The sequence below is a fragment of the Oligosphaera ethanolica genome, from assembly GCF_030814695.1.
Lineage (GTDB): Bacteria > Verrucomicrobiota > Lentisphaeria > Oligosphaerales > Oligosphaeraceae > Oligosphaera > Oligosphaera ethanolica.
Genome location: NZ_JAUSVL010000001.1, coordinates 5,013,934 through 5,475,306 on the forward strand (window position 1 = coordinate 5,013,934; position 461,373 = coordinate 5,475,306).

The 461,373-nt window shown below is 59.8% G+C and carries 298 protein-coding genes, 4 tRNA genes and 2 pseudogenes (2 of these 304 cut by a window edge); 186 read left to right on the plus strand and 118 right to left on the minus strand.

Annotation, left to right across the window (positions count from 1 at the left end; translation table 11 throughout):
• The 6 genes from J3R75_RS17440 to J3R75_RS17465 all read left to right on the plus strand — a co-directional run.
• Nucleotides 1–2,114: the 3' portion of a heparinase II/III domain-containing protein gene (locus J3R75_RS17440; protein ID WP_307264329.1), read on the plus strand. 292 nt of this gene lie to the left of the window's left edge; 2,114 of the gene's 2,406 nt are visible here — the last part of the coding sequence; the start codon falls outside the window, past its left edge; the stop codon is at nucleotides 2,112–2,114.
• A 203-nt stretch (nucleotides 2,115–2,317) separates the two neighbouring features.
• Nucleotides 2,318–2,701 (plus strand): NifB/NifX family molybdenum-iron cluster-binding protein, encoded by a 384-nt coding sequence (locus J3R75_RS17445; RefSeq protein ID WP_307264332.1) that lies wholly within the window; start codon nucleotides 2,318–2,320, stop codon nucleotides 2,699–2,701.
• Nucleotides 2,698–3,060, plus strand: coding sequence for a NifB/NifX family molybdenum-iron cluster-binding protein (locus J3R75_RS17450; protein WP_307264334.1), 363 nt, complete (start codon nucleotides 2,698–2,700; stop codon nucleotides 3,058–3,060). Before J3R75_RS17445 ends, J3R75_RS17450 begins: the two co-directional genes overlap by 4 nt.
• Complete coding sequence (locus J3R75_RS17455) at nucleotides 3,057–3,911, plus strand: nucleotide-binding protein (RefSeq protein ID WP_307264338.1); 855 nt, start codon at nucleotides 3,057–3,059, stop codon at nucleotides 3,909–3,911. Before J3R75_RS17450 ends, J3R75_RS17455 begins: the two co-directional genes overlap by 4 nt.
• A complete protein-coding gene (locus J3R75_RS17460) occupies nucleotides 3,908–4,777 on the plus strand; it encodes a nucleotide-binding protein (protein WP_307264342.1) in 870 nt (289 codons plus the stop codon). The genes J3R75_RS17455 and J3R75_RS17460 overlap by 4 nt, the downstream gene beginning before the upstream one ends.
• A gap of 36 nt (nucleotides 4,778–4,813) precedes the next feature.
• Nucleotides 4,814–5,155 (plus strand): NifB/NifX family molybdenum-iron cluster-binding protein, encoded by a 342-nt coding sequence (locus J3R75_RS17465; protein ID WP_307264345.1) that lies wholly within the window; start codon nucleotides 4,814–4,816, stop codon nucleotides 5,153–5,155.
• A 172-nt stretch (nucleotides 5,156–5,327) separates the two neighbouring features.
• On the opposite strand, the gene J3R75_RS19925 is transcribed toward J3R75_RS17465, so the two are convergent.
• The 11 genes from J3R75_RS19925 to J3R75_RS17515 form a co-directional block, all read right to left on the minus strand.
• Complete coding sequence (locus J3R75_RS19925) at nucleotides 5,328–5,537, minus strand: helix-turn-helix domain-containing protein (protein ID WP_370882373.1); 210 nt, start codon at nucleotides 5,535–5,537, stop codon at nucleotides 5,328–5,330.
• Nucleotides 5,538–5,687: 150 nt separating this feature from the next.
• Nucleotides 5,688–7,748, minus strand: a complete 2,061-nt coding sequence (gene brxL / locus J3R75_RS17470; RefSeq protein WP_307264348.1) for a BREX system Lon protease-like protein BrxL — start codon at nucleotides 7,746–7,748, stop codon at nucleotides 5,688–5,690.
• Between the two features lie 20 nt (nucleotides 7,749–7,768).
• Nucleotides 7,769–8,113: a four helix bundle protein gene (locus J3R75_RS17475; protein ID WP_307264351.1), complete on the minus strand. Its 345-nt coding sequence runs from the start codon at nucleotides 8,111–8,113 to the stop codon at nucleotides 7,769–7,771.
• 71 nt (nucleotides 8,114–8,184) lie between these two features.
• A complete protein-coding gene (gene pglZ, locus J3R75_RS17480; protein WP_307264354.1) occupies nucleotides 8,185–10,716 on the minus strand; it encodes a BREX-1 system phosphatase PglZ type A in 2,532 nt (843 codons plus the stop codon).
• A gap of 61 nt (nucleotides 10,717–10,777) precedes the next feature.
• Nucleotides 10,778–11,461 carry a DUF4276 family protein gene (locus tag J3R75_RS17485; protein ID WP_307264357.1) on the minus strand — a complete coding sequence of 228 codons (684 nt, stop codon included), beginning with the start codon at nucleotides 11,459–11,461 and terminating at the stop codon, nucleotides 10,778–10,780.
• Nucleotides 11,458–12,588 carry an AAA family ATPase gene (locus J3R75_RS17490; protein ID WP_307264358.1) on the minus strand — a complete coding sequence of 377 codons (1,131 nt, stop codon included), beginning with the start codon at nucleotides 12,586–12,588 and terminating at the stop codon, nucleotides 11,458–11,460. Before J3R75_RS17490 ends, J3R75_RS17485 begins: the two co-directional genes overlap by 4 nt.
• A 70-nt stretch (nucleotides 12,589–12,658) precedes the next feature.
• Nucleotides 12,659–16,645: a BREX-1 system adenine-specific DNA-methyltransferase PglX gene (pglX, locus tag J3R75_RS17495; RefSeq protein ID WP_307264361.1), complete on the minus strand. Its 3,987-nt coding sequence runs from the start codon at nucleotides 16,643–16,645 to the stop codon at nucleotides 12,659–12,661.
• A 154-nt stretch (nucleotides 16,646–16,799) separates the two neighbouring features.
• Nucleotides 16,800–18,470, minus strand: a complete 1,671-nt coding sequence (locus tag J3R75_RS17500; protein ID WP_307264364.1) for an ATP-binding protein — start codon at nucleotides 18,468–18,470, stop codon at nucleotides 16,800–16,802.
• A 9-nt stretch (nucleotides 18,471–18,479) separates the two neighbouring features.
• A complete protein-coding gene (brxC, locus tag J3R75_RS17505) occupies nucleotides 18,480–22,028 on the minus strand; it encodes a BREX system P-loop protein BrxC (protein ID WP_307265549.1) in 3,549 nt (1,182 codons plus the stop codon).
• A gap of 14 nt (nucleotides 22,029–22,042) precedes the next feature.
• Nucleotides 22,043–22,633, minus strand: coding sequence for a DUF1788 domain-containing protein (locus J3R75_RS17510; protein WP_370882408.1), 591 nt, complete (start codon nucleotides 22,631–22,633; stop codon nucleotides 22,043–22,045).
• Between the two features lie 20 nt (nucleotides 22,634–22,653).
• Nucleotides 22,654–23,265, minus strand: a complete 612-nt coding sequence (locus J3R75_RS17515) for a DUF1819 family protein (RefSeq protein ID WP_370882374.1) — start codon at nucleotides 23,263–23,265, stop codon at nucleotides 22,654–22,656.
• 342 nt (nucleotides 23,266–23,607) lie between these two features.
• Between J3R75_RS17515 and J3R75_RS17520 the strand changes: the two genes are divergently transcribed.
• From J3R75_RS17520 to J3R75_RS17545, 6 genes are all read left to right on the plus strand, one after another.
• Complete coding sequence (locus J3R75_RS17520) at nucleotides 23,608–23,784, plus strand: hypothetical protein (RefSeq protein ID WP_307264372.1); 177 nt, start codon at nucleotides 23,608–23,610, stop codon at nucleotides 23,782–23,784.
• A gap of 420 nt (nucleotides 23,785–24,204) precedes the next feature.
• A complete protein-coding gene (locus J3R75_RS17525; protein WP_370882375.1) occupies nucleotides 24,205–26,700 on the plus strand; it encodes a beta-mannosidase in 2,496 nt (831 codons plus the stop codon).
• 4 nt (nucleotides 26,701–26,704) lie between these two features.
• The gene (locus J3R75_RS17530; protein ID WP_307264377.1) at nucleotides 26,705–27,175 is read left to right on the plus strand and encodes a hypothetical protein; all 471 of its coding nucleotides are present in this window, start codon (nucleotides 26,705–26,707) and stop codon (nucleotides 27,173–27,175) included.
• Nucleotides 27,176–27,242: 67 nt separating this feature from the next.
• Nucleotides 27,243–28,532, plus strand: a complete 1,290-nt coding sequence (locus J3R75_RS17535; protein WP_307264380.1) for a Gfo/Idh/MocA family protein — start codon at nucleotides 27,243–27,245, stop codon at nucleotides 28,530–28,532.
• Nucleotides 28,533–28,763: 231 nt separating this feature from the next.
• Nucleotides 28,764–29,345, plus strand: a complete 582-nt coding sequence (locus J3R75_RS17540) for a nucleotidyltransferase domain-containing protein (protein ID WP_307264382.1) — start codon at nucleotides 28,764–28,766, stop codon at nucleotides 29,343–29,345.
• Nucleotides 29,320–29,760: a hypothetical protein gene (locus J3R75_RS17545; RefSeq protein ID WP_307264385.1), complete on the plus strand. Its 441-nt coding sequence runs from the start codon at nucleotides 29,320–29,322 to the stop codon at nucleotides 29,758–29,760. Before J3R75_RS17540 ends, J3R75_RS17545 begins: the two co-directional genes overlap by 26 nt.
• 73 nt (nucleotides 29,761–29,833) lie before the next feature.
• Here J3R75_RS17545 and J3R75_RS17550 read toward each other — a convergent pair whose 3' ends face one another.
• Nucleotides 29,834–30,838 (minus strand): glycoside hydrolase family protein, encoded by a 1,005-nt coding sequence (locus J3R75_RS17550; protein WP_307264387.1) that lies wholly within the window; start codon nucleotides 30,836–30,838, stop codon nucleotides 29,834–29,836.
• A 61-nt stretch (nucleotides 30,839–30,899) separates the two neighbouring features.
• On the minus strand, nucleotides 30,900–33,701 hold the full coding sequence (locus tag J3R75_RS17555; protein WP_307264389.1) for a bifunctional serine/threonine-protein kinase/formylglycine-generating enzyme family protein: 2,802 nt from the start codon (nucleotides 33,699–33,701) through the stop codon (nucleotides 30,900–30,902).
• 655 nt (nucleotides 33,702–34,356) lie between these two features.
• Between J3R75_RS17555 and J3R75_RS17560 the strand changes: the two genes are divergently transcribed.
• Nucleotides 34,357–35,247, plus strand: coding sequence for a metallophosphoesterase family protein (locus tag J3R75_RS17560; RefSeq protein WP_307264393.1), 891 nt, complete (start codon nucleotides 34,357–34,359; stop codon nucleotides 35,245–35,247).
• A 92-nt stretch (nucleotides 35,248–35,339) separates the two neighbouring features.
• Here the strand turns inward: J3R75_RS17560 and J3R75_RS17565 are convergent, their stop codons facing one another.
• On the minus strand, nucleotides 35,340–36,842 hold the full coding sequence (locus J3R75_RS17565; protein ID WP_307264396.1) for a glutamine synthetase family protein: 1,503 nt from the start codon (nucleotides 36,840–36,842) through the stop codon (nucleotides 35,340–35,342).
• A 521-nt stretch (nucleotides 36,843–37,363) separates the two neighbouring features.
• Here J3R75_RS17565 and J3R75_RS17570 point away from each other — a divergent pair.
• From J3R75_RS17570 to larE, 7 genes are all read left to right on the plus strand, one after another.
• Entirely contained in the window at nucleotides 37,364–38,992 is a 1,629-nt protein-coding gene (locus tag J3R75_RS17570; RefSeq protein ID WP_307264399.1) for a DNA recombination protein RmuC, read from the plus strand.
• A gap of 888 nt (nucleotides 38,993–39,880) precedes the next feature.
• Nucleotides 39,881–40,939, plus strand: a complete 1,059-nt coding sequence (locus J3R75_RS17575) for an alcohol dehydrogenase catalytic domain-containing protein (RefSeq protein ID WP_307264400.1) — start codon at nucleotides 39,881–39,883, stop codon at nucleotides 40,937–40,939.
• Between the two features lie 23 nt (nucleotides 40,940–40,962).
• Nucleotides 40,963–43,119, plus strand: coding sequence for a peptidase U32 family protein (locus J3R75_RS17580; protein ID WP_307264402.1), 2,157 nt, complete (start codon nucleotides 40,963–40,965; stop codon nucleotides 43,117–43,119).
• A 271-nt stretch (nucleotides 43,120–43,390) separates the two neighbouring features.
• The gene (locus J3R75_RS17585) at nucleotides 43,391–44,830 is read left to right on the plus strand and encodes a hemolysin family protein (protein WP_307264404.1); all 1,440 of its coding nucleotides are present in this window, start codon (nucleotides 43,391–43,393) and stop codon (nucleotides 44,828–44,830) included.
• Nucleotides 44,827–46,152: a hemolysin family protein gene (locus J3R75_RS17590; RefSeq protein WP_307264407.1), complete on the plus strand. Its 1,326-nt coding sequence runs from the start codon at nucleotides 44,827–44,829 to the stop codon at nucleotides 46,150–46,152. The genes J3R75_RS17585 and J3R75_RS17590 overlap by 4 nt, the downstream gene beginning before the upstream one ends.
• A 29-nt stretch (nucleotides 46,153–46,181) precedes the next feature.
• Entirely contained in the window at nucleotides 46,182–47,162 is a 981-nt protein-coding gene (locus tag J3R75_RS17595; protein ID WP_307264409.1) for a peptidase associated/transthyretin-like domain-containing protein, read from the plus strand.
• 56 nt (nucleotides 47,163–47,218) lie between these two features.
• The gene (larE, locus tag J3R75_RS17600) at nucleotides 47,219–48,025 is read left to right on the plus strand and encodes an ATP-dependent sacrificial sulfur transferase LarE (protein WP_307264411.1); all 807 of its coding nucleotides are present in this window, start codon (nucleotides 47,219–47,221) and stop codon (nucleotides 48,023–48,025) included.
• Between the two features lie 1,652 nt (nucleotides 48,026–49,677).
• Here larE and J3R75_RS17605 read toward each other — a convergent pair.
• Entirely contained in the window at nucleotides 49,678–50,796 is a 1,119-nt protein-coding gene (locus J3R75_RS17605) for an IS110 family RNA-guided transposase (protein ID WP_307264412.1), read from the minus strand.
• A gap of 614 nt (nucleotides 50,797–51,410) precedes the next feature.
• Between J3R75_RS17605 and J3R75_RS17610 the strand changes: the two genes are divergently transcribed.
• The 12 genes from J3R75_RS17610 to J3R75_RS17665 all read left to right on the plus strand — a co-directional run bounded on the left by J3R75_RS17610 (nucleotide 51,411) and on the right by J3R75_RS17665 (nucleotide 69,960).
• Nucleotides 51,411–53,327, plus strand: coding sequence for an FHA domain-containing protein (locus J3R75_RS17610; RefSeq protein ID WP_307264414.1), 1,917 nt, complete (start codon nucleotides 51,411–51,413; stop codon nucleotides 53,325–53,327).
• Nucleotide 53,328: 1 nt separating this feature from the next.
• Complete coding sequence (locus J3R75_RS17615; RefSeq protein ID WP_307264416.1) at nucleotides 53,329–54,249, plus strand: GAP1-N2 domain-containing protein; 921 nt, start codon at nucleotides 53,329–53,331, stop codon at nucleotides 54,247–54,249.
• Nucleotides 54,250–54,335: 86 nt separating this feature from the next.
• Complete coding sequence (locus tag J3R75_RS17620) at nucleotides 54,336–57,389, plus strand: coiled-coil domain-containing protein (protein ID WP_307264418.1); 3,054 nt, start codon at nucleotides 54,336–54,338, stop codon at nucleotides 57,387–57,389.
• Nucleotides 57,390–57,439: 50 nt separating this feature from the next.
• Nucleotides 57,440–59,290 carry a pilus assembly protein PilM gene (gene pilM / locus J3R75_RS17625; protein ID WP_307264421.1) on the plus strand — a complete coding sequence of 617 codons (1,851 nt, stop codon included), beginning with the start codon at nucleotides 57,440–57,442 and terminating at the stop codon, nucleotides 59,288–59,290.
• Nucleotides 59,287–60,150: a hypothetical protein gene (locus tag J3R75_RS17630; RefSeq protein WP_307264424.1), complete on the plus strand. Its 864-nt coding sequence runs from the start codon at nucleotides 59,287–59,289 to the stop codon at nucleotides 60,148–60,150. Before pilM ends, J3R75_RS17630 begins: the two co-directional genes overlap by 4 nt.
• Nucleotides 60,151–60,180: 30 nt before the next feature.
• The gene (locus J3R75_RS17635) at nucleotides 60,181–60,873 is read left to right on the plus strand and encodes a hypothetical protein (protein ID WP_307264427.1); all 693 of its coding nucleotides are present in this window, start codon (nucleotides 60,181–60,183) and stop codon (nucleotides 60,871–60,873) included.
• A 78-nt stretch (nucleotides 60,874–60,951) separates the two neighbouring features.
• Nucleotides 60,952–61,995: a Gfo/Idh/MocA family protein gene (locus J3R75_RS17640; RefSeq protein ID WP_307264430.1), complete on the plus strand. Its 1,044-nt coding sequence runs from the start codon at nucleotides 60,952–60,954 to the stop codon at nucleotides 61,993–61,995.
• Nucleotides 61,996–62,035: 40 nt separating this feature from the next.
• Nucleotides 62,036–62,956, plus strand: coding sequence for a zinc-binding dehydrogenase (locus J3R75_RS17645; protein WP_307264432.1), 921 nt, complete (start codon nucleotides 62,036–62,038; stop codon nucleotides 62,954–62,956).
• A gap of 300 nt (nucleotides 62,957–63,256) precedes the next feature.
• Entirely contained in the window at nucleotides 63,257–63,514 is a 258-nt protein-coding gene (locus tag J3R75_RS17650) for a (2Fe-2S) ferredoxin domain-containing protein (RefSeq protein ID WP_307264434.1), read from the plus strand.
• A 177-nt stretch (nucleotides 63,515–63,691) separates the two neighbouring features.
• On the plus strand, nucleotides 63,692–65,446 hold the full coding sequence (locus J3R75_RS17655; protein ID WP_307264435.1) for a [Fe-Fe] hydrogenase large subunit C-terminal domain-containing protein: 1,755 nt from the start codon (nucleotides 63,692–63,694) through the stop codon (nucleotides 65,444–65,446).
• Nucleotides 65,427–66,629 (plus strand): SpoIIE family protein phosphatase, encoded by a 1,203-nt coding sequence (locus J3R75_RS17660; RefSeq protein WP_307264438.1) that lies wholly within the window; start codon nucleotides 65,427–65,429, stop codon nucleotides 66,627–66,629. Before J3R75_RS17655 ends, J3R75_RS17660 begins: the two co-directional genes overlap by 20 nt.
• A 97-nt stretch (nucleotides 66,630–66,726) precedes the next feature.
• Complete coding sequence (locus J3R75_RS17665; RefSeq protein ID WP_307264440.1) at nucleotides 66,727–69,960, plus strand: DUF6259 domain-containing protein; 3,234 nt, start codon at nucleotides 66,727–66,729, stop codon at nucleotides 69,958–69,960.
• Nucleotides 69,961–70,003: 43 nt separating this feature from the next.
• On the opposite strand, the gene J3R75_RS17670 is transcribed toward J3R75_RS17665, so the two are convergent.
• The 4 genes from J3R75_RS17670 to J3R75_RS17685 form a co-directional block, all read right to left on the minus strand.
• Nucleotides 70,004–70,294, minus strand: a complete 291-nt coding sequence (locus J3R75_RS17670; RefSeq protein ID WP_307264442.1) for a hypothetical protein — start codon at nucleotides 70,292–70,294, stop codon at nucleotides 70,004–70,006.
• Nucleotides 70,295–70,404: 110 nt separating this feature from the next.
• The gene (locus J3R75_RS17675) at nucleotides 70,405–74,055 is read right to left on the minus strand and encodes a LamG domain-containing protein (protein ID WP_307264445.1); all 3,651 of its coding nucleotides are present in this window, start codon (nucleotides 74,053–74,055) and stop codon (nucleotides 70,405–70,407) included.
• Between the two features lie 59 nt (nucleotides 74,056–74,114).
• On the minus strand, nucleotides 74,115–75,881 hold the full coding sequence (locus J3R75_RS17680; RefSeq protein WP_307264448.1) for a metallophosphoesterase: 1,767 nt from the start codon (nucleotides 75,879–75,881) through the stop codon (nucleotides 74,115–74,117).
• A gap of 59 nt (nucleotides 75,882–75,940) precedes the next feature.
• Nucleotides 75,941–77,077: a glycosyltransferase WbsX family protein gene (locus tag J3R75_RS17685; RefSeq protein WP_307264452.1), complete on the minus strand. Its 1,137-nt coding sequence runs from the start codon at nucleotides 77,075–77,077 to the stop codon at nucleotides 75,941–75,943.
• 246 nt (nucleotides 77,078–77,323) lie between these two features.
• On the opposite strand from J3R75_RS17685, the gene J3R75_RS17690 reads away from it, so the two are divergent.
• On the plus strand, nucleotides 77,324–79,501 hold the full coding sequence (locus tag J3R75_RS17690) for an alpha-galactosidase (protein WP_307264454.1): 2,178 nt from the start codon (nucleotides 77,324–77,326) through the stop codon (nucleotides 79,499–79,501).
• Between the two features lie 306 nt (nucleotides 79,502–79,807).
• Here the strand turns inward: J3R75_RS17690 and J3R75_RS17695 are convergent, their stop codons facing one another.
• Both J3R75_RS17695 and J3R75_RS17700 read right to left on the minus strand, forming a co-directional pair.
• Nucleotides 79,808–80,455 (minus strand): prepilin-type N-terminal cleavage/methylation domain-containing protein, encoded by a 648-nt coding sequence (locus tag J3R75_RS17695; RefSeq protein ID WP_307264456.1) that lies wholly within the window; start codon nucleotides 80,453–80,455, stop codon nucleotides 79,808–79,810.
• A 94-nt stretch (nucleotides 80,456–80,549) separates the two neighbouring features.
• The gene (locus tag J3R75_RS17700; protein ID WP_307264458.1) at nucleotides 80,550–82,439 is read right to left on the minus strand and encodes a hypothetical protein; all 1,890 of its coding nucleotides are present in this window, start codon (nucleotides 82,437–82,439) and stop codon (nucleotides 80,550–80,552) included.
• A 1,659-nt stretch (nucleotides 82,440–84,098) separates the two neighbouring features.
• On the opposite strand from J3R75_RS17700, the gene J3R75_RS17705 reads away from it, so the two are divergent.
• Nucleotides 84,099–84,587 (plus strand): hypothetical protein, encoded by a 489-nt coding sequence (locus J3R75_RS17705; RefSeq protein ID WP_307264461.1) that lies wholly within the window; start codon nucleotides 84,099–84,101, stop codon nucleotides 84,585–84,587.
• Between the two features lie 407 nt (nucleotides 84,588–84,994).
• On the plus strand, nucleotides 84,995–85,669 hold the full coding sequence (locus J3R75_RS17710; RefSeq protein ID WP_307264463.1) for a glycoside hydrolase family 71/99 protein: 675 nt from the start codon (nucleotides 84,995–84,997) through the stop codon (nucleotides 85,667–85,669).
• A 636-nt stretch (nucleotides 85,670–86,305) separates the two neighbouring features.
• Here the strand turns inward: J3R75_RS17710 and J3R75_RS17715 are convergent.
• Complete coding sequence (locus J3R75_RS17715; RefSeq protein ID WP_307265552.1) at nucleotides 86,306–88,975, minus strand: right-handed parallel beta-helix repeat-containing protein; 2,670 nt, start codon at nucleotides 88,973–88,975, stop codon at nucleotides 86,306–86,308.
• A 431-nt stretch (nucleotides 88,976–89,406) separates the two neighbouring features.
• On the opposite strand from J3R75_RS17715, the gene nadB reads away from it, so the two are divergent.
• The gene (gene nadB, locus J3R75_RS17720; protein WP_307264466.1) at nucleotides 89,407–91,086 is read left to right on the plus strand and encodes an L-aspartate oxidase; all 1,680 of its coding nucleotides are present in this window, start codon (nucleotides 89,407–89,409) and stop codon (nucleotides 91,084–91,086) included.
• Between the two features lie 476 nt (nucleotides 91,087–91,562).
• On the opposite strand, the gene J3R75_RS17725 is transcribed toward nadB, so the two are convergent.
• Both J3R75_RS17725 and J3R75_RS17730 read right to left on the minus strand, forming a co-directional pair.
• The gene (locus J3R75_RS17725) at nucleotides 91,563–92,630 is read right to left on the minus strand and encodes a Gfo/Idh/MocA family protein (protein ID WP_307264469.1); all 1,068 of its coding nucleotides are present in this window, start codon (nucleotides 92,628–92,630) and stop codon (nucleotides 91,563–91,565) included.
• A 92-nt stretch (nucleotides 92,631–92,722) separates the two neighbouring features.
• Complete coding sequence (locus tag J3R75_RS17730) at nucleotides 92,723–93,556, minus strand: DeoR/GlpR family DNA-binding transcription regulator (RefSeq protein ID WP_307264471.1); 834 nt, start codon at nucleotides 93,554–93,556, stop codon at nucleotides 92,723–92,725.
• Nucleotides 93,557–93,747: 191 nt separating this feature from the next.
• Between J3R75_RS17730 and J3R75_RS17735 the strand changes: the two genes are divergently transcribed.
• The 13 genes from J3R75_RS17735 (at nucleotide 93,748) to J3R75_RS17795 (ending at nucleotide 114,284) form a co-directional block, all read left to right on the plus strand.
• Nucleotides 93,748–94,653 carry a carbohydrate kinase family protein gene (locus tag J3R75_RS17735; RefSeq protein ID WP_307264474.1) on the plus strand — a complete coding sequence of 302 codons (906 nt, stop codon included), beginning with the start codon at nucleotides 93,748–93,750 and terminating at the stop codon, nucleotides 94,651–94,653.
• Nucleotides 94,654–94,717: 64 nt separating this feature from the next.
• Complete coding sequence (locus J3R75_RS17740; protein WP_307264477.1) at nucleotides 94,718–97,522, plus strand: carbohydrate binding domain-containing protein; 2,805 nt, start codon at nucleotides 94,718–94,720, stop codon at nucleotides 97,520–97,522.
• 103 nt (nucleotides 97,523–97,625) lie between these two features.
• A complete protein-coding gene (locus J3R75_RS17745; protein ID WP_307264480.1) occupies nucleotides 97,626–98,978 on the plus strand; it encodes an L-fucose/L-arabinose isomerase family protein in 1,353 nt (450 codons plus the stop codon).
• A gap of 117 nt (nucleotides 98,979–99,095) precedes the next feature.
• Nucleotides 99,096–100,442, plus strand: coding sequence for an alpha-glucosidase/alpha-galactosidase (locus J3R75_RS17750; RefSeq protein ID WP_307264483.1), 1,347 nt, complete (start codon nucleotides 99,096–99,098; stop codon nucleotides 100,440–100,442).
• Nucleotides 100,443–100,488: 46 nt separating this feature from the next.
• A complete protein-coding gene (gene iolB / locus J3R75_RS17755; RefSeq protein ID WP_307264486.1) occupies nucleotides 100,489–101,280 on the plus strand; it encodes a 5-deoxy-glucuronate isomerase in 792 nt (263 codons plus the stop codon).
• Nucleotides 101,281–101,398: 118 nt separating this feature from the next.
• Nucleotides 101,399–102,907, plus strand: coding sequence for a xylulokinase (xylB, locus tag J3R75_RS17760; RefSeq protein WP_307264488.1), 1,509 nt, complete (start codon nucleotides 101,399–101,401; stop codon nucleotides 102,905–102,907).
• A 40-nt stretch (nucleotides 102,908–102,947) separates the two neighbouring features.
• Nucleotides 102,948–103,781 carry an alkaline phosphatase family protein gene (locus tag J3R75_RS17765; RefSeq protein ID WP_307264491.1) on the plus strand — a complete coding sequence of 278 codons (834 nt, stop codon included), beginning with the start codon at nucleotides 102,948–102,950 and terminating at the stop codon, nucleotides 103,779–103,781.
• Between the two features lie 38 nt (nucleotides 103,782–103,819).
• Complete coding sequence (locus J3R75_RS17770; RefSeq protein WP_307264495.1) at nucleotides 103,820–105,553, plus strand: glycoside hydrolase family 2 TIM barrel-domain containing protein; 1,734 nt, start codon at nucleotides 103,820–103,822, stop codon at nucleotides 105,551–105,553.
• A gap of 70 nt (nucleotides 105,554–105,623) precedes the next feature.
• Nucleotides 105,624–107,066 carry an FAD-binding oxidoreductase gene (locus J3R75_RS17775; protein WP_307264497.1) on the plus strand — a complete coding sequence of 481 codons (1,443 nt, stop codon included), beginning with the start codon at nucleotides 105,624–105,626 and terminating at the stop codon, nucleotides 107,064–107,066.
• 5 nt (nucleotides 107,067–107,071) lie between these two features.
• Nucleotides 107,072–108,088 (plus strand): hypothetical protein, encoded by a 1,017-nt coding sequence (locus tag J3R75_RS17780; protein ID WP_307264500.1) that lies wholly within the window; start codon nucleotides 107,072–107,074, stop codon nucleotides 108,086–108,088.
• A gap of 127 nt (nucleotides 108,089–108,215) precedes the next feature.
• Nucleotides 108,216–109,481, plus strand: a complete 1,266-nt coding sequence (locus tag J3R75_RS17785) for a cation diffusion facilitator family transporter (RefSeq protein WP_307264503.1) — start codon at nucleotides 108,216–108,218, stop codon at nucleotides 109,479–109,481.
• A gap of 828 nt (nucleotides 109,482–110,309) precedes the next feature.
• Nucleotides 110,310–112,754, plus strand: coding sequence for a hypothetical protein (locus tag J3R75_RS17790; RefSeq protein ID WP_307264506.1), 2,445 nt, complete (start codon nucleotides 110,310–110,312; stop codon nucleotides 112,752–112,754).
• Between the two features lie 63 nt (nucleotides 112,755–112,817).
• Nucleotides 112,818–114,284: an L-fucose/L-arabinose isomerase family protein gene (locus J3R75_RS17795; protein ID WP_307264509.1), complete on the plus strand. Its 1,467-nt coding sequence runs from the start codon at nucleotides 112,818–112,820 to the stop codon at nucleotides 114,282–114,284.
• A gap of 404 nt (nucleotides 114,285–114,688) precedes the next feature.
• Here J3R75_RS17795 and J3R75_RS17800 read toward each other — a convergent pair whose 3' ends face one another.
• Together J3R75_RS17800 and J3R75_RS17805 are read right to left on the minus strand one after the other, a co-directional pair.
• Entirely contained in the window at nucleotides 114,689–116,089 is a 1,401-nt protein-coding gene (locus tag J3R75_RS17800; protein ID WP_307264511.1) for an FAD-dependent oxidoreductase, read from the minus strand.
• A 25-nt stretch (nucleotides 116,090–116,114) separates the two neighbouring features.
• Entirely contained in the window at nucleotides 116,115–116,852 is a 738-nt protein-coding gene (locus tag J3R75_RS17805) for an IclR family transcriptional regulator domain-containing protein (RefSeq protein WP_307264514.1), read from the minus strand.
• Between the two features lie 400 nt (nucleotides 116,853–117,252).
• On the opposite strand from J3R75_RS17805, the gene J3R75_RS17810 reads away from it, so the two are divergent.
• The 4 genes from J3R75_RS17810 to J3R75_RS17825 all read left to right on the plus strand — a co-directional run bounded on the left by J3R75_RS17810 (nucleotide 117,253) and on the right by J3R75_RS17825 (nucleotide 122,350).
• Nucleotides 117,253–117,453: a hypothetical protein gene (locus tag J3R75_RS17810; RefSeq protein WP_307264519.1), complete on the plus strand. Its 201-nt coding sequence runs from the start codon at nucleotides 117,253–117,255 to the stop codon at nucleotides 117,451–117,453.
• Nucleotides 117,454–117,615: 162 nt separating this feature from the next.
• Nucleotides 117,616–120,120 carry a CehA/McbA family metallohydrolase gene (locus tag J3R75_RS17815; protein ID WP_307264522.1) on the plus strand — a complete coding sequence of 835 codons (2,505 nt, stop codon included), beginning with the start codon at nucleotides 117,616–117,618 and terminating at the stop codon, nucleotides 120,118–120,120.
• Nucleotides 120,121–120,660: 540 nt separating this feature from the next.
• Entirely contained in the window at nucleotides 120,661–121,308 is a 648-nt protein-coding gene (gene tmk, locus J3R75_RS17820) for a dTMP kinase (protein ID WP_307264524.1), read from the plus strand.
• Nucleotides 121,295–122,350 carry a DNA polymerase III subunit delta' gene (locus J3R75_RS17825; protein WP_307264527.1) on the plus strand — a complete coding sequence of 352 codons (1,056 nt, stop codon included), beginning with the start codon at nucleotides 121,295–121,297 and terminating at the stop codon, nucleotides 122,348–122,350. The genes tmk and J3R75_RS17825 overlap by 14 nt, the downstream gene beginning before the upstream one ends.
• A 370-nt stretch (nucleotides 122,351–122,720) precedes the next feature.
• On the opposite strand, the gene J3R75_RS17830 is transcribed toward J3R75_RS17825, so the two are convergent.
• Complete coding sequence (locus J3R75_RS17830; RefSeq protein ID WP_307264530.1) at nucleotides 122,721–124,742, minus strand: DUF6259 domain-containing protein; 2,022 nt, start codon at nucleotides 124,740–124,742, stop codon at nucleotides 122,721–122,723.
• A 569-nt stretch (nucleotides 124,743–125,311) separates the two neighbouring features.
• Here J3R75_RS17830 and J3R75_RS17835 point away from each other — a divergent pair.
• Together J3R75_RS17835 and rnd are read left to right on the plus strand one after the other, a co-directional pair.
• Nucleotides 125,312–126,526, plus strand: coding sequence for a U32 family peptidase (locus J3R75_RS17835; protein WP_307264533.1), 1,215 nt, complete (start codon nucleotides 125,312–125,314; stop codon nucleotides 126,524–126,526).
• 38 nt (nucleotides 126,527–126,564) lie between these two features.
• A complete protein-coding gene (gene rnd / locus J3R75_RS17840) occupies nucleotides 126,565–127,698 on the plus strand; it encodes a ribonuclease D (RefSeq protein ID WP_307264536.1) in 1,134 nt (377 codons plus the stop codon).
• A gap of 97 nt (nucleotides 127,699–127,795) precedes the next feature.
• On the opposite strand, the gene J3R75_RS17845 is transcribed toward rnd, so the two are convergent.
• Together J3R75_RS17845 and J3R75_RS17850 are read right to left on the minus strand one after the other, a co-directional pair.
• Nucleotides 127,796–130,162 carry a hypothetical protein gene (locus J3R75_RS17845; RefSeq protein WP_307264539.1) on the minus strand — a complete coding sequence of 789 codons (2,367 nt, stop codon included), beginning with the start codon at nucleotides 130,160–130,162 and terminating at the stop codon, nucleotides 127,796–127,798.
• A gap of 475 nt (nucleotides 130,163–130,637) precedes the next feature.
• The gene (locus tag J3R75_RS17850) at nucleotides 130,638–132,998 is read right to left on the minus strand and encodes a serine/threonine protein kinase (protein ID WP_307264542.1); all 2,361 of its coding nucleotides are present in this window, start codon (nucleotides 132,996–132,998) and stop codon (nucleotides 130,638–130,640) included.
• A 278-nt stretch (nucleotides 132,999–133,276) separates the two neighbouring features.
• Here J3R75_RS17850 and J3R75_RS17855 point away from each other — a divergent pair, with 278 nt between their 5' ends.
• From J3R75_RS17855 to J3R75_RS17865, 3 genes are all read left to right on the plus strand, one after another.
• Entirely contained in the window at nucleotides 133,277–134,620 is a 1,344-nt protein-coding gene (locus tag J3R75_RS17855) for a PHP domain-containing protein (protein ID WP_307264545.1), read from the plus strand.
• Between the two features lie 94 nt (nucleotides 134,621–134,714).
• Nucleotides 134,715–135,992: an L-rhamnose isomerase gene (locus J3R75_RS17860; protein WP_307264548.1), complete on the plus strand. Its 1,278-nt coding sequence runs from the start codon at nucleotides 134,715–134,717 to the stop codon at nucleotides 135,990–135,992.
• Between the two features lie 118 nt (nucleotides 135,993–136,110).
• Nucleotides 136,111–136,659 (plus strand): glycine cleavage system transcriptional repressor, encoded by a 549-nt coding sequence (locus J3R75_RS17865; RefSeq protein WP_307264551.1) that lies wholly within the window; start codon nucleotides 136,111–136,113, stop codon nucleotides 136,657–136,659.
• A 493-nt stretch (nucleotides 136,660–137,152) separates the two neighbouring features.
• On the opposite strand, the gene J3R75_RS17870 is transcribed toward J3R75_RS17865, so the two are convergent.
• Entirely contained in the window at nucleotides 137,153–138,013 is an 861-nt protein-coding gene (locus J3R75_RS17870) for a hypothetical protein (RefSeq protein WP_307264554.1), read from the minus strand.
• Nucleotides 138,014–138,182: 169 nt separating this feature from the next.
• Here J3R75_RS17870 and J3R75_RS17875 point away from each other — a divergent pair, with 169 nt between their 5' ends.
• The 13 genes and pseudogenes from J3R75_RS17875 (at nucleotide 138,183) to J3R75_RS17930 (ending at nucleotide 161,112) form a co-directional block, all read left to right on the plus strand.
• Nucleotides 138,183–139,682, plus strand: coding sequence for a transposase (locus tag J3R75_RS17875; protein WP_307264556.1), 1,500 nt, complete (start codon nucleotides 138,183–138,185; stop codon nucleotides 139,680–139,682).
• A gap of 110 nt (nucleotides 139,683–139,792) precedes the next feature.
• The gene (locus J3R75_RS17880; RefSeq protein WP_307264559.1) at nucleotides 139,793–143,158 is read left to right on the plus strand and encodes a tetratricopeptide repeat protein; all 3,366 of its coding nucleotides are present in this window, start codon (nucleotides 139,793–139,795) and stop codon (nucleotides 143,156–143,158) included.
• On the plus strand, nucleotides 143,155–147,126 hold the full coding sequence (locus tag J3R75_RS17885; RefSeq protein ID WP_307264562.1) for a tetratricopeptide repeat protein: 3,972 nt from the start codon (nucleotides 143,155–143,157) through the stop codon (nucleotides 147,124–147,126). Before J3R75_RS17880 ends, J3R75_RS17885 begins: the two co-directional genes overlap by 4 nt.
• Nucleotides 147,127–148,094: 968 nt before the next feature.
• Complete coding sequence (locus J3R75_RS19940; RefSeq protein ID WP_370882409.1) at nucleotides 148,095–148,307, plus strand: helix-turn-helix domain-containing protein; 213 nt, start codon at nucleotides 148,095–148,097, stop codon at nucleotides 148,305–148,307.
• Nucleotides 148,308–148,470: 163 nt separating this feature from the next.
• Nucleotides 148,471–149,079: pseudogene (locus J3R75_RS17890) on the plus strand (transposase); the annotation flags it as partial.
• Between the two features lie 185 nt (nucleotides 149,080–149,264).
• Nucleotides 149,265–150,629, plus strand: a complete 1,365-nt coding sequence (locus J3R75_RS17895) for a toll/interleukin-1 receptor domain-containing protein (protein WP_307264565.1) — start codon at nucleotides 149,265–149,267, stop codon at nucleotides 150,627–150,629.
• A gap of 149 nt (nucleotides 150,630–150,778) precedes the next feature.
• Nucleotides 150,779–151,084 carry an integrase core domain-containing protein gene (locus J3R75_RS17900; protein ID WP_307265555.1) on the plus strand — a complete coding sequence of 102 codons (306 nt, stop codon included), beginning with the start codon at nucleotides 150,779–150,781 and terminating at the stop codon, nucleotides 151,082–151,084.
• Nucleotides 151,085–151,452: 368 nt separating this feature from the next.
• The gene (locus tag J3R75_RS17905) at nucleotides 151,453–154,185 is read left to right on the plus strand and encodes a RyR domain-containing protein (RefSeq protein ID WP_307264568.1); all 2,733 of its coding nucleotides are present in this window, start codon (nucleotides 151,453–151,455) and stop codon (nucleotides 154,183–154,185) included.
• Nucleotides 154,186–154,329: 144 nt separating this feature from the next.
• Entirely contained in the window at nucleotides 154,330–158,760 is a 4,431-nt protein-coding gene (locus J3R75_RS17910) for a TIR domain-containing protein (RefSeq protein ID WP_307264571.1), read from the plus strand.
• A gap of 98 nt (nucleotides 158,761–158,858) precedes the next feature.
• Nucleotides 158,859–159,935 (plus strand): hypothetical protein, encoded by a 1,077-nt coding sequence (locus tag J3R75_RS17915; RefSeq protein ID WP_307264575.1) that lies wholly within the window; start codon nucleotides 158,859–158,861, stop codon nucleotides 159,933–159,935.
• Nucleotides 159,936–159,937: 2 nt separating this feature from the next.
• Nucleotides 159,938–160,066 carry a DUF4062 domain-containing protein gene (locus J3R75_RS17920; RefSeq protein ID WP_307264578.1) on the plus strand — a complete coding sequence of 43 codons (129 nt, stop codon included), beginning with the start codon at nucleotides 159,938–159,940 and terminating at the stop codon, nucleotides 160,064–160,066.
• 19 nt (nucleotides 160,067–160,085) lie between these two features.
• Nucleotides 160,086–160,415, plus strand: coding sequence for a DUF4062 domain-containing protein (locus J3R75_RS17925; protein ID WP_307264580.1), 330 nt, complete (start codon nucleotides 160,086–160,088; stop codon nucleotides 160,413–160,415).
• Nucleotides 160,378–161,112 carry an integrase core domain-containing protein gene (locus J3R75_RS17930; protein ID WP_307264582.1) on the plus strand — a complete coding sequence of 245 codons (735 nt, stop codon included), beginning with the start codon at nucleotides 160,378–160,380 and terminating at the stop codon, nucleotides 161,110–161,112. The genes J3R75_RS17925 and J3R75_RS17930 overlap by 38 nt, the downstream gene beginning before the upstream one ends.
• Here J3R75_RS17930 and J3R75_RS17935 read toward each other — a convergent pair.
• From J3R75_RS17935 to J3R75_RS19945, 3 genes and pseudogenes are all read right to left on the minus strand, one after another.
• Nucleotides 161,093–162,118, minus strand: a complete 1,026-nt coding sequence (locus J3R75_RS17935; RefSeq protein ID WP_307264586.1) for a hypothetical protein — start codon at nucleotides 162,116–162,118, stop codon at nucleotides 161,093–161,095. The two genes, J3R75_RS17930 and J3R75_RS17935, sit on opposite strands and share 20 nt — an antisense overlap.
• A 122-nt stretch (nucleotides 162,119–162,240) precedes the next feature.
• Nucleotides 162,241–162,492, minus strand: coding sequence for a hypothetical protein (locus J3R75_RS17940; RefSeq protein ID WP_307264589.1), 252 nt, complete (start codon nucleotides 162,490–162,492; stop codon nucleotides 162,241–162,243).
• 109 nt (nucleotides 162,493–162,601) lie between these two features.
• Nucleotides 162,602–162,793 (minus strand): annotated as a pseudogene (locus J3R75_RS19945) (DUF6788 family protein); the annotation flags it as partial.
• Between the two features lie 187 nt (nucleotides 162,794–162,980).
• On the opposite strand from J3R75_RS19945, the gene J3R75_RS17945 reads away from it, so the two are divergent.
• The 3 genes from J3R75_RS17945 (at nucleotide 162,981) to J3R75_RS17955 (ending at nucleotide 166,387) form a co-directional block, all read left to right on the plus strand.
• Nucleotides 162,981–163,694 (plus strand): prepilin-type N-terminal cleavage/methylation domain-containing protein, encoded by a 714-nt coding sequence (locus tag J3R75_RS17945; RefSeq protein WP_307264592.1) that lies wholly within the window; start codon nucleotides 162,981–162,983, stop codon nucleotides 163,692–163,694.
• A gap of 229 nt (nucleotides 163,695–163,923) precedes the next feature.
• On the plus strand, nucleotides 163,924–165,717 hold the full coding sequence (typA, locus tag J3R75_RS17950) for a translational GTPase TypA (RefSeq protein ID WP_307264594.1): 1,794 nt from the start codon (nucleotides 163,924–163,926) through the stop codon (nucleotides 165,715–165,717).
• Nucleotides 165,718–165,937: 220 nt separating this feature from the next.
• Nucleotides 165,938–166,387, plus strand: a complete 450-nt coding sequence (locus J3R75_RS17955; RefSeq protein WP_307264597.1) for an FKBP-type peptidyl-prolyl cis-trans isomerase — start codon at nucleotides 165,938–165,940, stop codon at nucleotides 166,385–166,387.
• A 123-nt stretch (nucleotides 166,388–166,510) separates the two neighbouring features.
• Here the strand turns inward: J3R75_RS17955 and panD are convergent, their stop codons facing one another.
• The 6 genes from panD to J3R75_RS17985 all read right to left on the minus strand — a co-directional run bounded on the left by panD (nucleotide 166,511) and on the right by J3R75_RS17985 (nucleotide 172,410).
• Nucleotides 166,511–166,867, minus strand: coding sequence for an aspartate 1-decarboxylase (panD, locus tag J3R75_RS17960; protein WP_307264600.1), 357 nt, complete (start codon nucleotides 166,865–166,867; stop codon nucleotides 166,511–166,513).
• 222 nt (nucleotides 166,868–167,089) lie between these two features.
• Nucleotides 167,090–168,289, minus strand: coding sequence for an argininosuccinate synthase (locus J3R75_RS17965; protein ID WP_307264603.1), 1,200 nt, complete (start codon nucleotides 168,287–168,289; stop codon nucleotides 167,090–167,092).
• Between the two features lie 463 nt (nucleotides 168,290–168,752).
• Complete coding sequence (locus tag J3R75_RS17970) at nucleotides 168,753–168,992, minus strand: hypothetical protein (RefSeq protein WP_307264606.1); 240 nt, start codon at nucleotides 168,990–168,992, stop codon at nucleotides 168,753–168,755.
• Nucleotides 168,993–169,317: 325 nt separating this feature from the next.
• The gene (locus tag J3R75_RS17975; protein ID WP_307264608.1) at nucleotides 169,318–169,929 is read right to left on the minus strand and encodes a phosphoribosyltransferase; all 612 of its coding nucleotides are present in this window, start codon (nucleotides 169,927–169,929) and stop codon (nucleotides 169,318–169,320) included.
• A 62-nt stretch (nucleotides 169,930–169,991) separates the two neighbouring features.
• Nucleotides 169,992–171,809 carry a penicillin-binding protein 2 gene (mrdA, locus tag J3R75_RS17980; RefSeq protein ID WP_307264610.1) on the minus strand — a complete coding sequence of 606 codons (1,818 nt, stop codon included), beginning with the start codon at nucleotides 171,807–171,809 and terminating at the stop codon, nucleotides 169,992–169,994.
• Nucleotides 171,799–172,410, minus strand: a complete 612-nt coding sequence (locus J3R75_RS17985; RefSeq protein WP_307264613.1) for a hypothetical protein — start codon at nucleotides 172,408–172,410, stop codon at nucleotides 171,799–171,801. Before J3R75_RS17985 ends, mrdA begins: the two co-directional genes overlap by 11 nt.
• A 293-nt stretch (nucleotides 172,411–172,703) precedes the next feature.
• Between J3R75_RS17985 and J3R75_RS17990 the strand changes: the two genes are divergently transcribed.
• The 5 genes from J3R75_RS17990 (at nucleotide 172,704) to J3R75_RS18010 (ending at nucleotide 179,720) form a co-directional block, all read left to right on the plus strand.
• Nucleotides 172,704–173,297, plus strand: a complete 594-nt coding sequence (locus J3R75_RS17990) for a hypothetical protein (protein ID WP_307264616.1) — start codon at nucleotides 172,704–172,706, stop codon at nucleotides 173,295–173,297.
• Between the two features lie 31 nt (nucleotides 173,298–173,328).
• Nucleotides 173,329–174,576 carry a DUF362 domain-containing protein gene (locus tag J3R75_RS17995; protein ID WP_307264619.1) on the plus strand — a complete coding sequence of 416 codons (1,248 nt, stop codon included), beginning with the start codon at nucleotides 173,329–173,331 and terminating at the stop codon, nucleotides 174,574–174,576.
• Between the two features lie 60 nt (nucleotides 174,577–174,636).
• Complete coding sequence (locus J3R75_RS18000; RefSeq protein WP_307264622.1) at nucleotides 174,637–177,882, plus strand: DEAD/DEAH box helicase; 3,246 nt, start codon at nucleotides 174,637–174,639, stop codon at nucleotides 177,880–177,882.
• Nucleotides 177,883–177,993: 111 nt separating this feature from the next.
• Nucleotides 177,994–179,406 (plus strand): glycosyltransferase, encoded by a 1,413-nt coding sequence (locus J3R75_RS18005; protein ID WP_307264625.1) that lies wholly within the window; start codon nucleotides 177,994–177,996, stop codon nucleotides 179,404–179,406.
• A gap of 26 nt (nucleotides 179,407–179,432) precedes the next feature.
• The gene (locus J3R75_RS18010) at nucleotides 179,433–179,720 is read left to right on the plus strand and encodes a hypothetical protein (protein WP_307264627.1); all 288 of its coding nucleotides are present in this window, start codon (nucleotides 179,433–179,435) and stop codon (nucleotides 179,718–179,720) included.
• Between the two features lie 750 nt (nucleotides 179,721–180,470).
• On the opposite strand, the gene pdxR is transcribed toward J3R75_RS18010, so the two are convergent.
• A complete protein-coding gene (gene pdxR / locus J3R75_RS18015; protein WP_307264630.1) occupies nucleotides 180,471–181,889 on the minus strand; it encodes a MocR-like pyridoxine biosynthesis transcription factor PdxR in 1,419 nt (472 codons plus the stop codon).
• Between the two features lie 177 nt (nucleotides 181,890–182,066).
• On the opposite strand from pdxR, the gene pdxS reads away from it, so the two are divergent.
• The 9 genes from pdxS (at nucleotide 182,067) to J3R75_RS18060 (ending at nucleotide 206,327) form a co-directional block, all read left to right on the plus strand.
• The gene (pdxS, locus tag J3R75_RS18020) at nucleotides 182,067–182,939 is read left to right on the plus strand and encodes a pyridoxal 5'-phosphate synthase lyase subunit PdxS (protein WP_307264633.1); all 873 of its coding nucleotides are present in this window, start codon (nucleotides 182,067–182,069) and stop codon (nucleotides 182,937–182,939) included.
• 3 nt (nucleotides 182,940–182,942) lie between these two features.
• Nucleotides 182,943–183,542 carry a pyridoxal 5'-phosphate synthase glutaminase subunit PdxT gene (gene pdxT / locus J3R75_RS18025; RefSeq protein WP_307264636.1) on the plus strand — a complete coding sequence of 200 codons (600 nt, stop codon included), beginning with the start codon at nucleotides 182,943–182,945 and terminating at the stop codon, nucleotides 183,540–183,542.
• Between the two features lie 245 nt (nucleotides 183,543–183,787).
• Nucleotides 183,788–184,471: a type II secretion system protein gene (locus J3R75_RS18030; protein WP_307264638.1), complete on the plus strand. Its 684-nt coding sequence runs from the start codon at nucleotides 183,788–183,790 to the stop codon at nucleotides 184,469–184,471.
• Between the two features lie 89 nt (nucleotides 184,472–184,560).
• On the plus strand, nucleotides 184,561–186,378 hold the full coding sequence (locus tag J3R75_RS18035; RefSeq protein ID WP_307264641.1) for a protein kinase domain-containing protein: 1,818 nt from the start codon (nucleotides 184,561–184,563) through the stop codon (nucleotides 186,376–186,378).
• Nucleotides 186,379–186,891: 513 nt separating this feature from the next.
• The gene (locus J3R75_RS18040; protein WP_307264644.1) at nucleotides 186,892–189,876 is read left to right on the plus strand and encodes a LamG-like jellyroll fold domain-containing protein; all 2,985 of its coding nucleotides are present in this window, start codon (nucleotides 186,892–186,894) and stop codon (nucleotides 189,874–189,876) included.
• Nucleotides 189,873–190,385, plus strand: a complete 513-nt coding sequence (locus J3R75_RS18045; protein ID WP_307264646.1) for a pyridoxamine 5'-phosphate oxidase family protein — start codon at nucleotides 189,873–189,875, stop codon at nucleotides 190,383–190,385. Before J3R75_RS18040 ends, J3R75_RS18045 begins: the two co-directional genes overlap by 4 nt.
• Before the next feature lie 48 nt (nucleotides 190,386–190,433).
• Nucleotides 190,434–194,798, plus strand: coding sequence for a glycoside hydrolase family 2 protein (locus J3R75_RS18050; protein ID WP_307264648.1), 4,365 nt, complete (start codon nucleotides 190,434–190,436; stop codon nucleotides 194,796–194,798).
• A gap of 745 nt (nucleotides 194,799–195,543) precedes the next feature.
• Nucleotides 195,544–195,693 (plus strand): hypothetical protein, encoded by a 150-nt coding sequence (locus tag J3R75_RS18055; RefSeq protein ID WP_307264650.1) that lies wholly within the window; start codon nucleotides 195,544–195,546, stop codon nucleotides 195,691–195,693.
• 47 nt (nucleotides 195,694–195,740) lie between these two features.
• Nucleotides 195,741–206,327, plus strand: coding sequence for an Ig-like domain-containing protein (locus J3R75_RS18060; RefSeq protein WP_307264653.1), 10,587 nt, complete (start codon nucleotides 195,741–195,743; stop codon nucleotides 206,325–206,327).
• Nucleotides 206,328–206,791: 464 nt separating this feature from the next.
• Here J3R75_RS18060 and J3R75_RS18065 read toward each other — a convergent pair whose 3' ends face one another.
• Together J3R75_RS18065 and J3R75_RS18070 are read right to left on the minus strand one after the other, a co-directional pair.
• Entirely contained in the window at nucleotides 206,792–209,830 is a 3,039-nt protein-coding gene (locus J3R75_RS18065; RefSeq protein WP_307264656.1) for a DUF5107 domain-containing protein, read from the minus strand.
• Nucleotides 209,831–209,918: 88 nt separating this feature from the next.
• Nucleotides 209,919–210,836, minus strand: a complete 918-nt coding sequence (locus tag J3R75_RS18070; protein ID WP_307264659.1) for a hypothetical protein — start codon at nucleotides 210,834–210,836, stop codon at nucleotides 209,919–209,921.
• Between the two features lie 235 nt (nucleotides 210,837–211,071).
• Here J3R75_RS18070 and J3R75_RS18075 point away from each other — a divergent pair, with 235 nt between their 5' ends.
• The 5 genes from J3R75_RS18075 (at nucleotide 211,072) to J3R75_RS18095 (ending at nucleotide 222,620) form a co-directional block, all read left to right on the plus strand.
• On the plus strand, nucleotides 211,072–211,761 hold the full coding sequence (locus J3R75_RS18075) for a DUF1559 family PulG-like putative transporter (protein ID WP_307264661.1): 690 nt from the start codon (nucleotides 211,072–211,074) through the stop codon (nucleotides 211,759–211,761).
• A gap of 557 nt (nucleotides 211,762–212,318) precedes the next feature.
• On the plus strand, nucleotides 212,319–216,548 hold the full coding sequence (locus tag J3R75_RS18080; RefSeq protein ID WP_307264663.1) for a glycoside hydrolase: 4,230 nt from the start codon (nucleotides 212,319–212,321) through the stop codon (nucleotides 216,546–216,548).
• A 524-nt stretch (nucleotides 216,549–217,072) separates the two neighbouring features.
• A complete protein-coding gene (locus J3R75_RS18085; RefSeq protein WP_307264665.1) occupies nucleotides 217,073–218,131 on the plus strand; it encodes a glycoside hydrolase family 43 protein in 1,059 nt (352 codons plus the stop codon).
• Between the two features lie 76 nt (nucleotides 218,132–218,207).
• Nucleotides 218,208–219,983 (plus strand): beta-L-arabinofuranosidase domain-containing protein, encoded by a 1,776-nt coding sequence (locus J3R75_RS18090; protein WP_307264668.1) that lies wholly within the window; start codon nucleotides 218,208–218,210, stop codon nucleotides 219,981–219,983.
• Between the two features lie 69 nt (nucleotides 219,984–220,052).
• Nucleotides 220,053–222,620, plus strand: coding sequence for a DUF6259 domain-containing protein (locus tag J3R75_RS18095; protein WP_307264671.1), 2,568 nt, complete (start codon nucleotides 220,053–220,055; stop codon nucleotides 222,618–222,620).
• Between the two features lie 188 nt (nucleotides 222,621–222,808).
• On the opposite strand, the gene J3R75_RS18100 is transcribed toward J3R75_RS18095, so the two are convergent.
• The 3 genes from J3R75_RS18100 to J3R75_RS18110 form a co-directional block, all read right to left on the minus strand.
• Nucleotides 222,809–223,684 carry a sugar phosphate isomerase/epimerase family protein gene (locus J3R75_RS18100; RefSeq protein ID WP_307264673.1) on the minus strand — a complete coding sequence of 292 codons (876 nt, stop codon included), beginning with the start codon at nucleotides 223,682–223,684 and terminating at the stop codon, nucleotides 222,809–222,811.
• A gap of 266 nt (nucleotides 223,685–223,950) precedes the next feature.
• On the minus strand, nucleotides 223,951–224,649 hold the full coding sequence (locus J3R75_RS18105) for a DUF1559 family PulG-like putative transporter (RefSeq protein WP_307264675.1): 699 nt from the start codon (nucleotides 224,647–224,649) through the stop codon (nucleotides 223,951–223,953).
• A 107-nt stretch (nucleotides 224,650–224,756) separates the two neighbouring features.
• Nucleotides 224,757–224,978, minus strand: coding sequence for a hypothetical protein (locus tag J3R75_RS18110; protein ID WP_307264678.1), 222 nt, complete (start codon nucleotides 224,976–224,978; stop codon nucleotides 224,757–224,759).
• A 392-nt stretch (nucleotides 224,979–225,370) separates the two neighbouring features.
• Here J3R75_RS18110 and J3R75_RS18115 point away from each other — a divergent pair, with 392 nt between their 5' ends.
• From J3R75_RS18115 to hydF, 4 genes are all read left to right on the plus strand, one after another.
• The gene (locus J3R75_RS18115) at nucleotides 225,371–225,625 is read left to right on the plus strand and encodes a TM1266 family iron-only hydrogenase system putative regulator (RefSeq protein ID WP_307264680.1); all 255 of its coding nucleotides are present in this window, start codon (nucleotides 225,371–225,373) and stop codon (nucleotides 225,623–225,625) included.
• A 3-nt stretch (nucleotides 225,626–225,628) separates the two neighbouring features.
• Entirely contained in the window at nucleotides 225,629–226,693 is a 1,065-nt protein-coding gene (hydE, locus tag J3R75_RS18120; protein ID WP_307264682.1) for a [FeFe] hydrogenase H-cluster radical SAM maturase HydE, read from the plus strand.
• An 88-nt stretch (nucleotides 226,694–226,781) separates the two neighbouring features.
• Entirely contained in the window at nucleotides 226,782–228,200 is a 1,419-nt protein-coding gene (gene hydG / locus J3R75_RS18125) for a [FeFe] hydrogenase H-cluster radical SAM maturase HydG (protein ID WP_307264684.1), read from the plus strand.
• Between the two features lie 74 nt (nucleotides 228,201–228,274).
• Nucleotides 228,275–229,459, plus strand: coding sequence for a [FeFe] hydrogenase H-cluster maturation GTPase HydF (gene hydF / locus J3R75_RS18130; protein WP_307264686.1), 1,185 nt, complete (start codon nucleotides 228,275–228,277; stop codon nucleotides 229,457–229,459).
• Between the two features lie 163 nt (nucleotides 229,460–229,622).
• Here the strand turns inward: hydF and rpmA are convergent, their stop codons facing one another.
• Nucleotides 229,623–229,889: a 50S ribosomal protein L27 gene (gene rpmA / locus J3R75_RS18135; protein WP_307264690.1), complete on the minus strand. Its 267-nt coding sequence runs from the start codon at nucleotides 229,887–229,889 to the stop codon at nucleotides 229,623–229,625.
• Between the two features lie 428 nt (nucleotides 229,890–230,317).
• Nucleotides 230,318–230,554, minus strand: coding sequence for a hypothetical protein (locus tag J3R75_RS18140; RefSeq protein ID WP_307264693.1), 237 nt, complete (start codon nucleotides 230,552–230,554; stop codon nucleotides 230,318–230,320).
• Nucleotides 230,555–230,704: 150 nt separating this feature from the next.
• Here J3R75_RS18140 and J3R75_RS18145 point away from each other — a divergent pair, with 150 nt between their 5' ends.
• Nucleotides 230,705–231,706 carry a helix-turn-helix transcriptional regulator gene (locus J3R75_RS18145; protein WP_307264696.1) on the plus strand — a complete coding sequence of 334 codons (1,002 nt, stop codon included), beginning with the start codon at nucleotides 230,705–230,707 and terminating at the stop codon, nucleotides 231,704–231,706.
• Nucleotides 231,707–231,730: 24 nt separating this feature from the next.
• Here the strand turns inward: J3R75_RS18145 and J3R75_RS18150 are convergent, their stop codons facing one another.
• A complete protein-coding gene (locus J3R75_RS18150; protein ID WP_307264698.1) occupies nucleotides 231,731–232,972 on the minus strand; it encodes a hypothetical protein in 1,242 nt (413 codons plus the stop codon).
• 504 nt (nucleotides 232,973–233,476) lie between these two features.
• Between J3R75_RS18150 and J3R75_RS18155 the strand changes: the two genes are divergently transcribed.
• Nucleotides 233,477–234,655, plus strand: coding sequence for an SGNH/GDSL hydrolase family protein (locus J3R75_RS18155; RefSeq protein WP_307264700.1), 1,179 nt, complete (start codon nucleotides 233,477–233,479; stop codon nucleotides 234,653–234,655).
• Between the two features lie 250 nt (nucleotides 234,656–234,905).
• On the opposite strand, the gene J3R75_RS18160 is transcribed toward J3R75_RS18155, so the two are convergent.
• Entirely contained in the window at nucleotides 234,906–235,559 is a 654-nt protein-coding gene (locus J3R75_RS18160; RefSeq protein WP_307264703.1) for a DUF1559 family PulG-like putative transporter, read from the minus strand.
• A gap of 592 nt (nucleotides 235,560–236,151) precedes the next feature.
• Between J3R75_RS18160 and J3R75_RS18165 the strand changes: the two genes are divergently transcribed.
• The 3 genes from J3R75_RS18165 to J3R75_RS18175 all read left to right on the plus strand — a co-directional run bounded on the left by J3R75_RS18165 (nucleotide 236,152) and on the right by J3R75_RS18175 (nucleotide 240,103).
• Complete coding sequence (locus J3R75_RS18165; protein ID WP_307264707.1) at nucleotides 236,152–237,552, plus strand: ABC transporter permease; 1,401 nt, start codon at nucleotides 236,152–236,154, stop codon at nucleotides 237,550–237,552.
• A gap of 57 nt (nucleotides 237,553–237,609) precedes the next feature.
• A complete protein-coding gene (locus tag J3R75_RS18170; RefSeq protein ID WP_307264710.1) occupies nucleotides 237,610–239,223 on the plus strand; it encodes a hypothetical protein in 1,614 nt (537 codons plus the stop codon).
• 73 nt (nucleotides 239,224–239,296) lie between these two features.
• Nucleotides 239,297–240,103, plus strand: a complete 807-nt coding sequence (locus J3R75_RS18175; RefSeq protein ID WP_307264713.1) for a sugar phosphate isomerase/epimerase family protein — start codon at nucleotides 239,297–239,299, stop codon at nucleotides 240,101–240,103.
• 12 nt (nucleotides 240,104–240,115) lie between these two features.
• Here J3R75_RS18175 and J3R75_RS18180 read toward each other — a convergent pair whose 3' ends face one another.
• The 3 genes from J3R75_RS18180 to J3R75_RS18190 all read right to left on the minus strand — a co-directional run bounded on the left by J3R75_RS18180 (nucleotide 240,116) and on the right by J3R75_RS18190 (nucleotide 244,984).
• Nucleotides 240,116–241,030 (minus strand): glycyl-radical enzyme activating protein, encoded by a 915-nt coding sequence (locus tag J3R75_RS18180; protein ID WP_307264717.1) that lies wholly within the window; start codon nucleotides 241,028–241,030, stop codon nucleotides 240,116–240,118.
• Between the two features lie 5 nt (nucleotides 241,031–241,035).
• Nucleotides 241,036–243,153 carry a pyruvate formate lyase family protein gene (locus J3R75_RS18185; RefSeq protein WP_307264720.1) on the minus strand — a complete coding sequence of 706 codons (2,118 nt, stop codon included), beginning with the start codon at nucleotides 243,151–243,153 and terminating at the stop codon, nucleotides 241,036–241,038.
• Between the two features lie 241 nt (nucleotides 243,154–243,394).
• Nucleotides 243,395–244,984 (minus strand): trypsin-like peptidase domain-containing protein, encoded by a 1,590-nt coding sequence (locus J3R75_RS18190; protein WP_307264724.1) that lies wholly within the window; start codon nucleotides 244,982–244,984, stop codon nucleotides 243,395–243,397.
• Nucleotides 244,985–245,277: 293 nt separating this feature from the next.
• On the opposite strand from J3R75_RS18190, the gene uppS reads away from it, so the two are divergent.
• Nucleotides 245,278–246,009 carry an undecaprenyl pyrophosphate synthase gene (uppS, locus tag J3R75_RS18195; protein WP_307264726.1) on the plus strand — a complete coding sequence of 244 codons (732 nt, stop codon included), beginning with the start codon at nucleotides 245,278–245,280 and terminating at the stop codon, nucleotides 246,007–246,009.
• Nucleotides 246,006–246,869, plus strand: a complete 864-nt coding sequence (locus J3R75_RS18200) for a phosphatidate cytidylyltransferase (RefSeq protein ID WP_307264729.1) — start codon at nucleotides 246,006–246,008, stop codon at nucleotides 246,867–246,869. The genes uppS and J3R75_RS18200 overlap by 4 nt, the downstream gene beginning before the upstream one ends.
• Nucleotides 246,870–247,100: 231 nt before the next feature.
• Here the strand turns inward: J3R75_RS18200 and J3R75_RS18205 are convergent, their stop codons facing one another.
• Together J3R75_RS18205 and J3R75_RS18210 are read right to left on the minus strand one after the other, a co-directional pair.
• Nucleotides 247,101–248,084 carry an NAD(P)-dependent oxidoreductase gene (locus J3R75_RS18205; RefSeq protein WP_307264731.1) on the minus strand — a complete coding sequence of 328 codons (984 nt, stop codon included), beginning with the start codon at nucleotides 248,082–248,084 and terminating at the stop codon, nucleotides 247,101–247,103.
• Nucleotides 248,085–248,132: 48 nt separating this feature from the next.
• The gene (locus J3R75_RS18210) at nucleotides 248,133–249,209 is read right to left on the minus strand and encodes a glycoside hydrolase family 88 protein (protein ID WP_307264733.1); all 1,077 of its coding nucleotides are present in this window, start codon (nucleotides 249,207–249,209) and stop codon (nucleotides 248,133–248,135) included.
• Nucleotides 249,210–249,773: 564 nt separating this feature from the next.
• Between J3R75_RS18210 and J3R75_RS18215 the strand changes: the two genes are divergently transcribed.
• The 11 genes from J3R75_RS18215 (at nucleotide 249,774) to J3R75_RS18265 (ending at nucleotide 271,027) form a co-directional block, all read left to right on the plus strand.
• Complete coding sequence (locus J3R75_RS18215; protein ID WP_307264735.1) at nucleotides 249,774–251,909, plus strand: DUF6788 family protein; 2,136 nt, start codon at nucleotides 249,774–249,776, stop codon at nucleotides 251,907–251,909.
• Nucleotides 251,902–253,650 (plus strand): IS1634 family transposase, encoded by a 1,749-nt coding sequence (locus tag J3R75_RS18220; RefSeq protein WP_307261450.1) that lies wholly within the window; start codon nucleotides 251,902–251,904, stop codon nucleotides 253,648–253,650. Before J3R75_RS18215 ends, J3R75_RS18220 begins: the two co-directional genes overlap by 8 nt.
• Nucleotides 253,651–253,905: 255 nt before the next feature.
• Entirely contained in the window at nucleotides 253,906–254,706 is an 801-nt protein-coding gene (locus tag J3R75_RS18225) for a sugar phosphate isomerase/epimerase family protein (protein ID WP_307264737.1), read from the plus strand.
• A 1,317-nt stretch (nucleotides 254,707–256,023) separates the two neighbouring features.
• A complete protein-coding gene (locus tag J3R75_RS18230; RefSeq protein ID WP_307261245.1) occupies nucleotides 256,024–256,425 on the plus strand; it encodes a DUF6788 family protein in 402 nt (133 codons plus the stop codon).
• A 264-nt stretch (nucleotides 256,426–256,689) separates the two neighbouring features.
• Entirely contained in the window at nucleotides 256,690–257,880 is a 1,191-nt protein-coding gene (locus J3R75_RS18235; RefSeq protein ID WP_307261246.1) for a hypothetical protein, read from the plus strand.
• A 475-nt stretch (nucleotides 257,881–258,355) separates the two neighbouring features.
• Complete coding sequence (locus J3R75_RS18240; RefSeq protein WP_307264739.1) at nucleotides 258,356–259,654, plus strand: homoserine dehydrogenase; 1,299 nt, start codon at nucleotides 258,356–258,358, stop codon at nucleotides 259,652–259,654.
• 73 nt (nucleotides 259,655–259,727) lie between these two features.
• On the plus strand, nucleotides 259,728–262,136 hold the full coding sequence (locus tag J3R75_RS18245) for an FtsK/SpoIIIE family DNA translocase (protein ID WP_307264742.1): 2,409 nt from the start codon (nucleotides 259,728–259,730) through the stop codon (nucleotides 262,134–262,136).
• Nucleotides 262,137–262,254: 118 nt separating this feature from the next.
• The gene (locus J3R75_RS18250; RefSeq protein WP_307264745.1) at nucleotides 262,255–263,664 is read left to right on the plus strand and encodes a helix-turn-helix domain-containing protein; all 1,410 of its coding nucleotides are present in this window, start codon (nucleotides 262,255–262,257) and stop codon (nucleotides 263,662–263,664) included.
• A 264-nt stretch (nucleotides 263,665–263,928) separates the two neighbouring features.
• The gene (locus J3R75_RS18255) at nucleotides 263,929–264,771 is read left to right on the plus strand and encodes a hypothetical protein (RefSeq protein ID WP_307264747.1); all 843 of its coding nucleotides are present in this window, start codon (nucleotides 263,929–263,931) and stop codon (nucleotides 264,769–264,771) included.
• A gap of 88 nt (nucleotides 264,772–264,859) precedes the next feature.
• Nucleotides 264,860–269,638, plus strand: coding sequence for a leucine-rich repeat protein (locus J3R75_RS18260; protein WP_307264750.1), 4,779 nt, complete (start codon nucleotides 264,860–264,862; stop codon nucleotides 269,636–269,638).
• A gap of 192 nt (nucleotides 269,639–269,830) precedes the next feature.
• A complete protein-coding gene (locus J3R75_RS18265) occupies nucleotides 269,831–271,027 on the plus strand; it encodes an acyltransferase domain-containing protein (RefSeq protein WP_307264753.1) in 1,197 nt (398 codons plus the stop codon).
• Nucleotides 271,028–271,092: 65 nt separating this feature from the next.
• On the opposite strand, the gene J3R75_RS18270 is transcribed toward J3R75_RS18265, so the two are convergent.
• The 3 genes from J3R75_RS18270 to J3R75_RS18280 are packed head-to-tail and all read right to left on the minus strand — an operon-like array spanning nucleotide 271,093 to nucleotide 274,047.
• The gene (locus J3R75_RS18270) at nucleotides 271,093–272,034 is read right to left on the minus strand and encodes a hypothetical protein (RefSeq protein ID WP_307264756.1); all 942 of its coding nucleotides are present in this window, start codon (nucleotides 272,032–272,034) and stop codon (nucleotides 271,093–271,095) included.
• Entirely contained in the window at nucleotides 272,031–272,945 is a 915-nt protein-coding gene (locus tag J3R75_RS18275; protein ID WP_307264759.1) for a 4Fe-4S binding protein, read from the minus strand. Before J3R75_RS18275 ends, J3R75_RS18270 begins: the two co-directional genes overlap by 4 nt.
• Nucleotides 272,946–272,979: 34 nt before the next feature.
• Nucleotides 272,980–274,047, minus strand: a complete 1,068-nt coding sequence (locus tag J3R75_RS18280; protein ID WP_307264761.1) for a hypothetical protein — start codon at nucleotides 274,045–274,047, stop codon at nucleotides 272,980–272,982.
• Nucleotides 274,048–275,098: 1,051 nt separating this feature from the next.
• On the opposite strand from J3R75_RS18280, the gene J3R75_RS18285 reads away from it, so the two are divergent.
• The 11 genes from J3R75_RS18285 (at nucleotide 275,099) to pheS (ending at nucleotide 295,725) form a co-directional block, all read left to right on the plus strand.
• The gene (locus J3R75_RS18285; RefSeq protein WP_307264763.1) at nucleotides 275,099–275,842 is read left to right on the plus strand and encodes a sugar phosphate isomerase/epimerase family protein; all 744 of its coding nucleotides are present in this window, start codon (nucleotides 275,099–275,101) and stop codon (nucleotides 275,840–275,842) included.
• Nucleotides 275,843–276,032: 190 nt separating this feature from the next.
• Entirely contained in the window at nucleotides 276,033–279,536 is a 3,504-nt protein-coding gene (locus J3R75_RS18290) for a DUF4838 domain-containing protein (RefSeq protein ID WP_307264765.1), read from the plus strand.
• A gap of 155 nt (nucleotides 279,537–279,691) precedes the next feature.
• Nucleotides 279,692–280,312, plus strand: coding sequence for a four helix bundle suffix domain-containing protein (locus J3R75_RS18295; RefSeq protein WP_307264767.1), 621 nt, complete (start codon nucleotides 279,692–279,694; stop codon nucleotides 280,310–280,312).
• Between the two features lie 660 nt (nucleotides 280,313–280,972).
• A complete protein-coding gene (locus J3R75_RS18300) occupies nucleotides 280,973–283,279 on the plus strand; it encodes a glycoside hydrolase family 2 TIM barrel-domain containing protein (RefSeq protein WP_307264769.1) in 2,307 nt (768 codons plus the stop codon).
• Nucleotides 283,280–283,362: 83 nt separating this feature from the next.
• A complete protein-coding gene (locus J3R75_RS18305; protein WP_307264772.1) occupies nucleotides 283,363–284,361 on the plus strand; it encodes a glycoside hydrolase family 113 in 999 nt (332 codons plus the stop codon).
• A gap of 907 nt (nucleotides 284,362–285,268) precedes the next feature.
• Nucleotides 285,269–285,928: a TetR/AcrR family transcriptional regulator gene (locus J3R75_RS18310; protein ID WP_307264775.1), complete on the plus strand. Its 660-nt coding sequence runs from the start codon at nucleotides 285,269–285,271 to the stop codon at nucleotides 285,926–285,928.
• A gap of 39 nt (nucleotides 285,929–285,967) precedes the next feature.
• Nucleotides 285,968–287,422 (plus strand): efflux RND transporter periplasmic adaptor subunit, encoded by a 1,455-nt coding sequence (locus J3R75_RS18315; RefSeq protein WP_307264777.1) that lies wholly within the window; start codon nucleotides 285,968–285,970, stop codon nucleotides 287,420–287,422.
• An 11-nt stretch (nucleotides 287,423–287,433) separates the two neighbouring features.
• Nucleotides 287,434–292,035 carry an efflux RND transporter permease subunit gene (locus tag J3R75_RS18320; protein ID WP_307264779.1) on the plus strand — a complete coding sequence of 1,534 codons (4,602 nt, stop codon included), beginning with the start codon at nucleotides 287,434–287,436 and terminating at the stop codon, nucleotides 292,033–292,035.
• Nucleotides 292,036–292,540: 505 nt separating this feature from the next.
• Nucleotides 292,541–293,947 (plus strand): aspartate kinase, encoded by a 1,407-nt coding sequence (locus tag J3R75_RS18325; protein WP_307264781.1) that lies wholly within the window; start codon nucleotides 292,541–292,543, stop codon nucleotides 293,945–293,947.
• Between the two features lie 2 nt (nucleotides 293,948–293,949).
• Nucleotides 293,950–294,609: an RluA family pseudouridine synthase gene (locus J3R75_RS18330; protein WP_307264784.1), complete on the plus strand. Its 660-nt coding sequence runs from the start codon at nucleotides 293,950–293,952 to the stop codon at nucleotides 294,607–294,609.
• A 72-nt stretch (nucleotides 294,610–294,681) separates the two neighbouring features.
• The gene (gene pheS / locus J3R75_RS18335) at nucleotides 294,682–295,725 is read left to right on the plus strand and encodes a phenylalanine--tRNA ligase subunit alpha (RefSeq protein ID WP_307264787.1); all 1,044 of its coding nucleotides are present in this window, start codon (nucleotides 294,682–294,684) and stop codon (nucleotides 295,723–295,725) included.
• Nucleotides 295,726–295,941: 216 nt separating this feature from the next.
• Here pheS and J3R75_RS18340 read toward each other — a convergent pair whose 3' ends face one another.
• From J3R75_RS18340 to J3R75_RS18360, 5 genes are all read right to left on the minus strand, one after another.
• Nucleotides 295,942–297,939 carry a ribonuclease catalytic domain-containing protein gene (locus J3R75_RS18340; RefSeq protein WP_307264790.1) on the minus strand — a complete coding sequence of 666 codons (1,998 nt, stop codon included), beginning with the start codon at nucleotides 297,937–297,939 and terminating at the stop codon, nucleotides 295,942–295,944.
• Nucleotides 297,940–298,205: 266 nt separating this feature from the next.
• Nucleotides 298,206–299,303, minus strand: coding sequence for a 3-phosphoserine/phosphohydroxythreonine transaminase (serC, locus tag J3R75_RS18345; RefSeq protein WP_307264793.1), 1,098 nt, complete (start codon nucleotides 299,301–299,303; stop codon nucleotides 298,206–298,208).
• 488 nt (nucleotides 299,304–299,791) lie between these two features.
• Nucleotides 299,792–301,225 (minus strand): sigma-54 interaction domain-containing protein, encoded by a 1,434-nt coding sequence (locus tag J3R75_RS18350; RefSeq protein ID WP_307264796.1) that lies wholly within the window; start codon nucleotides 301,223–301,225, stop codon nucleotides 299,792–299,794.
• The gene (locus J3R75_RS18355; RefSeq protein ID WP_307264798.1) at nucleotides 301,215–302,021 is read right to left on the minus strand and encodes an MBL fold metallo-hydrolase; all 807 of its coding nucleotides are present in this window, start codon (nucleotides 302,019–302,021) and stop codon (nucleotides 301,215–301,217) included. Before J3R75_RS18355 ends, J3R75_RS18350 begins: the two co-directional genes overlap by 11 nt.
• A gap of 434 nt (nucleotides 302,022–302,455) precedes the next feature.
• A complete protein-coding gene (locus J3R75_RS18360; protein ID WP_307264801.1) occupies nucleotides 302,456–302,767 on the minus strand; it encodes a hypothetical protein in 312 nt (103 codons plus the stop codon).
• A gap of 141 nt (nucleotides 302,768–302,908) precedes the next feature.
• Between J3R75_RS18360 and J3R75_RS18365 the strand changes: the two genes are divergently transcribed.
• From J3R75_RS18365 to J3R75_RS18380, 4 genes are all read left to right on the plus strand, one after another.
• Nucleotides 302,909–304,411 (plus strand): sulfatase family protein, encoded by a 1,503-nt coding sequence (locus J3R75_RS18365; protein ID WP_307264804.1) that lies wholly within the window; start codon nucleotides 302,909–302,911, stop codon nucleotides 304,409–304,411.
• A 47-nt stretch (nucleotides 304,412–304,458) separates the two neighbouring features.
• On the plus strand, nucleotides 304,459–305,958 hold the full coding sequence (locus J3R75_RS18370; RefSeq protein WP_307264806.1) for a sulfatase family protein: 1,500 nt from the start codon (nucleotides 304,459–304,461) through the stop codon (nucleotides 305,956–305,958).
• Between the two features lie 303 nt (nucleotides 305,959–306,261).
• The gene (locus tag J3R75_RS18375) at nucleotides 306,262–307,029 is read left to right on the plus strand and encodes a glucosamine-6-phosphate deaminase (protein WP_307264809.1); all 768 of its coding nucleotides are present in this window, start codon (nucleotides 306,262–306,264) and stop codon (nucleotides 307,027–307,029) included.
• A 486-nt stretch (nucleotides 307,030–307,515) separates the two neighbouring features.
• Entirely contained in the window at nucleotides 307,516–308,421 is a 906-nt protein-coding gene (locus J3R75_RS18380) for a hypothetical protein (RefSeq protein WP_307264812.1), read from the plus strand.
• A gap of 598 nt (nucleotides 308,422–309,019) precedes the next feature.
• Here the strand turns inward: J3R75_RS18380 and J3R75_RS18385 are convergent.
• Together J3R75_RS18385 and J3R75_RS18390 are read right to left on the minus strand one after the other, a co-directional pair.
• Entirely contained in the window at nucleotides 309,020–309,196 is a 177-nt protein-coding gene (locus tag J3R75_RS18385) for a hypothetical protein (RefSeq protein ID WP_307264815.1), read from the minus strand.
• 672 nt (nucleotides 309,197–309,868) lie between these two features.
• On the minus strand, nucleotides 309,869–310,045 hold the full coding sequence (locus tag J3R75_RS18390) for a hypothetical protein (RefSeq protein WP_307264818.1): 177 nt from the start codon (nucleotides 310,043–310,045) through the stop codon (nucleotides 309,869–309,871).
• A gap of 595 nt (nucleotides 310,046–310,640) precedes the next feature.
• Here J3R75_RS18390 and J3R75_RS18395 point away from each other — a divergent pair.
• From J3R75_RS18395 to J3R75_RS18415, 5 genes are all read left to right on the plus strand, one after another.
• Nucleotides 310,641–311,231: a hypothetical protein gene (locus J3R75_RS18395; protein ID WP_307264820.1), complete on the plus strand. Its 591-nt coding sequence runs from the start codon at nucleotides 310,641–310,643 to the stop codon at nucleotides 311,229–311,231.
• A 333-nt stretch (nucleotides 311,232–311,564) separates the two neighbouring features.
• Nucleotides 311,565–312,107, plus strand: a complete 543-nt coding sequence (locus tag J3R75_RS18400; protein WP_307264823.1) for a hypothetical protein — start codon at nucleotides 311,565–311,567, stop codon at nucleotides 312,105–312,107.
• On the plus strand, nucleotides 312,104–312,736 hold the full coding sequence (locus tag J3R75_RS18405; protein ID WP_307264826.1) for a hypothetical protein: 633 nt from the start codon (nucleotides 312,104–312,106) through the stop codon (nucleotides 312,734–312,736). Before J3R75_RS18400 ends, J3R75_RS18405 begins: the two co-directional genes overlap by 4 nt.
• 150 nt (nucleotides 312,737–312,886) lie before the next feature.
• Nucleotides 312,887–314,695: a DUF7619 domain-containing protein gene (locus J3R75_RS18410; protein WP_307264829.1), complete on the plus strand. Its 1,809-nt coding sequence runs from the start codon at nucleotides 312,887–312,889 to the stop codon at nucleotides 314,693–314,695.
• A gap of 110 nt (nucleotides 314,696–314,805) precedes the next feature.
• Complete coding sequence (locus J3R75_RS18415; protein ID WP_307264831.1) at nucleotides 314,806–320,130, plus strand: SdrD B-like domain-containing protein; 5,325 nt, start codon at nucleotides 314,806–314,808, stop codon at nucleotides 320,128–320,130.
• On the opposite strand, the gene J3R75_RS18420 is transcribed toward J3R75_RS18415, so the two are convergent.
• On the minus strand, nucleotides 320,111–320,455 hold the full coding sequence (locus J3R75_RS18420) for a hypothetical protein (RefSeq protein ID WP_307264834.1): 345 nt from the start codon (nucleotides 320,453–320,455) through the stop codon (nucleotides 320,111–320,113). The genes J3R75_RS18415 and J3R75_RS18420 overlap by 20 nt on opposite strands.
• Before the next feature lie 121 nt (nucleotides 320,456–320,576).
• Between J3R75_RS18420 and J3R75_RS18425 the strand changes: the two genes are divergently transcribed.
• A complete protein-coding gene (locus J3R75_RS18425; protein WP_307264837.1) occupies nucleotides 320,577–323,108 on the plus strand; it encodes a GH116 family glycosyl-hydrolase in 2,532 nt (843 codons plus the stop codon).
• Between the two features lie 64 nt (nucleotides 323,109–323,172).
• Here J3R75_RS18425 and J3R75_RS18430 read toward each other — a convergent pair whose 3' ends face one another.
• Together J3R75_RS18430 and J3R75_RS18435 are read right to left on the minus strand one after the other, a co-directional pair.
• Entirely contained in the window at nucleotides 323,173–323,988 is an 816-nt protein-coding gene (locus tag J3R75_RS18430; RefSeq protein WP_307264841.1) for a YdcF family protein, read from the minus strand.
• Between the two features lie 128 nt (nucleotides 323,989–324,116).
• Nucleotides 324,117–324,698: a transcription termination/antitermination NusG family protein gene (locus J3R75_RS18435; RefSeq protein ID WP_307264843.1), complete on the minus strand. Its 582-nt coding sequence runs from the start codon at nucleotides 324,696–324,698 to the stop codon at nucleotides 324,117–324,119.
• Nucleotides 324,699–325,370: 672 nt separating this feature from the next.
• On the opposite strand from J3R75_RS18435, the gene J3R75_RS18440 reads away from it, so the two are divergent.
• Nucleotides 325,371–325,670, plus strand: coding sequence for a hypothetical protein (locus J3R75_RS18440; RefSeq protein ID WP_307264846.1), 300 nt, complete (start codon nucleotides 325,371–325,373; stop codon nucleotides 325,668–325,670).
• A gap of 30 nt (nucleotides 325,671–325,700) precedes the next feature.
• Here the strand turns inward: J3R75_RS18440 and J3R75_RS18445 are convergent, their stop codons facing one another.
• Nucleotides 325,701–326,426: a prepilin-type N-terminal cleavage/methylation domain-containing protein gene (locus J3R75_RS18445; RefSeq protein ID WP_307264849.1), complete on the minus strand. Its 726-nt coding sequence runs from the start codon at nucleotides 326,424–326,426 to the stop codon at nucleotides 325,701–325,703.
• Between the two features lie 945 nt (nucleotides 326,427–327,371).
• On the opposite strand from J3R75_RS18445, the gene J3R75_RS18450 reads away from it, so the two are divergent.
• The 4 genes from J3R75_RS18450 (at nucleotide 327,372) to J3R75_RS18465 (ending at nucleotide 333,890) form a co-directional block, all read left to right on the plus strand.
• A complete protein-coding gene (locus J3R75_RS18450) occupies nucleotides 327,372–328,796 on the plus strand; it encodes a metallophosphoesterase family protein (RefSeq protein WP_307264852.1) in 1,425 nt (474 codons plus the stop codon).
• 164 nt (nucleotides 328,797–328,960) lie between these two features.
• Nucleotides 328,961–329,770: an alpha/beta hydrolase gene (locus J3R75_RS18455; RefSeq protein ID WP_307264854.1), complete on the plus strand. Its 810-nt coding sequence runs from the start codon at nucleotides 328,961–328,963 to the stop codon at nucleotides 329,768–329,770.
• 55 nt (nucleotides 329,771–329,825) lie between these two features.
• Nucleotides 329,826–331,232, plus strand: coding sequence for a cysteine--tRNA ligase (gene cysS / locus J3R75_RS18460; RefSeq protein ID WP_307264857.1), 1,407 nt, complete (start codon nucleotides 329,826–329,828; stop codon nucleotides 331,230–331,232).
• 72 nt (nucleotides 331,233–331,304) lie between these two features.
• A complete protein-coding gene (locus J3R75_RS18465) occupies nucleotides 331,305–333,890 on the plus strand; it encodes an alginate lyase family protein (RefSeq protein ID WP_307264859.1) in 2,586 nt (861 codons plus the stop codon).
• A 228-nt stretch (nucleotides 333,891–334,118) separates the two neighbouring features.
• Here J3R75_RS18465 and J3R75_RS18470 read toward each other — a convergent pair whose 3' ends face one another.
• From J3R75_RS18470 to J3R75_RS18490, 5 genes are all read right to left on the minus strand, one after another.
• Entirely contained in the window at nucleotides 334,119–335,393 is a 1,275-nt protein-coding gene (locus tag J3R75_RS18470; protein WP_307264862.1) for an ABC transporter permease, read from the minus strand.
• Between the two features lie 3 nt (nucleotides 335,394–335,396).
• The gene (locus J3R75_RS18475) at nucleotides 335,397–336,101 is read right to left on the minus strand and encodes an ABC transporter ATP-binding protein (protein WP_307264865.1); all 705 of its coding nucleotides are present in this window, start codon (nucleotides 336,099–336,101) and stop codon (nucleotides 335,397–335,399) included.
• 16 nt (nucleotides 336,102–336,117) lie between these two features.
• Nucleotides 336,118–338,139, minus strand: coding sequence for an efflux RND transporter periplasmic adaptor subunit (locus J3R75_RS18480; RefSeq protein WP_307264868.1), 2,022 nt, complete (start codon nucleotides 338,137–338,139; stop codon nucleotides 336,118–336,120).
• Between the two features lie 66 nt (nucleotides 338,140–338,205).
• Nucleotides 338,206–340,140, minus strand: coding sequence for a TolC family protein (locus J3R75_RS18485; RefSeq protein ID WP_307264870.1), 1,935 nt, complete (start codon nucleotides 340,138–340,140; stop codon nucleotides 338,206–338,208).
• A 67-nt stretch (nucleotides 340,141–340,207) separates the two neighbouring features.
• Nucleotides 340,208–340,828: a TetR/AcrR family transcriptional regulator gene (locus J3R75_RS18490; RefSeq protein ID WP_307264873.1), complete on the minus strand. Its 621-nt coding sequence runs from the start codon at nucleotides 340,826–340,828 to the stop codon at nucleotides 340,208–340,210.
• A gap of 506 nt (nucleotides 340,829–341,334) precedes the next feature.
• Between J3R75_RS18490 and J3R75_RS18495 the strand changes: the two genes are divergently transcribed.
• The 8 genes from J3R75_RS18495 (at nucleotide 341,335) to J3R75_RS18530 (ending at nucleotide 350,531) form a co-directional block, all read left to right on the plus strand.
• Nucleotides 341,335–343,464 (plus strand): cation:proton antiporter domain-containing protein, encoded by a 2,130-nt coding sequence (locus J3R75_RS18495; protein ID WP_307264876.1) that lies wholly within the window; start codon nucleotides 341,335–341,337, stop codon nucleotides 343,462–343,464.
• 258 nt (nucleotides 343,465–343,722) lie between these two features.
• On the plus strand, nucleotides 343,723–344,727 hold the full coding sequence (pstS, locus tag J3R75_RS18500) for a phosphate ABC transporter substrate-binding protein PstS (RefSeq protein WP_307264880.1): 1,005 nt from the start codon (nucleotides 343,723–343,725) through the stop codon (nucleotides 344,725–344,727).
• A 101-nt stretch (nucleotides 344,728–344,828) separates the two neighbouring features.
• Nucleotides 344,829–345,764 (plus strand): phosphate ABC transporter permease subunit PstC, encoded by a 936-nt coding sequence (gene pstC / locus J3R75_RS18505; RefSeq protein ID WP_307264883.1) that lies wholly within the window; start codon nucleotides 344,829–344,831, stop codon nucleotides 345,762–345,764.
• Nucleotides 345,761–346,621, plus strand: a complete 861-nt coding sequence (gene pstA, locus J3R75_RS18510; RefSeq protein WP_307264886.1) for a phosphate ABC transporter permease PstA — start codon at nucleotides 345,761–345,763, stop codon at nucleotides 346,619–346,621. The genes pstC and pstA overlap by 4 nt, the downstream gene beginning before the upstream one ends.
• The gene (gene pstB, locus J3R75_RS18515) at nucleotides 346,611–347,366 is read left to right on the plus strand and encodes a phosphate ABC transporter ATP-binding protein PstB (RefSeq protein ID WP_307264889.1); all 756 of its coding nucleotides are present in this window, start codon (nucleotides 346,611–346,613) and stop codon (nucleotides 347,364–347,366) included. The genes pstA and pstB overlap by 11 nt, the downstream gene beginning before the upstream one ends.
• Before the next feature lie 54 nt (nucleotides 347,367–347,420).
• A complete protein-coding gene (phoU, locus tag J3R75_RS18520; RefSeq protein ID WP_307264892.1) occupies nucleotides 347,421–348,098 on the plus strand; it encodes a phosphate signaling complex protein PhoU in 678 nt (225 codons plus the stop codon).
• Nucleotides 348,088–348,777: a response regulator transcription factor gene (locus J3R75_RS18525; protein ID WP_307264895.1), complete on the plus strand. Its 690-nt coding sequence runs from the start codon at nucleotides 348,088–348,090 to the stop codon at nucleotides 348,775–348,777. Before phoU ends, J3R75_RS18525 begins: the two co-directional genes overlap by 11 nt.
• Before the next feature lie 2 nt (nucleotides 348,778–348,779).
• A complete protein-coding gene (locus J3R75_RS18530; protein WP_307264897.1) occupies nucleotides 348,780–350,531 on the plus strand; it encodes a sensor histidine kinase in 1,752 nt (583 codons plus the stop codon).
• A gap of 81 nt (nucleotides 350,532–350,612) precedes the next feature.
• Here J3R75_RS18530 and J3R75_RS18535 read toward each other — a convergent pair whose 3' ends face one another.
• Both J3R75_RS18535 and J3R75_RS18540 read right to left on the minus strand, forming a co-directional pair.
• Nucleotides 350,613–351,122 (minus strand): hypothetical protein, encoded by a 510-nt coding sequence (locus J3R75_RS18535; RefSeq protein ID WP_307264899.1) that lies wholly within the window; start codon nucleotides 351,120–351,122, stop codon nucleotides 350,613–350,615.
• A gap of 42 nt (nucleotides 351,123–351,164) precedes the next feature.
• On the minus strand, nucleotides 351,165–351,959 hold the full coding sequence (locus J3R75_RS18540) for an endonuclease/exonuclease/phosphatase family protein (protein ID WP_307264901.1): 795 nt from the start codon (nucleotides 351,957–351,959) through the stop codon (nucleotides 351,165–351,167).
• Between the two features lie 495 nt (nucleotides 351,960–352,454).
• Between J3R75_RS18540 and J3R75_RS18545 the strand changes: the two genes are divergently transcribed.
• The 3 genes from J3R75_RS18545 to J3R75_RS18555 all read left to right on the plus strand — a co-directional run bounded on the left by J3R75_RS18545 (nucleotide 352,455) and on the right by J3R75_RS18555 (nucleotide 356,914).
• On the plus strand, nucleotides 352,455–355,448 hold the full coding sequence (locus tag J3R75_RS18545) for an ABC transporter permease subunit (RefSeq protein WP_307264903.1): 2,994 nt from the start codon (nucleotides 352,455–352,457) through the stop codon (nucleotides 355,446–355,448).
• Entirely contained in the window at nucleotides 355,445–356,527 is a 1,083-nt protein-coding gene (locus J3R75_RS18550) for an amino acid ABC transporter ATP-binding protein (protein ID WP_307264907.1), read from the plus strand. Before J3R75_RS18545 ends, J3R75_RS18550 begins: the two co-directional genes overlap by 4 nt.
• An 87-nt stretch (nucleotides 356,528–356,614) precedes the next feature.
• Nucleotides 356,615–356,914: an STAS domain-containing protein gene (locus tag J3R75_RS18555; RefSeq protein ID WP_307264910.1), complete on the plus strand. Its 300-nt coding sequence runs from the start codon at nucleotides 356,615–356,617 to the stop codon at nucleotides 356,912–356,914.
• A gap of 162 nt (nucleotides 356,915–357,076) precedes the next feature.
• On the opposite strand, the gene J3R75_RS18560 is transcribed toward J3R75_RS18555, so the two are convergent.
• Nucleotides 357,077–357,256 (minus strand): hypothetical protein, encoded by a 180-nt coding sequence (locus J3R75_RS18560; RefSeq protein WP_307264913.1) that lies wholly within the window; start codon nucleotides 357,254–357,256, stop codon nucleotides 357,077–357,079.
• A gap of 220 nt (nucleotides 357,257–357,476) precedes the next feature.
• The gene (locus tag J3R75_RS18565; protein ID WP_307264916.1) at nucleotides 357,477–359,081 is read right to left on the minus strand and encodes a catalase; all 1,605 of its coding nucleotides are present in this window, start codon (nucleotides 359,079–359,081) and stop codon (nucleotides 357,477–357,479) included.
• A 402-nt stretch (nucleotides 359,082–359,483) separates the two neighbouring features.
• On the opposite strand from J3R75_RS18565, the gene J3R75_RS18570 reads away from it, so the two are divergent.
• From J3R75_RS18570 to J3R75_RS18585, 4 genes are read left to right on the plus strand one after another with little or no spacing between them, the layout of a single operon-like run.
• Nucleotides 359,484–360,482 carry a KpsF/GutQ family sugar-phosphate isomerase gene (locus J3R75_RS18570; RefSeq protein WP_307264919.1) on the plus strand — a complete coding sequence of 333 codons (999 nt, stop codon included), beginning with the start codon at nucleotides 359,484–359,486 and terminating at the stop codon, nucleotides 360,480–360,482.
• Between the two features lie 28 nt (nucleotides 360,483–360,510).
• Nucleotides 360,511–362,280 (plus strand): FAD-dependent oxidoreductase, encoded by a 1,770-nt coding sequence (locus J3R75_RS18575; RefSeq protein ID WP_307264921.1) that lies wholly within the window; start codon nucleotides 360,511–360,513, stop codon nucleotides 362,278–362,280.
• 17 nt (nucleotides 362,281–362,297) lie between these two features.
• The gene (locus J3R75_RS18580) at nucleotides 362,298–363,236 is read left to right on the plus strand and encodes a phosphatidylserine decarboxylase (protein WP_307264924.1); all 939 of its coding nucleotides are present in this window, start codon (nucleotides 362,298–362,300) and stop codon (nucleotides 363,234–363,236) included.
• Between the two features lie 37 nt (nucleotides 363,237–363,273).
• Nucleotides 363,274–364,056 (plus strand): MBL fold metallo-hydrolase, encoded by a 783-nt coding sequence (locus J3R75_RS18585; RefSeq protein ID WP_307264926.1) that lies wholly within the window; start codon nucleotides 363,274–363,276, stop codon nucleotides 364,054–364,056.
• A gap of 106 nt (nucleotides 364,057–364,162) precedes the next feature.
• Here the strand turns inward: J3R75_RS18585 and J3R75_RS18590 are convergent, their stop codons facing one another.
• Nucleotides 364,163–364,861 carry an SGNH/GDSL hydrolase family protein gene (locus J3R75_RS18590; protein WP_307264929.1) on the minus strand — a complete coding sequence of 233 codons (699 nt, stop codon included), beginning with the start codon at nucleotides 364,859–364,861 and terminating at the stop codon, nucleotides 364,163–364,165.
• Nucleotides 364,862–365,150: 289 nt separating this feature from the next.
• On the opposite strand from J3R75_RS18590, the gene J3R75_RS18595 reads away from it, so the two are divergent.
• Both J3R75_RS18595 and J3R75_RS18600 read left to right on the plus strand, forming a co-directional pair.
• On the plus strand, nucleotides 365,151–365,498 hold the full coding sequence (locus J3R75_RS18595; protein WP_307264931.1) for a hypothetical protein: 348 nt from the start codon (nucleotides 365,151–365,153) through the stop codon (nucleotides 365,496–365,498).
• A 278-nt stretch (nucleotides 365,499–365,776) separates the two neighbouring features.
• Nucleotides 365,777–367,060 (plus strand): ISL3 family transposase, encoded by a 1,284-nt coding sequence (locus tag J3R75_RS18600; RefSeq protein WP_307259144.1) that lies wholly within the window; start codon nucleotides 365,777–365,779, stop codon nucleotides 367,058–367,060.
• Here J3R75_RS18600 and J3R75_RS18605 read toward each other — a convergent pair.
• The gene (locus J3R75_RS18605; protein WP_307264933.1) at nucleotides 367,057–367,362 is read right to left on the minus strand and encodes a hypothetical protein; all 306 of its coding nucleotides are present in this window, start codon (nucleotides 367,360–367,362) and stop codon (nucleotides 367,057–367,059) included. The two genes, J3R75_RS18600 and J3R75_RS18605, sit on opposite strands and share 4 nt — an antisense overlap.
• 188 nt (nucleotides 367,363–367,550) lie before the next feature.
• Between J3R75_RS18605 and J3R75_RS18610 the strand changes: the two genes are divergently transcribed.
• Nucleotides 367,551–368,462, plus strand: coding sequence for a family 43 glycosylhydrolase (locus tag J3R75_RS18610; RefSeq protein WP_307264935.1), 912 nt, complete (start codon nucleotides 367,551–367,553; stop codon nucleotides 368,460–368,462).
• 582 nt (nucleotides 368,463–369,044) lie between these two features.
• Here the strand turns inward: J3R75_RS18610 and J3R75_RS18615 are convergent.
• From J3R75_RS18615 to J3R75_RS18635, 5 genes are all read right to left on the minus strand, one after another.
• Nucleotides 369,045–371,456, minus strand: coding sequence for a heparinase II/III domain-containing protein (locus J3R75_RS18615; RefSeq protein ID WP_307264938.1), 2,412 nt, complete (start codon nucleotides 371,454–371,456; stop codon nucleotides 369,045–369,047).
• Between the two features lie 152 nt (nucleotides 371,457–371,608).
• Entirely contained in the window at nucleotides 371,609–372,604 is a 996-nt protein-coding gene (locus tag J3R75_RS18620; RefSeq protein WP_307264941.1) for a hydroxyacid dehydrogenase, read from the minus strand.
• A 125-nt stretch (nucleotides 372,605–372,729) separates the two neighbouring features.
• Nucleotides 372,730–372,805 (minus strand) — tRNA-Gly (locus J3R75_RS18625).
• 17 nt (nucleotides 372,806–372,822) lie between these two features.
• A tRNA-Gly gene (locus J3R75_RS18630) sits at nucleotides 372,823–372,898 on the minus strand.
• A 17-nt stretch (nucleotides 372,899–372,915) separates the two neighbouring features.
• A tRNA-Gly gene (locus J3R75_RS18635) sits at nucleotides 372,916–372,991 on the minus strand.
• 386 nt (nucleotides 372,992–373,377) lie between these two features.
• Between J3R75_RS18635 and J3R75_RS18640 the strand changes: the two genes are divergently transcribed.
• Nucleotides 373,378–374,079, plus strand: coding sequence for a prepilin-type N-terminal cleavage/methylation domain-containing protein (locus J3R75_RS18640; RefSeq protein WP_307264943.1), 702 nt, complete (start codon nucleotides 373,378–373,380; stop codon nucleotides 374,077–374,079).
• Nucleotides 374,080–374,319: 240 nt separating this feature from the next.
• The gene (locus J3R75_RS18645; protein WP_307264946.1) at nucleotides 374,320–377,700 is read left to right on the plus strand and encodes a chitobiase/beta-hexosaminidase C-terminal domain-containing protein; all 3,381 of its coding nucleotides are present in this window, start codon (nucleotides 374,320–374,322) and stop codon (nucleotides 377,698–377,700) included.
• 333 nt (nucleotides 377,701–378,033) lie between these two features.
• Here J3R75_RS18645 and J3R75_RS18650 read toward each other — a convergent pair whose 3' ends face one another.
• From J3R75_RS18650 to J3R75_RS18660, 3 genes are all read right to left on the minus strand, one after another.
• Nucleotides 378,034–379,392: a transposase gene (locus J3R75_RS18650; RefSeq protein WP_307259069.1), complete on the minus strand. Its 1,359-nt coding sequence runs from the start codon at nucleotides 379,390–379,392 to the stop codon at nucleotides 378,034–378,036.
• Between the two features lie 2 nt (nucleotides 379,393–379,394).
• Nucleotides 379,395–379,742 (minus strand): HTH domain-containing protein, encoded by a 348-nt coding sequence (locus J3R75_RS18655; protein ID WP_307259070.1) that lies wholly within the window; start codon nucleotides 379,740–379,742, stop codon nucleotides 379,395–379,397.
• Between the two features lie 82 nt (nucleotides 379,743–379,824).
• A complete protein-coding gene (locus tag J3R75_RS18660; protein WP_307264949.1) occupies nucleotides 379,825–380,193 on the minus strand; it encodes a hypothetical protein in 369 nt (122 codons plus the stop codon).
• Nucleotides 380,194–380,577: 384 nt separating this feature from the next.
• On the opposite strand from J3R75_RS18660, the gene J3R75_RS18665 reads away from it, so the two are divergent.
• The 4 genes from J3R75_RS18665 (at nucleotide 380,578) to J3R75_RS18680 (ending at nucleotide 385,243) form a co-directional block, all read left to right on the plus strand.
• Entirely contained in the window at nucleotides 380,578–380,853 is a 276-nt protein-coding gene (locus J3R75_RS18665; protein WP_307264951.1) for an OadG family protein, read from the plus strand.
• A gap of 86 nt (nucleotides 380,854–380,939) precedes the next feature.
• Complete coding sequence (locus J3R75_RS18670; RefSeq protein ID WP_307264953.1) at nucleotides 380,940–382,802, plus strand: biotin/lipoyl-containing protein; 1,863 nt, start codon at nucleotides 380,940–380,942, stop codon at nucleotides 382,800–382,802.
• Nucleotides 382,803–382,878: 76 nt separating this feature from the next.
• Entirely contained in the window at nucleotides 382,879–384,582 is a 1,704-nt protein-coding gene (locus tag J3R75_RS18675) for a sodium ion-translocating decarboxylase subunit beta (protein ID WP_307264955.1), read from the plus strand.
• 100 nt (nucleotides 384,583–384,682) lie between these two features.
• The gene (locus tag J3R75_RS18680) at nucleotides 384,683–385,243 is read left to right on the plus strand and encodes a glycerol-3-phosphate responsive antiterminator (RefSeq protein ID WP_307264957.1); all 561 of its coding nucleotides are present in this window, start codon (nucleotides 384,683–384,685) and stop codon (nucleotides 385,241–385,243) included.
• Nucleotides 385,244–385,953: 710 nt separating this feature from the next.
• Here J3R75_RS18680 and J3R75_RS18685 read toward each other — a convergent pair.
• Nucleotides 385,954–386,637, minus strand: a complete 684-nt coding sequence (locus tag J3R75_RS18685) for a DUF1559 family PulG-like putative transporter (protein WP_307264960.1) — start codon at nucleotides 386,635–386,637, stop codon at nucleotides 385,954–385,956.
• Between the two features lie 76 nt (nucleotides 386,638–386,713).
• Nucleotides 386,714–387,388 carry a DUF1559 family PulG-like putative transporter gene (locus tag J3R75_RS18690; RefSeq protein ID WP_307264964.1) on the minus strand — a complete coding sequence of 225 codons (675 nt, stop codon included), beginning with the start codon at nucleotides 387,386–387,388 and terminating at the stop codon, nucleotides 386,714–386,716.
• 308 nt (nucleotides 387,389–387,696) lie between these two features.
• On the opposite strand from J3R75_RS18690, the gene thiI reads away from it, so the two are divergent.
• Nucleotides 387,697–388,968: a tRNA uracil 4-sulfurtransferase ThiI gene (thiI, locus tag J3R75_RS18695; protein ID WP_307264967.1), complete on the plus strand. Its 1,272-nt coding sequence runs from the start codon at nucleotides 387,697–387,699 to the stop codon at nucleotides 388,966–388,968.
• 396 nt (nucleotides 388,969–389,364) lie between these two features.
• Here thiI and J3R75_RS18700 read toward each other — a convergent pair whose 3' ends face one another.
• Nucleotides 389,365–389,514 carry a hypothetical protein gene (locus tag J3R75_RS18700; protein WP_307264968.1) on the minus strand — a complete coding sequence of 50 codons (150 nt, stop codon included), beginning with the start codon at nucleotides 389,512–389,514 and terminating at the stop codon, nucleotides 389,365–389,367.
• Nucleotides 389,515–389,667 (minus strand): hypothetical protein, encoded by a 153-nt coding sequence (locus J3R75_RS18705; RefSeq protein ID WP_307264970.1) that lies wholly within the window; start codon nucleotides 389,665–389,667, stop codon nucleotides 389,515–389,517.
• A gap of 604 nt (nucleotides 389,668–390,271) precedes the next feature.
• Between J3R75_RS18705 and J3R75_RS18710 the strand changes: the two genes are divergently transcribed.
• Nucleotides 390,272–391,408 (plus strand): IS110 family RNA-guided transposase, encoded by a 1,137-nt coding sequence (locus tag J3R75_RS18710; RefSeq protein ID WP_307259701.1) that lies wholly within the window; start codon nucleotides 390,272–390,274, stop codon nucleotides 391,406–391,408.
• Nucleotides 391,409–391,549: 141 nt separating this feature from the next.
• Nucleotides 391,550–391,714: a hypothetical protein gene (locus J3R75_RS18715; RefSeq protein ID WP_307264973.1), complete on the plus strand. Its 165-nt coding sequence runs from the start codon at nucleotides 391,550–391,552 to the stop codon at nucleotides 391,712–391,714.
• Between the two features lie 14 nt (nucleotides 391,715–391,728).
• On the opposite strand, the gene mutY is transcribed toward J3R75_RS18715, so the two are convergent.
• Nucleotides 391,729–392,859 carry an A/G-specific adenine glycosylase gene (gene mutY, locus J3R75_RS18720; protein ID WP_307264977.1) on the minus strand — a complete coding sequence of 377 codons (1,131 nt, stop codon included), beginning with the start codon at nucleotides 392,857–392,859 and terminating at the stop codon, nucleotides 391,729–391,731.
• Between the two features lie 583 nt (nucleotides 392,860–393,442).
• Here mutY and J3R75_RS18725 point away from each other — a divergent pair.
• Both J3R75_RS18725 and J3R75_RS18730 read left to right on the plus strand, forming a co-directional pair.
• Nucleotides 393,443–396,523 carry a cellulase family glycosylhydrolase gene (locus J3R75_RS18725; RefSeq protein WP_307264980.1) on the plus strand — a complete coding sequence of 1,027 codons (3,081 nt, stop codon included), beginning with the start codon at nucleotides 393,443–393,445 and terminating at the stop codon, nucleotides 396,521–396,523.
• Nucleotides 396,524–396,552: 29 nt separating this feature from the next.
• Nucleotides 396,553–399,561, plus strand: coding sequence for a glycoside hydrolase family 20 protein (locus tag J3R75_RS18730; protein ID WP_307264983.1), 3,009 nt, complete (start codon nucleotides 396,553–396,555; stop codon nucleotides 399,559–399,561).
• 411 nt (nucleotides 399,562–399,972) lie between these two features.
• Here the strand turns inward: J3R75_RS18730 and amrS are convergent, their stop codons facing one another.
• From amrS to J3R75_RS18750, 4 genes are all read right to left on the minus strand, one after another.
• The gene (amrS, locus tag J3R75_RS18735; protein ID WP_307264986.1) at nucleotides 399,973–400,989 is read right to left on the minus strand and encodes an AmmeMemoRadiSam system radical SAM enzyme; all 1,017 of its coding nucleotides are present in this window, start codon (nucleotides 400,987–400,989) and stop codon (nucleotides 399,973–399,975) included.
• A gap of 395 nt (nucleotides 400,990–401,384) precedes the next feature.
• Entirely contained in the window at nucleotides 401,385–402,521 is a 1,137-nt protein-coding gene (locus J3R75_RS18740; RefSeq protein ID WP_307264989.1) for a DegT/DnrJ/EryC1/StrS family aminotransferase, read from the minus strand.
• Nucleotides 402,522–402,572: 51 nt separating this feature from the next.
• Complete coding sequence (locus J3R75_RS18745) at nucleotides 402,573–403,394, minus strand: amidohydrolase family protein (RefSeq protein WP_307264992.1); 822 nt, start codon at nucleotides 403,392–403,394, stop codon at nucleotides 402,573–402,575.
• On the minus strand, nucleotides 403,391–404,146 hold the full coding sequence (locus J3R75_RS18750; RefSeq protein ID WP_307265558.1) for an amidohydrolase family protein: 756 nt from the start codon (nucleotides 404,144–404,146) through the stop codon (nucleotides 403,391–403,393). The genes J3R75_RS18745 and J3R75_RS18750 overlap by 4 nt, the downstream gene beginning before the upstream one ends.
• Before the next feature lie 314 nt (nucleotides 404,147–404,460).
• On the opposite strand from J3R75_RS18750, the gene J3R75_RS18755 reads away from it, so the two are divergent.
• Nucleotides 404,461–406,116: a diphosphate--fructose-6-phosphate 1-phosphotransferase gene (locus J3R75_RS18755; protein ID WP_307264995.1), complete on the plus strand. Its 1,656-nt coding sequence runs from the start codon at nucleotides 404,461–404,463 to the stop codon at nucleotides 406,114–406,116.
• 105 nt (nucleotides 406,117–406,221) lie between these two features.
• A complete protein-coding gene (locus J3R75_RS18760; RefSeq protein ID WP_307264997.1) occupies nucleotides 406,222–406,995 on the plus strand; it encodes a tRNA threonylcarbamoyladenosine dehydratase in 774 nt (257 codons plus the stop codon).
• 8 nt (nucleotides 406,996–407,003) lie between these two features.
• On the opposite strand, the gene J3R75_RS18765 is transcribed toward J3R75_RS18760, so the two are convergent.
• Together J3R75_RS18765 and J3R75_RS18770 are read right to left on the minus strand one after the other, a co-directional pair.
• Nucleotides 407,004–407,558, minus strand: a complete 555-nt coding sequence (locus J3R75_RS18765; protein WP_307264999.1) for a DJ-1 family glyoxalase III — start codon at nucleotides 407,556–407,558, stop codon at nucleotides 407,004–407,006.
• 92 nt (nucleotides 407,559–407,650) lie between these two features.
• Nucleotides 407,651–409,885 carry a sialate O-acetylesterase gene (locus tag J3R75_RS18770; protein WP_307265002.1) on the minus strand — a complete coding sequence of 745 codons (2,235 nt, stop codon included), beginning with the start codon at nucleotides 409,883–409,885 and terminating at the stop codon, nucleotides 407,651–407,653.
• Between the two features lie 470 nt (nucleotides 409,886–410,355).
• Between J3R75_RS18770 and J3R75_RS18775 the strand changes: the two genes are divergently transcribed.
• On the plus strand, nucleotides 410,356–411,792 hold the full coding sequence (locus J3R75_RS18775) for a serine hydrolase domain-containing protein (RefSeq protein ID WP_307265005.1): 1,437 nt from the start codon (nucleotides 410,356–410,358) through the stop codon (nucleotides 411,790–411,792).
• Between the two features lie 150 nt (nucleotides 411,793–411,942).
• Here J3R75_RS18775 and J3R75_RS18780 read toward each other — a convergent pair whose 3' ends face one another.
• Genes J3R75_RS18780 through J3R75_RS18800 form a run of 5 tightly spaced genes read right to left on the minus strand, consistent with a single transcriptional unit; the run spans nucleotide 411,943 to nucleotide 415,533 of the window.
• Complete coding sequence (locus J3R75_RS18780; RefSeq protein ID WP_307265007.1) at nucleotides 411,943–412,080, minus strand: hypothetical protein; 138 nt, start codon at nucleotides 412,078–412,080, stop codon at nucleotides 411,943–411,945.
• 31 nt (nucleotides 412,081–412,111) lie between these two features.
• The gene (locus J3R75_RS18785; protein WP_307265010.1) at nucleotides 412,112–412,354 is read right to left on the minus strand and encodes a hypothetical protein; all 243 of its coding nucleotides are present in this window, start codon (nucleotides 412,352–412,354) and stop codon (nucleotides 412,112–412,114) included.
• 23 nt (nucleotides 412,355–412,377) lie between these two features.
• Nucleotides 412,378–413,379, minus strand: coding sequence for an alpha/beta hydrolase (locus J3R75_RS18790; RefSeq protein ID WP_307265013.1), 1,002 nt, complete (start codon nucleotides 413,377–413,379; stop codon nucleotides 412,378–412,380).
• Nucleotides 413,376–414,686 carry an alpha/beta hydrolase family protein gene (locus J3R75_RS18795; protein WP_307265016.1) on the minus strand — a complete coding sequence of 437 codons (1,311 nt, stop codon included), beginning with the start codon at nucleotides 414,684–414,686 and terminating at the stop codon, nucleotides 413,376–413,378. The genes J3R75_RS18790 and J3R75_RS18795 overlap by 4 nt, the downstream gene beginning before the upstream one ends.
• Nucleotides 414,687–414,699: 13 nt before the next feature.
• Complete coding sequence (locus J3R75_RS18800) at nucleotides 414,700–415,533, minus strand: serine aminopeptidase domain-containing protein (RefSeq protein ID WP_307265019.1); 834 nt, start codon at nucleotides 415,531–415,533, stop codon at nucleotides 414,700–414,702.
• A gap of 631 nt (nucleotides 415,534–416,164) precedes the next feature.
• On the opposite strand from J3R75_RS18800, the gene J3R75_RS18805 reads away from it, so the two are divergent.
• The 4 genes from J3R75_RS18805 (at nucleotide 416,165) to J3R75_RS18820 (ending at nucleotide 419,296) form a co-directional block, all read left to right on the plus strand.
• Nucleotides 416,165–417,655, plus strand: coding sequence for an alpha-N-arabinofuranosidase (locus J3R75_RS18805; protein WP_307265022.1), 1,491 nt, complete (start codon nucleotides 416,165–416,167; stop codon nucleotides 417,653–417,655).
• A gap of 60 nt (nucleotides 417,656–417,715) precedes the next feature.
• Nucleotides 417,716–418,342 (plus strand): flavin reductase, encoded by a 627-nt coding sequence (locus tag J3R75_RS18810; RefSeq protein ID WP_307265025.1) that lies wholly within the window; start codon nucleotides 417,716–417,718, stop codon nucleotides 418,340–418,342.
• A gap of 372 nt (nucleotides 418,343–418,714) precedes the next feature.
• Nucleotides 418,715–418,837 carry a hypothetical protein gene (locus J3R75_RS18815; protein ID WP_307265028.1) on the plus strand — a complete coding sequence of 41 codons (123 nt, stop codon included), beginning with the start codon at nucleotides 418,715–418,717 and terminating at the stop codon, nucleotides 418,835–418,837.
• A 371-nt stretch (nucleotides 418,838–419,208) separates the two neighbouring features.
• Nucleotides 419,209–419,296, plus strand: a tRNA-Ser gene (locus tag J3R75_RS18820).
• Nucleotides 419,297–419,393: 97 nt separating this feature from the next.
• Here the strand turns inward: J3R75_RS18820 and J3R75_RS18825 are convergent.
• The 3 genes from J3R75_RS18825 to J3R75_RS18835 all read right to left on the minus strand — a co-directional run bounded on the left by J3R75_RS18825 (nucleotide 419,394) and on the right by J3R75_RS18835 (nucleotide 424,557).
• Nucleotides 419,394–420,425, minus strand: a complete 1,032-nt coding sequence (locus J3R75_RS18825) for a GntR family transcriptional regulator (RefSeq protein WP_307265032.1) — start codon at nucleotides 420,423–420,425, stop codon at nucleotides 419,394–419,396.
• 201 nt (nucleotides 420,426–420,626) lie between these two features.
• On the minus strand, nucleotides 420,627–423,737 hold the full coding sequence (locus J3R75_RS18830; RefSeq protein WP_307265035.1) for a hypothetical protein: 3,111 nt from the start codon (nucleotides 423,735–423,737) through the stop codon (nucleotides 420,627–420,629).
• Between the two features lie 16 nt (nucleotides 423,738–423,753).
• The gene (locus J3R75_RS18835) at nucleotides 423,754–424,557 is read right to left on the minus strand and encodes a prepilin-type N-terminal cleavage/methylation domain-containing protein (protein ID WP_307265037.1); all 804 of its coding nucleotides are present in this window, start codon (nucleotides 424,555–424,557) and stop codon (nucleotides 423,754–423,756) included.
• A 364-nt stretch (nucleotides 424,558–424,921) separates the two neighbouring features.
• Here J3R75_RS18835 and bcp point away from each other — a divergent pair, with 364 nt between their 5' ends.
• Both bcp and J3R75_RS18845 read left to right on the plus strand, forming a co-directional pair.
• The gene (bcp, locus tag J3R75_RS18840; protein WP_307265039.1) at nucleotides 424,922–425,383 is read left to right on the plus strand and encodes a thioredoxin-dependent thiol peroxidase; all 462 of its coding nucleotides are present in this window, start codon (nucleotides 424,922–424,924) and stop codon (nucleotides 425,381–425,383) included.
• Between the two features lie 529 nt (nucleotides 425,384–425,912).
• A complete protein-coding gene (locus tag J3R75_RS18845) occupies nucleotides 425,913–426,917 on the plus strand; it encodes an NAD-dependent epimerase/dehydratase family protein (protein ID WP_307265042.1) in 1,005 nt (334 codons plus the stop codon).
• Nucleotides 426,918–427,008: 91 nt separating this feature from the next.
• Here the strand turns inward: J3R75_RS18845 and J3R75_RS18850 are convergent, their stop codons facing one another.
• From J3R75_RS18850 to J3R75_RS18875, 5 genes are all read right to left on the minus strand, one after another.
• Nucleotides 427,009–427,797, minus strand: a complete 789-nt coding sequence (locus J3R75_RS18850; RefSeq protein ID WP_307265045.1) for a M48 family metallopeptidase — start codon at nucleotides 427,795–427,797, stop codon at nucleotides 427,009–427,011.
• 524 nt (nucleotides 427,798–428,321) lie between these two features.
• A complete protein-coding gene (locus J3R75_RS18855; RefSeq protein ID WP_370882377.1) occupies nucleotides 428,322–430,055 on the minus strand; it encodes an NADH-dependent [FeFe] hydrogenase, group A6 in 1,734 nt (577 codons plus the stop codon).
• 13 nt (nucleotides 430,056–430,068) lie between these two features.
• Nucleotides 430,069–431,829 (minus strand): NADH-quinone oxidoreductase subunit NuoF, encoded by a 1,761-nt coding sequence (locus J3R75_RS18865; RefSeq protein ID WP_370882410.1) that lies wholly within the window; start codon nucleotides 431,827–431,829, stop codon nucleotides 430,069–430,071.
• 101 nt (nucleotides 431,830–431,930) lie between these two features.
• Nucleotides 431,931–432,467 (minus strand): NADH-quinone oxidoreductase subunit NuoE family protein, encoded by a 537-nt coding sequence (locus tag J3R75_RS18870; protein ID WP_307265050.1) that lies wholly within the window; start codon nucleotides 432,465–432,467, stop codon nucleotides 431,931–431,933.
• Nucleotides 432,468–432,544: 77 nt separating this feature from the next.
• The gene (locus tag J3R75_RS18875) at nucleotides 432,545–432,937 is read right to left on the minus strand and encodes a hypothetical protein (RefSeq protein WP_307265053.1); all 393 of its coding nucleotides are present in this window, start codon (nucleotides 432,935–432,937) and stop codon (nucleotides 432,545–432,547) included.
• A gap of 111 nt (nucleotides 432,938–433,048) precedes the next feature.
• On the opposite strand from J3R75_RS18875, the gene J3R75_RS18880 reads away from it, so the two are divergent.
• Nucleotides 433,049–433,846: a lysophospholipid acyltransferase family protein gene (locus J3R75_RS18880; RefSeq protein ID WP_307265056.1), complete on the plus strand. Its 798-nt coding sequence runs from the start codon at nucleotides 433,049–433,051 to the stop codon at nucleotides 433,844–433,846.
• A gap of 131 nt (nucleotides 433,847–433,977) precedes the next feature.
• Here the strand turns inward: J3R75_RS18880 and J3R75_RS18885 are convergent, their stop codons facing one another.
• The 5 genes from J3R75_RS18885 to J3R75_RS18905 all read right to left on the minus strand — a co-directional run bounded on the left by J3R75_RS18885 (nucleotide 433,978) and on the right by J3R75_RS18905 (nucleotide 443,165).
• Complete coding sequence (locus J3R75_RS18885) at nucleotides 433,978–435,405, minus strand: glycoside hydrolase family 32 protein (RefSeq protein ID WP_307265058.1); 1,428 nt, start codon at nucleotides 435,403–435,405, stop codon at nucleotides 433,978–433,980.
• A gap of 306 nt (nucleotides 435,406–435,711) precedes the next feature.
• Complete coding sequence (locus J3R75_RS18890; protein ID WP_307265061.1) at nucleotides 435,712–437,523, minus strand: beta-L-arabinofuranosidase domain-containing protein; 1,812 nt, start codon at nucleotides 437,521–437,523, stop codon at nucleotides 435,712–435,714.
• Between the two features lie 145 nt (nucleotides 437,524–437,668).
• Complete coding sequence (locus J3R75_RS18895) at nucleotides 437,669–441,664, minus strand: RIFT barrel domain-containing protein (protein WP_307265065.1); 3,996 nt, start codon at nucleotides 441,662–441,664, stop codon at nucleotides 437,669–437,671.
• A 109-nt stretch (nucleotides 441,665–441,773) separates the two neighbouring features.
• Nucleotides 441,774–442,430, minus strand: coding sequence for a DUF1559 family PulG-like putative transporter (locus J3R75_RS18900; RefSeq protein WP_307265068.1), 657 nt, complete (start codon nucleotides 442,428–442,430; stop codon nucleotides 441,774–441,776).
• 78 nt (nucleotides 442,431–442,508) lie between these two features.
• Complete coding sequence (locus tag J3R75_RS18905; RefSeq protein WP_307265071.1) at nucleotides 442,509–443,165, minus strand: DUF1559 family PulG-like putative transporter; 657 nt, start codon at nucleotides 443,163–443,165, stop codon at nucleotides 442,509–442,511.
• An 889-nt stretch (nucleotides 443,166–444,054) separates the two neighbouring features.
• On the opposite strand from J3R75_RS18905, the gene J3R75_RS18910 reads away from it, so the two are divergent.
• The 5 genes from J3R75_RS18910 (at nucleotide 444,055) to J3R75_RS18930 (ending at nucleotide 458,187) form a co-directional block, all read left to right on the plus strand.
• Complete coding sequence (locus tag J3R75_RS18910; RefSeq protein ID WP_307265073.1) at nucleotides 444,055–447,390, plus strand: glycoside hydrolase 5 family protein; 3,336 nt, start codon at nucleotides 444,055–444,057, stop codon at nucleotides 447,388–447,390.
• A 94-nt stretch (nucleotides 447,391–447,484) separates the two neighbouring features.
• On the plus strand, nucleotides 447,485–448,423 hold the full coding sequence (locus J3R75_RS18915) for an ROK family protein (RefSeq protein ID WP_307265074.1): 939 nt from the start codon (nucleotides 447,485–447,487) through the stop codon (nucleotides 448,421–448,423).
• A gap of 869 nt (nucleotides 448,424–449,292) precedes the next feature.
• Nucleotides 449,293–450,576: an ISL3 family transposase gene (locus J3R75_RS18920; protein WP_307259144.1), complete on the plus strand. Its 1,284-nt coding sequence runs from the start codon at nucleotides 449,293–449,295 to the stop codon at nucleotides 450,574–450,576.
• Nucleotides 450,577–450,702: 126 nt separating this feature from the next.
• Nucleotides 450,703–454,359, plus strand: a complete 3,657-nt coding sequence (locus J3R75_RS18925) for a response regulator (protein WP_307265075.1) — start codon at nucleotides 450,703–450,705, stop codon at nucleotides 454,357–454,359.
• A gap of 63 nt (nucleotides 454,360–454,422) precedes the next feature.
• Complete coding sequence (locus tag J3R75_RS18930) at nucleotides 454,423–458,187, plus strand: CHASE domain-containing hybrid sensor histidine kinase/response regulator family protein (RefSeq protein ID WP_307265077.1); 3,765 nt, start codon at nucleotides 454,423–454,425, stop codon at nucleotides 458,185–458,187.
• Between the two features lie 348 nt (nucleotides 458,188–458,535).
• On the opposite strand, the gene J3R75_RS18935 is transcribed toward J3R75_RS18930, so the two are convergent.
• Together J3R75_RS18935 and J3R75_RS18940 are read right to left on the minus strand one after the other, a co-directional pair.
• Nucleotides 458,536–459,753 (minus strand): uroporphyrinogen decarboxylase/cobalamine-independent methonine synthase family protein, encoded by a 1,218-nt coding sequence (locus J3R75_RS18935; protein ID WP_307265080.1) that lies wholly within the window; start codon nucleotides 459,751–459,753, stop codon nucleotides 458,536–458,538.
• Nucleotides 459,754–459,797: 44 nt separating this feature from the next.
• A complete protein-coding gene (locus tag J3R75_RS18940; RefSeq protein WP_307265084.1) occupies nucleotides 459,798–460,019 on the minus strand; it encodes a hypothetical protein in 222 nt (73 codons plus the stop codon).
• Nucleotides 460,020–460,483: 464 nt separating this feature from the next.
• Here J3R75_RS18940 and J3R75_RS18945 point away from each other — a divergent pair, with 464 nt between their 5' ends.
• On the plus strand, nucleotides 460,484–461,373 hold the 5' portion of the coding sequence (locus tag J3R75_RS18945; RefSeq protein WP_307265088.1) for a uroporphyrinogen decarboxylase family protein. It continues 100 nt past the right edge of the window; only the first 890 of its 990 coding nucleotides appear in the window; it begins with the start codon at nucleotides 460,484–460,486; its stop codon lies off the right edge, out of view.

A 461,373-nucleotide genomic window follows, 5' to 3' on the forward strand; every position in this document is an offset into this window, starting at 1 on the left:
TCGGCATTTACCTGCAGTTTTTTGACGGACAGGGCGCCTGCCTGACGACCCAGCGGGACCGCGCCGAAGTCATCTACGCCTTCACTGCCGGGGCGGACTGGCAGCCGTTCAGTGTTCACGTCCGGGCGCCCAAGAAGGCCGTAGCCTTCGCGGTGCGCATCCACTCTTTCAATGCCAAAGTCGGCCAGGCCGATCTGGACGACTTCGTGCTGCATGAACTCAGTGACAACGAGGTCGCTGCCGTGCCACGCGGGAGCATCATGGTCTCCGAACCCCAGCCGCAGGCCTCACTGGACGCCATGCGGCAGCAGATTGCTCGCGACGATTTTCTCGCCAGGCTAGCGCGGGTGACTGTGTCGCCCCATCCACGGCTCTTCGCCAGTGCCGAGCGTTTTGCCGAACTGCGGGCGTTAGCGATGGAAGAGGGCATCCATCAGCGCGTTCGCGACCGCTACCTCTTCCTGGCAGACGGCCTGCTGGACGTCCCGCCCTGCGAGCGCATCATGACCGGCAGACGCTTACTGGACATCTCCCGGCTCGCCGTGTACCGCATCAGCACCCTGGCCTTGAGTTATCGCCTCAGCGGCAACGTGTTGTATCGTGACCGCTGCCTGGCCGAAATGCGCGCCGTGGCGTCCTTCAGCGACTGGAACCCAAGCCACTTCCTTGACGTCGGCGAAATGACCCTGGCGCTGGCGACCGGTTACGACTGGCTCTATGACGACATGACGCCTGAGGACCGCACGCTCTGCGCAGACGCCATCATCACTAAAGGCCTGAAATCCACCAGTCTGACCGCCGGTTGGACGCAATCCAGCAACAACTGGGGGCAGGTCTGCCACGCTGGCATGATCGCCGGTGCGCTGGCCGTCGCCGAGCTGGACAATGACATCGCCGAAAAGCGTCTCTACAGTGCGCTCACCAACTTGGCCATACCCATGCGTGCCTACGCTCCCAACGGCAATTATCCCGAAGGACCGGGCTATTGGGAATATGGCACGACCTTCAACGTGCTGGCATTGGCAATGATCACGACGGCTCTCGGCACAGATTTTGGACTCGCCGAGCTGCCAGGCTTCCGCGAGACTGGGCGCTACAACGACTATCTGTCGGGCCCCTCTGGCTACATGTTCAATTATGCCGATGGTGGCCGCGGCCGCCGTCACAGCCAGAGCGCCGTGTGGTGGTTCGCCAGCTATTTCAAGGAGCCGGAACTGGTGGCCAGTTTCGAGCGCGCGGCAATGGAAGCCAAGAGCGCCGATCGCAAAAAACTCAATGCTAGTCGGAACAACGGCTGGTTCCGGGCTTACGAGTTTCTGTGGGTCTTCCCGGAAAGCGCCGCTGAGCACAGCAGCGCCAGTCAGTTGCCGCTGGTTTGGGACGGCAAGGGGCCCGTGCCCATTGTCATCATGCGCAACAGCTGGGATGACGATACGGCGACTTACCTCGGCCTCAAAGCCGGCAGCCCCCGAGCCTCCCATGGCCACATGGACATCGGCTCTTTCGTCCTCGACGCTGGCCGCACCCGCTGGGCGCTGGACCTGGGAGCAGAGAGCTACCACCGCCTGGAAGCCATGGGCGTCGACCTCTGGAACAGCAAGCAGGACGGTGAACGCTGGCGGCTCTTCCGCCTCAATAATTTCAGTCATAATACTCTCGCCATTGATGGACAACTGCAAATTGCCGCCAGCAACAGCACGTTCGTCAGCGTGCAAAGCGATCCCGCCGTAGCCGTCATGGACCTTACCCCCGCCTATGCCAACGACTGCACCCGCGCGCTGCGCACGGTCAGACTGGACGCCGACGGCACTGTGTTTGTGACTGACGAGCTTAGCGGCTTGAAACCCGGCGTGACCGTCAGCTGGGGAATGACTACCGATCAGAAAATCCACGCGCAGGACGCCGAGAGCGTAACGCTTAGCGACGGCAAGCAGCAATTCCGCATCAGCCGGCTCGCCGGCGAAGGCCAGTGGCGCGTGGTCGATGTCAGCCAGCCACAACCGGAATTCCGCGGCGACTCGCGCAATGCCAATTGCCAGCGCCTCGAACTGCATTGCGTCGCGCCCGACGACGGCGCCCTGCGCATTGAGGTCCGCATGGGCCTGGTCAAGTAGACGCTCTCCGGCCGCTCAGTCCGGAGCAAAACTAGTTTAGCACAAACGCCACACTGTTACCAGCAGTGTGGCGTTTGCGCATTACTAAGAAGTCGTGGCCAGACTGCAGCAAGCGACTCGACGGCAATGCGTTCCGCCTGTTAACTCATCTTGGCATGCTCATTGCTGTAGTGCAACTGTCATTCAAGACGAAAGGCAGGACCATGCGCATTGCTGTAACCATCATGAAGAACACGGAGCGGATCTCACCGCTGTTTGAGGCCGCCGAGCTGGCGGTCGTCGTGGACTGTTGTCGGGGGCAGATTGTGAGCGAGACCGAGCTAAGTCTCCCTGGCGATGTCGCCGGCAAGCTTGACGCCCTGCAAGGTGAGGGCGTCGACACGCTGCTCTGCGGGGCGATTGCCAATGACAGCATGGCCCTGGCCCAGCAGCGCAATTTGCGGGTGTTTTCCTTCGCTGCGGGTGCGTGGCGTGACGTCCTGACTGACTGGCGTTCTCATCAGCGTTTGCGGGAGTGCCATCTCATGCCGGGCTGCTGTCAGCAGCATCGGCGTTGTTGTCATCAACATGCAAGGAGGCAATCATGAAAGTTGCATTGACGAGTCGTGGTGACAGTTTGGACGTCCTTTTGGACTCCCGTTTTGGCCGTGCGGCCAATTTTCTGTTGTGGGATGCTGCCACTGGCGCTGTCGAGGTGTTGGCAAACACCCAGAGTTTGAATGCGGCGCAGGGCGCGGGCATACAGGCGGCGATGCACGTTGTGGAGAGCGGCGCGGAAGCGGTCATTACCGGCCATTGCGGCCCGAAGGCCTTCCGAGTCCTGAAGGAAGCCGGGGTGAAGGTCTATTTGACCAAGGCTCTCGACGGCCACGAGGCTATACGCCTGTTCCAGGCCGGCGAGCTCAAAGAAGCCGATGCGGCGGATGTGGAAGGACACTGGGCATGAAAATTGCGGTGGCATCAGGTAAGGGCGGTACGGGCAAGACGACGCTGTCGCTGGCTTTGGCTGAAGCGATCACCGGCGGTTGCACGTTACTGGACTGCGATGTCGAAGAGCCCAATTGCCATTTGTTTGTGGCTGGCGAGCCCTGGCGGCAGCTTCCCGTCGAGGTGACCGTCCCTGAGTTCACGAACGACGGCTGCGACGGTTGTGGGCGTTGCGTGCGCGCATGCCGTTTTCAGGCTTTGGCGCGTTTGGGCAAGCGCGTGCTGGTGTTTCCGGAAATGTGCCATTCCTGCGGTGGCTGTGTGTTGGCCTGTCCACACAAGGTCCTGCGAGAAGTGCCTTTCGGTATCGGCAAGCTCGAATTCCGTCACGGGCGGGGTTTCGAGCTGATTTCCGGCGTCATGGACGTCGGCCACGCCATGGCCCCGCCCTTGATCCGGCAGCTGAAAGAGCACATTCCGCCTGAAGGGCTGGTGATTATGGACGCGCCGCCGGGCACGGCTTGTTCGATGGTCATGACTGTGCGCAACAACGACTTCGTTATCTTGGTGACGGAGCCAACGCCATTTGGGCTGCACGATCTCAAGCTGGCCGTGGAAACTCTCCGGGAAATTGATCTGCCTTGTGGCGTGGTCATCAACCGCGCCGATGACGGCGTGGCGCTGATCCGGGACTATTGCCAAGAAGCGGGCCTGCCGGTGTTGCTCGAAATACCCTATCGGCGCGATATTGCGGAGGGTTATTCCCGCGGCGGTGGATTGCTGGCGGTCTGTCCGGATTTGCGTGAGTCATTCCGAACACTGCTGAACACGCAGATTCCAGCTATTTTGCAGGCGGAGGGCCGACTATGAAAGAGTTGTTGATTATCAGTGGCAAGGGCGGTGCCGGCAAGACCAGCCTGACGGCCGCGCTGGCCAGCCTGGCCTCGCCATGCGTACTGGCCGACTGTGACGTGGACGCGGCGGACTTGCATTTGCTGCTCAAACCCGAAATCCAGCAGAGCGTGCCTTTTTATTCAGGCGTCATGCCTGAGATCATCTACGACCGCTGCGTGGACTGCTACCGCTGCTATTCGCTGTGTCGCTATGGTGCCATCAGCATCCTGACCACCCATCCGCGTTTCATTGCGGGGGCCTGCGAAGGCTGCGGCGTCTGCGCTGACCAATGCCCCGAAGAGGCCATTGTCATGCGTGACCGGCATTGCGGCGAATGGTACGTGTCCAGTACGCCCTGCGGCACCATGGTGCACGCAAAATTGCTGCCCGGTGCGGAAAATTCCGGCAAGCTGGTGTCGGCAGTCCGCCAGGCGGCCAAGGCCGTCGCCGAGGCCGAAGGGCGCTCGTTGCTCCTGTCCGACGGCCCGCCCGGCATTGGCTGCCCGGTGATATCGGCCATGACTGGCGTGGACGCGGCGCTGATCGTCACCGAACCCAGCGTGTCGGGCATGCATGACATGAAACGCATAGCCGAGCTCGCCCGGAATTTTGAAGTCGATTTCCAGGTTGTGATCAACAAGGCGGATATCAATCCCGAGAAGAGCGATGAGATCGCGGCATTTTGTCAGCGCAATGGCATCGGCATTGCCGGCACAATTCCGTATGACCCGTTGTTTACGACGGCGCTGCGGCAGGGCAGAACCATCATGGACTATCCCGAAAGCGTACCCGCACAGGCTATCAAACGGATATGGCAGCATATCCAGGACAAGATCCAGTAAACCAAAACCAGAAACCTCCCAAAAGGACCCATCATCATGATCAAAATTGCAATTCCTCTGGCGAACAACGAGCTATGCATGCATTTCGGCCACTGCGAACAGTTCGCGATTATCGACGCCGACGAGCAGGCCAAGAAGATCGTCAAGACCGAATTGGTCACGCCGCCGCCACACGAGCCGGGACTGCTGCCGCGCTGGCTGGGCGCCAAAGGCGTGAACCTTATTATCGCCGGCGGCATGGGCGGACGCGCGCAGGATCTCTTTGCCGCGCAGAACATCAAAGTCCTCACCGGCGCCCCCGTGGGCGCGCCGGAAAAACTGATAGCGGCGTTCTTCGCCGACAAGCTCGAACTGGGCGCCAACACCTGCGACCACTAGGCGACGAACGGCTTCAGGCCAACCGACGGCCTTCTCGCAGCCACAGCGGCCATGGCGACCACAGCATCGTGTTCGGGCGCTGCTTGCCAAATAAGGTCGTCTGTGTGGTGTTGTGACCGCGCCTCCTGGTCGGTTCTCCGACCGGGGGGCTGCGGTCACTCCCTTGGGGGCATTACCTGCTATCCTGGATGCTGGCCAGATAATTAGCGACCGTCTGGCGACTGATTCTGGCATGCCTAGCGATGGCTGATATTGAATGCCCCTGTTCGAACATCAGCCTGATTTGCGATTTTTGGCCATCCCATTTTCGGCTGCGATTTTTTGAGCCGATGGGTCTGCCAAGCTTGACGCCCTCGGCTACCGGACGCCGGACGAGTGGCACACTTCCGCCCCCTGCGGGGCGGACTTCAATTTAGGGCTGCTTAGCCGCTCTCCTGCGTAGATATGGCCTGCGGCTTCGTAGTCAAATGCCTGCGCGAATCCACGAGCCCACTGATAATACGTTCGTTTATGTCCTTGACTTGGGGCCCCTTCAGTCAGATTCACCGGTTTTAATGAAGGTCACCTCGAATGCCTTGCATGGGCGGTATTGCTGCAGACGATTGGCGAAGGTAAACGCATCGTTCATTTCGTAGTGCTGGAAGAGGTCGAGTCCGCGATCCATGGTTATTTTCCAGCCGTGGTCAGTCACGATATGGCGGGCGTGGATCGTGCCAGTGCCATCGAACTCCCAGGTGAAATTCACGCCCACGCTGCTGGCGGACTCCCTCATCTTCTCGAAGCAGTCCTTCTGCTGTTCGCCTTTGAACTCGTCTTCGGTTGTGACCAGATGCACGGACACTTCCTCATCCGGAGCCTTGTGCTTGACCACGGTCTCCAGGAACTCCATGAAGTTACGCACCTGGTAAAACAGGCGGATGTACGGATCAGTGATTGTGATTGTGGTCGCGCCCTTGAGGTAGGGGCCGAGCAGCGTATCGAAGGAAAGGCCCTTCTGGTTCTCTTGGAATGTAAGATGCTTTTCCTTGAGCACAGGCTCGGCCGCTGCCAGCGATGTGGACGGCCCCTGGGGCACGTCCGGCTGCGCGGCGACTGAAACGATCCCGTCTTCACCCTCGGCTATGGTCTTGTGGTAGCAGCCGGGGTGTTCCTCCTCTTCGAGCGTGGTGACTGGCTTGGCTTGGCCATCACTGCCTTGATAGGAGAAGCTGACTTTGTGGTAGGTGGAGTCCATGCGCATCAGTTGGTCTTTGACGCGCTTGCGGCCCTCAATCGCAAACCGCAGCAGTTCCTCGACCTCATCCTTGGTCGCTCCCCCCTGCGGAAAGAGGATCTTCATCAAGCCGGAAAAGGTCTTGTTGATGCCATCGCGGTCCCGCGTCGAGATATCGGAGGAGAGGATGAAGTGGTCCTTGTAACGGTCTGAGTAATCGTGATTGCGCAGCGAGCGAAGGATCTCGGCCAGGTAATCCACCACGAAACCGTAACCACTGGAGAACATCTCGCCACGAATGATGTCCACCTCCCAGCCGGGGATGTAGAAATGGATGCGGTCCAGAAACGCGGAGTCGTGGAAGTGGTCGGGCAGCTCGCAAAACAGGTCGGCATGCTTGAGCATGTAGGGCACGGTGTGCTGGGTGTTGCCCACGAACACCATGGAGGCCTCCGCGCCTAGGGTCTCGACTCCTCGCGAGAAGGACTTGTTGGCCATGTAGTTCTTCATAATGTCAACCAGGGCCTTGTCCACGCGCTTCTGCTTGCCGGCAAACTCATCGAAGGCGACACAATCCCAGTAGCCGACTAGGCCGACCTTTCCGGAAGAGTTGTTCACGAACAGCTTGGGGACCGAAACCTCGCCGCCAGAGATCAGGATGCCGTGAGGCGAAAACTCCGAATAGAGGTGTGATTTGCCGGTTCCCTTGGGGCCAAGTTCGATCAGGTTGTAATTGCGCTCGCAAAACGGGATCAGGCGGACCAGTTGGGTCAACTTGCTGCGCTTGCCGAACTTCTCCGGGTTGAAGCCGATGCTTTGCACCACCAGGTCGATCCACTCGTCGGTGGTGAATTGCTTACGGGCCTCAACATATCTGTCGAAATCGAAATGGGAGAGCTGGATCGGCTTGAGGGTCGACAAGATCCAGGGGCTGACGCTCTTGTCTTCGGTAAACTCATATTCCAGATCAGCAATGCACCACACTCCGCCGACCAGGAGCTTGGGGTGCTTTTTTACTGTGTCAGAATCAACCAGAACCTCTTTGATCCCGAGGTTGGTAAACTGCGCCTGATAGACATCCCGCTTGTCGTTGAGATCGACACTGATTTTGTCGATGACCTTGTAGCGCCCCTTTTCTTTGATGTTTGAGCGCACCAGCCCGGCTTCGTTGCGGTGAACATAATGCCTGGCCAGGATTTCCTTGACCGTCTCGATGCCGGTCTGGATGGTCGGCTCATCGCTGGTGGCGCAATACTGCCCCAGCAGGTATTCCAACACGTAGGAGGGAACGATGGCGTTACCCTTGACAGTCTTAACGAGATCCTTACGGACAACGAGCCCCGTGAAGTGTGTGTTGATTTTCTGGTCAAGGGGAGTCATCAGTTGTCAGCCTTCAGTTGTCAGTTTTTTTCTAGCGAGTTGATAAAACCCACCAGCATTGCGGAGATTTCGCGAGTTTCGTTTACCCAAGCATTGCCCTGAGTCTGTTCGATATAGCCAATGTCTATGCCAATGTAAATTTGTGTTCTCAGTTCCCCACACGATCCTTTGGCGTATTGCAGGAACCGTATAAAGTCTTTTACCGAGCTTCTCTCTGAACCTTCGGCAATATTGCTTGGAACAGAAAGTCCAGAGCGAGTTATTTGGTCTTTGAACCCAAAATCCTTGCAATCAGCAAGTGCCTTGTACAGCTCCGCCGAAAGTCTCGCCGACCGTTTCCAGATTTCCATATTCTCAAATTTCATGGCAAATCCCTTTACTGAAAACTGACAGCTGATTACTGCCAGTTGAAAACTGAAAACTGACAGCTGACAGCTCAGATGTCGAAGTCGTTGGTAAATGAGCGTCGCATCTGATAGCGGAGCGACTTGTATTCCTTGTAATGTGAAGTCCCGGCGTGCCGTTCCTCCAGCCGTAGAATGACCTCCTGGTTATTGGCCTCGTCGGCCTTGCGGGTCAGCACGAAGCGTACCAGCTGCTCCCGCTCCCGGGGATTGTCCGAGCGCTGGTCAAAGGTCAGGTCGTGGCTGTCGGAGATGAGGTCACCTGCTTCGGTGTAGATGCCAGCCCGCAGCACACGCGGCTGAATCTTGTCCGTCACCGGCCCGGCCTGGTACATGGTCACCGCCAGTTGCCCGGAGCTAATCACCGAGTTGGCTCCGCGCAGGATGTCCACCTCGACGGCGGTGACATCGCTCTGGCGCTTCTTGTTGATCTTGAGCACCGGGATCACCACTTCCTGCAACGACGCACCGCCATGCACAAAGCGGCTGCCGGAGCCCTTTAGCCGCAGGCGGTTGATCGACTTGGGAATCTGCACCTCCACCTCACCGGCCAGGCCAAGTTGCTCGGGGGTGAACTTGCGCAGGCTGGATGTCTCGGCAAGCCCCTTGCCGAGCACGAAGCGGCGGTCCCGGAACAGAATCTGATCGCCCTCGGCGTCGCCCCCTGAAAAGTCGCTCTCGTCGATGGCGCGGTTCTGGTAGATGAAGCCATGGTCCGAGGTCACCAGCACGTTGTTGGCGTTGGCCCCGGTCAGCTTCTTAATCAGCCGAATCAGCTCTTGCAGGGTTTCTTCCACCGCCTCGAAAACCCGCTCCTCGGATTCCCGCTTGTCGCCGGTGGCATCGATGCGGTTGTGGTAGACGTAGATCACGTCGTGATCGCGCACTAGCGCCCGACAGTCGTCACCCTTCATGGTCATCAACTCGTCGGCCTTACAGGCGGTAGCCCGTTGACTGATCGCCTGGCCGAGGATCTTGATGCGATTGGCCGTACCCTGGGAACTTTGTCCATCCACCAGCACGGTGCCGGTTTCGTTGTCGGCAATCGCCAGCTCCTTGTTGGGCAGAAGCGCCGCCATGCCGAGCTGGGTGTAGCTGGGCAGCATTGAAAGGGCCGGTTCCAGTTCGGCGCTGTAACGGTCCTCCTGGCGGATCAGACTCAGCAATTCATCGCCGATCTCGTAGCGCATGGCGTCGGAGATAATCACGCAAACCTTGTTGTTCTTGTTCAAGAACGGCTGTACCCAGTGCTCGAAAAACTCCTTCTGCTTGCGCACGGGGAAGGCTTCCCACTTCGATGCTGCATCCACAAAGGTCTGGAAACGGTCGCCCAGCTTGAGCAGGTAGTTGTTGGCGTAGAGTTTTTCGACCTGGTCGGTCAGGCTGGCCATCAGCGACGCTTGTCCCGACATGCGCATATGGTAGGTGAACTTGCGGTAGAGCTGGTCCAGTCGGTACCAGCTTCGACAGTAAAGCTGCACGCCTTCGGCCAGACTTTCCATTTCGAGCTTGGCCTCGCCCAGGGCGTGGGTGAACTTGGCGGCGTAATCGACCGCCGCGTACAGATGCCGGTATTCGCGATACCAGTGGCCTTGCCGCCGCTGGCGAACCCAGATCGCCACGTCACCGCTAGAGGCCGTGCGGGTTGCCACCGCCCGCACCAAGTCGCTGATGATCTTCTGGTCAATCAGGCGGAAGTAATCCAACTCGATCAACTCCCGGAAATCCCGCTTGGCCAGATCCTGCTCAATGCCGAGGACCTCGGCGCATTCTCCCGAGAGGGTCTCGAAGGCGCCTTCGAACTGACGGCTGTCCTTCCAGCGCTTGAGAAACACCTGGGCGTCGGAAGACATTTTGGGAACCCCAGATGAACACTGATCAACACAGATTGAAGAGGACTGAAAATTCTTAAGATAACAATATTTGAAAAGGGAAACTACGAAGTCGCGGATGCCCGGCTCGTCGGACTTGTAGCCATAGCAGCGGGTCATCTGTTCCCAGAGGAAGCCGTCCAGGCTGCATCGGCCTATCAGCTTGATCTTCTCGTCCCGGCCGTCGGCCAGTTCCTGCAGCAGGTTTTCCACCACCGCATCCATGCGCGGCTCACTGCCGGTGCATACCGCCAGCATCTTCAGGCGAATCTGTCCGGCGGTGTCGTCGGTTTTCTGCAGCTTCTTGAGGGCGTCCTTGCGCTTACCCGCCTCAAAGAACGGCGCGTGGGTCTGCACCACATCCGTGAACTCCAGGCCGAGTTCCAGTTCAGACAGCCAGAGGGCCACCAGGTCGGTGCGGAACTCGCCGTGGGCTAGCTGCACGTCCAGCAACCAATTATCCAGATCGGCGGGCTGAGGGCCTTCGCTGTAGAGCAGGAATTTCTGTTCCGGCTGCTCGCGCAGGATTTTGTATTTGACGCCATACTCGTTGTTGATCAACTCCAGCTTCTCGACGCCAAGCAGCTGCAGCGCCTCGAAGTCGTCACGCAACTCCTGCTTGGCGTCGTACCAGAAGACGATCCGGTGCCGGTCAAAGAGTTTGGTCAGGGCTTGGGCTATGCGATCGTTCATAGAAGAAAAGCCTTTAGAACCACAGATGAACACTGATAAACACAGATGGGAAAGGCGGCTATCATGATTTCACTCCTGCAAGTTGCTCCAGAGCAGTGAGCCAAACATTAAAATGCTGGCATTTTTGCCGAAGCGTTTCCAGCCCGATTTTACACGCAACGGCTGCACCGGCGGTAACTTTGTCGTATTCCGGGATTTCGGCGAGAATACGTTTTGATGGCGCCGTCGTTGGTCCATCGTTGATCAGTTCAGGGTTCTGGCCGTCAATCATGGATTTGAGGTTATTGATTGGCCGGTCATGCTCCAGGTACTCCCAGTCCAACTGTTGGGGATCGGCAAGAATCAGTGCCTCGAACTCATGGAGCTGGATATAGGGGATAAAGCGCGGGTCCTTGATGTCCTGCTGCATGGCCCGTTCGAGGACCTCGACGCGTTTGTATTTATCAGCCTCGCGCAGCGATTCCTCATAGCCGGGGAAATCATCCGGCAGTGCATACAGGTCAAACATTGTAGTGAATCGGCATTCAGAATGATTGTCCTCCTTCAGCCAATTCTGAATATCCTTCTTCGCCTTCTCATAACTCAATAAGCCGCCACGGTATTCCCTAGATGCCCGTTTGTCTTTGCTGGTCAACACACAGCGGGCATCCACATAAACATCGAATAGCGCCAAGTGCGGATTGAGGACTTTTTTGGCAAACTCCTGTTCCGTTTGCCCCTCTGCGGTAATGTGCAGGCGGATCATGGCTGACCTCCCAGCACATTCTTTTCCCATAATTCGGAAAGACTGTAGCGGCCAAGCCAGTCTTTCAACTGTTCCGAATCCAGTTTTGTGAATACCGAACAACGCTTCTCCTCGTCACGCTCGACGATGACCAGCTGTTCGGGAGAGAATTCGTCAACCAGTCGCATGGATTGGGTGGCCAGCAACACCTGAGTCCTTTGTGAAGCAGAGCGGATAATTCCGGCCAACTCGGCGATGGCGGCGGGGTGAAGCCCCAACTCGGGTTCGTCCAGAACGATAAACCTGGGTAAAAGCTCTGGGGGTTGCAGCAGCAAAGTGGCCAGCGCCATGAATCGCAACGAACCGTCAGAAAGCTGGTCTGGATCAAACAGATAGTCGCTGCCCGTGTTGTCCGTCCAATTCAGGCGAACATAGTCCTTCTTACCCGGTATCGACTCCAAATTAAAGTCTCCGAATTGAGGCATCACGCGTTGAATATGCCGGACAATGCGCTCGTAGTATTTGTGGTAATCGTCATGTTCCTTCAACATTTTCAAAAATGCGGCCAAATTCCCCGCGTCGCTGCGCAGGTACGTCGCATCGTCGACATAGCCCCGATCTTTGATCTTGGCGGTGTCTGACGTATCATGAAACTGATAGGTACGGATGCCGGATAGCCATCCATAGAGGTCTTTGCTGGCTGGGTTCTTGTTCTTTTTCAACTCCAGCTCAGCACTGCCACTGGCCAAAAAGTATTCCAGCGGTAGGAGGTAACCTCTCTTTTTGTGGAGAAAAATCCTCTCCTCGCTGACGTACAATCGATCCGGCACGCCATAAGACAAGCTGACTTCATAGGTGTCCCGAGCCGTGGTGTCCTGGGCCGTTTCCGATTCAAAGCAAAGAATGAAAGACATTGATTCGGTTTGCTTGGGGCCATAGAAAAGCAGCCGGCTCACTCCTTGCTTGCCAACGTACTGCTGCAGGGCGCCAGTCGTCATGAAGTTCAGCATCGTGAAGAACGACACCAGATTGCTCTTGCCGGAGCCGTTGGCGCCCAGAAGGACAGTCACGTCTCCGAGTGGAATCTTTTGCCCGCTTTCCCCGTCAATGGATTTGTAACCACGTAGGTGAATTTGCTTTAGTTTCATACCACGCTCCTAATGAGTCCGTGTCTTTCAGTGTCCGGCCGTGTTTCGTCATATCTGGGTTCCGCGTGATTCAATCTTCTTCCTTCGCATCCAGGCCGACAATCTTCTTCAAGGCCGCGCCGAGTTTGAGGTAGTTGACCTTCACGCCGTCGTCGAGGTCGATCTCCACCTGCTCGGTGGCCAGCGGGTACAGCACCTCGCGTTCGTACTCCTCCATCTCGGCGATCATCTTGGTGATCTTCTCGATCTCTTTCAGGGCTTTGGTCTTCTCGCCCTGGCTTGCGCTTCCGCTGATGCTGACCGCTTCCAAATGGTTCTTGTGGGAGGTAAGCTTGGTGCGGAACTCGCGCAGATAGTCGTTGAGCACCACGCTGACGGTATCCGGGCGGTAGCGGTGCATGTAGATCAGCGCGTTGAAGCTCCCCTTGGGGCTGGAGAACAGCCAGTAGATGGGGCGCTTTTTATAGCGCTTCACATGGTCCGTGTAGAACTCGCCGAGGAAGTAATCGCGGATGGTGTAATTGCGCTTGCCCTTAATGTTCAGCGCCTGCTCGACGAACCGGAGATTCTCCTCATAGTGCTCCTCGCCAAAGGCCACACGCAGGAACTTGCGGAAACGCTCGGCGATGTCGTCGGTGAACCAGTCGCCGTCGAGCATGGGGATGACGTTGTCGTCATCTGGAAGAAAGTGGATAGTGGATAGTGGGCAGTGGGTAGTTACTTCAGGCTGTTCATCAGCCCGTTCAGCAGGCGGTTCACTTCCTCTGACAGATTGAGAATTGGTTGCGCTGTATCGGTCGTTACATAATTCAAGCGCTGGGCAAGCAGGATTTGGGTCTCCATCTCTGCTCTTGAACCGTTCGCAATGGACAAGAAATTCAGAAACTCCGCCGTCGATTTTCTGGCCTGACCTTCCGCTATGTTCGATGGAATGGAAACCGCTGACCGCCTGACTTGACTGGTTAACCCGTAAAGTTCCTCCTTCGGGAACTGCTTGGTGGCCTGATAAACCAGTTCCACCAAGTCCATCGCCTTCTGCCAGACTATTAACTCTCTGTAATTGCGAACGGTCGCCATTGTTTTCTCCTTCACTATCCACTACCCACTCTTCACTACACACTTTGCGGACAAAGTCCGCAAGCGTCTCGCCCTGATTGGCAAGGATCAGCCCCGGCTTGTCCAGCGCGTAACGGCCGAACATGCAGCCCACGGCATAGGAGACCAGCTCGCGCATGGTGTCGGCCAGCAGCAGCGCCTCCAACTCGTCCTCGCTCTTGTCGTTGCCGTAGCGGTAGTGCGGGTTGCAGGTCAGGGTGATCTCGTTAAGTTCAATCTTTTCATCCAGCTCATCCTGCAGACCGTAGGCGTCAATAAAGATGCGGTTGTTCTCTTCCTCCAGTCGTTGCATCTCCAGGGTCATCTCTCGCCAGTGGGCGCGGAGCTTTTGGTAGGTAGCCTTTAGAGTTGGCTGGCGGTAGTCGGGATTTAGCACTGGAAGGCTGGTGAAGTCCCAAGAAGTTTCATAGGAATCCCAGTCATTTTTTGATAACGAAACTAACGTTGATGCGTTATTTGAAGCGCTTGGGTCTACTTCGAGAACAGGAATCTTCGCAACATCGCCCACCTGAAAATGGAATGATGCATTGATAAGCGATAGAAGATAGTCAAAAAGCCGTGTATTGCTGTAGGCAAGCAATACCATTTGCTTGTTTCTCGGTGGATAGAAACAGTGACCAGAAATATCGTGAAATGTGTCGTCAGGCGCATATCTGGCGTTAAATGGTCCAGACGTAAGATCCGTCCATGTGCATTTTGCCTCTTTAAGCTTTGTCTCTGGCAGAACTGTAGCGTTTGGCTGCTGCTTTATAAACTGAGGGTTCTTGTTATACCTCAAGAGGTAGTCAAGATTGCCATACCACCTCCTAAAGGCTCCCCCTTTAAGATATTTGATCCATTTTGGAGGCATCTCTTCATCTTTGAATTCATGAAATGAGACCTCGGGCCAGAGTCGCAAATACTTGTCGTTGTTTGACGTTTGCATACCGACTTTTGGAAAACCAACGTCGCCAAATGGAGTTCCTTGCGCAAAAGCGTTCCTAACTTTTTCACTGATCCAATATGCAATTGGGCGGCCAGGTATTGTGTCAAAATCGTCCGACGAAGCTAAGTAAGGTCGGCCCTTTAATTCTTTTAGCTGATTTGACTTTTCTTGCTCATCCTCTCCATCAACGAGCCGAAGATATGTTCCTTTATATTCTCTATCAGCAATATTCTTACAGATGAAAGCCGTTGTAGAAACCACTTCGCCACCGATTGAATCAAAGGCACGAGCGCCAAGATGCGCCATGCTCACTATGGAGCTGTTGGATAAAATATTCGACCTTAAATTCTCGAATGTAGAAAGAAACATCCACGACTGCATTGTGATCATAGCGACGTATGCGGAATCTTTAGCTAAGTCCACATTGCGTTCGATAAACATTGCAAACAGGTCAGTCTTGCTTCTTTGGTAGCTGTCTTTTGCTAATACCTGCAAACGACCATTCATGCTGCGCTTGCCCATATACGGCGGATTGGCAATCACCACATGGTATTTCGGGCTCAGGTAATCGGCCTGTCGCAGGGCTTGCAGCACTTTCTGATGTGTCATGCTGATAAACAGCTGCCCGGAGACATTCTTTGACTCCAGAATCCTGAGCATGCCATCCACGTCGGTGACATCGGGACGGATCAGGGAACCGAAGTTGTCGGCCTCTTCGAACTGGCGCAGGGTGGTTTGCAGCGGCGCGGTGAACAGGTCGCGACCGACAAAATCCATGTAGTCCTTCAACTCATTGCCGTCGAAGTGCACATTCTCCAACACGCAAATGTTCGGCTTGACGCCCTTGCTGAAGAAGCGGCGCTGTTTGGCGCGGGCTTTCATGGTCAGCGCAAAGGCCGCCAGTTCCCCGGCGCGTTCGTCGATCTCGATGCCGTAGAGGTTATTATTAAGGATCTTCTCCGGGATCTCGGCGGGCTCGTAGCCTTCCTCCTCGTAGATGGCATAGAGCAGGTCAAAGGCATAGGTGAGCATGTGGCCGGAGCCGCAGGCCGGGTCGCAGATCTTGATCTCCTCCGGCTTGGTGATGCGCAGGAAATCGGTCTCGGCCTGTTCGGGTTTGATGTAGTAGTCCATCTGCTCAATCAGCTTCGAGCCGGGACGGTTGAGCAGCCAGAGGCGGCCAAGGGAGTTTTCCACCAGATAGCGGACGATCCAGTGCGGGGTGAAGAGCTGGGTGGCGGCCGGGATGTTCTCGGGCGTGATCTTCTTGTTCTTATTCAGGCCGTCGAACACCTCGTCTTTTTTCTCGGAGATGTAGAACTGGTAGAGCCAGCCGATGACTTCAACGCCTCCGGCGTTGGAGTGCAGAGTGGAAAGTGGAGAGTGGGAAGAATCGCTATTACTATCCACTATCCACTTCCCACTTCCCACTGGCTCTGCTCCGCAGGCATCCGGCGTCATCGCCTCGCGGGTATAGGCGAGGATGGAGTTGCCCGAGAGCAGGTCGTCGGGCATCAGCAGTTCGGTGTAGTCATCGATGCGCTGAAACAGGAACGGCATCGCCTTGTTCCAGAAGTTGCAGGCGGCCACTACCAGCAAGCGGTAAGCCTCCCCCTGCGGGTCGCGGCTCGGGGCTTTGCCATCGAGCAGAGCGAAGATCTGCTGCCGGACCTTGTCGTGGACCATCTCTTCGTCGATATGGCCCATCTTGGCCTCGGCCAAAATCTCGGGCTGGAACTGCCCTTCGTCGGGCGACACCACACCGATGCGTGTATAGCGGTTCACATCCATGAAGCGCAGGGCGCAGAAGCGGTTGAACCAGATGTAGGCCACCCGTTCGATGACCTGTTCCTTGCCGTGCCCCTTGATCGCCTCTTCGAGTTTTTTGATGGCCTCGGTGCTTTCCCGGCGGGCGGCGCTGTTTTCAGCGAGCACCAGTTTCAGCTTGGCGGAGACCTGCTCCAGCAGGCTGCGCCGGGCGAACTGGGCGAATTTTTTTAGTTTTGCGGTTTCCATCTAAGAATCCTTTGAACCACGAATGGACACGAATCCACATGAATAATGATATGAGCCAGCTAAGCACGGTCTTATGCACGAGTGCATAGCGATTGCACAGGCATTTATACGCTGGCGCATAAGAGGGCGCATATATTTGCGCCTGTCGCATATATTAACGCTTACGCTCATAAATCGCCCCCTTCCGGTCGCCAATTTGAACGATTTTTTCACTCCTCTTGAGGCGCGAGAGCAACTTATAGGCCTGATCCTGAGAGAGATGACACAAGTCCATGACATCCGCACGTTTGATGCTTCCGTGCTTATCGATGTAGTTGAGTACCATCTGCTCCTGCTGAATGGGTGCAAACCCGGCCTGGCGAATGTATTCCGATTTCTTTCCCGCCTTCTGGTACATATTCGCGCTGAGTGTATAGGTACGGCCTCTGCCTGTTCCGTGAGGTTCCAGAAAGCCGGATTCGACCAGTTTTTCCAAAGTCGCCCGCACATTGGCCTCCGGCTTCTGGACGGATGGCGTTAGGTCGGCGGTGGTCAAGCGTCGCTCTTCGCGGAGACGGGAAAGGATGATCAGGGAGTCAATGGGCATATTTCCCAGCTTGTCCTCCTGTTCGACGACCATCTTGAGAAAATCGAGATCGGCGGCTGCATTGGCCATTTGCACGGAAACCGTGAACTCATTGGACATGAAGTAATCCGGTGCGGGTCGTCCGTAGCGGAGCATGCCTTCATAAATGCGGTCAATCCCGCGACCAGTGCGCTCGGCCAGTCCGATCCGCTTGATCACGTCAGCAAGCAGGGGGTTACGGGAACGGGGGTCGGCGACGAGCAGATTGTCTAATGTAACGCCTTCGACAAATCCACCGGGATTGCTGATGGAGAGGCCATCGCTTGCAATCTTGACATGCACAGCACCTAAACGGCTGAAATCACGGTGCACCAGGGCGTTGACAAAGGCTTCTCGGAAGGCGCGGCGATCGTAGTTGGGAACCGGCACTCGAAACAGGCCAACTTGAATCTCCTCTTCCTCGACGCGAGCCTTAAAGAGCAATTCGACTTCCTCGAAGGCTTCCAATAGAGGCTTGCGATAAAATTCATTCACCTTGACGTCTGTGCCTTGCAACACCTGAAAGGCGACTTCGTAGGCGGGCAGATGTTGTTGCAACAGATTTTCTGTCCCCAATAACAGCAATCCGGCGACGGTTGGCCGCCTGATGCCGTCCACCTCTCGACACAGGCCCAAGGCACCATCCAGTTCGTCATCTGCCAGCGTCTGCAGAGATTGTTCTCCTCCGTATTTCTTGATGGCATTGCGAATCCGAAGCCGTTGCAACGGATCGAACTGGCTGGCGTCCACTTCCTCAAGCACCATGGCTGAGGGATCGACCAGCCCCATTGAAGATTGACGTTGAATAAACTCATGCGGGTAGAATGGCACCGATTCCGGTGTGCCATCCAGTTTGAGGCGTCTTCTTACCAGCAAGCCATCGGAGGTTGAAACCAATTGCCGTGATTTGGGCACGGAGATACGGGCGATGAATTTGCCCTGCAACTCACACCGCTCGATGCGAACCGATATGGCGGGATTGGTCTTGTTGGCGATCAGCGAAGGAATGCCCGACACGTTCAGATGGTTGGCATGCAAGCCGGTCACCGTGCTATCATCCTCCACGCCAAGCAACAGGTTGCCGCCTTCGGTATTGGCTAATGAAACGACCGTAGCCACCAAATCGCGGTCCGGCAGGCATTTCAGATCGCTCTTGAACTCCAGCATCAGGCTCTCGCCCTGCTGAATCAGCTTCTCAATTTGGTGTTCATTCGTGTCCATTCGTGGCCCTTATATCTGGATTCTCTTTCCCTTGCGGATTTCATCCAGCAGTGCCTCGCGCATGGATTCCAGGTAGCGTTCCACGTCGGTTTCGTCGGCCAGCCAGGCTTTATCGAAAGAGACCTTCAGCGAGCGGCTGGGCACATACTCGATGCGCGGTTCCGGCTTGACGGGTGGCGTGGGTTTCGTAGCTTCCTCCGGCGAGGCGGTTTCGCCGGGTTCCGGTGCAAGTTCGGGTGTTGGTGCCGGTTGTGCCCAGGAGGTCATCTGCGAAAGGAGGTGCTGGTAGTCGCTTTCCTCAAACCGGCGCAGGGTGTCGCGGATAACGGCCATCAGCTTCTGGCGTTCGATGGCCGCGTTGAATTCGTTGAATGGGCGGGTGATCTGCTCCTGCTGATCGCCGTTCAGTGCGCCGAATTCAGCCATGCCGCAGAGGCGGCCTTTAAGAGCGGCGACCGTCTCCTTGGCCGAGGCAATCTCGGCCTCGAGTTGGGCCGTAACCTTCGCCTGCAGGGTATCGACTTGCGTCTTCAGCTGCTGCATGCGGTTGCTCTTGAAGCACTCCGGATCGGTCAAGTGGGCGAGCACCTGAGCGGTTTCATCGCCGTCGATGTAGGCAAAGTTGGGCTCCTGGTTTTGCACGAACGCGCGGGCGTTATCGAAAATGCCTTTCTGCGGGCCGCTCATGAATTTGCGGACAGGATCAATGACATTTTCCTTCATATCGAGCAGCGCGTCTTCCTGGCGGGTGAGTTCGGTCAGAAACCAGGTGTAGGGCTTGCCGGTCAGCTCCTTGAGCTTCTCAAGCACCGGTGTCAGCGCATTCAGGAATGGATACTGGGCTGCCTGTGCCGCCAGCGGGGTGAGCTGATGCATGAGTGCCTGGAACGCAGTACCTGTCTCCTTGCCGAGCGCCTTCGCTTCACTGGCGGGGGGCGGGGCGTCGAAGAAGTCCGCAAAGAACCCCTTGAGGGCGCGGACCTGCGACGCGGTAAATTCGACCTGGGGTTCCAGCACCACATTGCCGTGGCCATGGTTGTTGCGCAGCGCCCGTTCCAACTCGTCCTCTTCCAGCAGATTGCCGTCGGCGCGAACCTCAACCTTGCCGCGAGCGCAGAGGTTGGCCAGGGTGCAAAGCACGGCGGCGTAGTACCAGCCGTAGGGTTTGCGCTCGAATTTCTCCAGCAGGTTTTTCAGCGTGGTACGCACGCCTCCCCGGTTATTGCTCTGAATGAACGCCAACAGCTCCTGCTCGGACTCGGCCAGGGAGGTGGCGTCATTGCCGAACAGCCCTTGTTGTGAATGCTTGAGGCATTTGGCGATGTCGTTTTCGGTGTAGGTGATGCCGCGCAGCATGCGCAGGTTTGGATAGGCACGGGAGATGAGCTCGTGGAATCCGCGCAGCACCCGGGTCTGCGCATCCTCAGAACCGATTTCGATGTCGGCTCCAGCCACGAACAATTTGGCCTTGCCCATCAGGCTTTGCACGCGCTGCTGCAGCTCGGCATACCGTTCCCCGTTCTGGAAGCCCTTGTCGGTCAGGATGCGTTTGACCGCCTCCTGTTGCGTGATCGAGATATTCTGGCGGATGTATTTCTCCGTCCGCTTGTACATGAGGATGTCGCGAACGAGGCGTTCATCCGCAGGCATCAGGACCAGCAACTCGTCCCGGCCCATGCTCTGCATCCGCAGGATGGACTCGCTTTCGGCGTTTTCATGGAACGGACTGATCACATGGATGGCCAGCTCGTACTCGCGCCCGTGCAGTCGGTCATCGAGCTTTCTGGAGAACGGGTAGTCCTGGCCATTCTCGTCGTAGCGAATCTTCCGATGCTTGATGACGTGGTCGAAAACAATCTTCTCAAGTTCGTCGGCAACATCCGATGATTCCACCTCGGTGTTTTTGATCTCCTGCTCGATGTCTTTTTCCTCGTCGGTCAGGTATTCGTAGAGCTCGCCATTGCGCTGCACATAGGTCTGCTGTTCCAGGAGACTGAGGGCTTCTTCTACCTGTTTTCGCAGCGCGGGCAGATCCTGATTGAAGCCGTCGAGCATCAGGACGCACAGGTTGCGAAGAGTCGGCTTGAACTCCTTGACGTATTTGACCAGAAAGAGCGTTTTCAACAGCCGGATCGCGAAGGGACCATCAAGGTGGTTTTCTGCCTGGATGATGGCGCGCTGGATGTTGGACTTCAGCGCGGTACGAATCCCCTCGAACATCAAGTCGAAGGTCGCCAATTGACCGATTTCATGATTCCCGATCAGGATCGCAACCTGCTGAAACACCCCAAGCATGGAGCGTTCGCCAACCGAGCTGTGCTTGCCCTCGAAGGCGCTATGCTGCGACAGATTCTGAATGACCGACTGAAACAGCGCAAACTGGTACGGGATAAACGGATAGCTCTGAATGAAGTGCTCCCTATCCCGATAATTCCGGTAGGTCTGCGAGCCGTCGGCAAAGTCAAACAGGGTCTTAAAATTGTTGGACTGCGCGTGATAAATGTCCGACAGCAGGCGGATGCCTTCTTCGTTTTTCGTCAGCAGACGCTTCTGAATAACCTCTGCCACGTCGGCGCTGGTCAGCTTCATGCGGTTGGCGAACCGGGCCTGGATTTTCGAGAAGTCGTTGCCTTGCTGTTTGCCCATCTCGCCGACAACCGTCCCCATGTCCTCCTGAGCAGTCACGATGACCCAGGCGCGGCCCCGGCATTTGGTGGCCAGGCTCTCGGCGATGGTCTGGAGGTTGGTCATCAGCTTGACGTTTTCAGCGATGTACTGACCGACCTCATCGACAAAGAAGTTCAGGCGGAAATCGGGTGATTGCCGCTCGATAAAGGCATTCACCTGTTCGGCAAAATCTTCGATGGAGACACGGTACTGGCTGCGATATTTATCAAGTATCCCTATGGTCGAAGCCTCGTCACCACCGGTTGTCCGGGCATAGGCTCTGGCAATGTTTTTCGCCTCCAGTAGAGCCTGCTCGCGGCCTTTTTGCCATAGTCTGCCGGCAGAGGATTCATAGGCCGATTTGAACTGTTCGTAGAGGCCACGGCTGTCGAGGTCGCGCTCAAACTGGGCAATGTGCCCCTGCTTGCCGTAGTAACCGCACATCTCGTCAAAGACCTTGACAAAAACTGCGAGGAGCGCATCGATCTGGGTCTTGCTGATGACGTCCGCTTTCTGGTCGATGTTGAACAGGATGCTCTTCGACGGGATGGCGACGGCTCGTTTGAGATCACCGCGCAGGATTTCGTTGTCGCCACACTTGGGCAGGAACAAGTCAAGTGCGGAGGCCCCGTCGATCTGCCGGTTTTCGAGCAAGAGCGCCAGCATCTTCAACAGGTGGGATTTACCTGAACCGAAGAAGCCGGAAACCCAAACACCATTGGCACCTTCATAGTTGTTGTAGGCGTCCAGAAAGGATTCAAGCCGCTTCTCGACTTCGTTGGTCAGCACGTATTCTTCAATCTCGAGGCGAAGGCAGGCTTCATCGTCAGCTTTGATGACCCCTTCAATCGGGCGGTCTACTGGCTTGTTAAAAATGGTCTTAAGTGTCATCACGCTTCCCTCGTTTATGCTTCGCAGTGAAAGATGTTGAATGCCCGATAGTACTTATCGTCACGCAGCCTGCCGAAGAGATCGAGCGACGTTCCAGATTCCGGGGAGTAGGTGTAGGCTCCCGGGAAAAACATGACGGTCGGCTTTTCTTTTGCCGTGCTCTGCAAATTGTTCAACACGTTATGCGAGCGGATGTAGGGGAATACCTCGCCAACACCGGACAGAAACAGAACCTGGAAATCCGTGCTTGCCAGCTTGGCGGCAATGGCCGGAACAAGATGCGTTTCGGGGTCCAGCATGCCTTGCAATAACTCTTTGAACTCCTCTTTGGGGACAGAATCCTCAACTTCGATAATCCGGTTCCAGGTGTCTTCCTCTTTGAGGATTTCTATCGAAAGGTCATACAGATTGATCTCCAGAATTCGGACACCGGCCTGCTCAAGGCTATTGACCAGCAGACGCAGGAGCCGCTCCATTTCGACGGACTCTTCCGGCTTGTAGGGGCAGATAAAGAACGGGACCTCGTTGCCGAGCCCTTGCTTATTGAGAAAACGCTGGCCTGAGATCACGGCAAAGAGATGCTGAAATCTGTTCTGCATCGGCATTCTGGCACTATCTGCTTTCACTACGCCATCCCCTTCAGTTCTGATTCAAATACAGGGAAGTGCAAAATATCACTGCGGCTGCCTTGATGGATCAGAGCCAATAGTCTCGGACTGAGCATGGCAGCGTGGATCATGTTGTTGGCCGATATGAGGTCTGCTTCGCGAAGAATCTTGAACAGGACCTGCCGCAATTTGCCTCGTGTCGCCGGGGTGATCTCATCCAGTTCCATATGCCACTCGGATTTCCGGTTGAAGAAGGAATCATAATCCTCGTGGGTCAGATCGCATTTCAATGTGATGTAGCGCTCTCGAAGCACTTCGACGGCAAAATCAGCAATGAATCTGTACCGGCGGCAGACGGCGAGCCATAGGAGATAAGCCTGCTCCTGGTGGCTGCCCGCAACCAGGAATTCACGTTCGACTGGGCTCAACGTCCTAAGTCGAGAGATGATCTCGCTGCAGACTCGCTTGCGCGTATTCAGTGTTCTGGTCTGCAGTAGATTTTCTGCGATGACCTTGTCTCGAACAGAGTTCCAGTCGCCAAGATCAAGATACAGCGCAACCAGCTCCACCGATTCACGGTGAAATAGACTGCCCGTTGTAAATGACATGCTGTATCTGTCGTTACTCATTCTTGGTCTGGGATTTCGTTTTGTTTTGTTCCGCCGCCCCGCCAGTATTCACCCCTCCATTCGCCTCGTCTCTCCTCGGCGTCCAAAGGTCGCGCAGGCAATGAGCGGACAGAACACGCGTGTCGCCTGGGAGGCAAAGGGATGTCACGGCAATTTCCGGCGTGGTTCGTAGGGCTGCGCCTGGCCTCTGGCAAACTGTTCGCGACATCGGCAGGGCGCCTCCTCCCACGCTCCGCCCATATACAGTCAGGCGCCATGGCTGTATATGGTCACGCGCCTTGCCAAAGCTAAGCTGGAATGCCTAAAAATCAAACCGGCGACTACTGAGTCATGCGACTTTCTATGCACGAGATTGGTATCGCCAGGCGCGAGTCCGGCAATTTGTTGTTGGTGCCCGTCGGAAGTCAACCACGGCGATTTGTTCCCGGACACGAAAAACCCACGGGCGCGCCGGAAGACATCGTCGCGGCGTTCTTCGCCGACAAGCTCGAACTGGGCGCCAACACCTGCGACCACTAGGCGACGAACGTAACCAAGACCGATCGCCAGGCTCATATTGCGGATGGATCGGCTGTCTTTTATCGCGGACGGATCGGACGGATCGGACGGATCGGACGGATCGTCGACTTGATCGGTCGGATCGGTCTGATCGGTCTGATCGGTCTGATCGGCTGTCTTTTATCGCGGACGGATCGGACGGATCGGACGGATCGGACGGATCGTCGACTTGATCGGTCGGATCGGTCTGATCGGTCTGATCAGTGTTATTCTTCAGCGTCGGCATTCCCTGTTACGGGAAGTGCCGGCGCTGTCTTTTTTTGTCTTGCTTCTGGCGCTGCGTGTTTGCGCCGGCGGAGCTGGCGGGTATTGTAAGCACCGAAGCGTATTTATTCAGTCGAGAAGATTCAGATTCCGCCGGAAAACAGGAAAGGCCTAGCCATGCATAAGTTGACATTGAATGGTCAATGGGAATGTCGTCGTTGCGGTACTGAGCAGGTAATTTCGGCGACAGTGCCGGGCGTTGTTCATATGGATCTATTACGCGCCGGTCTACTGGAAGATATGAACTGGCGGGATAACGAGCAGAAGCAGCAGTGGATCGCCGAAACCGACTGGCTCTACAGCCGGCAATTCAATATCGAAGAAGACTTTTTCGGCTGTCAGTCCATCCTGTTGCGCTGCGAGGGCCTGGACACGCTAGCGGACATCCTGGTCAATGGGCAGAAAGTCCTGCACGCTGACAACATGTTCCGCACCTGGGAAGTCGATGTCAAGGACTACCTGCACGTCGGCGTCAACCGCCTCGAAGTGCACTTTTACTCGCCGGTGCCCTATATGACCGAACGGCAGAAGGAACGGTCGCTGCCGTGCTGGAATTCCTACGATCCGCGTTATCGCGGTAAGAGCTGGCTGCGGAAAATGCCCTGCAGTTTTGGCTGGGACTGGGGACTGATGGCCGTGACCTGCGGCATCTGGCGGGACATTAGCCTTGTCGGCGTCCACCGCGCCCGTATCACTGACGTGGCCTTCACCCAGAAACACTGCAACGGCGACGTCGCCATTGATGTCACCGCGCGTATTTCCCGGGTAAAAGGGCAGAATCTGCATCTCGTGGCCCGCATTGGCCGCAACGGCAACGACCGCATCATCGCCAACGACGTCGAATTGCCCTACACTGACGCCACCCTGCCGCTGGTGCTGGAAGAACCTGAACTCTGGTGGCCCAACGGCCTCGGCAAACAGCACCTCTACACGCTCACCGTTGAGCTGGTCGACGGTGACAGCAACGAAATCATTGACGTGTGGCAAAAGCGCATCGGTCTGCGCAAACTTGAGCTGGACCGGCATCACGATCAGTGGGGCGAGAGCTTCCAGTTTAAGATCAACGGGGTGCCATTCTTCGCCAAGGGCGCCAACTGGGTGCCGGCGGACATTCTCATCCCGCGCTTGACTCGCGACGACTACCGCCGGCTCATCGGGGCGGCCGCCGACGCCAATATGAACATGATCCGCGCCTGGGGCGGCGGCATCTACGAACAGGACGAATTCTACGAGTGCTGCGACGAACTGGGCGTTCTCGTCTGGCAGGACTTCATCTTCGCTTGCAGCACCTACCCGACCTTCGATGACGACTTCATGGACAGCGTCGAAGCCGAACTTGAAGACAACATCCGCCGGCTGCGTCACCATCCCTGCATCGCCTTGTTCTGCGGTAACAATGAATTGGAGCAGGGCCTGGTTGCCGACAGCTGGAACGAGCGCAGTATGAGCTGGTCGGACTACGGTCGGCTCTTCGACCACCTCATGCCCAAACTGATCGCGCGCCTGGCGCCGCAGATTCCCTACTGGCCCTGCAGTCCGCATACGCCCATCGGCGACCGCCGCGTTTTCAACGACCCGACCTGCGGCGACGCCCACTGCTGGGACGTGTGGTTCGGCGGTCGGCCTTTCGAATTTCAACGCGAGTGGAAGCACCGCTTCATGAGCGAATTCGGTTTCCAGTCCTTCCCCGAACTGCGGACAATCGAGAGCTTCACCGAGCCTCGCGACCGCAATCTCACCAGTTACATCATGGACTATCACCAGCGCAGCGCTGGCGGCAACCGCAAAATTTTTGCCTATCTGCTGGACTGGTTCCGCATGCCTAGCGGGCTGGATGAAACCCTGTGGCTCACCCAGGTCACCCAGGCTGTCGCGATCCAGTACGCCTGCGAACATGCGCGACGCGCCCAGCCGCGCATGATGGGCACCCTCTACTGGCAGATCAACGACCTGTGGCCTTGCGCCAGCTGGTCGTCCATTGACGTGTTCGGCCGCTGGAAAGCCCTCCATTATCTGGCCAAGCGCTTCTTCGCGCCGCTGATGGTGTCCATCGTTGAGGATCGCATCCTGCAGACTATGGCTGTGCACGTCTCCAACCACCTGCTGGTCAAGAAACAACTGCTATGCCAATGGTGGGCCACGCGGGTGGACGGGACTATGCTTGGCGGCGGCGAAATGAAAGTCGAAGCCGAGCCACAGAGTGATATGCAGGTCGATATTTTCGACTGCGCCGACCAAATCAAGAAGCACGGCGAACGCGATATCATCTTCTGGGCTTATCTCTTTGACGGCGACGACATCGTTTCGGCAAACTTCCAGACTTTTGTCAAACCGAAGCACCTGGAATTGCTCGACCCGCAGATTCACGTCGATGTCGCCGCCGGCGACCAGGACGGCGAGTTCACGATCTTCCTCAACGCGAACTACCCGGCGCTGTTCGTGCGCTTGCAGATTGCCGGCGTGGACGCGCAGTTCTCGGACAACTTTTTCGCGCTTGATGGCAGCCGCGAGCGCCGGGTGACGGTGCGGCCGAAAGAGCCGCTGAGGTTGGAGGAATTGCACAAGAAACTGCTAGTCCGCAGTTTGGTCGACAGTTACGCCGCCAACGAGTAACGACGTGGCGGTGCTGCTGGCGGTGGATCTGGGCTTGCGCACGGGCCTGGCGTGGTATCGCGATGACGGGCGGCTCATTCGTTGCCGCTCTGCACATTTTGCCAATCGCGGCATGCTGCGACGGGCTTTGCCAGCGCTATGGCAGGAAGTGCCGGACCTCCGCCAGGTCGTCCTCGAAGGCGGTGGCGACTTGGCGGACACTTGGCGCCACAGCGCCGAACGCCGCGGCATTGCGGTCATGGTCGTGAGTGCCGAACAATGGCGCGATGATTTGCTTTTCAAACGTGAGCGTCGCAGCGGCCAGCAGGCCAAGGAACACGCCGAGATGCTGGCCGCAAGAGTCATGGACTGGTCCGGCATGAGCCGCGTCGGCCCGCTGCGTCATGACGCCGCCGAAGCCGTGCTCTGCGGGCTCTGGGCCGCCCGCCAAATCGGCTGGCTTGACGCCTGGCCGGATGCGCTCCGGCAAGGCTGAATGCCGCAACAGGACGACAAATGATACTTCAATTAACACCTTGGACAGAAGCGAGATAGAAATAACTATGGATGATTTCAGTAAATTGGCGCCCTTCATGCGTCGTTCCGGTCAAATCGAAATAGGCCGAGATAGGCTGGCACAGGTACGCAAACAGCTTCTTTGCCTGCTGGTGACGGACGACCTCAGCGCCAATAGCCTGAAAAAAATGATTGAGGACTTCGACTGCCCAATCTATCGGCATTTCAACATGACGGACATTGAGCGGCTATTTGGCTACACCGGCACAAAAATTGTCGGTTTCCGGCGTTCGTCATTAAGCACGAAACTGCAGGGGATGCTCAAGCCCTGGCAAGTGCGCCGGGTCGCCAACGGCGGCGTGCTACTGCCCCAGCCCCGCGTGGCGGTGTTGGGCGCATCCGGTATCGGCCGACACCACGCAAACTGGTGGCGGTTGGAGGGCGCCAACGTCTGCGCCTTTCTCGGCAGCAGTGAAGCGAGCGTCGAACGCACGGCGGCGACATTGCGGGAACACTGCGGCTGCGATGGCCGTGGCTATTGCTCGCTTGCGGAACTACTGGCCACGGAAAAGCCCGATGTTGTGGACGTCTGCCTGCCACCGGCCCTGCATTACGCCGCCGTCAAAGAGTCTCTGCTGGCCGGCTGTCATGTCCTCTGCGAAAAGCCCTTTGTCTTTGACGACACGTTGCCCGCCGAAGAGTTACTGGCGCAAGTAGACGAACTGACTGAGCTGGCCCGGGTTCAGCGCTGCATGCTCGGCGTCTGCACGCAGTACGTCATGGCCGTCAAGGAGTGCCTCAAGCTATGGAAAAACGGCCATGACGTGGCTGATATCGAGCATTTCCACGGCCGTTTAGTTTCACCGACACGCAATCGCCCGCCGGTGCCGGAATGGACCTGGGTGGACCTGGCCCCGCACATGCTCGGCATGTGTCAGGTAATCGCTGGCGGCGCCGAACCCGACTGGGGGACTCTCAAGACCCGTTTCGAAGACCACTTGGCCGAAGCGGAGTTCACCGTTTTCCGCGCCAAGACCAAGCCTCTGCGCTGCCATATCCACACCTTCCATACCGACACCGAGCCAAAAAACGTTAGGCAAGTGCAGCTCAATGACCAACTCTACGACATCGGCGGCTGCCGCGATGAACAGGGCGTCTTCCAGATGGAAATCGCCTGCCGTGATGGTGATACCGAAAAGCGCGAGGATATGCTCCGACTCCTGATCCGCAGCTTCCTGCGTGGACGCACCGAAATGGACCCCGCCATGGCCAGGCAGAATCTCGCCTGGATGCTGCGCATCATCCGCCACGGCCTGACACACCAGCCGCAGGCATAGTGCCCAACGATGCCGCTGTTTTTTTACACGAAACCTAACCTGATATCTGCGACATCTGCGAAAGTTGGGGATTATCTCGCAATCGGTCAGCCATTGTTAACAGTCGGTCCAAGGGGACGCCTGGGACCGACCGTTATCAATCACTGACCGGTAACATTATCACAGAGCTAACTGTTGCTTTTCTGATTACAATCGTTATTTTATGGATAACAATAATCATGGAGGCAGACGATGTTGCAGGAACTACTTGGCTCGCAAGCCAGAGCTGAAATCTTAAAAAAACTTTTCACGCCTGAGCTGAAAACGGCGTTTCTGCGTGAATTGAGTCGAATGACTGGTTTGAGCGCCCCTGTCTTGCAGCGAGAGTTGCGCCAGTTGGTCGGTTTTGGCATCATTATTTCGGAGAAAGATGGCAATCGCATCAATTTCTCCGCGAACCGAAAAAGCACTCTCTATCCGGTACTGTGCGAACTGGTCAAAAAAACTGATGGCGAGGAAGCGTTGCTCCGGGCTGCGTTTCAGGATTGTGATGCGCGTTTTGTCTTCCTGTTCGGTTCATATGCCCAAGGGACGGCAAGGCAGGAAAGCGACATCGATTTGTTCGTCATCGGTGATTGCGGTTTGCGTGAGGTAAGCAGACGGATTCATACCGTCGCCGACAACGTGCCGCAGGAAATTAATCCCTATGTGATTACCGCTCATGATTTCCTGGCACGGAAACAAAAACAAGACCATTTTATCAGCGAGATTTTGACGACGCCGAAAGTTTTTCTTAAGGGTACGGCCGATGAGTTTGACGCAATGGTTCAATAGCGGCTGGCTTCGTCCACACCAGACGGATCGGCAGGAGCTTGCTAATCTCTTGGCAATAGTCAACCGTGATATTGCCGATGCGGGTGCCAGCGATATCTCGGCTGACTGGAAATTCGGCATAGCCTACAATGCGGCCTTGAAGCTTTGTACGATGTTGCTCTATGCGGCAGGATTTCGACCGGAAAAAACGCTCGCGCACTATCGAACGCTTATGTCAATTAAATATACGCTGGGCATTCACCGGCAAGATGATGCGGTGTATTTGGATGCCTGTCGCGCCAAAAGAAATACCGTCGAATATGACAGTATTGGTGGAGTTTCTTCCACTGAAGCGGATGAACTGCTGAATTATGCTAAGGAGTTGCGAGTAGAAGTCTTGGGCCGTTTGCGGAAAGATTATCCAGACTTGAAGTAAGTTGTTGCCTGTTTTCTAACGATCGTTATCGATGTGGTAACACAAATGAGTTGCCTGGCCGGCCTGGGTTTACTCACAGCCTCATATCGACGGCGAGGTGGATGTTGAAGGCGTCGTGGCTGTCGCGGTCGGGTTTGACGGCGACGAAGAGGAAACGCGGCTGGCCGTTTTCGCAGAAGAGTTGCGGTCTTTCGAGGCGAGTCATTTCCTGGGTGCATCCATCCTGCCAGCGGACGTTGCGGGTCATGACCAGCGGTTTATCGGCCAGCGACCAGTTGATGCCGTCACCGGACTCGAAGAGCACGAGGCTACGGCTGGCTTTCGGGTAGTAGGCCCCACCGTTGTCCTTGAGGATACAGAAGAGCTTGCCCTTGGCGGCAAAGACGTACGGGTCTTCACCGGGGAAATTGATCTCGCCGGCGCGGAAAATTGGTTCGGGGACTTTGTGGAATGGTCCGGTGGGCGCATCGGCAAAGGCCACGCCATGCAGGACGGGTCCGAGCATCGGGTGTGGCTTCTGATTGCCCACGCCCTTGTAGATCATGATGTAGCGGCCATCGGGCATGCGGGTGACGCTGGGGTTGGTGGTCAACACGCAGTCCCAGCTGTCGGGACTGGCGTCAAGCAGGGGCTGGTCAAAGCGCTGCCAGGGCCCTCGGGGATCGCTGGCGACAGCGACGCCGACGCGCTGGTGGTTACGGTGATCCCAGTACTGGCCGTTGCCGTAATTGCCGTTGTAGTACAGGTAGAACAGGCCATTTTCGTAGAGCACGTTGGGATTGTGAATGACATCGCGATCCCAGCCGTCCGGCACGCCGCTGCCGGTGAAGATTTCGCCCTGGTAGTGGAAGACGCCGTCAGGCGTGTCGGCAATGGCGTAGCCGATGCGCGAGTGCGTCACCCAGGCCTCAAAGCCCTGTTCACGGGGCCAGATGGACAAGAAGAGATGGCAGCGGCCTTCGTCGCTGCGGACCATGCTGCCGCACCAGACGATGGAGTCGTCCAAGCGCATGCAGTCAAGTGGGTTAAGTGCGGCGATCGCAAAGAACGAGTCGGATTCCTGAAGCCATTCGGTCATGGTGCTTACCTCGTGTCAGCTTGCAGTGTCAAAACTGTGCAAAAGATTATACTCCAGTTCATTAGAGCGGTACAGTCTCCCAGGTCGGCGGTACGGGCTCGGTGTAGGGCAGGGCGTCGCCGGGGACCATCGGCAGCACATAGCGGAAACCGACATCGGAGGGCGCTGCCGGGGTGTCGCTGGCGTAATCCAGGGGCAGGTAGCGTTGGGTAGTGGCGCTGCTGGCGCCCTTGATCTGGAAGAAGCCACTGCTGTCCGGAAAGGGACTTTCGGTCCATTCGCGGACATTGCCGGCGAGGTCGTAGACGCCGAAGATCGATTTATCCATAGGCATGGACATGGGCGGCGCCCAGTTGCCGTGGGTTTGCCGCGCAACGGTGTTTTCATAGGTGTAGGCGAAATCCGCGCGGAAGGCGTTGCCCCAGGGATAAAGGCGGCCATCGCTGCCGCGGCCGGCCTTTTCCCATTCTTCGGCTGTAGGCAGGCGGCAGGGCCGGTTGAGTTTGCTGCCCAGCCACGAGCAATATGCAGTCGCTGCCGCCACCGAGATACCGACAACCGGCCGGTCTGGAGACAGCTGCGGGATAAGCTGGCCGGTGACATCCCAGGCATTGATGGGAAAAGAGTTGCCGCTGGTGACCTGCACGCGGCTCATGAAAGCCTGCTGTTCTACTGGCGTGGGCAGACTTTGCCAAAACAGCAGATACTCGCCAAAGGTGACTTCGCTGGTGCTGATGAAATAACCGGCGAGGTCCGCGCGGCGCGGTGGGTTGATGGCAATGGCCGCACCGCCGACCTGCGCCCGGCCGGCGGGCACGTAGGCCGTACGCGCCGGTATGGCCAGGGGAACCACGATCTCCAAATCGTAATTTTCGCCGTGCTCAAGGGCTAGCGGGTAGAGGACATCGGGATAACCGTCGGTAACAACGGTCAGGAGGTAATGGCCTTTGGGAAAAACCATGGCTTTTATGGGCGGAAAACTGTTTTCGAGGTCGATACGCGAGCCGATATCCAGCAGCGCCTTGTCTACTGAGCTGACAATGGGCTGGATGCTGATGCTGGAGCCGGGCGTGTTGGTGCGGATATTGAGCAGGCAGTCGCCCCGTTGCGAGATATGCAGGCTGCGAATGACGGCGAGCATGTCGGCGCTGCAGCGTTCCAGGTTGGCGCCGAAGATTGACGGCAGTTGTTTGAGCAGGCGATCGACTTCGGCGTACTGGCCGTTGCGGAGAGCAAAAAGCATGCGGCGTTTGATGCTGGTTTCCTGCAGTTGCCGCGTCTCAGCCCGCCAGCTCGACAGCGAGGAGATGGAGCTTAGTAGCAGATTGGCGGCGTCGTAGAGATTGTCGATGTCGTTGCGGCGTTCCTTGATGAGATTTTCCCGCTGGGTGTAGTCGCTCGCCGTTGGCACACCAAGAGTGGCGGACGCATATGGAATGGGCGTGGCGCCGGTGACGGCATTGACCCCCGTCGGCGCCAGCGTGGGGGGCGCTAGCGGGGCTGGTGCCGCGACCCATTCGGAGGTCATTTTCTCCAGCAGTCGCTCCTTGACTTCAGCGAGTTTGAGATTGTGCTGGACCTGCTTGATGATTTTGGTATAGGAGACTTGTTCGAGGACGTACAGGGTGGCGCAGAAGGTGGCGATCGCCAGCAGGGCGCTGAAGAACGCCGCCGTTTTGATGGGATTGCGCTGCAGCATTTTGCCGATGCGGACATGGATTGGCGCCGCATAGGCCTTGACTTCCCGGCCCTCCTGGTGGGCGAAGATGTCGCGGATCATTTCACTGACCGTCTGGTAGCGGTTGGCGCGATTCAGCGCCATGGCCTTGAGGCAGATGGCCTCTTCCTCCCGCGAGATGTGCGCGCGCATGGCCGTCTGGCGGGGATTGAGATAATTGCCGGTGCAGACGGCGTTGAGCACGGCCATCTCGTCGGCATACTCAGCAAAGGGATTGGTGAAGGTCAGCAATTCGTAGAGGATGACCCCCAGCGAATAAATGTCGCTGCGTACGTCGAGTTCGGATATCTGGCCCTCTACCTGCTCGGGCGACATGAAGCGCGGGGTGCCGCAGAGATGGCCGTCGGTGGTTAGATTGCGGGCGAAGATCTCCATCTGTGCCGCCGCCACCCGAGCCTGCGGGTCCCTGGGCTGTGATCGCGTTTTTTTCTTTTTTACCTGAGTTGCGATGGCGCTGGTCATACCGAGTTTGCGCACCAGTCCCCAGTCAATCAGCGTCACTTCACCGAAATTACCGATGCGGATATTCTCAGGCTTGAGGTCTCGGTGCAGCACGCCCTTGCTGTGTGCGTAGGCGACGCCCTGGCAAATCTTGATGAAGATGCTGATGCGGCGTGAGTGGGTATACTCGCGCAAATAGGCCGGATTGCGCAGCGCCAGTTGGGTGATGATCTGCCGCAGCGAGTCCCCGCGCAGGCGTTTCATAGTGAAATAGATGCCCTTGCTGGGGCTGATGCCGAGGGTGTGCACCGGGACGATATTGGGGTGTTCGAGCTGCGCGGTGGCTTGTGCCTCGCGGGCAACGCGCTCAATGAAGTCCATGTCATAACGGTGCTTGGCCAGCAGGGATTTCACGGCGACGACGCGGCAGAGCGTGTCGTCCACCGCGACGTTGACGGTGCTGGTGCTGCCGGAGTCGAGGTATTCCACCGCGCTCAGCGCGGGTTCCTGGATATCAAGGTGGAGGCCAAGTTCGCGGATGGCTTCGGCGTAAAACGCCTGCAGGTCTGCCGGCGGCGGTGGCAATGGCGCGTCGTTGTGGCTGTCGTTGTCACTTGCGCCTGCGGCCTTCGGGCCGGCTTCAGTGAGAAATGAATCTTGTATTGGCAGGTTTTTGGTAGACATGGCTGGGTAATGAAACGGCTTATGCGCGCTGCGTATCGGTGACAGGCGGGTACTATAGGCGATGGAGACAGGGCTTGCCAAAGCCATGGGCATTTTGCCATCATCAAGACGGCGTCTGATAATAGTATTGGCGCCGTCGCTGGGCCCTGCCAGATAATCGGTCAGTGATTGATAACGGATGCACGGCATGCCTCTCGCTGGCGCGTGGGACGCGGCGTGCCTCGCCAATGTGGCGCCCTCCGGGCGCAATTCAAACTGCTGTCATACCCCGGGTTGCGGCGCCCTCCGGGCGCCGCAACCCGGGGGTATGCATGGTGCGGCCCTCCGGGCCGAACTTGGCCGATCAGACGACGTGCTTTGTCCGGTTCGGGCCGAAAACCACCATCATTCAATATCCATGTTTTTGCGCCGTAGGCGCTTAACCATGCTTAACCCCAGGCTTTAGCCTGGGGACGCAGCCTACCAACAGACAGTGCCTCGTAGAGGCACCACAGTTTTGGTTATCAATGACTGACCGATTACCCTGCCAGCGTGAATGGTCGCAGTGGAACTGAGCCATCTGGGGCAACGGTGATATATTGGCGCGTTGCGGTCACCCGCATTACCGAAGCAAAGCCGTTACCATAACGTTTTCCCATGCGAAAGGATTGACATCATGCTGCGCAAACGACTACTGCTGGCCCTGGTTGTAGCCATGACCGTCTTGGCCGCATTCGCCCAGGACGCTGCCGGCAGGCGCCACGATTCCAATCTGGTCGTGCTGCTTTCCGACCTGCATACCGGCGGCAAAAGCACGTACCAGGGCCCGAAACTCATGGCGATTTTGGATGAGGTACTGGCGATGGCGCCCCTGCCGGCCAATGTCTTGATCATGGGCGATGTGGCTTATCTCAATGGCCTGGACGACGACTACGTGGCGCTCAAGCCCATACTGCAGCGCCTGAGCGACGCGGGCATTGCGTGGTCGGCGGCGATGGGCAACCACGATCGTCGGGAGACTTTTTGGCAGCACTTTCCTGAGCAACTACCGGCGCAGCCACCGGTTCCTGGCCGCCATGTGAGCATAGTCGACACGCCGCATGCGCAACTTGTCCTTCTCGACACCCTGCTGGCGGGCAAGGTCAATGGCGAGCTCAATGACGAGCAGCGGGCATGGCTTAGCGCGTATCTGCCGACGCAGAAAAAGCCGGTCTTTGTCTGCGCGCATCATCCCCTTGGCGAAAGCAAGCTCGCGGAGCTGTTGGCGGCATCGCCCATGGTCGCGGCGTACATCTTTGGCCATCATCATCACTGGCAGGCCAAGAAGACCAATGGCGTCAACACGCTGTGCCTGCCATCGACGGGCCACTGGGGCGACATCGGCTACGTCGTCGTCAGGATCAAGCCGGACGGCGCCGACTTCACGTTGCAGCTCCGCGACCATTTCAAGCCCAAGCCCCAGCCCGAGCCCAAAGCGGAATGGACCCAGCGCATCGAAAAGCTACGCGATGCCAGCTGGTCCGTCGCTTTCCCGGTCGCCCCCTCCGCGGCGGCCGCAGCAGACTAACGCACATGCCACCTGGTGCGCCGCCGAACGGCCGCTGGTGGCGGCGATGGTTGGCGGCGTTCGGTAAGGGCGTTTTGCTGCGGGCTTTGCGTTCAGCCGCAGTGGAAGTAGGTGCAGACCAGGCGGAGCATGGCCTCGTTATCGCCGTGCAGGTCATGGCGCAGGGTGCGGTCATTGAATGCCTGGAGGCGGCTGATGATGCCATCAATCATGGCGGGGCTGAAGACGTGCTGTTCTTCGTAGAAAGCGCGTTGACTGGCGAGGCAGTCGGCGGAGGCGGCGCAGCTGTCAGGTAATTTTGCCAGACCATTCATGAGCTGCTCGTGTTCCTGGCGGTGAATATTGACATTGACGTAGGTCTTGCTCGCCAGATCAAGCGCGTTGGGCATGGTGAAGCCATGGCGACAGGCGACGGCGAGGCCGGCGAGCAGGAGGTAAACATCAGCGGAGCCGTCTGGCGAGCGCATTTCCACGGTCTGCTTCTGGCTGGTGTCGTAGGCGGTTGCGGCTTCGGCGGGATTAGCGATAGTGCTGAGGTTTTTGGAGCTGTTCCAGCCCAGCGGCACACGCACCAGCACGGAACGGTTGCGGTCGCCCCAACAGACGTTAGTCGGTGCTTCCTGGTGGGGCACCAAACGGAAGTAAGACGTCGGATTGGTATTACCAAAGGCCGTCAGCGACGGCGCAAGAGTCATCATCCCGGCGATGGCGCGGCGGGCAATGTCGGAGATCACGCCGTTCTGCAGCATTTGGTTCTTGCCGTCCTTCATGATGCGCATGTGCACATGCATACCCGAGCCGGCTTTGCCAATGGTAATTTTCGGAGCAAAAGTCACGTCGAGATCGTAGCTGTGAGCCAAATTGCGGATAATCCACTTGGCGACCAGCAGCTGTTCGGCGGCCTCAAAGGCCGGCACCGGCAGAAATTCAATTTCGTTCTGCTCGTAGATTTTGCCCTGCAGCGTGAAGTTGCCGACTTCCGAATGGCCATATTTGATCTGACCACCCGCTTGGGCGATGAAAAGCATGCATTCTTGGCGGAAGGCATTGAATTTGGCGTAGGGCGCCGACTCGTGGTAACCGCGCTGATCAGATGCTGGATAGAAGCCGGGATCATCGGCGATGACGTAGTACTCAAGTTCGCCCATGGCTTCGAAGTCCATGCCAGTCGTGTCATGGAAGGCTTTGCATGCCTTATGTAGGGTGTGTTCTGGAGAGCTCTCCAGGGGCTCGCCGTCCTTGTTGAAGAAGGAGCAGAGCATGCTGAGCGTCGGCAATTCAGCAAAGGGATCGACAAAGGCCGTGCGGTAACGCGGCACGACATAGAGGTCGCTACTGCTGGCCTCGATGAAAGGAAAGAGGCTGGAGCCGTCAACGCGTTCGCCACAACAGAGAATCTCTTCGAGATAGGCGGCATTGTTGATGACGAAATTGAGGGTCTTGAGACGGCCGTCACCCGCCGGATACATGAAATTGACGTGGCGAATGCCTTCCTGCTGGATATACGTGATAATGTCCTGGCGGGTGAAGGCGCTCGGGGCTTTTTGGAGTTTATTGACGATGGGGTTGCAGGACATGGACAGAAACTGATCCATTGTGGGGGGCTTCCCTTGGCTTCGCGCTGTCTGGCAGATGCCTGAACTGGCCGTGTAGGTGGCAGCGGTGGCGATACTCCGGCGGGCAGGGCAGTGAAAACAGGAGGCAAAAACTGGTGTCGGCGCCGATAGCAAAAATCACCGGGCCACCGCCGAAACAGCGGTGGTTCGTAAATCCTTCTTAAATGATGTTTGGGGGGAGTTGTGGCTTCAGGCCATGCCGGGAGCACAATGCAGCGGGCGGGCAAAAGGCTGTAGTGAACAGCGACCAGCAGACCGCCCGCGCCCGCTGTTTATGCAATCCGACAATGCGGTACTATATCGCATTCCATGCTTTATGACCACAGTGAAAAAGGCTGCATGCCGAAATAATGCATGAACTGACAGCGACACGTAACTCATGCTGGGAAAAAAGCCCTGCGAGTATTGTCCACGTGCCGGCATGAGCTATGGTAGTGCCGGAATCCTCGCCTGGGGGGGGGGCGCAAATACAAGCGAGAAACAGCTGCGGAGGACTTGGTGTGACAACGTGGATATTCACCGGACTGATCGTTCTGGCGCTTCTGGTTATCATCTGGCAGTGGTACAAACGACAGGAACTACGACTGCTCACGGCAGAACGGCAGCGGCAGCTTGATGCTGTCCAAGCGCAGCACCAGCAGGAATTGGCGGCGCAGGAGCTGCTCTGGCAGGAACGCCGCGATGGCTGGCAACGCGATCTGCAGCACACCAGGGACAGCGCCATGGCCGAACAACAGGCATTGCGCCAACAGCACGATGAGCAGCTACGCCAACAGGAAACGCTCTGGCAGGAACGCCAGCAGAGCTGGGAAGCACACAAAAAACAGCTCGTTGATCAACACGCCAAAGAGTGCCTCGCCAGACAGCGCGAAGCAGATGCGCAGGCCCAGGCCCAGCGCGAGGCCGCCGAGGCTTTGCAGAAGCATTTCGCGGCAAGCAAAGCCGAACAGGAACAACACTTTGCCGCCAAAATCGCCGCTCTCAAAGACGAATTCAAGGCACTCTCCGAGCAGATCCTGCATGAACGGGCAACTGCCATGGTCAACCTCAGTCGCGAGCAGATTGGCGCAATTCTGACGCCCCTAAATGAGAATATTGGCCGTTTTCGCACTGCCGTGGACCTGGCGCGGGACAAAGGCATCGAGATGAACGCATCGCTCAAGAGCAGCCTCGATGACATGTTCAGAGTAACGCAGAATGTCGGCCAGGACGCGAGCAAACTGGCGGCGGCCCTGCGCGGCAACAGCAAAATCCAGGGCGACTGGGGCGAAATGGTTTTGGAGGACATTCTGTTGCGCTCGGGCTTGCAGGCCCGCGTGCACTTCAATACCCAGGAGACCATTCGCGACAACGCCGGCGCGCCCGTGCGGCATGACGACAGCGATCGGCTGCTGCGGCCAGACGTGATTGTGCGCTATCCAGACAAGAAGGCGGTCGTCATTGACAGCAAAGTCAGTCTCACGGCCTATTTGGACTATATGAATGCCGAGCCTGACAGCGATGAAGCCAGGGCCGCGCTGGAACGCCACTTGCGCAGCGTCCGTCAGCATGTGGACGAACTGGCCAGGAAAAACTACCCACAGTATTTGCCGGCTGACTGCAATGCGGTGGATTACGTGATCATGTTCATGCCCAACGAGGCGTCCTATCACCTGGCGATGTGCAGCGAGCCGTCCTTATGGCAACGGGCCTTTGAAAAGCGCGTGCTGCTGGTCAGCCCCGTCAACTTGATGGCCTTGTTGTACATGATCCGCATTGCCTGGACACGCGCGGAACAGGAGCGCAATCAGCAGGATATCATCGCCGCCGCCCAAATCCTGCTCGACCGCGCAATGAGCTTCTATGACGATTTTGCCGAAGTCGGCAAGTGCATTGAGAATACCCACAAGGCCTACGATGCGGCATGCAAACGCCTGCGGGGTGATGGACGCACGCAAAGCATGCTCAACGCTGGCAAAAAAATCGAAAAGCTCGGCGTCCGATTGAAAAAACAGCGGTCCATACCAGCCGCGCTCCTGGCTGACAGTGACGATGATGACAATAACGATGACGACGCGGAAAAGTTGGAGCAGGGCAGCGACAGCGCCGACGCGGAAAACGTGGCGCCTGGTGCGGAGGACAATGGTTAATTGCCGGCGGCGCGGAGCGACAGCTGAACGGCAGTGCCGGCGGCGCCTGTCGTGCCGGGGCGCCAGTCATGGCCGAAGTTCTGACCTTACGCCAACGTCCAGCCACTGGGGGCAGAGACGGTAGCTCAGAACGTTTGTGGTGTTATGGTAATCCCTAACCCATTGATACCAGCCTTTCCTGCAGTCTTATGTTTTCAGCGCCAAAGGCGCGGACTAAGATAGCCCAGGGCAAGCGCCCACAGGGCGCGTCGCCCTGGGTAAAGGCCCCACCCGAAATGAGAGCCCAGTAGGGGCGACCTAAAAATCGGCGCCGGGGGCGCAAGGTAAACGACGGCGAAGTCGTTACAATGGGTTCCATTGCCTCTTTGGTCCCAGTCAGCTTCGCCGACTGGGACCAAAGAGGCCGAGGAACACGAACATAGTTGGCGCTCTACCCAGGGCGTCGCGCCGCCTTCGGCGTCGCTTGCCCTGGGCTACGATGACAGCGCCCTTCCAGGGCGCTTGCCGCTCTGTGGCATGGAATGCCAGAGGCGCGCCTGGCTCCGCCTGATGGTGTCATCTGACGGGGCCAGCTGAAATCCCGCCCTCACGATCGGGAGATGAGCGCGCATGACCACGGCCGGGAGACGGGCGCGCCGGGGTCCGCCTAATGTGTTTCGGTTGGTGTCAATGAGTGAGGCATTACGTATTATGTGGCCATTGTTGGCATGAAGGTGGACAGTGGGGCGGGGCAGGCTAAATTCTCCTGCCTCCGACGACGATCGCAGCGCAGGCAGCGATGTTTACAACTTTCAGGCATTATAGCATCATCTCCACGTGAATCAGCGTCCCCAGTGGGACGCGTCGTGATTGAAGTGGCCCGGACGGCAGCAGAAAAGGAACGACCCGATGAACAAACAGCGTTTGGTTGGAGCTTTGGACGGCACTGGTCATGGCTGCGTCATCAGCCAGGATATTCCGGAATTGACGAAGGGCATGGTGCTGGTGAAAGTCCACGCGTCACTGATCAGCCCCGGCACGGAACTCTCCGGTGCCAAGACTGCACGACAAGAAGGCAAGACCGATCCCGGCACCCCACACGCCTTTGGCTATCAGAACGCCGGGGAGGTCCTAGCGGTGCATGACAGCGTCAGCAGATTCAAGGCCGGTGATCGCGTGGCCTGCATGGGCGCGGGCTTCGCCCAACACAGCAATTTTGTCGTCGTGCCGCAGAATTTGTGCTGTCTGCTGCCGGACAAGGTCAGCTACGAGCAGGGCGCCTACGCTCATCTGACGGTGACCTCCATGCAGGCACTGCGGCGGGCGACGCCGGCATATGGCGAAAACCTGCTGGTCGTCGGCATGGGCCTGGTCGGCCAGCTGGCCGCCCGGCTGGGACAAATCGCCGGAACCTACGTTATGGGCTGGGACATGAGCCCATTCCGCCTCAGTGTCGCCCAGCAATGGGGCATTAACGGTGTCACCCAAATCGGTCAGGATGACTTTGAGGCCAAGGCCAAAGAATTCACCCATGGCGAGGGCTTCGATATGGCCATCATGGCCTTTGGTGGCGACGGCACTAGCGCCCTGGAGCAGGTTACCAAGGTCATGCAACTGAGCCCCGATGGCCATCGCATGGGCCGTATCGCGCTGGTCGGTGGGCTGAAAACCCAGTGCGCCTGGGGCGCCGGCCTCGGCAATCTTGATCTGCGCTGTAGCGCCCGTTCGGGCCCGGGTTACCACGACGCCGCCTGGGAACGCGGCGACGTCGATTACCCGGCGGTTTTCATGCGTTGGACCACCCAGACGCATCTCAAACTCGCTCTGCGCTATATGGCAGAAGGCAAAATCAACGTCGATGCCCTGACGACACACCGGCTGCCCCTCAAGGACATCGACATCGCCGTCACAGCCCACATTGAACAGCCCAACGCGACGTTGGGCACCGTGCTCCTCTACGAAGATTGATCACTGACCACGAAAGCGTATTCATGCCGCAAACAGCACCCGACCAAAGCCGTCACGATATGGAAATACTGGCACCCGCCGGCAGCCCCGAGGCATTGCAGGCCGCGCTTGCTGCCGGCGCCGACGCCGTGTACTTCGGCCTCAAACGCCTCAATGCCCGCCGCGGCGCGGCTAATTTTGCTCCGGAGGACCTCAAGAGCGTGGTAGAGACGATCCACGCCGCTGGCGCCAAGGCCTACCTCACGCTGAATATTGATCTGGTGCAACGCGAACTCGGCTTGGCTATGCGCACCCTGCAGCTGGCTAGTGCTGCCGGTGTGGATGCCGTGCTGCTGCGCGATCCGGCGCTGTTGGCGGCGCGCGGGGCCTTCCCAGCGCTCCCTTTTCACTTCAGCACACAAGCGGCGGTAAGCAGCTCGGCCGGCGTTCAGGCGGCCAAGGCGCTAGGAGTCAGCCGGGTTGTCCTGGCGCGAGAAATGAGCGCCGGCGAGATTGCGGCGGCGGCTGTGCCCGGTGTCGAATTGGAAGTGTTCGTGCAGGGCGCGCTCTGTTTCTGCTGTTCGGGCCGTTGCTTGCTCTCCAGCTGGGTCGGCGGCCGCAGCGGCAATCGCGGCGCCTGCGCCAGTCCCTGTCGGGTGCCGTGGACAGACCTGGCTGGCAACGGCGGCTCATGGCTATCCATGCATGACCTTTGTCTGGCCGGCGACCTGGCCGAGCTACGGCGCCTGGGCGTGGCGTCACTAAAAATCGAAGGGCGCCTGAAAAGTGCCGCGTGGGTCCGTGATGCCGTCACGCTCTACCGGCGGGCTCTGGCAGCGACCGAACATCCCGAGGCTCTGGCAACTGACCTCGATCAGGCTGCCCAGTTAGGCGCCTACACCGGCCGCCAAATGACCAACGGCTATTTCACCGGCAGGCGTGACAATCTCACCGGCGACTCCGGCCGAGTCGCCTCGCGCACGGATACCCCTGCCGCCACCGTTGCTGCCGCCGACGCGGTGGCGTCACCGAATGTCGCCGACGGCGATGACGAGAGCCCGCGCCTGACCTTATCGCGCGACGATCGCGGCGGCACCCTGTGGGCCATCAGCCACGGCTTTCAAGAACGCTGTTTCCGTATTGCCCCGCAACGCGTAGCAAAGGCCAAACGCGCTACGAGCATCGCCGCTGTGCTGGAGCAACTTGCCACCGCCGTGGCGGCCGATGGCGCAACGCTGGCGACCGTGTGCGTGGACAGCGATTTGCCGGAGATACTTCTTCCGCGCAGTGCCGGCAATGGCGTGGTCGACGACATCGTCAGCTATCTGCGGTTGATTCGCAAAGAAAGTGACGGCATTGTCCGCGGCGTGTCGCTGCCGCCAAACTTGCAGACATTGCTCGCGGCGCGTGGCGCGGCGCACCCGGCGAACACGCGGCATCTGGGCGACGGCATCGACTGTATACGGATCAACGCCGACCAGGCCGATGCCTTTTTGGCGACCAATTCGGACCAGACTGCGCCGCTCCTGCTATGCTGTTCGCCAACAGCCGCCACCACCGTGCCGGAGCTGTTCGCCAAAATCAGTGCTCGAGCCAATCGCCTAGCGGCGGTTGCCATGCCGGCCGTGCTATATGAAGCCGAACTGCCAGCCTGGCGCGCGTTGTTGCCGCTGCTGGCGGCAGCGACCGTGCCGGTGGAGGTCAACAGTTGGGACGGCTGGCAACTCGCGAGAGAAGCCGGTTGCGTCATGGAAGCCGGGCCGGGCATGGCGGTGATGAACAGCGTCGCGGCACAACAGCTCTGCAACCTTGGCTGCCGCATGGTTACGGCGTCCTGCGAGCTTGACTGCGAACAGATGGAAGAGCTCTGCGGCGCCATCGCCGTGCCTATGAGTCTAACCGTCTTTGCCCATCTGCCGCTGATGCTCACCCGCGCCGAACTGCCGGCTGGGTACCGGCCCGAAGATCACGTCATCCTGCAAGACAAGCGCCAGACAGCGCTCTTGCCGCGCCGAGAGGGCGCACTGACTGTCCTCTACGGCGAAACGCCCCTGGATTGGCGCAGCCTGCGCAACCCTAAGATCGCTGCCGCCAGGCTAGTCGCGGACCTGCGTGCCGCGCCAACCTTGCGCTGGCCACAAACTCCCGGCGCCGCCGACGGACCATCCCGTCTCTTCAATTACGACCGTCGTCTGCGCTAGCCGCGGCAGTGCCATGTCGCGCAACCGCTCCGGTGAGCGTTTCCTGATTGCACTTAGCCCCGTGGCTATTATGGTATGCAATTGATTCACGATCACAATTTGACGGGGATGAACTTCCCACAACCCATAGAAAGCCCATGAAAGACGATTTGAGCAGCGACGAACCTCCCGGGGGCAGTAGACAAACAAGACAGGCAACTCGGCGACTATGTAGGGCGCGCAGGCGATACGCCCCCCGGTATGTGTCTGCACGGCAAGGGAGGACAGGCTGATGGCGATCATCCTCTCATTTCTGCCAATCCTTCTGGGCATTGTTGTCCTGTTGTTCTTTTCGGCTTTCTTCTCCTCTTCCGAAACGGCCCTGCTGTCGCTGAAACGCGCGGAGGTCAAGCGCATGGGCAATGGCGGCCGCGCGGAACAGGTCGCCGCAAAACTGCTTAAACGCCCTGAACGACTGCTGGCGACCATCCTGGTTGGCAACATGTTTGTCAATGTTCTGCTGGCTAGTTTATGCGCGGCGTTGCTGGCGCGGCTACTGGCCATCGGCGGCGGCCCGGCGCAGTTCTGCGAAAGCGCCGCGGCTCGCTTCGACATGGGGCTGTCGGCTCAGACCCTTGCTGGGGTAGACGAAATCGCCGGTGCCCTCTTGAACGTGATCATCGTGACGCCGCTGCTGATGATATTCGGTGAGCAGACGCCCAAGGTGATAGCCTACGCCTATGCGCCACAGCTGGCTTGCGCGGCCGCCTATCCCCTACGCTTCCTCGGCGTTGTGTTGGCGCCGGGTATCTGGTGCCTGCACAGCCTGTCGGTTTTTTTGCTGCGGCTGCTGGGGCATAATTCGGGCAACAGCTGGGAAGCCCTGACCAGCGACGAGCTGGTGGCATCCCTCTCCGCTGGCGCGGCCGGTGGCGCCACCAATGAACGCGAACGCGAGCTTCTCCAACGCATCCTGCGCCTCGGCGCCATCGACGTCAAGGAAATCATGGTGCCCCGCACCGAACTGGTTGCGGTCAGTGACACGATGACGCTGCAGGAAGCCTTTGACAAGGCCCGCGCCAATCGCATTTCCCGCATGCCAGTCTATCACGGCGATCTTGACGACATCTGGGGCGTACTTTCCTTTGGGGACTATCCGCGCTGGCGCAACCAGCCGGAAATGGCCATGCCCTTGGGTGATTTCCGCGAACGCATAGGCGTTGCTGACGAACAAGACGCCCAGCTTACCATGTATAGCCCGGTCTACCCCGTGTACATGGTTCCGGAGACCGTCAAGATCGACCGTCTACTGACCACTATGCGCAAGCGCAGCGCGCAATTCGCGGTGGTCGTCGGTGAATACGGCGGGACATCCGGCATCGTCACCCTCAATGATATCCTCGAAGAGGTCATTGGCCGCTATTCGCGCAACGGCTTCAATGAAGACGTGCTACGCGAAAACAACGGCGTGATTCTCGCGGACGGGCGTGCGCACTTGCGGGTACTGCAGGAGCGCTTCGGCGATGCTTTCGCCAATGACGAGGGCAGCGCCGACACTATCGGCGGTCTGGTGATGGAGAAACTCGGTCGTCTGCCGCGGACGGGCGACACCGTGGCTCTGCCAGGCTTCCTGGTGCGAGTGAACCGCATGGCCGGTCGTCGCGTCGGCTCGGTTGCCATCACGGCGATCGCCTTGCCGGACAGCGAAACCGGCGAAGGAGGGCGCGAATGACGGCGTTACTCCTCAGTCTGCTTTTTCTGCTGTTGCTGTACGTTCTATCAGCGCTTTTCAGCTGTATGGAGACGGTCTTCACTTCAGCCAGCTATGCGTGGCTCAAGGAACGGGCCGAGCGCGGCGACCCCTGCGGCGCGCAGGCCTGCCGTCTGATGGACCAGGCCGGGGCCTTTCTGGGCACGGTGCTCTTTGGCAACAACCTGGTCAACATCACTATCACGACCCTGTTTCGCACCATGTTGGCGCTGGCAATCCTCAATGCGGATTTGCTGGCGCTGCTGCCGTCGTCCTTGCGGGTGTGGTCCGGCTGGGAAGACTGGCTGACCACCTTGATTGTGACGCCGACCATGTTGCTCTTTGGTGAAATGCTGCCCAAGGCCATCGGGCGCAACCACGCCGACAAGCTGGCTCTGGTCCTGGTCCGCCCCCTGACCATCGCCAACCGGCTGTTCAAGCCCTTTGTGGTCAGCCTTGACTGGATATCCGGCCGGCTGGCGCGCTTCCTAACGGGCCGTGAACTCGAAGTGCACCGCGGCCGGGTCACCAGGGACGACCTGCGCATCTTGGCCGAAGTCGCCACCGAGCAGGGTCTGGTGCGCAAAGAGGCCGGTGATATGCTGCAGATGGTCCTGGGGCTGGACACCAAGCCCATCGAGACGGTGATGGTGCCACTGGTCGATGTGCGTTCTGTACCGCTCACGGCCACGGTCGCCGAGCTGGAAGCACTGGGCGCCCAGACCGGCTTCAGCCGTTTTCCCGTTTTCGATGGCCGGGTGGACGAGATCGTGGGCATCGTCAGTCTGCGGCAATGCCTCTACGACCAGCCCGTGCGTATGAACGAAAACACCGCCCGCATGGACGCCCAGAAAATCACGCCTTACGTGAACCGCAACGTGCTTTTCGTACCGGAGTCCAAGTCGGTGAGCGAGCTGCTCTACGAACTGCGCTACCAGCACATACCGATGGCGGTCGTGGTCGATGAACACGGCGGCGTGGTCGGGCTGATCACCGTCGAAGACCTCGTGGCCGAAATCGTCGGCGGCATCCATGACGCCCGCAATCAGGAGTCGGTGATGATCCGGGTCGTCAGCCCGCAGCTTTTCGAATGCGATGGCAAGGCCGATATCCGGGACATCGAGGAACATCTGGGCTTCAACATCGCCAATCAAGGCTTCGAGACTGCTGCTGGACTGGTACTCAAACTAGCCGGGCGCATCCCCAAGGCCGGCGACCGCTTCCCCTACGAAAACTGGTTCATCGATGTCTTGGAAGTGCGCCGCCACCGCGTCGTCAAATTGCGTTTTACCAGGAAGAAATAACCTTGGCCGCATGGAAAATGGAGGCCGTGATGACTGACCAGCGTTATGCCCAAGGCCCGCATTGCCGTAGCCTCTTGCCGCTGTTCGCCCTGCTGCTGTTGCTGCTTGGCGCTGCGTCCTGCCAACGCGACCACACGCTGCTGCTGGAAAGTCAGCCCTCGCCGGCGGCAGTTTGGCAGGGCGATGACATCATCGGCACGACGCCTTGCCGCATAACCCCGCCAGCTCAGGGCGAACTGTCGCTCATGCTGACTGCTCCGGGGTGCAAAGACAGCGTTCTGAGCATCCCCGCCGGCATGATTGCGCCCGCTGGCCGTCTGCTGGTCAAGCTGGCCCAGGCGGAAAAACTTGGCGTTAGCCTGCGCTGCCAGTCCACTCCGGCCGGCGCGGAGCTGTTTCTGGATGGCGAATTTCAGGGTCGCACTCCAGTCATCATCAATGGTTTGGAGCCTCGCGCCATCGAACTTATCTTCCGCATGAAGGACCGCGAGGCGGTGACCAGGCAGGTCGATTTGTCTTCGGGAGGGGTTTCGCAGGCCATTCATGTGAAACTACCCAGCCAGACAGTGGCCTTCTACCGCAACAAGATCAAAGACGAGCCCAACAGTCCCCATCACTATGCGGACCTCGGTCATCACCTGATCCTCGAACATGACTTTACCGAGGCCGCCGTCGTATTCAAAGAAGGGCTGGTACTCGTGCTTGACGGCAAGGCCAGCGACGGCGGCCACCGGCTGTGGTCCGAAGTCGACCGCGTCATTACCAAGCAATATGACTATGGCAATGCCGATGCCCTCAAAGCTGGCCGCGAAGCCATGCTGTCACTCCTGCGTGACCTGCGCCGCGAACGCAAGGACATTCGCGACCTGCAGTTCTACACCAATTACATCAACTGTGCCGACGCGTTGAATTTCCGCCAGGAAGCCCAGGAACGATTTGCCGATGCCTGGGAGCTCTACCCGAAACACAAGCAGCTGCAGCCTTTTGTGAAACGCGGTTTTGCACCATGATGATCCGGGGCTCTGACGCTAACGCTGACGCCAAAACACCGCTGGAAGATGAACGCATGCAAGACAAACTGAATCGTCTGGAAGACGCTATGCGCGACTTGGGACAGCTCGCCATCGCTCTCTCCGGGGGTGTCGACAGCACCTTGCTGGCCGCAGTGGCGCGGCGCTGCCTCGGCCGCGACCACGTTCTCGCCCTGCATGTGCAGGGGCCCTTTATTGCCGGCGATGAAAGCACGCGTGCGGCGGCCTGGGCCGCAGCGGCGGACATCACGTTGGTCACGGTGACAGTCGATATGCTCGCCAATGGGTCCATCCGTTGCAATGACCCGGAACGCTGTTACTACTGCAAAAAGCTAATCATGAGTACCTTGCTGGACGCGGCCCGCAAGCGCGGCTTTGCCGTCCTGGCCGATGGCAGCAATGTCGACGATCGCGGCGATTACCGACCCGGCCGGCGCGCGGCCGACGAATTGGGCGTGCGCCATCCCCTCGAAGACGCCGGCATGGACAAGGCGGACATCCGCGCCCTGGCGCGGCAGCTCAGGCTTCCGAACTGGGACTTGCCGGCAGCGGCGTGTCTGGCTTCGCGTATCCCGACGGGCACCCCCATTGCGGCGGCGATGCTACGCCAGGTGGAGCAGGGCGAAGCTATCCTCCATCGCCATGGCCTGCGCGGCATCCGCCTGCGGCACCTCGGCGGCATGGCAAAAATCGAGGCGCCGCCGGAGTCATTCGCGGCCATTTTGACCATGCGCGAAGAACTACTGGCGGCACTGCGCGACCTAGGCTTCAGCGACGTTGTCCTCGATCTAGCCGGTTATCGCATGGGCGCCATGAACGCGCCCAGCCATCGCGATAGCTGAGCAGAATGTCACCCCGACACACTCATCCCCGAACACCATTTTACTCACGCGATGACGCGAAGACGGCTGTGCAACCCGCCGTGCACACGGCGGGCGCATGGGCAAGCGCGGCCTAAGATAGCCTGTGGCAAGCGCCCGCAGGGTGCGTCGCCCTCAGAAAAGGCCCCACTCGAAATGAGCCCTGTAGGGGCGACTTAAAATAAACAGCGATGAAGGCGCAAGGAACAAAACGGTGAAGACGTTACAATGGGTTCCTCGGCCTCTTTGGCCCCAGTCAGCTTCGCCGACTGGAGCCAAAGAGGCCGAAGAACACGCACAAAAATGGCGCGTTACCCATGGCGTCGCTTGCCCTGGGCTATCATAGATCGCGCTTTCAGCGCTTCTGCCGCTTCGCGGCCTGGGATGCCGGGCGCGCCAGTGGACGCCTGCTGGCCTCTGGCGACGGCGCGGGCTGAAAGCCCGCACCACGGCTGGGAGACGGGCGCACCTAGGGCCGCCCGTTGCTCTACCGCTCAGTCATTGATAACCAAAACTGTGGTGCCTCTACGAGGCACTGTCTGTTGGCAGGCTGCGTCCCCAGGCTAAAGCCTGGGGTTAAGCATGGTTAAGCGCCTACGGCGCAATAATATCGCCAGCGAATAACGGCGTTTTTCGGCCCGGATCGATAACCCAGGGACGGCGGCGCTCCCAGGAGTCCAAAAGGTCCTCAAGCAGTCCCCCGCGTCCAATGCGTCATTCCCCACGGTCCCGAGTGTCCCAGTGGTCCAATCCATGGGATCATGCCTTATGAGTCGTGAGTCCTCGCCCCAGTGCGCGCCACCGCCAATTAGTCCCACCGGTCCCAAGCGTCCCTACGGTCCCGGCCAATATCAATGACTCCTATGTTACATGACCGGATAACCTCGGACAAATCACGTCGTCAGGTCGGCCAAGTTCGGCCCGGAGGGCCGCACCATGCATAACCCCGTTATGTAAAAGTCAAGCGACGCCAATTGCTGAAAAATGCATTTTTCACATGCTTCTGTTGGAAATTGCCGCCCGAGATTGGACTGTTTTTCGGCTGAAAAAGTGCTTTTCAGGTAGGAATTAGGTCTAATCCCATGTTTTTGTTTTTGCCTTTTTGAGAGCAAAAAAAAGACAAAAAAAACCTGACGCCTTATTGAAGACGTTGTTGGGGAAACATGGGATTGTTTCTTTTTTTGATAGGGAGCTTTCGCGGCGACCGTATCCGCTGCAATTAGCGCACACTGTTATTCGCGCCTTGTTGGACAGTCTTCGGTTTTCTGATTGTAGGGCCGTGTTTTCCTCAAGGGTGCTTGAGCCTGCGGCCTTTCGGCGATGAGGGTATTCTCCTCGTTTTCCGGCCGGTGACGGGGCATGGCGTGCATGCACTGGTCGCCGGCGCGTTCGCCGTGGTTTTCAGAACGGTGACTGTCGCGCGCATTTTGCCATTCATTCCTTGAAAGCGGCAATCGCAAACTGGGTTCGTGGAACTTTCTTCCAGGGGTTATGCAAACGACTTGCCGCAAAACGTCTCTCGCGACGAACAGCAATCGCGCGGCCACTCGCTATCGTTGTGGCGTTCGCCTCCTTCGTTGGGGATTGTCTAGGCGGTAATCGGATCAGGTTGGTTTCCGGAAGACCCGCCGCTGTCAGCGTCCATTCTCAGGTGGTGTTTCGTTCCGGGTGGCCTTGGTTTGCTTGCAAGTGATTTCCCTATTGGGGAAAATAGCCTGGTAATCGCGATCCTCAAGCAGCAGCGCCCTGATGATGAACAGGATTTTTTTCGCGATGATGCAGACTATCCTCTGAGAGGCAAGGTGCCGTAGCCGCAATCTTCCGAAGAGGCTTATCATTTGAGGATCGCTTCTTGACGCCCTCCAGGCTGCCTGGATCAGAATGTAGTGCAGCTGTTTTTGCTTCCGGTTGCCGCCGCTCACCGTTTCCTCCTTGTCGCCGCTGCCGACCAGGTGAGGGGCGAGGCCGACATAGGAGGCCAGATGATTCTTGTCGGGGAAACGATGCATGTCCCAAAGTTCGGACAAAAGGACAATGGCGCTGCGCATGCCAATGCCAGGGGCGCTCGCCACGTGCTTGATTTCTTTTGTGAGACTCAACTTCGCGATGGTTTCATGTTCGCATTTCACAATCCGCTGGCGCGACTCGGTGAGGGAGTGCCACTGGTCAATCAGGTTGACCGCGACGTAATCGCCGCGCGCGCGCGCTTGCTCCCGGCGGGAACCCAGGACAGTTTTACCGGCCCTGTGGGGTATCGGTTCGCCGTTGAAATACCAGTGGGACTTGAGCTGGTTGATGGTCCTGACTATCGCGCCGGATGTCTGAGTCTCCCGGCGCAGGAGGTTGCGAAGCAGCAGGTGTTCACGGCTTGGCACATAAATGGGCTCCAGCAGGCCGGCTTCCAGGGATTTGGCCAGTTTCCGGCAATCAATGCGGTCGCTCTTGTGCACGCGTTCCTTGCCGTTGGTTGGGACATCGGCCGGATTGACGACGATGTTGTGGATGCCAAACTCATCGACCAGGATGCGATGGGCCTCAAAACCACTGAAACCGGCTTCATAAACGCTGTGAATACTCGCGTCGGGATAATCTTTTCGCAGCTTTCTGCCAACCTCCCTTGCGTTTGCCGGCATGGAATAACAGGCAAGTTCACGTCCGCAGTGCCGGACGCACACCGACCACAAATTCTTGTGGACATCAAATCCGCAGTAGATTTCTTGACCAATGAAGGAAAGGGTGGTACGTTCAACCATGGCTGATTTCTCCTCTGTTGGGGTGTGAAACATGGCACGAACTATTGAGCGTAGGTCGTGCCGACGAATGTAACACATCTTTCGAGAATCAGCCTTTTTTTGTTGTCAACAGCGGCATGACCATGGCGCAAACGGCTGTCTCACCTTTTACCATGGCAACTGGGTGAGGCGCCCGGAGGGCGCCGCAACCCGGGGTGTGACAGCAACTTGGAACTGCGCCCGGAGGGCGCCACATTGGCCTAGCGCGTCGCGTCCCCAACGCGCCAGAAAGGGGAATTACTGGCATCCAATATCAATGACTCCTATGTTACATGACCGGATAACCGGGGAATGGGGAGCAGGCTAAAGCCTGAACTACATACGCCGCCGCCTACCCAAGGAGCATGTAACCTGCAAATTGTCCCCGGTGTTTTCCCCACCGGGGTGGTTACTGACCGATTACCGAAAGCTTGGGGCTTTCCTCCTTTTAGCTGTTTTTTTCGGATAAAGGCTGGCTATATTGCTCAAGCAGCATTTTGACATGGCCGGATCATACATAAAGCGAAGGTTTAGGTACAGGAATGACAGCGACTACCAACGCCCCAGTTTGCTACGTACGGATTCGTGTTCAGGGAATGGAACCGGTCTGCTATACCGTCAGCCGTTTCCCCTGCCGCATCGGCCGGGCAGCCAATAATGACATCGTCATACCAGACAATTCCGTATCGAGTCTCCATGCGGTCTTTGCCCTGGGCCCTCAGAATAGCATCGTCCTAGAAGATCAGTGGAGCACCAACGGCATCTACCTGGGTACTCAGCGGGTCAGTCAACTAGCCATCGACAGGTCGTTGCAGCTGGTCATGGGCCGGGTGAAACTAGACCTCGCTCTTGACATGGCCGACCTGGACACTATGACCGCCCCAGAACCCGACATAGCTGCGCCAGCACCGACCTTCCGCAAAATCAGCATCCAGCCCGGCGCAGCTAGTACCGGCGCTCATAGCGCAGCCACCAGCCCGCCCGACGGCGCCGCCGCCAGTGCCGTCGGCTACCGCGTGCCTTTGCCGGCAGAACCCATCGCTGGCACCCCCGCCGCCACTATCACCAAGCTCACCGGCAGCGGCCGCCAGGGCATCATCTGCCCTCACTGCTGGCATCGTTTTGACGTGGATGAATTTCTCTTCATCGCCAGGCACCAGAGCCTCATTGGCGACCCCGTGCTCGGCGCGGATGCAGCCCAGCGCTTCCTGCCATCCCGTTTCACTAAGGAGGGCAACGCTCTGGACGTCGCCGGCATGAGTTGCCCAGACATGGCCTGCCCACGCTGCCACCTGCGCATTCCTCAGGCCGCCAGTGAGATGCCGCCGCTCTTTCTCTCCATCGTCGGCGCCACCGCCAGCGGCAAGTCTTATTTTCTCACCAGCATGACGTGGGATTTGCGTAATACCCTCTCGCGCAACTTCGCTATTTCTTTTACCGATACTGATGCCGTCAACAATCAAATATTAAACGACTTCGAGGAAACGGTCTTCCTGCATTCCGACGAACAGGAACTGGTGGCTCTGCGCAAAACCGAACTGCAGGGCGAGCTCTACAACCAGGTGCTGATGGACAACATGCTGATCAATCTGCCCAAGCCCTTCATGTTCACCATCACCCCGGCAGAACACCACCCCCAGTACGACCAGGTCCGCCAAAGCATGTCGCGCACGCTGGTGCTCTACGACAACGCCGGTGAGCATTTCGAACCCGGCATGGACTCGGTCGATAACCCGACCACTCAGCACCTGCTCCATTCTGATACCATCTTTTTCCTCTTCGACCCCACCAAGGATGTCCGTTTTCGCCGAAAACTCAGCGGCGGCAACGACCCGCAGTTGTCAGTAAGCTCACGAGTGCAACGGCAAGAAATTATCCTCACCGAGATGATCAACCGCATCAAGAAGTACTCTGGCATGCGCACTGGCCGCAAGACGGCAAAGACACTGATTATCCTCGTGTCAAAATTCGATGTCTGGAAACAGCTTTTAGACGCCGACGTGCCCCGCGAACCTTGGCACTGGGATGCCGCTAGCAACACCTGCGCCCTCGACGTCGCGCTGATCAAAAACGTGTCCTTTGCCCTGCGCCAGCTTCTGGAGCAGGTCTGCCCGGAGGTCGTTTCCACGGCAGAGTCCTTTGCGGGCGAAGTTCTTTACCTGCCCAACAGTGCGCTTGGCCACAGTCCGGAGCTCAACGATACGACGGGCATGATTGGCATCCGTCCACAGGATGTCGATCCCTACTGGGTGGCGGTGCCCATGCTGTATTTCTTCTACGAGCGCGGTTTCATCCAGAACGTCCGACCGGAAAACCGCGTGCGCCACGCCGAGACACCGGCGACCTGCAAGCTGTCGGGCGACATTTACTTTGTCACTCTGCCGGGGCTGAAGAAGCCTCTGCAGGTCCCGCTGTCCTATGCGGGCAGCCAGTTGCGCTGTCCGGGGACGGACATGTGGTTCAGCATCACCCCTGGGGCAGCGGCAGAGTCTGAGCACGGAGGCGCCTGCTGATATGGCTTACGAGTTGGTCTATACGTCAGCCGAACGAGGGTTGCGTCCCGGTACGCGCGGCTTCTGCACGGTCGCCTACACCCGTGGCATGCCGCCGCAGCTCATCCAGCTGCTGGAAGCGATCAGCGCCTACAAGAATGTCTACGCTGTCCATGAAGAAAACATCGCGCAGGAGCCGGTGTCCTGGAGTCACTATCGCAGCAACCTGACCGGTCGCAATACCAGCATTCTCTCGCGGGTGGCGGCAGTCTCCGCCGACCACACCAGCCGTTCCAACAAGCTGGCACACCACGTGCTTGTCCACGAACGGGAGAACTGCGCGGGCGGGCCCGTGTGGGTCAGCACCCGCGACGGCTTTTTCCTCAGCAGTTGGAACGAAGCGCCACATCATTTTGAGAGCCCAAAGGTCATTCCCGCAGGCGATAGCGACGACTGCCACGCTCAAGCCTGGGAAGCCCTGACTGGCGATGCCGGCAATGCCGCCCGACTAGCGATGGCCTTTCGCGCTGATCCCAGCGCCGTGCAACTCATTGTCTTTGAACCCGGCATGGATATGCTTCCCCTGCTGGGCGAGTCGCTGGCGCTACTGCCAAGGCGCGAACGCTGGCAAGTCACCTACAACAGCTATTTCACCAGCCTGCCGGCTGGAGCGACCTGCTGCTGGCGCTGCTGTTTGCACGACTCGGAAATCCTCCGCGACGCCCGCCGCAATCCCCGCGCCCAAATCATCGACCTCACCGCAGCACTGCCAGTGCCGCCGGACGACCCGCTCGTTACCCTCGCCCGCGATGGCGGCGCGCTACCGCCGGATGAGGTCAAGAAGGAACACGGCGAAGCCGCCGCCAAACCCCGTTTCGTGACCTTGCCCAACCGCAATATTAACATGTTGAATATGAAGCCCCGTAAACCCGATAATTTATAGCTGCAGCCGACGACTGCCGCACCCCAGGCACCTTCACGCAGCACCCAGCGCAGGGGCTTCGCTACAGAAAACAACAGGTGACGACCATGACACCGGAACAGCAACTCATTCAGCAGATCTGCCAATTGATCGAGAGCGGCCAGATCGACCGCAATCCCTTGGTCGAGGACTACGCTGAACAATTCGCCGAGTTATGCCGCCTGGCCAACGAACGATTGTTGCGTTGTCAGGATTATATCGACAAGGGTATGCGTTCCGAGGCCGTGCATGAAGCCCACACTGCACCGGACCTGCTCGTTCTGGGCGAGCAGCTGCAGTTTGCAGGGCTGAAAAAATGGCGCAATATCTGCGCCGACATGGAGCTGGTCGTCTTTCAGCCCCTCAACGACGAACTGCTCGCCAAACTCCGCAGCGAGTGCGCCCGCGAGCAAGAACTGACCCCGCTGCTGAAGGAATACCGCCGCCTGGTTTACCAGGGCGACCACCACGGCTGCATCAGCGTCTTGCGTATGATCCGCGAAAAAGATCCAACCAACCCCAGCTGGGCAAATAACTTGCGACCGCTGGAAGAAGAGGCCATGGCAGATACAGTGGCAGCCGCCGAAGAGGCGATTAGGACACGCGACTTGACCAGCCTGAAAGCCCTCTATGACGACTTGACCAGCCCCTACCGCGTGGCGACTGCGCCCGAAGACGTCCTGCGAAACATGCGCAAACTGCTGATGCACGATCGCGCCGAAGCACTCTGCAAGGAAGGCGTTGCCATCCTTCAGCGCCTCCAAAGCGCCTTGGCAAATGACGAGGCCGAAGAGCTTGCAGTCGTGACCGCCGCCGCTGAAAAGCTCGCCGCAGACGATGCCTTTCTGCGCATGCCCGAAAACTGGGAAACTACCCTCGCTGCCGCTCGTGATATGCTGGCGGCTATTGCCAAACGGAACGAAAAAAAGGCTGAATTCGGCCAAGCCCTGGCTGAACTGCAGGATCAACTGGCAGCGAACAAACTCAGCGAACTGTCACTCCGCCATGAGTGGGAACGCCTCAGCGCCTGGGAAATGCCCGTGCCAGAGATCCTCCGCAAACAAGTGATGGAGACCCTGGCCGATATGCAGGTCAAGCGCTTGCGCCGAGAGCGTCGCGTCACCGCCGCCATCGTGATCGGCGTCCTGATCGTGCTGGGGCTGCTGGGGGCGTTCCTGCACTTCCGCATTGTTCAGCGCCGGCGCGCCGCTATTTTCACCGAGATGGAACGCATGCACAGCTCGGCACAATATGAGCAGCTTGATAAGTACATGGAGCATATCGGCCATATCGATCCCAACTTTATGCAGAGCCCGCAGGTGCGGACCATGCACCAGAATCTCATTCTCGCCCTCCGCGAACTCAACAAGGCCGGTGAACGCTATGCGCGCGCAATGACTGCCCTTGAAGCCATCCGGCAAAACGCCTATGAGGGCACGAGCGCCGAAATCATCGAACAACTTCTCGCTGAAGCCGCAGAAATGGCCTATGGCGACGAAGAAAAGAACCAGGTCGATATCTGGCGTCGCACCTGGCAAAGCTGGCAGCAACGCCAGCGCCGTGACGCCGATAATGAACTGCTGAGGCTGACCGGCATGTATAACACGGCCCGTCAGGATGCAAAAAAACAGCCTTATGCAGACTTCGCCCGCGAATACGAAAAAATCAGCGAACTGACTCTGGCTTTCAAGCAGGGCGCTCTGCGCTTGCCGGCTGCGAGCGAGGCTGTTGCCCAGGCTTTCCATGAGGCCAGTGAAGACCTCGGTGTCTGGGAACGCGACTGGGCCAAACGCCGAGACGACGATGCCGCCCGACGGCAGAAACTGCAGGTGCTGCAAGAGGATATACCCCTGGCGCTGCCGGATCTGCAACGCTACTTCACGCTGCTGCAGGAATACTGCGAGATGGCCCCAACGGCAGCAGAAACCCTCCATTACCGGCGCATTCTTGATCAGCGCCAACACTACGAGAAGGTCGCCGCCCTGAGCAGCATCACAGTGGGCGCGCTGCCACTACCAGCGGATCAAATCCACATCCTGCAACAAGTTCTCACTCAACAAGCGCAAGGCTCGGTCTGGGAACCCGACCTGCAGCGCTGCCTGATCATGGCTGATGAGCGTCAGGCTATGCTCGGGCAGATCAACGCCATGCTGGCACTCAATCCCGATATGCTCAACGTCACAACCCTGCGCTACCGCCCACGGGTCGGCCCGGAACCCAGGCAGTGGCAACTGCTCTACTCGCCTAAACCGCTCATCGAAGGCAAAGAACGGGACGCCGAAGGCAACGAACAAAATATCTATTTCGGCAATATCTACTTCTTCCGCGAAATTGACGGCCCGCCAGTATTGATGCATACCAAGGACGTCTTTCCAAACCGGCTCAACGTGCGGGACTTCGAAATTGATATCAGACGCCAGGCGCAGGATAATCTCTGCGCCCATGCGCGCTTCCTCTACCAGATGGTCGCTGAAGCCAACGAAGCGCCATTGCCAGCTGTGCACCTTCTCAATAACTTGGATACCTTGATCGCCAGTCAGGACATCGAGCTGATACCGAAATTGTGGCTGCTTCGGGCTATTATTGACGTCCTGCAGGCAAATTGCCGCACGCAATTGCCCGAATCCGCCGGCTGGTTAGACATTCTCGACGGCGTCGACAGTAGCACCCCGTGGATGAATCCGAATTATCCACCCACCAAAGATGCCAATGCCAGAATCAGCCGCAAGCTCAGCGAGCTGCCGGAGTTTTCACCCTTCGCGGCGCGGATGGTGAAATCATTGCGGGTTCTGCAAGAAGCCCTGAATGCCAAGCCCCGCTGCGTTGGCAGTATGCAAGCTGGCCCAGCCGGCGCGCTACAGCCAGTTTTTGTCGAAGCAAAACCCAGTGAAGTGTGGGTGCTGGTTGCCCCATCCGGGCAGCAACAGCCGTACTTTATGCTGCTTGCCGGTAGCGACCTTGACATGCGTGCCGACGCCCTCCGAGTCTGTTTCCCGGGCATGCCGCTGTTTGCGCCCACACGCGAGCGGGGAACTGCGAACGTCCTCATTAGCTTGGGCGTCGCCGATGCCGACAAGACCGCCATCAGCAAACCCGCGTCCTGGCCGGTAAACGCCTGGTAATCTGTCGCGAAAATCGCCCCACATCTTTCCAAATTTAACCTCCCATGAACATGCCAGTCAAAACAATTATCGGTCTGGACATCGGCTGCGCCAGCGTCAAAGCATTAGTGTTCAGTGGCAGCGGCAAGAAAGCCCAGCTGCTGAGCGCTGAGGTCTTCAATGCCCGCGCCGAGGGCATTCTCAGCGACGACGAATTATACAGCAGTATCCGCGACTGGCTGAAATCCCATGGTTTGGATAGCGGCCGCGTCACCGTCGGCATGCCTCAATACCTCACGACCACCCTGGTGCGGGACCTCCCGGGCGTGAACCACGCCGCGCTCGAAAATCTAGTCCGCATGGAGGCAAAACAGCTGGCGGGGCTTTCCGACGAGGCCTTTGTGCTGGATTTCCAGCCACTGCCCGCCGGCGGTGGCCGCAATCACCCGGTGCTCATGGCACTTTGCCGGGAGAGCGCCGTGCGCGAACGCCTGGGGCGTATGCAGGCCGTGGGGCTGCGTGTCGATGATCTGGCCATGACCGGCCTGGCCATGGTCAATGCCTTTGCCCATCTCCAACCCGATGCCGCCCAGGCAAAATCACCGACGCTACTGCTAGATCTTGGGCACGACAATGCTACTGCCGCCGTGTGGTATGCCGGCCAGCCCCTTTTTTTGGCCTCGTTGCTCTTTGCCGGCGAGCGTTTCGAACAGGCTCTGGCCGCAAAAGACCACCAAGGCGGCTCGCTGGCCGAGATTAATCTCGCCGAGGAAGCGCCGCATTCGCCATTCATCGCCGCGGCTAGACTGCTGGAAAATGAGATCCACGCCACGGTCGAACACTGGCGCAATCAGGAAGTACCGGAACTGAGCGACAAGCCTATCGAAAAAGTATTGCTCTGCGGCGGCGCCAGCCGCCTTAATGGCCTCGCCGAATGGCTGCAGAACCGCCTGGAATGCCCCGTGGAACACCTCGGACCGCAGCTTGACGGAAAAATCCGCCCCGAATTGACGGTCGCCTACGGCCTGGCACTGCAGGGTGCTTCTTGCGCCCCACTCAAACTCACGCTGTTGCCACAGGATACTCGTTGGCGGAAGAAGCGGCTTGAACGCGTGCCCTTTCTGGCTGTGGCCCTGTTGCTGTTTGCGCTCGCGGGTTTTGGTCTGGAATTGGCATGCTGGCGTCGCGGGGCAGAGGTGCTGGCTAAGCTCACAACCGTCAACTCCCAGCTGGATCAGTGCGGCCTACTCGTTTCCAGACTGGAAAGCACCCGAGCGACCTTGCAGAGTCAGGAAAGCAAACTCGTACCGCTAGTGGCAGCGGGCAATCAAGCCAACCGAATTGCCATGGTCATTGCCGAACTAGGCCGGACCCGCGGCGATAATGACTGGCTGGTCTACCTGGGCGACGAGATGAGCTTCCAAGCTACCCGCGCGGCGGCAATCGCTCAGCGCACGCAACGCAAAACAACCAGTGCCAGCGCCATCCAGTCGCCAGCAGCTGCCCCCGGCGCGATGTTCGGTACGCCCACCGCCGCCGCCAAGGCAGGCCAAACTGCCAACGCATTGCTGGCAACCGAATTTCCCAACCGTTGCCTGCCCGCCGAGAGCAAATACACCGAGGCCTTCATCGCTGCCGGCTATACCCAACGACAGGAAGAAGAGCAGGTGTATGAATCCGTCCGCGAGCTGGTGCAGACACTCAATCAGAACGGCCGTTTCGACCGGGTGGACATTTTGCCGGAGGTGGACTGCGATGGCCGAGAAGATATCTTCGCCCCGTGGCTGGACTACAATAAACGCCTGGCGGCGCAAAACGGTCCGGTGAGTTACCGGAATTTTACTATCCGCATGCCCTTTGCCGAACGCCACGTCCGCCCGCCAATGCCACCGGCCCCTAAGAAGGGAGGGCGCCGCAAATGAAAAACTGGCTCTACATCCACCGCCTCCTTTTCGGTGTCGCGGTCGCCACGATTGGTCTGCAGCTGCTGGTCTATATCTTGGTTCTGCGGCCACAGAAAAACGAGATCGCCGAGCAGCGGGCAGGCATCGTCAAAAAACGCCAGCGGCTGACCGGGACAGAATGGCCCTTGCAAGCGGAAATCCTCAATAAATACCATTCGGCACTGGTGGCTAAACTCGAAGGCCCCGACGGCATCCAAGCGCACTCTACTCAACTCATGCGGCGTGCCGCCGTGACTTTCCAGGGACGCATCGCCCGCAACCACGAACACGCCGCCGGCTTCATGCGGGGAGTGTCCCGCCTCGACTACCAGGAGGAATTCAACCGCGTGCAGCGGCGCGCGGCCGGGCAGGGCATATACTTCTCGCCAGAGGTCCTCAATCTTGCCGAAGACACCGCCATTCAGCACATTTATCAGGCTTTGTTGCAAATATGGGCCCTTGATTCGCTGCTCGACATCGTTCAAGCCAGCGGCATGAGCATTGCCAAACACCCGCAGCTGTTTAGTGTGATCGACGGTGTGAAACATCCGGCCGCACTTGTGGCCATGCAGCCAATGCAAGCCTATTTCGCTGACACCAAGGCCGAAAAGCCCTACTTGCTCGAATTCCCCGTCCGCCTTACCCTCGTCGGCCAACAGGAGCAGTTCATGGCCTTCCTGCAAAGCCTTGACAGTGACCAGGTGTTTATGCCTGTCCGGAATTTCGAATGCCAGCTCCGACCGCCAAAAGCCGGCGAACTCGCCCAGCTGCACATTGATATTACCTGCGCGGCCTTTTTTGTCCTCGAAGATAAGAGCGGCCCGCGCCAACGACAGTAACCGTCACGCGAAAATGCCCCGGGGTTAAGCATGAACCAATGGTCGACATACTGCAAGCAGGAGTGGGAAATCGTCACCTGCATCAGCTGCGTCTTGCTTACTGCGCTGTCGGTGATGGTCTACGCGCTGAGCGCGAGTGAAGACAACGTGCCACTGGGCGGCGGCGGCGGCCAGTTGGAGTACGATAACATTGTTACGCCCAGCGCCTACGCGTTCCTGCAGCGGGACGGCCTGTCATGGGCCAGCGAACGCAGCCCCTTTGCCATCAAGGACATTCAGCCGCCGGCCCCCAAACCGCCGCCTGAGCCGCCACGGCCGCCACGCCGACGCCCGGACCCCCGGGTTGAGGCGCCACCGCCCAAACCGTCGCCCGTACCGACTGCTCCCCGGGTAAGCCTGGGAGCCCTGCCCAGCGTTGGCGATCGCCCCGAGCCCGGCCATGAACAAGCCGCAACTGCAGCTGCCGGCCAAAACGTCGAGAGCTGCGACATGACCTTTACGTACCAGTTCACCACTTCAAGTGGCAAAGCAACCGCAGTGGTATCCGTGAAGCGCCCGGGTACCCCGGCCATATCGCGCTCGCTGGCCGTCGGCGACGAAATTGAGGGCATCCGCATTCTGTCCATTTCCGCCGAGTCCTTGCTCGTGCGCGATGCTCGCGGCCTCCAGAAGGAATTTCGTTTCAGTGAAACCTGGCCGGTGTGGGCGACGAAAAAAGAGTAAACACCTGCAGCAGCTTGGTGAGCCGAGCTGGGCGGATGGTCTCGTCAATGTGTTTTGCCACAAGAGAAAGAAAGCAACATGTCACGACTTAAGCTGTGTTTCATTGGTGGCGGCAATCATGCCAATCGTTTTATTTACCCGTCGTTGGCCAGTGCGCGCGACGTCGATCTGGCGGCCGTGTGCACGCGTTCGCCCGAAACGGCCGAGGCCACGCGACAACGCCATGGGGCCGACAGGGCCTACAGCGACTACCGTCTGATGATCGACCGCGAGAAACCCGATGCGCTGCTGATCGTGGGGCCGCCGAGGCTGCATTTCGAAGCCGGCCGGTATTGCCTGGAAAAGCGCGTGCCATTCTTCATTGAAAAGCCCTCCGGCGAAAACCTCGCCCAGGCGCAGGAGCTGGCTGACAAGGCGGCGTCCTCCGGCTGCTTTGGCCAAGTCGGCTACATGATGCGTCACAGCGCAGTGATCAAGCAGGTCCGCGCCATCTGCGCGACCGAAAACACCGGGGAACTCCTCTATGGCACCGTCAAGTACTTTACCAGTGGCCCCTATCGCGCTAACAGCACCTACGGCCTCGAGGGCACCGATGATCTGTCCTTCCTCTGGCGCTACTTGATGGTGCAGGCGGTTCATCCCGTCAATTTGGCTGCGTCCTTCCTGGGTGACATCGTCGAAGTGGCGCCCGACGTGCAGTTTTCTGGCGAGAACATCGTCATTGAAATCCGGCTGCGTGACCGCGCTGGCGGCCGTATGCGGGTACTCTTGCACACCCTGGTTGCCCCCGGTTATGGCAATCTGCAGTTCAATACCGAACTGTTCTTTGCCAATCGGACGATGATTTTTACTGACGCTTTCCACGCCCTCGACTACTACCCGCCAGAACCACAGAAAAGCTATTTCCCGGCCAGCAACGGCAACGCTGCTCGCTGGCAGTTCGCCACCTTCGGCAGCAATAACGTCAAAATGGGCTACGAGACCGAAGTGGCCAGCTTCCTGGACTGCGTTCGCAAAGGCACCCAGCCCGCCGATACCACGACCCTCGCCGACAGTCTCAAAACCATGGCTATCCTTGACCAGGTGCGAGCAAATGTCGCCTCAATACAAAACAAGGCCTGAACACTCAGGTCAGTCTATATAGCGAAGAAGGACTCACGCCATGTTGCATCGCACCCTCACTTTTGCTGGCTTGGACAAGGCTTACTGGACTGAAGAGGACCTTGTCATTCCAGATGGTTATCGCGTCATTACCATGGAAATGACCACGGTCAGCCCCGGCACCGAACTTGGTGGCGTTCGCAGCGGCCGCCCCAATCAACCGGGCTACATCATGACTGGTCGTGATGAACAGGGCCGGCGCTGCTTCGTCTTCCCAACCATGGCTGAGAGCTCTGGTGCCCACTGCAATGTCCGCGCCCTGAGCCCGCAATCGCTGCTACTACCCCTACCGGATGAGCTGCCGCTGGAATGCGCCGGTTTTCTCCGCTTCATCAACATCGGCATGCACGCCTACAACAACCAGGGCGTACTGCCCATGCGCATGGCTGTCATCGGCCTCGGCCCGGTTGGCAATATCGCCGCGCAGATCGGCCGCGTGCTGGGCTGCGATGTCATCGGTGTCGATCCCTCGCCTAACCGCCGCCGGATCGCCAATGCCTGCGGTATTACCACGACACTCTCGCCCGACGATTTCACCCAAATCGACAACACCCTCGATTTCGTCATCGACACCGTTGCCGGCTCGACGACCCTCACCGCCGCAGCCAAAGCCCTCAAAGAAGGCGGCGCCTGCAGCATGGTCGGCATTGTCAAGGACGGGCCATTGACCGCATACGCGCTCTGTAAGCAAATCTGGAATAAAAATCTACTCTTCCGTTCCGGCTGGGAAATGAAAAACCCCATGGCACTCACCGAACGCAACCTCCAACGCGGCGTCCAGTGGCTCATGGATGGCCATGTGCACATCACGCCCTTGCTCAATGGCGTCGTCAAGGCCGATTTGGGCGCCATCACGGCCGCATACCAAAAGCTGAGCAACGACCCCGAAAATAACTTCTGCTACGCCATCGACTGGCGATAACACCATGCACGCCGCACGGCATGCCGTGCGGCTACAGAGATCGCGGCTTTGCCGCACGGCATGCCGTGCGGCTACAGAGATCGCGGCTTCGCGTGAGCCCAAAGGCCTTCCTCTTCGCGTCTTCGCGTGATGAGGCATCTTTGCGTGCTACTTTTTGGGCTGCCGGCTTATTTTTGCCTGCGTCCATCTTGTATTCAGGGTAAAAACCATTAGCTTTCGCCGTCGCCACGAGCATCAGAATAATTCGTGGCTGGTAATGTATTCACGCCTGTCCCCATGCATAAAATGAGGTGACTGAGGATGTCTGAAATCTTGATTTGTATGGGCAGCTCATGCTTTGCCAGAGGCAATAACCGCAACTTGACGGTGATTCAGGACTTTTTGAAGCGCAACGGCCTCAGCGATCGCGTCAAACTGCGCGGCGATCTTTGCCATGGCAACTGCAAAGAAGGACCGAATCTGGTGATTGATGGCGTCCGCTACACCGAGGTCGACGCCAATGCCTGTCTGGATATCCTCAAGAAGCACTTCGCGCCCGATCAACCAGCCAAGGCATGATGGCTCGCGCCGCAGCACGCCCCGAATAACCGTATAGGCTGCGCCGAGCATGAGCCAAAGGCGCAAAAGCCGTGTCTAAGGCCACAGTAATGATGCCCGAAAGTGTGCCGCATACCGCCATGGCGCGAGTATGGCGCAAGCGCTGATTTCAGCCCCCCTGACAGGCAGGTGACGTGAATGGACAATTCCCAGCAACACCCAATCTATACAGAAAAAAACGAATGCCAGGACTGCTGCCGTTGCGTACGTATGTGCCCCGTAAAGGCCATTAAAATCGAAAATGGCAGCGCGAACATCATTCCGCAGTTGTGCATAGCCTGCGGCCGCTGTACCAAAGTTTGCCCCTTCAATGCCAAACGCGTGCGCTCGGACATCGGCCGCGCCAAACAGCTGCTCAAAGACCCAGCGCCCGTGTACGTGTCCATCGCGCCGTCCTTCCGCACGGAGTTCGCCGACATTCCCGAGAACAAGCTCATTGCAGCCTTGCGCCGACTGGGCTTTGCCGGCGTGTCCGAAACCGCCCTGGGCGCCCAGGAAGTGTCCGCATCCGTCGCCGAGCTGCTTAAACGCGATCCGACGCCGCGCGTGTACATCTCCTCGGCCTGTCCGGTCGTCGTAGATCTGATCGGCAAGTACATTCCGTCCATGGCAGCCAGTATCACTGATTTCTGTTCACCGGCGCAGGCCCATGCCCGGCTGCTCAAAAAGCACTACGGCGACCACATCCGGGTGGTCTTCATCGGCCCCTGCATCGGCAAGAAAGTCGAGGCCGACGAGCATCCCGAATTACTGACCCTGGCGCTGAGCTACAACAATCTCCGCGAGTGGTTCCAGTCCGAAAGCATCGACCCGCTCGCCATGCAACCGACTGAACGCGACGTGTTCTGCCCCGACCGCGCCGCCGAAGGCGCGCTCTACCCGGTCGATGGTGGCATGATCGCCGGCATCAAGGCCAATTGCTCCATCCACGACGCGGATTTCATGGCCTTCTCAGGCGTGAACAATGTGGTCAGCGCCCTACACGATCTGGACAAGACGCACCTCAAGAGACCGCTATTCCTGGAACTTCTCGCCTGTGAGGGCGGCTGCGTCAACGGTCCCATCGGCCATGACACCGAAGCGACCATCATCAAACGCCAGCAGATTGTCAACGCCGTCGACTACGATCCCGCCGTCGTCCCCCGTCAGGCCCGCGTCGACGCCACGCTTACACACCCGAAAACGCCGGTGCTCAAACGCGAGTTCTCCGCCAAGGAAATCAACGACGCGCTGCTGTCCATCGGCAAACAGAGTTTTGAGGACGAGTTGAACTGCTCTGGCTGCGGCTACAACAGCTGCCGGGATTTCGCCGTCGCGTTGCTGGAGGGCAAGGCCGAGCCGTCGATGTGCGTGTCCTACATGCGCAAACTGGCGAACAAAAAGGCCAACACGCTCATCCAGACCATGCCTTCCGGCGTCATCATCGTACAGGAAAACATGAACGTAGTCGAATGCAACCGGCGCTTTGCCGAAATGCTCGGCGACGACATCAAGGACGCCTTTGAGGTCTCGCCCGGCCTAGAAGGCGCCAGCGCTCAGAAACTCGTACCATTCCTCACCAAGTACTTCGACCAGGTGCTGGAGACCGGCTGTGATATCTCTTACCGCGACATTGAAAACAACGGCTCGGTGTACAACGTCACCATCTTCACCATCGAGCCGCACCGCATTGTCGGCTGCATTATGCGCGATATTACCGAACCCGCCGTAGAAAAAGAGCAGGTCATCCGCAAAGCCCAGGAGGTTATCCGCCGGCAGATGGAAACCGTGCAAAAAATCGCCTACCTCCTCGGTGAAAATGCCGCGGAATCACAAGTTAGCCTCAATGACATCATCGATTCATACAGCAGCAAGCGCTTGGCAGGACGGGACAATGCAGACTCACGCCGATGACTTTTTCATTGAGGTCGATCACCACCAGCTCTTCAAATACCGCCAGCCCGTCGGGGGTGACGTCTTTCTGTCCCGTAAAATCAAGGGCGCGCGGCGTATCGTGTCCGTCCTCTCCGATGGTCTTGGCAGCGGCGTGAAAGCCAACGTGCTGGCCACGCTCACCAGTAGCATGGCACTCGAATTCGCCACCAACGACACCGATTTACGCAGCACCGCGCAGGTCATCATGGACACGCTCCCGGTCTGCAGTCAGCGTAAGGTGGCCTACTCGACCTTCACCATCGTCGACATCGAACACGACAACAGCGTCCGCATTATCGAGCACGACAACCCGCCGTGCCTCGTCCTACGCCGCGGCGAAATCCTCAAACGCGAAAAAGACTCCTACGAAATGGCGCCCGGCACCGGCAATGTCCAAGGCAACCGCACCGTGGTGTTCTCGCAGTTCCAGGCGGAAGAGGGCGACCGCGTCATCTTCTTCTCCGATGGCGTTTCGCAATCCGGCATGGGCCGGGACGCCTTTCCCCTTGGCTGGGGCATTGACGCCGTCCGTGCCTTCGCCATGACGTTGATCAAGCAGAATCCCGCCATATCTGCCCGCGAACTGGCCCGTCAGCTGGTCGAACATGCGGCGCTAAACGACGAGAATCGCCCCAAGGATGACATCACCTGCGGTGTGGTCTATTTCCGCCATCCCCGTCGCCTCCTCGTCGTCACTGGCCCACCGTTCTCGCAGGAAAATGACAAGGTTATGGCCGACTTCGTGCGCAATTTCAATGGCCGGATCATTGTCTCGGGCGGGACCACGGCGGGCATTGTCGCCCGCGAACTCGACGTCGATGTGCGCATAAACCTGGACTTGCTGGACCCCGAAGTACCGCCCATCTCTCACATGAAAGGCGTCGACTTGGTTACCGAAGGTACCATCACCCTCGCCAAGGTTACCGAAATGCTCGAGCGCGGCGCCATGATTGAACGCCTGCCCAAAAATGGTGCGACCATGATCCTTGAGCTCTTCCGCAACAGCGACATCATCCAGTTCCTTGTCGGCACCCGCATCAATGAAGCGCATCAAGATCCCAATGTGCCCATGGAACTTGACCTGCGCCGGACCCTCATGAAACGACTCGCTAGACTCCTGGAAGAAAAGTACCTCAAGGAAACCCGAATACAGTTTATCTGAACACGGGATAGAATAGACTTGGTGGACTTGGTGGAGACAGCAGAGACTGCGGACATCGTGGTCAGGAACGCACAACTCACTATCATAGGAGACGATCATGGCCCGTTCCATCATTTCCGGCTTGATTATCATGTTATCCCTCACTTTGCTGGCACCACTATGGGGTCAGGGCGCCATACGCGAAGAGGGCGACGTCGTCATCATCCAAAACACGGGCAACATACTGCGGCTGAGCAAAACCGGCGCCGGCGCCATCCTGTCCTTCCAAGACCGGCAGAGCGGCCGGGAATACCTCGCCGACGGTAATGACACGCCGCTGTTCCAGCTGCTGTTGACGCGCGCTGGCGACCAGTCCGGCGAGACCATCACCCTCAGCAGCAACGATGCCGCCCGCATGACTGTGACAGTCTTGCCTAAAGACGGCGGTCAAGACGCCGTCGAGCTGCATTACAGCGGCTTTGCTGACTGGCCGCAGCTGGCAGTCCACTGCCGCATCGCCGTGCAGGCCGGCGACGCACTGTTGCGCTGGCGCTTGCGCGTGAGCGGCGCACCAACGCTGGTGCTCGAAGATAGTCAGTATCCGCTGCTGTTGCTTAAGGACCGTCTAGGTGACAGTCGTGCCGACGATATGGCCTTGGCCGGCGCCACCGAAGGCGGCGCTTTCATGGCACCCGGCGACTGGAAGCAGGGCTTTCAACGCCGTTATATCCAGCCGGGATCGCTGGCGGCGCAGTTCGCCAGCTTCCACGATCCTGCTGGCGGCGTCTTCACTGCCACGCAAGACGCCGTGGGTTACCACAAGACTGTCGCCATCGCCCGCCAGAACCGCGGCGTTGAGTACAGTTGGTCGCATCAATGTTTTCATCCCCTGACGGCGCCCTACGAACTACCCTACGACGTGGTCTGTACCACCTTCCGCAGCGCCGATCCCGCGCGCCCCTGCGATTGGCGCGACGCTGCGGATATCCACAAACGCTGGGCCGTGACGCAGCCGTGGTGCGCGCAAACGGTTGCCGCACGGCAGGACATTCCCGACTGGATCAAGCGCGGCTGCATCCGCGTGCAGTGGGAGTTGCGCAGCGATGGCGAGCCCGACGCCGTTTGCGACTGGCTGGACAACAAGTGGTCCAAGCACTTTCCAAATCTGCCGCCATTCATGACCTTCTTAGGCTATGAGCGGATTGCCTCGTGGGTGGCACCGAAGTACACGCCATTTTATCCCTCTGACGAAGCCTTTACCGCCATGACCCGACGCATTGCCGATATGGGCGGCCACGTCTGTCTTTTCCCCTCCACCTACCAATGGACGCTGACCCTTAGGCCGAAACCCGACGGCAGCTGCGACTGGGATGACCGTAAGGACTTCGCTGCCATCGGCGAAAAACACGCAATCAAAGACCGCCAGGGCAACGTGATGCTCAAAAAACCATCGTGGCTCTACGGTGGCCAGACGGCGGCGCTCTGCCGCGGCGATGCTTGGACCCGCGAATTCTTCCGCGCCGCCGTGAACGACATGGCCGCGCGCGGCGTCGATGTCGTGCAGCTCGACCAAGTCGTAGGCGGCGCCTGGCCCAGCGATGGCCGCACGGCCTGCTTCAGCCCCGACCACGGCCACGCGCCGGGCTTCGGGCGCTGGGATGTGGACGCCTTCCACGAACAAATGGCGCTACTGCGCGCACGGGCCAACGCAAAATATCCCAGGATGGTCTTCAGCATGGAGTCGCCACAGGAGCTTTTCGCCCAAGAGTTTGGACTCTATGACTACCGCCATGCTCGATCGGTGTTCATCATCAACCAATGGGAGCAGTATCCGCGCCAGCACGCGGCGATTTTCCCCTATCTTTACCACGAGTACATGCCGGTATTCCAAATCCCCCCACACAGCGAGCCGGTAGGACTGATCCTCGCCCAGGCCGTCGTCAGCGGCGAAATGCCGTCATGCAAACAACACCAGATGGAATTCCCCGGCGAGCCACTAGTCAAAAATGGCGATTTTGATGTCCCCAGCATGCCGCCGGCAAATTGGCGGATCTGGCGCAGTCAGCCATATGGGCCTGCTATAGTTGACTACGACAGCGCCACGCCGGGGCAGGGTGCCGCCGCCCTGCGTGTTGTCGGCACTGACGACAGCGAGGACGTACACGTCTATCAAGTCCTGGCGCTGGCCGAGGCGCACTTGGCGGTGGGTGGGAAGTACCGCCTGCGCTTTATGATGAAGTCTGACGCCCTCAGCGGCACGGGCGCCGTCAGTCTGTCGGCCATGAGCGACAGCAATTGGCAGTTCTGGAAAGAGCTTGACGCCTGGCATACCAATGCGCTAAGCAGCCAGGGCTGGCAGTCCTACGAGCAGCCCTTTACGATTCCAGCCGACACCAAGGCCATGCGTATCACCCTGCGCCTCAAGGGAAAAGGCAGCATCACTTTCGATCAGATCGTCCTTGATGAACTGCATGCCGACGGCAGTTACGCTGAACTGACGCGGCCCGGCAATGCCGTCTTCACGATCATGTCGCAGTGGGCAGCCCTCGCCACTGCCGGTGCCGGCAAGTACTTCATGCAGGGTAAGTTGCTGCATCCGCCACCGCTGACGACGGCGCGGTTCGAACATCAGATGACATCCGGCAAGGCGGCCAAACTCAATGGCCAGCTCTACACCATGATGAAAGACGCCAGCAAGCTGGTCGACAGCGCGTCCTGTACCATTGACATCGTCTCCGGCGAGAGCACGTGGCAGCAGCATAGCATGGACATCACGATCACCGCCGGCGCCGTCGAATTCCACGTTCCCATCAGCCTGCGCCAAAAGGGAGAAATGCTTCTTGACGACTTCAAACTGACGGAAATCGGCGGCAATGGCGACAATCTCCTGCCCAACCCCGGCTTCGAGGACTGGGCGGACCCCACGCAGGCCCCGGCCAGCTGGCAGCATATCGCCGAGTATCAGGGGCGAGTATTCAAGGGGACCTTCCACCGCGAGGAAAAGGACGTCCGCAGCGGCAACTACGCCATTCGACTGGCCAGTGCTGCCAACGACGATCTGGCGCACCTCAAACAGGTCCTGCCCATTGACGGCAGCATGCTGGCCGTTGGCAAGAGCTACCGCCTGAGCTTCTGGGTCAAGATGCGCAATCTTGCGCGCTGGCTGCCCATCGAAGTCAAACACGACTTCCCGGCCATCCTCCACAACGCCTTCCAGGCCCCGGACGGCGACAGCGCGGTCCTGATGATCAATATCAGCGACGTCGCCCAAAGCGGCACCCTCCACTGGCAGGGCCAGGAATCCACGCACACCCTCAAGCCATGGGAACTCAAACTCGTCGAGACTAAATAGCTTGTTGAGAGCGGCTACGCTTTGAACACTATCGGCAGGGCGGTCAGCCCAAGAGGATGGCCAGGATCACTAGCGCAGCGCAGAGGGCAATGACGAGCCACAGTCCGCGCTGGCGATACCAGGGCCGGGCAGCGACGCCGGAGCCGGGGGAGCCGCCAGCACTGGGCGGTTGACCGTCTTTTGCGGCTTGGCCGAGGGGCGCGCCGGGATTGAAGAGCGTGGCGAAGGCGCGCTGGCGGGCGCGTTCGCTCATAATCTCGATGACTTCTTCGCGGGTGATTTCGCCCTTCTGAAGTTTTTCGCCGAGTTCGTCGTCCGTTGGATAATCGACCATGATACGCTCGCATTCAATGGATTAGTGGAGTGAGTAAGGTCAATCGGCGCCCTGTGCTCTTCGCACAAGGCGCCGGCGGGCCGATACTCATCGCTGGGTGATAATGTTGCTTACTGCGCCACGCTGATGCTGGTTCCAACGGGAGCGCTGAATGAACGCAGTTGGTAGGGCGCCAGAGACAACGCGGCTTTGCCGGCGGCGTGTTCGACGGCTGGACTGTTGGTTAGCAGGTCGGTGATCTGCGGGGCAGCGATAGTGAGGGTGATGGTCGCCGGCTGGTGATCAGTATTGACGACGTAGAACCAGGTCTTGCCGGCATACTCCGTCTGGCGCACTTTGACAACAGCGCTGTTACTTTCGACATCGCTGAAGACTTTGGCCGGCAGGGCGCGGAATGCCCGCGCGAAAGGCACGAGATAGTCCTCCATACCGTAGGTGCCAATGAGGAAGCCGCCTTTGCTGAAGCCGACCAGGTCGTGGTAGCGCAGAGGCAGCACGTAGTGGCGCATGGCGTGGTAGGACGCCGGATTGATGGTGGTCACCCGCCACGTGTGCTCGTTCAGCCAGGGCGCCGACAGCGAATTGGCCTTGTCGCCCTTGTTGACGCTGCCGATGGCAGATTCCCAGTAGCGGTCGTGCATGTGTATCCACGGCCAGCGAGCCGTGTTGAGCGCGTTATAGAAGCCGGGGAGGGTGTCCAGTATCCGCTGATGCGCCTGTGATTCGGGACTGCCGTAGGCATGCACTTCGCGCCAGCGGTAGTCCGCCGGTACCAGCGCCTGGCAGATGACGACGTTCGGCGTGTCGGCAAAAAGCCGCGCGTCCAGACCGGCCTCGCGGTTCATGCTGTCCAGAAAATCCTCCTGGGTGAAATTGGGATGTTTGTTATCGGCAGGCATGAAACTGTTGACGACCAGCCGCAGGTCCGGTCGGGCGGCAGCCAGCCGTGCCGCGATGTCCTTGTACCAGCGCGCCAGCGTGCGGCAACGCCAAGCTATCCACTCGTCACGAGCGTTCGCATTGAGCCACGTGGCGTACTCTTTGCCGCGCAGGGGATTCTGGCGATCAGCCGGTACAGTGATGCCCGTTTCACGGGTAAAGGCGTCAATGACGTAGTCGTTATAGCCGGCCTGGATATCGCCAAACCACAACACACAATGGCGGGTGAGGTGAAACACTACGCCCTTGAAGGATGGATGATCCTTGCCGTCGGCGATCATGGCGTCAATATCGGCCGTGATCTGATTCATCACGTCGGGATGCGCAATATTGAAATTGGGGGGCGAGTTGTGCCAGCCACCGGGATTGGGCTTGCCAGTGTCCAGGATGGATATGGCCTTGGGATGCAGACTGCCGTCGGAGAGGCTTGCTTTGGTCACATAGCCATCTGGCACCGGTATGGTGTTCTGATTGATCGTCGGCATGAAATACAGGCCCTCGGCGTCAAATTTGGTATAAAACGCCTTGAGGAACTGCTGCGCGTGCCCGCGAGGATTGTAGCGCTCGCCAATGGGACCGTGGTACCACGAACCGGGATAGGCAAGGAGGTTCTGACCGGAGTACTTCATGTACGCAGCCGTCCGGTTGATCATGGATTCCAGGCCCGGCATGGATCCGCCGGATACCGCAAAGTCGTAGTTAATGGCCGGGTCTTCGTAGTACAGCGCCACCACGCGCTCCCAGCCGTCAATGGCCGGCGGCTTGACAACCGGCGCCGCCGGCAACCCTGAAGCAACTTTGTACACCCGGATGGCCGATACCGCTGCTGGGGCATTCTCCCGCGCCGTCATGAAAATGACACTGACATCGCGAGCATTGGCCCAGTACAGGCAGCGAGACGTCAGGATCTGGTGCTGGTTGGGGTATTCGTCACCCGCGGCATAGCCCGTCTGCAACTCATACTCACTGCCGCGATGAGCAGAGGTCTGCACCAGGATGTCCGCTGTGCGGACTTTGTCGTCGGGATAGTCGATCTCAAAACAGTAAAGGTGATGGTCGTCGGGAAGCTGAAAACGCAGAGCGAAACGACTGCCCTTGGCGGTCGCGGCTTCAAGGTACTTCACGCCCGCAAGTTCGCCGATGTCGCACTGGCCGACGCTGACAAAGCGGTCGGCGTCCGGCACGGCGTCCAGCACCAAGGTGTCGACGAGATCCAGCTGCAGGTCACTGCCGGCGGCGATTTCCGGGTTCTCGGCGGCGAGCACCCACAGGTCCTGGCTGACTGGCTCGGCAAGCTTCTCAGAACGGATGAGCAGCTGGTGTTTTCCCGGCGCGCTGGCGGGCAGGTCAACCACAATTGCCTTGCTGCCCATTGTGGGCGCTAAGCTCTGTTGGCCAACGGCCACGGTCTTGCTGTTGCTGTCCTGCAGTAACCAACTGAAGGGCAGGGGCTCCGACAAGTGGTTGTTGACCGTGCAAGTCACTGGCGTCGCTTTTCCGGCCAGGACGTACAGCGTATCCAGCGACGTCGTCACTTGGATCATTTCCATACTTAGGTTACGGACAGCGTCGGCATTTAGCGGCGCAGAGAAGATCTTCAGATCATCAATCAGGCCGTCGGCCTGCTCTTCGTTGAACATGGATCCCACAAAGAAAGACGAGAAGGGATCGCCGCGGGTATATTCTTTGCGGGCGCCCTGCATAGCCTGTTTGATTGGGCTATAACCGTCGCTAAGCGAAGCGCTGCCAGCAGGGCGGCCGTTGTAATACAGCTTGGCACCCTCTTCATTCCAGGTGAAGGCAATATGCCGCCAGGAGCCGCTTAGCAGAGGCGGATTGATGGTGAGATAGCCGTCGAAATCGTCGGCAAGATCGCCGCGCAGCCGCGTGTTCCAATACCACAGCCAGATAGCGCCCGAGCCAATACGGTTCTCGGGGCGAGCGAAACCAAAGAGGTTGCGCCAGTCGGCGTCATTTGTGCGAATGCGATCGCCTTCTTTCCATAATGGTTTGTACCACAAGGAGATAGTACCTCTAATGGGATCAACGTTTGCGGGCAGGCTGTATTCCAGCGAGGACTTGTCCTGGTAGCTCATTTTGATGGCACGCCCCTTGATGCCGTCCTCAAAGTTGACATTGTCCGCACGCAGGGGCTGCGCCTGGCCTTTGGCGAAGGTCGCCGCGGCGCCGTCGTCGAAGCTGGCATGGAAAAGCAATTCAGGCTCGGGACGGGGTATGGGCGGCACGGGTGGCGTCGGATAGATGGCCGCGCCGTAGAATTTGAAGACGCCAGCAGTAAGGACATCATAGCGCAAATGGAGGTCGAGAAGGTCGCTGGGCAATTCCTGCGAATACTGAAAGACCCGCCGACGTCCCTGGAGGGTGATGCTTTTGTGGGTGTAGTAGTGATTGCGACTGGTGGCGCGGCCTTCGAAATAAAGGTGCATTTTACTGCTCGGCACGCCATCGATATCAACACTTAACGTGTAATCCTTGCCGATGGCAGCACTGATATCCAAACCGTAGGTCATGATGTGGACTTTTCCCGATCCCTGCTCAAAGGCCGCTCGGGTATCAATGAGCAGATGGTCGTCTGCCAGGCTGACCTGCAACAACTGGCCGGCCTGGGCATTGTCCGCATACACCCTAAACGTCGCCGCTCTTTGGCCTGGCATAGTGACATTGGCGCCATTGCCATCGTCGGCCTTGCTGACGATGACGTCCTGCCAGCCCTCCGGCGGAAAGCTCTGTTGGGCGAAGCACAAAGAACCCAAGGCAAGGCAGGTGGCGAGGGTGGCTACTATGAGCGTTTTTTTTCGCATGGTGACTCCTGGCGTAATGAGCAATTAATAAAGGATGAGGATAGCAGTGAGCGCAGACATCAATCCGTCACGGCAAAATAACGCTTGCCAGCGCTTGCGGGCTTTTCAGCGTTGACGCTGAAAGAGCTGTGGCTGTAATAGCGCGGATCGCTGACGGTCACGGTCTTTTTGTCTTCACGCTGATACTTGATGGTGACGTGGCTGATGGCAACGCGGCCCGTCTGACCGGGCGCGGGGCGGATGCTCAAGGCGTTCAGCCGGCGCATGATATTCCGGGGGATGGCGACGCTGCCTTTTTCACTGCGGCCACACGGGCGCCCCTTGGCAATGCTGCCGATGACCTGGTCGTTGACGAGCAGCTCGGCGTCAGCATCCGCGCGGACGTAGATAAAATGCAGGACATAGTCGTGTTCGGCCGCAAATGCCTTGTCGCCGTTGCCGTTGATCAGCAGGCAGCGGGTGCTGCTGGTGCTCTCTTTGCCGTCCTGAAGCGCCTTGAAATCAATGGTGTAGAGATTGTCCGGCCAGGTGGCACTATCAAATGACAGGGTCCAGAATGACCACAGCGGCTCGCGACTGCTCATAACCGGTGCCAGCGCGACGTCGTAATTGCGGACCGACGCCGTCAACTCCACCGGCTTGCCGTAGTCGAGCACGCTTACTGTCAGCGTCTGCTCGCCGCTGCCGATATCTCCCGCTGATGGCGCAATGCGGGCAATGGCGTTGTGCCCTTCGCGATTGAAGTACGCCGTGCGTTGAAAAACGCCGTCGTTGACGCTGATCAGCCGGTAGCCCTGCGGCGACCCATCGCTGTTGGGACCGCCCCACCAGGCGCCGGAGAGAGCGCCGGTGACAAAGATCGGCGCGTCATTGAGCCGCGCTTCATAGTTGTTGTGGAGATGCCCGCAGAATGCCGCCTGGAGATTGTGCCCCTGCAGCAGTTTCGCCAGTCGGTCCTGGTCACGCAGGCCGCCACTGTGGCCGGGTATTCCCGCCTGCGGTTCATGGCAGAAGAGGATGATGGGCGTACCAGGCTTGAGCAGCGCGAGGTCTTTTTCCAGCCAGGCAAGCTGTTCGTCCCCAAGTGCTTCGCGATAGCCCAGGCCCTTATGCATCTGGGTGCCATCCAGAGCGTAGAAACGCACGCCGGCCCAGTCAAAGCTGTAATAGGTCGGCCCAAAGCGATGGCGAAAAAGGCCTTTGCCGTAAAACTCGTGGTTGAGGTCCCGCTCGGGATTGTTGCTCATAGCGTGCTCATGATTGCCAATGACGTGAAAGAGCGGAAAAGTCCTGTCCGCAATTCCCTGTTCGTAGGCGTCGAACTGCTCAATGCCCTTGTCTACCGGCAAAGTGTCGGAATTGCCCACTAGATCGCCCGTGTTGATGGCAAAGGCAAAAGGGGCGGGCAGGGCGCCGAGCTGCTCTATAAAGCCCTTCAGTGCCGGTATCTTCCCGGCCGTAAGGTGCGTATCCGTGAACTGCACAATGTTGAATTCGCGGTCCTGCGGCGCTGCCGCCAAGCCAAAGTCGTGCTCTTTGCCGGCATCACCCCAGCACCAGAAAGCGCCAACGGGCTCGTGGTCGCTCGGCCGGCAATACCACAGCAGCGGCTTGGCCTCAGTGCTGTCAAGGCTGAAACGGCCGTCGGCAGCGCTCTGCACCACGGCGTGCCCGTCGCTAACGACGACGCCGGCCAGGCCGTTCTCGCCGGCGTCAAGCCGGCCATTGCGGTTCTGATCCAGGAAGATGTGGCCATTGAAGGTCGCAGCGGTCAGGAGGCCGGGGAGGACGGCAAGGACACACAGTCTTCGCAGAGAGCTAATCATGTCGGATCCCTTTTGGTTAATGATGTATAGTCAGACGCAACAAATTGTCCAAAAGTCAATTAGTGACTCCCAAAGATCTCCTTGACGGCCTTGAGATAGCCATAGCCGTAGAGATCGTCGGGCTCAAGATAGCTCGTTTCAGTCCACTCATTCCAGCTGTTGATGGTCACCAACGGATGACGATCGGGACGCTGCGCTAAAAAGTCCTTGGCCATCGCCAACGCCCGAGAAAAATTCTCCGGCGTGTTATTGCGGCAGACCGTCGGGGCGAATTTTTTGAAGCGCGGGTTGTTATCCCAGCCGATGGACACGTGGGGAAAGTACGGCTGCTGGTAATTTTGGTCGATCTTTTCCCACTCCTTCTGTACGTCGGGCAGGACGTCCAGATAATCGCGGTTCATGTTGGTGAAATGCACGAATTGATAGTGGGTGAGGCTGTCAAAGGCCAGGCGATCGAAATCCTGCCGGGTCACGCCGCCGACGTTGGCGTCAACGCCACTGAGGTTATTGCCATTTTTTCGCCAGGCCGCAGCCTGCAGATGCAATCCCGGAAAACCGGCCTTGACCGTTTCTTCGCGGAAGAATTCCAGTGCGCGGCAACAGCCGTCGATACCGCCCAGGCCATTGATGAGATTCTGCAGCTCATAGATCATAAAGACCGGCTTGCCGTCGATGCAATAATACGATGGCTGGCTGAAATAGCGCTCAATGACCCGGTGCACGACGATCTCAAATTCGTGCCGGTCGACGGCGCCGCCCCAGATCACCGTCTGGTGGTTGCGGTCCGACTGCTCAATGTTCCAGACGTGATTGGCGTCGTGATTGGCCCACATGAGGTAGAATTTGACTCGGTCGTTATTGCGCGCCTTGAGGTAGCCGTTGTTAAGACACTGCTCCAGAAAAGGCCGGCGGTCATACCAGTACCAGTCGTAGATAAAGACATTGACGCCGTGGTCCGCAGCGGCGGCAATCTGCATCTCCATCACGTAGGGATCGGCTTCATTCACATAGCCCCACAACGGCCGCCGTGGCCAGTTGTGCTCGGGAGTCTTCTTTACCGAATTTTTTACCGACTGCCATTCGCCCATGCCTTCGCCCCAAAACATCAGCGAACGGGGGTCGTCGCCAGTGTAGGCAGGCCAGATATACGCTGCAACATCAATGGCCTGGGGGGCACTTGCTTCTTGTGTGTCCATAACGCGTGCTGCTTTTCCTCTGATTTTTCCGGGCAATGCCGGTTTACCTAATAGCTCAATGGTGTATGGTGAATGCGTGACCGAAACCAGAGCCGTTGGCGATGCCTGCAAAAGCGAGGCCGTAGCTGCAGACTAGGTCGGCTGAAGGTAAAGTGAAACTATACGGCCCATGCTCAGAATGTAAAGATGGCATAAGCCAGTCGCAGCGTTAAATCACTAGCAGGATTTACAAAGACAGGAGCGATCATGTACAGCAATTACAAGAAGTTCTCCGTCGATTTCAACGAAAAAGACCACTGCTTCGCCTGCTTGTACCACGGCGATCACGAAGAGACGGAGTGGGCCTTCGTAAGCAACGCCCGCGTGTCCTTCCGCAATGCCGCCGGCGCGGTAGTACTGCCGTCGTCATTTGCCAAGGTCAACTACAGCCGCCAGGGCAGCGGCATCGCCTGCCAGCAAATCAACGTCTACTACGAAGGCGGCAACGACGGCGTCGTCAACGCCAATCTACAATTCATCCTCACCAACGACGCCATTGAAATCAAGACTTTCTCCCGTGGCGTCGTCCACATCGACGGCGATTTCCACTGGGGCGACGCTCCCGGGCAGAGTACCTTCGGCATCCGCCTGCAATCCCATGACAACATTCTCCGCGCCGCCAGTGGACCGGCATTCAGCCGCCATGAAAACGCACTCTTCGACCGCCAACACGACCGCGTCCTCGAAATCCGCGCACCGGATAGATTCCGCGTCGCCTTCGACTGGGCCAAAAACGCCTACGGCTTCAGCTTCGAAAATGGCATTGACTTCGGGCGCAATTTCGCCTTCCGCATCCACGAGCACTACTGCCGGGACAAATTCGCCATCCCCTACGCGCCGATCCGCAAGACCCACGGCTTCACGACGCCGCCAATTGGCTGGATGACCTGGTATGCCGTGCAGTTCAAGGCCAGCGAAGAGGTCGTGCTCGACAATGCCCGCAAGCTCCAGGAGCGCTTCGGCAACCACGCGGACAAGCTCTGTCTGTGGGTGGACTGGGAATGGAACCACAAAGCCTTTGACGGCCTGGGAGAAGAGGGCGTCAACACCTTTACGCCGCGCAAAGAGCCCTATCCCAACGGCCTGGCCGTTGTCGCCAAACAAATCAGCGACATGGGCCTCATTCCTATTCTCTGGGTCGGCGCAACCAACGACGGTCAGATCAACCCGATGCTCAAAGAGCATCCCGACTGGGTGATCGGCCAGAAAACCAGTTGGTGCGGCCAGTACTGGGTGGACCCCACCAACCCCGAGGTGGTCAAGACCTACATCCCCGCCATCTTCAAGCAGATCATGGACTGGGGGTTCAAAGGCATCAAATGGGACTGCTTGCCAATGACGTTCGACATGTGCGAGCTCTTCTGCGACCATCTGAAACGGCCCGAGGTACCGCCGCACGTGGCCATGCGTCAGGTCATCCAGGCCGCCCGCGACACCGTCGGACCCGATGTCTATATGCTTTCCTGTGCGGGAAGCACGGAACGGGATATCACTTTCGCCATGGACATCTTCGATGCGGCCCGTATCGGCGGCGATATCTTCGGCTGGGAGGAATTCATCCGCAACAGCATTGAGCGGGTCTTCCGCTTCTTCGCCTGGCACAACGTAGTCTTCTACGCCGATGGCGATAACTTGGTCCTGCGCAAGGAATTTAACAATCTCAACCAGGCCCGTTCCCGTGTATCATTCTATGGCCTGACTGGCCTGCCGTTGACCATTGGTGACCCCATGGACGACCTCGATGCGGACCGCGTGGACATGCTTCGCCGTATCATGCCCGTCGTGGATGTCCACCCTATGGAACTGGCACAGAAAACCCGGGGCAAGGACTGCGTCGTCACCAACCTGCTGATCAACAAGCCCTTCGGATTCTGGAACGTCGTGGCCGTCATGAATCTTAAGGAAGAACCGCTCAGCGTCTCACTAAGCCTTGCCGCCGATCTGGATATCGACACCAACGATGGCCAACGCTACGCCGCCTACGATTTCTGGCAAGACCGCTACCTGGGCGTTGTCGATGAAGCCCTGCAACTGGATATCGCCGCCCAAGACAGCGTCGTGCTGCGCTTGACACCGCTGGCCGACGACCGGCCCACCGTCGTCTCCAGCTCACGCCATATCACTCAGGGTGGCTACGAACTGGCTAACCTAAGCTGGGATGAAAAGACCTTGTCGCTCTCCGGCGTCAGCCAATGTGTCGCCAATGAACCCAGCCGCATCAGCATCGTCATGCCCGAAGGGCTCCGTGCTGTGGCCGCACAGGCCACCAATGCCACTGCGGAAATGGTCAGCGCATACGACAATGGCGCGCCGCTCAAAGTCGTCCTCACCACCCCGCAAAATGCCGCCGTCACCTGGAATCTCCGCTGCGAGAAAAACGGCTGATGAAATAGAGCAGACCAATCAGACCGACGATCCGCCCGATCCGTCCGATTTACTGTTTTTTCTCAGACGGATCAGACCGATCAGACCGATCAGACCGATCAGACCGATCGTCGACTTGATCCGTCCGATCCGTCCGATCCGTCCGATCGGTCCGCGAAAGACAGTCGATCAGACCATCGCCGCGAAGCGGCAGCAGCACTGAAAGCGCGAAAAAAAACCAAGGCAAGCGCGCTTTCAGCGCTGCTTGCCCTGGGTTCAACGCTAACAATGTCCGTGTTCCTCGTCTGCGCTAGTGCTTGGGAGTTCTCAGTACTTATTGGTGAGGGTGTACATGGACATGCGCGAGCCGGAGTCGTAGGTGGCTTCGACTTTCATCGTCTGCACATGGCCATCAACCAAGGTAAAGTTGCCCATGTTGTTATGGCGATTGATTGGCGGGTAGAAGCCATAATCACCCGACGTCGTGTAGGGCGTGTGCATCGGCCAGTCGCCAACGACCTCGTTGATCTGAACGCGGAAATTAAACTTTTCGCATTTGGCATTGTCAGCGAAGGTGATGGTCGTCGACGGAAACTGTACCTGTGAGAGATTGGCGGAGGTGTTCCAGTTGGACACACTGACATTCATCTGGTAGGTGCAGTATTGGCCGGGCACACTGTCGGATGGGCACAGATAGACTTTCTTGTCGCCGATGTAGGGATAGACTGCACCGGTGGCATGGGTCGTCAGATAATCCGGGTAAGTGCGGTGCGGCTCGTTGATGGGAAACTGGCCGTTGTTGTCATCAAAATACATGGTCTGGCCCGTGCCAAACTGTTTCAAGTTGGAGGTGCAGGAGATCGCCCGGGCTTTCTCCCGCGCTTTCGCCAAAGCCGGCAGCAGCATGGCCGCCAAAATGGCGATTATCGCGATGACGACTAGCAATTCGATCAACGTAAATGCCCGCTTTGTCATGATCAGATACTCCTTTTTTTAATGAAAAGACTGAATAAAACACGACGAAGGCAGTATACACAAAAAGCATCGGCTTGACAAGTGATGCGGGGAATCACCCCATTCCAGCCTCATCGGCAAAATAAAACAGCTTGGTGTCGCGCCCATTGCAGGAAAAATTGAACTTCGCGGTGTTTTCAGCAACGACCGTGTTGGCAAACAATTCCACGATGCGCTGGTAACGCCTGGGCAGGGCAATGTGAACGTCTTTGGCGCCCGCCACCGTAATGGCGAGCATCCTGTCGTTGGCGTATAGGTTGCATTGTTCGTCACAATAACGATGCACCTGCGCTGCCTCCAGAATGTTGGTGAGGGCAGGGCCGTCCAAGGTTTCGGGATTATACAAGTAGTAGGATTGCCAGCTGCCCATGTCGCAGTGGCGCAGCGGGCCGGGCCCAAACGGCATTCCACAGAGAGACTCCATGCGCCGCGCGTCATAGCTGTCGCCATCAATGACGCCGGCCGCGTACAGCCAGAGCACCGAGCGCTGCGACGTGCAGACATGCGTGCGCAGGAAAGCCAGGTCGTCCGGCGGCAACACGAATTGGTTGCAGAAAATCACCAGTTTGACCGCTGACAAGTCCATGTGCTTCAGGTCATTAAATGAACAGGTCGCATAGGGCGCGCCACAGGCAGACAAGATGCTCTTGGGGCGCACAAAAAGAGAATTAGGGACGAATTCCGTGCGCGCATCGCCCAAGTAATAAAGGCTCTCGGGATCAGCGACCAAAAGAATCTCGCTGACGTCGTTGCACGGCAGGTCACGCCACTGGTCCCAGAGCCGCTTACATTGGCCAAGTGCCGACCAGACAGCATCTTCAACAAAGAAATCACCGAAGATGTTGTAGAGCCACAGCGCGTCATGGCCAAGCAAACACTGGCAAAAATCGCGCTTGAGACAGGCGACGGTGTCCGTGGCATCCCGCCACTTCGGCCGGGGAAAATTCACATACGGCGATACAGCGATATTTGACGAGTGCGTCTGTTCGTCCATCTCCATGACCGCGCATTTGCCGGCGCGAACGACGCTCGCGTGGGGAAATTTCCAGCCACCGCCGCGCTCCCCGGCGCTCACGGCCGCGCCAGTGGGCACAGTGACGTAATCCAGGCCGGGGAGGGCGTAGACTCGCTCATAGGCCACATTGGCGTGATGCAGCATGGAATTGCCCCCGACACCCGGCGAGTAAATGTAGCCATAAAAAACACCCAGTTTGCGTTCCGGCGGGACGACCTCACGGGCCACGCCGGTAAAATGGGCGATGGCGTCAGCAATGGCCTCACTGCAAAAACGCCAATGCAGGAGCGCGAGACGATCCGCCTGCGGATCGCGCAGCAGCCCGTGGCTCCAGTGGTGCCGCTCCGCGGCGGTGGGTAAATGCTCAATATCGTCATGGCCGTGCCGCTGGCACCAGGCGAAAAAGGCCGCTTCACGGGCATTGCCGGCCTCGCCGCGACTGCGATCAAACCACTCGTGCGTCGACCCCGCACAGAGCTGATAGTACCGGAAGCGATCGCCCCATTTGGCCTCGGTGTGCCGTAGGAAAGCCCGTAGATAATTGCTGGTCAAATCTAGCCAGCTCTGCATGTGAACGAGATGCCCCAAGTGATTGAAGCTGTCCTTGTCCAGACGGCGCATGAGCCACATTGGCGTATTCAGATCGACAATTGCCATGAGCTCCGCCGCCGGATTCTGCGCTAAAGCGTCGCTTATCTGCTTGTCCCACGGCGCGAAGTCGTATACTTCATCCCACAGCCATAACGGATCGTAGGGACAATAAGGCAGCGCCAGAGAATTGACCGTGTTGCCAGCCGTCAAACACACCCAGTCAATGCCAATGTCGTGCATCTTGGCAATGACCGGAAATTCACGAGTGGCAAAATGACCCTGGGGTGTACGATAGGCAAAAAATGGTGCCGGAATTGTGGAGGAAGTTGATGGGAGCATGATGCCTTATTTTGCGGTAATGTGCGAAATCTTGTGATAGAAAGAGAGACTTGACACAGTAGTTCCGAACCCTTTGTCTGCGCCGTGGGCGCTATCCCTGGGCTGGTATGCGTCGCGCGCCCGTCTCCCGGCCGTGGTGCGGGCGTCCCGCCCGCACCGTCGCCTGGGATCATGACCTTACCCGACCTCCAAACAGCCACACGCAAACGTGCCCGCCGCAGCAATCAATGAGTTCCATTGCCTCTTTGGCCCCAGTCAGCTGCGCCGACTGGGGCCAAAGAGGCCGAGGAACACGGACCAATATGGCGCGCCACCCAGGGCGGCGCGCGCCTTCGGCGCCGCTTGCCCTGGGCTGGTATGCGTCGCGCTTTCAGCGCTTCTGCCGCTTCGCGGCGGAAATGCGCGACGAGAAAAGGCTGTCTGGCTGAACAAGTGCCATGGATACCGTAAAGTGAAGAGCATCGGTTTCATGGGAGCAGGTTAGTGTAAAAAGTTTTCTCCATAAGAAGAGAATAGTTCTTATTTATACCTGGAATCATTGCTTGGCAACTACAAGTGTTCATCACAAGATTTCGCACATTAACTATTTTGCTGAAAGAAAAAAGGATAGAGGCAAAGATGCCGCGAATACCCGACAACACAAACACCTAATAAGGTAGCAATTTTATTGGGGCGCACAAGTGCGCCCCCACAGGACAACCACAACGGGAGCCCAGGACAACCACAACGGGAGCCCAGGACAACCACAACGGGAGCCCAGGACAACCACAACGGGAGCCCAGGACAACCACAACGGGAGCCCAGGACAACCACAACGGGAGCCCAGGACAACCACAACGGGAGCCCAGGACAACGACAACGGGAGCCCAGGACAACCACAACGGGAGCTGATGGCAGCCAATTTATTGGGGCGCACAAGTGCAATCCTAACCAGCCGGAAAATGGCAAAAGTTATGCCGAACTTATTAACAGGCCACAGAGTCACATAGCTTAAGTAATTCCAAGGCAGCGAACTATGACAGTCAACAACCTTTACTTTTGCCATAGTCAATTATACATAATATTGATTATGCGACGTTATATAGAGATCAACGGCCAAGGGGTGGCAGGGGGTGAAATGCTGAGAAAACGCCCTGCTGTGGTATTGACGTCGTTAAGCGTCGGTTTGGGTGTTGGGAGTGCCATTCGTCGGTTTCAGCATTACGGTGTCAAGCACTGCATCTTTGTCACCGAGTCCACTGAGTCCCCGGCGTCCCCGGCGTCCGCCAAGCAGTCCCCGGCGTCCCATACGTCATTCCCCACAGTCCCGAAAGTCCCCACAGTCCAATCCATGGGATCATGCCTTATGAGTCGTGAGTCCTCGCCACAGCGCCGCCGCCAACCGGTCCCCACGGTCCCTGACGTCCTCACGGTCCCGGCCATTATCAATCACTCCTATGAAACACGCTGCCGCAAAGGTCGGCGGAAATCAAGGTCGGATGGCTGGGCGGCGGCGGGCCGTGGGTTTCCTGCAAATTGTCCCAGCGAAGCGCCGGGGTGTACACTGACCGATTACTGTGTCGTTTTGAAAAATGCCATAAACACAATGACAAACTGCGCTTTGGCATTAGATTTGTTACTTGTTTTCGGACGTACTGGTGACCATTAGGAGGCATGACGATGAGCGACAAAGACGGCAAACCCCAGCAATTCCATGCTGGCCAGCGTTTTTATTGCCAGCACTGCAAGAGTGATTCCGTCGTGCAAGTTGTTCATGATATACAGGGATTTCGGATTGTGTCTGAGAAAGCAATTTGTGCTTTCTGCAAGGCCGAGATTGTCGGTGCAATCCTCAATCCTAGTGAGCCAACTAGCGCGTCGGCCGACGCGACGTCGCTCGTGGCGGTGCCGGACAGCACCTCGGCATTGAGTTCGCTGTTGCAGTTGGACAGCGATGATGGTATCGAAAAAGCCTCGTTGTCGGGTTTGCTTGCTGACTCGGCAGGCGCGGCATCTGATACCACCAAGCCATTTTGCCGTGATTGTTACTACTACATTCACCATCCCTTTTTGAGTCGTTGTTCGTTTCACAATCGGACAGTTGAGCCCATGGATGACTGTCCATCCTTCCGCGCGAAAGCGAGAAAACAGAGCGGTACGGCCGACTAATCCTGCCACCAATATGCTGATATCAGCAGGCGCTGGCAGGCGCTGCCAGCAATGGGGTTTCTTTTTTTGGGGGGGGATGTAATTAATGGGCAGTGTGCGGTTGCGTACTTGCTTAACGTGTAGGCTGCCTAGTAGCGTTATGACAATGAAGGGGAGTACTACATAGCATGTGTTTTGTAGCGAGAAACAGGTGTTTTACCGCTTTTTCGGCCGCGCTTATCCTGGCATTTTTGGTCAGTTCTTGTACCACGTTGCCTGGTATTCGTCATGAAGGACCGCCCCTACTGGCCTATCCTGTGGATTACGCTCCGCAGGTTTTTGTCTTATACGAGCCCTACCCCCAGACGCTGGCTTGGCTGGAAGGCGTCGTGCCCGTGCCTTCTTATCAAGGATGGACTGACGAACGCATGACGCGCGATCTTAACCGCATGCGCGCCATTGGCTTACATGGCCTGTTTCTGTGTCTGCGGCCGGAAAGCCTCGCCGATCCCTTTGTGATTGAGCGTATTAGCCGCTTTTACGACCTTGTGCAGACCACCTATCCCGGATTCAGTGTTGCCTTGACGATAGTGCCGGCGCAGAAGATGGCCATCAGCAGGCAGAATGTCGTGTCGTATATGCGCAAGCAAGGCATCTTTGATGCGGAATGCGTCCTGCGTCTCAGTGGCCGGCCTTTTCTAGGCTTTTCCGAGGACATCACCCTGACGGATCGGCCCATTTCTGATGTCAGCATCCGGCAATGGGGCAATGAATGGCACGTGCGTCCCCGTAATGGCGATTACGACCAAGTGTCCGCCCATGAGTCATTTATCTGGGTTTGTGCCGGCTTCAGCGGTGAACAACGCAGCACACAGAAAAAAGCCATGGCGCAATGGCCACAGCCCAGGGATAAACACGGCGACTTCTTCCGGATGGGCCTGCGCAGGGCGTTTGCCGCCGGTGCGGCCATCGTCTGCGTTGATTCCTGGAACGACTTCGTGGTCGGCAGTTTTGTCGAGCCAAACAGCTACGATCAGGACCAAATGAGCCGAGTGCTCCGGGAAGAGTTGGCTGAGCTCGCGCGCCAGCGCAACACGCCATAATTGCCCTCGCTCTATAATCGTTGTCGGGTTCTGGTCTATGAGGATGCCGTAACGCACCACTCGTCATTCCTGGCGCTGCTTCGCGCCCAACAAACTAGAGCCTGTCCGAAAAGCATAGTTGGGTTTTGCGAGGGGGAGGAAAATACCCTTCGCTTCGCTCGGGCCGCCGCTGCGCGGCTATCAGACTATCCCTGCACCTGCGGTGCAGGTCTGCGGCCCATTGGCCCTTTCCTCCCCCTCGCGCTCCCCCACCTATCCCTTTTCGGCTCAGCGCCTTGCGGCCTTCGCTTCGCGACAGCCGCAAGGCGCTGAGCGTCAGCAGACAGTAGAATGGGCTGTACGTTTCTACGTTATTTTTTGGCAGTTATAGCCAATTTATGGTCAAAAAAGTGCCGGTTTATGAATAGAAGAACGCCGGAAGAAGGCCGTCTTGACAGGCAAAAGTCGTCTGGGGGCTTTTCGGACGATCTCAAACTATCCCTGCGCAGTGGTTGCATGGCTGCGGGGCATTGCACCCCGCCCTACCCTCCTGCGCCTTATTAACACCTAGAGCCCATCGGGTTGCGAATGAAGACGAACAGCCGCTGCAACAGGCTGCTGTTGCATGACAGGCGTTTGTCGCTGCAACCAACAGGATTATTCCACAAAGGGGCTGAGCGCGAAGGCGTTATGATCTTCGGCGAGGGCGGCGGCACTGATGGACGGGAGGGTACCATTGCGGCTCCAGGCGCCAATGACGAATTCATGCACGCCGGCGGTCAATTTCCGCGGGCGGTTCGCCTGCCCTGAGTAGCTATTACGGCCGACGAGCGCCCACAATGGCCGACTACCGCGGCTGCAATACAGCTGAGCGCGTTCGGATTGGCCATTGTAGCTTTCCTTGATGCTCGAAGACGGCCGGGCCGTAAAATGCGCAAAGAGATAATAGCTACCATCCTGCGGCACATTGAAGCGCAGGACATAGCTGCCATCGTCCTGGGCTTTGACATCGGCGCGGATGACGCCTTGGGCGCGATCGCGTTCGGCGAGCGCTCGGTGGGCCGTCGCGTCGACATAGACCGACACGGGCCGGGACAGGCCATTGGCCGTGCGCACCAGGAAGGACCCGCTGTTTTGCTTGGCGAAGGGTATTTTCGCTGCGTCAATGCGCACGTTCAGAGTCAGTGGCTGGCCGTAGGTGACCACGCCGGCGGTGGGCTCCACCTGCAGAAAGTCCAAGCTGTCGTTTTTACGGATAGTGAAGGATACTGCCTCGCCGGGTTCACGCAGGGATAGCTCGACGCGCTGCGGCGCGATGCCCTCCGGCGTCCAGGTAAATTGCAGCCGTTGCGTATCCGTCTGTAGCGACAGCGGGCGGTACGGCAGGGCATCAATACCCCCGGGTTGATAGGCGCCCATGTTGGGCGTGGCCTGCGGCATGACATTGGGCAGCGCATAGCCGGCCTGCCAGCCCGGGCTGTTCTCCTGCAGGCGATAGTCGGCCCGGTCTTCAGCGACGAACTGCGCTGGCGCGGCCACGCTATTCATTTCCTGGCCATACTGCTCCCGCAGGCGCTTGGCAGCGGTCTCATTGTCGCCGGGGCGACCGATAAGGCTGTAATCAAAATCACTGCGGAAGTGAGTAAACAGCGCGCTGCTCATGGGGCCGCCGGTTGAGGCGATGACGTTATTGCGGGCGTAGCCCTTCAGTGGGCCATTGAGCATATCGTTGGCTTCGCTGCCACCGCTGTAACTGCTGAAACCGCCGCCGGGGCCCGCGATGGTGTTGTTGAAGAAGAAGATGGTGCCTTTGCCCGGATCGCTATAGACATTTTTGACGGAGGCCCCGCTGAGGCCGTACACATCGCCCAAGTCGCAGATCAGGTTCTGGTACAGGTAACTCGGGCCAATCAAGCATGGCGCCGTACTGACACCGCAGAGCAGCCCTTCTGACTTGTTGTAGAAAAAGCGGGCGTTGCTCTGGCCGCCATCGAGCTCTATGCCGTCGTCGTTGCCAAAGGCCAAGTAGTTGCCGCAGACCTCGGCGTCCTGGTAGATGCTGCCGCTGCGGCTGCCATTGCCCGCTCCTTCGATGACGTCGTTCCAACGGTGAGCATCGCAACCGACAAAGTCGTTGTAGCGTATGGCCACGGCCGTGCACTCGCCGACATACACCGCGTTCGGGCCGGCCGGGTGTGAGTGGAACCAGCTGTTGGCGGTGCCGCGGGGGTCATGGATGTAGTTGCCCTCAAGTAGGACATTATTGGAGCCCATGATGCGAATACCAGCGTCGTTGTTGAGCCGGCGGTCATTTTCGTAATACGTCCCATTGATGTCCGGGCGCTGTACACCGACGCGCGCAAAACCAGCGATGTCGCAGTTGCGAATCTGTATCCACTCCGAGCCTAGGATGCTGATGCCGTTGACCTTGGCACCAAGAATGGTCAGGCCTTCAAGAATGACGTAGCGGGCGCCGGTGATGGTGATGGCGTTGCCGCTGGCCATGTCGCCCTGGAGCACGAAACCGGGTTTGGCGACGTAACGGATATAGCCGTCAGGAGCGCCCTCAGCGCTGATATCCAAACTGCCGTGGAAGTTATCTGGCCCAAGTTCAATGGTCTTGGCGATGGGCACTGCGGGAGTGAGAGTATGGAAACGGCCCGCAACCTTGCCTTCTTGGCCCTTGTCAGTAAAGGAGATACGGACGTCGTAGGCGGTGTTTTCCTGGAGTTTGAGGATGCTCGCTGCCGTGCGCTGTTCCTTCCAGATGTACACCATGGGCAGTGCGTCGAGCCACTGTTCGCTACCCTGGACGCGATACTGGACACTGCTGCTGAATTCCTCGGGTTTTTCCGCCAGCAGGTGATTGAGGTAAAGACTGGCGACCTGGTAGCCGGGGACGATCTCGAAGCGCGGCAATTCCGCCGGCTGGGGCGGCGCGAACTTCTTCAAGGTCATGGCGGTGATTTTCGCGGTGGCACCGAAGTAGTCCTTGCTGGTCGGCGTGCGGATCAGCAGCTGAATGCGATCGGCCTCGCCGGGGGTGAAATCCACCTGGAGGCTTTCTTTGCGTCGCCAGTTTCTTTTGGAACTTTTGCGCGAGATTTCCTTCCCGTCCTTGTAGCGTTTCACCTGCAGGTACACCAGGCCGCCGCGGCTGGTCTCGACCTGCGCCAGAAAGCTGTATTCCTGGGCCGGGGCCAGGCCAGTGACCAGACGCTCGAGACTGGAGTCCCAGCGATGCTCAGCAACGACTTCGAGGGTAAGTGCGTCACTTGCGGCTTGAAAGGTCAAAGCATTGTCATAATTGCTCCAGCCGTCATACATAGCCACGGGCTCTCCTTCCTGGTAGAGCAAAGACGCGGGCGGTGGCGCGGCCTGTGCCCGCAGAGACGAGAGACAGCAGAAAAAAATACCGCATGCGCATAGATGCCGGAAAAACATCGTCCACCTCTTTTATTAGGGCATTGTTTTTTTTGGGAGAAAGACAGATTAAGACTAAGCGGCTGGTAGGCTGCCCACCGCGGCCAAAACGGCATAAGATAGCGCAGTTTCCAAGGCACGTGCGCTTTCCGTCGTGGTAAAAAGCACGTTCGTTAACTCGCGCTCAGATAGGCATGGCTTATGTTATAGCCCTTAACGCTTCGACTTCACGCACGGCTCAGGCCGTATGAGTATCATCCGGCATTATTCGCAGGCAACACCACGAGCCGCTCACTGCAGAGGCCCTGGACGGGATTTCAGGAGATATGCTCCCCATGCAGACGTCATCAGCTAAAAATCAACGCATTCACAGCGAGTATCTGATCATCGGCTCTGGCCTGGCTGGCCTGACAGCGGCGCTGGAAGCCGCCAAATTCGGCCAGGTGATGGTCATCACCAAGTACAAAGCTGAAGACTGCAATACGCGCTATGCGCAGGGCGGCATTGCCTGCGTAATAGATGAAAATGACACCTTTGACGCCCATGTGGCCGACACCATCACCGCTGGCGCCGGGCTTTGCCATCCGGATGTGGTGCGGGAGATCGTCATGGCCGGCCCTGCCCGCGTCCGCGACTTGGAGCAGTACGGCCTCAACTTCACCCGCCAAGGCGACATTCACGACAGCGTCTCGCCGGAACAGGCGCAACAATTCGACCTGGGCCGCGAGGGCGGCCATTCCGCACGGCGAGTTCTGCACGCCGGCGACATCACCGGCCGGGAAGTGAGCGAAGTGCTGCTGGCTCGTTGCCGCGCCAACCGGAACATCACCATTCTGGAAAATCATCTGGCAGTGGACCTCATCACGACCCGGCATTTCACTTGGCGTGGCGAGAACTGCTGCCTGGGCGCCTATGTGATGGACATTGGCTCGCACGAGATCAAGACCTTTATCAGTCGCTTTACCTTCTTGGCCACCGGCGGTGCTGGCAAGGTGTATTTATGCACCTGCAATCCGGACATCGCCTGCGGCGACGGCGTGGCCATGGCCTACCGCGCCAGCGCCGAGATCGCCAATATGGAATTCTACCAGTTTCATCCGACCATTCTGTTCCACCCCAAAGCCAAATCCTTCCTCATCAGCGAGGCCGTACGCGGCGAAGGCGCCATCCTCAAAGTCAAGCGCAATGGCGATTATGTGGAATTTATGCAGGACTATCACGAGCTCAAGAGCCTCGCACCCAGAGACATTGTCGCCCGAGCCATTGACAACGAGCTCAAACGCACCGGCCAGGAATGCGCTTGGCTGGACATCCGCCACAAATCAGAGGATTTTCTGCGCAAGCGCTTTCCGAACATTTATCAGGAATGTCTGCGCTTCGGCGTGGACATGGCCACCGACCTCATTCCCGTCGTGCCGGCGGCGCACTATTGCTGCGGCGGCGTGCGGACCGATGTCAACGGCGTCAGCACGGTCAAGGGCCTCTATGCCATCGGCGAAGTGGGCTGCACGGGCCTGCATGGCGCCAATCGCTTGGCCAGCAATAGCTTACTGGAGGCGATGGTCGTGGGCTATAATGCCGTTAAGCATAGCCATGAGTGCCCGGAGGATGTTCCGAACATCGATGACGAGATGATCCCCGACTGGCAACATGGCGATGCGGTCAACTCGGACGAGCAGGTCGTCATCAGTCACAACTGGGACGAAATCCGCCGTTTCATGTGGGACTACGTCGGCATCGTGCGCACAGACAAGCGCCTGGAGCGCGCCAAGAACCGCATCCGCATGCTGCGCAAAGAGATTGAGAAGTACTACTGGAACTTCCTGTTGACGCCTGACCTGGTGGAACTGCGCAACTTAGCATCGGTAGCCGAGATGATCATCGACAGCGCGATCGCCCGCCACGAAAGCCGTGGGCTGCATTACAACCTTGACTACCCCGTCGCCAACAGCGACCTGGCCGGCAAGGACACCATCCTGCGCCGGCCCCTCAAACCCGAAATTTGGTTCGAGTAGGCGCAAGCCTGACTAGTGCCGACCGGAAACGATGCTGGGGCGTAATCTGTCAGCCGTTGATAACCAAAACTGTGGTGCCTCTACGAGGCACCGCCTGTTGGCAGGCTGCGTCCCCAGGCTAAAGCCTCGGGTTAAGCATAGTTAAGCGCCTACGGCACAGAAATATAGCCATTGAATGATGGTGGTTTTCGAGCCGAATCGGACAAAGCAAGTCGTCTGATCGGCCAAGTTCGGCCCGGAGGGCCGGACCATGCATAACCCCTGGTGAGGCGCCCGAAGGGCGCCGCAACCAGGGGTGTGACAGCAACCTGTAATTGCGCCTGGAGGGCGCCACATTGACCAGGCTTGTCGCGTCACATCGCGGCGGAGTGAGGCAACCGGCCAGCATTATCAATGACGGACCGATGTGTCCGCCCCAGTTCTTGCCCAGTCAGGCACCGTCGAATAAGATGCGGCGGGGCTAACACTGTCTGTCTTTACGCCTTGGATTTGAAATTCTTGATGGCGGCAAAGCCGCTCTTAGCAAAGGCCTGTTCAGTGACCTTGACGACGTTATAGGCCTGGTCGAAGGTCACAGGGAAAGGCACGCCATTGACCACGGCGTCGTAGAGGTGCGACCAGATGATGCTCATGGGAATGGCTGGCACCTGGTACTTGGCTTCGACAAAGTACAACTTCTCCTCGAAATTACCGTAGGACAGGCCGGCATTTTCCGGATGGGGCGTGGTAGAAACCAGCTTCGTTGCCGGGTCCAGATGACGCACGTCAATGACTGGTCCGCCATTGAAAACGATGGTGCCCTTGCTGCCGACAATTTCCATCTCGCGGCCCGGCATGGCATTGCAGCCGGCGACTTCCACGTCGGCGAGACGACCATTGGCACCGCGCAGGATGATCTTGAAAATGTCGTCACCGTCGCCGATGGAGATGACCCGACGCACATCGGCCCACACTTCGGTCACCGGCGAGTCGAGGAAGCACAACGCCTGATCAATAAGGTGCGGGCCCCAGTTGCTCAGCAGACCACCGAAGAACTCCGTCATGGTCATCCAATCATTACGACGGCAATAGCCGACGCTGCGATAGAGCTTGATGTACTGCACGTCGCCAATCAAACCGCTGTCGCAAAGCTCGCGTACTTTGATGAACGCGGCCTCAAAACGACGGTTGTGACGGAAAAACAGCTTGCCCGGATGCTTGGCCGACGCCTGGCGCAGCAGTTCCATCTCCGCCGTGCTGCAGGCAACGGGCTTCTCTACCACGGCGATCTTGCCGGCAGCCATGATCTGCAGCGCCATCGGCACGTGATCCGGGTGACGGGTGGCGATAGTCACCATCTCGATGGCGTCATTCTTGAGCATCTCTTCCAACGACGCGTACTTCACTGCGTTGGCGTATTCCTTCGGCAGATTCTCCCGCCGCTCCGGCGCGTGGTCAGCACAGGCTACCAACTCGAATTTACCCGGATAGCCCGCCATCTCCTGCGCATGGCTGCGACCGATACGACCATTACCGATAATACCGTACTTGATGACTCTGCTCATGTTCTTTTCCCTGCTCTGTGCTCTGTTTTTTGGGGCTTATTCATGCGTCGCGGAGGTCCGCGATGATAAAAACTCTCGCTTCTGCCGCTGGTTCAGGCCTTGGCGCCCTTGGTGCTGGCGCCGGTGTCGTGCCAGCGATCTAGGGGTACTGGCGGCGGCTGGTCTGAAATCAGCGCCTCAATCTCGTCCAGTCCGCAAATCAGGAACAGCCCAGCGCGATTGAACTTGCTGGAGTCCAGCAGCAGCGTATTGTGCTCAGACAAAGCCAGGACCTCGCGGAGAAAGTCGGCGTGGGCTTCGTGATAGGTACTCAGGCCGGCCGCATCCAGCCCCACGCCGGAATAAAAGGCCCGCGTGATGCGTAGACGATGCAGATTCTCCAGCGTGATCTTGCCTAAAAACGAGTTGAGCTGACACTTAAAATTGCCGCCGAGACTCATCATGATGAAATGCGGTGGAAAACGGAAAAATTCCTGCGCGATCAGTACCGAGTTGGTCACGATGCTCAGATTGTTCAGACGCGACGACTGCAGGCGCCGCGCCAGGCACAGGCACGTCGTCGATGAATCCAAAAAGACAATATCGCCGTCGACAATGCTGCGCTCGGCTCGCTCGGCGATGAGCATCTTCGCCGCCCGGTTGGTCTCCAGGCGCTGGATGAAATGGCTGTCGCGCTGATTGGCCGACGCCGGCGCCTTGACCGGCGTTTCCTCCGGCAAGGTGCTGATGGCGCCCCCGTGCACTTTTCGCGCCGATCCCGTGCGCACCAGCGCCGCGATGTCGCGGTGCACTGTCGCCACCGAGACGCCAAAGCGCGTCACTAGATCTTCGATGCTGCTGTAGCGCACCGTGCGCAAATACGCGCTCAAGGCCAATTGCCGATCGTCATTCGCACCCATTGTCTCACCCGTTGCCGTGGTTTTCATACTGAGAAAAACTTTTCTGTGAGATAAAATCGTCAGGCAATGAAGATTTTCAATCAGAAAAAGCTAATTTTTATGCTTTTTTCTCATTTTTATGCTTGCCAGCGCTTATTTTCATGGCATATTTCTGTCCATGCGATGATTTTACCTATCCATTATCGTCCTATCGCCGAGCGAGTAGAGGTGCCGTCTCCATGTCAGTATCGTTTATTGGTTTAGGTTATTGCGGCTGGGATCATTTGTGCGTGTTGCCGCACATTCCTCTGGATGACAAAGTCAAGATTGACGAACGCATGGAGCAAGGCGGCGGTCCTGCAGCGACCGCGACCTACGCTGCTGCTCGGCTGGGGGTGTCCAGCGCCTTCTGGAGCGCCGTTGGCGACGACGCCCAGGGCGGCCAGATCATCGCCGCGCTGGAAGCAATCGGCATTGACGCCAGCGGGATTCGCCGCCGCGCCAACTGCGCCTCGCCCATCGCCTACTGCTGGATTGAGCGCGAGAGTGGCAAGCGCAGCATCGCCTGGTCCAGCGGCGAAGTGGTGCCGCTGAGCCCGTCCGAGCTCCCCCTCGACCAGTTGGCCACGGCTAAGGTCCTCCATCTCGACGGCCATCAGACGCAAGCCGCCATCGCCGCCGCCCGTTTTGCCCGCGAACACGGCGTGCTCGTGTCCCTCGACGCCGGCACGGTCGTCCCCGGCATCGAGACCCTGCTCGAACTCGCTGATATCGTTATCAGTTCGGAGAAATTTGCCCAGCGGCTTTGTCCGGGAGTGACGCCGCAGGCGGCCGCCCGGCATTTTTTTGGTCTGGGCAAGACGCTTTTTGCGGGTGTGACCCTCGGCAGCCAAGGCAGCGTCGGCTACGACGGCCAGCAAGACTACTTCCAGCCGGCATTCCCAACTACCGTGCGTGACACCACCGGTGCCGGCGATGTCTTTCACGGCGCCTTCGCGGCCAGCGTCATCAAGCTCGGCCGCGACTGGCAGGAGTGCATGCGGCAGGCGTCCATGACCTCAGCCATCAAATGCACCAAGCTCGGCGGGCGTACCGGTATTCCCGACGCCGAGACCCTGCGCCAAGCGCTGGCAGCGCACAAATAAAGCTGATTAGGCCAGCGCTTCCCTAGGCAATAACCCAGCGACCATGAGAAAAAGGGACGACAACATGACGATGAAATTGATCATGACGACCACCATGGCGTTGTTTTGCAGCGGAGTCGCTTTCGCTCAAGCCGACAAAACGGCGGAGTATCCCGAGCTCCTGGCGCAGATTGAAGCCAGTGGCGATTACGCGCCAAAATTCCCCTTCCAGATCCAGCTGGGCTTGCCGGACAACGTCAGCAACGTCCAGACCTGGACCGGCGGCCCGTGGCAGCCGGCCGGCAGCGACGGCTTTCTGGCGGCCAAGGGTATCCATTTTGTGGACGGCCGCGGCCAGCGCCGGCGCCTCCTGGGCACCAACATCTGCTTTTCCGGTTGCTTTCCGGAAAGTAAGGCCGATGCGGACGCCGTCGCGGCAGCGCTGGCGCGTTTTGGCATCAACAGCGTGCGCATGCACTATGTCCACCACGCATATCCGCCGAAGCGCGAGTACAGCAGTCCGGATTCCTTTATCGAGCCTGTACAGCTCGACCAGTTCGACTACCTGATCCATCAGCTGCAGAAGCACGGCATATATATCTACATGCAGCTCAATATCGCCCGCAAATTCGGCGCGGCAGCCGGCTTTGAAAATGCCGACCAGCTCCCCTGGTATAACAACGGCCTGGATCATTTTGAACCGCGGATGATCGCCCTCCAAAAGAAATTTCACCGTGACTTCATGACCCATGTCAATCCCTACAGCGGCCGTGCCTACAAGGACGACCCAGGCATCGCCACGCTGGAAATCGCCAACGAGAACAGCATTGTCAACGCTTGGTACAGCAGCAAATACGACTTGCCCAACCTTCCCGAGCCATACGGCAGCCTCTTCCGTGGCCTGTGGAATGACTGGCTGGCGAAAAAATACGCCAGTACCGACGCCATGAAAACCGCCTGGCAGATGGTCAATGTCGATCTCGGCGACGAGATGATCGCCGATGGCGCCATGGCCACTGACGTCAAGAACGCCGAGGGGACCACCTGGGGCTTCCAGCAGGACGGCGGCTCCGTTTCCACCTGGGACGTTTTCGACGCCCCCGCCGGCGACACCGGCCCGGCCCGCTTCGCCCGCTTGACGGTTGACAAGATCGGCTTCACGCCGAACATGCCGCAGTTCTATCGCGGCAATCTCGCTGTGCGTAAGGACCAGCCCTACACCCTCAGCTTCAAACTGCGAGTCGAGAAGCCCGCGCCGCTTGCCGTGCGCCTCAGCCAGGACCACAATCCCTGGCATGTCGCCGGCTTCAGCACCCGCATCACCAACGCCACCAGCGCCTGGCAGGACTACCGCTACACCTTCCTGGCCAATATGGACGACGACGCGGTCCGCCTGGTCTTCGCCAATTTCACGCCCGGCGTCATCGACATCGCCGACGTCAGCTTCCGTCCCGGCGCCCGCTTCACCTGGCCTGCGGGCGTCGCGCTTGAGCAGCGCGGCGTGCCACTGCCCAAAGACGGCGAGCTTGGCCTCTTCCCGCGCTGTGTCGAGGATTTCACGGCCTTCCTGCATGACATCGAAAACAGCTATTACCAGGATCTCTACAGCCATCTCAAGAATGACATTGGGGTGCGGCAGCTGGTCGCCGGCACCCAGTTGCAATACGGCTTCAGTTCCGTGCAGGCCCGCATGGACTACTGCGACAACCACAACTACTGGAACCACCCGGCTTTCCCCGTCAAAGCCTGGGACAGCAACCACTGGTATCTGAATAACACCGCGCTGGTGAACAATCTGCAAACCCTCCCTGGCCGTACGCTTGCCAGCCTGGCCAACGCCCGCGTCCATGGCAAACCACTGACCGTCAGCGAATACGACCATCCCAACACCAATTTCTACTCCGCCGAGGGCAACCTTATCCTCACGGCCAACGCGGCCTTCCAGGATTGGGCAGGCTTCTACCAGTTCGCCTGGACTCACAGCCGTGCTTACGTCCGCGATGCCATCCCGCCGACCTTCGACATGTGCTCGGCCAATGCCAAGCTGGCGCACCTGCCGGCCTGTTATGCCATGTTCGTGCGCGGCGATGTCCAGGCCGGCCCCGTCACCACCGCCTACGCCCTGCCCTCGCGGCTCAGCGGCGAAGTCACCGCCGTCGCCCGTGCCAAGAACGCCCGCGCCGTCGGTCGCCCCGAAAATGAAGACAACATGGGGCTGGCGCTGGCCTTCTTCAGCGGCCAGCATATCACCGAAAACGGCCCGCTGCAGATGCCCGCCGGCATCCGGGTCGTCGACAGCTGGAAATCCCTGTCCGACGCCCAACGCGCGATGTTCGACCAGAAGTGCATACTTAATGATACGGGCGAGCTCGTCTGGGACTACCAACAGAATGACGGTGGCTTCTTCACCGTCGACACGCCCAACACCAAGGCCTTCACCGGCTTTGTCCGCGGCCGCCGTTTCGAATTCACGGGCCTGAGCATCATCCCCGGCAAGAACCGCCTGGACTGGTTCAGTCTGTCGCTCACCAACAGTACGCCGCCCGCCAGCCGCACCGGCGACGCCAACGCCATCGCCCCCGGTCGCTATCTCCTGGCTGCCACCGGCCTCAACCACAACAGCAACGCCCTCGTCCGCGCTATTGGCGGCGACCGCATCGCCGTCAGCAAATTCTACGGCGGCAGCAATGGCGAGGCACCCATCCTGGCCGAGGGCATCAGCGCCGATCTCGTCCTCAAAGGCGTCGCCCCAACCCGCGTCCAGGCCTTCGCGCTGGATGGCAATGGCGAACGCATGCAGGCAGTGGTCATCAAAGCCGACGGCGAATCCTCGTTAATAAGAATAAGTCCTGAATACAAGACACTTTGGTATGAAATACAAGTCCAATAAATTTTAATGATGCCGTTACCGGGCGCAAGCCCGGCTGCTGATCATTTTTTGTTTCCCCAACGTCGTTTCCCTAAACACAACAACCCGGAGAAAGAAGAACATCATGAAGACCCTGAAACTTGGTTACCTCCCCCTGTGCAAAGGCAGCTGGATCAACGACCGCCTGGACAAAGAGCTGAAGGACTCCCTGGCCGCTCTGAAGAGTCTCGGCCATGACGTCGTCGACTGCGGCAAGCTGATCACCACCGATACGGATGCTGATGAGGCCTGCGAGCTTTTCCAGAAAGCCAACATAGACGTCCTGGTCGTGCACCACCTTGCCTTCCCGCTGGGCGCCATCACCCCGTCTTTGGCCCGCCGCCTGGGCGTGCCGGTGATTCTGTGGTCCACGCCTGAGCAGCCCTACCGGAATCCCGCCTACCGCCTGGAAGCCAACAGCTTCTGCGCCAGCAACATGACCGCCAATCACCTCTGGCGCGTCAATCATCCCTTCGCCTTTGTCTATGGCGAGCTTGACCAGGCCATGGCCGAAATGAAAGAAGAGCTCAAAGTCTTCGCCAGCATCGAACAGATGAAGGGCTTCCGCGTCGGCTCCGTCGGCGGCCGCGTTCCCGGTTTCTTCACCTCGACCTTCAATGAAATGATGCTGCGCGAGAAATTCGGCGTCGAAGTCGAAAACATCACCATGCTCGAGCTGGTTGAAGTCGCCCGCAGCCTCAAGGGCAAGGACCTCCCCGAAGCCCGCAAAGTCGTGCTCGACAACGCCAAGCAGGGCGATATCAGCGATGAAGAACTCGACCTGGCCGTGGCACTCTACGCTGCCTTCTGCCAGCTGCGCAAAAAGTACCGCCTCAATGCCTGGGCCGTCCGCTGCTGGCCCGAATTCAGCGACATCTACGGCATCGGCGTCTGCCATATCCTCGGCTGCCTCACCGGCCATGATTGCGCCGCCGCCTGCGAAGGCGATGTCTATGGCGCCGTCGCTATGACCATCGGCGAGAATTTCTCCGGCGGCAAGACCTTCTTTGCCGACTTGGTCATCTTTGACGAGAAGGACAACTCGGGCATCTTCTGGCATTGCGGCGCGGCGCCGGCCTGCCTCTGCCGTCCCGGCTTTGAGCCCTGCATTCGCAAGCACCCGGTGATTGACGGCGGCGGCAAAAAAGGCGTCGCGGTCGAATTCCCGCTGAAGCCCGGCAAAGTCACCATTTGCCGCCTCGGTGAGAAGCCCGATGGCACCTTCCGCCTGATGATGTTCAGCGGCGAGGCCGTCGAAACCGAGCAGTGCCTGCGCTCGAACCCCCTGAAGGTCAAGTTCAACGGCAAAGTGCGCGATCTGATCAACAAGATCGTCTACAATGGCTTTGAACACCACTACGTCGTCTCCTATGGCGACATCGCCCAACATCTGCGCGAATTTGCCCGCCTCATGAACATCGAGCTGCTCGAATTCTAAGAGCCGACTAAGATCTGCCGTGCCGCTGCGCCCCCTCCCTGCACAGCGACACGGCAGACCATCACCGCAGCAGATAGCGAAAGCACAAGCGCTTCAAGAGAAGGCACTAGCGGATCAATGACTAAAATTACGTTCATGGGCGCCGGCAGTACGATCTTCGTCAAGAACATCATCGGCGACGCCTTTTGTACTCCGGCTTTGCAGGACGCCCACATCGCCCTCTACGACATCAATCCCCAGCGTCTCCGTGAATCGGAGGTGATGCTGCGCACTCTCAACAAGAATATCAACGAGAACCGCGCAACCATCACCACTCACTGCGGCGTTGAAAACCGCAAGGAGGCCCTGCGCGGCGCTGACTTTGCCATCAACGCCATCCGCGTCTGGGACTTCACCATCTCCGAGGCCATTGATTTCGCCATCCCGACGAAGTATGGCCTGCGTCAGACCATCGCGGACACCCTCGGCATCGGCGGGCTTTTCCGTGCCCTCGGCAGCGGCTATGCCATGCAGGGCTTCGCCGAAGACATGGCCGAAGTCTGTCCCGATGTGTGGTTCTTGAACTACACCAACCCCATGTGCGCCCTGACCGGCTTTATGCTCCGTCACACGCCCATCCGCACCGTCGGCCTCTGCCACTCCGTGCAGGCATGCGTCAGGAGCCTCCTCAAGACCCTTGATCTCACGGACAAGTACGACCAGGACAAGATCAAGGCCCGCATCGGTGGCATCAACCACCAGGCGTGGCTCCTCGAACTCAAGGAAAATGGCCGGGATATTTATCCCGAGATCAGGGACATCGCTTTCCAGAAGCTCGATGCCTGGCGCCAAGCCCCCAAGGGCGAAAAAAGCGACAACATGGTCCGGCTGGAAATCATGCGCAAGTTCGGCTATTACATCACCGAATCCAGCGAGCACAGTTCGGAATACCAGCCCTACTGGATCAAACGCCAGTACCCCGAGCTGGTCGATGAGTACAACATCCCCCTGGATGCCTCGCCGGACCGCTGCCGCAAAATCGTCGCCGGCTGGAACAAGCAGTACAAGGAAATCTGCGACAATCCGGTGCTGACGCACAAGATGAGCAACGAATTCGGCTGCGGCATCATGAATGCCATAGTCACCAACCAGCCCTACCGCATCGCCGGCAACGTGCTCAACCACGGCTTCATTGAGAATCTGCCGAGCAACGCCGTCGTCGAAGTGCCCTGCCTGGTGGACCGCAATGGCGTCCAAGGCACCTACTTCGGGCCGCTGCCCACCCAATGCGCTGCGCTGAACATGACCAACATCAACACCCAGCTGCTCACGGTCGACGCCATTGTCTCGCGCAAAAAAGAAGCTATCTACCACGCGGCCATGCTCGACCCCCATACCGCCGCCGAACTCTCCCTCGACGACATTATCAAGATGGTCGACGAGATGATAGCCGCCCACGGCGACCGCCTGCCCAAATACATCTGAGCAGCGGCCGGCATATCACTCAACCACCAACCCAAAGGACAGCATCATGGAATACAAAGTCAGCTGCGCTCTGAAGCCCGGCTTTAACAAAATCTCCAGCATCGGCGACGGCGAGCTCAAACTCACCGAATTCGCCATCATCAATCTGGCTGACAAACAGCGCTTCGCCGCCAATACCGGCGGCTTCGAGGTCGCACTGGTCGTCCTCGGCGGCAAATGCGCCGTGAAGGGCGACGGCTTCGAATTCGCCACCGTCGGCGAACGCCCGGACGTTTTCTCGGGCAAGCCCTACACGGTGTATATCCCCTGCAACACCGCCTACGAAATTACTGCGCTGGGCCCCGTGGACATCGCCTGGGCCGCCAGCCCATCCACCCTCAAGACCGACGCCTACGTCATCGGCCCCGACCAGGTCATCGACTGCCATATCGGCAAGGGCAGCTATGAACGCGACGCGTACCTCATGCTTACCGAGAAATTTCCCTCGGCGCATTTCTACATTGGCGAGGCCTTTGTCAAGGACGGCCGTCACGCGAGCTTCCCGCCCCACCGCCATGACTTCGACAATCCGCCCGTCGAGGTCGATATGGAAGAGGTGTACTTCTTCCGCTTCAAGCCCTTCCAGGGCTACGGCATCCAGAAGATCTACACCGACGACCGCAGCATCGACGTGACCTACACGGTCGAGGAAAATGACACCACGCTGATTCCCCGCGGCTACCACCCGGTCATCGGCGCTCCTGGCTACGACATGTACTACCTGTGGGTCATGGCCGGTGAAGTCAACCGCAAATTCGTGTCCGTGCAGGATCCGGCCCATCGCTGGGTCGCTATGTAAGCCGACACGGCTTCAGGCCCCTCCCCCGCCGGCGCGCGCTATCCAGCCGCGCCGGCGGCGGGAGCCATTATTCTTCTTCCTTTCCCGTATTTGATCCCTCCCCCCAGAGCACAGCATCATGACGCACGACATTCTCATCGGCATCGACTTCGGCACCGGCGGCTGCAAGATCACCATCACGGACTGCCAGGGCGAAGTCCTGGACAGTCTCTCCGGCGAATATCCCAGCTCCCATCCCCATCCGGGCTGGTCGGAGCAGCATCCTGCCGACTGGTGGCGCGTCATGTGCGAGACCCTCGCGCGGCTCCAACAGCGCCCCGTCTGGCAGAACGCCCGCGTCGCCGCCGTCGCCATGGACAGCTACACCCACGGCGCCGTTCTCCTCGATGAGCAACTGCAGGTCATCCGCCCGACCATCATCTGGACCGACCAGCGCAGCGCCGCCGAAAGCCGCGAACTCAAGGAAAAAACCGGCGACATGATTTTCGCCACGGGCTACCAGATGCCCACGCCGACCTGGACACTGCCGCAAATGCTCTGGCTCAAACGCCACGAGCCCGAAAACATGCAGCGCCTGCGGCACATATCCTTCGTCAAGGACTACATCCGTTTTCTTCTCTGCGGCGAATTGGCCACCGACCGCATTGAATGCCAGGGCACCCTCTTTTACGACATGAAACAGCATCGCTGGTCCGACGAACTCTGCGAGCTCGGCGGCTTCAGCAGCGCCATGCTGCCACCCATCGCCGGCATCACCGACATCGCCGGCAAGGTCACGGCCGAAGCCGCCAAGGCCACGGGCCTGCCCATCGGCACGCCCGTCGTCATGGGCACCAGCGATTCGGCTGTCGAGGACTACGCCGCCGGCGCCATTGAGCCCGGCCAGTGCATCCTCAAGCTGGCCACCGCCGGCAATGTCAATGTCATGACCGCCGAGGCCCACCCCCATCCCGCCACGCTCACCTACGCACACGTCATCCCCGGCATGTGGTATACCGTCACAGCCACCAACGCCGCCGCCATCTGCCAGCGCTGGTTCCGCGAGCTGGTCTGCGCCGAAGAAAAACTCGAAGCCGAAACCACCGGCGTCAATGTCTATGAGATCATCGACCGCAAGGCCAAGACCTCGCCACCCGGCTCCAACGGCGTGTTCTTCCACCCCTACCTCAGCGGCGAACGCTCGCCCTATTGGGATCCCAAACTGCGCGGCAGTTTCACCGGCATGAGCATGGGCACCACCCGCGGCGACCTCGCCCGGGCTCTCCTCGAAGGCGTCGCCTACTCGCTCAAAGACTGCCACCGCACTATCACCGAAATGCAGCTGCCCGTAAAGGAGTACATCCTCATTGGCGGCGGCGCCAAAAGCAGCATCTGGAGCCGCATCATCTGCGATCTCTTCCAGGCGCCCTGCACCGTCCCGGCATCCTGCGACGCGTCCTTCGGCAGCGCCCTCCTCGCCGGCGTCGGCGTCGGCGTCTTCCCCGATGAGGAAACCGCCATCCGCCGCTGCCTGAAAATCGCCCGCCAGCTCGAACCCGATCGCAGCCAGGCGGCATTCTACGAACAACAGTTCGCGCTCTACCGGCGCCTGCACGACGCCCTCGCTCCCGTCTACGCCGTTATGTAAACACCAGCGCCAGGCTAATTACCTCACAAGGACCATGGTCATGAATTTCCCGGAAAAGCCCGACGACTTCCGCTGCGTCACCGCCTTGACGCCGACCGTCTGCGATCTCTGCGGCGTCGGCCGGCCCGCCCAATGCGCTGACGAACCCATCGCCGCCGTCATGGCCGCTGCCACCAAGGCCCTCGCTGGCCAAAAAGTCGAAAAGCTACTCCTCTTCGCGCCGGACGCCGTCGGCATCCATCTCTGGGAGCGCTTTCCTGAAAAACTCGCTGCTGTCGAAGCGCTGGCGCCGGTGCGGGTACCGACGCGGGTCGTGATGCCCAGCGTGACGCCGGTGTGTTTCGCGTCCATGTTCAGCGGCGCACTGCCCGAAGTCCACGGCATCCAGGAATATGCCAAGCCCGTCCTGACCTGCGAGACCATCTTCAACGCTTTCCCCGAAGCCGGCTGGAACACCGCCATCGCCGCCGTCCAGGAATGCAGTATCGACAAGATCTTCCGCAAGCGCAAAGCGACCTACATCAGCACCACCGGTGACGACGAGTCCCTCGCCTACAGCGAACTGCTCCTCAAGCAGCGCCCTGTCGATCTCCTCCTCAGTTATGCCACCAACTACGACAAGAATCTCCACAGCACCGGTCCATTTTCCGACCAGGCCCTCGCGGCCTTCGAGCAGAACCTCGTCGCCTTCCAAAAGCTCTGCGCGCTGGTGGACGAGGTCTGGGCGGACTACAATCGCGCCGTCGTTTTCTGCCCCGATCACGGCGGCCATGCCACCGACGACACCGGCACCCGCGGCGCCCACGGCAAGGACATTCCCGAAGACATGCTCGTCTATCACTTCTACCGCTTCATGCCCAAAAAAGCCCGTTAAGTCAGCGACATCAATCACCGTTCCCAGGAACCAACACTATGAACACCTACCCACTCTTCCCCACCAGGCCGTCGCTCTGCCTCGACGGCGTCTGGGATTTCGCCTGGCTCAGCGACGACCAGAAGCCCCTTGCCGATATCGACGCTACCGGTATCGTCTTCAATGAGCATCAGGCCGTCCCCGGCGTCTTCGATACCGATGTCAAACGCTACGGCAAACGCGGCGTCGGCTTCTACCGCAAACAGCTCGCCTTCGCCTGCGCTGCCGGCCAGCCCCTGCGTCTCCGCATTGGTGGACTGGGCCTCGCGGCCAAATTCTGGTTCGATGGCCAGCTCATCGCCAGCAGCGAACTGGCATACTCCTCGTTCAACATTGATTTCAACGCCAGCCTCGCCGGCAGCACCCACGAGCTGATCATCGCCGTGGACAACCGCTTCAAGCCCCAGGCCACGCCAATCTTCGCGCCATTCTTTGATTTCTATGGCTACGGCGGCATTTACCGCTCCGTCGAACTCCAGGCGCTGCCAGCCGCCTTCATCGAGCGGGCGCAGGTCACCACCCTCGACGCCACCGCCGGCAAGATCCGCCTGAGCATCGAACTGGGCGGCGCCGTGCCAGCCACTTTCAACGGCACGGTCGCCTTTGACGGCAGTGCTGCGCAAGGCCTGTCCCTTCCCGTGCAGGACGGCCGCGCCGTCACCGACCTACTCGTGCCCAATGCCCGCCTCTGGTCGCCCGACAGCCCCAATCTCCACACCGTCACCATCAGCAACGATACAGACTGCATCACCGAGCGCTTCGGTCTGCGCACGCTGGTCACCAACGGCGAACGCATCGTTCTCAACGGTAAGCCACTGACCCTCAAAGGCGCCAACCGCCACGAGTCACACCCAGAATTCGGCCCCGTGCAAAATCCCCACTTGATCATGGGCGACCTCCTCCTGCTCAAAAACATGGGCGCCAATTTCGTCCGCTGCGTCCACTACCCGCAGGACCAGATGTTCTTCGATATCTGCGACGAAGTCGGCATGCTCGCCTGGCAGGAAAGCATGGGCTGGAACAACACCGAGCCAAGCACCAAAGATCCCCATTTCTTCGCGCTGCAGGTCGAACAGACCCGCCTCATGGTCAACAATGGCATGAACCACCCGTCCATCATCCTTTGGGGCTTCCTCAATGAATGTTGCTCGGAAACCGCCGGTGGCCGCGTCCTCTACCAGACGCTTGCCGACACTATCCGCCAGCGCGACCCGAAATTCCTCGTGACCTACGCCTGTAATCGCACCCACGCCAATCCCGACGGCACCCCCGCCGACATCTGCTTCGATCTCTGCGATGTCGTCGCCTTCAATACCTACCCCGGCTGGATCGGCGGCAAATGCACCTGGCTCGACGAAAGCGCCAGTCTCATCGCCCCCGAAATCATCCGCATCGCCGCGCTTGCCCAACAGCCAGCCCTCAAAGGCAAGCCCGCTATTATGTCCGAAATGGGCTGTTGCGCCCTCTACGGCTTCCACGACATGGCCAATGCCCAGTGGGCGGAGGAATACCAGGCCGACTACGTCAGCGAGGTCTGCCGCCAGGTCTTCGGCAACGGCCGCTTCATGGGCCTGGCCATCTGGCAGTTCTGCGATACGCGCTCCTACGTCAACGCCGCGCCCGGCGTGCGCAGCAAGCCCCGCGGCTTCAACTGCGCCGGCCTCGTCGATGAATACCGCCGACCAAAACTTTCCTACTGGGCCATCCAAAAGCTCTACCGCGACCTGCCCTGAACCATTTTCTACGCTATTTTTCCCTCTTGTCCCCTATATCCGCAACCAGCAACCCAAAGGAACCACCGCCATGCTACCGCAACGCGAATCGTATTCCTACGAGATGATCCGCAGCGAGCTCACCTGGGTGGTCGGCGACGACCACGTTCAGACCGACTGCTCCGAAAAACTCGCCCACTCCATCGACTACTACTGGGTCCCCGAAGTCTGGCACGACCGCGGCCTCAAACCGCAGGTGCCGACCTTCGTCGTCCACCCCGCCAGCGCCGAGGAAGTCTCCAAAATCCTCCAGATCGCCAACACCTACAAAATCCCCGTCACCCCCTGGGGCGGCGGCTCGGGCTCACAGGGCGGCGCCCTGCCCATGTACGGCGGCATCAGCCTGGATACCAAACGCCTCAACAAGGTTCTGGAAATCGACCCGGTGTCCATGACGGTCACCGCCGAAACCGGCATCATCATGCAGCAACTCGAATGGGAAGTGGAAAAAGCCGGCTATAGCACCATGCATTACCCCGCCTCCATCGGCTGCGCCACCCTCGGCGGCTTCATCGCCCACCGCGGCACTGGCGTGCTCAGCACCAAATACGGCAAGATCGAAGACATGATCATGTCAATGGAAGTCGTTACGCCCACCGGCGAGATCATCAAGACCCTGCCCGTGCCGCGCCATGCCTCCGGACCAGACCTCACCCAGATGTTCTGCGGCAGCGAAGGCACCCTCGGCGTCGTCACCAAGGCGACCATGAAAATCCACCCGATTCCCGCCGCCCGCAAATTCCACGCGTTCCTCTTTGAAGACATGCACGGCGCCATGGTCGCTGGCGCCAAACTTATGACCAGCCGCCTCCAGCCCTGCGTCATCCGCCTCTATGACAACGCCGAAACCGCCAAGCTCATCAAACGCGTCCTCGGCATCGAACGCAATGGCTCATACCTCGTCTTCGGTTTCGACGGCGAAGAGGCCATCGTTGACCTGCAAATGAAAAAAGCCGTCGAAATCTGCAAGGAAACCGCCATCGAAGACCTCGGCACCGACATGGGCCAGGCCTGGTGGGACCACCGCTATAAATTCTTCTACCCGCCATACATGTTCCAGCTCCCCCAGGCCTTCGGCACCCTCGATACCGTGGCCACCTTCGCCAATATCGAAAATGTCTACTGGGGCATGAAAAACGCCGTCAAGGAGCAATTCCCGCAGGCCACCTTCATCGGCCACTTCTCCCACTGGTACGACTGGGGCTGCATGCTCTACGCACGCTTCATCATCGACAACCCGCCGCAGGATGCCGCCGAAGCCATCGCCCTCTATAACCGCATCTGGGACGTTGCCATCCGCGCCGCCATCAAAAACGGCGGCGTCATCAACGAACACCACGGCGTCGGGCTCAAACTCGGCCGCATCATGAAAGACCTCTACGGGCCGGCCTTCAATGTCCTCGAAGGCATCAAAAAGACCCTCGACCCCAACAACATCATGAACCCCGGCAAAATGGGCTTCCAAGGAGTGTGATCACTATGAATATGGACAAATACCTCGATGTCATCAATGCCTGCCGTTTCTGCTTCATGTGCCGGCATCTGGCCACACTCGCCGCCGTCACCGGCAAGGAAGCCGACACCGCTCGCGGCCACGCCCTCATCGCCGACCGCATCCGCATGGACAAAACCGAGCTGGCCAATGCCGATTACATTCGCACGATCTATCAGGCCGACCTCAGCGGCTCCTGCCGCAAGCACTGCGTGAGCTCATACGACGAAATCGGCCTCAAGCTGGCCCTGCGCCAGGACTTCGTCGAAGCCGGCCTCGCCCCGGCGGCCGTTAGCGCCTTGGCCAAGGAATTCACGGACGTGCAGTTCAAAGTCAGCGGCAACGGCGACATGCTGTACTATCCCCATCCCTGCATCGAAGCCCACCAGCCAGAAATCGCCCAGGCCTTCCTGAGCGTCGTCCCCAATGTCAAGGTCATTGACGGCGGCGATTGCGGCAAGGTCCTTAAACTCCTCGGCTTCGCCAAGGAATCCCAGGCGGTCGCGGCGCGCTTCCAGGCCGCGGTGAAGGCCTCCGGTTGCAAGACAGTCGTGGTTTCCAACCCAGCCGCCTACGATTTCCTCAAATCTGATGGCGCCATGGACGGCATCACGGTCCTGCATAGCTCGGAAGTGCTGCTGAACAGCAATCTCGGCTCGGCCGCCAAACTCGGCAAGCTGACTTTCATCAACAGCGACTTCCTGCGCAACTACCAGGAATGCAATGCCCCCATGGACCTGCTGGCCAAACTCGGCTGCGAGGTCGAACGCTTCGGCACCAACGGCGAAGACTCCTACGCCTGCGGCGAGGGCTCCATGCCCGGCATCCGTCTCTTCCCGGAATTGACCCGGAAGATGGTCGCCCACGTCGCCGATATGGCCAAGCGCTTCAAAGTCGAGACCATCGTCACCCCGTCGCCCTTCGTCAAGCATGCCTTGACGACCTACGCGCCGGAACTGAAGGTCCTCGCCATTGAAGAAGTCGCCGCAGCGGTTAAACTGTAGCGAGTTACTGCGCGGCAGTCATCGCCCCCGCACCGCCCCGGGCAGCATTGCCGCCCGGGGCGGTCTGTCTTTATCGCCATCAGCCCCCTATTGTCCCGCCTCCTCGCCAACCCGAAAGCAGCGCCCGATGCTGACGACATTGCTCATCAAGGTCTTTGTGCCCAACCCGGAACAGCCTGAGGATCCGCCCAGCCGCCTCGCCTACGGCATGCTCTGCGGCCTGATCACCCTCGCCGTCAATATCCTGCTCTTCGGTTTCAAGCTGGCCATCGGCATTATCAGCGGCAGCATCGCCATCGCCACCGACGCCATCAACAACCTCTCTGACGCCGGCTCGGCAATGATCACCGTCGTCGGCTTCAAACTAGCCGCCAAACGCGCCGACGCCGAACATCCTTTTGGGCACGGCCGCATGGAATACGTCGCCGGCCTGCTGATCGCGGTCATCATCATCGCCGTTGGCGGCAATTTCCTCAAAGAGTCCATCGTCCGCATCATCCGGCCCCAGCCGGTGGACATGCCCCACGCCCTCGCCTACCTTTACGGCGCCACCGTCGCCGCCAAACTCTGGCTGCTGTTCTTCACCCGCCGCGTTGGCCGCGCCATCCACTCCGAAGCCATCGGCGCCGTCGCCTTCGACTGCTTGTCGGACATCCTCATCACTGGCATCGTCCTCATCTCCGTCGTCGCCGCCCATTACAGCAGTCTGCCCATCGATGGCTGCGCCGGCACTCTCGTCGCCATTATCGTCATCGCCGGCGGCATCAACAGTCTACGCAAAATCATCAATCCCCTCCTCGGCGAACGGCCCGATCCGGCCCTGGTGGACGAATTGCGCCGGCGCCTCCTCGCCTGCGCAGGCATTCGTGGCGTTCACGACGTCATCGTCCACAACTACGGCCCGAGCACCTACTTCGCCTCCGCCCATGCCGAAGTCGACCGCGATGGTGATCTGGTCGCCATGCACAACATCCTCGAAGCCGCCGAGCTCGAAATCGCCCGCTGCATGCCCGTGCGCGTCATCCTCCACTGCGATCCCTACGTCACCGCCGATCCCCAGACGCGACTCTGGCGCCAGCGCTGCGAAGACGCCGTCCGCGCCATTGACCGCCATTTCGTCGTCTACGACCTCAATCTCGATATCGCCACCAAAGCCCCAGCCGACGATGCCACGGCCAACGGTATTGCCGCAAACAGCACCGCCGCAAACGGTGCCAACGCCAATGCTGCTGCAACAGCCCCCGGCGCCGGCCCCGTTCTGCACTTCCACCTGCTCATTCCCCGCAACTACCCGCTCTCACAGGACGCCATCAACGCCAAGCTCACCGAGACCCTCCAGGCTCACGACCCCAAACTCTCCGTCCACATCGACTTCATCTCCTCATTCGTCTGAGCCCAACCGGTCCCATCAATCCCCAGCGCCGCGCCAACCGGTCCCCAGCGTCAAGACGTCCCTAACCGGTCCCCAGCGTCAAGACGTCCCCAACCGGTCCCCAGCGTCCCTTGAGTCCCCACGGTCCAATCCATGGGACCATGCCTTATGAGTCGTGAGTCCTCGCCCCAGAGCCGCGCCAACCGGTCCCCAGCGTCAAGACGTCCCCAACCGGTCCCCAGCGTCAAGACGTCCCCAACCGGTCCCCAGCGTCAAGACGTCCCTAACCGGTCCCCAGCGTCAAGGCGTCAATCCCCAGCGTCCCTTGAGTCCCCACGGTCCAATCCATGGGACCATGCCTTATGAGTCGTGAGTCCTCGCCCCAGCGCCGCGCCAACCGGTCCCCAGCGTCAAGGCGTCTCCTGGGGCCGGCCAATATCAATGGCTGACCGATTACCTCAGACCCTGTAATGGCTCACTCATTGATACCAGCCATTCCTACGGTCATTTATTTTCAGCGCTCAAATGCCAACAGCAAGACGGTTAGCGGTGGGCGATCAAAAAGGCCGCAGGGATATGGGTGATCAACTACCACCCCTCGTTATTGCTGTATGATATTCTCTTAAGCGCTGTCTCCCCGCATACAAACCGTCCCGATACCTGTGGCGCAGCTACGACCTATCCCCAACAATCTTTTGGACTGGGTGAAACTTTTTACAAAAATCGTCCCCCTGCTGATGGATTCACCAAGCGCGGTCTGATTGTGCGGTTATGGTAGCCGTTGTTTGCTTAAAGCGCGCGTTTTTTGCGGCGCGTTGAGACGTCATCCACTGAACTTGGAGGCCCGTCATGCATCTGAAGAATGTCACCTTGGAATTGAGCAGTAAGCCTTTTTACAACGACAGCGAAGCCGAGATGATCCGCGTCGCGGAAATCATGTTCCGGCAGTGGCTGCCGCTGACCATGCACGCCGACATGGTGTCGGTCATGCTGTGGAATGCCGACGGTAGCGAGATTCTCCAGTACAGCGGCGACCTGCAACAGTCCATGGAGTGGGCCTACTGGATCGGGGTCGCCAACCCCGGCCCGCTAGTGCCAGAGAATCCCAGCCCGCGAACACGCGAAAACAGCCATCTCTTCCCGAAGAAATACCGCCCGGACGCCGGCCCGCGCACCTACGCCTGGCTGAAGCAGCTCACGGCCGTGCTCAAGGAGGTCGGCGGCCGCATCACCGGCAAGCCCATACGCATTGGCGCGACGTTTGACAACGGACCGGAATTCTCCATCTCCGATTTCAAATACTCGCGGCACAAAGAGATTGCCCAGGCCCACACCATGTACCCCAACAGCTTCGTGGTCTGCACCGCGAAGCTCCACGCCGATCCCAAGCCCTACGCGGGCTTCCCAGACGGCATTCCCGAAGGCATCACCCTCGGGGCCTTCCTCGGCCGGCAGTTCCACTGCTTCGCCAACGATCTCGGGTTCGACTACATCTGGCTCTCCAATGGCATGGGCTTTGGCCACGAAACCTGGGGCATCACCGGCGCACTCTTTGACAAACAGCAGTTCTTCCCCGAAAAAGCCCCGCAGGCCGCCCAGGATATGATCGATTTCTGGAACGACTTCACCAACAACGCCCCCGGCGTGGTCATCGAAACCCGCGGCAGCAATTTCTCCGCTGGCCTGGAAATCGCTTCGGACAGCTGTCCGCTGCGGCAGATCTATAACAGCTACAATGTCGCACCGCCGGTGAACTCGCCCTGGGCGGCGCTCAACTTCAACACCGGCGTGGAGCTGGCTGCGTGGATGAGCCACATCTGCGAAGTGCCCAGCGGCAAATTCCCCTTCCGTTTTTACACGCACGACCCGTGGTTCTTCAATAGCCCCTGGCTGGACCGCTATGGCCGCGAGCCCTGGGATATCTTTCTGCCGCTGTCCATCAGCCGCGTCAACCGCCAGGGCAAAGTAGAAGTTCCCGACACGATCTCCTTCCTGTCCGTCGATGACACGCTGGGCCGCCTGCCCGATCAAGTCCCCAATGAAGTCATCCCGCACCTCATGGAGGCATTTGACAACGCTCCAGACGCCATCGCGCCTTTCCTGTGGCTCTATCCCTTCACCGAATACGACGAGCGCGTTCACGGCGCCAATCCCGACCCGGCGCCGATCTTCAGCGAAGACTGGTTCCTGGGCGCGGCCATCCAGAATGGCCTGCCGCTGAACACCGTCGTCAGCAGCGACAGCTTCAAAGCCATCGCCGCCACCCAGCCCGCGCTATTAGCCACACAGCTGTTGGTCGTGCCGATCTCCGGCGTCACCCCCGAGCTGCTGGCAGCCTTGAAGCAGGTCAATGCCATCGGCGGCAGCGTCCTCTTCTACGGCCCGGCCGTCGCGGCCATCTCAGAGCTGCGCCAATGGCTCGGCTTGGCCCTCGCGGAACCGCTCAGCGGCGAAGTAAGCATCGAGACCAGCCTGGCCGAAGACCTCTGCGAGAACGGCACTGTCGCGCGGGTCCTGCAGGTCGTGCCGCAGTTCAATGGCGGTGGCCTGGTGGAAGTACCGGCGGCGGGCAGCAACGCACAGGTGCTGGCCAGCGCCTGCCAAGACGGCGCCAAACGCGTCCTGGCGCAACTCAGCACGCTCGCTAATGGCGCCAAGATCGGCTATGTGCGGTCGCTGTCGCCCTGCTCGCCAGACATCGGCAAGGGCCGCGATTTGCGCCTGCAGCAGCCCTCCGTCGCTTATCCCAGCGAACGCCTGATGCGCTACATGCTGCCCTGCTTCGGCTGGCAGTTCCGCGAAAAAGGCTACCGGCCCGACACCTTGCTGCCGCGCATCAATCTGTCCCGCCACGACAACGGCTTCCGCTTCGCAATCTTTGCACCGGACACCACCGCGACCGTCCTGGCCAAAACGCCCATGGGCGCACCGATCCTCACCGAGCAGGAAACGCGCCTCGAAGACGGCTGCGCCCTTTGGCAGCCCGCCAAATGCGTGCACCAGGAATGCCGCTGCTTTGTCCGCCAGGACGCGCCGTCGGTGATTGGCGCCAAAATCATCTTCCCGGCTTACCAGGGCTACCACAGCCGCCGGCACTACACCGGCCTGATTGATGCCGAAGTGCGCTTCTTCCCGCCCACGGACGCCGGCGCAAAACTGGCCTTCACCACCAGCAAAAATGGCGGCTGGAGCATGCTCAGCGAAAACTTCCTCACCCCCACCTGGGAAGACACGCCATATGGTCGCTGCGCCGTCTTCAAAGGCGTCAACGGCGTCTTCCACGCCGAGTGGTAAGGGCCGTTGCCTCCCGCACCACGCCGTATTTTACCGTCAAGCATCCATTTGGAGACAGATATCATGATCAATCCCGTCATACCCCGCCGCAAGCCCCTTCGCGCCAATGTGGCCATGTTTTCGATTGGCCTGGACACCTACTGGCAGCAGTTCCCGGGACTGCTCGATGAGCTGCTGGGCAAAAGTGCCCGGTTGGTGCAGAAACTCGAAGCCAACCAAGTCACCGTCAGTGACTTCGGCATGGTCGATTGCGCCCAGCGCGCCTACGAGGCGCTGCCCAAAATCAAGGCAGCCGATCCTGACGTGCTCTTTGTGGACATGGTCACCTATGGCACCAGCGCGACCTTCGGCGCCATCGTCCGCGAGATGAATTGCCCGGTGGTGCTGGTGGCGCTGCAGCCCCTCAGAGCCATGGATTACGCGCGCGGCACGACCTACATGCAGCTCTGCAACGACGACTATTGCTCCGTGCCGGAATTCACCGGCGTGGCCTTGCGCATGGGCCACCCCGTCGCCGATGTCATTATCGGCCAGCTCGATGGCGACCCCGAGGCCGACACTGCGCTTGCCGAGTGGTGCCGCATCGCCCACGTGCGCCACGATCTGCGCCGGGCGCGCCTTGGGCACATGGGCCACGTCCTCGAAGCCATGCTCGACATGCAGACTGACCCCAGCTCACTCACGGCGCAGCTCGGCTGCCACATCGTCCAATGCGAAGCCGATCAGATGCTACCCACCTACCGCAGCGTCGATCCCGCCGGCAAAGACGTCATCGACATGAAAAAGCGCATCCTCGCCTTCTTCGACACGCCTGTGCCCGTCTCCGACCCCCTCACCGAAAAACTCACCGACGCCGATCTGGAGACCGCTGCCGTCGTCGCCGTCACCCTCGAAAAATACATCACCGAGAAGTCCCTCGACGGCCTGGCTTACTACTACGAAGGTGAGCCGGACTCGGTCACCCGCAAGCTCGTCACCAACTTTATCGTCGGCAACTCGCTGCTCACCGCCGCCGGCTTTCCCATGTGCGGCGAATTCGACATCAAGACCTGCGTGGCCATGCTTATCATGGACCGCCTCGAAATTGGCGGCAGCTTCGCCGAATTCCACCCCATTGACTTTGAGCGCGACAGCGTCCTTGTCGGTCACGACGGCCCCCATCACCTCAATATCGCCGAAGGCAAGCCCGTCATCCGCAGTCTGAAGAAATACCACGGCAAGCCCGGCTCCGGTGCCGGCGTGGAATTCAATATCAAGACCGGCCCGATCACCATGCTCAGCGTGAGCGTGAATGACCACGGCCGTCTGCGCTTCATCGTCGCCGAAGGCGAGTCCATGCCCGGGCCGATCCCCCCCACCGGCAACACCAACACTCACGGCCGCTTCGCCCCCGACGTGCGCACTTTTCTCAAACGCTGGTGCCTCAGCGGACCGACGCACCATTTCGCCCTCGGCATCGGCCACCACGCATCGACTCTCGTCAAAATCGCCGACTCCTTCGGCATCGAGTGCATCCGCGTTACCGAGTGACGCCATCCCTTGTCTTCTTCGCGCCTTCGCGCCTTCGCGTGAGGAAAAAAAAGCCGCACGGCAAGCCGTGCGGCCACGGAACGGTCGCGCCTTCCACCCGGCGGCATGTCTTGCCGCGCAGCGGCAAGACATGCCGCCATTCTTCTTCTTCCTCTTCCTCTTCCTCTTCGCGCCTTCGCGCCTTCGCGTGAGGTAAAAAAGCCGCACGGCATGCCGTGCGGCTACGGAACGGTCGCGCCTTCCACCCGGCGGCTTGGATTGCCACGCAGCGGCAAGACATGCCGCCATTCTTCTTCCTCTTCTCCTTCGCGCCTTCGCGCCTTCGCGTGAGGCAAAACAAGCCCACGGCAAGCCGTGCGGCCACAAAATCTGCGGAACAAACGCCTTAGCGTGCGCGTGTTTGTTTACAACGGCACATTAGCGCTGCGGAGATCGTCTTGCAAGGCCTTAACATCGACCTTTCGCGGCGCGATGCCCTTCTTTACACACTGCGCAGCGGCGGCGCCGACGGCCTCGCCCATGGCGAAGCAAGTGGCGATCACCCGCACTGACGACATGCCACCACTGTCCGCTGACAGACAACGGCCCGACACTAGCAGATTCGACGACTTATTCGGCACGAAGCAGCGATAGGGAATGTCATACCACATGTTTTCGTCATTCACCTTGAACCCGAACATATTGTCGAAGAGCTGATCTGAGTATTTGGTTTTCATGATGCAATCCGGCTTGATGCTACACTTCTTGTCACAGAGATTGCTGTGGCCGTTGTAGCGCCCGAGCGGACAGTGAATGTCGAGGAACCAGCAGCCGCGGGCGACCGTGTCGTCAAAACGGCGGCTGCTGAGCACGTCGTCACCAGTCAGGACGTAGTCGCCAATGATCTGCCGGGTTTCGCGCACGCCGACCGCAAACGGCGTCTCCATCAGATAGCAGTTTTCGTAGCCAGGGACGAACTGCCGGTAGAAATCCACGATGGCCAGCGTGTCGCGCCGGATTTTGACCTCCGCGCGCGTGAGGTCGTGCACGTTGGTCGCATCGCCGGCGCAGCGCGTGACAGTCGGTGTCGATTCATCTGGACGCAGCGTTATGCCTTGGTCACTGACTTCGCCGGCGAAAGTGTGGTAGGACGGAATGCGTCCTTCATCAATGGCCTTGGCGATGAACTCGCGGCTTGCCTTGTCGTGTTCCTTGGCCTTTGCCATATCGACACCGCCGATGCGGAATTTGGTCCCCATGGGCTGTGTTTTGCCATCGGCAGGGCGGCCCTTGCTGTAGTCGCAGCCCAGGCGATACGCCAGATCGCCATCGCCGGTCGCATCAATGAAGTACTTGGCGCGGACGGCCTGGCGGCCGGATTTACTCTCAATAATTACGGCGTCAATGTGATCGCCCTGGCGAACGACGTCCACTACCCACGCATGCAGCAGCAGTTTGGCGCCGGATTCTACCACCATGTGGTCAGCGACGTGCTTGACCATCTCCGGGAAGAATTGAACGGCGCCTTTTTGCTTGATATAGTCCGGGCGCACGCCACCGAGGGCCTTAAGCCGTTCAAGGATTTCAACCGGTATGCCACCGAGAATCAAGTTGGTCTTGCGGAAAGCATAGCCGAAGAGCGGCCCCATCATGCCGCCGCTGGCCAGGCCGCCGAGAATGCCGTAACGCTCAATCAGCAACACGCGCGCACCGCGCCGCGCTGCCGCCACCGCCGCGGGAAAACCGCCAGGCCCGCCGCCAGCAACCACCACATCGACCTCATCAATGACTGGTAATTCTCTCGCTGCTTCGATAATCGTGCTCATGTCGCTACTGCCTTTCCTGCTTTTTTTATGGAACCATCACGTTGGCAAGTTCCGCGGCGGCCTGCCGCGCCAACGCTAGTGAATCATCTATGTTTTTGGGCGCCGTAATATGCATGCCCAAGGCCGCAACCACGGCGCCGCCGTGGCTATGCACTGGCACCGCCAGGTAGGTCACCTGCAGTTGCGAAGTCGGCACCAGCGCGAAGCCTTCACGGCGAACTGCCGCCAACAGCGCCTTCAGACCCTCCTCGTCGCGAATATCCGCCGGCAAGTACGCCGCCGGATAAAGCGCAAGCTGCTCAAGAGCGCATTCCCAAGGCGCATTCGCCAGCAGCACTCGTCCCGTCGCCAGCTGCAGACTTGGATGCGGCCCGTGCGGTATCTCCAGCTCGGGATGACGCAGGCCCTGCCGGGGATCAATCACCAACAGTGTCGACTGCAGGCTGCCCTGCAAAACCGACAGCACCACCCGGTCATTCACCAACAACGACAGCCGCTCCAACACCGGCCGGGCTAATTCCCGCAACGGATGCTGCGCACAATAGGCCCGCGCGTATTTCCCGCAGCCCACCGATAGCTCATAACGCTTATCCGCGCCCTGGCAGATCATCCCCAAGGACTCCAGCGTCTTCACAATCTTCAACGTGCCCGGTGCACTCAGACCCAATGACTGACTCAGCGAACTCAGATTCGCCCCGCCATGCGCCAGCAAATCCAATAACCGAAAGGCATGTTCGACAGACTGTATCGGCGATGAAGACATAGCATTATTAACTCCTGGTTAATTAAGTTTAACTCAAACAAGGCTAACGATAACCCGCCGTAATAGCTTGTCAAATAAAAAAAGGCAAAAAAAATCCGCACGGCAGAAATCGGTCAGCCATTGATAACGGATGCCAGGCATGCCGCCGACGTCAGCCCCAGGTAAGCAAGTGAGTTCCATTGCCCCTTTGGCCCCAGTCAGCTGCGCCGACTGGGGCCAAAGGGGCCGAGGAATACGAACATAGTCGCCATTGTACCCAGGGCGGCGCCCGCTTTCAGCGTGCTTGCCCTGGGCTGGTCTGTTTCGCGCTTGCAGCGCTTCTGCCGCTTCGCGGCAATGAAATGCCGCGATGACAAAAGGCTGTTTTGGTTGAAACAACTGGCCACTGGGAAATCGTTAAGTGAAAAGCATCCGACTGATCCGACTGATCCGACTGATCCGATTGATCCGACTGATCCGACTGATCCGACTGATCCGACTGATCCGACTGATCCGACTGATCCGACTGATCCGGCTGATCCGACTGATCGGTCTGATCGGTCCGATCGGTCTGATCGGTCCGCGAAAAAAGCCAGACGATCTGTCCGCTCCGTCCGCGTGATCTAGCCGGGCTCCTGTGCGCGTGCGTGAATCCGCCCTATATTAGCGCAGTCGTTCACCCACCGGCCGAGGCACATTCTGCCACAAGGCCCAATCTTGATCGAAGCCGGGTTTATAGCGAGACGAAGTCTCATTTCCCCTGCCAACCGAGGAGTATCTCGATATGCCATCACGCCGAGCCATCCTTGTCGTCGCGGCCTTGTTGCTGAGTGCTGTTTGTGCATTGGCGCAGGTGGATAAGCCCCTTGTGCGCTTTGGTCTGATTGCCGACCCGCAGTACGCCGATCAGGACAGCAAGCTCGGCCGCAATTATCGCCAGGCAAAGGATATGTACCGCCAGACCTTGGCGCGACTGAACCAGGAGCCGGACCTGGCATTCATCATGGTTCTCGGTGACATCATTGACGGTGCTAAAGACGACGACATGGCGCAAATGCTTGCGCTTGCCGCCGACAGCCGCGTCCCCGTGAAGTTTCTCGCCGGCAATCACGATCTGCAACGCCACAGCGAAGAGCAGCTCAAGGCTTTTTTCGGCGTGGACGATCTGTTCTATGACTTTGCCGCAGGCGGCGTGCGTTTTGTGGTCATCAACAGCCAGGACGTCAGTCTCGTCGCCGACGAAGCCAGCGGCCGCCAGCAGGCCGCCAAGGACTTCCTCGCGGCCCACAATGGTGTGCAATTCAACAGCTACGACGGGATGCTCTCCGCCGAACGGAAGCAGTGGCTGCGGGACAAGCTGGAAGCGGCCAACACGGCTGGCGAAGACGTCGTGGTCTTCTCCCACGCGCCAGTGTGGTATCTGGCCAGCAGCAGCCGCGACCTGATGTGGGATCACATGGAGATGCTGGCCGTGCTGGACGGCTGCCCGCGCCTGCGGGGATTCTTCGCCGGCCACAACCACCGCGGTGGCCTGTCGCCACGGCGACGCGTGCTGCACAAAACCGTGAAGGCGTTGGTGAATGCCAGCGAGCCCACGGCCTGCGTCGTCAGCATGTACCAGGATCGCCTGGACATTCGCGGCATCGGCGCGGAAAGCGACTACGCCCATCCCTACGATTTCGCACCGGTGCTTGTCCGCGGCCACGCCGTGCCGGGCGCCTATGTCATGGCCAACACGGGCGAAATCACCAAAGCTGGCAACGACGGCAGTTTCAGCCTGACGCTGGCTCTGCCCGGCGTCTACTGCCTCAAGGCCGTCGCTGATGGCATGGCCGACGCCTATCTGCCCATGCTGCAGCTGCCCGTCGCCGAGGAGCTGCACTTCGCGATGACACCAGAACCCGGCCGGCGCGTGGTGCACGGCATTCTCGCTTCCCCCGCACAACTGACCATTACGGACGACGGCCAGCCAGTGCGCAGCTTCGACCTGGCTGGCAATCCTTACGGCGGCCTAACGCCGCCCAAGCCCGGCATGTGGCACCAGAACAACCGCCATTATTGGACCATGGGCGAATATGCGTTTTCCGCGCGCGGCGAAGTGAAGATATCGCACATGCACGAGCACCCGTTGCTGCGTGAACGCGGCTGGTACAAGGGCGATTTCCACGCGCACATCATCCACGGCGAGAATATCTACAAAAGCAACGTCCAACACCTTGCAGCCATCTGCCAAGCCGAAGGCTATGACTGGATGTACCTGGCCGGCAGTTTCGCCAATGACCGCGCCATCGCCGACTACCAGGGCATTGCCGAAGCGCTGTCACACGAGCGCTTCCTGCTGCGCCTCAACATGGAGTACCCCAAGACCATCTACGGCCATGTCGGCAATGTCGGCGTCCCCCCGCTGACCATGCCTTTTGACCCCGAAAAACGCAGCAACTTCGCGCAGGCCCGCGAGTACATCTACCAGGCCGGCGGTGTGGCCATACCCGTGCATCCGCTCTACACCGGCGCGATGCGCAAGGATAAAGACAGTGGCCGGGAACTGTCTTGGATGAGCGGCCGCGACAACGCGCTGTGGCTCCTCTGCGAACCCGACATGATGCCATGCCTCGACCTCTTTTACATGAGCGGCAGCTTGTCCCGCACGGAAAAATACTGGTATTCGCTGCTCAATCGCGGCTACCGCATCGCCTGCAGCGCCAGCAGCGACGCGGCCTACGACGTCGGCCGCACGCCCGCCAGTGGCCGCGGCGCGACTTTCGTCAAAGCCGACGCACTGACCGAGGCCGCCATCGTCCGCGCCTTCCAGGAACGCCGAACGATGGTCAGCTGGAACAGCGCCGCACTGATTATCGACATCGACGGCAAAAGTAGCGGTGATATCATCCGCCCCGCCGGCAAACACCAGCTCAGCGTCGATGCCTATAATGTCCCCGGTCGCGAAGGCCATCTGCGCATCATGCGCAACGGCAACGTCTTTGCAGAAAAGACGCTGCGCTTTCCTGACGACGGCCACGTCCGCCTGGAATGGCCCCTGGCCGAGCAGGAGAATTGCTGGTACCTGGCCATCATGACACCCCCTGGCAAACAGGAAATTGCCGCTGCCGCGTCGCCGATTTACTTCCGCCACGACGACTTTGTGCCGCCGGAAGTCCTGCCCTTCCCCAAGGAGCTCCCCGCTGACCTGCGCGACCGTATCAAATTCATGACCCTCGACGAAATTGTGTCGCCGGCGGTCTTCGACGAAATCGCCGACCGTCTCCGCGCGCTGGCCAAACAGCCGTAGTTGCACTTCTGCGCGCGCGTACAGCATAACTTTTCGCAGTGGACCATCCCCGCAGAGTAATCGGTCAGTAACCACCCCGGCAGGGAATTCACCGAGGACAATTTGCAGGAAACCCACGGCCAACCGCCGCCCAGCCATCCGACCTTGATTTTCCGCCGACCTTTGCGGCAGCGGAGTCATAGCGGGCCCAGAGTAGCAGCGGCTTCCAGCCGCTGTGCGCACGGCTCGTGCGGCGGGGGAGACGGGTCGGGTACGGTCGGCGTGGATGACGAGGACGGTTTAATGAGCCGTCTTGTCGGAGTGGGCGAGACGCCCACTCCACGGCCGCGAGACGTAATCGGCAAGTAACCGCCCCGGTGGGGAAAACACCGGGGTGGTTACTGACCGATTACCCTGCGAGTCGTTCTGCGCTTGGCGACGGCTTGCGCCGCGCCCTGCCGGCCTTATATTCTTTTTTTCTGCGGCCGCGCGAACGTGGGGCCCACTCCCAGCGCACCACGAGCCGGTCTTTTCCCCCATTATCCTATTGTGGACGATATCATGCAGCATCCTTATTTACCCCACGGTTTGTTTGTGACCTTTGAGGGCCCGGAAGGCAGTGGCAAATCCACGCAGATCGGCCTGCTGGAAAAACACTTGTGCGAACTCGGCTATGAGGTCCTGGTCACGCGCGAACCCGGTGGCACGCCCATGGGCGAAGAGCTCCGCCGCATTCTCATGGAGCTCCGGAACGAAAAAGTCGCCCCTGAAAGCGAGCTCTTGCTCTTTGGCGCCAGCCGCGCACAGCACATGTGCAATGTGATACTGCCCCATCTGGAAAAGGGCGGCGTGGTCCTCTGCGACCGCTTCGCCGACTCTACCACCGCCTACCAGGGCTACGCCCGCAAACTCAACATGGACTTCATTCAGCGCATGCACGAGCTGACCCTCTACGGCCGTTGGCCCGACCTGACGCTGCTGTTGGATATCTCCGTTGATGAAAGCGAGCGACGCACGCAGCAACGGGACGGCGACACGCCCGTCGATCGCTTCGCCAGTGAAAACCGCGCGTTCCATTTCGCCGTGCGCGAGGGCTTCCTCGATCTCGCCAGGCACAACCAGAAGCGCTTCCGGGTCATATCAGCGGATCTGCCCGTAGACGATGTCGCCGCCCGCATCCGCGAAGAGGTCAGTCATGTCCTTCGCTGACTTTGCTGAACGCTATCCGCGACTCTGCCAGTGCCTGCAACAAGCCAAGGCCAACGACCGCAGCGGTCAGGCGTACCTGCTGGTCGGCGACACGCCGGGCCTGCTCGAAGACTTCGCCATGGCCTGGGCGCAAACGGCCGCCTGCACCGGCGGCCGCACGGACGGCGCCGCCTGCGGCAAGTGCCAGCCATGCCGTCTCTTCCAGATGAAAGCCTACCCGGAATGCTTCATCCTCCGGCCGCAATCCAAATCGCGGACGATTACTGTGGACAGCATGCGGCAGTTCGACCACGATCTGTCCTTGGCCGCCGCGCCAGGCCGCCTGAAGGTCGGCATCATCGTCGAAGCCGAATGCATGGGCGCCGAAGCGCAAAACGCCTTCCTGAAAACCCTCGAAGAGCCGCCCAGCCACACCATGCTGCTTTTGCTGACGGTGAACAGCCGCCAGCTCTTGCCGACCATCCGTTCGCGCTGCCAGTTGCTCTCGCTCCTACGCAATCGCCAGGACTACGCCATTGCCGTTGAGCAAGGCCTCTTCCCAGTGCTGGCCGGCCTGCGCCGTAACGCCGGCGCCAGCGTCGCGGTGCGCGCCGCCAGCAGAATCAGCGCAATCCTCGCTGGGCTGCACGCCGCCGCCGAGGCAACGGCCAAGACTGACGACGACCCGCGCTGGAAGGACGCCGACGACCCCAAAATCAAAAAGCAGCTCGAAGAGGAACAGACCGCCAAGGTCGAAGCCGAGTACATCCGCTGCCGCGAAAATCTTCTCGACGCCATGCAGGCGTGGTTCCTGCAACGGCTGATCATCGCCAACGGCGCTGACGAACAGCACCTGCCACACCCCGAAATGGTCAGTGCCGCACCGGAACTACTCCGGCAGCGGCCCAACCCATGGGAAGCCGAACAGGACGTGCGCATGGTCGAAGAATTTGTCCGCGCTCTCCGCGGCAATGTCGAGGAACGCCTGGCGCTGGATGCCATGTGCCTGAGCATCACCGAGAAAATCGCCGCGCGCGCCCCCCAGCCCGCCGCACGCCGCTGAGACATGCAGAAAGAGCGACCAGTGTGATCTTTATTGCGGGGGAACTGGGCAAAATGCCGCTGTGGTTAATGAGTTCCATTGCCCCTTTGGCTTCAGTCAGCTTCGCCGACTGAGGCCAAAGGGGCCGAAGAACGCGAATATAGTTGCCGTTTTACCCAGGGCGGCGCACGCCTTCAGCGTGCTTGCCCTGGGCTGATATGTTTCGCGCTTTCAGCGCTTCTGCCGCTTCGCGGCGATGAAATGCCGCGGCGACATCAGGTTGTAGTGTTGGCGCAACAAGCGCATGGAAATCGTTAAGCGGAGAGCATGGCGTCACCAGTCTGTCGCGTGCGCGTGGGTATCAGTCTTGCCTGCTCCTTGCCTACCCGCATTATCCTTTGCGGTACATCAGCAGGACGAAGCCGTACCGTTTCAGGGTGACTTTGACCTGGTCGCCGGTGGCAATGACGCCGTAGTCGCCGTAGCCATCGCATGACTCGTAGCTGAAGCCCGGCACTGTGATGACGCCATCGGCCTCATCAATCTCGCTCTGGGTGGCCACCACCGCCATGCGGCCATCGCGGGCAATGAAGGAGCGGGCCTGGATGCCGGCGTTGTCCAGCGTGAAGCCCAGCGTATCGCGATAGCGGCCGCGCAGGAGGAAGTCGCCGCAGCGCTCGCGCAGGCCGTTGGCCTCCTTGAGCCAGGCGGCGTATTTCGGCGCGGCAGCCACGGTCTTGCGGCAGCGGAAGATCTCGACATCGCTAACCATGCCCAGCAGGAGCGCGTGGTTCACCCGGCGTTCCACGCCGCAGTAGTCATCGCGAATTTCGCGGTCACTAAGGACGATTTCCGGGAAGACGTATCGGGACCACTCCTGGAACCAGCCGGGGTTGGCGCCGCCGGTGATATTGTGAATGTAGTCCACGTGCTGAGTGGTGACATCCGAGAACCACTCAATGCCCAGGGACACCTTGGGATTGCGGCTTTTGATGTGTTCACGCAAGGCCTTGACCATGCGCATTTTCGCGGCCATGGGATCCATCATCGGCACGCGATGGCCGTGGTTCGGATCGTAGCAGGGCTGGGAGATATAGCCCAGCTGGTCGAAGAAAACACCGTCGGCACCCATATCCATGGCCAGGTCCGCCAGGCTCTTGAGATGCTCCAGCCATTCCTCGCAGTACGGGCAAGCCGTCACAAAGGACTTGTTGCCAAAAGTGCGCAAGGCCGTGCCAATGCTGCCGAATTTATACCACTCCTGATGCTCGACGCCATTTTCGTTCTTGACGGACAGGCGCCGCCCCGGCCCGCGATAGTAGGCAGTGTCCATGTCGATTAGCTGGCCGTTGAAATAGAACAGCACTTTGCCACCGCCGGCCTGAAAACGCCGGACCTGCTCGCGCATGGCGTCCTGGCCGCCCTGGGCGGGATCGGCCTCGTATTCCGGGTAGCCGGCATCGTGGCCGGCCGTGTGCCAGCCAAACATCAGTAAGGTATCAATGCCCGCAGCCAAGCCGTCCTTGAGGATTGTCTCCATCTCATCATAGCGATAGAAAGTCTCGCCGTACTGATGGCGCATGATGATGCGCTGCCAGCCGCGCATGGCGTCGACATGTTCCGGTCGCGGCTGGGGCTTGAACCAGCTGTCGGCCCAGGCGCGATAGAAATCGGCACCAACATGCCAAGTGCCGTTGTAGGGCTTCCAGACGAAGCCATCACAGGCGACTTTCTCGCCAGCGCTGATGAAGGGATACTTGACTATGCCGGCCTCGAGCACGTCGCCGCTGAGCCGGAAAAGATGCAGAGTGTTCTGAAAACTCACGTCGTGACTGCCGATGTACAGCCCACGGTCGCCGCAATCGAAAATGTAGCAGTTGCTCGCTGAACGCCCAGGATAAAGGTTGTCCATCTGAATAAAGCGTTCATCTGACGCCATGTACTGCGAATGGCAGGCGCGGATGGAAGCCTTGATGTTCCCGGTGACTTGGCCGCCGGCAGCAGTACGGATCAACCGCGCGTTCTCCGGCAGGCGACAGTCACCCAGCAGGGGAAAGTGATACTCGCGTATCACAGCGCCGGGGTCGTTGTTCTCCAGGCTGATGTGCCAGGCGACATGGTCGTCATGCAGAATCGCATGAATGATCAGCTTCGCCGCCAGCGGGCCGTCGTCGCCCGCAAGAGCGTTGTACACCAGGCTGATCTCGCGATTGTCAATCACACTGATGAGCGGCCGGTCGCAACCGCGCCGAGCGTAGTTTTCCTTGCAGAGGCCGCGTGCGTAGATGACCCGCCAGAGGTCGCCGCCGCCGCCGTATGTCCAGTCTTGGCGTTTGTCCTTGAAAGACAGAACCTGGCCATCATCCCCGAAACGTATTTCCAGGGCGGCATTGGCAAGTGTGTATTCGCTCATGGCAGTACTCCTCTACGTGATGACCGGAACCGATGAGGTGACAATGTGGCAAGCAGGCGGCAGGCACGATAGAAACTAGCGCGTCTCGCCACGCACAACGAACCCAAATATAGTCGTTGTTATCCCAAGCGCCCTCTGCGCGAAGCAAAGATATTCCCTGAGGGTAATCGGTCACTCGTTGACACTAGTTATCACAGCCTTTTGTTTTCATCGCTCCCAGGCCGCCGGGACGGCGGTCAATCAGTCCCTTGAGCCCTATGCGTCATTCCCCACGGTCCCGAAAGTCCCCACCGTCCAATTCATGGGACCATGCCTTATGCGTCGTGAGTCCTCGCCCCGGCGCCGAGCCAACCGGTCCCCACGGTCCCAGGCGTCCCCTGGAAACGGCTGGTATCAATGACTGAGGCATTCCCCCCACGGCCAATTTTGCCCTTGCCGGAGCCCAAGCTCCTTTTTTCAGGTTACATTATGGCATCACACTTGTCTTGGCGTTGCCCGGCCAACTCACCGGCATGCCACCCCATTCGCAACCAGGCTTCCAGCCGTCCCCCAACGGTACCTTTTTTCTCATGCCCCGTAAAAAGCCCGAATTGCTTTCACCGGCCAGCGACGCCACCTGCCTCAAAGCGGCTCTTGACGCCGGCTGCGACGCCGTGTACGTCGGCCTCAAAGATTTCAGCATGCGCAGTGCTGCGGCCAATTTCAGCCAGCCAGCGCTGCGACGAGCATCGGCGCTGTGCCGTAGCCGCGGCGTCAGACTCTATCTCGCAGTAAATACGCAAGTGTACCAGCAGGAACTGCGCCGTCTTGATGCCCGTTTGGCCGCGGTCGCCGGCTTGGTTGATGCGGTGATTTGCTGGGACCCAGCCGTGATTGAAGCCTGCCGGCGCCACGGTATAGCCATCCACATTTCGACGCAGGCTTCGGTCGCCAACGCCGCCGCCGCGCGTTTCTACCGCGGGCTGGGGGCGACGCGCATCGTCCCGGCCCGCGAATGCACCTTGCCGGAACTGCGTCGCCTGCGTCGGCAAGCAGGCATTGAGATCGAAGTCTTTGCCCATGGCGCCATGTGTGTCAGTGTTTCCGGCCGCTGTTATCTATCCCAGGACAGCTACGGCAAGTCCGGCAACCGCGGGGAATGCCGGCAGAATTGCCGCCGGCCCTTCCGCGCCATCTGCAGCGACGGCGAAGGCGATTACGAAGTCGAAGACCACTATCTCTTTTCCGCCAAGGACCTCTGCACCCTGCCCTTTCTTGACCAGCTGCTTGACGCCGGGATTGATGCGCTCAAAATCGAGGGACGCAATCGGCCGGCAGATTACGTCGCCTGCATCACTAGCTCCTACCGGCGGGCCATTGACGCATGGGCTCGGGGCGCTCTCGACCAAGAACTCAAGGCGGCTCTGATGGAAGAATGCCGCACGGTCTTCAACCGCGATTTCTCCAGCGGCTTCTTTCTTGGGCGCCCCATCAGCGACTTCACCGACACCGATGGCAGCAAGTCTACGGAACAGAAGGAACGCGTCGGCAAGGTCATTAACTATTACCGCAAAGCCGGCGCGGCCCACATCTGGGTGCAGAATTACACCATCCATGAGGGCGACCAAATCCTCATTATGGGCCCGACCACTGGCGTCGTCAAACAAGTTGCCGGGAACATCCGTTGTGAAAACGACCCGGCGCGAAACCCGCCTCAAACCATCACCATCGCCTTGGACACGGCCGTCCGCGCCAACGACGAGGTGTACCGCCTGGTCGCACGGACGACTCCCGCGCGGCAATAGCCACCCCGCCTCCCAGAACCTCCAGCTAAGGAATCTCCATGTCCCCTCTGATTGCCGACACCAGGGCGCTAACCGCCATTTGTGAAGAAGCCGCAAAGCAAGACCTGGTCGCTATCGATACCGAATTTGTCTGGACCAACACCTACCATCCACGCCTGGGACTCATCCAGCTGGCATGGGATGAACAGCACAGCCACCTGCTTGATGTCCTGGCCATCAATGATCCGACGCCCCTGCAGATACTGCTGGATAACGCCACGGTCACCAAGGTCTTCCATGAAGCGGCCAGTGATCTACCCATCCTGCGCCGCTGGTGCGGCGCCTTGACGGCACCGCTCGTGGATACCCGCATTGCGGCAGGCTTCTGCGGCCTGACGGCGACCATGTCGCTCAACCGACTGCTCACCAGCGAACTCGGCATCACCCTACCCAAGACCGAAACGCGCACCGATTGGCTGCAACGGCCCCTCAGCGATGCACAATTGCAGTACGCCGCCAGCGACGTCGCCCTGCTGCCAAAACTCTACCGCACCCTAGAACACAAAATCGACCAGCTCGGTAATCTCCCCTGGTTCAAGGAAGAAATGGCCAGCTACAGCCATAACGGCTACTACGGTGAAACCAAGCCCGACGAGTGCTGGCGGCGGGTCAGCGGCATGGGCAGTCTCAGCGGCATCGACCTGGCCGTACTCAAGTCACTTGCAGCATGGCGTGAACAAACCGCACAGGAGCTTGACAAGGCCCGCCCGCGAGTCATGAAAGACGAACAGCTCGTCGTCGCCGCCCGCCTTCACCCCAAAACACTCGCCGACCTGAAAAAGATTCCCGACTATTGGCCGAAGCTCATCGAGAAATTTGGCGAGGGCGTGCTTGCCGCTGTGCAGCGAGGCCTGGCCATGCCCCAGCATGCCTGGCCAGTCTTGCCGGGCATGCGCCTGCCCAGCGCTGTCATCAAGCAACGCAGCAACCGCATCCTCCAGGTGGTCCAGAAGCGCGCCAATGAACGGCAGATCGACCCACAACTGGTCGCAGCCCGCAAAGATGCCGAAGCGCTGGTCTTCGCCGCGCAGGCCGGCAAATGGCCGGTGCACCATCAGCTGCTGCAGGGATGGCGGCGGGAACTCACCGGCGATGTCATCGAAAACCTCGTCACCGGCAATTTCAACGACTGAAGCGACGTAGCGCTGGTGGCCTAGCGACAAGGGGCGCGCCAGGCGGCGGCGTTGCGCCTTGATGCTGCAGCCAGGGCGCATGGGGCAATACGTCAACTTACATGGGCGGCGGCATATCGGCGGGTGGCGGTGCCATGTCGCCTGGCGGCATCATCATATCACCACCGACCGGGGCGACCGGGGCTGGCGGCGGGGCATCCGGCACCACGAACCAAGTGGTCATTTCACCATAGCGGGTGATGGCCGCAGCATAGAGCTTATTGGCTGCCTTCCCATCCTCCGGCGCAGGAATGGTGATGTCGGCCTGCTTGCCACGGGGAACGACCTGCACCTTGGGTGAGAGCAGGCGAAGTTTCTCAGCCGTGTACTGCGCGTCTTCACTTTCCGGCGTCACACCCCATCTTTCGCGGCCAGCCTTAACAATATTTTGCATGGCCAGCAGCGGATCAAAGGCCAGCAGGCTACTGCTGTTGGGCTGGATGATCGCCACAATGTGCTCTTCCCGCAGGTCACTTTGCGGCAGGTCGCCGGGAGCCATGTACACTCGTACCGCCACATAACGCGATGGCGGCTTTGGCCAGCCGATGCGAAGATGGTTTGACGTGATGTAGTCAATGCTCAACGTCGGTGCCGCATCGCCATTCTGACGGAATTCCAGCCATGGCGTCGCCTCAATGAACGAATAGAAAAAGCGTGGATGGCTGACGCGGACATCGCCGTCCTGCTGACGCCAGAGCCCATTGGGCTGCACCAGCCGCCCCATGACAAATTCCCAGGCGCCGTAAATGGCGTCCTGGACCTCTTTTTGCTGCGTGGATGGCAGGAGAGGCAAGGCCAGGCGGAGGGTGTTTACAGCCGCGTCCGTGGCGCAGAGGTCGCCGCGGTTGTCCTGTCCGGGTGCGGCCAAATCATCTGGCTGAAACGCGTAGATATTCCAGCCTGCCAATTTTGCGCCCCCCATGTCGCGCCGCTGGACTTTGAGAATATTTTCGCAGAGCTGTGTTGCCATCGGCACCGGCGTGTTGTCCACGCATAACCACGGCGTGAGATGTTCCGGGCGGTCACTGCGCTGGATATTGCGGGTGCGGAAGCTGTTCTCGATGATGCGCCGGGTGACCAGCAGGTTCGGTCGGTCGTTCACCGTCCACAGGCCGGTGCGAGGATCCTGCAGGCTCTGCAGGCGCTGCAGAAGACGCTGTGACCAGCCATCTTCGAATGCCGGGCTGCATTTGAGAATCCGGCCAGTGTTGTAGATGTACACCAGATAAGGCACGGCATGCAGCATGTGCATCCAGTCGCCCTCGACCATTTCCATGTAGGCTTCCAACTGCTGGTTGCGGGACAGATTGGGCAAAGACACCGTTCCCCCCAGAAAATTCCACGGGGTGTTTTTGCTCAGTCCGAAGAAAATATGCATGGGCAATTCGTCATAGTCCGGGTTTGGGGCCAGACTACCCGTTTGTGGATCCACGCGCTGTTCTTTCATCATCACATTAGCGAACGTGTCGCGGGGGTTAATCTCTTTCCAGGACAGGTCCGCAAACCACGCCGTGCCGGACTGGGGATTGTTGAGATTGATGTACAGGCCGCCTCCCGTTGGCAGAGCGAGCTGAAAATCGTCAATCTGCTCGGGATCACCATTACCACCGTCATCATTCTTGAGCAGGTCGGCAAAAGAGCCGAGGTTATCTGCGGGGGCTTCTTCAGCCGGGGCGGCGGCGTCATCTGTCGTGGTCGCCACGACATCAGGTGTCGTCTTCAGTGCAACATAAATGGGCATATCCACGTAGTAGCAGAACCACGGGAAGGTCCCCCGCGTACGGAAGATGCCGGTGGCCTCGTGAACGAGCTTGTCGTTGGCGTCTTTGAGGTGCAGACTGACGGTGGGTGCGGCATGCCACAGCGCTGCCCCGGCACCAGTATCCTTCCCTTTAATCCAGATAAAAACACGAATCATCCGGCCGCGCAGCTTCTCCAGCTGCTCCAGACCGATGATTGGCTTGGCCGGCACCACATTGGCACCGCCAGCCACACACAGCGAGGGGAGCGTGGATTTCTTGAATTTGTTGTCGACCGTAATGTTGCCGTCAAGCCCCTCCACCTGTTCGGAGGCCAGTACGATCTGCCACGGCACGATCCGAGTGAAAATATCAGTCTGACCGTGCATGAAACAGCGCCAGAAACCAGCATCGGGCGCTGGCAGAAGCTGTCCGCGCCGATCGGGCACCCACAAATTGTCAACACGATCCTTGCCATAGAGCACCACTCGGCCGGTGGCAGACACCTCGGGCTCCATTGCGACCGGCTCGGCTGGCGCCGCCGTAGTCGCGTCGGGATTAGCGGCAGCGCCCTCCGTTGCCAACAACGCCTGAAAATCGATGGCGGGGTCCGGTGCCTGTGCAACCACCCGCATCATTGAACACACCAACAGAACCAAAAGCGCCATGACAATCTGTCGCTTCATGCCAAAATACCTTCCTTGAAAACCCGCTGGTTTTGATCATGTAGTGAGGGTGACTAGTTGGAGCAGCAGCGCCGCAAGGCAACGCCGGAAAAGACCTCTTAGTATAGTGACAAGTCAGCTCAAAAACAACTGCCGACACGGTGATGCACAATGCTTTTCCAAGAAACTCGCAAACCGATCGGACCGATCAGACCGATCAAATCGCCGGATACGTCCGATCCGTCCGCGATAAAAAACAAAAGAAGATCAGACCGATCAGACCAATGCTCTTAACTTAACGATTTCCCTGGCACCAGTTGTTTCAACCAAAACAGCCTATTGTCATCGCGGCATTTCATCGCTCAAAACCTCGGCGAATGGTCACAAATCAACTCCCCGTCAACCATTGCCAGCACACTCAGTGAAGAGCATTGGACCGATCAGACCGATCAACTCGCCGGCCCCATCCGCTCCGTCCGCTCACCTCGCGTGTCGATCACAGTCGCGGCCTTCCCGCCAGCAGCTGCAGGTAGTCCATGCGTTCGATATAGAGCCAGTTGAGGGTTTCGATGTGCATAAAAAAGTAGAAATACTGCCGTTCGTTTTCGGTAGTGAAAATGCGGCCGTTGCGCGTCAGCCACATTGCTCTGAGCAGCGACTGGTTGTGGAATGTCTTGTTCAGGCTCTCTGGGCCTTGCCGCCGGCCGGGCAGTATCTGCTGGCCACTTTGGGCGACTACCGTACCGGTGCTGTTGACCAAGTATTTGTTTTTCACGAAGCGCCCTCTATTGCCGGTTCGCGATAGCATTGCCACCAGCGTGTCCACACTGATGTCGGCGCCGACCACGCCAATGGGCTCGCCCTGGCTGTTGTACATGGCCTGACTGCAGGTCACCATGCCGCGCTGGTGCATGCTAATATCCACGTAGGGATCACCCCACACGGCCTGTCCCGCCGGCACCGCCAGCGCCGCGTTGTACCAAGGACGTTCCCGACCATCATACTCCGCCGGGTAGTCGCCATGATAGGGAAAACTGACATGCAGACCATCGGCCAGACTGATGTACACCCAATTGAACAGGGGCGGCTGACCCGCGAAGAGCGCTTTGCAGATCGCGTCGTCACTCTCGCAAAAAGCATCGCCAAGCTCAACGCTGAGAAGCCGCAGGAAAGAATGCCGCAGGGTCGCCAACGCAGCAACCGCGCCTGCAAAATCAGCAAGTTTTTCCCCCGGCGCCACCACGCAGACCGGGTGTTCCAGGGATATTTGCTGCATATAGCCATCGGCGTAGCCAAGGCCGGGTGGCGCCGTGAAGGGCTTCTGGCTGTCCTGTGGACCGTAGGCGCGCACCGGCGGCACGGGTCGCGTCCGCGCGTCTTCCAGCCGCCACGTCGCCTCATTGGCCAAATCCGCCACAAGCTTTTCGTAGTCCTTCATGCGACGATCGAAACGCGAACCACAGAGCAAGCCGTTGGTAAAGACCTCCGAAAACACTGCTTCGGTCTGTTTCTGCCGGAGCTGGTTTCGATTCTCCCGGTAGAGTGAATAAGACGACAGCGACAGCAGCAATAACGCCATGAGGCCGCCAGCGAGCGTCGCGCCCTTGTAGTGGCGCCGGAACTGATAGCGCATCTCGACCCAGAATCGGTGCGGATTGGCGGCAACACGCTCGGCCTGCAGGAAGGCCCGCACATCGTCCAGGAGTGCCTCGACCGTCGAGTACCGTTCGTCGGGGGGGATCGCCAGCGCCTTGCGGATGATCATGACGAGGTCCTCGTCCACCGCGCAACCGAAGGCATGAACATAGGGCTCCACCTCGGCATGCTTGGCTTTGGCCAACGCCTCTTTCGTGTCCTTAGAGACATAGGCGGGTTTGAGAAAGACGATTTCAAACAGTATCAGTCCCAGTAAGTAGATGTCCGAACGGCAATCGTAAGGCTGACGATTGATAACTTCCGGCGAGATATACTGCAGGGTGCCCGACGGCCGCTTGCGATGGAAGGCCGCCGGGTCGGTCTCGACCTGCTCGGCAATCCCCCAGTCCATCACGTAGGTCTCGTTGAAATTTCCGATCATGATGTTGTCGGGCTTAAGATCGCGGTGAATGACTTGATTGTGATGGACGTAAGCGATGGCCTCGCACACCCGCTGAAAATACTCCAGGCGCTGTTTCAGTATGGTGTTTTCGCTGCGGATGATCAGCCGGCGGGACATGATCTCGTACTGCTCGCGCAGCATCGCCAGATACTGCGACAGGGTCTTGCCCCGAACCAGCTTCATGGCCAGGTGCAGGCCCTTGTCGGCATCGCCGTAGATCCCGTACACCGGGATGATCGAGGGGTGCTCCAGCTGCGCCGTGATCTTCGCTTCCGTAATGAAAGCCCGACGGTATTCCGGGCGCACTTTGAGCTCGTCGTGCAGGGACTTCACCGCCACCACGCGGGCAAACTTGCGGTCGCGAGCGCGACTGATGCTGCCCTGCCCGCCGGTAGCAATCTCCTCCTCAAGCTGGAAATTGGCTTCGACATCGTAGAGGTCGTCCAGCGTTGTATCCGCGTCAATCTGGTCATTGGCGACAGCGGCGCGGTAGTCCGTCGTCGCAAATTGGGTCACGGGCGTTTTGTTGCTCAGATCGCGCCGCGGCAGGCTGGTGCTCGTGCGGGCAAAGGGTCGCAACGTCATCAGGCGCAGGACAGTCTTCTTGATGCCTTGCACACGTGTCAGTGGTTTTGGCGTCTCGGCCGGCTCCGCGATCGCCTCATGCTGCTCGCTCACCGACGTTTCGGCAGATTCGATTTCGATGGTCCTGGCAACATCTCTGGCGAAATTTCGTGCGGGCTGCTTGTCGTCGCTCATGCGTCTGGTCCCTGCTGGCTGCAACTGTGTCGGCTCTCGGGCAATGCCTAGAACAATAACCGACAGCCTAGGAAAAACAAGACCCATACAGGCAAGCGCAGTACATGCTTGTACTGGCGCTGCCAGCAAAATCGGACGCGACATCACCCCGCCGAAATGCCTGACTACCTCGCTGACGCTGTTGCAAAATACCGTTTTTACAATACAGTTTCTTTTCTTTTATGTATTCTGTATGTATTCCGAATGATTAGCCCCACGAGCTGTTATTGGAGAGCCCGATGACGGATTACCTTGCCTCTTTGTCCTCTTTTGCCGCCACTGAACGCGTCGCGGCCCTGCAGCAGCTGAGCGGCCAGACGGCCTTCCCGGCGGAACGCGACTGGGTGAACATGCACATCCACACTTTCTTCTCCTACAACGGCGAGGGCTGGTCGCCATCACGCGTGGCCTACGAAATGAAGAAGCTGGGCATCTACGCCGCCGCCGTCTGCGATTTCGATGTCCTTCAGGCGCTGGACGAATACCTCGCCGCCAGTGACCTATTGCGCCTGCGCGCCGCCGTCGGCTTTGAAAGCCGCGTCTTCTTCCGCGAATACGCCACGCAAGAAATCAACTCGCCCGGCGAACCCGGCGTCTTCTACTTCATGGGCATGGGCTTTGTCCGTCAGCCACCGACCGGCAGCAATGCCGCTGCGGTGTTTGCCGACATGCTCAAGCAGTCCCACGCACGCAATCGCGCCGTCATCGACCGCGTCAACCGCAAGCTCGGCTCTTGGCAACTCGACTATGATCGTGACGTCCTGCCCCTGACGCCGGACAAAAATGCCACCGAGCGCCATATCATCGCCGCCTTCAACCAGAAGGCCCTGGACCACTTTGGCAGCGCCACCGCCGCCGCCGCCTTCTGGGCCGCACTCTTCAACGCCGACCAGCAGGAGCTCGCCCTGAAAATCCAGGACCGCAATGCCTTCAACGAGTACCTGCGCGGCAAACTCATCAAGCGGGGTGGCATCGGCTATGAACAACCGACGGACAAGACCTTCCCCGCCCTGGACAGCGTCATCGCCATGATCAAAGAATGTCGCGCCATTCCCATGAGCGCCTGGCTGGACGGCAGCAGCGCTGGCGAAAGCAAGCCCGAAGAACAGCTCGCATGCCTCGCCGCCAAAGGCGTCGCCGCAGTTAACATCATCCCCGACCGTAACTGGAACTTCAAAGACCCGGCCGTCAAGGCCGAGAAGGTCGCCGCACTGAAACGTTATGTCGAGGCCGCACAGGCACTCAACATGCCCATCAATGTCGGCACCGAAGGCAACAAGCCCGGCCAACGCCTGGTTGACGATTTCGCCAGCGAGGCCCTCAAGCCCTTCCACCAGACTTTCCTGGAAGGCGCCCAGATCATCGTCGGCCACACCCGACTACTGCGCTATGCCGACTTCTCCTACATTGACCCCGACACCCAGGGCCTCTTCGCCTGCCAGGCCTGCCGGAACCGCCTCTTCGCCGCTGTCGGCGCCCTGCCCGCTCCCGACGCCGCCACCCGCAACAAACTGACCGCCATGGGCGCCAGCAAAGCCTTCGCCTACCTTCAGGACAGCGCCAAGGCCGGCCAATGGCGCTAAACGGACGCTGACGAGACAACGCCGTTTCAACGTACAAAACCCGTACCCTGCCGATAGTTCCTTCACTTTCATTCATCAGAGCCAAGGAGTAACCATGCTTCCCGAACTGCCCCGCGAACAGATCGAAAAACGCTATGACGACGCCCGCAGCCAATTCCGCGCCATCGGCGTGGACACGGACAAGGCCCTCGACACTCTCAGCAACGTGCCCATTTCCCTGCATTGCTGGCAGGGCGACGACGTTCGCGGCTTCGAAGTCCACGACAGCAGCGTCAGCGGCGGCGGCATCATGGCCACCGGCAATTACCCCGGGCCCGCCACCGACGCCACCATGCTCCGCCAGGACGCAGAAAAGGCCATGAGCCTCATCCCCGGCAAGAACCGCTTCAATCTCCACGCTATCTACGCCGAAACCAACGGTAAGGTTGTCGATCGCGATCAGATCGGCCCCGAGCATTTCGCCCGCTGGATGGACTGGTCCAAAAAACGCAACATTCCCCTGGATTTCAACCCGACCTTCTTCGCCCACCCCAAAGCCAATGACGGCTACACGCTGTCCCACGCCGACGCCGGCATTCGCCGCTTCTGGATCAACCACGACAAGGCCTGCCGCCGCATCGCCGAAGCCATGGGCCGCAATCAAGGCACGCCCTGTGTGGTCAACCACTGGGCGCCCGATGGTCACAAAGACCAGCCCGTCGACCGCAAAGGACCCCGTCAGCGCCTCATGCAATCCTTGGACGACATTTTCGCCGAGTCCATCGACCCGGCCTTCTGCAAAGATGCCGTTGAATGCAAACTCTTCGGTATCGGCAGTGAAGACTACGTCGTCGGCTCGCACGAATTCTACATGGGCTACGCCCTCACCCGCAAGATCATGCTCTGCCTCGACATGGGCCATTTCCACCCCACCGAGACCATACATGACAAGATCTCGTCCATCTTCTGCTTCAAGAACGAGCTGCTGCTCCACGTCAGCCGCGCCATCCGCTGGGACAGCGACCACGTCGTCATCCTCAATGACGACATCCGCAACCTCTTCCAGCAGATTGTCCGCGGCGACTACCTGAGCAAGACCAACATCGCGTTGGACTTCTTTGACGCCAGCATCAACCGCATCGGCGCCTGGGTGGTTGGCACCCGCGCCGCCAAGAAGGGCCTGCTCTGCGCCCTCCTGGAGCCCACGGCCATGCTCAACGACTTCGAAAACAATGGCGACGGCGCCATGAAGCTGGCCATGCTCGAAGAGCTCAAGACCTACCCGGTCGGTGCCGTTTGGGATATGTTCTGCCTCAAATATGGCATGCCCGCCGGTAGTAGCTGGATCAACAGCATGACCAGCTACGATCGCGACGTCATCCGCAAACGCTAAGCACCACCCGCATCGCGTCGTTAGTGGCGCCCCGCCGTTTCACTGGTGACCAATCACAGCCGTGACGCAGCGGGGCATTTTTCCCTCACCCTTGATCTTCTGCAGCCGAATCACCATCATGCCCACACCCTACATCATCACCGTCATGTCCCACGACCGCGTCGGCATCGTCGCCGACGTCACCCACGCCGTCCGCTCGCTGCAAGGCAATCTCGAAGACATGAGTCAAACCGTGATTCGCGGCTACTTCACCATGATCCTCCTGGCGCAGTTTCCCGACGGCACGGGCGAAGACGCCCTCCGCAAAGCCTTCCGCGCCATCACTTCCCTCCGCGACTGTGAAATCGGCATCAAGCCTTTCATCGTCGACGAAGATGAAAACGCCGACAGCAGCGGCGACAATCTTTACGTCCTCACCGCCTCCGGCCCGGACAGCATCGGCCTGGTCGATACCCTCGCCGAGTACCTCCGCCAAAAAAATATCAACATCGTCGATCTCAGCACCAAGTCCGCCAACGGCCAGTACACCATGATGTTCCTGGTCAGCCTGCCGGAAAACAGCGACGTCGGCAAACTCAAACGCAGCCTGCAGATCGCCGTCGAAAACATCGGCCTCAGCGTCGGCCTCCGCCACCAGGCACTCTTCCGCGCCGCCAACGAAATCTGATCCGACCGATCCGACCGATCCGACCGATCCGACCGATCCGACGACTTGATCAGTCCGATCTGTCCGATCCGACCGATCCGACCGACTTGATCAGTCCGATCCGACCGATCAGTCCGATCAGTCCGCGACAAAAGGGTGCAATTCCCAAAAGTGGGTAGCGCCTCTGCAGCCAGGCCATTGAGTAAATCGGCGTAGAACATGTTCCAGTTGTTGGTTTTAAGCTGACACCGCAGGTGGAGTGCCGCCTCCGCGTTCTCCAGCTTCCAGAACGTGCCCGCACCTTTGATTCTCAGGTTCACGATTCTGCGCACGGCGCTTTCAATCGCTCCAGAGCCAATCGGCTGTTTCTCTCTGCTGAGCCTGGCATAGTCAATTGCCGACATGTTGGTTTTGAAATACGCATATTCTCGCCTGATGACCGCGTTGCCACGCCGTCTTGATTTGGCCAGTTCAGCAAGGAACACTGCGGGAGGAGCCTTCTTGAGCAGTTTTTTCATGTTGTCGAGCACGCGCGCTTCTCGATCAGGCTTGCAAACGTCTTAGCCTCCGCGACGCTTGCAAGATGCTCGACCGCGTGGTAGTAGTCAAGGCACGTTGACACGCGCGCCCTGTCGATGCCGACTTCTTCGATAATCTGGTCGATCCTGTTCCATATCCATTTTGCGCCGTCGCCCAGGAACGTGATTGACTTTGCGTCCTGCGCGCCCATCGCCCTGAGCTCCGCCACCAGCAGCCGAGTGATGTCCTCCGGGCCGCCGATGGTGCCGTCGCAGCGTTCAAGTCCCTTGCGCATTTTCCGGCCCTCGGCGTCCAGTTCGTAGATGATGAACAGCTTCGGTTCACGCCAGTCGGCGACATAGGTATGATAGCCCTTGGCGGTCTTGCGCCCGCGCTTGTTCGTTCGTATGAGGACGCGCCCCCCGTCCATGGCGACCGCGAGTCTTTTTCCATCGGCCTCGTTGCTCACACGAAGACAAGCGAGCCGTCGTTCCCTCGCTTTCAGGGAAGCATGACTGACAGCCCGGCTGATCGTGCCGACGCGCTTGGCCGAAATGTCCCGGCCCCGTAAGCGCAACGCATTGGACGCCTCTTCGTAGGAGTCTCGCAGCCCTTCCAGCGTGACATCCTCGCACAAAGCGGGCGAAGCGCCGGCAAGGACGCCTAACAAAAGCAAAGCGGGAAACCTGCCTGTGCTCGCCACGCCGCGTCTACCCGTGCCGCGCTTGCGCCCGCGACGCTTCTCATTTACGGGCAGATAGTAGGCCGCGGTAATCGAGGTATACTTCCCATGCTTGAGCTGAATTAGAACTTTCCCAACGGGTGAGACTATACACCAAACAACGTGTTTACCCACGGATGGCGGTTGATTTAGGGTTTCAAGTCACTTTTCGCCCTAATTTCACCCAGTGTGGCACCACCCAAGTACTGTTTTTGCAACAAAATAATCGACATATTGCTTGAATGCGCGCTTTTTTTATAGTCTAATATATGCTATATTTAGACTATATAGAAAGGATCGCACCATGCCAATACCCCAAGCAATACTGTCGGTGAAGAGGCCCGTCAACACGGTAGTGATCGCCTATGGGAAAGACAAGAGGCTGTTCGCCGTAAGGCAGCGGATAGGATGCAAAAATGTCGAAGGCAGGCATATTCCGGTGAATGGCCCGACTATCGGGCATATCGTGGACGGACACTATGTTCCGCTTTCGTCCGATGCAATACATGATGTGGCGTTTTCCTGCGTTGACATGAAGGACTGGGCAGGCATCATTTTTTCTGAAACGGTGTTTTCTGACATCCTTCAGGAATTGCAGGCAGTGTATTCAGCTGACGATTCCCTCGCTATCTACGCCATTTCAATGCTGCGCGTGTGCACGCCCGGAATAAAGGACTTTGAACTGAAGGAGGCCTACGACGACAGTTTTCTGTCTGAACTGCATCCCGGCATCGCACTTTCAAGGAATACAGTTTCACGTTTTCTGAACAACCTTGGCAAGGCCTGCTCGAGGATAACACTTTTCATGAGGAACCGCACGGCAAAAGTCGGAATGGACCATCATCTGCTCGTGGACGGAACACTGAAATCTGACGAGTCGCGGGTCAATTCGCTTTCGGATTATTCCAGAAAAGCCATCACCAAGGGCACGCGGGACATTTCCGTCCTCTATGCGTTTGACCTTGAAAAGATGGAGCCGGTCTGCTCCAAGTGTTTCCCGGGCAATATGCTTGATCTCACCGCCTATGAGTCGTTCATAAGGGAGAATGGCATCACCAGCGGAATCATCGTCGCAGACAAGGGCTTCCCGGCGGATGCGGCAGAGCCATGCTTCAGCGAAAGGCCCGAGCTCCATTACCTGAATCCCATCAAGAGAAATTCCAAGCTGATAGAAACGCACCACCTGCTTGCGTTCAGCGCAATCCTCATGGGCCGCGAGGGTGTGACCTTCAGGAAGGAAAAGTGCATAGGGAAGAGCAAGTGGCTTTACTCGTTCAGGGATGCGGCAAGGGCGGCGAAAGAGGAGAAAGACTGGCTGCATCGCGCCCGGAAAAACAGCACGTATGATCTGGACAGCTTCAGGGAAAAGCAGAAGTCTTTTGGCACAGTGGTGCTGGAAAGTGACCTTGACCTCGCCCCAGAGATAATCTACAAGGCCTACGAGGACCGATGGGAAATAGAAATCGTGATGAGATATTACAAGTCTGCCTGTAAATTTGACGAGACAAGGGTGCAGGATGACTATTCCGTAATCGGAAGCGAGTTCTGTGACTTTCTTGCAACGGTGCTGACGTTCCGTCTGATAAATGCCTTTGACAGGGCTGGACTGTTCGAGAAGATGACCTTCAGTAAGATCATGTCAGTCTTAAGGCGCGCCAAGAAGACTAGGCTGCCCGGCGAGGAATGGCGTCTTGTCAAACTTAACCCGACACATGTGGAGCTGCTTAGGAAACTTGGGCTCCTTCCCAAACCGGAGGAGCCACCCAAAAGGAAACGTGGTCGGCCGCGAAAAGCCGTGATATAGTCTCACCCATTGGGAAAGTTCTATATAATTAACCCGGATTTTTCGTGACCCCGAAACAGAGTCTAGGTGATATCCGCTGATCCTGGTAATCAAACAGAAAGGTCAATACGATGGGCCTCTGGGAAATAATCTTCGGCAAAAAGGGCGATCCGGCTTCTTCGTCGGCACAATCAAAGCCTTCACAGGCGTCGTCCGCTGGCGGCCGTCCTTCATCGCCGGCTCCGGCTCACCCTGCGCCAAGCCTCTCATCTGCTGCTCAGGCGGACGCCCAGACCGACCGCCGCATCCGCGTCTTCATCTCCTCGACTTTCCGCGACATGATGCGGGAGCGCGACGAAATGATGGCTTATACCTGGCCGCAACTCCGCCGACTCTGCCAAGAGCGCCAGGTGGAGTTCGTTGAGGTGGATCTGCGCTGGGGCGTCACCGAAGCGCAGAGCACCCGCAAAGAGACGCTCAAGCTCTGCCTGGATGAGATCCGCGCCTGCCGGCCATATTTCATCGGCATCCTGGGCGAGCGCTATGGGTGGACGCCGCCCGCCGCCGCCTTCACGCCCGACTTGCAGGAAGAGCAGCCCTGGGTCGGAAAACTCAAGGGCCGGAGCGTCACCGAAATGGAGATTCTCCACGGCGTGCTGAACAATCCCAAGATGGCCGGCCGGGCCTTTTTCTACTTCCGCGATCCCGCCTATGCCCATAGCCGGGGAGCCGACTTCCTCTCCGAGACTCCCGCCGATGCCCAGAAACAGACTGACCTAAAGGCGGTCATCCGCACCGCCTGCACGGCGAAGAACATCCCCCTGCTGGAACCCTACGCCACGCCCAAGGAATTGGCGTCCCAGGTTCTGACCCAACTCTCCGCCGCCATCAATGCCCAATTCCCGGCCGACCAGCTTCCCGACTCGCTCGCCCGCGAAGCCAACAGCCACGAGGCCTACGCCCAAAGTCGCCGCCGCACCTACATCGGACGCCCGGAGTATTACCAGCGTCTGGACCGGCATGCCGCAGGCGATGGCGGCCCGCTCATTCTGCTGGGCGAGTCCGGCAGCGGCAAGTCCGCGCTCCTTGCTAACTGGCTCAAGCATTGGCGCGATGCCCACAAAAACGACTTCGTTTTCCAGCACTACATCGGCAGCACCGCCGACAGTGCCGACCACATTTCCTTGGTCCGCCGTCTGGCGCAGGAAATCAAACGCTGGACGGGCGACCCGGATGAAATCCCTGCCAAACCCGAGGAACTGCTGCGTGACTTTCCTCTCTGGCTCGCCAAGGCCAGGGCCAAGGCCCAGAAGGATGGCGTGCGTTGCATCCTCGTGCTGGATGCCCTCAACCAGCTCCAAGACAAAGACCAGGCCCATTCGCTTCATTGGCTCCCGGAACATTCCTTCAACGGCCCACTGCGGCTGTTCACCTCCACCCTGTCCGGCGCGGCTCAGGCGGCCGCCGAAGCCCGCCGGTGGGAGAAACTGACCGTCGAGCCCCTGAACCCCACCGAGCGCGATGGCATGATCAACCATTACCTCGCCCGCTACGGCAAGAAACTGGATGACCGTCACCGCCGGATCCTGATCGCCGCTCCCCAGACCGCCAATCCGCTCTATCTGAAGATCGTGCTGGATGAACTGCGCATCACCGGCACCTTCGAAGGGCTGGAGGCCCGCATCCGGGAATATCTGGCCGCCGCCGACATCCCCGCGCTGTTGGGCAAAGTCCTGGCCCGCTGGCAACGGGATTACAACCGCGACTGCCCCAATCTGGTCGGCCAGACCCTGGGCCTGATCTTTGCCGCCCGCCGGGGATTGGCGGAATCGGAACTGCTGGAGCTGCTCAAACCCGCCGGCCAGCCCCAACTCCCCCAGGCGCTCTGGTCGCCCTTCCGCGCCGCGGTGGATGAGTTTCTCATCAGCCGCGATGAGGTTCTGACCTTCGCCCATGACTACCTCCGCCTGGCCGTGGAGCAGGCCTTCGCCAACGACCTGGACACCCTCGACGCCCTACGCCTGCGGCTAGCCGACTACTTCGAGCCGCTGCCGCCCACCCGCCGCACCTGCGACGAACTGCCGTGGCTGCTGGACCAGACCGAATCATTTGTCCGCCTGCGCGCCTGTCTGCTGAATATTGGCCGATTTCTGCTGATTCGGGAGCGCGAGGGTCAGCAAGGAACCGAGCTTTCGGGCTACTGGGTTGCGCTCAAGGAAGAACGCGCCATGGGCCAGCCCTACCTGCAGTCCTTCGATGCTTGGGCTGGAGGCAAGGGTGAAACCACCGCCGTCTCCTACGCCGCGAATAAACTTGCCCTTTTCCTCCATCGAGCCGCGCTTCATGCGGAGGCCGAACCCCTGATGCGCCGCGCCCTCAAGATCGATGAGCAAAGCTACGGGGAGAACCATCCCTCCGTCGCCATAGACCTCAACAACCTGGCTATGTTGCTTAAGGCCACCAACCGGCTCGCGGAGGCCGAACCCCTGATGCGCCGCGCCCTCAAGATCGCTGAGCAAAGCTACGGGGAGAACCATCCGAACGTCGCCGCTAGCCTCAACAACCTGGCTCAGTTGCTTCAGGCCACCAACCGGCTCGCGGAGGCCGAACCCCTGATGCAGCGCGCCCTCAAGATCAATGAAACGAGCTACGGGGAGAACCATCCGGACGTCGCCACTAGCCTCAACAACCTGGCTCAGTTGCTTCAGGCCACCAACCGGCTCGCGGAGGCCGAACCCCTGATGCGCCGCGCCCTCAAGATCGATGAAACGAGCTACGGGGAGAACCATCCGGACGTCGCCAGAGACCTCAACAACTTGGCGGGGTTGCTTCATACCACCAACCGGTTCGCGGAGGCCGAACCCCTCATGCGCCGCGCCCTCAAGATCGATGAGCAGAGCTACGGGGAGAACCATCCGGACGTCGCCAGAGACCTCAACAACTTGGCTCAGTTGCTTCAGGCCACCAACCGGTTCGCGGAGGCCGAACCCCTTTATCGCCGCGCCCTCAAGATCGCTGAGCAAAGCTACGGGGAGAACCATCCGGACGTCGCCATTCGCCACAACAACCTGGCTCTGTTGCTTCAGGCCACCAACCGGCTCGCGGAGGCCGCCCCCCTGATGCGGCGTAGCGTGGAGATCGTCCTCAACTTCACCCGTGCCACGGGCCATCCACACCCGCACTTGCGGGGCACGTTGGGCAACTACGCCAACCTACTTAAAGCGATGGGCAAGCCGGAGGACGATATCCGCGGCACACTGGCAGATTTGGCCGGCCGCTACGGGGTCGTTATCGGAGGGGCGGGGGGGCAAACCGGAAACGCCCCCTCGCCTAAACGGCTCGCCGTGCTTGAAGAGATCATGCGCGATCAGTCGAAGTTGCAGGAGATCGCCGCTCGACTCCAACGCGACGATCCGGCCCTGTTCCAGAAACTGCTCGCGTTCTTCAAGAGCCAGCAGAATAGAAAAGGCCTTGTCGAAAGAAGGAGAAAATCATGAGCCTTTGGAGACACTTTATCGGGCGCAACGAACCGGACACGGCTACACCGCGTTCTAATCCGGCACCCGCCGATCCATCAACGCCGGCTTCAGCTCAATCCCTGTCCCCGGTTTCGCGCCCGGCCGCCGCCGCCGACCCGGGAGCGAAAGCCGCGGCCGCCAAGGACCGCGTCGTCCGCGTGTTTGTCTCCTCCACCTTCAAGGACATGGTCGAGGACCGCAACGAACTCATGGCCCGGGTCTGGCCGGCCCTGCGGAGGATCTGCCGAGGACGCGCAGTGGAATTCGTCGAGGTGGACCTGCGCTGGGGCGTGACCGAGGAGCAGTCGCAGCGCAATGAGACCCTGCGCCACTGCCTGGCGGAGATCAAGCGCTGCCGCCCCTTCTTCATCGGCCTGCTGGGCGAACGCTACGGCTGGACTCCCGGCCCGGAAGCCTTTCCCCCGGCGCTCCTTGATGAAGAAGATTGGCTGAAGAACGAGGTCGCCAAACACAGCGTCACCGAACTGGAAATCCTTCACGGCGTGCACAACGCCCCCGAGATGGCCGGGCGGGCCTTCTTCTACTTCCGCGACCCGCAACACGCCGCGTCCAAGGGCGGCGACTACCTATCAGAGGACACCACCCGGCCCACCCGCCAGGACGCGCTGAAACAGAAGGTCAAGGCGGTCTGCGCGGCCAAGCAAATCCCCCTGCGCGAGAACTACGCCGATCCCCGTGCCCTGGCGGACCTCGTGCTCACCGACCTCACAGCAGCCATTAACGCTGCGTTCCCGGCCGACCAGGTGCCCGACGTCTGGTCGCGTGAAGACCGCGATCACGAAGCATACGCCAAGAGCCGCCGCACTGACTTCTATGTCGGGCGCGATGCCTATTTCGACCGGCTGGACGCCTATGCCCGCGATGGCGCGCGAGGCTGCGCCCTGACCGTTCTGGGCGCGTCGGGCGGCGGCAAGTCCGCGCTGCTGGCCAACTGGGTAGCGCGCTGGCGCCAGGCGCGCCCCGGCGACTTCGTTTTCCAGCACTACATTGGCAGCTCCGCCATGAGCGCGGCTCACCTCGCCCTGATGCGCCGGCTGATGGTGGCCATCATCCGCTGGTGTGGTGCAGACGATCCATCCGGGGCACGAGTTTTGGAGGAAGAAGAAAGGAAGATTCCCGCCCATGCCGATGAGATCATCAAGGTCTTCCCCGACTACCTTGGTCGCCTTGCCGTAACAGCCAAGCAGAAAGGCGTTGGGGCTGTCCTTGTACTCGACGCACTCAACCAGCTCGAAGACCGCGACCGCGGCCGGCTGCTGGCCTGGCTGCCGCATCGCCTGCCCGGCGAACTGCGACTGATCGTCTCCACCCTGCCCGGCGACACCTTCGACGCCCTCCATCCGCGCGGCTGGCCCGCGTTCACCGTTGAGCCGCTCACCCCGGACGAACGCGTCGAGTTGATCGCGCGGTACCTCAAACACTTCGCCCAGGGCCTTTCCAATGATCGCGCGCGCAGGATTGCCGGCGTCGCGGCGGCCTCGAACCCGCTTTATATCAAGACCCTGCTTGACGATCTGCGCGTCACCGGCGACTACCAAAAGCTCGACCAGCAAATCGACTATTATCTCAAAGCCGCCGACATCCCCGCCTTGCTGGGCAAGATCCTAACCCGTTTCGAACACGACTACGAACGCGACCGCCCCGGGCTGGTCCGCGAGGCGCTGTCGCTGCTCTGGGCCGCCCGCCGCGGCCTGACTGAACCGGAACTGCTGGAGGCATTGAAACCGGCCGGACAGATGCAGCTGCCTGCGGCGCTCTGGTCGCCGTTACGCTGCGCGTTGGAGGATGGCCTGGTGGACCGCGACGGCGTTCTGGCCTTCGCGCACGAACACCTGCGCACGGCTGTGCAGCACAGGTACCTTTCCAAGCCCAAAACCGTGTGTGCCTTGCGCTTGCGTCTGGCGGACCTTTTTGAGGCCCGTCCAGTGGATATCCGTCAAGCCGACGAACTTCCCTGGCTGTTGTCGAAACTCGAAGCCAGAGATCGCCTGCGTACCTGCCTTCTCGATGTTGGCCGCTTCGTGCTTCTGTTTGACCTCAACGAAGACGAACTGCGACGCTACTGGACAGTAACCTTGCACGACGACAACACGCTCGCCCAGTCCTATGTTCACGCCTTCAACGTGTGGCTGAAAGCACCCAAGCCAACGGTCACGCGCGCTGCCTATGTGGCTAATCAACTTTCCCTGTTTCTGTCCTCTCTGGCGTTCCATGGGGAGGCGGAATTGTTGATGAGGACATCCCTGGAGGAGTACCGTCAAGAGTTCTCGCCAACGCACCCGAACGTCTCTCTGCGTTTGAACAATCTGGCGATCATCCTGCAGGATGCCGGTCGTCTAGCCGAGTCTGAGACGCTCATCAGACAGGCTTTGGCGATCGACGAGGTAAACTATGGCCCAGCACATCCAGCGGTTGCCAGGTGCGTCAGCAATCTCGCGATGTTGTTGCTGGAAATGGACCGCGCTTTGGATGCCGAACCATTGATGCGCCGGGCGTTGGAGATTGAGACCGCTTACTATGGCTTATCGCACCCCAACGTGGCGATCCGCCTCGACAACTTGGCCGGGGTACTTGCAGCCCTGAACCGAAGTGCGGACGCTGAGGATCTGTCGCGGCGTGCGCTGGCCATCAACGAAGTCTGTTGCGGCCCCGATCATCCTTCGGTCGCCACCGTGCTTGGCACGCTCGCCCAGTTGGCCCAAGATAATTTCCGCCTCACGGAGGCCGAAGCCATGATGGGACGCTCATTGCGGATCACGGAACGCAACTTCGGTACCGAGCATCCAAGAACCGCGGAAGACCTTCTTCGTCTCGCGACAATTCTTCAGGACATGAACCGTGGCCGGGACGTCGAGCCGCTCGTGCAGCGTGCGCTGGCGATCAATGAACGGTTCTACGGTTCCGACAGTCCCAAGCTTGCTGTCGCTCTTCTGAGGATGGCGGACCTCTTGCTTGAGGTGGATCGCGTCCAGGAGGCCGAGCGATTTGCTCAGTCGGCGTTGGCTGCCTTCAAAAAGACATACGGTGACGTCCATCCGCACGTCTCTCGCGCACTCAACACGATGGCACAGCTACACCAGCGCGCAGGCCATTTCCATGATGCCGAAACACTGTTGCGTCGTGCGCTCATGATCGATGCGGAGTCTGACAGGATCAACCGCACTGTCACTATTGGTGCGTTGTGCAATCTAGGCGTTCTCCTCAAGTTGGCAGGGCGTCTGGAAGAGGCGGAGCCCATGCAGAGGAAGTGCTTAGCGGTTCTCCAGACGCGCTTCGGCCCCATGCATCCGAAAGTTTCGATCATGCTCACCAACTTGGCGCAGCTGTTGCAGGCTACGAAACGCATTCCCGAGGCGGAGAAATTGATGCGCCAAGCCTTGTCGATCGACAGGCAGCGTCTGAACCCCAACCACCCCCAGACAGCGGTTTCCCTAAACAACCTGGGCCAACTTTTGAGGATGACTGACCGGGTCGTTGAAGCCGAGCCTCTCTTACGGCAATCGGCTGAGGTTTTGGAGAGTTGCTATGGGGCTGTGCATCCGAAAGTGGCCATCGCGTTAAACAATCTGGGCGCTGTGCTCATATCCCTGAACAGGATGCCGGAAGCTGAAGCGCTCATTCGGCGTGCCTTGAAGATGGACGAAAGCCAATCTCCGCCGAACCTGATGAACATGCCCTACAAGTTGCTGCCGCTTTCCTTTCTCCTGCACAAATCGGGACATACGCACGAATCCGAACTCTATGCTGAACGCGCCTTGTGCACCTCGTTGGAATTCTCACGTCAGGCACGGTGCTCTCATCCATGCACGAGATCGGCTGCTGATAACCTTGCCGGCATTCTTCATGCGAACGGCGTCTCAAGAGTCGACATCATTGAGAGGCTTCGTACGACATATGAGCGGTTTGGGTTAAATTTTGACGCCTAAGTCCGAGCAAAGGCCATCCGCAGGCGACCGTCTCCGTCCCTCACGCCCCTGCCAGCAGCGTCCCCAGCAACGCATCCACCCCTCCGGCGCGCCCGTATGTGGTTCAACTCGGGCTCGTGCAGCCGAGACGCGTCGCATATCTCATTCAAGCTGCCCGAGCGGGTGATCTGGCCATAGAGCAGGGCCAGCACGTGGATTGTGCAGGCGAACGACCTGATGTCCGCCTGCGCCTCCCGCGCGATCTGGTCGGGTAGCCCCACTGGACGATCTGCCACAGGGGGGTTAAAGCTCATCTCGCAGGCCTCGCGGTAGTGTGGTCACGCGCCTTGGTTTGTATTCTTGCGCCTGTAGGCTACAGGCAGACGGCACCGATGTCAGTACTCGTCTTTTGCGGATTGCGCGGGTTGACACTCAAGCCCCTACCGTGTACAATGATGGCCAACGATGTGATGTTGGAGTGGTTCCGCCATCGCCTATGGGACGCTAGTGAAAGAAGGCAGGTTGTCATGAGTGGCTTGCGGTGTGACAAATGCGGTTCGTCTGACCGGATCTCAGGGATTGAGAATGTACCAGAAGACATGAGGCCGTTTGTGCGCGGCGAAGTCGTAATCACGATGAATCCGCTGGGCATTTGTGGTGAATGCTACGCGGTCCTTTGTGGCAAATGTGCTGACCACGGTAAGTGTTCCGTGTGCGGCGCGCCCTATCCGCTCCTTGGAGCTTGTCCATCAACTGCACCAGACGATCCTGCGAAACGGGCAAAGTGGAGGAAAGTCCGCGACATGCAATTAGGCGGTATAGGACGCCCAGATGATTCCGAAAAGAAGTGGTGGCAGTTCTGGAAGTGAGAATGCTGTATAGCTTCAGTCGAAACAGGACCACAAGCGGATTTTGCATGAGGAAACTTTCCTGCTCGCGGTTATGTTGAAAGGCGGAACCAGAGGAAGTCACCTGAACTGGCTCTGCAGATTCAGCGCCAAAGTGAAGTACGGTATCATCAAGAAAGCGCATCAGCCTGGGGCAGCATCGCGGAACTGTGCCGTCGACACGGCATTTCTGCCAGCACGATTTATCGCTGGGAGGCTCAGCTGCGAGCAAGAGCGAAGGACGGACTCGTGGACAGGAGCGGGGGCAAGGAGAGGGCCGCCGAAGCCGAAATTGAGCGGTTACAGGCCGAATAGGCCAAGAATAACGCGGCTGGACTGGCAGATGGCCGACCAGGGCGTGGCTCACCTGAGCGAGTCGGCCGTCTACCGCATCCTTGACTCGGAAAACCTGCTCAGCCGCTGAGCGGCCCCCTGTCGCGGTACGGGCGATGCCCCGCCACCGCCAACTGCGCCGCATCAGAGGTGGCACACCGACATCATGCACCTGCGTGTGGGCAATACCTGGTACTTTCTGGTGAGCTTCATTGATGCCTACAGCCGTTACATCGTGCACTGGCGTCTGCTGCCAAACATGACCGCCGAAGAAGTTGCTCTGGTGCAGCTTGAGGCACTGGAGAAGTACCCCGACGTCAAACCCCAGATTGTCAGTGACCACGGCAGCCAATACACGAGCCGTGAGTACCGGAAACTGCTTGAACGCTCCGAACTGGAGCATATTCTCTGTCGCGTTGCCCACCCACAGTCCAACGGCATCATTGAGCGTTACCACCGCAGCACCCGCGCGGCCCTGCGCGAAGAGTTGCCACCACACTATCTGGCAGCCCTGGACGTCATTGCCGCCTGGGTCGACGACTACAATGAACGCCGCCTGCACGCCGGTCTGCGTTATATTGAGCCTGCCGAGTACTTTCGTGGCGATCCCAAACGCCGCATGGCGGAACGGCGAGCAAAACTCGAACGCGGGCGATTGTACCGCCGCCAAATCAACCTGGCCCGAGAGGGCCGGGACGTCAGATCATTGAACAAGTCAGAGTTACCCACAGTCGGAGCCGCCGCCTATGGATAACCCTCGTCGCGCGACCAGGAGGTCTCCTAATTCAAAATGAGCCACTGGTCCTATTTCACTTGAAGCGCTACAGATAGCCATGCCCTACGACCTTTTCATCGCTTACTCTCGCCGGGACAACGCATGTGGGCGAATCACGGAATTCAAGCAGCGGATTGAGGCATTGCGAAAGGAATGAACGTATCATGCAATCAACCCCCCGAACGAAAACAGCAAAAACCGATAACAACAAAGCACCAGTCACGGCGCCGAATCCTCATGTTCCTTGCATGCGCGATCAGATTATCAACCAACCTTATCGCGTTTTCATCAGCTATAACCACAGCGACTCGCATTGGCTGGACATATTGATTCCCCATCTCCGTTCGATCGGCGTTTTTCCCGTCGTCGACCATCAAATCCGAATCGGTGAACCCTTCGCAGATGAAATCAAAGAGATGATCGAGTGCTCTCACGTTTTCATGCCCCTGATTACCAGTGCGGCCAACAGGCGGCTGTGGGTCCAGCAGGAAATTGGCTACGCCTCGGCCCTGCATGTTCCCTATTGCCCCATCCTGTTTCAGGATCAGAAGGGAAACGCCGAAGCCAGCGGAATGACCAGCCAAGTCCAAGGCGTTGTTGTCCCGTTCCACATCTGCTCATCCGCCAAGCGGGACAGCGAGTTCCGCACATTATTGGAGAACCGACTAACCTATTCTGTCATAGACAGCATCGTCGACAGCGCCAAACACCAGATGGCGCGCGTCAAGCAGGCAAGCTACTTCCTTGACCGTCAACAACTCCTTCTGGGGCTTACCCAATCCGCTTATAGGGACAGCTGTCGTTTCCTTTGCAAAAAAGGCATGCCGAATACTAATCGTTTCGACGAGAACCCGTGGAAACTCCGCATTTCTGCCGCCTATGGCTCCTTCAGCATCCCTGACAGGCCGTTGGGCCACACCGTCTGGCGGGAACGCGATCCCGGAAGATTCCAGTCCTCATCCGAGAGGGCGCTCTTGCGCACCGAACGCCAACTGCTTGAGAAATACGCCCAGCGTTTCGGCTGCGACCTGTTTATTGACCCTTGGGCGCCCACGCGCGAGCCGAACGGCGTGGAAATGAAACACCCGCCGCTCCAACGCGCGATTCGGTTGCAGCTCCTGATCGACTTCATCCGCAGTATAACGCCCGACAAGCTTCGCGTAATCGTGGTAGACAGGAACAACATCTGCCTGCGCAACACGAACTTAATCATCGTGGGCGATTGGTTTTCGGCGGAAGCGGTCGTCCCGGTCTCGGCGACAGGCGGCTACGAGCACACCTCGTTCACCCGGCGTGCGCCCACCGTCCTCAAGGAGATTGACGCGTTTGACCACTTTTTCAACGATTACCTCAACGACATCAGCGCAGGCAAAAAGCTTTCAACAAAACAGCTCAACGAGCAGGCTATCGCCAGCCTCACCGACATGCTGAATGTAGCCCTTGCAGAAGTCGAAGACCAACCGCATTTGAACACCGTTTGGGAAGACCAGCTGAAATGGAAATTTCCCGCAGGATTCCCCAAGTCGTAGAGAAGGCCTCACCCCGATGTTCTACAACCCGTATCTGGCAAGTCACAGCATTGATGCGAACACACAAAACAAATTGGTTCAGGCTTGGAACCATATTCACGCAAACCACCTGGATGCGGCTGAGGCGATCCTAAGCGCATGGCATCGCCATCAGCATGGACAGCCGGGGTCGGGCTTTCGACATCATCTTTATCGAGCGCTTCTGGCGCAGTCTCAAGTATGAATGGATGTACCTTCACTCGTTTGACAACGTCTTCAGCATGAAGGCCAGCCTGGCTGAATACATCGACGCATACAACAAAAGGCGGCCGCACGAGGCCCTCGGCTACCGGACGCCGGATGAGTGCTACACTTCCGCCCCCTGCGGGGCGGACTTCAATTTAGGGCTGCTCAGCCGCTCTCCTGCGGAGATGCGGCCGGCGGCTTCGCAGCCAAATGCCTGCGTGAATCTCTGAGTCCACTGATAATTCGTTAGTTTTTGTCCTTGACTTGGGGTCCACTTCAGCTGTCGATAATCCAGACAGGTATCCAAACTTGCATTTTGCGCGAGGACTGACACAGTACTTTTCAGTGGATTCATGTTACATCCTATGGTTGCTTGCAAGGCTACCATTAAGATGCCGTGAATCCATTTTTTACTAACTCACCGTCAAGTTATGGGACGGCTGTAATACTTTTCAGCAAATGATGCTATCGGTCAACACGTACATGCAGAGGAACTGCCCGTTCGCTGCAACGGACATTCATGCTGGTTTCATATCAGTTCCATTTCTGCTCAAGCACTGCAAATTGGTTTTCAGTCATGTCAGTCGCGGAATTAAGCATGTATGACAGCGATACGAAGAAGGAGATGAAGCGTATGGCAAAGCGAATTCTGGTGACGGGTGACTTTGTTCTGGATAACCATGTTTACGAGGGGCAGCGGCAGAACTTCTGTGATAAACAGGTAGGGGTTCGAGTGGTGCGTCAGCTTGGGGGCGCGGCGCTTGTCCATGATCTGCTTTCGGCGCTTCTCGGGGAAGGTGCGAAGACAAGCCTGGACCTTGGCGTCAAGCTGCCAACCGGCGTGGACAAGATTCGACCGGAGCTGGTGCCGGACACATGCCAAGCCTATGCATTTTGGAAGCCATTTGACAAGGTATGGCGTACGGAGTCGGGGATGGGGTTCGGGGGGGATTGCTCGAAGGGTGCTCCGGATGTCAAATGGCCTCCCTACAAGGTCGCAGAGCAAGCGCCCGAGGTGCTGGTATTGTGCGATGGCGGGCTCGGGTTCCGTGACAGTAGTGAGAACTGGTCAACGCGGGACCTGGATGCTGCGGAGTTCATCGTGCTCAAGTCCACCGCGCCCCTACAGAGAGGTGCGCTCTGGGAGAAGCTGGTCCAGCCGGAGTATGCCGGGAAGCTGGTGATCACGGTTGGCGCGTCGGATCTGCGTCGATCTGATGCGCTGGTGAATAGGGGCATGTCCTGGGAGGATACCCTCGAGAGCCTGGCGTCGGAGCTGGCGCCGGGAGGCGATCTCGAAGCCCTTACGAAGTGCCGGCACCTGGTCATCGCGTTCGAATCCGAGGGTGCCCTCTGGATTGACATCGGCGGGCCCCCCGGTGTGAACACCGATACCCTAGACAGGGTCCGCTGCCAGTTTGTCTACCGGACCGACAGCATCGAAGGCGAACAGCGGAAGAACACCAAGGGAACAGCATTCGGCTTCCTGTCCTGCATCACGGCGGCCGTTGCCTGGCATCTCGCCAAGGGTGCATCGCTGGACATGCCGCGCGCTATGGAGGGAGGCCTTTCGGCAATGTCCAGACTTCTGCTGGATGGGCATGGACCGAGCAGCCGACCGGGGAACGGTTTCCCTGTCGAGCGGCTTGCCAAGTGTATCAAGAACGTCACCTGCGCCTACTCGCGGGCCGTGTTCCAACTAACCGATGTGTGTCATGGCCTGACATGCCCAATGGGTGCCTCTGCAGCCGGAGCTGCACCCCAACCTCAGGGATGCTGGAGTCTGTTGCGCACGATGCTGTTGTCCAGCGGCTCAGCCTGCACCGACCCAGCAGATGACCTCGCAAAGCGCGTGGTGGAAGACGGTATGATTGCGTTGGCGAATGTTCCGCATCTGCGCAAAGGCTTGCTGTTCAGTGTGGACAGGCGGGAGATCGAGGGGATGCGCGGCATCTCCGGGATCGTCCAGGAGTACCGCGACAAGAAGGGGGCCAAGAAACCGCTTTCCATTGGCGTGTTTGGCCCTCCGGGTTCCGGGAAGTCATTCGCTGTCGAAGAGATTGTCAAGGCCGAGCTGGGTGAAAAGGTGCCGTTTCTCGAATTCAACCTCTCGCAGTTCAACGATGCGGAGGATCTGATCGGGGCTTTTCATCAGGTGCGTGATGAGGTGCTCAAGGGCGAGACACCGGTGGCCTTTTTCGACGAGTTTGACGCACAGCAGTACAAGTGGCTGCAGTACCTTCTGGCTCCGATGCAGGACGGCTCTTTCCAGGATGGCCAACTCACGCATCCGATAGGCAAGAGCATCTTCATCTTCGCGGGTGGCACAAGTCTGTCGTTCCAGACCTTCGGTCCTCCCGATCCGGACACCCTCAAAACAAAACCAACGCCAGAGGAAGAAGAGGCCTACAGCCAGTTCAAATTCGCCAAGGGCCCCGACTTCCAGAGCCGATTGGATGGGTTCATCAACGTCAATGGCCCCAATCGGCGCGTCTTGCCCGAAGAGCGGGACAAACAGGTTACGGATCCCTGCGATATCTTCTTCCCGCTTCGCCGGGCGTTTATCATAAGGGGTGAGTTCCGGACCAAGCCGGCGCAGAAGCTCGATCTGGACGACGGCTTGCTGGAAGCCCTGATCAGGGCAGACGGATACCGGCATGGTTCGCGCTCGCTCAGCAAGGTCCTCGATCCTCTCAAGTCGCATCTCAAGCAAGCCGGTGGCCGGCTCCTCCGCTCGCTGATTCCGCCGCGCGATCTTCTGAACTTGTACACGAACGCGGACGAGTTTATGCGTTTATGCCGTTCGGTTCCGCCGCACCGACCTGTTGATCCCTTGCTGACGGATCCTGCCAAACTGGAGAAAGTCGCCAAGGCCATCCACGACACATGGGAGAATCTGGGCGTGGCCGAAGGCTGGCGAAAACCGGCGGATGCCGTTTCCTTCTCCGACCTGTCCGCATTCTACCACGGCTCCAACATCGCCGCGGCCAAGCGGATCCCCGCCGTTCTCGCGTTTGCCTCGCTCAAACTGGTGGACGGAAAGAACACGCCGGACGAACGCGAACGCATCTGCTGCAAAATGGAGTACCACCTCGAACTCATGGCCGAGAACGAGCACGACCGCTGGATGGAGTGGCATCTGTCACAAAATTGGCGCTGGGGAGAGCAGAAGGATCCGGCGAAATTGACCGAAGAGCCTGAGATCAAGACACACCCGTGCCTGATACCTTACTCCGAACTGAGTGACGAGGAGCGCAACAAGGACCGCAATTGCATCCGGCACTATCCTGATTTCGCGGACGCCGCCGGGATGAAGATCGTGGATGCATAAACGACCTGATCCTTGGCTATAGTGGCGAACAAGTACAGCGGGCGCTCTTGTCTCGGCGTAGCTTTGCGAAGACGGAACGAGCCGTCTGGAAGAAGATTTACGACTATCCCAAGGGGGTTGCAGACTTGAGCAAGTGAGGTCATCATGAACGACGAGGAATCACGAAACGCCGTCCTTGCCCTCTTGCGCCGGCAGGGCAAGGTTAGGAACAGCGAGGTGCTCGCTTTGCTCGGAGGCCGACAGGACTTGTTCGGCAAGATCCGCGAGGATCTGCTGTTCGAGGAACTGGCCGAGGATGTCCATGGGCTCGGCCTGCGCTACACCGGCCCCGCCGCGACGCCGGCGACGGGCGCCGGACCGGTCAGGCTCTTCCTCAGCTACGGCCGCCGCGATGCCGCCGACCTCGCCCAGAGGCTGGAGAAGGACCTGAAGGACAAGGGTTACAAGGTGTGGCGTGATATTCGGAAAATCAAGCCGGGTACGGACTTTGGGGCAGAGATTCTCGACGGCCTGCGCAGCGCGCAGATCGTCATCGCCCTGATGACGCCCCATTCCACGCGCACCACGAGGGACGCGGATAGCCCGGATTCCGTGGACAGCGTCTGCCTGGGCGAACTGGCCTACGCGCTCTTCAACCCGCCCCCGCACCCGGTGGTGCCGGTTATGGCGCAAACCTGCGAGCCGCCGCTGTCGATCTTTCACCTCGACTACGTGGACCTCCGCCGCTGGCAGGACAGCGAGGATCAGTACCAAGCCGGTCTCCAACGGCTGATCGACGGCATCGAGGCCGCCCGGCGCGGCGAGAAGCGATACCGGTCGTGGCATCACCTGCTCGCCCCCTTTGATTTTGCGGGCTTCCTGCACGCCAAGCGGGACCGTTTCACCGGCCGGCAGTGGCTCTTCGACAAGATCGATGCCTGGCGTCAGGCCGGGCAAGGACGCGCCTTGCTCATCAAAGGCGACCCCGGCACGGGCAAGAGCGCCGTGGTGGCGGAACTGGTGCACCGCAACCCCGGCGGCCAGGTGCTGGCCTACCACTGCTGCCAGTGGGATGTGGGCGATACCCTCGAACCGTGGCGCTTCGTCCGCAGCATCGCGGCGATGCTGGCGAGCAAGTCGGAGGATTACGCCGCTCTGCTGGCCGATCCGGCGATCCGCGACACCCTCTCGGAGGAATCGTGCCGGCGCGACCCGGAAAGCGCCTTCGAGCGCGGCGTGCTCGATCCGCTTCAGCGCCTGCACGCGCCCGAATCGAGCACCCGGTACCTGCTGGTGGACGCGCTCGACGAAGCGCTGGGGCTCCCGGAGGGCGAGAAGACCATCGTCCAACTGCTGGCTAGCCGTCTCGACCGGCTCCCGCCTTGGCTGCGCATCGTGGCCACCACGCGCAAGGACCCGCGCGTGCTCGACAAGCTCCAGGGCCTGCGGGCGGAGGAGATCGAGGCCCAGTCCGAGGACAATCTCGCCGACTTGAAGGTGTTCATCCGGGCGGAGCTTGGCAGCCCCGACTTCGCCGGGCAAGCCCGCGCGAGCGGCCTCCCTCCGGAAACCCTCGTCGCCCAGCTTGTCGACAAGAGCGGCGGCAACTTCCTCTACGTGCGCCAGGCCCTGGAGGCCATCCGGACGCAGGACGCCTCCTTCGCCGGGCTGCGGGATCTGCCTCCCGGACTCTCCGGGCTCTATGCGTTGCGCTTCGGCAGTCTTTTCCCCACCGAGGCGTCCTTCGAGCCCCTGATTCCCCTTCTGGAGGCGATCTGCGCGGCGCGCGAACCGGTGGGCCGGGCGGTGCTCGCCGCTGTGGCCGGGTTGGACGACGAACGTGCCGTCGAGCGCCGTCTGGTCCGCATGGCCGGTTATCTCGCCCGCCGCAGCGACGCCCAGGGTCGCCCGCTCTTCGCGGTCTACCACAAATCCTTCGCCGAATGGCTCACCGATCCCGAACGCGAAGTTCAACTGCACTGGGTCTCGGTCGCCAAGGGGAACCACCGGTTTGCGGAGTGGTGCCTAAGCGAATACCGGCGCGGCCCCTTGAAAATGAATAACTATGCGCTGCGGCATGTCGTAGGCCATCTCCTTGCCGACAAACGCTGGGACGATCTCATCGGCGACGAAGCCACCCCCGGCCCGCTGACCGATCTGCTCTTCATCCAGGCCAAATGCGAGGCGGGATTGGTCCATGACCTGATGACCGACTACAACGCCGCGCTGGCTGCCCTGCCCGAGTTCCGCGAGGAGAATGAACGCAACCGGCAGCGCGATGCGGCCATGGCTGCCTACCACCAGGCGTTGCGCGAATATGCCGTCGCCCGCTGCGACTGGTGGTTTGCGAAAGAACGCGGCGAGACACGCCCCGAACCGCCCTATCCACCGCTGCCGGAGGCGTTGCGGGAGCAAATCGAAGGGGCGATTCCCGAGGACTCCTCCCCGCGCGCCGCCCGCCTCCGGCACTTCGCGAACTTCGTGTCGGGGAATCTCGCGCTTTTGTCGCAATCTGGACAAGACACCTTGCCACTCGCCTACAACTGGGCGGATTCGGGGCCGGTGTCCGCTCAAGCCGAGAATCAGATTGCGACCACCACGGAACCTTGCCTCCGCCGCTCGCCTCGCCCGCCCGCGCCTCTTCGTCCACAATGCCTGCGCACGCTCGAAGGCCACAGCGGCGAGGTCTTGAGCGTGAGCTTCAGCCCGGATGGCCGCCGCGCGGTCTCGGGGAGTAATGACCAGACCGTCCGGGTCTGGGACCTGGAGACCGGTGCGTGCCTGCGCACGCTCGAAGGCCACAGCGGCTGGGTCGGGAGCGTGAGCGTCAGCCTGGATGGCCGCCGCGCGGTCTCGGGGAGTGTTGACAAGACCGTCCGGGTCTGGGACCTGGAGACCGGTGCGTGCCTGCGCACGCTCGAAGGCCACACGGAGCAAGTCGCAAGCGTGAGCGTCAGCCTGGATGGCCGCCGCGCGGTCTCGGGGAGTTGGGACGAGACCGTCCGGGTCTGGGACCTGGAGACCGGCGCGTGCCTGCTCACGCTCGAAGGCCACACGGAGCCAGTCGCAAGCGTGAGCGTCAGCCCGGATGGCCGCCGCGCGGTCTCGGGGAGTTGGGACGAGACCGTCCGGGTCTGGGACCTGGAGACCGGCGCGTGCCTGCGCACCCTCGAAGGCCACACGGAGCAAGTCGCAAGCGTGAGCGTCAGCCTGGATGGCCGCCGCGCGGTCTCGGGGAGTTGGGACGAGACCGTCCGGGTCTGGGACCTGGAGACCGGCGCGTGCCTGCGCACGCTCGAAGGCCACACGGAGCAAGTCGCAAGCGTGAGCGTCAGCCTGGATGGCCGCCGCGCGGTCTCGGGGAGTCGTGACCATACCGTCCGGGTCTGGGACCTGGAGACCGGCGCGTGCCTGCGCACGCTCGAAGGCCACACGGACCAAGTCTGGAGCGTGAGCTTCAGCCCGGATGGCCGCCGCGCGGTCTCGGGGAGTTTTGACAAGACCCTGCGGGTCTGGGATCTGGAGACCGGCGCGTGCCTGCGCACCCTCGAAGGCCACAGCAGCGGGGTCAAGAGCATGAGCGTCAGCCTGGATGGCCGCCGCGCGGTCTCGGGGAGTGTTGACAAGACCGTCCGGGTCTGGGACCTGGAGACCGGTGCGTGCCTGCGCACCCTCGAAGGCCACACGGAGCAAGTCGCAAGCGTGAGCGTCAGTCCGGATGGCCGCCGCGCGGTCTCGGGGAGTCGTGACCATACCGTCCGGGTCTGGGACCTGGAGACCGGCGCGTGCCTGCGCACACTCGAAGGCCACACGGACGAGGTCTTGAGCGTGAGCTTCAGCCCGGATGGCCGCCACGCGGTCTCGGGGAGTTGGGACGATACCGTCCGGGTCTGGGACCTGGAGACCGGCGCGTGCCTGCGCACGCTCGAAGGCCACAGCGTCGGGGTCAGTAGCGTGAGCGTCAGCCCGGATGGCCGCCGCGCGGTCTCGGGGAGTGGTGACCAGACCGTCCGGGTCTGGGACCTGGAGACCGGCCAATGCCTGCGCACGCTCGAAGGCCACGCGGACTGGGTCTTGAGCGTGAGCGTCAGCCCGGATGGCCGCCGCGCGGTCTCGGGGAGTTTTGACAAGACCGTCCGGGTCTGGGACCTGGAGACCGGCCAATGCCTGGCGGTCTATCAAGCCGGGGCTTCCGTATCATCGGTGGCTTTCTCTCCCGACGGCGAGCGCATCATCTGCGGCACAAAAGACGGCCAGATGCACTTCCTCACGCCGGTCAACTTCCCGCCGTCCGGTCCGCCGCTGATCACCGCCGTCCGGCTCTGGCGCTTCGGCGAGGCTACAAAACAGCCCGACGGCACCGTCCTCTCCGCCCCCGGCCGCTGGGACGACCATCTCACCTGCCGCTGCCTTCATTGCGGCAAGCTGTTCGAGCCAACTGAGCCAGTTGTGGAGATCGGAAGGGAAGGCGCTCAGGATATCCGCAAGGGCCTCTGGCTCCCCGCCTCCGCCTACGCCAATCCGCGCCTCCTCGCCCCCTGCCCGCACTGCGGCGGCGCCTTGAAGTACAACCCGTTTGTGGTGGATAGCGGATAGAAGATCGTGGATCGAACGGCCTGTCTCTCTCCACCCACCGTCCTGACCTCTAACCTCTAACCTCTAACCCCTGTCATCCTATGCACCCTGACTGCCCCATGGTCCTCTATTCCATCGTCGTCCGTCGCAATAGCGGTGGTGCCCCCCGCTATCTGGTTCGCACCGGCGCCGACGGTCCCACCTTTCCGCCCACCAAACTCAAGGACGGCGGAGATCTCTATCAGAATCTCGACCGCATCTTCGAGGGCGACTTCGGCCTGCCGCGCCGGTCCTACTATCCGGAACGCGAGCTACCCACACTCGACAACGCCCCGGCCGGTCCCCATTACGACGGCCTGCCGGACCGCTGGTTGCTTTATCCAGTGATCGTCTCGCTCACCGCTGACGCCCGCCAGGCCCTGGAAAGCGCGCCCAACGCCGCCTGGCTCACGCTTGACGAACTCGCCGCCGCCAGCGCCGAACCCAACACCCGGGCGATCATCGGCTGGCTTCTGGGCGAGGGCGCCGACCATCTCTCCAACGCGCCCGAGCAGCCCACGATGGAAGCCCGCGCCAACCATTGGGCGCGCTTTCACGAAGGCGGCGTCCGCATCGTCCGCGGGGAATCGGTGAAGAACATCCTCGGTTCCGGCGACCGCGCCTTCAACCTGCGCGTGGCCGACCCCTATCTGCCCTATCACCGGCAGGGCTTGGGCTTTACCTGGAGCTTTTTTACCCCCAAGGACCGCCAGGACCTGCATGTCCACGGGCTTCCCGCCGTGGAAATCTACGGTGTGATCGAAGGCCGCCTCCAGCTCTGGTGGAAGCCGATGAACGCCCGCGGCGTCTGCGTCTGGTGTCACAAGACCCTCGAACCCGGCGACTGGGCCGAGGTCGAACCCCTCAACTGCCACTTCGCCGCCTGGCTCACTCCGGAGGGCCTTGGCACCGTCATCAAAGCCGCCGGCACCGGCGAACTGGCTGGCGTGGGCCGGCTCGGGGTCTCCGGCAAAACCATCTGCGACTGGTCCTCCACGCGGGACACCGAAGCCGAAGCGCGCCAAAAGCGCTGTTCCAACCACGGCTGCTGCGTCTTCCCGCCCGCCCTCCACGCCCTCATGGCCGAATACCAAAAACCATTCCCCAAACGCGACTACGCCCGCATTTCCGAACTCGGAGAATGCACGAAGCAATAAATATGAACAATCCTACAACCCAAGCCGACCGCCGCATCCGCGTCTTCATCTCCTCGACCTTCCGCGACATGATGCGGGAGCGGGATCTGCTGGTGAAGTGGGTGTTCCCCGAACTGCGGCACAAATGCTGAATTGAAAGGATAACACCTCATGACGCAGCAGTCCTCCTCACCCCGCCTCCGACCGGTCATTCGGGTTTTTGTCAGTTCGACGTTCAGCGACATGAAGCACGAGCGCAATGCGTTGCAGGAACATGTCTTTACCAAGCTGGAGGAGCTTTGCCAGAAGAACGGGTTTCAGTTTCAGGCGATTGATCTGCGCTGGGGTGTCTCGACCGAGGTCGGGCTGGATCACCGAGCGATGCGGATATGCTTCGAGGAGCTGCGACGCAGCCAGGAGATCTCGCCGGAGCCCAATTTTCTCGTCTTGTTCGGCGACCGCTATGGCTGGCGGCCCTTGCCGTGTTCTGCCCATCGGTGAATCGAAATTTTGGCATCATCCCTTAACCGCGATTACATTCACCCAATCGCCCAGCCTCAAGGAACACCAGGATGCCAAAATTGAAGTACCAGACCAATCTCAAAGTCCAAGCCATGCCCCGCCACTTTCAAGATGGCGAGCCGCTATCCTCAATCTGCGCGGACCTGCGCGTGCCGCCGGCCGTGACGTCGAGGCCGTGTTCCAGCAAGGCGTCGAACGCTTTCCCGAGGCGAAAGGCAGAGTGATCAGTAACAACGGCAAGCAGTTCGTCTGCAAGAAATACAGGGAACTTCTCACCTTGAGTGGCTTCACCTATTGCATCACGTCGCCATACTATCCACAGTCGAATGGCAAGCAGGAACGCTTTCACGGCTCACTCAAAAGTGAGCGTCTCAACCATAAGCATCTTAATGATTTTGACTACGCGGAGAAAGTCATTGATGACTACGTTGACTACTACAACAATGTCCGGCTTCACAGCGCTATTGGCTATGTCACGCCGCGAGACATGCTGGAGGGGCGTGCGCCGGCTATTCAGGCTCTGCGCAGCCAGAAGCTGAAGGACGCCAGGGAAAGGAGGCGGATGGCGTTCCAGGAATACAACGTTAGTTTAACCGCACACTGCGAAACGGAAGACGGCTCTGCTGGAGGGTGCAATTCCCAAAAGTGGGTAACGCCTATGCAGCCAGGCCATTGAGTAAATCGGCGTAGAACGTGCTCCAGTTGTTGGTTTTAAGCTGACACCTCAGGTGGAGTGCCGCCTCCGCGTTCTCCTGCTTCCAGAACGTGCCCGCACCTTTGATTCTCAGGTTCACGATTCTGCGCACGGCGCTTTCAATCGCTCCAGAGCCAATCGGCTGTTTCTCACTTCTGAGCCTGGCATAGTCAATTGCCGACATGTTGGTTTTGAAATACGCATATTCCCGCCTGATGACCGCATTGCCACGCCGTCTTGATTTCGCCAGTTCAGCCAGGAACACTGCGGGAGGAGCCTTCTTGAGCAGTTTTTTCATGTTGTCGAGCCACGCGCGCTTCTCGATCTGGCTTGCAAACGTCTTAGCCTCCGCGACGCTTGCAAGATGCTCGACCGCATGGTAGTAGTCAAGGCACGTTGACACGCGCGCCCTGTCGATGCCGACTTCTTCGATAATCTGGTCAATCCTGTTCCATATCCATTTTGCGCCGTCGCCCAGGAACGTGATTGATTTTGCGTTCTGCGCGCCCATCGTCCTGAGCTCCGCCACCAGCAGCCGAATGATGTCCTCCGGGCCGCCGATGGTGCCGTCGCAGCGTTCAAGTCCCTTGCGCTTCTTCCGGCCCTCGGCGTCCAGTTCATAGATGATGAACAGCTTCGGTTCACGCCAGTCGGCGGCATAGGTATGATGCCCTTTGGCGGTCTTGCGCCCGCGCCTGTTCGTGCGTATGAGGACGCGTCCCCCGTCCATGGCGACCGCGAGTCTTTTTCCCTCGGCCTCGTTGCTCACACGAAGGCAGGCGAGCCATCGTTCCCTCGCTTCCAGGGAAGCATGGCCGACAGCCCGGCTGATCGTGCCGACGCGCTTGGCCGAAATGTCCCGGCCCCGTAAGCGCAACGCATTGGCCGCCTCGTCGTAGGAGTCTCTCAGCCCTTCCAGCGTGACATCCTCGCACAAGGCAGGCGAAGCGCCGGCAAGGACGCCTAACAAAAGCAAAGCGGGAAACATGCCTGTGCCCGCCACGCCGCGTCTACCCGTGCCGCGCTTGCGCCCGCGACGCTTCTCTTTGACGGGCAGATAGTAGGCCGCGGTAATCGAGGTATACTTCCCATGCTTGAGCTGAATGCTGGTCAGCCTTTGCCCGTGGTACCGGAGTTTTTTTTAGCGGGCCTTTCCATGCTGACGTCTCCCGCCGTCTTTTGCAGCACCTCCGCCACGATATCGTCCATCGCCTGTCCCAACAGGCGGTCCGGTATGTTTTCCGCATCCTTGAAGGTCTTCGCCGACGGGCTCCGGTTGAATGTTTTCAGCGCCTGGACGATCCCGGCTTTGCGAGCGAGAAGCTTTTTTTCCACCAGGGCGTTCAGTTCTTCGTCCGTCATTGCCATTGTCCTTGATCTCCTTGATGTTGAGTTCAGTCAGTTCCTCGATGATTGCCCATGCGCGCTCGTACATGGCCACGGCACGCCCAAACGCCTTTTCCTCGGACGGCTTCACATACTGGATCTTGTTTTTCGACCCGGCTGAAGACCGTGACAGGTAGCAGAACGCATGCGGCTTGCCTTTCGCACATTCGCATTGCGCGCGCCCGCACTTGCGCGTCGTATGGACAATCGACCCGCGCACCAGACCACACAGCTTCACCAGTTCCTTTGCCAAATCGCGTTGTTTTTCCATCGTCATCGTCGTAACTCCCTGTGTATATGCGGTTTAGCATACCATAAATCAACAACAAAAAAAAGCAAGTCGAGTACTTGCAAAAAAAGGGGGGGGGGTAATGTTTACCCCATCGCGCAATGACCCACTTTTGGGAATTGCACCCAGACAGAAGATCCGACCGCTATTCCCCACAACAACCCAAGGAGCCCATATGTCCACGCCTCTTCGTCAGCTGGTACGTTTCACGCTCATCGAACTTCTGGTGGTCATTGCCATCATAGCCATTTTAGCGGCCATGTTGTTGCCTGCCCTGGCCAAAGCCCGCGAAAAGGCCCGCTCCATCAGCTGCGTTAACAACCACAAACAGGTCATGGTCCTCACCCGCATGTACATGGAAGACAGCGGCGAGCAGATCACCTACTGGGGCGCTACCCCGGGCCGCGGCTGGGCCTACCAGGTGCTGGGGCGTAATCCCGTCGGGGCAGACAAAATGCTCTTCTGCCCATCTCTAACCGTCCCCTCGACCACCGGCACCGTCAATTGGAACACCTTCGGCATCTGCCTGCCTTACGAAAGTGCCACCTCGGCAACCCTGCCTTCCAAGTACCGCACCTATGTCGGGGGCACCAACGCCAGCAACACCCTCAATCTCACCTCGGTCACCCAGCCTTCGGCGTTCCCCATTTACGGCTGCTGCACCGATAGCACCGGCGCCCAGAAATGGGTCGTCAACGGCGGCGTTGCCCAAGGCGACAAGGCAGACTTCGTCACCATCCATGGCGACCGCGGCAGCGTCTCCTTCGTCGATGGCCATGTCTCCTCCGAAAATGCCGGCGGCTGGGCCAATGTCCTCCGCGACGTCTGGGAAGACCAGACCAAGACCATCTATTACCGCGACGCTGGTTTCAACCGGCTCTCAAAGTAAGCCGCTGCCGCGACACTCCCTTGCACAGTCTTGCCCAGACACTCTGCCAGGCCCGCACGCCACCGCGCGGGCCTGTGTGTTTTCCGCACCACCTCTTTCCACCCAATTAAGGACATTGAAAGAAAAGAGCGTCGATTTCGTGCAATTTCCTGACAACAAGGTAAATTAAAGCAGCATTGTGATTTTCTCCTGACGATAGGCAAAAGCTGCCAGAAAGACGCTCCCAGGTATGGAACAGAGCAAGATCCGTAATATCGCGATTATCGCCCACGTAGACCACGGCAAAACCACCCTGGTTGATGAGTTATTTAAATTCGGTGGCATGTTCCGGGACAACCAGAAGGTCGCCGAGCGCCTGATGGACTCCAACGAACTTGAGCGTGAGCGAGGCATCACCATCACGGCCAAGAACGGCTCCTTCCACTACAAGGACTACCGGATCAACATCATCGACACTCCCGGCCACGCTGATTTCGGCGGCCAGGTCGAACGCGTGTTGAAAATGGCCGACGGTGCCCTCCTGCTGGTCGATGCCCAGGAAGGCCCCATGCCCCAAACCTTCTTCGTCCTCAAAAAGGCACTGGCCCTGGCACTGCCGATCATCGTCGTCATCAATAAGATCGACAAACCGGCCGCGCGACCGCACTGGGCCGTGGACCAGGTCTTTGACCTCTTCGTGCGCCTCAACGCTCCGGATCACATTCTGGACTTCCCTGTGGTCTATGCATCGGGCCGCGATGGCTACGCGATTGACAATCTTGACGACGAGCACAAAGACCTCTCGCCACTCTGCGAACACATCATCAAGCGCATCCCGGCACCTTCGGGTTCCGGTGACGATCCACTGCAGGTCCTGGTCAACTCCATCGACTACTCGCCCTACCTGGGGCGCCTGGGCATCGGCAAGATCACCGGCGGCCACCTGAACATCAACAAGGACATCGTCGTGGTCATGCGTGACGGCAGCATCAAGCCCGCCCGCATCACCAAGGTGTTCCGCTTTGAAATCAACCAAAAGGTGGCGGTGGATACTGCCTGCTGCGGCGACATCGTGGCCATCTCCGGCATGGACGAAGTCACTGTCGGCTGTACCTACACCGACCCCCTCAACGTCCGTCCACTGCCGCCGATGGAGATCGACCCGCCGACTATCTCCATGAGCTTCATCCCCAACGACTCACCATTCGCTGGCCGCGAAGGCCAATTCGTCACCTCGCGGCACTTGGCGGATCGACTGGCCAAGGAAATCATGGCCGACGTCGCCTTACAGGTCACCCCGCTGGGCGAAAGCATGGGCTTCCAGGTCGCCGGCCGCGGCGAACTGCATCTGTCCATTCTCATTGAAAAAATGCGGCGCGAGGGCTACGAATTCCAGGTCACCCGCCCGCAGGTCATCTTCCAGGAAAAGAACGGCAAGAAACTTGAGCCCTTCGAAGAACTGACCATCGATGTCGATGAAAATTACGTCGGCGTGGTGATGGAAAAACTCGGCCAGCGCAAAGCCCGCATCCAGACCATGGACACCGGCAATGGCATGGCCCGCCTCATCTACTTCGTCCCCACCCGCGGCCTCCTCGGCTATCGCTCGGAATTCCTCACCGATACCAGGGGCATGGGCGTGATGAATTACGTCTTCCACAGTTACGATAATTACGTCGGCGAAATCCGCTACCGCACCCGCGGCGCCATGGTCTGCATGCAGACCTGCAAGACCGTCGCCTACGCACTCTTCAATCTCCAGGACCGGGGCAGGCTCTTCCTCGACCCCGGCGTCGATGTCTACGAAGGCCAAATCGTCGGCGAGCATTGCCGCGAAGGCGATCTGATTGTAAATCCCGCCAAAAGCAAGAAATTAACCAATATGCGCGCCTCCGGCTCGGATGAAGCCGTGATTCTTACCCCGGTGCAGAATATGAGCCTCGAAGACTGCATCGCCTATATTAACGAAGACGAACTGGTAGAAGTCACGCCGGCAAATATCCGCCTGCGCAAACGCCACCTGCGCAAGTGGGGCAACGGCTGATCACAGCCCTAGGCACGCGACAACGACAGCACCCGGGAAACCTGCGCTAGGGCCTACCCCGAGCAGACAGGCGCCCCCGGTGCCCAGCCGCAGCGGCCAACCCCGCCGAGCACTGCGACTACTTCGCCCGGCACGGGTCAAAACACGACAGCGCGCGCAAAGTCGCATGATCGCCGACCCACCGTGGCACTGGGCAAGGACTGGAAAGGAGAATCAGACCATGAGCACAGATAGAAAAGCCCGCATGGGCGATGCCCTGCTGATCCATTACATCTGCCATTCAGCCGATGGCGTGCTGCTGGAAACCACCCACGAAACACCGCCGCCCTTGATACGCCTGGGCGCGCAGGACGTCCTCCCAGCCTTGGAAAAAGCCCTAGTCGGCATGTGCGCCGGTGACAGCAAACAGCTACGCCTGACGCCCAAACAGGCTTTTGGCCCCTATTACGAGGAATTGGTTGCTTACGTACCCATCAACCAGCTCGACCTGAAAATCATCCCCCAGCCCGGCATGCAAGTCGAAGTCGCCGACGGTGACAACGAGCCCATGCTTGGCCGTATCGTCGAGGTCGGCGAAGACTCCGTCCTGGTCGATTGCAACCACCCCCTCGCCGGCGAGACCCTCGAATACGATCTGACCCTGGTCGCCTTTAGCGACGACAACGCCTGAGCGCCACACAGCGCCCCCGCCATGCGCCTTGCCTCCGTGCGCGCAGACGCACACAACTAAAAAGCCCGGGCCGACGCTGCTATGATGCGTCGGTCCGGGCTTTACATTGCTGCTGCAGAACTCTCAGAGCACCGTTGCCTGCTTGTTCTGCTCGGAGAGGACGACCACCGTCGGCTTCCAGTCGGCGGCATCGGCCGGCTCAATACTGGCAAAGGCCATGATGGTCACCATGTCCCCGGGCAGGCCAAGACGAGCAGCCGCGCCATTGAGGCAGAACTCGCGGCTACCCCGCGGCGCCTCAATCGCGTAGGTCTCCAGCCGCAGGCCGTTGTTCTGATTGACAACCAGAATCTTCTCGTAAGGGAAGATCCCGGCAAGGTCAAGCAAATCACGGTCAATGGACAGACTGCCCTGATAATTGAGCTCACAGGCCGTCAGCATCGCCCGATGAAGTTTGCTTTTCAATATCTGAATGTGCATGATAACGAAGCCGGTGTTGATGGTGGCGACGTTGCCGGCGCCAAGGGTGAACAGGTGCGTTCGCGTCCCGCGTGGGACGCGACGATTGATTTATTCTGGCTGAAGTTTGCTTTTCAATATCTGAATGTGCATGATAACGAAGCCGGTGTTGATGGTGGCGACGTTGCCGGCGCCAAGGGTGAACAGGTGCGTTCGCGTCCCGCGTGGGACGCGACGATTGATTTATTCTGGCTGACGGGCGCTGGCGGCAACGCGCAAACGCAGCGCGTTGAGCTTGATGAAACCCGTCGCATCACTCTGGTTGTAAACGCTGTCGGCCTCGAAGGTGACGATCTCGGGATCATACAGGGTGTAGGGCGAGCGCCGGCCAACGACGAAACAGTTGCCCTTGTAAAGTTTGCAGCGCACTTCACCAGTGACCCGCTTCTGACTCTCAGTAATGGCCGCCTGCAGGAATTCGCGCTCGGGGGCAAACCAGAAGCCGTTGTACACCATGGTGGAATACTGCGGGATCAGCTGGTCACGCAGGTGCATCACCTCGCGGTCCATGCAGATCGACTCCAGCGCGCGGTGAGCGTGGAAGAGTATCGTCCCGCCGGGCGTTTCGTAAATACCGCGGTCTTTCATACCGGTGAAACGGGTCTCGACGATGTCGATGCGACCCACGCCATGCTTGCCGCCAAGGCGGTTCAGCTCGCGCATGAGATTCGCCGGGCTCAGACGCTTGCCATTGACGGCAACCGGTATGCCCTTCTCAAATTCGACGACAACGTACTCGGCCTCGTCCGGCGCCTGTTCCACTGGCGTGGTCAGCACGTGGGTTTCCACGGGCGACTCCACCCACGGATCCTCCAACACACCGCCCTCAAAACTGATGTGCAGCAAATTGCGGTCCATCGAATAGGGTTTGGCAGCGCTGACCGTGATCGGAATCTTGCGGTCCTTGGCGTAGTTGATCAAGTCCGTCCGCGACTTGAAGGTCCAGTCCGGGCTGCGCCAGGGCGCGATGATCTTGATGGACGGATTGAGCGCGTAAGCCGTCAGCTCAAACCGCACCTGGTCATTGCCCTTGCCCGTCGCGCCATGGCAAATGAACTCGGCGTTCTCGGCGGCAGCAATTTCCACCAGGCGTTTGGCAATCAGCGGCCGGGCGATTGACGTGCCCAGCAGGTACATGTTCTCGTAAATGGCGTTCGCCTGGAACATCGGGAAGATGAAATCACGCGCGAAAGGCTCGGTGAGGTCCTCAATGTACGATTTGACTGCGCCCGTGGCGTAGGCTTTCTCGTGCAACCCCGTGAGCTCGTCTTCCTGGCCAAGATCGGCACAGAAAGTCACCACTTCGGCATCGTACTTCTCACGCAACCAAGTCAGAATGCAGGACGTATCCAGACCACCGGAATAAGCCAACACTACTTTCATGATGCACACTCCTTGCTCAAGCGCAACGCCAAACATCGCCACGGCATTGCCAGTGAATGGGATGGAAAAACATAAATGGACGGCCGGCCATCAAGCCGTATGCGTCCGGGCGGTCGGCACGCTTAATATAATTAGCCATCGCCAAGCTGCCATGACCCACACCCCGAAAAGCCCAAAAAGCGTAATGCCTCACTCATTGATACCGGCCGGTCCAAGGGACGCCAGGGACCGTGGGGACCAGTTGGCGGCGGCGCGCACTGTGGCGAGGACTCACGGACTCATGAGGCATGATCCCATGGATTGGACCGTGGGGACTTTCGGGACCACGGGGAATGACTCCCGACTTGTGGGACTGATTGGCCGACTTGTGGGACTCCTGGGAGCGCCGCCGTCCCGGCGGCATTTGAGCGCTTTCGGTGCTCAAAACCTCAGCGAATGATCTTGTGCATGGTTACCAATCAACTCATCGCCGGCGATTGCCGCATGCTATGTGAAGAGCATTGCTCCTATGAAACCCGCTGCCGCAAAGGTCGGCGGAAATCAAGTTCGAATGGCTGGGCGGCAGCGGGCCGTGGGTTTCCTGCAAATTGTCCCCGGTGTTTACCCCACCGGAGTGGTTACTCCTATGAAACATGCTGCCGCAAAGGTCGGCGGAAATCAAGTTCGAATGGCTGGGCGGCGGCGGGCCGTGGGTTTCCTGCAAATTGTCCCCGGTGTTTACCCCACCGGAGTGGTTACTTACCGATTACGTCTCGCGGCCGTGGAGTGGGCGTCTCGCCCACTCCGACAAGACGGCTCAATAAACCGTCCTCGTCATCCACGCCGACCGTACCCGGCCCGTCTCCCCCGCCGCATGAATAGTTACTCCTATGAAACCCGCTGCCGCAAAGGTCGGCGGAAATCAAGTTCGAATGGCTGGGCGGCAGCGGGCCGTGGGTTTCCTGCAAATTGTCCCCGGTGTTTTTCCCACCGGGGTGTACACTGACCGATTACTGGAAGGTGCGATGGCCATCGCCGTTCGCCCCACCTCAACGGAAGCACTCTTCTCGGGCTATGGCGATAAAAGGCAGTTCGCGAAAACGCTCACCTACATCCAGGCCGTAGCCCACCAGCCAGCGATCAGGCGCCCGAACGCCAACGTAATCCACCCGAAACGACGCCCGCAAGGACCGCACCGCCGCCGAAGGATGCACAAGCTCCTTCTCCAGAAAAACCGCCGTGCGCACGGACGCCGCGCCGGCTTCGGCGAGAAAATAGCGTTTAAGCGCCGAGAGGGTGAAGCCCTGGTCGAGCACATCATCCACCAGCAACACCTGTTCGCCAGCAACCTTGCCGGTAAAGCTCTCAATACGCACGGCGCGTTCAGCATCATCTGGGCCTTTCATGCCGCTGCCGTAGGTGCTAGCGCGAATGAAGTCGACCCGGACGTCATTCATGCCAGCCGCCTGCAACGCCCGCGCCAGGTCACTGGCGAAGAAGCAGGCGCCTTTCAGAATGGCCACCAGGCACAAACGCGTCGCAGCATCGTAGTCGCGGCGAATCGCCACAGCCAGCGCCGCGACCCGTCCGGCAATCGCTTCGCGGTCGAGAAACACGCTTTCCAGGCAGGGATAGCGCTCAAGCAAGCCAATGTCACTCATGATATCAATCCTCTTTGCAGTGTCGAATATCGCCACGCACGTCCGAGCCGGCGCCAGCCGGGTCAGTCCAGGTCCTCGCCAGCGCTCAGCCATTCGCGGAAGAAGCGCGCCGCGATGGGCGCGGCGGTACGGCCGCCTGAATCGCCTTTTTCGATCAGACAAGCCAGCGCATAACGTGGCTCCGGCAGAGGCCCATAGCAGATGATCCAGGTGTTGTGATGGCGATTGGCTTTCGGCCCGACTTCGGCTGTGCCAGTCTTACCCGCCAGGGGTATGCCCGCGTCGCGCAATTCCTTGGCTGAACCATAGTCGGCGGCAACCGCATTTTCCATGCCCTGCTGCACCAGCCGCAGGTGTTCCGGAGAAGCCGGCAGGCGATGGCGGATCACCACTGGCGTGTTGTTCACGACCTTGCCGTCCGCACTGACGACGTTCTGCACCAAGTATGGCCGCAGGAGCTTACCGCCGTTGGCCAGCGCCGCGGTGAACATCGCCGCCTGCAAGGGCGTTATTTCAATGCCGCCCTGCCCGATGGACACAAAAGCCGTGTCAATCACCACCCATGGCCGCCGCCAGTGCCGCAAAGCCATGTCCCGCGATGGAATGATGCCAGCGTAGCGCTCCGCCAGGTCAAACCCGCTCTTTTCGCCCACGCCTGCGGCTGCATACATGGGATTGAGTACGTCAATGCCGGTTTCAACGCCTGCGTGGATGAAGTACGGGTTGCAGGAGACGGTGATGGCCTCCAGCAAATCCAGCGGGCCATGACCATAACGCCGGGCGCAACGAATGGGGTGATCACCTACCATGTAGCGGCCTGTGCAATCATATATCTCATCCGGCGTGATTGCCCCCTTCGCCAGCGCTGCCAGCGCCACCAGCGGCTTGACGATGGACCCCGGCGTATACAACCCATTCACCGCGCGATTGAGCAGGGGCAGATTCTCCTCGTCAACGGACAACAGCGCATAGTGGTTGCGGTCAGTTACGGACAGGTCATAGGTCGGCGCCGACGCCATGGCCAGCACGCCCCCAGTATGAATGTCGACCACCACCAGCGCGCCGCTGTAGCCTCGCAGCGCCCGATCAGCAACGCGCTGCGCCCGGGAATCAATGCTCAGATGCAGATCGTGGCCATTTAGCGCCGGCTGTGCCTCACCGATATCGTCGTGAATGTAGCCCATGGTGTCCACCCGCACCAGACGCATGCCGGGTTTACCGGCAAGCGCCTGGTCGTAGGCGGCCTCCAGACCGGACAGGCCCCGCAATTCGTCCTTCGCATAACTGCGCGAATACATGTCGTTGAGGTCGATAGTGCGCGGCTTCTCCCACACCGCGACCCCGAGAATCTGCGAGGCCACCGCCGGGAAAGGATAGCTCCGTTCAATGCGGGGCACCAGCTCCACGCCGGAAATGAGCGGCATGAGCTCGGCCAGCCGGGCGCGTTCAAGAGCGTTCAGGTCCGTAAATACCCGCAACGGCAAGGCCGGCGTCATGCGAACGTGCTGGGCCAGCATGTCCGCAGTCAGGGGATTCTCGCATTCCATCAGCGCGGCCAGCCGCATAGCGGTCGCCAGGACGTGGGCCTTCGTCCGCCGGCTGCGACCCGGCTGACGCATTTCGGCCAGGTGGAAAACGACGTCGTAGTGGCTGGTGTTGTCGGTCAGAACCTTGCCGTCGGCAGCAAAAATCCGACCACGCACGGGATTGTCCCATATCGGCCGCACGCATTGCCGCTGAGTTTGCCGGAGATGCTCAGGGCCCTGCCGCACCTGCACCTGCCACAAGCGCAGCACCAGGAGCAGCAGAGGAAAGACCATCAGACCCGCGCCCTGGAGAACCCGGCGGCGCAGCAGGCTCTGCCGATCCTCATTGTTCATCGCTGAGCGCATCCTTGCCGTCCTCTTCTAAAACATGGTCATGCGGTGTTACCCGCGAATAACGGCGTAATGCCAAGAACCGCGCCACGCCATCCAAAACCAGACAGGACAGCGGCAGCAATATCATCCCCCACAGCACATTCTCCAGAACATAAAACAACACTTGGCCAGGCTGTGACAAAACCGCGTGCCCCTGCAGTAATTGCCCGCCAACCACCGCCAGGCTGGCCAGCAGACCAACGCCCGCGCCAGGCAAGGCCTGAACCAGCGGCGTCTTCAACTCGCCCGAAAAACACCACATCCGCCCACCAAACAACACCAGCGGCATGATCAGCACATGCGGCGGCACAACCCGCGCAAAACAAAGGTCAAGAGCCAGACCCGCCGCCATATAGGGCAACAACAGCGGACGCCAATGCCGCAATACCGCAAAATAAAACCCTGCCACCGCCAATACCGGCATGGCAAAGCCGCTGCCGCCCGCAAGCAACTCCAACAACGCCGCCAGCAACAACACGATGATCAGCCACAACCAAAACACCTTCACCGCTCCTATTTCCATTATGATCAGACCGATCAGACCGATCAGACCGATCAGCAATCCGATCCGTCCGATCCGTCCGATCCGTCCGATCCGTCCGATCCGTCAGCGATAAAGGACAGAAGATCAGACCGATCAGCAATCCGATCCGTCCGATCCGTCCGATCCGTCCGATCCGTCCGATCCGTCCGATTTCTACGCGAAGTAACATAAACCCTCGCGAGCCAATCCCACAGCGCTGTTTTGCGTGTTATATTTGCAGCTTGCATTTTTCGTCCCGTCGTCTGGCTCTGAGACACGCCGATGACCACATGGCTTCCGAGCTTATTCGCACAAATATCCTGCATCTACACATGACAGCACCTTCATCATATCGACCTTACACCAGCCGTTTCTGTGCCGCATCACGTCTCTTCTTGCTCTTGGCGCTCCTGTTCACCGCCGTGCCATTCCTGCGCGCCGGCAGCGCGCCAAACGAAGACCCCGCTGTGACCGCGGCACCAACAGCGCCTTCACCTACCCCCGCGCCTGTGGCGCCTGCCAACAGCCGTGAGTCGGCCAAGCCCCCCGCCGCGCTGGAAAAGCTCTCGGCCATGGATTTGGAGGCGCTGGAGTTTGGCGACGAGGGTTTTGACTGGCGCCACGACTGGTGGAAATATCTGATCATGGTGTTTGCGTCCTTGCTGGCCCTGTTTCTTTTTTTGTTGCTGGCGCGCATGCTTTTTTCGCTGGTGTTAAGCCTGGCCTGCCTGCTGATCAGCCTGCTCGGCTCGCTGATCTTGTCGCCGCTGTTCACCTCGCGTCTTGACCAGTACATCAGCACGCCGCTCTTCGGAGTAGTCACGACGCGGCACCTCGCCCTGGGCCTAAGTTTTGTCCTCTGCTATATGGTCACGTCGCTGATCATGCGCCTGGCCTATCACCCCAAGCCCGGCGGCAAGAAATAAGCGGCGCAGCGGCCTCTTTACGCCCATCATCATGCCCAATACGACCACCAGCACAGTCAGCATCATTCCCCTCGACAGCTACGACGACCCGGCAGCCGTCCAGGCCGCCTTGCGCGATGGCCTGCAGCCCTTCGGTGGCATGGCCGGCATCGTGCAACCCGGACAACGCGTGCTGCTCAAGCCCAATTTGGTCGCCCCCGCAAAGCCCCACCTGGCCGTCACCACCCACCCCGAAATTCTCCGCGCCGTCATCCGCCTGGTCAAAGAAGCCGGCGGCACGGTCGGCGTGGGCGACGGCCCAGGCGTCGGCGATACCCGCAGCGCCGCCAAGGGCTCCGGGCTGCTGGACGTCATCAACGCCGAAGGCGCCGAACTACGCGAATTCTCGGCCACCCACGCATTTTACAACGAACACAATCGCCTGGCCAAGCGCATCGACCTCACCAGTCAGCTCCTGGATACCGATGTACTTATCACCCTGCCAAAACTCAAAACCCACGCTCAAATGGCCTACACCGGCGCCCTGAAAAACCAATTCGGCCTCATCCCCGGCTCGGCCAAAGGCCAGTTCCACTTCCGTTTTCAGAACCGCGATCACCTCGCGGATTTGATGATTGACATCAATCGCACGGCACGGCCTGCACTGGCCGTGATGGACGCCGTCATCGGCATGGAAGGCCCCGGCCCAAGCGGCGGCACGCCCCGCAAAATCGGCGCGCTGATCGTCGGCACGGACCTTACGGCGGTGGACGTCGTCTGCTGCGCACTCATTGGCCTGCATTCCCAAAGCGTGCCGGTCACCAACGCCGCCCGCCGCGCGGGCTACGGCGTCTGTGAGCTCGAAAGTATCACCATCCACGGCGCCAGCATTGAGTCCATGCGGGTGCCAGATTTCGACCTCGTGCGCGCCCCCAGCAACATCATGCGCATTCTGCCTCTGCCCCGTTTTGTCCTGCACTGGCTGCGCCGGCAAGTCGCCCCCAAGCCCGTGATTAATGCCGACCGCTGCATCCGTTGCGGCCGTTGCCGCGATGGTTGTCCCGTCACCCCGCCGGCCATCAACCCCATGCTTCCCCCAGAACAATCGCTGAACGACCGCAGCTGCATCCGCTGCTACTGCTGCCATGAATTCTGCCCCGTCAAGGCCATCGACCTCAAACGCAGTCTCCTGGACCGCATTTTCCACCTCAACGCGCTGTGCAATTTTGGCTCCAGAATGCTGGGCCGGCTAGTCGTTCTCGCCGACTGGCGCAACCTGCGCCGCCACCCCAAATCGTGACCGCGCACAACCAAGCGCAGTTATCCAGTCGTTTCTCGCCCCCATGAGTGATCTGCCAAAATGAATTTTTCACGACTCAGTTATCCGCCATCTCCGCCGCCGTGGTTGGCGCGGTGGCCTTCCGAAACGGCTATCAACGCCCTCTTCAGCACGGGCATCCAACGCGCCAGTCTAAGCTCCCTCAACCGCGAAGACGATGCGGATTTTCAGTGGGACGACCATCAGCTGCGTATGCGCCTCGGCAATCAGTCCACCTCCTGGACTCTCGCCAACGGCCAGTGGCAACAAAAATGCAGCTGCGGATACATCAATCCGACCTGCATCCACGCCTTCGCCACCCACGTCCTGCTCAAAATCATCTGCCGCCGCGAACAATGGCCACTGCCCGGGCCTGATGGCGCCAAAGCCACCGCCGCCGCCAACACCGGCGGCAACGCTCCCCTAACACGCATCGGCGCCACCACGCAGCGGCTGCGACAGGAATCCTTCGGCAACTTCTTCCAAGATCAGGATCAGCGGCCCCGCAGCGGTCGCCCCTGCGAGCTCGAAATCGAAGCGGACTTCCTCCACGAGCCCGGCAAAGTCGGCATGCGCTTCTATGCCAAAGACGAGGGCATGCGCCAGCTGTTGTCCCTCAGCGCCCTGCGCAACGCCGGCTTCCAACTCACCCAACATCAACCGCCATCGCGACTCTGGCCCGACAAAGACCAGCTGTTCCTGCGCTGGCTCTTCCCCATCCTCAAAAAACTCCGCTTCAACGACCTCAATCTCAAGATGCACAAGCTCGACGAAGAAGAATTCCGCGCCTGGCTCAGCCGCTGGCGCGACGTCCCCGGACGCTTCCTCGACCGCGCCACCCAGGAATTCGTCAAGCCCGGTGGTTTCAGCACGCCGGTGGATTTCAGCATTGAGCTGCAGGATCAGGGCGAGTGGGTGCTCATCGAAGCTCTGTTCCATCTCAGCGACGGCCGTCACCTGCGCTGCCACGAACTTCTCCAGGAATTCCCCGCCGACAGCCCGGCCGCCAGTATCACCAGACGTCAGATATTCAGCTTTCAACCACCCGTGCCCTGGGCCATCCTCAACGAGTACTTCGCCAAAAAGTCCCCGCGCATGCGCCGCGAGGCCATCAGCAGCCACCTCAAAGAGCTCATCAACGAACGTCTGGACATTGTCAGCGGCGACTGCGTCAGCAAGGAAGAAAGCGACGCCAGGGACATCCGCGTCAACGCCCGCCAGGAAGGCGATGCCTTCGTGATCTCGGCGACCCTGGCCGGCGCCGCCCTGTCGCCGGACGCCACCCAGGCCCTCCCCGCTGACATCATTGAGCGCCAGGGCCGCTTCGTCATCCGTAGCAGCGGCGGTGCCCTGGTGCAGGCCCTGCAGCAGAGTCTGCGCGAACTGGCCGCGCACGGCAGCGTCAGCAATGACGCGGTACGCCTGCCGGCCACGGGCGAAAACGCCATGGCTCTGCGGGCCTTCTGGCGACAGCTGCCGGCAGCAATCGGCAAGCTCAACGCCGCGCCGCTGCGCCAGCTCCTTGGCGACAACGCTGCCGAGCTACTACCCATGGTGGAAATGCGCGACCAGCGCGCCTTCGTCAGCGTCGATATTTCCTTTGCCGTCGGTGGCGCCCGCATCAGCGCGACCGAGCTCGCCCGCATCAGCCGCAGTCAACAGCCCGCCTTCCGCATCAGTTCGGGCGAATGGCTCAGCATCGACCCGCAGAAAGCCGCCGCACTGCTCGTCGCCTGCCGCCAGGACGACTTCGCCGACTTCCAAGGCACCATGCTCCGCCGCGACGCCCAGGCAAAACTCCAGCAGCTGGTCAAGGACCCGCGCTTCAACGTCGCGCCAGCCAGCCGGTCGTTCTATGAGCAACTGCGCACCGAAGTCATCCCCGAACAGCCGTCACTGCCCCCCGAACTCGAACCGATTCTGCGCGCCTATCAGCGCGATGGCGTGCGCTTCCTCGCTGACCGCTGTCTCTGCGGCGCCGGCGCGATTCTCGCTGACGACATGGGCCTGGGCAAGACTCTTCAGATCATCTCCCTCCTTGGTGCCTGGCAACGCCAAGCTCAGACCAGCGGCAAATCTTTCACCGCGCTGGTGGTCTGCCCGGCATCGGTCATCGGCGTCTGGCTGCAGCAGTCACAGCAATTCTGCCCTGACCTGCCCGTGCAGGCACTGCGCGGCACTCGCCGCGGCCGCGAAGCCATCCTCGCCGAGAAAGGCAGCCGCGTCCTCGTCACCAACTATGGGCTGGTCCGCCAAGACATCGACATCCTCGCCGCCACGCCCTTCGATTTTGTCATTCTTGACGAAGCGCAGAACATCAAGAACCCCGCGGCGCAGGTCACCCAGGCCGTCAAGGCCCTCCAGACCAGCCAGCGCCTGGCGCTCACCGGCACGCCGCTGGAAAACCAGCTCAGCGACCTCTGGTCCATCATGGACTTCCTCAACCCCGGCCTCTTCGGCGATCTCGATCATTTCAACGACGCCTACAACGGCGGCAGCGACGGCCACGCCCGTCTCAGCCGACGCCTGGCACCCGTCATGCTCCGCCGTACCAAAGAACAGGTCGCCACCGAACTGCCGCCACGCATCGAAGAAGTCCTCCGCGTTGAAATGCCCCCCGAACAGCTCGAACTCTACAACCGCGCGCTGCTCTTCGCCCGGGAAAAACTCCAGGAACACGGCGCTGCCGATGTGCTGGCGTCCCTCACCCGCCTGCGCCAGATCTGCTGCCACGCTGAGCTTCTGCACAAAACGCCCAGCGATACGCCGTCGGCAAAGCTCGACTTGCTCCTTGAACACCTGCAGGAACTCCATGGTAGCGGCCATTCTGCGCTGGTCTTCAGTCAATTCACCTCCATGCTCGACATCATCGCCCGCGAGCTGGACAAGCTGTCCATTCCCTACTACGTCATCACCGGCGAAACGCCGGTGGAGCAGCGCGCAAAACGCGTCGAAGCCTTCAGCTCTTCGCCGGAACCAGCGGTGTTCCTCCTCAGCCTCAAGGCCGCCGGCACGGGCCTGACGCTCACCAAGGCCGACTACGTCTTCCTCTACGATCCGTGGTGGAACCCCGCCGTCGAACGCCAGGCCATCGACCGCACCCACCGTATCGGCCAGGACAAAACCGTCATCGCCTACAAACTCATCGTCCAAGACTCCGTCGAAGAAAAAGTCCTCGCCCTGGTGGAGAAAAAGCGCGAGCTGTTCAACGCCGTCATGGACGGCGCCCAGGAACACGCGGCGTCCAGCCGCCTCAGTCTCGTCGAACTCAAGGAGCTGCTGCGCTGACCTCATAGCGCCCGGACGGCGCTGCCGCCGGCATAATCGCATGTATCTTATGACGCGGCCAATGCCCGCAGCCACACCGTGGCCGCCGCGCCTGAACCAGGAGTTGTCGTCATGACGTCCAATCCCATACCCTTCGTGTGCAAATGCTGCGGCGCCTGCTGCCGCTGGCCGGGCATCGTCCGCGTCAACACTGACGAAATTCGCGCCATCGCCGCTCACCTCAGCCTGAGTGAGGACGACTTTCGCGATCAGTATACGCGCCTCGCGCCTGACCGCACGTCGCTCATTCTCACCGAGGCCCCCGGCGGCGCCTGCATCTTTCTTGACGCGGCAAACCGCTGCCGCATCAACCCCGTCAAGCCCGAGCAATGCCGGGGCTTTCCGGAAAAATGGAACGTTCCACCGGAATACCAGCAGCTCTGCGCTGGCTTTCGCGCCCTCGCCTCAGCCAAGAAACAGCAACGGCGCGCCGCGTCCTCCTGCGGCATCGGTCATATACACGTCCTCGGGCACCCCCTTCTGCCCCTGTCCGTCGAAGATGCTCCCGCAGACGCGCAGGTCTTCACCTGCCATAACTTCTGTCTGCTCCTCGACTATTTGGGCATCCCCTTCACCTACTACGGCATCAGCGGCTCGCAGGTGCCAGGCGAAGGCAATTTTGCGGACTGCGGCCGCCCCACCGGCCCCTGGCGCTACGGCAACCGCTGGCACAAGACCTACACCCAACGCCTCAACCGGCAACTCGCCAAGCGCCTCAGCAACGACCGCACCCCAGAAATCATCTGCTCGCTCTATGGCGCTGCCCAAGCCGACATTGATCCCGCTGGCCGCCCCGTCAGCGAACCCCTCCTCGGCTATGACCACTGCTGGACGCCATACCGCGTCTTCCCATCCTACGCCCACCAGCATGTCATCTACGCCAAACAAGAGGACTTCACCAAAAACAACCGCTTCTTCGATACGGTCATCCCACACTTCGTCAATGCTGACGACTACTGGATCGCCGCCCACAGCGACGACTACCTGCTCTACCTCGGCCGCGATGCCGCCGACAAGGGCATCGACATCGCTCGCCAATGCGCCGACGCCTGCAAGCTGCCCCTCCAATGCGTCCATGACAACTGCTTCGGCGCCGACAAATCCGAGCTCATCGCCCGCGCCCGCGCCGTGCTCATGCCCACCCTCTACGTGGAGCCCTTCGGCTATGTCGCCATCGAAGCCCAATTTTGCGGCACACCCGTCATCACCACCGACTGGGGCGCCTTCACCGAAACCATCGTCCACGGCGTCACCGGCTTCCGTTGCCGCACCGCCGCCGAATTCAACCGCGCCGTCGCCCTCGCGCCGTCTCTCAACCGGCAGGCCATCCGCAAATACGCCTGCGACCACTACAGCATCGAAGCCGTCGCCCCCGCATACGCCGCATATTTCGATTTCGTCTGGAATGTTCACAAAAATGGTGGATATTATGCCCCTGACGCCATCCGAGACCAGCGACAATGGGGCAACAGCCCATTCGCATAGTAAATCGTGATATAGGAGTGTACCAAATGGCTACTTCCCGCAAAAAACAGAATGACGATTTTCTGTTTGCCTCTGATGAAAAAGCCAGCCGCCGCAAACGCGTCGCGGCTCCGACCACCCCCGTAGCCGGCCCCTCCGGCCCGGCCATGTCAGGCGGCCCCTCCGGCCCGGCCATGTCCGGCGGCCCCTCCGGCCCAGCCATGTCAGGCGGCCCCTCTGGCCCAGCCATGTCCGGCACCCCCGGCAAAGTCGACGCCCCCAAACGCCGCCGCCGCGCCGTAGACGAAAATACCCTCAAACAACTCTACGGCTGAGCTTGAGATTGCGCTTGCGCTTGCGCTAGAGCTTGAGCTGAGCTCAACTCAGATCGGCAGCGACCACACACCATTGCTTCCAGCGGGCAGGCACCTACACGGGCCTGCCCGCATTCGTTCCCCCGATCAGACCGATCCCAATGCTCTTCACTTAGTGTACTGGCAATGGTTGGCGAGGAGTTGATTGGTAACCATGCGCAAGATCATTCGCAGAAGTTTTGAGCGCCGAAGGCGCGACCTAAGATAGCCCAGGGCAAGCGACGCCGAAGGCGGCGCGACGCCCTGGGTAAGAGGCCTCAACCATTATGAGCCCTGTAGGGGCGACCTAAAAGACCATCGACGATGGGGCGCAGCGCGCAATACTGCAGCAGTCAATGAGTTCCATTGCCTCTTTGGCCCCAGTCAGCTGCGCCGACTGGGGCCAAAGAGGCCGAGGAACACGGCCTTAGTTGGCGCTTTACCCAGGGCGGCGCACGCTTTCAGCGTGCTTGCCCTGGGCTGTCATATTTCGCGCTTTCAGCGCTTCTGCCGCTTCGCGGCGATGAAATGCCGCGATGACAAAAGGCTTTTTGGTTGAAACAACTCGCGCCAGGGAAATCGTTAAGTTAAGAGCATTGGACCGATCAGACCGATCAGGTCGACGATCCGTCGGATCCGTCCGATCCGTCCGATCCGTCCGCGAATAAAGACCGACGCTTTGCCCGCTCCGTCCGCGATACCCGGCGGCAGAGCCGCCTGCTCGTTTCACCGTCATCCCAACCATGCGCGTTCGAGTCGGCGCAGCAGATCAGGGATCCCCGCCATTTCCATTGATGCAAAGCCCATGACCACGGTGCTTGTAGGTATATTGCATGGCGCATTGCAAAACGCCGACAGCCCCCGCAGGGCAACGCCTTGCTGCGCCGCACGCCGCACCATGTCGCTTTCGCTAAGGCCGCGTTTCAGCTTGAGCAGTATGTGCAGGCCGACGGATTTGCCGCTGATGTCGACATCGGGCGCCAGACGGCTTGCTGCAAGTGCCTCAAGCAATGCGTCGTGTTTGGCTTTATACGTTGCTTTCATGCGCGTAAAGTGCCGGGCAAAGTGCCCCTCACTCAGAAAGCGCGCCATGACGTGCTGTTCGAAGCCCGGCACCGTGCACGCATAAAAAGACAACACGCGTTCATAGCGCCTCAGCAAGGCCGGCGGCAGCACCATGTAACTGATCCGCAAGGACGGCGCCAGGCTTTTCGCAAAGGTATTCACGTAAATGACTCGGCCATGGTTGTCCAGCCCCGTCAACGCCGGGATCGGTCGCCCCGCAAAGCGAAACTCGCTGTCGTAATCGTCTTCAATAATCACCATGTCTTTCTCGGCGGCCAGCGCCAACAGCTCCAGCCGTTTCTGTATGGGCATGATGATTCCCAGGGGAAAATGATGCGAAGGAGTGATATGCACCACGTCCGCCAACGATCCACGCAACGCCCGCAGGTCGATACCATCCTCCCCCATGCCAACGCGCGACACGGCAACGCCGTAGGCTCCGAGTATGCTTGAAACCTTGCCATAGCCGGGATTCTCAATGGCATAGCGCCGTTGCGTACCCAACAGCTGGATGAACAGACTCCATATCCACTCGCTGCCGGCACCGATAACGACCTGCTCCGGCTCCGCGCGGATCCCCCGATACTTCAGCAAATACGACACTATCGCCTCCCGCAAGGCCAAAATGCCCTTCGGCGGCGTATTGCCAACAATCGCCGGCCCCTCCTCTGACATCACTCGCCGCATCAGCCGGCTCCACACCGCAAAGGGAAAGGAATCCGCAGACACTGCGTAGGTGTTCAGGTCGTAAACAACTGAACTGCTATCATCAATTCGATCCGGCCGCTCCGGCTGATCACTCCGATCCGGCCGATCCGGCTTACGTTCCGCGCGCCAGGCCAAAGCGCTATCGAGCTCCACAAAATATCCGGAGCGCTCTTTGGCGTAGATATAGCCTTCGGCCTTCAACTGCTCATAGGCTTTCTCAATGGTCACTTTGCTCACGCCAAAGGCTTCCGCAGCTTGGTTTTTCGATGGTAGGCGACCGCGCAAGGCACCACGGCAGATTTCATTGCGGATATGCTCGTAAACGGCCTCGTTGAGTGGCAAGCCGTTTGGATTGTCAAGTCGTTGCCAAGTCATCATTGTCCCCCTGCAACTGGCATTATCAAAATTCAGTTATGATGGCATTGTAATAATGCCAAAACAGTCTATACTATAGCCCTACCCAAACGTGAAAGAAAAGCCGGCAACAACGCCGGCCACACTCACCCCGCCTGCCTGCAGGCAAGGACCATCCACAACCGCAACAAGGACAAGGCCATGGACAATCGTTACGACCTCAACAAAAATCTCGCCCAGATGCTCAAGGGCGGCGTCATCATGGACGTCAGCAACCCCGAACAGGCCCGCATTGCCGAGGCCGCCGGCGCCTGTGCCGTCATGGCGCTGGAACGCATTCCGGCAGACATCCGTGCGGCTGGCGGTGTTTCGCGCATGAGCGACCCGAAAATGATCCGCAGCATCCAGGAGGCGGTGTCCATTCCCGTCATGGCCAAAGTCCGTATCGGCCACATCTGCGAAGCGCAGATCCTCCAGGCCATTGAGATTGATTTCATTGACGAAAGTGAAGTGCTGTCGCCCGCCGACGACGTCTACCATATTGACAAGACGCAGTTCACCGTGCCCTTCGTTTGCGGTGCCAAGGACCTCGGCGAGGCCCTCCGCCGCATCAGCGAAGGCGCGGCCATGATCCGCACCAAGGGCGAACCCGGTACTGGCGACGTCATCCAGGCCGTACGTCACCTGCGTATGATCATGAGCGATATCCGCCGTATCCAGTCCATGCGCCAAGACGAGCTATTCCAGGCCGCCAAGGCACTGCAAGTCGATGTCGCCCTGGTCAACTACGTCCACGAAAACGGGAAATTACCCGTGGTCAACTTTGCCGCCGGCGGCGTCGCCACGCCCGCTGACGCAGCACTGATGATGCAGCTTGGCGCTGAAGGCGTCTTCGTCGGCTCCGGCATCTTCAAATCCGGCAACCCCGCCAAACGGGCGGCGGCCATCGTCAAGGCCGTGACCAACTACCAGGATGCCAAGATGCTCGCGGAACTCTCCGAAGACCTCGGCGAAGCCATGGTCGGCATCAACGAACAGGAAATCAAACTGCTGATGGCCGAGAGGGGCAAGTAAGCCATGAACATCGGCGTCCTAGCACTGCAAGGGGCCTTTGCTGAACACCTCGCGGCACTCAGGAAACTCGGCGCCAACGGCGTGGAAATACGCCAACGTGCCGATTTCCACGCCGGCCTCGACGGCATCATCCTTCCCGGCGGCGAAAGCACGGTCATGGGTAAGCTCCTGCGCGAGCTCGAGCTCTACGCGCCCATCCGTGACGCCATCGCCGCCGGCATGCCCGTCCTCAGCACCTGCGCTGGCCTCATCCTCCTCGCCGAACGCGCCGAAAACAACGAGAAGACCTACTTCGCCCTCATGGACATCACCGTCCGCCGCAACGCCTACGGTCGCCAGCTCGGCAGCTTCCGCACCACCACCGACATCGCCGGCATCGGGCCGTACCCCATGGTCTTTATCCGCGCACCTTTCATCAGCAGCGTCGGCCCTAAAGCCCACGTGCTCGCCACCGTCGACGGCCATGTCGTCGCCGCCCGCCAACAGAATATGCTGGCGACTGCCTTCCACCCGGAATTGACCGATGACCTCAGAGTGCACAGCTATTTCATCAACATGATCGCACAAGTCAACGCAAATTGCTGCCAACAGCAAACCGCCTAGTCTAGACCAGGCGCGTCGCGAGCTGCGCAGCAACATGGCCCGCGACGCGCTTGGTTCTTATTTTCCTGTTGGAACAATCCCGTTTAAGAACAAAAACTGTCTAGCCTTTTCAGCTTAACAATTCTGCGAACTGTTTTATTGACAGGCATATTTAGCGTTCTATAGTAGCCCCACAAATGACAAGAGTCAGCGTGCTGAGTTCCTGCCTAAACGTGTCCCCATCCAACAACAAGCGAGTGAGGACGATGATACCGATCAAAGCACATCGCATTCAGCACCGGCCGCCGACAGCATGCCGCAATTTCACCCTCATTGAGCTGCTGGTCGTCATTGCCATTATTGCCGTTCTCTCTTCCATGCTCCTGCCCGCCTTACAGGGCAGTCGTGACCGCGCCTTGCAGAGCTACTGCAGCAATAACCTCCGGCAACTGGCACATGCGACCATCCTCTACTCAAACGACAACCGCCGGCAGCTGCCCATGCCCTACCGCTTCCTGGACGATTTCACCCCCATCTACGAATACCTCAATGAACTAGAGGTCTTTGTCTGCCCAGGCAACCCATTATCCGTAGGAAAAGTCCCCAACGAAGCCGCCCTCAACGGCAAGACTGACTACATGATCTGGAATGGCACGGCCTTCGAAGATATTGAGAAAAATGGCAAAGACAACAACGGGCATGGCAACAACGTCAGCCCCTACAAGATCGATCCAAGCAACCCAAAATTCGCTAAAATTCTCGCTACCAAGATCAAGGTGCCAGTGATTTACGATTATTGCGGCCCTGCCCACAATGACGACCGTATTAACATCGCCTTTATCGCCGATGGCCACGTCGGCATCCAGAAAGACATGAACAATCTCTGGACCCTCAACCACAAGGGCGAAATCAATCTAAAAAATGACGGCACAGCTTTCCCTACCCGCTGATCACGCCCACGTCTTGCTGTCACATTTTCCTGGTCATGCTTAACGTGAGGTTTCTTTGTGCCGTTTTCGCTTAAGGTCGAACTGAATCCATGATCATCCTGGTGATTAAAAAGAGCGACGCTGACTGCCCGCACTCGCAGCAGATTGCCCTGGATTACCCGGATGCCGTGATCTCCAACTACAAGCAGTATCCGGACAAAGAGCTGCTTGAGGTTGGCCCCGCCCTTATCGTTTTGACCCACCCGCAGGCCGTCCTCCACACCAAGACCCTGCGTGCAGCAGCGGCGGACAAACATCCCAACCTGCGCATCCTCGTCGTCCTCCCCGAAGACCTCGCCGTACAGGCAACCAGCGCCCGCATTGCCGGCGCCAATGTCTGCATGATCACGCCCTTCCCTGCTGAGCTGCTACAACGGGCCATCTACGACGAATGCACGGTCTTCCGCCGACTGGTCGACACCGCCGAGTTGCTTAAAGCCAACCCCGCCATCGCCAACCGCTATCTCTACCTCAGCATCCTTGGCGCCGGACAGCATTCCGTCATGGTCCTGGCTAAAGACCAGCAGAATGCCAACAAGGTCGTGACCGTCAAGTTGCTGCGCAAGTCCATTAGCTCCGCCGCCGACTTCATGACCGAATTCATGACCAACGCCGAAAAACTCAAAAAGGCGTCCTGCGAAAATTTTGCCCGCGTCATTGACGCCGGCTCCTGGAAAGGCTATGGATACCTGGCCAGCGACATCGGCCCATGCGAAAACCTATACGCTTTGCTGGACAAACATCCCCTCCCGGAAGGCGAAATTATCAAGATCGGCCTGTCGCTCACCCGCGCGCTCATGGCCGTCAAGAAGTGCGGCGTTATTCATTTTGACATCAAGCCCGAAAATGTCCTCTACGACCCCAAAAGCAAGACCTACATCCTCAGCGAATTCGGTTTACTAACGCCCTTTGAAGCCCCTGACAGCAGCGGCTTCTGTTTCTGGTCGGAAGCGGCCTATACCAGCCCGGAGGTCTTTGCCCAGGCCAGCTGGCTCACCGCCCGCAGCGATATCTACGCCCTTGGCCTACTCCTCTACACCTGCATCACCAGGAATAACCCATTCCTTGGCCACCCGAGTGATACTGACATCAAACGCCGCATCAATGAAAACGTCATCAAATTCTCCGACAACGACCTGGGCAAATGCTCACCGGCACTGGCGGTCACCATAGATGGCATGACCGACGTCGATCCCGACGTGAGGCCCCGCCTCCGGGAACTGGAAACAATCTTCTTCCAAGGCAACAAAATCCTCGGTGAGGGCAATGCCGCGCCACCAACGCCAGGCAACAACACCGAGGCCATCGGCGCCAAACCACCCAACGCCGGCTTTGCCGATGGCCTGGACGCGGCACCGTTGCGCCATGGCAAGAACGCTCCATCCGCCGCTAGCACCGGCCGCATCCCTACCATGCGCACACCGGCAGGATCACCCGCACCAGCCGCCAGCAAAAAAATCGACTGGCGTCACGACCGCAAAGCCCAGCTGCGGGCAGCCATCGCCGGTATCGCCGCGTTGATCATCCTCAGTATTGCCTTCAACGCCGGCTATCGCCGCGCCGTGAAACGCCTCCGCCCCACCCAATTCCAAGGCGGGCCATTGCAAGTCTTTACCTGCCTTGACGGCCACACCGAGGAAATCCGCACCCTGGACCTACGCAATGTCAAGTGCCCTACCTGCGGCGAACACACCACGCCATCATACACCTGCCGCAAATGCAAAGCCGTTTTCGGACTGCCAGCGTGGATCCGCCGGCACATGACCGACGAGGAATGCGCCAAATTTGAACAACAACAGAAAATCTGCCCCTTCTGCGAAAGCACGGACATCGTCCCCACGCCCCTGAAACAAGCCACGCAAAAATAACGCCACCCGCAGAGCCTAGCGCGCCACCGGTATCCTTGGCCGCGAAGCGGCGAGCGCCATGAAGTGGCGCTGTCATCGTAGCCCAGGGCAAGCGACGCCGAAGGCGGAGCGCCGCCCTGGGTACAACGGCGACTATGTTCGTGTTCCTCGGCCTCTTTGGCCCCAGTCGGCTTCGCTGACTGGGGCCAAAGAGGCAATGGAATCAGGTAACGGCTTTCCCTTCTTGGACCATGGCGCCCGGCACTATTTATTTAGGTCGCCCTTTCATGGCTCATTTCGGGTGGGGCTCCTACCCAGGGCGGCGCGCCCTGCGGGCGCTTGCCCTGGGCTATCTTAGGCCGCGCCTTTGGCGCTGAAAACAAAAGGCCGCAAGACCGGCTGCTAGCAATGACTGAACTATTACCTTTTCAGGTGGATCAGCTCGTTCTACGCTCGTCCAAGCCAGCATTGTGGCGCTATATTCAGCGCGTTGTCCGCCCCTTGGTCTGCCACCTTTGCTTAAGGAGACGTGCCATGCCGTTTTGCCGCACCTGTAGCGCCGCTGTCGTCTTACTGACAAGCCTGTCGTTGTTTGCCCAACCAGCCACTCCTTTCTACCACCTGTCGGGCCGTTCTGCACCGAGCCTGCGCCATGCGCTGTTCGCACCGGATCACGACGTCCTGCTCTGCACGGCAGCCAATCCCCACGGCTCCTCAGTGGACCTGCCCCCGGCGCTCTTCAATCCCCACGAGCTCAGCATCTGTGCCTGGGTCGTGCTCAAAGCGCAAAAACAACACGACTACCGCCAGGTCGTCTTCAAATCCCGACGCAACGACAGCCCCCAGCGCGTCGACTTCAAATTCGGCTTCTGGGGTGCAGTGCCGGAATTCGCCTACATCCATGAGGACGGCAAGTGGCACGGCATCATGCGCAATGGCAACGACTTGGCCATTGCACCAAACCGCCGCGTGCCTCTCGCGGACTGCCCGCGTCTGCGAGAAGACCACTGGGAGCACGTCGCCGCCGTATTCAATCACGGTCACATTGCACTTTACATCAACGGCGAATGCCGCCTGGAAGGCCGCACCCCACACGACGCGCTGCTGATCCAGGACACCCTTATGCGCATCGGCTGCGGCGAGGCATCCGGCGGCGCCAATGCCTTTGTCCTCAATGGTTTGCTGGACGATCTCAGGCTCTACCCGCAGGCGCTCGACAGTGCCCAGATCAAGCAGCTCGTTGCTGACAGCAAGGGCAAATACAGTGCCGGCAAGATCCGTTTCCAAGACCCCAGCGAGCAGTTCAAGGCCGAATTCGACCCGACCTTCGCGCGCAAGCTGGCCATCGTCAAGGCCTACGAAGCCAATCCGCCGCCGCCGTCCGTCAGCGCCCAGTCGCCGAGCATGAGCATCGTCCGGCAGCACGGCGTGCCCATGGCGGCGCGAGATGGCGTCGTTGAGTCCATGATGTGCCTGATGCCCCAGTGCAGCACCGACAACCACGGCGTGACTATGGCCTGCCGGGACTTCGCCGCTGCCGGCGTCGATACCGTCAGCGATATCTTCTTCCCCTGGATGAAATGGGGGGATAACTGCAGCGGCTGGTGGCTCGCGCCAGGCGAGTACGACTTTGCCAGAATCGAAGACCGCCTGCGCGCCATGACGGCCGGCAACCCCAACGCCCGCATCATCGTCCGCATCAAGATGAACGTCCCCAACTGGTGGCTTGAACGCTACCCCGAGGAGCTGTCCGTCAACGAGCGCGGCGCGCGCTCCCAGCAGCCCGCCATGAGCTCCGAACGCTGGCTCAATGACGCCTGCGGCATGCTCACCGACGTCGTCAGGCACCTTGAGCAATCGCCCCTGGCCAAGCACATCATCGGCTACCTCCCCGCCGGCGGCGGCACCTCCGAGTGGTTCTGGTGGAACTACGAAAAAGGCCTGCAGGATTATTCGCCCGCCAACACCGCCGTCTTCCGCCGCTGGCTCATGGGCAAATACGGTACGGACGATGCCCTGCAACGCGCCTGGCGTAATCCCGCCGTGACCCTGGCAAACGCCACCGTGCCCTCACCAGACCTGCGCAATGCCAGCGAAGACGGCGTCTTCCGCGATGTCCGCGCCACGCAGGCCGTCACCGACTACCGGCTCTTCATGAGCGACGTCACCAGCGCGGCCATCGGCCGCGCGGTCCGTGCCGTCCGCGCCGGTCTGACTACCCGCAAGCTCGTTGGCACTTTCTACGGCTATGCGCATTATCTGGCTGGAAACACCTGGCAGCGCCTCGACAATCTCGGCTTCCAGAACCTGCACAAAGTGCTTGCAGACCCCGAACTGGACTTCCTCTGCGCGCCCACCGCCTACGACCGCCGCCGCGGCGGCCAGGAAGGCGATTTCATCGTCGCCCCAACCGCCAGCCTGCAGTTGCACAACAAGCTCTACTGGGACGAAGCCGACATCCGCACCCACCTGGCCGACGGCAATGAATCACACAAAGCCACCAGCCCCGACGAAACCGCCGCCATTCTCTGGCGCAGTTTCGGCCATTCACTGACCAAAGGCACCTACCTCTGGTGGTTCCTGCTTTCAGGCAACGCGTCCTTCCACACCGAACGCATCATGAACGACGTCAGCGCCATGGCCCGTCTCGACCGCGAACTGATTGACCAGCCGCGCCGTTCCGTCGCCGACATCGCCGTCTTCTCCGATGAACTCAGCCTGCACTACCTCAACTCCACGCAGCCTCGGTTGCGCAACTACAGCCGCGACGCCTTCACGGAACTGGCACGCCTGGGCGCGCCCAGCGACTGCTACCTGCTTGACGACATCGCCCACCCGGCCCTGCCCCGCTACAAGCTCTATATCTTCCTCAACGCCTTTTACATCACCCCCGAACGCCGCCAGGCCATCCACGACCGCCTCGCCCGCGACGGCGCCACCGCCCTGTGGTTCTACGCCCCAGGCTACCTCAGCCCCACCGGCAATGACTGCCAAACCATGGCCGAACTCACCGGCATCAGCTTCACCCGCCAGGAACTCGGCCAGGACGCCAGCGTCGACTGGCTTGATGCCGCCGGCGGCTGGCCCGGCGATCCGCTCCGCCAGCTCAAGCGCTGCCCCGCGCTGACGCCTGCTTTCGCCGTGAATGACGCCGCCGCCACCCCGCTGGCGCGCCTCGCAGGGACCGGTGCCGTCGTCGCCGCCAGCAAGGAGCTCCCCTGGGGCCGCAGCGTGTACTGCCTGGTGCCACCCAGTGCCGAATTTCTACGCGCACTCTGCGACCTGCTCGCCATCCATGTCTACAGCCGCAGTAACGACGTCTTCCAGGCCAATGCGCGCTTCGTCATGCTCCACAGCCGCGACGACGCCCCGAAGTCCATCACGCTGCCCAAGCCCCGCGGGTGGCGAAACCTCATCGACGGCACCGTCCACCCCCCAACAGCCAGCATCAGTTTTCCTCTACCCCACGGCCAAACCGCACTTTTCGAACTCCTGCCCCCCGAGGACGCACAGCCATGAGCAACCATCCCATGCGCCGGCACAAACGGCAAATCCACGACCGCCAGCATCTCGCCGCTATCCTCAATGCCTGCGAATACGGCCACCTCGCGCTCTGCGACGGCAACGAACCCTACGTCGTCGCCCTCAATTACACCTGGGTCGAAGAAAATGGCCGAGATGTCTTCTTCTTCCACAGCGCCCCCGCCGGCCGCAAAATCGACTGTCTCCGCGCCAATCCGCGTGGCTGTTTCATGGTCGAAACCGGCGTCAAGCTCATCGTCCCGACGCCGCCGGATAACTGCTTGTGGACGACCCACTTCCAGTCCGTCGTCGCCAGCGGCACCATCAGCATCATCAGCGACCAGGCCGAGCAGAAAGCCGCCCTGAATGTCTTCATGCGCCGTTTTGCGCCTGACATCACCGATTTTGCCTACCCGCCGCATCTCATTGGCAAGATGGTCATGCTCAAAATGATCGTCGACGACCTCAAGGGCAAACAGCTGCCAACGCCACCAAGTGCTTGCTAAACACGTCGTTGTGAAAGTCATACAAGCACCACCACCCAGGAGGAAATCATGTACAAATGTCTGTGTCTGGCCATCTTGACCATTGTCGCTACCCACGGCCTCGTCGCCACCACGCCGCCGCTGCCGCCCGGCGCCTACGCCGAGTGGGACAGCGCCAAAGCCTGGCAGCAACACTCCGACACCCGCAGCAAAATCTGCATCAACGGCCTCTGGCAATTCCGCTCCGAACCGCGACTCCAGCCCGTCGAAAAAATCACCCCCTTCTACAGCGAGGACGGCGCCCCCGACACCAGCTGGGACATCACCAGCATGACTAACGCGACCGTCACCGGCAGTCGCGACAGCAGCCGCAAAACCCACGGCGAAGCCAGTACCCGTATCGACCTCGAGGTGCCGCCAGCAACCAACTTCTACCACGTCACCCGCATCATTCCGGGCATACCCACCGGTGTCAAACTCGTCGCTCGCGTTGACGTCTGGTCTGAAATGGAACGCGGCGATGTCCACATCGAGGTACAGGACTCCCGCGATTACACCTTCCACACCACCGCCGGATCCACCATCGCCCCCAAGGCCGCCTGGCAAACCATCGAATGCGAATTCATGCTGCCAAAAGATTCTCCCGGCGTCAAAATCCTCATTCCCCGCAACCACGGCTCCACCTCCGGCCTCAAAGGCCAATTTTGGCTGGACAATCTCCGCATCGTCCAGGTCGAACACCTCCCCTCGCCCGGCATCGCCTTGCCTGCCGACGACGCCTGGGGCTTCAGCAAGGTCCCCGGCTCCTGGTACGGTCGCGTCTATTGGCATGACGACGATCCCGCTCGCAGCAAGGCCAATGACCTGCGCTTCGCCTGGTACCGCCGCGACGTCAGCATCCCCGCCGACTGGTCCGGCCGCCACGTCAGCGTCCGCCTCGACCGCGTCGCCACCGATGCCCGCGTCTATTGCAACGGCCACGACGCCGGCGCCGTGCCCTTCATGGGCGGCAGCGTCGATATCACCCCGTGGGCCGAATTCGGCAAGACTGCCAGCATCGCCGTGCTCGTCGAAGCGCGCAACAGCTGGCGCGTCATGCCGGACCTTTTTACCAAGCCAAACAAAGTCTGGGCGCAGCGGCTAAGCGCCGCCGGCATCCTCGGCGATGTCTTCCTGGAGGCTGAACCAACCGGTACCCGCCTAGGCCCCTGCCGCATCGTCACCACCGTCGCCGACCACCGCCTCCGCGTCCAGGCACCCATCATCACCGCCACCGACCTCAGCGCCGCCGACCTCAGTTGGCGCTGCGACATCCGTGACGGCGATCGTGTCGTCAAGTCTTTCACCGGCAACGCGCCCGCAGCTGCCAGCGAAATCGTTGCTGAAACGCAGTGGTCCGACGTAGAATTGTGGGACATCGATAATCCCAAGCTCTACACGCTCACCATCACACTCCTTCGCGGCGACGCCGTACTCGACCAGAGTCTGCCGCAGCGTTTCGGCTTCCGCGACTTCGTCATCCGCGGCAAATACTTCTACCTCAACGGTGTCAAGATCAACCTCGCGTCCTGCTCCTACTGGACGCGCAAAGGCAACTGGCACACCCCCGAGGCCATCCGCCACTGGCTCGAGGGCGCCAAGGCCGCCGGCTACACTTTCGTCTATGTCGCCGGCATCGACACTCCCGGCCTGTTCCCCGCCAACCGGCCCTTCCTCGAAGCCTGCGACGAACTCGGCATGCTCGCCGCCATCACGCCAGCGGCGGTCAATTCGATCTATCGCCGCCTGGACGAGCCAGCCATTTGGAAGCAGTGGACGAAACTGGCCAGCGCCTGCGTCAACGAGCACCTCAATCACCCGTCGCTGGTGCTGTGGCGTATGAACATGAACATGCAGTGCTACGCACAAGACCAAAACCCGCTCCTGCTCGACGGCAAAATGGACTTCGAGCCCGGCACCCTCGCCGCCCTCCGAGAAGAGGCCATGCTCACCTCCAACGCCTTCGTGCGGTCCATCGACCCAACCCGCCACACCTACAACCACGCATGCGGCAAAACTGGCGACATCTACAATCTCAACAACTACCTCGGCTGGCCGGAAATTCAGGACCACCGCGAATGGCTGCGCGTCTGGGCTACCCAAGGCGACAAGCCCCTCTACATGGCCGAACAGGCCACGCCCTACCCCGGCGATTTCCAGATGCGCGATCCGTCCGTCTGGTGGGCCAACGAGCCCGTCATGACTGAATATGGCGCCATCGCCCTCGGCGAAAAGAGCTACGAGCTCGAAGAAGCAGACTACGTCGATTACCTCAGCTGGTGCTGGCGCCCCAAGGAACGCAAGTGGAATTCGTCCTACGGCTACTTCTGCAACAACTACCCGCCCATCCTGGATGAAGCGGCGACGCGTTACTACGAAGAGACCCTGCCCGCCTGGCGCACCTGGGGCATCTCCGGCGGCGTCAATGCCTGGGAAAATGCCTGGCGACGGCTGATCAAGCCCAATCCCGGCAGCGTCTTCCGCCAGACGCCCCCCAATCTGCCCCTCGACACCGACTGGGCCGCCCTGCAGCGCCCCGGCATATCCGCTGACGAGTGGGTGTACGACGGTGGTGGCGGCGGCGAAATTCGTTCGCTCTTCGACCTCGGCCGACCCGAAGAAATGGAGTACTACGCGCCGACCCGGCGCGGCAAAGTTTATCCCACGCTCATCGCCCCGCTCTTTGCCTACCTCGGCGGACCGGACGATCTCTGGTACACCCAGGACCACGCCTTCCGCAGTGGCGAGACCATCGGGAAATCCCTTATCGTCATCAACGACCGCCGCCAAGCCCAGTCCTTCCAAGTCAGCTGGCAGGCATCCCGGGACGGCAAGGTCTTCGCCAGCGACAGCGCTACGCTGGACATTCCCCCGGCAGAGACCTCACACCTGCAGATCCGTTTCGCGGCGCCGACCGTGACGGCCCGCAGCGTCATCAGCATCACCGCCAAAGTCCTTGCCGGCGACGACGACGTGCCAGTCAAGCCCATGACCTTGCAGGTCTATCCACCCGCCGCCCGCGCCGCGCAACGCAACCTGGCGCAGTGGGCCATCTACGATCCCACCGGCAAGAGCACGGCGGCCTTCGCCCGCCTGGGTTACGTACTGCCCGCCATCAACGACGTGGCCGCTCTACCAGCCTCAGCACGCGTGCTGGTCGTCGGCTGCGGCGCGCTTGACGACGCCCAGACCGCCGACGCGGCGCTCGCCGGCCTCGCCGAACGCGTCCGCAAGGGCCTGCAGGTACTGGTCCTCGAACAAACAGCCGAGACCATGAACGCCCGTTTCGGTCTGCGCGCTTTCACGCCCGGCGTCCGCCAAGTCTGGGTGCGCCAGGGCGACCACCCATTCCTCCGTGACATCAGCAATGACGACCTCGCCGACTGGCGCGGCCAGACCACCCTCGGACCGCTTGACGGCCCACCCAAGAGTCTCACCGACGATCAGCGCCCCAAACGCACCTGGCGCTGCTCGCAGTCCGGCGTCGTCGCCTCAACCATCGTCGAAATGCCCCACGTCGCCGGCTTCAGCCCCATCGTCGACACCGGCTTCGATCTGCGCTACAGCGCCCTGTGGGAAAACCACGAGGGCATGGGCCGCATGGTCTTCTGCCTCCTGGACGTCAGCGACCGCGCCGGCAAAGATCCCGTCGTCTATACGCTGCTGCATAACATCGTCGGCGATCTCGACCAGCCCACACGCGCCTTCACCGCAGCCACCACGCAACTCGTCGCACCTTGTGCCGATGCCCCACTGTCGGCCCTGTCTGTGAACAGCGCCGCGCCCGCCCTGGCCGATGCCGGCCCCGGACACGTGCTGGTCATCCCGCGCGGCGCCGCCGCCTGGCTGGAGCAGCACGGCAATGCCCTGGCCGACTACCTGACGCGCGGCGGCAGAGTCCTCGCCGTCGGCCTCACTCTCGCCGAAGGCCAGGCGCTTAGCGCCGCCGTCGGCGACGCGTTCAGCGTCAGCCGCGAAACCCACTGGCTCAATCGCCTGCATGGCGCGACACCCACGACCTTCCACGGCGTCTCTCCCGCAGCCATCCGCTGGCGCCTGAAACTGGAATGCACCGTCGTCAACACCGTCCCTACCAAGGGCTGGCGCAATGACAGCGGCGTGCTGGCCACCATACCCGTCGGCAAAGGCCACATCGTCTGGCTGGCAGCCACCCCGGCGGATTTCGACGCCGAACAGCGCCCCGACCTGGTCTTCAGCCGCGTCAAAACCGAGCGCCTGATCACCACTGTCCTCGGCAATCTCGACGTCCAATGCGGCCGCAGTTGGGCCGACGCTCTGGAAAAATCCGCCAACGCTGACAGCCGCCGCGAAACCGACTGCTACAGCGACACACGCCGTCTCCGCGACGACCCCTACGCAACCATGCGCTGGTAATACCACCCGCCAATAAGCACTGCTTAAGCAACGGGGAGCGGCTGGACTATCTTCAGCCACTCCCCGTTTGCGTCCCCACCCAAGTAATCGGTCAGCCATTGATAATGACCGGTACCAGAGGACCACTGGGACCGTGGGGACGCCTTGGCGACTGCGCGTACTGGAGCGAGGACTCACGGACTCATGAGGCATGATCCCATGGATTGGACTATGGGGACTTTCTGGACCATGGGGAATGACGCCTTGGACGCCGAGGACCGGTTGTGGACTACGGGGACTCCGGGGACTGACTGGCGGCGGCCAGGATAGTGTCCATAGTGTCCATGGTGTCCATAAAAACGCCCAGTGTTCCGCCAGTAAAGAGGCGGCGCCGGCAGCTGGCTATTCTCAATCGCTGACCGACTACTCACCCACCGCAATCGGTCAGTCATTGATATTTGTTGTCCCTGCGGCCTTTTTGATCGTCCGCCGCATACCGTCATCCCGGTGGTATTTGAGCGCTGAAAGCGCGATCTATGATAACCCAGGGCAAGCGACGCCGAAGGCGGAGCGTCGCCCTGGGTAACGCGCCATTATAGCTCGGGTTCCTCGGCCTCTTTGGCCCCAGTCGGCGAGGCCGACTGGGGCCAAAGAGGCAATGGAACCCGATATAACGTCTTACCGTCTTGTTCCTTGCACATTCCTTGCTGTTTTATAGGTCGCCCTTTGGCGCTGAAAACAAAAGGCGCAGGCGAGCCGGTTATCAATGACTGACCGACTACTCACCCGCCGACAAGTCGTCATTTCTCTTGATGACATTAGCAACTTCTTGCGCTACGTTAGCAAGGTCATCAAGCGGAAGAACGGGAACACCATCAAGTACGTGCGAGTCCGTTATTCAGTGACATCTCGCTGATAGCAACGTGCATAAAGACGGATTAAGGGACAAAGGAATGGAGGAGCATGATGCGTACAAATGCCGGTACTTGGATGCGTGTGTTTTTCTGGTGTTTCTGCATGATTTTTGGAGTTCTGCCGTCATTCCCCTTGGCGGCACAAGACCAGGATGTGCCAGCAAAGGCCACTCCCCCCGCCCAGCTCGTGCAGCCCAGCGCCACCCCTGCCCGCCGCGCCGACGATCCCGGAGCTATCTTCCAGTACGAAGTCAATCCCACTACAGGCACGGCCACGGTCAGCAACGAGAGCCTCTTGTACTCGGTGGATATCATCATTCCCGACCAAGACCCCGAAGGGCACCCAATTACCGCCATCGCCCCGGATTTGTTCGGGGCCGCCCCCTTTGTCCTAAGCGTCAGCTTCCCGCCGCTTATCAGTTTTGCCGCCGACCAACTCGACCAGTATTTCCGCGACTGCGACTTTGTCACCGCGCTCTTCTTCCGTGGCCAGGCACCGGCACAGCTACCCCACGTCAATGCCCGTTGCATCGTTTATTACCCTAGCGATGCCGATGCCTCTGCGCCGAACCCGCAAGCGACCTGGGCCTATCGCATTGAACACAGCTATTCGGCCGCGCGACGCTACCTGCCAATTGCCTACCCCATCGTCCCACCACCGGATATCGTTCGCAGCGAAGGCGAGCCGACTGAGAACCCGGACTGCTTCACGGACAGTCTTGCCATCGCGCTCAGCGTTGAGGAGGATTGCGTCTTCAGGTACACCACCGATGGCACTGCCCCAGCGGCCGGAAGCGCGTCAACAGCCCCCGTGACCATTACCACCTCCACCCTTCTCGAGGCCAGAGCTTTCCGGGATATCGCCGGCGTTCTGCGGCCCTGCAGCGTCATCGCCAGCCGACGCTTGGTCAAGATCGACGAACTGCGCAACGCCTTCACCGCCGCTCCCGCCGGCGTCGACGTCCTGACCAGCGGCGATGCGCCTTGGTATCCCCTGCAGACGACCCTCGCCGATGGTACAACCGGCATGGCCGTCAGCTCGGGCCTCCTGTTCCCCGGGCAATTTTCCGAATTCACAGCGTCCTTCACCCTTGCCGGCAGGACTAAGCTGTCCTTCAACATGCGTGAAAGCGGCGGCGACGGGCAACAATCCACCGCCATCATCGTCACCTGCGACGGAGAAAACCAATTCCTCGCTTTTACCTCAACCCCGCTCGCCAATGGCTGGATGCTCCTTGAAGACAGCCTCCCGCCAGGACAGTGCAAAATAGGGTTCTACATTCCGGGCAGTTCCAGCGAAGGCCACGCAGTCGCCATCGCCGGCTGCAAACTTGGTCACGACAACGAAACGCTGACTCTCCGCTGCGAGCCGGCCAACGCCGGCAGCCTCAGCGCCAACGGCAGCGACGGCTCGCAGTTCTCATTCCTCATCGGCGACAATGTCACCATTGCCGCCCAGGCCAACAAGCATTTCCTGTTTGATCACTGGCTGGACGACGTCAGCGCCCAAACCCGCATCATCACCATCGCCGACCCGGAAACAGCCGGTGCCACTGCCAATACCTACACCGCCACCTTCAGCGAAGGTGCCACTATCAGCACCCAAACCGTACCGGCACATGACGACATCCTTGTCCAAGGCGGCAATGAGACCTACAGGCTTGGCACCGAAGTCGTGCTGCTCCCGCAAAACAGGACTGGGGGCTGGCGCTTCGTCCGCTGGGATGACGACGATGTCACTAATCCCGTGCTGCCCCAAAACCGCCCCATCGTGTGCGCCGTGGCAGATCGTGACAAAGTCTACACCGCTCACTTCACCCGGGTTATCCACGTCTTCGCCGAGGCACTGTATCGCGATGCCGATAATTCCTGGCTGCCCGGCGGGGGCAGCGTCAACGGCGCCGGCAGCATTGATATCAGCGACGACAATCCCACCGTGCAAGTCACTCTCACGGCCACCCCCGAATCACCGCTGGCCGAATTTCTCGGCTGGGACGACAATGGCAACGACAAGATTGATCCCGATGAATCGCGCGCACTGTCACGCAACATCACCCTCGATTGGCAGGCCCTGGCAGTGGACGACTACGCTTTTGCTTGCACCGCACTCTTCCAAAAAAGCGCCCTCGTCAGGGTTGCTTTCGCCCAAGCCAGCGACGCCCAACTGGGCCAAATCCAAGTCAGTGACCAGGACGGGCAGGCCATGTCCCTGTCAGAATTGCAGGCCGGCCAACGACTCCCCCTCGGCAGCCAGCTCACCATCACAGCCACGCCAAACGCGCCAAATACCGTCGTCCACTGGCTCATCAATGACGCCCCAGCACACGCTGGCGAACTCAGCTTCACTATCACCATCGACGATCATGCCGAGATCCAGATCGACTTCCTTGCCAGCTACCTGGTGCAAATTGGTATCGCCGAGGGCCAGGAAGGCTGGGGCGCCCAGGCCGGCATCCTCAATGAAGACGATGGCTCGTTGTTCAGCGAGGGGACCTTCCCCGCCGGCAGCGTTCTGACCATTGAGGCACGCACTCCAGGCGCGCTGCGCTTCAAAAGCTGGTCCGACGGCGCCACCGCCCCCACCCGCAAAATCCGCGTCGTGGACAGCCCGCTGGCGCTCACGGCCGAATTCGTCCGCACCGGCAGCATCACCCTTGATTTCAGTACCGACCCGGCGGTCTTGCCCGACGGCGTCGAACTGCCACCCATGCGCTGCCGCATCGGCAATGACAGCTATGCCTTTGTTCCGGGCGAGCCCGGCGCCAATGCTCACGTACTGGATGCAGGCAGCTACCAAGTGAGTTACGACACCGAGGGCGATTGGACTGCACCCGCCAGCCACGAACTGACCATTGCACCCGGCGATGCCGTCACCTTGAGCAAAACCTTCACCCGCATCGCTCAAGGCACCCTTAACTGCTTCCTGGCCCCCTCGGGCATCAGCGGCCAATGGCGCCTCAAGGGCACCGACGACTGGTACGACAGCAGACACACACTCAGCCCCAACGAAGGCCAGTACAACGTCGAATTCGCCGCAGTTGAAGGTTGGACCGCTCCCGCCGAACAAACAGTGACTATCACGGCCAACCGCAATAGCAGCATCACCGCCAGCTACACGCCCATCGCCATCGGCGTCGACATTGTTCTGGCACCCACCGAAATAACCGAGAACGCCGGCAACAACGCCATCATCGGCATCCTCCGCCGTCTGCTGCCGGAAAATAATGCCGCAGGCGCCAACAGCACCTTGGCAATTACCCTCAGCTGCAGTGATGACAAAACCATCATCCTACCCGCCGAACCCGTACTCATCCCCGCTGGCCAAGACCACACGACCTTCCCCATCACTGTCCTGGACAACGATGTCATAGATGAGGCCATCCACGATGATCAGGAAAACGAGCTCGGCCGCGGCCGCCAGGTGATTATCTCCGGAACACTGGCCATCGCCGAAGGCTGCGACTGCAATGACAATCCCTTCAGCGGTTACAGCGAAGACGCACTCGCCGCCGAACTTGTTGTCTGGGATGACGACAGCCCCACGCTGCAGGTGACGATGTCCCCCACGACTCTGCCCGAAAGCGCCCAGCCCTACCCGCAGGCTATGACCATCAGCCGCCGCGGCGCCGCCGCCGCCGACCAGGCGCTCACGGTCGAGCTCTCAGCAGTTATCGCCGGCGATCACCAGCTCGACGCCGGCACCGAGATTCAGTTCTGGCAGGACGGCCAGGCACTGCCGTGGAAGAACCCTGCCGAACCCGGCATCGCCCTCTTCGTCATTCCCGCCGGCCAAAGCAGCAGCAACGTCGATGTTCTCGCCTGCGCCGACGGCCGCGATGACGGCAGCCGCATCGTCGCCGTCTACGCCGACGCCACAGGGTATGCGCCGGGCTCTGCCTGGGTCATGACCAGCGACCTGCCTTTCCCCGATTACACAGTCGCCGCAATCACCACGCCCACGACCGAACTCACCAGCAGTGATCTTTTCCCGCTGGCCGTCACCATCCGCAACGTCGGTAGCCTGGCCACCCCAACCGGCCTGCGTGTTCCCCTGGCCATCCACGCGTCACGGAACAGCGTCACTTCTACAAACACGCTGCTCCTGGAGAGCAGCATTGCCGTGACCGCCGACCAGCCACTGGCTCCAGGACAGGACATCACAGTCACTCTCGAGGTGCCCTTGGGCGGCCTTGGCGTCGCCGACGACTGGCGCTTCGTCGCCGTCGTCAACCACACAAATGCCCTCCGTGAACTCAACAGCCACAACAACCAGCTTTTCTCAGGCGCTTTCACGCTCAGGCCTTCCTACCTGCCGCTGCTGGACGCCCCGCCGCAGGCGAGCATCCTCCCGAACCAGAGCCTCACCCTCAGCGGCAAGGTCCAGCGGTCACTAACCGACGACACCCCCGTGCCCTACGCCGCCGTGGACATCCGCTGCCAAAACGGAGCCTTCCTCCGCAGCTTGCCCGTTACCAGCGATGCCGACGGCCGCTTCAACGCCGTTTTCACCCCCATGCTTGGCGAACGCGGCCTGGTCACCGTCATGGCCTGCTACCCGGGAACCGAAATCAGCCCCGCGCAGCATAGCCTTGATATCCTCGGGCTGACCTATGAAGCAGGCGACGTGGATTACTTGCGCTGGGACTTGGTCACTGGCACGCCCCGCAGCTTCAGCTTCGTGCTCAAAAACCAGAGCACTACAGCCCTCAAGGGCCTCAATGCCGTTCTCATCAATGCCCGCGCCGGAATCGCCATGACCGCCATGGATCTGCCCGACAGTATTCCCGGACAAGGCTCGGTCACCGTCAACTACGACATCACCGCGGCATCGCCATCACCACAGATCAACTACGAACGCCTGGACCTGCGCATCAGTTCCAGTGAAGGCGTTGTCCTCAATATCCCTGCCTACCTCCACGTCATCAACCAAAACGCCCGCCTTGACATCGCCCCCGTCAGCATCGACACCACCATGCAGATCGGCGTGGCACGCCACTATGAGGTTGTGCTAAGCAATAAAGGCGCTGCTGACACCGGCCGCGTCAGCATCAGCACTCCTGCAGTCAGTTGGCTAAAACTGCCCGCCGGCCCAAGCATCGCCGCTATCCCCGCTGGCGGCAGCGCCACCATCGTCCTCGAACTCTGTGGTGATGACAGCGCCCCCCTCGGCATGCCCCTCAGCGGTACCATCGCCATCAGCGCCGAAAATGTCTCCGAGCCCATTATCCTGCCTTTCCGAATCACCGCCGTTTCCGCCGACAAAGGCGCCCTGCAGGTGACCGCCTGCGACGAATACAGCTTCTTCACCGACGACAAGCCCCTCCTCAAAAACGCCACCGTCACCGTCAAAAATCCCTACACCGGCGAAATTCTGGCTACGAGGACTACTGGCGATAGCGGCATCTGCACCATCAACGACCTTCCCGTCGGCAAATGCCTGGTGCTCACTAGCTGCGAAAAGCACAGCAGCAACGAACAACTAGTCGACATCGCCCCTGGCGCCACCGCCGCCATCACCGCTTACCTCCAATTCCAGGCCATCAGTTACAGCTGGAATGTCGTGCCCACCGACATCGCCGACGAATATGAAATCACCCTCACTATTCATTACGAGACCAACGTCCCCGTGCCAGTGGTCAAGACCATCATGCCCAGCGATTTCATCAGCATGGTCCCCGGCGAAACCCGCCATATCAGCGCCATCCTCGTCAATGAAGGCCTGATCACCGCCCTTGACGTCGGCTTCAGTATCGACGACACCAGCGAATTCACCTTCGCGTACGCATTCCCCCGTGAAGGCATCAACCTGCTCGCCAAACAATCCGTGGTCGTGCCCGTCGTCGTCTCCCGACATCACCCCACGACCCGCGGCGGCGAATGCACCACGACCCAAAAAACTATCTACAGCTACGAATGCCAAGACGAAAAAATGGTCGTCGCCGCCGCAACCAATGTCGCACTCAACAAGTGCGAAGGTATAGCCCCCGAAGTTGATTTCCAGATTGACGGTGACCCCGGCCTGGGCGCCCACCCCGGCATGCCCATCGGCTCCTTCGGCCCCAGCTCAGCGGCTTCGGTACCGACGAACTGCAATGAATGCCTGGATGATCTCGCCATCGCCGCCGCCAAATGCGCGCTGTCCTTTGTTCCCGTCATCGGCAATGCCGCTAGCGTCGTTGACGCCATCAACAGCGTGCTCGATGCCATCGCCGGCAAAAAAAGTGCCGCCAGCGCCGCAGCGGACGTAGGTCTGACTGGCCTGGGATTCGTGCCCGGATTGGGCAACCTAGCCAATGCCCTCAGCTGCGGCAAGGGCTTCGCGGAAGCATGCGATGGCGGCGGCAGCGCCGGAAGCGGTGGCGGCAGCGACGGCGGCGGTGCCGGCAGCGACACTCGCCACGCGTCCCTACGCGAGGATACTGCGCCGAGCTGGGTCCTGGTCATGCAAGAAAAGGTCGGCTGGGGCTACCGTCAACAACAGGACCACGCCGCCATCCTGGTTGAGCTCTACGGCGATACTGAATGGCTGAACTGCGAAATGACGCAGTACCTCGCCTTTGCCAAAGCCTTCAAATCCCTGGCGCCAGAACAACCCGACGGCAGCGCACCCCTGGTCGCCGCCAACACCCCGGAGCTCCTGGCCGTGCTGCCCGAAAATATCACCATGGCCCAGTTGTCAGCCTTTGTCGCCCGCTGGAATCGCAGCATGGCGTACTGGCTAAGTCTCGCTGAAGGCGACGACCCCGCCGCCGTGGACCAGAATGGCGAGGCCGTCATCAACGCGCAGCGCCTGGCGGAACTCAACGACGACATCAAGCTCTGCGAGGCCAAGGCCCGCGAATACGGCTATCCTAACACCGAAACCATGCTCATGGCCCAATATCAGCTTGCACTGGACACAATCCAGGATTCCGGCAGCGTCTGCGCCAGTGTCACCCTCGAGATCAAACAGCAACTTGCGATGACTCGTGAGGCCTTTGAGGGCACCCTCACCCTTCACAACGGCCACCTCACAAAACCCATTACGGCGATCGGCCTGCACCCCAAAATCACCAATGCCGCCGGCGAAGACTGCACGCACCTCTTTGCCATCGACTATCTGACCGACCGTTTCACCGCCATCAACGCCGTTGACGGCACCGGCACCCTCGCCGCCGACAACAGCGGCACCGCAGTCATCCGCTTCATTCCCGAACGCGCAGCGGCGCCGCTTACACCCACTAGCTATAACTTTGGCGGCATGCTCACTTACCTCAATCCCTTCTCGGACAGTGTCGCTACGGTGCCACTCATCCCCTGCACTCTCACGGTCAATCCCAGCCCCAGCCTGCAACTGCACTATTTCCTGGAACGAGACATCCTTGGGGACGATCCCCTGACCGAAAACATCGTCGAACCATCCTGGCCCGCCGAACTCTCCGCGCTGATCTACAACGACGGCTACGGCACCGCCCGCAATGTCCGCATGGATTCCGGTCAGCCGCAGATCATTGAGAACAGCAAGGGCCTGTTGATTGACTTCGCCCTCTGGGACTACCAGACCACGGCATGTCTGCTCAATGGCATTCCCAACCACGCGCCCGTCGGTCAAATCAATCTCGGTGACATCGCTCCCAAGAGCACGGGCCTGGCACAGTGGTGGCTGACGTCGTCACTCCTCGGCCATTTCGTCGGCATGGAAGCGCGTTACAGCCATCTCAATAGCCTGGGCAACCCCGAACTCAGCCTCATCGACAATATCGCCATCCACGAGCTCATTCATAACTGTAGCAGTCTTGATGGCCAAACAACCGCCTTCTTGGTTAATGACATCATGGACTTTGACGACGCGCCGGATACGCTCTGGTTTGCCGACGACGCCCACAGCGAGCCCGTGCTGACCATCAATCACCGCATCACCAGTGCGGCAACGCTCCAGGAAGACGACACCAGTAGCCGCTATGTCTTCGAGGTAGAAGCGCTCGTGCCCGGCTGGCATTATCTCGCCATGCCCGACCCGGGCAATCTCGGCCGCCTACCCGGCAGACGCGCTTACGAACTGGCCAGCGTCACACGCCAAGGCAATGGCGTCGCCAGCGGCATCGAACTGCCCGTCCGCAACTGCTGGCTCAGCGATCTGACGCTCAGAGATGGCCTCGACCCGGTCAATGATAATCGGCTTCACCTGCTCGACTATCTCGAAGCAGGCACCTACAGCTACTCTATCGCCCTCGTCAAAATGCCCGACGAACGCCTGGAAATCGATACCATCGACGCCATTAGCAGCAACGCCGAAACAGTCACCGACTACCTTATCACCGGCGATATCGACCGCATCACCGTCACCTTTACCACCCCCGTTGATATCACCACCTTCAACAGCGACGACATCACCCTGCGCCGGGAAGGCGCGCTCATTCCCAGCGAACAACTCGCCGCCACCCTCAACTTCGCCGTCGACCCAGCCGATCCGACCAAGCTCAGCACCATTATCAGCGGCTTGGCGACCTTCACCAACAGCGACGGTTTCTACATTCTCACCATTCAGTGTGCCGGCATCAGCGACCGCCAGGGCTTCGCCGGCTGGGACGGCCGACAGCTACTCTGGCTCAGGCACGGCGATGGCTCAGCGAACCCCGAACCGCCCGCGCCACGTCTCCTCAGCATGGAACGAACTGCGCCAATCGCCGGCATGAGCGATGATTTCACGGCGAGACTCCGCTTCAGCGGTCATATCAATCCGACGACAGTAAGCACCGCGGCCTGCACCCTACTGGCCAATGGCGCGCCGGAGCCGCTCCCGGAATTCATCACCATTGTCGCCGACGCCAGCGACGCCACGCTGTTCCATATCCAAAACGTCGGCCAGATTCCTGCCGAAAACCGTCTTCTCACTCTCCGTTTTGATGCCACCAGCGTCAAGGACATCCGCGGCACGCCCTGCGTCGGCGAAGCCAGCATCAGCTGGAGTCTGGACAGCATTCCCCCTGCCCCCTGCGACGACCTCGTGCTCGCCCCTGACAGCGGCGCCTCCGCCACCGACGGCATCACCCAACTGCCAGCCGACGCCACGCTGACCATCAGCGGCACCGCCCCGGAACTGCCCTGTTCCTATCAACTCTTCTACACCAAGCTCAGCTCGCAAGTGCCCATCGCCATCACGACCGCAACCGCGCTGGCAGCCGATGCCGACCCGCAGGTCGCCATCCCCTTCACTCTGCCCGAAGGCAGCTACCAGCTCAATCTCCAATTCCGCGATGCCGCTGGCAACAGTTGCGACAATCTCATCGATCTGGTTATCGACAACACGCCGCCATTGCCACCACAGAATCTCGCCATCGCCCCGGACAGCGGCGTGCCCAACGACTTCATCACCATGCTCCCCGCCGACACGCCATTGGCCATCCAGGCTGAGTTGCCGGAAAAACACCTGCAGATTGCCATCAGCAGCACCAGCGCCGGCGATGTCGTCCACGTCAACAATGGCGACGACTTCACCTTGGCCGAGCAGCTGCCGCTTGCCGAGGGCAGCCATGATGTGACTATCACCTGCACCGATCGGGCCGGTAACAGCAATGCCATAACCCACCGCATGGTCATTGACAACACGCCGCCGCCAGCCCCAACCCCGTTGCGCATCACGCCGGACTACGGCGTCTCCGCCGAAGACGGCCTGACCTACCTGCCCCCGCAGGAAAACCTCAGCCTGCACGTAACACCTAGCGAAATACCGTCAACCCTCTCCCTGAGCGGCCACATCGGCACTGCCGGCGACTTCACGCCGCTGCTGACCAAGGCGCTGCCACTTGGCACCGCCCCCGCAATCGTCATCACCTTGCCCTATCGCGAGGCAGGGCAATACGCCATTCAGGCGATTCATACCGACCTCGCCGGCAACGTCTCGCCTCCCGCCATCTTCGCCATCGACATTGACGCCGAGCCGTTCACAGCCGCTATCAGCAACCTTATTACCTCGCCGGCTTCAGCAGACGCTTTGACCATCTCCTTCTCCGCGCCCATCGTCAGCGCCGAGCTCACCACCAGCGTCCTAACCGTCCTTGCCAATGACCTGCCACTGCCGGACCTGATTATCAGCCGCATCTCCGACAGCGAGTTCACCATCGGCAACATCAAACCACAAATCCTTGACGACAGCGCCTTAAAGCTGACTCTCAATCTCGCCGCCCTCCATAAACTGCAGTCAGGTCTCCCCGGCACCGGCAACGCTAGCAGTGAATGGCAGTTCACCTTCGACGCCCTGAACGCCGGTTTCGTCTGGGAACAAGGCTGGAATGCCATCCAGCTGCCCCTTTCCTATCTCGTGCCGGCAACAACGCAGGCCATCGCAGGCATGCCGCGACACAAAATCATGCCCAAACAGGTCGTTATCGACAACGGCCAGCTGCCTTTGAACGCGCCGTTGTGGGTTTTCTGCGCCGATCCTAGCACCGCCAACGCCGTGGCTATCCGCGGCGCCTTCATCGCTGCCGATGCCCCCGCCGACATCCCCGCCCATCGCTGGGTCGTCTACACTAACACCACCGCCACCGAGCTGCCGCCCGACTGGGTCGTCTGGCGCTGGCAACAGGGCCGATTTACCCGCTGCAACAATGTCATCCCCGGCTACGCACACTGGATTTTCCACACCGCCGAATAGCGACAGGAGATAAAACGCCCAGCGCCCCAAATAAACGACGACGGGTTTTCCGACGCAAACAGCAAAACACCGCCAGTACCCCGACCGCCCACGGCGCCTCACGGTTGCTGGCGGTGCTTGGTGTTGCGGGGTAATCGGTCACCCATTGAGAATTGAGCCATAGAGCTTCTGGCTGAGTCAAACGTGCCCGTTTCCCTGGCCGCGAAGCGGCAGAAGCGCTGAAAGCGCGAAACATACCAGCCCAGGGCAAGCACGCTGAAAGCGTGCGCCGCCCTGGGTACAACGGCGACCATGTTCGTGTTCCTCGGCCCCTTTTGCCCCAGTCGGCGAAGCTGACTGGAGCAAAAGGGGCAATGAAACTCACTTGCTTACCTGGGATTGACATCGGCGGCATGTTTGGCCGCCATTATCAATGGGTGACCGATTACGTTGCGGGCCTGACAATTTCAGCCCGGGCGCTGCGGTTATTTCCTACCCTCGATGGCCTTGAGCAGGCGCAACGCGGCCTGCTGCCGCGGCGCGGCGGGCTGGGCATCGCCAAATTTGGCGAAAAAGTCCTGCTTCCCGTCGTCGCCGAGAATGCCCCGGTAGTATTTGCGGGTAGCGTCGAGGAGCGTCTGCGCTTCGGCGTCCCGGCCGAGTTCCTGGAAGGCCAGAACCTGGCAGTAGGGCACGTCGAGATAATTCAGGCGCTGATTGAGGATGCTTTCCGGATAGGTCTTCGCCACAGCCTGCGCGAAAGCCGCGGTCGCGCCACTCGTATCGCCCAGCGCCTTGCAGGCCATGCCGATGTAGTAGTGTAACTGGTGACTGCGCACGTCATGATAGGGACGCCCGACACCGAGGTTCAACGGGTATTCCAAGGCCGTGACAAAGTCCTCCTTGGCCAAAGCCGCGTCGCCAGCCGCCAGGCGCAGCTTGCCGCGACTGAGATGGGCATCGACAAAAGCATCGTGGACAATCACTTCGTTGCCCTCCCAGACATAGAAACGCCGATTGCCGATCAACGCCAGCGCGTCGTCGTAACGGCCGCATTGATTGAGGAGGACTATTTCGCGCAGCAGCAGATCGTCTCGTTCCTTGGCCACGTCCTGCCGGGCCTGCAGAAATTCCAGGCGCTTCTCTGCTGGCACCTTCTGCCGTTCGGCAATGCGGTCGAGCTCGCGCAGAAAGATCGGATTGGCGGGCTCGCAGGCCATGGCGTCCTGCATGGCCCGGTCGGCTTCATCATGCCGATTGGCCTTGGCGTAGGCCTGACTCAAACAGAAGCAGAGATTGCCCATACGCAGACCGAGTTCGCGAGCCTTCTCCCACGCCGCCAGTGCCTCAGCAGGCCGTTCCAAGTAGCGCAGCAGACAGCCGAGGTAATACCAGGCATGGCTGTCGTCAGCGTTCAGTGCCAGCGCATTGCGCAGCACCTTCTCGCTTTCCCAACGGAAGGGAAAGCAGTAATCGGCCGGTGCGGCCGCGCCCAGTTTGCACGCGGCCTGCGCTTCGTTCGTCCGCCCCAGCCGACTGAGGCAATACGCGCGGTAATAATGCAGCAACGGATAGCTGCCGTCATCACCCAGCTGCAGCAGCGCCCTCTGCCAACTCCCAGCGCCTATGGCCACGCAGGCATTTTCCAGCCGCATCTGCACCGGGTCAGCCAGGCGATAGTCGTCGTTGAACACATCGCTGGTGAGGATCTTTTCCAGCCGCCGCGCCCGATCGCCAGGGCGTTCCTGCAACAATGCCCCGGCTTCCACCGGCCGTCTCGTCGCTATGGCGATTTCCGCCAGGGCGTAGCTGGCGGCTTGCTGCCAGGCGGGGTACCAGCACGCCTGATACAGGCAATCTTCCGCCTCGGCGTTCTTCTCCTGCGCCTGCAAGACTACGCCGAGGTAGTAGAACACATCGCCATTCTGCGGCGTGGTGTTATTAGCTGTTGCGCGGCCGACTGCCCGGCGCAGCAGCTCTTCGGCGTCCTGCCAAAGGCCCTGTTTGGCGCGGCGAATGGCCACCGCAATGGTCGTCCGATAGTCGTTCGGGTCTCGCTTCAGCGCCTCGGCGTAATACGGCTCCGAGCTGATCACGGAGTTGTGGAACTGCTCCAGGCGCTGCGCGGCATAGTAGAGCTCCTCGACGGTCGCAAAATCCTCGGGCTTCGCTGGCGGCCTGGTGAGCGTCGGCGTGACGGCGGCGGGCTTGGTGAGCGGCTCGCTGTAGCTGATAATGTGCTTGCCATCTCCCGTCCTCAAGATCAAGGTCATGCCCGGCGTCAGTGCCAGCGGCAATTCGGCAGTGAATACCTTGGTCGGCGACAGATCGACCGTCCAGTCCTTGATGGCTTTCCCCGCGCTGTCCCACAGCGCCACCCACGCGCCGGCAAAAATCTGCGTGGCCTGCACGCCGATGAAGAGGCCTTGAGCCGTCGCCGACAAGTTGATCGCGACCAGCGGATTGGCACGCTTGACCACCCCGATCTCGCGAATGGGATAAAAGAACTGCTCGGCGCACTTCTCCTCGCCGGGCTGCAGCCACGTGTAGTCCGGCTGGTTGTCCGAATAGGCGCCGGCCATGAGCTCCAGGTACGGGCCATTGTCGTCAGTAAGATTCTTGTCCCAGGTGCGGGCATGCTCATTGTTGCCCCAGAGAAAGAACTTCTTGCCCTCGGCAAAATGCCGGTCCGCGCAGATGATCACGCCGCTGCGCCGCCCGTGGTCGTAACCGCCAAAGAAATTTTCGCGGCTCTTGCCGCAGAAGAACGAGCTCGGTGCCGGATGGTTTTTCCAGAAGCTCAGATCGGTCTGTTCGAAGTGAATGCCCTTGAAATCGCCGTTGAATACTGGCCAGGCGCATGCCTGGTCCTTCGCGTGGTAGATCGCGTAGGTCGTGTCGGGCGGAAATATGACCTGGTAGTCCTCGTTGGCATGCACAGCCGCATTCGCCCAGTAGAGGAAGGAATGCGGCAGGGCCGTGTAATTGCAGAAACGCAAACGCACCCGCAGGCAGGAGCTGCCCGGCGACAGGGTCAGACCCACTTCCGAACGCAAACGGTGGCGCCGCTCTGTCTCGGCCAGCCAGATGGTCGCCGAGCCGTCAGCGCTCTCTTCCAGCCGATAGTCAATCGGCGTAAAGGTGGTCGTGCGGTGGTGATGGGGAAAATTCCACTCGACGCCGCCGGAAAACCACGCCCCCAGCACGCCAATCAGCGCCGGTTTGATGACGTCCTGCCGGTAGAAAAAGTCGTAGCCGTTCACCTTGTCCACCGCGCGAAACAGGCGCCCGCCCAAATCGGGCAGGACACAGTAGCTCACATAGTCATTTTCCAGGGTGAGACAACGCCATTGTCGGTCGCGGCGCTCTGCCGTAAGCTTGTCTTGCAACGCGTAGGGATAGACATGCCCCTGCGCGCCTTGATTGCCGCGCCCTTCATAAAAAATCGGCACCGTCGGCGACACGCCAATGCCATAGGTCGGAATGGTCAGGACTTCTTCAATAAGTCGGGTTTTGTTCAACATCACGTCGTGTTCCGAATAGTGTTTGTGACTTTTTTCAATGCTGTCGCAACGACAGCGATCAACAACAATGCTTGTTACTGGCGGCTGCTCAGGCCTTGCCCATGGCGGTCAGCGCCCGCGTCAGCGCGGCGGCGTTCTCCGCCAGCTGATTCTTGTCCCGCTGGAAACAGCCGACGGCGGCAATATCGCCAGCCTTGAGCTGGCTGAAGGCCTCGCGAAAAGCCTCTTCCACAATCGCCGGCGTCTCCTCCGCGCGGTGATGGTAAAACAACTGGCCACCAGCCAAGACCTTGAAGGCGATGCAGGGCTTGCTGACCTGCCGCATCGCCGACAGCATCAGCGGCCGATCTTCAGCATAAAATTTCATGTGTTTGGGCTTGCCGGTGATGAACGAGCTGAGCTGGCCGTCACCGCGCTTGCGGGTGTTATGCAGGCAACCCACGTAGAAATCGCAGCCCCACTCTTCCTCTTCGGCCTGCAGAATCGTTTCCGGCACGTGGGTGCCCAGGCCAATATGCACCCCGCTGTCCTTGACCATCTTGATGCGGTCCTTGATGACCTGCGCCTTGCCTTGCTCCATCAGACCGTCGGTCGTGGTGCCCTGGTGGTAAATCCCCAACGGCTTGAGTTCCAACATCTGCCGCAGGTTGACCGCGAAATCCAGAGCCGGATAGGGCTGGAAGATAATCTCCAGCTCCTTGCCGCAGTTACGGTAGTGCCGCAGCGCCCGCAGCATGAAGTCGCAGGCCAGCGGCAACCACGTGTTGTAGCCCAGCCGCAGACCCTCGTCCATCGCCGCATGCACCGTCGCCTCCGTGTAGTAGTCCAGCATGTCGTCCTTGGAAATCAACTCCGGGATGTAGCTGTGGCCATTGACCGGATTGTCACCAATGATCAGACGCGACACGCGCTTGCCCAAAAATTCCACCTGCGGCAACATGGCAATACCCTCCTGAATGTCGGACTCCATGGCGAGTTGATAAGCCGAACAAAACACCCATGCCATCAAGTGTATACGCCATTCATGGGTCTGCAAACAGCCATACCACTTTTTCGCAGCAAGCAGTCAGTAACCACCCCGGTGAATTCCCTGCCGGGGCAGTTACTGACCGATTACCATTATCCTGCGGCAAATTGCACTTCGTCCCTTGTCTTGACGAAACAAAAATGATATACTAGCCAAGATTCCGGCAATGAGAATTGCAGCCTGCAAACACATCCCCAATACACAAAGGAAACTCATGCGCAAAGTTTTCACCCTCATCGAATTACTTGTCGTGATTGCCATTATTGCGATCTTGGCGGCCATGCTGCTGCCGGCCTTGAGCAAAGCGCGCGAAAAAGCCCGCAGTATCTCCTGCACCAGCAACCTGAAACAGCTGGCGCTGGCCAATGCGATGTACACGGACGACCACGAAGGCAACATCACCCCCGGCTGGTGGGGCGGCGTCATCGCCAAGGCCTGGTGGCAATTCCTCCCCTCTTATTATGGCGACAGCAAAGTGCTCATCTGCCCCAGCAAGAGCGACTATTCACGCGGCTACGGCGCCAGCCGCAACACCGGTGGCAACTACACCTCCATACACCAAACGCAAATCCCCAACCCAGCCTTCACCTCGTTCTTTGCCGACGCTCAGCGCTGCACCAACGCCGTTGCCGGCAATACCAACGCCGCCACCTGGCCACCTCTGGCCGATGCCGTCACCCACTGGCAGTGGATGTGCCCCGGCGGCTTCACTAGCCAAGGCACCTCGCCTTTCGGGTCTGCCTCCGATGACAACAACCGCCGCGCTGTCCCCCGCCATAACGAAGGCATGAACGTATCTTTCCTTGATGGCCACGTGGCCTGGATGAACTGGCGCAACTTCTACGGCCCGCTGCTCAACGGCCACGCCTACGGCTCCGCTGACAACCACTGGGACAACAAATAAGCCACGCATCCGGCGACGAATACACCTGGCGGCTGAGTGATAACACACCCAGCCGCTTTTTTTTGTAACCGGTTAGGGATTGATAACCAAAACTGTGGTGCCTCTACGAGGCACTGTCTGTTGGCAGGCTGCGTCCCCAGGCTAAAGCCTGGGGTTAAGCATGGTTAAGCGCCTACGGCGCAAAAACATGGATATTTAATGGTGGTGGTTTTCGACCCGAACCGGACAAAGCAAGTCGTCAGATCGGCCAAGTTCGGCCCGGAGGGCCGCACCATGCATAACCCCGGGTGAGGTGCCCGGAGGGCGCCGCAACCCGGGGTATGATAGCAGGTTAGAATTGCGCCCGGAGGGCGCCACATTGGCGAGGCACGTCGCGTCCCATGCGCCAGACAGATGCATATCGTGCATCCAATATCAATGGCTGACTGATTACCTTTTTTTGTCCCGTCATAGGTGTTCTCGCGTGCACTTATTCACCCCGGGGTTATTATGTCACTGTGCGTTTTTCCCCGGATCTACTACGGCAAAGCCGTCAACCACCAGAAAAGGAGTGACTTATGCTGAAATCATGCTTTTTCGCGGCTTTCATTGCGGCCTGTGTCGGCTACGGCGAGGTCATCGAAAACGCCTTCCTACGCGTCACGGCCGATCCCCAAAACGGTCGTATCGACGTTGTCGACAAACGCAACGGGCAACGCTGGCAACAGCCGGCAACTGCGGCCCTGCAAAGCACCCCGCCATTGACACTTGCGGACCTTAGCAGCCAGACTAAAGACGTCGCCAGCGCGGGCAACCGCATTGACATCACGCCGGCCATGACCGCCGATGCCAAAAAGATCGACGGCCCGGCGGACTGCTCCGCCACACTCCACCTCGGTCGCACTGGCGATACCCTCCTCCTCACACTATCCGTGACGGACGACGTGCTCATGCCCCCCGAAGCCGACCGCCGCGACTGGTGGGAACGCGACTCCGTCGAATTCTGGCTAGGCAGCACCCAGTATGCCATCCGCATCGAGCCCGGTCAGGTCGAAATCGTGAACGCCAATGGGACGGCGATGGGCATTTTCGCCGAGGTCAAACGACTCAAAGACGGCTACCACGTCGCCGCCGCCCTGCCCCTCACACTCGCCGTCAAACTGCCGATCAAGGCCGGTCTGACCATACCCTTCGCCCTGGGCATCAACGACTGCGACAGCCCCTCCGGCCGGGAGGGCCAGCTCTACTATCCGCGCACCTGGGTCCATTCGCAACCCGCCACTTTCCTGCCGCTGCTCCTGGCACCGGCGCCCGAAAGCGCCACGACCGCAAAAACCGCACTGACGCCAGCATTCCAGAATTTCGCCACGCTGCCCGATGAGGACGGCTGGTCATGGCAGGCCACCAGCAGCGACGGCCCTACCCGCGCCGTGCGTTGCCGCCTGGTCGGCGCCGAACTGCAGTTCAGCGAAAGCGCCATCGGCGAAGACGCTATGAAACGCAGCATCCCCAGCACGCGGGGCTTCCTCCTCGACAGCCCTGACGGCGCACTGCTTGTAGCCGATTACAGCAACGGTCACTTCTATCCCCTCAACGAAACGCCCTTCCGCCGCTCAGCCATGAGCGGCGGCAGCACCCTCGACATGCCATGGATCGGCATCTTGGACATGACCAGCGGCGGCGGCTATGCGGTCATTTTCGATTCGCCAGACGACGTCAATATCAACATGGCCAAAATCGACCTGGCCACCGGCTGTACCCACGTACCGCAACTCTCCTGGGCTGCCCGCAAAGGCCAGTTCGGACCGGACGCACGCAGCTACCGCTTCTACTTCACCGACCGTGGCGGCTATGTCGATCTGGCCAAACACTGGCGCGGCATCGCCAAAAACACGGGCTACCTGGTCACCCTCAAGGAAAAAGCCACCCGCAACCCCAATGTCCATAAACTCATGGGCGCGGCCGATATCTGGGGCGGCGGATCACTCTCCTTCGCGCAGGAAGCCAAAGCCCACGGCATTGACAAGCTGCTGATCAATGGCCCGTCTTCGCCCGAAGTCACCGCGGCCATGAACGATCTGGGCTATCTCACCGGCCGCTATGACAACTACACGGATATCCTCCCCCTGCGGGAAAACGAAGGCGTCGACAGCGCCCGCGGCCGCATCCCCGAAGACTGCGTCATGGAGCAAGACCAAAGCCGCAAGAAGGCCTGGCTGACTTTCGACAAAAAGACGCAGTACATGAAGCGCTGCCCAGCCCTATGGCTGCCCGCCGCCCAGATCGTCATGCCCAAAGACCTGGCTAAAATGCCCTACAACACCCGTTTCATCGACGTAACTACCGCCGAAAGCCTCTATGAATGCTACGACCCGGAACATCCCTTGGACCGCACGGCCAAACGACGTTGCGGCGAAGACCTGCTGGCCTACGTCGGCGAAACCCTCAATCTGGTCGCCGGCGGCGAACACGGCCGCTGGTGGGGCGTCAAGTCGCTGCATTACGTCGAGGGAATGATGTCCGGCGGCTCCTACTCCTGGCCGGCCGGGCACCTCCTCCGCCCCAAAACCAAAGACCACAATCTCTGGGAACCTGAAAAGCCCACTGACCGCTTCCCGCTCTACGAAAAATACGGTATTGGCCACGAAACACGCCTGCCCTTGTGGGAACTGGTCTTCCACGACTGTATTTCCACTACCTGGTACTGGGGCGACGCGACCGACTTCCTCATCGACGCCGCACCCGAAGTCACCGCCAAAAAAGATGCCTTCAACATCCTCTATGGCAGCATGCCACTCTACTGGGTCAATCAACACGGCCTCTGGCAGCGCGACCGCCGGGCTTTCCTCAGAAGCTATTTCCACGTGAGCAAGATGCACGAAACCGTCGGCATGGCCGAAATGCTCACCCATGAATTCCTCAGCCCCGATCGCGCCCTGCAACGCACAACCTTCAGCGACGGCACTATCGCCGTGGTCAATTTCGCCCCGGAAGTCCGCACCATCGACATCGCCGGTGAAAGTTACGCCCTGCCGCAAAACGGCTTCGCCGTCGTCGGCCCCGCGCTACGCCAGTCATTGGTCGCGCGCAACGGCATGCAATTCTCGGAAGTCAGCTGTGGCGATTTCCTCTTCCGCAGCGCCATGACCGCCGACGGCAGCGGCGAGCTCAGTGTCATGCAGGCCACAAAACTCGCTCCCGGCCGGCTGCAGTTGACCATCATGGGCAAAGGCATGACACTGCCCACAAGCCATTTCGGCAAGCGCTCATTCTTCGCCAAACTCTTCGGCCGTCCCGAACTGTCCGGCCTGACCGCCTACCGCCTCGATGCCGCCGGCAGCCCCGAGGCACTCGTTGCTGTCACCGTCACCGACGCCGGCGTCGTCCTCCCAGATGATGGCACTTTCCTCCTGCTTTGGGACGACGCCGCCCGTCAGCCCGATCTCGTCTTTGGCACCAGCACAGCCAAAGGCCACTATCTCGCCACGGAAACGCCGACCGTCGCCTTCGCCATCAGCAACGTCGGCCAGCAAGCCAGCACAGCAACCCTGCGCGTCTATGCGGACGCCGTAGCGCCCGAACGTATGATCGCCCAAGCCGCCCTCGCCAAAATCCCCGTCGGCGGCAGCGTGACACAGTCGCTCGCCCTCGATCTCAGCCACTTGGCCGGCCGACACCACCTGATCGCCGAACTGACCACGCCCGATAAATATCAGGACCTCATGCCACGCAACAACCGCAGCCACTGGCCCTGCAAAATCAATCTCGATCTCAAGGACTTCCCCCTGCAAAAGACCATCACCATTCAGAATGGCGATGTCGATCGCGTCCTCGAACCGGTTTCTCTCAAGGTCGATTTTGCTCCGCTGCTGGACAACCAGGCCGCGCCCATCCTGGCTGACAACGTCCGCGTCTTCCAACAACTCGCCGACGGCAGCCACTGCTTGGTCGATTACGCGCAATTCACGCCCGCAGAGGGCTTCGACGGCCTCAAGAACGCCGCCGGCGACATCGACTTCTGCTACTCGACGCCGGCAGGTGGCAGCAGCATCTTCGTCATCGCCGCCAACCAGACAACCTCGCAGCCCCTTACGAGCCAGGGCACCGGCTTCCAGCTGTCCACCATCAGGCACGGCGAGGGCAGCTACCAGGGCGACAACTATGCGCTGGCCTTCCGCGACGGCGTTATCATGGACCTGATGCCCGTCACCCCCCAAGGACCCGGCCCCGACTTCCTGTCCTCCCTCGTGGTCTCATCTGAAAGCACCGGCTGGTCTCGCGAAGAGCAAGCCGATCTGAAGCGTTTCGAACTGCTCAAAAACGGCCCGGCGCTGACCGAACTCGTGGTGGCCAAAACGCTGCGCAATGGCGTCAACTACACGAAGACCTACAAACTCTGGCCAGGGCGCTTCACGGTTATCGTGTCGCTAGACAAATCCGCCGGCGGTCTCTACTCGCGCGGCTTCTATTGCGCCGATGCCGATTTCCTTGACGATAAAGGCAACCGCACCCGCATGGGCCTCGGCGAAGGCGCCCAGGGCATCTACAACGCCAACAAAGACCCGCAGTGGTTTGCCCTCCGCGGCGACGGCTGGGCACATTCCTGCGTGGCAACCACCACGGCTTTCGACAACATCGCCTTCTGGGACTCCAAAGGCGATACCAATAAAGGCCAGATCGGCTTCACTACCGCCAAAACCGACCAGCTCCACTACACCTACTTCATCCACAGCCAACAAGCCGACTTCGCTTTCGCCAGCAAAGACTACCAGCGCGCCAAACACCCCGCCACCGTCATCGCCGAGTAAAGCACCGACGCATGGCGACTGCTTTCGATGGCTCTCGACTGGGGGGACCGCCGGTCGCCCCAGTAAAAATCGACTGCTCTCGACTGCCATCGACTGCTCTCGACTGCTCTCGACTGCCATCGACTGCCATCGACTGCTCTCGACTGCTCTCGACTGGCCTCGACTGCTCTCGACTGCCATCGACTGCTCTCGACTGCCCTCGACTGCTCTCGACTGCCCTCGACTGCTCTCGACTGCTCTCGACTGCCCTCGACTGCCATCGACTGCCCTCGACTGCCCTCGACTGCCCTCGACTGCTCTCGACTGCTCTCGACTGCTCTCGACTGCTCTCGACTGCCATCGACTGCTCTCGACTGCCATCGACTGCCCTCGACTGGCCTCGACTGCCATCGACTGCATTTTGCGTCATTCTGGTTGAAAACCCCGTGACTACACGATAGTTTTTTGCCTGTCCTCGGAATTTGCCTTCTGGCATGCAATGATACCCCACCCACACCCTCCACCACCCAGGATTTCCACCGACCATGCGCACCTCCTTTATCCCCGGCGAGCTCTGGCCCGATGACCACGGCGTGCACATCAACGCCCACGGCGGCGGCATTCTTCAGCACAATGGCTCCTACTACTGGTATGGCGAGCACAAGATCGAGGGCACGGCCGGCAATTCCGCGCAAGTCGGCGTACACGTCTATGTTTCCGACGACCTCTACAACTGGCGCGATGGCGGCATCGCCTTGGATATTCGCGACAACCGCGTGCCCGAGCTGCCTACCGGCTGCGTCCTCGAACGCCCGAAAGTCCTCCGGTCGCGCACAACGGGCCAATTCGTCATGCATTTTCATTTTGAGTCCGACAAGCGCTACGACGACGCGGCTATCGGCTTTGCGGTCGCAGACCATCCCCTCGGCCCCTTCGTCTTTCACCACGTGCAACGGCCCGTTCCCGGCCACTGGCCAGTAAACACCCCACCGGAGCTCAAGGACTCCGAGTCCATCAAACAGGCCAAAGAGATTTACGCCCAGGGCGGCAAGGCCATCCGGGCGCACGCTAACGACGCCAATCTCCTCGGCGCCTGCATTGAGCGCGGCCAGGAATCACGGGACATGGGCGTCTTTGTTGACGACGACGGCACGGCCTATCAGGTCTATTCGTCAGAAATGAACAGCACTACCCACATTGCCGAGCTCACCCCGGACCTCCTCGGCTACACCGGCCGCTTCTGCCGCATCTTCGTCAAGCGCTTCATGGAGGCGCCCTGTATCTTCAAACGCCATGGCAAGTACTACTTCATCGGCTCGGGCTGCACCGGTTGGAAACCCAACGCCGCTCGCTCGGCCGTCGCTGAGTCGCTCTTCGGCCCCTGGGAGGAACTGGGCAATCCCGCCTGCGACGAAGACGGCGATACCACCTACCGTAGCCAAAGCACCTTCGTCCTGCCACTAGCCAACGATCAGTACATCTTCATGGCCGACCGCTGGACGCCCGAAAACGCCATCGACGGCCGCTATCTCTGGCTGCCGATTCAGTTCGCCGACGACCGTCCACTCATCCACGCCCCCGCCGAATGGCGACTCAAACTGTAAGTACACGCTGACCCCTTAGCCCGTTTCATCGTCGGATATCCCACCACCCGCCCCGTCGTGAACAAGGAGAACGCACATGGCCCAGTACTTCGACTACAACGCTCGCATGGCCGTACCTGACCAGCTCTTCACGCCCCTCCACGGTGTCAAACTCACCGGCGGGCTCTTCCGCAAGGTCTTCGACAACAATGTCCAGTTCAATCTTAAACGCCTGGACATGGACCGCATGCGCTACTGGTTCGACATCAAACAAGGCCGCACGCCCAAAGCCGAACGCTACAGCGGACACTTCGAAGACAATCTCAAGGGCCAGACCGCCTCGCAGTATCTCATGGGCGCCGGCAACGCCCTGCGCTGGGAAGAACACAAAGGCCTGCGCAAGGGCGTCAGCGAAGTCATTGACTTCATCACCGAAGCCGCCGAAGATGACGGCTGGCTCATGCCCTTCGACAAAAACGACTTCGCCCGTAAGGAATACCCCCATTACGTCCGCATCTGGCTGACCTACGGCCTGATCGCCGCCGCCCGCGGTGGCGACAAGCGCGCCTTCCCGCTGCTGCGCCGCTGGCAGGACTGGTTCAACCGCTGCCCCGATCTGCCGGTGATCAAGTATCTGATGCTGGCTTTCCAGGGCGTTGTCGCCTCGCCCAGCGTCTTCGTCACCGAAATCGGCTGTCCACAGGACATGCACATCTGCCGGGAAGTCTATGAAGAGACCTGGCGCCTGGCGCAATTCATCGGCCACGAGCGCGACGCCGTGCACATCCGCCGGCAGCCCGGCCGCGAGCCCCATCCCCACGGCAGCGAACTAGAAGCCTTCGAGGGCTACCTTGATCTCTATCGCTTCTTCGGCGCGCCATACTTGCTCAATGCCGTCAAGGGTTGCTGGGACCTCTACGTGCAAGACTGGCAGCATCCCGGCGGCGGCATCGTCATGTGCGAAGCGTCACCGGACGCCCACCCCGGCTGCAACTACTTCTACAAGAACTACAAATACAACGAACTGTGCTGCTCGTCCTTCTGGCTCCACCTCAATCAGCGCCTGCACCGGCTCTTCCCTGACGACGAACGCTACGTCTTCGAAGTCGAGCAGAGCCTCTACAACATCGCCATCGCCAACCAGAATGGCGACGAGGACATCCGCTACTTCGCCTTCCTCGACGACACCAAGGCGCCCCCAGTGCGCCCCAACCACTGCTGTTCAGGCGTCGGCACCCGCATCTTCGGCTCCCTGCCTGAATACCTCTACACCATGACCAAAGACACGCTCAGCTGCGATATCTACGCCCCTTCGCAACTGCAATGGGAAAGTGCCCAGCAGCTCATCACCCTCGACCAGGAAAGCGGCTTCCCCGACGACGGCAAGGTCGCTCTGCGCTTCAGCATGGCGCAGCCACAGGAATTCACCCTCCGCCTGCGCATTCCGCGCTACGCCACCGCCGACGTGCCCATCAAGCTCAACGGCAAAAAACACTGCGTCGGCAAACCCGGCAGCTACGTGGTCATTTACCGCCAATGGCGTGAAGGCGATGCCATCAGCTTCGACATCCCCATGGGCTTCGCCGCCATCCCCTACAAGGGCGACAACGCCGTCGAGGGCTTCGATCGCTGTTCCTACACCTACGGACCGCTGCTCATGGCCGTCGTCGGCAAACGCAATCACGACAAAGGCATCGTCCTGCCTGGCAAAGCCGCCGATCTCATCGGCCGCCTCAAGGCCGGCAAAAAGACCCTGTCCTTCGCCATCAACGGCTGCCCCGGCTACAAGGTCCAACCTTATTACGAATTGCAAACCGAGACCTTCAGCTGCTTCCCCATGTTCAAAGCCGACAGCAGCGCCAAGAAAGAATAAGCGCCGCTCACCAGACCAGCGACATCCGCCACCGTTTCGTCACCCACCACTGCTCCGGGAGAACAAGCAATGAAACAGCTCCTCACCAGCATCATCGCCGTGGCCGCCGTCGTCCTGAGCGCCTCGGCCGCCCGCGGCCAAAGCATCGCCGCCGGCAGTCTCAGCGCCACTTTCGAACAAGGCCGCATTGTCAGCCTGCGCAACCAAAGTGGCCGCGAGCTCCTCCAGCCATCCGACGCAACGCTCTTCATGGTCGGCTTCGTGCCCAAGAGCAGCCCCGGCGACAAAGTCATCTGGCTCCCTGCCAGTGACGCCAAAACCGTCACCAGCGCCATGGTGGACAATCGCCTCGAAATCACCTACAGCGACTTCACCGACTACCCCGGGCTGGTCGTCACCTGCGTCATCAGCGCCGCTGGCGACGACCTCCGCTGGGACCTCCGCGCCACCACGCCGAATAACCTCTTCGTCCTCAACTTCAATTACCCCGTGCTAAACCTGGCCTTTGACGACGAGGCAAAATCCGTCGCCCTCCAGGGCTCAACCAAGGGCGGGCTGTTCACGCCTGCGCTGATGAAGGAAGGCGGGTCCTCGCGCGTCAGACAGCCCGGCAGCCTGGCCGCGCAATTCTCCGCCCAGCTCTACACCAAGGACATGTTCTACACCATGACGCCCGATACCGCCGCCTGGCCCAAAAGCAACCACTTGATTCGCCAGGCGAATGCCTGGCGCTGGTTCTGGAACATCCACTGCACCCTCGAAGGCGGCGACTGGAGCAATCCCTACCCCATCCTGACCCGCTGCTGGCAAACACCCGATGGCCGCGACATCACCTGGCATGACGCCGCCGAACTCTACAAAACCTGGGCGAAAAAACAATACTGGTGCCGCCAGACTTTCCTTGAGCGCGACAATATCCCCGCCTGGCTCAAACAGGGCCCAACCCTCATCCGCTTCCACCGCGACTGGCTCGCCAAGCCCGAAATGATCAGCGAGTGGGTCCGCACAACCTGGAAAAATGAATTCGCTGACACGCACCTCATCGTCGCCCTCTGGGGCTGGGAAAAAGTCCACACCTGGATCACCCCGGATTACTTCCCGGTCTTTCCAGACAACGAGCGCTTCGCCGCCATGACCAGCGCCATCCGTCCCCTCAATGCCCATCCCTTCCCTTGGCCCTCCGGCTATCACTGGACGCTGTCCTTCAACAAGCGTGCCGACGGCAGTTTCGAGTGGGTCGATCAGGAACGCTTCGATCAGCGCGCCCGCAAATACGCCATCCACAACATCGACGGCACGCTTTACGAACGCCGCGCCGGCTGGCTCCGCGGCGGCGTCAATGCCTGCATGTGCCCCGGCGAAGAATGGACCCGCCGCTGGTGGAATGAAGAAATCTGCCGACCGCTGGTCAAGCTCGGCTGCGATATCATCCAGGTCGACCAGGTCGTTGGCGGCAACTTCCCTGCCTGCTACCACCCCGATCACGCCCATCCCAAAGGCTACGGCCGCTGGATGACCGACGTCTTCACCGATCAGCTCAAGTCCATGTACAAGACAATGGGCGAGGACATCGCCGATCCCGTGGTCTGCATCGAAGAACCCAACGAGGTCTTCAACCACCTCGTCGGCCTCCAGGACTACCGCAACTGCCAAGTCGATTATCCATGGGCATCCGTCTTCAACTACATCTACCACGAGTACCTGCCCTGCTTCCAAAGCAACCCCAGGCACGGCGACATCGTCTGGCAGGCCTTCTGCGCCGCCGATGGCCAGATACCCCACATCAACGCCAGAAAGCCCTCCGCCGACGGCATGCTGCTGGACAACGGCGGCTTCGAACTGAGCACCGAGACGCTCATCCAGCCCGGCTGGGAAAAGGTCAACGGCTACAAAGGCGTCACCTGGGACGGCGCGGCTGACATCGTCAGCGAAGGCGTCCATAGCGGCCAACAGGCGTTGCGTCTGGACACCACGCCCGACCAAATTGTCCAAGTGTCCCGCAATATCAACATCAACCAGGATACCTTCGTCGCCAACGGCCAGTACCGCCTGAGCGCCTGGCTCAAAACCGAACGCCATCAAGAACCCAATCACATCGGCTTCGCACTCTTCGCACCGGGCCTGGGCAGCACCGGCGTCGGCGGCAGCCTGATCTTCCCAACACCCGAAGAGGGCTGGGTCCTGCGCCAACAGGAATTCACCGTACCCGAAGGCGCCGAGATGATCCGCATTATGATCAACACCCGAGACGACTCACGCACCTACGTCGACGATGTCCGCCTCGAAGCCCGTCAGCCCGACGGCAGCTGGCAGGACGTCGCCTCTAGCCGCCTCGCCACCAGTCAACAATTCCAGCAAAACTGGGTTCGCGCTTACCGCGACTACAGCGCCTGGCTGCAGCACGGCGAAATGCTCCCGCCACCCAAGCTGGACTGCGAGACCACCAACTACCAACGCTGGCAGCCGCCGGTCATCTTCCATAATCGCTTCCGCGCCGCCAACGGCGAAGAAGCCGTGGTGCTGGTCAATGCCACGAAATCAGCCCAGGTCGGCACCCTGCACTGGCAGGGCAAAGCCACCCCCATCAATCTCCAGGCAGACGAAATCCGCGTCATAGCCGCCAAAGACATCCGCTGACTAACGTCATTCGCCGTCCGGTACGAAACCGCGCACTGCCATCGCCCGCAGTGGTCGCCGCAGGCAATCCCATGGTCGCCACCGGTGCGGCAAAACAAGGCGCTTGGATACAAAATAAACGGCGCTCCGAAACGGCTTTTCTGCCTCGGAGCGCCGGTGTTATTTTCGTTTGAATGCCTGCGTTCTTGTCAGCCGGCCACGATTGCCTTCAGCCCAGCAACGGACGCCTTCACGCACTCCAGCGGGCTCTTGCCATCGGGATAACTCTCCTGCTCAATGGTCAGCCATTCAGTACCGCCGACCTGATTACAGGCAGCGACCACGTCCGACCATGGCACGGAGTCCAGACCGATGATCGCTTTCTTGCCCGCGTCGCCACGGCGCGCCATCGGTTTGATGTGCACAGTGCCAAAGCGCCCGGGATACTTCTTGATCAGCGCCACCGGGTCCTGTCCGGCATGGAAGGACCAGCCGCAGTCCTGTTGCAAGACGACGTCCGCAGGCGTGTTGTCGGCAAAAAGCTCGAAGAAGCTCTTGCCCTCGTGCTGTTTGAATTCCGCCGTGTGATTGTGGTAACCACAGGCCATCCCCAGGGGCTTCAGTTTTTCCGCCGTGGCGCTGTACAGCTCAGCCAGCGCACGCCATTTCTCCGGATTGGTGAAGTCCTTGTCACCAGGCACAATCAAGTACTTGCAGCCAATCGCCTGGTGGAAATCAATCGTGCGCTGGAGATTATCGCCGCGAAAACTGCCCGTGCCGATGTGCGTGCCCGCAGCGACCAGCCCGAGGTCATCCAGGCGCTGCCGCAACTCCTTGGCCTTGCCGCCGTAACCATGGTAGCCGGCAAACTCCACGCCGGCGATGCCCAACTTGCCAACCTCAGCCAGCACGGCGTCAAAGTCCTTCTTGCTGTCCTCCCGCAAGGAATACAGCTGCAACGCAATCCGAGCCGGCTTTTTGCCGCCATCCTGACCCATCACGGCCCGCGGCAACAGGCCCGCAGCCAACGCGCTCAACCCCGAAGCCTTCAGAAAATCCCGCCGGTTCATACTACGCAGTTCCATACTAACCTCTCTTTGTGCACCAAAAACACACAGCCGCTGCCGTCGAATATCAACTGCGGCAATAGTCGCGTCGCGACACCATCAGCCTAACAACGACGCCAAAAAACTACGTTCGCCCCTACCATACTAGCCTGAATCCCACCTGGCGAGACACCGCAGGCTAATTTGCCCAGCAAAAAAAACGGCACCCGGGGAATATCGTCCCCCAGGGTGCCGAAAGATGCTTCGCGTCGCGCGCCGACCAATGCCTCAGTCTCGCTACGCCATCAATGTTTGTTGGTACGAGACCACCAGCATTCACTCTGTTTGCAGGGTATGGTCTCGGGCTTGTACCAGGCGGCACGGCCATCAGCAAAGGCATAGTTGCAGCCGTTGTTATGACGAATGGCCGCTTCTGGCTGGAAAGCGCCCAGACTGCTTGCCATCCGTCGACTGAAACCAGCGTCATTACTCTGGATATTGAACTCGTGCGCTGTGCTGTCGCCCATGATGATCGCCACCGATGGCATGGTCACACTCCCCAGCGAACAGCCCAGAGTCGCATCGGGCGCGCCGCCATCCCAGTGAATGTGGTTGACGCCGGTTCCGCTGCCAAGCGTCGCTTCACCAACGACAAACTTGCCCGCATTGCTATAGGTGGAGTACTTGCCACCCGAGTAAGACGGACATTCGAACATCTTGAGATCCGAGCAATACTGGTAGGCAAACACCCGCCATGACGCCTGCTTGTCCCACGACGTCTGCGCGGGATCAACCGTGTAACGCGATGTCAGCAAACGATCGTAGTCGTCGTGGTACATCAGATCGGCCAGGGCCAGCTGCTTGTGATTGGACGTACAGGATATTTGCCGCGCCTTCTCCCGCGCCTTGCTTAACGCCGGTAATAGCATCGCCGCCAATATCGCTATAATCGCAATCACCACCAACAGCTCAATCAGCGTGAAGCATATCACTCTCTTCAACATGGCTAACCCTCCTTGTTTTCCTGCACGCAAAACCAACGCCGTCATCCCGGCAGCGTCGACCTGACAATGCTACCAAGCTACCACCTAACAAAACGTTATGCAAGTTGTTAACCACAGAAACACGCAAACTTAACCAAGTCATCCTCGTCCACGCTGTCCACGCTGTCCACGCTGTCCACGCTGTCCACGCTGTCCACGCTGTCCACGCTGTCCACGCTGTCCACGCTGTCCACGCTGTCCACCCTGTCCAAGCTGTCCACGCTGTCCAAGCTGTCCACGCTGTCCACGCTGTCCACGCTGTCCACGCTGTCCACTTTGTCCACGTCCACCTGTGGTTTTTCTCATTGCATCTTTGCCCTGCAGCTATATAGTAATGACTCGTGATAAGTCAAAAGCCCCGCCTTGCGGGCGCTGACGGCGCGTCACACCACTGTATTTCCGCGGCGACACGAAGCCCTTTCGGCTCACCTGCTCCCGCGACCATATCCTGTACTGACCCCGAAGATCCGTTCTGAGGGTAAGGCAAGCAGTCTGACAACATTACACCGGCGCGCCCAAGCTTCACCCAAGCGAAGCCAACGCAAGCCATTTCGGAAAACTCGGCCGGCTTAACCGCCGCCACCGTCTTCTGCCGATCATGTCAAGGCACTTTCCCTTACCCGGAAAGTGCCTTTTTTGTTGTTTTCCAGATTACAGCCCGCCAAGGACAGGACAAACAAGCATGAACAAACGCGTAGCACTCATCGGCATCGTCGTTGACAACAAAGAGTCTGCAGAGCCCCTCAACGCCCTGCTGCACTGCTACGGCGAGTACATCATTGGCCGCATGGGCCTGCCCTATCCTCAGCGCGGCGTGTCCATCATCAGCGTCGCCGTCGACGCCCCGGCCGATGTCATCAGCGCTCTGGCCGGCAAGCTCGGTATGATCCCCGGCGTCAATTCCAAAACCATCTACGCCAAACTCCCCCAGGAATAGCACATGGCCAGCACGAACAGCACCTATATCGACGAATTACGCGCGCACGGCCGCCTCAGCCATCAGCAGTGGCTGGTACTGCTCATTGCCGCTCAAAACAACCCGGCCTTCGCGGAGGAAATCCGCGTCTGCGCCCACGCCATCCGCGAACGCTATTTCGGCCGCACGGTGTACATTCGCGGCCTGATTGAGCTCAGCAACTACTGTCGGAACGACTGCTTCTACTGCGGCATCCGCAAAAGCAACGGCGAGGTCAGCCGCTATCGCCTCAGCCTAGACGAAATCCTCGGCTGCTGCCAGGTCGGCTACGACCTCGGCTTCCGCACGTTCGTCCTCCAGGGCGGCGAAGACGCCTGGTTCAACGACGATCGCCTTGCCGAACTCGTCGCGGCCATCCGCACGCATCATCCGGACTCGGCGATTACGCTGTCCCTGGGCGAGCGCAGCCGCGAGAGTTACGAGCGGCTTTTTGCCGCCGGCGCCAACCGTTATCTGCTGCGGCACGAAGCGGTCAATACCGAGCTTTATGCGTCCCTGCATCCCGCCCGGCAACGCCTGGCCACTCGCCTGGACTGCCTGCGCAATCTGCAGGCCATCGGCTTTCAAACCGGCGCGGGTTTCATGGTTGGCGCGCCCGGCCAAACACTGGCGCATATCGCCGAAGACATGGTGTTTTTGGGCGACTTCCGGCCGGCCATGGTCGGCATCGGCCCCTTCATCCCCCAGCATGCCACGCGTTACGCCCACGAGCCGGCCGGCAGCGTCGATCTCACGCTGATTCTGCTCAGCCTCATCCGCATCATGCTGCCCAATGTGCTCTTGCCAGCAACCACCGCCCTGGGCACCATGGACCCACAGGGACACGCCAAGGGCATGCGCGCCGGCGCCAACGTCGTCATGCCTAATCTCTCGCCCGCCGACGTCCGCGGCAAATACCTCCTCTACGACAACAAAATGTCCTTCGGCAGCGAGGCCGCCGAGGGGCTGGATACCCTGCGACAACGCATGGCTGCAGCCGGCTACGAGGTCGTCGTTGCCCGCGGTGACCAGCCGCCACTGCAAATCTGACAACAGACAGCCACGCGCCAATCACCACATCAAATAACAACTTTCATTTGCGCAATATTTGACCACCACCCACAGAAAGAAAAACACCATGTACGATCCCAAATCACCGCATGCCGAAGACTTCATCAACCACGATGAAATTTTGGCCACCCTCGCGTATGCCGACGCCAACGCCACCAATGCCGAACTGATCGACACCATCATCACCAAGGCCGAGTTGCGCAAAGGCCTCAGCCACCGCGAAGCGTCCGTCCTGCTGGCCTGCACCCTCGAAGACCGCAACCAGAAAATCTACGCACTGGCCGAGCAGATCAAAAAAGACTTCTACGGCAACCGCATTGTCATGTTCGCGCCGCTGTACCTATCCAACTACTGCATCAACGGCTGCGTCTACTGCCCATATCACCTGAAGAACAAGCGCATACCGCGCATCAAACTCAGCCAGGACGAAATCCGCCGCGAGGTCATCGCCCTCCAAGACATGGGCCATAAACGCCTCGCCCTCGAAGCCGGCGAAGACCCCGTCAACAACCCGCTCGAATACATCCTCGAAAGCATCAAGACCATCTACAGCGTCAAGCACAAAAATGGCGTCATCCGCCGCGTCAATGTCAATATTGCAGCCACCACCGTCGATGACTACCGCAAGCTCAAAGACGCCGGCATCGGCACCTACATTCTCTTCCAGGAAACCTACCATAAAGACAGCTACGAAAAACTCCACCCGACTGGCCCCAAGCACGATTACAAATGGCACACCGAAGCCATGGACCGCGCCATGCAGGGCGGCATTGACGACGTCGGCATCGGCGTGCTCTTCGGCCTGGAACGCTACCGCTATGAATACGCCGGCCTGCTCATGCACGCCGAGCACCTCGAAGCCGCCATGGGCGTCGGCCCACACACCATCAGCGTCCCGCGCATCAAGGCCGCAGACGATGTCGACCCCAGCAGTTTCGACAACGGCATCAACGAAGACACCTTCGCCAAGATCGTCGCCTGCATCCGCATCGCCGTGCCCTACACCGGCATCATCATCTCGACCCGTGAAAGCCAGTCCTGCCGCGAACGCGTGCTGCACCTCGGCGTATCGCAGATCAGCGGCGCTTCGCGCACCAGCGTCGGCGGCTACGCCGATCCTGAACCCGACGACGCCAAATCCGAACAGTTCGAGCTCAGCGACCGCCGCACCCTCGATGAAATCGTCCACTGGCTGATGAACATGGGCTACATACCCAGCTTCTGCACCGCCTGTTACCGCGAAGGACGCACCGGCGACCGCTTCATGTCACTCTGCAAAAGCGGCCAGATCCTCAACTGCTGCCACCCCAATGCGCTCATGACCCTCAAGGAATACCTCATGGACTACGCATCGCCAGAAACCCGCCGCATCGGCGAAGAGCTCATCGCCCGGGAAATCGAGAAGGTCCCGCGGGAAAAAGTCCGCGACATCGCCAAGCGCAATCTGGCCGCCATCAACGATGGCCAGCGCGACTTCCGCTTCTGAACCCGCCGCAAAGCGCACTGCATGCCGCATCGACCAGCACCACTGACAGACAACGCCCTCGGAGGATCCACCCAATGGGTATGAATGACACGCCCCTCGCCAATCGCGTCCACATCGGCATTTTCGGCCGCCGCAATGCCGGTAAGTCCAGTCTGATCAACGCAATCACTGGCCAGGACCTCGCTATCGTCTCGGCAGTCAAAGGCACCACCACCGACCCCGTTTTCAAGACCATGGAAATCCTGCCCATTGGCCCCGTCGTGCTTATCGATACCGCCGGCACCGACGACGATAGCGAGCTCGGTGCCCTGCGCGTCAGCAAAACTCGCCAAGTCATCAACAAAAGCGACGTGGCCGTTCTAGTCGTCGACGCTGCCGAGGGCCTCAACAGCGACGACCGGGACCTGCTCGCGCTCTTCCAAGCCAAGAATATCCCCGCCGTCGTTGTCTTTAACAAGAGCGACCTGGCGCCTGCACCGGCGCCAGCAGTTGCCGGCGTTCCCGCCATCGCCGTCAGCGCCCGCAGCGGCGAAAATATCCACGCGTTGAAAGAGCTCATCGCCACCCTGCATAAACAGGAGCACAGCGCGCCGCTGGTCGCCGACCTGCTGCAGCCTCAGGATCTGGTGCTGCTGGTGATTCCCGTGGATGCTGCCGCGCCCAAAGGCCGGCTGATTCTGCCACAACAGCAGGTCATGCGGGACATCCTCGATGCCGACGCCGTCGCCATGGCCTGCCAGCTGCCGGCATTGCCCGACATCATGCGCCGCTACGGCCAAGACATCCGTCTGGTCATCACCGACAGCCAGGCATTCGCCGAAGTCGGCACCGTCGTGCCCGACGACATTCCCCTGACGTCCTTCTCCATCCTCTTCGCACGCTACAAAGGCATTCTGCCCGCCGCCATCGCCGCCGCCAAGGCCATCGAAGCCCTCGCCGACGGCGACCGCGTCCTCATCTCCGAAGGCTGCACCCACCACCGTCAATGCGACGATATCGGAACCGTCAAAATCCCCCGCTGGCTCAAGCAGTTCAGCGGCAAGAACATCGTCATCGAAACCAGCTCCGGAACGCAATTCCCCGAAGACCTCCGGCCCTACAAAGTCATCATCCACTGCGGCTCGTGCATGCTCAACGAACGCGAAGTGCGCTACCGCTACCAATGTGCCGCCGACCAAGGCGTGCCTATGACCAACTACGGGCTCGTTATCGCACACGTCAACGGCATCCTCCAACGCGCCATCAAACCGCTGGCCTGAAGTGTAACCGCCATGGACTTGATGAACTAGCCATAGACCGGCTGTCCGCCGCGTCCACTGAGTCCACTCTGCCTGCGCCCCCACCCTCACAAGCGCAAAAAGCCCCCCGGGTCATTGCTGATCCGAGGGGCTACAATGTCTGTTGCTAGCGTTCTTGCTCGCTTCAGCCCGCAGTCACGGTTTCCACGATGGGCAGAATGTTGACGCTGCGGTTGGTCTTGCCAAACTGCACCACGCCGTCGCACAGCGCGAACAGAGTGAAATCACGGCCCAAGCCGACGTTCTTGCCCGGCCGGAAGACGGTGCCGCACTGGCGGACGATGATGCTGCCGGCGCTGACGGTCTGGCCGCCGTAGGCCTTCACACCACGGTATTTCGGATTGCTGTCACGACCGTTGCGGCTTGAGGATTGACCCTTCTTATGTGCCATAATAGTACCTCCATTCGACGTTCATATATGATGACTATGCCTTGATCAAAGCATGACTTAGCAACAAAGATTATCAAATATAGCCCCAAAAGCATGAACTGCAACGAAAAACAAGCCCATTTCCAGGAAAAATCATAACCGGGACGCCATTGATAACAGCCGGCCACCAGCGCCGCCTCTTTCCGGGCGGGACACTGAGCGTTTTTATGGACGCAATGGACACATCCTGGCCGTCGCGCCAGTGAGTCCCCGGTGTCCCGGCAGTCCACAACCGGTCCCCAGCGTCCAAGGCGTCATTCCCCATGGTCCAGAAAGTCCCCACAGTCCAATCCATGGGACCATGCCTCATGAGTCCGTGAGTCCTCGCCCCAGCGCGCAGTCGCCAAGGTGTCTCCCCGGTCCCAGTGGTCCTCCGGCACCGGCAAATATCAATCACTCCTATGTAACCTGCTGCCGCAAAGGTCGGCGGTAATCAAGGTTGAATGACTGGGCGGCGGCGGGCCGTGGGTTTCCTGCAAATTGTCCCCGGTGTTTTCCCCACCGGGGTGGTTACTCCTATGAAACACGCTGCCGCAAAGGTCGGCGGAAATCAAGGTCGGATGGCTGGACGGCGGCGGGCCGCAGGTTTCCTGCAAATTGTCCCAGCGAAGCGCCGGGGTGTACACTGACCGATTACCTTCGGCGACACTGGTCACCACACGCGTCGTTTGCACTTGGCGCCGCCGGGGTTATTGTTCGCCCGGTCTTGCCCCGCGCACACCGCCTTGGGCAACGGGGAGTAGTTCTGATAACAGAATTTCGGGAGGTCTGTACTCATGCCAGCAAACAAAAATCAGCTGTTGCGCCTCCAGGTCATTGTTGAGTTGTTGCGCAAGAACAGCTTCCCCAATTACAACCTCTTCATGGCCGAAATGAAGCGGCGTGACCCTGCCGGAGCATACAATCTGTCAGACAAGACGTTTCAGCGCGACATTGCCGTCTTGCGCACGGAATTTGGGGCACCAGTCGACTACGAGCCGACTGAACACGGCTTTTTTCTGACCGACCTCGACTGGTACTCAGAAAAACTCATGGTCGAGCCCTTTGAGATGAAGAGCGCCGTTCTTGGCCAAATGGCTGCGCAGTCCCTGATGCCCGAACCCCTGCGCTCAGAAATCAATAAGGCCGTGCAGGCACTGCTGACCCGCAATAAAACGGGCTTTGGCGATTCGGCTGAACTTGACATGATGCAGGTCATCAACCCAGTGCAACTGCCGCTCTCACCAGATATCTTTTGCACCGTCTTCAAAGCATGGGAAAAACGGCGGCGGCTGCGTCTGAGTTACAGCACCGCCAAGGGCAAGGAAAGCGACAAAATCTTTGAACCCCATGTGATCGCCTGGCAGGCCGGCGTCTGGTATCTCAAAGGACGTCTGGTCGGCACACCGAAATACCGCTACAGCAAACCCCTCAACACCATTCTCGCCCTGCATCGCATCAGCGCCGCCGAGATGACTGACGAGTCCTTCGCCAGTGACAAGCATCTCCTGGACGGTATCAACGATGGCAAGCTGTTCAATTTCCCGCGCCTGGCGGAAGTCCGCCTGCACGTCCAAGCCGATTCCGCCAAACCCTTCCGCGAACGCTATGCCAACAAGCCGAGTTGCCTGCAGGAAAAGAGCGATGGCTCCCTACTGCTGACCCTGCACGATGTCGCCGAACACGAAGCTATCGATCTGATCTTCTGGGCCCGCGGCCAGGTCAAAGTCCTCAGCCCCGACTCGCTCCGCCAGGCTGTTGTCGGCATCGCCAAAACTGTCCTGCGCCTGCAAAGCTGAGCCAACTCCTGTCGCCTCCCTCGCTCACACCGTCAGACACCGCGGGCGTTTCCACGCCTTACTGTCGGCAAAGCCCGGCAGTCGCGTGTTGATGCGCAGTATCTGCCACCGCTTCCCCACCATGCTGGCGTAGTCATCGAGATCCTGGAAGGAAAATCCCAGCGCATTGGGCGCCTGCGGCGATACGCCAAGCGCACAAAGCAACTTCAACAGATTGCGACTGCCCTCGCGCTCCTTTGCCAGATGGGTATAATTCTGGGCCACTTCCTCCCATGGGGCCTGCCTGGATACCACCCACTTTGCCGGCGGCAGCGGCGACTTCCCGCTCTGCAGGTACAGCTGGTATGCTTGCGCGGTGGTTAATCCCTTCGGCCTTTTTTTCCGTGGCTGCCAGCACGTCGCCGTGTACCAAAGCAGATTGTTGCCGTGGCGATCGCGAAAACCCGTGCAAAGCCCCGGCCGCAACTCTTCAAGCTTTTTTACCAGGATGGCTGCGTCAACACCGCGATAATGACCTACGGCATATATGAGAATATCACGATAGGTCATGCCCAACTCGGCCTCACTAAAGTTCTCCAGCCACATGCATACAATCTCCAGACAGTGCTTCAATATGGCAAAGGAAAACCAGTCTGCTTTCTTCACCGGCGAGATGTCCGACGCAAAACTGGCCTGATAACAACGCTTTTCGAACATCGCCTCGACGCCCATCGCCGTCAGTTCCCGCCAACGTTTCTCATGCCTGGCATCGAATCGGACCTGTTCCAACTCAAAGCCCTCCGCATCAAGACCGGCACGACTCAGAGCCCGCGGACTTCTTTCCAACAGATATATCCACGACGCAAGCCGAATATGAGCCGGCACCGCACATGACGCCGTGCTCACCAACGCCAAATGCACCTTCTGCCCCTGCCATTTGGCCTCGCGGGCAACATGAAGAAACTCCAGCCAGAAAGACGGCGGGGCTATCTCGGCCATCGCTGCCTTTTTCATGGGGCCACGCCCTTGCATGAGCCAGAACACGGCTACCAGCAACTCCCGCATATCAACACTGCGAAAAACGTCGGCGCACGACAGGTATTCCGAACGCCACTGGCTCTTGCCGTCCACCATGGTTTTCGTGGTGCGCATCCATTGAATGCCCAGGTTATTGCCAAATCCCAGAGCACGGCTGATGGTCATTTTTTTCATGTGCTGTAGCATGAAGTCCTCATCCCGACGCAGATCTTCCAGTTCCCCTTGCAGTTGCTCGCTTATGGTCGTCATGGCATGTGTCCCTTTCTGGCTGTGTGTGATACCCCAAAGACTGCTGGCCGGGAAGCCCCCCCCCGACGCGTTCTCTTCGCTGCCATTACTATCGCTACCGCCACCGGACACCTATTGTCCGACACCCATCATGCCATGCAAAATTTCTTTTGCGTCCACACAACAGGATGAATGCCGCCGGGACGGCGGCGCGCCCAAGCATCCCAGACGTCGGCCTATCAGTCCCTTGAGGCCAATGCGTCATTCCCCACGGTCCAGAAAGTCCCCACCGTCCAATCCATGGGACCATGCCTTATGCGTCGTGAGTCCTCACCCCAGCGCAGCACCAACCAGTCCCCTCGGTCCCAGGCGTCCCCGGAGACCGGTTAGCGCCAACCGGTGAGGCACTACCTCCCTTGTTATTTGTGCACACGCCTCAGCCTTGCTTTGTCACGCCAGGATTCTACATTAGCGCAACACGTCGCCCACCCGCCCAATTGTCGTCACCCAATACAGGAGCAACCCATGTCCGAAATCCTAAGCCTCGGTCTCGCCATGGCCCTCGCCGGCAGCGCCCCCAGCGGCAAGCCCTACCCGCCGCTGGCGGATATCTACCCCCAGGCCATCGCCAACCACGGCGACACCAGCCGCCTGCAACGCGCCTGCCAACGCGCCCGCAACGGCGAAAAAATCGTCGTCGGCGTCATCGGCGGCTCCATCACCGCCGGCGCCAAAACCAGCAAGAGCGACTACAGCTGGGGACGGCAATTCGCCGCCTGGTGGGAAAAGAATTTCCCGCAGAGCGAGGTCGTCTTCGTCAACGCGGGCATTGGCGCGACCGGCACGGCCCTGGCCATCCACCGCGCCCAGCGCGATCTGCTTAGCCAGCGACCCGACGTCGTCGGTGTCGAATTCTCCGTCAATGACACCGCCAATGCCGACGCCATTGAAACCATGGAAGGCCTGCTGCGCCAAATCCTCAGCCAGGAGCAGCAGCCGGCAGTTGTCATGCTCCACACTATGAACAGCAACGGCGGCAATGCCCAGCAGTTCCACCTTGATGTCGCTAAACACTACCAGGTGCCTGCAATTAGTTACCGCGACGCCCTCTGGCCACTGATCGCCGCCGACAAACTGGAATGGAGCGATCTCTCACCCGACACCGTTCACCCCAATGACATCGGCCATACCTACTGCGCCGCACTTGTCAATCAGTTCCTCGCCGACTGTCTCGCCGAAACGCCCGCCGCACCCCCTGTCGCCATCAGCACCGCGACGCTGCCGGCGCCACTGGTAGGCACCGCCTTCGATTCCGGCGAGGTCATCGATCCGGGAAGCCTCGACATCATCAGCAACAAGGGCTTCACCCTCGGCGCCGCCGACCGCCGCTGGGGCCAGCCATGGATAACAACCACCCCCGGTGCAAGCATCTCCTTCACCATGGACGGCTCCACCATCGCCATGCTCTTCTGGCGCATCAAAGGCCCCATGGGCAAAGCCCGCATCAGCATCGACGGCGAACCAGTCACCGTCGTCGACGCCTGGTTCGCACAAACCTGGGGCGGCTACACGCCATACCAACTGATCTGCAAAAACAAGCCCGGACGCCATGTCGTGACCATCGACGTCCTGACCGAGAAACATCCCGACAGCGATGGCCACGCCTTCGAACTGCGAGCCGTTCTCCGCGCCGGCGTGAAATAAACGTCTACCGGGCTTAACCGCCTCGGCGCTGATTCCACCCTCCGTCCGGACATCAAAGAGGCGACCAGCAAGCGCGACGATGGCGGCGAAACAAACGCCCCGACAACCCATGCACCGGCCAACATACTGCGCCTTGCGCCAGCCCCCTACAGCCCCCTACAGCCCCCAGTGCACCGCGCAAATAAAGGAAACGCCTGACGATGTCATCACCGTCAGGCGTTTTACATTGAGTTGAAAAACCGACTTGTCCTCAGAATTGACCGTGGCCAAAAAGCTTGCCGCCCGTGGACGTGCTCAGCACCTGATTGGCGTTATGGCCCGCCGCGTGGCCATCGGCAAAGATGCCGTTCATGGTGTTGTTGTGCAAGTCCGTGCGTGGAGGTTCAGAAGAAGCGTTGCAACTGGGACAGAAATGCGTATAGGCGTAATTACGCTCGGCATATACCAGCAGCGCCGACGGCTCTTTGAAATCCGCCAAACGTCGCGATTTCTGTTTGCCGTCACCAACCCATATATGCGTCTGCAACGCGCAATAATGAAATTTCCGCGTCGGCGCCAGCGCCCCGCCATCCAACTTGCAGGCCCACGTGTCGCAAATGGTCGAGTTTGACGGGCAGCCGTAGGTCTTCCAGTCGCCCACATAAGGCTGCAGCCGTTCCCACCACCACGGCGCGTGAGTCGCACCGTCCAATGCCGTGTACACCGGCGGCAAAAAATCCTCGCTGTCATTGGCGTACATGGTGTTGGCCAGCCCCAGCTGCTTGAGGTTGGACACGCAGCCAATCGTCCGCGCTTTCTCCCGCGCCTTGCTCAACGCCGGCAGCAGCATCGCCGCCAAAATGGCAATGATCGCTATCACCACCAACAACTCAATCAGCGTAAACACACGTGCGAGCCTGGACATAATCAGCCTCCTTTTCATTGTTTCGTCAGCACAAGAAGCGTAAAAACCCGCAAAAGCGCACAACTACATACATGATAACAACAAAGCATCACAAATACAAGCATCAACAACCATGCAAAAAAACACCCGCTGTTTCGTGAAGCTGGGTGCTAACAACCAGTAGGACAATGGCACTGCAGCCCCCTGCACCCCAGCAACGCCTGAGGCGCCAGTCTTGCTCAACGCGCCTCGTTTTTCACCGCCCGCCACCGCCGTTCGCCTACGGGCAGAAAAACCTCGCCAGCCATTGAAAAGGCCCCGCTGATTCGCTATACTAGGGCTTCGCCGCAGATGTCTTTTTCCACCGGTGGCCCGGCCCGCGACGGGCGCTGGAGGCGAATCCCACGATTCGCTCTACCACACTCCCGTGGCAGGCATGCCGTGCAATGATTTGCCTCAATGCGCCAGTTGCCAACGGCCCCAGGTCGACAGGCAACAGCACGTAGCACGAGCCATGGCACATGCCGGTGGAATTGTTGTCTGAAGCGACTACTGTGATGGAAACTGTAGCAGAACGCTCATCTAAGCATGAAATAACGGGTAGGTGTCCAACGTGAAAGCCTTCATTGCCATCGTCCAGCAGACCATGCGTTCTGCCATACGTTCAAAAGTGTTCCACATCCTCTTCGTCCTCATCCTCCTAGCGGTCTTTCTCCTGCCCATGACTGTGTCCGGCGACGGCACCGCCGTGGGCCTGGTACAGATATCACTCACCTACTCACTGGGCATTGTCGTCACCCTCATTTCCACTACCACGCTGTGGCTGGCCTGCTCGCAACTATCCCACGAAATCGAGGCCTACAACATCCACCTGGTCGTGTCCAAGCCCTGCCCACGCTGGCTGCTCTGGCTCGGCAAGTGGTTCGGCATCTTCGCCATGCACAGCGTCATCCTCCTGGTCTCGGCCGCCATCGTCTTCGCACTCATCCAATGGCGAGTCGCCAGAGGCAATTTCTCCGAGGTCGAACTTACCCGCCTCGACAAGGAAATCCGCGTCGGCCGCCGGGCCTTCTTTCCCGACCCCGAGCAGTTCGACACCCAGGTCGACGCCGATTACGAACGCCGCCAAGACGAATTCGCCGGCCAGGATCCCGCCACCGTCAAGGCCGAACTCCGCCGCCAACTGGTCGCCAAAAGCGGCGACATCCAGCCCGGCCACATGAAAAACTGGTCCTTCACCGGCGTCCAGACCAAATCCGCAGACGACCCGCTCTTTATCCGCTATCGGCTGTTTTCCGGTTCCACGTCCAGCACCAACCAGCAGCTCATGCCCTGTCTGTGGGGCCTGAAAGACCCCACCGCCGCCGCGACCATCGCCGATCCCTTCGTCTATCAACAACTGAAAGTCATGGGCGGCAGCTTCCAGGAAATGCCCATTTCCAACCTCACCATTGACAAAGACAACGACAACCGCGTCGTGCTGCGTTACATCAACCCACCGGTGGAATACTGGGAAGGCGCCGAACCGACCTCCGCAGTCTTCCAGGCCCAGGACGGCCCCGCCATCCTCGTCGCCGTAGCCGGCTTTGCCGCCAACTACTGGCGGGCGATGGTCCTCGCTGTCCTGCAACTGGCCTTCCTGGCCGCACTGGGCTGCACCGTCAGCGCGGCCTTCTCCACGCCGGTGGCTGCATTCGTCGCCGTGGCATACCTCGTCATCGGCCTGTCCGTCCAGGCAGCCATCACCGCGCCCCTGCAGAACGACGACGGGTCATGGAAATACAAGGGCTTCAGCGATATGGCCGCGCATAAATTCGCCCAGGTCGTCGGCCAACTCGTCGTCTCCGTCGATGACCTTGACGCCACGTCGGACTTGGCCCGCGGCCGCCTCGTCGAAGGCCGCCGCATCGGCATGGCCTTCGCCACCCTTTTCTGTCTGCGTACCGGCCTCATCGCCGGCGTCGGCATCTGGATTCTTACCCGCCGGGAATTGGGCACCGTCATCAGAAAATAGCCCCCGCCGCGACTCATTCACGACCACTATATACGAACACCATAGCCATAGCGTCACATGAAAAAACTAGCCAGCAGCATCCTCATTTTTATCGTCGCCTTCTTTATCCTCGGCGCCGCGCTCTCGGCCATCCAAGGCCGCATGAACGCCATCCGCTACAATGAGCGCCTCACCGATGACGACCCGCTGGAAAACGCCCCGCCACTGGTGGCCTTCACCAGCGTCGCTCTCGGCGGCTTCCGCGGCCTGGTTGCCGACTACCTCTGGCTGCGTTCCAGCAAAATGCAGGACGAAGGCAATTACTTCGAAATGGTGCAGCTTGCTGACTGGATCGTCAAACTCCAGCCCCGTTTCACTGGCTCACACGCCTTCCTGGCCTGGAACATGGCCTACAATGTCTCTGTTACCTTCACCAGCTTCGAAGACCGCTGGCGCTGGGTCAAACGCGGCATCGAACTCATCCGCGATGAAGCCCTCGAATACAACCCCGGCGACCCCGAACTCTTCCGCCAACTGGGCTGGATATACCAGCATAAACTCGGCAAAGACCTCGATGACGCCAACCGCTACTACAAAACCGAGTTCGCCAAGGAAATGATCCGCCTCTTCGGCGATTTCTACGGCGAATGGGACGAACTGATCAAGGCGCCCGAAAATGAACAGAAGCTCCGCGCTGCCCTCGGCGGCAAAAATGACGTCTGGGGCATCCTTGCCAGCCATGGCTACAAGGACTTCGCTGACTTCGAACGACATTTCCGCGAGCTGGCCGTCATCCCCCCCGAGGTCGCAGCCGAACTCCGCGAACTGGGCAGCGAACGCATCGTCGAAGCATCCCTGCGCCGCCGCTGGATGGTCATGAAGTACCGCCTGCTCCCGGACTGGCTCAAAAAACTCAATGCCAAATACGGCGACCTCGACTGGCGCCTCGCCGAGGCACATGCCATCTACTGGGCCGAACGCGGCCGCGAAAAATGGACCGACGACAAGGACACCTTCAAACGCCTCAGCTGCGACCGCATGATCTTCCAATCCCTGGCCGCAGCCTTCGAAACCGGTCGCCTGGTGTACCTCAAAGACATCCAGCACCTGGAAATGACCCCGAATATCCACATCATCGACGCCGTCAACAAGAGCTACCAGGACGCCTGGGCCCTCTATGACGAAAATACCATCGGCGGCGCCTACGGCAACTTCCTGGTCAATGCCGTCGTCACTCTCTACAAATTCGGCGAAAAGAAGAAGGCCGCCGAAATCCTCGCCCTCGGCAACACCTACGAGCGCTACGGCACGCGTTTTGCCAAGCCGCTGGACGAATTCGTCCTCAAGGAACTCGCCGATGACATGGAGGCCGCGTCCTACCCCGTCGCCCAAGGCACGGTGCAGAGCTACCTCATGAACGCCTACTACCAGCTCGCCATCGACGAAGACGAGGTCGCCGAAGGTTACCTCACCATCGCCCAGCAGCTCTACGACCGCTACCGCAAATTCGTCACCGGCACGGAAAAACGCCGCGCGCTGCCGCCCTGGAAGCAGATGCAGATCACCTCGCTGGAAATGACCAAGCAGCGCATCCCCGCGCCGATGGCCAAACGTCTGGAAGAACGCCTGCCCAAAGCCGGCGAGAAATTCATCCCCGAGGCCGGCGAAATCGCAGCACCCGTTGTTCAGTAATCAGCCCGCCGACACTGAGCCGGCTTGCTGTCAATCCACGATTGCGCGTTCGCCCAAGAGGAGCCCTGCCGCTATGTTCAGCCCAGCTCTCGGTGTATCCCTCCACTCCCTTGCCAAGCCCGTCAATGACGACATGCTTGCGGCCTTGTCGGACTCGGGCATCCGCACCGCCGAAATCTACACCACGCCGCTACTGAAGGGCGTTGACCGCGGCCACGAGCGCCTCGCTGCAGCCATGCAGCAGGCCGGCATCCGCCCCATGACCATCCACGCCGATTTCGGTGCCGGCATCGACCCGTCCAACCCGGCAACAACTGCCGCAGCTCTGGCCAGCCTGCGCCAGGCATTGGCCGACGCACGCTTCTTCAAGGCGCCTATGGTCGTCATCCACGCCAGTTCCGAGCCCATCAGTGCCGCCGATCGCCCCGCGCGCTTGGAATGCAGCCTGCAGACTCTCACCGAACTCAGCGCCGAATTCCGCCAGGCCGGCGTGAAAATGGCCATTGAACTCCTCCCCCGCAGCTGCATTGGCAACTGCCTGGTTGAACTCGAACGCTTCGTCGAACGCCTCGGCAATGATGTCTGTGGTGTCTGTCTGGACGTCAATCACGGCATGGACCAGTACGCTCACCTGCACCAATGGGTCAAGGCGCTGGGGAAGAATCTCATCACGCTGCATCTGAGCGACTACGACGGCATTGACGAAAAACACTGGCTCCCCGGCAAGGGTGTCATTGACTGGCCGGCCTTCATGGCTGCCCTGCGCGGCATTGGCTACGGTGGCCCCTTCAACTTCGAGGTGTCGGTACCCGGCGAATCCCCACGCGCCCGCATCGCCGCCCTGGCATCAGCCATGCATTGGCTGAGCAAGTGGTCTTGACGCGCCCCTGACTTATTCTGCCAGCGAGTTGATCACCCGCAGGCCATATCCGCGCAGTATTCCGGCGGCCTCTTCCAGGTCGCCAACCGACGGTCTGGACACTCTCGGCATGCTGTCAACCATGCCGGCATAACGGTACTCGTCCCGCGCATAATCGTGATAGGCCAACAGCCGCACCGTTACGGCTTGCGGCAGCGCCGCAAGAAACTCACCGGCAGCGCGGCCCTCCGCCGGCGACAGGGTCAACGTCGGTACCAACGGCATACGCACTTCAATGGGCACGCCTTCCCCCGCCAGGCGTTGCAGATTTGCCAGAATTAGCTCGTTACCACAGCCCGTCAAGGCCCGATGTCGCTCACAGTCCATCACCTTGAGATCGTAGAGAAACAGTGACGTATGTGGCAACACGCGCGCAAATGCGTCCCAAGGCACATTCCCGCAGGTATCGACCGCCGTATGCACGCCCTCGGCACGCAACCGCCGCAGGAGCTCCGCGCAAAAATCTGTCTGGCACAGTGGCTCACCACCGGAGATGGTCACGCCGCCACCGGATTGCTCATAGAAATCGCGGTCTTCTAAAAGCAGCGCCAAGGCATCGTCGACGCTGACTTCCCGCGCCGAGAAGCGCAGCACGTCCAGCAGGCAGGCGTCAACGCAGCGACCACAGCGCCGGCATTTGCTGCGATCAAAGACATGCCTGCCCGCCGCATCCAGCGCCTGCGCGCCACTCGGGCAAACTGCCACACAGCGGCCACAGGACACGCAACGGATGTCCGTATAAAGCAACAGTGGCTTGCGGCTGATGCTCTCGGGATTATGACACCACCGGCAACGCAGCGAGCAGCCCTGCAAAAACAGCGTCGTACGAATGCCCGGGCCGTCGTGAGTTTCGAGATTCTTGACGCCTGATACCAGCCCCGTCGTCATAATTACTATGCTTTCGCTTCGGCTTCACGGATGAAGCAGTCCTGCATTTTGCGCGACAGGTCAATAAAACGGGCGTTCCAGCCGCATACGCGCACTTGTAAGTTCGCATATTTCTCAGGGCTGGCCTGTGCGGCTTTGAGCGTCTCGGCATCAAACACATTGAAATGGATGAAAAAACCGCCTTTGTGGCAGAAAGTCGCCAAAATATCCTGCAGGCATTTGCCGCCGGTGGCTCCCCGCACCAGCGTGGGATGGAGAGTAATGTCCAGCACCGAACCGTCGGGAAAGTCGGTGGCATCGAGTTTGGTCACGCTGTTCAGCAGTCCGGTGACGCCCTTCTTGTCCATGCCAATCGTCGCGCCGGCATTTTTCGCCAGAGGCTCGCCATTGCGCCGGCCGTCAGGGGTGGCGGCACTGCGCTCACCCATGTTCACCGAGTGGTCAATGGACCAGCAACCCATCTGGAAATGACCGCCACGACTGTTCGGCGTGTTGTTGATCAGCTCCGCCGTCGCATGACAGACCGCCACGGCAAAACGGTCAGCCCTAGCCTCGTTGTTGCCCCATTTTGGCGCCCGCCGACGCGCAAGCAGCTGCAGCTCGTCGTGGCCCTGCCAGTCGTCCTGTAGCGCCTGCCGCAACTCGTCCCAGCTGCATAGCTTTTCCGTAAAAACCAGATACTCAATAGCGGCCAGTGAATCCGCCACCGTGCCAATGCCGGCGCACATCACGCCGGAGGTGCTGTATTCAGTGCCTGCGGCAGAGACATCCCGCCCCTTAGCAAAGCACGAGTCCATGCTGGCCGACAACACCGGCGAGGGGTTCACCCGCGGCCACTCCAACTCCCAAGCGCAGGTCTCGGCCATCGCCTGCCGCAAATGCCCAGCCAAGATGGACTCGTAACCACGCAGTACCTCGTCCATGCTCTGCGGTGCCGGCAGGGCCGCCATCAGCTCCTCAAAGGGCTTGACCATATTGCACAGGGCGCTCATACTGCAGCACAATTCCTTGCCCATGATCGCCGGCTCATAACACCCGATGGGCACAAAATCAACAATGTCGTCCGGTCGTTTGCCATGACGCATAAACATCTCAAAGGCAATGTCGTCGTTGGCAAAAACAATGGCATTGGCGCCGTTGCGCACAGCATCCACCGCCTGCGCCAAAATGTCCGGCGGGCTGTTGCGATGCACCCGCAACGACAATTTGGGGTCAATCGTCTTGCGCTCGGCAAAGACCTCGAGGCACAGCCGCGTCAGGTCGTTGCAGAGGTCGTTGCCAACGGCATCACGACCGCCAAAACAAATGTTGTTGCCCGCGCCAAAATGCTGCGCGGCAAGTTTGTCAAAAAAGCAGTGGATGAGCTCTTTGGCCTGCTCACGCGTCAGCCGGCCGCTACGCAGATCGGCATCGTAGTAGGGAAAGAACAGTTGGTCAAAAACGCCCTGCGAACGGACGTACTCGCCCTCAATCTCCTGCACTTGATTGAAGAGAAATGCCCACTGCAGCGCCTCGTGAAAACTCTGCGGGGGCCGTTCAGCGAGTGCCTGCAACGTCGCAATTACCCGTTGCGCCCCCAGGCGTTCGGCCTCCGCAGCCAAACGCAAGATATACGTGCGCATGGCCTCGCCGACAATCGCCACCGCGCGAAAGAAGTCCGTGGCTTCATCGTCTGGCGCTGTCGCCAGCGCGGCGTTAGCGCGGTCGCGCAGGCCCGCCGCGCCATACTTGAGAACATTGCGCCAACCGGGCGATGTGTGGCTCAGGTCGAGCCGGCCATAGGCGCAGTCACCCAGTCGCCAGTCACTTAAACCAAGTTTCTTTCCGGCTTCATTCATCCATTCCTGCTGGATCTTCCACAGGACGCGGCCGCTGTCGATATGATCCGCGAACCAGTCGTCGGGATCCACGCGAATGGCCGCGTCCGTAAGGACTATGCGCAGCATCTCCGCCCGCTGGCTAATCCGCGGCTGACCGGCGCCAGTCGTGGCCAGATACTGCCGGACTTTCGCCAGCAACGCGTCCGGCCCCAAGCCAGTGGCTGGATTCATTGGCAGACGATACTGCTTCTCTAGCATATCGCGCACTGCGTCGTAATGGCCCCACAAGGCAGCTGCAGTCATCGGGCTTTCTCCAATAACCTAAGAAATAAGTTCAATTACATCGATGGCTCTTCAAGAACGGGCATTATGCTAATGTTTCCTGGCGACTTTACAATGCGCAATCCAAGCAGAAACATACCGAATCGTGCCTCAAGGCAAACAGCATTTTGCTTCGTATACGATACCGCCCGCCAAGGCTAATAGCCACTGGCGGGCAATGCGTCGTCGTATCTGCGATGGCTAACACCAGCACCACAGCGCGTCATTTTTTGTCGTCGTCGGCCATTGGCACGGCAAAGTAGAAATAATACGCATTGGCTTGATTGGGAAGCTTCCGCTCAATCCTAAGCACAATGTTGTTCTTGACGCTGGCATTGACCGCCTCTGCCAACTCAGCAACGGTCTTGACACTCTGCCGGTTGACTTCGTGGATAATATCGCCAGGCATAATGCGCATGTCCCCATTTTCGGCATTGGCGACCGCGCCATCAGGCAAGACTTCCAATACCACAATTTGGCCGTCTTGCTCGTTCAAACGCAGACCTAATTTGCTCAAATCGCGTTGCTGGCTGCGCCGAGACGGCGACTGCCCCAAGCCCGCAACGCCACCATCAGTACCGCGACGACTGGCCACGACCTCGTAGGTCATTTCCTTGCCATTACGCAACAGCGTGACTTTTATCGTGTCCCCAGGACGGTAGGACGTCACGGCCAGTCGTAGGTCATGCATGGTATGAACAGTCTTCTCACCGATCTTCTGAATAACATCACCGGCACCAATACCTGCTTTTTCTGCGGCCTCGCCAGGCACCAAGCCGCTGACAATAACGCCAAAGTCGGCAGCAAACTGATCTTTGAGATCACCGGTCAGTTCCTGCATGCTGATACCTAAGAACGGCCGGATGACCTCGCCGTCCTCCACCAATACATCAACAACCTGCTTCACCAAATCACAGGCAATAGCAAAACCAATGCCAACGCTGCCTTGCGATGCTCTACCGCCTGTCATGATAAACTGATTAATGCCGACTATCTCGCCATGGATGTTCAGCAAAGGCCCGCCGCTGTTACCGGGATTGATCGACGCATCCGTCTGAATGTAGTTGTCGTAGGTGCTCATGCCCATGTCATAGCGGCCCTTCTGACTCACACAACCAACCGTCACCGAATAATCCAAGTTGAATGGCGCACCGATGGCAATCACCCACTGGCCAACCCGAACTTTCTCCGCTTCCGTAAAACGCAGGAAGGGATATTTCGTCTTCTTGCCATTGCGCAGCTGCAGTACGGCCAAGTCTGTCTCCGGATCCACGCCAATAACCGTCACCGCTTCCGGATCCTTCTCACTATCATATACCGTGCCATCTGCAGTCTTCACCTCGAGAAACTCATAGTTCTCAATAACGTGGAAGTTGGTGACAAGATGTCCCTCCGCACTGACTAGCACCCCGGAGCCCTTCCCCGCTGGCACCGGCTTGTTCGGACGATCCGTCCCAGGCCCCCGCCGCGGTGGCATGGGCTGCCCGAAAAAATAATAAAACTCCGGTGGTATCTCCCGTGGCGCCGGCGCACGCTGCTTGTTGGTGATCACCACCACCGCCGGCTTTGCCCGCTCAACCACCTCCGCAAAGGCGTCCTCAACCAGCATCGCCGCACGCAGCGCCGGTGATTCGTCAGCAACAGCCAAAAGCGCGCCACCGCCCGTTACCGCAATAAAAACACCTAGCATCAACCCAGAAATACTCTTCATGATCATAATCAACTGCCTTTCTGTTCTATGTGAAAAGTATGCAAAATGCCACTCGGCAAAACCGGCGTTTGTGACCGTGACCAGCCCCAAAAGTTCCGCCAAGAACTCGGTCCCGGCAACAACGCTGACGCGTCGATCAGACCGATCAGACCGATCAGACCGATCAGGGGCGGACCTATGTGTCCGCCTTAATCCGTTCCGTCCGATCCGTCCGATCCGTCCGATCCGTCCGCGATAAAAGACAGTCGATCAGACCGATCCGTCTTCACTGCCTGCGCCTCTGCTGCTTGTTTTTCTGCCTGCGGCGGGTTAGAGTATGCGGCTTTTTCTGCCGCGACCACCACAGCCTAGCCCCTCCTATTTCGCCGCCCTTTCCCTAGCCTTGCTTTTTGCCCATGAGCGACCACGCCACGACAACATCAGCGGCCACGCCACAGCACATTGCCATCATCATGGACGGCAATGGCCGCTGGGCACAGCAACGGGGCTTGGGCCGCTCAGCAGGCCATCGCGCCGGCGCCGACGCCGTCGTGCGCACCATCGAAAACTGCCAGAAGTTCGGCGTCAAATACCTCACGCTTTACGCATTCAGTACTGAAAACTGGAAACGCTCCCCCAGCGAAATCGCCGCACTCATGCAGCTGCTCGGCGAATTCCTTGACAAGCAGTCGCCCATGCTGGACAAGTATCGCATCCGCCTCAAAATCATCGGCGAAATGGAACGCCTGCCCGCCCCTGTCCGCAAAAAACTCCAGGAAGCCATCGCTAAAAGCGCCCATTATGACGCCGGAGTACTGACCATCGCCTTGAGCTACGGCAGCCGCAACGAAATCACCGCCGCCGTCAAGGCCATTGCTCAGAAAGTCCAGGACGGCCAGCTCAAAGCCGCCGACGTTAGCGAAGAGACCATCACGGAGCACTTGCAAACTGCCGATCTGCCAGACCCCGACCTCATTATCCGCAGCGCCGGCGAACAACGCCTCAGCAATTTCCTGCTCTGGCAGGCATCCTACGCCGAATTCTATTTCACAACCGCCTTTTGGCCCGATTTCGGTGACGACGAATTCGCCGCGGCCATCGCGGAATACGCCCGGCGGCAGCGCCGGTATGGAGGAGTCCCGTCATGATCCAACGCCTGCAAAGCGCCCTGCCCCTGCTGGTTCTGGTCGCCCTGGCCTTCTTTCTCCCCGGCGGCTACGGCAGTCTCTTTTTTCTGGTCTTCGCCTTCGGCATGCTTTTCTTCGGCTGTCACGAACTTTTCACCATGCTCAATCTCGCGCATGGCAAGGTCTTCAACGGCCTGGCGTTCATCTGCGGCGCCGGCTTCATCCTCGGCGCCATGTTCCCGGCAGTCGGCCTGCAGTATCTGATCGACACCCTGCTGCTGGCACTATTCTGCACCACCGCCTTTGCCGTGGTCTTGCACTACGGCCCGAGCATCCAGAATGTCCACAGTCTGCTCGTGTCCCTCGGCGTCTTCCTCTATTTCTGCTGGTCACTGGGTTTCATCCCAAAAATCTATTTTATGGACAGCAACGGCCACGGCCGGCTGCTGCTGCTCTACATGATCGCCATCACCAAGCTGGCCGACACCGGCGCCTATGTCGCCGGCACTCTCACCGCCAAGCTCCCCAAGGGCAACCACAAACTTTCCAAAATCATCAGCCCGAAAAAGAGCTGGGAAGGCCTCATCGGCGGCACGGTGACATCCCTAGCCGCGTCCGTGGGTTGCTACTATTGGGGCGTAAATGCCATCAGCATCAATGGCCAGACCCCCTTTGGCCTCGCCGACGCTGTCATCTTCGGCATCATCGCTTCACTGCTTGGACTGGTCGGCGACCTGGCCGAATCAGCCATCAAACGCGCCGCTAATGTCAAGGACTCCGGACACATCCCCGGCATCGGCGGCGTGCTCGACACCCTCGACAGTCTCATCCCCATGGCACCCGTCTTCTACGCTTTTCTCGTCTTCCGTACCGCGCTGTAATAAACGCAAGCGAAAGAGACCGTCGCAACGTACGGATAGCAGCCAAACTAATTCTACGCATGGCTATACAGTACGCTTTTCTTGATAGGTGCACCCCACCCACCCCGACGCAACAAGAGCGACTGGTACTGACAGGCAACATCTCATAAAAACACTACAGCCAGACCGACGATGGTCTGCATGCGAAACCAAAATACACGGCTATATAGCTTGCCTTCGCCCCGGTCTTGCTCACGACTCGCTCATGACCGCAGCGCGTGCCAAGGTTAGCGCCGACTCGGGCGTCTCACCGCGGGCAAAGCACTCCAAACCCTCGGCCAAGCAGCCCCAGCGCTCTTCGAATTCAATAGAGTTGTTCGCGCGATGGGGCGTCAGCAGTACTCGATCGCAGGCACGTAGCGGCGAATCTGCCGCCAACGGTTCCTCCTCAAAGACATCCAGCGCCAGAAAAATCGGCTTGGTCTGCACGGCGGCGATCATCGCCTGTTCATCGACCATTTTGCCGCGGGCGATGTTCACAAACAACGCCTGCTCGCGCATCAGCGCGAATTGTTCGGCGCCGATCATGTGGTAGGTATCCGCCGTGCTGCCGCCCGCCAGCACGATGACCTCGCAACTGCGAAAGGCATCATTGAGCGTCAGCAGCTTGACGCCGAGCGTCGCAGCGTCCGCCGCCGTCAGGTGCCGGCTGACCACCGCCAAATCGTCCGTAAAACACCGGCAGAGCTCCAGTATCGCCCGGCCGATGCGACCGAGGCCAATCACCGCCAGTGACCGACCACGCAAAATGCGTGTGCGCTCATACTTGAAACGCGGCCAATCCTCACCAGAAACCATGTCGTGATGATAACAGTGCACCCGCAACAGCGACGACAGTATCAGCGCCAAGGTATACTCGGCCATGGGCCGCTCCCGCGATGCGCCACTGTGGATGACGGTAATGCCCTTTTTGATCGCATAGACATCCGCGATGTTCTGCCGGGCGCCGCCATAGGTCGATGCAATCAGCTTGAGATCCGGCGCGGCGTCAATCACCCGTTCGCTGACCAGCTTGTCAGCCGTAAACGGCACCATCACAGCGTCGTAACCGGCGATCTGCCGCAGGACGTCCTCTTCTTTGACCGGGCCGTCCACCTCGGCAATGTCGTAGTCCTTCGCAATGCGCGCCTTGGCGGCCGCATCGGCTATCTTGCACAATGACAGTAATTTCAGCATGATCTGCCCTTTCTCGTTTATCAGAAATCTATCAAGGCCGTCGCCCCTTCACCCCCGCAGCAGTTCAGCCAAAGGCGGTATCGCGCCCTTCTGCCGCAGCTGCTCGGCCTGGCTGAATGCGTAGATCACCGGCCCCGAGGAATGCTCGTCGTTGACCTTGTGCGGATGCGCGGCGTAGTCAGCCACCGTGCCAGCGCCGGGCGCCAGACAGCCGCAGCAGGCATTGAACACCGAGCCGTCGATGGACACATAACGGCTCAGGCCACGCAGGCCTCGCATATATGGCCCCAGGAACCGCTCGCGGTCAATGGAGCCATTCTTGAGCCCACGGCCAATGGCGTAAAGAATCAGCGCGCTGCCGGAACTTTCCACATAGCTGTCCGGCGCTTCCATCGCCTGATGCCACATGCCGTCGCTGTCCTGCGTGGCTAGACAACCTTCCAGCACCTGGCGATAGGCCGTCAGTATCTTTTCGTAGCCGGGATGTTCCTTGGGCAAATCATAGACCAATTCGGCCAGCGCCAACAGCCCCCAGCCCACGCCACGACTCCAATGCGCCGGCGTCAAACAGCCACTACCCCGCGCATTGCTGGCCTGGTGATAGAGCTTCAGCACGGGATCAAACAGCCTGTCGTGATGCCGCAGCATCTGAAGCACACTCTCGTCAATGAAATCCCGCCGACTGGCGGCCTTGCCCGTCCACAACAAAAATGGACAGACGCCAAAAACCGTGTCAATCCAGATGAAGCTCGGCATCGCCTCACTCTTGCCAAAACAACCGTCCACATCACGCGGGTAGTTCCGACACAACAGCTCAGCCGAGGCGACCATGACGTCCTTCGCCTCAGGCAGCAGCCCCCGCACCAATAGCCACGCCGCCGCATTGCCCCCAAAACGGTACACCGTCGCGCCGTAGCTACCGCCGACTTTCTCGACCTGGCCCGCCAAAAAGGGCCGCAGGCAACCGCGCACGTCGTCCAACAACGCCTCACTGCCAATGATCTTCCCCAAACGCGCGGCGCCCGTCATCGCCAAGATCGAACAATACGACCGAAAGGGCGAAAAGCTCTTGTAGCGTTCCCAGGCCGCCAACGCGACTTCGCCATACTCCGCCTGCAATGACATCGCCAAACCTCCATGTTATCTGAACCTTGCTCGCCAATTAACAGCCAATGCGTGACGGCGCAATATAACCCATCTTACCATACCAGCGAAACAGCCTCCCAAAATGGACGGACAGCCAGGGGAATCGATCAGTGATTGATAACCAAAACTGTGGTGCCTCTACGCGGCACTGCCTGTTGGCAGGCTGCGTCCTCAGGCTAAAGCCTGGGGTTAAGCATAGTTAAGCGCCTACGGCGCAAAAACATCGCCAGCGAATGATGGTGGTTTTCGGCCCAGATCGTACGGATCACGTCGTCAGGTCGGCCAAGTTCGGCCCGGAGGGCCGCACCCCGGGGTAGAACAACAACATAGAATTGCGCCCGGAGGGCGCCACATTGGCAAGGCTAGTCGCTTCCCACGATGCCAGAACGAGGCATGTCGTGCATCCGTTATCAATGACTGACCGATTTCCTGTTCCACAGCAGAATTCTATACGTCGCCGTTCTAATCAGGCCATGACGTTCTATATTTCCTCGTCTATCACCGCGTCCCTATTCTTTCACCCTCATTCATCAGGCATTGCCCATGATCACCTCGCACATTGCCAGTCTCGGGGGCGTCCCGACCCTCTTTGTCAACAACCAGCCACAGCCCGGACTGGCCTACATCACCTACCTGCAGGAACGCCACTGCTATGAGGATTTCGCCAAGGCCGACTACCGGCTCTATTCCTTCACCTGCTACTTTGGCGACCAGGGCATCAACGTCGTCAGCGGCATCAGCCCCTTCGCCCCGGGCATCTTCAGCACCAAGGGTCAGCACGACTTCACGCCTCTCGACGAGGGCTTCAAGGCCATCCTCGCCGCCCGCCCCGATGCCTTCATCTTCCCTCGCGTGAACATGGCCCTGCCCCGCTGGTGGGAAGACGAACACCCCGACGACTGCAACGACAGCGGCTACAACGACGGCCCCAAACGATCGTGCTTTGCCGCAAACGCCTGGCGCGAACAAAGCGCCGACTTCCTCCGCCAGCTCATCAGCTACGTCGAAAACAGCCCCTGGCGCGACCACGTCATCGGCTACCAAATCGGCGGCGGTAACACCGAAGAATGGTTCTCCTTTGACCAGAAGGGCAGCGTCGGCCCCGCCGCCCGCGCCCTCTTCGCGCAACGCCACGGCCAGGACGCCGGCGAACACGCATTCCGCCAGTTCCTCAACGACGTCGTCGCCGAAGCGATCTGCTACCTCGCCACCGTCGCCAAGGAATGCACCAACCGCCATCTGGTCGTGGGCAGTTTCTACGGCTACACCCTCGAAGTGCCCTTCTGGACCGCCTGCCATCATGCCCTCAAAAAAGTCCTCGCCTCGCCCGATATCGATTTTCTCTGCTCGCCGGCCTCCTACATGAATCAGCGCGAGCCCGGTTACGACTGGCCCAACATGACCGTCCTCGACTCACTCAAGCTCCACGGCAAACTCTATTTCACCGAATACGACAGCCGTACCCACCTGACCAGGCCCCTGGCCGAATGCCGCGAGAACGCCTGCAAACCAGACACCTACGACCGCGGCGTCTGGCTCGGACCGGCCTCGCCCGCAGTCTCCCGCGGCGTCATCCGCGCCAATTTCGCCCGCCAACTCACCCACGGCCACGCCTCCTGGTGGTTCGATATGTGGGGCGGCTGGTTCGCCGATCCCGACATCATGCGCGATATGGCTGAATTCGTCCGCATCGCCCAGCAGGATCTCGCCAATCCCCAGCGCCAGAGCATCGCTCAGCTCGCCGTCGTCGTCGATGAAAATGCCTACGCGCTCACCAACGACAACGCCCTGGCACGACGCTGCTGCTACGACAACCGCCGGCCGCTCGGCCTCTGTGGCACGCCTTACGACATCTACGACGTCGCGGACTTCCCAGCCATCGCCGACCGCTACCGGGCCTTTGTCTTCCTCTGCCCCCACCTGACCCCAGCCATGGCCGACGCCATCGCCGGCTGCCGCCAGCAGCAGCAGCCGCTGCTCGTCGCCGACGCCGACCAGCCCGATCTGAGCACCACCCTGCTGCGGCAATTCTGCCGGCAACACGGCCTGCATTGCTACTGCGCCAGCGACGACGTCATCTACGTCAACGACAGCTACATCGCCATCCACGCCAACTCCGCGGGCACGAAACACCTGCTGCTTGACCGCCCCCGCCGCATCACGCCATTGCTCGACAACGACGATGGGCACCAAGCCGACCACCTCGACCTCACCCTGCAGGCCTGCGCTACCAGACTCTTCCATCTCAACCCACATTTCTCACACAAAACCGTGAAAAAAACGTCTATTTTCTCGCGGTTTTTTTATTTGCCCACTTGCATGTCGCATATTATATACGACATTATAGGCATGTCAAACGCCACTCACCAACAACTGCTTGCTGAACGCTCCGCCCTATTGGCGGAACTTGCCCGCCTTCCACACGTGGTCCATGGTTCCATCGTTGAGCGGTACACCGTCTGTTCACGGGCGAACTGCAAATGCCACCAGGGGCGGAAGCATGGTCCGGTCATGTGCATCGTGGTCAATGAGAACGGGAAGCAGCGGCAGAAGTACATCCCCAAGGAGATGCGGGAGCTGGCCGTGCAGTATGTGGATGAATACAAACGCGCGCTGACGCTTTTGGACCGCATCAGCGCCATCAACGTGCAACTTCTTCAGGAGAAAAACAATGGCTGACACCACGTTGTCCCCGGAGCTTCTTGCCGCCATTCGCAGCATGGAGGTGCGTGGCGTTGACCATCTTCCGGTTGTGGCGGCGTTCTGCAACGCGATTCATCTGCAGGACATCGTCAATGGCTTCGTGGACACCAGGATGGACGTAAGGCCCGGGGCCATTGTCCAGGCGATGGTGCTGGACACCCTCAGCGGTCGCTCCCCTCTCTACCACTTGGAGTCATTCATGGAGGAGCAGGATAGTGAACTGCTGCTTGGTGAGAAGCACGACGCCCACAATTTTTCCGATACCAACATTGGCCGCGCTCTTGACGCCATCTTCGCGGCGGGGTCCTCGAATATGTTGACGCAGATAGCCATCTCGGCCTGCAAGACCTTCCACATCAACTGTTCCCGTCTGAGCTTCGACACGACGTCCATAAGCGTGTGGGGCGAATACGCCAACTATGACAAGAGCGACGATGCGCCTGCCGACGACGGAACGCCCAGAGCCCCCTGTGTCACCTACGGTCACAGCAAGGACCACAACCCCGACTTGAAGCAGGTGATGGCTGAACTTCTCTGCGTCGAGCGTGGCGTGCCGATTTTCGGCAGGTGCATAGACGGCAACGCCTCCGATAAGACGAACAACAACAAGATGCTGACGAAAATCTCCTCGCTGATGGCCAAACATGGACTTAGCCAGGGCGCCTTCACCTATGTGGCCGACTCCGCGCTGGTCACCGAGCCCAACCTGGAGCTTCTTTCGTCGACGCCCTTTGTCACTCGTCTTCCAGGCGTATACCGGGAATGCGACCGGGTCGTCGGCGAGGCTGTCGACGCGGGGAAATGGGTTGAGCTTGGCACCTTGTCCGAGCTGCCGTCACCCGTAAGCAGGCCTTGTTCCGACTATCGCGTGGCCGAAAGCCACGTCACTCTTTACGGGATGAAATACCGCGCCGTCATCGTCCATTCCGACTCGCATGATCGCAGAATGCAGAAGCGCCTGGAGAAAGCTGTCAATGCCTCGCGGCAGAATCTGGAGAAGCAGCTCAAGAAGCAGGAACGTGAGTTTTTCTGCCAGGCCGACGCTGAGAAAGCGGCCGAAGCGTTGCGCAAAACATCGGACCCCATGCATGCCTTGGATGTTGAAGTCATACAGACTGAGGCGAATAAGCGCGGGCGTCCACCGAAGAACGGAAACATTCAGACTCGCCCCAAATACACGCTCAAGACGACCATCCGAAAAAAAGAGGAGGGAGTGAAACGCGAGGAAGAACGTGCCGGCTGCTTCGTCCTGTTGACGAACATCCCATTGGCAGGAGATGGAGCGATGGACGCGAAAAGCCTGTTCCTTGCCTACAAGGGACAATATGGCGTGGAAAACAACTTTGCCTTCCTGAAAGACCCGCTTATCGTCAACGACATGTTCTTGAAGAAGGCCGAACGCATCGACGTGCTCGGAATCATCCTCATTCTATCACTGCTGATCTGGCGCTTGATCGAGCGTTCCATGCGCAATCACTTGGCAAATACCGGTGGCACCCTCGTGGGACTCAACCAGCAACTAACCAAAAGGCCAACGGCCTACGCAATGTCAACCAAGTTCAGAGGGCTACAGATCATGCTCGTGCAAGGAACGCGAATGCTGGCGCGGGACTTGAGCGATGACGTCACCGCCTACCTGGAAGCATTGGGCCTTACGATGGAAGTGTTTACGACGCCAGGCTATGCGTGCAAACCAGTTCTGAAAGAGCGATCGTGAGAAGGGAAAAATGCGTGGTTTCGGTGCATGAAAAAGTGAGAAATGTGGGTCTCAACTGAAGCCCGCAGGCGAATCCCTGGGCCGATCTACAAACACAACCCATGCCACCGCCACCAGTAGATTTTTTCCGCTGGCTGATTGAGATTGAGCCCGTTGTGATTAAAGTAGGCAGGTCTTTTTTTGTTCGTAGTGGGTGCGCGCAGTGTGCGCATAGCCCGAAAAGTCAAAATCGCCTTATCCCAGCCTGGAGGTATCATGAAACGGAAACTTGCGGTACAATTGTATTCCCTGCGCGCCGAAGCCGAAAAAGATGGCATGGCCAGCGTGTTGAAAACCGTCGCCGACATCGGCTACGTCGCCGTCGAACCGGCCGGCTTTTTTGATCTGTCGCCAAAAGACTTCGTGAAGATCATGACTGACCTCGGCCTCGAAATGTACTCGTCCCATCGCCCGTGGTGCCGTATCGACACTATCGACGAGACCATCAAGACGGCCCACGAACTCGGCCTTAACCGCGTCGTCTGCGGCTTCGGCCCCAAGGATTACGAAAATCTCGACGCCATCAAACGCACCGCCGACCAAACCAACACCATGCTCGATAAACTCGCCGCCGAAGGCATCAGCCTCTTCCAGCATAACCACTACTGGGAATTCGAGAAAATCGACGGCAAGCTCAAATACGAAATCTACGCCGAACTCTGCCCCAAAATCAAATTCGAACTCGACGCCTACTGGTCAGCCAACTTCGGCGCTAACAACGCCGCCGAAATGGTCGAAAAATTCTACCACCGCATCGTCCTCCTCCACATGAAGGACGGCATCCTCGAAGACCCCAACAGCGACCTCAAGATGGTCAACGGCACCTACGAGAAGAAGGTCAACCTCCGCCCCCTCGGCGAAGGCAAACTCAACATCGCCGAAATCCTCGCCGCCGCACCGGCCGAAGTCGATCACGTCGTCGTCGAGCTGGACAACTCGCCCTTCGATATGACCGAGTCCATCCGCCGCAGCTACGACTACATGGTCAAAACCGGCCTCGGCTACGGCCGCAAATAAACCCCTTCAGCCATACCTGACACGGCAGGGCCAACTACGCCACGCCGACAGGGAAGAAGTCATCCCGCGACGGTCAAACGCGACCGCCGCGGGATTTTTTTGTACCCGCCCCCCCGCCGTCTCGCTTGCCCTGGATGGTCGCCGCCGGGACGGCGGCGATCCCAGGAGTCCAAGAGGTCCTCAAGCAGTCCCCCGCGTCCAATGCGTCATTCTACACGGTCCCGAGCGTCCCAGAGGTCCAATCCATGGGACTATGCCTCATGAGTCCGTGAGTCCTCGTCCCAGCGCCGCGCCGCCAATTCGCCCCATCGGTCTCAGGCGTCCCCACGGTCCCGGCCACTATCAATGACTCCTATGAAACCCACTGCCGCAAAGGTCGGCCATTGATATTGGATGCACGACATGCCCCCTCCGACGCAGTGAGACGGGACGTGCCTAACCAATGTGGCGCCATCCAGGCGCAATTCCAAGTTGTTGTCACACCCCTGGTTGCGGCGCCCTCCGGGCGCCTCACCAGGGGTTATGCATGGTACGGCCCTCCGGGCCGAACTTGGCCGACCAGACGACTTGCTTTGTCCGGTTCGGGCCGAAAACCTCCATCATTTAACATCCATGTTTTTGCGCCGTAGGCGCTTAACCATGCTTAACCCCAGGCTTTAGCCTGGGGACGCAGCCTGCCAACAGACAGTGCCTCGTAGAGGCACCCCACAGTTTTGGTTATCAATGGCTAACCGATTACGCAACCGAGTAATCGGTCACCCATTGAGAATTGAGCCATAGAGCTTCTGGCTGAGTCAAACGCGCCCGTTTCCCTGGCCGCGAAGCGGCAGAAGCGCTGAAAGCGCGAAACATACCAGCCCAGGGCAAGCGGCGCCGAAGGCGCGCGCCGCCCTGGGTACAACGGCGACCATGTTCGTGTTCCTCGGCCCCTTTTGCCCCAGTCGGCGAAGCTGACTGGGGCAAAAGGGGCAATGGAACTCACTTGCTTACCTGGGATTGACATCGGCGGCATGTCAGGCCGCCATTCTCAATGGCTGACCGATTACCGCAACCGACGCTTTTTTCACCCAGCGATGAATAATCAACAAACAGTTCGCGAGCACAGCCTGTAAACCAGCCCAATTTGAAGCCGTGAAGAAAAAGTCTTCGCGGCTTTTTTTGTCGCCGCGAAATTGATAAGCCTTGTTACTTATTCATTCTTTTCACCCCCGCCTCTTGCAATCTTGCCCAGCGCGTGATACCTTTTATTTGCTAAGTGTTTATACTAATCAATATTAGCATAAATTTCTTAGCTACAATTAACAACAGGAGGCGACCATGGGAAAAGAACTGAAATTGGTATCGGAAGCGACGCTGCGTTCTCACATCCAGGCCAGGATCCGGGAACTAGGCGAGATGGGCCTGTTCATTTCGGGCTCGTTTGTTCACACGGAACGCAAGTGCGGCAGCAAAACCTGCGCCTGCGCCAGCGGTGGTCCGAAGCATCCCTGTTGTCTGCTGACCAGCAAAGTGGCCGGCAAGACGAAATCGGTCTATGTCCCGGTCGACATGGCCGAGGAGGTTGAGGCGTGGGTGGCCGAGCACAAGCGACTGAAGCGTCTGCTCAAGGACATCGACGAACTGGGGGAGCGACTGATCCGGATTCATGTCGCGGCGCGGGAGCGCCGCAAGACCAATCAGGCGCGGGTAAAGCAGGTCAAGGATCACCTAGACTCGTAAGGCGGCAACGGGACGGAGCCCACCATGAGCAGACCACAGTCGCCCCCGCTTCCTTCCGGCCAGGTTATGGACCTCTATGCCAACGCCATAGCCTACTTCATGCCAGATTTGTGGGACATGATCAGGCAGTTTGCGGACCAACGCAAACCGCAGTGCTGCCTATACAGCGCGCCAAATCTGATAGCCACCGCGCTGATGGGCTACTTGTCGTCGCTGCCCTCTTTTCGCCAGATCGATCGCGCGCTGGGCGGGGATCCCAACGTCATGGACAACATCGGCAGCCTGTGCGGCAGCCCGGCGCCCGCGGTCGCTCGCGGAGAAACCATCAATTACTACTTGGCTGGACTGGCCGAGCATTGGCTGGCCGACGTGCTGGAACATACGGTGTTTAACCTCCTCAAGGCCAAGCGACTGGAGGTATGCAGGGAGAGACTGGCAGACACCATCCTCGTGGCCGCGGACGGCACCGGACTGACAAGCACGACGCGCCCCATCGCCCATAGCACCACCCGACATCATGGCGACGGGACGTTGGCGTATCACGCCTACGTCCTGCTGCTGTCCTTCGTGTCACCTCATGGCATCATCCTTCCGTTCATGCGGGAGTTCGTGGAAAACGGCGATGACTACGAACCCGAATTTCAGAAGCAGGACTGCGAGCTCAAGGCGCAGACCAAGGCCTTCGCGCTGCTGAAAAAGAACCATCCCATGCTCAGGCTCACCGTGCTTCTTGACGCCTTGTCCTTGAACTACGACATGATGGACATGTTCCGGCACTACGGCTGGCACTTCTGCATCAGCCACGCCGAGGACAAGGTGCCGGGGCTCAGAGACCAGCTGGCGAAAAAACTCGCCGCGGGAGAGTTTCGCACGACCGTGCAAGAAATCCCTGGCAAAAACGGCAAAACGATACAAACGTACCGGGCCGTAGATATCAAATACGCCTTCGGCAAAGGCAGAGAGCCAGGGGCCATCGCCGTGCCGGTGACCTACGTCGAGATGAAAAGAGTCATCCTCGACGACAACAACCAGGAGGTGGAAAGCAAAAAATACTCGCGCGTGACAAGCCACGTCATCAAGACACCCAATCAAATGGTGACCTTCTTTGAGGACATTGGATGCACACGCTGGGTGGAGGAAAACCAAGGCTTCAACGAAATGAAGAATCTGGGGCTGAACATCGAGCACGCATACGGCACCAAGGGCGAGGCGCTGAAAAACCACTTCACACTACAGATGATCGCCTTCTGCATCATGCAACTGGCGGGGAAGACCAACCTCATCGAGCTGGTCGCACGGGACGTGAACGGCGGCGGCAACGTGAGCGGAAGCTTGCGAATCATCTTCAAAAGCCTGGCGGCGACAGCCAGGGCGTTCCTGAACAACCTGAAGAACCAGGCGCTGCGCCTGCTCGAAGACTATTCGTCCTGGCGCATCAGATGGCTGACGGGATAGCAAAAGGGTGCCGCGTGAATGCTTCCCGTGCTCGATGCCTTCGCCCCAGATACTGACTTCAACATAGGTGGACACAAAAAAGACCCGTTCCACAGTATAAAAGCTCCAAGCGAAATCACAGGGCTAACAAACTGTGCGGACAGGTCAACGCTAATCTACGCCCACATTCTGCCAGATCAAGAGAACGGCCACCGGAAGACCCGAACGGAGAAACCCATTATTCAACGCTGTTTTTCACCCTCAGGTCATTGAGTTGCCAGCCTTGACGGTTATATTGCTTCAGTTATCTTCCGTTTCAACATGAGGCTTTGCACAGGACATGACAACTACGCAGAATCAACGACAGATCGCCGCGCATGGTCTTTGGCATTATTTGGGAATATGAGCTTTCCGCATTCTTCTTAGGAAGCCCTTCCCGCCAAACCAGGCGGCAAGGGTTTCTTTTTTTCAGCAGAAAGGCGTGGATCACATCAGTATGAAAACAGTCAATATTGGCATAATCGGTTTTGGGACGGTCGGTGCCGGCGTTGCCGAGACAATCCTCAACAATGGCAAGCTCATCGCCGACCGCACGGGGTTCATGCCGGTACTCAAACGCGTCGCCGACCTCGATATCACCACCGACCGCGGCGTTGTCCTGCCCGAGGGCGTGCTCACCACCAGTAGCATGGAAATCCTTGACGACCCGGATATCCACATCGTCGTCGAACTCATTGGCGGTACTACCATCGCCCGCGAATTCATCCTCCGAGCGTTGCAGTGCGGCAAATCCGTCGTCACCGCTAACAAGGCACTGCTAGCCACCCACGGTGAAGAGCTGTTCCGCGTCGCCAGTGAACACGGCTGCGACATCGGTTTTGAAGCCAGCGTCGGCGGTGGCATCCCTTGCATCAAGGCGCTTCGCGAAGGCCTGGTCGGTAACCACATCAAGACCGTCCTGGGCATCCTCAACGGCACCTGCAACTACATCCTCACCCGCATGGAAAATGAACATGCGGATTTCGCCGATGTCCTCAGCGCCGCCCAAGCCGCCGGCTACGCCGAAGCCGACCCGGCACTTGATGTCGACGGCATTGACACGGCCCACAAAGCCGCCGTACTGGCCAGCCTGGCCTTCGGGCAGTGGTTCCAAGCCAAGGACGTGCACGTTCAGGGCATCCGCTCGGTGACCGTCAATGATATCGACTACGCCGCCGAAATGGGCTACCGCATCAAATTGCTGGCCATCATCAAGGAAATCAACAACCGTATTGAACTCGGCGTGCAACCCGCGCTGGTACCTGCCAATTCGCTCATCGGTAACGTCAACGGCGTGTTCAATGCCGTATGGGTACAGGGCGACATCGTCGGCAACACCATGTACTACGGCCGCGGCGCCGGCCGCCAGGCCACCGCCAGTGCCGTCATTGCCGACATTGTCGATATTGGTTTCAATCTGCTGCGCAATTGCACCCAGCGTCTGCCGGCCTTCAAGACCTACAAGCAATACGACGGCTTGATGGCTTCGGAGCAGATCGTCTCGCGCTACTACATCCGCCTGCAGATTGAGGACAAGCCCGGCGTGCTGGCAAAGGTCAGCGGCCTACTGGGCACCCACGGCATCAGCATCGCGACAGTCGCCCAAAAGGAATTGGCCATGCCCGCCGTGCCCATGATCATCCTCACCCACAAAGCGCCGGAACGGTCCATCCTTGACGCCATGGCCGCCATCGGCGCCCTCCCCGAAGTCTTTGAAAAACCCGTACTCTTCCGCTTGGAAGAACTCGAACAATAGGTGCCCGCAATGCGACGCGGCGCGGCCACAAGCCCGCCGCCCGCCGCAATGCCAGCAGCAGCAAAGCAACGACATGACCGCGCCAGCACTTTACAACTCAAGCGACACGCCGCCCGCAGCCGCGGGTTTTCGTTTCAGCCGCTACTTGGCGCTGCTGTTCTTCCTGCTCCTTTTTCTTGCCCTTTGGCCCGTCGGCTCATATCATGCCGCTGACCTGGATTTTTACGCCGGCGGCCTGCAGGGCAGCGCCTACCCACACAACTTGATCGGCTATGTTGGCGCCCATGTCGCGTCTTTCATGCTGCTCAGCTTCGGCCTCTCGGCATATCCCTTCACGGTTTTGGCCCTGCTCTGCAGCCTGCGCCGGCTGTTGTGGCGCCGTGGCGTACGACCGGCATCCTGGGAATACCCGACGGCGTTCCTGCTCCTGCTTTTGGGCTGCGCCATGCTTCTGGGCATCTGGCCCGGCGCCGGCGCCGCCCTCACGGAACGCCTGAACATCGCAACCATACCCGGCGGCGTTCTCGGTCAACGTCTCTGCGCCCCCGGCAGCGGCTGGCTGCACCTGCTGATGAACTCCACCGGCTCAGCAATCGTCGCATCATCGCTCATCGTCATTCCCCTTGGCATCATCTGGTTCTTCGACTGGCAGCTGCTCTGCGGCAATCCGCTGGCACGCATGACTGCCGGCCTGACCGGCAAATTCCACAAGGAACCCACCGTCGAGGAAATGCTCCAGGCCCACCCACCCAAGGCCGCATCACGCCCTACTGAAGTGGACCTGCCCATGCCGCCCTCGCCCGTCCAAGAGCCCGCCGCTGCGCCTAGTCGACCACTCCCTCCACGCCATCCCGAACCAGCCGCCGCCGCGGCCGCCGCCGCCCGGCCGCCAGTCCCTCGCCCAGCACCCGCTCCCGTCGCGGATGGTGACTATGTCCTGCCCAGCCTGGACCTGCTCGACCAACGCGACGAAAGCCAGAACAGCGTCAAAGCCAAGGAAATCGAACGCAACAAGGCCATTCTGCAAAATACTCTGGACAATTTTGGCATTGAGGCCACCGTGGTCAACGCCGTCCCCGGCCCCCAAGTCACTCTCTTCGAGATATCCCCGGCCCCGGGCGTGAAACTCAGCCGCATCAGCAGCCTTGAGACCAACATGCGCATGGACCTGCAGGCCGCCAGTCTGCGCATTCTCACGCCCATTCCCGGCAAGAACCTGGTCGGCATCGAAGTGCCAAACTTGAGTCGCGTAACCGTCACGGTGCGCAATCTGATGCAGGACCCGCAGTGGGAAATGTCACGCATGCAAATACCCCTCCTGTTGGGCAAGAACATCAGCGGCAAGACGGTCATTCTTGACCTCTCCCGAGCGCCGCACCTACTTATCGCCGGCGCCACCGGCAGCGGCAAATCCGTGTGTATGAATCTGCTGATCACCTCCATGCTCTTCCGCTTCCGCCCAGATCAGCTGCGCATGATCATGGTCGACCCCAAAGTCGTCGAGTTCCAGGCCTACCACCAACTGCCGCACCTCATCGTGCCAGTCATCACCGAAGTCAACAAGGTCGCTCTGGCCCTACGTTGGGCCATCAATGAAATGGAACGCCGCTACCGCGTCCTCGCCAAAGTCGGCGTGCGCGATCTGACCAGCTTCAATGCTCGCCAGCGCAACCCGGCACACCCCGAACCACTCGACGACCTGGGTAATGTCATTCCCGACACCATGCCCTTTATCGTCCTCATCATCGACGAGCTCGCTGACATCATGGCCAGCGCCAAGGCCGAAGTCGAGCAGGGCCTGGCCAAAATTGCCGCCAAATCCCGCGCCGTCGGTATTCACACCATCATCGCCACCCAACGCCCCGATGTGCGCGTTATTACCGGCACCATCAAAGCCAACTACCCCGTCCGCATCGCTTTCCAGACGTCTTCGCACATCGACGCGCGTACCATCATGGACACCAAGGGCGCCGAATCTCTCCTCGGCCAGGGCGATATGCTCTTCAAACCGCCAGGCGCACCCAGCATCGAAAGACTGCAGGGCGGCATGGCCAGCGACGCCGAACGCGACCGCGTCGTCGAATTCGTCTCCGCGCAAGCGCCGCAGGACTTCGATGAATCCGTCTTCCGCAGCGCTGACGACGAGGACAACGGCGCCACCGATGGCACCATCCCCGGCGCCAGTAAACTCCCCGGCGTTGCCGACGACGACGGCGGCGAAGATGACTCGCTCGTCCGCCAGGCGCAGGAAATTGTCCTCCGCGATCGCCGCCCCACCATCAGCTACCTGCAACGAACCATGGGCATCGGCTACAACAAAGCCGCGACCCTCATCGAAGAACTCGAACGCCGTGGCGTCGTCGGGCCACAAATCGGCTCCGGCAAACGCGAAATCCTCATGGTCGCTCCCAATGCCTTCGGCGACAAAAAGCCAAAACCAACCCACGACGATGACGACGACGAGGACGATGCCACCCGCTGACTAAGCCCGCCACTGGACACCCCACGGCCCACCTTTGACCACCATGCTGAAAATCCGCAACAGAGCAGAAAGCACCGCCGTACCCAAGCTGCCCCTCACTTGGAGCGCGTCAACCAGCATGCCCAGAAGCGATAGCGATGATACCGCCACGCAAGCCCCCACGCTAACTCCCCGCAGCATACCCGAGCCCAACGCAAACGCACTAACTCCCCAGGCGGCGGCGTCCCAACAGCCAGCGCCGACAGTCTCAGACGCCAACCACGACCGCGCGGCAACGCCGCCGCCGCACGCCGCTGATGTGGCAATGGCCCAGGCAGTTGGCCACGCCGCCACCGCGACTGATAGCGCCCAGCCCCCCACTGGCAGCCAACTGGTCACAGCAAAAAAACAGCACGACATGGCTGACGAGACCGACTTCACCGCCGCTGGTAATGGCACCGCCGGGTGCGCCTCCCCAGCTGAACCGACAAGCAGTTGCACGTCCACAGGCGACAAGCTCACACCCTCAGACGATGCCAGCGCGTCCCACATGAGCAGCACGGCCTCGGCTCGCGCTACCGACTCGCCGCCAACAAACGCTGCTATGCCTGCGACAGCACCCCGTCTGGCAACTGCAGCGACAGCAGTCATGTCCTCTCCACCAGTTGTCCTGCCGACATCGTCTTCTCGCGACAACACCGCGCCAGACGACGCCCCAGGCGCCCAATCTGCCGAAACCGCCGCCATTACGCCGGACGCCATCCCCCGTGCAAGGCCGGCTGCAAACGCCAGCACCCCCCAGGCACAGCCCATAGCGAACCTAGCTGCTGCTGCCAGCCCCGACCTGCCAGCCCCAACCGCCCCCCCGTCGCAGCGACAACGCCCGCCGGCACCGCCACAAACGACCCATCCGCAATCTGCGTCAACCGCACCCACCAAGGGAAAAATCCCGGCAAAGCCCACCCCACCCAGCGAAGTCTCTGTCTACACTATCACTGGCGACAGCGACACCGTCGGCATGCAACTCCTGCAACATCGCGCGAATGCGCACGTCACAGTGGAGGAAATCGCCAGACGGACCCGCGTCTCCAGAGATTTCATCGTCAATCTCGAAGAAGGCAATTACGCCAAATTGCCGGCCGATCAATTCTGCCTGTGGGAAATCGAACGCCTCTGCTTCGAATACGACATCGACCCCGAGCCCATCAAAGAACTCTTTGAACAGGAAAGCCGCGCGGCCGGCCGCGAAACCGGCTCGTTGCTGGCGACACCCGCCAGCCGCGCGGACAGCGCCGCCGGCCGCAACGTCCTCGCGCCCATGGGCCTTGCCACAGAAGAAGATAGCGCCCACTCCCTCTACAGCCTGCCGGGTCTGTTCATCGGCATCCTAGTGGTGGCCATCCTCGTCCTGGTCGCCAGCGCCTTCTTCTACCAGCAATCCCAGCGCAACAAGCCAACAACCACTCATACCCAACCCCAAATGGATGTCGCCCAGCACATCAAGCCCCGCCGCCCCCCCCTCGACCTCCTGCAAATCCCCACCAACTGACCGCCAGTATGAGGCAAATACTTCCCGAACGGCACACATAACCCATTGTGTGGCCCTTGTTTTTTGCCAATGTCGGATGATTGTTTTCCACTAGATGTACACGAGAGGTTGTTTGCTGCCTGCGTGCAGGCATGATATCGTGTTCTATCGATGAGAATACGGCCACCAACAAGACCCCAGCAATGACGCGGTGCCTGTGCCTTTATGCTTGTTTCCTTCTTTCGTGGTCCTGGTTTCATAACAGTCCAACGTGGGAGAGTTGCAATGAAAAAAGTCCTGCTGCCGATGTCAATCTTCATATCTGCTGCTGCACTATGGGGACAGTCCGCTGACATTCCATCGGAAGTCGCCTGCCCCGCAAAATGCCAACTGGCAGAACCGCTGGTCAGAGATGCCGCCAAAAATATCATCAACGATGACTATTTCGACGCCGAAGACGAACTTCGCACTTTCAAGGACGAGCACCTTGATGAATTCAGCGAATGGCTTAATGACCAGGAAGTCTCAGACGCATCCATCCAGGAAGACGTCATGGAAATCAAAGATGACTTCCGTGATGAAATCGATAAAGTCGACGTCCAAAAGGTCGCCAACGACAGCAAAACCATCGCCAGCGAGGCCTATGACTGGTTTGAAAAAATCGACATGTCAAAACTTAGGCAGGACGCCGATAACGAAGCCGATTTTTTCCGCAACTACATCAACGACCTCAAGGCTACCAAAGATGAACTCCTCGACGGCGATCTCTATAGAAATATCGAAGACGCCATCGCTTCCGGCTCAGAAGAGCTCATCAAAACTGACGAAAAAACGACTGCTGACGTAAAATCCGACAAGCGGAAGAAAAAAAGCCGCGCCAAAGACGCCCTGGCGCGCTTTTCCTCACTAGGAAAAGAACTCGAAGAAAAAGCGGACAACATCAGAAACGAATCGGAATCACGCTGGAAGGACCTGCGCGAGACCTACCGCGAAAACGCCGACGAGTGGAAAGTCAAAAAACAGGAATGGGAAGACCTGATCGACCAGTGGCGTAGCGACGATGACGTGGACGACGGCACGGAAGGCGCTGCGCTGCGAGCTCCCCAAGGCGCCAATGAGGCAAAATAACGGCTGACTGCTAGCGTGGTTTTCTCACGCGACCATGCAAGTTGCCCGTTATTGTCTGCAAAAAACTCAAAGCCAAGGGAGCATAGCCATGAATTCACTGCGCATTCGTTCGTTGTTCATCGTCCTAATTGCGGCATTCGCTGCTCGGGCGGACGATTTTGTCGTCCATGCCTACAAAGACGGCCTCGCCATTACCCAGTATTGCGGGGATGAGTCAGACATCGTCATTCCGTCGTACATCGATGGCCTCCCCGTCCGTAAAATTGCCGCTTGGGCATTCGGCGACAAAGACCTCGAGCGGATCACCATCCCCTTCACCGTCACCCGTATCGCTGACAAGGCCTTTTACGGCTGCAAGAATCTCGCCCAACTGTCGTTTACCGGCGAAAAGCCCGTCTATTTTGCCACCGCCGGTCTACCGCCAACACTCACGCTCGAAGTATGGCCCGGCATGGGCTGGGAACAACTCGGCACCGAATACCAGGGCCATGCTATTTCCTTCAGAGAGGGCCAGCCACTACCGGAATTCAATCGCCTTGATGGCCTCGCCGGACGGCTCTTCCATGACCAGCTCGTCCTCGGCATTGATGTCGCGGGCCTTCCACCAGGGCTTGTCCTGCGTTACAACGATCAGGGTGGCGAACCTGACAAAGACGCACCGGCACTGCCGCTGGCAGCAGGCGTTTTACCCATCACCAGTAGCCTTTCCGCAGCTATTCGCTGGTTTACCGCCGATGGCGTCGCCGCCAGCGGCATCAAACAAATCCTCTATGGCAATCTCAATGCGCCTGAACAACCCCAAAGCACCTTTGACCTCGTTGCCTGTTACTGCCAGGATTCCCTGGGGCGCTTGGAAATCGAAGGCTATCATGGCATAGAACCTGTTGTCAAAATACCCCAGCGCCTTGATGGCAAAGACGTTTTCAACCTCTGCGGCCAAGGCCAGTGGAGCGACAACTGCCTGGCAGTGATCATGCCCGCCAACATCGGCTTCTGCGGCAACAGCTTTGCGGGCAGCGCCAACCTGGAATATCTCGACCTTGCCACCGGCCTCCACCGCCTGACGCCCTCACTGGCCGAAGGCTGCCCAAGACTCCGCCAAGTGGTCATTCCACCAAGCATTCAGGACATCGACCAACGTGCCTTTGCCAACTGCCCCCTGCTTAGCAATGTCAGCCTCCCTGGACAGCTCCGCCGCATCGGCGATGAAGCATTCGCGAATTGCCGCGGCTTGACATCGCTGGTCATTTCTCCCCAGCTCGTGCACCTTGGCAGCAACGTCTTTGCCGGCTGCACGGCGCTTGCCAGCGTGTATTTCGCCGGCAAGCCACCGCACGTTCCGGCCGGCCACACTGCTTTTTTGGCCTCAACCACGCTGTTCGTCCCCGCTAATTGCGGCTGGGAAGCCTACAACGGCAGCTTCGCTGGCGCTAGGGTCGAGATATTGAACACCATGCCCCCGCCCGTGATCCAACGTCAGGATGGCGTCGCGTCGTCCTTCTTTACAGGCGCGATCGCCGTCAGCATCGCTAACCCCAACCCAGGCAGCACCGTCAAATATTCCCTGGATGGCAGCGTCCCCATCGCTGATTCGCCTACCTTCAGCGCCCCCATCCAGATCGACAGCAGCACCTGCGTATCCGCGCTGTGCTTCGTCAACGAACAGATCGTCAGCACCCTCGCTTGTCGTACGTTTCAACGCCAGGACGAGATCCCCCTGGCTGCAAGTTTCAATCCCGAGGACGGCTCTCTCTCTTTCGGCGGTGTTTCCTCATTCATGTCCATACCAGCCACTGTCAAAGGCATCGCTATCACCGGCATTGATGGCCTGCGCTACGAAAGCGGCAGTGACAGCGTTCTGCAAGAGGTCTTCATTGGCAATGCCGTGCAGTTCCTCACTCCGGCAGCATACCCGACCACTGGCGCCGATGCCGTCAATCCCTTCCAAGGCCATGCCGGACTGCAAGCCGTCGAGGTACATCCCGACAATCCCTTCTACTGCGCCGTGGACGGCATTCTCTATGATCAGCATTGCACGACGCTGCTGGCATACCCCCCTGCCAAAACAGGCAACACCTTCACTGTTCCCGCGTCCGTTCGCTGGATAGCCGCTGGCGCTTTCGCCTACGCGTACCGTCTGGAAGATATCGTACTGCCAGTCACTCTTGAGCATATCGGCGATCAGGCTTTCGCCAACTGCTTCTCACTTCAGCATATCGCGTTGCCCAACGGCGTGACCTTTCTCGCCAAACAGCTCTTCCTCAACTGCACTATGCTCAATGCTGTCACCCTGCCCGATCATCTGCATGCCATTTCCTCAGAGGCATTCCGCGGCTGCGCCGCCCTCAGCGAGTTGTCCATCCCATACACCATCGAACACGTCGCCATCTCGGCCTTCTTCGCCTGCCAACCCGACCTGGCACTGACCTTCGCGGGCAATATCCCATATTTCTACGGCAACCACGAGTACTGTGACGACGATGGCAACTACTTGCTCAAGCCGCTGGTCATTCACAGCCATTTCGAAGAAGCACAGCAGGTCATCACCACATGCTTCTTCGGGTGGGATTGGCCAGATGACGCATACTTCCCCTTCACTTTCGTTACTTTGGCTGGTCTGCCCCCGCACATCCAAAAACCAATCGTGCGAGTCTATGCCTATGAGAATGACCCAGGCGCAATCTCCTACCAAATCAATTGTGACTTGCTCAATATCGACAACTGGCATTACTATGGCGTTTTAGAGTTTCGCTATGCTACCGATGGCAACGCACCATATCTGCCCTTCTGGAGCTACCTAAATTTTACCCAAGACGAACTCCCGCTCCTGTTGCAAGCCCAAGTATTCCACAACGGCGTTCCCATCAGCGATGTCAGTCAACTGATGCTGACTGCTTTCGACGCCCCTCTGGACCCACTCGCCGCAAGCGAATCATCGTGCAGCTATGACAATGGTCTTTACAGAATCAATTTGTTCACAACTGTCAGTAGCTTACAGCCCCCGGTCTATGCCTGCTACCTGAGCGCTATTGATATGACCGACTCACCTGAAACCGAATATTACGGCCCAGCCCGAATGGCCGTGCTCTCAGACAACTTCACGCTTTGGAACTACGAATGGCCCGATGACGACGTTGAATGGGACCTGCCCTACCTCGAACAATTCTATGTCAAGACACCGACCCCCGATGCCTATTGGACTGACAACGGCGTGCTCTTTTACCAAAACACTCTTATTGGCTATCCAACACAACGCCCCGAAAACATCTATGTCATACCTCAAAACACAACCGAAATCGGCTCAAATGCCTTCGGCATTAACTGGTGGAGAAACCCTCCCGCGCTTGATCACCTCGTTATTCCCGACTCAGTCACCGAATTGGGTGATGCCTTGGCCGACATATATTCACTGCAAGCGATTACCTTCCTCGGCGCGCCACCCTATTTTACCTCCTCAGATGTCTTCCCGCAATGGCTGTGGGACTTGAATGCGCCCGAATGCGTTGTCCATGCATTTCCCGGCTGCGGCTGGGAAGAACTCCGCAACCGCTGGCTCAAACGCTGCGAACTGCTACGTGGCACTATGACCGACCTGGAATGGGACGAATGGCGCTCGTCGCACAACGACTGGACCTTCTTCAACGCCGCCGACATCATCATTGCCGGCGTCCTCCCACCCGTCGTCACCTGCGACGCCAATAACCGCGTTGAAATCAGCTGCGTCGACGAGCAAGGCACGCCTATCCCCAACTTGAATATCTACTATTCACTCGATGGTTCCCACCCGGGACCGTTAAGTACCCCCTACACCGAAGCGTTCTTCATCCCCGGCCGCCCCACAACAGTCATGGCTATCGCCTACCGCGATGGCCAGCAAGTCAGCGCCACAACCCGAATCACCATCGAACCAGAGTACGAAGAAGAAACCATCTTTGCTCCTTGGCCATTAGCTGATATCACCACGCCAGATGGCGACTGGGCCCGCCAAACGCCCTATAACGCCCTACCACACCATTTCCAAATCACTCTCAATGGCCCCGGCACCCTCAGCTTCTGGTGGAAACTTGATTCCTACGATGCCGCTTTTTCCTGCCATCTCGGCGATCCCAGGGTCGCTGATATCACCGGTTATCACGACTGGGATAAAGTCAACCTGACACTAAGTGAAAGCGGCACACACACTATCACCTGGGTACACCAGCCAGCTGCTGATCGTAGTAAAGTCGATGTCGCCTACCTCGGCGGCATAACTTGGACACCGGCAACGACACCAACCGACCTCTACAACTTCACTATCAGCGATGGCCATGGTAGTGGTCAGTACGCTCCAGGTAGCTTGGTGTCTTTTGCGGTCATCCTCCCCGACGACGCCTGGGACTACCGTCTTGATATTCGTGGACTGACAGATGAACTCACCGGTGACTTCTTCATCATGCCGGCCAACGACGTGGCTATCCGCCCCATTTTCCGCAAGCCCTTTGCATACGAACTCGTTCCCGGCTGGAATCTGCTTGCAACACCCTACAATAAGATCAACTATGAAGGCAACGGCGTCCCACCCAAGGTCTTCATCTATGATCAAGAAATGCACGCCTACTCCCAAGCCGCATTCGCCGACCTCATGGCCGGCCAGGGCTTCTGGGTCTTCTGCCACTACCCAGACGGTCTTAATCTGCGCTTCAGCGGAGAGCAGGACAACCACTTCATCCAACGCCAGCCCGGGTGGAATCTCCTCGCCGGCGGGCCAAACGCCGACGATTATTCCACGATCTGGACATGGAATGGCCTACGACTAACACACCCCGAGGTGGGAATACCACTGGAAAAAACCAAAGGATACTGGTACTACCTTACAACCGGTGAATAACACATTCATGCCGCAACTCAGCTCAATGCTGACACGACACACGCAGGCATCCTACCACTTACATGCATGCCTGCTTATGTTCAGGGGACGTTACGGGCGTCATATCTACCTCTTCAAATACCTACCAACCTCAATCGACCCCCTGCCGTCTCCTCACTTTTCCTGCCATGAGCGGCCCATTGGGACCTGCCAATGATCACCTATGCCGAATGCGCCCAACGCCTGAGTCTACCAGCCAGCGCCGCCGAACACTGGGAGGCGACCTGGGACGAATCCAGTGTAGCCATGCCAAGGGGCGCCCCGGCATTCGTCCAAGACGACTTCATTGACGACCTGTGCACGTTGAGCGGCCTCGGTGACGACGCCCGCGCCGCACTGCGTTGTGCCGCCGCGCAAATCCGCCGCGAGCCCTGCCTGGCACGCCTGGCCTGGCAGGTGCATTGGCTGCTCTATCTGGCCAGCCCCGAACAACGCCGACGCGGCAAGGCGCTGCCACCCAGCAGCGCCGACCAGCCCGCCGACAATGCCTTCCTTTACGCCCTCGCCGTCCTCGGCGACCTGCCACGCCTGCGCCGCTACTATCGCCACCACCATATCGACGATCAGGTCCTGGCTGACACTATCCACGACTTTGCCATCTGGACCGACGATTTCTTCCATAAAAATGGCCGCTACGGCTGCAGCACTTGGCAGTGGCTCACACACCACCTCAAGCCCGATCTTTTCCGCCTCGGCCGCCTGCAATTCCAGTTTTCACGCTGGAAATACCCCTACCGAGTGTACCAACACCGACTGGAGCCGCAACAACTGGCGATCTTCCCCAACGCCGGCCTGCCAGTCAATGCCGAAGGCTTTTTCTGCCAAGAGCACGAAGCCGCCGCCGTCACCACGCGCTTCCAGGCCGACACCACGACCATCTGCGGTAACGCCGTCACCCCCAACGGCATCATCAACCTGGAACCAAGCACGCTGCCAGCCAGCGACTGGTGTTGCGCCATCGCCCCCAATGACCTCATGCTCGCAATGCACATTCCTGCCGGCGAAGCACTTGCCCCCGATGCCTGCAAGGACGCCCTGCGTCAAGCCCGCCTATTCTTCCCACGGCATTTTCCTGACTTTCGCTTCAAGGGCTTCTGCTGCGGTTCGTGGCTCTTTGACCCACAGCTCGGTGGCTACCTCCCCCCCGACAGCAACATCATGCAATTCCAGACGCTTTTTCAGCTCTTTCCGGCCCTGGGCGGCAACGACTGGCAAATCCGCGAACGCGTCTTCGGTGACCCGATGTTGTCGCTGGACGCCGTGCCCCAACGCAGTTCCCTGCAACGCGCCGTCCTCGCACATATCCGCGCCGGCAAGGCCTGGCGCTCGGGCTGCGCCGTCGTCGTTTGACCACAGTACGCACGGCGTCACACGCGACACTGCCCCCAGCCCATCCCCCGCGCTCACCGCGTCGCTCAAATCAATGGCAGCGCCCACGGTTCGCGCTTGCGGAATGGCGTATGGAATTGGCGCTTCAGCGCGCCAAGCTCTTCCAGATGAATATAACAGGCAATATCGCAGGCCCGACCACAAATACTGGTCTTATAGCCGTGTTTTATGCCGGGATAAAAATAGAGCTGGTCCAACACCGCCCGCGCCCGCTCCGGCGTCAGCCGCGCTTCGCCAGAAATCAACTGCAGGCGTTCCGGATCATCAAGAAATGCCTCGGGCGGCATAAAGGGATTTTTGCTCATATTGGCGCCGGCATAATACACCGCGCACTGCCATTTATCCACGCCCTTTGCCATGTCGATGGCCTTGCCGGGGCAGGCAGCAGCGCAGACGCCGCAGCGGTCGCAGAGATGCGGCGCGACCACCGGATCAGCCGGCAACTCCGCGTCGGTGAGTATAAACACATAGCGCTGGAAAGGCCCAAAGTCGTCCGTGAGAATGCTGCCGGAACAGCCCCGTTCGCCAAGGCCGCAGTCCACCGCGCACTGCTCGAAATCCAACTGCGGCTCTTTTTCGCAGCCGCGGAATATCTGCCGGTAGTCGATCTCTGGATTGGTCGAATCCTTTTCCTGCATAACAGTCTGGTTGCGCCGTTGCGGTAGAGCCATATAGCCGTGGTCTTCCAGTACCGCTGCAGCTTTTAGTAACGCCATGGGCATGACCGTCTCCTCCAAGGTTTCCACGGCATTCGTCGTGTACTGATAGTAGGTCGAGCCCTCTTCAATCCCCCGCCGCGCACCGCGCAGCTGCCGGAATGCCGCACAGACCACGCTCTTGGTACCCGGATAGATCTTGGTCACCGCCGTGTCACGCATGCGCCCGACAGCGCCGCAGCAGACAATGTCCGCGCCGTATTTCCGCAGGGTCGCTATCAGGCTGTCCTTCAATGTCGCCATGGTACTCATAGTATCTTCGCCTCCCGCAAGTGCTCATAACAGGCCACATCGCAACGACGGCCGCAAAGACAGGGCGCGTAACCCGTCTGGGCCATCGGCAAAAAACGCAACGAGGGGTAAATCGCCCTGGCGCTCTCCGCGTCAAAACGCTTGTCGCCGTTGAGAATGGCCTCGCGTTCAGGGTGGCCCTTGAGTATGTCGTCAGTCATAAACGGATTGGATCGATGGGCGCCGCGATAGTACACCGCGCACTGCCAACTGTCCAAACCGCCATCCTTGCTGCTCAGCGCATGACCAGGGCAGGCACGCACGCAGGCGCCGCATTGGTCGCAGAGTTCCCGCTTGAAAGGCTCGTCGCAGGCCAGCGGCGCATCCGTCACAATAAAGACAAAGCGCACGAAGGGCCCAAACTGCGGCGTTAACACCCCGCCGCGCAGACTGCGTGAACCCAGTCCGCACACCTGCGCGGCGCGCGTGAAGTCCATGATTACGTCCGGAGCGGGCTTGCCCGGCGCCACCGGCTCGGCATGGACCAGCTCGTACGTGTCCGACACCTCCGGATTCGTCGTCTTGTCGCCCTTGATGCGCAGGTTGGAGATATTGCGCTGCACACAGGCGTCGTAGCCCTCATTCTCTATCAACCCGGCCATCTTGAGCAGGAAAACCTCGGATAATTCCTCGTCAATGGTCTTTACGCCCAACTGCGTATAATTGAAGTGCTGCGAACCGTCGGCCATGCTCTGGTACAGCGCCCGTGGCACCCGGAAGCCACAGCCAATCACGCAGGTCGCCCATGGCAAGATCTGCCGCGGATCGCGCTGCGGAATTTCGTCGGCAAAGCCGGCGATATCGCCGATGCCCACGAGGTCCGCGCCGTATTCACGAGCCTTCTCTTTTATCAGTTCTGCTGTCAACATCATGCTACCCTCAAAAAAAAATCTGTCTGCTTGTTCTTCAGCGTTCCAGTGACCACGGCTTTCCCTGGCGCAAGGGCCGACGGAAACGCTGTTCCATGCAGCCGCCTTTTTTCTCCAGCATGCTCACACAGGCACGGATGCAACCGCCGCACTTGGCCATATTGTAGCCCACCCACGACGGAAAGTACTTGGCCAGCGCCTTGTACACCTTGACGATCTCCGCTTCCGTCGCCGGCCCCTTGCCCTCCAGCACATTCAGGTCGCCGTTTTCATTGGCGTCAAAGACCTCTTTGGGCACGAAGGGGTTGAATTTGCGCCCCGCATGGGTGTAGAACGCATAGCATTTCCACTCGTCCAATTTGCCCCACTCGCAGTCCTTGCCACCGACGCGCACCTTGATGCTCTCGGTTGCGCTCAGACACTGCCCCGGACATTCGCGCACGCAAGCCATGCACCGGCGACACAAGGCCGGGCCATCATACATGGGATCGGGCTCCAATGGCGCGTCCGTGAAGATAAAGGCCAAGCGCTGCAGAGGCCCAAACTGCGGCGTCAGAAACATCTTGCTCCAGCCAATCTCGCCAAGCCCGCAGGCAACCCCCGCCAGGCGAAAATGAAACTGCAGATCCGGCGCTACACCATCCGGCCGCACGGGCCGCGTAAACTGCACCGTCCGATGATGCGCCGTCTTGGTCTTGGAACGCTCATTCACCTCAATCTGTTCTTCAGGCGACAGCGTATTCCCCGGCGTACCGTCCATATCCGAAACCACCCCGCGCGCCCCCGTATTGCGATAGAGCGCCGCCTCGTAGCCGTGATCTTCGATCAGCTTACCAACATGATACAGCACCGACGGCGCAAATATCTCGTTGATGCCACCGTAGGCCATGGACGGATACTGGTAGAACTGCGTGCCTTCCTCAATCCCGCGCTGAACACCACGCGGAATCCGGAAGACCAAGCCAATCACCCGCGTGGCTTCGGGAAAGATATAGCGCGGGTCCATCTCCTTCGGCGCACCCTCAAAGCGCGCCAGATCGCCAATACCGCACACATCGGCACCGGCCGCCAGCGCCGCTTTCTTTACCATCTCGCTGCTCAGCATCGACTCGCTCCTCGTTACACATTTCACTCGGCCGTCACCTACGCAAGGCGCCGCCGCCAGTATGCCATCGCATGGCTGAAACACACAGATCATAAGTGTATCGCACCGCCACCGCATTGCCACCTCCCCAACAAATTTTCCACATTTACGCCTTAATCGGTCAGTGGTTGATAATAGCCGGTCTCAGAGGACGACTGGGACTATGGGGACGACTTGGCGACTGCGCACACTGGGGCGAGGACTCACGGACTCATGAGGCATGGTCCCATGGATTGGACCGTGAGGACTTTCTGGACCATGGGGAAGGACGCCTTGGACACCGGGGACCGGTTGTGGACTGCTTGGACGCCGTGGACTGACCGGCGGTGTCCATAGCGTCCATGGTGTCCCAAAAAACGCCCAGTGTCCCGCCAGTCAAGAGGCGGCACTGGCAGCCGGCTATTCTCAATCACTCCTATGAAACCGATGCTCTTCATTTAACGCTATCCATGGCACTTGTTCAACCAAGCAGCCTTTTCTCGTCGCGCATTTCCGCCGCGAAGCGGCAGAAGCGCTGAAAGCGCGAAACATACCAGCCCAGGGCAAGCGGCGCCGAAGGCGCGCGCCGCCCTGGGTAGCGCGCCCTCTACGCTCGTGTTCCTCGGCCCCTTTGGCCCCAGTCGGCGAAGCTGACTGGGGCCAAAGGGGCAATGGAACTCACTAGCTTGCCTGGGGTTGACGTCAGCGGCATGTCGGGCATCCAATATCAATGACTTCTATGAAACCCGCTGCCGCAAAGGTCGGTGGAAATCAAGGTCGAATGGCTGGGCGGCGACTGGCCGTGGGTTTCCTGCATATTGTCCCCGGTGTTTTCCCCACCGGGGTGGTTACTGACCGATTACCTTTTTCTTCTCGGCATTGACGTCGCCGCAGTCGCATTTCCCCGGGTGGCAAATATGTTATGGCCGGCCTGTTTATTGATTCCAATAACCACGTGAACCAGTCACTCTCTCTCCTTCCAACCGGGCGCCCGCCCATCCCACCCGCAACCACCGTAAAGCAGGGGAAAATCATGATCGACCTGAAAAAAGAACTGTCCGTCCAGAACTACTGCTTCCGTCATTTCAAGCCGCAGGGCCCCAGCGCCATCGCCCGCAAGGTCCGCGAATGCGGCCTGACCCACTGCGAGGTCACTGCCCCCACCGACCCGGCGCTTTTCGCCGAAACCAAGAAGGCCTTCAATGACGAAGGCGTCACCATCGGCTCAGTATCCCTCCCCGTCGCTTTCAGCGGCAATCCCGACGCCGAACGCAATGGCCTGGCCTTCGCCCAATTCTGCGGCGTCAAAAGCGTCATGTGCAACTTCGCGCCACAGCGCGATTTCTGGAAGCCCTTCGATGTCGCCGCCAAACTCGCCGAGGAACACGGCGTCAATCTGGCCATTCACAACCACGGCGGCTACCACTGGCTCGGGCCAAAACCCATGCTGGCCTTTGTTTTCGCCAATACCTCCGAACGCATCGGTCTCTGTCTCGATACTGCTTGGGCACTTGACGCCAAAATGGACCCCATCGACGCCGTCAAGTCCTTTGCCAAGCGCCTCTATGGCCTGCACTTCAAAGACTTCCTCTACTCACCCGCGCGCCAACCGCAGGACGTCATCGTCGGCGAAGGCAATATCGACCTGCCGGCACTCATCGCCGCCCTCAAAGAAATCGACTACAACGGCTATGCCGCCCTCGAATTCGAAGGCGATGTGGAAAACCCCGTGCCAAAACTGCGCAAGTGCGTTGAGGCCGTCTACGCCGCCTGCTGACATCACGCAAAGCGCTAACCACAAAACCTGACATCACGACGCCCGGTACGCACGCACAATGCCACGTACCGGGCGTCGTTCGCATTTGCCCGCTTCGCAACGCCCTTTCGCGCGGCTTTTTGGCCGGTATATTGACAGCGTCTCAACGCCTCCTCCCGACCTTGTGGCAGCCTACTCAGGAGTCAGCATCATGAACACGCATGCCGTCGCCGTCACCCTTCTCTTGTCCAGCTTCTGCGTCACCGCTGCGGCCAACACCGACAATCTCTGGGCCGACCCGGGCTTCGAAGCCATGGGCGTCGCCGGCAATGCCCACTCTGGCGAACGAGCCGGCGTCCTCAGCGTCGACAAAAAAGTCCATTGGCAGCACGCTTTCCACCAACGCCTTGCTGTCACGCCCTTTACCACCTACGAAGCTCGAGCCGTCGCCAAAGCCGATCTTGCCGCAGGGAGTGGGCCCGCGCAAGCGCTCTTCAGCTACTCCTACAACTGCTACGGGTGGTTCGGCTCCGGTGGCATACCCGTCCGCAGCGGCGACAGCTGGACGCCCGTCAGCAGGCAATTCATCGCCATCAGCGACAGCATTTACTTCGCGCCACTGGTCTTCCTCGACGCCGGCCCCGGCTCCGCCTGGATTGACGATCTGAGCATCACTGCCATCCTCGGCCCGGAAGAAACTATCGCCGCCCTCCAGGCGAAGGCAGATAAAAACACCACCGACCGGCAGATCCTCATGCGCTACCACTTCAGTCGCAATGACGAGGCCGCCGCCAAAGCCGCCGCCGACTTCAGCGACACCCGCGACGCCTGCGAATATGCGTGCCTCATGGCCCAACGCGCAACCACCAAAGAAGACCGAACGCGCTACCTCGGCGACATGATCGCCAAAAACTGCGGGCAGTTCCCCGACGCCCATAAACGCATCCAGGAGCTCTTCGCCAATTTCACCGAAGAAGAGCGCTTCGCCATCTGCGTCAGCGGTCTCGAACGCTACCCAGGCAACAGCGCCAAGGTACTCATGCCATTCTCGTTCGTCTTCATAAAACACCCCCACGACAACATGGACGCCTACCGCGAAGACCTCCAGCGCAAAGACGCGCTCAACCAGCAGTTCATCGCCCTCAAAGAGCGCTTCTCCAAGCTGGACTGGCGCGCGGCGCAAAGCAGCTGGGATGAGCAGTACGCCGGCGCCACCGCCGCCATCAAGGCCGTCCTAGCCGACATCGGCTCATGCGAGATTATCCTCGGCGGCAAGGCCGTCGCTCCCGCCAGCCACGCCATCGTCCTTCCGACAGAGGCGACGCCATCCGAGCTGCGCGCCGCCAGCGAACTGCGTCGCTGCCTGGAGCTCAGCAGTGGCCAGGCGTTGCCCGTAATTGGCCTCGGCGACCTCGGCGGCCGCTTCCCGCTCTTCATCGGCCGCAACGCCGCCCTGCCTGCACGCGGCATCGTCATCGATTTGCCCGCGCTGGGCGATGACGGCACCCACACTGAGCTCACCCCTAACGCCCTGGCGCTCTGCGGCAACAAACGCGGCGTTCTCTACGCTGTGTACAGTTTCCTAGAAGAGCAGCTCGGCTGGCGCTGGTTCACCGACGACTGCATCACCCACCCGCTCGCAGGCCGTTTTGCGCCGCTACCATTCCAGCAACGCTACATTCCGCCGTTTGACTCCCGCTACACCAGCTATATCCAGTTTTCCGATCCCGAAATCTGTGTGCCGCTCAAGCTCAACGGCTTCCGGGTCAACGCCGATGAAAGCTGGGGCGGCCGCATCAACTACAAAGGCTTTGTTCATACGTTCGGCAGCCTCGTGCCGCAGTCAAAATACGCCGCCGAGCACCCCGAGTACTACTCGGAAATCAACGGCAAACGCGTCCTCGAACGGACGCAACTCTGCCTCACCAACCCCGACGTGCTCCGTATCGCCACTGCGACTGTCCGTTCTTGGCTGAAAGACGCCGCGCCCGACGTGTCCATCGTCAGCGTCTCCCAGAATGACTGGCATAACTACTGCCGCTGCCCGCCCTGCCAAGCGCTCGCCGATCGCGAAGAAAGCCAGTCGGGGCCGCTGCTGCATTTCGTCAACGCCATTGCCCGCGATATCGCCGCCGACTACCCGCACATCAGCATCGACACCCTCGCCTACCAGTACACGCGCAAAGCCCCCAAAGTCGTCCGGCCCGAAAAAAATGTCATTGTCCGCCTTTGTTCCATTGAGTGCTGCTTCGCCCACTCTCTGGAGGACTGCGAGCGCAACCGCAGCTTCGTGACCGACATCGAGGCCTGGGCGGCTATCAGCCCGCGCCTGGACATTTGGGACTACACAATCAACTTCGCCCACAGCACCATGCCCTTCCCCAACCTGCGCGTCCTGCAGCCCAATCTGCAATTCTTCCGTCGCAATCAGGTCCGTGGCATGCTCGAACAGGGCAACCGCTTCACCAAGGGCGGCGAATTCCAAGACCTGCGCGGCTACGTCATTGCGAAACTCCTGTGGAATCCCGATGAAGATGTCGCCCGGCTCGTCCGTGAGTTCACTGATGCCTACTACGGCCCCGCCGCCGAGCATATCCGCGCTTACATCGCACTGCTCCATGACCATTTCACCCAAAACCCCGCCGCGCACGTCGGCATCTACGCAGCGCCTACTGCCTACCTCAACCAGCCTGAACTGCTCGCTGCCTTGCGCGATATCCTCGCCCAGGCACAGGCCGCCGCCGCCGGCGACCCGCTCTACGCCAAACGCTGCGCCGTCGCCTGCATGCCGCTATGGTACACTGAGCTAATGCTCGCCCAGAACCGCTACGTCCCCCAAGGTACCCAGCTCGTCAACCAAGACGCCGCTGCGCGCCAGGGAACGCTGGCAAACTTCGTCACCACCGCCAAAGACGTCGGCCTCACCAAAATCAGCGAAAGCCGCAAGCGTCCTTACGCCGAATGGCTCCAGCAGATGGAACAGGGGCCAACGCAAGTCGACGTCGTCACCCTCAAAAACGACCATCTGGCCATGCAAATCATCCCCGCGCGCGGTGGCCGCATCTGGCGCCTGCGCTACCGCGACCGCGATCTCATCGCCCTCTTTGGCGACGACAGCAAGGGCTACGATATTGACGCCGGCGGCTACGAAGAGTACAGCACCCACGAGTATCAGTCTGCCGGCTGGCGCGAGCCCTACGCAGTCCTGTCGGCAAGCGACAGCCAGATCGTCCTCCAGGCCGATCTTCCCAACGGCCGCCGCCTCACTCGCCGCATCAGCCTCCTGCCCGACCGACCGGCATTCGAGGTCCAGTCGACCCTCCTGGCGCTCCTGCCATGTGAAACCCTCGCCCTGCGCAGTCACCCGGCCTTCCACGTCACCGCAACCGGTAACTGCACGCTATTCCGACTTGACGACCAACGCCAATGGCAAAGCCAGAAACTCGCCCCCGACAAGGGCGAAAATATCTGGTTCAAAGGCCCACTCGTACCCAATGGCCAGTGGGCGCTCTACGACCAGGCCAGCGGCCTCGCCATCAGCAACCGCTTTCCGCGCCAGGACGTCGATTTCTGCTACGTCAATGCCAGCCCCGACGAACGCCGCGTCAACCTCGAACAATGGGGCGCACCACACAAGGCAGCCGCCCCCGGCGATAGCGTCAGCATCACCAACACGTACGACGTCCTCAGCGATAAATTCCCCTGGAATCCCTAAAATTTGTGTAAAACAAGAAGAGGATTGCAAAATTGCAACTTAACGCAAATATATTGCATTGAAGGATTGCTTTAAAACTCCTCTCTATTACGTTAACATAATTATCAAGCACTACCGTTGTAGTGCTTGATGAAATAGGTAACAGGGAGGAAATAATGTCTGAGATGATTCCAATGCATGGCGGCTACCGCCGGCTGATAAGTTTCCAGGTAGCGCAACTAGTCTACGATCTGACCTTGCGCTTCTGCAACACATACATCGATCGCCGCAGTCGTACCCATGATCAAATGGTACAAGCAGCTCGTTCGGGAGTGCAAAATATTGCTGAAGGATCGCAAGCTTCAGCGACATCCAAAAAAACGGAGCTTAAGCTCACTCAAGTTGCTCGGGCCAGCCTGGAGGAACTCAAACTAGACTATGAGGATTACCTGCGGCAACGCGGATTGCCACAATGGACACTGGATAACCCGCTGCGACAGGCTCTAATCGACAAACGATGCCAAAACGCTGATGAGGTTGCACAATGGATTGTCGAGGCCGCCAAACACAGTGACCTGAAAGGACAAAATAGTTTTCAACCTTGCACTGTGTTCCCTGGCTACATTGCACTTTATCCCGAATTTTCCGCAAACGCCGCACTAGTCCTGCTGGCAGTAGCGTGTTCACTCCTCAATCGGCAAGTCTCTCGGCTGGCTGCCGACTTTGAAGCAAATGGCGGCTTCACCGAACACCTCTACCGCGTCAGAAGCAACATGCGAAAAAAACAAGACGGGTAAAAACGATAGGCGCACCCAGTGGACCCAGTGGACCCAGTGGACCCAGTGGACCCAGTGGACCCAGTGGACCCAGTCGTTTTTGTCCACACTGTCCACACTGTCCACACTGTCCACACTGTCCACACTGTCCACACTGTCCACACTGTCCACACTGTCCACACTGTCCACACTGTCCACACTGTCCACACTGTCCACACTGTCCACACTGTCCACACTGTCCACACTGTCCACACTGTCCACACTGTCCACACTGTCCACACTGTCCACACTGTCCACACTGTCCACACTGTCCACACTGTCCACACTGTCCACACTGTCCACACTGTCCACACTGTCCACACTGTCCACACTGTCCACACTGTCCACACTGTCCACACTGTCCACACTGCACTGTCCACACTGTCCACACTGTCCACACTGTCCACACTGTCCACACTGTCCACACTGTCCACACTGTCCACACTGTCCACACTGTCCACACTGTCCACACTGTCCACACTGTCCACACTGTCCACACTGTCCACACTGTCCACACTGTCCACTTCAGTCCTTGCATCACCCGGGTGGCAGATTACGTTGTTAGGCTGTTTTTTTCATTGCGCCGCGCGAGCTCAGGGCGGCACCATATTTCACCCACGTTCATACCAGGAAAAGCACCCCATGCGCGAAAAAATCTGTTTTGATTCTGGCTGGCATTTTCACGAAGGCGAGATGCCGGTGCCGCAATCGGCCTACAAGGGCTACATGTACGTCCATGCCAAGACGGTACGGGCCATCACTGGCCCCGCCGCGCCCAACAACACGCCCTCCACGTGGATCAACAGCGACGACTGGCAGACGGTGTCTCTCCCGCACGACTACGTCATCCGCCACAGGCCAAAAAAGCAGAACAACGAAACCCTCGGCTTCTTTCCCTACCACAATGCCTGGTACCGCAAGGACTTCAAACTTACTGCCGACGACCAGAACAAACGCCTGACGCTGCTCTTCGACGGCGTCGCCACCCACGCGACCGTGTGGGTCAACGGCTGCCTCATGGGCCATAGCTTCACCGGCTACACGCCCTTCGAAATCGATTTCACCGACGTGGCCAATCTCGACGGCAATAACTCGGTGACGGTCTACGTCGAAACCGACGAACACGAAGGCTGGTGGTACGAAGGCGGCGGCATCTACCGACACGTCTGGCTCAACAAAACGCCACTGCTGGCCGTCGATCTCTACGGCCTTTACGTGCGGCCGGAACGCGACGACGACGGCAGCTGGACCTGCCACGTCGAAACCACTCTGCGCAACGACGCCTTCGCCGCCCATACCGCGACCGTCACGGCCACCCTCGAAGACAAACAGGGCCAAGCCCGCGCCACCGCTACCGCCAGCACCGACATCGACCGCAAAGCCAAGGCCGTCCTCTGCCAAAACATCGCCGTCGCCGCGCCAGCTCTATGGGACACCGAAAACCCGACGCTCTACACCATGCGCGTCAAGGTCAGCTCGCCCGCCGGCGACGACGAGCTTAGTGCCCGCTTCGGTTTCCGCGACGTCGTCTTCGATCCCGACAAAGGCCTCATCCTCAATGGCAAAGCCGTCAAAATCAAAGGTGTGTGCTGCCATGGCGACTACGGCCTCACTGGCAAAGCCGTGCCAGACAATATCCAACGCTATCGCGTCCGCCTCCTGCGCGAGATGGGCGCCAACGGCTACCGCTGTGCTCATTATCCACAGGCCGAAGCGACCCTGGACGCCCTCGACGACAATGGCTTCCTGGTCATGGCCGAAACCCGCTGGTTCGAATCAACCAAGGAAGGCCGTGAACAACTCGAAACGCTGTTCAAACGCGACCGCAACCATCCCGGCATCATCATGTGGAGCGTCGGCAACGAAGAACCGCTTTTCGCCAAACCCGAAGGCAAGCGCATCTTCGAAACGCTCTATGCCTACGCCAAGCGCCTCGACCCCGTCCGCCCCATCATGGCCGCGGTCTCCAACTCCCCGGAGATCGCGCCCATCTTCGCCGTCGCCGACCTCGTCGGCATCAACTACAACCTGCCGACTTACGAACCGCTGCGCCTGAAGTATCCGCACAAGTGCTTCGTCTCCTCGGAGAACTGCGCCGTGCCTTCCACCCGCGGCTTCTTTTTCGATGACAACGACCTCAAGTCCATGTACAATGCCAAGGACCGCACGTTCAGCGGCTGGCAGACGTCCCGAGAAGACACTTGGAAGTTCATCATGGCGCGCGACTGGGTCGCCGGTGGCTATCAGTGGGCCGGTATCGAACACCGTGGCGAAACCGTCTGGCCGCGTCTCTGCTCGCAGTCCGGCGCCCTGGACCTCTATCTGCAGAAAAAAGACGCGTTCTTCCAGAACCAGTCGCTCTGGACCGACCAGCCGATGGTTCACCTCCTCCCACACTGGAATTTCCAGGGCCGCGAAGGCGAACTCATCAGCGTCTGGGCCTACACCAACTGCCAGGAAGCCGAGCTATTCCTCAACGGCAAGTCCCTGGGCCGCAAGGCCATTGAGCGCTTTGGCCACGGTGAGTGGCTCGTGCCCTACTGCCCCGGCGATCTCCGCGTGGTCGCCTACAACGCCGGCAAGGAAGTCGCCTCCGACTGCGCCAAGACCACCGGCCCGGCCGTCGCCCTCAAGCTCCGCCTGGAAAATGGCGACGACATCCGCAGCAATGGCCGCGATCTCGCCGTCATTACCTGCTACGCCGTGGATGCCGATGGCCGCGCCGTCCCCGATGCCGCCGCGACCATCACCTTCGACTGCAATAAACTCGCCGCCATCGCCGGCACCGGGTCGGATATCTGCGACCACGTGCCCCCGCATATCCCCGAACGGCGTATGCGTGCCGGCCTCTGCGCCGCCGCCATCCGCTGCCTCGCCCCCGGCAACGTCAGCGTTTACGCCACCGCGCCGGGCCTGACCACCGCCCGCATCGAGTTCGACGTCCAATAACCAGCCCCCACCCCACCCCGCGCCGGCCGGCCAATCCAGACCGCGCCCGGCACCACCGCCAATCACAACTGGGAGTACCTCTCATGGGCGATTTCTACAAAGGCATCAATTTCGGCTACTACGCCCGCAATGGCTATTTCTCGTCACCCGAAGCGCTGGCCGAGGTCGACGCCATGGCCGACCACAACGTCGAATGGGTCTGTCTCATCGTCACTGTCATGCAGGAACAATTCTCCAGCACCAGGATGTTCCGCGATTACTACCACACGCCCGGCGACGACGAAATCGTCGATATCATCGACGCACTCCACCAGCGCAATATCAAAGTCATGCTCCGCCCCATGCTCGAATGCTGGGACGGCACCCAGCGCAGCCAGATCGTCTTCCCCGACGATGGCGAAATCATCCCCGGCCGACCTTTCACGTACTGGCGAGACTGGTTTGGACACTACACTGAACTCACCCGCCACTACCTGCGCATTGCCTCCCGCCGCGGCTGCGAAGCCTACTGCTTCGACAGCGAACTCAACCGCATGATCGCCAAATCCAGCTACTGGCTGAAGGTCATCGATTGCGCCCGTAGTCTCTACCAAGGCCCGCTCACCACCTCTATGATCAACACCGAAAACAGCATCGATCAGCTCCAAAACAAAAATCACTGGTTCTATGCCCTCGACTCCGTCGGCACCAGCATGTACCACCCGACCTCCGAAACCGGCGGCGGCAACGTCGATGATATGGCCGCCTACCTCCAACCGCACGTCGAAAAATGCCGCGCCTTCGCCCAGACCTACGGCAAGGACTTCTACTTCGGCGAAACCAGCTGCAGCGCCATGAAAAACGCCAGCCGCCGACCCGCCTTCTGGGCCAACGGCGGCGGCTACGACGGCGAAGAACAGGCCAACTACCTCCGCGCTGTCATCAAGGCCTTCTCCGCCGAACCATGGTGGAAAGGACTCTTCTGGTGGAAATGGGACGAACAGAACTTCCGCCCACAATTCCACGACGACCCCGCCGGCGACAAGGGCTTCACCATCAAAGGCAAACCAGCCGCACAAGTCTTCAAAAACTGGCACTACTGACGCCAGTATTACGCACCAGCACGCGCCGGCAATTCCGTTGGGGCCGACCTAGCCCAACTTTCGCATTTGGGGGTATAGCTACGCTCAAAAAGGCACTACAGTCCTTTTTTTGCCTCCGTGTCGGGCAGTGAGGTCGTGCGGACCACCGGCAGGACCGCCAAGTCAAATGAAATCCGCTACCTGGCTAGCCACCCATGTGAAATGGCTGGGCGGCGACTGGCCGTGGGTGTCCTAGAAATTGTCCCCGGTGTTTTCCCTGCCGGAGCGGTTACTCCTATGATACCCGCTGCTCTTCATTTAACGGTATCCATGGCACTTGTTGTTTCAACCAAGCAGCCTTTTCTCGTCATGCATTTCCGCCGCGAAGCGGCAGAAGCGCTGAAAGCGCGATACATACCAGCCCAGGGCAAGCGGCGCCGAAGGCGCGCGCCGCCCTGGGTAGCGCACCATATTGGTCCGTGTTCCTCAGCCTCTTTGACTTCAGTCGGCGAAGCTGACTGAAGCCAAAGAGGCAATAAAACTCATTGATTGCTGCGGCAATTTTGCGCTGTGACCCTTCGTCGCCGGCCTTTTCGGCCGCCCCTTCAGAACTACTGTGTCAAGTCTCTCTTTCTATCACAAGATTTCGCACATGACCAAAATTTGGCCACGCGACTGCGAAGCGCGCAGATTTTTCGGTGCTGGTGTCACCCTCGCAGCTGACGTCTTCTCTCTCGCAAAATCGCAGGATATAACTCAGACAATTCTATTTTCGAAATAATTGCGGTTTACAAACAGTTTTCCTTGCATAACCGGTTCATGAATGTATATTCACGGGCTGAATTACCACTCATATCAACCTCCTCGGCGCCTCCTTTTCCGCCCCTCTAGCCACCCTGCTACTCTCCTAATTCCCCCCTTTCATATCATGACCACCACCATCGCCGATGAACAGTCTGATGGCCTCAGCCGCAAGGAGCGCGAACGCCTGCTACACCGCGCAGACATCCTCGCGGCCGGCGAGCGCGTTTTTGCCAGCAAGGGCTTTCATCTGGCAACGATCGAAGAGATCGCCCGCGAAGCGGAATTTTCGGTAGGCACCATCTACAATTTCTTCAGCGGTAAAGACGCCTTGTACGAAGAAGTCATCCGCTTCATTGTTGAGAGCTGCCATAACGACTTCACCCGCCTGGTGCTGCCAGAAAACGACCCGCAGACCGCAATCAACCTGCTGATTGATCTACGAGTCCAGCAGTATGAACAGCACCAGGGGCTCTTCCACATCGTCTTGGAGTCCTTGCCGACGGGGCATTTCAACCCCGCCAATGTGTTGCCCGAGGATTGCCGGAAGTATCATGAGAACTACTTCCAATCCCTCTGCGACATTTTTGCCCGTGGTCGCGCCCAAGGCCTGTTCAGTGACGAGGCGCCGCTGTCGCTGGCTTTGATCTTCGAAGGCGTCATCAACACCTTTGTCGCCTACTGGTCGAAAAAACGCTCAGGACAGCTGTCACCCCATCTGGTCCGTGATCTAAAACGCGTCGTCTTCAGGGCCCTCGGCTGTGAAGAACGCACGGTTTCACCATAATACATCCATTCCCCCACCACCCAAGCCAAGGAACCACCCATGTCCCACAGCAAACGCTCCAGTCTTCCTCTGCGCATCATGGCGCCGGCGCTGCTGCCAGCCGTCATCCTCCTCGCCAGCTGCAACAAAAAACAACAAGCCGGGCCGGCACCAATGCCGCCCGCCGAAGTGAGCTTCATTGAAATCAAGACCGAGTCGACCGTGCTCAAAAATGAGCTGCCCGGCCGCACCACCCCCTACCAGATCGCCGAAATTCGCCCCCAGGCCAGCGGCATTATCACCAAACGACTCTTCACCGAAGGCACCGACGTACAAATGGGCGACGTGCTCTATGAAATAGACCCGAGCAGCTACGAAGCCGCCAAAGACAGCGCCGAAGCCGCAGTCAATGTCGCCAAAGCCAACCACAGTACCAGCATCGCCGCGCTGAGCGCCGCCCGCGCCGCCTTCACTGCCGCCAAGGCCGCCCAGACCCGCGCTGTCGCCAATGCCGAACCACTGCGATTACGCACCGCCCGCTTCCAGGAACTGCTCAGCAGTAAGGCCGTTAGCCAGCAGGACTACGACGACAGCGCCGCCGCCCTCAAACAATCTGAAGCCGGCATCGACAGCGCCGCCGCTGCTGTCGTCAGCGCCGAGGCCGACATCCAGCGCGCCGAGGCCGCCGTCAAGGCCGCTGAAGCCGCCATCCAAACGGCCGAGGCCGCCCTCGCCAGCGCGGAAATCAACCTGGCCTACACCAAGATCACGGCGCCCATCTCCGGCCGCATCGGCCGCTCGGCGATCACCACCGGCGCGCTTGTCACGGCCCACCAGCCGCTGGCCTTGGCCACTATTCAGCAACTCAATCCTATTTACGTCGATGTGCCCCAAGCCACCGCCGAACTCCTGCAGCTCCGCCGGCGCCTCGCCGATGGCCGCCTCAGCCAGAACGGCAGCTATAGCGGCCAGGCCAGTCTCCTATTGGAAGACAACAGCGAATACGAGCTCAAAGGCGTGGTTCAGTTCCGCGAAGTGAGTGTCGACCCCACCACCGGCTCCTTCATCCTCCGCCTGGTCTTCGCTAACCCCAAAAATGACCTCCTGCCCGGCATGTTCGTCCGCGCCATCATTGACGAAGGCGCCAACAACAACGCCATTCTCGTCCCCCAACAGTGCGTCAGCCGCAATGCCAGCGGCGACGCGTTGGTCATGACAGTCGGTGCCGACAACACCGTAGAGGCCAAAATGATCCACATTGACCGCGCCATCGGCAATACATGGCTCGTCAGCGAGGGCCTTAAGGTCGGCGACCGCGTCATCCGCGAAGGGCTACTGCGCGCCCGCCCCGGCGCTGTCGTCAATCCCGTCCCCGATGGCCAAGCCCCAGCAGCAACCACCGCCCCAGCAGCGACCACCGCCCCAGCAGCGACCACCGCCCCAGCAGCACCTGCGGCCGCTGACAGCGCAACGACCACACCGGCGAACGCCGACAGCCCGACGACCACGAAATAAGCGGAGGCACCATGTTATCCAAATTCTTCCTTGAACGACCTGTCTTCGCCTGGGTTGTCGCAATTTTCATCATGCTCCTGGGCGGCCTGGCCATCTACAATCTGCCCGTGGCGCAGTACCCCAATCTAGCGCCGCCATCCATCGCCGTCACCGCCAGCTACCCCGGCGCCTCGGCCGAAACTGTCGAAAACAGCGTCACGCAGGTCATTGAACAGAAAATGACCGGCCTGGACGGCATGCTCTACCTGTCATCCAACAGTGACTCTGCCGGCCAGTCCCGTATCGAACTGACTTTTGCTCCCGGCACGGACCCAGACCTGGCCTGGACCAAGGTCCAGAACCGCCTGCAGCCGGCTCTGGCCAGCCTGCCCGATGTCGTCCAGCGCAGCGGCGTCCTCGTCAATAAGTCCACCCGCAACTGGCTGATCATGGTCGGCCTGGTCAACAAAGACGGCAGCATGAACGACATCGATATCGGTGACTACGCCGCCACCAATATCGAGGACATCCTCGCCCGCGTCCCCGGCGTCGGCGAAGTCGAGCGCTTTGCCAAGGAATACGCCATGCGCGTGTGGCTGGACGTGGAACGACTCAACGACTTCAATCTCAGCATCGAAGACGTTGTCGCCGCCCTCCGCAGCTACAACGTGGAAGTATCCGCCGGCCAGTTCGGCTCCCTGCCCGCCGTGGCTGGCCAGCGCCTCAATGCGTCTATCGTCGTCCAGAACCTCCTACGCACGCCAGAGGATTTCGCCAACATCCCCGTACGCACCAACAGCGACGGCGCCGTGGTCCGCGTTCGCGATATCGGCCGCACCGAATTGGGCACGGCGTTCTATGACGTCAACGTTCTCTTTAATGGCAACCCCGCCGCCATGCTGGCCATCCGCCAGACTCCCGGCGCCAATGCCTTGACCACCGCCAACGCCATCAAAGCCAAGATGAAGGAACTCCAGCGGAATTTTCCGCCTGGCATTGAAGTCGTTTATCCCTTCGATACCACGCCCTTCGTACGAGTCGCCATCATGGAAGCCGTCAAGTCGCTGTTCCAAGCCATTTTCCTCGTCTTTCTGGTCATGCTGATCTTCATGGGCAATGTCCGCGCCACCCTGATTCCGACCATCGCCATCCCGGTGGTGCTTTTGGGTACTTGCGGCGCCTTGGCGGTCTTTGGCTTTTCCATCAACATGCTCACCATGTTCGCCATGGTCATCGCCATCGGCCTGCTGGTTGATGACACCATCGTCGTGGTCGAAAATGTCGAACGCCTTATGAGTGAAGAGGGACTGTCGCCACGCGAAGCCACCGCCAAATCCATGTCGGAAGTGACCAGCGCCCTCATCGGCTTCGCGCTGGTGCTCTGCGCCCTCTTCGGCCCCATGGCCTTCTTCAGCGGTTCCACCGGCATCATCTACCGGCAGTTCTCCATCACCGTAGTCACCTCCATGTTTTTCTCCGTCACCATCGCGCTCATCCTCACGCCGGTACTCTGCGCCAGCATCCTCAAACCGGTCGCCAAAGGCCACGAAGCCGCCGAGGGCACCGTGTGGTTCCTGCGGCCCTTCCTCCTCTGGTTCGACCGCGCTTTCAACCGCTTCCGCGACGCCATTGTCGCCGTGGTCGGCTACGGCTTGGCCCGCATGGTCCGCTTCGTCCTGGTCTACCTGGTCATCATCTGCATCGGTGTCTTCCTGGCCAAGCGTATTTCCACCAGCTACCTGCCCGATGAAGACCAGGGCATCCTCTTCACCCAGGTTATGTTGCAGACCGGCGCCACCCTCGAACAAACCCAGGACGTGCTCAAAAAAGTGTATGACTACTACATGGCCAACGAAGCCGATGCCATCGAGTCCTGCGCAACTATCGCCGGCGTAGGCTTCTCCGGCCAAGCCCAGAATAATGGCATGATCTTCGTCAAGCTCAAGGACTGGCACCTGCGCCGCGATCCCAGCATGCACGCCGAAGCCATCGCCGGCCGCGCGATGGTAGGCCTGTCCAGCCTGCGCAACGCCATGGTCTTCACCTTCCCGCCACCCGCAATCGCCGAACTTGGCACGTCACAGGGCTTCGACTTCATGCTCGTCGACCGCGCCGGCCACGGCCATGAGGCACTGTACAATGCCCGCAATCAGCTCATGGGCATGGCCATGCAAGACCCGCGACTGGCCAGCATCCGCCCCAACGGCCTCGAAGACGTCCCCGAATACCGCGTGGACGTCGATTGGGAAAAAGCCGGCGCGCTCGGCTTGCCCATCAGCGCCATCCACAACACCATCTCAGCCGCCTTCGGCAGCGCCTACGTCAATGACTTCATCCTGAACGGCCGCATCAAACGCGTGTTCGTCCAGGCCGACGCGCCCTACCGCATGCTGCCCGAGAACCTGGACGAGCTCTATGTGCGCAATGTCTCCGGCCAAATGGTGCCTTACCGCGCCTTCGCCAAAGGGCGCTGGAGCAGCGGCTCGCCACAGCTGGAGCGCTTCAACGCCGCACCATCCGTCAATCTCTGGGGCCAGGCCGCGCCGGGCTACAGCTCCGGCGATGCCATGCAGGCCATGGAAGAACTCACCCGGCGACTGCCGCAGGGGTTCGACTACGACTGGACCGGTCTGTCCTACCAGGAACGCCAGTCGACCTCACAGACTGGCTTGCTTTATGCCTTCTCCATCATCGTGGTCTTTCTCTTCCTGGCGGCCCTTTACGGTAAATGGGACATCCCCATCTCCGTGCTGCTGATCCTACCCTTGGGCGTCATCGGTGGCTTCATTGCCACCATGTCCCGCGGCATGCCCAGCGACGTCTATTTCCAGATCGGCATGCTTAACACCCTTGGCTTGGCCACCAAGAACGCCATTCTCATTGTGCAGTTCGCCATGAGCAACGTCGCCCAGGGGCACGGCCTGATCGAAGCCGCGTTGCACGCCGTCCGCCTGCGCCTGCGAGCCATCGTCATGACCTCCATGACCACCGGCCTGTCCGTGCTGCCCATGGCCCTAAGCAGCGGCGCCGGCGCCGGCGCCATGAACGCCATCGGCACCGTCGTCCTCGGCGGCATGATCAGCGGCACCATCCTCGTCGTCATCTTCGCGCCGCTCTTCTACGTGCTCATCGAAGGTCTCTTCGGCACCCATAAGAAAAAGATTCGCAGCAATCTGCAGCCCGCCAAACTCGCCAAGGCCACTAGCATCCTGATCGCCCTGTCACTGGGCGCCACGGTCTGCTGCAGCGGCTGCAAAAGTATGGCGCCGGACTACGAACGGCCCGAAGCCCCCATGCCCGCCCAGTGGTCCGCCGGCGATGCCTACCAGAACGCCACCGGCGAGGCCCCCGCAGTCATTCTCCCTTGGCGGGAGTTCTTCCAGGACCCGACCCTGCAGACGCTCATCGACAGCGCGCTGGCCAACAACCGCGACCTGCGCCTAGCCGCCCTCAACACCGAGATGGCCCGGGCCCTCTACGGCGTCGAACGCGACGCCCTCTACCCCGCACTCTACGCCACCGCCAACGCCGTCAAGCAGAAAAACTCCGCCCATCTGACCGGCGAGGGACAGTCCCGCCGCGTAGAAAACTACAGCGTCAATGCCGGCATTCTGTCATGGGAGCCGGACTTTTTCGGCCGCGTGCGCAGCTATAGCGACGAAGCGCTGGCCAAATACTTCGCATCACTGGAGGCAAAACGCAGCGTCGAGATTCTTGTCGTGTCGTCGGTCGTCAACGCCTACCTGAACCTCGCTGCCGACCGCGAGGCTCTGGCTCTGGCCAAAGATACCCTCAAAAATCAGCAGGACGCCTTGGCGCTGGTCAAAAAACAGTACGAGCAGGGCCTGGTCACTGAACTGGCTCTGCGCCAGGCACAGACGCCAGTCGAAAGCGCCCGCGGCGATACCGCCCGACTCACTCGCGTCGTCGCCCAGGACCTCAATGCCCTCCAGCTCCTCCTCGGCTCAGCTCTTCCCGCAGAACTCCCCGCACAGCGCCTCAACGATATCCAGCTGGACGGCGAGGTCCAGGCCGGCCTGCCCTCCGAGCTGCTTCTCAACCGGCCGGATATCATCGCCGCTGAGCAGCAACTCAAAGCCGCCAACGCCCTCATCGGCGTCGCCCGCGCCGCGTTCTTTCCCAGCATCGCCATCACGGCGATCTTCGGCAGCGCCAGCAATGAACTGTCCGGCCTCTTCGAAGGCGGCGCCGGCACCTGGAGCTTCGCCCCGCAACTGGCCCTGCCCATCTTCGACGCGCGCACCTGGTCCGGCTACCGCGTCAGCAAGGCCCACCGCGAAATCGCCGTCGTCGAATATGAACGGGCCATCCAACAGGCATTTCGCGAAGTCAACGACGTGCTCGCTCTCCGCGGCACCATCAATGAACAACTCGACGCCCAACAGGCACTCGTCGATACCCTCAGCGAAACCCACCGCTTGGCAACCCTCCGCTTCGAAAACGGCGTCGACAGCTTCCTCCCCGTCCTTGACGCCCAACGCAATCTCTTCGCCGCCCAACACGGCCTCATCGCCCTCAAACTGGCCAAAGCCAGCAGCAAAGTGCAACTCTACGCCGCCCTCGGCGGCGGCAGTAACCCCAGCAACAACGAGACCACGCCCGAACAACCCTGATGATATAACACGCCTGTCCACACAGAACTCGACCGTAGTCGGTCAGTAACCACCCCGGTGTTTTCCCCACCGGGGTGGTTACTTGCCAATTACGTCTCGCGGCCGTGGAGTGGGCGTCTCGCCCACTCCGACAAGACGGCTCATTAAACCGTCCTCGTCATCCACGCCGCCCGTACCCGGCCCGTCTCCCCCGCCGCACGAGCCGTGCGCACAGCGGCTGGAAGCCGCTGCTACTCTGGGCCCGCTATGACTCCGCTGCCGCAAAGGTCGGCGGAAATCAAGGTCGGATGGCGGGGCGGCGACTGGCCGTGGGTTTTCTGCAAATTGTCCCCGGTGTTTTCCCCACCAGGGTGGTTACTGACCGATTACCCTCTACCCCGATTGCCAGCCGCCGCCGTGCTTGCAATCGGGGTATTGGATTTTACATTATTTGTTTCGTGTTTTCCCCCGCCCCGCCGCTTTCCAGGCCACTTGTCATCAGCCACAGCAAGCAGGAAATAATCGCATGCCCAGACAACACACGGTAGAAAAAATCGGCGGCACGTCCATGAGCCGTTTTGGCGAAGTGCTCCGTAATGTCATCATCGGCAACCGCAAGGGCGCCGATCTTTACAACCGTCTCTTTGTCGTCTCTGCCTATGGCGGCATCACCAACCTCCTGCTGGAAAACAAAAAAAGCGGCGCGCCAGGCGTCTACGGCAAATTCGCCGCCGGCGACGACACGTGGATCGCCAGTCTGGAACAGGCCCGCGCCAAAATGCTCGAATTCAATCACTCCTTTGAGACGATTGGCCTCGACCAGCGCGAAGCCGACAACTTTGTCAATGAGCGCATGGACGGCATCCGCGACTGCCTGCACGACCTGGTGCGCCTGCGCACCTACGGCCACTTCAACATCAAGACCTATCTGCCGCCGACCCGCGAAATGCTCAGCGCCGTCGGCGAGGCGCACAGCGCCTTCAACTCCACGCTCATCCTCCAGCGCCACGACATCAACGCCCAGCTTATTGACCTCACCGGCTGGAAAAAAGACGAGCTGCTATCCTTTGACGAGGTCGTCACCCAGGCCTTCGCCGGCATTGATTTCAGCAAGGTCATGCCCATTATCACTGGCTATGTCAAATATGACGAAGGCATCATGACCCGCTTCGACCGCGGCTACAGCGAAATTTCCTTCAGCAAAATCGCCGTCATCACCGAGGCCCGCGAAGGCATTATCCACAAGGAATACCACCTGAGCACCGGCGACCCCGCCATCATCGGCTCGGACAAGGTCAAGGTTATCGGCCATACCAACTTCGATATCGCCGATCAGCTCTCCGATCTCGACATGGAAGCCATCCACTCCAAGGCCTCCAAGGAAATGGAGCTCTGCGGGATTCCCATCCGCGTCAAAAACGCATTCGAGCCCGACCATCCCGGCACCATCATCAGCTGCGACTACGTCTCGCCGGAGCCGCGCGTCGAGATGATCTGCGGGCGCAACGACCTCGAAGCCATCGAAGTCATGGACCCCGAAATGGTTGGCCATGTCGGTTACGACTACTATCTCATGCAGAGCCTGGTCGATACCGGCATCAGCTACATCACCAAGACCACCAACGCCAATACCATCACCCATTTCGTTCCCCAGAAAAATCGCCGCCTGGAAGAGTGTATTGACCTCATCCACCAGCGCATGCCCAACGCCACCGTCAGCCGCAACTCCGTGGCCATCGTGTCGGTCATCGGCAGCAACATGAGCATCCCCGGCTTCCTCTCCAAAGCCGCCAGCGCCCTGCACCAGGCCGGTATCAACGTCCTCGCACTGGCCCAGTCAACCCGGCAGGTCAACATGCAATTCATCGTCTCCCGCTCCGATTATGAAGCGGCCATCCGCGCCCTCCACAAGACCTTCGTCGAAGACATCTAAGCATGCCAGCCATGGATGTGCTGTACGTGGACAATCACCTGCTGGCCCTCAACAAGCCGGCAGGGCTGCTCACCCAGCCGTCGGGAACCAGCGAAGACAACCTCGAAGACCGCGCCAAAGCCTGGGTCAAAGCCGAGTACCACAAGCCCGGCGCGGTGTTCCTGGAGGCCGTACACCGCATTGACCGGCCCGTAGCCGGCGTCGTCCTCTTCGCCCGCACCAGCAAGGCGCTCAGCCGCCTCAATGAAGCCATGCGCCGAGGCGACTGCGAGAAAATCTACCTCGCGCTGGTCACGGGCGACCTCCCCGGCCCAGACGGCGCCCTCAACGACTGGCTGCTGCACGGCGACCACCGCGCCGACGTCGTCCCCGCCGGCACTCCCGGCGCCAAAGCCGCCGTCCTGACCTACACGGTCCTGCGCCGGAGCGCAGGCCGCAGCCTCTTGCGCATCGTCCTGGGCAGCGGCCGTTATCACCAAATCCGCGCCCAGCTGGCGCAGGCCGGTTGTCCCATTGTGGGCGACCACAAATACGGTTCACCCGAACGCTGGCTCAGCGCCGATGGCATCGCCCTGCAACACGCCACTCTGCGCATCAGTCACCCCGTGACCCGCGCAGCCATGGCCTTTACCGCCCCGGATATCTTCGCCGCAGTATTGTAGTCACCGCCAGCCGGCTTATATTCTCATTTTCCCACCATCCCCCGACGTTATCCTATCTTTCAAGGTGCTTGTATGACGGATTTGGAAAAAGAGCTTCAGGATGCCCTCGCGCAGGTCAAAACCGCGCTGGCAGCAGTTAGTGACATGAATGCGCTGGAAGAATGCCGCGTGCGCTTTCTCGGCCGCAAAGGCCTCATGCCGGCATTGATGGCCCAGCTGGGAAAGGTCCCCCAGGACCAGAAACCCGCTGTCGGCAAAACCGTCAATCTCGTCAAGCAGGAAATACAGCAGGCCTTCGACGACTGCGGTGCCAGACTAAACCAAGACCAGAAAACCGCCAGCGCCCTTGACGTCACCCTTCCCGGCCGCCAACGCGCCATCGGCCACAAGCACCCCATCAATCTCGTCATGGACAGCGCCGTGGCCATCTTCCGCCGCATGGGCTTTATTGTCGCCGACGGCCCGGACATCGAAACGGTCGCGAACAACTTCGACGCGCTCAACTCCCCGCAAGACCACCCGTCGCGCACGCCGGACGACACGTTCTACTTCGACCTCGACCAGCACCACTGGCTAGACCCCGAAGCCCTCATCCTGCGCACGCAGACTTCACCCGTGCAAATCCGCGCCATGAAAGCACAAAAGCCGCCAGTGCGCATTATCTGCCCCGGCCGCTGCTACCGCCGCGATACGCCTGACGCCACTCACGGCATGAGCTTCCATCAGATCGAAGGCCTCTATGTCGACCAATGCGTATCGCTAGCCGACCTCAAGGGCACCCTCGCCGCTTTCGCCCGCGAAATGTTCGGCACCCACACCAAAGTGCGCTTCCGCCCACATTTCTTCCCCTTCACCGAACCCAGCGTGGAATGCGATGCGTCGTGCATCGTCTGCGGGGGCAAAGGCTGCCGCGTCTGCAAAGGCTCCGGCTGGATCGAAATCGCCGGCGCCGGCATGGTCAACCCAGCCGTCTTCCAGAACGTCGGCTACGACCCCGATACCACTACCGGCTTCGCCTTCGGACTGGGCATCGAACGCATGGCCATGATCCGCTACGCCATCAATGACCTGCGCTTGCTCTACGACAACGACGTGCGCTTCCTCCACCAGTTCTGAGCTTGGACAAACGGCTGCGTACCCCGATCGCGCACAACGCCCTTATCCCGGCCGTCCTGCGGGCTTTCAGCCCCCAGCGTCGCCTGACATCGGTAAACGGAGCACCTCGCCCTTATCCCGGCCGTGCTGCGGGCTTTCAGCCCGCAGCGTCGCCTGCGGTCAGCATTCGGCCAAGCACGCCCCAATGGCCCCACACTGATGTTCCTCGTCTCGGCCTCACCCCTCGGCGAGCGGCTCGAGGACCAGGCGCCCGGCGTTGGGTATGGCGTCCCTGATGCGCAGCCGCACGTGCTCACCAGGTGTCATGCGACTACGGGTCATCACCACGCCGCGCTCAGCAAAACCGTCGATCTCCGCCAGAATCAGACTGCCCTCGGCGCGAACGATGGTCGCCCCGACTTCCGTGCCGACTTTCTCCCGCCGCAGGTACTCCAGCAGCCAGTACTTGTTCGCCTCGCGCTCCAGCGAGCGATTCTGACTGGCGGTGCGGTCGACATTGTCCAGCACGCCAAAGAGCTCCTCATGACTGTAGGGCAGTTCCTTACCCAGGAAATGCGCCGAGAGCTGCCGTTGGATCACCAGATCGGCATAGCGGCGCAAGGGCGAACTGATCTGCGTGTAGAGGTCCAGCCCGAGCCCGTAATGCGCCTGCGGGTGAGTCGACAGCCGCGTCCGCTTCATCTTCTTCACCTGCTGCTCAAAAAGATAGGGATCGTACTCCTTGACCGACGTCACCGGCGACGACGGCTGGTCCTGCGTGCGGTAAATCACCGGCAGGTCGTGATGCAGGGCGTATTTAGCCGCCAGGTGATTGGCCAGAATCATGAACTCACTCACCAGTTGGTGGCTGGGGCTGTCGGAATCCTCCGGCGTCACCGTAACCACGCTACCGCGAACCCGTATCTTCAACTCGGGGCCATTCAACTGCACCGCACCAGCGGTCTCGCGCCCGGCACGGAGCTTGCCAGCCAAAAACAACAGATCGCGCAAGGCGACGGTAACGCTGTCGCCGTCACCATCCGGCGACGCTAGGCGCTCGTCGGCGCCGTGGTAGTCCAGGCGATGCCGAACCCGCACCGCCGCCGGCACAAAGCGCCAGTCCAACAACGCGCCCTCAGATGAAAATTTCACCTGGAAGCTCAATGCCGGCCGTAGCTCTCCGGCGACCAGGCTGGCCAGATTACAGCCGATGCGTTCTGGAAACATCATCACCGTCGTCGTCGGCAAGTACAACGACAAGGGCCGCTCGACGGCCGCCGCGTCCAGCGGGTCGTCCTTGCCGACGAAGCAGGCCGGGTCGGCAATATGGATGCCAACGAGGTAGTTCTGCTCGTCGTCACGGCTGCAGGACAACGCGTCGTCGATCTCGCGCGTCTCTTCGTCGTCAATACTGAATAGCTCAAGGCCGCTAAGGTCTTCGCGGTGGCTGTTGCCGTCGTAGGGCGTCAAGGTGTCGGCATGTTCCAGCACCGCGCTGGAAAAGCCGGCATGAATGCCGTTGGCGAGCAGAAATTCGTCCACCCCTGCTGGCATCCGGTCGGTAACGCGCAGCAGTCGCAGGGCGACTTCACGCGCGTTGATCTTCTCCCGGGCAGCGCTGAGGATATTGACCGCGTCGGAGTTGAAACCGCAGAGGAGGTAGTCCGTCGCCAAGCGCAGGAAGCCTTCTTGTTCCTCGGGCACCGGCGCGGGCGTCTCGCCTTGGTGGTCAAGCACGCCGTCCAGCCATTGGCGAGTGCGTTCCTTAGCGGCGGCGCGTTCGGCCCGCATGGCACGCAGGCGTTCCAGCTCGTCAATCTCTTCACGCGTCCGAGCCGTGAATTGCAGCTGCTTGCGCTGGAAAAGCGTCCCGTCCTCAAGCAGTTTTCGCGCCAGCGCGGAAATCTGCACGGCGGTGGCCTCGCCGAAATAATGCGCCGCTAACGCGGACAGCTCCGGCTCGCAGCCGTTGGCCAGGACGTCCTCCCAAAGCAGCTCCAGATCGACGTCGGCCATCGCGTCGCGAATCGCGTTTTGCACCGTCGCCAGCTTGCCCAGCACATCATTGCCATAAACCATGCCGTGCTCGGCAACGATGTTCGCGACTTTGACCTTCTCCTGCTGCTGAGTCGCACCACGGACCTGCACACGGTCCGTGCCGCTCTTCACCACGACTCCCAGGCACATCTCGTTGCTGCCAAGGTAATCCACTACGGTCTGTTCAAGAAAATCCATTCAATCTCCCAGCCCCGGTCAGCCCATCATGGCGACAAAGGCATGTCAATCTCTGTAAACACACAATTGGTTCCACGCCGAAAAGGTAAACGCATAATATACCCCCTGACCAGCTGCCCCCGGGACGAGATCACAAAAAAACGTGACCGTCAGCAAAAAACGCCCCAGCCCGCACAATACAAAAGGAAGGACCGAGCAGCGCCCGATCCTTCCTTTATCGTACTCAAAACAGGGCCACGGCTCCACCCTGCTGCATCTCTCTAACCTCAGCCGTTTTTGGCGGCGAAGGCCTTCATGAACGCCACCAAGGCGTCAATGCCCGCCATCGGCATGGCGTTGTAGATACTGGCGCGCAGACCACCAACCGCACGATGGCCCTTCAGGCCGATCATGCCGGCCGCCTTGGACTCGGACACAAATTTCTTCTCCAGCTCTTCATTGCCCTCGCCGATGCGGAAGCACACGTTCATCTTCGAACGATCCGCCTTGGCACAGGTGCCGCGGAAGAAACCGGACTCATCAATCGCCGCGTAAAGCTTTGCGGCCTTGGTCTCATTGAGCTTTTGGATCGCCGGCACGCCGCCCTGCTCAAGCATCCAGTCCGTCACCAGCCGAACCATGTAAATTGAGAAGGTGGACGGCGTGTTGTACAGCGACTGGGCCTTGATGTGGGTGCTGAAACGCAGCATCGTCGGTACCGTTTCCGGACAACGCTCGGCCAAGCCCTTGCGCATGATCACCAGCGTCACCCCGGACGGCCCCATGTTCTTCTGCGCACCGGCAAAAATCAGCGCGAAACGGTTCACGTCAACAACCTTCGACATGATGTCGCTGGACATGTCCGCAATCAACGGCAACGCGCCCGTGTCAGGATATTGATTGTAGGCCGTGCCGTATATCGTGTTGTTGCTGCAAATATGCGCGTAGGCGTCGTTCTGGTCAAACTGCCAGCTGCTCACATCGCCGATGCAGGAGTACTTTTCCTTGGCGCCGTCATAGACCAGGTTGATGCCCGCGCCAAGTATCTTCGCTTCTTTCATGGCCTTGTGCGCCCACTCGCCGGTGTCGCAAAACGCGATCTTCTTGCCCGGAACCATCAAATTCATCGGCACCATCGCAAACTGCAGGCTCGCACCGCCCTGCAAAAACAACACGTCGTAATCCGCACTGATGCCCATCAACTTGCGAATGTTCGCCTCAGCAGCCTGGATGATCTCCTCAAACGGCGCCGCCCGATGGCTCTCCTCGACAATGCCGTAACCACAACCACGGTAGTTCACAAACTCTTCCTGAGCCTTCAACATCACCGCTTTCGGCAAGGTCGCCGGACCAGCATTGAAATTGTACACGGTTTTTTCCTGCATGTAGATCACTCCTTAGTAGCTAACATCGACTCTGCGGTCATAACGGCGCGGGCTACCATGTCGTCTGATACCGTCAAAAAACCCGAGAAAAGCTCTTACTATATTTTCTCAAACCATCCTCTGCAATAGTACAATGCCCGAGTACGGTATTTTTTTATCTAACAGACCCAGCTGACCAAGCAGACCGCGTCGGGGCGGACCTATGTGTCCGCCCTAATCCGATCTGTCCGATCCGTTTGCGAAAGACGGCAGGTTCACCCTGCATTTATCGCCGCGAAGCGGCAGAAGCGCTGAAAGCGCGAAACATACCAGCCCAGGGCAAGTGCGCTGAAGGCGCGCGCCGCCCTGGGTAAGACGGCAACTATGTTCGTGTTCCTCGGCCCTTTCGTCCTCAGTCGGCGAAGCTGACTGGGGACGAAAGGGCAATGGAACTCGCACTGCTTACGCACAATGTCCTCCCTCTCATTACCGCCGGCCACGCTTTTGGGCTAGTCCCGCTTATGCCTGCCATCGGGCAGGTCGACGCGCAATCCCAAGCGTTTGAGTTTGCGGTAGAAGGTCGTGGGATGCAGTCCCAATTTTTCGGCTGCCAGGCGGCGGTTGCCCCCGCACTGCGCCAAGGCGGCCTGTATCGCCTGGCGTTCGGAAAGACTCACGGCTTCTTGCATGGACGCCGCCGGCAGCGCCGGCGACCCAACGGCATTGCCACTGGTGCGGACCTCATCCGGCAGGTCGTCGACCTCGATCATATTGCCGCGGCAGAAGACCATGGAGCGCTCGATGCAGTTTTCCAGCTGGCGGATATTCCCCGGCCAGGGACAATCGCTCAGCATGCGCAGGGCGCTGCGGCTGACGCCGGCGACCTGCCGTTTCATCACCAGGTTGAAACGGCGGATGAACTGCTCGACCAAAAACGGTATGTCTTCCCGCCGCTCACGCAACGGCGGCAGCGCCAACTGCACGACATTGATGCGGTAGAACAAGTCCTGCCGGAAAGCGCCCGAGGCCACCAGATCCTCCAGCCGCCGATGCGTCGCAGCGATGATCCGGGCATTGCTGCGCACGCTCTTGACCGCCCCCAGCGGCTCATAGCTGCGTTCCTGCAACACCCGCAGCAGTCGCACCTGCATGGCCGGCGATATCTCGCCGATCTCGTCCAGCAGTAGTGTGCCGCCCTCGGCGAGAGCGAAGCGCCCGGGCTTGTCACGGTCGGCACCCGTAAACGCGCCTTTCTTGTAGCCGAACAGCTCCGACTCCAGCAACGTTTCCGGAAACGCGCCGCAGTTGATCGCCACAAAGGGCCCGTCGCGCCGCGGGCCGTTGGCGTGTATGGTCCTGGCTAGAAGCTCCTTGCCGCTGCCGGTTTCACCACGTATCAGCACCGTCGAACAGGTCTCGGCTATGGCCGTCAGCTGGCTGAAAATCGTCCGCATTGACGGACTATGACTGCCAAAGTCGCCGATTTTGCGTGTGGCGCTGATTTCCTCCCGCAGTTGCTCGATATCGCTCAGATTGCGGAAGGTCTCGGCGCCACCAATGACGGTGCCGGACGCGTCGCGCAACACCGCCGTCGAGATGCTCACCGGCACGCGTTGGCCCGCATTGTTCACGATAAAGCAGCTGAGGTCGATGATGGGCCGCCCCTGCTCGAGGGTCTGCCGCAGGGCGCAAGCGCCTTCGCACAGGTTAGAGCGGAAGACCTCGCAGCACATGCGGCCCATGGCGTCTTCACGCCGGACCTGGATAATGTCCTCGGCTGAGCGGTTCAAATACGTGATGCGAAAATCGCGATCCACCGTGAACACGCCGTCGGAGATGCTCTCCAAGATGGCACGGTCGGCCATGGCCGAACGCGCGTCATCCCTAGATGGCGCCGCCGCCGCCACAGCGCCTTTCGTTCTTTTTGCCTTCTCAGCACTCATAGACATCTCCCGAGGCGCCGGCAAGTACTTCACAGGACAGCCTGTCACTCAGCCGAGCGATAGCCACCTCGCCCGTGCAATGGCAGGCGACAAGCCGCCGCAGGCCTAGTTGCTGCAGATATGTCGCCGTGCGCTCCAGGCGCTCGTCGTCGGCATGAACCAGATGCAGCCCGCCGATAATGGTATGGATCTTCACCTCGGGCGCGCAACGGCGACAGTACTCAATGGTGTTGATGATGCCGCTGTGGCAACAACCCGGTATGAGCACGCCCGCCGCCAGCAGCAACGACTGGTCGTCCACCAGCAGATCCGGCTGACCTTTCGCCGAATCCAAATAGAACGGCCCGCCGCAGTCCTCGCCGCTCAACCGCGGTATCGGTCCCGTCGCATAGACGCCCGGACTGATCTGCGTGAATTCTGTCACCTCGTGAACCAGAGCCCCCGCATAGGCACGGCGGCATCCCGCCGGCATGGATACGTCCCGCACGGGTCGGTCAGCATGGCAGCTAAAACGATCCTGTGACACGCCCCGCGCTGCATAAATGGGCAATTCCGGCACCACCGTCAGTAGCTCCGCCAGCCCACCCGTGTGGTCCCAATGACCATGGCTTAACACCAGCTGTTTAATGCTGGCCGGGTCAACACCCAACGCCGACAGGTTGCCTAGCAGCGCCGCGCCCGCGCCCGTGTCCAATAAAAGCCGCTCGCCGCTGGTGTCAATTACTGCGGCAAAGCCGTGCTCGACGGCCAAGTCCCGCCGCGTCAAATTGTCTACCACTATCCGTAACGTGCTCATCGTTCTCTCCAACTCGCGCCTGCGCACGACATCTGTACTTGCTTTCAAGAAACACCCACTGCCTCTTGTGCGGCCTCCAATCGCTATTAGCATTTTTGCTACTATAGCGCATCTGCGCAATGCTGCCGGCAGTTTTTGGCCGATATTATTGCCTCTTGCTCATTCTCTCGCCCTAGCCCGCCAGCTCCATCCGTCAGCATGACGCGATGGCTGGTAATCGATCAGTAACCACCCCGGTGGGGAAAACACCGGGGCGGTTACTCCTATGAAACCGATGCTCTTCATGTAACGGTATCCATGGCACTTGTTCAACCAAGCAACCTTTTCTCGTCGTGCATTTCCGCCGCGAAGCGGCAGAAGCGCTGAAAGCGCGAAACATACCAGCCCAGGGCAAGCGGCGCCGAAGGCGCGCGCCGCCCTGGGTAGCGCGCCCTCTACGCTCGTGTTCCTCGGCCCCTTTGGCCCCAGTCGGCGCAGCTGACTGGAGCCAAAGGGGCAATGGAACTCACTGGCTTGCGGCGGCAATTTTGCGCTGTGACCCTTTGTTGCGCGCCCCTTGTGAAATGGCTGGACGGCGGCGGGCCGTGGGTTTCCTGCAAATTGTCCCCGGTGTTTTCCCCACCGGGGCGGTTACTCCTATGAAACACGTTGCCGCAAAGGTCGGCGGAAATCAAGGTCGGATGGCTGGGCGGCGGCGGGCCGTGGGTTTCCTGCAAATTGTCCCAGCGAAGCGCCGGGGTGTACACTGACCGGTTACGATCCGCCCGATCCGTCCGCAAAAAACTGTTCGCGGCTTTGGCGATGGGTATTACATTGGGCCTGTTGGCGACGTTATCCGATCGTGCCCACTTTCCCACTCCCCCACCCTACACCAGTCCGAGGACCGCATGAGCAAACAGCCCAACATTCTGTTATTTTTCACGGACATGCAACGGCATGACACCATCCACGCACTTGGCAACGAGGTCATCCGCACGCCCAATCTCGACCGGCTGGTGCGCGAAGGCACGGCCTTCACCAGCTGTTACTCGCCATCGCCGGTGTGCATTCCCGCGCGCTTCGCTATGCACTACGGCCTTTATCCTTTCCGCACTGGCCTAGCTGAAAACACGCGCATGCCCGATGACAACGGCCGTTCGCTGCCGGCCGCTCTCGCCGAACTGGGCTACCACTGCGCCGCCATCGGCAAATGTCATTTCACGCCCGACAAGGCCGCCATGCGCGGCTTCGCCGAACGGCTGATCCAGGAAGAATGCTGCTCCGATCCGGACAAAGACGACTACTGTCGCTGGCTGGCCGACAAAGGCGCGGATCACGACGAGCCCCACGGCACCCGCGGCGAGATGTACTATGTGCCACAGATATCGCTGCACCCGGCCGCCGAGCATCCCAGCCAATGGATCGGCGACCGCAGTATCGACTTCATCCGCCAGCGCCGCGCCAACGCCAGCGACCAGCCCTGGTTCCTCTTCTCCAGCTTCATTCATCCCCACCCGCCCTTTGCGCCGCCAAAGCCCTGGCACAAACTCTACCGCTCGCCGGACATGCCCCTGCCAGAAGTGCCGCAGGACGCCGAATCGCTCCTCGTCTGGGTCAATCACTTCCAGAACCGCTACAAATACCGCGACCAGGGCATTGACGACAATCTCCTGCGCAACATGAAAGCCTACTACTACGCCACCATCTCCTTCGTGGACTACCAGGTCGGCCGCGTCATGGCGGAGCTGGCCAAGCACGGCGAGCTGGACAACACGGTCATCGTCTTCGCCTCCGATCACGGCGAGTATCTCGGCGATTACGACTGCTTTGGCAAACGCGGCATGCACGATGCCTCGGCAAGAGTACCCCTCCTTGTCCGCTATCCCCGCGCCTTCACCGCTGATGCGCGCTGCGCGACCGCGACCTCGCTGGTGGATATCTTCCCCACCCTCATCAATGCCGCCGGCGGCATCTGCGCCGGCCGCGGCCTCGACGGCTGCGATCTGGCCGCCATCGCCGCCGGCAAGTGCCAGCGGCGATTCGTCTTCTCGCAGTACAGTAACGACAACACCGCGCTCTACATGGTCGCTGACGACCGCTATAAGTACGTCTGGTCCGCCGGCGATCAGCGCGAATTCCTCTTCGACCGCCAGGTCGATCCTCTTGAACGCCGCAATCGCAGCGCCCTCAGCAGCCTCGCCGAGGTCAAAAAGACCCTCAAGACCGCCCTTCTGCAAAGACTCAAGGACAACCAGCTCGACCACGCCTACGTCGAAAAAAATGGCCTGCTCGACTGGAAGGCCAACCCACGCTATGATGACAGTTTCCGCCGTGACCCCGACGCACGTCTGCTCTTCCAAGACCACCACCTGCATAAAATCTGCTTCCCGGATGGCTACCAGCAGGACTGACAACACGCCCGCGAAGACGTCCTTCGCCAGCAAACAAGGCTCTCATTATGCCACGACAACCCAACATCATCATTTTCAATCCCGACCAGTGGCGCGGCGACGTCATGGGTCACTTGGGCAATCCCGCCGCCGTGACGCCCTTCCTTGATCGCCTGGTGGCGGATGACGCCGTGTCCTTCCGCCACGCTTACTGCCAGAATCCCGTCTGCACGCCCAGCCGTTGCAGCTTCATGACGGGCTGGTATCCCCATGTCCGCGGACATCGCACCATGCACCACATGCTCCACGCCGAACATGACGAAACCAATCTCCTGCGCGAACTGAAAAGCCACGGCTACACGGTCTGGTGGGGCGGCAAAAACGACCTCATTCCCGGCGGCAGCACCTTCAGCGAGCACTGCGATGTCCATCACCGCCCTGACCGCGCCGCACTCAAAGCCCGCGGCCTCACCCTCCGCCCCGGCACCCACGGCACCGCCCCGCAATGGCGCGGCCCCAAAGACGGCGACAACTACTACAGCTTCTTCTGTGGTAAACTCGACGCCGGCAACGAAGAGCTCTATTGCGATGGCGACTGGGCTCATGTGCTCGCCGCCATCGACTTCATCCGCGACTACCGCTCCGAACAGCCCTTCTGTCTCTACCTGCCCCTGGCCAACCCGCACCCGCCATACGCCGTGGAAGAGCCCTACTACAGCTGCACCGACCGCCAAAAGCTCCCCCCGCGTATTCCAGGGATCGACGACCCGGCCAAGCCCCGCCTGCTTCAGGGCATCCGCGATCGCCAGGGTCTCCGCAACTGGCCCGAAGAACGCTGGAACGAACTCCGCGCGACTTACTACGGCATGTGCACGCGTCTCGACCGCCAGCTCGAACTGCTCGTCGATGCCCTCAAAGACCACGGCCATTACGACGACAGCGCCCTCTTCCTCTTCGCCGACCACGGCGACTTCACCGGCGATTACGGCCTGGTCGAAAAAACGCAAAATACCTTCGAAGACTGTCTCACCCGCGTGCCGCTGATCGTCAAGCCACCCAAAGACCAGCCGCTTTCCCCGGGCATCCGCGATGGCTTGGTGGAACTCGTCGATTTCACCGAAACAGTCTACGATCTGACTCACATTGATCCCGGCTACGACCGCTTTGGCATGTCACTCCTGCCCAGCCTGGCCGACCCCGCCACGCCCCTGCGCGACGCCGTCTTCTGCGAAGGCGGCCGCCGCAAAGGCGAAATGCAGTCCGCCGAAACCGAAAGTTCGTCGGCATTCGACCCTGAAGGCCTCTACTGGCCACGCTGCTCCCTGCAGGTCCTCGACGACCACCCTTGGCACAGCAAGGCCGTCATGTGCCGTACCGCCAACGCCAAATACGTCTACCGACTCTACGAAGACGACGAATTCTACGACCTGACCAAGGACCCCGCCGAACTCCACAATGCCATCGACAACCCGGCATACCGCGACGCCATCGCTACCCTCCGCGAACGAACCCTGCGCTGGCTCGTCGAAACCGCCGATGTCGTCCCCCGCATTACCGACCCGCGATAAGTTGGCCCTATCCGCAGATGACGCAGATGACAAAAGACACTCGCAAAAAAAATCTGCGATAATCTGCGTAATCTGTGGATAAAACAAGACCCGCAGCCATAATTGGCGTTAATCGGCCTAATCTGCGGATATAAACGACCCGCAGCCAATATCTGCGGATCGTCTGCTGGTTGCGTAAATTGTTCTGCGCTTACGTGGCGAAGGGTGTGCGGGCTGGTATGGTATGTCCCTGGTGTACTCCAGGGAGGATAGAGACAGGCAACGCGGGATTGCGCAGTATCAAGGACGAAAACGAGGTGTGTGATGAGTCTGGCGATTTATGCGAATGCGGAGCAATGCGGTGTAGCGGCGGGACAGTACGGCGCGCAGCGTCTGCGGGAAGTCCAGGCGCGACGCGGCGAGGCGAACATCATTGTGGCGACCGGCGCCAGCCAGTTTGTGATGCTGGCGACCTTGGCGGCAGCGCCGGGTATCGACTGGTCGAAGGTCACCCTGTTCCATCTGGACGAATACGTGGGACTGCCCGAGACACATCCGGCGAGCTTTCGCAAGTACATTAAGGAGCGCTTTGTGGCCAAGCTGCCGACGGCACTGAAAAAGGCACACTATGTCGATGGCAGCGCGGCGGATCCGTCGCGAGTCTGCGCGGAATTGGGCGCGGCCATCAAGGCGCGGCCTATCGATGTGTGCTTTATCGGCATCGGTGAAAATGGCCACGTGGCATTCAACGACCCGCCAGCTGATTTCACCACCGAGGAGCCGTATCTCGTGGTCGAACTGGACGAAAAATGCCGCCGCCAGCAATTGGGCGAGGGGTGGTTTCCTAACCTGGATGCCGTGCCGAGACAGGCCATTTCCATGAGTGTGTGGCAGATCCTGCAGAGTCAGTGCATCGTCAACACGGTCCCGGACACCCGCAAGGCACATGCCGTCAAAATCAGCATCGAGGGCGACATGTGTCCCAATCACCCGGCGTCGGTCATTCGCCTGCACCCGGACTGCAGCACGTTCTGCGATGAGGCCGCCGCCGCCGAACTCTCGGCCATCACCCGCAAATTCTGCCGCCGCTAAGCAGATAAAGCAAGTCGTCTGATCGGCCAAGTTCTGCCCGGAGGGCCGTACCATGCATAACCCCTGGCGAGGCGCCCGGAGGGCGCCGCAACCAGGGGTGTGACAACAACTTGGAATTGCGCCTGGAGGGCGCCACATTGGTTAGGCACGTCCCGTCTCACCGCGTCAGAGGGGGCATGTCGTGCATCCAATATCAATGGCTGACCGATTGCGGCAGCGGGTTTCATAGGAGTCATCAATACGTGAACCATAGAGCGTCAGGCTGAGCCAAACGTGCCCGTTTTCCTCGCCGCGAAGCGGCAGAAGCGCTGAAAGCGCGAAACATACCAGCCCAGGGCAAGCACGCTGAAAGCGTGCGCCGCCCTGGGTACAACGCCAACTCTGGCCGTGTTCCTCGGCCCGCTTGGCCCCAGTCGGCGAAGCTGACTGGGGCCAAGCGGGCACTGGAACCCTTGCTTATCTAGTGATGGTGAAAAAGGTAACACTATGAAGTACTTTGATTTGCAAGTCAATGGCGCCTTCGGGGTGGACTTTTCGGCGCCAGGACTGACTGCGGACGACTTTTGCCGCTGTGCCGAGCGCGTGCTGGCGGCCGGCGTGACGCGTTTTTTGCCGACGCTGATCACGTCGTCATGGGAACTCTACCAACGCAATCTGCCATTGCTGGCCAAGGCGATTAGTGCGCATGGCCTGGACTACGCAGTCCCTGGATTTCATTTGGAAGGACCATTCATCTCATCGGAGCCGGGAGCGGTCGGGGCGCATGATCCGAGCAAGACGCGTCTGCCGACCCCGACGGCGCTGCGCGAATTACAGACAATGGCCGGAGGGCGGCTGCGGCTGCTGACGCTGGCGGCGGAATTGCCAGGCGCACCCGAGACAGCGGCTTGCGCGCATAACCTGGGCATCACCGTATCGCTGGGGCACCAGCTGGCAACATCAGCGCAAATGGCCGCCATTCATGCTGACGCGCTGACGCATTTGGGCAATGGCCTGCCCAATATGATCCACCGCCATCACAATCCCATCTGGAGCGGCCTGGCCGACGATGAGCTGACTGCAATGATCATTTCGGACGGCCATCACCTGCCCGCAGAACTTATCCACTGCATCATTCGTTGCAAAGGCGTGGACAAGTTGGTGGTGACCAGCGACGCATCGTCCGTCACCGGGCTGCCGCCCGGGAAATACCACCTGATGGGCAGCAATGACGCCACCCTCCACGACAATGGCCTGCTCTACAACGACAGTAAGCAGTGCCTGGTCGGCAGCGCCTCACTCCTGCCACAATGCGCGGATTTCCTCCGCCAGGAAAAACTGCTGACCGAAGAAGACATCACCAAGGTCGTCTGGACCAACCCACACCGCCTCCTCCGGATGGATGAATACTAAGTGCTATCCGCAGATTGCGGCTAAATCGGCCGCACACCCTCACGGGGGCCAAAGGCCGTCCCGGCGGCATTGATCCTGGGAGCGCCGCCGTCCCGGCGGCGGGAAGGCGCTGAAAACAAAATGCTGCGCTCCGGCTGCTATCACTGGCTAACCGATGAAACCCGCTGGCGCAAATGTCGGCGAAAATCGGTCAGCGATTGATAACGGATGCCAGGCATGCCGCCGACGTCACCCCCGGGTATGCAAGTGAGTTCCATTGCCCCTTTGGCCCCAGTCAGCTTCGCCGACTAGGGCCAAAGGGGCCGAGGAACACGACTATAGTCGCCGTTGCACCCAGGGCGGCGCACGCTTTCAGCGTGCTTGCCCTGGGCTGGTATGTTTCGCGCTTTCAGCGCTTCTGCCGCTTCGCGGCAATAAAATGCCAGATCGGCCAAGTTCGGCCCGGAGGGCCGTACCATGCATATCCCCGGGTGAGGCGCCCGGAGGGCGCCGCAACCCGGGGTGTGACAGCAACTTGGAATTGCGCCCGGAGGGCGCCACATTGGCCAGGCACGTCCAGACTCACCGCACCGGAGAGAGGCATATCGTGCATCCAACATCAATCACTCCTATGAAACACGCTGCCGCAAAGGTCGGCAGAAATCAAGGTCGGATGGCTGGGCGGCGGCGGGCCGTGGGTTTCCGGCAAATTGTCCCGGGTGTTTTCCACACCGTGGTGGTTACTTGCCGATGTCGTCTCGCGGCCGTGGAGTGGGCGTCTCGCCCACTCCGACAAAACGGCTCATTGAACCGTCCTCGTCATCCACGCCGATCGTACCCGGCCTGTCTCCCCCGCCGCACGAGCCGTGCGCACAGCGGCTGGAAGCCGCTGCTACTCTGGGCCCGCTATGACTCCGCTGCCGCAAAGGTCGGCGGAAATCAAGGTCGGATGGTTGGGCGGCGACTGGCCGTGAGTTTCCGGCAAATTGTCCCCGGTGTTTTCCACACCGTGGTGGTTACTCCTATGAAACCCGCTGGCGCAAAGGTCGGCGAAAATCGGTCAGCGATTGATAACGGATGCCAGGCATGCCGCCGACGTCACCCCCGGGTATGCAAGTGAGTTCCATTGCCCCTTTGGCCCCAGTCAGCTTCGCCGACTAGGGCCAAAGGGGCCGAGGAACACGACTATAGTCGCCGTTGCACCCAGGGCGGCGCACGCTTTCAGCGTGCTTGCCCTGGGCTGGTATGTTTCGCGCTTTCAGCGCTTCTGCCGCTTCGCGGCAATAAAATGCCAGATCGGCCAAGTTCGGCCCGGAGGGCCGTACCATGCATATCCCCGGGTGAGGCGCCCGGAGGGCGCCGCAACCCGGGGTGTGACAGCAACTTGGAATTGCGCCCGGAGGGCGCCACATTGGCCAGGCACGTCCAGACTCACCGCACCGGAGAGAGGCATATCGTGCATCCAACATCAATCACTCCTATGAAACACGCTGCCGCAAAGGTCGGCGGAAATCAAGATCGAATGGCTGGGCGGCGGTTGGCTGTGGGTTTCCTGCAAATTGTCCCGGGTGTTTTCCACACCGGGGTGGTTACTTGCCGATGTCGTCTCGCGGCCGTGGAGTGGGCGTCTCGCCCACTCCGACAAGACGGCTCATTGAACCGTCCTCGTCATCCACGCCGATCGTACCCGGCCTGTCTCCCCCGCCGCACGAGCCGTGCGCACAGCGGCTGGAAGCCGCTGCTACTCTGGGCCCGCTATGACTCCGCTGCCGCAAAGGTCGGCGGAAATCAAGGTCGGATGGTTGGGCGGCGGCGGGCCGTGAGTTTCCGGCAAATTGTCCCGGGTGTCTTCCACACCGGGGCGGTTACTGACCAATCACAAATATATTTTCTGCGAATCATTCCTATCTCTTGTTTTCCGCCTTGCGCATCACTTTACTATCCCACGACACAATCAAGGGAGTCATTACATCCACATTCCAGTGGAACGGAACACAAGCTCGCGCGGGTGCTGACAAGGCCACAGGGCCTGCTATCACCGAAGAGCCCCCGCACCTTGGCAATGCGTTCGAAGGCAGCGTCTGTGTTGGTTTTGTTCGTTATTGTCATCTCCCGTGCGGACATTATCCCACGGGCCAAACTCCAATTCCTATGGTGAGCCCCCCGTTCACCACACGAAGAAATGCCTATCGGTGATACCCACTACTGATCTTGACCACGTCTGTGGGCTTGACCACACTATGTCGGCGTTGCCCAGCGCCACCACACTCCCGCGCCAGCCGCAACGGCGCCCAGGAGTAAAGTTTTTCGTTGTTTTTTTCTTTGCCCTGTTCACGGTAGGCGCCTCCCTCCACGCCTGGCCAACCACTGCCCAGTGGCTGCCCGTCTATCGCGGTGGTGCCATTGTCTATGACAGTAATACCGACACCAATGGCTCGCGCAATATCGTCGGCTCCACCGCGTCCCCATCCCTCTACCTCTTCAACGACGGCATCAACCTCTATTTTCGCTTGCGCCTGGACTCTAGTCCCGCCGGTACTGGCGGTCAGGGCCTCCTGCAGTCCTTTGGCTGGGGCGTCATCTTCGATACCAACATGGTCGCCACCGACTTCGAGTGGCTGATCATGGTGGACTGCATCGACAAGAACGAGTCGATCCTCCTTGAACACAACACCGTCCAGGGAACCATCAACGACCCCGGCGACAAAACCGCAGCGATCGTCTATACCCTGGGCCTCGCGGGCAACTACCAGATCAGCGTTGCCGACACCGCCTTCAACGGCGACCAGGACTACTTCCTCGACTGGCGTCTCCCCTACGACGTCCTCTAGCAGTACACTGGCCTCCTGGACAACTCGCCGCTACGCATCTTCGGTGGCGCCTCCAGCAGCGCCAATAGCCTTACGGAAAATGGCGGCGACCTCCTCAGCGCCGCCGATCTCCTCAACGGGTTTTCCGACTACACCACCTTCCTGGGGACCACGCCGACCACAGGCACCCTCCGTTTCGTCGCCGACCTCACCGGCAATGGCGATGTCACGGTCTTCTCCGCCGGCGACCGCCTGTACCTCCGCGTCGATGACGCCGACCAGAATTCCAACACCACGGGCATCAACTCGGTCGCCGTCACTCTCACCAGCCTTGGCGGCGATGTCGAGAACATCGTGCTGACGGAAACCGGCGTCAACACCGGCGTCTTCACCGGCTCCATCATGACCGTCAGCGCCCCCGCCGTCGTTCTCAATGACGGCACTATCCAGGTCACCAGCGCCACCACCGTCACGGCCAGTTACATCGACGGCATTGACGCCAATCTCCTCCGCAATCAAGCCCGCACGGACAGCGTCGCCAACGCCGCGCCGATGATGGCGCTGACCAAAGCCGTCAGCCATGACAGTGCTCCCCCCGGTAGCGAAATCATCTACAGCATCGCCTTCCGCAATGCCGGCGCCGCCGCCGCACACACCGTGGTCATCATGGACGCCGTACCCGCTTTCACCCGCTATGTCCCCGGCTCCATGCGCCTCGGCCTCGCCAACAGCAGCTACGACGCTGCCGCCGTCCTCACGGATGTCGCCGATGCCGACGCCGGCACCCTCAATGGCACCCTCATCATGTTCCTCATCCACAGCGTCGCCGCCAACGACGGCGTCGACCTGTCCGGTACCGACGAGGGCAAAGTCTTCTTCAAGGTGGTGATTGAATGAACAGCATCACCCTAACAACCCGCACCTATTTCCAACTGCAATCGCAGCTTATTCCCAGCACCCACGGCGCCAATGCGCCAGAAAGGACCCAAACCATGTCCACGAAACTCACCTCCGCCCGTCTCACCCAGAGTCTCCCCCGCCTCGTCATCAGCCTCTGCCTCCTCCTCACGACCTTCCTCTCCGCCCAGGACGCCGCCAAGCCCAAGCTGGACTTGACCCTCAGCGACGCCAAGGAGGTCCGTACCATGAAAGACGGCAAGGAAGTCATTGAGCTCCTTCCCGTCACCAGCACTCAAGGCGGTGATGTCCTCCTCTACACCATCGCCTACGTCAACAACGGCGCCACCGCCGCCGACGGTGCCAGCATCACCGGCGTCATCCCTGAAGGCACGCGCCTCATCCTGGGCAGCCAGCAGCAGGCCAGCGACCTCGACGTCGTCTTCAGCATCAATGGCGGCGAGTCCTTCCTGCCCCTGCCCATTACCATCCCCGTCAAAAAAGACGACGGCAAAATCTTCCGCGAACCCGCTCCCGCCGACCTCTTCACGCACCTCAAATGGCAATTCACCACGCCGCTGCCCCCCGGCACTGGCGGCAAAGTCAGCTACAAAGTCAAAGTCAAATAAGGCCCAAGCCCATTTTTACTTATCTCTCAAACTTCTCTTCATCCATCCTAACAAACCAACGAGAAAAAGAAAGGCCACAACCATCACCAACAAAGCATAACCCATTTTTTCACAAGCCCCTAACAACCAGTATTAGAAGGAGTAAACACCATGTCAACCATGTCTACCATCGTCATCCGTAAGCTCACTCAACCCCCAGGAGGAACCATGAAAATTCGTCCGTCCATTCGCGTCCTCATCGCCATGCTGGTCATGGCCTGCCTCAGCCCCTTTGCCATGGCCGTCGGCACCCCCGCCGGTACCGCCATCACCAACCGCGCCCAGGCCGACTACAATGACGCCAACGGCAACGCCCTGCCCACGGTCTATTCCAACACCGTGACCACCATCGTCAGCCAGGTCGCCGCCGTCGATGTCACCCCGGACACCTCCAACGCCACCGGCCCGCAAGGCACCACCGTGTCCTTCAGCGTCAGCGTCGTCAACAACGGCAATGGCCCGGACACCTTCGACTTGGCCACCGTCAACGACAGGACCTGGACCACCCGCATGTACCTGGACGCCAACGGCAACGGCATTCGCGACGCCGGCGAGGACACCCTTGTCACCAGTACCACGCTGCTCGCCGCCGACGCCACCTTCCAGCTCATTCTCGAAGTGGACATACCCGCCCTGACGCCCATCAACACCGCCGGCATCTCCACGCTCACCGCCACATCCCAATTCGATGGCACGGTCTCCGACGCCGGCGTCTACACCGCCACTACCCAGGACGCCGCCCTTACCGTCACCAAGTTCGTCGTTGACTCACCGGCCTACAAGCCCGGCGATGTCATCACCTACGCCATTGAAGGTGCCAACACCGGTACCGCTCCCGCTCAGAATGTCGTCATTACCGACGCCATTCCCGCCAACACCACCTACGTCCCCGGCAGTATCCGCTTCGGCACCGTCGCCAGCACCTACGCCACCGCCGCTGCTATGACCGACGCCGTTGACGCCGATGGCTGCGACTTCAACATCACCAACCCCGGCAAAGTCACCATGACCTGGGGCGAAGCCAAGCCCGCGCCTGATGCCTCCAGCTCTGGCCGTATCTATTTCCAGGTGACCATCAATGCCAACGTCCCTATCGGCACCGGCGTCAGCAATATCGCCCAGATCGACTACAGCATCGGCGGCAACGCCCAGCCGCCCATCCAGTCCACCTCGGCGTCCTTCAACGTCGAAAACCTCCCCGGCGTCGATCTGTCCACCACGGTCATTGCCAAGTCCGCCAATCCCGGCGACGTGGTCACCTACCCGCTGGTCATCACCAACACCGGTAACGCCGCCGATGTCATCGACTTGACCTACACGTCCAGCAGCGGCCTGGTGTGGCAGTACTGGGTCGATACCGACGGCGGCGGCATCGCCGGCGACAATGGCGACTACCTGCTTACCGATACCGACGGCGACGGCAAGATCGACACCGGCTCACTCAACCAGAATCAGAGCCTAAGCATCCTGGTCAAAACGACCATTCCCGCCGGCAGTCTGGACCAGTCCACCGACACCTTGACCATCACCGGCACGTCCAGCAACGACACCAACGTCAGCGACACCCAGAGCTATACGACCACCATCACCGCACCGATACTCGCGGTCATCAAGGAAGTAGCACCGCTGGGCAATCAGCCTCCCGGCACCGAACTGACCTACACCGTCACCGCCACCAACAACGGCACTGGCGTGGCCACGTCCGTCATCATCTCCGACTTCGTACCCCAGTTCACCACCTATGTGCCCGCTTCCATCAAGACCGGTTCCTCCCTAGCCACCCTCGTCGCCAGAAGCGACGCCGCTGATGCTGATGGCGCCCACTACGACACTGGCAACAACGCCGTCGTCAACACCGCCGTATCCCTCGGCGCCGGCGGCGTCTTCATCATCCAGTTCAAGGTCACCATCGACAACTGATAAGTCTGCGCGTCCGGCGGCCCGCCCGGGACAGCCCGTCACGGGCGGGCCAGCCGCCAACTTTCTTTTTTCATACGCTCCAGAAGCAATTTAGGTAACGCCTCATAGCAATGTTCAGCACGCCGTCAATCACCAGCAGCACTCCCCGACGGGGACCGCGTCGTAGCCAGGCCAGCGCTTGGCGCCGGCTCTGTCTTGCCGTCTGCCTGCTGGCGCGATTGACGGCGTTCGCTGCCAGCGCCCCCGCCGGCCACGAGATCGTCAACACTGTCAATGTCACCTACTCCAACCTAGCCGGCACCCTTCTTGGCCAGGCCAGCGCCAGCGTCAGCACCACCGTCACCGGTGCCCCGGCCCTGCGCATTGTCCGCCTAGTCGCCTCCGAACCCGTCACTATGGGCGGGCCGCTCATCTACACCATCGAATACCAGAACGTCGGCAGCGCGCCGGCCATCGCCGTGACCCTCACCGACGAACTCTCCGACTACGTCACCTTCGTCAGCGCCAGCGACAACGGCGTCTTCAGCACCACAACCCGCAACGGCAATAGCGGCGGCGGCAGCATCACCTGGACCCTAGGCGACCTCGCCCCGGGCGAAAGCGGCATCCGCAGCGTCACCACCCGCGTCCGCACCCCCGCCGATTATCCGCCCGGCGACCCCACTGCCATCTTCTCCGGCGCCATCATCCCCAATACCGCTACCCTGCGCTGCAGCAGCCTCGTGCAAGCCCTCACGGCGACCGTCGCCACCACGGTCAGCGGCAGCGCCCAACTCGGCATCAGCATTGAGGCCGACACAAGCACCGGCACCCCCGGCAGCGCCATCGTCTATACCGTCACCGTCAGCAACACCGGCACCGCTCCCGCCGCCAATGCCGTGGTCACCGCGCCCATTCCTGACTTCAGCAGCTACCTCGCCGGCTCCGCCAGCAGCAACGCCACCTTTGACGGCAGCGCCCTCAGCTGGCCCCTGGGCGATCTCGCCGCCGGCGCCACCTCCACCCTCACCTTCACAGTGACGATATCACCCAATGCCGTCCACCAGCAGACCATCACCGCCAGCGCCCAAGTCCACGATGACAACACGCCGGCACTGCCCTCAAACACCGTTGTCGCAACCGTCATCGGCGAAAACAGCGGCCTGAGCGGCAAGGTTTATGACTCTGTCAGCGGCCTGCCCATCACCAATGTCGCCGTCTGGCTCCTCAAGGACAGCGCCAGCCTCCCCGCTCCCGGCACACTGCCTGCGGATAGCGACAAGGCCGTCTTGCCCGACACCGCAACCATCAAAGACAATCCCCTGCTTCTGAGCCCGGATAGCAAGGGCCGCTACGACTGGCCGCTGGTCAGCAACGGCTCCTACCGTATCTGGGTCGATACTGCTGGCACCGGACTTAGCTACGCCAGCAAAAACCCCAAGCCCAACGGCCAGGTCCACACCGGCAGCCGCGCCGAAGTCTTCACCATGACCAATGACATCGTCGTCATTGACCTGCCGCTGGACCCACCAGCCGGTCAGCTCACGATGACCAAGGAAGTCAACACCGCCAGCGCCAGCATCGGCGATATCGTCGAATACCGCCTCACCGTCAACGCCAGCGGCGGCCCCAGCCGCGATGTCATCGTCACCGACACCCTGCCCAAAGGCATGGAGTACCTCGCCAAAAGCAGCCGCATCAGCCGCAAAAATACCGCCGACGGCGATAAGGCCGCCGCACGCGAAAAAGCCGACGACCCCGCCATCGGCACGGGCCGCGCCCTCCGCTGGCCCATAGGCGATATGGCCGAGGGCGACAGCGTCGAACTGCGCTTCAAGGTCGTCATCGGCCCCACCGTGAAAATTGGCAAGGCCACCAACCGCACTTTCGCCCAGGGCAGCGGCAGCGCCGGCATGACCACCTCCGTCACCGCCACCTGCGATATCCAAATCAACGCCGGCGTCTTTACCAGCCAGTCCACCATCATCGGCAAGGTCTTCCACGACCAGAACCAAAATGGCCAGCAGGACGAAGACGAAGCCGGCATCCCAGATGTCACTATCTACATGGAAACCGGCCGCTGGGCCGTTACCGACCCCGCTGGCAAATTCTCCTTTGGCCACGTCGCCCCCGGCACCCACGTCCTCCGCGCCGTCCTCAAGCCACTCGGACCAGACGCCGCCGTCCGCAACCCCAAAAACGCCTTCATGGGCAGCAACTCCTCGCAAATCGTCGATATCACCATGCCGGGTATGCTCTACCAGGCCGACTTCGCCGTCAGCGGCATCGCCGAAAAAACCGCCGCCGACAAAGCCACGCCGACTGCCACGCCAGCCGAAAACACCTCGCCGCGAGCGCCGTCGCCCGCGCCCGCGCCACTCAGCCTGGAAGAGCAGATTGAAAACATGAGCTCCGGCCTGGCCATCCTCAGCCCCGCAGCCGACAGCGTCATCGCCGCCAGCCACACGAACGTGCTGGTAAAGGCTCCCCAGGGCGTCACTGTCGTCCTCAGCGTCAACGGCCAGGTCATCCCGGAAAAGCGCATCGGCCGCAGGATCACCAACCCCAAAAACCGGGTCATGCTCCTCGAATACATCGGCGTCGATCTCCAGCGCGGCGCAGACAATGTCATCAGCGTCGATATGCTAGACGGCTTCGGCAATGTCCGCGGCAACCAGCGCCTCAGCGTCCGCTGCCCCGGCAAAACCGCTAAGCTCGCCATCACGCCGGAAAAAGACGGCGTCAGCGCCGACGGCGCCACGCTGCTGCCTATCCGCATCACCGTCCTCGACAGCAAAGGCATGACCATCCCCGCCCAAGGCAGCATCACCATCGACGCCAGCGCCGGCGATATCATCGACAAAGACGCCGCACCCGCCGAAGCCGGGATGCAACTTCCCCTCAAGGACGGCCAGGCGACCTTCACCCTCCGCGCTCCACGCGTCAGCGGCGATGTCACCATCACCGCCCAGTTCGATGCCGTCGAAGATAAAAAAGAAATCTTCTTCGCGCCACAACTTAGCGACATGATCTTCGTCGGTGTCGGCGAACTCACCCTCGGCCAGGGCAGCAGCAGCAAGAACTTCTTCGGACCGCGCAACAACAGCAACGACTGGCTTGACGACGGGCTTTACGCCGGCGGCCGCACCGCCTTCTTCGCCAAAGGCAAAATCGGCGACAAGACTCTTCTCACCGCCGCCTACGATACCCACAAGCCCAAACAAGACGACTTCTTCGATGAAAACATCAATGACGCCGATGCCGAAGACAACTACCCCGTCCTTGGCGACGAAAGCCGCCAGGGCAACGACGCCCAATCCCGCGACAAACTCTACCTGCGACTCGATCGCGGCCGCTCCAGTGTCCTCTACGGCGACTTCGAAACCGATTTTTCCGACACCACTCTCGCCCGCTACAACCGCACCTTCACCGGCCTCAAAGCCAATGTCGATAGCGAGCGCCTGAAAGTCGCCACCTTCGTCGCCCACTCCGACCAAATTCAGGTCGTCGACACCATTCCCGGCCGCGGCCTCTCCGGTCTCTACCGCCTGACCCACGGCGACGTCGTCGATGGCAGCGAACGCATCGTCATTGAAACCCGCGAACGCCACCGCCCCAGCGTCATCGTCAAAACCGAAAGCAAGGCCCGCAGCACGGACTACGAGATGGATTACGACGACGGCACTATCCTCTTCAAAAGCCCCATCCCCAGCCACGACAGCGACCTCAACCCCATCTACATCGTCGTGACCTACGAAACCGCCGCCGCCGCCAAGGAAAACTACACCTACGGCAGCCGCGCGACCTTTGCCGCCACCAAGGCCATCACACTCGGCCTCACCGCCGTCGTCGAGGAAAATGACACCCACAACGAGTCCCTCTACGGCGCCGACATGAGCGTCAAACTGCCCGCCAACAGCGTCTTCAAATCCGAAATCGCCTGGTCTGACTCTCTCTTCGATACCAACAACCAGCAGATCGCCCGTAAAGACTCCGCCTGGCTCGCCGAAATCGAAAGCCGGCCGATCGACGGGCTCTTCCTCCGCCCTTACATCAAAAATACCGGCGATGACTTCAGCAACGACTCAGCCACCAACACCCAGGGCGGCCGCCGCGAAGTCGGCATCGACGCCCGCTACGACCTCGACGACCAAACCGCCTTCAAGGCACAAGTCCTCGACGAACGCGACAACATCAACGACCACTTCTACCAAAAGAGCGCCGTCGGCGTCGAAAAGAAAATCCGCCAAACTCAACTGGGCATGGACCTGAGCTATGAAAACTCCAGCGACGGCCCGATTGCCATCCAGCAGAACCGCCCCTTCCAATCCGTGGACCGCTCGTCCTTTGATATCAGTGACGAAACCGTCCAGGACTCCCTCGCTTTGACCGTCAGCGCCGAAACCCAACTGTGGAAAAATCTGTCCCTCATGGGCAGCCACCGCCAAGAACTGCGCTATGACGACAACAATATCAGCCAGGTCGGTCTCCGCTACCGCTTCCTGAAAACAACCTCGCTCTACGTCAAGCAGGAATGGGCCGATTACGCCGACCGCTCCGAATCGCGCCTGGTCTTCGGCGCCGAAGCCGATGTCACCAAAAATACCACCGCCTATAATGAATACCGCGTCGCCGATGGCAAAGACGGCGCCGGCATCCAGCAGTGCATCGGCCTGCGCAATACCTGGCGCCTCAGCGATGAACTCTCCGGCAACATCAGCGCCGAAAACGCCAGCACCACCAGCGGCAAGGAACGCTCAAACCAACCCGACGCCTTCGCCGTCGCCGGCAGCCTCGCCTACAATCCCAACGACGCCATCAAAATCACCTCCCGCGCCGAATACCGCGATGCCACCGACGAAACCTCAATCCTCGGCGAACTCGGCGCCGCCACCAAGCTCCACCACGATCTCACCTGGCTCAACCGCGTCCGCTACTTCCGCGATGACTTCAAAGACGAGGGCTGCCGCGTTACCTCGCGATACCTCACCGGCTTCGCTTACCGACCCGCCAAGCACAACCGCTTCAACGCCATCAGCAAATTCGAATACAAACATGAGACCGACGATACCAACGCCTTTACCACCGACCAAGACAGCTATATCGCGTCCATCGAACTGATCTACCAACTAACCCAATCCGTCCAGGTCGCCACCAAATACGCCGGCAAACTCATCGCTGACACCCAGAACAGCTACACCGACCTCGTCGCCGCCCGCATCTCCTGGGATATCACCAGCCGCTGGGACGCCGGCGTCGGCTACCGCGTCCTCAATAGCCACGATGTCAATGCCATCAGCCACGGCGGCTTCGCCGAAATCGGCTACCGCGTCGTCAAAAACCTCTGGTGCGGCGCCGGATACTCTTTCGATGCCTTCGACTCCGACCTCACCGGCGAAAGCTACCACGGCAAAGGCATATACCTCAAACTAAAACTCAAAATCGACGAAAAATAAACATCCCTGCCGGCGGCGTGGCTTGACGCGCAGCGGCAAGACATGCCGCCATCTTCCCTGTCTTCTTCGCGCCTTCGCGTGAGAAAAAATCTTCCTTGCCTTCTTCTTCGCGCCTTCGCGCCTTCGCGTGAGAAAAAATCTTCCTTGCCTTCCTACCGGCGGCGTGGCTTGACGCGCAGCGGCAAGACATGCCGCCAAAGAAACCCGCACCAATCTGCGTTATTATGCAGAATCTGCGGATAAAAAAGAGCCCCCCCCAAAAAAAATCTGCGTTAATCTGCGTAATCTGTGGATAAAAAAATCCTCTAGCGACGACAAATAACACCTGTCGATCCGCAGGTTCCGCAGAAAAAACGTCAAGCCCCCCCAAAAAAAAGCTGCGTTAATCTGCAGCATCTGCGGATAAGAAAAACTCTGCATATTCTGCGGTTAAAAGGACCACCGGCATGAAGTACGACAAAGATCATTCGTCCCAAATCTCCTTTCCTCTTGGCGGCATCGGCTCGGGTTGCATCGGCCTGGCCGGCAATGGCCAGCTGGTCGATTGGGAGATATTCAATCGCGCCAATAAAGGCAGCAGCAACGGCTTGAGCCACTTCGCCGTCAGCTGCGAAAAATCCGACCAGGTCACGGCCTGCCGCATCCTCCACGGCGATGTCCCCGAACACAACTACAGCGGCGTCTACCGCCGCGGCGACGACAACAGCTACCGCGGCTTCGGCTGGGGCCCCGACGCCGATTCGCTCTGCGGCCTGCCCCATTTCCGCCACCACGAATTCCACGGCCAGTTCCCCTTCGCTCGCATCGACTTCGGCGGCGAAGATTTCCCCTTGCGCGTCGCCCTCAATGCCTGGACGGTCTTGATCCCCGGCAATGACCAGGATTCGTCGCTGCCAGCGGCATTTTTCAGCGTGGAGATCGCCAATACGAGCAGCGAGCCCGTTGATGCACGCGTCATCGGCGTCATCCAAAACCCCTGGGGGAGCAGCGCTGCCCGCAATCATTGGCGCGATGGCCTCATGCACTGCTGCAGCGGCCTGGAGCCCGACGATTTCAACTACGGCGAACTCGCCCTCGGCTGCCTCGAAGATCCCGCCACACTGTCCTATCAGCAGTACCTCTATCGCGGTGGCTGGCGCGACCGCGTCGAAAGCTACTGGCAGGACCTCAACACGCCCGGCCGTTTCCGGAACCGCGTTTACGACGATCACCCCGCCAGCGGTACCGACAGCGCGCTGATCGCCAGCCACGTCACCATTGCCCCCGGCACCCGCCGCAGCGTGCGCTTCGTGATCACCTGGCACGTGCCCAACCGCAAAAATGACTGGCGCAAGGATATCGACGCGCTCTGCGCAGCCAATGGCGTCGAAAATCGCTGGCGCAATTGGTATGCCACGGTATGGCCCGACGCCGTCGCGTCCTGCCGTTACGCCATGGACAACTACAGGGATCTGCACAGCGCCACCAGGCGTTTCCACGACGCACTCTTCGCCTCGTCCCTGCCGGCAGCCGTACTGGACGCCATCTCGGCCAATCTGTCTATCCTCAAAAGCCCCACTTGCCTGCGCTTGGAAGACGGCAGCTTCTACGGCTGGGAAGGCGTCGGCACGGCCTGGGGCTCCTGCGAGGGCTCCTGTGCACACGTCTGGAACTACCAGCAGGCGCTGGCATTCCTCTTCCCAAAACTGGAGCGGTCCATGCGCGAAGCGCACTGGCGCCACAGCGTCGATGAGGTCGGCGGCAGTCACTTCCGCCTGGTGCTGCCCCTGGGCATACACGCCACGCGCGAGTGGATGCGGCCCTGCGTCGACGGCCAGATGGGCGATGTCATGAAGGCCTTCCGCGACTGGAAAATCTCTGGCGATGACGCGTGGCTCAAAACCTGGTACCCGACCATCCGCAAGACCATCGAATATGCGTGGAGCGAGCACAATCCCGATCAGTGGGACCCGGAGCAGTCCGGCGTCATCAGCGGCCGCCAGCACCACACGCTCGACATGGAGCTCTTCGGCCCCAACGCCTGGCTGCAGGGGCACTACCTCGGCGCACTCCTCGCTGCCGCCCAAATGGCCGACGCCGTCGGCGACAATGATTTCGCCACGCAATGCCGCGATCTCTTCGCCAAGGGCCAAAAGTGGACCGAAGACCATCTCTTCAACGGCGATTACTACCAGCAGCGCATCGACATCCGCGACCGCGCCGTCCTCAGCCGCTATCAGCACGCCGCGCATTACTGGGACGACGAACACGCACAACTCAAATACCAGATCGGCGACGGCTGCGAAATCGACATGCAGCTCGCCCAGTGGTACGCCAGCATCTACGGCATCGGCCAGATATTCGCCCCCGAGCGCAATCGCCAGGCACTCGCGGCCCTCTTCCGCCACAATTTCCGTGCCTGCATGCGCGACCACGCCAACCAATGGCGCATTTACTCGCTCAATGACGAGGCCGGTCTGATCATCTGCACCTGGCCCGAAGGCACGGAACGACCCGTCATTCCCCTGCCTTACGCGTCCGAAACCATGGATGGCTTTGAATACGCCGCCGCCGCACACATGATTGGCTGCGGCATGCTCAACGAGGGCCTCCGCGTGGTCCAAGCCGTGCGCGACCGCTACGACGGCCGCAAACGCAACCCCTGGAACGAAATCGAGTGCGGCAACAACTACGCCCGCAGCATGGCCAGTTACGGCCTGCTTCTCAGCTACAGCGGCTTCCGTTTCGACCGCGCCGCCGGCATCATCGGCTTCCACCCTGTTCTGCCACCACCCTTCACCTGCTTCTGGTCGCTCGGCGACACCTGGGGCAGCTACACCCAAAACAAGGACAACGCCATCATCAGCGTCATGGCTGGATCGCTCCACCTCACGGCCATCGAACTGGACCGCCCCGTCAAAGCACTCAGCAGCAATGGCCTCCCGGCCGCACTTCCCTTGGACCTGCTCGACGGCGACAGCGTCCGCTGTCAGTTCTAAGCACAACGGCCACTGCCGGCTGATCGCGCGCCACGGCGCCCCTCTTGGGCACTTGCCCGACGTGTCAGCGTTCCAGGCGGCCAAGCAACTCGTAGGTGAGGATGCGAACGTTATACAGCCCCTCAGCCGATGGAATGAAGTCAACACTGCTCACGGCGTTCCCCGGCCGACAGCGATAGCCCGCCGGCGCCGCAATGGCGTCAAGCCCTCGGCGACGCGCAAAACCCATGAGCCGCGGCATGTGCGCCGCAGACGACACCATGACAAAACGCCGCCCATTTTCGCCAAAACGCTCGACTTCCCGCTTGGAATTGAAAGCGCCGTCAATGAGCACGACGTCTTCCGGCGCAATCCCAAAGACACTGAAATAGGCCGCAAAGGCGCGCTGGCGTTCCGCCGTGCTGGCAGTCGAAAAAGACGCCACCAGTAACCGGCAGCGGCCACCATGGCGCTCCACCAGGCTGGCGATTCGTCCGGCCTCCTGCAAGCGCAGCAGGAAAGGCTCGTTCAAGCCGTGCACCAAGTCGGCGTCAGGCACCACGCCCTCCGCGGCGGCCAAGCCCTCACGAAGATAGAACCCGCTGCCCGCAACGGCGATATTCACGGTGGCTGTTTCATCCTCGCGCAAGAGGTCGCTGATGCGCGCCTCGGTCAACGGCGGGCACTGCCGTTCCAGACGCGCAAAAGCCCAGTTGCTGCAAATAGGCAGGGACAGCAACACTAGCAAAGCCACCGCCACCCACAACACAATACGGCCCGCGCGACGCGTCCGCTTGAAGTGCTGCAGCACAAAAGACAACACTATCAGCTCCAAAACCACCGGCACCGGAAAAACAACCCGCGATAGCATCTTCCGAGCCCAAAACCACCAGAAATGCATGGACGACTCCCGCTTGGGAAAAGAACTTCTGACAAAGCGGCAAGACCTGCCGCCACCAAAAAATCTGCGCTAATCTGCGTCAGCTGCGGATATAAAAGCCCTCTGCGGATAAAAACGCCTTCGTCGCGCTAGTTCATTTCGATGAGCTTGGTGGTAGCGATGTCGATTTCGGTCGCGACGGCCTGGCCCATGATATCAAGGTTGACCACGAATACCGTCTTTTTCTCCCGCTTTTCGACCACGCCTTCGATGCCATTCCATGGCCCCGAGGCGATCGTGACGCGCCGGCCCGGCTTAAGTTCCGTGAGCACCTCGAACGGCTGTTCCTGGCTGTGTATTTCAATCTGCCGGATCGTTTTGAGTTCGGACACCAGCAAGCCCGGATCGCTCAAGTCGGTCTTCAGCACCCGCACGATGGACCGCGAGCGCCAGGCGACAAGTTCCTCATCAAAACTCAGACAAGCAAAGGCATAGCCCGAAAACATCGGCCGCAACACCTCCTGTAAATAGCTATAGGTCTGCTTGTTGCTGCGGACATTCTTGTAGCGGGCCTTGCGTACCATCGGCAGATACACGGGAATGCTCTTCTCCAGGAGATAATCGCGCAAACGCCGCTCATGCAGGGGCTGAGTGTAGATGGGCAGCCAGCGCCGGCCCGGCGCAATGTCGTCAAAATCAATCTCGGTGGCAAATACCTTCTCGTCATCCATGCAAACAGTCTCTTTCAGCTTGTCGTCACTTGTCTTGAGGAAACCACCCCGCATTGGCCAGCAGGCCGTACTACCCCGGCACCGCCCTGGTGAAACGCGCCTGAGCCTCCTTCGCTCGTGCCAAGCCGCTAATGTATTGGCTGCACAGGCTCATGCAAACCACAAGGACCGTCTATGCTCATAACTACGGTTATCGGTCAGCCATTGATATTTGAGCGGTAGAGCAACAGGCGGCCCTAGGCGCGCCCGTCTTCCAGCCGTGGTGCGGGCTTTTAGCCCGCGCCGGCGCAAGAGGCCAGCAGGCGAAGCCTAGCGCGCCACCGGTATCCCTGGCCGCGAAGCGGCAGAAGCGCTGAAAGCGCGAAACATACCAGCCCAGGGCAAGCGGCGCCGAAGGCGCGCGCCGCCCTGGGTAGCGCGCCATATTGGTCCGTGTTCCTCAGCCTCTTTGGCTTCAGTCGGCGAAGCTGACTGGAGCCAAAGAGGCAATGGAACTCATTGATTGCTGCGGCAATTTTGCGCTGTGACCCTTCGTCGCAGGTCTTTTAGGCCGCCCCTTCAGGGCTCTTTTGGGATGGGGCACCTTACCCAGGGCGACGCGCGCGGGCGCTTGCCCTGGGCTATCTTAGGGCGCACCTTCGGTGCTCAAAACCTCGGCGAATGATCTTGTGCATGGTTACCAATCAACTCATGGCCGGCGATTGCCGCATGCTATGTGAAGAGCATTGCTCCTATGAAACCCGCTGCCTGGTTAGCCACCCATGTGTAATGACTGGGCGGCGACTGGCCGTGGGTTTCCTGCAAATTGTCCCCGGTGTTTTCCCCACCGGGGTGGTTACTGACCGATTACTAATTACGGCCGCCAAAGGGAAGCGACCCAACATGCCCTACGCCTACACCCGTTATTTTACCCCAAACGCCATGCTCAAATCAAGGCAAATTAAAGGCCGCCTCATGCCGGCAAAGGCATGATGGCGGCCTAACGAAGCTGGCGTTACGGCGTTATTTCGTGCGCTTGTAATGGAAAGCGCATTGATCAGGCGAGTCTGCGTAGAAGTTCTGGTATTTGACGTTTTCGACATGGCCATCGACAAAAGCGCAATTCACAGCCAAGTCGCTGTTGTGCATAGGGTTTTGAGAGCTTGCGAAAAGCTGCCCGCGGACTTCTGCCATTGACCAAACGCCAGCGTTGATTTCGCTGGGCGAGGCACCCGCCGCATCCATGATGTAGGCAACACCCGAGGACATGGTGATCTCTGACATGGCATAGCCACCGGGGCCATAAATGCTGCCGGAGCTGCGCCACTGGTTGATGCCGTAGGAGTAGCCGACCATGGCCGTACCGCGGTCGCTGTCATTATAGCGAATAAAGGTGCCGTCGCTGCGCTTATTCATCTTCAGGAGACCACCGGGACACTGGAAAGCCTTGTCGTCGCCAACGTAGGAAATCAGCAGATCGCCCCAGTAGGGTTTCTGCCAGTCGCTGCCATTGATGACCTGCACGGCGCGAGCAAGGATGTCGCTGTTGTCATTGGCATACATCACACCGCCCAAGGCCACCTGCTTGAGATTTGACGCACAACTGATATTGCGCGCACGGGCACGGGCCTTAGCCAACGCCGGCAACAACATCGCCGCTAATATCGCAATAATTGCAATTACTACCAGTAATTCAATCAAAGTAAAAAAACGCTGGCGTGAACGATTTCTGTCATGACACATGATCATCAGATAGATCCTTTCATGGTGTAATTTAGGTAAACCTGAGAAAGTCATTTATTGCAATTAACATTATAATATTTTTTAAAATACCCCCTGATATCAGAAAAACAATAAGAATTATTGATATACAGCAATCGATCAGTAACCACCCCGGTGGAGAAAACACCGGGGACAATTTGCAGGAAACCCACGGCCAACCGCCGCCCAACCATTCGACCTTGATTTCCGCCGACCTTTACGGCTGCGAAGTCATAGCGGGCCCAGAGTAGCAGCGGCTCGTGCGGGCGGCGGAGACGGGCCGGGTACGATCGGCGTGGATGACGAGGACGGTTTAATGAGCCGTCTTGTCGGAGTGGGCGAGACGCCCACTCCACGGCCGCGAGACGTAATCGGTAAGTAACTATCTTGGTGGGGAAAACACCGGGGACAATTTGCAGGAAACCCACGGCTAGTCGCCGCCCAACCATTCGACCTTGATTTCCGCCGACCTATACGGCAACGGGTTTCATAGGAGTTGCTGTCACACCCCGGGTTGCGGCGCCCTCCGGGCGCCTCATCCGGGGCTATGCATGGTACGGCCCTCCGGGCCGTACTTGGCCGACCTGACGACGTGATTTGTCCGAGGTTATCCGGTCATGTAACATTGGAGTCATTGATAATTGAGCGGTAGAGCAACAGGCGGCCCTAGGCGCGCCCGTCTCCCGGCCGTGGTGCGGGCTTTTAGCCCGCGCCGTCGCATGAGGCCAGCAGACGAAGCCTAGCGCGCCAACGATATCCCTGGCCGCGAAGCGAGGGTTGGACCAATGTGTCCGCCCCAGCCACCGCGTAGTCACGAGCAGTCGCGTTTTTCGTCCTTTTGTCCTTTTACGCATTTGTCCTTTTGTGTCGGTGCTGTAGTCTATGTCGGTTTCCCGTCCTTCCATATTACGCTCAGGTAAAAGAGGAAAGATCATGAGAATCTCGTTTTGTCGTCGTGCCGTCGCCTTGTGTTTGTCGTTGCTTTTCCTGCCCCTGCTGCTGCTATCCCAGCAACCGCCGGCTCCAGCTCCTACCCATCTCCCCGCACCTGCCCAGCAGCCGACTCCGCTAGCGTGGCTTGAGCACGGCCCGTGGTTGACCTATCCAGATGTCGGCGCGGTGAGCGTCGGTTTTGTCACTGGCGGCGGCCGGGTCGGCGCTGGTGTGGACTATCGCCGGCGCAGTTCGGAAGACGACTGGCAGCGCGTCTGGCACAGCCGTGGCGGCCAGCTCCAAAATCAGTACCCGCAGCACCTCATCCGCCTGCAGGACCTCACGCCAGGCGAAACCTACGAGTACCGGATTGTGCTGGTCAACCCAGCCGCAAAACAATTCCACGACCGGAATTTTCCCAAAGAGCCAGCCTTTCGCGATCCGCAGCTGACGATTATCGCCGCCGACCGTTTCCACTTCACGGCCTTCGGCGCTGCCGCCGATGACTATGTCTTTTCCCTCACCGCCGACCTGCAATTCAGCAACGATATGCGCAAGCGGATACTGACCAGTTACCACGAGCGGGGCGCCATGGCCCAGAGTCGCTTCAATGTCCTCCTTGGCGACGCCTTGAATGAGATCAACGTCTTCGAACGTGATTATGTCGCCGGTGTCCTCAACCACGCCGTTGGCCTTGGCGCAACGACGCAGCCATGGCTCTTTGTGCGCGGCAATCACGAATGGCGCGGCGTGGACGCGCCGCGCTGGGGCGATTTTCTGCCCGCACCCACCGGCAGCAGCTTCTTCAGCTTCCGCTGCGGTGACGCCTACTACATCGTCATGGACTCCGGCGAAGACCGCCCCGCGGCAGCGCTGACGCATCATTTCAGCGGCAACAACGCAAGCGAGGCAACCTACATGGCCGAGCAGCGCGACTGGCTGGCCGAGGTCGTCACCCGCAAGGAGTTTCTCAATGCCAAGTACCGTATCGTGTTGTGTCACTCGGCGCCCTATACCCACGGTGGCAAATTCATGGTGCAAAATCTTGAGCTAATCATCGGCGAGCAGTTCAAAGGCCTGGAACCGCGCCATCGCATTCATCTCTGGCTGGCCGGACACACCCACGTGTACACCCGCAGCATCCCCTGCAGCAACGACCTTTACGCCTTCGTCGCGCCACACCGCAAGCTCTTCAGCGGCAACGACTACGTCTTTCCCGTCATCACCACCGACGGCCCCGGCGGCCCCGGCACCCTCGACACGTCCTGCATCAGCGTCGCCGTCAGCGCCGACACGCTCAGCGTCACCTCCCGCGACGAACAAGGCGCCGTCTTCGACCGTTGCGACATCTTTCCTGACGGCCGCATCGTCGATGTCCCCGACGCCATGACCGTCAAGCGTTTCACCTACGTGCCTCTGCCATGAAATCACCTCTGGACCGGAACTCGATAATCATGCCTAGCCCCCTCGTCAAGTCCTTGCGCCGAGCCAAAAGACCATTACTTTTATCGGCTGCATTAACAATCACTCTGGTCTTGCTCGCAGCAAGCCTGTTCTTCTGTCCATCCACACACGCAAAGGACTCCCGCATGGCAAAGAAAATGACTGTTCTGCTCTGGCGTGACGGCGCCCCCGGCGCCATGGGCGACGCCGTCGCCGACAAGCCCGACCTGACCCTGTATGTCCCCGAGGGCGATGGTCCCTTCTCCTGCGTGGTCATCTGTCCCGGTGGCGGCTACGGCGCCAAGGCCGCACATGAAGGCGAGCCCATCGCTCTCTGGCTGAACAGCATTGGCATTGCCGGCGCAGTCGTGCAGTACCGCGTGTCACCCTATCGTTATCCTGTTCCGGCCGACGACGCCCGCCGCGCCATCCGCCTGTTGCGCGCCAAAGCCGGCGACTGGAGCATCGATCCCAAGCACATCGGCATCCTCGGCTTCAGCGCCGGCGGCCATTGCGCCACCACCGCCGCGACCATTTTCGCGGCCAGCAACCTCAACGACGACGATCCCGTCGACCGCGAAAGCTCCCGCCCCGACGCCCTGATCGCCTGCTACCCCGTCATCACCTTTGGCGAAAAACGCCACGACGGCTCCATGCGCAATCTCCTCAAGGACAAGGACGGCCAGGTCGATCCAGCCATGCAGGACTACCTCAGCCTCGAAAAACGCGTCACCCCGGAAACCCCGCCGACTTTCCTCTGGCACACGGCGGACGATGGCGGCGTGCCCGTGGAAAACAGCCTGCTGTTTGCCACCGCTCTACGCATCAACAAAGTCCCCTTCGCGCTCCACGTCTTCCCCCACGGCCCCCACGGCCTCGGCCTGGCCAGCAACAACCCCAGCGTCGGTCAGTGGCCCAGTCTCTGTGGCAACTGGCTCAAGAGCATCGGCTTCTGAGCCAATCACCACACCTGCACCCTCCCAGCAGCAGTCACATAAGGTCTTACCGCCCATGCCTCTGTCTTTCTACAACACCCTGACCCATTCCGAGCAGGTATTCAAGCCCATCAAGGAACAGGAAGTAGGCCTCTACACCTGCGGACCGACTGTGTACAACTACGCGCACATCGGCAACTTCCGCGCCTACATCTTCGAAGACCTTCTCAAACGCGCCCTGCTCTACCACGGCTACAAGGTCAAACACATCATGAATCTTACCGATGTGGACGACAAGACCATCCGCGGCTCACAGGCCGCAGGACTGCCTCTCAATGATTTCACCCGAAAATTCAAGGACGCGTTCTTCCAAGACATCGCCGTGCTGCGCATCATCCCGGCTGACGCATATCCCGCCGCCACCGAGCACATCCAGGAGATGATCGACATCATCACTGTGCTCTTTGACAAGGGCATTGCCTACCAGGCCGAGGACAAGTCCGTGTACTTCTCCATCGCCAAATGGCCCAAGTACGGCCAGCTCGTCCACATCGACCACGAGCAGATGCGCTCCGGCACCCGCGTCAAGCTCGACGAATACGCCAAAGAATCCGTCGCCGACTTCGCCCTCTGGAAAGCCTACGACAGCGAAGACGGCGATGTCTGCTGGGACAGCCCCTGGGGCAAAGGCCGCCCCGGCTGGCACCTCGAATGCTCAGCCATGAGCAGCAAGTACCTCGGCAAAACCTTCGATATCCACTGCGGCGGCATTGACAATATGTTCCCGCACCACGAGGACGAGATTGCCCAAAGTGAAGCCGCCAACGGCTGCCGCTTTGTCAATTACTGGCTGCATTGCGCGCACCTTATGGTCGAGGGCCAGAAAATGTCCAAGTCCCTCGGCAATTTCTTCACCCTCAGGGACCTGCTGGACAAGGGCTACAGTGGCCGCGAAATCCGCTGGGTGCTCATCGGCACGCACTACCGCCAGTCGCTCAACTTCTCGTTCAAGGCACTCGAAGAAGCCCGCACCGCCCTCCAGCGCATCGACGCATTCCGCACGCGCCTGGACGAGCTCAGCAATGCCCCCGACAGTGGCTGTGACGATGTCAAGGCGCCCCTGGCCACCGCCGACGCCGGCTTCCAGGCCGGCCTGGCCGACGACCTGAACATCTCTATGGCCCTGGCCGCCCTCTTCGATTATATCCGCGATCTCAACCGCCTTATGGACGACGGCAAATGCGCCGGCGCCGCCGCTCGGGACGCCCGCGCGCTGCTGGAGCGCTTTGATAGCGTCCTGGCCGTCTGCACGCCCGACGCCAGTGACGACGTCCCCGCAGAGATCCAAGCCAAGGCCGACGCCCGCCAGGCCGCCCGCAAAGCCAAGGACTTCGCCACCGCCGACGCGCTCCGCAAAGAGCTCGACAGCCTCGGCTGGGTCGTCGAGGACACCCCGAAAGGCCCACGCGTCAAACGCAAATAGCGCGACAGCGTCTTGCCATCACGCTAAGCATCACCGGCCAGCCGGCCCGTGTCAAGCCAAGGAGAAATTCTGATGATACGCCCCAGCCACTGCCTCGGCCTGCTGGCCCTCAGCGCCCTTTCACTCTATGCCCAGCCGGCAGGACCGGCCGCTGTTGCGCCGACAATCCCGCCGCGCCTGCTGATCAGCGCGGAAAAACCAGAACAATGGCGCGGCGGCAGCCAGGACCGTGACATCGTCGCCGAAGGTGAACAGTCGTCCATCCGCTGGGCGCATGCCGACAGCGCGGCACTGGATTTTCGTGGTTACCCAACGGACTGGACCGGCGAGCAGAACGCCCTGGACTTCTGGCTGCACAGCGAAAAGGCCACCGGCAGCAGATTCCTTATTTACATCGGCTCCGAAGACCCCAACGAGCCGGGCCCGGACTACTACAGCGCCAACATCACGCTGGATTTCACGGGCTGGCGGCACTATCAGCTGCACCTAAAAGGCTTGGGCAAGACCCGCTCTCCGCTAGGCTTCGACAAAATCACCAGCTTCCGCTTGAACGCTGATGGCTGGGGCAACACGCCCCATGCCGAGGCCGTGGTCCGCATCAGCAACATCCAACTGGTCTATCTGCCGCCGCTCAAAGGCCCGCGCCTGAACGACGAGGATTTCTTCGCAGCGCTGGACCTTGACCGCCCCGGCTTGGAAGCCGTCAAAACCGCCGTTGTCGTCGCCGACTACGCGGCCGCCCGCGCCGCGCTGGTGCGCTACTATGAGGCGCGACAGAGTCCGCGCCACTACCGCAGCTGGGCCGACCGGCCAGCAGAGGATCAGCGCCCCGCATCCTACAACACCAGTGCCGCCGACAAGGTCGTCGCCCACCTGCTGAGCAGCTGCGGCGTGGCGCATCAGTTTGGCGAGCGCATTGACTGGTCCATCAACCCCACCAAAATCCAGTACAAAGAGTGGACCTGGCAGCTCAGCCGCCATCCCTTCTGGCGGACGCTGGTCGACGCCTACTGGCAAACCGGCAAGGAAATCTACGGCCAGGAATTTGTCGCGCAGATGACGGCATGGGTCGAGGACAACCCGGTGCCCGTGAACAGCTCGGGGAACGGGGGCGGCTCACGCTGGCGGACTATCGAGGCCGGCATCCGGACGGGCGGCGTCTGGCCGGAATGCTTTTTCCGCATGCTGGGTTCGCCGGTCTTCACCGACGACGCGGTCATCACCATGCTTAAGTCCTTCTGTGAGCACGCGCGCCATCTGCGCGCCCACCCAACCGGCAACAACTGGCTGGCCATGGAAATGAACGGCCTCTTCCACACTAGTGTGCTCTTTCCCGAATTCCGCGAAGCCGCCGAATGGCAGAGCTATTCATCCGGACGGCTCTATGAAGAAATGGAACTGCAGGTCTATCCGGACGGTGCGCAAGTCGAACTGGCCACCGGCTACCACGGCGTCAGCCTGATTAACTTCCTGGGAACCTATAACATCGCCAAACACAACAACATAGAGTTGCCCGGCGACTACATGCAGCGCATGGAACGGCAGTACGCCTACTACATGTACATCATGATGCCTGACGGGCGCATGCCGGCCCTCAACGATGCCGGCTGGGGCAACGTCCGGGGATCCCTGGCCAACGGCTTCTCGCACTTTCCCGAACGCACAGATTTCCAGTACCTGGCCACCAGTGGCAGCCAAGGCACTGCGCCGGCCTTCACATCCCACTGGATGCCTTATGCCGGCTGGGCCATCATGCGCAGCGGCTGGGAAGCCGACGATCTGTACATGCACTTCGAAGTCGGCCCCTTCGGCGCCGGCCACCAACACGAAGACAAACTGTCCATGATCGCGTCGGCCTACGGCCGGCGACTTCTCACCGAGGGCGGCATCTACGCCTACGACAGCTCAGCCTGGCGCCGCTACGTGCTCTCCGCCCGCGCCCACAACCTTGTCATGGTCGATAACATGGAGCAGCATCGCCGCAGCAAGCGCGAGACCTATCTGAGCACCGAACCCATGACTAACCGCTGGCTCACGAATGACCTCTTTGATTTTGCCGAGGGCTGGTACAACGAGGGCTTTGGCCCGCAAAATGACCAGACCGTCACCCACTACCGCGCCGTGCTCTTCCTCAAACCCGAATGCTGGCTGGTGTGGGACCTCTTCACCCCGACCGACGACGGCGACCACCGCTATGACACGGTCTTTCACCTCAATAACCAGGACGCCACCCTGGACGACGAGTCCCTCGCTGTCGTCGGCGCCGATCCCGACCTAGCCAATCTGGTGATTGTGCCCCTGCGCCGTGAGGGCCTCGCAGTGGACGTCATCAAGGGCCAGACCGAACCCGAGGTGCAAGGATGGGTAGCCAACTCCACCCGCGACGAAGACGTCGCACCCGTGCCTACGCCCATCTACCACCGCCAGGCTACTGGCCAGTGGCTCGAACCATGGCTGCTCTACCCTCTGCGAGCCAATGAAAAATCACCCGTTGCCGCCATCGAATTCGACCAGGCGAACAACAGCTGCAGCATCACTCTCAACGACGGCCGCAAAATCGTCGCCACCGTCACCATCGGCAAAGACGCCATCAGCGCCGTCAGCGTCAAGACCTTCGACGCCAACGGCGCTCTCGCCAAAACCGCCGTCGTGCAATAAGCATGCGCACTGAAAGCACGCGCCGCCCTGGGTGAAACGCCCGCCATAGTCGTGCTCCTCGGCCCTTGGCGTCCACCCGGTCCACCCGGTCCACCCGGTCCACCCGGTCCACCCGGTCCACCCGGTCCACCCGGTCCACCCGGTCCACCCGGTCCACCCGGTCCACCCGGTCCACCCGGTCCACCCGGTCCACCCGGTCCACCCGGTCCACCGGTTCCACTTTATCTTCTACTCGTGTCGCAGCGCCTCGATGGGGTCGAGTCTGGCAGCTCTCATCGCCGGGTAGATCCCGAAGACCATACCCACGGTGACACTGATGCCCAGCGAGAGCACCAGGCTGTACATGCTGACCATCGTCGGCATGCCGGCGACCAGCGTGATCACCCAGGGGATGAAGAGTCCGACGCCGATGCCCACCAAGCCCCCCGTAAAGGATAAAACGACAGTCTCAATCAGGAATTGTGCGATAATTTGCCGTTGCTTGGCACCAATGGCCCTGCGGATGCCGATTTCCCGGGTGCGTTCGGTCACACTGGCCAGCATGATATTCATGATGCCGATACCGCCAACCAGCAGACTGATGCCGGCAATCGCACCAAGGACGATATTAAAGGTGCGTTTGGTCGCCTCTGCCTGCCGCAGTAACGCCAGGGGCACGCTGATGCCGTAGTCTTTTTTCTTGTGGAACATCCCCAGCATCCGCTCAATGGCTGCCGCCGTAGCCTCGACGTGCTCTTCCTTATCAACTTCAACGATCAGCTGGTGCAATTCCACCAGCTCGCGAATGTTGGTGCCGGCCTTGTTTTGGGTAAAGAAGTCGCCAAAGTGATCGCGAGCGGCGGTAAATGGAATATACGCATCGGTCTGCTGATCAGGCGTTTGCATGGCACCCTCGCTGGCACCCTCACTGCGCACAATACCAATAATCTCGTAGTAATTCGAGCCGATGCGCAGGCTCTCGCCAATGACTGCTTCGGTTGCCATGAGTCGCCGCGCGCCATGTTCGGTAAGCACGGCGACATTGCTGCGCTCATCAATGTCCCGCCGTTCCAGCAAACGACCGGCGATTTTTGGCCGCTGAACCAGGTCGAACCACACATGGTTGGTGCCGACGATGCGCATCTCCAACGTACGCTTGCCCATGCGCGCGCTTTTCTGTACCATCTTCACCGGCACAATGCGCGAAACCGTCGGGATAGTCTCGCTGAGCCGTTGCTCGTCCTCATAGAGCAGTCCGTAGATGCTGATGCGCACCCGCACATTGGCCGCGTCCTGCTCGTCAGCGGGCTTTTGCGCAGTGATGATGATATTGCGGCTGCCCAGGCGGCGGATTTGTTCCAGCGCTTCAGCACTGGCGCCCTCACCAACAGCCAGCATGGCAATCACGCTGCCCACGCCGAAGACCAAGCCCAACATGGTCAGACACGAACGCAGCTTGTGCAGCATGAGGTTCTTGATACCCAGCTGCACATCGCGATAAAATCGCCCCGGTGATAGCTTCATGGCTCAGCCCTCCACTTTCTGGATCTTGCCATCGCGCATATACAGGCGCTTCCGGGCGAACTTGGCGATATCTGGCTCGTGGGTGACCATGATGATGGTCTTGCCTTCCTGGTTGAGTTTCTGCAATAGCTCAATGATTTCCATGCTGGTGGCCGAATCGAGATTGCCGGTCGGCTCATCCGCCAGCAAGAAAACCGGGTCGTTGGACAGCGCCCGCGCAATAGCCACGCGCTGCTGCTGCCCGCCGGACAACTCCGTCGGGCGGTGCCGCAGGCGGTCCTCCAGTCCCACCAACTTGGCCAGACTGTGCGCGCGATCCGTACGCTCCTTTGCCGACCAGCCCAGGTAATACAGCGGCAAGGCGATGTTCTCTTCTACCGTCAACTGCGGAATCAGATTGAAACTCTGGAAAATGAAGCCCAGGTACTTTAGGCGAATGTCGCTGAGCTCATTGTCGTCCAGTATGCTCACGTCCCGCCCTGAGAGGTAATAACTCCCCGAGGTCGGCCGGTCCAGGCAGCCCAGCAGATTGAGCATCGTACTCTTGCCTGAACCACTGGGGCCCATGATCGCCCAAAAACTGCCCTTGTCAAAATCGGCACTGACGCCATCAAGCGCCCGCACTTCCTGCGTGCCCATTTTGTAGATCTTGTAAAGATCCACCAGCTGGACGGCGTAATCGCCCGGTTGTTTTATTGCTTCTGTCATGCTGAGGTCCCCCTTCTCATGGCTGGACCGGCGGCGGCGGGGCGGCATCACCAGCGGGCGGCGGCGGCGCATCACCAGCGGGCGGCGGCGGCGCATCACCAGCGGGCGGCGGGAGCGCATCACCAGCGGGCGGCGGGGCGGCATCATCAGCGGGCGGCGGGGGCGCAGCTTCGGCACCGCCGCCTTCCGTGCGGCGTGGCCGGCGCCGGCGTTCGCCGCCCTCAGCGCCATCGCCTGCGGGTGCCGCACCTTCGCCGCGTTGTTCGCGCATGCGGCGGCCCATGGCTTCGCGTTCCTCGGGCGTCATGCTTTCGAAGCGCTTGCGCATGGCTTCACGTTCTTCGGCGCTCATGTTTTCAAAACGCCGGCGGCCGCCCTCGCGACGGGCGCCGTCGGCCGGCGCGACGTTTTCGGCAGCGCCGTCGGCCGGCGCGACGGCATCACCCCCGCCGCCGTTGTGGGGCCGGCGGCGGTTGTTGGCTGCCTGCCGGGCCGCCTCGTTGTTTTCGGCTTCTTCGCGGGTCGGTATTTTCATATCGACGACTTCTTCGCTGGCGCGGAGTGACACGGCCTCGTGCAGGGGCGGCGTCACCAGCACCTCATCGCCGACTTTCAGACCAGACAGAATGCGCACCATGCGGTTGTTGTCCATGCCGATTTCCACGTCGCGACGCTCGACGCTGTCGCCTTGCCGGACATAGACAACAGGCGTGCCGGCGGCGCGCACGACGCACTGCACGGGCACGAACATGGCCTTGGTGTACTGCTCGATGATTATCTCGGCTTCGCAGTTCATGCCGGATTTGAGCACGCCGTCGCCGCCATCAATGCTCACTGTCGTGTTGTAAATTTTCAGATCGGGATTCATAAACATGCTCTGCGCGTCCGGCAAAGGCGCGACCTTGGTGATCTTGCCCAGGAATACCCGGCCCGGCAGAGCGTCAATGCGAATGCGCACCGGCAGACCAATGAAAATCTTCTTCAGGTTGGTCTCGTGGACTTTGATCTCGGCGTCGAAGGTGTCCGCCGTCGGCAGATAAATGAGCTCCTGGCGTTCAAAGACTTCCTGGCCTTCTTCGAGCGGCTGGGTGTTGGAGCGCCACGGCCCGCGGGAGCTGGTCGCGTAGATGACCAGGCCGTCCGCCGGCGCGTAAATCTGCGATTTTTCAATCTGCTCCTGGATTTTGACCAGCTTGCTTTTCTGACGATTGAGCTCCAATTCACGCGCGCGTAGCTGCGCCTCGGCCTGCACCACATTGGCGCGGCTGCTGCGTTGAATGCGCTCCAAGGCCATGGTGCGCTGGCTGACATCGCTTTCCAGCTGGGCCACCTGCCGTTTATAGGTGTAATTTTTCGATAGCGCCAGATTGTTCTGGGCTGTCTTCAATTCCAGTTCGTAACGCTTGCCAGCCAACTTATCCGAACGGAATTCGGTTTCCGACAGGTATTTTTCCTCATACAGCGTCTTAGACCACTCGAGTTTGTACTGCGCCCGCTCCAGCTCTTCGGCAGCGAGGGTCACGCGGCTTTCCAGTTCATTGAGAGTCTTAGGATACTCGCCTTCTTGATATTTGATCAAATCCTCTTTGGCAAAGCGCAGGTCCAGCTCGGCCTTGTCCACATCGGCCTTGGCCTGGTTTTTCACCACTTCGAGATTCTCCACCGCTTGAACATGAGACGCCTGTGCATTCTGCACAGTGATTTCCTGGTTGACGAGATTGTCCTTCTGGGTCGACGAATCCAATTCGACCAGCAGATCGCCTTCCTTGACCCGCTGGCCTTCCGGCACGATAAAGAGGATGGACACGCGGCCCTCGACCTGACTTTTGATCACGAGCTGTTCGCGAGGCTTGATGCTGCCTGACTCCGTCAGATTGATCACCAGCGGCCCCTCTTCCACTTTGGCGAAGATCTGCTTGGCCTGCTCGCCAGCCTTCGTCCGCTGCTCTTGCCAACGCAAATACCACTTCCCGCCGAACACCGCCACCACCACCACCAGCAGCAGCACAAACCATTTCTTGCCACGCGTTTTTTTCATCTCTTGCCCCTGTTGTTTCTTGTGTCTATACCATTTATTATCAAGCTATTACTGGCAATAATCCGCTCAAGGCGTGCTAAACTCGAGCTCCTGCCAGCGGCCGTCGACATCGACGGCGAGGACGCCGAGCTCGCGCTGGAATTCCAACTCGTTGGTGCGGTAGGAGACAATGGCCGAATTAAGCGAATTCTGAGCTGACAACAGCGCGTTCTGCGCTTCCAGGACGTCGCGGATTTCCGCGCGGCCGGCCTTGAGCAGCAGGTCGGTGCTTTTCACCCGGCGTTCAGCCAGAGTCACGGCCTGCCGCTGAATGATCACGCTGGAGCGATTCGACTGCAAGCTGCGCAGTTTCGCGCGCACACTTTGCTTGATGCCATCTTCAAAGCCTTGAAAACTGCGCACGGCCTTTTCCAGGCTGATCAGGCTATTGCGGTAATTGTTCCGTTCACGAGTCCGTTCAAATGGCAAATCGAGGTAAAGGAACGATGAGTAGCTGCCGACGGATGGCCGGAAATCGCCATTGTCCATGCCAGCTTGGCCCAGCGAACGGCCCTCGCCCACGGCCGCTCGACCGCCCAGCGTCAACTCCGCCCGTAACGCGTCTTCGGCAATCAGCACTTTGCGCTGCGCGTCCTCAATACGATCGAGGTAGTTGCGCAAATCCGGCCGCGTTGTCAAGGCAATGCGAACAGCGCGTTCGAGTTCAATTTCGTTGGGACCGGCGTTGCTGTTATCCAAATCCCGAAGCTCCACCGGCGCCTCGGCGTCAGGTACTTTCCCCGAGTAGTCCGTGATATCGGCAGTGGACATCATATCCGCAAAGCGCTGCTGCAAGCCCTGCAATTCGTCCTGCCGGGGTATGACCTCGGCATCCGGCGGCAGCCCCAGGAGGATGCGAAAGCTGTCCAGGGAATTGGCGTAAGATTCGCGGGCGTTGATCCAGTTATTGCGAGCGTTGAGTTCGTCCTGCACGGCCTGGTCAAACTGGTATTCTGGCATCAGACCGGCATCGGCCATGCGCCGTGAGCGCCGCGTGGAAAGCACCACGCGTTTGTAATTTTCCTCCTGATTGACCACCCGCTGGGCTGTCTGCAGGACACTCAGATACGAACTGGCAATGCGTACGACAAAATCGCGCTTGTACTGCTCAAATTCCCGCACGGCATACACCAGATTCCGCTCGGCCTGCGTCAGTGGCTCGCTAACGATGAACTCGCCGCTGCCCCGCAACAAGGGCACGGTGACAGAAGCATCACCCGTAATGCCCCAGCTGGATTTGCGCTCACCAGTAAGCATTTTTACCAAGTCCACGCTGATACTGCTGGCCAGCTCGACGCCGTTCTTGAAGGTCCGCACAAAGCCCAGGCCGCCATCATGGACCAAGCCAGTATTGCGGCGGGTGCCATCGTGAGTGCTGCTCAACGTGCTGTCAAACATGCCCGTGAACGTATTGCGGAAGGCGTCGTCTTCCAGGTCCAGGGCCAACGCCGTCTGAAACAGCTGGTCCTTGCGATCCTGAAACTCGCGACTGTTGTGCGCAGCGATCTGCAGGGCTTCCACCAAGGTCGGCTGTATCGGCTCGCTGCCGCGCCACTGCTCCTGATAGGCCGAGCCATCCCGCACATGACGGGCTGTCTGCCAACGGTCATCGTCTGCCAAATCGCGGATGCTCTGCGACGCCGGCGAGGACGTCTGCAGCCGCTGATCAATGAGCAGACGCCGACGCAGGCTGTCTGCCGCACTCTCCACGATGATGGGCTCACTGCGGCCATTCTCCAGCTCCTGCGCTTTGCTGAGCAAGGCCGTGGCGCGTTCATCGGCCTGCTCGCGCCATTGCTGGCTCGTACGACAGCCAGTGATCAGCATAACAATGCCGATGCCTAACGATGCCAACCTGGTCAAAGACCGGCATGACCGCGCCGGCGGCACTTGCCCATAACGGCCCGTTGTACCGCCGAACTCAGCCCCATGGAGTTTCTGTGTGACGTGTTTTCCTGACATAGTCCTTCTTGTCCTGAATGCTAACAACCCCTGATACCCGATCGAATATATGAAAATTACTACTGTATCATGATTGCGCCCGGCTGAGGACCTCGTCGGCACTGCGACGATAGGCACCCAAGCAGAATAGCTCCACCAAGCTCTCCAAACTTAAATCGCTGTTACGGCCATGCATGCGCATCGCCCCCCAGCCATACAACTGGTTGAGCAGTATTCCCGCCATTGTCTCGGCCTTCACCCCTTCGCGCATGACGCCAGCAGCAATCCCACGCTCGAAAACCTGCGCAAATGCCCGCAATAATCGCATGTAGTCGTCATGCCAGCGCCGATGAAACTCGCCCTTGCTCTCCCCCGCAAGACGCTTGCCAATCAAAAATACCTGCTGCAGTATGTGATGACGCTGCTCGTGAAAATCAACAATCCGCCGACACGTCGTCAACAATACACGATGAAAATCACCAGGCGCCTGCGAGGTCTCCACCACCGCCTGCAATAAATCCTCACGCGCAGCCTCGACTATCGCCAGCAATAACGCTTCCTTGCTACTGAAATAACGGTAAATCGTCCCTTTGCCCACACCAGCCGCACACGCCACCGCGTCCATCGTGATCTCATCATATCGCTGAGCCGCAAATAAACCCTCGCCAGCAGACATGATCTGCCGACGCTTCGCATCCGTCTTCCGCATGACAAAACTCCCCCATGATTACTGCAACTAAAAACATGAACCCAAATACCACAAAAACTGACCGGGCAGTTCCATATGCAGCTTAACGCCGAGGCGCCGGCGTTATTGTCTTATTTGTTCTTTTTTCTCGGACGGATCAGACGGATCGGACGGATCGGACTGATCAAGTCGTCGGATCGGTCGGATCGGTCGGATCGGTCCGATCCGTCCGCGAAAAAGACAGTCAATCAGACTGATCAGACTGATCAGACTGATCAGACTGATCACGTCGTCTGATGCGCCCGATCATCAAAATGCAGTCGAGGCTCCCCGCTACCTCCATAAAACATGACAAAACATGACATATCATCGCGCTTCTCCACGCCAAGCCTCGAAAAACTGACAACTCAGTATATATTAGCACACAAATTTATGTCACGCTTCACGAGCGTTGACAGCCCAGGTCCAGACATGCCACCGGCCGCAGCATTGCTGCCGGATGGGCAACAGAACAAAGTGAGGACGGTATGCACGAAGAAATGTCGGTTGTTGCGCAGATTTCGATTTTGGCGATTCAGATTGGCGTGATTATCTTTGCGGCGCGCTTCTGCGGCAAAGCCGCGCAGCGTTTTCACATTCCGCCGGTGTTGGGCGAACTCCTGGCTGGTGTTATCATTGGCCCCTATTTGCTGGGTGGCATTGGCTTTGGCGCCGGTCATTTTGCCCAGGGCCTTTTCGCGTTACCAGCCAGCGGTGGCCTGCCGGTATCAACGCCTCTGTACGGCATCGCGACGCTGGGGTCGATCATTCTGCTGTTTATGTCCGGCCTGGAAACCGACCTGCGCCTGTTCTTTCGCTACTCGGTTGCCGGTACGGTCATCGGCTTGGGCGGCGTCATCTTCTCGTTCGGCTTTGGTGCCGGCTTGGGCATGCTCATGCTCGACGTCGGCTTCATGGACCCGCGTTGTCTCTTCCTCGGCATCCTGAGCACAGCGACATCCGTGGGCATCACCGCGCGCATCTTGTCCGAAAAGAAAAGCATTGATTCGCCGGAGGGTACGACCATCCTGGCCGCAGCAGTGATTGACGACGTGCTGGGCATCATCTGCCTGGCCGTGGTCATGGGCATCGTCGCCGTTTCCACGGGCGACGGCGGCGGGGTCGACTGGACAAGGATTGAGATCATCGCGGTGAAAAGTGTCGGCATCTGGCTGGGCGTCACGGCCCTGGGCCTGGTAACGGCACACCACATCGCAAAATTTCTGAAGCTGTTCCGGCCCTCGGCGGTGTATTCCATTTTGGCCTTTGGCCTGGCCTTACTGCTGGCGGGGCTCTTTGAGCAGGCCGGCCTGGCGATGATTGTCGGTGCCTACGTCATGGGCCTGAGCTTGTCCAAGACCGACATTGCCTTTTCCCTGCAACGTTCACTGCGTGGCATCTATGATTTTCTCGTGCCAGTCTTCTTCGTGGTTATGGGCATGCTGGTTGACGTCCGCGTACTGGGTGACATGGATGTGCTCACCTTCGGCCTGCTCTACAGCGCCCTGGCGATAATCAGCAAAATCATTGGCTGCGCCCTGCCCGCGCTATTCCTGAACTTCAATATGTTAGGCGCCCTACGCATTGGCGCCGGCATGATCCCCCGCGGCGAAGTCGCCCTGATCATCGCCGGCATTGGCGCAACCACCACCATGATGGTCGGCGGCCAACCCACGCCGATCATCGACCCGAAACTCTTCGGCGTCGCCATCATCATGACCTTGATGACCACCATTGTCGCGCCGCCGATGCTGTCAATGATGCTCGGCATCCCCGGCAAAGGCGTCAAAAAAGATGTCGCCGACGCCACGCTCGTCTTCACCCACTTCACACTGCCCTCCGAAGTCGTCCGCGATTTTGTCCTGCGCACCCTTATGGAAAACCTCCGCCTCGAGGGCTTCCGCCATTCGGAATTCACTCGCGACGAAAACATCATCAACTTCCGTAAAGAAAATGTCACGTTCACCCTGCTGATCGACAACAACGGTTTCGACTTTGAATCATCTAGTGACAACGTCCGCCTCATCCGCACAGCGATGTATGAGACCTTCGTCGAACTGCACAAAAACATGGAAGAGCTCAAACGCATGGCCTGCCCGGTGGGCATGAGCGAAGGCATCATCAATGGCAGTGAGGCGCCGAGGAAACGCGTCCCCCTGGACTTGGACAAAATCATCAGCCATGATTGCGTGGTCAACGACCTCAAGGCCACGACCCACGAGGCGGCCATCTGCGAGCTGGTACAGGTCCTGGCTCGCTCCGGCCGCCTGCTGGACATCGAGCTCTGCCAGCGCGACGTCCTCGCCCGCGAGGCCGTCGTCCACACCTGCATCGCCGGCGGCATCGCCCTGCCCCACGCCCGCACCAACGGCGTCAGCGAGCTGGTCACCGCCATCGGCATCAGCCGCAATGGCTGTGACACCCCTGGCGACAACGGCCCCAAAACAAGAATCTTCGTCCTCAGTCTCTGCCCAAAATTCGCCGAAGGGCCCTATCTACAGTTTGTGGCGCACGTCGCCTCCGTCCTCGGCAACGAAAAGAACGTCCAGGCCTTGAGCGCCAGCCCTGAAATCGAAGACATCCGCGCGGTCTTCCTCAGCAAGCTCAAAAAAGGGTGAACGGCCCTGGCCGCGCTGCCGTCCCGGCGGCGTGAAATGAGCGACCAGTAAACCCCGATTTATCACCGCCGCCGGTACTTGGCATTCCCTGCCAATTACCGGCGTTTCTTTTTTCCCTGCTTAACGCAATCCTAACCTCGTCATCATCATTGACACAAGAAAACTCCTTATCGTAATGGTCAGTACAGCAGACGATGCGACGAATGTCTCCCCGCCCGACGCGGGAGAACAGAACCAACACCAACACAGGAGTAGGCAATGATGAAGAAAACAATGTGCACAGCGCTTGCCGGTTTGACCACCCTTCTTGGCTCGGCCTTTGCCCAACAGACCATCAACGGCGCGGGCGCGTCCTTCCCAGCGCCCGTGTACCAGAACTGGACCTACACTTTCAGCCAAAGCAGCAAGGGCATCACGGTGAACTACCAGAGCGTGGGTTCCGGCGCCGGCCTCAACCAGATCAAGGCCAAAACGGTCGATTTCGCCGGCACCGACAATCCACTCACCATCGAAGAACAGGAAAGCGAAGGCCTCGTGCAGTTCCCCATGCTCACTGGCGGCGTGGTCATCATCGTCAACCTGCCCGGCGTCGCCGATGGCGAGCTCAAACTCAGCCGCAAAGCCCTCGCAGACATCTACCTGGGCAAGATCACCGCCTGGAATGACCCGGCCATCAGCGCCACCAATCCCGGCATGAAACTGCCCAGCATGAAAATCACCGTCGTGCGCCGGGCGGACGCCAGCGGCACCTCCTTCATCTTCACCAACTACCTCAGCAAAATCTCGACAGAGTGGGCGGAAAAAGTCGGCGCCGCCGCTTCCGTGCAGTGGCCAGTGGGCCTGGGCGGCCAAAAGAACCCCGGCGTCTGCAACAACGTCGCCAAGATCCGTGGCAGCATCGGCTACACGGAATACACTTACGCCGTCGAAGCGAAAATCACCACCTCCCAGCTCGAAAACCGCGCAGGCGTCTTCGTCAAACCCACGGTCGAGTCGTTCATGGCCTCGGCGGCCAACGCCGACTGGAAAAACGCCCCCGGCTACTATATGATTCTCACTGACCAGGACGGCGCGGATTCCTGGCCGATCACCGGCGTGACCTACATCCTCCTCCGCAAAGACAGCCCCGCCGAAACCCGCGAGGCCATCAAAGCCTACGTCAACTGGTGCTTCGCTACCGGCGCCACCGCCGCCAAACGCCTCAATTACGTGCCCATACCCGAGAATGTCGTCAAGCTCATTCAAAGTACGGTCCTGAACTGACCAGACAACAGCGCCGCCGGGAACGCCCATAACGCGTTCCCCGGCGGCAACATAGCGTTCATAGCGTCCACAACGTCCACCAGGTCCACAACGTCTACCCTATGATCACCGTTCGCACTGACAGCATTTTCTACTGGCTCTGCCTGATCTGCGCCGCTCTTGCCGGCCTGCTCATGCTGGGCTTTTTTGTGCAGTTGTCGCTGAGTTCGGCGGCGACCTGGCGCGAGTTCGGCCTGGGCTTTCTGTTTTCGCGCGACTGGGATCCGGTCGCCAATCACTTTGGGGCGCTGCCGAGCATCGTCGGCACCCTCTGCACCACCGTCATTGCTCTCCTGATTGCCATCCCGCTGGCCTTTGCCGCCGCGCTGTTTCTGGTTGATGCGCCGCCGCTGATCGCTGGCGTCCTCAGCCACGCCATTGATCTGCTGGCGGCCATCCCCAGCGTTATCTACGGCATGTGGGGGCTCTTCGTACTGGCACCCATTATGCAGGCGCATGTCCAGCCTTTCATGGTCGATGTCCTGCGCCTGCACCAGCTGCCCCTGCTCGGCCGCTATGTCGGCGAGTATTACAACGGCTTCGGCATTCTCACCGCCGGACTCATCTTGGCCATCATGGTACTGCCCTACATCTGCGCCATCTTGCGCGATGTCATCAGAATGACCCCGCCGATGTTGCGCGAAGCCGCCTACGGCATTGGCTGCACCCGCTGGGAAACCGCCAAGGACATCGTGCTGCGCTACGGCATCCGCGGCGTCCTCGGCGGCATCTTCATTGGCCTGGGTCGCGCCCTCGGCGAAACCATGGCCGTGCTCTTCGTCATCGGCAATCTCATGGATATGCCCGAAGACATCTTCTCGGGGGCGACCACCATCGCCGCCACCCTGGCCAACAACTTCGCTGAGGCCGACGGCCTCCAGCGCAGTGCGCTCTTTGCGCTCGGGCTCGTCCTGTTGCTGATGTCGTTCGCCATCCAGGTCGCCGCCCAGTACTACCTGCACGCCACCAGCGCCCGGCGCGGGGAGAGCCGCTCATGAAAAGCAAACGCAGCATCACCACCCGCAAGTGGACCGACCGCCTGGTGCGGGCCTTTTCCGCCCTGGCGGTGGCCTTGGCGGTGCTGACCATGCTGTGGATCATCGGCACGGTCATCGCCTACGGCCACCACGCACTGCGCCCGAGCTTTCTGATCAATCCATCGCGCCCCTACGGCATTGCCAACGGCGGCATCGCCAATGCGCTGCTGGGAACCATCGCCATCACCTTCGGTGCCGCGGCAATCGCCGTGCCGCCGGCGCTTCTCGGCGGCATCTACCTCTCCGAGTACAAAGACAACCGCGCCATCACGAGCGTCCTGCGCTTTTCGGCAACGGTGATGATGGGCATGCCGTCGGTCATCATCGGCCTCTTCGTGTACATGATCATGGTCGTACCCAGCGGGCATTTCTCCGGCCTGGCCGGCTCGGTCGCACTGGCGATCATCATGTACCCGGTGATCATGCGCAGTACCGAAGACATGCTCGGCATGGTGCCCTACACCCTGCGCGAATCCGCACTCGCCCTGGGCATGACCCGAACCCGCACCACCCTACGCATCATCTCCTTCGCCGCCCGCAAGGGCCTGCTCACCGGCGTCCTCCTGGCCCTCGCCCGCGTCTCCGGCGAAACTGCGCCACTACTCTTCACCGCGCTCTTCGCCGACAGCTGGCCAACCAACTACTTCGGCGGCCCCACCGCAAACATGCCCGTGCTCATCACCGAGTATGCCACCAACTCCCCTTTCGCTGAAATGCACCAGGCCGGCTGGGGCGCCGCTCTGGTCGTCATGATGCTCGTTCTTACTATCAATATCGCTACGCGTTTGCTTTTCCGAGGACAAAACGATGGCCACTAAAATCAGCGCCAGAAATCTCAGCTTCTTCTACGGCAGCCACCAGGCACTCTTCGATAACTGCCTCGACATCGAGGAACGGCGCGTCACCGCCGTCATCGGCCCGTCCGGCTGCGGCAAATCCACCCACCTGCGCATCTATAACCGCATCTTTGAACTCTACCGCGATCAGCGCGCCAGCGGCGAACTGCTCATCGACGGCGTCAATATCCTCGACCCCCAGATCGACGTGCTCGAACTGCGCCGTAAGGTCGGCATGATCTTCCAGAAACCTACGCCATTTCCCATGTCCGTCTTTGAAAACATCGCCTACGCGCTCAAGCTGCATTTCAAACTCCCGCGCAAGGAACTCCAGCAACGCGTCGAACAAGCCCTGCGTGCGGCATCGCTTTGGGACGAAGTCAAAGACAAACTCAAAAACAGCGGCCTGGCACTCTCCGGCGGCCAGCAACAGCGCCTCTGCATCGCCCGCGCTATCGCCGTCGAACCCGAAATCCTGCTCATGGACGAGCCCACCAGCGCCATCGACCCCGTCGCCACCCTCAAAATTGAGGAGCTCATGCTCGACCTGAAGGAAAAATACACCATCGTCGTCGTCACCCACAACATGCAACAGGCCGCACGCGTCAGCGACAACACCGCATTCTTTTTCAAAGGCCATATTATTGAAGACGGCCCCACCGCGCGCATCTTCACCAACCCCAAGCAAAAGAAAACTGAAGAATACATCACCGGCCGCTTCGGCTGAAAACAGCCGCGCCGGCTGCCACCACCTCGTATCGCCCGCACGGAGAACAGCACCATGAAAGAACATTTCCGACAGGCTTTTATCACTCTCCAAATCATGATTGGTGATATGGCCGCCCTCGCCGAACACGCCGTGCTCCTGGCTATCAGCGCCGTCGAAAACCATAACTTGGACGACGCTCAGAAGGTCATCGCCGGCGACGCCGCCATTGACGACACCGAAATCCGCATTGAGGAAGAATGCCTCAAAATCCTCGCCCTCTACCAACCCGTCGCCGGCGACCTGCGACAAGTCATCACCGTCCTCAAAATAAACAACGAACTCGAACGCGCCGCCGACCTCGCCGTCAATATCTCAGAACGCGTCGCCGATATGGCACGCTTCGCCGAAGATCGCGTGGAAAAATTCGACTTCAGCGAAATGGTCGCCAAAGCTTGCGATATGTTGAAGAAAGCGCTGGACGCCATGAGCTACCACGACGTGGCCACCGCCGCCGTGGTCATCCGCCGCGACGACGAAGTGGACCTCATCCATAAAAACAACTACGAGCTGGTCCGCGAGATGATCCTCAAACACCCCGCCGAGGCCAGCTACTACATGGACTGCCTCACGGTCTCCCGCTGCCTGGAACGCGTCGCCGACATCGCCACCAACATCTGTGAAGACATCATCTACCTGGAACACGGACGCATCGTCCGCCACTGCCACGAGGACATCAACAATGGCAAATGAACGCATTCTGGTCATTGAAGACGAAGAAGCCATCCGCGAACTGGTGGTGCTCGCGCTGGAAAGCGCCGGCTACCACACGGTCATGAGCGCCGCCAATGGCGAAGACGGTCTCAAGTTGGCGCAGGTGCACCTGCCCGACCTCGTCATTCTCGACTTGATGCTGCCGGGCATAGACGGCCTTGACGTCTGCCGCCAGCTCAAAAACAACGAGCTGACCAAAGCTATACCCGTCATCATCCTCAGCGCCAAAAGCGACGAAAGCGACGTCGTCCTCGGCCTCGAACTCGGCGCCGCCGACTATGTCACCAAGCCCTTCAGCCGCAAAATCCTCGTTGCCCGCGTCCGCGCCCAACTGCGACAGCTCAGCGAACAGGAAGACAGCAGTGAAAAACGCCATAATGGCCTGGTCATCAATGACGAACTCCACAGCGCCAAACTCAACGGCGAAAATCTCGAACTTACCTACAGCGAATTCGCAATCATGAAGCTCTTCGCCGCCCACCCCGGCAGAGTCTTCACCAGAAACCAGATCATCAACCGCGTCAAAGGCGATGGCTACCCCGTCACCGAACGCGCCATCGATGTCCAAATCGTCAATCTGCGCCGCAAACTCGGCGAGTGGGGCGCCAATATCGACACCGTCCGCGGCGTCGGCTACCGCCTGAAATCAGGGATCTGACTATGAAATCACGCGACCGAATCCTCTTCGGTCTGCCCATCGTCATCGGTTGCGGCGTTGTCCTCTTCGGCATGCTCTTCTACTGGCAGCTGCGACTCTTCGAAGCGTCGTACATGCAGGACGCCCGCCGCAACATCGAGCAGGAAGCCCAGCTCGTGGAACACATCGTCCGCCCGCTCTTGGACCAGGGACGGCTTGACGACGCGCGCAGTTTCTGTGATTCTTTCTCCAGCGACACGCTGCGCCTGAGTCTGATCGACGCCAGCGGCAAGGTCGCGGCCGACTCCGCCGAACGCGTCGGCATTCTCGGTGACCACAGCGACCGCGTCGAAATCCGCGCGGCGTTCCGCGGCCAACCCAGCACAATCGAGCGCTACAGCGAGAGTCTCAATCAGTGGATGATCTATCACGCGCTGCTGCTGCCAAGCAACCATGGCGACTACGTGCTGCGGACGGCTGTGCCCACCGACCGCGCCCGACAGATGGTCGTGCTCGCCAAACAAAACATGGTGCTCTCGCTGCTCTTCGGTGGCGCCCTGGTGTTCATGCTCACCCTCTACATCCTCCACCGCGTGCGCAAACCCATCCTGGCCCTGCAGGAAGCCGCCATGGCCATCTCCGCGGGCGATCTGAGCACCAGCATCGCCATTCCGCCGCGCGGCGTGCTTCGCGACCTGGCCATCAGCCTGGCGACCATGACCGACCAACTCAAAATCCAGCTGGCCAGAGTCATGCATGAACGCAATCAGAAGGACGCCATTTTCAACGCCATGAACGAAGCCGTGTTGCTGCTGCTCCCCAACGGCGATGCGATCAAGTATAACCGTGCCGCCGCCGTCCTCTTCGGTCTTTTCACCCCCGATGCCCGCTTCAATCTCGCGCGCTCCGGCATGCCCGAACTCATTGCCAAAGCCCATCAGGCCATCAAAGATGGTGTGCCATTCGAAAGCGAAGTCGCCTTCCGCCGTCCCGAAGCCACCCTGCAGCTCTTGGTCAAGGGCTACGTCATCCACCAGGACGAAGACAAGCTGCTGCTGCTCACCATCAGCGATCTCACCCAGCAGCGCCGCATGGAGTCCTTCCGCAGCGATTTCATCGCCAATGTCTCCCACGAGATCAAAACGCCGCTGACCTGCATCGTCGGCGCCGTCGAAACCCTCCAGGAAGAAGAAGACATGACCCCGGAGGCGAAAGCCAAGCTGCTGGCCATCCTCGCCCAACAGTCCCGCCGCCTCAATCTGCTGGTGCAAGACATTCTCAGCCTCGCGGCCCTGGAACGCAAACAAAACAGCAAAAAACAGGACTTCACCGAGATCAAGCTCGACTCGACTCTCATTAACGCCATGAATCTTTGCCTGCCCAAAGCAGACGATGCGCACATCGAGCTAGTCATTACGGAGAATACGCCCACGAACATCCAGGGCGATTGCCAGCTGCTGGAACAAGCCGTGGTGAATCTCATCAACAACGCGCTAGTCTACAGTGGCAGCCCCCGCGTCGAATTGTCGTTGACCCAACACAATGGCCTGGCCACAATCAGCGTCAAGGATTTCGGCATTGGCATCGCCCCGGAACACCACCCGCGCATCTTCGAACGCTTCTACCTCGTGCACAAGGAACGCAGCCGACAACTCGGCGGCACTGGCCTCGGCCTGGCCATCGTCAAGCACATCGCCCAGCTCCACCACGGCTATGCCGAACTGGAAAGCACCCCCGGTAAAGGCTGCACGTTCAAAATCAATCTGCCGTTGTGAAGTGGGAAGTCAGGAAAGCGCAGCGATAGCGCTTAAGGCGCAGTCTGGGCCGCCTGGCGAGCCGTGACCGCGATGCGCGCGTCAGATGCGGCGGCTGTCGTAGGCCCATTGCAGCACGGCCTGGCGCTGCCGGGCGCGGCATTCCAGGTCGCCGGGGCGGCAGTTGGCGCGAATCTGCGCAATATGGCGCACAATGGCCTTCCAGCGCTTTATCTGCCGCAGATCGTCGGGACAACGCCGGCCGTAATAATAGCGGCAATACCATTGGAACCAGCCACGGGGGTCTTCGTGGTAAATCCAACCTTTGCGGCGCCATTCGGCCAAGGGCTGCGACGCCAGCACGCCAAAGCAGTTCAAAGACGGGTCGGTCTTTGCCGGACTCAGCTTTGCCCGCTGAAACCACGCCGCGGGAAACTCCTCACGGCAGTCCGTCATGTACTTGCCGCCAAAAACCCCGAGTTCCAGCATCTCCTTCGGCGTCAGCTCCGGCCGGAACTCCGGATCGAAATCCCGCCCAGTTTCCGCGCTCAGCACATAGCGGTAGCCGCTCTGCATCAGGTCGTTGACCTCTATCACCACTGGTAACGCCATGGCCATTCGCCCCCCACTACCGCGCGCGTCCTCGCCGGCTCATCAGATATTCAGACACGCCATGACGGGGAAGTGATCCGACGGATACAGCCCGTGATCCGAATCGTTGAGCACCCGCACACCCTGCACCCGCACGGACGAGTTTACATAGATGTAATCAATCGGCTGCGGATGCGTCGGCGTGGGCTCGTCACGGTAGGTGAAGGCGTTGAACGTGTAATGCGGGCCCTCGACCGGCGTCAACGAGATATCCCACACGTTGTGCATAATGGCGTCAACCAAGGCAATCACCGGACTGTCGGGAAAAACGTTGAAGTCGCCGCTGAGAATCACCGCGCCCTCGGGCGCAATGGTCTTGATCTGGTCCAGGATGAGCTTCATACCATTGAGCTGAGCAGCCTTGCTGCGATGATCCAGATGAGTGTTGAAATGGGTAAAGCAGCTATCCGTCTGCCGATCACGAAAACGCCCCCAGGTGCAAATCCGCGTACACACGCTCTCCCAGGAACGGCTCCCGGCAACGTCCGGCGTCTCGGATAGCCAGAAGGTCCCCGTCTCCTCTACCTCAAAACGCTCGGGACGATAAATGATGCACGAGTACTCGCCCTTCTCCAGACCGTCCTCGCGAGCCTGACCGACGTATGCCCAGCCATCGCCGCAGAGGTCCTCAATCTGTCCCTTGGTGGCCTCCTGCAGCCCCACAATCCCAAAACGGTGCTTCTCCATCAGCGCCAGCAAACGCGGCAGGCGGTGCGCCCAGTCGTTGGGCTCTTTGTCAACCGGACAGCGGACGTTATATGTGGCGAGGCGTATCAGGGGGTCGCGATCTTTGTACATCGTTCTCTCTCTGTCTTGGCGTGGCAGATACAAAGGACACTCATGAACAAACAACTCAACGGATAATATACCAGCTTTACTAATAAAGACAGCCTCGCAAAGCACTTTCAAATAACCAGACCGATCAGACCGATCAGACCGATCAGACCGATCAGACCGATCAGACCGATCAGCAATCCGATCCGTCCGATCCGTCCGATCCGTCCGCGATAACAAGAAAGACAATCCGACCGATCAGACCGATCCGACCGATCCGACCGATCAGACCGATCAGCAATCCGATCCGTCCGATCCGTCCGATCCGTCCGCGAGAACAAGAAAGACAATCCGACCGATCCGTCCGATCCGTCCGCTCCGCGAAAAAAAAGCCCTGCGGCCGGCCAAGATTACGCATGCAGGCTGTATATTAGCCGGGTTTTCCCCGAGTGTTGTCCGCGTCGCCCCCCCGGGGTCCAGGCAATCACGCCGCAAGCCCTCGTCAACGGAGCTGGTACCATGTGTCGTCGCTACCTGTCCGCTCTCGCCGCTACCGCCACCCTCATCTTCTGCTTCAGCGGCTGTTCCGGTGAAAAGCCCCCGCCGCCCGCGAAGATCATCAGCAACACCGCGCTGCTCAATGCACCGCAGTACCGTATTGGTCTGCCCGAAGGCGCGGCGGCCATGACCGCCGGCGAAAAGTACTTTCCGCAGGCCAAGTTGCTCTACTTCAACTCGCTATCCGACGCCTACACCGCCGTCAGCACCGGCAAGATCGACGCCTTTATTTTCGATCGCCACAGCCTCGAATACGTCCAGGCCACCCGCGATGACCTGGCCGTGCTGGACGAAAAGATCGCCGACGAACACATCGTCATCGGCGCGCCACCCACCCACCGCGACCTCATGGACGAGGTCAACCGCTTCATCGCCCAGTACCGCCAGGACGGGACCTACGCGGACATGTACGAACGCTGGCTCAAGGGTACCAATACCACCCTGCCCGACATTGCCGAGCCCCAGCAACCAACGCGGACGCTTCGCGTCGGCACCGAAGGCCTCAATGAGCCCATGAATTACTACGGCGCCAACGGCCAGCTCACGGGCTTCGACATCGAATTCATCCGCCGTCTCGCCCTCTTCCTTAATGCCCGCCTGGAGGTCAGCGCCATGACTTTCCCGGCACTGATCCCCGCCGCCGAAAGCGGCAAAATCGACCTGCTGATCGCTAACCTCAATTACACCCCCGAACGCGGCCTGAAAATGCTCTTCTCGGACACCTATGTGGACTCGGAGATCGTCGCCCTCGTCCGCAAAGACCGCCTGCCGCCTAAGCGTTCGCCCCTGGACCGCTTCCATGGCCAAAAGATCGCCTCACTGGCCGGCACGGTCTTCGATCTGCATATCGACCGCAAAATCGCCAATGTCCAACACCAGTATTATCAAGACATGAGCTCGATGATCACGGCCCTGCAGACGGGCAAAGTCGTCGCCGTCGGCGTCGACGAGCCCATCGGCCGCCTGGCCGTATCGCGCTTCCCCGAGCTGTCCCTTGTGCCTGTGCCCCTAAGTATTGACGAATACGGCTTCGCCATCGCCAAGGGCAGCCCGCTGACCGCCAAAGCCAGCGGCGTCGTCCGCAAACTCCGCGCCGACGGCACCCTCAAGGCCATGGCCGAACGCTGGTTCAACGCCCAGGACACCAACAAGGCCATGCCCCAATTCACCCACCGGCCGGATTTCGACGGCTCCGCCGGCGTCCTCAGATTCCATCACGACAATGTCAACGAACCCATGAGCTACGTCGGCCCCGACGGCGTTTCCTTGGGCTTCGACGTCGAACTGGCCGCGCATATCGCCTACGAACTGAATATGGTCTTCCAGCCCACACCTTCCGGCTTCGGGTCGCTGCTGGAAAGCCTCATGGCTGGCAAAGCCGACATGGTCGGCGGCGCCATGTCCATCACCCCCGAACGCCAGAAAAACGTGGACTTCATCGAAGGCTACTACACCGGCGGTATTTACCTGCTCGAACGCACTGACCATGCGGCGGTCAGCACCAGCAACAACACCGCCGCCACAGCCTTTGCGGGCAAACTAATCGGCATCATGACCGGCTCATCCTACGATAAAATCCAAAAGGACGAGCTGCCCAACGCCATCCCGCAGTACTTCAATGCCGCCACGGACATGTTCATCGCCCTCGCCCAAGGCAAACTCGACGGCATCTTACTCGACGAACCCATCGCCCGCATCTACAGTGCCCAAAAACCCAACTTCGCCATCTGGGGAGACCCCATCGTCGGCTGCTCTTACGCCATGGTCCTCAGCCAGAAACAGGACGATCTCTGCAGCGCAATCAATCAACTCCTCGCTGAATTGCGGCAGAATGGCACCCTGGACCAATTAGCCAGCAAGTGGCTCGGCGCCAATGAAAAAGAAAAGGTCGTCGACGATTTTCCCGCCACCGGCCCCAATGGCACCCTGCGCATTGTCATGGACCCGGTCCTGGAGCCTTTCTCCTACATCAAGGACGGCAGGCCCGTCGGCTACGACATAGAAATCATCATCCGCCTGGCCAAAAAAATGGGCATGGGCATTGAGGTCATGACCGTTGACTTCCCGGCACTGATTCCCGCCGTCGTCAGCGGCAAGGCCGACATCGGCATCGGCGGCATCACCGTCACCGATGAACGCAAGAAAAACGTCCTCTTCTCCGACTCGTACTACGAGGGCGGCGTGGTCTTACTTGCAACCACCGAAGGCATCGCCGACGCCGACGACGACGGCTGGCTGACGCGTCGCGCGCAAAAGCTCCTGAAGAGCTTCCGCGGCACCTTCGTGACCGAAAACCGCTGGCGACTGGTGCTGCGTGGCCTGAGCGTGACCATCGTCATCGCCGTCTGCTCCATTCTCCTCGGCACGCTCATGGGCTTCGGCGTCTGCTGGCTGCGCCGTTCCGCCCACCCCCTCCTAGCCGGGCCGGCCAAGCTCTACATCCGCACCGTCCAGGGCACACCCATCCTGGTCATCCTGATGATCATCTACTACGTCATCTTCGGCAGCGTCAATGTCAACGCCATTGCCGTCGCCATCTTCGCCTTCGCCGTCAATTTCTCCGCCTACTGTTCCGAGATGTTCCGCACCGGCATCGACGCAGTGGACCGCGGCCAGCTCGAGGCCGCCGACGCCATTGGCTTCAGCCGCTGGCAGAGCTTCCGCCTCATCGTCATCCCTCAGGCCGCCCGACACGTCCTGCCAGTCTACCGCGGCGAAGCCATCGCCAACATCAAAATGACCTCCATTGTCGGCTACATCGCCATCCAGGACCTCACCAAGGTCAGCGACATCATCCGCAGCCGAACATACGAGGCGTTCTTCCCCCTTATCGCCACCGCCATTCTTTATTTCCTGCTGGCCTACGCTGTGGCGGCTCTGCTCGCCTTCCTGGAACGCCGACTCCAGCCCCAGGCCCGCCGCCGCGCCCTGACCCAGATGGAGGCACAGTCATGATCAGCGTCAAGCATCTTGCCAAATCCTTCGACGGCCTGGCCGTCCTCAGTGACGTCAATGCCGAAATCAACGCCGGCGAAGTCATCTCCGTCATCGGCCCGTCCGGCACCGGCAAAAGCACTTTCCTACGCTGTCTCAATCTCCTGGAAAGGCCCAGCGCCGGCGAAATCCGCATTGACGGCATAGACGTCCTTGCACCAGACACCGACGTGCGGCTGCTCCGCCAGAAAATGGGCATGGTCTTCCAGTCCTTCAATCTCTTCTCGCATCTGATGGTCATTGAAAACGTCATCCTCGGCCCCATGCACCTGCTGCACCTGGACCGGAAAACGGCCGTCGCCCGCGGCATGGAGCTGCTCGACAGCGTCGGCCTGGCCGCCAAAGCCCACGCATTCCCCGATGAACTTTCCGGCGGCCAGAAGCAGCGCGTGGCCATCGCCCGCACCCTCGCCATGAAACCCGAGATCGTCCTCTTCGATGAACCGACCTCCGCTCTTGACCCCACCATGGTCAGCGAGGTCCTCGCCGTCATCCGCAAACTCGCCAGCCAGGGCATGACCATGATGATCGTCACCCACGAAATGCGCTTCGCTAGGGATGTTTCATCACGGATCTTCTACATGGACGACGGCACTATCTATGAAGACGGCAGCCCCGAACAGATCTTCAATCACCCCAAACGGGAGAAAACCCGCGCCTTCATCCACAAAATCAGCCTCTTCGAATACCTGGTTCGGCGCGACGACTTCGACATCTACCAGTTCAACGCCGAACTGGAGGCCTTCAGCATCAAACACCTGCTCAACCAGCAAAGCATCCTCAATACCCAGCTGATCTGTGAGGAAATGCTCTGCAATATCCTCCTGCCCAGTACCACCATGGTCAATCTGAGCATCGCCTGCTCCGAAGAAAACGGCCAGGTCGATCTCAGCTTCAACTACCAAAGCGGCGAAGGCAATCCCCTCGCCAATGACGACGACGATACCATGCTCTCCAGGACAATCGTCAGCAATCTCACCCGGGAACAGCACTTCAACCGGGAACACAACCGCGCTACGCTCAAAATGACCCTGCGCTAGGCAGTCTCACACCGGCTGCACAAACTCAGTTGTTGTAACCAACACGATCAGCCATACAGAAAAAAAACACACAAACAAGGAACTCGCATGAACATCACCAAGACCCTCAACGACAAGGAGTTGGTCATCACCCTCGACGGCCGCCTGGATACCACTACCGCCCCCGTCCTCGAAACTGAAATGCAAAGCGCCTGCGAGGGCGTTGAAAGCCTCGTCCTCGACCTCAAAGACCTCGTCTATATCTCATCGGCTGGACTGCGCGTCATCCTCTCCACCCAAAAACGCATGGCCAAGCAAGGCAGCATGAAAATCGTCCACGTCACCAAGGCCGTCATGGACATCTTCACCATGACCGGCTTCGCCAGCATCATCCGCATCGAAGCCTAAGTACACCACGCGATAAATGCGCCGAAGGCCGTCCCCCCGGCCAACCGCAGTAGGTAATCAATCAGTAACCACCCCGGTAGGGAAAATACCGGGGCGGTTACTGACCGATTCTGTCTCGCGGCCGTGGAGTGGGCGTCTCGCCCACTCCGACAAGACGGCTCATTAAACCGTCCTCGTCATCCACGCCGACCGTACCCGGCCCGTCTCCCCCGCCGCACGAACCGTGCGCAACAGCGGCTGGAAGCCGCTGCTACTCTGGCCAGCTATGACTCCGCTGCCGCAAAGGTCGGCGGAAATCAAGGTCGAATGGCTGGGCGGCGGCAGGCCGTGGGTTTCCTGCAAATTGTACCCGGTGTTTTCCCCACCGGGTTGTGCACTGACCGATTACCCCACGCCGACACCGCCCCGCCCAAAAAACTACACGCCCGCCACCACCGACTGTCCAGTCGAGGATGGCGGGCGCGCTACTTGTGTGCCTACGAAACGCTGACGCGGGTAACATGGCCCATAATCAGCCCGTGCGTGGTGGCGCCCGCAATGTGCGGACGCCGCCTTTCACACGTTATTTCTTCTTGGCTTTGCCCATGTCTTTCTTGGGTTTGGCGCATGCCTTCTTGCCCTTCGGCGCCTTCTCTGCCATATCGCAGTTGCAGCCGCAACCCTTGGCAGCGGGATCGCCATCGGCGATGTGGCCCATCTCCATCTTCTTCATGCCCATCATCATCTTTTCGCGTTCCTTGAAGGCCTTGGCAACGCCGGCGCCGTATGCCGGATCGGCCTTGGTGCAATGCTCAATGTGACGCTGCTTGATGAAGTCCGGCACGCCACACATCGCGCGCGCCGTGTTCTCAAAGAGGCGCTGCTTTTGGCCATCGGTCATCTTGCGAAAGCGAATGCCGGGCTGCGTGAAGTAGTCGTCGTCATCCTCCCGGAAATTCCAGTTATCGCCATCGCCATTGACCGGCGTGGCCGGCTGGCGGTACTCGGGCTGTTCCTGCCAGGCGCCGAAGCTGTTCGGCTCATAACTGGTCTTGCTGCCGTAGTTGCCGTCAACACGCATCATGCCGTCGCGCGAATAACCCGTCACCGGGCAGCGTGCCTTATTCACCGGTATCAGGTGATGATTGACGCCGAGGCGGTAACGCTGGGCATCACCATAGCCAAAGAGACGCGCCTGGAGCATCTTGTCCGGCGAAAAACCAACGCCCGGCACGACGCTGCCGGGATTGAAGGCCGCCTGCTCAACCTCCGCAAAGTAATTCTCGGGATTGCGGTTGAGCTCCATCATGCCGACGTCGATCAGCGGATAGTCGTCCGTCGACCAGTCTTTGGTCAAATCGAAGGGATTGTATGGCAACTTCCGTGCCTGCTCTTCCGTCATCAGCTGGAAACACAGCTTCCAACGCGGGAAGTCGCCGGCTTCAATATGCTCGTACAAATCGCGCTGGTGGCTGTCACGATCCTTGCCAACCAGCATCTCGGCCTCTGCGTCCGTCAAGTACTTAATCGGCTGCTGGCACACCCAGTGAAATTTCACCCACGTGCGCTGATTCTTCTTGTTGTAGAGGCTGAAGGTGTGGCTGCCAAAGCCGTGCATGTTCCGGTAAGACGCCGGCAGACCATCGTCACTCATGGTGATGGTGACTTGGTTGAGCGCCTCCGGCAGACTCGTCCAGAAATCCCAGTTGCTCGTCGGCGAATGCAAATGCGTCCGCGGGTCCTTCTTCACCACGTGATTCAAATCGGAAAAATGCTGGCCGTCACGCAGGAAAAAAACCGGCGTGTTGTTGCCAACCAAATCCCAATTGCCTTCCTCTGTGTAGAATTTTACCGCAAAACCACGGATGTCGCGCTCGGCATCCGCCGCGCCACGAAAACCCGCCACCGTCGAGAAACGCGCAAAAACCTCGGTCTTCTTGCCGATCTTCTCAAAAAGCTTCGCCCGGCTGTATTTGGTCACGTCATGCGTCACCGTAAAGGTCCCAAAAGCGCCAGAGCCCTTCGCATGCATGCGACGCTCCGGAATGACTTCGCGATTGAAATTGGCCAGTTTCTCCAGCAGCCAAACATCCTCCAGCAACACCGGACCACGCGGCCCAGCCGTACGCGAATTCTGATTGTCAGCTACCGGCGCACCAAAATTGGTCGTCAACTTGTCTTTTTTCATGTTCGGTCATTCCTTGCTTTGATTTGATTTGCTTTGATTTGGACTCTGTTCTGTCAGGGCTCCCTACGAAGACAAACGCGGGCGTGCTGCTGGCCAAACACCTCCTTGTGAATCAGTAATAAATCACAAATGAATCCTACAACCTGGGCTTTGCGCCACCACAAAAAATCCCGCGGGCTGAGCCAGACCGCAGGCAATAAAGCATAACGCCTAGTTTACTCCTTTTACGAATAGTTAGCAAATAGAAGCCGTGCCTAAATACACCGCCGCTGCACTTTTCCCGGCGAACAAGCCCCTTCTGGCCACCTCGGCTGTTTCCTTTTAGTCTAAGGTCATTATATTTGGGCAGCATTTTTATCCCCTGCTCCCACTCCACCTTGTCAAACACGAAGTCCTGTCATCATGAATCTGAATCCCAAGCCCGACACCCAGAAAATTCTGCAGCGCGCCACCGACGTCTTGGACATTGAAATCAATGGCCTGACGGCCATCCGGGATGGCCTTGGCCAGCCCTTTGTCGATCTGGTGCACCGCTGCCTGGAAATCCTCGGCGCCGGCGGCAAAATCGTCCTCAGCGGCATTGGCAAGAGCGGTCACATCAGCCAGAAGATTGCGGCGACGCTGGCGAGCACGGGCTCCCGTGCCGTCTTCATGCACCCCGTCGAAGCCATGCACGGCGACCTCGGCATCATTTCGCCGCTGGACATTCTGCTGGCCGTCAGCTACAGCGGCGAGACCGACGAGCTGCTCGCCGTGCTGCCGGCAGTCAAACGCCTGGGGGTCGACATCATCGCCATCACCGCCACAGGCGACTCGCGCCTCGGCAACGTCGCCGACATGGTCGTGCCCATGCCAGTGCCACGCGAAGCCTGTCCCTTCAACCTGGCCCCAACTACGACGACCACCGCGCTCGCCGCCCTCGGCGATGCCCTCGCCATGGTCCTCCTCGACTGCCGCCGCTTCGGCATCAACGACTACGCCAAACTCCATCCCGCCGGCGCCATCGGCCGCAGCATCAGCCTTACCGTCAGAGACCTCATGCGTAGCGGCCAGCAAGCACCGCGCGTCACCCCCGGCACCAGCGTCCGCGACGCACTGCTGGCCATGACCAACGCCCGCTGCGGCGCCGTCGCCATCGTCGACGCCGACGACGTCGTCCTCGGCATCTTCACCGACGGCGACTTCCGCCGCCAGATCACCCGCAATGCCGCCGTCCTCGAAGCTGCCATCGAAAGCGTCATGACCCCCAAGCCCATCACCATCTCCGTCAACGCCCTCGCCGTCGAAATCATGAAGCTGCTGGAAAAACGCAAGATCGACGACATCATCGCCGTGGACGAACAAGGCCGCCTCGCCGGCCTCGTCGATATCCAGGACCTGCCCAAATTCAAGGTCATGTAACTACCACCATCGCACCCAGAGGACAAGCATGCGCCATCTTCATCACCAAGTAGATTTCTGTGTCGTCGGCGGCGGTATCGCCGGCATGTTCGCGGCCATCGCCGCCGCCCGTCGCGGCGCCAAAGTCGCCCTCATCCAGGACCGGCCCGTGCTCGGCGGCAACGCCTCCAGCGAAATCCGCATGTGGATTTGCGGCGCCCATGGCCTCAACAACCGCGAAACTGGCCTCCTCGAAGAAATCAACCTCGAAAACAACTACCGCAACCCCGGCTCCAATTTCTCCATCTGGGACAGCGTCCTCTACCAGGCCGTGCGCTTCGAACCCAATATCGACTTGATGCTCAACTGTTCCGTCAATGACGCCACCATGGCCAACGGCCGCATCGTCAGCGTCAAAGGCTGGCAAACCACCACCGAGACTTGGCATGTCGTCACCGCCAAACTCTTCGCTGACTGCTCCGGTGACAGCATCCTCGCACCACTGACCAACGCCAAATTCCGCCTCGGCCGCGAAGCCCGCGATGAATACAACGAAGACATCGAACCACCCGTCGCCGACCGCAAAACCATGGGCATGAGCTGCCTCCTCCAGGCCCGCGAAACCGACTCGCCAAAGTCCTACACCCCACCCAAGTGGGCACGCAAATTCCCCGACGACGCGTCGCTGCCCAACCGCGGCCACGGCTACACCGGCACCAACAACTTCTGGTGGATCGAACTCGGCGGCGAAAACGACTCCATTCACGACAGCGAAGAACTCCGCGACCAGCTGCTGGCCATCGCCTTCGGCGTCTGGGACCACATCAAAAACCACGGCGACCACGGCGCCGCCAACTGGGAGCTCAACTGGGTCGGCTTCCTCCCCGGCAAGCGCGAAAGCCGCCGTTACCTCGGCGACCACGTCCTCACCCAAAACGACGTCCGCGCTGAAGGCCGCTTCGCCGATATGATCGCCTACGGCGGCTGGAGCATGGACGACCACCACCCCGCCGGCTTCAACCACCCCGGCGCACCCACCATCTTCCACCCGGCGCCATCGCCTTTCGGCATCCCCTACCGCTGCCTCTATTCGGCCAACGTGCCCAATCTCTTCTTCGCCGGCCGCAATATCAGCACCACCCACGCCGCCATGAGTTCCACCCGCGTCATGGCGACCTGCGGGCTCCTCGGCCAGGCCGTCGGCACCGCCGCCGCCATCGCCGTCGCCAAGGGCTGTACCCCGCGCGATGTCGGCCAAAACTACATCACCCAACTGCAGCAGGCCTTGCTGGACGATGACTGCTTCCTGCCCTGGCAACGCCGCGTTGTCGCTGAGTTGAGCACCTCAGCCGCGCTCAAGGCGTCCGTCAACGATCCCGAGCCACTGCGCAACGGCCTCGACCGCCCCAGCAAAAACGACCAGGGCGCCTGGGACGACAACTCCTGGCAGGGCCCCGCCGAAGCTTGGGTCGAATACGACTTCGGCTGCGTCGTCACCGTCAGCCAGGCCCGCATGACTTTCGATAGCGATCTCAACCGCTGCGGTAAGGGCGCTTGCGCCAAACAGGGCGAAAAGAACATCCTGTCCAATTTCCCCCTCAACCAGCCACCACGGGAAACCCCGCCCACACTTGTCAAGGCCTTCCGCCTCGAAGCCAAAGGCGCCGACGGCCAATGGCGCTGCGTCCATCGCGAAGACAACAACTACCAGCGCCTGGTGCGCGTGCCACTGGCCATTCAGGCCAGCGCCGTGCGCATCGTCCCCGAAGCAACTTGGGGCGCCGACACCTGCAAGCTTTTCGCCTTCGAACTGTCCTGACACGAAAGATCCACCGCATGAGCAGCGACGCCGCATCCGACCAAGCTCCCCCCGAGCACTGCCAGTATTACGACCGCAGGCACGGCCGCGTCGCCACGGAGACCATCCTCGGCGACCGGTTGCTGCGCCTGGCCTACTGCAGCCCCGCCCGACACCTGCTCTCCTGGCCGCTCTTCGGCAACGTCCTGCTCTCCCGCCTCATGGGCTACTACGCCGACCGGCCGGCCTCGCGCCTACGCATTCCCCAGACCATCGTCGATCTAAATATCGATATGGACGACTTCGTCATCCCCGATGAGGGTTTCCGCTGCTTCAACGACTTCTTCTGCCGTAAGCTCCACCCCGGCGCCCGCGAGTTCTGCCCCGACCCCACGCGGCTCTGCTCGCCTGCCGATTGCCGCCTTACCGTCTGGCCTGAACTCAACGACGACTGCTGCATACCCGTCAAAGGCGCCACCTTCACCGTCAGCGAACTGCTCGGCCACGAAGGCGCGGACGTCGCCGGCCAATTCCGCGGCGGCGCCCTCTGCATCTGCCGCCTCTGCCCGGCCGACTACCACCGCTACCACTACCCCGACGACGGCCGAGAACGACGACGCTGGCGCATCAAGGGCCGCTACCACTCAGTACACCCACTGGCTCTGCGCAGCCAACTGCGCGTGTTCAGCGAAAATGTCCGCACGGTGTCGTTACTGGACCTCGAGCATTTTGGCCTGACGGCCTTTATCGAAGTCGGTGCCTTCGGCGTGGCCTCAATCGTCCAGACACACACGCAAGAGGCTTTCGCCCGGGGTGACGAAAAAGGCCTCTTCGCCTTCGGCGGCTCGACCATCATCATGATCTTCCGCCCCGGCAGCATCCGTTTTGACGACGACTTGGTCGCCCGCAGCACCACCGGCATGGAATGCCTGGTGCGCGTCGGCGAAGCCATCGGCTGCACCCCCACAACACCTTGACAACAAGCCACCGGCCGGTCCAACCAGGAGTATGCACATGGCCCCCTTCTCAGTCCGCTTCATCGGTACCTGCACCTGCGTTCCCAGCGGGCCCGACCAGGACAGCACCTGCATGGTTCTGGATCATTCCATCATGATCGACACCGGCTGGAATGGCGCCATCAACATGCTCGCCCACGGCGAGGACCCCAACTTCATCAATTTCCTCTTCATCACCCACTGCCACCAAGATCACTACATGGGCCTGCCAGGACTGCTCTTCAGCCAAGTCTTCCGCAATCGCGCCAAGGTCAATAAGGAGCCGTTGGTCATCCTCGGCCCACTGCCCGAAATCAAGCTCGTGGTCGAACGCGCACTGTACTTCCTGCGCACCGATGTCTATGACGATGTCGCCCCAACACCCGTCGTCGTGCCTCTGCGGCCCGGCAGCAGCTTCGAAACGCCACGCTTCACGGTAACGACCTGCCCGACTATCCACCCCGTGTCCGGCCTGTGCTATCGCTTCACGGAGCACGACAGCGGCAAAAGCGTGGTCTTCACCGGCGACACGGCCTACCTCGAATCACTGGCTCAACACGCCCAAGACTGCGATCTGCTGGTCCACGAGGCCAGCTACGGCCCGAGCCACCACGACCCCAACGGCGTCAACGGCCACTCCGGCGCACCGGACGCCGCCGCCATCGCCAAACTGGCCAACGCCAAGCGCCTCGCCCTCGTCCACTACAACCCGTCGTCACGCGCTGCCACCACCGCCGCCGCCCGCGCTATCTTCCCCAATACCGTCGCCCCACTGCCCGGCGAATCCCTGTCTGTGGAGTAAGGCGAGCCCACAATAATAACGGCCCCAACGCATACGGGGCGGAAAAGTCCATCGGTCTTTCCCGCCCCATTGCATTTTTATGAGTGTCCCGGATTTGCCGGCACCCTTATTTATGCGCGCTGATGACTTCCCAGATGGCATCAGCGATGGCGGCCATGCCGCGATCACCCGGATGCCCAGCCACGCCTTTGTGCTCAAACTGCCGCTCAGAACGGGCGAAATACTCTTCCTTGCCGGCAAAATTGCTGAGATCGACATAGATGCCGCCCGTGGCCACGCAGGCTTCGCGCAACAGGCGGTCTTTCACCGCATGCGGCCAGAAGCTGCCACGCACGAAGAGCCGGTTCGTCCCATCCGCCCGCAAAGCCGTCATCAAGGCCTGCAGGGCCTTGAGCAAGGCCGCTTCCTGCTCGGGATCACCCGGCGCCGGAATGTTCTCGCCAATGGCTAACACCACGAGGTCGGGCTTGAACTCCAAGTATTTCTTCAGCACCTCGTTCACATCCGCGCTGGCATAGCCGCGTTCAAAACCGGCGATGTTGCCAATCATGAACTCGGGCGCCTGCCCTTGCCGGGCCGTCGTAAATTTCTGCACCAGCAGATGCGCGTAGTCCTTCGCCAAGGCGCTGGCAGCCATGCCCCAGTTGTCGTGCCAGCCAATATCCGCCTTGGGACCATGCAAGGTAATGCTGTTGCCCAAAATCAACACCCTGTCGGCTTGCGCCGCCGTTTTCCCTGGCACCACGCCATCGCCATGCACCGCCAAGGCCAATAACATCACCGCCGCTGGTCCCATGAACCTCATGTCGTTCTCTCCTCTGTAGGTTGCCGTAGCGCCTGCTACCAGGCGTGCAAAAAGTGATCCCAAATATACCGCGATACCCTCCCGCAACAAACCAGAGCGTCCAGACAGTCCAAGGCACGCATAAAAAATCTTGCGGGAGATATTGCCAAACGCCCATTTTTTTCATAAACTTTCTCCGACTGCACAAAATCTTGCCGCTGCGCTAGCACGGGCGTCCAACATCGGTAGATTATGCGCGGTTTTTTTGTCTATTAGCCAATAAATAGAACCAGCCAGACGGAATCCCGCCATGAAAGAAGACAAAGAACAACGAGTAGTCACCATCACCGGCCAAGTCGATATCTTCGAAGATATGCCCGGAGCCGACGCCGATGCCATTTCCATCCTCTGCCAGGACGGCAATGAATACATCGTCACCACGAGAAAAATGGTCAAGAGGCTCATGCCCTTCGCTGGCGAAGAAGTCGATATTCTTTTCCAGGGAACCATCAGCAAAGACCACAGCGGCCTCGACATCCTCACCGTGCATAGCTTCAAAGTCCTCTCCGAGGAAGCACTGGAACTGGTAAGCCCCGCCGTCAAAGAAGCGCCACTACCACGCCCCAAGCACAAAAAAAAGGCTCTTCAGGAAACTTAGTGGGTAGATTTTTCGACGTTTTGTGCTCAGAACCAAGACAACGCCTTGTCACATGGGGGGAAAAAAGCCAGCTAATCGTACGCATAAAATAGTGTAACTTGTTGATATTCAACGATCAATTAATGTTCAAATTATGATGCCCGCCCAGCTTTCCATGTCAATTTGTATGGAAGGCAGTCGGAGCAATCTTCCGCTTCGGTGTTTCTTGTTATTGCAAGAATGCCTTCACTTTTGTTGCACCCGATCATTTTTGTGTTTCATTACCTCATGGCCACGCAATGCCCAGTCAATCACCTGACCTCGTCATTCACATTGAGCCATGGGAGTCCGCCATGAACTTGGAGTCGTTTTATCAACGCGTGATTAATCCGCCATCGCCCTGGACTGTCTCCAAGGTCGAAATTTCCGACGACAGTACCCGTGTTGACGTCTGGCTGATCCATCAGGAGCATTATCGCTTTTCGTGTCATGCCTGTCACACCCCATCACCTACTTACGACCATGCTCCGGAAAGAACCTGGCAACATCTGGACACCTGCGAGTGCAAGACCTACCTTCATGCCCGTATTCCCCGAGTTCAATGCCCCAAGCATGGGATCGTCAACAGCGACTTTCCTCTGGCTGATTCACAGATCTCAATTACATACAAGATGGAAAGCAAGTGCATCAAGACCATCCAGGCCTCCAATTTGACCGATGCGTCCGAACTAACGAGGGTGTCTTGGGACATGTTGGAAAGTATCCGCGATCGGGCCGTCAAGCGAGGGCTTGAGCGACGTGGCGATACGACGCCGGTCATCATGGGACTTGACGAGAAGCAGGTGTTTTCCAGACATCGCTATTTCACCATTATCACTGACATTGGCAATGGGAGCGTGTTTGACGTGGTGGACAAGCGGCGCATTGATGACATCAGCCCCTGGTTTGAAAAACGCAAGGAAAGTTTGAAAAACGTCCAGATCGCGGCCATGGACATGAGTGCGGGGTATGAGCGTATTGCGTCAAACTTCATGCCCAATGCCGAACTGTGTTTTGATCATTTCCATGTGATGCAGGTCGTCCAAAAGGCAGTGGACAGCACACGAAAGCAAGAACAGGCCACGATGAGCGATGAGGACAAGAAAAGCATGTTCGGAGCGCGCCATGATTTTCTGTATGGCAGGGAGAATCTTCCTGACAAAAACAAGGCCAGGTTCGAAAAAGTTAGACAGATTGCCAAGAAAACGGCGCGGGCATGGGCAATCAAGGAAAACCTTCGCGACATGTGGACAACTTGCCCCGACAAAGAAGAGACGCCGAAGTATTTCAAACACTGGTACTGGTGGGCGACGCATTCACAAATTCCGGACATGGCAAAAGCCGCCCATACGCTGAAAAACCACTTCTATGGCATAGTGGCTGCAATCGAACATGGGGTCAGCAATGCCCTGACCGAGGGGCTGAACAGCAAAATTGAGGCTGTCAAGAGAAGTGCATGTGGTTTCAAAAACAAAGAATCTTTACGCAATGCAATTCTGTTTCATTGCGGGAAACTTAACCTGCTGCCAGAGGCCGCCAACTAGCACTTGCACTCAAATTTGCAACCCACGGAATTGCCTGAAGCACCAAAAAAAACGACTATGACGATGATGATGAAGAAGAAGACATCGAAGGCGTCGACCACGTCGTCGACGCAGACTGGCATGACGTGGATGATGACAACGAGGATGACGACGATCTCGATGATCTCGATGATCTCGATGATCTCGATGACCTCGATGATCTCGATGAGACCGCACCATAAGGCCGGAAAAAAACGCTGAAGACGCCCGATCAGACTGATCTGGCTGATCATCAGACCGATCAGACCGATCAGACCGATCAAGTCGACGATCCGTCCGATCGGTCCGATCCGTCCGATCCGTCCGCGATAACCAGAAAGAAGATCCGTCCGATCCGTCCGCGATAACCAGAAAGACGATCCGTCCGATCCGTCCGCGATAACCAGAAAGAATATCCGTCCGCTCCGTCCGCGCTATGCCCGTCCCATTTCCTCTGGAGGAGAACCGCCACATGATGCGTTATGCCGATAGCAGCCGCCGACCCAATTTCAGCAAAGACCCGGCCGTCGTCCGCCTTCACGGCCGCTATCTGCTGTATTATTCCATACCGCCGCACGGGGATGGCCGTACCGACGATGGCTGGGGCATCGGCGTCGCTGAAAGCCACGACCTGGACAATTGGCAGCCCATCGCTGCCCTGTCGCCCTTCGGCCTCTACGAGAAAAAAGGCTTCTGCGCCCCCGGCGCCATCGTTCTCAACGGCCGCGTTCATCTCTTCTACCAGACCTACGGCAATGGCCGCCATGACGCCATCTGCCACGCCAGTTCCAGCGACGGCGTGACCTTCGAACGCAATCCCGGCAATCCCGTCTTCAAAGCCTCTGGCAACTGGAACTGTGGCCGCGCCATTGACGCCGACGTCGTCGTCAACGGCGATCAGCTACTGCTCTACTGGGCCACGCGCGATCCGGATTTCAAACAGCAACTCATAGGAGTCGCAGCCGCACCGCTGTCCTCCTCTTTCGGTCCTAACGACTGGCAACAGCTCTGTGACCAGAGTATCCTGCGTCCAGAACTGCCGTGGGAAGGCGATTGCATCGAAGGCCCAGCGCTCTTCCGTCACAACAGCGTCCTGCACATGTTCTACGCCGGCGCCTACAACAACTGGCCACAGCAAATCGGTTGCGCCCGCAGCCTCGATGGTGTACACTGGCAACGCCTCTCGGACAAGCCGGTGCTCCCGAACGGCGCCCCCGGAACCTGGAACGCCTGCGAATCAGGACACCCCTTCGCCTTCACCGACGACGACGGCAGCGTCCATCTCTTCTTCCAAGGCAACAACGACATGGGCAAGACATGGTTTATCTCACGCCTGCGCGTGCTATGGGACGAGGACAAAGACCTGCCAAGGTTCCAACTCTAAACGCCATTCCGCACAATATGCGTAATCTATGGGGCGATCTGCCGATCGCCACTACCTCGCGACTTCCTACCGGCGGCGTGAATTGCTGCGCAGCAGCAAGACATGCCGCCAAAAACAATCTGCGCTAATCGACGTCATCTGCGGATAAAAAAACGTCTTCTGCGCGCCTTCGCGCCTTCGCGTGAGAAAAAACGTCTTCTGCGCGCCTTCGCGCCTTCGCGTGAGAAAAAAAAGGGGCGACCTGCCGATCGCCCCTACAAATTCGCGACTTCCTACCGGCGGTGTGACTTGCTGCGCAGCAGCAAGACATGCCGCCAAAAGCAATCTGCGCTAATCGGCGTCATCTGCGGATAAAAAAACGTCTTCTTCGCGCCTTCGCGCCTTCGCGTGAGAAAAAACGTCTTCTTCGCGCCTTCGCGCCTTCGCGTGAGAAAAAAAGGGGCGACCTGCCGATCGCCCCTACAAATTCGCGACTTCCTACCGGCGGCGTGACTTGCTGCGCAGCAGCAAGACATGCCGCCAAAAGCAATCTGCGCTAATCTGCGTCATCTGCGGATATAAAAAGCATTCTGCAGATGGTGCTTATTGCCGCGTGAACGAAGGCTTTTCGCGGTTTGCTGGGTGCCAGCGAATGACATCGCGATGCGTTGGCCAGGTCACCGTGATCTCCACCGCGTCGGCGCTGCGCGCGAAGCCCACCGCCGGCTCGGCCTGCTCCCCCGGCAGCGGCACCAGCACCGCCACAAAAAGCGGATTGACCGCCGTCGTGTCGATGCCAAAGCGGGGAAAGTGTGCCGGTTGCCGGCCATCCGTCGGCCGGAATGCGTCCACAACCGGTGCCGCCAGTGGCGCAGCAGCATCAACAGCCAGCAGTAGCCGCGACAAAGCCGCCGATTCGTCCGCCACCTGCCGCCGGACCATGCCGCCGGCGACCTCCGCGTGGTCCACGCGCAGACCGATATGCTCACTGTCACCGTCCTGCGGCGGCAGCAACGCTTCGGCGTCACGCGTAAGCACGACCATGCTCAGCGCGGCTTCGGGCTCGCGAGTCATGAAACGCAGGCGATGCTTGCCAGCAGGCAGCGTGACCCGCCATGGCGTCTTATCAGTGACGCCAGTCGTCACCTGCGCCCAATTCCAGGTGCGGTTACCCGGCATGTGCCAGTCTATTGGCGCTTGCTCGTCAATCTGCACCACAAAGGAATCGCTCTTGCCGTTGTCTACACCCATGGCGCGGACTAAACCCCACAGATACCAGTCGCCGGCCGCCGCCGTCTCAAACTCCCAACTGCAGCTGCCGGTTGCGGCGGCCGCGCTTGCCGACAGCGGCTTGCTCGGATCAAGCTTGCCTACGGGCGTCCACGCGTAGCTCTCACCCTCCGGCCGGTGTTTATTCCGGAACAACGCGCCGTTGGGCCGCGTGTCGATCGCCACATTGCCCCAGGTCAGCATCTGCCAAGTGTAACGGTGCTCGGCAGCGTCCTTGCGGATATCGTCAAAGACCACCGCGTAGGCCGGTGCGCCTTGTTCCGGCTGCACATACAAATGATGCCGCAACGCCAGCTCGGCGCCAGCGCCGGGCATGCCGCGGTTGTTTTTCTGGTACGCCTCGGTGCAATCCGCCAAGGCGTAGCCGCCTGGCGCTTCACCGTTATAGGCCACGATCGTGCCGTTGGTGCCGTGGCCGTTGCCGCTGCGCGCCTGGCCCTTGCCGTCAATCAGCACGCAGTTGTGCGCCTGGGTGTGGCAGCGGCTGTCCTCAAAATGGCTGTCGTTGCCATAGCCGGTGTCCACGGCCCAATTCTGACCATAGGCGTACAGCGTGAAATGGCCCTTGTCACCTTGATTATGCGTGGTCGGATAATACGGCCCGGCTTCGGTGCTGAACATCACGTCGCGATCCGACCAGCCACTGCGCCAGACGCAAAGCCCGCGATCCGGAAAATGCTGATGCAAGGGCAACAGCCCCGTCGGCGGCGTCGACGGCGGCAAATCATCACCAAAAATAACCGAGTAGGGATAGGCGTCCACGCCCGATGTCTCCCACAGCCAAGCCGCTAGACCATCGCGATTCGCCAAGGCCAGCAGCAAGCATTCGCGGTTTACCCGCCCGTAATTACTGTCGTTGCGGGCATCCATGATATTCGTGCCCGGCAGCAACGACTGCGCATAAAAACGCGGCAGCTGCTTGACATGCGGATGCTTGAAAAGATCCTCGCCACCACGCTCCCGCAACAGCCAAGCGAAAAGCAGGCTGTTGCTCAGGCCGTACTGTGAATAACCCGCGCCCTCCACGTAGGCACCCTCGCTGTCGATGCTCACATCAAACCAGCGCTTCATGATGCGAATGCACTCGCCCTGCTTCGACGCAATGCCCGGATAGTCCGCAAAGGCCATGGTCAGCAAACCCGCCGCACCACCACAGACGCCGTTGTAGTTGTGGATGCCATGCCACCAGATCTTCGGATTGTCCGCCTCGCTGAGAAAATTGTCCACGTAGGCTTCAGACACAACTGCAACCTGATCGCGCTGCTCAGGCGTCATCGCACCAGCAAAAAAGCCGTAGCCGATAGCGATGCCGCGCATGATGTCCCCGCGACCACCGGCAAAGCCCTTGAGCACATACGGCTGCGCAACCGGAAAATTCGCCAGCGTCCCGCAAAGCAACTCAATGCCCTTCTCCGCATAGCGTTCGTCGCCGCTGCCCACCCACGCGAAGCCCAGCGCCTCACTCCAGTCATTCAGACGCCGACCGACCACGTGCGGGAAAGCCGTCGTCGAGTGCTTGGTATCGCGACCACTGGGCTTGAGGTCGTCAACCGTCATCGGTCGGGCCTTGAGATAGCCATCGGCCTTCTTGAGCAAATTCACATACTCGGGGTGCTCGCGGAGCTGCTGGCGTCTCGCGTCGCTGAAGCTCAATAAAGGCTGTTGGGCCGATGCGGCCAGAGACAAGCTGACGCCGCCAATGATACTGAGGAGAGCAAAACGCATGGCTGATAAGGTCCTTTTTGGCTGGAACACCGGAGCATTGCGCTAGAAAACTAGCGCGCCGCCGGGTTCATGGTGGCTTGAGCCACGGGGATGGAGCATACCCGTAGCAGTGACTAATCGCGAAAAGGGTGGCCGACGTCATCCGTCCTGCCTTATGCCAGCGTCGCCGCCATAGCCTCAGTGACCTGCCATTGCAGTTTCTCGCCACGCACGTAACGCCGGCATTCTTCCACCGCATAACGGCCCATGCGCCGGCATTCTTGGTTGAGCGACCCCGCAATATGCGGCGTGAGTACCACATTCGGCAACGTGTACAGCGGCGAACCGGGCTTCGGCGGTTCCGGATAGGTCACATCCAACACCGCCATGAGATCCGTGCGTTCCTGCAGCACCTCAATCATCCCCGCTTCGTCAACCACCGCGCCGCGAGCCGTATTGATGAAGGTCGCATCACGCTTCATCAAGGCAAAATGCCGGCCCTGAATCATCTTCTCAGTCTCTTTTAGCCAAGGCGTGTGCAAGGACACGACGTCTGCCCGCGCGAAGACCTCGTCCAGCCCAACCAACTCGACGCCGAGCGCCGCCGCCGCCTCGGCTTTCACAAATGGATCATAGGCGATGACTTTCACCTCGTAAGCCCGCAGGCGCTCGGCAACCATGCGGCCGATCATCCCCAGCGATACCAGACCAACTGTGCTGCCGTACAGCCCCGGCACCGCCCGCTTCGCCGGCAGACGACCCTCGCGCTTCCCGGCCAACACGTAATGCCAGCCCAGCTTCAGCGAAAAGACAATCTCCGCCACCGTGAACTCCGCCACCGGTATGCCGTTGGCCCCCCAGGAGCTGGTCACCACAATCCCCCGCTGCCACAACGCCTCACTGACCATCGCCTTCACCGACCCAGCACCATAAAATACCGCCCGCAAGGCCGGCGCCGCCGCCAAAAACGCCGCGTCCATGTGCGGCGCGCCCCAACCGGAAAAGATTACCTCGGCCTCACGCAACAGCGACGGCGCCGCCGCCAGACTCTCCTTCGTCTGCGGTGGCGCCATCACCTCGCAAAGCTCGGCTATCGCCGCGCGCTCCTCAGGACCATAGATCAAATCATAACTCGACGCATTGAGCACAAACAAAGCTTTGGGACGCATGCAAGATTCCTCGGTCAGGGGTGAGTTACAACACGAACAACTGCAGGCCGACTGCCAGCAACGCTGTGAAATATAACCGGCCGAAAATAAAAAAAAGCCGGAATCACTAGGATCCCGGCTTGATCTGGAGCGGGCGAACGGACTCGAACCGTCGACAGCCACCTTGGCAAGGTGGCGCTCTACCAACTGAGCTACGCCCGCAGACAAAATAACAAAAATGGAGCGGGCGAACGGACTCGAACCGTCGACAGCCACCTTGGCAAGGTGGCGCTCTACCAACTGAGCTACGCCCGCAGACACAAAAAATAAAATGGAGCGGGCGAACGGACTCGAACCGTCGACAGCCACCTTGGCAAGGTGGCGCTCTACCAACTGAGCTACGCCCGCGCTCTGTCTGCAACGGGTCATTACATTAATGAAGAAAATCCCGTTTGCAAATACCTTCAGCCTTTTTTTCAGCTAAAAATCACCCAAAATAGCCTCACAGCAACGGTACTGACGCGGCCGCGCTGATCGCACTGGATGGACGCGGTGACGGCTTGAACACCTGCCAGCAAAGCCAAGGCACTTCCTCGCTATCGCCCAAACCGCCACCCCGTAGGGGGTTATCCCTTTATTCGCCAATAACCCTATCCACGGACGAAAAGTGCACTATAGTAATAATTCCTTTTTTGCATGATCGTGGTTTAGCCACAAAAAAACCACGCCATCGACTCTCCGAATAGTCTTGATTCTTATACGTGTATGGCATTCCCCAAACAAAGGAGAACACCTTGAAAAATCGCCTTTTCACCCTGATCGAACTCCTGGTCGTCATCGCTATCATCGCCATCCTGGCCGCCATGCTCCTGCCCGCCCTCAGCAAAGCCCGGGAGAAAGCGCGCAGCATCTCCTGCGTCAACAACCTCAAGCAGGTAGCCCTCAACCAAGTCATGTACGCATCGGAAAACGAAGACTTCCTCGCCTTCAATCAGCTTCGTAGCGGCACATCCTATGACACTTGGCAAAAGCTGCTCGGCTTTAAGACCAACGACCCAACTCTCTACTGCCCGAGCGGCGCCAAGGTTGCCAACCCCACCGATTACTTCCGGACCTACGGTATGCCCAATTTCCAACAGGACAGCAATTACAACAACAATACCAACAACAAGAAAACCGAGCTTGGCGATATCTACACCTACACGACCCTAACCCTCATGTATAACCTCAAGGGTATGAAAGTACCATCGGAAACCATCACTGTCGCCGACACCGCCAGCACCCGCGCCGGCGTCGAAGGCCGCGGTCTCTGGTACTTCCGCTGCGACAACTTCGCCGAAGACGCCGCCATCGGCCTCCGCCATGGCGACCGCGCTAACTGCGCCTACGCCGACGGTCATGTCGGCAGCCACAACCAGGGCGAACTGCGCAGCGGCAAATGCATGGTCAAGGCATTCGTCAGCGCAGGCATCACCAAACTGCCACTTATGCCCTGAACAATGCTGAAGCCCGAGAGCTGAAGCACTATCATCGACAGCAAAGCCACGGCCAATCACCGTGGCTTTTTGCTTTGCCGCCCCGTCCCCGAAACAAATCGGTAATACACTGCCTAATCTGCAGATCACCAAGGAATCTGCATTTTTCTGCGCTAATCTGCGTAATCTGCAGTTAAATTAAGAAATCTGCGGATAAAACAACTTGCCGCCATGTCGCGTCGCCCATACAGGAGTCCTACTATGCTGAAAACCGTCCTCGGCGCCCTATTTATTGCCGCCTTAAGTCTGTCCGCGCAGCCACGGGTCGTCGCCACGCGTTTTGCCGCACCGGACTTACCGGTGGCCGACGCCGTCTTCGTGCCCCCGGCCGAAGTCGCAGCCGGCAGCGACTGCGCGCCGGCTCTACAGCGCGCCATTGACGACCTCGCCGCGCGCGGCGGCGGCACGCTTTTCCTGCCTGCGGCGCGGTACGCAATCAACTCGCCGATCGTGGTGAAGGAAGGCGTTGTCCTGCGCGGTGACAATCCCCGGCCGGCAGCGGCCGAATTCGGCACTCTCTTCGTGATCCGCCACGAGCAAGCCGGCGAGGCCACCCCGCCAACCTTCGGCCTCCAGCGCGGCAGCGGCCTGCGCGAACTGGTCTTCTGGTATCCCGAACAACGTTTGGATACGCCCCGGCCCTACCCGTGGACCATCGCCACCACGGCGGCGCATGCCGGCAACAACCAGAGCATCATCAACTGTACGCTGGTCAACCCCTACCGCGCCATCAAAATCGGCGACCATTTCAACGAACTGCATACCATCCGCAATGTCCGCCTCAGTCCGCTTCATACCGGTATCGAAATCGATAGCGTCACTGACATCGGCCGCCTCGACAATGTCCGCATCGATCTCGCCGTCTGGACGGCCTCCGGCCTGCCCGGCGCACCACCGACCGCCGACAACGCCACCGAGCCGCCGCTCGCACGTCTTGGCGTGACCGGCGTGGACATTGGCCGTTCCGACTGGGAGTACATCTACGACCTGCAGATACGCGGCGTGGCCACCGGCCTGCGCTTCCGCAAGGGCTTGCGCGGCAGCACCAACGCCGTGATGGCTTACTGCCGTATCGACGACTGCGACACCGCCCTGGAACTCAACGAGCTCAATGGCGTCGGTCTCTCCGCCTACAACTGCGACTTCAGTGGCCGCAAACACGCCGTTCTGGGCAGTGAGCGCTTCACGACTGTCGTGCAATTCCACTCCTGCCGTTTCTCCAGCCCGGCTCGCGCCATCCAGCTCAGCGGCGGCGGTACGCTCTCCAACCAGCGCTGCCAGCTCCTCAGCGGCTCTTGCCAGGCCGACGCCGGCCAGCTCGTGATGATCCAATGCGACGCCGACGCTTACAAGCCACAAATCACCTTCGGCGCCGCCGTGAAGCGCTGGCGCGTCCTCGGCGGCACTCTTGCCCTGTCCGGCCAAGTCCAGAACCTTGCTGCGCAAGCCGACTGGGTTCTCGCGCCCATCCCCGACGCCTTGCAGACGCCGGCCCTGCCACCACTCTGCCCGCCCGGACACGACCGCCACATGAGCTTCCCGGCGGACACGCCGCTGGTCCTCGTCACGGATTTCGGCGCCGACAGCGCTCTTGAGGACAACGGCCCGGCCTTCCAACGCGCTCTCGACCACGCCGGCAGCCTTGGTCGACCAGTAGTGGTCTATGCTCCGGCCGGCCTCTACGCCTTCCGTAGCGACCTGCTGATTCCCAGCCAGGTCGAATTGCGCGGCTCTTTTGCCGTGCCACATCACACGGTCTCCGCCGGCACGGTCTTGATGATTAACCATGGTCAGGGCGACGATGCCGGCCGGCCCTTCCTATCCCTGCAAAGCCAGGCCGGTTTGCGCGGCCTGACCTGCTGGTATCCCCAGCAGCGCGCCAGCGCACCCGTGCCCTACCCGTGGACCATCCGCACCCTCGGCCCGCAGTGCTGGCTTGTCGATGTCACCGTCGGCAACGCCTGGCAAGCCGCCGACATGGCCAGCCATGACGCCACCGGCACTATCGTCGACTACCTCGCCGGTGCCATGTTCCGCCGCGGTATCGCCATCGCCAGCGCCGACAACACGCAGATCCGCGACCTCCAATTCAATCCCCACTACGCCAACCGCCTGCACGCATCACTCCCGCGCGCCGAACAGCCCAATCGCGAAACCATCCAGGCCTGCATCGACTTCCAGCGCGCCAACCTCGAAGGAATCACCATTCGCGACAGCCGCGACCTGCTCCTGCGCGGCAATTTCCTCTACGCCGCCAAGGACGGCATCGCCTTCCGCGGCCACTGCCAAGCCGACATTCTCATGCAGGGCGTCGATACGGCCTGGCACGCCGCCGTGCTCGCCAACGACTCCGCTGATACCAGCCTGCGCTTCGCACTTGCCCAGCTCGTGCCCCTCGGCAACCAGAATATCGCCGCCATCGTCAGCACCAGCGACTTCGCCGGCGAGGCAATCTTCCTCAATTCGCAGTTCTGGGCCGGCAATGGCACGGCCCAACTTGACGGCCCGGGACGCATCCGCCTGGAGCAGTTTAACAGCCTCACCGGACCAGTCGTGGTGAACAACGGCCACTGCCACTTGAGCACGGCACTGCTCAACAACAGCGTCAAAGGCAAGGTCGTCGCCAGCGGCCAACAACAATCACTGTCCATGCTCGCACCAATATCTTCACGCGGAGCCTTCCCCTACGAGGTCCCCGCCGGCAGCCCCCTGCGCGTCTTCGCCATGTCCAATCAGCTGCCGCCAATACTACCCGAAAATGCCGACGCGCTCCCCACTAGTTTCCACAGTGACTGCGAAAATGCCGACCAGCCGCCTTTTACCGCCGACACGATCGCCACTCCCGGCGGCGGGCGGCGCAATGTCCGCGACCTGAACTGCCGCATCGTCGCCCGCGATGACGCCCAATCCGGCCGCCACGCTATCATCCTCCAGGGCGTCGCCGACAGCCCCGACTACGCCTTCGCCTACTGCCAGCTCTACAACGGCCCCATCGCCGTTATGCCCGACACCGTCCTCAGCTACTGGATCAAGCCCCTCAGCCAGCTCGGCCTCTGCAGTGGCATCGATCTGAGCTTCACCAACGGCATGGTCCTGCGCGATATGGGTGTCAAAGACAGCCTCGGCCGCAGTACCCACGTCTCCACCCCCAAGGGCCCCATCAACCAATGGACCCAGGTCAGCGTCAATCTCGGCCAGTCCAGCGCCTGCGGTCTCGTCATTGACAAAATCATGCTCGCCTACGACTCCCGTCAAGGCAGCGGCGACATCGCTGTCCTCGTCGATGACATCGCCATCACCACCACCCTCCCCCCAGCCTGCTGGCACACCCAAATCAGCCCACCATCGGGTAGCTACCCTGCCGGCACCTCAGTCAGCATCGATAACCCCAGCGGCCTGCCTATCCATTACACCCTCGACGGCAGCAACCCCACCGCCCAGTCGCCCGCCTTCCACGGTTCGCTGACCCTCCCCGCCGGCAGCTGCGAATTCCGCTGCGCGTTCATTATCACCGACAATGCCGACAATGCCAACAACGCCAAGGCCGCCGTCATGGCCCGCTTCTACATCATCACCCCGTGACCCGGACAGGAACCAACTGCCTAATCCGCAAATGACAGCGCCCCCACCCCGCACCGCCAGCCGCCTTGACTGTGCTCTTTTTCGCGGCTTGCTGTCGTTGGTGAAAATCTTTACTATCTGGCAGTTATCCTTTAAGAATGCGAAACCAGCGCGCCACCAGCTTGGTCCAAGCACACGTCTCCGATCGCCGCGCCTCGGGAGAAAATACTGTCATCGCTCAGCCATTGATAATTAAACGGTAGAGCAACATGCGGCCCTAGGCGCGCCCGTCTCCCAGCCGTGGCGCGGGCTTCCAGCCCGCGCCCTGGACTTTGGACAATCTTGCACGGACTCCTACGCAACGTCCGGTGCTGATTTTTTTCCCTCCGCCAGCTCGCTTTGCATTAAACGCACCAGATCGCGCAGGGATGGACGGGTGACCGGGTCGTTTCGCCACCGTTCTCGCGTTGGGAATGCCTCGTTTCGCTTGTCATCGTAGAGTCGTATGCTTGCCAGAAGCAAAGCGGCATAGCAAGCCGAGATGAAAGCGGGCACTTTAGCTACTGAATCTTTGTTCCACACCTGGGCTTTGCCAATGCCAAGTATTGCTTTCTGGTCTCGAAAGCTGACTTCGATCTCCCAGCGAAGCAAGTAAGCCCTTATAGCCTGTTCGATCGTGATCTTGTTTATGGCACCGGTTACGACCAGGAAGGCAGGCTGCCGATAGAGAGTGCGCCCATTCTTGGTCAGACGATAGGGAAAAGGCTTAATGACTATGAGATTACAGGGCTGATCGTGGGTCGCACCCGGCCACCTGACGTTTTGGACGCACTTGTAATGCACGGCAAGTTTACGTCCGTGCTTGAATACCTCCATGGTCCGCGTTTCGTAGTTGTCGCTGGCAAGAATATCCTTGGGTGAAGGCAGACGTTGGCCGTACTTGCGATTGCCTTTGCGTTGTTCGGGGCAAAGAGGCTCGACAAAGACCGTGTCCTTCCTCGCTCGCGCGACGATCACGGTGTTGTGAGGAGGATCAGTCAGGAAACAGCTGTTGGCAAAACTGCCGTCGGCGCTTTGGATAAGGACACGGTCGTAACCGCCAGGTATTGCGTCGATTGCCCCACGAAGGGAAAAAAGCTGCTGGCGACCGCGCACACTCATGTTGTGCTTTTTCTTCTCTTCCTTCAGTATCTGTTCCTCCTCCGGACTTGTCACTTTTCCAGCCTTGACCGGTGGTGCGTGTCTGAACGCCACGGGTACGGCTCGACTGGAGTTGGGATCAGAGCCGTGGCACATGATGGTCGTTTCCAGATAGCGCTGGCCAATGACCAGATTGACATGAAACGGGGGGCTGATAGGGTCCCGGGCGTAAGCAGTACCGGGGATTTTTTTGCCGGTCTTGCGCACGAGCGTATCGTCGATGGCGGAAATGATGGGGTCGTAGACTGGGCAGAGACTGACGGCCTCCTGGATAATGGGCCCGAATATGCCTTCACAGTCCCATTTACTCCGGGAGAAAAGTTTATAGAACGCGCTCCAGTGGAACACCATATCTAGAAAGTTAATGGCGCTGGTTATGGTTTTTGGATGACTGGCGCCCAAAAGGCCGATGCCTATCGTGACAAATCGCTTTCGTGACCGAACATCCTTGATGCCCACGCTCAGAGTCGCCAAAAAAGCACGCAACCACACAAGCAGCGATTTGTTTTCCATGGCTAATCGTCCTCCTCTTGGTCCAGCAGTGCAAATTCGTTGCGTCCTGTACGCCGGAACGTGTGTCCGTCGAGAACCTTCTTGGTCATCGCCGACACGATGGACTCGCGACGCAGCTTCACGCCATGGCGCTTCTGCACGCGGTCAAGGATCTCATTGATGTGAAGAGGCTCCCCCGCTTCTCGGAGTATATCGCTAACTAGTAACATGTTAGATCTTTTTCCGGCTGCCTTTCGGTTCGCTTCCAGGCGACCGTCCAAACCTTTGGCCGAGCGCAATGCCTTTAGTCCGGATTCAAGCATTGTTTCCAAGACATTACAGAGATCGTTGCTGCTGATTTCTTTTGCCATACCCGTAGCCCTTCCTTGTTGTGACCAGACACGCCAGCATTCAAGCTACGGGTAGCATAATACGGAGTAGGTAGAATGCAAATTAATTTTTAGATTTATTTTTAAACAAAAAAAATTGTCCAAAGTCCAGGGCGCGGGCTTCCAGCCCGCGCCGTCGCAAGAAGCCAGCAAACGTCCACTCGCGCGCCCGACATCCCAGGCCGCGAAGCGGCAGAAGCGCTGAAAGCAAAAGGCTGCAGGAAAGCCTGTTATCAACGACTCCTATGAAACTTGCTGCCTGGTTAGCCTCCCATATGTGCGGCGACTGGCCGTGGGTTTCCGGCAAATTGTCCCAGCGGAGCGCCGGGTTGTACACTCCTATGAAACTTGCTGCCTGGTTAGCCTCCCATATGTGCGGCGACTGGCCGTGGGTTTCCGGCAAATTGTCCCAGCGAAGCGCCGGGGTGTACACTGACTGATTACGTCTCGCGGCCGTGGAGTGGGCGTCTCGCCCACTCCGACAAGACGGCTCAGTAAACCGTCCTCGTCATCCACGCCGACCGTACCCGGCCCGTCTCCCCCGCCGCATGAGTGGTTACTTCTATGAAACTAGCCGCCTAGTTAGCCTCCCATATGTGCGGTGGCGGGCCGTGGGTTTCCGGCAAATTGTCCCCGGTGTTTTCCCCACCGGGGTGGTTGCTGACCAATTACAAAAAAACCTGGCAAAAGCATCCCTTTTGTGTCGCAAAGTCGCTATTCCGGCTTATATTTGTTGGGACTTTTTTTACCGTTATGAGATCAATCTGCCATTTCATCCGCCGGCAACCCAACATAACAACAGCAAAGGACGTCCCCCATGAACGCCAATGATCTGAATCTTATCATCAGCAGCCTCATTCTCCTCGTTGCCGGCATGGGCATGACCTTTGTTTTTCTGATTGTCTTGGTCTGGTGCACCAACATCAGCTCCAAGGTCACGGCGCATTTCAGTCATCTGCTGCCAGACCCCACGCCGAAGAAAGCCCCGGCCAAGGCCGCTGCCAAAGCCCCGGCCGCCGCAACCAACGCCAGTGATGACGGCGAACTCATCGCCGTAATCAGCGCTGCCATCCAACACCGCCTGGGGAAATAACTCCTTTTCTTGATCCCATCAGTACCTCGTTATATACACATCCCTGCACCCAGAACGCAACCTCACAACCCCACAGGAACACCGTGATGAAAAAAATCCGTTTTATGGACACCTCGTTCCGCGATGGCTTCCAGTCCGTCATCGGCGCCCGCGTGATCACTGCAGATTTCATCCCCGCGATGCAGGCCGCCGTTGAAGCCGGTATTGACCACCTGGAGATTGGCGGCGGCGCACGTTTCCAAAGCCCCTTCTTCTATTGCGGCGAAGATGCCTTTGATTCCATGGACCTAATCCGCAAGACCGTCGGACCCGACATCAACCTGCAGACCCTCGCCCGCGGCATCAACGTCGTCGGCCTGAGCTCACAGTCCAGTGATATCATCGACCTGCACGCCAAACTCTTCAAGAAGCACGGCGTGACCACCATTCGCAACTTTGACGCCCTGAACGATGTGCGCAACCTGGAATATTCCGGCCGCTGCGTCTATAACAATGGCCTGCAGCACCAGGTCGTCATTACCCTCATGGGCCTGCCTCCGGGCATGAGTGACACCTACGCCCACAGCGCCAAATTCTACTGCGACACGCTGGAACAGATCCTTGAAAACAAGCTGCCCTTCCACAGTCTCTGCTTCAAGGACGCCTCCGGCACCTGCCCGCCCTCCATCGTCGGCGCCACCATCAAACGCGCCCGCGAAATCCTCGACGCCGCTGGCCTCAAGGACTGCCCGATTGAGATGCACACCCACGACACCGCCGACATGTCGGTGTCCTGCTACATGGCCGCCGTCGAAGCCGGCGCCGACATCATCGACCTGAGCATGACGCCCATGTCCGGCGGCACCGGCCAGCCCGACGTTCTCAGCATGTGGCACGCCTTCAAAGGCACCAACTTCACCCTCGATGTCGATTATCAGAAGATTCTCAAGGCCGAAGAAGTCTTCGAAGAGTGCATGAGCAAATACATGCTGCCGCCGGAAGCCAAGGCCACCAACCCGCTGGTGACCCTGTCCCCCCTGCCTGGCGGCGCCCTCACCGCCAACACCCAGATGATGCGCGACAACAACTGCCTGCATCTCTTCCCCGATGTCGTCAAGGCTATGCGCGAAGTCGTCGAACGCGGCGGTTTCGGCACCTCCGTGACGCCCATCTCACAGTTCTACTTCCAACAGGCCTTCGCCAACGTCACCCAGGGCCCCTGGAAAAAGATCACCGACGGCTATGGCAAGATGGTCCTCGGCTACTTCGGCCGCACTCCCTCCAAGCCCGACCCCGAAATCGTCAAACTGGCCTCGCAGCAGCTCGGCCTGGAGCCGACCACCGAAGACCCGCGCCTGCTGAACGACAAGAACCCCAAACTCGGCGTGGCCTTCTGCACCAAGCAGCTCGAAGAAAACAAACTGCCCATCACGGAAGAAAATATCTTCATCGTCGCCACCTGCGAAGAAAAAGGCCTGGCCTTCCTCAAGGGCGCGCGCCCCATGGGTTGCCGCATGGTAGCCGATGAAAAGAAGACAGAAACCCCCAAGGAAGCCCCGAAGAAAGAAGACAAAGCCATGAGCGCCAGCAGTTCCGCACCGTCGTCCTACACCGTCGTCGTCAACGGCAAAGCCTATCACGTCGATGTCATGCCCAGTGCTGCCGGCGCCGCACCAGTCGTCACCAACGTCCAGCCGGTTGCCGCCGCCCCAGCACCCGCCGCCGCCCCGGCACCCGCCGCCGCCCCGGCACCCGGTGGCACGGACATTCCGGCGCCCATGCCCGGCACCGTCCTGCGAGTTGAAGCCAGCGTCGGCCAGGCCGTGAAGCGCGGTGACAACCTCATCGTCATCGAGGCTATGAAGATGGAACAGGAAATCAAAGCCACGGTCGACGGCACGGTCAGTGCCATCACCGTCAACCAGGGCGACACCGTCGAATCCGGCCAGATAGTGGCCGTCATCGGGTAATCATTGCCTGTATAAAGTGCCCTTTCCGACAGCCGTCGGGAAGGGCCTGGTGTTTAGCTCTGGAGGTACCTACCCTATGAAAAATATGTTTTCCGCCTTCCTGGCTGTCCTTGGCCTCATGACCATGGCAGCCACTGCTCAGGACCCCGCCGTAAAAAGCGTTTCGGCCTGCTGCGCCTTCGAGGTCACTGCACCGGTCAAAAAATCGGCTGTTGCAGCGCCCTTAGCCACCGATGCCATTCGCTTGCAAACCAACGATGGCGTTTTTCAGACTACGCAGGATCCAGCAACCGGCATGATCAGCGTGCGTTACGTCTGGCCGACCCCCGCCATCGTCTATCAACTGTCCATTCGCGACACCCAGGACGTCTTCCCCGGCCGCTCCATGGCCATCCTGAAGATCAAGACGGACAAGCATGTCGTGGACGCCAACGGCAACCCCGTGCCTTCGCGCAGCAAAGCCGAGCTCAAGAGCGCCATCGGTATGAAAATCGCCCACGTCGGCCACACCATGGGCGAGACCGTCATGCCTGGCGATCTGCTTCTCGAAGCCGTCCCACTGGCGCTTGCCCACGACTCCGTGACTCCCAGCGAAAACAAGAAACTATCCATCGGCGAGATGGCCAACCAACTCTGGTACAGCACGGGCATCTATGCGTTTATCCAGCAGACACAACTGGACTGGACCCTCGGCCTCGGCAAAGCCATCATGATCTGCGTCGGCCTGGTGCTGATCTATCTGGCCATCTTCCGCGGTTTCGAACCCCTGCTGCTCCTGCCTATCGGCTTTGGCGCCATTCTCAGCAACATCCCGCTGGCTGACGTCGCTGGTCCCGACGGCATCTTGGGCATTCTCTTCCAGGGCGTCAACCTCGGCATCTACCCGCTGCTGATCTTCCTCGGCATCGGCGCCATGACCGACTTCGGCCCGCTGATCGCCAATCCCAAGACCGCCCTCCTCGGCGGCGCTGCCCAGTTGGGCATTTTTGCCGCGCTCTTGGGCGCCGTGCTGATCAGTGCCGTCACCCCGGATTCCTTCGTCTACTTCAGCATCAAGGACGCCGCTTCCATCGGCATCATCGGTGGCGCCGACGGCCCGACCGCAATCTTCCTGTCCAGCCGCCTGTCACCAAACCTGCTGGGCTCCATTGCGGTCGCCGCCTACTCCTACATGGCACTGGTGCCGATCATCCAGCCGCCCATCATCCGCCTCCTCACCACCAAGAAAGAGCGTTTGATCCGCATGTCGCAGCTGCGCAAGGTCTCCAAACTGGAGAAGGTCGTCTTCCCCATCGTCATCACCCTGCTCTGCTGCCTGCTGCTGCCCTCGGCTGCACCGCTGATTGGCATGCTCATGCTGGGTAATCTCATGCGGGAAAGCATGTGCGTGGACCGCCTCAGCGACACCGCTCAGAACGCCCTCATCAATATCGTCACCATCTTCCTCGGCCTTACCGTGGGCTCAAAACTCTCGGCGGACAAGTTCCTCAACTTCGAGACCCTCGGCATCCTCCTTCTCGGCCTCATCGCCTTCGCCATCGGCACCGCCGGAGGCGTCGTGATGGGCAAAGTCATGTGCAGACTCAGCGGCGGCAAGATCAATCCCATGATCGGCGCCGCTGGCGTGTCGGCCGTCCCCATGGCCGCTCGCGTCGTCAACAAGATTGGCCTGGAAGAAGACCCGCAGAACTTCCTGCTCATGCATGCCATGGGCCCGAATGTCGCCGGCGTCATCGGCTCGGCCGTCGCCGCTGGTGTGCTTCTCTGCGCCCTCGGTTGATTTCAATTACCTGAACGTATACACTACGGGCGTTCCGATGCCATGTCGGAACGCCCGTTGTCTTGTCTGGATATTCACCACCGCAAGCCCCCTCTTATTCATGAGCACCACGTCCAGCCCCAATCCCCTGCAGTACCTAATCGCCGCCGTGCGCAATGACGGCGATATCGGCCGCGTTCTTAAGAGCAAGGTCAGCGTGGTCTTCCTGCTCTCGGGTGATCTCTGCGTGCTCGAAGAACAATGCCAGGCCCTCCGTGAGGCCAACAAGCAGGTGTTTCTTCACATGGACTTGGTCGAGGGACTCAAAAGCGACGCCAGCGGCATCCGCTTCGCCGCGCAGCGCTTCCACCTCACCGGCATCATCAGCACCAAGGCGGCATGCATCAAGCTGGCACGCGAAGCAGGACTGCATGCCATCCTGCGCGTCTTCGTGCTGGACTCATCCGCCCTGCGCAACGGCCTGCAGCACGCCCAGCTCTGCCACCCGGACTCCGTCGAAGTCCTCCCAGGCGTATCGGAAAAGATCATCCGCCTGGCCGCCAGCCAATTTGCCGTCCCCGTCATCGCCGGCGGCCTCATCGAAGACGCCCAAGACGTGCAACGCGCCATAAACGCCGGTGCCGCCGCCGTCTCCACCAGCAACTGGAAACTCTGGACCTGAACCCGCACCCGCTGCTCACAACACCCCCGCATCACGCGATACAGCGGCTGGAAGCCGCCGCTCGCAACCAACATAAAACACCGTGACCATCGCGAGCACCGCTCAATAAAGCCGCCGTTGTACACTGCAACCGCAACTATTCTTGCCGGCGCAGTTCCGCGCGATGCAGCGGCTGGAAGCCACTGCTACTTTACGTGCTACCGGTCAGTAACCACCCGGTGTTTTCCCCTCCGGGGTGGTTCCTTACCGATTTCGTCTCGCGGCCGTGGAGTGGGCGTCTCGCCCACTCCGACAAGACGGCTCATTAAACCGTCCTCGTCATCCACGCCGACCGTACCCGGCCCGTCTCTCCCCCGCTGCACGAGCCGTGCGCACAGCGGCTTCCAGCCGCTCCTACTCTGGCGGAAGGCTATCCGAAAAGGCCCCAGACAACTTTTGCCTGTCAAGACAGCCTTCATCCGGCGTTCCTCTGTTTATAAACCGGCGTTTTTTTTGACCATAAATAGGCTATAACTGCCAAAAAAACAACGTAGAAAATGTACAGCCCATTCTACTGCCTGCTGACGCTCAGCGCCTTGCGGCTGTCGCGAAGCGACAGCCGCAAGGCGCTGAGCTGAAAAATGGATAGGTAGGGGAGCGCGAGGGGGAGGAAAGGAGCAATGCTCCTTTCCTCCCCCTCGCAAATCCTAGCTATGCATTTTGGACAAGCTCTAGCGGTATGCCGCCAGAGTCGCATAGCTGGCACGGATGCCCTCCGCAGCCCAGAATTCCACATGACCATCAACGAACAGCAGGTTGGAGCCCTTCTGGCCATGACGGGTATAGCTCGGGGTCGCAAAGGTGATGGTACCGTAGTTGTACCATCCCGGCATGCCCGCATTGCACGCGTAAGCGACATCGTTGGTCCCCGTGGCGATCCAATGCCGGCAATCAGCAAAGGACACAGTCTGCGCCGGCTCTTTGAAGGACGAGTCCACCCGGTTCGACACGTTGGAATTGTAGCCGTACTGGGTGATGAGCTGGTTGTTCAGATTTTCAGCCTTGTCGTTGTTCTTGCCGGTCGGACAGTTGAGCATCTTCATGTCGCCGATGTAGTCTTTGATCAGCACCCGCCAGCGGTTCGCATTACCATTTTCAGGCGCATAACCGCCAATAGACAGCCAGTAGGCCAGGTCCACCGACGACGCCATTGTCATGTTGCTGTTGTCGCCATTGTACATCTGCCAGCCAAGGCCGATCTGCTTCATCTGGCTCGTACAAGTAATGCTCCGTGCCTTGTCCCGCGCCTTCGCCAAAGCTGGCAAGAGCATCGCCGCCAGGATCGCTATGATCGCAATCACTACCAGTAACTCAATCAACGTGAACATCACCAGAGTTTTGCCGCCGCTGCGCATAAGGACCCCCTTTGTTTGCTTGGGATTCACTCGGCCGGGCGATGGCACCTACAATACAGCGCCGGCGCCACGGTCTTCATTGCTGGTAAGTCAGCCACACCGCCTGTTGAGCTAAAATCGTCAGATAATTGTGAAATTCAACATGACCGTCGGAAAACAGCAGATTCGAGCCGTTGGCATGGCGATACCACGCCGGACTCGGATAGGGCTCACTCGAAAAACTCGGCCAGGTACCACGGTGTGCCGCATTGCCCGCGTAAGGCATGTAATTCGTACCGCCATCGCAAAGCCAAAACACACAGTCGGAAAAAGCTATGGTGTTTGACGGCTTGGTAATCGACGAATCAATCTTGCTTTGTATCTTGCTGTTGTAACCATAGTGATGCGTCAGCTGGTTGCTCATCGTGTCCGCAGACGTCACGGTCAGATTGCCATTGGGACACAACAAGGTCTTCTTATCACCAATATAGGGAATCAACAGCATCCGCCACTTATTCGTGTTGGTGTTGGTGCTGCCAAACTCACTCAGCCACCGCGCCGCGTCAATATCATGGGCCATGGTCATGTTATTGTGGTCGCCGTTGTAAATCTGCCAGGACAGACCGATCTGCTTGAGCTGGCTGGTGCACGATATCGTCCGCGCCTTGTCCCGTGCTTTCGTCAGAGCCGGCAACAGCATCGCCGCCAAAATCGCTATGATCGCAATCACCACCAGGAGCTCAATCAGAGTAAATGTCCGTGTTTTTTTCATTTGCCTTAGCCCTACTATTGTTGGATTCCACTATACTGCCCCACATGAGTCGATTATGGGAAGGCGTCTGTTGGCCTACACACTGTATCTTTGCTAGTATATCAAATGCCACTGGTGAAAACAAGGCCAGTCTTGCCATATTTTTTGCCGCAATTCTGATAATTCTGATATAACTCCGCAATGAACAGCACGGGCGACTGCCAACGGCATATATTATCCCCTCGTGCAACCAGGCGGTAACCGTTTGCCTGGCGACTCATTTGCCCACTATCTTCACCCGCCTTCCGCCCCGAAAGTGATTTGTGATCATGTCGTTTTGGCAACCCAGCCTTCCATACAACGCCTTTCTCTGCCGCTACAACGAAATCGGCACCAAGGGCCGCAACCGCGTCCGTTTCGAAGAACAACTCGCCGACGGCTTGCAGCGCAGTCTGGCGCCCATCGGCCCACTACGCGTCATCTTCGAACACGGACGCATCATCCTCCAGCCCAAGGATGGCCGCGAGCCACTAGACGCGGCGGGACTAGCCCTGCTGCGCCAGCGCGTCCCCGGCATCGCCGGCGTGTCGTCCATCTCGCCGGGCTTCCTCGTCAAACCCACGCTCGCAGCCATCGAGGAGGTCATTGAAAACTCTTTTCCGGCTGTATGCGAAGCCTTTCTCGCCCAAGACCCGCCACCCGTACCGAGCTACGCCATGCGCGCGCGCCGCAGCGACAAACGCTTTCCGATGGACTGCCAGCAGGTGGAAACGCACTTCGCCCGCACGCTCCTGCCGCGCTACCCGCAGTTGCATCTTGATCTCAAAAACGCCAATTTCGTCGTCGAGGTCGAAATCCGCAAACTGCGCGCCTTTGTGAGTTATGAGCGCATTGACGGCCCCGGCGGCCTTCCCGCTGGCAGCAGCGGCCGAGTGCTGGCACTCTTGTCGGGCGGCATCGACTCGCCGGTGGCCTGTTTTCAGATGATGCGGCGCGGCTGCATGGTCGATTACATCACCTTCCACAGCGAGCCCTACACGCCGCCGGCCTACATCACCAAACTCTGCGGCATCGCCCGCAAGCTCAATGACTACCAGCGCCGCGGCCGCTTGGTCACGGTGAACCTCCTACCAGCGCAGCTGGCCATCCGCGACCACTGCCGCAGCCGCCACCGCACGGTGCTCTACCGACGCTTCATGCTCCGCATCGCCAGCATTGTCGCGCGGGCCTTCAACGCCGAGGCGCTGGTCACCGGCGACAACATCGGCCAGGTCGCCAGCCAGACCCTCAGCAATATGGCGGTCATCAATGCCGCCACCGACATGATGGTCCTCAGGCCCCTGCTCACCTTTGAAAAACTCGAAACCACCGACATCGCTCAGCGCATCGGCACCTTCGCCCTCTCCATCGAAGACGTCCCCGACAGCTGCACGGTATTCGCCCCCGACGATCCCGCTACCGCCACCGAACTCGACCGCATCCGCGAAGATGAACAAAACATCGACATTGACGCGCTGCTCGCCGAATGCCTGCAGCAGACGTTCATCGTCAATCCGCGCTCGTTCTCACAGCATCCATTCAACGAAAGCGAGAACAATTGAACGCTGAAACACACGGCTGCGCGACCAGTTCACAACAGCGCCGTCGTAATCGGTCACTTATGGATACGCAGTTATCGCCAGCGCCCCCACCTACGCCCGAGAGGGGACATGACTCCGAGGGATTGTCGCTCACTGCGGCGACAAAGCGGGCATCCCAGTAACGAAATCGGTTCGCCGAAATTCACAACGATGAACACCCAAATCACACCGGCAAGACAGCTGAAATCATCCTGATCCACAATTTGCTGTCATTCGGTGCTTTTTATGCTTGCCAATAGACGATTTTTTGGCTATTTTGCCTGCGGTTCTTGAAATCAGCCCCCCCACCGTAGGGGGCCCCCATCCTATGGTCGCGCGCGCGAAACAGACTTCGCTTGAGCTGGGGACCACACAGTATCAATAGCTCCTATGAAACACGCTGCCGCAAAGGTCGGCGGAAATCAAGGTCGAATGGCTGGGCGGCGGCGGGCCGTGGGTTTCCGGCAAATTGTCCCCGCTGTTTTTCCCCGCCGGGGTGGTTACTCCTATGAAACCGATGCTCTTCATTTAACGGTATCCATGGCACTTGTTGTTCCAACCAAGCAGCCTTTTCTCGTCGTGCATTTCCGCCGCGAAGCGGCAGAAGCGCTGAAAGCGCGAAACATACCAGCCCAGGGCAAGCGGCGCCGAAGGCGCGCGCCGCCCTGGGTAGCGCGCCATATTGGTCCGTGTTCCTCAGCCTCTTTGGCTTCAGTCGGCGAAGCTGACTGGAGCCAAAGAGGCAATGGAACTCATTAATTGCTGCGGCAATTTTGCGCTGTGACCCTTCGTCGCAGGTCTTTTAGGCCGCCCCTTGTATAGTGGCGTCATTGACACCTGTGTGTCGATAGCCACTGCGATTTTCCCCGTAATTCTCTTGGGAGAACCAAGTAACAAGGAGCGGCAAATGGCTACGTATAAGTATCAAAGAGGTTATCCACGAGGCGCCCTATGCATAGTCTCTATGCGTCCTGAAGGTTGTGGTACCTCTTTCTTTTTTCCGGTGTATGTTGTCTTCTCTTCTCTTCTCTTCTCTTCTGTTCCGCCTTTGGAGTCGTGTTATCAGGCGCTTTTTTGTGTTTCGCACACAAAAAAGCACGGCCGTGCCTGCCTGTGGCCCATGAGTAACTATTCAGTTCCTCAGCCTGAAGATTAGGCGGCACGACCGTTACCGTGCAGTGCAATAATGGCCGTATTCACCATCTTTGGGGAAACTCCCCGCATAGACAAGGTTGGCCTTGCACGCACACTTCCAACACTATAGCAGCAAGCGGAGAAGTAAGCCATGCTTAGCGAACATATAATCTGGGTCGGTCTTGATGTCGGCAAAAAAGATACCGTCTGCGCCATAGACTGGCTTGACGATAACCAGGAATTGAACAGGAACAAGGGGTTGACCTCCCTGGCGGTCAAGCACATCACCAACACGCGTGAAGGCGTGAAAGATTTCTTCACCTGGTTGAAGGCGAATCGAAAGCATATTGAGGAACGGTTGCATCCGCAGCGCAAGGTTGTGTACCGGCTGGTGATGGAATCGACGGGATGTTATTCATACCGTCTGATCAAACAGTTAAAGGCGGCGAAGCCCGATAGTTATATTGCGCTCATCAATCCAGCCAAAGTGCCTGCCTTCAAGAAGTTCAACGATATCGAAAGCAAGACGGACAAGCTGGACGCCCAATGCCTGGCGAGGTTGGGTACCACGCAAAAGCCGGACGCCATGTATGAAATGCCGGCAGACTACGCGGGGCTCAAGCGTTTAACCAGAATGAATGCCAGTTTGACCAAAATAAGCACGATACTCAAGAATCAGCTGACGAACCTGGATGATCCGGGCGAACGTCAGATCTTTCAAAATCTTTTGAAGAGCGTGGAAGAACAACTGGACTGTCTCGTGGTGAAAATAAGGGAATACCTGCGGAGCCACGCCGCCCTGCAGGAACGCGTCACCAAGCTGGATTCGATTCCCGGGATAGGAATGATCATAGCGGCTACTCTCATCGCCGAATACGGGCCGGAAGACCGTTTCCAAAACATCCGGCAGGTCGTGAGCTTTGCCGGCATGAACCCGAAGAACAAGTGTTCCGGCACGTCTGTGAAATCCACCCGCTTGTCCAAGCAAGGAGCGCCGGTCATTAGGCAGATGCTCTACATGGCCACCCTCACCGCCCAGGCGAGAATACCCATCTTGGATGCATTGTCCAAGCGTTTGACGAATCTTACCCCCATGCAGAAGCGCTGCGCCGTCATGCGCAAGTTGCTGATGATCTGCTGGTCGGTGCTATGCGGCACGGAAAATTACATGGAGTATCAGCCTTCAAGCAAGAAGTTGGTTCCCTATGAAGCACCGGCAGCAACCAAACGTCGGATTAAGCGGGAAAGAAAAAAAAGGAGTTTTTCACCCGAAAATGACGCTGATTGAGTTGACAAAAGCATACCATCTTCAGGGCTCTCTTGGGATGGGGCACCTTACCCAGGGCGGCGCGCGCCTTCGGCGCCGCTTGCCCTGGGCTATCTTAGGGCGCACCTTCGGTGCTCAAAACCTCGGCGAATGATCTTGTGCATGGTTACCAATCAACTCATGGCCGGCGATTGCCGCATGCTATGTGAAGAGCATTGCTCCTATGAAATCCGCTGCCTGGTTAGCCACCTATGTGTAATGGCTGGGTGGCGGCGGGCCGTGGGTTTCCTGCAAATTGTCCCAGCGAAGCGCCGGGGTGTACACTGACCGATTACGCGCCGTCAGCTTTTCGCCGGCGGCGAGTCCTCCCAGGGCAGCGCCGCAAAAGCCGGCAGGGCAAAGAGTTTGTGGTTGGCCTTGGGAAACGCATATTCTGCCAGTGCTTCCCGCGTTACCCACACATGCGGACGCTCGCAGCGCAGACGCGACTGCCGCACGCATGCTGACTCGCAGACAAAAACGTGCAGGCGTAGGTGAAAATGGCTGTAGTCATGCTTGATCACGCCCAGTGCCTGCCCGGCCTGTACACGCAGCCCCGTCTCCTCCCGCACTTCCCGCGCCACAGTCTCCTCGGGGGTTTCCCCCGCCTCAATCTTCCCGCCGGGGAACTCCCACAGGCCACCCAGCATCTGTTCCGCCGAACGTTGCATGATCAGCAATCGCCCACGCTGGAAAATCAGTCCCACGGCCACCTCGACTGTCGGCAAGGCCTGCCGCGCGCGTTTGCGCGGATAGTCCGTCGTCGCCCCCAAGGCCAGCGCCCGGCACCACTCGCGCAGCGGGCATTCCAAGCAGCGCGGCTGCCGGGGCAGGCAAATCAGCGCGCCCAGTTCCATCTGCGCCTGATTGAACGCCGATGGATCAGCCACCCGCCGAATTGTCTCCAGCAGCGACTCGTATAGACGCTTTTTCACCGCCGCGTTGCCAATGTCGTCCGGCAACGCCCGCAGCCGCGCCTGCACGCGCAGGACATTGCCATCCACCACGGGAAAATGCCGTCCGAAAGCGATGCTGGCTATCGCCGCCGCGGTATAGGCGCCAATGCCCGGCAGGGCCGCCAGAGCGTCAAAGTCATCAGGCACGCCACCGCCTTGCGCCACGATGATCCGGGCGCATTCCTGCAGACGCCGTGCCCGGGAATAATAGCCCAGGCCCTCCCACTGCTTCAGTACCGCATCGCTGTCGGCGGCGGCAAGTGATGCCAGGTCGGGAAAGGCGCGCAGAAAACGCTCAAAATAAGGCAGCACCGTCGCCACCTGCGTCTGCTGCAGCATGAACTCGCTCACCAGCACCCGGTACGGCGTCGGCGCCGACCGCCACGGCAAGACCCGCTGATGCGACGCATACCAACGCAACAACGCCGGTACCCAGGTCGCGATGCCAAACTCATCCGCTATACTACCCTGTTCCAAATGACTCTCCTGAAAAAGGAAACCAACTTTCGATCCGACCGATCCGTCCGATCATTCCGCGTAGGGGCGGACCGATGTGTCCGCCCCAGCCCGATCCGTCCGATCCGCCCGATCCGCCCGCGATAAAAGACAGCCGATCCGTCCGATCCGTCCGATCCGTCCGATCATACCGCGTAGGGGCGGACCGATGTGTCCGCCCCAGCCCGATCCGTCCGATCCGTCCGCGATAAAAGACAGCCAGATTCGGCCCGGAGGGCCGCACCATGCATAACCCTGGGTGAGGTGCCCGAAGGGCGCCGCAACCCAGGGTAAAAGGAATAAAAAAGACCTGCGCCCGGAGGGCGCCACACTCACCAAACGTCCGAGCAACCAACAACGGCCTGCGGTAACTTTGGGCACTAAAAACGCAACCAAACACCGATCAGACCGCTCCGTCCGCCCAAAATCCGCCGTTTGCGCCATACTATAGCAATAACTGGCCAAGCCGTAGACAATGCCGCGCGTCTAATTATACTAAGCCACTACGGAGCGCCACGTCCATTTCCCACTCTACCCCCACTATTTTCACCCGGGAGCCCCTTTTATGAAACACCTTACCCTGTCCCTGTCCTTATTCATTTGCTGTTCTGCCTGCCTGTGCGCCGCATCGACCATGCGCAGTATGAGCGTCGATCGCCGCGACGGCGTTCTCCGCTGGGACGACGACAAGAGCGAGGTCGCGCTCTTCGGCGTCAACTACTACCCGCCCTTCTCAGTGGACTACCGTGCCATCAAGGCACTCGGCCTCAATCACGAAGACATCATCCGCCAAGACGTCGCCCACTTCGCCCGCCTCGGCCTGGACGCCATCCGCCTCCACTGCTGGGACCGCGAAATCAGCGACCTCGACGGCAATCTCGTCGATAACGAACACCTGCGCCTCCTCGATTTTCTCATCGACGAATGCGCCAAACACGGCATCTACACCGTACTCACGCCCATTGCTTGGTGGGGCACCGCGCAGGAGTACAAAGGCTTCGCCACCCAATACCAAACCATCCGCGAAATGACCACGCAAAAAGACGCCTGGGAGAAACAGGCGCGCTACCTCGAGCAGTTCGCCAACCACGTGAACCGCTACCGCGGCAAACGCTATGCCGACGACGAAGCCGTCGCCGTCTTCGAGCTCATTAACGAACCCCTCTATCCCGACGGCACCAGCGACGACCTGGTCACCGACTACATCAACACCCTCGCCAACGCCGTCCGCAAAACCGGCACCCGCAAGGGCATCTTCTACAACACCTGGGCAAATCGCATCCAGGCCTGTGCCAATGCCGACATCGACGGCGTCTCCAATGTCTGGTACCCCACCGGCCTGGTCGCCGGTCGCATGCTCAGTGGCAATCACCTCGCCCGCGTCAATGACTATCCGTCCCTGCGCGACGAACGCCTCGCCAAAAAAGCCAAAATCATCTACGAATTCGACGCGGCGGACGTCCACACCAGCTACCTGTACCCGGCCATCGCCCGCGAATTCCGCCATTCCGGCGTGCAGATCGCCACGCAATTCCAGTATGACGCCATGGCCCTCGCCGACAGCAATTGCAACTGGAAAACGCACTACCTCAATCTTGCCTACACCCCCAGCAAAGCCCTGAGCTTCGCCATCGCCGCCGAGGCTTTCCGCTCTATCCCCTGCGGTCAAGACTACGGCACGCTACCCGAAAACCAGCGCTTCGCCAACGCCCGCCTTGATCCCGACGCCGACCTCAGCGAATGGCTCAGCGACAACAGCTTCTTGCATTCCAATTCAACCAGCAGCGCCCCGCCGGCACCACACAAACTCACCCGCGTCTGGGGCGTCGGCTCCTCGCCCGTCGTCCGCTACCAGGGCAACGGCGCCTACTTCCTGGACAAGGTCGCCGACGGCGATTGGCTGCTGGAAGTCTATCCCGACACCGTCATGCTCCGCGATCCCTACAGCGGCAGCCAAACACATCAAGGCAGCCCCACCGAAAAAGTCCGACTGGTATTTCGCGACAATAGCATGCAGCTCAGCCTCCCAGACCTCAAAGGCGACTTGATCTTGCAGCAGCTTGCCGGGCCGAAACGCCAGCCCACCGCCATCCCCGGAACATCTCGCGCCATCGCCGGCGACGCGCCCTTCCCGGTCAGCCCCGGCTGCTACCGGCTCTGCCGCCAAGACCGCAGCACGCAATCGCCCACCATTCCCCCAAGCATCCGCGCCGATTTCGTGCTGCCCCCGCAGCCGACGACCAAGAACGACGTGGCCCTGCGGATCACCCTGCCAATCCAGACACTCGCCGATGAACGCGCCCTGCCCGTGGTCGCCGAAGGCGTCCTCGCTCATGACGACGACCGCCTCACCCTCGTGCTCACCCAGGGCCGCAGTGGTAATATTACCCGCATGCCCATGGAGCCCGATCCGAGCCGCCGCAACCACTGGCTAGCCAGCGTCAATGGCAAGGGCCTCGGCGGCGCCGGCCGCTACCAGGTCCGCATCGAAGTCAGCGGCAAAGACGGCGTCACCAGCTTCCCGGGCGGCCTGCCCCTGCCCACCGATCCGCGCGCCATGACCGACCCGCTGCCCCTCATCGACCTCACCCAGCCCGTCAAGCTGCCAGAAACCGTCACTGATGAGCAGGGCCCGCTCTTCCAAAACAGCCAAGATACCCAGGCCGGCGTCCTCCGCATGGACGCCCGGACCTACGCCGCCAAGCCCGATCATTCCAGTCTCTTCGTTCCCTTCACGCCCGCAGCCATCGCAGCCATGCCCACCGCCGCGGCCAGCGCCAATGCCCTCCGCGTCACCCTGCGTGGCGGCCCCCAAAGCAACCGCGTGGAGCTGTCGCTCACCCAGGATGACGGCCAGAGTTTCTGCACCATCCTGCCCGTGGGCAGCACCTGGAGCACCCATACCGTGCTCATCGCCGATCTCCGACCCCATGTCAGCGCCACCGCCAAAGAAATCAGCCTGGATAAGGTGAACCAGCTGCGGCTCATCGCCGGCAAATGGCTCTATAAAGACGCCGCCGACCAGCCACACAGCATCGAAATCAAGGACTGCTCGCTCATCTACAGCCTGCCCAACCTCAGCATGGTCGTCCTTGACGAGCCCCTGCAGCCAATCATCGCCGAGTTCTCTGCCCCGCGCCATCGCGAGGTCCGCGCGGGCCACAGCACGCACATTGTCGGTCGCGACCAGGACAGCTTCGCCACCCTGCTTGGCTCCCAGGGCTTCAACGCAGCCGGCTCCCATGTATCCATCAATGTGTCCGTGCCCGAATGCGCCCGGGCCATCCTGCAGGACCACCAAGACTTCAACACCCTCATTCTTGTCGCCCGCGCTGTCTACCCGTGGTCCAAGCGCCTAGAGCTGGTCATTAATGAGCTGGACGGCACCCCCTGGGGCACTCAAGCCATCACCCTCGGCACCGACTGGCAGGATATCCACATCCCCATCAAAAGCCTGACTTTCTTCAAACACTGGCAGCCCAGCTGCCCACCCGACCGCGGCGGGGAAAACGATGGCCTCCGCGTGCAAAACATCAATCGCGTCAGCTTCTGCTACGGCCAGTGGCTCCTCGGTGACGACGCCGGCAAAATCCAGGGCATCGCCATCCAGGAACTCCGCCTCGCCAATATCCCCGAACAGCCTTGAACAACCCCGCTAACCAAAGGAACCGCGCCATGATCACAGTCACCCGATCGCTCATCGCCGGACTTTGCCTCGCCGTCGCCACGCCAAGCATGGCCGACATGATTGTCGCGCGTCGCGGCCATCCCGCCGCCTGCAGCATCGTCCACGCAGACGACGCGCCGCCGCCCATCGTCCTGGCCGCCAAGGAACTACAGGACTTCGCCCGCCAGATGACCGGCGTGGAACTGCCCATCATCAGCGATGCAGTCGAACTCCCCGCACAGGCCATCCTCGTCGGCACCAGCCGCCACAGCACCGGCGTACCAGGCGCTGCTGGCGCCATGGCCACTCTCGGCGCCGACGGCTTTCTCCTGCGCCGCAGCGGCCCGCACCTGCTCATCCTCGGCGACGAACGCGGCACGCTCTACGGCGTGTACGAGCTGCTGGAGCGCGCCGGCTGCCGCTGGTACGCATCCTGGCACAGCCATATCCCCCACCTCGATCAATGGGCGATCACTGACGACCTGAACGTCACCGAACGGCCGGCCTTCCGCATGCGCGAACCCTTCTGGTTCGATATGTTCAATACCTTCCAGGCGCTGCGCAACAAGTGCAATGGCAACGCCATGCGCCTCGGCCCCGAGCACGGTGGCCGCGTCCGCTTCGGCGCCGGCATGTTCTGCCATACCTTCGACCGACTCATGCCACCCGACGAATTCTTCGCCAGCCACCCGGAATACTTCAGCGAAATCGGCGGCAAACGCCTCCGCGATCACAGCCAGCTCTGTCTGTCCAATCCCGACGTCCTCCGCATTGTCACCGAACGGACTCTCGCGAACATCCGCAAAGATCCCGACGCGTCCATGTTCAGCGTCAGCCAGAACGACTGGCGCAATCCCTGCGCCTGCGCCAACTGCCTGGCCTTGCGCGAGCAGTACGGCAACGAAGCCGGCGTGCTACTGTGGTTTGTCAACCAAGTCGCCGAAGCAGTCGAAAATGAATTCCCGAATGTACTCATTGAGACCCTAGCCTACCAATACACCCGCGAGCCGCCCCAAAACATCCGCCCCCGCCACAATGTCATGCATCGGCTCTGCACCATCGAATGCGATTTTGCCCGACCCATCGACCAGAGCGATGACCCGCAAAACCAGAAATTCGTCACCGACATCAAAGGCTGGAGCGCCATCACCGAACAACTCTTCATCTGGGACTACGTCACCAACTTCCGCCACTACCTCGGCCCACACCCCAACTTCAAGGCGCTGCAGGGCAACGTCAAATTTTTCCGCGACAACCACGTCATCGGCGTCATGGAACAGGGCGCCTACCAGGGCTACCACGCCGAATTCGCCGAGCTGCGCGGCTGGCTCCTCGCCAAGCTGCTATGGAATCCCGACGCGGACATGGCCGCGCTCCTGGACGACTTCTTCAACGGCTACTACGGCCCCGCCGCCCCCCTCGTCCGCCAGTACTTCGACGCCCTTCAGGCACTGGTCGATCCACCCGAAAACAAGGTCAAGATATTCCATCCCCTGACCATGCCCTGGTACAGCGACGAATTTTTCCTCTGGGCCACCGACATCTGGCTGCAGGCCGAAGAAGCCGTCAAAGACCAGCCGGCTTTTCTCGACAATGTCCGCAAAGGCGCCATACCCGTCTATTATGCGCGCGTCGAACGCATGACGGCCCCGGCTATCTCCTTCCGCTGGCAAGACGAACAGGTTCTGCCCCGGGATGTCCCCGAGGACTACCGCCAGCTGGTCAGCGCCCTCCTGGACCGTATGGACGGCAAACGCCCTATTCGCGTCTGTGAAAACGCCGATAACCACGCCGCGCTCCTCGCCAAATGGCGCCGCGCCGTCAAAGGCATCGCTGTCAACACCATCAGCAGCGGCCCTTTCCGCGTCAGCATCGCCCCCGCCATGAACGGCTGCGCCGGCATTTTCAAAGACGGCAACAGCGAGAACTACCTCGACAGCGACTACGGCACGTCTTTCTCCCTGAAAGGCATCACGTTGCCATGGCAAGCAGCACCCCAGTTGTTCAGCGTCAAGGACGAACGCCCTGAGCACCTGAATCTATCCTTCACCCTGCGCAACCAGTACCGCATCGACCGCGTCTTCACGTTAGACGCCGACGGCCTTAGCGTCCAAAACAGCGTCAGCAATCTCAGCCACGAACGGGCGCTGCCACTCGAGCCCGTCACGGGTTTCGCCCTGGCCCTCGGCGGCAGCAGCCACCTCTGCTGGCGACTCGACGACGGCCCCTGGCAGAATCTCGTCAGCCCCGGCGACGCCCGTTTCGCCATGAACGCCATCCGCAGCGACAAGCTCACCACTGCCCGGTCCTTCACCGTTGCTTCACCCCACAGCGGCCGCGGCATGCGCTTCGCCATGGCCGCAGGACACGACCGCATCGTCATCCAGACCCGCGCCGACCGCGACAGCGCCACCGTCTCCTTCGTGCAGTCAGCACAGGCCCTCGCCGGCGCCGCCACCCACAGCTGCAGCTACACCCTCCTGCCCATGGCCACCATCACCGGCTTGCCGGCACCCATCGCCGTCACGCTTTTGCCCCCCGAACAGCAACGCATTGTCTTGGAGGACTGCTTCCTGCCCATCGGCCACCCCGGCTCCTGGGGCGACCACGGCAGCGATGCCCGCGCCGAAGACGGCGCCGCACTGATCCTCACCAACACCCACTACGAATGGTGCTCGCAACTCAAACCCGACCTGACCCTCTTTGCCCCCCAACAGCCCTACCGAATCCGCGCTCGCGTCCGCATTGAAAAAGCCCGCCCCGACGGCCTGGCATTCTGGGCCGGCATCTACGACGCCGGCAAAAAACAGTCCGTCAGTCATCACATTTTCACCAACCTGGCCATTGCCGACGACAACTACCACTGGTATGACATCGGCCCCGCCAACAACGCCTGGATTCCCGCCAAAGACCAGTACGTCTGGTTCGGCCCCGGCCAATTCGATAAAGAGAAAGAAAGCAGCGCCATCAAAGCCGTCTATATCGACAAAATCGAATTCATTCCCGTCATCAACTGACACCACACACACGCCGCCAGCAACGGGCGGACAAACAAGCCCGCCCCGACAAATTCGCGCCTCGCGTGAGAAATAAAGATTCGCGCCTTCGCGCCTTCGCGGGAGAAAATAAGATTCGCGCCTTCGCGCCTTCGCGGGAGATAATGCCTTCGCGCCTTCGCGCCTTCGCGGGAGAAAAAATAAGATTCGCGCCTTACACCGGCGGCTTGAATTGCCGCGCAGCGGCAAGACATGCCGCCAACAGCAGGCAGACACACAGGTCCCCCCCGACAGATTCGCGCCTTCGCGGGAGATAATGCCTTCGCGCCTTCGCGTCTTCGCGTGAGAAAAAAAGATTCGCGCCTTCGCGGGAGAAAAAATGATCTAGTAGCCCCACCGCTCGGCTACAGCCGTCGCGAGAAGAAGAGGCCATTATGCGAAGACGCCCGGCAGGGGGTGTTGGCAGCGGGGGCAGCGGCCGTTATCGAGGTGCTTCTGGCGCACCAGGAAGCCCCTGCGGGCGATGAGCAGCTGTCCGCATTGTGGGCAGAGGGTGTCTTCCTGCCGGACACCGCCGCAATCATTGCCGGTATAGACGAAACGGAGACCTGCCTGCCTGCCCCGCTCCACGGCGGCGGCGATGCGCTCGGGCGGTGTCCGCTCCGGCTCGGCCGGCATCTTGTAAGTGCTGAAGTACGCGGAGACATGCCAGGGGATGTCCGGCGACACCCCGGCAATGAAGTCGGCGATCTGGCGCAGCTCGGAGTCGCTGTCATTGAAACCCGGCACGACGAGGGTGGTCACTTCAATCCACACGCCGGCGGCATGCATGGCGCGGATGCCGGCGAGCACCGGTGCCAGACGTCCGCCGAGCGAGCGATAGCCCTCGTCGCTGAAGCATTTGAGATCGAGATTAGCGGCGCTGACCAGCGGCGTCAAGCAGGCCAACGCCTCTTCGGAGAAGAAGCCATTGCTGACCAGACAGCCGTGGATGCCCTCGGCCTTGGCCAGTGTCAGCACGTAGGCGGTCCATTCGATGCTCACCAGCGGCTCGTTGTAGGTTGAGGCGATGGCCCGGACGTTGTGGTTTTTTGCCAGTTCGATCATACGTTCGGCGCTGCAAGGCTGCATCCGCGCATCGGCCAGCGGGTCCTTGCCGACCTGCGAACAATGCCAGTTCTGACAGAAAGCACAACTGAAATTGCAACCCAGGGTACCAAAGCTCAGAACGCGTTCCTCCGGCAGAAAATGAAACAGCGGCTTCTTTTCCATCGGGTCCAAGGCCAGGCCGGAGACCTCGCCCCACGGCACCTGCAGGTCGCCATGGACCACGCGCCGCACGCCACAAATGCCGGCCTGGCCTTCGCCAAGCCGGCAATGATGCGCACAGGCCAGGCATTGCACCTTGCCAGTCGCGGCGTCTCGGGTCATCATGATGTCCGGTCGCATGGCCACGTCTCCTCATAACCGAAGTGCTGTCAATGTGCGAACTCGACCGCTATCGACTGCAATCGACTGCAATCGCCCGCTATCGACTGCTATCGACTGCAATCGACTGCAATCGCCCGCTCTCGCCCGCTCTCGACTGCTCTCGACTGCTCTCGACTGCTCTCGACTGCTCTCGACTGCTCTCGACTGCTCTCGACTGCACTCGACTGCCATCGACCGCTCTCGACCGCCGCCGGGACGGAGCGCTCCCAGGAGTCCAAGAAGTCCCCAATCAGTCCCCTGAGTCCAATGCGTCAATCCCCACGGTCCAGAAAGTCCCCACGGTCCAATCCATGGGATCATGCCTCATGGGTCAGTGAGTCCTCGTCCCAGCGCCGCCGTCAAGCGGTCGCCTCTTACAGATTCTTCGCCCAAGCCGCCACATCATCCAGCGGCGCGTTCCACGCCACGCCCAAGTGCGCGCTGCGCTTGAGGATATCCAAGGTTTTTGGCGCCGCCGTCGCGTCATAGCAGGCGTCGCGGCCCTCGGGCGTCAGGAAAGGATTGACGTCATCGCGATAGGCGCGTTTCTCCACCAGCGGCGGCCAGTTGGTGTAGATGTGCCGGCCGGCGGTATCGAAGATGTTTTTGACGCCCGAACGCGCCGAGAACGCCTGAAAGTCCTGCTCACTGGGGAAGACCAGCGCCATGGACACGGCATTGGCCGGATCGTGATGCGGCGCTATGCGGTAGCGGCCCTGCTCCTGGATGACCTTCGTCGCCAGCGCCACGCGTTCGCGCCACATCGCCATGCATGGGTCCAGGCGCTTGAGCTGTTCGAAAATAAGCGCGCCCTCGATCTCCGAAGCGCGGTAATCCTGGCCCGCAAAATAGGGTATTTTGATGGCCGCGTCGTAGGATTGCACGAAGGTACCGGCGTCATGCCAAAGCCTGGCGCGATCGAACAGCTCGTCGTCGTCCGTCAGCACCGCGCCGCCCTCGCCACAGGTGATATTCTTGTAGTTGTTGAAACTGAAGGCGCCGATGCGGCCGATGCTGCCCAGGCGGCGGCCCTTGTAGATCCCGCCGACGGCCTGGCAGGCATCTTCCACCACCGGAATGCCGTGTTTGTCGGCAATCGCCATGATGCGGTCCATATTGCAGGGCCGGTTGTTCATGTGGATGACCATGATTGCCTTCGTACGCGGCGTGATCTTGCGTTCGAGGTCGTCGGGGTCCATGGTCAGCGACTCGTCGATTTCCACCAGCCGCGGGACCGCCCCCAGCAGCATCGGCGCCAGCGGCGTCGAAATCCAGGTGTATGCCGACACTAGCACTTCGTCGCCTTTGCCGATCCCCAGCGCGACCATATCGCAGATCAGCGCACTGGTGCCGGAATTGACCATCAGCGCATGCTTGACGCCAACCATCTCGGCCAACGCCCGTTCCGACCGGGCCAGATAGCCATCGGTCTTGCCTTGAAAACGCGTCAGGATGCCTCGGCGAATGGTATCGGCCACGGCGTTGATTTCTGCTTCACCAATTTCGAACATGGCTCAGTCCTTTCTTTTATTGATCGTCTGTCACTGGCTTTTCAGGTGTAATTACCAGTCCGTTCCAAGCACGCGTTCAACGTTGCGGTAGAGGATGTTCTTGATATCGTCGTCGCCAATGTCGGCTGATATCACGCCGCCGGTGACTTGGTATTCATCAAACCACGGCAGGTCCGTGCCGTAGATGATGCGCTCGCTACCGACATCGCGCACCAGCCGTTCGATGATGCCACGCAATCCCGGCACCGCCGTCAACTCCAGATAGCAGTTGCCGGGGGCTTCGACGATGCAGCGCCGCGACCAGTCCCAGTCGCCGAAGATGCTATGGCCATGAAAAAAGATCACGTTGGGATAGCGCTGCGAAAGCTCCAGCAGCTGTGGGCCGCCGCAATAGGGCACGCCGCCCCAGGTGTGATTCAGCACCGGCAGATGCCGCTCACTGGCGAATTTGAGCGCGTATTCGTAGCGGCGGTCCGTCACCGCCACCTGGTGGTAGGCCGACAGCATCTTCAGGCCAATCGCAAAGGGCCATTTGTCGAACAGCGCCAGGTCCTCTTTGATGAATTCCGGGTAATGCGGATTGATGGCCACGTACATGCGCAGGCGTTCGCTGCAGCCTTCCACAATCCGATGCACCGCCGCGTTACGCATGGAGCCCATGAGTGCCGAATGATGGGAAAAGACGAGCCGGCGGACGCCGATGCGCGCCAGGTGGGCGTCCATCGCCGGCGCTTCGCAACGCGCAAAATAGATTGCGTTATGCGCCCCCATGTGGCCATGCATGTCGTAAATGGGGAAGTCCGCGCGGCCATGCCGCCAGAATTGCTCGGCAACGGAACCCGGCTGTTCCCACAATGCTTGCGTTCTGCTCATGATAACTGCGCTCCTTCCAGCAGGCGGGCCAGATTACCACCGGCGATCAGTCGCGACCACGCATCGGCGATATTCGCGTGACGAATGGACAGCATGGTGCTGCCATGGTTCAACTCCGGAAAGCCGCTGCCATAGAGCAACCGCTCCGGCCCGTAGAGCTCGGCGAGATCCTTAATGCCCTCCGGCACCCAGTAGGTGGACAACTCCACGTGAAAGTGCTCGTAATGCTCAAGCAGCGGCCGGATGGCCCGGTCGGCGCCCCAGCGGCCCGTGTTCGCTAGTATGCAGGTATTGCGGGGGAAATCTGCCATGAACTGGTACAGGTCCGACCAGCGCGATGAATAATTTGGCAGTATGACGGGCACCCGCCGTTCCGCTGCGGCGTCCATCAGCTTGCCAATGCAGAGCCGGCTCGGCACCCAGCGATGCGCCCCGGGCGATAAGGTCAGCGCCCCAATCCGCTGCCGTTTCATCGCCGCAAAGAATTCGTCTGGCGGTGGCAGTTCGTGGCATTGCTCCGGGAGGATGCACCAGACCCCACAGAGTCGCGCGGCGGGATCCTCATTGGCTAGCATCACCGCCAGCTCCTCGTTGGTGACGACCGCGCCGTCAGGATCGATATTGATATGCCGCACCAGCGCCCGGTCTACGCCATTGCGGTCCATCTCTGCCAGCAAGGCCGGGATGGTCGCCGTCGCGGCGCCGCCATTCATCGGCAGACCGACCTGGCAATTGGCATCAAAAAACATCATGTCCCTCACAAACGCACCTCCTTCATTTGCACGCCCGAAGCGGTGTAAACCAAACACAACAACGGTAGAACCACGCGATGTCTTCCCTCAAGTATAACCCATCGCCAGTATTTGCAACGACCACACGCACAAAAAGAGGCGCTTCCCGGGCCGATCAGACCGCGCGTTCGCCCGCTGCATCCGTGCTTTCGCCGTTGAAAAAGGGCCTTTTTGGCCTTATTTTAAGTGTTTTGTCATGCCCCAGCCAGCGTCATGCCGGCGGCGACCGCCGGCGTGGTTGATTACAGCCCTGAAATCATGAGGAAAAGCGTATCATGAGCAAGATTTCTCCCCTCCAGAAGGCCCGTTCCGAGTACAGCCCGAAGCTGCCGCCGGTTTTGCAGGAATGCGGTCCTTTTGCGACCGCGCGTTTGGGCGAGCCGACGCAGTCCGTCGCGGATCAGGACGCCATTCGCCGTCTGTTCCCGGACACCTACGGCATGCCTGCGGTGACCTTCGCCTGCGGCGAGAGTTTTGACTGCGAGCCGATCAAGGCCGGCGTGATTCTTTCCGGCGGCCAGGCCCCCGGCGGCCACAACGTGATTGCCGGACTTTTCGACGGCCTGAAGGGCCTCAATCCCGACAGCCAACTCTTCGGTTTCCTGGGCGGCCCCAGCGGCCTCATCGACGACAAGTACATCATGATCACCGAAGAGCTGGTGGACAGCTATCGCAACACCGGCGGTTTTGACATGATCTGCTCCGGCCGCACCAAGCTGGAAAAGACCGAGCAGTTTGCGCAAGTGGCCACCAACTGCAAGAAGCACGGCATCACCGCCATCATCGTCATCGGCGGCGACGACTCCAACACCAACGCCTGCACGCTCGCGCAATACATGCTGACAGAAAAGACCGGCATTCGCGTCATCGGCTGCCCGAAGACCATCGACGGCGATCTGAAGAACGAGTGGATCGAAGTGTCCTTCGGTTTTGACACCGCCACCAAGGTCTATGCCGAGCTGATCGGCAATATCATGCGCGATGCCAACTCGGCCCGCAAGTACTGGCATTTCATCAAGCTGATGGGCCGTTCGGCCTCGCACATCGCCCTGGAATGCGCCTTGCAGACCCACCCCAACGCCTGCATCGTCTCCGAGGAAGTCGCCGCCAAAAAAATGTCCCTGCAAGAAATCGTGACCGACCTCACCAAGCTGGTGGTGAAGCGCGCTGATGCCAAGATGAACTTCGGCGTGGTGCTCATCCCAGAAGGCCTCATCGAATTCATCCCCGAAATGAACGTGCTGATCGCGGAATTGAACGACCTCCTCGCCAAGGAAGAGGCCGCTTTCAATGCCCAGGCCGACATGAGCGCAAAGATTGACTTTGTGGCCCAGCGCCTCAGCGCGGCCGCGGCTGGCGCCTTCAAGTCCCTGCCGGCCATGATCAAGGCGCAGCTGCTGGGTGACCGCGATCCCCATGGCAATGTCCAGGTCTCGAAAATCGAAACCGAGAAGCTGCTCATCGTCATGATCGAAGAACAGCTGGCGATAATCAACGCCGGCCGCGAAAAGGCCGTCAAATTCAGTTCGCAGGCGCATTTCTTCGGCTACGAAGGCCGTTGCGCCGCGCCGTCGAATTTTGATGCCGACTACTGCTACAGCCTTGGCTACACGGCGGCGGCGCTGCTGGGCGCGGGCAAGACTGGCTACATGGCATCGGTACGCAATGTCTATGCGCCAGCCAGCGAATGGGCCGCCGGCGGCATTCCGTTGACCATGATGATGAACATCGAACGCCGCCACGGCAAGGACGTCCCAGTCATCCGCAAGGCCCTCGTTGAGCTCGACGGCAAGCCCTTCAAGACCTTCGCCACCAACCGCGACGCTTGGGGCGCCGGTGTCGAATACGTCTATCCCGGCCCAATCCAATACTTCGGGCCGACCGAAGTCTGCGACCGCGTCACCGAAACCCTCGCCCTCGAACACGCCTGAGAAGTGAGTTAAAACGGCGTCTATTAGCGCCAGGAAATACGCCAGGGCGGCGGTTGCGTTCACCGCGACCGTCGCCCATTTCGTAGGTTGGAAAGAGAAGATGATATGAGCGATGACAGCCCCTGCGAAGAGTTCTCGCGGCTGCGCCTGTTGGTCGGCGAAGACGGCGTCGCGCTGCTGCGGCAGGCGCGGGTGCTGCTTGCCGGCGTCGGCGGCGTCGGTTCCTGGGCTGCCGAGGCGCTCGTGCGCGGCGGCGTCGGACACCTCACGATGATCGACTATGACCTCATCCGCCCCAGCAATATCAACCGGCAGCTCCACGCGCTCCATAGCACCGTCGGCCAGGAAAAAGCCCTGACCATGGCCGCGCGACTGCGCGATATCGCTCCGGACGCCGATCTCCGCGTGCGCAGTGAACGCCTGGACGCTGCCACGGCCGCGCAATGCGTCGCCGACGGCCCCTGGGACGTGGTTATTGACGCCATCGATGAACGACCGCCAAAACTGGCGCTGCTCGCGGCATGCTTGCACGTCGGCATACCAGTCATCTCCAGCATGGGCGCCGCCAACAAGCTGCTCGCTGGCGACATCCGCGTGGCGGATATCGCCGACAGCTACGGCTGTCCGCTGGCGAAGGTGATTCGCAAACAGCTGAAAAAGCTGGGCATCGACCACGGCATCCGCGTGGTTTTTTCGCCGGAAGGCCCCGTGCGACTGGAAAATGGCGAGTTCATCGGCAGCGACCGCGAAGAGGTCGGCGAGCGGCGGCCGCTGGGCACCATCTCCTTCATGCCAGCGCTTTTCGGCCTCCGCTGTGCCGCCGAAGCTATTGAGACCATCCTCCGCCCCCTGCCTCTCTCACGCCGCGGCGAAAGCTGACGGTCGTTTCAGCCAACGAGCATGCCCTTGGCGAGCTGGTCGGCGATGTCGCGCTTGCCCAGGCAGCGCACGAGCTCCAACGCGAATTCCAGCGACGCGCCAGGACCACAACCGGTGACGACCCGCCGGTCTTTCTCAATGCGCTTGCCGCTGTACTTTCCACCGATTTTCTGCTCGACCGACGGGTAGCAGGTGTACGCGTGGTCAGTCAACACCCCAGCCGCCTGCAACGCCAACGGCGCCGCGCAGATGGCCGTGGCCCAGCCGCCTTGGTCGTGAACGGCTTTAACCAGCGAACAGACGGCCGCACTGGCTGCCAGATTGGTCGCGCCGGGTAGACCACCGGGGAGAATGACCATCTGCAGCGCTTCGGCCTTCAGGTCGCCCACTTCGCAATCGCAGACGACCGGGATGCCGTGGGCGCCGACGACCGTTCCCTTGTTGCCGCCAACGGCGGCGACTTTCACGGTGAAGCCGGCGCGACGCAGGACGTCTATCGGCGTTACCGCCTCAATCTCCTCAAATCCCGGCGCTAACAGCAAGGCAATGGCTTGTTCCGACATGGCAAGGTCCTCCTCATGGGTGACGTGAATCCAATCGCGCCGCGAGGCCACAATCATGATGGGCAACGCGGCGCTGTTCAGCTAGCGCGAGGTCATTTCACGGGACGGACGAGCACCCGCAGGCGCTTGACGCGGTACTCACCCGCGTTGTTGTGGAATGTCCAGTCGCGGGTGCGCTTGGTGTTCTCAACGCCGGCCTTCGGGGAGCTGTTGCCAATGCCCAGATCGGCACTAGTGCCCGAACGCATGCAGTTGTAGGCGAAGATGGTCTGCTTGGCCGCGTAGTTATGCACCTGCATGGCGCCGTGGCCGATCGGCACGTCCGCTGATGCCTGATCACCAAAATCCCACACGTCGTTAGACGCGTTGGGTATGTTCGAAGCATTGGGCGGGCCGTAGTTGTTCGGGTAAAATTCAATGCAGCCGCTGTCCTGCAGCATCTCACCATTGACGATGCCGTCAACGTTGGATATCACCGTCAGGTTATTGACCTTCAGGGTGAAATTGGCCTTGTTCTCCGGCGTTGGCACGCCGATCAGAGTGATGTCGTCGGTAAACGCATCCATGGACGCATAGGCGTAACGGACGCCCTCCTCGGCCTTCTGCAGCTCCAAAAAATACGCCACGCGGTCGAATTTCCCGGTGAAGGCCTTGGACTCATCGACGTCATAGACGATTTTGCTGCCGCCCTTACCGATATCAAGATCATAGATCAGTTGGTAGTCCTTGACTTCGGCCACCTTGATGGCCAGGTAGTCGACCTTGGGCACGTCGCCGGCGCGGAACGCCCCAGCGGGCAGCCCGGCGGCATTGACTAGATTCGGCACGGAGTACTTGTGCCAGCTGAAACGCATGGCGCAGGGCGCCTTGACTTCCGGGTGGCTGAGCACGACACTCTGGCCGTCAATGACGGCATTGGCGACCGTGAAGTCGTTCTCCGGACCGGCGATCTCGAAACAATTCGGAACTTGGCCATCGCGAGTGCTCAGGCCATCGGCGTTCTTGAAGAACACGCGAATGGCATTGTCTTCGAGGGCCATGCGGTCAAAGGTCGGTCCGGAATAAACAACGTCGGGCATGCCGTAGGTCTTGGCCTTCGCAATCAAGGCAAGGCGTTTGCCGACATCCTGCTTGTTGCGGGGATGAATGTCCGTTGGATTGCCAATGTCGTTGATCACGGCCATGCCCACGCCGGGGATGTTTTCGCAGGCGGCCTGGGCTTCCCAGATCCTGCCCATGACATCGGAGCCCTTCTTGGGATCGCCATAGTTGTAGGGCGCCAGCTGCACAAAATAGAAGGGAAAGTCGCCCTGCTGCCAGATCTCGCGCCAGCCCTGCACCAGCGCCTTCTTCTTTTCGTAGTACATCATGCCATCGCCGAGGTTGGATTCGCCCTGATACCACAAAGCGCCGCGAAAGGCGTAGGGCACCAGGGGGCTGATCATGGCGTTGTACAATGTCGCCGGCTGTTGCTGCGGACTGGCGCTCAGGTGATACGGCCGCAGCGCCTCGGGATAGGCCGGCGCGGGCTTCAGCGCGCTCTGGTTCTGTAGCGAACCACGAGCCTCGTCCGTCCACGCCTGCAACTCGGCAAGATACTTGTTCAAGGCCTCTTTGTAGGGCTCGCTGGTGGGGTCCTTGAGGACGAGCTTGTCGTTGATGTCCTTGAGTGCTGGCACGCTCGCAAAGCCCACTGGCGGCGTCCACGGCTCAATGCGGGTGCCGCCCCAGGACGAATTGATCAAGCCGATGGCAATGCCCGGCAACGCATCCTTGAGCTCCCGCGCAAAGAAGTACCCGGCGGCGGTGAAACCGCCGACTGTGTCGGGACTGCATACGCGCCACTCGGCCTTGACGTCCTCCTCCGGGAAACCCGCCGTCGCTTTCCCAATCTTCACGTGGCGGATGTGGCCATTTTCCGCCGCCGCCAGCTTCTCGTTCTCGAAGTCATTGGAGTTTTGCACCACCCATTCCATATTGGACTGGCCGGAGCACAGCCACACCTCGCCGACCATGACGTCATTCAACGTGATGCTGTTTTTGCCGCTGACGACGAGGGCATACGGCCCCCCCGCTGGCAGCTCGGGCAGGCGCAGCTGCCATTTACCATCCGCAGCGGCCGTGGCCTCACCCTTGGCGTCGCCCAGACTCACGGCGACGGCTTCGCCCGCATCCGCCCACCCCCAGATCGGTATGGCCATCTCACGCTGAAAAACCATGTGGTCCGAGAAAAAACCCGGCAGACGAACATCCGCCCACGCGGCACTACAGGCGACCGCCAAAATCAACATGCTGCGCCGAAGTCTCGCTACTATAGACTTGTTCATGTCCGCTCCTCTGCAATGGGTTGGCCTCAAGATGCCCGAAAAGAACGCCGAAACAGCGCTTTTCAACATAACCCGCCAACACCATTTGGCCACGGCCACAACCCGCAAAATGCACAGGAGAGCGGACCGATCATCCGACTGATCCGACTGATCCGACTGATCCGACTGATCCGACTGATCCGACTGATCCGACTGATCCGACTGATCCGACTGATCCGACTGATCCGACTGATCCGACTGATCCGACTGGTCCGACTGGTCATCGACCTGATCGGTCCGATCCGTCCGATCGGACCGATCGGTCCGCGAAAACCAGAAGGAAGATCAGAACAATCAGACCGCAAAAAGCCGGCCTTGCCATCTTCGGCTTTACAGGCGTGCTCTGTCGGGTTTTATTATGGGCCGCGCGAAAGTCCCGCCATATTCACGATTTTCCCCAACACTTATTCCTGTTCACGAAAGGCCTGGTCATGTCATTCAGTCGTTTGGAACGCGGTGTTCCCGAAGCCCACGGTGTCAGCAGCAAGGGCCTTGCGGCCGCCATCTCAGCACTTGAGGGTTTCAGTTCCATCAACAGCGTCATGATCATGCGGCACGGCGTCGTGCTTGCCGAAGGCTGGTGGCATCCCTATGCCCCGCAGTATCCGCACAAACTGTTCTCGCTGAGCAAGAGCTTCACATCCACCGCCATCGGCATGGCCATCGCCGAGGGCCTGTTCACTCTTGACGACCCGCTGAGTCGCTATTTCCGGGACAAAATGCCCGCCGAGCTCACACCGCGCCTCGAAGCTATGACGGTCCGCCATCTCTTGACCATGAGCAGCGGCCATGCCTGCTGTCCTCTAGCGGCTATCGTTCACAGCGAGTATCGTCGCGATTGGCAGCGCGGCTTTTTCGCCATGCCTCTCGCCTACGACCCCGGCAGCCGTTTTGCCTACAACAGCACGGCCACCTACATGCTCGCTGCGCTGATATACCGCCGCGCGGGCATGAACGTGCTCGACTATCTCATGCCGCGGCTGTTTGCGCCCCTCGGCATCGCCCAGCCGACTTGGGATTGCTGCCCGGCGGGCATCAACATCGGCGGCTGGGGACTGAAGCTGTGCACCGAAGACATCGCCAAATTCGGCCAGCTGTACCTCCAGCAGGGCCAGTGGCAGGGCCAGCAAATCGTCCCCGCCGAATGGGTCGCCATGGCTACCAGCAAACAAATCAGCAATGACATGAACAAGGAACCCGACTGGAAACAGGGCTACGGCTTCCAATTCTGGCGTTGCCGACATAACGCCTACCGTGGCGATGGTGCCTACGGGCAAAACTGCATCGTCCACCCAGCCAGCGAGTTGGTCGTGGCCACCACCAGCGGCGTCGGCAATCTCCAAGGCGTCCTCGATGTCGTCTGGGAGAAGATCCTCCCCGCTTGCCATAAGGAGGCACTGCGTGACGCCCCGGCCGCGCAACGTGCCTTGCACGAACACCTCAACAACCTCCACCTGCCCACGCCGCAACGTTCGGCGCTACCCCAACTGCCTGTTCGCAACTACTCCTTCACCATCGCCAAAAATGACGCCGGGGTCAAGCAGATCGACATCACTACCGATGAGCACGGCGCGGACGTCGTCATGCATTTTTCGCAAAAGGACCGCCGCCGCGTCCATGGCGCCGTAGGCCGCTGGCATTGGAATGCCCAGGGCTTCGCCCCCGAGCCATACGAGCCCTGCGCCGCCACCATGGCATGGCTCGCCGAGAACGAGCTCGAACTGCGCCTTTGCTACGTGGAAGCGCCCTTCGTCGTCCGCTTCATCTGCCATTTCAACGACGATGGCAGCGCCCAGTTCGAACACAAGGCCAACTTCGTCTTCTTCGGCAAGCCCTGGCCAACCCTCACTGGAACGGCGATGCACTGACCAGAGCTGCCGCATTGGCGGCTCCGCCTCGCCCTCTAATCGGTCAGTGTACACCCCGGCGCTTCGCTGGGGTGTACACTGACCGATTACGTCTCGCGGCCGTGGAGTGGGCGTCTCGCCCACTCCGACAAGACGGCTCAATAAACCGTCCTAGTCATTCACGCCGACCGTACCCGGCCCGTCTCCCCCGCCGCATGAATAGTTACTCCTATGAAACACGCTGCCGCAAAGGTCGGCGGAAATCAAGGTCGGATGGCTGGGCGGCGGCGGACCGTGGGTTTCCTGCAAATTGTCCCCGGTGTTTTCCCCACCGGAGGGGTTACTTACCGATTACGTCTCGCGGCCGTGGAGTGGGCGTCTCGCCCACTCCGACAAGACGGCTCAATAAACCGTCCTCGTCATCCACGCCGACCGTACCCGGCCCGTCTCCCCCGCCGCATGAATAGTTACTCCTATGAAACACGCTGCCGCAAAGGTCGGCGGAAATCAAGGTCGGATGGCTGGGCGGCGACTGGCCGTGGGTTTCCTGCAAATTGTCCCAGCGAAGCGCCGGGGTGTACACTGACGGATTACCTCACCCTCTTCTCACCCCTTCATGAATTCGAGTGTCTGGCGGGCGATGGCGTCCAGCCATGCCTGCGAGGAGAAGTTATGGTTGGCGCCATCCAAAACTTCGATGCGCATAGGCAGTTTGTGCTCGCGGATGTAGTCGCCAAAATAGGCCATGGCCGCGGGCGCATCGGGATCAGCCGTGCCGTAGAACATCAGTCCCGGCAGATCCGCGCGGAGCTTGGCGAGGTGCTTCTTCGGCGCGTCTTTGCCCTGCAGACGGCTCTCTGAGGCCGCCGCCTTGGCGACCTGCCCTTTCACGCGCGATGCACCTGACGCAGCGGCGTTGTCGCCGGCGTCCTTGGCCGCGCCGGCGTTTGTGCCCTTGGCGTCTTCGCCTTCCTTACGTTTATTGGCACCGCGTTTGAGAAGATGCCCAAAGAGCACATTGCCTACCTGCTTAAGGTGGACATCGCCCTGGAAAAGGCGCCGCCAGGTCTCGCCCCGGCATGCCTTATGCCAGTACACCTTGACGTAATGCAGCGTGCGGTGCACATCGCGACCGAAGGCGTCACCATCGGAAAAAGGATAGACCGACAACATGATCAGGCCCTGTGCCTGCGGCAGGCGATTGAGGGTGCCAATCGTCACGTTGCCACCCGAACACAAGCCGAGATACCACGGTCGCGCCAGTTGCGTGTGCTCACTGAAGAAAGCCGTCGCCGCGACCAGATCGTCCGCCATGGTCGTCAATGTCGCATTGAGACCGTCGCCGCCGCTTTCGCCACGGCCGCGGAAGTCAAAGCGCAAGGACGCGACGCCGCTGGCGGCGAAAGTGCGCGCCAGAGTGCAGAGCATGCCGGCCGGTCCATGGCGATTGCCGCTCCAGCCGTGCGCAAAAATGAGCCCCGTACGGGCCTTGCCCGTCGCCGGCAAACAGAGAATGCCCCGCAGCGTCTCGCCGTTGACCTCGAAAAACACGGCCTCTTCCCGGACCTCCGGGCTGATCTGGATGTCGCTTTGCAGCATCGTCGTCATTGCTCCACCTCGCCCGCGGCATTCTCCTCGGCGCCGGCGGCAGCCGCGCCCTGGGCTTCCGCAGCGGGCTGCGCAACCGCAGCGTCATTCTTGCTTGCCAATGGCGGATAATGTGTGTTGAGGAACGCGTGTTGCTTTTTCAGTGCGTAGAGTGCCGGTTCGCTGCCGATGCGGAGGACGAAATTGTGGTCGCCGTCGGGCACCGGCTCGTACACGTATTTCTTGCCATGCTTGTCCAGTTCGCGGCGCAGATCGGCGTGACTGAGGTGAAAGACGCTGCCGTCATAGGCATCACCCATGAAGAGCAGCAACGGACACTGCAGGCGCCAGGCGTTGTGAACGATGCTGCGCGTCATCAGTCCGCGCAGCTGATCGGCCACGGGCTGGTTGCAGAAGTCCGCCCACGACAGCCAGTTGTTGGCGCCGCGCGCCATGCGATCCCAGTAGTAGCGTTGCGGGTTGACCAGCCATGCGTCGTAGCTTACCACCGCCTTGGCCTTGTCACCCGCGCGCGCCGCCGTCAGCAGCCCGGCACCAGAGCCGAAGCTGTGACCGATCATGGCGAACTCGTTTTTGCGCACATAGGGCAATTTCCAGGCCGCACTCAGCATGGAGAGGCAGTCATTGACCTCGCCATCGAGGTTCTCAATCTCGCCTTCGCATTTGAGCATCTGGCCATTGATTGCCATCTGCATCTGGAAGAGATCCTCGCCGCGCATGGCCGGGCCAATGACCACGTAACCCTGCTCCACCAGCTCCGCCAACCACAGACAAAAATTATTGGGAATGCCGAAGGCGGCACCGTGGCAATACAGAATCAGCGGGTATTCAGCGTCTGCCGGCCGCTCCCTCGGGAACAGCAGCACGCCGTACTGTTTGAGATTGTCCACCGTCCACTGCACGACCCGCAAGCCCACATTGGGGAAAGAGCCCATGCGCAGATCGGCCAGGACCGTGAAACTCGCATCGGGAATGCCGCCCCACTGCGGCGGCGGCAATGGCTGCAGGCCAGACAATTTGCCCAGCCCTTGCTGCCATTTGCTCTGCGCCTCGGTCTTCTTGCCCTGGCTGTCCAGCAGCCGGCCGTCAAACCAATCCTGCAAGGCCGCTGCCACATCCAACCCAGAAAGCAGCGGCTCCTTCAGCGCCGTGACCAGCGCGGTTTCCTCAGGGGCCACCTGCACTGACCAGGATTCCATGTCCTCAAGGCCCGGACGAACCGTATCGCCCGCATAGAGCACCGGCACCAGCAAGGACAACACTGCCAATATGGAAACAACACACGCAGTACAAGAACGTAACATCATCACCTCATGCATATTAACCAATGTGACTTACAACAAAATCCGTGACGGCGTCGATCACGACGTCCGACTCGTAATAGTCAAGCTGGCCCCAAAAGGGCTTGTCCGCTATCACTTGCGCAGAACTGCCTGCGCGGGCCGTTACCGCTGCGACCAGGTCCTGCCAGGCCGGGGGAAAATTCTTGGCGCCGGACACCCGCAGCAGCTGCAGCGCGCAATCCACCGGCGTAGCGGCCAAGCTCGTCTGCAGCTGCGCGGCCCAGAGTTGCTCGGCCATGGCCGAGCCCACCAGGAAGCCGCCGAAATCAGCCGGTTGGCCCGCCGACCACAGCTCGGCGGAAGCGGCATTCTTGGCGCCGCCACTCATCATGTCCTTGATTTTCTGGCGCCGTTCGAGGTCACGCAGAAGCTCGTCGCCGCTCAAGAGCGGCTCAAGCAGAATCAGCGCGCGCAGGGCGCCGCCGGCGGCGGCAATGCGCGCAGCGGCCTCGGCCGCCAGCAAGGCGCCGGCGCGCGCACCAGCGAGCATCAGCGGCGGCTTGCCAGGCAGCTCACGCGCCAGGGCGATTTGTGCGGCCAGTTCGTCCTGCCAGTGCCGCCATTCGGCCTCGCCGTGCTTGCCGGCGCTGTCGCCGGTGCCGCTAGCGTCGTAGCGCATGACGGCCACGCCCCGTGTGGCCAGCTGCCGCGCCAGGCGTACGAGCATGCGAAACGCGCAGCGCTTCTCTTCGCCAAAGGGCTCGACCAACAGCAAGGCCGCGCGCGGTGGCGCGTCGGCCGGTAGATAATGCGTGCCGTAGATGGCCCGCCCTGATACGTCAATAAAACCACTCTGCTCAAGTATACTCATGCCGGCCCTGCTTCACAACGTCATCCTTCATTATCGCCACTCGACACCAAAATATGACGGGTGTAACTGTCATTTTTTATACGCAGGCACCCACATTACCTGCCTATGGCACTATGCCAATGCCCGAAACTGCCCTGTAAACGTACAGCTGTCGGCGATTATTGAACTCGGCACTAACGGCCTGTATAGCATAGCTATCAAGAATCAACGCAACACGTTCCCACAAGCCCCACTTTGGGCGAATAATCCCACATTGTGGATAAACTCTGACGCACGGAAGCCCCCATTCGCCTCAGCATCCCAACCATACGCACGGGCTTTTAACCTGCACAGACTACGACACCTGCAGACCGACCAACCGCACGACCATCTCCCGGTCGTGTGAGCAGGACTTTAACCCGCCCCCTGGGCGCTGACACTAAAAGGCTCCAGGAACAGCCAATGTCGGTGAGTGTGTGGCTACTTGAACAAAGCCCAACAACACCATGCGCCGTGGCAAATCTGAGCCCATGAGTGTATTGTTTTAGCTTCCTGCGTCGCGCACGCCACGAGCGCCCCCGTGATGACGACGCACTGCCACCCTGCACCGCAGTAGCCAAAGCCATTCCAACACTAGCCCCTCCCCAGCACCATGAAAAAACTCTACCTCGTCAAACCGCTGGCCATTGGCACCATCAATCCCATGATCTACGGCCACTTCAGCGAACACATCGGCGGCGTCTTCTACGACGGCCTGTGGGTCGGCGAAGACTCGCCCGTGCCCAATATCCGCGGCTTCCGTAAAAGCCTCGTGGAGAAATTTCGTGCGATCCGCCCGACGGTGCTACGCTGGCCGGGCGGCTGTTTTGCCGAGACCTACGACTGGCGTGACGGGATTGGTCCCCGCGATGAACGGCCGGTGCGCCTCAACTGGTGGCATCAGCGCGATCAGCGCTTGGAGTCCAACGCCGTGGGCACCCACGAGTTCATTGATTTCTGCCGCCTGGTCGGCGCCGAGCCGTATTTTGCCGCCAACATCACCTCGCAGTCGCCGATGGTCGTGCGGGACTGGATTGACTACTGCAACTCGCCGGCAGGCTCCACCTCCATGGCCCGACTGCGCGAACAAAATGGCTCGGCCGAGCCGTTCCGAGTGCATTTTTGGGGCGTGGGCAATGAATGCTGGGGCGGCGGCGGCAATATGACGCCCGAAGTCTACGCCCATGAATTCCGCAAGTACGCGGCCATCATGGCCAATAGCGGCAACGGTCTCGAACTCATCGGCTGCGGCCCCAATGGCGGCGACTGGCGCTGGACGGAAAAATTCCTTCAGCACTTCGAACCATCCGAACACCACATGCAGGGCTATTCCGTGCACTACTACTGCTCTGCCTGCGGCCACGCCACCGAATTCACCGACCTCGAATACTACCAGATGCTCGTCAAGGCCGCCGGCATCGAAACGGTCATTGAACGCAACTGGCAGCTCATCTCGGGCTTTGGCATGCAAAACTACGCCCGTCTGGTTGTGGACGAATGGGGCTGCTGGCACCCCGAAGGCTCCGGCCCCAGCCAGGGCCGCAATCTCTTCGAACAGCAAAGCACCATGCGCGATGCGCTCGTGGCCGCGCTGACTCTCAATGTCTTCAACAACCACTGTGACAAGGTCCGCATGGCCAACATCGCCCAACTGGCCAATAATCTCCACTGTCTCTTCCTCGCCAACGAAAAAAACTGCATCACCACGCCAACCTACCACGTCTTCGACATGTATCAGCAGCATCAGGGCGGCAACACCATCCGCTGCATCGGCGATGACGACGACAGCGTCATCGCGTCCAGCGACCCGCGCCAGCCGGCAACGCTGGCCAGTCTGTCCCATTCGGCATCCATCCGCAACAAGGTCCTCACGCTCACCATTGCTAATTTGAGCCTGACCGAAAACGCGGGTATCGTTCTGGAGCCCGTCGGCTTCCAGCTCGGTCGCGACGCCGAAATCACCACTCTGACCAGCAACAACGTCCGCGCCTGCAACACCTTCGCCGCCCCAGACTGCGTCTGCCCTACAGAGCATGAGGGCGTCGCGACCACCCTGGCCATTCCTCCCGCTTCTGTTGTCTGCCTCAAGGCCAAAGTGAAATAGCCCCACGCAAAGCCCGCATCATCCCTGATCTCACCCCATCCCGGAAAGGACCTTCCGCCTATGCCCCGCTTCCCCATCCTGCTCAGTTCTCTGGCCATGCTTTCCACTATGTCGTTGTTTGCGCAGGACCCGCTGCCGCCGGCACGAGTTACACCCCAGCCTGCCAGCGAATGCGAAAAGCTCTTCAGCAAAATCAGTTTTGATCAGCTCCCCGGTAACCTCAATGCGTACATCCGCGACGAGTGGTTCCTGCTCACCGGCGGCACGCCCGAGAGCTACAATAGCATGACCGCCGGCTGGGGCGGCACCGGCATCCTCTGGGGAAAACAAGTCGCTTTCGTCTTCGTCCACACCGACCGCTTTACCTACCAGTTCATGGAACAAAGCGACATGTTCACCATGTCCTTCATGGACCGCGACGCCAGGCCAGCCCTTGCCAATATCTTCGGCCGCAAATCCGGTCGCGACACCGACAAGGTCACCGAGGCCGGCGTTACCCCCATCGCCACGCCCGAAGGCGGTGTCACCTACCAGCAGGCACGCCTCGTTATCGTCTGCAAACGCATTGCCAAAGTACCCCTCACCCAGGACCTCATCACCGGCGATATCGGCTTCAAATACGGCGAAAACAGCTACCACTGCCAATACGTCGGCCAAATCATCGGCATCTGGAAACGTAACCCCTGAACGAGATGCCAACGAATGCCGTAGGGGCCCGCCCTGACGGGGGAGGGACGGGCGCAGGGTGAAATCCCTGAACGAGATGCCAACGAATGCCGTAGGGGCCCGCCCTGGCGGGTGAGGGGCGTGCGCAGGGTGAAATCCCTGAACGAGATGCCAACGAATGCCGTAGGGGCAGACCTGCGTGTCCGCCCCCACAGTATTCCACAGGAGTCCCCGGCGTCCAATGCGTCATTCCCCACGGTCCAGAAAGTCCCACGGTCTAATCCATGGGACCATGCCTCATAAGTCTGTGAGTCCTCGCCCCAGCGCGCAGCCGACAATTAGTCCCCACGGTCCCCGGCCAATATCCATGACTGACCGATTTGTAATCGGTCAGTGTACACCCCGGCGCATCGCTGGGACAATTTGCAGGAAACCCACGGCCCGCCGCCGCCCAGCCATTCGACCTTGATTTCCGCCGACCTTTGCGGCAGCGTGTTTCATAGGAGTCATGGATAATTAAGCCATAGAGCTTCTGGCTGAGTCAAACGCGCCCGTTTCCCTGGCCGCAAAGCGGCAGAAGCGCTGAAAGCGCGAAACATACCAGCCCAGGGCAAGCAGCGCTGAAAGCGCGCGCCGCCCTGGGTACAACGACGTCTACGTCCGTGTTCCTCGGCCTCTTTGGCCCCAGTCGGCGCAGCTGACTGGGGCCAAAGAGGCAATGGAACTCACTTACATACCCGGGGTTGACGTCGGCGATATGTCTGTGCGTCCGTTCTCAATGGGTGACCGATTACACCGATTTTCCCTTTTTTCCCACGCGCGCCGTTGCATTTCCACCTCTGGCAGATAAATTATTGCCTCGTCCGTATGCAGGACACCACAGCGCCGGAGAGGTGACAGAGTGGTCGATTGTGCAGCACTGGAAATGCTGTGTACCGCAAGGTACCCAGGGTTCGAATCCCTGCCTCTCCGCCAGTTTTCGTACACAAAAGCCCAAAACAGTACCGTTCAGTACCGTTTTGGGCTTTTTTCGCTATTACCAGTCCGCCTGGTTAGCTCATACCAGCCGTAGTTATATCTTTTGGGCTGAGATGAGGGTGATGGGTTGAGGCCCCGGCCGGTAATTCCTGATGCAGGTCATGCTGCTCGTGAGAATCTCCTCGGCGTGATAGCCGATGTAGCTCACCCCACCCAAAATCCTCTGCAACGACGGCCGGTTGCAATGGCTGACCACCTGAATCGTCTCGCCGGGGATCATTCCCAGCGCGAGCAGCTGGTTGTTCACCGTGGGCAGCAGATTGTCGTTCATGACGATGATCCCATCGGGCTTCTCCTTGCGGTTATCGGAAAAAAGTCCGGCAATCAGCCACTGCTGGGCGATGTTATCGACGAGAGAGATATTCAACGGCAGCATCCACTCAATGGGCACCGCGCATCCGGACGCCTCAGCGATTTCGCGAAAACGCAGCAGCGCCGGGGATTTCTGAGTTTCCTGAAAGATCACGGCGACTTTACGCGCGCCCCGCACCAAAATTTCCTCCATCGCCAGGGAAAACTGCTGTACATAGTCGGTGGCCATGCGGATATGATCTTCCGGGGTTTTCTCGGGGTCATAGTCAAAGCTGATGCGCGGGAAGCCTTCCGGTAAGACGACTGTGGAGTTGTGGGCAAAAAACATAGCCCCGCATAGGCGTTTTTTGGCAGCGTCTTTCTGAAGAGTAGCCACCCCTTTTCCCTGATTGTTCGGAGTGTTGACGTAGTAGGGCACCAGCGTGACGGGCTGGCCCTCGAACTGAAACTTGTCCACCGACAGGATCAAGGCACTCCAAAGGGAGTCCGCCTGGATTTCCGCCGGGGAATAGATCGGTAGCGCCAGACCCAAGCGGTAAAGGTGCGGCGGATCAGACCGGACAAAGACGCCGGTGCTGTTTTTGGATTCCAAAAAACCCTCGGCAATCAGAGTGTTAATGGTCTTCTGAAAAGCCGCCACGCTCACATCATAATGCTCAAGCAGAATACGCCGGGTCGGCAAGATACCGCCCGGAGGGAATTCCCCCGCAACGATGCGGTTACGGAGATCGTCGGTTATGCGTTGTACTTTCACGTGTTGTCACTCAATTCTCTCAACTGCGCAACTGGGACTGAGTTTGTAGCCAGTCTTCCGCACCGGCGGCAAGATGTCGCGATTTGGATGTAACCAGCAATGACAGAAGAAGTTGCGCACCTGCTGCTACACGCCTTCGGCACTACACAACGACTCGGTAAACAACGCCAACTGCCAAGCAATATACAGCCTGCCAGCCCGCTATTGCTGGTTATTATGAAAACGTAACTCTTTAATATACAGGGTCACTTCGTCGTCATTACGGTTATTGAGGCCGAAGAAAAGTTTTTCGGGCAGCAGTGGCCCGGGTTGGCGGGTATACAAATCAATGGTGTGTGTCCGATATGTGTCATCAATATGCCGGTATATGAAGTTGCCTCCGGACGCCACCCCGCCTTTAAGCCAGAACTGGACATTATGGTATCCGGATTGCATCGGCGCCTGGATAGCTTTGACCTGGAAGGTCAGATAGCGACAGGCGCGGTCTTCTTCGGTAAGTGTGTAGATGGGGTAGAACCAACGGTCTTTGCAATCGGGCGCAAAAATGCTGCGAAACACCAGTGCCTCCTCCTCCGCATCATAGCAGACGGTCTTGTCCATGGTAGCGGCATTGGGCTGCCAGCGCGCCGGATTGAGACTGGCCGGTATCGCCTCAGACGCAACCGGTGCTTCGGGAGCGACAACGCCAGGCGCGGCCAATATCAGCTCGGGTACCTGCTTGCGTTCCAGGGGCGCACCGATATTGACCGGTGGCGAGAAGATCCACCCTTCGCGATCCTGATTGGCATCGGCGTCGTTGACCAAAAAAGCGAAACGGACCCGGTCATTAGCTTGCCAGGTGCCGCCATCGGGTTTGGGCAAAAGAAGCTCGTATACTGTTATGGTTCCTTGCCGTTCCACCGTTGACACAAAATTCGCTGGCACTTCGCCTTTATCCGCCGCCAGCCTGGCGCCCTGCGGCGTCAAGGCGGTAATGTACATTTGTCCGTCCAAGAAGAATTGCAGTGAGTCTTCCTGCCATGATGGCTCTGCAGAGGGATGATGGTGTAGATCGTCAGTGACCTCCGCGCGGAAGCGGATACCTTCAGGATTCCAGGACAACGTGGAACGGCTTGACAGGTCTTGCGGGCCATCCCAACGCCAAAGGACGGGGGAACTGCTCTTGAAGTGATCTCGGGTCGCCAGCACGAGCGGCTCGCCCTCCTGGCCCAGGGGTGGCAAACGCCGCCACGCGAGCTCCTTTTCCCAAACACGGGTTAGTTTGCCCGCGGTAACCTCGACGGCAACCTTGCCGCTGTCGCCAGCCAGCTCAGGCGCAAACTCCACCGGAACGGTGTTCCCCGCTTCCACTACGAAAGCACGTTCCCCGCCCGTGGTTCCCAATAGCCGGGCCTTGCCCTTTATTGCGGAACTGCCCAGGTTGCGCAGCTGGAGAACGACGCGCTTTTCGCCATCGCGAAACGCAGCCGTCAACTCGCCAGCAATGGGCGGCAAAACCCGGCCACCAAGCTGATCGGCTGCCACCAGGTTACCGTCGACGAGCAACTTGGCAGTGATGACATAGCTGGTCTCGTCCGGCAAGTCACCCGGCACCAGCAGAACCGTGACGCTGCTGCTTTCCCCTGCCCCGAGCTTGATGGGCACGGGCGTCGGGGCCTGCCAGCCACTGGGGACAGTGACGACCAAACTCCCCGCCAGCTCCTGCTGCGATGGATTGTGCAAGACAATGTCCACCGGCCGCTTTTCACCCAACAAGAAGCAGGCGGCAGGTGGACTGATCGCCAGCATCGGCTGGCCCGCCGCTGCCTGAATCTCGCCAGGGAGGTAGAGGGGCATGCTCAAGGGCACGGAACAGTAGCCGCCCACAGGCGTAAACTCCAGGTCATCACCAAAAACGCCCACGGCCGCCAATGGCGCCGCTGCCGACAGCAGCAGCGCGCGAGGACCATCGGCATGCCGCCAGATCACGCTGCGAGCTTCTCCGCTGGCGGCATTCCGCAGCAGCACTCCTTGAATGCCATCGCCCAAGGACAGCTCACGCGCAAAACTGTAGCCGTTGAGCTGATCGCCCATGGTCTGCAGCATCCACAGATTGGAGGTGGGAAGGAAGTCGTTGTCAAAAAGCCGATTATGGTCAAACTCTTCCTTTGACGAGAGGGACTTGGTGGGGATGTAGCAAATAAAATAGAAGTTGCGCTCTACCCCACGCGCGGCGCTGGCCAGGGTGTTGCGGACAAAACCCAGCGAGCGCTCGTGGGCAAAGCTGGCTTGGGAAGCACCCCCGACGGAATCCTCTGTGTTCCATACCGGCCCCGACCATTTGTACTCCCGGAGTTTTTCCAGATTGGCCTCCCGCGCACTGGTGTAGTGGTAGGTGTAGATGTCAAAATACTCGCCGCCGCCATTCGCGAAGAGTGAATCCAAAAAACTGTGGATACGTTTGGGATCGTCGCCGGCGGTACCGCAGCCAGCAACCAAAGCCTTGGGGTTGCCCCGTTTCACCGCCGGATAGAAGGCCTTGAGCATCTCGGCGACGCCTTTGCCCGTGTCGAAGCCGAAGATATTTTGCTTGAAATCCGGCTCGTTCCACACTTCCCATACCCGTACTGTCGGGTAGCGCCGAGCCAGTTCTTCCGCGCGGTCTGCAAAGAGTTGCCAGCCCCCTTCTACCTCAAAAAGGCGTGATGCCCAACTGGGGGTGTACTCGTAATTGACAAAGATGCAAAAGCCCAGCTGGTCCAAAAGGCCAATGCTCTTACCCATGGACGCGAAGTTCATGTTGCCCTGCTCGCGCTCCATATTCCCCCAGTTGACAATCGTCCGCACCCAGGGCACACCGATGTTTTTCAAAACCGGCAACAGCTGTTCACCATGCCAGTGAATCCCCCAGACGTAGCAGCCCAACAGCGAGTGATCAGTATCCTGCCATACTACGGGCGTGTAATTGGCACCGCGAATCTCCCGGGAAAACAGCACCTGCCCACGGGACAGCAGGGAATAACGCAACTGAAAAGGGCCATCCCAGGAAGCGGGTATGGTGATCACATGCTCGCGCTTGAGCTCCGGTGTCATCGCCACGGTGACAATTGTCGGCGCCGCGCCGTACCCTAATGCGTCGGTGAGGCGGATCACCTCGTCCACTGGCCCCGAAAAACTGCCGTTATTCAGAAACTCCAGTTCAATCCGCTGCGGCGCCCCCGTGAACTCAAGATTACCAAATACCGAGCCCTTCACCTTGAACGCCGGTTCAGCCACGACCGCCACGCAGACCAAGGCCCACAAAATACCGCTTACTATGACATGTTTTAGCATTGCTCAGTACGTCCTTTCAGGGATTCCAGGGATAAGGCTGGGTGCCGGTACCGGGTACCTCCCAAAACTCGTCTCGCTCATCGGCCGCATAGCGAATGCACCAGCGAACCAAGTCGTGAGCCTGCCAACTCTCCACATGGCCATCGGCAAAGGCGGCACGAGCACTGCCATGGACCAGGCTGAGCACGCCATAATTAGTGTCAGTGTAGCGCGGATGATAAAGATAATAGCCCTGCCCCGTACTCCTGGTCGGTGCGGTGCCGCCTCCATAACTCAGCGGCGTGCGGGTCTCGGCAAAAAGATGGGTTTTCCCTGGCTGCGTCATCTGCTTGAAATCAATGACCCCAGAGTAGCTGGTACTGCCAAGGAGCTGACGCCTTTCGTAGAATTTGCCCAAAGCAGCGAACGCACCAGGGTAGTACCAGGCCGCATGGGCAAAATGGATGATCCCGTAATCACAACTAGAGTTGCCGCCCTGACGCGCAGTCGGGCAGCGCAAAGCCGCCTTATCGACATAACCGTTGTCAAGCATCACGGACGTCCACGTGTAGTGGACGTTGTTGCTGCCAAGGATCATCCGATCACAGATCATCCCTTCGAAATCATTCACGTAAAGCTGCGTCGAGAGCATCAGCTGTTTCTCATTGTTCACGCAGGCGATGCTGTGGGCCTTGTTGCGGGCCTTCGCTAAGGCCGGCAACAACATCGCCGCCAAGATCGCGATAATCGCTATCACCACCAATAGCTCAATCAGCGTGAACAAACCACGCCAGCGCTTCCTGCTACACCAATCAACGAATCGCACGTTTGCAGCCTTCATCGGAAGTCCTCCTTTGAATGTAGCACCAACACCACGCCCAAACACCAATACTAAGCAGAAATCCTATGTGCATCTTTCAACTTTTTATTATATACCATAAAAAAAGTAAAAAGTCAAGAATAAAAAAGAAGGTGTTACCAGGAAGCATGGTGTATTTTTGGATTGTGTCGTGTGATTCCAGGGGTTTTACACCCTCTATTCTTCCGCTCACCCTTCGCCCAGAGCGTTAGCTTGCGGAGCCGAGTCGGAGGCGCTTCACAGCTCACCGTACGATGCGGGCTTTTTTTATGCGGATAGACGGGTATACTTATTCCCAGCCCGTTCCGGCGCCCAATTCATCTGCTCAATGAAAGGACCGTCCGTTATGCAACTGCAAAAAGGTTCGCTTGCGCCGCTTTTTACGCTGAAGGATCATGACGGCAAGGCAGTCAGCCTGCAAGACTTCAAGGGCCGGAAGGTCCTGGTTTATTTCTACCCCAAAGCCGACACCCCCGGCTGCACCAAGCAGGCATGCGCCCTCCGCGACGCCTGGCAGCAGCTCAAGGACGCCGGCGTCACCGTCCTCGGCATCAGCCCCGACACCGTCGCCCAACAGAAGAAATTCGCCGATAAGTTCGGGCTGAATTTCGCCCTGCTCGCCGACGAGGACCACGCCACTGCCGAAGCCTATGACGTATGGGTGGAAAAATCCATGTACGGCAAGACATACTTCGGTGTGCTGCGCTCGTCGTTTCTTATCGGCGAGGACGGCAAGGTCATTGAGGCCTGGTATAAGATCAGCCCCGAAGACACCGCGCCGAAGGCCCTGGCAGCCGCCGGCGCCTGATTCGCGCATCCCTACTGGAAATCGATCAATCATGGATACGCCGTTATCACCAACGTCGCCCACCAACGCCCGAGTGGGAGATGAATAAAGTGAATTAACGCTCTCAACTGCGAAAAAGTGGACATCCCAGCGACGCGATTGGCACGTCGGAACTCACAACAACGAACACCCAAATCACACGAACAAGACAGCTGAAATCATCCTGATCCACAATTTGCTGTCATTCAGTAATTTTTTACTTGTCAATGGGTGATTTTTTGGCTATTTTTCCTGCGGTTCTTGAAATCAGCCCCCCCACCGTAGGGGGCCCCCATCCTCTATGGCCGCGCGCGCGAAACAGACTTCGCTCGGGCAGGTGATCACACAATATCAATGGCTGGCCGATTCCCCCTACTGACAATTTCTCTGGTGGGCGCGCCTTGCAAGAGCCCGCGCGCCCAGTATCTTTCGTGGTCGCTGGCGGATTTCATCAAGGCAGCACCGGCGCAACTCAACTCACTGACCGCAAACATTGACGAGGAATGCTGTTATGACTGGCAAGAAGGTGTTGGTTCTCGGCGGCACGGGCGCCATGGGCGTGTATCTGGTTCCGCAGCTGGCCGCCATGGGCTACGACGTCACTGTGGTGTCACTGGACGACGTGGTTTCCGACAATCCCCGCATTCACTACGTCAAGGCGAATGCCAAGGACGTCAATTACCAGCGGGAACTCCTGAAAGAGCACTACGACGGCATCATCGATTTCCTGATCTACTCCACGGTGGAATTCCACGAGCGTCATGAGGTCCTGCTCCGGAACACCGACCACTATTTCCTGCTGTCGTCTTACCGCATTTACGACGGCCACAGCGTGCCGATCACGGAAGAATGCCCGCGGCTGGTGGATGCCTCACAGGACACGGAATACCTGGCTACCGACGACTACTCGCTGAGCAAGGCCCGCGCGGAAGACATCGTCGTGAAATCCGGTCATAAGAACTGGACGATTGTACGGCCGGCCATCACCTACAGCAAGCGCCGTTTCCAGCTCGTAACCCTCGAAGCGCCCATCGTCGTCGGCCGGACCATGCGTGGCCTGCCGGTGATTGTCCCGGAAGCAGCCTTGAAAGTCCAGGCGACCATGAGTTGGGCGGGCGACGTCGCCAATCTCTTCGCTCACCTGCTCTTCAACCCGGGGGCGCTCTGCGAGCGCTTCACGCTGGCGACCGCCGAACATCGCCCGTGGGGAGAAGTCGCCGAATACTACAAGGAAATCATCGGCCTGAAATACATCCCCGTCAGCACCGAAGATTATCTGCAAATTCTCGGCGGTAGCAAGGGCGCCTTCTACCAGCTCGCATATGACCGGCTCTTCGAACGCATCGTCGATAACTCGAAGGTCCTCCGCGTCACCGGCCTGAAACAGGCCGATTTCACAACCCTGCGCGACGGCCTCGAAAAGGAACTCCGCACCCTCCCCAAAGATTTCTCCTGGGGCGACGGCGGTGCCACCAGCGCCAACATGGACAAGTACATCCAGCAAAAAGGCCTGTAAGGCCCCGTTCAGCAACAGGTTCACAAATAAGCCATTGGCCTGCGGCAAGCGCTGCGGGCCGATGGCGTTTCAGTTGTCGTTGCTGTCGCTTTTAGCGGATTTCGGTAGCGATGACCAGCTTGACGTTGTCGATGCGTTTCTGGTTCATCGGGTGGGTCGAGAGAAATTCGCTGAAGATGCCGCTATCCGGCGACATCTTCTGGAACAGCTCGAACACTTTGACCATCGCGTTGGGATCGTAGCCGGCCCGGGCCATATACAGCGCCCCCAGGCGATCAGCCTCGTGCTCCATGGTGCGGCTGTAGGGCAGCAACACGCCATACTTGCTACCCAGGCCATAGCCGGCCTTGAGAAGCGTCCCGGCCTGGCCGACGCCGCCGCTACTCGCCGCCAGCGCCTCGGCGAGGTACATGCTGCCGGCAGACTGCATGAGCATCTTGGTGACGTTTTCCGAGCCATGCCGCGCCGCCGCATGGCCGTATTCGTGGGCAAGAACGGCTGCGAGCTGCTGGTCGTCGCTGATCGTCTTGAGCAAGCCAGAGGTGACGAAGACGCTGCCGTCAAGTAAGCATGACGCATTGACCTGCTCGTCCTTCTCAAGGTAGATATTCAGCGGAAAAGGCTCCGGCAGCACCGCGTTGACGCGCTGGGCAATCGCCCGTACCCGTTTTTCCTGCGTGGCGTCGCTGTAGAAAGCGCCCTGGGCCTTCATGTCGGCAATCACAGCCTCGCCAATACGCTTTTCGTCTTCGCGACTCAGGAGAATGACCCGTTTGCGACTATGCTCCGGCACAACCACATGAAATGCCGCTGGCGTGGATTTTGCTTTGAGCAAAACGGACGTGCCATCAATGCCCAGACCATTGAGTTCGGAATTCATCCGCAGCGCGACTTTGGCCGCAGTGCCCGCCTGCCCAACAAGATGACTTAACAGCGCATTGCCTCCTTCTGTTGTTGGCGATGTGCACGACTGCCCCAACGCACACACAGCACCAATCACCGCAACACGACCAAAATATTGCCAAATCATAAGCAGCCTAGTCATATCTCGACGCTCCTTTGCACGTAAGTTCCTGATGAGTAATTCCAACCTGATAAAGATAGGCGACAACACGCGACAATCAATCGAACGAGGCCATTTTCAGCGCCTTGACCAATCAGACCGATCAGACCGATCAGACCGCGTAGGGGCGGACCTATGTGTCCGCCCTAGCCCGATCCGTCCGATCCGTCCGATCCGTCCGATCCGTCCGCGATAAACGACAGAAGATCAGACCGCTCCATCCGCTCCGTCCGCGCCAAAAACGAGGGGCGGGAACAGGCTTTTCACCCATTCCCGCCCCTGACGGATAGCCGCGTCCCTCATCTATGGCGGCGCGGCGTTTCTACTCAGCCACGCTGCATTTAGCGGGCGAAGTAGTGCGTATGCAGCAGCTTGTGGGCAAGCTGGCTGCCGGGTTCGCCCAGATAATCATTGTAGAGCTTGATGATACTCGGATTCTGATGCGACTTGCGGATGGGCAGATTCTTGTCCACCTGGTAGATCGCGTTTTTGCGTTCTTCCAAGGTCTTGAGGTTGCTGCCGGTGTAGGGCTGGCCACCGCCGTTGATACAGCCGCCGGGGCAGGCCATGATTTCGATGGCGTGGTATTTCGCTTCGCCGTTGCGGATCTTGGTCAGTAGCTTGCGGGCGTTGCCCAAGCCTGAACAGACGGCGACCTGCAGGTCCATGCCGCCAACCTGCACCGTGGCTTCCTTGATACCTTCCAAGCCACGAATAGCCACGAAGTCGATGTCCTTGATGTCCTTGCCGCTGAGAATGTCATTGGCAGTACGCAGGGCGGCCTCGAGAACGCCGCCGGAAGCACCAAAGATGACGCCGGCGCCGGTGGATTCGCCAAGCGGATTGTCGTATTCTTCGTCCTTGAGGGCACTGAACATCACGCCGGCTTCCTTGATCATGGCGGCCAATTCGCGGGTCGAAAGGACGTAGTCCACGTCGCGCACGCCATCAGGCGCAAACTCAGGCCGGGCCGCTTCGTACTTCTTGGCCAGGCAAGGCATGATCGATACGACGATCAAGTCTTTCGGCTTGACACCGACCTTCTCGGCATAGTACGACTTGGCGATGGAACCGAACATCTGCTGCGGCGACTTGGCGGTCGAGGGCATGTGCATCAACTCGGGGAACTGATGCTCGAAGAAATTCACCCAGCCGGGGCAGCAGCTGGTCAGAATCGGCAGATTCTTGCCAGTCTTGATGCGGTTGATCAGCTCAGTACCTTCTTCCATGATGGTCAGATCCGCCGAAAAGTCGGTGTCGAACACTTTTGCGAAGCCCAGGCGACGCAGGGCCGCGACCATCTTGCCCGTGGTGATGCTACCGGCAGGCATGTCGAACTCTTCGCCGAGAGCCACGCGCACGGACGGCGCCGTCTGCACCACGACGTGCTTGGTCGGGTCGTTGATTTCGCGCCAGACATCGTCCTTATAGCCGATTTCCGTCAACGCGCCAACCGGGCAAGCCAAGACGCACTGGCCGCAGAATGTGCAGCTAGTCTCAAGCAAGGGCTTGAGCTCTTCCGGCCCGACCGTGGCTTCAAAACCGCGGTTGATGCCGGAGAGGACGCCGACTGTCTGCACGACGTTACAAGCCGTTTCACAACGGCGGCACATCACGCATTTGTTCAGATCGCGGCGAATGGCGCCGCTGCTGATGTCGATCGGAAACTCGGTCTGCGCGCCTTGGTATTTGATTTCGTGCATGTCGAATTCATGAGCCAAGCTCTGCAGTTCGCACTGTTGGTTCATGGCGCAGATGAGGCAGTCCTTCGGGTGGTTGGACAGCAGCAGGCCCAGCACGGTCCGACGGGCGCTGATCGCCCGCAACGAGTTGGTCTTGACGACCATACCCTCGGCAACCGGCGTACAGCAGGACGGAGCCAAATTCGGCCGATTGGCAATCTCTACCACGCAAATACGACAGGAGCCGGCTTTGTGTTCAACGCCAAGACAGTCCATCTTGATATGGCACAGGGTGGGAATCTTGATCCCGAGGGTCCGAGCCGCGTCCAAAATGGTCGTGCCTTCCGGCACTGAAACGGGCATATCGTTAATCTTCAGGTTAACCATTGTCATTACGGCTCCTATATTATTGCTTATCAATGGCTTTGAACATGCACTTCTCGAAGCAAATGCCGCATTTGATGCATTTGTCTTGATTGATGACGTGGCGTTTCTTGGTCGCGCCGGTAATCGCCGTCACGGGGCAATTCCGGGCGCAAACACCGCAGCCCACGCATTTCTCATTGATGGTGAAGCGCACCAGCCGCTCGCAGACGCCCGCCGGGCAGCGCTTTTCGTTCACATGCGCCTCGTACTCGTCAGCGAAATTGGTCAGCGTGGACAGCACGGGGTTGGGTGATGTCTGGCCGAGACCGCAGAGCGCGGTGTCTTTGATGACCAGCGCGAGATTGCGCAATTCGACCAAGGTCTGGGGCGTGCCCTTGCCGTGGCAGATGTCCGTGAGCATTTCATAAAGCCGGCGATTGCCAATGCGGCACGGAGTGCATTTGCCGCAGGACTCGTCACAGGTGAATTCGAGGAAGAAGCGGGCGATGTTGACCATGCAGTCGTCCTCGTCCATAACGATCATGCCGCCAGAGCCCATCATGGAGCCGATGGCCTTGAGGGTCTCGTAATCAATCGGCGTGTCAAGATTCTTGGTGGTGATGCAGCCGCCGGACGGGCCGCCCGTCTGCACAGCCTTGAAGGCGCGGCCCTTGCTGATGCCGCCGCCCAAGCTAAAGATGATGTCGCGCAGGGTTGTGCCCATGGGCACTTCCACCAGACCAACGTGATTGACTTTGCCCGCCAGGGCGAAGACTTTCGTGCCGGGGGAACCCGCCGTGCCAACCGTCCGGAACCACGCGGCGCCCTTGCGGATGATTGCCGCCACGTTCGCGTAGGTCTCGACGTTGTTCACCACCGTCGGGTGCTTCCACAAACCCTGAACCGCAGGAAACGGCGGCTTGAACGTCGGCTCGCCACGCCGGCCTTCCACCGAGTGAATCAACGCGGTCTCTTCGCCACAGACGAAAGCACCGGCGCCATACTTGAGCTCGATATCAAAATCAAAGCCGCTGTTGAGGATGTTCTTGCCGAGGAAGCCCATTTCGTGCGCTTGGTCGATGGCAATGCGCAAGCGAGTGATCGCCAGCGGATATTCGGCTCGGATGTAGATGATGCCAATGTCAGAACCAATCGCATAACCGCCGATGGTCATGGCTTCCAACACGGAATGGGGGTCGCCCTCCAGCACGGCGCGATCCATGAACGCGCCGGGGTCGCCCTCGTCCGCATTGCAAATCATGTACTTCTTGCCCTTGGGTTGCGCCGCCGCAAACTGCCACTTCTTGCCAGTCGGGAAGCCCGCGCCGCCACGGCCACGCAAATTGGCTTCCAGCACCAGCTGCGACACCTCGGCGGGCTTCATGCCGCTGAGCACCTTGCCCAAGGCCTGATAGCCATCCTGGCGGATGTAGTCTTCGATCAGCTCGGGATTGATACAGCCGGTGTTGCGTAGCGCAATTCGGGCCTGCAACGCCTTATGGGTATTGGCTTCGTCTTCAGGATAGTACCAGGTCCGTTCCACCACGGTGGTCCCGGCCGGCGCGCCGCTCATACCGGCTTTGAGAATAGCCGGAATCTGCTCAGCCGTGACGTCGCCGTAGATGATCGACTTGCCGCTGTTGTCGCGCAGTTCGATGGTCGGTTCGCAGTAGCACAGGCCCATGCAGCCGACGGGCACCGCCTCGTACTTGTCGCCGAGGTTCTGGCTGGCCATCGTCTCCTCGATGGCATCAACCACCTTGGAACCGCCCGCGGCCAAACCGCAGGTGCCCAGCGACATCAGAATTTTCACTTTATCAGACGCGCTCTGGTCAAGACGCGCCTTTAATGCCTTAAGATCGGATAGTGAAGTGATTGTCATGTTGGCATATTCCTTCAAGGTTAATCCTGGTAATCGGCAAGAATGGTGCTGACCATTTCCGGCGTGACTTTACCATAGACGTGATCATCAACCATAACGACCGGGGCGAGACTGCAAGCGCCAACACAACGCAGAACGCCAAGGAAGAACTTCTTGTCCGGCGTGGTTTCGCCTTCCTTGATGCCCAACTTGCTCTTGAACTCGTCAACAATGCGCGTCGCACCCTTGACAAAACAGGCCGTGCCGCAGCAGACGTTGATCTTGTGACGGCCAATCGGCTTGTCAGTAAAATAGGAGTAGAAGCTGATCACGCCGTATATCTCCGACCGCGTGATCTTCAGACGTTCGGAAACCAGCTGCTGCACTTCGGCAGGCAGATAGCCAAAGATCGTCTGGGCCCGGTGCAAGGTCTCAATCAGGCAGCCCCGATTGGCATCAATGTCGTTACCTAGCGGCAGGCTGTCAATAAAGGCTACCAGCTCTGTCGTCTTCTTGGGCTCAAGCTTCATCAGCTTCTCCAGAGCCTTTTCCTTCTTACCGCAACAATCGCAGCTCATGTTACCTCCGTCGTTCTTGTAGCATCAGGTCATCCGGCACACGACGAAAAAATGCCGCCGCGCGCTTTGTGAAACTTTTAACATAATACATCTTTTGCTCCGCGTGGAACAAAAAAGACCTTTGACGAGAAAAATTCTTTCTTGGTAGTCATTTTCTGATGGCAATAACCGACACCGCGACCGCCAAAACCGGCCAGCAGTGCCAGAAAGCCCAAAGTATACCACGGTTGCCGCGCGCGGGCAAGTCGCCAGAACTCCCGGCGCAGACGGCCCGCATTCTTTCGTCGTCGTCTTTCGTCGTCGTCTTTCGTCGTCGGACTGATCGGACTGATCGGACCGATCAAGTCGACGATCCGTCCGATCGGTCCGATCCGTCCGATCCGTCCGCGATAAAAAGTATCCCCCTTCGCGCCTTCGCGTGAGAAAAAGCATCCCCTTTCGCGGAAGAAAAAGCGCATTTTCCCTGACATGATTCGGTTTGCCGCCAAGGAGCGCGCTTCGTCGGGTATATTATTGCTCTCCCCGCGGAAACAACCACAAGCCACGTTGACCGTGCAAGGCACGGAGAAGATAGATGAGCAATGGACTACGTGCTGAACCAGGACAGCTACGACACTGCGCCCCAAACCCGCTGCGCTCTTGCCCGTTGGACGGGCAATTCCCGCGCGGCGCTTTTCTTCAGCCTGATGCGCAATTTCTACCTTTTGGGTAAATGCGCGCGGCGCGGCGAATTTGATCGCGTGCAGCAGGCGTATTTCAGTGAGCGCAATCTGCGGATTCTGGAGTCTTTTGGCGCACAATTACATGTTCGCGGCCTGGACAATCTGCGCAGCGAGGACGGCCCTTATGTGCTCGTGGGTAACCACATGAGTTCGGTTGAAACGGCGGTCCTTAACGCGATGATCTCGCCACGTCTGGATTTCACCTACGTCATCAAGCGGAGTCTGTTCAAGGTGCCCTGCCTTGGCGCTGCCATGCACGCAGTCAACGCCATTGGTGTCGATCGCGACAATCCTCGCGAAGACTTCAAGACCATTCTCGAAGAAGGCAAGCAACGCCTGGCCGCCGGACAGTCGGTGCTGATTTTTCCCGAAGCCACCCGGCAACTCCAGTTCAAGGCCGAGAACTTCAACAGCATCGGCACTAAGCTAGCGAAAAGCGCCGGCGTGAAAGTACTGCCATTCGCCCTTAAGACTGACTTCATGACGCCCGGGCTGCTCTTCAGCGAATTCGGGCCGTTGCATCCCGAAAAAGCCGTGCACTTCGCTTTTGGTGCGCCCATGGCTGTCACCGGCAACGGTCGCGATGAACACGCGGCCATCGTCGCCTTCATCGCCGGCAAAATGGCCGAGTGGTACGCACCACAACAGCCCCAATAGCCATCAGCTGACGCGATGGCGCGAAGGAGAGGGCTTTTTCTCACGCGAAGACGCGAAGACGTAGGGGCGGACGCGGTAGCCGGTGGGGGGGCTTTTTCTCACGCGAAGACGCGACCTCCGTAGCCGCACGGCTACAAACTCAGGGGCCAGGCGCGCAAAGTCAGAGCGCCCAGAGCAGCTTGGGCATCGGGCGTCGGCATGGTGTTACCGTTTCCCCCTGCACCGATGCTCAGCCTAATGGGCGCTGGCAGGTAGGGAATGGCTTTGGTCAGCCAGGCATTGCCGTCGCCCCAGCAGCATTCGAGAAAACTGCGGTCGAGGAAGAGTCGCAGAGCAAAGTCGCCAGTGGTACTATCGGGCAGCGCGGCGCTTTTGTCCAAGCAGGACCAGCAGCCATCGGCGATGCGCAAGAACACGCTCTTCTGCGGCTCAGCCGCGCTGGTCAGGGTCATGGCCAGACCGCTGGCGGGCATGGCGCCACGGAGCTCAATCTCGCATTCGCCGGTGGGCAATTCAATGCCGCTGACGTCGCCAGCGTTTGCCAGCGACCATTCCGGCCCGCGCAGGGCGGTCATTTCAGAGAGGGGCCGTACCTTCAGTCGCCCAGCGTCATCCAGCGCGACTTCGCGCGGCATGGCCAGGCAGCCGTTCCAGCCCATGCCGGCGGGGAAGCCCCGTCCCCAAGCCAACAGTGACAGACGCCCTTTGGGATCGTTCATAAGGACGTTTGTCGCGTAGAAATCCGGGCTGCCATCGAGCAGGCCACTGCTACGCGGCGTGAAGCGTCCCTGGTCCGGCGAGAAATCACCCAGCCAGTACTGCACAGGCCCGTAGGGTGATGCCAAGAGCAACCATTGGTCGCCCACGGGGAAGAAATTCGGGCATTCAAAGAAACGAATGGTCGTGTCTTCGGGCGCGAAGAGCCAACCACGGTAGCGCCAGTGCTTTAGCTGTGCGTCGGTACTCTCCCATAGTGCGACCCCACGCCGGCCCTTTTCGCCGGGCATGGCCGCGCCGAGGACCATGAATTGCCGGCCGGCTGCGCTGAACACAAAAGGATCGCGCCATGACGCCTCGAACTCCGGCGTGCCGTCTCGCCCGCGGCAGAGTATGGGATTAGTCGGGTCCTTGCGCCAGTGGCTGAGCTCGTCGTCCTCGGCAAGCGCTACCCATTGTTCATGACCGCGCGGACTGCCTTTGGGCGGCACCATGGTATATAGAAGCATGGGCCGGCCGGTGGCCGGAAAGACCGCACAGCCGGAGTAGCAATGTTCCTCGCCCTGCTCCGCTGACGGGCCGAAGGCGATGGGCAGATGCTCCCAATGCAACAGGTCGCGACTGCGCGCATGGCCCCAGTGCATGTGCCCCCAGCTATCCGCGAAGGGATTGTGCTGATAGAACAGATGATAGTAGCCGCCATAGTACATGACGCCATTGGGGTCGTTCATCCAGTAGGCCGGCGCCGTGAAATGCCAGCGAGGCCGTTCCACGCTAGCCAGCGCCCGCGCTTCGCCGGCGTGAACGCTGGCCTGGGCTTGCCGCAGGGCTTCTTCGCTCATCGTTCGTCCTCCTCGTGATGACCTCGCCAACGGCATTCGCCCCAACGCAGCCAGACTGTCCTCAGAGTGAGGTTATCCCAAAAGGGGCACCAAGCGATTTTCGCCTGCCGTAAGCATGTTCGTAACCTTTTCTTTTGCAATGAAATAGCCATGACTGCCGCGAAGACAGTGAGAAAAGCTCAGTCTATGCAATCAGCTGCTGACGCTGAGCCGAAAAGGGATAGGTAAGGGAGCGCGAGGGGGAGGAAAGGGCCAGCGGCCTTTTCCTCCCCCTCGCAAAACCCAACTAGGCTTTTCAAGCTAGTTCTAGCGCAGATGTTCGCCAATGGTGACGCGCAGGCCCTTGCGCAACCAAACACGATAACGCGAGGCAGCGGTCCAAGTATTGCCGGCCGACGCATAGTCGCAGAAGTGAATCTGCTGCGGACCACCGGCGGGGCCTTCGGCGTTGAGATCATTGACCAGCTTAGTGGTGAAAGCCTGCCACACACCGGCTGCGGTCGCAGCGTCGGCAGTCGTCGCCAGTTCCAGACGCTGGTCGCCGGGCACGAGCACGGCAGCGTCGATATCGCCATCGTTGAAACGAGCGTCACGAGCCAACACCAACGGCCCGCGTTGCAGCGCCAGACAGCGGTTCAACTCCGCGACCCGGCAGCTGAAATCGAAGACCAGCTCGACTACGTCGCCGACCTGCCAGGCGCGCTCAATACGGCAGTAGCTGCCGGCGTTGACGCCGTCCAACGCCGCGCCATTGATGGTCACCGACGTCACCGCGCTCCATGCCGGAATACGCAGCAGCAGCGACCAAGTCGCCTTCGCCGACGGCGTCACGGCAATGCACACGCGATTGTTGGCCGGATAGTTGCCGCTGATGGCCAGCGCCACATCCAGGCCATCCTTGAGGGTGGCCTGGGCCTGCAGGTCCTCATAGAGATTGACCGCCAGCTCGCCAGCGTTGCTCATCACGGCGGCTTCAGGCAGCATGAAGAAACCCCGGGGGCCGTTGGCGATACAGCAGTTGATGGTCATGCCGCACTGGCCGACGCCAGCGCCGCGAATGCCCTCCAGCGGGCAGTATTTGGAAAAGGACGACACATCGGGATTCAAGGACGCCAGGAAGGCATTGTAGGTGGTCTTTTCCAGCTCTTCGGCGTAGGTGACATCGCCAGTCAGACGCAGTAGCGTCTGACAAAACTTCATCCACGTGACGGTTACGCAGGTCTCTTGCATATGCATGGCCGGCTCAGTCTGCCATTTCTTGCCGTAGTACCAGCATTCACAGGACGCGCCGGAACCGGCGATATTGATTTCTGTGGCGATGATGTCCTTGGCGACCAGATCGCAGGCGCGCAGCAGCCGTTCTTCGCCGAGCTCCTCGTACATCTCCAGCATGCCTTGATAGCAGGACATCATCTCGTAGGACTTCTGGCCGTTGTACCAGCTCCACCATTTTTCCGGCAACGGAAAACGCTCGCCCACGGGTACGCCAGCCAGGCCTTTTTTGATCAGCTGCGGGCCGTCTGGACCTTCAATGCAGGCGATGATATGCCGAGCCATCTCAAGGTAACGCTCTTCGCGCGTGCGGCGGTACAGGCGCACGATGGGTTCCAAAATGGAACAGCTGGCCATGCCGTGGTGCATGCCCGTCTTGGCGATGTTCACCTCGGCGCCCGGGCCGAGCTCCTTGATGCACAGATCGGCCAGCCGGCAGGCCGCCTGCAAAGCCTGCGGGTCCTTGCTGAGGTCGTAGTAGCCCATCAGCCCTAGTAGCGTGTACTTGCGGCCCCAGATATCCCAGCCCTTCAGCCGGCCGTCGTCGGGATAATTGCCGATGTAGCCGTCCGCGCTCTGGGTGGCCATCATGGCCAGCGACGAACTGCGGATCTGCTCGTAGAGGGCCTTGTCGCCACTGTATTCGTAGGCGGGCACGGCGGCGAGCATCCACTTGCCCCAGAATTCCGTGTGCCACAGATTGCGTTCCTCGCGATGCCGGAAGGGCTCCACCAGACCATCGACATCCTCGGCCTTGATGCGCCGTTCAAGGCACAACGCCAATTTGTCGCCAAGATAGCCATCCAGTTTCGTTGCGTTCAAGGGAGTCAGGGTAAATGCGCTCATAGGTCCTCGTTGTGCGTTGGGGGTTGCCGGCGCAGCCAAGACCACAGTCATTGAGCAAAGAACGGTCAATGCCGTCCCCGCCCAAGACCACCAACCGCGCCAGGTGTTTTTGTCGTATTTCATGGTCGGTAAATCCGTCGCCGGCCTACTGTACCCACGCGGCCAAATTCCGCAACAGCTGCCGACTGACATTTTCCGGCACGCCTATCGTCTTAGCGTCCTTGGGATGGAGCACGCGGTCAAAGGCCGGATTGATCACCAGCACGGCGCCTTTGCCACGCCGCAACTCGCAGATGCAGGGCCGTTTGCTGCGATCGCGCGCCAGCACCGTCCAGCCGGGGTCCACGGCGTGAATGCTGTCAAAGCACTTCGCACCGGCAATGTCCGGCACGCCCGCAAACAGCGGGTGCGACGGCACCGCGATCTCAGCGGCCAGATCGTCGGGCTCGACCACTTCGAGGGTCGCGTCCAGCCAGCCGCCATCCCAAAAACTGTCGTTGAGCTGGAAAAACACCACCTTGCCACCGGCTTCGACAAAGGCCAGCAGCGCGGCGGCCGTCGCCGTGGTCAGTGTCGGTGTACTCACACCCAAGGCGTCGCCGCCGACCATCACCGCGCCAAAGCCATCCAGCGAGTCCTTGGCCAGGTCTTCGAGCAACGCCGGCTGCAGACCGGCGTCACGCAGCGCTGCCAGCGTGAAATGCTTCTCGCCACCAAGGAAGCCGATCTTCTTGCCGATGGCCGGCGGCGGCGGCAGCGCCACGGCCTGCAACGCGAAGGGGAAGTTGTCGCCGCCCATCAGCACGCGGCCACGGATGGTCGCGCCAGGCGTCAGGCCCGTCAATGCGATTTCGGGGCTATAGGACACGCCCACCGGCGCCTGCCAGCTGGCACGCATGGTCGCGGCCTGGCCGGCGCTGAGCTCGTCGATGACGACTTCGCAGGCGAGGTCCTTGCTCATGCCATTTTCCACGGGGAGGGTCACCACTGCGGCGCCCTGCGCATTGATCACGACCATACTGCGGTCAAAGAGCGCCTTACCGGCGAAGGTCGGCGAGGTCTCGGTGATGCCGTGCTTGCGCAGGTAATAGAGCAAATGCGGCAGTTGGCGATGATACTGCGCGAAATTCTTGCCGGCGCTGTAGCCGCTGCCGGTGGCCTTGCGCAACTGCGGGCCGACGGTCCGCGCCAGAAACTCGACGTAGCGCGGGTCGCCGGTCAGCTCGCCGGCATAGGCAATGCCCTCGGTGACAATGATAGAATACCAGCCACCATTAGCGAATTTGGGACAGCCAGTCTTATAGCGGAAGCCACGCGCCTTCTCGTTCCACGAATGATCCAGCAACCAATCCGCGCAATTCACAATCACGTCCTTGACGGCGGGGTCCTGGTCGACTTCGTAGAGTCGCGCCAAGCTGTGCAGCAACACGCCCGTCGCAAAGGCCTTGCCACCGCGGTGCTCCTTCTTGTCAGGGCACTCGCATTCGCTCTGATCCTGCGGCAAGTCAAAGCAGCCCGTGTCGGGATTTTGCTTAGATTTGATCACTTCAAAATAGAGCTTGGCGGCGTTGAGGTAATAGGGATTGCCGGTGAAATTGTAGGCGTACACGGCATTCATCAGTGCCCAGCCTGCCGCGCGCTCAATACTGAAATTGAAGTTCGGGGTGTAGCGCGTGGCCTGGTTCCAGCAGGCGGTCTCGGCGACCTCAAAGAAGCGCCGGTCGCCGCTCAGGCAAGCCAGGTAGAAATTGCCGGGGTGATGGGCGTGCCCGCCGGAGCCGTCCTGCCCACCGCGAAAATTCGCCTGGGTCTTGCCGATGGCCTGCCGCAGGGGATTGTCTTCGGGTATGAATCCGCCGACATGGCCCGTGCTGTGCGCGTACACCAGCTCGCGCTGGCCCTGCGTGGGGTGCTGCACGGTGTCCACCGTGGTGTAATGCCGCGCCATCTCCAGGCCGCGCCGCAAGTAGTCCAAGTTGCCAGAACGGGCAAAGTGCACGGCCGCCACGTAGGACAGATCGTACTCGTTGTTGCCCCAGTTCCAACGCCGCTCGCCGAACCAGTCACCAAAATTCATCCAGCCGTATTCGCCACGCTTGACGCGGCCTTCTTCGAGTTGCTGGAAGGACTTGGCGAAAGTCTCTTCGTATTCGGGGAATTCGCGCTCACGCACGGGGTTGATTGCGCCGAAGGCGCCGCTGGCGCAGTAGTAGGCGCTGTCGGCCACGGCGAACAGCGGCTTGTCCAGCCAGGCTGCCCACTGTGCTGGGGCCATTGGGCCTTTGATGCCCCCTACGATCCACACGTCATTGGCCACTTCCATGCCGACCTTGAACTGATAGCAGCCGTCCTTGTGCCAGTAGTAGTGAATAAAGAGATCGTCCTGAGGATTGTCCGTGGCCGGCGGCGGATAGCCCGTGGCCGGCAGCTCCGGCAGGAACTCAACCAGCAGCTCGTCCTCGTTGACCCTGAAGCCCTTCGGCCAAGTCTGCCAGAAATCGCGCATCCAGATCAGGCCATTACCCCCATCGCCCACTATGGCAAACACGCCATCCATGCGTTCACGAGTGACGACCGGGCCATCGCCGGCCAGCGGCGTGATGGTCGCATGCCTTTCCTGATCTTGCAGCACGCGAAACTGCGCAGGCATCTTACTGCCATCGCTCAGGGTCATCGGGGGATTATCGTCATCATATTGGAGTGACCACGTCGCGCTCTTGACCAACGCGTGCGTTTGTCGGCGGTCATTGTTGCTGATGCCCCAGCGCAGTGATGTCATCAGCGGCTCTGCGCCGTAGCAGTTGACTTGCGCCCGCCAGCGGAAGCGCTTGTTGCCGTCTTGATCCACATAATCACCGGCGGCGACGAGGCCATAGCGAATGGTCCCGGCATCAACCACGCGCACGTCATCCGCCGGGCCTTTCTGCAGGCGTGTGCCATCGGCCAAGATGATCTCCGAGCGGCCTTCTTCCAGCAATTCCTGCGAAATAGCCGTCAGCCTGTCCGCCGCTTCCGGCACTGCCGGCGGCGGCGGTGGGAGCTTCGCGCCGGTGACTAGGGTGTAGACCTGCGCCTGTGCAGTGTCGGTGTCGGCCAAAAAGTCGCAGAGCAGCCATTTGACACTGCCGTCGTGCCAGCGACTCAGCACTGCAAACTGCGCCGGGATGATCTGGCCCTGCGGATTGCGCACGCGCACGTCATCTGCCGAGGCAAGCTGGCCCTGGGCAAACGGCACGCCGGAGGTCACCGGCCAGCCACGACGGGCAAACGCCGTCGGCTCGCTGACCCGCAGCGGGATGGTCGCCGCTACGGTTGCCGGTGGCACCGGCTTCTCGCCAGCGATGAAACTAAAGGGCGCCGACTCGACGGACTCCCGGATGTTCATCTTACAGACGACTTTCGCCGTGTAGCGCGCACCCTGCTCCAGGCCGCTGAGGACCACGGCGTGGTTGCGCATACGGTCGTTTACCTCGGTGATCTGCTGATCAAACTGGCCGTTGCGGCCGAAATGCACCGTCGCCGCCATGGTCGGGCTGGTGCTGAGCCAGCTGAGCTGGGTGTCGCCATTGGGCAGCGTGAATGAGCGAAACTCCGACAGGCTGGGTACCGCGCCCGGAACCATACGAATGTAGTCGTAGTAGGCTACGCCGTGCCCATCGGGATTTTCATAGCGGTCATCGACCCACAACTCAAAAACGCCGTCACGAATGTCGTAAAGACCCAAAAAATTTTCGCCATGGCGTTCGCCGGGAAACCAGGTCTGGCCGCCATCAAGTGACAGCGCCAGCAACCGGTTGGTGCCGTTCATGTAGACTTCGTACACGCCCGTGGGAATGCCGGTGATCTTCGTGTGCAGCACGGGGGCACCGTCCTCGGGAGTGGCTCGATCCTTAGTGATATGCGGTGTGCGCAGCGCCTGCCCCATGGAGCGTTTGGACCACACGTCCTCTTCCTGGGTCCACAAAGCCCATTTATTCGGCGGAAAAACGTCGACCACCCACGCATCCTTGGGCTCGCTCCAGTCCTCCACTTCGAAGACCAGGCCCTTCAGACTGTCGCGCTTGCCACGACTTTGCGCGTAAACGCTCAACACCATGCCCAGGACCGCCAGCACCAGAACCACCCGCATTTTGCTCAACATCGCACTCTCCTAAAAGTCTTGCTACTGTTGTCAAACACCGACTTAACCATAATCTGTGCAAAAAAAAAGACACGACCGTAAGCGTGTCTTGTGCCATCTGCCTCGGCGATCAGTTCCAATCTTTCCAGAAGATCGTCCGCTCCGCGTACATCTTCGCCGCGCCAATGCTTTCCACATGGCCGTCCAGCATGACGTAGTTCGCGGAATTGCCGCCATGGCGAGCCGTGTTTACGCGCGCGGCATCCGTCAGGCTGGCGATGATGTTGTTCGCCCGCGCCCCGATATTGCCGCCGGATGTGCGCTGGTTCGGCCCGAAGGACACGGTGACCGTCGGCTCTTTACAGAGGTTGATCTTGATCGCCTTGATCGCGGTATTGCCCTGATGATGCACGCCATAATGGGCAATATAACTCACTTTGTTGCCCAGGGTCTGAGTGGCGTTGGACCACGGCGTGCTGTCCGATGGGCACATGAAGGTCTTCCAGTCGCCGATGTAACCCTGCACCAGCGGAAACCAGTAGGGCGGCAGCCAGCCCGTCGACGTCGGATAATTGCCGCTGGCCGACGGCACGATCATGTCGTCAAAATCCGCCAGATACATCGCGTCTGCAAGCCCGAACTGCTTCAAATTGTTCACGCAGGAGATGCTCCGCGCTTTCTCCCGCGCTTTACTCAAGGCCGGCAAGAGCATGGCCGCCAAAATGGCGATGATCGCGATCACCACCAGCAGCTCGATCAGCGTAAAATGTCTTTTCTGTCGTCGCATTGGCCGATTTGCTCCACTTTCACGTGCTTGTTTCATACGTCTCCTATATAGCGCCAGTACCTACCGCCCAACAGGGGCTTACTTCCAGTCTTTCCAGTAAGCTGCCCGCTCCGCATACATCTTGACTCCACCAATATTCTCCACATGGCCGTCCATCATGACGTAGTTCGCGGATGTCCCGCCATGCCGGGACGTGTTCACCCGCGAGGGGTCCGTCAGACTCGCTATGATGTGCCCGGAGTTGGCACCGGCATTGCCGCCCGATGTACGCTGATTAGGCCCAAAGGAAATGCTCTTGCTTGGCTCCAGGCAGGCGTTGATCTTAATCACTGCCAGGCTGGTGTTGCCCTGCTTGTGCAAGCTGTAACTGGCGATGTAACTAAGCTTGTTGCCGGGCGTGAAGCTGTTGTTCGCCAACGGCGTGTTGTCCGATGGACATAGAAACGTCTTCCAGTCGCCAATGTAGGCATGCAACAAGGGGTAACAATACGGCGCCATCCAACTTGTCGACGTCGGGTAGTTGCCATTGGCCACCGGCACAATCATGTCGTCGAAATCGCCAATGTACATGGCGTCGGCCAGACCAAATTGCTTCAGGTTGTTCACGCAGGAGATGCTCCGCGCTTTCTCCCGCGCTTTACTCAATGCCGGCAACAGCATGGCCGCCAAAATGGCGATGATCGCGATCACCACCAGCAGCTCGATCAGCGTAAAATGGCGTCTTTGTGTGGTCATCTCTCTGCTCCTCTGTCTATGCCAAGAAGGCAATACGCTATTAATAATACTTACAAGGCTATTGTGCCTAGTATCGCAACATTAACGCACGATTTCAAGGGTTTACTGAAAAAACATCTATAAAAATACTGACATTTTTAGCCAGAATACTATCACCATGCCAATATAGATCATCTCGCGACTGACTGATCCGACTGATCCGACTGATCCGACTGATCCGACTGATCCGACTGATCCGACTGATCAAATCGACGATCCGACTGATCCGTCTGATCAAATCGACGATCCGTCCGATCGGTCCGATCGGTCCGATCCGTCCGCGATAAAAGACAGTTGATCCGACTGATCCGACTGATCCGACTGATCCGACTGATCCGACTGATCCGACTGATCCGACTGATCCGACTGATCCGACTGATCCGACTGATCAAATCGACGATCCGTCCGATCGGTCCGATCCGTCCGATCGGTCCGCGAAAAAGACAAACGATCCGATGCGCCAGTTGTTTCAACCAAAACAGCCTTTTGTCATCGCGGCATTTCATCGCCGCGAAGCGGCAGAAGCGCTGAAAGCGCGAAATATGATAGCCCAGGGCAAGCGGCGCCGAAGGCGCGCGCCGCCCTGGGTAACGCGCCATATTGGTCCGTGTTCCTCAGCCTCTTTGGCTTCAGTCGGCGAAGCTGACTGGAGCCAAAGAGGCTGAGGAACTCATTGACAGCTGCGGTATTTCGCACTGCGCCCCATCGTCGAAGTGACCTGCCATCCCAGGAAAAGCGCACCGGCAGTGCGCAATCGACGCAAAAGCAGGCTACACTAATGACCTGTCCTCATGCATCGAACACCTTACCTCACCCCATATATGCACCCCGACATCCGTGGAGGTTCCTCATGAAACAGCAGTTACTCGCCCTCGCCCTGATGCTCAGCAGTGCCGCTGCCATCGCCGCCGGGCCAGAATTGCATCTGCAGAGCAATGGCCGCATCACCCTGCCCGGCATTGCGCTAGTCAACGACGTCCTCATCCACGCCTACGGGCCAAACTGGGAATTCGCCGGTAACGCGGCCATCGCGGCTGCACCAGAAAAAGTATCGCAGGCCACGGGCAGCTTTGCCATGCCTGTGGGCAGCCAGGGCGAACTATCCTTCGCCATCCACACCGTTGCCGACGGTGACTTCAACGTAGCCGATATTGAGTCGCGCTGTTCGGAGAGCACCACCATCAGGGGCTTGCAATACAGCATCGCCCTCAATCCCGCCGAACTCGCCGGCAAACGTTACGTCACCTTGCCAGCAGGCAAGCGCGGCGTTTTTCCCGCCGTCGATGTCAAGGAAGGCATACCCGGCGACCGCTGCAGCAGCATCGCCATTGAACTCAATGACGGGCACTTTTTGCTGATCAACGGATCGAAACTGCTCTGTCTCGGCCTACAGGATTTCCGCCACAGCTGGCCCAAGAACGTCCAGCTGCGCTACCACGCCGCCGGCGAAAAAATCATTGGCGGACGAACACTGCGCGACACCCTGTCCTTCGCTCTGCTTTCGGCCGACGAACTCGACCGCCAAGTCGCCACCGCGCAAGCCGGTGCGGCGCCCATCAGCACCGACGAGCGCCTGATGTTCTTCAGTAAGGCCGGCAACGCGTCCGTTCGTTCGCTGGACAGCGCCAGCATCATCACCCTGGGCCTGGCCATTCATGGCCTGGAGTGGCAATACACCAGCCAGCAACAGCACGCCGATAACTTCGCGCTCAGTGCCCTCCCGGATGGCAGCAGCGTCTTCCAAGGCGTTATGACCGTCCCTGGCAGCGACAACAAAGCCCTTGAGGTCTTTGAGCACATAAGAAGCATCCCCAAAGGCGTTTCCTTGAACTACGACCTGACCATGCTGGATGACGTGCAGCTCAATGGCTACCAGCTCTCCATGGACTTCGCCCTCTCTGCCTATACCAACGCCACTTTTGACCTGATAACAACGGACGGTCCCCAGTCCTTCGTCATCCCCGAGGAACTCGGCGAACGCTTCATCTACCGCGGCCCCTTCACCGCCCTCCACGTCAAGGCCGCCAACCCGCAAAACAATGTTGACATCACCCTCGATAAGCCCACCCAGCTGCTCCTCCAGGACAACCGCGGCTGGGGTGGCAACACTATCGATGTCCGACTCTGCTTCGCCCGCAACGACGATGGCGGCAAAATTGCCGCCGGCGCCCGCGTAGCGCGCACGCTAGTCTTTGTCATGCCCGATGCCCCAACGCCACTGCGCCCCGTCATTGACCAGGGCCAGCCCTCCCGCACCAACACCAGCAATTGGAAACCCTACACCCTGCCCTGGGACAGCGCGCCCGTCGATCTGTCCTTCCTCAATCACCAGCCCGCCGGCAAATTCGGTTTCGTCAAGGTGACCGACGGCCGCTTCGTCTTCAGCAACAGCAACGAGCCCATCCGCTTCTGGGGCACCTGTTTTTCCGCCGGCGCAAACTTCCCCAGCCACGACCAAGCCGAAAAAATCGCCAAACGCCTGGCGGCCTCCGGCATCAACATGGTCCGCACCCACCACGCCGACGCCAAATGGGCCGAACGACATTTCTTCCCCAAAGACGCCGACAACACCCGCAGCTTCGACCCCGAAAGCCTAGACCGCTTTGACTACCTGGTCTACTGCCTCAAACGCGAAGGCATCTACATCTACCTCGACCAGCTCGTTAATCGCTACTTCAAACCCGGCGACGGCGTCGACGCCGTCGATCAGCTCGGCGCCTGCGCCAAGCCATACTCCAATTTCGACCCGCGCCTGATTGAGCTGCAGAAGGAATTCTCCGCCAATCTCTGGAACCACGTCAATCCCTACACGAAACTGGCCTACAAGGACGACCCGGCCATCGCCCTGATGGAATTCGCCAACGAAAATGACCTCTTCACCCAGAAGGTCACCCTGGAGCCCTACCGCACGCGCTTCGAAGCCATGTACCGCGCCTGGGCAGCCGAACGGCAAATCGCCCTCCCCGAAGGGGCCATCGACTTCACCGTCACCACCGACCCCATGATGCAGTTCTTCATCCACGTGACTGACGAATACCACCGCACCATGGGCGAATTCCTCCGCAGCATCGGCGTCAAAGTGCCCATGACCGGCAGCAACTGGAGCCGCAACGCCGCCCTCCTGGCATCGGTTGCCAAAACCGACTATACCGACTCGCACAGCTACTGGAACCACCCCAACCGCGATGGCTCATTCGGCACCAGCAGCATGCTGCGCAGCCAGGGCAGCATCATGGATGGCCTCGGTTTTATGCGCGTCGCCGACAAGCCCTTCTTCGTCAGCGAATGGGACGCGCCCTGGCCCTACGAATACCGCGCGGAACTGCCCCTGTGGCTGGCCGCCGTCGCGGCCTTCCAGGACTGGCATGGCCTCACCGTCTACACCTACCGCCACTCCAGTAATGTTCCCATGGAACACATCAATGGCGCCTTCGAAACTTTCAATGACCCAGCACGCTTCGGCCTCATGCCCATTGCCGCGCTGATCTATCGCCGCGAAGATGTCCGCCGCGGCGCCAGCACTGACCGCCAGGCCGTAGCCATCCCCATGACCCTCGCCGCCAGCGCCAAAAGCCCCGCCAGCTACAACGTCCCAGCTTACCGCGGCCTCGCCGAACTGCGCCCCTTCCACACCCAACTCGTGGCGAGCGGCGAGATACCCGCTGGCGCCCTCGGCCCCGACGCGCCGAGCATCGCCGAGGATATCCGCCGCAGCAGCAGCGGCGAAATCATCCGCGACCGCGCCAAGGCCACGCTGACCATCGACACGCCGCGGACGCAGGTCATCCAGGCCTTTTTCAGTGACAAACTCCCCGTTTTAAGCACCAGCGCGCTGAAGGTCAGCAGCCGCAACCGCTATGCGACCATCGGCCTGAGCTCGCTCAGCGGCGCGCCCATCAACCAGTCTCGGCAACTCCTGTTGACCACGGTCGGTCGCGCCGAAAACACCGACTTTGCCTATAATCTCATGCGTAACCGCCGCCTCAGCACCGGCAAAGGCCCCATTCTCATGGACCCCATCTGCGCCCAGATCAGCATCACCACCCAGCAGCAGGGCCTCAAAGTCAAGCCCATAGCCGCCAATGGCCATAAACTGGCACCCATCCCCGCCCAGTGGGCCGATGGCAAGCTCACCTTTACCATCAGCGAAGCCGACGCCTCACTCTACTTCGCCATCGAAGACTGACGACGACCGGCCGCGCCAGCAGCCGCGAGCATTCAATACTTTCACCCGTGCAGACCTCTATTGGCGAACCAGACAACCCAAGGCTTCACCAGCTGTGGCGAGCGACCAGGACTTACACGGCATGCGCGCCTGCCACGGCGCCACGCCTGCCTCAGTCGTCACCCATCCTTCGCCGCCAGCATCACATCACATCTCCAAACACATGCTTCAGCATCATCCACAGGCAGAAATGATTCTCGCCATGGCCATTGGCGACAAGGCCATCCGCGCCGCCGTCATCGACCGCGCCAATTGCGTCAGCGCTCTCCCCCCCCGGTACTGTCCCCTCCATGCCGACGTCACCGATATTGTCAACGCCTTGCGCGCCGTCATCGCCGCCGCCGGCAACGTTGACGCCGTCGGTATCATTCTGCCCAGCCCAGCCGCCGCCGCATCCGCCAGCACCGGCGGCACCTACAGCGCGGCGCTGGCTGCTCTCCAAGAATGCGAACTCCGTGCCAAGCTGGCCTGTGCGTTACCCCTACGGGTCATCCACTACAGCAACGCCGTGCTCCTCGGCGAAGTCCACGCCGGCGCCGCGCAGGGACGCCGGCGCGCCGCCGCCGTCATCATCGGCCATGGCGGCGTTGACAGCGCCATGATCATTGACGGCCAGCTACTCTGCGACCCGCTCGGGGCCCCGGCAGCCATCGTCCGCATCGCCGACCGCCCATGCCGCGTCGGCCGCGTCGCCGACGAGCTCTGCGGCCAAGCGTTGCTGGCGCGAATGCCAGACGTCCACAGCCTCGCCGAACTCGAGGCCCGCGCCCGCACTGGCGACTTTCGCTGCCAGCGCCTCTGGACCGACTTCGGCCTGGATCTCGCCGAGACCCTGCAGACCTGGCAGGCTGACCTCCTGCCGGACCGGATCGTCCTCGGCGGCCCCATTGCCGGCGCTCTGCCACTGTTTCGTGAAGTGCTAGGCGACTTGCCTGTAGTCGCGGCCAGCTTGCCCGATGCGGCCCTCGTCGGCGCCGCCGCACTCTTCGCCTGAACCCAGCGCAACTCCGTACGGCCTCCCCCCCACTACCCCCACGATGCGCCCACCCCGCGCGCATGGACAACATCAGCGGTCCATTGGGGTTGTTCGATAATTACGCTTACAACTATACCCAGGCACGCTGAAAGCGTGCGACATCGCAAACAAAAAAAGGTGAGGTTCCATTGCCTCTTTGGCCCCAGTCAGCTGCGCCGACTGGGGCCAAAGAGGCCGATGAACACGAGCGCAATAGGCGCTGTACCCAGGGCGGCGCTCCGCCTGCGGCGTCGCTTGCCCTGGGCTACGATGACAGCGCCCCTCTGGGGCGCTTGCCGCTTCGCGGCCAGGGAAATGTTGGCCGGCGACAAGGTATGACATGAAAGAGCGTTTGCACTGCTATGTGTAAACGTAATTTGTGAACGGCACCATTACGATCAATTAGCCGCTACCACTTGTAATCGACAAAGAAAAATAGTAGAATCAGAACTGACCAGCAAAAAGGTAGGCTATTCCAGCTTGAGAGTGTTATAATTTTGTGGGGGCACGTCTTTTCAACGGAACAAGGGGCGGGTGGGTGAAGAAAAATAGGCTCTTCAGGAAACTTAGTGGGTAGATTTTTCGACGTTTTGTGCTCAGAACCAAGACAACGCCTTGTCACATGGGGGGAAAAAAGCCAGCTAATCGTACGCATAAAATAGTGTAACTTGTTGATATTCAACGATCAATTAATGTTCAAATTATGATGCCCGCCCAGCTTTCCATGTCAATTTGTATGGAAGGCAGTCGGAGCAATCTTCCGCTTCGGTGTTTCTTGTTATTGCAAGAATGCCTTCACTTTTGTTGCACCCGATCATTTTTGTGTTTCATTACCTCATGGCCACGCAATGCCCAGTCAATCACCTGACCTCGTCATTCACATTGAGCCATGGGAGTCCGCCATGAACTTGGAGTCGTTTTATCAACGCGTGATTAATCCGCCATCGCCCTGGACTGTCTCCAAGGTCGAAATTTCCGACGACAGTACCCGTGTTGACGTCTGGCTGATCCATCAGGAGCATTATCGCTTTTCGTGTCATGCCTGTCACACCCCATCACCTACTTACGACCATGCTCCGGAAAGAACCTGGCAACATCTGGACACCTGCGAGTGCAAGACCTACCTTCATGCCCGTATTCCCCGAGTTCAATGCCCCAAGCATGGGATCGTCAACAGCGACTTTCCTCTGGCTGATTCACAGATCTCAATTACATACAAGATGGAAAGCAAGTGCATCAAGACCATCCAGGCCTCCAATTTGACCGATGCGTCCGAACTAACGAGGGTGTCTTGGGACATGTTGGAAAGTATCCGCGATCGGGCCGTCAAGCGAGGGCTTGAGCGACGTGGCGATACGACGCCGGTCATCATGGGACTTGACGAGAAGCAGGTGTTTTCCAGACATCGCTATTTCACCATTATCACTGACATTGGCAATGGGAGCGTGTTTGACGTGGTGGACAAGCGGCGCATTGATGACATCAGCCCCTGGTTTGAAAAACGCAAGGAAAGTTTGAAAAACGTCCAGATCGCGGCCATGGACATGAGTGCGGGGTATGAGCGTATTGCGTCAAACTTCATGCCCAATGCCGAACTGTGTTTTGATCATTTCCATGTGATGCAGGTCGTCCAAAAGGCAGTGGACAGCACACGAAAGCAAGAACAGGCCACGATGAGCGATGAGGACAAGAAAAGCATGTTCGGAGCGCGCCATGATTTTCTGTATGGCAGGGAGAATCTTCCTGACAAAAACAAGGCCAGGTTCGAAAAAGTTAGACAGATTGCCAAGAAAACGGCGCGGGCATGGGCAATCAAGGAAAACCTTCGCGACATGTGGACAACTTGCCCCGACAAAGAAGAGACGCCGAAGTATTTCAAACACTGGTACTGGTGGGCGACGCATTCACAAATTCCGGACATGGCAAAAGCCGCCCATACGCTGAAAAACCACTTCTATGGCATAGTGGCTGCAATCGAACATGGGGTCAGCAATGCCCTGACCGAGGGGCTGAACAGCAAAATTGAGGCTGTCAAGAGAAGTGCATGTGGTTTCAAAAACAAAGAATCTTTACGCAATGCAATTCTGTTTCATTGCGGGAAACTTAACCTGCTGCCAGAGGCCGCCAACTAGCACTTGCACTCAAATTTGCAACCCACGGAATTGCCTGAAGCACCGAAAAATATAGGTAATCCATCAGGCGCGGGTAACGCATCGCGACCTCAAGGTCGCGATGCGCTCTTCTATGTCCATGTCGTCTTGGCGCTGATTGTCACCATTGCCGGCTGCCTCTACACCGGCATGGCTGTTCATACCTGCAATCGCAAGATGCGCAGTGACCTGCTGACGCGAACCCGGGTCATCGCCTCAGCCGTCAACGCCGACCGCGTCAAGAGCCTCAGCGGCTCGGCTAGTGACCTCAACACGGCCCCGTATCAGCGCCTCAAAACACAGCTTTACACCCTCAAGCAGGCCTACGCCGACATCCGTTTCATTTATATCATGGGCAGAACTGCCAACGGCGACATCTTCTTCTTCATTGACAACGAAGCCACCGATTCGCCAGACGTCGTGTTGCCGGGACAGCCCTACCCCGAGGCATCGCCGCTTTTTCGCCAGGGCCTCGCCCAGTGGCTGGAAGTGGTCGACGGTCCTATCAACGACCAATGGGGCACCTGGTTTTCCGCGCTGGTGCCCATGCGTGATCCCCTCACCGGCGACCCCTTAGCCATGCTTGGCGCCGATATCGCCGCCACGACCTGGTACCAGCGCTTGTTTGGCGCGGCGCTGCCAGGCGCCGGCATCACCCTGCTGATCCTCCTGATCATCGGCATCGGCGGTTCCCTCCACGAACACAGCCGTAACCAGAACACTCCCGCGTCCAGGCACCAACACCTTATTGAACCAGGCTTGGTCGCGCTCATCGGAGTGGTTCTGAGCGTCTTTACGGCCTGGCGCGTCCATGTCGGCGAACGCTGTCAACGCGAGCAAATCTTCAATCAGGTCGCCGAAGGCTTCACCAGCCTCATTGCCAAAAACATCAACCTTATCCGTTTCGCCGAACTCGAAGGCCTCGCTAGCTTCCTCCAACACAACCCGGACATTACCCGAGAAGAATTCCATCTCTACGCCGGCCACCTGATCAAAAATTCTCTGGTGCAGGCATGGGACCTCATTGGCATCGTCCCCCACGACGAACGCCGCGCCTTTGAAGAAAAAATGCATCGCCAGGGCGTCAGCGATTTCCGCATTTGGGAATACGGCCCCGACGGACAGAAAGTCCCCGCCGCCGATCGCCCCTGTTACTACCCCGTGGTCTTCTTCGCCCCTGAGGCAGGCAACGAAACCGTCCTCGGCTACGATCTGGCCTCCGAGCCACTGCGCCTCGCCGTTGTCGAAACAACTCTGGCCACGGGCCTACCTACCGCGACCGAACCACTCGTCCTCATCCAAGAATGGGCCGCCCAAAAAAGCATTCTGGCACTACACCCCGTCTGCGCAGCAAACAGCCAGAATATTCGTGGCTTCGCCCTGGCAGCCATCCGCATGGAATCACTCCTGGGCCACGATCCGGAAAAATTCCGCCTGGCGCAGCTCAGCATATCTTTCATGCGCCCCGACCGCGAACCCGAACTGCTGGCGCAATCCATGATTGAATCCACCTGCGCTCGCGGCACCAAGGTCATGCGGCCGCTCTTTGCCTTTGGTCAAGTCCTGACGATTAGCGCGCAGCCCTGCGATGATTTCATCGCCGCCTACCCGCTGCGCAAAGGCCCGATCGTGTTATTCTGCGGCATTGGCCTGAGCATTGCCGTCACCGCCATCGTCGCCCTCCTCAGCCACCGCAGTGAGGAACTAACCACGCTGGTGCAAAAACGCAGCGCCGAGCTCAGCCGCAGTGAGGAACGCTTCCACCAGCTCGCCGAACAAACCCACACCCTGCACTGGGAATGCGATGCAACCGGACTCATCACCGCCGTCGGCTACGAATGCCAAACCATCGTCGGCTACGCCCCCGCTGAGGTCGTCGGCAAAATGCACGTCTTCGATCTTTACCCCGAGGCACAGCGCGAACAGTTCAAAGAAAAGATACTCGCCGCTTTCGCCAAAAAAGAGACTTTCAATGAGGTTCTCAATCCGCTCGTCACCAAGGACGGGCGGACCATCATCATGTCCACCAGCTGCATGCCCATCATCGCTGACAATGGCAGCCTCATCGGCTACTATGGCTCCGACCGCGATGTCACCGAACGCGAAAACATGACCGCTGAATTGGAAAAAAGCCGCGGCGCCGCTGAAGCCGCCAGCCACGCCAAAAGCGAATTCCTCACCAACATGAGCCACGAAATCCGCACCCCAATCAATGGCATCGTGGGCGTTGCCGACCTGCTCAGGGAATCCGGCCTTTCTGAAGAACAAAGTGAATACGTCGATATCATCAACACCAGCAGCCAACTACTGCTCGAACTCATTAATGAGATTTTGGACTTTTCGCGCATCGAGGCCGGCCGCCTCACCCTCATGCCTGAGGATTTCTCTCTTGAACGGCTGCTGGAGGACATCTGCAGCTCGCTGGCGCTGATCGCCCACAACAAGAACATCGAACTGTACTGCCACATCGACCCGCACACGCCGCTCATTCTCCATGGCGACGACTTCCACCTCCGCCAAGTCCTGGTCAATCTCTGCGGCAACGCCATCAAATTCACCGAAAACGGTGAAGTATGTATCAGCGCCCGCTCCGATGGCCAGCGCGATGGCAAGGAACTTATCCGTTTTTCTGTGCGCGACACCGGCATCGGCATTCCTGACGAACAACAAGCCCGCATCTTCGAGACCTTCTCCCAAGCCGATTCGTCCATCAAACGCCGCTACGGCGGCACCGGCCTGGGATTGGCCATCGTCAAACGACTCGTCGAACTCATGGGCGGCGAAATCAAACTCCAAAGCCAAAGCGGCGTGGGCTCGGAATTCTACTTCGTAGTTCCCCTGACTCCTCAGCCTCTGCAATCCCCCCCACCGGCTCTGCCCGAAGCCTTCCGGCACTGCCAGGCCCTCGTCGTCGAAAGCCATCGCGGTCTGCGCTCGAGCCTGAAAAGCCGTCTGCGCAACTGGGGCATCTCGTCCACCCCAGCGGCAACTTTAGCCGACGCCTTGGAAATCATGCAACTGGGCGATTTCCAATCGCCATTTGATCTGGTCCTTCTCGACTTGGAACTCATTGATACCCGACAGGGCAACCAGCCACTGGTGGATTTGCAGGGCAGTCCGTGGACAGAAAGTAGGATTGTCGGCGTGGCTCACGTTGGCAGCCCCCAGGCCGCGAGCTATCGCAATTCGCCGGCACTAGCCGCATTTGTCCACAAGCCCATCAAAAGCAGCGATCTGCTCAAGGCCCTCACTCTCGCTTTAGAAACGCAAGCCAAGCCCGCCCCCGCCGCCAACACCGACTGCCCCGCCGACGCTACCCCGCAAAACCACGCGGCGGCAACTCCTGAGACCCCAACACCCCCTGTTGCCCTAGAGGAAGCCCCCGCCATCCTCCTTGTTGATGACAATGAGGTTAATCAGAAAGTCGCACTGGCCATCATCAGAAAAATGAGACTAGACGTCGATGTCGCCAGCAGCGGCCAACAGGCTCTTGATCTGCTGGCCAGCAAAAACTACCGCCTGGTTTTGATGGATGTGCAGATGCCCGACATGGATGGCCTGCAGGCCACGCGCCTCCTCCGCGAACAGGACGCCACCGCACGCAACCAGGACGTGCCCATCATTGCCATGACCGCCCACAGCGCCGAAAATTATCAACAACAATGCCATGATGCCGGCATGAACGATTATATTTGTAAGCCCATCACTGCCAAAACCCTGCGTGAATGCATCACGCGGTGGCTCACTGGCAAGCAGCAGACCTAAAACCAGCACCTGCACCATCAATACGCTACCACACCGAGGCCGTAGGCCCTTCGCAGGAATCACATGACCCAAGCGCCGATACCAGTCATCGCCACCCCACCATCGGGCCATCGCCCACTGCGCCGCTTCCGCCACCACCTCGAACTGAAGCTGGTCGCGCTTATCCTGGCCTTGGCCTTCGGCTACAACTGCCTGGCTGTCCTGTTCTACCAGCGGCAGATGAATCAGGACATGCTCACCAAGGCGCGCATCATCGCCGCCGCCATCGACGCCAATGTCGTCGCCGATTTTCAAGGCACGGCCGCCGACATGGAAAGCCCAACCTACCACCGCCTCCTTAATCAGCTTATCGCTATTAAAAGCCTCTACGACGAAATCCGCTTCATCTATATCATGGGTAAAAATCCCGACGGCTCGGTCTTTTTCTATCTGGACAACACCCCCATTGATGACGAGGACTTCGATCCCCCAGGCCTGATCTACGACGAAGCCACGCCTGCCTTCCGTGCCGCCGTGAAAACCGAGCACGATCTTTTGGAAGGCCCCACCAAAGACCAGTGGGGCTACTGGTTCACGGCCATGGTGCCCATCCGCGATCTCCAAAACGGCCACGTCGTCGCCTCGCTAGGCATTGACATTGCCGTCAGTACCTGGCTGCAACGTCTGCTCTGGACACTCTTGCCCAGCTCAATCCTAGTCGCCGCACTCCTTCTCGTCGTCTTCTTCGGTCGCCGCCTCATGCCTCAGCCCTACGCCGCCACCCCAACTGGCAAAGGACGTATCAAAGTCCCTGAGCGAATCTTCACGGCTGCCATCGGCTTGGTCATCACCGCCTTCGTCGCCTGGCGCACGCACATCCTCGAAAGTCACCAGCGCCAACAACGCTTCACCCAACTGGCTATCAGTCGCACCGACCTGCACGTGCGAGCACTGGAAGCCATCGCCAACTCCGAACTGGAAGGCATGTCCAAATTCGTCGAGTGCAGTGAGCACGTCACCCCAGAAGAATTTAGCGCCTACGCGCAGTTCCTAGTCAAAAACTCCTTTGTCACCGCCTGGGGCTGGGCCGAGCCCGTGAGCGCCGAAGCCCGCCCAATGAAAGAAAAGGAACTCCACGATATCTTTGGCAACGACACCACTTTCAAGGACATGGATGAGAGTGGCCAACTCCAACCATCTGCGACGCGACCGCTGCACTACCCGTTGATTTTTATGGCACCAGACCCCAAACTCGCTTTTCTCCGCGGTTTCGATCTAGGTCACGACCCGCGTCGCCTTGCCGCCATTGAGGAGGCCATCCGCAGCGGCCTGCCCACGGCTAGCCAGCCTCTACGCCTCGGTGTCGCTCCCCATGGCCCCAAGGGATGTACTCTCGTCAAGCCCGTTTTCCACTTAAGCGAACCGCGCACCATCCGTGGGCTGGCCATTGCCGCGCTGCAATTCTCCACCCTCGTCGGCAGCGATGCCTTCGATGACCCCATCGTTGCTGTCCATCTCAGCCACAAACGCGACAACGGCATTGTCGAATACCTAACCCCTATCGCCAATGCCAAAGAACGTCTCGCCAAAGCCCCGCTTGTCCGCCCCGTTTCCTTCGGCGGATTGACCCTGGCTATAGAAATACACCCGACCAAGGCGTTTTGCCGCGCCAACCCGCCTTACAAAGCATTGGTCGCCGGCCTTGCCGGCCTAGCCATCTGTGGCGCCATGGCCTTCGGCGTCGGTAACATTACCCAGCAACGCCGCCGCCTCGAAGGCATGGTGAAGGACCGCAATGCCCTGCTGTCCCTCAGCGAAGGCCGCATGGAACAGCTCGCCTTCGAAAGCAGGACCGTCATCTGGGAATGCAATGCCGAGGGCCTCTACACCTACGTCAGTCCCGTGTCCAAAGCCGTCTTCGGCTATGGCCCGGAAGAACTCGTCGGCCGAAAACATTTCTATGACATCCACCCCGCCGAGGGCCGCAATGAATTCAAAGCAGAAATGAGTCGACTGCTGGCTGCCAAGCAGTCCTTACTGGACTTCGTCAACCCCGTCGAAACGGCCTCCGGCACCATTATTCTCGTGTCAACCAGCGCCGTGCCGATCCTCAATCCTGATGGCAGCATTAAGGGCTTCTACGGTACCGACCGCGATGTCACCGAACGCGAGGAAATGACCCGCCGCCTCCGGCGCAGTCAGCAGGAAGCCGAAGCCGCCAACCGCGCCAAAAGCGATTTTTTGACCAACATGAGCCACGAAATCCGCACGCCCATCAATGGCATCATCGGCCTGACCGACCTTATGCGGCAGATGTCCCTGAACCACGAGCTGGCCGAATACGTCACCATCGTCAACACCAGCGGCCAGCTGCTCCTCCAGCTGGTCAATGAACTCCTGGACTTCTCCCTCATCGAAGCCGGCCAAGTCACCATCCAGCGCCAGGACTTCAATCTTCGCGACCGGCTGGAAAATCTGGGCGGCGGCCTCGCCATGGCCGCACACGCGAAAAAACTCGACCTGCTATGCGTCATGCCCCCTGATTTGCCCGTGCTGCTCTCTGGCGACGACTTCCACCTCATGCAGATTCTCATGAACCTCGGCAGCAATGCCATCAAATTCACCGAGAAGGGCAGCGTCGTGTTCAGTGTTAATCGCGAAAATGAAGACAACGAGCAAATACGTCTGCGCTTCAGCGTCCGCGACACTGGCATCGGCATCCCCAAAGAACAACAGGCGCGCATCTTCGACACTTTCTTCCAGGCCGACTCGTCCATCAAACGGCGCTTTGGCGGCGCTGGCTTGGGCCTGAGCATCGCCAAACACCTGGTCGAAGCCCTCGGCGGCACTCTCAGTTGCGTCAGCGAGCCCGGACAAGGCGCCGAATTCTCCTTCGCAGTGCCTATGCAAAAACAATCGCCCGCGCTGGAAACGCCCACCGAACTGGCTCTGCGCGGAAACGTCCGCGCCCTCATCGTTCATCATCACCAGGCCTGCGCTGATGACCTTGCTGCTCGCCTGCAGTACTGCAGCATCTCCTGTAAGACGATATCGTCGTTAGCCGCCGCCAACGACGCAATCAGACAAGCCCGCGAAAAACAGCAACCATTTTCGCTGCTTTTCCTGGATATGAGTAACAACGCGCCAAAAGAACTCACCTCGCTGCCAGATGCCTGGCGTGCCAGCCGCATCATTGCCATCGTCCCCCTGAGCGACCAGGCGGCCACGCAACGGCTGCAGGCGTTGGCCATCGGCGAATTCCTCCACGCCCCCATCCGCAGCCGTGAACTACACGCTTTGCTCAGCCAGCCGGCGCCCACACATCGTGGTACCCGTATTGTCGAAACCTTCATCTGTGATGAACTTGGGGTACACACATCAGTCTCAACCACAGCCACCAACGATGCAAATCACAACGACGGGGCCGCCAGCGCCAGCCCAAGCGCACTGCCAGCTAACTCAGCGGTGAAGGTGCTCCTCGCGGAAGACAACGTCGTCAACCAAAAAGTCGCCCTGGCGATACTCAAACGGATGGGCATCGCGGCTGATGTCGCCGCCAATGGCCGCGAAGCCGTCGCGATGCTTAGCAAACACGACTACCAAGCGGTGCTGATGGACGTACAGATGCCCGACATGGACGGATTCGAGGCCACGGCAGCCATCCGCGATCCGTCCTCGACCGTCCGGCAGCACGACATTCCCATCATCGCCATGACCGCCCACGCCGTCAGCGGCTACCAACAGCAATGCCTCGACGCCGGCATGAATGACTACATCAGCAAGCCCATCACCCCAGACGCCCTGCGCACCGTCCTCAGCCGCTGGCTGACGAGGACCGACCCCCAATAACACAATGCTCTTCACACAACATTTCCCTGCCCGCGAAGCGGTAAGCGCCCTGGAAGGGCGCTGTCATCGTAGCCCAGGGCAAGCGACGCCGCAGGCGGAGCGGCGCCCTGGGTACAGTGCCAATTGCGCTCGTGTTCCTCGGCCTCTTTGGCCCCAGTCGGCGCAGCTGACTGGGGCCAAAGAGGGAATGGAACCTCACCTTTTTTTGTTTGCGATGTTGCACGCTTTCAGCGTGCCTGGGTATAATTGTAAACGTAATTAGCGAACAGCCCCTAAGTGAAGAGAATTGTCTTATAACAGCACGGACAAGACAGCCGCGGCGCCTGTCGCAAGGCGCCAGCGTCGTCCTCATCCCCACAGTTCGGCAATGACGCTGCGGGTAATCTCCACCCACTGGCGCACGCGCTGTGGGTCGCCTGCCACCGTTTCGACGTCCTTGAGCGTGATGTCCACTTGGCAATCACGGCAGTAGCCCAGGTCCCGGCGCAGAATACTGCGGATGCGTTCCGCCGAGAAGCCGTAGCCGACCATATCCGTCGGGCTCGGCCGGTAGCTCAACACGTAGTCGCGCCCGATTTGCTCAGCACAACTGCGCACGTCGGCAAAAGGCGACACCGCCACTCGACGGAGGTTGGGAATTTGCCGCAGAATAGGAATTTTGCGCGTCAGGTCTTCACAGCAGCCGTAAGCCGTCAGCCCAAAATGGCTGAGGATGGGCAGCTGGTATTGCAGCATGAACTCGTCGTGCATGGCCGGCGACACCAATGCCAGTTCCTGCGCCGCCATGTAGCCCCATAATTGCCGCCGTGGCACGCCATGGACATTCGCCGCCGGTGCCGGCAGCTCCTCGGCGTAGGGCATGGCCTGATTCTGATGCCCGATCAACCCCCAATCGCCGCGCTCTTCGGCCTCCTGGTGAACTGCGAGAATACCGTCACGCATAAACGCCAGCAGTTCGTGCAGCAGTGCTGGCTGGTCCATCATATCCAGCATGATATTCTCCATACCCCGCAGGGCCCCCAGCGCCGTCGCCAGGTCGCCTTCCCACATGCGATAGGCCGGCGAACGGTCCACCGCCACGGGCAAGATGTCCCCCAGGACGTCCTCCAGCCGTTCCCGCCGCTGCCGGGTCTTCTCCTCGTCAATACTATGCCGTGGCCGGCGCAGATTCACCCAATCCGCGAGCTCCTTCAGCGGATAATCCACTTTGTAGGAGCCGCGGGGATCGTCGCTGACATGGCGCGTGCCGGCCAGTCCCCAGCCCGTGCAGCCGTACGCGGCCGGCAGCGGCAACCAAGGCTCAAAAATGGCATCGTCAACCAGACTGCCCCAAAAGAGCTGTCGGCGCAAATAGTCTTCCCAGCCACGCAAAAAGCGGTCGCTGCACTGGCACTGCGACTCAGGCATTTCCTGCCAGGCAAAGGCCCGCACATAAATCAGTGGCCGCCCGCCTGGCCGGAGGCTGTTATGACGGCGCCACAGCTGCCGCAGCTCGCCCTGCCGCTCCTGCCGGCAGAGCTCCAGGTACTGCCGCGCCAAATCCCGCAAGATGCTCCGGTCATCCATTGTCCGCTGTCTCCTTATTGTCATATCCACCTGCCCTGCCCACATCAGCCCGTACTATAATGGCCGCGCCGCCGGACGGACAAGATATACGGGCTCCTATGAAACCCGCTGCCGCAAAGGTCGGCGGAAATCAAGGCCGAATGGCTGGGCGGCGACTGGCCGTGGGTGTCCTGCAACTTGTCCCCGGTGCTTTCCCCACCGGGGTGTACACTCCTATGAACCCGATGCTCTTCATTTAACGGTATCCATGGCACTTGTTCAACCAAGCAACCTTTTCTCGTCGTGCATTTCCGCCGCGAAGCGGCAGAAGCGCTGAAAGCGCGAAACATACCAGCCCAGGGCAAGCGGCGCCGAAGGCGCGCGCCGCCCTGGGTAGCGCGCCCTCTACGCTCGTGTTCCTCGGCCCCTTTGGCCCCAGTCGGCGAAGCTGACTGGAGCCAAAGGGGCAATGGAACTCACTGGCTTGCCTGGGGTTAACGTCGGCGGCATGTCGGGCATCCAATATCAATGACTCCTATGATACCCGCTGCCGCAAAGGTCGGCGGAAATCAAGGCCGAATGGCTGGGCGGCGACTGGCCGTGGGTGTCCTGCAAATTGCCCCAGCGAAGCGCCGGGGTGTACACTGACCGATTGCATATGCGCCACCATTTTTTGCGGCGCCCATTCACGGCAAGCCAAATGTCAGATATAATACTTCGCGTCACCAGCATACTTCACGCAAGGAGCAGCATGAACACCCGTGAAACCGTCCGCCAACTTCTGTCCTTCCAGCCCGTGCCGTCCCTACCCATTATCGAATGGGCCACCTGGTGGAAGGACAGTACCGCCCGCTGGCTGGACGAGGGTATGCCACCCTACGAAAACAATGTCGAACTGATGCGCTATTTCGGGCTCGACCTGCTGGTCCAGGAATGGTTCTATCCCCGGAACGGCCGTTGCCCGCGTCCGGCCGCGCACGGCGTCGGTATCGTCCGCGATGAACAACACTACGCCGAACTCATCGCCCAACGCGCGCTTTACGACGAGACAATCCTGGCCGTGCCCAATTTCACCCGCTACAAAAGCGAGATAGACGCCGGCAACGCCGCGCACTGGTTCACCCTCGAAGGCTTCTTCTGGTTCCCGCGGACGCTGCTAGGCATCGAACGTCACCTGCTGGCCTTCTATGACGAACCAGCATTCATACACCGCATCAACCGCGATCTCGTCGACTTCTACAAGAAGCTCCTGCCATGGCTGTTCGATCAATGCCAGCCCGATTTCATGACCTTCGCTGAAGATATGAGCTATAACCACGGCTCCATGATCTCAGAACCGCAGTTCGACGAATTCATGCTGCCCTACTACCGCGAACTCGTCGATTACATCAAACAGCGCGGCACCAAGGTCCTCATTGATTCCGACGGCGACGTTAGCGAATGCCTGCCTTGGTTCGAACGCGCCGGCATCGAAGGCGTCCTGCCCCTGGAACGCCAGGCCGGCGTCGATGTCGCCGCCATCCGCCAGCGGCATCCAAGCCTGCTCATGGTCGGCGCTTTCAATAAAATGGTCATGCACCGGGGCGAAAAGGCCATCCGCGAGGAATTTGAACGGCTCTTGCCCGTCGCCCGCCAGGGCGG

Bases quoted from the DNA above. Each gene is read 5' to 3' on its own strand.
- J3R75_RS18790 (WP_307265013.1), bottom strand. From the start codon at position 413,379: ATGACGACGATGCTGCAAAGCGACATCCAGATCAGCCCGGAGGTCCGG.
- J3R75_RS18435 (WP_307264843.1), bottom strand. From the start codon at position 324,698: ATGGATGACGAGAAGGTATTTGCCACCGAGATTGATTTTGACGACATT.
- J3R75_RS18370 (WP_307264806.1), top strand. From the start codon at position 304,459: ATGCCACGACAACCCAACATCATCATTTTCAATCCCGACCAGTGGCGC.
- J3R75_RS18225 (WP_307264737.1), top strand. From the start codon at position 253,906: ATGAAACGGAAACTTGCGGTACAATTGTATTCCCTGCGCGCCGAAGCC.
- J3R75_RS17920 (WP_307264578.1), top strand. From the start codon at position 159,938: ATGAACAATCCTACAACCCAAGCCGACCGCCGCATCCGCGTCTTCATC.
- J3R75_RS17845 (WP_307264539.1), bottom strand. From the start codon at position 130,162: ATGAAGCGACAGATTGTCATGGCGCTTTTGGTTCTGTTGGTGTGTTCA.
- J3R75_RS18620 (WP_307264941.1), bottom strand. From the start codon at position 372,604: ATGCGTCCCAAAGCTTTGTTTGTGCTCAATGCGTCGAGTTATGATTTG.
- J3R75_RS18170 (WP_307264710.1), top strand. From the start codon at position 237,610: ATGAAAAAACTAGCCAGCAGCATCCTCATTTTTATCGTCGCCTTCTTT.
- J3R75_RS18060 (WP_307264653.1), top strand. From the start codon at position 195,741: ATGATGCGTACAAATGCCGGTACTTGGATGCGTGTGTTTTTCTGGTGT.
- J3R75_RS17835 (WP_307264533.1), top strand. From the start codon at position 125,312: ATGCCCCGTAAAAAGCCCGAATTGCTTTCACCGGCCAGCGACGCCACC.
- J3R75_RS18375 (WP_307264809.1), top strand. From the start codon at position 306,262: ATGAGTCTGGCGATTTATGCGAATGCGGAGCAATGCGGTGTAGCGGCG.
- J3R75_RS18855 (WP_370882377.1), bottom strand. From the start codon at position 430,055: ATGACAATGGTTAACCTGAAGATTAACGATATGCCCGTTTCAGTGCCG.
- J3R75_RS18495 (WP_307264876.1), top strand. From the start codon at position 341,335: ATGCACGAAGAAATGTCGGTTGTTGCGCAGATTTCGATTTTGGCGATT.
- J3R75_RS17700 (WP_307264458.1), bottom strand. From the start codon at position 82,439: ATGCTCCCATCAACTTCCTCCACAATTCCGGCACCATTTTTTGCCTAT.
- J3R75_RS17605 (WP_307264412.1), bottom strand. From the start codon at position 50,796: ATGGTTGAACGTACCACCCTTTCCTTCATTGGTCAAGAAATCTACTGC.
- J3R75_RS18675 (WP_307264955.1), top strand. From the start codon at position 382,879: ATGAAAAATATGTTTTCCGCCTTCCTGGCTGTCCTTGGCCTCATGACC.
- cysS (WP_307264857.1), top strand. From the start codon at position 329,826: ATGCCTCTGTCTTTCTACAACACCCTGACCCATTCCGAGCAGGTATTC.
- J3R75_RS17590 (WP_307264407.1), top strand. From the start codon at position 44,827: ATGACGGCGTTACTCCTCAGTCTGCTTTTTCTGCTGTTGCTGTACGTT.
- J3R75_RS18765 (WP_307264999.1), bottom strand. From the start codon at position 407,558: ATGTCGGAACAAGCCATTGCCTTGCTGTTAGCGCCGGGATTTGAGGAG.
- J3R75_RS18580 (WP_307264924.1), top strand. From the start codon at position 362,298: ATGAGCAGCGACGCCGCATCCGACCAAGCTCCCCCCGAGCACTGCCAG.
- J3R75_RS18440 (WP_307264846.1), top strand. From the start codon at position 325,371: ATGGTTACCAATCAACTCATGGCCGGCGATTGCCGCATGCTATGTGAA.
- J3R75_RS18330 (WP_307264784.1), top strand. From the start codon at position 293,950: ATGCCAGCCATGGATGTGCTGTACGTGGACAATCACCTGCTGGCCCTC.
- J3R75_RS18545 (WP_307264903.1), top strand. From the start codon at position 352,455: ATGTGTCGTCGCTACCTGTCCGCTCTCGCCGCTACCGCCACCCTCATC.
- bcp (WP_307265039.1), top strand. From the start codon at position 424,922: ATGCAACTGCAAAAAGGTTCGCTTGCGCCGCTTTTTACGCTGAAGGAT.
- J3R75_RS18480 (WP_307264868.1), bottom strand. From the start codon at position 338,139: ATGAAAAAAACGCGTGGCAAGAAATGGTTTGTGCTGCTGCTGGTGGTG.
- J3R75_RS17485 (WP_307264357.1), bottom strand. From the start codon at position 11,461: ATGATCCGCCTGCACATTACCGCAGAGGGGCAAACGGAACAGGAGTTT.
- J3R75_RS18485 (WP_307264870.1), bottom strand. From the start codon at position 340,140: ATGTCAGGAAAACACGTCACACAGAAACTCCATGGGGCTGAGTTCGGC.
- J3R75_RS18760 (WP_307264997.1), top strand. From the start codon at position 406,222: ATGAGCGATGACAGCCCCTGCGAAGAGTTCTCGCGGCTGCGCCTGTTG.
- J3R75_RS18875 (WP_307265053.1), bottom strand. From the start codon at position 432,937: ATGTCAGGGAAAATGCGCTTTTTCTTCCGCGAAAGGGGATGCTTTTTC.
- J3R75_RS18080 (WP_307264663.1), top strand. From the start codon at position 212,319: ATGCTGAAATCATGCTTTTTCGCGGCTTTCATTGCGGCCTGTGTCGGC.
- J3R75_RS18055 (WP_307264650.1), top strand. From the start codon at position 195,544: ATGACTGACCGACTACTCACCCGCCGACAAGTCGTCATTTCTCTTGAT.
- pdxR (WP_307264630.1), bottom strand. From the start codon at position 181,889: ATGATGACTTGGCAACGACTTGACAATCCAAACGGCTTGCCACTCAAC.
- J3R75_RS17560 (WP_307264393.1), top strand. From the start codon at position 34,357: ATGCTGCGCAAACGACTACTGCTGGCCCTGGTTGTAGCCATGACCGTC.
- pstC (WP_307264883.1), top strand. From the start codon at position 344,829: ATGATCACCGTTCGCACTGACAGCATTTTCTACTGGCTCTGCCTGATC.
- J3R75_RS17660 (WP_307264438.1), top strand. From the start codon at position 65,427: ATGCAGACTCACGCCGATGACTTTTTCATTGAGGTCGATCACCACCAG.
- nadB (WP_307264466.1), top strand. From the start codon at position 89,407: ATGCAGACGTCATCAGCTAAAAATCAACGCATTCACAGCGAGTATCTG.
- J3R75_RS18615 (WP_307264938.1), bottom strand. From the start codon at position 371,456: ATGCGTTTTGCTCTCCTCAGTATCATTGGCGGCGTCAGCTTGTCTCTG.
- J3R75_RS17995 (WP_307264619.1), top strand. From the start codon at position 173,329: ATGCCCAATACGACCACCAGCACAGTCAGCATCATTCCCCTCGACAGC.
- J3R75_RS18670 (WP_307264953.1), top strand. From the start codon at position 380,940: ATGAAAAAAATCCGTTTTATGGACACCTCGTTCCGCGATGGCTTCCAG.
- J3R75_RS18155 (WP_307264700.1), top strand. From the start codon at position 233,477: ATGTCCGAAATCCTAAGCCTCGGTCTCGCCATGGCCCTCGCCGGCAGC.
- J3R75_RS17790 (WP_307264506.1), top strand. From the start codon at position 110,310: ATGCATCTGAAGAATGTCACCTTGGAATTGAGCAGTAAGCCTTTTTAC.
- J3R75_RS18690 (WP_307264964.1), bottom strand. From the start codon at position 387,388: ATGAAAAAAACACGGACATTTACTCTGATTGAGCTCCTGGTGGTGATT.
- J3R75_RS18895 (WP_307265065.1), bottom strand. From the start codon at position 441,664: ATGTTGAGCAAAATGCGGGTGGTTCTGGTGCTGGCGGTCCTGGGCATG.
- J3R75_RS18045 (WP_307264646.1), top strand. From the start codon at position 189,873: ATGAGCAACCATCCCATGCGCCGGCACAAACGGCAAATCCACGACCGC.
- thiI (WP_307264967.1), top strand. From the start codon at position 387,697: ATGTCGTTTTGGCAACCCAGCCTTCCATACAACGCCTTTCTCTGCCGC.
- J3R75_RS18705 (WP_307264970.1), bottom strand. From the start codon at position 389,667: ATGGCGCGCTACCCAGGGCGGCGCGCGCCTTCGGCGCCGCTTGCCCTG.
- J3R75_RS17545 (WP_307264385.1), top strand. From the start codon at position 29,320: ATGAGTTTGACGCAATGGTTCAATAGCGGCTGGCTTCGTCCACACCAG.
- J3R75_RS17855 (WP_307264545.1), top strand. From the start codon at position 133,277: ATGACGGATTACCTTGCCTCTTTGTCCTCTTTTGCCGCCACTGAACGC.
- J3R75_RS18610 (WP_307264935.1), top strand. From the start codon at position 367,551: ATGATGCGTTATGCCGATAGCAGCCGCCGACCCAATTTCAGCAAAGAC.
- J3R75_RS18590 (WP_307264929.1), bottom strand. From the start codon at position 364,861: ATGAGGTTCATGGGACCAGCGGCGGTGATGTTATTGGCCTTGGCGGTG.
- J3R75_RS18565 (WP_307264916.1), bottom strand. From the start codon at position 359,081: ATGAAAAAAGACAAGTTGACGACCAATTTTGGTGCGCCGGTAGCTGAC.
- J3R75_RS18010 (WP_307264627.1), top strand. From the start codon at position 179,433: ATGGCTACTTCCCGCAAAAAACAGAATGACGATTTTCTGTTTGCCTCT.
- J3R75_RS18090 (WP_307264668.1), top strand. From the start codon at position 218,208: ATGGCCCAGTACTTCGACTACAACGCTCGCATGGCCGTACCTGACCAG.
- J3R75_RS18265 (WP_307264753.1), top strand. From the start codon at position 269,831: ATGATCACCTATGCCGAATGCGCCCAACGCCTGAGTCTACCAGCCAGC.
- J3R75_RS18595 (WP_307264931.1), top strand. From the start codon at position 365,151: ATGAAAGAAGACAAAGAACAACGAGTAGTCACCATCACCGGCCAAGTC.
- J3R75_RS17765 (WP_307264491.1), top strand. From the start codon at position 102,948: ATGAATTTCCCGGAAAAGCCCGACGACTTCCGCTGCGTCACCGCCTTG.
- J3R75_RS17805 (WP_307264514.1), bottom strand. From the start codon at position 116,852: ATGTCTTCATCGCCGATACAGTCTGTCGAACATGCCTTTCGGTTATTG.
- J3R75_RS18280 (WP_307264761.1), bottom strand. From the start codon at position 274,047: ATGCTGAGCAGCGAGATGGTAAAGAAAGCGGCGCTGGCGGCCGGTGCC.
- amrS (WP_307264986.1), bottom strand. From the start codon at position 400,989: ATGCGACCGGACATCATGATGACCCGAGACGCCGCGACTGGCAAGGTG.
- J3R75_RS18315 (WP_307264777.1), top strand. From the start codon at position 285,968: ATGTCCCACAGCAAACGCTCCAGTCTTCCTCTGCGCATCATGGCGCCG.
- J3R75_RS18750 (WP_307265558.1), bottom strand. From the start codon at position 404,146: ATGATGTTTTTTGATGCCAATTGCCAGGTCGGTCTGCCGATGAATGGC.
- J3R75_RS18535 (WP_307264899.1), bottom strand. From the start codon at position 351,122: ATGGCGTTACCAGTGGTGATAGAGGTCAACGACCTGATGCAGAGCGGC.
- J3R75_RS18410 (WP_307264829.1), top strand. From the start codon at position 312,887: ATGTCAACCATGTCTACCATCGTCATCCGTAAGCTCACTCAACCCCCA.
- J3R75_RS18830 (WP_307265035.1), bottom strand. From the start codon at position 423,737: ATGCTAAAACATGTCATAGTAAGCGGTATTTTGTGGGCCTTGGTCTGC.
- pglX (WP_307264361.1), bottom strand. From the start codon at position 16,645: ATGGAAACCGCAAAACTAAAAAAATTCGCCCAGTTCGCCCGGCGCAGC.
- J3R75_RS17680 (WP_307264448.1), bottom strand. From the start codon at position 75,881: ATGATTAGCTCTCTGCGAAGACTGTGTGTCCTTGCCGTCCTCCCCGGC.
- J3R75_RS18890 (WP_307265061.1), bottom strand. From the start codon at position 437,523: ATGAGCGCATTTACCCTGACTCCCTTGAACGCAACGAAACTGGATGGC.
- J3R75_RS18075 (WP_307264661.1), top strand. From the start codon at position 211,072: ATGCGCAAAGTTTTCACCCTCATCGAATTACTTGTCGTGATTGCCATT.
- J3R75_RS17710 (WP_307264463.1), top strand. From the start codon at position 84,995: ATGACGCGCGATCTTAACCGCATGCGCGCCATTGGCTTACATGGCCTG.
- J3R75_RS18175 (WP_307264713.1), top strand. From the start codon at position 239,297: ATGTTCAGCCCAGCTCTCGGTGTATCCCTCCACTCCCTTGCCAAGCCC.
- J3R75_RS18685 (WP_307264960.1), bottom strand. From the start codon at position 386,637: ATGCGCAGCGGCGGCAAAACTCTGGTGATGTTCACGTTGATTGAGTTA.
- J3R75_RS17800 (WP_307264511.1), bottom strand. From the start codon at position 116,089: ATGAGCACGATTATCGAAGCAGCGAGAGAATTACCAGTCATTGATGAG.
- pglZ (WP_307264354.1), bottom strand. From the start codon at position 10,716: ATGAACGATCGCATAGCCCAAGCCCTGACCAAACTCTTTGACCGGCAC.
- J3R75_RS18445 (WP_307264849.1), bottom strand. From the start codon at position 326,426: ATGATCATGTGTCATGACAGAAATCGTTCACGCCAGCGTTTTTTTACT.
- pstA (WP_307264886.1), top strand. From the start codon at position 345,761: ATGAAAAGCAAACGCAGCATCACCACCCGCAAGTGGACCGACCGCCTG.
- panD (WP_307264600.1), bottom strand. From the start codon at position 166,867: ATGCACATTCAGATATTGAAAAGCAAACTTCATCGGGCGATGCTGACG.
- J3R75_RS17645 (WP_307264432.1), top strand. From the start codon at position 62,036: ATGTTGCATCGCACCCTCACTTTTGCTGGCTTGGACAAGGCTTACTGG.
- J3R75_RS17665 (WP_307264440.1), top strand. From the start codon at position 66,727: ATGGCCCGTTCCATCATTTCCGGCTTGATTATCATGTTATCCCTCACT.
- J3R75_RS18245 (WP_307264742.1), top strand. From the start codon at position 259,728: ATGACCGCGCCAGCACTTTACAACTCAAGCGACACGCCGCCCGCAGCC.
- J3R75_RS17575 (WP_307264400.1), top strand. From the start codon at position 39,881: ATGAACAAACAGCGTTTGGTTGGAGCTTTGGACGGCACTGGTCATGGC.
- J3R75_RS18645 (WP_307264946.1), top strand. From the start codon at position 374,320: ATGCTGAAAACCGTCCTCGGCGCCCTATTTATTGCCGCCTTAAGTCTG.
- J3R75_RS17520 (WP_307264372.1), top strand. From the start codon at position 23,608: ATGCACGAGATTGGTATCGCCAGGCGCGAGTCCGGCAATTTGTTGTTG.
- hydF (WP_307264686.1), top strand. From the start codon at position 228,275: ATGGGTATGAATGACACGCCCCTCGCCAATCGCGTCCACATCGGCATT.
- J3R75_RS17925 (WP_307264580.1), top strand. From the start codon at position 160,086: ATGACGCAGCAGTCCTCCTCACCCCGCCTCCGACCGGTCATTCGGGTT.
- xylB (WP_307264488.1), top strand. From the start codon at position 101,399: ATGACGCACGACATTCTCATCGGCATCGACTTCGGCACCGGCGGCTGC.
- J3R75_RS18450 (WP_307264852.1), top strand. From the start codon at position 327,372: ATGAGAATCTCGTTTTGTCGTCGTGCCGTCGCCTTGTGTTTGTCGTTG.
- J3R75_RS18885 (WP_307265058.1), bottom strand. From the start codon at position 435,405: ATGAGCGAAGAAGCCCTGCGGCAAGCCCAGGCCAGCGTTCACGCCGGC.
- J3R75_RS17555 (WP_307264389.1), bottom strand. From the start codon at position 33,701: ATGTCTACCAAAAACCTGCCAATACAAGATTCATTTCTCACTGAAGCC.
- J3R75_RS17580 (WP_307264402.1), top strand. From the start codon at position 40,963: ATGCCGCAAACAGCACCCGACCAAAGCCGTCACGATATGGAAATACTG.
- J3R75_RS18180 (WP_307264717.1), bottom strand. From the start codon at position 241,030: ATGACGACGGGGCTGGTATCAGGCGTCAAGAATCTCGAAACTCACGAC.
- J3R75_RS18490 (WP_307264873.1), bottom strand. From the start codon at position 340,828: ATGCGGAAGACGGATGCGAAGCGTCGGCAGATCATGTCTGCTGGCGAG.
- J3R75_RS18910 (WP_307265073.1), top strand. From the start codon at position 444,055: ATGAAACAGCAGTTACTCGCCCTCGCCCTGATGCTCAGCAGTGCCGCT.
- J3R75_RS18040 (WP_307264644.1), top strand. From the start codon at position 186,892: ATGCCGTTTTGCCGCACCTGTAGCGCCGCTGTCGTCTTACTGACAAGC.
- J3R75_RS18235 (WP_307261246.1), top strand. From the start codon at position 256,690: ATGGACAACATCGGCAGCCTGTGCGGCAGCCCGGCGCCCGCGGTCGCT.
- J3R75_RS17775 (WP_307264497.1), top strand. From the start codon at position 105,624: ATGCTACCGCAACGCGAATCGTATTCCTACGAGATGATCCGCAGCGAG.
- J3R75_RS18665 (WP_307264951.1), top strand. From the start codon at position 380,578: ATGAACGCCAATGATCTGAATCTTATCATCAGCAGCCTCATTCTCCTC.
- J3R75_RS18655 (WP_307259070.1), bottom strand. From the start codon at position 379,742: ATGGCAAAAGAAATCAGCAGCAACGATCTCTGTAATGTCTTGGAAACA.
- J3R75_RS17785 (WP_307264503.1), top strand. From the start codon at position 108,216: ATGCTGACGACATTGCTCATCAAGGTCTTTGTGCCCAACCCGGAACAG.
- J3R75_RS18800 (WP_307265019.1), bottom strand. From the start codon at position 415,533: ATGAGTATACTTGAGCAGAGTGGTTTTATTGACGTATCAGGGCGGGCC.
- J3R75_RS17690 (WP_307264454.1), top strand. From the start codon at position 77,324: ATGTACAGCAATTACAAGAAGTTCTCCGTCGATTTCAACGAAAAAGAC.
- J3R75_RS18805 (WP_307265022.1), top strand. From the start codon at position 416,165: ATGAAAAAACTCTACCTCGTCAAACCGCTGGCCATTGGCACCATCAAT.
- uppS (WP_307264726.1), top strand. From the start codon at position 245,278: ATGAGCGACCACGCCACGACAACATCAGCGGCCACGCCACAGCACATT.
- J3R75_RS18105 (WP_307264675.1), bottom strand. From the start codon at position 224,649: ATGTTGAAGAGAGTGATATGCTTCACGCTGATTGAGCTGTTGGTGGTG.
- J3R75_RS18870 (WP_307265050.1), bottom strand. From the start codon at position 432,467: ATGAGCTGCGATTGTTGCGGTAAGAAGGAAAAGGCTCTGGAGAAGCTG.
- J3R75_RS18100 (WP_307264673.1), bottom strand. From the start codon at position 223,684: ATGGAACTGCGTAGTATGAACCGGCGGGATTTTCTGAAGGCTTCGGGG.
- J3R75_RS18220 (WP_307261450.1), top strand. From the start codon at position 251,902: ATGGCTGACACCACGTTGTCCCCGGAGCTTCTTGCCGCCATTCGCAGC.
- J3R75_RS18285 (WP_307264763.1), top strand. From the start codon at position 275,099: ATGATCGACCTGAAAAAAGAACTGTCCGTCCAGAACTACTGCTTCCGT.
- J3R75_RS18585 (WP_307264926.1), top strand. From the start codon at position 363,274: ATGGCCCCCTTCTCAGTCCGCTTCATCGGTACCTGCACCTGCGTTCCC.
- J3R75_RS18700 (WP_307264968.1), bottom strand. From the start codon at position 389,514: ATGAAGAGCATCGGTTTCATAGGAGTAACCACCCCGGCGGGGAAAAAC.
- J3R75_RS17635 (WP_307264427.1), top strand. From the start codon at position 60,181: ATGAACCAATGGTCGACATACTGCAAGCAGGAGTGGGAAATCGTCACC.
- J3R75_RS18835 (WP_307265037.1), bottom strand. From the start codon at position 424,557: ATGAAGGCTGCAAACGTGCGATTCGTTGATTGGTGTAGCAGGAAGCGC.
- J3R75_RS18035 (WP_307264641.1), top strand. From the start codon at position 184,561: ATGATCATCCTGGTGATTAAAAAGAGCGACGCTGACTGCCCGCACTCG.
- J3R75_RS17695 (WP_307264456.1), bottom strand. From the start codon at position 80,455: ATGACAAAGCGGGCATTTACGTTGATCGAATTGCTAGTCGTCATCGCG.
- J3R75_RS18340 (WP_307264790.1), bottom strand. From the start codon at position 297,939: ATGGATTTTCTTGAACAGACCGTAGTGGATTACCTTGGCAGCAACGAG.
- J3R75_RS17795 (WP_307264509.1), top strand. From the start codon at position 112,818: ATGATCAATCCCGTCATACCCCGCCGCAAGCCCCTTCGCGCCAATGTG.
- J3R75_RS18095 (WP_307264671.1), top strand. From the start codon at position 220,053: ATGAAACAGCTCCTCACCAGCATCATCGCCGTGGCCGCCGTCGTCCTG.
- J3R75_RS18320 (WP_307264779.1), top strand. From the start codon at position 287,434: ATGTTATCCAAATTCTTCCTTGAACGACCTGTCTTCGCCTGGGTTGTC.
- J3R75_RS18865 (WP_370882410.1), bottom strand. From the start codon at position 431,829: ATGTCGCTGGGCACCTGCGGTTTGGCCGCGGGCGGTTCCAAGGTGGTT.
- J3R75_RS18730 (WP_307264983.1), top strand. From the start codon at position 396,553: ATGATCACAGTCACCCGATCGCTCATCGCCGGACTTTGCCTCGCCGTC.
- J3R75_RS17860 (WP_307264548.1), top strand. From the start codon at position 134,715: ATGCTTCCCGAACTGCCCCGCGAACAGATCGAAAAACGCTATGACGAC.
- J3R75_RS17525 (WP_370882375.1), top strand. From the start codon at position 24,205: ATGCATAAGTTGACATTGAATGGTCAATGGGAATGTCGTCGTTGCGGT.
- J3R75_RS17940 (WP_307264589.1), bottom strand. From the start codon at position 162,492: ATGACGGACGAAGAACTGAACGCCCTGGTGGAAAAAAAGCTTCTCGCT.
- J3R75_RS18200 (WP_307264729.1), top strand. From the start codon at position 246,006: ATGATCCAACGCCTGCAAAGCGCCCTGCCCCTGCTGGTTCTGGTCGCC.
- hydE (WP_307264682.1), top strand. From the start codon at position 225,629: ATGGCCAGCACGAACAGCACCTATATCGACGAATTACGCGCGCACGGC.
- J3R75_RS18455 (WP_307264854.1), top strand. From the start codon at position 328,961: ATGGCAAAGAAAATGACTGTTCTGCTCTGGCGTGACGGCGCCCCCGGC.
- J3R75_RS17740 (WP_307264477.1), top strand. From the start codon at position 94,718: ATGACGATGAAATTGATCATGACGACCACCATGGCGTTGTTTTGCAGC.
- J3R75_RS18295 (WP_307264767.1), top strand. From the start codon at position 279,692: ATGTCTGAGATGATTCCAATGCATGGCGGCTACCGCCGGCTGATAAGT.
- J3R75_RS18405 (WP_307264826.1), top strand. From the start codon at position 312,104: ATGAACAGCATCACCCTAACAACCCGCACCTATTTCCAACTGCAATCG.
- J3R75_RS18930 (WP_307265077.1), top strand. From the start codon at position 454,423: ATGACCCAAGCGCCGATACCAGTCATCGCCACCCCACCATCGGGCCAT.
- J3R75_RS17770 (WP_307264495.1), top strand. From the start codon at position 103,820: ATGAACACCTACCCACTCTTCCCCACCAGGCCGTCGCTCTGCCTCGAC.
- J3R75_RS18550 (WP_307264907.1), top strand. From the start codon at position 355,445: ATGATCAGCGTCAAGCATCTTGCCAAATCCTTCGACGGCCTGGCCGTC.
- J3R75_RS18085 (WP_307264665.1), top strand. From the start codon at position 217,073: ATGCGCACCTCCTTTATCCCCGGCGAGCTCTGGCCCGATGACCACGGC.
- J3R75_RS17540 (WP_307264382.1), top strand. From the start codon at position 28,764: ATGTTGCAGGAACTACTTGGCTCGCAAGCCAGAGCTGAAATCTTAAAA.
- J3R75_RS18810 (WP_307265025.1), top strand. From the start codon at position 417,716: ATGCCCCGCTTCCCCATCCTGCTCAGTTCTCTGGCCATGCTTTCCACT.
- J3R75_RS17455 (WP_307264338.1), top strand. From the start codon at position 3,057: ATGAAAATTGCGGTGGCATCAGGTAAGGGCGGTACGGGCAAGACGACG.
- J3R75_RS17445 (WP_307264332.1), top strand. From the start codon at position 2,318: ATGCGCATTGCTGTAACCATCATGAAGAACACGGAGCGGATCTCACCG.
- J3R75_RS17685 (WP_307264452.1), bottom strand. From the start codon at position 77,077: ATGGACACACAAGAAGCAAGTGCCCCCCAGGCCATTGATGTTGCAGCG.
- J3R75_RS18250 (WP_307264745.1), top strand. From the start codon at position 262,255: ATGCCCAGAAGCGATAGCGATGATACCGCCACGCAAGCCCCCACGCTA.
- J3R75_RS17460 (WP_307264342.1), top strand. From the start codon at position 3,908: ATGAAAGAGTTGTTGATTATCAGTGGCAAGGGCGGTGCCGGCAAGACC.
- J3R75_RS17615 (WP_307264416.1), top strand. From the start codon at position 53,329: ATGGCTTACGAGTTGGTCTATACGTCAGCCGAACGAGGGTTGCGTCCC.
- J3R75_RS18845 (WP_307265042.1), top strand. From the start codon at position 425,913: ATGACTGGCAAGAAGGTGTTGGTTCTCGGCGGCACGGGCGCCATGGGC.
- J3R75_RS18310 (WP_307264775.1), top strand. From the start codon at position 285,269: ATGACCACCACCATCGCCGATGAACAGTCTGATGGCCTCAGCCGCAAG.
- J3R75_RS18770 (WP_307265002.1), bottom strand. From the start codon at position 409,885: ATGAACAAGTCTATAGTAGCGAGACTTCGGCGCAGCATGTTGATTTTG.
- J3R75_RS17595 (WP_307264409.1), top strand. From the start codon at position 46,182: ATGACTGACCAGCGTTATGCCCAAGGCCCGCATTGCCGTAGCCTCTTG.
- rnd (WP_307264536.1), top strand. From the start codon at position 126,565: ATGTCCCCTCTGATTGCCGACACCAGGGCGCTAACCGCCATTTGTGAA.
- J3R75_RS18775 (WP_307265005.1), top strand. From the start codon at position 410,356: ATGTCATTCAGTCGTTTGGAACGCGGTGTTCCCGAAGCCCACGGTGTC.
- pheS (WP_307264787.1), top strand. From the start codon at position 294,682: ATGACGGATTTGGAAAAAGAGCTTCAGGATGCCCTCGCGCAGGTCAAA.
- J3R75_RS17825 (WP_307264527.1), top strand. From the start codon at position 121,295: ATGTCCTTCGCTGACTTTGCTGAACGCTATCCGCGACTCTGCCAGTGC.
- pilM (WP_307264421.1), top strand. From the start codon at position 57,440: ATGCCAGTCAAAACAATTATCGGTCTGGACATCGGCTGCGCCAGCGTC.
- J3R75_RS18215 (WP_307264735.1), top strand. From the start codon at position 249,774: ATGATCACCTCGCACATTGCCAGTCTCGGGGGCGTCCCGACCCTCTTT.
- brxL (WP_307264348.1), bottom strand. From the start codon at position 7,748: ATGACTCCCCTTGACCAGAAAATCAACACACACTTCACGGGGCTCGTT.
- J3R75_RS17945 (WP_307264592.1), top strand. From the start codon at position 162,981: ATGTCCACGCCTCTTCGTCAGCTGGTACGTTTCACGCTCATCGAACTT.
- J3R75_RS17935 (WP_307264586.1), bottom strand. From the start codon at position 162,118: ATGTTTCCCGCTTTGCTTTTGTTAGGCGTCCTTGCCGGCGCTTCGCCT.
- J3R75_RS18880 (WP_307265056.1), top strand. From the start codon at position 433,049: ATGGACTACGTGCTGAACCAGGACAGCTACGACACTGCGCCCCAAACC.
- J3R75_RS18470 (WP_307264862.1), bottom strand. From the start codon at position 335,393: ATGAAGCTATCACCGGGGCGATTTTATCGCGATGTGCAGCTGGGTATC.
- J3R75_RS18740 (WP_307264989.1), bottom strand. From the start codon at position 402,521: ATGTTCGAAATTGGTGAAGCAGAAATCAACGCCGTGGCCGATACCATT.
- typA (WP_307264594.1), top strand. From the start codon at position 163,924: ATGGAACAGAGCAAGATCCGTAATATCGCGATTATCGCCCACGTAGAC.
- J3R75_RS17965 (WP_307264603.1), bottom strand. From the start codon at position 168,289: ATGAAAGTAGTGTTGGCTTATTCCGGTGGTCTGGATACGTCCTGCATT.
- J3R75_RS17895 (WP_307264565.1), top strand. From the start codon at position 149,265: ATGCAATCAACCCCCCGAACGAAAACAGCAAAAACCGATAACAACAAA.
- J3R75_RS18275 (WP_307264759.1), bottom strand. From the start codon at position 272,945: ATGATGTTGACAGCAGAACTGATAAAAGAGAAGGCTCGTGAATACGGC.
- iolB (WP_307264486.1), top strand. From the start codon at position 100,489: ATGGAATACAAAGTCAGCTGCGCTCTGAAGCCCGGCTTTAACAAAATC.
- J3R75_RS17730 (WP_307264471.1), bottom strand. From the start codon at position 93,556: ATGAAAACCACGGCAACGGGTGAGACAATGGGTGCGAATGACGATCGG.
- J3R75_RS18205 (WP_307264731.1), bottom strand. From the start codon at position 248,084: ATGCTGAAATTACTGTCATTGTGCAAGATAGCCGATGCGGCCGCCAAG.
- J3R75_RS18850 (WP_307265045.1), bottom strand. From the start codon at position 427,797: ATGAATTCCGAACTCAATGGTCTGGGCATTGATGGCACGTCCGTTTTG.
- J3R75_RS17930 (WP_307264582.1), top strand. From the start codon at position 160,378: ATGGCTGGCGGCCCTTGCCGTGTTCTGCCCATCGGTGAATCGAAATTT.
- J3R75_RS17655 (WP_307264435.1), top strand. From the start codon at position 63,692: ATGGACAATTCCCAGCAACACCCAATCTATACAGAAAAAAACGAATGC.
- J3R75_RS17905 (WP_307264568.1), top strand. From the start codon at position 151,453: ATGTATGACAGCGATACGAAGAAGGAGATGAAGCGTATGGCAAAGCGA.
- J3R75_RS18380 (WP_307264812.1), top strand. From the start codon at position 307,516: ATGAAGTACTTTGATTTGCAAGTCAATGGCGCCTTCGGGGTGGACTTT.
- J3R75_RS18065 (WP_307264656.1), bottom strand. From the start codon at position 209,830: ATGTTGAACAAAACCCGACTTATTGAAGAAGTCCTGACCATTCCGACC.
- J3R75_RS18350 (WP_307264796.1), bottom strand. From the start codon at position 301,225: ATGAGTGCTGAGAAGGCAAAAAGAACGAAAGGCGCTGTGGCGGCGGCG.
- J3R75_RS17715 (WP_307265552.1), bottom strand. From the start codon at position 88,975: ATGTATGACGGCTGGAGCAATTATGACAATGCTTTGACCTTTCAAGCC.
- J3R75_RS17675 (WP_307264445.1), bottom strand. From the start codon at position 74,055: ATGCGAAAAAAAACGCTCATAGTAGCCACCCTCGCCACCTGCCTTGCC.
- J3R75_RS17915 (WP_307264575.1), top strand. From the start codon at position 158,859: ATGGTCCTCTATTCCATCGTCGTCCGTCGCAATAGCGGTGGTGCCCCC.
- pstB (WP_307264889.1), top strand. From the start codon at position 346,611: ATGGCCACTAAAATCAGCGCCAGAAATCTCAGCTTCTTCTACGGCAGC.
- J3R75_RS17465 (WP_307264345.1), top strand. From the start codon at position 4,814: ATGATCAAAATTGCAATTCCTCTGGCGAACAACGAGCTATGCATGCAT.
- tmk (WP_307264524.1), top strand. From the start codon at position 120,661: ATGCAGCATCCTTATTTACCCCACGGTTTGTTTGTGACCTTTGAGGGC.
- serC (WP_307264793.1), bottom strand. From the start codon at position 299,303: ATGCAGGAAAAAACCGTGTACAATTTCAATGCTGGTCCGGCGACCTTG.
- J3R75_RS17750 (WP_307264483.1), top strand. From the start codon at position 99,096: ATGACTAAAATTACGTTCATGGGCGCCGGCAGTACGATCTTCGTCAAG.
- pdxS (WP_307264633.1), top strand. From the start codon at position 182,067: ATGGACAATCGTTACGACCTCAACAAAAATCTCGCCCAGATGCTCAAG.
- J3R75_RS18650 (WP_307259069.1), bottom strand. From the start codon at position 379,392: ATGGAAAACAAATCGCTGCTTGTGTGGTTGCGTGCTTTTTTGGCGACT.
- J3R75_RS18745 (WP_307264992.1), bottom strand. From the start codon at position 403,394: ATGAGCAGAACGCAAGCATTGTGGGAACAGCCGGGTTCCGTTGCCGAG.
- J3R75_RS18255 (WP_307264747.1), top strand. From the start codon at position 263,929: ATGAAAAAAGTCCTGCTGCCGATGTCAATCTTCATATCTGCTGCTGCA.
- J3R75_RS18415 (WP_307264831.1), top strand. From the start codon at position 314,806: ATGTTCAGCACGCCGTCAATCACCAGCAGCACTCCCCGACGGGGACCG.
- J3R75_RS18900 (WP_307265068.1), bottom strand. From the start codon at position 442,430: ATGCGACGACAGAAAAGACATTTTACGCTGATCGAGCTGCTGGTGGTG.
- J3R75_RS17450 (WP_307264334.1), top strand. From the start codon at position 2,698: ATGAAAGTTGCATTGACGAGTCGTGGTGACAGTTTGGACGTCCTTTTG.
- J3R75_RS18210 (WP_307264733.1), bottom strand. From the start codon at position 249,209: ATGTCATTGCAGGCGGAGTATGGCGAAGTCGCGTTGGCGGCCTGGGAA.
- J3R75_RS17975 (WP_307264608.1), bottom strand. From the start codon at position 169,929: ATGAGTGACATTGGCTTGCTTGAGCGCTATCCCTGCCTGGAAAGCGTG.
- J3R75_RS17510 (WP_370882408.1), bottom strand. From the start codon at position 22,633: ATGCCGATGCAGAACAGATTTCAGCATCTCTTTGCCGTGATCTCAGGC.
- J3R75_RS18160 (WP_307264703.1), bottom strand. From the start codon at position 235,559: ATGTCCAGGCTCGCACGTGTGTTTACGCTGATTGAGTTGTTGGTGGTG.
- J3R75_RS17885 (WP_307264562.1), top strand. From the start codon at position 143,155: ATGAGCCTTTGGAGACACTTTATCGGGCGCAACGAACCGGACACGGCT.
- J3R75_RS17620 (WP_307264418.1), top strand. From the start codon at position 54,336: ATGACACCGGAACAGCAACTCATTCAGCAGATCTGCCAATTGATCGAG.
- J3R75_RS18300 (WP_307264769.1), top strand. From the start codon at position 280,973: ATGCGCGAAAAAATCTGTTTTGATTCTGGCTGGCATTTTCACGAAGGC.
- J3R75_RS17850 (WP_307264542.1), bottom strand. From the start codon at position 132,998: ATGAGCGACGACAAGCAGCCCGCACGAAATTTCGCCAGAGATGTTGCC.
- J3R75_RS18540 (WP_307264901.1), bottom strand. From the start codon at position 351,959: ATGTACAAAGATCGCGACCCCCTGATACGCCTCGCCACATATAACGTC.
- J3R75_RS17475 (WP_307264351.1), bottom strand. From the start codon at position 8,113: ATGAAATTTGAGAATATGGAAATCTGGAAACGGTCGGCGAGACTTTCG.
- J3R75_RS18000 (WP_307264622.1), top strand. From the start codon at position 174,637: ATGAATTTTTCACGACTCAGTTATCCGCCATCTCCGCCGCCGTGGTTG.
- J3R75_RS18325 (WP_307264781.1), top strand. From the start codon at position 292,541: ATGCCCAGACAACACACGGTAGAAAAAATCGGCGGCACGTCCATGAGC.
- J3R75_RS18145 (WP_307264696.1), top strand. From the start codon at position 230,705: ATGCCAGCAAACAAAAATCAGCTGTTGCGCCTCCAGGTCATTGTTGAG.
- J3R75_RS17990 (WP_307264616.1), top strand. From the start codon at position 172,704: ATGACAGCACCTTCATCATATCGACCTTACACCAGCCGTTTCTGTGCC.
- pdxT (WP_307264636.1), top strand. From the start codon at position 182,943: ATGAACATCGGCGTCCTAGCACTGCAAGGGGCCTTTGCTGAACACCTC.
- J3R75_RS18395 (WP_307264820.1), top strand. From the start codon at position 310,641: ATGTCGGCGTTGCCCAGCGCCACCACACTCCCGCGCCAGCCGCAACGG.
- J3R75_RS18425 (WP_307264837.1), top strand. From the start codon at position 320,577: ATGAAGTACGACAAAGATCATTCGTCCCAAATCTCCTTTCCTCTTGGC.
- J3R75_RS18525 (WP_307264895.1), top strand. From the start codon at position 348,088: ATGGCAAATGAACGCATTCTGGTCATTGAAGACGAAGAAGCCATCCGC.
- J3R75_RS18465 (WP_307264859.1), top strand. From the start codon at position 331,305: ATGATACGCCCCAGCCACTGCCTCGGCCTGCTGGCCCTCAGCGCCCTT.
- J3R75_RS18555 (WP_307264910.1), top strand. From the start codon at position 356,615: ATGAACATCACCAAGACCCTCAACGACAAGGAGTTGGTCATCACCCTC.
- rpmA (WP_307264690.1), bottom strand. From the start codon at position 229,889: ATGGCACATAAGAAGGGTCAATCCTCAAGCCGCAACGGTCGTGACAGC.
- J3R75_RS17550 (WP_307264387.1), bottom strand. From the start codon at position 30,838: ATGACCGAATGGCTTCAGGAATCCGACTCGTTCTTTGCGATCGCCGCA.
- J3R75_RS17640 (WP_307264430.1), top strand. From the start codon at position 60,952: ATGTCACGACTTAAGCTGTGTTTCATTGGTGGCGGCAATCATGCCAAT.
- larE (WP_307264411.1), top strand. From the start codon at position 47,219: ATGCAAGACAAACTGAATCGTCTGGAAGACGCTATGCGCGACTTGGGA.
- phoU (WP_307264892.1), top strand. From the start codon at position 347,421: ATGAAAGAACATTTCCGACAGGCTTTTATCACTCTCCAAATCATGATT.
- J3R75_RS18305 (WP_307264772.1), top strand. From the start codon at position 283,363: ATGGGCGATTTCTACAAAGGCATCAATTTCGGCTACTACGCCCGCAAT.
- mrdA (WP_307264610.1), bottom strand. From the start codon at position 171,809: ATGAACAATGAGGATCGGCAGAGCCTGCTGCGCCGCCGGGTTCTCCAG.
- J3R75_RS18920 (WP_307259144.1), top strand. From the start codon at position 449,293: ATGCCCAGTCAATCACCTGACCTCGTCATTCACATTGAGCCATGGGAG.
- J3R75_RS18150 (WP_307264698.1), bottom strand. From the start codon at position 232,972: ATGACGACCATAAGCGAGCAACTGCAAGGGGAACTGGAAGATCTGCGT.
- J3R75_RS18600 (WP_307259144.1), top strand. From the start codon at position 365,777: ATGCCCAGTCAATCACCTGACCTCGTCATTCACATTGAGCCATGGGAG.
- J3R75_RS17875 (WP_307264556.1), top strand. From the start codon at position 138,183: ATGCCAATACCCCAAGCAATACTGTCGGTGAAGAGGCCCGTCAACACG.
- J3R75_RS18365 (WP_307264804.1), top strand. From the start codon at position 302,909: ATGAGCAAACAGCCCAACATTCTGTTATTTTTCACGGACATGCAACGG.
- J3R75_RS18270 (WP_307264756.1), bottom strand. From the start codon at position 272,034: ATGAGTACCATGGCGACATTGAAGGACAGCCTGATAGCGACCCTGCGG.
- J3R75_RS17880 (WP_307264559.1), top strand. From the start codon at position 139,793: ATGGGCCTCTGGGAAATAATCTTCGGCAAAAAGGGCGATCCGGCTTCT.
- J3R75_RS17650 (WP_307264434.1), top strand. From the start codon at position 63,257: ATGTCTGAAATCTTGATTTGTATGGGCAGCTCATGCTTTGCCAGAGGC.
- J3R75_RS17955 (WP_307264597.1), top strand. From the start codon at position 165,938: ATGAGCACAGATAGAAAAGCCCGCATGGGCGATGCCCTGCTGATCCAT.
- J3R75_RS17815 (WP_307264522.1), top strand. From the start codon at position 117,616: ATGCCATCACGCCGAGCCATCCTTGTCGTCGCGGCCTTGTTGCTGAGT.
- J3R75_RS17725 (WP_307264469.1), bottom strand. From the start codon at position 92,630: ATGAGCAGAGTCATCAAGTACGGTATTATCGGTAATGGTCGTATCGGT.
- J3R75_RS17780 (WP_307264500.1), top strand. From the start codon at position 107,072: ATGAATATGGACAAATACCTCGATGTCATCAATGCCTGCCGTTTCTGC.
- J3R75_RS18050 (WP_307264648.1), top strand. From the start codon at position 190,434: ATGTACAAATGTCTGTGTCTGGCCATCTTGACCATTGTCGCTACCCAC.
- J3R75_RS18070 (WP_307264659.1), bottom strand. From the start codon at position 210,836: ATGGCATGGGTGTTTTGTTCGGCTTATCAACTCGCCATGGAGTCCGAC.
- J3R75_RS17830 (WP_307264530.1), bottom strand. From the start codon at position 124,742: ATGAGCGAATACACACTTGCCAATGCCGCCCTGGAAATACGTTTCGGG.
- J3R75_RS18430 (WP_307264841.1), bottom strand. From the start codon at position 323,988: ATGCATTTCTGGTGGTTTTGGGCTCGGAAGATGCTATCGCGGGTTGTT.
- J3R75_RS17865 (WP_307264551.1), top strand. From the start codon at position 136,111: ATGCCCACACCCTACATCATCACCGTCATGTCCCACGACCGCGTCGGC.
- J3R75_RS17630 (WP_307264424.1), top strand. From the start codon at position 59,287: ATGAAAAACTGGCTCTACATCCACCGCCTCCTTTTCGGTGTCGCGGTC.
- J3R75_RS17500 (WP_307264364.1), bottom strand. From the start codon at position 18,470: ATGGACACGAATGAACACCAAATTGAGAAGCTGATTCAGCAGGGCGAG.
- J3R75_RS17610 (WP_307264414.1), top strand. From the start codon at position 51,411: ATGGAACCGGTCTGCTATACCGTCAGCCGTTTCCCCTGCCGCATCGGC.
- J3R75_RS18715 (WP_307264973.1), top strand. From the start codon at position 391,550: ATGGTTACCAATCAACTCATGGCCGGCGATTGCCGCATGCTATGTGAA.
- J3R75_RS18935 (WP_307265080.1), bottom strand. From the start codon at position 459,753: ATGGATGACCGGAGCATCTTGCGGGATTTGGCGCGGCAGTACCTGGAG.
- J3R75_RS18905 (WP_307265071.1), bottom strand. From the start codon at position 443,165: ATGACCACACAAAGACGCCATTTTACGCTGATCGAGCTGCTGGTGGTG.
- J3R75_RS17565 (WP_307264396.1), bottom strand. From the start codon at position 36,842: ATGGATCAGTTTCTGTCCATGTCCTGCAACCCCATCGTCAATAAACTC.
- J3R75_RS17585 (WP_307264404.1), top strand. From the start codon at position 43,391: ATGGCGATCATCCTCTCATTTCTGCCAATCCTTCTGGGCATTGTTGTC.
- brxC (WP_307265549.1), bottom strand. From the start codon at position 22,028: ATGACACTTAAGACCATTTTTAACAAGCCAGTAGACCGCCCGATTGAA.
- J3R75_RS17670 (WP_307264442.1), bottom strand. From the start codon at position 70,294: ATGGTCGATTATCCAACGGACGACGAACTCGGCGAAAAACTTCAGAAG.
- J3R75_RS18290 (WP_307264765.1), top strand. From the start codon at position 276,033: ATGAACACGCATGCCGTCGCCGTCACCCTTCTCTTGTCCAGCTTCTGC.
- J3R75_RS18230 (WP_307261245.1), top strand. From the start codon at position 256,024: ATGGGAAAAGAACTGAAATTGGTATCGGAAGCGACGCTGCGTTCTCAC.
- J3R75_RS18680 (WP_307264957.1), top strand. From the start codon at position 384,683: ATGAGCACCACGTCCAGCCCCAATCCCCTGCAGTACCTAATCGCCGCC.
- J3R75_RS17735 (WP_307264474.1), top strand. From the start codon at position 93,748: ATGTCAGTATCGTTTATTGGTTTAGGTTATTGCGGCTGGGATCATTTG.
- J3R75_RS18725 (WP_307264980.1), top strand. From the start codon at position 393,443: ATGAAACACCTTACCCTGTCCCTGTCCTTATTCATTTGCTGTTCTGCC.
- J3R75_RS17705 (WP_307264461.1), top strand. From the start codon at position 84,099: ATGAGCGACAAAGACGGCAAACCCCAGCAATTCCATGCTGGCCAGCGT.
- J3R75_RS17490 (WP_307264358.1), bottom strand. From the start codon at position 12,588: ATGAAACTAAAGCAAATTCACCTACGTGGTTACAAATCCATTGACGGG.
- J3R75_RS18260 (WP_307264750.1), top strand. From the start codon at position 264,860: ATGAATTCACTGCGCATTCGTTCGTTGTTCATCGTCCTAATTGCGGCA.
- J3R75_RS17745 (WP_307264480.1), top strand. From the start codon at position 97,626: ATGAAGACCCTGAAACTTGGTTACCTCCCCCTGTGCAAAGGCAGCTGG.
- J3R75_RS18710 (WP_307259701.1), top strand. From the start codon at position 390,272: ATGCTTAGCGAACATATAATCTGGGTCGGTCTTGATGTCGGCAAAAAA.
- J3R75_RS18030 (WP_307264638.1), top strand. From the start codon at position 183,788: ATGATACCGATCAAAGCACATCGCATTCAGCACCGGCCGCCGACAGCA.
- J3R75_RS18570 (WP_307264919.1), top strand. From the start codon at position 359,484: ATGAATCTGAATCCCAAGCCCGACACCCAGAAAATTCTGCAGCGCGCC.
- J3R75_RS18755 (WP_307264995.1), top strand. From the start codon at position 404,461: ATGAGCAAGATTTCTCCCCTCCAGAAGGCCCGTTCCGAGTACAGCCCG.
- J3R75_RS18530 (WP_307264897.1), top strand. From the start codon at position 348,780: ATGAAATCACGCGACCGAATCCTCTTCGGTCTGCCCATCGTCATCGGT.
- J3R75_RS18795 (WP_307265016.1), bottom strand. From the start codon at position 414,686: ATGATGTTACGTTCTTGTACTGCGTGTGTTGTTTCCATATTGGCAGTG.
- pstS (WP_307264880.1), top strand. From the start codon at position 343,723: ATGATGAAGAAAACAATGTGCACAGCGCTTGCCGGTTTGACCACCCTT.
- J3R75_RS18575 (WP_307264921.1), top strand. From the start codon at position 360,511: ATGCGCCATCTTCATCACCAAGTAGATTTCTGTGTCGTCGGCGGCGGT.
- J3R75_RS17910 (WP_307264571.1), top strand. From the start codon at position 154,330: ATGAACGACGAGGAATCACGAAACGCCGTCCTTGCCCTCTTGCGCCGG.
- J3R75_RS18355 (WP_307264798.1), bottom strand. From the start codon at position 302,021: ATGAGCACGTTACGGATAGTGGTAGACAATTTGACGCGGCGGGACTTG.
- J3R75_RS17535 (WP_307264380.1), top strand. From the start codon at position 27,243: ATGGATGATTTCAGTAAATTGGCGCCCTTCATGCGTCGTTCCGGTCAA.
- J3R75_RS18005 (WP_307264625.1), top strand. From the start codon at position 177,994: ATGACGTCCAATCCCATACCCTTCGTGTGCAAATGCTGCGGCGCCTGC.
- J3R75_RS18115 (WP_307264680.1), top strand. From the start codon at position 225,371: ATGAACAAACGCGTAGCACTCATCGGCATCGTCGTTGACAACAAAGAG.
- J3R75_RS18185 (WP_307264720.1), bottom strand. From the start codon at position 243,153: ATGACTGCAGCTGCCTTGTGGGGCCATTACGACGCAGTGCGCGATATG.
- J3R75_RS18475 (WP_307264865.1), bottom strand. From the start codon at position 336,101: ATGACAGAAGCAATAAAACAACCGGGCGATTACGCCGTCCAGCTGGTG.
- J3R75_RS18240 (WP_307264739.1), top strand. From the start codon at position 258,356: ATGAAAACAGTCAATATTGGCATAATCGGTTTTGGGACGGTCGGTGCC.
- J3R75_RS17515 (WP_370882374.1), bottom strand. From the start codon at position 23,265: ATGAGTAACGACAGATACAGCATGTCATTTACAACGGGCAGTCTATTT.
- hydG (WP_307264684.1), top strand. From the start codon at position 226,782: ATGTACGATCCCAAATCACCGCATGCCGAAGACTTCATCAACCACGAT.